The 461,373-nt window shown below is 52.4% G+C and carries 387 protein-coding genes, 4 tRNA genes, 2 rRNA genes, 1 riboswitch and 1 other annotated feature (2 of these 395 only partly in view); of the genes, 140 read left to right on the top strand and 253 right to left on the bottom strand.

All coding sequences use genetic code 11. The annotated features are described in order from the left end of the window. The 6 genes from KTH_RS31765 to KTH_RS31740 form a co-directional block, all read right to left on the bottom strand. A protein-coding gene (locus tag KTH_RS31765) for a Glu/Leu/Phe/Val family dehydrogenase (protein WP_111321307.1) crosses the window boundary here: on the bottom strand, positions 1–839 show its 5' portion. The gene continues 256 nt to the left of window position 1, outside the view; the window shows 839 of its 1,095 coding nt (coding positions 1–839); its start codon is at positions 837–839; its stop codon lies beyond the left edge, outside the window. A 156-nt stretch (positions 840–995) separates the two neighbouring features. Then, positions 996–2,186 (bottom strand): class I SAM-dependent methyltransferase, encoded by a 1,191-nt coding sequence (locus KTH_RS31760; RefSeq protein WP_497622887.1) that lies wholly within the window; start codon positions 2,184–2,186, stop codon positions 996–998. A 205-nt stretch (positions 2,187–2,391) separates the two neighbouring features. Next, the gene (locus tag KTH_RS31755) at positions 2,392–2,808 is read right to left on the bottom strand and encodes an aldo/keto reductase (RefSeq protein WP_497622885.1); all 417 of its coding nucleotides are present in this window, start codon (positions 2,806–2,808) and stop codon (positions 2,392–2,394) included. Continuing rightward, positions 2,730–3,356 carry an aldo/keto reductase gene (locus KTH_RS31750; protein ID WP_497622883.1) on the bottom strand — a complete coding sequence of 209 codons (627 nt, stop codon included), beginning with the start codon at positions 3,354–3,356 and terminating at the stop codon, positions 2,730–2,732. Before KTH_RS31750 ends, KTH_RS31755 begins: the two co-directional genes overlap by 79 nt. Positions 3,357–3,475: 119 nt before the next feature. Next, entirely contained in the window at positions 3,476–6,352 is a 2,877-nt protein-coding gene (locus KTH_RS31745; RefSeq protein ID WP_497622882.1) for a winged helix-turn-helix domain-containing protein, read from the bottom strand. A 156-nt stretch (positions 6,353–6,508) separates the two neighbouring features. Further along, a complete protein-coding gene (locus tag KTH_RS31740; protein WP_111321315.1) occupies positions 6,509–6,904 on the bottom strand; it encodes a DUF2267 domain-containing protein in 396 nt (131 codons plus the stop codon). 360 nt (positions 6,905–7,264) lie between these two features. On the opposite strand from KTH_RS31740, the gene KTH_RS31735 reads away from it, so the two are divergent. The 4 genes from KTH_RS31735 to KTH_RS31720 all read left to right on the top strand — a co-directional run bounded on the left by KTH_RS31735 (position 7,265) and on the right by KTH_RS31720 (position 12,706). Beyond that, positions 7,265–8,176: an aminoglycoside phosphotransferase family protein gene (locus tag KTH_RS31735; RefSeq protein ID WP_497622880.1), complete on the top strand. Its 912-nt coding sequence runs from the start codon at positions 7,265–7,267 to the stop codon at positions 8,174–8,176. A gap of 527 nt (positions 8,177–8,703) precedes the next feature. Next, complete coding sequence (locus tag KTH_RS31730) at positions 8,704–11,319, top strand: NACHT domain-containing protein (RefSeq protein WP_170142508.1); 2,616 nt, start codon at positions 8,704–8,706, stop codon at positions 11,317–11,319. Positions 11,320–11,408: 89 nt separating this feature from the next. Beyond that, positions 11,409–11,639: a mersacidin/lichenicidin family type 2 lantibiotic gene (locus KTH_RS31725; protein WP_111321320.1), complete on the top strand. Its 231-nt coding sequence runs from the start codon at positions 11,409–11,411 to the stop codon at positions 11,637–11,639. Between the two features lie 92 nt (positions 11,640–11,731). Further along, a complete protein-coding gene (locus KTH_RS31720; RefSeq protein WP_111321322.1) occupies positions 11,732–12,706 on the top strand; it encodes a threonine ammonia-lyase in 975 nt (324 codons plus the stop codon). Positions 12,707–12,736: 30 nt separating this feature from the next. Here KTH_RS31720 and KTH_RS31715 read toward each other — a convergent pair whose 3' ends face one another. The 5 genes from KTH_RS31715 to KTH_RS31695 form a co-directional block, all read right to left on the bottom strand. After that, positions 12,737–13,675 carry a 3-keto-alpha-glucoside-1,2-lyase-like domain-containing protein gene (locus KTH_RS31715; RefSeq protein ID WP_170142509.1) on the bottom strand — a complete coding sequence of 313 codons (939 nt, stop codon included), beginning with the start codon at positions 13,673–13,675 and terminating at the stop codon, positions 12,737–12,739. 835 nt (positions 13,676–14,510) lie between these two features. Then, positions 14,511–15,359 (bottom strand): class I SAM-dependent methyltransferase, encoded by an 849-nt coding sequence (locus KTH_RS31710; protein WP_497622876.1) that lies wholly within the window; start codon positions 15,357–15,359, stop codon positions 14,511–14,513. Between the two features lie 275 nt (positions 15,360–15,634). Next, the gene (locus KTH_RS31705; protein ID WP_497622874.1) at positions 15,635–16,735 is read right to left on the bottom strand and encodes a YsnF/AvaK domain-containing protein; all 1,101 of its coding nucleotides are present in this window, start codon (positions 16,733–16,735) and stop codon (positions 15,635–15,637) included. Positions 16,736–17,094: 359 nt separating this feature from the next. Next, positions 17,095–18,318, bottom strand: coding sequence for an ATP-grasp domain-containing protein (locus KTH_RS31700; RefSeq protein WP_497622872.1), 1,224 nt, complete (start codon positions 18,316–18,318; stop codon positions 17,095–17,097). 52 nt (positions 18,319–18,370) lie between these two features. Next, the gene (locus KTH_RS31695) at positions 18,371–18,655 is read right to left on the bottom strand and encodes a hypothetical protein (RefSeq protein ID WP_111321330.1); all 285 of its coding nucleotides are present in this window, start codon (positions 18,653–18,655) and stop codon (positions 18,371–18,373) included. Between the two features lie 217 nt (positions 18,656–18,872). Here KTH_RS31695 and KTH_RS31690 point away from each other — a divergent pair, with 217 nt between their 5' ends. After that, complete coding sequence (locus tag KTH_RS31690; RefSeq protein ID WP_497622870.1) at positions 18,873–19,565, top strand: HAD family hydrolase; 693 nt, start codon at positions 18,873–18,875, stop codon at positions 19,563–19,565. 54 nt (positions 19,566–19,619) lie between these two features. On the opposite strand, the gene KTH_RS31685 is transcribed toward KTH_RS31690, so the two are convergent. Next, complete coding sequence (locus KTH_RS31685) at positions 19,620–22,739, bottom strand: alpha-mannosidase (protein WP_497622868.1); 3,120 nt, start codon at positions 22,737–22,739, stop codon at positions 19,620–19,622. A 161-nt stretch (positions 22,740–22,900) separates the two neighbouring features. Then, entirely contained in the window at positions 22,901–24,433 is a 1,533-nt protein-coding gene (gene murA, locus KTH_RS31680; protein WP_111321336.1) for a UDP-N-acetylglucosamine 1-carboxyvinyltransferase, read from the bottom strand. Positions 24,434–24,676: 243 nt separating this feature from the next. Here murA and KTH_RS31675 point away from each other — a divergent pair, with 243 nt between their 5' ends. The 3 genes from KTH_RS31675 to KTH_RS31665 all read left to right on the top strand — a co-directional run bounded on the left by KTH_RS31675 (position 24,677) and on the right by KTH_RS31665 (position 28,292). After that, complete coding sequence (locus KTH_RS31675) at positions 24,677–25,135, top strand: M67 family metallopeptidase (protein WP_111321338.1); 459 nt, start codon at positions 24,677–24,679, stop codon at positions 25,133–25,135. 99 nt (positions 25,136–25,234) lie between these two features. Then, the gene (locus KTH_RS31670; RefSeq protein ID WP_170142511.1) at positions 25,235–26,752 is read left to right on the top strand and encodes a spermidine synthase; all 1,518 of its coding nucleotides are present in this window, start codon (positions 25,235–25,237) and stop codon (positions 26,750–26,752) included. Between the two features lie 244 nt (positions 26,753–26,996). Next, positions 26,997–28,292: an adenylosuccinate synthase gene (locus tag KTH_RS31665; protein WP_111321342.1), complete on the top strand. Its 1,296-nt coding sequence runs from the start codon at positions 26,997–26,999 to the stop codon at positions 28,290–28,292. A 6-nt stretch (positions 28,293–28,298) separates the two neighbouring features. On the opposite strand, the gene rsmG is transcribed toward KTH_RS31665, so the two are convergent. The 10 genes from rsmG to KTH_RS31615 all read right to left on the bottom strand — a co-directional run bounded on the left by rsmG (position 28,299) and on the right by KTH_RS31615 (position 40,433). Further along, a complete protein-coding gene (gene rsmG / locus KTH_RS31660; protein WP_111321344.1) occupies positions 28,299–29,018 on the bottom strand; it encodes a 16S rRNA (guanine(527)-N(7))-methyltransferase RsmG in 720 nt (239 codons plus the stop codon). Positions 29,019–29,055: 37 nt separating this feature from the next. Beyond that, positions 29,056–29,931 (bottom strand): DinB family protein, encoded by an 876-nt coding sequence (locus KTH_RS31655; protein WP_111321346.1) that lies wholly within the window; start codon positions 29,929–29,931, stop codon positions 29,056–29,058. 127 nt (positions 29,932–30,058) lie between these two features. Further along, entirely contained in the window at positions 30,059–32,215 is a 2,157-nt protein-coding gene (locus tag KTH_RS31650) for a VWA domain-containing protein (protein WP_111321348.1), read from the bottom strand. Between the two features lie 12 nt (positions 32,216–32,227). Then, on the bottom strand, positions 32,228–33,631 hold the full coding sequence (locus KTH_RS31645) for a MoxR family ATPase (RefSeq protein ID WP_111321350.1): 1,404 nt from the start codon (positions 33,629–33,631) through the stop codon (positions 32,228–32,230). 313 nt (positions 33,632–33,944) lie between these two features. Continuing rightward, positions 33,945–35,213: a sensor protein KdpD gene (locus tag KTH_RS31640; protein ID WP_111321352.1), complete on the bottom strand. Its 1,269-nt coding sequence runs from the start codon at positions 35,211–35,213 to the stop codon at positions 33,945–33,947. Positions 35,214–35,230: 17 nt separating this feature from the next. Beyond that, entirely contained in the window at positions 35,231–35,848 is a 618-nt protein-coding gene (gene kdpC / locus KTH_RS31635) for a potassium-transporting ATPase subunit KdpC (protein ID WP_111321354.1), read from the bottom strand. A gap of 64 nt (positions 35,849–35,912) precedes the next feature. After that, on the bottom strand, positions 35,913–38,036 hold the full coding sequence (kdpB, locus tag KTH_RS31630) for a potassium-transporting ATPase subunit KdpB (protein ID WP_111321356.1): 2,124 nt from the start codon (positions 38,034–38,036) through the stop codon (positions 35,913–35,915). A gap of 3 nt (positions 38,037–38,039) precedes the next feature. Continuing rightward, positions 38,040–39,773 (bottom strand): potassium-transporting ATPase subunit KdpA, encoded by a 1,734-nt coding sequence (gene kdpA / locus KTH_RS31625; protein WP_111321358.1) that lies wholly within the window; start codon positions 39,771–39,773, stop codon positions 38,040–38,042. Positions 39,774–39,795: 22 nt separating this feature from the next. Beyond that, complete coding sequence (gene kdpF, locus KTH_RS31620; protein WP_111321360.1) at positions 39,796–39,891, bottom strand: K(+)-transporting ATPase subunit F; 96 nt, start codon at positions 39,889–39,891, stop codon at positions 39,796–39,798. Positions 39,892–39,992: 101 nt separating this feature from the next. Next, positions 39,993–40,433: a response regulator gene (locus tag KTH_RS31615; RefSeq protein WP_111321362.1), complete on the bottom strand. Its 441-nt coding sequence runs from the start codon at positions 40,431–40,433 to the stop codon at positions 39,993–39,995. A 383-nt stretch (positions 40,434–40,816) separates the two neighbouring features. Between KTH_RS31615 and KTH_RS31610 the strand changes: the two genes are divergently transcribed. Then, a complete protein-coding gene (locus tag KTH_RS31610) occupies positions 40,817–42,853 on the top strand; it encodes an APC family permease (RefSeq protein ID WP_111321364.1) in 2,037 nt (678 codons plus the stop codon). A 9-nt stretch (positions 42,854–42,862) separates the two neighbouring features. Here the strand turns inward: KTH_RS31610 and KTH_RS31605 are convergent, their stop codons facing one another. Together KTH_RS31605 and KTH_RS31600 are read right to left on the bottom strand one after the other, a co-directional pair. Beyond that, positions 42,863–43,567: a response regulator transcription factor gene (locus KTH_RS31605; RefSeq protein ID WP_111321366.1), complete on the bottom strand. Its 705-nt coding sequence runs from the start codon at positions 43,565–43,567 to the stop codon at positions 42,863–42,865. Continuing rightward, the gene (locus KTH_RS31600; RefSeq protein ID WP_111321368.1) at positions 43,567–45,246 is read right to left on the bottom strand and encodes a sensor histidine kinase; all 1,680 of its coding nucleotides are present in this window, start codon (positions 45,244–45,246) and stop codon (positions 43,567–43,569) included. Before KTH_RS31600 ends, KTH_RS31605 begins: the two co-directional genes overlap by 1 nt. A 149-nt stretch (positions 45,247–45,395) precedes the next feature. Here KTH_RS31600 and KTH_RS31595 point away from each other — a divergent pair, with 149 nt between their 5' ends. Together KTH_RS31595 and KTH_RS31590 are read left to right on the top strand one after the other, a co-directional pair. Next, a complete protein-coding gene (locus KTH_RS31595; protein WP_111321370.1) occupies positions 45,396–46,724 on the top strand; it encodes a hypothetical protein in 1,329 nt (442 codons plus the stop codon). Between the two features lie 21 nt (positions 46,725–46,745). Continuing rightward, the gene (locus tag KTH_RS31590) at positions 46,746–46,943 is read left to right on the top strand and encodes a hypothetical protein (protein ID WP_111321372.1); all 198 of its coding nucleotides are present in this window, start codon (positions 46,746–46,748) and stop codon (positions 46,941–46,943) included. A gap of 73 nt (positions 46,944–47,016) precedes the next feature. Here KTH_RS31590 and KTH_RS31585 read toward each other — a convergent pair whose 3' ends face one another. The 6 genes from KTH_RS31585 to coaE form a co-directional block, all read right to left on the bottom strand. Next, entirely contained in the window at positions 47,017–47,724 is a 708-nt protein-coding gene (locus KTH_RS31585) for an ABC transporter ATP-binding protein (protein ID WP_111321374.1), read from the bottom strand. A gap of 43 nt (positions 47,725–47,767) precedes the next feature. Beyond that, the gene (locus tag KTH_RS31580) at positions 47,768–48,811 is read right to left on the bottom strand and encodes an ABC transporter ATP-binding protein (protein WP_246046375.1); all 1,044 of its coding nucleotides are present in this window, start codon (positions 48,809–48,811) and stop codon (positions 47,768–47,770) included. A gap of 24 nt (positions 48,812–48,835) precedes the next feature. Beyond that, on the bottom strand, positions 48,836–50,839 hold the full coding sequence (locus KTH_RS31575; protein ID WP_137686242.1) for a branched-chain amino acid ABC transporter permease: 2,004 nt from the start codon (positions 50,837–50,839) through the stop codon (positions 48,836–48,838). 57 nt (positions 50,840–50,896) lie between these two features. Beyond that, a complete protein-coding gene (locus KTH_RS31570; protein ID WP_111321378.1) occupies positions 50,897–51,913 on the bottom strand; it encodes a branched-chain amino acid ABC transporter permease in 1,017 nt (338 codons plus the stop codon). Positions 51,914–52,072: 159 nt separating this feature from the next. Beyond that, positions 52,073–53,404: a branched-chain amino acid ABC transporter substrate-binding protein gene (locus tag KTH_RS31565; protein ID WP_111321380.1), complete on the bottom strand. Its 1,332-nt coding sequence runs from the start codon at positions 53,402–53,404 to the stop codon at positions 52,073–52,075. 573 nt (positions 53,405–53,977) lie between these two features. Then, positions 53,978–54,583: a dephospho-CoA kinase gene (gene coaE, locus KTH_RS31560; RefSeq protein WP_111321382.1), complete on the bottom strand. Its 606-nt coding sequence runs from the start codon at positions 54,581–54,583 to the stop codon at positions 53,978–53,980. 241 nt (positions 54,584–54,824) lie between these two features. Between coaE and KTH_RS31555 the strand changes: the two genes are divergently transcribed. Further along, the gene (locus tag KTH_RS31555; protein WP_497622859.1) at positions 54,825–56,621 is read left to right on the top strand and encodes a tetratricopeptide repeat protein; all 1,797 of its coding nucleotides are present in this window, start codon (positions 54,825–54,827) and stop codon (positions 56,619–56,621) included. Positions 56,622–56,626: 5 nt separating this feature from the next. Here the strand turns inward: KTH_RS31555 and KTH_RS31550 are convergent, their stop codons facing one another. Beyond that, positions 56,627–58,543 (bottom strand): ABC-F family ATP-binding cassette domain-containing protein, encoded by a 1,917-nt coding sequence (locus KTH_RS31550; RefSeq protein ID WP_497622857.1) that lies wholly within the window; start codon positions 58,541–58,543, stop codon positions 56,627–56,629. Between the two features lie 555 nt (positions 58,544–59,098). Here KTH_RS31550 and KTH_RS31545 point away from each other — a divergent pair. Beyond that, complete coding sequence (locus KTH_RS31545) at positions 59,099–59,545, top strand: DUF6220 domain-containing protein (RefSeq protein ID WP_497622855.1); 447 nt, start codon at positions 59,099–59,101, stop codon at positions 59,543–59,545. Between the two features lie 15 nt (positions 59,546–59,560). Next, a complete protein-coding gene (locus KTH_RS31540) occupies positions 59,561–59,968 on the top strand; it encodes a cupredoxin domain-containing protein (protein WP_111321390.1) in 408 nt (135 codons plus the stop codon). 39 nt (positions 59,969–60,007) lie between these two features. Here KTH_RS31540 and KTH_RS31535 read toward each other — a convergent pair whose 3' ends face one another. The 13 genes from KTH_RS31535 to KTH_RS31475 all read right to left on the bottom strand — a co-directional run bounded on the left by KTH_RS31535 (position 60,008) and on the right by KTH_RS31475 (position 77,134). After that, positions 60,008–60,985: a COX15/CtaA family protein gene (locus KTH_RS31535; RefSeq protein ID WP_497622853.1), complete on the bottom strand. Its 978-nt coding sequence runs from the start codon at positions 60,983–60,985 to the stop codon at positions 60,008–60,010. 364 nt (positions 60,986–61,349) lie between these two features. Then, positions 61,350–62,606: an MFS transporter gene (locus KTH_RS31530; RefSeq protein WP_497622851.1), complete on the bottom strand. Its 1,257-nt coding sequence runs from the start codon at positions 62,604–62,606 to the stop codon at positions 61,350–61,352. Between the two features lie 471 nt (positions 62,607–63,077). Then, positions 63,078–63,151: transfer RNA gene (locus KTH_RS31525), tRNA-Gln, on the bottom strand. A 165-nt stretch (positions 63,152–63,316) separates the two neighbouring features. After that, the gene (locus KTH_RS31520; RefSeq protein ID WP_497622849.1) at positions 63,317–64,969 is read right to left on the bottom strand and encodes an SDR family NAD(P)-dependent oxidoreductase; all 1,653 of its coding nucleotides are present in this window, start codon (positions 64,967–64,969) and stop codon (positions 63,317–63,319) included. Between the two features lie 213 nt (positions 64,970–65,182). Then, positions 65,183–66,970: a thiamine pyrophosphate-requiring protein gene (locus tag KTH_RS31515; protein WP_497622847.1), complete on the bottom strand. Its 1,788-nt coding sequence runs from the start codon at positions 66,968–66,970 to the stop codon at positions 65,183–65,185. 375 nt (positions 66,971–67,345) lie between these two features. Further along, on the bottom strand, positions 67,346–68,824 hold the full coding sequence (locus KTH_RS31510) for a restriction endonuclease (RefSeq protein ID WP_497622845.1): 1,479 nt from the start codon (positions 68,822–68,824) through the stop codon (positions 67,346–67,348). Between the two features lie 228 nt (positions 68,825–69,052). Continuing rightward, on the bottom strand, positions 69,053–71,332 hold the full coding sequence (locus tag KTH_RS31505; protein WP_497622843.1) for an LUD domain-containing protein: 2,280 nt from the start codon (positions 71,330–71,332) through the stop codon (positions 69,053–69,055). After that, positions 71,329–71,904 (bottom strand): LutC/YkgG family protein, encoded by a 576-nt coding sequence (locus tag KTH_RS31500; RefSeq protein ID WP_497622841.1) that lies wholly within the window; start codon positions 71,902–71,904, stop codon positions 71,329–71,331. Before KTH_RS31500 ends, KTH_RS31505 begins: the two co-directional genes overlap by 4 nt. An 18-nt stretch (positions 71,905–71,922) precedes the next feature. Beyond that, positions 71,923–72,699: an SDR family NAD(P)-dependent oxidoreductase gene (locus KTH_RS31495; RefSeq protein WP_497622839.1), complete on the bottom strand. Its 777-nt coding sequence runs from the start codon at positions 72,697–72,699 to the stop codon at positions 71,923–71,925. 82 nt (positions 72,700–72,781) lie between these two features. Beyond that, positions 72,782–73,537: a hypothetical protein gene (locus KTH_RS31490; RefSeq protein WP_497622837.1), complete on the bottom strand. Its 756-nt coding sequence runs from the start codon at positions 73,535–73,537 to the stop codon at positions 72,782–72,784. A gap of 168 nt (positions 73,538–73,705) precedes the next feature. After that, entirely contained in the window at positions 73,706–75,004 is a 1,299-nt protein-coding gene (locus KTH_RS31485; RefSeq protein WP_211326105.1) for an alpha-L-fucosidase, read from the bottom strand. Between the two features lie 41 nt (positions 75,005–75,045). Further along, on the bottom strand, positions 75,046–76,347 hold the full coding sequence (locus tag KTH_RS31480) for an L-fuconate dehydratase (RefSeq protein ID WP_111321412.1): 1,302 nt from the start codon (positions 76,345–76,347) through the stop codon (positions 75,046–75,048). 31 nt (positions 76,348–76,378) lie between these two features. After that, on the bottom strand, positions 76,379–77,134 hold the full coding sequence (locus KTH_RS31475; RefSeq protein ID WP_111321414.1) for a FadR/GntR family transcriptional regulator: 756 nt from the start codon (positions 77,132–77,134) through the stop codon (positions 76,379–76,381). Positions 77,135–77,426: 292 nt separating this feature from the next. On the opposite strand from KTH_RS31475, the gene KTH_RS31470 reads away from it, so the two are divergent. Both KTH_RS31470 and KTH_RS31465 read left to right on the top strand, forming a co-directional pair. Next, the gene (locus tag KTH_RS31470) at positions 77,427–78,284 is read left to right on the top strand and encodes a PP2C family protein-serine/threonine phosphatase (protein WP_170142514.1); all 858 of its coding nucleotides are present in this window, start codon (positions 77,427–77,429) and stop codon (positions 78,282–78,284) included. 88 nt (positions 78,285–78,372) lie between these two features. Continuing rightward, positions 78,373–78,999, top strand: coding sequence for a TetR/AcrR family transcriptional regulator (locus KTH_RS31465; protein WP_170142515.1), 627 nt, complete (start codon positions 78,373–78,375; stop codon positions 78,997–78,999). Here the strand turns inward: KTH_RS31465 and KTH_RS31460 are convergent. Then, positions 78,905–79,984 (bottom strand): zinc-dependent alcohol dehydrogenase, encoded by a 1,080-nt coding sequence (locus KTH_RS31460; protein WP_497622833.1) that lies wholly within the window; start codon positions 79,982–79,984, stop codon positions 78,905–78,907. The two genes, KTH_RS31465 and KTH_RS31460, sit on opposite strands and share 95 nt — an antisense overlap. A gap of 331 nt (positions 79,985–80,315) precedes the next feature. Here KTH_RS31460 and KTH_RS31455 point away from each other — a divergent pair, with 331 nt between their 5' ends. The 3 genes from KTH_RS31455 (at position 80,316) to KTH_RS31445 (ending at position 82,512) form a co-directional block, all read left to right on the top strand. After that, positions 80,316–81,146 (top strand): 3-keto-alpha-glucoside-1,2-lyase-like domain-containing protein, encoded by an 831-nt coding sequence (locus KTH_RS31455; protein ID WP_111321422.1) that lies wholly within the window; start codon positions 80,316–80,318, stop codon positions 81,144–81,146. 227 nt (positions 81,147–81,373) lie between these two features. Then, positions 81,374–81,847, top strand: coding sequence for a CBS domain-containing protein (locus KTH_RS31450; RefSeq protein ID WP_111321424.1), 474 nt, complete (start codon positions 81,374–81,376; stop codon positions 81,845–81,847). 242 nt (positions 81,848–82,089) lie between these two features. Continuing rightward, positions 82,090–82,512: a response regulator gene (locus tag KTH_RS31445; RefSeq protein ID WP_111321426.1), complete on the top strand. Its 423-nt coding sequence runs from the start codon at positions 82,090–82,092 to the stop codon at positions 82,510–82,512. 22 nt (positions 82,513–82,534) lie between these two features. On the opposite strand, the gene KTH_RS31440 is transcribed toward KTH_RS31445, so the two are convergent. The 4 genes from KTH_RS31440 to KTH_RS31425 all read right to left on the bottom strand — a co-directional run bounded on the left by KTH_RS31440 (position 82,535) and on the right by KTH_RS31425 (position 87,259). Continuing rightward, the gene (locus KTH_RS31440) at positions 82,535–84,244 is read right to left on the bottom strand and encodes an HAD family hydrolase (RefSeq protein WP_111321428.1); all 1,710 of its coding nucleotides are present in this window, start codon (positions 84,242–84,244) and stop codon (positions 82,535–82,537) included. A 150-nt stretch (positions 84,245–84,394) separates the two neighbouring features. Further along, the gene (locus KTH_RS31435) at positions 84,395–85,717 is read right to left on the bottom strand and encodes an alkaline phosphatase (RefSeq protein ID WP_211326107.1); all 1,323 of its coding nucleotides are present in this window, start codon (positions 85,715–85,717) and stop codon (positions 84,395–84,397) included. Between the two features lie 150 nt (positions 85,718–85,867). Continuing rightward, positions 85,868–86,494 (bottom strand): P-loop nucleotide/nucleoside kinase family protein, encoded by a 627-nt coding sequence (locus KTH_RS31430; protein WP_170142517.1) that lies wholly within the window; start codon positions 86,492–86,494, stop codon positions 85,868–85,870. A gap of 138 nt (positions 86,495–86,632) precedes the next feature. After that, positions 86,633–87,259 carry a DoxX family membrane protein gene (locus KTH_RS31425; protein ID WP_497622830.1) on the bottom strand — a complete coding sequence of 209 codons (627 nt, stop codon included), beginning with the start codon at positions 87,257–87,259 and terminating at the stop codon, positions 86,633–86,635. A 508-nt stretch (positions 87,260–87,767) separates the two neighbouring features. On the opposite strand from KTH_RS31425, the gene KTH_RS31420 reads away from it, so the two are divergent. The 6 genes from KTH_RS31420 (at position 87,768) to KTH_RS31395 (ending at position 96,094) form a co-directional block, all read left to right on the top strand. Further along, a complete protein-coding gene (locus KTH_RS31420; protein ID WP_111321434.1) occupies positions 87,768–88,490 on the top strand; it encodes a response regulator transcription factor in 723 nt (240 codons plus the stop codon). Positions 88,491–88,657: 167 nt separating this feature from the next. Next, entirely contained in the window at positions 88,658–90,682 is a 2,025-nt protein-coding gene (locus tag KTH_RS31415; RefSeq protein ID WP_497622827.1) for a PAS domain-containing sensor histidine kinase, read from the top strand. Positions 90,683–90,933: 251 nt separating this feature from the next. Next, positions 90,934–92,337, top strand: coding sequence for a cytochrome ubiquinol oxidase subunit I (locus KTH_RS31410; RefSeq protein WP_111321438.1), 1,404 nt, complete (start codon positions 90,934–90,936; stop codon positions 92,335–92,337). A 16-nt stretch (positions 92,338–92,353) separates the two neighbouring features. Then, complete coding sequence (gene cydB / locus KTH_RS31405; protein ID WP_497622825.1) at positions 92,354–93,367, top strand: cytochrome d ubiquinol oxidase subunit II; 1,014 nt, start codon at positions 92,354–92,356, stop codon at positions 93,365–93,367. A gap of 208 nt (positions 93,368–93,575) precedes the next feature. Further along, positions 93,576–94,892: a sensor histidine kinase gene (locus KTH_RS31400; RefSeq protein ID WP_497622822.1), complete on the top strand. Its 1,317-nt coding sequence runs from the start codon at positions 93,576–93,578 to the stop codon at positions 94,890–94,892. Beyond that, entirely contained in the window at positions 94,889–96,094 is a 1,206-nt protein-coding gene (locus tag KTH_RS31395) for a sigma-54-dependent transcriptional regulator (RefSeq protein WP_111321444.1), read from the top strand. Before KTH_RS31400 ends, KTH_RS31395 begins: the two co-directional genes overlap by 4 nt. Before the next feature lie 34 nt (positions 96,095–96,128). On the opposite strand, the gene KTH_RS31390 is transcribed toward KTH_RS31395, so the two are convergent. Further along, positions 96,129–96,692, bottom strand: coding sequence for a DUF305 domain-containing protein (locus tag KTH_RS31390; protein WP_497622820.1), 564 nt, complete (start codon positions 96,690–96,692; stop codon positions 96,129–96,131). A gap of 323 nt (positions 96,693–97,015) precedes the next feature. On the opposite strand from KTH_RS31390, the gene KTH_RS31385 reads away from it, so the two are divergent. After that, positions 97,016–97,666, top strand: coding sequence for a zinc ribbon domain-containing protein (locus KTH_RS31385; protein WP_497622818.1), 651 nt, complete (start codon positions 97,016–97,018; stop codon positions 97,664–97,666). Between the two features lie 51 nt (positions 97,667–97,717). Here KTH_RS31385 and KTH_RS31380 read toward each other — a convergent pair whose 3' ends face one another. Both KTH_RS31380 and KTH_RS31375 read right to left on the bottom strand, forming a co-directional pair. Further along, the gene (locus KTH_RS31380) at positions 97,718–100,951 is read right to left on the bottom strand and encodes a bifunctional cytochrome P450/NADPH--P450 reductase (RefSeq protein ID WP_497622816.1); all 3,234 of its coding nucleotides are present in this window, start codon (positions 100,949–100,951) and stop codon (positions 97,718–97,720) included. A gap of 138 nt (positions 100,952–101,089) precedes the next feature. Continuing rightward, entirely contained in the window at positions 101,090–101,719 is a 630-nt protein-coding gene (locus tag KTH_RS31375; protein WP_497622814.1) for a TetR/AcrR family transcriptional regulator, read from the bottom strand. Positions 101,720–102,006: 287 nt separating this feature from the next. On the opposite strand from KTH_RS31375, the gene KTH_RS31370 reads away from it, so the two are divergent. Then, positions 102,007–102,483 (top strand): ArsR/SmtB family transcription factor, encoded by a 477-nt coding sequence (locus KTH_RS31370; RefSeq protein ID WP_111321456.1) that lies wholly within the window; start codon positions 102,007–102,009, stop codon positions 102,481–102,483. Positions 102,484–102,531: 48 nt separating this feature from the next. After that, positions 102,532–104,916 (top strand): heavy metal translocating P-type ATPase, encoded by a 2,385-nt coding sequence (locus tag KTH_RS31365; RefSeq protein ID WP_497622812.1) that lies wholly within the window; start codon positions 102,532–102,534, stop codon positions 104,914–104,916. 50 nt (positions 104,917–104,966) lie between these two features. Here the strand turns inward: KTH_RS31365 and KTH_RS31360 are convergent, their stop codons facing one another. Continuing rightward, complete coding sequence (locus KTH_RS31360) at positions 104,967–105,878, bottom strand: phosphotransferase family protein (protein WP_497622810.1); 912 nt, start codon at positions 105,876–105,878, stop codon at positions 104,967–104,969. A gap of 251 nt (positions 105,879–106,129) precedes the next feature. On the opposite strand from KTH_RS31360, the gene KTH_RS31355 reads away from it, so the two are divergent. The 5 genes from KTH_RS31355 to KTH_RS31335 are packed head-to-tail and all read left to right on the top strand — an operon-like array spanning position 106,130 to position 111,011. Next, positions 106,130–107,080, top strand: coding sequence for a ferredoxin family protein (locus KTH_RS31355; RefSeq protein WP_497622808.1), 951 nt, complete (start codon positions 106,130–106,132; stop codon positions 107,078–107,080). Between the two features lie 15 nt (positions 107,081–107,095). Beyond that, on the top strand, positions 107,096–108,076 hold the full coding sequence (locus tag KTH_RS31350) for an ABC transporter substrate-binding protein (RefSeq protein ID WP_497622806.1): 981 nt from the start codon (positions 107,096–107,098) through the stop codon (positions 108,074–108,076). 5 nt (positions 108,077–108,081) lie between these two features. After that, positions 108,082–109,131, top strand: a complete 1,050-nt coding sequence (locus KTH_RS31345; RefSeq protein ID WP_111321465.1) for a FecCD family ABC transporter permease — start codon at positions 108,082–108,084, stop codon at positions 109,129–109,131. Continuing rightward, entirely contained in the window at positions 109,124–110,161 is a 1,038-nt protein-coding gene (locus KTH_RS31340) for a FecCD family ABC transporter permease (protein ID WP_497622804.1), read from the top strand. Before KTH_RS31345 ends, KTH_RS31340 begins: the two co-directional genes overlap by 8 nt. Positions 110,162–110,174: 13 nt before the next feature. Next, positions 110,175–111,011: an ABC transporter ATP-binding protein gene (locus KTH_RS31335; protein WP_111321468.1), complete on the top strand. Its 837-nt coding sequence runs from the start codon at positions 110,175–110,177 to the stop codon at positions 111,009–111,011. 134 nt (positions 111,012–111,145) lie between these two features. Here the strand turns inward: KTH_RS31335 and KTH_RS31330 are convergent, their stop codons facing one another. From KTH_RS31330 to KTH_RS31295, 8 genes are all read right to left on the bottom strand, one after another. Next, positions 111,146–112,102, bottom strand: coding sequence for an ABC transporter permease (locus KTH_RS31330; RefSeq protein ID WP_111321469.1), 957 nt, complete (start codon positions 112,100–112,102; stop codon positions 111,146–111,148). Positions 112,103–112,643: 541 nt separating this feature from the next. Then, on the bottom strand, positions 112,644–114,053 hold the full coding sequence (gene ulaA, locus KTH_RS31325) for a PTS ascorbate transporter subunit IIC (protein WP_111321471.1): 1,410 nt from the start codon (positions 114,051–114,053) through the stop codon (positions 112,644–112,646). A 50-nt stretch (positions 114,054–114,103) separates the two neighbouring features. Beyond that, complete coding sequence (locus KTH_RS31320) at positions 114,104–114,388, bottom strand: PTS sugar transporter subunit IIB (RefSeq protein ID WP_111321473.1); 285 nt, start codon at positions 114,386–114,388, stop codon at positions 114,104–114,106. Positions 114,389–114,431: 43 nt separating this feature from the next. Next, complete coding sequence (locus KTH_RS31315; RefSeq protein WP_497622801.1) at positions 114,432–114,890, bottom strand: PTS sugar transporter subunit IIA; 459 nt, start codon at positions 114,888–114,890, stop codon at positions 114,432–114,434. A gap of 387 nt (positions 114,891–115,277) precedes the next feature. After that, positions 115,278–116,135 carry a carbohydrate ABC transporter permease gene (locus tag KTH_RS31310; protein ID WP_111321477.1) on the bottom strand — a complete coding sequence of 286 codons (858 nt, stop codon included), beginning with the start codon at positions 116,133–116,135 and terminating at the stop codon, positions 115,278–115,280. A gap of 2 nt (positions 116,136–116,137) precedes the next feature. Next, complete coding sequence (locus tag KTH_RS31305; RefSeq protein WP_111321479.1) at positions 116,138–117,079, bottom strand: carbohydrate ABC transporter permease; 942 nt, start codon at positions 117,077–117,079, stop codon at positions 116,138–116,140. A 112-nt stretch (positions 117,080–117,191) separates the two neighbouring features. Continuing rightward, positions 117,192–118,493 carry an extracellular solute-binding protein gene (locus tag KTH_RS31300; protein ID WP_497622798.1) on the bottom strand — a complete coding sequence of 434 codons (1,302 nt, stop codon included), beginning with the start codon at positions 118,491–118,493 and terminating at the stop codon, positions 117,192–117,194. Between the two features lie 709 nt (positions 118,494–119,202). Beyond that, positions 119,203–119,832, bottom strand: a complete 630-nt coding sequence (locus KTH_RS31295; protein ID WP_281278983.1) for a LysM peptidoglycan-binding domain-containing protein — start codon at positions 119,830–119,832, stop codon at positions 119,203–119,205. Positions 119,833–120,856: 1,024 nt separating this feature from the next. On the opposite strand from KTH_RS31295, the gene KTH_RS31290 reads away from it, so the two are divergent. Beyond that, positions 120,857–121,201, top strand: coding sequence for an HU family DNA-binding protein (locus KTH_RS31290; protein ID WP_111321485.1), 345 nt, complete (start codon positions 120,857–120,859; stop codon positions 121,199–121,201). Between the two features lie 82 nt (positions 121,202–121,283). Here the strand turns inward: KTH_RS31290 and KTH_RS31285 are convergent, their stop codons facing one another. The 4 genes from KTH_RS31285 to KTH_RS31270 form a co-directional block, all read right to left on the bottom strand. Continuing rightward, positions 121,284–122,009: a hypothetical protein gene (locus KTH_RS31285; protein WP_111321487.1), complete on the bottom strand. Its 726-nt coding sequence runs from the start codon at positions 122,007–122,009 to the stop codon at positions 121,284–121,286. A 259-nt stretch (positions 122,010–122,268) separates the two neighbouring features. Beyond that, on the bottom strand, positions 122,269–123,216 hold the full coding sequence (locus KTH_RS31280; RefSeq protein ID WP_111321688.1) for an RluA family pseudouridine synthase: 948 nt from the start codon (positions 123,214–123,216) through the stop codon (positions 122,269–122,271). 34 nt (positions 123,217–123,250) lie between these two features. Next, a complete protein-coding gene (lspA, locus tag KTH_RS31275) occupies positions 123,251–123,820 on the bottom strand; it encodes a signal peptidase II (RefSeq protein WP_170142520.1) in 570 nt (189 codons plus the stop codon). A 176-nt stretch (positions 123,821–123,996) separates the two neighbouring features. Then, positions 123,997–124,401 (bottom strand): TraR/DksA family transcriptional regulator, encoded by a 405-nt coding sequence (locus tag KTH_RS31270; RefSeq protein WP_111321491.1) that lies wholly within the window; start codon positions 124,399–124,401, stop codon positions 123,997–123,999. A 277-nt stretch (positions 124,402–124,678) separates the two neighbouring features. Here KTH_RS31270 and glgB point away from each other — a divergent pair, with 277 nt between their 5' ends. Further along, on the top strand, positions 124,679–126,703 hold the full coding sequence (gene glgB / locus KTH_RS31265) for a 1,4-alpha-glucan branching protein GlgB (protein WP_111321493.1): 2,025 nt from the start codon (positions 124,679–124,681) through the stop codon (positions 126,701–126,703). A gap of 63 nt (positions 126,704–126,766) precedes the next feature. Here the strand turns inward: glgB and KTH_RS31260 are convergent, their stop codons facing one another. From KTH_RS31260 to KTH_RS31235, 6 genes are all read right to left on the bottom strand, one after another. Continuing rightward, on the bottom strand, positions 126,767–127,705 hold the full coding sequence (locus KTH_RS31260; protein WP_211326110.1) for an LOG family protein: 939 nt from the start codon (positions 127,703–127,705) through the stop codon (positions 126,767–126,769). 263 nt (positions 127,706–127,968) lie between these two features. Then, on the bottom strand, positions 127,969–128,901 hold the full coding sequence (locus KTH_RS31255; protein WP_111321495.1) for an EamA family transporter: 933 nt from the start codon (positions 128,899–128,901) through the stop codon (positions 127,969–127,971). Next, positions 128,898–129,920: a M48 family metallopeptidase gene (locus KTH_RS31250; RefSeq protein WP_111321497.1), complete on the bottom strand. Its 1,023-nt coding sequence runs from the start codon at positions 129,918–129,920 to the stop codon at positions 128,898–128,900. Before KTH_RS31250 ends, KTH_RS31255 begins: the two co-directional genes overlap by 4 nt. Before the next feature lie 78 nt (positions 129,921–129,998). Then, the gene (locus KTH_RS31245) at positions 129,999–130,337 is read right to left on the bottom strand and encodes a hypothetical protein (protein WP_111321499.1); all 339 of its coding nucleotides are present in this window, start codon (positions 130,335–130,337) and stop codon (positions 129,999–130,001) included. A gap of 122 nt (positions 130,338–130,459) precedes the next feature. Beyond that, the gene (locus KTH_RS31240) at positions 130,460–131,599 is read right to left on the bottom strand and encodes a class II histone deacetylase (protein WP_111321501.1); all 1,140 of its coding nucleotides are present in this window, start codon (positions 131,597–131,599) and stop codon (positions 130,460–130,462) included. 129 nt (positions 131,600–131,728) lie between these two features. Next, the gene (locus tag KTH_RS31235) at positions 131,729–131,953 is read right to left on the bottom strand and encodes a hypothetical protein (protein WP_111321503.1); all 225 of its coding nucleotides are present in this window, start codon (positions 131,951–131,953) and stop codon (positions 131,729–131,731) included. 715 nt (positions 131,954–132,668) lie between these two features. Here KTH_RS31235 and KTH_RS31230 point away from each other — a divergent pair. After that, positions 132,669–134,234, top strand: coding sequence for a protein kinase domain-containing protein (locus tag KTH_RS31230; protein ID WP_111321509.1), 1,566 nt, complete (start codon positions 132,669–132,671; stop codon positions 134,232–134,234). 84 nt (positions 134,235–134,318) lie between these two features. Here the strand turns inward: KTH_RS31230 and KTH_RS31225 are convergent, their stop codons facing one another. The 6 genes from KTH_RS31225 to KTH_RS31200 form a co-directional block, all read right to left on the bottom strand. Continuing rightward, positions 134,319–135,407 carry a phosphotransferase enzyme family protein gene (locus KTH_RS31225; RefSeq protein ID WP_111321511.1) on the bottom strand — a complete coding sequence of 363 codons (1,089 nt, stop codon included), beginning with the start codon at positions 135,405–135,407 and terminating at the stop codon, positions 134,319–134,321. A gap of 16 nt (positions 135,408–135,423) precedes the next feature. Beyond that, the gene (locus tag KTH_RS31220; protein WP_111321513.1) at positions 135,424–136,320 is read right to left on the bottom strand and encodes a sulfurtransferase; all 897 of its coding nucleotides are present in this window, start codon (positions 136,318–136,320) and stop codon (positions 135,424–135,426) included. 11 nt (positions 136,321–136,331) lie between these two features. Further along, on the bottom strand, positions 136,332–136,862 hold the full coding sequence (locus tag KTH_RS31215) for a DUF6391 domain-containing protein (protein ID WP_497622791.1): 531 nt from the start codon (positions 136,860–136,862) through the stop codon (positions 136,332–136,334). Positions 136,863–136,918: 56 nt separating this feature from the next. Next, the gene (locus KTH_RS31210; RefSeq protein ID WP_170142521.1) at positions 136,919–138,340 is read right to left on the bottom strand and encodes a protein kinase domain-containing protein; all 1,422 of its coding nucleotides are present in this window, start codon (positions 138,338–138,340) and stop codon (positions 136,919–136,921) included. 223 nt (positions 138,341–138,563) lie between these two features. Beyond that, positions 138,564–139,802: a 2-oxoglutarate dehydrogenase complex dihydrolipoyllysine-residue succinyltransferase gene (odhB, locus tag KTH_RS31205; protein ID WP_497622789.1), complete on the bottom strand. Its 1,239-nt coding sequence runs from the start codon at positions 139,800–139,802 to the stop codon at positions 138,564–138,566. Next, positions 139,792–142,632 (bottom strand): 2-oxoglutarate dehydrogenase E1 component, encoded by a 2,841-nt coding sequence (locus KTH_RS31200; RefSeq protein ID WP_497622787.1) that lies wholly within the window; start codon positions 142,630–142,632, stop codon positions 139,792–139,794. Before KTH_RS31200 ends, odhB begins: the two co-directional genes overlap by 11 nt. Positions 142,633–142,875: 243 nt before the next feature. Further along, positions 142,876–143,134, top strand: a binding site (T-box leader). 52 nt (positions 143,135–143,186) lie between these two features. On the opposite strand from KTH_RS31200, the gene KTH_RS31195 reads away from it, so the two are divergent. Further along, positions 143,187–143,912, top strand: coding sequence for an alanyl-tRNA editing protein (locus KTH_RS31195; RefSeq protein WP_111321523.1), 726 nt, complete (start codon positions 143,187–143,189; stop codon positions 143,910–143,912). Between the two features lie 84 nt (positions 143,913–143,996). Next, complete coding sequence (ileS, locus tag KTH_RS31190) at positions 143,997–147,293, top strand: isoleucine--tRNA ligase (RefSeq protein WP_111321525.1); 3,297 nt, start codon at positions 143,997–143,999, stop codon at positions 147,291–147,293. Between the two features lie 55 nt (positions 147,294–147,348). On the opposite strand, the gene KTH_RS31185 is transcribed toward ileS, so the two are convergent. From KTH_RS31185 to KTH_RS31170, 4 genes are all read right to left on the bottom strand, one after another. Further along, on the bottom strand, positions 147,349–148,098 hold the full coding sequence (locus tag KTH_RS31185) for an HAD family hydrolase (protein WP_211326111.1): 750 nt from the start codon (positions 148,096–148,098) through the stop codon (positions 147,349–147,351). 161 nt (positions 148,099–148,259) lie between these two features. Further along, complete coding sequence (hisI, locus tag KTH_RS31180; RefSeq protein ID WP_111321529.1) at positions 148,260–149,186, bottom strand: phosphoribosyl-AMP cyclohydrolase; 927 nt, start codon at positions 149,184–149,186, stop codon at positions 148,260–148,262. 200 nt (positions 149,187–149,386) lie between these two features. Then, positions 149,387–150,151 (bottom strand): superoxide dismutase, encoded by a 765-nt coding sequence (locus KTH_RS31175; RefSeq protein ID WP_111321531.1) that lies wholly within the window; start codon positions 150,149–150,151, stop codon positions 149,387–149,389. A 191-nt stretch (positions 150,152–150,342) separates the two neighbouring features. Beyond that, on the bottom strand, positions 150,343–152,049 hold the full coding sequence (locus KTH_RS31170; protein WP_111321533.1) for a recombinase family protein: 1,707 nt from the start codon (positions 152,047–152,049) through the stop codon (positions 150,343–150,345). 248 nt (positions 152,050–152,297) lie between these two features. Between KTH_RS31170 and KTH_RS31165 the strand changes: the two genes are divergently transcribed. Then, positions 152,298–152,519, top strand: coding sequence for a helix-turn-helix domain-containing protein (locus KTH_RS31165; protein WP_111321535.1), 222 nt, complete (start codon positions 152,298–152,300; stop codon positions 152,517–152,519). A gap of 205 nt (positions 152,520–152,724) precedes the next feature. Here KTH_RS31165 and hisF read toward each other — a convergent pair whose 3' ends face one another. From hisF to KTH_RS31120, 9 genes are all read right to left on the bottom strand, one after another. After that, positions 152,725–153,489, bottom strand: coding sequence for an imidazole glycerol phosphate synthase subunit HisF (gene hisF / locus KTH_RS31160; RefSeq protein WP_111321537.1), 765 nt, complete (start codon positions 153,487–153,489; stop codon positions 152,725–152,727). Next, complete coding sequence (hisA, locus tag KTH_RS31155; RefSeq protein ID WP_111321691.1) at positions 153,479–154,216, bottom strand: 1-(5-phosphoribosyl)-5-[(5-phosphoribosylamino)methylideneamino]imidazole-4-carboxamide isomerase; 738 nt, start codon at positions 154,214–154,216, stop codon at positions 153,479–153,481. Before hisA ends, hisF begins: the two co-directional genes overlap by 11 nt. Then, a complete protein-coding gene (gene hisH / locus KTH_RS31150) occupies positions 154,213–154,821 on the bottom strand; it encodes an imidazole glycerol phosphate synthase subunit HisH (RefSeq protein ID WP_111321539.1) in 609 nt (202 codons plus the stop codon). Before hisH ends, hisA begins: the two co-directional genes overlap by 4 nt. Positions 154,822–154,824: 3 nt before the next feature. Next, positions 154,825–157,155 carry an HAD family hydrolase gene (locus KTH_RS31145; RefSeq protein ID WP_111321541.1) on the bottom strand — a complete coding sequence of 777 codons (2,331 nt, stop codon included), beginning with the start codon at positions 157,153–157,155 and terminating at the stop codon, positions 154,825–154,827. 2 nt (positions 157,156–157,157) lie between these two features. Then, a complete protein-coding gene (gene hisG / locus KTH_RS31140) occupies positions 157,158–158,225 on the bottom strand; it encodes an ATP phosphoribosyltransferase (RefSeq protein WP_111321543.1) in 1,068 nt (355 codons plus the stop codon). Further along, positions 158,222–159,715 carry a histidine--tRNA ligase gene (locus KTH_RS31135; protein ID WP_111321545.1) on the bottom strand — a complete coding sequence of 498 codons (1,494 nt, stop codon included), beginning with the start codon at positions 159,713–159,715 and terminating at the stop codon, positions 158,222–158,224. Before KTH_RS31135 ends, hisG begins: the two co-directional genes overlap by 4 nt. A 73-nt stretch (positions 159,716–159,788) precedes the next feature. Next, on the bottom strand, positions 159,789–160,658 hold the full coding sequence (gene argB, locus KTH_RS31130) for an acetylglutamate kinase (RefSeq protein ID WP_111321547.1): 870 nt from the start codon (positions 160,656–160,658) through the stop codon (positions 159,789–159,791). A gap of 69 nt (positions 160,659–160,727) precedes the next feature. Further along, positions 160,728–161,801, bottom strand: a complete 1,074-nt coding sequence (gene argC, locus KTH_RS31125) for an N-acetyl-gamma-glutamyl-phosphate reductase (RefSeq protein ID WP_111321549.1) — start codon at positions 161,799–161,801, stop codon at positions 160,728–160,730. Positions 161,802–162,244: 443 nt separating this feature from the next. Next, positions 162,245–162,400 carry a hypothetical protein gene (locus KTH_RS31120; protein WP_497622781.1) on the bottom strand — a complete coding sequence of 52 codons (156 nt, stop codon included), beginning with the start codon at positions 162,398–162,400 and terminating at the stop codon, positions 162,245–162,247. 331 nt (positions 162,401–162,731) lie between these two features. Here KTH_RS31120 and KTH_RS31115 point away from each other — a divergent pair, with 331 nt between their 5' ends. From KTH_RS31115 to KTH_RS31105, 3 genes are all read left to right on the top strand, one after another. Further along, complete coding sequence (locus KTH_RS31115) at positions 162,732–164,174, top strand: cation diffusion facilitator family transporter (protein WP_497622779.1); 1,443 nt, start codon at positions 162,732–162,734, stop codon at positions 164,172–164,174. A gap of 117 nt (positions 164,175–164,291) precedes the next feature. Further along, entirely contained in the window at positions 164,292–166,190 is a 1,899-nt protein-coding gene (locus KTH_RS31110; protein ID WP_111321553.1) for a serine/threonine protein kinase, read from the top strand. Positions 166,191–166,544: 354 nt separating this feature from the next. Further along, a complete protein-coding gene (locus KTH_RS31105; protein WP_137686240.1) occupies positions 166,545–168,668 on the top strand; it encodes a serine/threonine-protein kinase in 2,124 nt (707 codons plus the stop codon). A 132-nt stretch (positions 168,669–168,800) separates the two neighbouring features. Here the strand turns inward: KTH_RS31105 and KTH_RS31100 are convergent, their stop codons facing one another. From KTH_RS31100 to KTH_RS31075, 6 genes are all read right to left on the bottom strand, one after another. After that, a complete protein-coding gene (locus KTH_RS31100) occupies positions 168,801–169,169 on the bottom strand; it encodes a hypothetical protein (RefSeq protein ID WP_111321557.1) in 369 nt (122 codons plus the stop codon). Between the two features lie 263 nt (positions 169,170–169,432). Continuing rightward, complete coding sequence (locus KTH_RS31095) at positions 169,433–170,452, bottom strand: ABC transporter substrate-binding protein (protein WP_111321558.1); 1,020 nt, start codon at positions 170,450–170,452, stop codon at positions 169,433–169,435. A 55-nt stretch (positions 170,453–170,507) separates the two neighbouring features. Continuing rightward, positions 170,508–171,371 (bottom strand): ABC transporter permease, encoded by an 864-nt coding sequence (locus KTH_RS31090; RefSeq protein ID WP_111321560.1) that lies wholly within the window; start codon positions 171,369–171,371, stop codon positions 170,508–170,510. A 236-nt stretch (positions 171,372–171,607) separates the two neighbouring features. Next, positions 171,608–171,742, bottom strand: a riboswitch (FMN riboswitch). A gap of 73 nt (positions 171,743–171,815) precedes the next feature. After that, a complete protein-coding gene (locus tag KTH_RS31085; RefSeq protein WP_371860004.1) occupies positions 171,816–172,520 on the bottom strand; it encodes a PIG-L deacetylase family protein in 705 nt (234 codons plus the stop codon). 344 nt (positions 172,521–172,864) lie between these two features. Next, on the bottom strand, positions 172,865–174,133 hold the full coding sequence (locus KTH_RS31080) for an adenylosuccinate synthase (protein ID WP_111321564.1): 1,269 nt from the start codon (positions 174,131–174,133) through the stop codon (positions 172,865–172,867). A 56-nt stretch (positions 174,134–174,189) separates the two neighbouring features. Further along, complete coding sequence (locus KTH_RS31075) at positions 174,190–175,056, bottom strand: TrmB family transcriptional regulator (protein WP_170142523.1); 867 nt, start codon at positions 175,054–175,056, stop codon at positions 174,190–174,192. A gap of 252 nt (positions 175,057–175,308) precedes the next feature. Between KTH_RS31075 and KTH_RS31070 the strand changes: the two genes are divergently transcribed. Further along, a complete protein-coding gene (locus KTH_RS31070) occupies positions 175,309–176,124 on the top strand; it encodes a PIG-L family deacetylase (RefSeq protein WP_170142524.1) in 816 nt (271 codons plus the stop codon). An 80-nt stretch (positions 176,125–176,204) separates the two neighbouring features. On the opposite strand, the gene KTH_RS31065 is transcribed toward KTH_RS31070, so the two are convergent. Together KTH_RS31065 and KTH_RS31060 are read right to left on the bottom strand one after the other, a co-directional pair. Then, positions 176,205–176,582, bottom strand: coding sequence for a DoxX family protein (locus tag KTH_RS31065; protein ID WP_111321570.1), 378 nt, complete (start codon positions 176,580–176,582; stop codon positions 176,205–176,207). A gap of 83 nt (positions 176,583–176,665) precedes the next feature. Then, positions 176,666–178,300, bottom strand: coding sequence for a peptide ABC transporter substrate-binding protein (locus tag KTH_RS31060; protein WP_111321693.1), 1,635 nt, complete (start codon positions 178,298–178,300; stop codon positions 176,666–176,668). A 266-nt stretch (positions 178,301–178,566) separates the two neighbouring features. Between KTH_RS31060 and cofE the strand changes: the two genes are divergently transcribed. From cofE to KTH_RS31030, 6 genes are read left to right on the top strand one after another with little or no spacing between them, the layout of a single operon-like run. Next, positions 178,567–179,334, top strand: coding sequence for a coenzyme F420-0:L-glutamate ligase (cofE, locus tag KTH_RS31055; RefSeq protein WP_111321572.1), 768 nt, complete (start codon positions 178,567–178,569; stop codon positions 179,332–179,334). Between the two features lie 27 nt (positions 179,335–179,361). After that, positions 179,362–180,009, top strand: a complete 648-nt coding sequence (locus KTH_RS31050) for a nitroreductase family protein (RefSeq protein WP_211326112.1) — start codon at positions 179,362–179,364, stop codon at positions 180,007–180,009. Between the two features lie 13 nt (positions 180,010–180,022). After that, positions 180,023–180,952, top strand: a complete 930-nt coding sequence (cofD, locus tag KTH_RS31045; protein WP_111321574.1) for a 2-phospho-L-lactate transferase — start codon at positions 180,023–180,025, stop codon at positions 180,950–180,952. 38 nt (positions 180,953–180,990) lie between these two features. Continuing rightward, complete coding sequence (cofC, locus tag KTH_RS31040) at positions 180,991–181,617, top strand: 2-phospho-L-lactate guanylyltransferase (protein ID WP_111321576.1); 627 nt, start codon at positions 180,991–180,993, stop codon at positions 181,615–181,617. 22 nt (positions 181,618–181,639) lie between these two features. After that, positions 181,640–182,041, top strand: a complete 402-nt coding sequence (locus KTH_RS31035; protein ID WP_111321578.1) for a PPOX class F420-dependent oxidoreductase — start codon at positions 181,640–181,642, stop codon at positions 182,039–182,041. Positions 182,042–182,061: 20 nt separating this feature from the next. Further along, positions 182,062–182,454 (top strand): PPOX class F420-dependent oxidoreductase, encoded by a 393-nt coding sequence (locus KTH_RS31030; RefSeq protein ID WP_111321580.1) that lies wholly within the window; start codon positions 182,062–182,064, stop codon positions 182,452–182,454. Between the two features lie 53 nt (positions 182,455–182,507). On the opposite strand, the gene KTH_RS31025 is transcribed toward KTH_RS31030, so the two are convergent. Beyond that, positions 182,508–183,167: a hypothetical protein gene (locus KTH_RS31025; RefSeq protein WP_111321582.1), complete on the bottom strand. Its 660-nt coding sequence runs from the start codon at positions 183,165–183,167 to the stop codon at positions 182,508–182,510. Positions 183,168–183,678: 511 nt separating this feature from the next. Between KTH_RS31025 and glnA the strand changes: the two genes are divergently transcribed. The 3 genes from glnA to KTH_RS31010 all read left to right on the top strand — a co-directional run bounded on the left by glnA (position 183,679) and on the right by KTH_RS31010 (position 186,814). After that, complete coding sequence (gene glnA / locus KTH_RS31020) at positions 183,679–185,112, top strand: type I glutamate--ammonia ligase (RefSeq protein WP_111321584.1); 1,434 nt, start codon at positions 183,679–183,681, stop codon at positions 185,110–185,112. 270 nt (positions 185,113–185,382) lie between these two features. Further along, positions 185,383–186,375, top strand: a complete 993-nt coding sequence (moaA, locus tag KTH_RS31015; protein ID WP_111321586.1) for a GTP 3',8-cyclase MoaA — start codon at positions 185,383–185,385, stop codon at positions 186,373–186,375. Positions 186,376–186,607: 232 nt separating this feature from the next. Beyond that, a complete protein-coding gene (locus KTH_RS31010) occupies positions 186,608–186,814 on the top strand; it encodes a helix-turn-helix domain-containing protein (RefSeq protein ID WP_111321588.1) in 207 nt (68 codons plus the stop codon). Positions 186,815–186,960: 146 nt separating this feature from the next. Here KTH_RS31010 and KTH_RS31005 read toward each other — a convergent pair whose 3' ends face one another. Further along, the gene (locus KTH_RS31005; RefSeq protein ID WP_497622770.1) at positions 186,961–187,491 is read right to left on the bottom strand and encodes a GNAT family N-acetyltransferase; all 531 of its coding nucleotides are present in this window, start codon (positions 187,489–187,491) and stop codon (positions 186,961–186,963) included. Between the two features lie 220 nt (positions 187,492–187,711). On the opposite strand from KTH_RS31005, the gene KTH_RS31000 reads away from it, so the two are divergent. From KTH_RS31000 to KTH_RS30975, 6 genes are all read left to right on the top strand, one after another. Next, positions 187,712–188,866, top strand: a complete 1,155-nt coding sequence (locus KTH_RS31000) for an aminotransferase class V-fold PLP-dependent enzyme (RefSeq protein WP_497622769.1) — start codon at positions 187,712–187,714, stop codon at positions 188,864–188,866. 426 nt (positions 188,867–189,292) lie between these two features. Continuing rightward, the gene (locus KTH_RS30995; protein WP_111321594.1) at positions 189,293–190,306 is read left to right on the top strand and encodes an ABC transporter permease; all 1,014 of its coding nucleotides are present in this window, start codon (positions 189,293–189,295) and stop codon (positions 190,304–190,306) included. Next, positions 190,306–191,178 carry a carbohydrate ABC transporter permease gene (locus KTH_RS30990; RefSeq protein WP_111321596.1) on the top strand — a complete coding sequence of 291 codons (873 nt, stop codon included), beginning with the start codon at positions 190,306–190,308 and terminating at the stop codon, positions 191,176–191,178. The genes KTH_RS30995 and KTH_RS30990 overlap by 1 nt, the downstream gene beginning before the upstream one ends. A gap of 12 nt (positions 191,179–191,190) precedes the next feature. Next, entirely contained in the window at positions 191,191–192,192 is a 1,002-nt protein-coding gene (locus KTH_RS30985) for a hydroxyacid dehydrogenase (protein ID WP_111321598.1), read from the top strand. 415 nt (positions 192,193–192,607) lie between these two features. Next, a complete protein-coding gene (locus tag KTH_RS30980) occupies positions 192,608–193,498 on the top strand; it encodes an extracellular solute-binding protein (RefSeq protein ID WP_497622766.1) in 891 nt (296 codons plus the stop codon). Beyond that, the gene (locus tag KTH_RS30975; protein WP_497622764.1) at positions 193,495–194,295 is read left to right on the top strand and encodes a type 2 periplasmic-binding domain-containing protein; all 801 of its coding nucleotides are present in this window, start codon (positions 193,495–193,497) and stop codon (positions 194,293–194,295) included. Before KTH_RS30980 ends, KTH_RS30975 begins: the two co-directional genes overlap by 4 nt. A gap of 80 nt (positions 194,296–194,375) precedes the next feature. Here KTH_RS30975 and smc read toward each other — a convergent pair whose 3' ends face one another. Together smc and KTH_RS30965 are read right to left on the bottom strand one after the other, a co-directional pair. Further along, positions 194,376–198,077 carry a chromosome segregation protein SMC gene (gene smc, locus KTH_RS30970; protein ID WP_497622762.1) on the bottom strand — a complete coding sequence of 1,234 codons (3,702 nt, stop codon included), beginning with the start codon at positions 198,075–198,077 and terminating at the stop codon, positions 194,376–194,378. 279 nt (positions 198,078–198,356) lie between these two features. Further along, positions 198,357–199,355 carry a methionyl-tRNA formyltransferase gene (locus tag KTH_RS30965; RefSeq protein ID WP_111321604.1) on the bottom strand — a complete coding sequence of 333 codons (999 nt, stop codon included), beginning with the start codon at positions 199,353–199,355 and terminating at the stop codon, positions 198,357–198,359. 67 nt (positions 199,356–199,422) lie between these two features. On the opposite strand from KTH_RS30965, the gene KTH_RS30960 reads away from it, so the two are divergent. From KTH_RS30960 to KTH_RS30925, 8 genes are all read left to right on the top strand, one after another. After that, the gene (locus tag KTH_RS30960; protein WP_497622760.1) at positions 199,423–200,004 is read left to right on the top strand and encodes an oxidative damage protection protein; all 582 of its coding nucleotides are present in this window, start codon (positions 199,423–199,425) and stop codon (positions 200,002–200,004) included. Then, positions 200,001–201,392 carry a CUAEP/CCAEP-tail radical SAM (seleno)protein gene (locus tag KTH_RS30955; protein WP_111321606.1) on the top strand — a complete coding sequence of 464 codons (1,392 nt, stop codon included), beginning with the start codon at positions 200,001–200,003 and terminating at the stop codon, positions 201,390–201,392. The genes KTH_RS30960 and KTH_RS30955 overlap by 4 nt, the downstream gene beginning before the upstream one ends. 198 nt (positions 201,393–201,590) lie before the next feature. Continuing rightward, on the top strand, positions 201,591–202,064 hold the full coding sequence (locus KTH_RS30950; protein ID WP_111321608.1) for a YbaK/EbsC family protein: 474 nt from the start codon (positions 201,591–201,593) through the stop codon (positions 202,062–202,064). Between the two features lie 365 nt (positions 202,065–202,429). Then, positions 202,430–204,277: a chloride channel protein gene (locus KTH_RS30945; RefSeq protein WP_111321610.1), complete on the top strand. Its 1,848-nt coding sequence runs from the start codon at positions 202,430–202,432 to the stop codon at positions 204,275–204,277. 154 nt (positions 204,278–204,431) lie between these two features. Continuing rightward, a complete protein-coding gene (locus tag KTH_RS30940) occupies positions 204,432–204,845 on the top strand; it encodes a response regulator (RefSeq protein WP_170142526.1) in 414 nt (137 codons plus the stop codon). A gap of 218 nt (positions 204,846–205,063) precedes the next feature. After that, the gene (locus KTH_RS30935; RefSeq protein ID WP_111321614.1) at positions 205,064–205,540 is read left to right on the top strand and encodes a flavin reductase family protein; all 477 of its coding nucleotides are present in this window, start codon (positions 205,064–205,066) and stop codon (positions 205,538–205,540) included. 10 nt (positions 205,541–205,550) lie between these two features. Then, a complete protein-coding gene (locus KTH_RS30930; RefSeq protein WP_111321616.1) occupies positions 205,551–206,204 on the top strand; it encodes an HIT family protein in 654 nt (217 codons plus the stop codon). 106 nt (positions 206,205–206,310) lie between these two features. Beyond that, a complete protein-coding gene (locus tag KTH_RS30925) occupies positions 206,311–207,183 on the top strand; it encodes a 3-hydroxyacyl-CoA dehydrogenase family protein (RefSeq protein WP_497622757.1) in 873 nt (290 codons plus the stop codon). A gap of 69 nt (positions 207,184–207,252) precedes the next feature. On the opposite strand, the gene KTH_RS30920 is transcribed toward KTH_RS30925, so the two are convergent. Next, positions 207,253–208,035: a hypothetical protein gene (locus KTH_RS30920; RefSeq protein ID WP_497622755.1), complete on the bottom strand. Its 783-nt coding sequence runs from the start codon at positions 208,033–208,035 to the stop codon at positions 207,253–207,255. 380 nt (positions 208,036–208,415) lie between these two features. Here KTH_RS30920 and KTH_RS30915 point away from each other — a divergent pair, with 380 nt between their 5' ends. Beyond that, the gene (locus KTH_RS30915) at positions 208,416–209,480 is read left to right on the top strand and encodes an ABC transporter permease (protein ID WP_497622753.1); all 1,065 of its coding nucleotides are present in this window, start codon (positions 208,416–208,418) and stop codon (positions 209,478–209,480) included. A 45-nt stretch (positions 209,481–209,525) separates the two neighbouring features. On the opposite strand, the gene KTH_RS30910 is transcribed toward KTH_RS30915, so the two are convergent. The 4 genes from KTH_RS30910 to KTH_RS30895 all read right to left on the bottom strand — a co-directional run bounded on the left by KTH_RS30910 (position 209,526) and on the right by KTH_RS30895 (position 213,323). Then, entirely contained in the window at positions 209,526–210,569 is a 1,044-nt protein-coding gene (locus tag KTH_RS30910; RefSeq protein WP_497622751.1) for an ABC transporter ATP-binding protein, read from the bottom strand. Between the two features lie 25 nt (positions 210,570–210,594). Continuing rightward, on the bottom strand, positions 210,595–211,413 hold the full coding sequence (locus KTH_RS30905) for an ABC transporter permease (protein WP_497622749.1): 819 nt from the start codon (positions 211,411–211,413) through the stop codon (positions 210,595–210,597). A gap of 9 nt (positions 211,414–211,422) precedes the next feature. Next, positions 211,423–212,217 (bottom strand): ABC transporter permease, encoded by a 795-nt coding sequence (locus KTH_RS30900; RefSeq protein ID WP_497622747.1) that lies wholly within the window; start codon positions 212,215–212,217, stop codon positions 211,423–211,425. Between the two features lie 221 nt (positions 212,218–212,438). After that, positions 212,439–213,323, bottom strand: coding sequence for a hypothetical protein (locus tag KTH_RS30895; RefSeq protein ID WP_497622745.1), 885 nt, complete (start codon positions 213,321–213,323; stop codon positions 212,439–212,441). Between the two features lie 129 nt (positions 213,324–213,452). On the opposite strand from KTH_RS30895, the gene KTH_RS30890 reads away from it, so the two are divergent. From KTH_RS30890 to KTH_RS30870, 5 genes are all read left to right on the top strand, one after another. Beyond that, entirely contained in the window at positions 213,453–214,346 is an 894-nt protein-coding gene (locus KTH_RS30890; RefSeq protein ID WP_497622743.1) for an amidohydrolase family protein, read from the top strand. A gap of 272 nt (positions 214,347–214,618) precedes the next feature. Next, positions 214,619–215,521: a polysaccharide deacetylase family protein gene (locus KTH_RS30885; RefSeq protein WP_497622741.1), complete on the top strand. Its 903-nt coding sequence runs from the start codon at positions 214,619–214,621 to the stop codon at positions 215,519–215,521. A 128-nt stretch (positions 215,522–215,649) separates the two neighbouring features. Next, entirely contained in the window at positions 215,650–216,522 is an 873-nt protein-coding gene (locus KTH_RS30880; RefSeq protein WP_497622739.1) for an SMP-30/gluconolactonase/LRE family protein, read from the top strand. 155 nt (positions 216,523–216,677) lie between these two features. After that, a complete protein-coding gene (locus KTH_RS30875) occupies positions 216,678–217,733 on the top strand; it encodes a DUF4349 domain-containing protein (protein WP_497622737.1) in 1,056 nt (351 codons plus the stop codon). Positions 217,734–217,829: 96 nt separating this feature from the next. Next, entirely contained in the window at positions 217,830–218,378 is a 549-nt protein-coding gene (locus KTH_RS30870; RefSeq protein WP_497622735.1) for an NUDIX hydrolase, read from the top strand. Between the two features lie 3 nt (positions 218,379–218,381). Here KTH_RS30870 and KTH_RS30865 read toward each other — a convergent pair whose 3' ends face one another. Together KTH_RS30865 and KTH_RS30860 are read right to left on the bottom strand one after the other, a co-directional pair. After that, entirely contained in the window at positions 218,382–218,918 is a 537-nt protein-coding gene (locus KTH_RS30865; RefSeq protein ID WP_497622734.1) for a hypothetical protein, read from the bottom strand. A gap of 21 nt (positions 218,919–218,939) precedes the next feature. Further along, positions 218,940–219,854 carry an RluA family pseudouridine synthase gene (locus KTH_RS30860; protein ID WP_497622732.1) on the bottom strand — a complete coding sequence of 305 codons (915 nt, stop codon included), beginning with the start codon at positions 219,852–219,854 and terminating at the stop codon, positions 218,940–218,942. A gap of 222 nt (positions 219,855–220,076) precedes the next feature. Here KTH_RS30860 and KTH_RS30855 point away from each other — a divergent pair, with 222 nt between their 5' ends. Together KTH_RS30855 and KTH_RS30850 are read left to right on the top strand one after the other, a co-directional pair. After that, entirely contained in the window at positions 220,077–221,030 is a 954-nt protein-coding gene (locus tag KTH_RS30855; RefSeq protein ID WP_497622730.1) for a PAC2 family protein, read from the top strand. Next, the gene (locus KTH_RS30850; protein WP_497622728.1) at positions 221,027–222,463 is read left to right on the top strand and encodes an acetate--CoA ligase family protein; all 1,437 of its coding nucleotides are present in this window, start codon (positions 221,027–221,029) and stop codon (positions 222,461–222,463) included. The genes KTH_RS30855 and KTH_RS30850 overlap by 4 nt, the downstream gene beginning before the upstream one ends. 61 nt (positions 222,464–222,524) lie before the next feature. On the opposite strand, the gene KTH_RS30845 is transcribed toward KTH_RS30850, so the two are convergent. The 3 genes from KTH_RS30845 to KTH_RS30835 all read right to left on the bottom strand — a co-directional run bounded on the left by KTH_RS30845 (position 222,525) and on the right by KTH_RS30835 (position 225,060). Then, positions 222,525–223,532, bottom strand: a complete 1,008-nt coding sequence (locus KTH_RS30845) for an NAD(P)H-dependent flavin oxidoreductase (protein WP_497622726.1) — start codon at positions 223,530–223,532, stop codon at positions 222,525–222,527. A gap of 99 nt (positions 223,533–223,631) precedes the next feature. Then, a complete protein-coding gene (locus tag KTH_RS30840; protein WP_497622724.1) occupies positions 223,632–224,033 on the bottom strand; it encodes a hypothetical protein in 402 nt (133 codons plus the stop codon). Positions 224,034–224,097: 64 nt separating this feature from the next. Beyond that, entirely contained in the window at positions 224,098–225,060 is a 963-nt protein-coding gene (locus KTH_RS30835) for a S1C family serine protease (protein WP_497622722.1), read from the bottom strand. Between the two features lie 241 nt (positions 225,061–225,301). Here KTH_RS30835 and KTH_RS30830 point away from each other — a divergent pair, with 241 nt between their 5' ends. Then, positions 225,302–226,363, top strand: a complete 1,062-nt coding sequence (locus KTH_RS30830) for a helix-turn-helix domain-containing protein (protein ID WP_497622721.1) — start codon at positions 225,302–225,304, stop codon at positions 226,361–226,363. An 8-nt stretch (positions 226,364–226,371) separates the two neighbouring features. On the opposite strand, the gene KTH_RS30825 is transcribed toward KTH_RS30830, so the two are convergent. Continuing rightward, the gene (locus tag KTH_RS30825) at positions 226,372–226,794 is read right to left on the bottom strand and encodes a response regulator (protein ID WP_497622718.1); all 423 of its coding nucleotides are present in this window, start codon (positions 226,792–226,794) and stop codon (positions 226,372–226,374) included. Between the two features lie 178 nt (positions 226,795–226,972). Here KTH_RS30825 and KTH_RS30820 point away from each other — a divergent pair, with 178 nt between their 5' ends. Next, a complete protein-coding gene (locus KTH_RS30820; RefSeq protein ID WP_111321660.1) occupies positions 226,973–227,425 on the top strand; it encodes a hypothetical protein in 453 nt (150 codons plus the stop codon). A gap of 50 nt (positions 227,426–227,475) precedes the next feature. Here KTH_RS30820 and KTH_RS30815 read toward each other — a convergent pair whose 3' ends face one another. The 10 genes from KTH_RS30815 to KTH_RS30770 form a co-directional block, all read right to left on the bottom strand. After that, complete coding sequence (locus KTH_RS30815; RefSeq protein ID WP_497622716.1) at positions 227,476–228,693, bottom strand: WD40/YVTN/BNR-like repeat-containing protein; 1,218 nt, start codon at positions 228,691–228,693, stop codon at positions 227,476–227,478. 15 nt (positions 228,694–228,708) lie between these two features. Beyond that, positions 228,709–229,671: an ornithine cyclodeaminase family protein gene (locus KTH_RS30810; protein ID WP_497622714.1), complete on the bottom strand. Its 963-nt coding sequence runs from the start codon at positions 229,669–229,671 to the stop codon at positions 228,709–228,711. A gap of 21 nt (positions 229,672–229,692) precedes the next feature. Next, positions 229,693–230,082, bottom strand: coding sequence for a hypothetical protein (locus tag KTH_RS30805; protein WP_111321666.1), 390 nt, complete (start codon positions 230,080–230,082; stop codon positions 229,693–229,695). Between the two features lie 11 nt (positions 230,083–230,093). After that, the gene (locus tag KTH_RS30800; protein WP_497622711.1) at positions 230,094–231,299 is read right to left on the bottom strand and encodes an aminotransferase class V-fold PLP-dependent enzyme; all 1,206 of its coding nucleotides are present in this window, start codon (positions 231,297–231,299) and stop codon (positions 230,094–230,096) included. A 211-nt stretch (positions 231,300–231,510) separates the two neighbouring features. After that, positions 231,511–231,777, bottom strand: a complete 267-nt coding sequence (locus tag KTH_RS30795; protein ID WP_246046372.1) for a mycoredoxin — start codon at positions 231,775–231,777, stop codon at positions 231,511–231,513. Positions 231,778–231,889: 112 nt separating this feature from the next. Then, positions 231,890–233,497: a hydantoinase B/oxoprolinase family protein gene (locus tag KTH_RS30790; protein WP_111321670.1), complete on the bottom strand. Its 1,608-nt coding sequence runs from the start codon at positions 233,495–233,497 to the stop codon at positions 231,890–231,892. A 2-nt stretch (positions 233,498–233,499) separates the two neighbouring features. Next, positions 233,500–235,506 carry a hydantoinase/oxoprolinase family protein gene (locus tag KTH_RS30785; RefSeq protein WP_497622709.1) on the bottom strand — a complete coding sequence of 669 codons (2,007 nt, stop codon included), beginning with the start codon at positions 235,504–235,506 and terminating at the stop codon, positions 233,500–233,502. Positions 235,507–235,993: 487 nt separating this feature from the next. Then, a 23S ribosomal RNA gene (locus KTH_RS30780) occupies positions 235,994–238,971 on the bottom strand. Positions 238,972–239,290: 319 nt separating this feature from the next. Continuing rightward, a 16S ribosomal RNA gene (locus tag KTH_RS30775) occupies positions 239,291–240,774 on the bottom strand. The 16S and 23S rRNA genes sit together here, the layout of an rRNA operon. A gap of 715 nt (positions 240,775–241,489) precedes the next feature. After that, on the bottom strand, positions 241,490–242,728 hold the full coding sequence (locus tag KTH_RS30770) for an NAD(P)/FAD-dependent oxidoreductase (protein WP_497622707.1): 1,239 nt from the start codon (positions 242,726–242,728) through the stop codon (positions 241,490–241,492). A gap of 394 nt (positions 242,729–243,122) precedes the next feature. Here KTH_RS30770 and KTH_RS30765 point away from each other — a divergent pair, with 394 nt between their 5' ends. Both KTH_RS30765 and KTH_RS30760 read left to right on the top strand, forming a co-directional pair. Then, positions 243,123–244,004 carry a hypothetical protein gene (locus KTH_RS30765; protein ID WP_497622705.1) on the top strand — a complete coding sequence of 294 codons (882 nt, stop codon included), beginning with the start codon at positions 243,123–243,125 and terminating at the stop codon, positions 244,002–244,004. Positions 244,005–244,432: 428 nt separating this feature from the next. Next, on the top strand, positions 244,433–245,050 hold the full coding sequence (locus KTH_RS30760) for a helix-hairpin-helix domain-containing protein (protein WP_111322636.1): 618 nt from the start codon (positions 244,433–244,435) through the stop codon (positions 245,048–245,050). A gap of 84 nt (positions 245,051–245,134) precedes the next feature. Here the strand turns inward: KTH_RS30760 and KTH_RS30755 are convergent, their stop codons facing one another. From KTH_RS30755 to KTH_RS30745, 3 genes are read right to left on the bottom strand one after another with little or no spacing between them, the layout of a single operon-like run. Continuing rightward, positions 245,135–245,650: a PaaI family thioesterase gene (locus KTH_RS30755; RefSeq protein WP_497622704.1), complete on the bottom strand. Its 516-nt coding sequence runs from the start codon at positions 245,648–245,650 to the stop codon at positions 245,135–245,137. A gap of 17 nt (positions 245,651–245,667) precedes the next feature. After that, positions 245,668–246,513: an aminotransferase class IV gene (locus tag KTH_RS30750; protein ID WP_497622702.1), complete on the bottom strand. Its 846-nt coding sequence runs from the start codon at positions 246,511–246,513 to the stop codon at positions 245,668–245,670. 27 nt (positions 246,514–246,540) lie between these two features. Then, positions 246,541–246,942, bottom strand: a complete 402-nt coding sequence (locus KTH_RS30745) for an EVE domain-containing protein (RefSeq protein ID WP_497622701.1) — start codon at positions 246,940–246,942, stop codon at positions 246,541–246,543. Positions 246,943–247,221: 279 nt separating this feature from the next. Here KTH_RS30745 and KTH_RS30740 point away from each other — a divergent pair, with 279 nt between their 5' ends. After that, positions 247,222–247,566, top strand: coding sequence for a DUF4342 domain-containing protein (locus KTH_RS30740; protein WP_174843923.1), 345 nt, complete (start codon positions 247,222–247,224; stop codon positions 247,564–247,566). 64 nt (positions 247,567–247,630) lie between these two features. On the opposite strand, the gene KTH_RS30735 is transcribed toward KTH_RS30740, so the two are convergent. Further along, positions 247,631–250,117: a DNA gyrase/topoisomerase IV subunit A gene (locus tag KTH_RS30735; protein WP_497622699.1), complete on the bottom strand. Its 2,487-nt coding sequence runs from the start codon at positions 250,115–250,117 to the stop codon at positions 247,631–247,633. A 3-nt stretch (positions 250,118–250,120) separates the two neighbouring features. After that, a complete protein-coding gene (locus KTH_RS30730; protein ID WP_111322583.1) occupies positions 250,121–252,208 on the bottom strand; it encodes a DNA gyrase/topoisomerase IV subunit B in 2,088 nt (695 codons plus the stop codon). Between the two features lie 418 nt (positions 252,209–252,626). On the opposite strand from KTH_RS30730, the gene KTH_RS30725 reads away from it, so the two are divergent. Further along, entirely contained in the window at positions 252,627–253,991 is a 1,365-nt protein-coding gene (locus KTH_RS30725; protein ID WP_497622697.1) for a helix-turn-helix domain-containing protein, read from the top strand. A gap of 84 nt (positions 253,992–254,075) precedes the next feature. Further along, positions 254,076–254,729: a zinc ribbon domain-containing protein gene (locus KTH_RS30720; RefSeq protein WP_497622695.1), complete on the top strand. Its 654-nt coding sequence runs from the start codon at positions 254,076–254,078 to the stop codon at positions 254,727–254,729. Here the strand turns inward: KTH_RS30720 and KTH_RS30715 are convergent. Then, a complete protein-coding gene (locus KTH_RS30715) occupies positions 254,716–255,015 on the bottom strand; it encodes a J domain-containing protein (RefSeq protein ID WP_170142591.1) in 300 nt (99 codons plus the stop codon). The two genes, KTH_RS30720 and KTH_RS30715, sit on opposite strands and share 14 nt — an antisense overlap. Positions 255,016–255,302: 287 nt before the next feature. Between KTH_RS30715 and KTH_RS30710 the strand changes: the two genes are divergently transcribed. The 3 genes from KTH_RS30710 (at position 255,303) to KTH_RS30700 (ending at position 260,356) form a co-directional block, all read left to right on the top strand. After that, entirely contained in the window at positions 255,303–256,520 is a 1,218-nt protein-coding gene (locus tag KTH_RS30710; RefSeq protein WP_497622692.1) for a YihY/virulence factor BrkB family protein, read from the top strand. 273 nt (positions 256,521–256,793) lie between these two features. Then, the gene (locus KTH_RS30705; RefSeq protein ID WP_497622691.1) at positions 256,794–259,682 is read left to right on the top strand and encodes a sensor histidine kinase; all 2,889 of its coding nucleotides are present in this window, start codon (positions 256,794–256,796) and stop codon (positions 259,680–259,682) included. A 2-nt stretch (positions 259,683–259,684) separates the two neighbouring features. Beyond that, positions 259,685–260,356: an HD domain-containing protein gene (locus KTH_RS30700; RefSeq protein WP_111322571.1), complete on the top strand. Its 672-nt coding sequence runs from the start codon at positions 259,685–259,687 to the stop codon at positions 260,354–260,356. Positions 260,357–260,365: 9 nt separating this feature from the next. Here the strand turns inward: KTH_RS30700 and KTH_RS30695 are convergent, their stop codons facing one another. Beyond that, complete coding sequence (locus KTH_RS30695) at positions 260,366–261,493, bottom strand: hypothetical protein (RefSeq protein WP_497622689.1); 1,128 nt, start codon at positions 261,491–261,493, stop codon at positions 260,366–260,368. Positions 261,494–262,076: 583 nt separating this feature from the next. Between KTH_RS30695 and KTH_RS30690 the strand changes: the two genes are divergently transcribed. Further along, the gene (locus tag KTH_RS30690; protein WP_170142590.1) at positions 262,077–262,511 is read left to right on the top strand and encodes an SRPBCC family protein; all 435 of its coding nucleotides are present in this window, start codon (positions 262,077–262,079) and stop codon (positions 262,509–262,511) included. 80 nt (positions 262,512–262,591) lie between these two features. Here the strand turns inward: KTH_RS30690 and KTH_RS30685 are convergent, their stop codons facing one another. Next, entirely contained in the window at positions 262,592–263,041 is a 450-nt protein-coding gene (locus KTH_RS30685; RefSeq protein ID WP_497622687.1) for an SRPBCC family protein, read from the bottom strand. A gap of 238 nt (positions 263,042–263,279) precedes the next feature. Here KTH_RS30685 and KTH_RS30680 point away from each other — a divergent pair, with 238 nt between their 5' ends. After that, a complete protein-coding gene (locus KTH_RS30680; RefSeq protein WP_497622685.1) occupies positions 263,280–263,963 on the top strand; it encodes a histidine phosphatase family protein in 684 nt (227 codons plus the stop codon). Between the two features lie 59 nt (positions 263,964–264,022). Here KTH_RS30680 and KTH_RS30675 read toward each other — a convergent pair whose 3' ends face one another. The 3 genes from KTH_RS30675 to KTH_RS30665 all read right to left on the bottom strand — a co-directional run bounded on the left by KTH_RS30675 (position 264,023) and on the right by KTH_RS30665 (position 268,009). Next, positions 264,023–265,225, bottom strand: coding sequence for a class I SAM-dependent rRNA methyltransferase (locus KTH_RS30675; protein ID WP_497622683.1), 1,203 nt, complete (start codon positions 265,223–265,225; stop codon positions 264,023–264,025). Positions 265,226–265,303: 78 nt separating this feature from the next. Then, positions 265,304–265,774, bottom strand: coding sequence for a methylglyoxal synthase (locus tag KTH_RS30670; protein ID WP_111322671.1), 471 nt, complete (start codon positions 265,772–265,774; stop codon positions 265,304–265,306). A 252-nt stretch (positions 265,775–266,026) separates the two neighbouring features. After that, positions 266,027–268,009, bottom strand: a complete 1,983-nt coding sequence (locus KTH_RS30665; RefSeq protein ID WP_497622681.1) for a glycoside hydrolase family 15 protein — start codon at positions 268,007–268,009, stop codon at positions 266,027–266,029. Between the two features lie 451 nt (positions 268,010–268,460). Between KTH_RS30665 and KTH_RS30660 the strand changes: the two genes are divergently transcribed. Beyond that, positions 268,461–268,622 (top strand): hypothetical protein, encoded by a 162-nt coding sequence (locus KTH_RS30660; protein WP_170142589.1) that lies wholly within the window; start codon positions 268,461–268,463, stop codon positions 268,620–268,622. A 68-nt stretch (positions 268,623–268,690) separates the two neighbouring features. On the opposite strand, the gene KTH_RS30655 is transcribed toward KTH_RS30660, so the two are convergent. After that, positions 268,691–269,833, bottom strand: coding sequence for a M20/M25/M40 family metallo-hydrolase (locus KTH_RS30655; RefSeq protein WP_497622679.1), 1,143 nt, complete (start codon positions 269,831–269,833; stop codon positions 268,691–268,693). A 388-nt stretch (positions 269,834–270,221) separates the two neighbouring features. On the opposite strand from KTH_RS30655, the gene KTH_RS30650 reads away from it, so the two are divergent. Both KTH_RS30650 and KTH_RS30645 read left to right on the top strand, forming a co-directional pair. Then, positions 270,222–272,150 (top strand): serine/threonine protein kinase, encoded by a 1,929-nt coding sequence (locus KTH_RS30650; RefSeq protein WP_170142588.1) that lies wholly within the window; start codon positions 270,222–270,224, stop codon positions 272,148–272,150. A gap of 14 nt (positions 272,151–272,164) precedes the next feature. Then, positions 272,165–273,961, top strand: a complete 1,797-nt coding sequence (locus KTH_RS30645; protein ID WP_111322554.1) for a serine/threonine protein kinase — start codon at positions 272,165–272,167, stop codon at positions 273,959–273,961. Positions 273,962–274,012: 51 nt separating this feature from the next. Here the strand turns inward: KTH_RS30645 and hemB are convergent, their stop codons facing one another. From hemB to KTH_RS30580, 13 genes are all read right to left on the bottom strand, one after another. Further along, positions 274,013–274,990 carry a porphobilinogen synthase gene (hemB, locus tag KTH_RS30640; RefSeq protein ID WP_111322552.1) on the bottom strand — a complete coding sequence of 326 codons (978 nt, stop codon included), beginning with the start codon at positions 274,988–274,990 and terminating at the stop codon, positions 274,013–274,015. Positions 274,991–275,001: 11 nt separating this feature from the next. Further along, positions 275,002–276,300 carry a glutamate-1-semialdehyde 2,1-aminomutase gene (gene hemL / locus KTH_RS30635; RefSeq protein WP_174843921.1) on the bottom strand — a complete coding sequence of 433 codons (1,299 nt, stop codon included), beginning with the start codon at positions 276,298–276,300 and terminating at the stop codon, positions 275,002–275,004. Between the two features lie 20 nt (positions 276,301–276,320). Continuing rightward, positions 276,321–277,085 (bottom strand): chlorite dismutase family protein, encoded by a 765-nt coding sequence (locus tag KTH_RS30630; RefSeq protein WP_111322550.1) that lies wholly within the window; start codon positions 277,083–277,085, stop codon positions 276,321–276,323. Continuing rightward, complete coding sequence (locus KTH_RS30625; RefSeq protein ID WP_497622675.1) at positions 277,057–277,905, bottom strand: uroporphyrinogen-III synthase; 849 nt, start codon at positions 277,903–277,905, stop codon at positions 277,057–277,059. The genes KTH_RS30630 and KTH_RS30625 overlap by 29 nt, the downstream gene beginning before the upstream one ends. A gap of 1 nt (position 277,906) precedes the next feature. Next, positions 277,907–278,836, bottom strand: coding sequence for a hydroxymethylbilane synthase (gene hemC / locus KTH_RS30620; protein ID WP_497622673.1), 930 nt, complete (start codon positions 278,834–278,836; stop codon positions 277,907–277,909). Next, a complete protein-coding gene (gene hemA, locus KTH_RS30615) occupies positions 278,781–280,139 on the bottom strand; it encodes a glutamyl-tRNA reductase (protein ID WP_111322544.1) in 1,359 nt (452 codons plus the stop codon). Before hemA ends, hemC begins: the two co-directional genes overlap by 56 nt. Before the next feature lie 281 nt (positions 280,140–280,420). Then, positions 280,421–280,918 (bottom strand): NUDIX domain-containing protein, encoded by a 498-nt coding sequence (locus KTH_RS30610; RefSeq protein ID WP_111322667.1) that lies wholly within the window; start codon positions 280,916–280,918, stop codon positions 280,421–280,423. A gap of 449 nt (positions 280,919–281,367) precedes the next feature. Then, positions 281,368–282,261, bottom strand: coding sequence for a bifunctional 5,10-methylenetetrahydrofolate dehydrogenase/5,10-methenyltetrahydrofolate cyclohydrolase (locus KTH_RS30605; protein WP_111322540.1), 894 nt, complete (start codon positions 282,259–282,261; stop codon positions 281,368–281,370). A gap of 4 nt (positions 282,262–282,265) precedes the next feature. Beyond that, on the bottom strand, positions 282,266–282,889 hold the full coding sequence (locus KTH_RS30600) for a cyclodeaminase/cyclohydrolase family protein (RefSeq protein WP_111322538.1): 624 nt from the start codon (positions 282,887–282,889) through the stop codon (positions 282,266–282,268). A 128-nt stretch (positions 282,890–283,017) separates the two neighbouring features. After that, positions 283,018–283,743 carry an endonuclease III domain-containing protein gene (locus KTH_RS30595; protein WP_111322536.1) on the bottom strand — a complete coding sequence of 242 codons (726 nt, stop codon included), beginning with the start codon at positions 283,741–283,743 and terminating at the stop codon, positions 283,018–283,020. A 2-nt stretch (positions 283,744–283,745) separates the two neighbouring features. Further along, on the bottom strand, positions 283,746–284,411 hold the full coding sequence (locus tag KTH_RS30590) for an iron-containing redox enzyme family protein (protein ID WP_497622670.1): 666 nt from the start codon (positions 284,409–284,411) through the stop codon (positions 283,746–283,748). 321 nt (positions 284,412–284,732) lie between these two features. Beyond that, positions 284,733–284,888: a hypothetical protein gene (locus tag KTH_RS30585; protein ID WP_170142585.1), complete on the bottom strand. Its 156-nt coding sequence runs from the start codon at positions 284,886–284,888 to the stop codon at positions 284,733–284,735. 152 nt (positions 284,889–285,040) lie between these two features. Next, entirely contained in the window at positions 285,041–285,388 is a 348-nt protein-coding gene (locus KTH_RS30580) for a gamma-butyrobetaine hydroxylase family protein (protein ID WP_111322532.1), read from the bottom strand. Positions 285,389–285,876: 488 nt separating this feature from the next. On the opposite strand from KTH_RS30580, the gene KTH_RS30575 reads away from it, so the two are divergent. From KTH_RS30575 to KTH_RS30555, 5 genes are all read left to right on the top strand, one after another. Further along, positions 285,877–287,241: a pentapeptide repeat-containing protein gene (locus KTH_RS30575; RefSeq protein WP_497622667.1), complete on the top strand. Its 1,365-nt coding sequence runs from the start codon at positions 285,877–285,879 to the stop codon at positions 287,239–287,241. Positions 287,242–287,438: 197 nt separating this feature from the next. Beyond that, positions 287,439–288,206 (top strand): 3-oxoacyl-[acyl-carrier-protein] reductase, encoded by a 768-nt coding sequence (gene fabG, locus KTH_RS30570; protein WP_497622665.1) that lies wholly within the window; start codon positions 287,439–287,441, stop codon positions 288,204–288,206. A 214-nt stretch (positions 288,207–288,420) separates the two neighbouring features. Continuing rightward, complete coding sequence (locus KTH_RS30565; protein ID WP_497622663.1) at positions 288,421–289,293, top strand: class I SAM-dependent methyltransferase; 873 nt, start codon at positions 288,421–288,423, stop codon at positions 289,291–289,293. A 174-nt stretch (positions 289,294–289,467) separates the two neighbouring features. Further along, the gene (locus KTH_RS30560) at positions 289,468–290,454 is read left to right on the top strand and encodes a GAF domain-containing protein (RefSeq protein WP_497622661.1); all 987 of its coding nucleotides are present in this window, start codon (positions 289,468–289,470) and stop codon (positions 290,452–290,454) included. Positions 290,455–290,525: 71 nt separating this feature from the next. Then, a complete protein-coding gene (locus tag KTH_RS30555; RefSeq protein ID WP_497622659.1) occupies positions 290,526–291,335 on the top strand; it encodes a hypothetical protein in 810 nt (269 codons plus the stop codon). Positions 291,336–291,385: 50 nt separating this feature from the next. On the opposite strand, the gene KTH_RS30550 is transcribed toward KTH_RS30555, so the two are convergent. The 4 genes from KTH_RS30550 to KTH_RS30535 are packed head-to-tail and all read right to left on the bottom strand — an operon-like array spanning position 291,386 to position 293,040. After that, complete coding sequence (locus KTH_RS30550; protein WP_111322522.1) at positions 291,386–292,003, bottom strand: ATP-dependent Clp protease proteolytic subunit; 618 nt, start codon at positions 292,001–292,003, stop codon at positions 291,386–291,388. A 22-nt stretch (positions 292,004–292,025) separates the two neighbouring features. Next, positions 292,026–292,460, bottom strand: a complete 435-nt coding sequence (locus KTH_RS30545; protein ID WP_497623305.1) for a metallophosphoesterase family protein — start codon at positions 292,458–292,460, stop codon at positions 292,026–292,028. Continuing rightward, on the bottom strand, positions 292,366–292,764 hold the full coding sequence (locus tag KTH_RS30540) for a metallophosphoesterase family protein (RefSeq protein ID WP_497622657.1): 399 nt from the start codon (positions 292,762–292,764) through the stop codon (positions 292,366–292,368). Before KTH_RS30540 ends, KTH_RS30545 begins: the two co-directional genes overlap by 95 nt. A 3-nt stretch (positions 292,765–292,767) precedes the next feature. Then, positions 292,768–293,040, bottom strand: coding sequence for a hypothetical protein (locus tag KTH_RS30535; RefSeq protein ID WP_111322518.1), 273 nt, complete (start codon positions 293,038–293,040; stop codon positions 292,768–292,770). 160 nt (positions 293,041–293,200) lie between these two features. On the opposite strand from KTH_RS30535, the gene KTH_RS30530 reads away from it, so the two are divergent. Beyond that, positions 293,201–293,596: a helix-turn-helix domain-containing protein gene (locus tag KTH_RS30530; RefSeq protein WP_111322516.1), complete on the top strand. Its 396-nt coding sequence runs from the start codon at positions 293,201–293,203 to the stop codon at positions 293,594–293,596. A gap of 70 nt (positions 293,597–293,666) precedes the next feature. On the opposite strand, the gene KTH_RS30525 is transcribed toward KTH_RS30530, so the two are convergent. Both KTH_RS30525 and KTH_RS30520 read right to left on the bottom strand, forming a co-directional pair. Next, positions 293,667–294,692 carry a zinc-dependent dehydrogenase gene (locus KTH_RS30525; RefSeq protein WP_497622654.1) on the bottom strand — a complete coding sequence of 342 codons (1,026 nt, stop codon included), beginning with the start codon at positions 294,690–294,692 and terminating at the stop codon, positions 293,667–293,669. Between the two features lie 24 nt (positions 294,693–294,716). Further along, positions 294,717–295,097: a cupin domain-containing protein gene (locus KTH_RS30520; RefSeq protein WP_497622652.1), complete on the bottom strand. Its 381-nt coding sequence runs from the start codon at positions 295,095–295,097 to the stop codon at positions 294,717–294,719. A 345-nt stretch (positions 295,098–295,442) separates the two neighbouring features. Here KTH_RS30520 and KTH_RS30515 point away from each other — a divergent pair, with 345 nt between their 5' ends. Next, positions 295,443–296,057 carry a LysE family translocator gene (locus tag KTH_RS30515; RefSeq protein WP_497622650.1) on the top strand — a complete coding sequence of 205 codons (615 nt, stop codon included), beginning with the start codon at positions 295,443–295,445 and terminating at the stop codon, positions 296,055–296,057. Between the two features lie 67 nt (positions 296,058–296,124). On the opposite strand, the gene KTH_RS30510 is transcribed toward KTH_RS30515, so the two are convergent. The 5 genes from KTH_RS30510 to dhaK form a co-directional block, all read right to left on the bottom strand. Further along, the gene (locus KTH_RS30510) at positions 296,125–297,873 is read right to left on the bottom strand and encodes a peptide ABC transporter substrate-binding protein (protein WP_497622648.1); all 1,749 of its coding nucleotides are present in this window, start codon (positions 297,871–297,873) and stop codon (positions 296,125–296,127) included. A gap of 639 nt (positions 297,874–298,512) precedes the next feature. Then, positions 298,513–300,297: a phosphoenolpyruvate--protein phosphotransferase gene (gene ptsP / locus KTH_RS30505; protein ID WP_497622646.1), complete on the bottom strand. Its 1,785-nt coding sequence runs from the start codon at positions 300,295–300,297 to the stop codon at positions 298,513–298,515. 138 nt (positions 300,298–300,435) lie between these two features. Beyond that, positions 300,436–300,837 (bottom strand): dihydroxyacetone kinase phosphoryl donor subunit DhaM, encoded by a 402-nt coding sequence (dhaM, locus tag KTH_RS30500; protein ID WP_111322504.1) that lies wholly within the window; start codon positions 300,835–300,837, stop codon positions 300,436–300,438. 25 nt (positions 300,838–300,862) lie between these two features. Next, on the bottom strand, positions 300,863–301,495 hold the full coding sequence (dhaL, locus tag KTH_RS30495) for a dihydroxyacetone kinase subunit DhaL (RefSeq protein ID WP_111322502.1): 633 nt from the start codon (positions 301,493–301,495) through the stop codon (positions 300,863–300,865). A 202-nt stretch (positions 301,496–301,697) separates the two neighbouring features. After that, positions 301,698–302,699 carry a dihydroxyacetone kinase subunit DhaK gene (gene dhaK, locus KTH_RS30490; protein WP_497622643.1) on the bottom strand — a complete coding sequence of 334 codons (1,002 nt, stop codon included), beginning with the start codon at positions 302,697–302,699 and terminating at the stop codon, positions 301,698–301,700. On the opposite strand from dhaK, the gene KTH_RS30485 reads away from it, so the two are divergent. Next, positions 302,686–303,192 (top strand): hypothetical protein, encoded by a 507-nt coding sequence (locus tag KTH_RS30485; RefSeq protein ID WP_497622641.1) that lies wholly within the window; start codon positions 302,686–302,688, stop codon positions 303,190–303,192. The genes dhaK and KTH_RS30485 overlap by 14 nt on opposite strands. Here KTH_RS30485 and KTH_RS30480 read toward each other — a convergent pair. Further along, complete coding sequence (locus KTH_RS30480; RefSeq protein WP_497622640.1) at positions 303,175–305,262, bottom strand: sigma-54-dependent Fis family transcriptional regulator; 2,088 nt, start codon at positions 305,260–305,262, stop codon at positions 303,175–303,177. The genes KTH_RS30485 and KTH_RS30480 overlap by 18 nt on opposite strands. A 537-nt stretch (positions 305,263–305,799) precedes the next feature. On the opposite strand from KTH_RS30480, the gene KTH_RS30475 reads away from it, so the two are divergent. The 3 genes from KTH_RS30475 (at position 305,800) to KTH_RS30465 (ending at position 311,349) form a co-directional block, all read left to right on the top strand. Next, entirely contained in the window at positions 305,800–307,974 is a 2,175-nt protein-coding gene (locus KTH_RS30475; protein ID WP_497622638.1) for a protein kinase domain-containing protein, read from the top strand. Between the two features lie 3 nt (positions 307,975–307,977). Further along, positions 307,978–310,329: a protein kinase domain-containing protein gene (locus tag KTH_RS30470; RefSeq protein WP_497622636.1), complete on the top strand. Its 2,352-nt coding sequence runs from the start codon at positions 307,978–307,980 to the stop codon at positions 310,327–310,329. 81 nt (positions 310,330–310,410) lie between these two features. Then, a complete protein-coding gene (locus tag KTH_RS30465; RefSeq protein WP_497622634.1) occupies positions 310,411–311,349 on the top strand; it encodes a cobalamin-binding protein in 939 nt (312 codons plus the stop codon). A gap of 67 nt (positions 311,350–311,416) precedes the next feature. Here the strand turns inward: KTH_RS30465 and KTH_RS30460 are convergent, their stop codons facing one another. From KTH_RS30460 to rpsP, 5 genes are all read right to left on the bottom strand, one after another. Next, positions 311,417–311,662, bottom strand: a complete 246-nt coding sequence (locus KTH_RS30460; RefSeq protein ID WP_497622632.1) for a hypothetical protein — start codon at positions 311,660–311,662, stop codon at positions 311,417–311,419. A 203-nt stretch (positions 311,663–311,865) separates the two neighbouring features. Beyond that, positions 311,866–312,081, bottom strand: coding sequence for a hypothetical protein (locus tag KTH_RS30455; RefSeq protein ID WP_137686236.1), 216 nt, complete (start codon positions 312,079–312,081; stop codon positions 311,866–311,868). A gap of 140 nt (positions 312,082–312,221) precedes the next feature. Continuing rightward, positions 312,222–312,785: a ribosome maturation factor RimM gene (gene rimM, locus KTH_RS30450; RefSeq protein WP_170142583.1), complete on the bottom strand. Its 564-nt coding sequence runs from the start codon at positions 312,783–312,785 to the stop codon at positions 312,222–312,224. 126 nt (positions 312,786–312,911) lie between these two features. After that, positions 312,912–313,142 (bottom strand): KH domain-containing protein, encoded by a 231-nt coding sequence (locus KTH_RS30445; RefSeq protein ID WP_111322484.1) that lies wholly within the window; start codon positions 313,140–313,142, stop codon positions 312,912–312,914. A gap of 22 nt (positions 313,143–313,164) precedes the next feature. Next, on the bottom strand, positions 313,165–313,455 hold the full coding sequence (gene rpsP, locus KTH_RS30440; RefSeq protein ID WP_111322482.1) for a 30S ribosomal protein S16: 291 nt from the start codon (positions 313,453–313,455) through the stop codon (positions 313,165–313,167). Positions 313,456–313,871: 416 nt separating this feature from the next. On the opposite strand from rpsP, the gene pyk reads away from it, so the two are divergent. Continuing rightward, positions 313,872–315,317 (top strand): pyruvate kinase, encoded by a 1,446-nt coding sequence (pyk, locus tag KTH_RS30435; RefSeq protein ID WP_111322480.1) that lies wholly within the window; start codon positions 313,872–313,874, stop codon positions 315,315–315,317. A 61-nt stretch (positions 315,318–315,378) separates the two neighbouring features. On the opposite strand, the gene KTH_RS30430 is transcribed toward pyk, so the two are convergent. The 3 genes from KTH_RS30430 to KTH_RS30420 all read right to left on the bottom strand — a co-directional run bounded on the left by KTH_RS30430 (position 315,379) and on the right by KTH_RS30420 (position 317,868). Then, a complete protein-coding gene (locus KTH_RS30430; protein WP_497622629.1) occupies positions 315,379–316,158 on the bottom strand; it encodes an amino acid ABC transporter ATP-binding protein in 780 nt (259 codons plus the stop codon). A 15-nt stretch (positions 316,159–316,173) separates the two neighbouring features. Then, on the bottom strand, positions 316,174–316,902 hold the full coding sequence (locus tag KTH_RS30425; RefSeq protein WP_170142582.1) for an amino acid ABC transporter permease: 729 nt from the start codon (positions 316,900–316,902) through the stop codon (positions 316,174–316,176). A 63-nt stretch (positions 316,903–316,965) separates the two neighbouring features. Beyond that, positions 316,966–317,868 carry an ABC transporter substrate-binding protein gene (locus KTH_RS30420; RefSeq protein ID WP_497622626.1) on the bottom strand — a complete coding sequence of 301 codons (903 nt, stop codon included), beginning with the start codon at positions 317,866–317,868 and terminating at the stop codon, positions 316,966–316,968. A 502-nt stretch (positions 317,869–318,370) separates the two neighbouring features. Between KTH_RS30420 and KTH_RS30415 the strand changes: the two genes are divergently transcribed. Both KTH_RS30415 and serA read left to right on the top strand, forming a co-directional pair. After that, complete coding sequence (locus KTH_RS30415) at positions 318,371–319,531, top strand: pyridoxal-phosphate-dependent aminotransferase family protein (protein ID WP_497622624.1); 1,161 nt, start codon at positions 318,371–318,373, stop codon at positions 319,529–319,531. Between the two features lie 11 nt (positions 319,532–319,542). After that, entirely contained in the window at positions 319,543–321,231 is a 1,689-nt protein-coding gene (gene serA, locus KTH_RS30410; protein ID WP_497622622.1) for a phosphoglycerate dehydrogenase, read from the top strand. Between the two features lie 36 nt (positions 321,232–321,267). Here serA and KTH_RS30405 read toward each other — a convergent pair whose 3' ends face one another. After that, positions 321,268–321,912 carry a DedA family protein gene (locus tag KTH_RS30405; protein WP_497622620.1) on the bottom strand — a complete coding sequence of 215 codons (645 nt, stop codon included), beginning with the start codon at positions 321,910–321,912 and terminating at the stop codon, positions 321,268–321,270. A 267-nt stretch (positions 321,913–322,179) separates the two neighbouring features. Here KTH_RS30405 and KTH_RS30400 point away from each other — a divergent pair, with 267 nt between their 5' ends. Further along, entirely contained in the window at positions 322,180–323,511 is a 1,332-nt protein-coding gene (locus KTH_RS30400; protein WP_497622618.1) for a spinster family MFS transporter, read from the top strand. Between the two features lie 52 nt (positions 323,512–323,563). Here the strand turns inward: KTH_RS30400 and KTH_RS30395 are convergent. Next, positions 323,564–323,635 (bottom strand) — tRNA-Gly (locus KTH_RS30395). A gap of 198 nt (positions 323,636–323,833) precedes the next feature. Here KTH_RS30395 and KTH_RS30390 point away from each other — a divergent pair. Then, entirely contained in the window at positions 323,834–324,550 is a 717-nt protein-coding gene (locus KTH_RS30390) for a PspA/IM30 family protein (protein ID WP_170142581.1), read from the top strand. A gap of 12 nt (positions 324,551–324,562) precedes the next feature. On the opposite strand, the gene KTH_RS30385 is transcribed toward KTH_RS30390, so the two are convergent. The 5 genes from KTH_RS30385 to KTH_RS30365 all read right to left on the bottom strand — a co-directional run bounded on the left by KTH_RS30385 (position 324,563) and on the right by KTH_RS30365 (position 333,082). Continuing rightward, positions 324,563–324,907, bottom strand: coding sequence for a hypothetical protein (locus tag KTH_RS30385; protein ID WP_111322464.1), 345 nt, complete (start codon positions 324,905–324,907; stop codon positions 324,563–324,565). A gap of 232 nt (positions 324,908–325,139) precedes the next feature. Beyond that, on the bottom strand, positions 325,140–327,140 hold the full coding sequence (locus KTH_RS30380) for a sensor histidine kinase (RefSeq protein WP_497622615.1): 2,001 nt from the start codon (positions 327,138–327,140) through the stop codon (positions 325,140–325,142). Between the two features lie 65 nt (positions 327,141–327,205). Continuing rightward, a complete protein-coding gene (locus tag KTH_RS30375) occupies positions 327,206–329,317 on the bottom strand; it encodes a molybdopterin-containing oxidoreductase family protein (RefSeq protein ID WP_497622613.1) in 2,112 nt (703 codons plus the stop codon). Between the two features lie 33 nt (positions 329,318–329,350). Next, a complete protein-coding gene (locus KTH_RS30370; RefSeq protein ID WP_497622611.1) occupies positions 329,351–332,407 on the bottom strand; it encodes an exonuclease domain-containing protein in 3,057 nt (1,018 codons plus the stop codon). 51 nt (positions 332,408–332,458) lie between these two features. After that, positions 332,459–333,082, bottom strand: a complete 624-nt coding sequence (locus KTH_RS30365; RefSeq protein WP_497623303.1) for an XTP/dITP diphosphatase — start codon at positions 333,080–333,082, stop codon at positions 332,459–332,461. A gap of 215 nt (positions 333,083–333,297) precedes the next feature. Here KTH_RS30365 and KTH_RS30360 point away from each other — a divergent pair. Beyond that, positions 333,298–333,369 (top strand) — tRNA-Thr (locus tag KTH_RS30360). 305 nt (positions 333,370–333,674) lie between these two features. Next, a complete protein-coding gene (locus tag KTH_RS30355; protein ID WP_497622609.1) occupies positions 333,675–333,962 on the top strand; it encodes a PLDc N-terminal domain-containing protein in 288 nt (95 codons plus the stop codon). A gap of 103 nt (positions 333,963–334,065) precedes the next feature. On the opposite strand, the gene KTH_RS30350 is transcribed toward KTH_RS30355, so the two are convergent. From KTH_RS30350 to extP, 12 genes are all read right to left on the bottom strand, one after another. Beyond that, a complete protein-coding gene (locus KTH_RS30350) occupies positions 334,066–335,604 on the bottom strand; it encodes a sensor histidine kinase (protein ID WP_211326148.1) in 1,539 nt (512 codons plus the stop codon). 58 nt (positions 335,605–335,662) lie between these two features. After that, entirely contained in the window at positions 335,663–336,346 is a 684-nt protein-coding gene (locus tag KTH_RS30345; RefSeq protein WP_111322450.1) for a response regulator transcription factor, read from the bottom strand. 169 nt (positions 336,347–336,515) lie between these two features. Then, positions 336,516–337,076, bottom strand: coding sequence for a DnaJ family domain-containing protein (locus tag KTH_RS30340; RefSeq protein ID WP_111322448.1), 561 nt, complete (start codon positions 337,074–337,076; stop codon positions 336,516–336,518). 44 nt (positions 337,077–337,120) lie between these two features. Next, a complete protein-coding gene (gene larC / locus KTH_RS30335) occupies positions 337,121–338,311 on the bottom strand; it encodes a nickel pincer cofactor biosynthesis protein LarC (RefSeq protein ID WP_497622606.1) in 1,191 nt (396 codons plus the stop codon). Between the two features lie 45 nt (positions 338,312–338,356). Continuing rightward, on the bottom strand, positions 338,357–338,926 hold the full coding sequence (locus KTH_RS30330) for a hypothetical protein (RefSeq protein ID WP_497622604.1): 570 nt from the start codon (positions 338,924–338,926) through the stop codon (positions 338,357–338,359). Positions 338,927–338,941: 15 nt separating this feature from the next. Continuing rightward, a complete protein-coding gene (locus KTH_RS30325; RefSeq protein ID WP_497623301.1) occupies positions 338,942–339,649 on the bottom strand; it encodes a sigma-70 family RNA polymerase sigma factor in 708 nt (235 codons plus the stop codon). 164 nt (positions 339,650–339,813) lie between these two features. Next, positions 339,814–341,295, bottom strand: coding sequence for a glycogen synthase GlgA (glgA, locus tag KTH_RS30320; RefSeq protein WP_111322440.1), 1,482 nt, complete (start codon positions 341,293–341,295; stop codon positions 339,814–339,816). A 318-nt stretch (positions 341,296–341,613) separates the two neighbouring features. Further along, positions 341,614–343,092 (bottom strand): hypothetical protein, encoded by a 1,479-nt coding sequence (locus KTH_RS30315; protein WP_497622602.1) that lies wholly within the window; start codon positions 343,090–343,092, stop codon positions 341,614–341,616. Positions 343,093–343,188: 96 nt separating this feature from the next. Then, entirely contained in the window at positions 343,189–344,193 is a 1,005-nt protein-coding gene (locus KTH_RS30310) for a hypothetical protein (RefSeq protein WP_497622600.1), read from the bottom strand. A 186-nt stretch (positions 344,194–344,379) separates the two neighbouring features. Then, positions 344,380–345,072 (bottom strand): QcrA and Rieske domain-containing protein, encoded by a 693-nt coding sequence (locus KTH_RS30305; protein ID WP_497622598.1) that lies wholly within the window; start codon positions 345,070–345,072, stop codon positions 344,380–344,382. A gap of 48 nt (positions 345,073–345,120) precedes the next feature. After that, complete coding sequence (locus KTH_RS30300; protein ID WP_111322433.1) at positions 345,121–345,663, bottom strand: cytochrome b family protein; 543 nt, start codon at positions 345,661–345,663, stop codon at positions 345,121–345,123. 52 nt (positions 345,664–345,715) lie between these two features. After that, positions 345,716–346,492, bottom strand: a complete 777-nt coding sequence (gene extP, locus KTH_RS30295) for a selenite/tellurite reduction operon b-type cytochrome ExtP (protein WP_497622596.1) — start codon at positions 346,490–346,492, stop codon at positions 345,716–345,718. A gap of 515 nt (positions 346,493–347,007) precedes the next feature. Between extP and KTH_RS30290 the strand changes: the two genes are divergently transcribed. Beyond that, positions 347,008–348,063, top strand: coding sequence for a sensor histidine kinase (locus tag KTH_RS30290; protein ID WP_497622594.1), 1,056 nt, complete (start codon positions 347,008–347,010; stop codon positions 348,061–348,063). Between the two features lie 63 nt (positions 348,064–348,126). Next, positions 348,127–348,777: a response regulator gene (locus KTH_RS30285; protein ID WP_111322429.1), complete on the top strand. Its 651-nt coding sequence runs from the start codon at positions 348,127–348,129 to the stop codon at positions 348,775–348,777. 24 nt (positions 348,778–348,801) lie between these two features. Here KTH_RS30285 and KTH_RS30280 read toward each other — a convergent pair whose 3' ends face one another. The 9 genes from KTH_RS30280 to moeB all read right to left on the bottom strand — a co-directional run bounded on the left by KTH_RS30280 (position 348,802) and on the right by moeB (position 359,040). Then, the gene (locus tag KTH_RS30280) at positions 348,802–349,140 is read right to left on the bottom strand and encodes a hypothetical protein (protein ID WP_497622592.1); all 339 of its coding nucleotides are present in this window, start codon (positions 349,138–349,140) and stop codon (positions 348,802–348,804) included. A 341-nt stretch (positions 349,141–349,481) separates the two neighbouring features. After that, a complete protein-coding gene (locus KTH_RS30275; RefSeq protein WP_497622590.1) occupies positions 349,482–350,840 on the bottom strand; it encodes a hypothetical protein in 1,359 nt (452 codons plus the stop codon). 326 nt (positions 350,841–351,166) lie between these two features. Next, entirely contained in the window at positions 351,167–352,402 is a 1,236-nt protein-coding gene (locus KTH_RS30270; protein WP_497622588.1) for an NAD(P)/FAD-dependent oxidoreductase, read from the bottom strand. Between the two features lie 211 nt (positions 352,403–352,613). Further along, positions 352,614–353,354, bottom strand: a complete 741-nt coding sequence (locus KTH_RS30265) for a metal-dependent transcriptional regulator (RefSeq protein WP_246046369.1) — start codon at positions 353,352–353,354, stop codon at positions 352,614–352,616. A 631-nt stretch (positions 353,355–353,985) separates the two neighbouring features. Then, complete coding sequence (locus tag KTH_RS30260; protein ID WP_497622586.1) at positions 353,986–355,791, bottom strand: hypothetical protein; 1,806 nt, start codon at positions 355,789–355,791, stop codon at positions 353,986–353,988. A gap of 357 nt (positions 355,792–356,148) precedes the next feature. After that, positions 356,149–356,583 (bottom strand): M67 family metallopeptidase, encoded by a 435-nt coding sequence (locus KTH_RS30255; RefSeq protein ID WP_111322419.1) that lies wholly within the window; start codon positions 356,581–356,583, stop codon positions 356,149–356,151. Further along, a complete protein-coding gene (locus KTH_RS30250) occupies positions 356,577–357,512 on the bottom strand; it encodes a PLP-dependent cysteine synthase family protein (RefSeq protein ID WP_497622583.1) in 936 nt (311 codons plus the stop codon). The genes KTH_RS30255 and KTH_RS30250 overlap by 7 nt, the downstream gene beginning before the upstream one ends. Positions 357,513–357,545: 33 nt before the next feature. After that, on the bottom strand, positions 357,546–357,818 hold the full coding sequence (locus KTH_RS30245) for a MoaD/ThiS family protein (RefSeq protein ID WP_111322415.1): 273 nt from the start codon (positions 357,816–357,818) through the stop codon (positions 357,546–357,548). A 37-nt stretch (positions 357,819–357,855) separates the two neighbouring features. Next, on the bottom strand, positions 357,856–359,040 hold the full coding sequence (moeB, locus tag KTH_RS30240) for a molybdopterin-synthase adenylyltransferase MoeB (RefSeq protein ID WP_111322413.1): 1,185 nt from the start codon (positions 359,038–359,040) through the stop codon (positions 357,856–357,858). A gap of 267 nt (positions 359,041–359,307) precedes the next feature. Between moeB and KTH_RS30235 the strand changes: the two genes are divergently transcribed. Then, positions 359,308–360,489 carry an NAD(P)/FAD-dependent oxidoreductase gene (locus KTH_RS30235; RefSeq protein WP_497622581.1) on the top strand — a complete coding sequence of 394 codons (1,182 nt, stop codon included), beginning with the start codon at positions 359,308–359,310 and terminating at the stop codon, positions 360,487–360,489. Between the two features lie 46 nt (positions 360,490–360,535). On the opposite strand, the gene KTH_RS30230 is transcribed toward KTH_RS30235, so the two are convergent. Next, positions 360,536–361,582: a HEAT repeat domain-containing protein gene (locus tag KTH_RS30230; RefSeq protein WP_170142578.1), complete on the bottom strand. Its 1,047-nt coding sequence runs from the start codon at positions 361,580–361,582 to the stop codon at positions 360,536–360,538. 189 nt (positions 361,583–361,771) lie between these two features. Further along, positions 361,772–364,099, bottom strand: coding sequence for a xanthine dehydrogenase family protein molybdopterin-binding subunit (locus tag KTH_RS30225; protein ID WP_111322407.1), 2,328 nt, complete (start codon positions 364,097–364,099; stop codon positions 361,772–361,774). A gap of 250 nt (positions 364,100–364,349) precedes the next feature. Between KTH_RS30225 and KTH_RS30220 the strand changes: the two genes are divergently transcribed. From KTH_RS30220 to KTH_RS30210, 3 genes are all read left to right on the top strand, one after another. Then, a complete protein-coding gene (locus KTH_RS30220) occupies positions 364,350–365,699 on the top strand; it encodes an O-acetylhomoserine aminocarboxypropyltransferase (protein ID WP_111322405.1) in 1,350 nt (449 codons plus the stop codon). Between the two features lie 41 nt (positions 365,700–365,740). After that, the gene (locus KTH_RS30215; protein WP_111322659.1) at positions 365,741–366,205 is read left to right on the top strand and encodes a CoA-binding protein; all 465 of its coding nucleotides are present in this window, start codon (positions 365,741–365,743) and stop codon (positions 366,203–366,205) included. Positions 366,206–366,441: 236 nt separating this feature from the next. Next, a complete protein-coding gene (locus tag KTH_RS30210; RefSeq protein WP_111322403.1) occupies positions 366,442–367,287 on the top strand; it encodes a hypothetical protein in 846 nt (281 codons plus the stop codon). A 46-nt stretch (positions 367,288–367,333) separates the two neighbouring features. Here KTH_RS30210 and KTH_RS30205 read toward each other — a convergent pair whose 3' ends face one another. The 3 genes from KTH_RS30205 to KTH_RS30195 form a co-directional block, all read right to left on the bottom strand. Next, a complete protein-coding gene (locus tag KTH_RS30205; protein ID WP_111322401.1) occupies positions 367,334–367,555 on the bottom strand; it encodes a hypothetical protein in 222 nt (73 codons plus the stop codon). Between the two features lie 217 nt (positions 367,556–367,772). Beyond that, the gene (locus tag KTH_RS30200; RefSeq protein ID WP_170142577.1) at positions 367,773–368,774 is read right to left on the bottom strand and encodes a Gfo/Idh/MocA family protein; all 1,002 of its coding nucleotides are present in this window, start codon (positions 368,772–368,774) and stop codon (positions 367,773–367,775) included. Between the two features lie 118 nt (positions 368,775–368,892). Continuing rightward, positions 368,893–369,666: a metal ABC transporter ATP-binding protein gene (locus KTH_RS30195; protein WP_111322657.1), complete on the bottom strand. Its 774-nt coding sequence runs from the start codon at positions 369,664–369,666 to the stop codon at positions 368,893–368,895. A 188-nt stretch (positions 369,667–369,854) separates the two neighbouring features. Between KTH_RS30195 and KTH_RS30190 the strand changes: the two genes are divergently transcribed. Both KTH_RS30190 and KTH_RS30185 read left to right on the top strand, forming a co-directional pair. Continuing rightward, positions 369,855–370,658 (top strand): LLM class F420-dependent oxidoreductase, encoded by an 804-nt coding sequence (locus KTH_RS30190; RefSeq protein ID WP_246046367.1) that lies wholly within the window; start codon positions 369,855–369,857, stop codon positions 370,656–370,658. Positions 370,659–370,803: 145 nt separating this feature from the next. After that, the gene (locus KTH_RS30185; RefSeq protein WP_111322395.1) at positions 370,804–371,916 is read left to right on the top strand and encodes a tyrosine-protein phosphatase; all 1,113 of its coding nucleotides are present in this window, start codon (positions 370,804–370,806) and stop codon (positions 371,914–371,916) included. 173 nt (positions 371,917–372,089) lie between these two features. On the opposite strand, the gene KTH_RS30180 is transcribed toward KTH_RS30185, so the two are convergent. The 5 genes from KTH_RS30180 to KTH_RS30160 form a co-directional block, all read right to left on the bottom strand. After that, positions 372,090–372,626, bottom strand: coding sequence for a DUF4870 domain-containing protein (locus KTH_RS30180; protein WP_137686233.1), 537 nt, complete (start codon positions 372,624–372,626; stop codon positions 372,090–372,092). A gap of 201 nt (positions 372,627–372,827) precedes the next feature. Then, a tRNA-His gene (locus KTH_RS30175) sits at positions 372,828–372,900 on the bottom strand. 76 nt (positions 372,901–372,976) lie between these two features. Beyond that, a complete protein-coding gene (locus KTH_RS30170) occupies positions 372,977–373,876 on the bottom strand; it encodes a prephenate dehydrogenase (RefSeq protein ID WP_497622576.1) in 900 nt (299 codons plus the stop codon). Positions 373,877–373,911: 35 nt separating this feature from the next. Beyond that, positions 373,912–374,694 (bottom strand): hypothetical protein, encoded by a 783-nt coding sequence (locus KTH_RS30165; RefSeq protein ID WP_497622574.1) that lies wholly within the window; start codon positions 374,692–374,694, stop codon positions 373,912–373,914. A gap of 26 nt (positions 374,695–374,720) precedes the next feature. Beyond that, complete coding sequence (locus KTH_RS30160) at positions 374,721–375,971, bottom strand: GTPase (protein ID WP_497622572.1); 1,251 nt, start codon at positions 375,969–375,971, stop codon at positions 374,721–374,723. A 480-nt stretch (positions 375,972–376,451) separates the two neighbouring features. Between KTH_RS30160 and KTH_RS30155 the strand changes: the two genes are divergently transcribed. Continuing rightward, positions 376,452–376,727 (top strand): hypothetical protein, encoded by a 276-nt coding sequence (locus tag KTH_RS30155; RefSeq protein WP_211326146.1) that lies wholly within the window; start codon positions 376,452–376,454, stop codon positions 376,725–376,727. Positions 376,728–376,762: 35 nt separating this feature from the next. Further along, positions 376,763–377,434: an endonuclease III gene (gene nth / locus KTH_RS30150; RefSeq protein ID WP_497622570.1), complete on the top strand. Its 672-nt coding sequence runs from the start codon at positions 376,763–376,765 to the stop codon at positions 377,432–377,434. Here nth and KTH_RS30145 read toward each other — a convergent pair. Continuing rightward, the gene (locus KTH_RS30145; protein ID WP_497622568.1) at positions 377,431–378,345 is read right to left on the bottom strand and encodes a diacylglycerol/lipid kinase family protein; all 915 of its coding nucleotides are present in this window, start codon (positions 378,343–378,345) and stop codon (positions 377,431–377,433) included. The two genes, nth and KTH_RS30145, sit on opposite strands and share 4 nt — an antisense overlap. A 142-nt stretch (positions 378,346–378,487) precedes the next feature. Between KTH_RS30145 and KTH_RS30140 the strand changes: the two genes are divergently transcribed. Further along, positions 378,488–378,781 carry a putative quinol monooxygenase gene (locus tag KTH_RS30140; RefSeq protein WP_170142576.1) on the top strand — a complete coding sequence of 98 codons (294 nt, stop codon included), beginning with the start codon at positions 378,488–378,490 and terminating at the stop codon, positions 378,779–378,781. A 41-nt stretch (positions 378,782–378,822) separates the two neighbouring features. On the opposite strand, the gene KTH_RS30135 is transcribed toward KTH_RS30140, so the two are convergent. The 7 genes from KTH_RS30135 to KTH_RS30105 form a co-directional block, all read right to left on the bottom strand. Further along, entirely contained in the window at positions 378,823–379,788 is a 966-nt protein-coding gene (locus KTH_RS30135) for an RIO1 family regulatory kinase/ATPase domain-containing protein (protein WP_497622565.1), read from the bottom strand. 605 nt (positions 379,789–380,393) lie between these two features. Next, on the bottom strand, positions 380,394–382,559 hold the full coding sequence (gene recQ / locus KTH_RS30130; RefSeq protein WP_497622563.1) for a DNA helicase RecQ: 2,166 nt from the start codon (positions 382,557–382,559) through the stop codon (positions 380,394–380,396). Between the two features lie 28 nt (positions 382,560–382,587). Then, the gene (locus KTH_RS30125; protein WP_497622561.1) at positions 382,588–384,117 is read right to left on the bottom strand and encodes a YifB family Mg chelatase-like AAA ATPase; all 1,530 of its coding nucleotides are present in this window, start codon (positions 384,115–384,117) and stop codon (positions 382,588–382,590) included. A gap of 145 nt (positions 384,118–384,262) precedes the next feature. Further along, the gene (locus KTH_RS30120; RefSeq protein ID WP_497622559.1) at positions 384,263–385,564 is read right to left on the bottom strand and encodes an MFS transporter; all 1,302 of its coding nucleotides are present in this window, start codon (positions 385,562–385,564) and stop codon (positions 384,263–384,265) included. A gap of 94 nt (positions 385,565–385,658) precedes the next feature. Next, positions 385,659–385,946: a MoaD/ThiS family protein gene (locus KTH_RS30115; RefSeq protein WP_170142575.1), complete on the bottom strand. Its 288-nt coding sequence runs from the start codon at positions 385,944–385,946 to the stop codon at positions 385,659–385,661. A 363-nt stretch (positions 385,947–386,309) separates the two neighbouring features. Continuing rightward, positions 386,310–387,671: an ABC transporter ATP-binding protein gene (locus KTH_RS30110; RefSeq protein WP_111322365.1), complete on the bottom strand. Its 1,362-nt coding sequence runs from the start codon at positions 387,669–387,671 to the stop codon at positions 386,310–386,312. Beyond that, a complete protein-coding gene (locus KTH_RS30105) occupies positions 387,665–388,660 on the bottom strand; it encodes a FecCD family ABC transporter permease (RefSeq protein ID WP_218029611.1) in 996 nt (331 codons plus the stop codon). The genes KTH_RS30110 and KTH_RS30105 overlap by 7 nt, the downstream gene beginning before the upstream one ends. Positions 388,661–389,088: 428 nt before the next feature. Here KTH_RS30105 and KTH_RS30100 point away from each other — a divergent pair, with 428 nt between their 5' ends. Beyond that, the gene (locus KTH_RS30100; RefSeq protein WP_111322361.1) at positions 389,089–389,712 is read left to right on the top strand and encodes a flavin reductase family protein; all 624 of its coding nucleotides are present in this window, start codon (positions 389,089–389,091) and stop codon (positions 389,710–389,712) included. Further along, entirely contained in the window at positions 389,696–390,328 is a 633-nt protein-coding gene (locus KTH_RS30095) for a uracil-DNA glycosylase family protein (protein ID WP_111322359.1), read from the top strand. The genes KTH_RS30100 and KTH_RS30095 overlap by 17 nt, the downstream gene beginning before the upstream one ends. A gap of 45 nt (positions 390,329–390,373) precedes the next feature. On the opposite strand, the gene KTH_RS30090 is transcribed toward KTH_RS30095, so the two are convergent. From KTH_RS30090 to recD2, 3 genes are all read right to left on the bottom strand, one after another. Continuing rightward, complete coding sequence (locus KTH_RS30090; protein WP_111322357.1) at positions 390,374–390,781, bottom strand: iron-sulfur cluster assembly scaffold protein; 408 nt, start codon at positions 390,779–390,781, stop codon at positions 390,374–390,376. Between the two features lie 81 nt (positions 390,782–390,862). Next, positions 390,863–391,723, bottom strand: coding sequence for a sulfurtransferase (locus KTH_RS30085; protein ID WP_111322355.1), 861 nt, complete (start codon positions 391,721–391,723; stop codon positions 390,863–390,865). 170 nt (positions 391,724–391,893) lie between these two features. Then, positions 391,894–394,122 (bottom strand): SF1B family DNA helicase RecD2, encoded by a 2,229-nt coding sequence (gene recD2 / locus KTH_RS30080; protein ID WP_497622555.1) that lies wholly within the window; start codon positions 394,120–394,122, stop codon positions 391,894–391,896. A 247-nt stretch (positions 394,123–394,369) separates the two neighbouring features. On the opposite strand from recD2, the gene KTH_RS30075 reads away from it, so the two are divergent. Both KTH_RS30075 and KTH_RS30070 read left to right on the top strand, forming a co-directional pair. Further along, positions 394,370–398,641: a DUF6788 family protein gene (locus KTH_RS30075; RefSeq protein WP_497622553.1), complete on the top strand. Its 4,272-nt coding sequence runs from the start codon at positions 394,370–394,372 to the stop codon at positions 398,639–398,641. A 76-nt stretch (positions 398,642–398,717) separates the two neighbouring features. Next, entirely contained in the window at positions 398,718–399,386 is a 669-nt protein-coding gene (locus KTH_RS30070; RefSeq protein ID WP_497622551.1) for an O-methyltransferase, read from the top strand. A gap of 53 nt (positions 399,387–399,439) precedes the next feature. On the opposite strand, the gene KTH_RS30065 is transcribed toward KTH_RS30070, so the two are convergent. The 7 genes from KTH_RS30065 to KTH_RS30035 form a co-directional block, all read right to left on the bottom strand. Then, on the bottom strand, positions 399,440–401,035 hold the full coding sequence (locus KTH_RS30065; protein ID WP_497622549.1) for an anti-sigma factor family protein: 1,596 nt from the start codon (positions 401,033–401,035) through the stop codon (positions 399,440–399,442). After that, positions 401,032–401,625, bottom strand: coding sequence for an RNA polymerase sigma factor (locus KTH_RS30060; protein ID WP_170142574.1), 594 nt, complete (start codon positions 401,623–401,625; stop codon positions 401,032–401,034). The genes KTH_RS30065 and KTH_RS30060 overlap by 4 nt, the downstream gene beginning before the upstream one ends. A 177-nt stretch (positions 401,626–401,802) precedes the next feature. Next, complete coding sequence (locus tag KTH_RS30055; RefSeq protein WP_111322343.1) at positions 401,803–402,348, bottom strand: cob(I)yrinic acid a,c-diamide adenosyltransferase; 546 nt, start codon at positions 402,346–402,348, stop codon at positions 401,803–401,805. A gap of 35 nt (positions 402,349–402,383) precedes the next feature. Beyond that, positions 402,384–403,271, bottom strand: coding sequence for a hypothetical protein (locus KTH_RS30050; RefSeq protein WP_111322341.1), 888 nt, complete (start codon positions 403,269–403,271; stop codon positions 402,384–402,386). A gap of 232 nt (positions 403,272–403,503) precedes the next feature. Next, on the bottom strand, positions 403,504–403,665 hold the full coding sequence (locus KTH_RS30045; RefSeq protein WP_170142573.1) for a hypothetical protein: 162 nt from the start codon (positions 403,663–403,665) through the stop codon (positions 403,504–403,506). A 167-nt stretch (positions 403,666–403,832) separates the two neighbouring features. Next, complete coding sequence (locus KTH_RS30040; RefSeq protein ID WP_111322339.1) at positions 403,833–404,522, bottom strand: Chromate resistance protein ChrB; 690 nt, start codon at positions 404,520–404,522, stop codon at positions 403,833–403,835. A 224-nt stretch (positions 404,523–404,746) separates the two neighbouring features. Further along, on the bottom strand, positions 404,747–405,934 hold the full coding sequence (locus KTH_RS30035) for an acetyl-CoA C-acetyltransferase (protein WP_111322337.1): 1,188 nt from the start codon (positions 405,932–405,934) through the stop codon (positions 404,747–404,749). A gap of 354 nt (positions 405,935–406,288) precedes the next feature. On the opposite strand from KTH_RS30035, the gene acs reads away from it, so the two are divergent. The 4 genes from acs to KTH_RS30015 all read left to right on the top strand — a co-directional run bounded on the left by acs (position 406,289) and on the right by KTH_RS30015 (position 411,902). Then, positions 406,289–408,232, top strand: coding sequence for an acetate--CoA ligase (gene acs / locus KTH_RS30030; protein WP_111322335.1), 1,944 nt, complete (start codon positions 406,289–406,291; stop codon positions 408,230–408,232). Between the two features lie 165 nt (positions 408,233–408,397). Continuing rightward, a complete protein-coding gene (locus KTH_RS30025; protein WP_111322333.1) occupies positions 408,398–410,479 on the top strand; it encodes an arginine--tRNA ligase in 2,082 nt (693 codons plus the stop codon). Between the two features lie 136 nt (positions 410,480–410,615). Continuing rightward, positions 410,616–411,491, top strand: coding sequence for an LLM class F420-dependent oxidoreductase (locus KTH_RS30020; RefSeq protein ID WP_111322331.1), 876 nt, complete (start codon positions 410,616–410,618; stop codon positions 411,489–411,491). A gap of 15 nt (positions 411,492–411,506) precedes the next feature. Then, positions 411,507–411,902 (top strand): MazG nucleotide pyrophosphohydrolase domain-containing protein, encoded by a 396-nt coding sequence (locus tag KTH_RS30015; protein WP_111322329.1) that lies wholly within the window; start codon positions 411,507–411,509, stop codon positions 411,900–411,902. Positions 411,903–411,953: 51 nt separating this feature from the next. Here the strand turns inward: KTH_RS30015 and pyrF are convergent, their stop codons facing one another. The 9 genes from pyrF to KTH_RS29970 form a co-directional block, all read right to left on the bottom strand. Further along, positions 411,954–412,790 carry an orotidine-5'-phosphate decarboxylase gene (pyrF, locus tag KTH_RS30010; RefSeq protein WP_111322327.1) on the bottom strand — a complete coding sequence of 279 codons (837 nt, stop codon included), beginning with the start codon at positions 412,788–412,790 and terminating at the stop codon, positions 411,954–411,956. Between the two features lies 1 nt (position 412,791). Continuing rightward, positions 412,792–413,430 carry a phosphoribosyltransferase family protein gene (locus KTH_RS30005; protein WP_111322325.1) on the bottom strand — a complete coding sequence of 213 codons (639 nt, stop codon included), beginning with the start codon at positions 413,428–413,430 and terminating at the stop codon, positions 412,792–412,794. 11 nt (positions 413,431–413,441) lie between these two features. Continuing rightward, positions 413,442–414,809, bottom strand: a complete 1,368-nt coding sequence (locus KTH_RS30000; RefSeq protein WP_497622543.1) for a dihydroorotase — start codon at positions 414,807–414,809, stop codon at positions 413,442–413,444. A 72-nt stretch (positions 414,810–414,881) separates the two neighbouring features. Then, the gene (locus tag KTH_RS29995; RefSeq protein ID WP_497622541.1) at positions 414,882–416,543 is read right to left on the bottom strand and encodes an L-aspartate oxidase; all 1,662 of its coding nucleotides are present in this window, start codon (positions 416,541–416,543) and stop codon (positions 414,882–414,884) included. Between the two features lie 68 nt (positions 416,544–416,611). Then, entirely contained in the window at positions 416,612–419,815 is a 3,204-nt protein-coding gene (gene carB, locus KTH_RS29990) for a carbamoyl-phosphate synthase (glutamine-hydrolyzing) large subunit (protein WP_497622539.1), read from the bottom strand. Positions 419,816–419,822: 7 nt separating this feature from the next. Further along, positions 419,823–420,965: a glutamine-hydrolyzing carbamoyl-phosphate synthase small subunit gene (carA, locus tag KTH_RS29985; RefSeq protein ID WP_111322316.1), complete on the bottom strand. Its 1,143-nt coding sequence runs from the start codon at positions 420,963–420,965 to the stop codon at positions 419,823–419,825. A 22-nt stretch (positions 420,966–420,987) separates the two neighbouring features. Beyond that, complete coding sequence (gene pyrB, locus KTH_RS29980) at positions 420,988–421,977, bottom strand: aspartate carbamoyltransferase (protein ID WP_111322314.1); 990 nt, start codon at positions 421,975–421,977, stop codon at positions 420,988–420,990. Positions 421,978–422,483: 506 nt separating this feature from the next. After that, the gene (locus KTH_RS29975) at positions 422,484–423,869 is read right to left on the bottom strand and encodes a solute carrier family 23 protein (RefSeq protein ID WP_111322655.1); all 1,386 of its coding nucleotides are present in this window, start codon (positions 423,867–423,869) and stop codon (positions 422,484–422,486) included. A 387-nt stretch (positions 423,870–424,256) separates the two neighbouring features. After that, positions 424,257–424,997, bottom strand: a complete 741-nt coding sequence (locus tag KTH_RS29970) for an FKBP-type peptidyl-prolyl cis-trans isomerase (RefSeq protein ID WP_211326143.1) — start codon at positions 424,995–424,997, stop codon at positions 424,257–424,259. A 791-nt stretch (positions 424,998–425,788) separates the two neighbouring features. On the opposite strand from KTH_RS29970, the gene KTH_RS29965 reads away from it, so the two are divergent. Next, on the top strand, positions 425,789–426,298 hold the full coding sequence (locus tag KTH_RS29965; protein ID WP_111322312.1) for an NUDIX hydrolase: 510 nt from the start codon (positions 425,789–425,791) through the stop codon (positions 426,296–426,298). A gap of 198 nt (positions 426,299–426,496) precedes the next feature. On the opposite strand, the gene KTH_RS29960 is transcribed toward KTH_RS29965, so the two are convergent. Genes KTH_RS29960 through KTH_RS29950 form a run of 3 tightly spaced genes read right to left on the bottom strand, consistent with a single transcriptional unit; the run spans position 426,497 to position 429,636 of the window. Next, positions 426,497–427,672 carry an erythromycin esterase family protein gene (locus KTH_RS29960; protein WP_211326141.1) on the bottom strand — a complete coding sequence of 392 codons (1,176 nt, stop codon included), beginning with the start codon at positions 427,670–427,672 and terminating at the stop codon, positions 426,497–426,499. Positions 427,673–427,703: 31 nt separating this feature from the next. After that, positions 427,704–428,633: a PfkB family carbohydrate kinase gene (locus tag KTH_RS29955; protein WP_170142572.1), complete on the bottom strand. Its 930-nt coding sequence runs from the start codon at positions 428,631–428,633 to the stop codon at positions 427,704–427,706. A 16-nt stretch (positions 428,634–428,649) separates the two neighbouring features. Next, a complete protein-coding gene (locus KTH_RS29950; RefSeq protein WP_111322308.1) occupies positions 428,650–429,636 on the bottom strand; it encodes a TIGR03557 family F420-dependent LLM class oxidoreductase in 987 nt (328 codons plus the stop codon). Between the two features lie 225 nt (positions 429,637–429,861). Here KTH_RS29950 and KTH_RS29945 point away from each other — a divergent pair, with 225 nt between their 5' ends. Together KTH_RS29945 and cobA are read left to right on the top strand one after the other, a co-directional pair. Continuing rightward, entirely contained in the window at positions 429,862–430,857 is a 996-nt protein-coding gene (locus KTH_RS29945) for an SDR family oxidoreductase (RefSeq protein WP_111322306.1), read from the top strand. A 178-nt stretch (positions 430,858–431,035) separates the two neighbouring features. Continuing rightward, on the top strand, positions 431,036–431,908 hold the full coding sequence (gene cobA, locus KTH_RS29940; RefSeq protein ID WP_211326140.1) for a uroporphyrinogen-III C-methyltransferase: 873 nt from the start codon (positions 431,036–431,038) through the stop codon (positions 431,906–431,908). A 73-nt stretch (positions 431,909–431,981) separates the two neighbouring features. Here cobA and KTH_RS29935 read toward each other — a convergent pair whose 3' ends face one another. Beyond that, positions 431,982–432,587, bottom strand: coding sequence for a hypothetical protein (locus tag KTH_RS29935; RefSeq protein WP_137686232.1), 606 nt, complete (start codon positions 432,585–432,587; stop codon positions 431,982–431,984). Between the two features lie 701 nt (positions 432,588–433,288). On the opposite strand from KTH_RS29935, the gene KTH_RS29930 reads away from it, so the two are divergent. The 5 genes from KTH_RS29930 (at position 433,289) to KTH_RS29910 (ending at position 437,926) form a co-directional block, all read left to right on the top strand. Then, positions 433,289–433,843: an HdeD family acid-resistance protein gene (locus KTH_RS29930; protein ID WP_497622533.1), complete on the top strand. Its 555-nt coding sequence runs from the start codon at positions 433,289–433,291 to the stop codon at positions 433,841–433,843. 31 nt (positions 433,844–433,874) lie between these two features. Further along, entirely contained in the window at positions 433,875–434,456 is a 582-nt protein-coding gene (locus tag KTH_RS29925; RefSeq protein ID WP_497622532.1) for a nucleotide exchange factor GrpE, read from the top strand. Between the two features lie 68 nt (positions 434,457–434,524). Then, positions 434,525–436,438 carry a molecular chaperone DnaK gene (gene dnaK, locus KTH_RS29920; protein WP_497622529.1) on the top strand — a complete coding sequence of 638 codons (1,914 nt, stop codon included), beginning with the start codon at positions 434,525–434,527 and terminating at the stop codon, positions 436,436–436,438. A gap of 155 nt (positions 436,439–436,593) precedes the next feature. Then, positions 436,594–437,550, top strand: a complete 957-nt coding sequence (locus KTH_RS29915) for a DnaJ C-terminal domain-containing protein (protein ID WP_111322298.1) — start codon at positions 436,594–436,596, stop codon at positions 437,548–437,550. Between the two features lie 52 nt (positions 437,551–437,602). Continuing rightward, positions 437,603–437,926 (top strand): chaperone modulator CbpM, encoded by a 324-nt coding sequence (locus tag KTH_RS29910; RefSeq protein WP_211326138.1) that lies wholly within the window; start codon positions 437,603–437,605, stop codon positions 437,924–437,926. A 29-nt stretch (positions 437,927–437,955) separates the two neighbouring features. Here KTH_RS29910 and KTH_RS29905 read toward each other — a convergent pair whose 3' ends face one another. The 11 genes from KTH_RS29905 to KTH_RS29855 all read right to left on the bottom strand — a co-directional run bounded on the left by KTH_RS29905 (position 437,956) and on the right by KTH_RS29855 (position 450,771). Further along, positions 437,956–439,533, bottom strand: a complete 1,578-nt coding sequence (locus KTH_RS29905) for a hypothetical protein (RefSeq protein WP_111322296.1) — start codon at positions 439,531–439,533, stop codon at positions 437,956–437,958. Positions 439,534–439,799: 266 nt separating this feature from the next. After that, entirely contained in the window at positions 439,800–441,986 is a 2,187-nt protein-coding gene (locus KTH_RS29900; protein WP_497622527.1) for a xanthine dehydrogenase family protein molybdopterin-binding subunit, read from the bottom strand. Continuing rightward, positions 441,983–443,368, bottom strand: coding sequence for an FAD binding domain-containing protein (locus tag KTH_RS29895; protein WP_497622525.1), 1,386 nt, complete (start codon positions 443,366–443,368; stop codon positions 441,983–441,985). The genes KTH_RS29900 and KTH_RS29895 overlap by 4 nt, the downstream gene beginning before the upstream one ends. 210 nt (positions 443,369–443,578) lie before the next feature. Further along, the gene (locus tag KTH_RS29890; RefSeq protein ID WP_111322290.1) at positions 443,579–444,826 is read right to left on the bottom strand and encodes an allantoate amidohydrolase; all 1,248 of its coding nucleotides are present in this window, start codon (positions 444,824–444,826) and stop codon (positions 443,579–443,581) included. A 210-nt stretch (positions 444,827–445,036) separates the two neighbouring features. Beyond that, the gene (locus tag KTH_RS29885) at positions 445,037–445,546 is read right to left on the bottom strand and encodes a fasciclin domain-containing protein (protein ID WP_111322288.1); all 510 of its coding nucleotides are present in this window, start codon (positions 445,544–445,546) and stop codon (positions 445,037–445,039) included. A gap of 180 nt (positions 445,547–445,726) precedes the next feature. Next, positions 445,727–446,401, bottom strand: coding sequence for a phosphoribosyltransferase (locus KTH_RS29880; protein ID WP_111322286.1), 675 nt, complete (start codon positions 446,399–446,401; stop codon positions 445,727–445,729). Between the two features lie 17 nt (positions 446,402–446,418). Then, positions 446,419–447,078, bottom strand: a complete 660-nt coding sequence (locus KTH_RS29875) for a dienelactone hydrolase family protein (RefSeq protein ID WP_111322284.1) — start codon at positions 447,076–447,078, stop codon at positions 446,419–446,421. A gap of 30 nt (positions 447,079–447,108) precedes the next feature. Further along, a complete protein-coding gene (locus KTH_RS29870; protein ID WP_170142571.1) occupies positions 447,109–447,516 on the bottom strand; it encodes a DUF2267 domain-containing protein in 408 nt (135 codons plus the stop codon). Between the two features lie 225 nt (positions 447,517–447,741). Next, a complete protein-coding gene (locus KTH_RS29865) occupies positions 447,742–448,194 on the bottom strand; it encodes a hypothetical protein (protein WP_111322280.1) in 453 nt (150 codons plus the stop codon). A gap of 355 nt (positions 448,195–448,549) precedes the next feature. Continuing rightward, entirely contained in the window at positions 448,550–449,500 is a 951-nt protein-coding gene (gene trxB / locus KTH_RS29860) for a thioredoxin-disulfide reductase (RefSeq protein ID WP_111322278.1), read from the bottom strand. A gap of 167 nt (positions 449,501–449,667) precedes the next feature. Then, entirely contained in the window at positions 449,668–450,771 is a 1,104-nt protein-coding gene (locus KTH_RS29855; protein WP_111322276.1) for a M20/M25/M40 family metallo-hydrolase, read from the bottom strand. Positions 450,772–450,978: 207 nt separating this feature from the next. On the opposite strand from KTH_RS29855, the gene KTH_RS29850 reads away from it, so the two are divergent. The 3 genes from KTH_RS29850 to KTH_RS29840 all read left to right on the top strand — a co-directional run bounded on the left by KTH_RS29850 (position 450,979) and on the right by KTH_RS29840 (position 453,491). After that, positions 450,979–452,613: a S8 family serine peptidase gene (locus tag KTH_RS29850; RefSeq protein WP_111322274.1), complete on the top strand. Its 1,635-nt coding sequence runs from the start codon at positions 450,979–450,981 to the stop codon at positions 452,611–452,613. Positions 452,614–452,738: 125 nt separating this feature from the next. After that, positions 452,739–453,140, top strand: coding sequence for an iron-sulfur cluster insertion protein ErpA (erpA, locus tag KTH_RS29845; protein ID WP_111322272.1), 402 nt, complete (start codon positions 452,739–452,741; stop codon positions 453,138–453,140). Positions 453,141–453,284: 144 nt separating this feature from the next. Next, positions 453,285–453,491, top strand: coding sequence for a hypothetical protein (locus KTH_RS29840; RefSeq protein ID WP_111322270.1), 207 nt, complete (start codon positions 453,285–453,287; stop codon positions 453,489–453,491). Positions 453,492–453,564: 73 nt separating this feature from the next. Here the strand turns inward: KTH_RS29840 and KTH_RS29835 are convergent, their stop codons facing one another. From KTH_RS29835 to KTH_RS29825, 3 genes are all read right to left on the bottom strand, one after another. Next, a complete protein-coding gene (locus KTH_RS29835; RefSeq protein WP_170142569.1) occupies positions 453,565–453,960 on the bottom strand; it encodes a PleD family two-component system response regulator in 396 nt (131 codons plus the stop codon). 13 nt (positions 453,961–453,973) lie between these two features. Further along, positions 453,974–454,495 (bottom strand): hypothetical protein, encoded by a 522-nt coding sequence (locus KTH_RS29830; RefSeq protein WP_111322266.1) that lies wholly within the window; start codon positions 454,493–454,495, stop codon positions 453,974–453,976. An 83-nt stretch (positions 454,496–454,578) separates the two neighbouring features. Beyond that, positions 454,579–455,127, bottom strand: a complete 549-nt coding sequence (locus KTH_RS29825; protein ID WP_497622520.1) for a histidine phosphatase family protein — start codon at positions 455,125–455,127, stop codon at positions 454,579–454,581. A gap of 259 nt (positions 455,128–455,386) precedes the next feature. Between KTH_RS29825 and KTH_RS29820 the strand changes: the two genes are divergently transcribed. After that, on the top strand, positions 455,387–456,031 hold the full coding sequence (locus KTH_RS29820; protein WP_111322262.1) for a TetR/AcrR family transcriptional regulator: 645 nt from the start codon (positions 455,387–455,389) through the stop codon (positions 456,029–456,031). 54 nt (positions 456,032–456,085) lie between these two features. Here the strand turns inward: KTH_RS29820 and KTH_RS29815 are convergent, their stop codons facing one another. Beyond that, positions 456,086–458,119: a GAF domain-containing protein gene (locus KTH_RS29815; RefSeq protein WP_497622518.1), complete on the bottom strand. Its 2,034-nt coding sequence runs from the start codon at positions 458,117–458,119 to the stop codon at positions 456,086–456,088. Between the two features lie 549 nt (positions 458,120–458,668). Between KTH_RS29815 and KTH_RS29810 the strand changes: the two genes are divergently transcribed. Together KTH_RS29810 and KTH_RS29805 are read left to right on the top strand one after the other, a co-directional pair. Continuing rightward, entirely contained in the window at positions 458,669–461,005 is a 2,337-nt protein-coding gene (locus KTH_RS29810; protein WP_497622517.1) for an ATP-binding protein, read from the top strand. Next, a protein-coding gene (locus KTH_RS29805; RefSeq protein ID WP_497622515.1) for a sigma-54-dependent transcriptional regulator crosses the window boundary here: on the top strand, positions 461,002–461,373 show its beginning. 1,026 nt of this gene lie beyond the right edge of the window; only the first 372 of its 1,398 coding nucleotides appear in the window; it begins with the start codon at positions 461,002–461,004; the stop codon falls past the right edge of the window. The genes KTH_RS29810 and KTH_RS29805 overlap by 4 nt, the downstream gene beginning before the upstream one ends.

Below are 461,373 nucleotides of genomic sequence, written 5' to 3'. Positions count from 1 at the left end.
AGGATGCCACGCTGCTCCAGAAGCTCCCCGTCTTGCTCTTCCTGCAATTGATTATTCGCTGAACCACAGACAATCTCACAACGCAACGTAGGAATCGAGGTCTGATTGAGGACACCACCCAACGCACAGGGACTGTAAATATCAACTGGCAGCGTCGCGATCTCACCTGGCGCAACCACTGTCACCTGCTCATGTGTTGCGACACTCCTGACGCGCTCTTCGTCAACGTCGGCAATCGTAACCAGCGCACCGGCCTGTACCAGCAGTTCCACAACATGCGAGCCAACCGCGCCAACGCCCTGCACAGCAACGTGCCGCCCCTGGAAACGCTCATCACCGTAGACGGCCTTCAAACAGGCTCTCATCCCGGAGACAACCCCGAGTGCGGTCGCAGCCGCCGTATCGCCCGGCCCACCAAGCGCCTCGGAGTAGATCGTGACATAGGGGCATTCCTGCCGCAGAATGTCCATATCCTCAAGGGTTGTGCCAACATCCATCCCGGTAATAAACAGGCCATTAAGCCGCCGGATAAATCGCCCCAGGACGCGCAGCAAGGCCTCCGACTTGTCCCGCTGTGGATCACCGATCACAACACACTTACCACCACCCAGATTCGCCCCCGCCGCCGCACACTTATAGGTCATCGCTTGTGCCAGCCGCAACGCATCCCTGATCGCCTCCTCTTCCGTGGCATATGGCTTCATCCGAATGCCGCCAGCCGCAGGGCCAAGCGTCGTATCATGAATAGCAATAATCGCTTTGAGGCCGGTACTCTGCTCCTGACAGAAGAAGAGATGTTCATAGTCGCCCTGTTCCATCGCTTGAAAGATAGACGTCATTGTCTTCCCCTTCTTTTTGAGAACATGCCATCAATAAATCTCTCTCCAGATTGTACCCCCAGAAGCAGGTATTTCTCAAATCTGCCAGAAGAAAAGGAGAGCAACACAGGAACCGGTTACTCTCTTTTCTACTCAAGATATGCTGCTTATCACGGCTTAAAGATAGCGGGTAAACTGCTCACCCAGGAGCTTTTCGAGAAATGGCGTCACCTGCCAGAATGCTTTCAACGCCTTATATTCCCCGACAAACTGCGCCTCTCCCCGCTCAGCACGCCTGATTGCACGGATCATCAGGTTTTTAGCTGTATGCTCTGCCGAGATAAACTCGACCACATCCGTTTTATATCCCATGATGCGCAAGATTAACGCTCTGAAGGTATCGGTCAACAGATCAGCCTGCCGCTCCTTGAGAATGCCATAGCGCAGGACAGGCTTGAATAGTTCCGGAGGATTCGCTGTGATCTGCTTATTGAGATCATGATGGCAGCAGGGCACAGCCAGAATCATCTTTGCACCCAGTTGAATGCCCTTTGCCAGCGCATCATCTGTCGCGGTATCACAGGCGTGCAGCGACAGCACGATATCCGGTCGCTGTTCGGGCTGATACTCGGCAATGGGCGAAGGAATAAATGACACATTGAGCCAACCAAGCTCTCGGGCAAGGGCGGCATTCTTTTCCATCAACTCACGATTAATATCGACCCCGACCAGTTGCGCAGGCACCCTTCGCACGGCGTTGAGATAATGATATACCGAAAACGTGAGATACGATGAGCCACAGCCACAATCCAGAATGTGAACAGGACCATGCTTGCCCAGATGCTCCACCTCACCGGTATGTTCCAGCATCTTCAGGAACTCATTGACCTGATAGTATTTATCCCGCATATCAGGCTTGATATTGCCCTGCGCGTTCATGATCCCGATGCCCTGAAGAAAGGCCCGGGCACTCTCTTCAGCCAGCGGTTGCGGTTTCGGACGATCATGCTGTAGAGACACTTCCTGCTTCTGCTCAACAGCCTGCCGATGAATGATCGCTTTCCCTTTCTTTGTAATTTGAATAGAGATCTGCGCATCGGTCAGTTGCAGCGTAATATGCCGCAGAGGAAGGGCCAGCGCCTCATCTAGTTTCTGCTTGAACTCTTCATCCCGATAATTTTTGGTAATATCTTTCCTGGCATCGAAGTAAGAAAACTGCATATGCCTGGCATTCTTAATAAGCACAGGACGCATCACAATTTTCTGCCATCCGGCTGCATTCTCGGCACACTTTGCAGTCAGCCGGACAAACTTCTCAGTGTCCTGTATCGCTTCACGTACTGTTGCTTGATAGGTCGTCTCACTCACCTTGCTGGCTCCTTCTGCACAAAGGGGATTTTGCGTTGAAAGACCCGTAACCTTTGTATATTCTCCTTGTCTGCAAGTAGGTCACGGCATATCTGCCCGCCCGATATTATAACACCCTTGTATAGAGCTCGCATGCAACGGTGCTACCAGCTCCCACACGATGAATAGCCGCAAGAGGCGGACTATGACAGCCCGCCTCGATAGCTCAGGCACTGGCAGCATTCAAGCGCTCAAGCTGTTCCGCACTCAAGCGAAGCTCAAGCGCCCCGAGGTTCTCCCGCAATTGCTCGCTTTTGCTGGCCGCACTGATCGGGATCACTCGTGGCGATCCCTGTAGCATCCACGCAAGCACCACCTGATTGCGTGTTGCCTCGACCTCTTCGGCGACCTCTGTCAGTACCTGTAGCCGTCGCTGGGTGTCGGGGCCCACATATTGCGCTGGCAACTCAACATCGTTGCGTGTGTATGAGCCGGACAGCAAGGGAGAATATGCCAGCAGCGAGAAGTCTGCATGCACACGACAATAGTCGAGCAACTCGTCATTCACACATAGCTGAACGCCGAAGTCAGCTCCCGGTTTGGGGCGCAGATAGCTATACCGCTGTTGAACACACTGAAACACTCTGCCCACTGGTGAGCCCGGCTGACCTGCCGCGCCTCCTCTATCCGCCACGTCATGCGATTGCTACAACCAAGCATAGAGACTTTTCCTTCTCTTACCAGACGATCGAGCGCCTCGAGCGTCTCTTCCAGCGGGGTCGCGCGATCCTCCATATGGGTATAATAGAGGTCAATGTGGTCTGTTTGCAGACGCTTCAGGCTTCCTTCGATTGCCTTTATAATTGTCCGAGCTGAAAGCCCCTCGGCCTGATCTAAGCCGCCGCCCGGGACAGTCGGTCTGGCTCCCATCTTCGTCGCGACAAAGATCTGATCCCGATTGCGCCGCTCCTTCATCCAGTTCCCCAGGAGCGTCTCGCTTTCGTCGCCAGTTGCTCCCTCAACCCAGAAGGCATAATTATTCGCCGTATCAACAAAGCAACCGCCCGCCTCAACATAGTCATCCAGAAGCTGATAGGCGATTTCCTTCGGAATCCTTGTGCCAAAGAACATACACCCCAGACAAATCGCGCTTACCTGTACGCCTGTTTTTCCCAACGGAACCTGCTGCATTTTTCTGATCCTCCTGATATTTGGTAGGCGTATCATATCCCGCTTCTCCCTTCGCCACATCCGCCCGCAGCAGCAATTTCGGGATCATCCTATTCGTTCTGTTGGGTAAGTTTTGGATCTTACAGCAGATTCAGTTCTCGGGCCCGTGCCACCGCTTGCAGCCTGCTCTGAGCCCCAAGCTTCTGACAGAGATGGCGTACATGCGACTTGGTTGTGCTGAGCGCCAGACAGAGCTCGTCCGCTATCTCCTGATTCGACAGACCCGCCGCCACAAGTCGCAACACCTCCACCTCCCGCTTGCTCAAGCGCTCCGTTTCTGCTCGCGGTACCACCTGAAATCGGGCGGCATAACGTCTGAGCACTGGATGCTCCAGAAGCACAAGTAGAGAATCATGCACATCGAGGAAAAGCCGCCGATACCCCGCTGTTTCCGCAGCAGCCAGCGCCTGACGGAGGAACGAAAGCGCCTGCTTCTGTCTGCTCAACTCGTTCAAGGCCAGCGCTTGCATCGTTCGGGCAAGCAGGGCATTTCTGAGATGCTTTTCCTCCTGGGCAGTCTCATACACGCCCTCAAGCAGCTGCACCACATCCTCATAGCGTCCCTCAGCCAGCCAGACCCGTGCCAGCAGGAGACGGAAGTCATCACGTTCTGGAAATGGAGAGTCATCAATCCCAAGCCTGTACAGAGCGCGCTTTGCACTCCCCACATCCTTCTGAGCGAGCGCTACCTGTACCGTCGTGGCCACAAGTTGATCATGCAACCACGGTACCTGTCCAACAATAGCCACCTGTTCGGCCTTCCACAGTAATTCCCAGGCATGCTCAGGCTTTTTGAGCGCAGCATAGATCAGCGCCTGGATGCAACAACCAGTCAGCACCGCTTTGATTTCACCGCTCTGCTCACCCAGTTCAACGCCCATTATTGCCTGTTGCAAGGCCGCTTCAAGCTCATTGCGCTCATAGAGCAGTTCGGCAAGCCCCACATGCACAACCGCCGTCACCGGGACCCGATCCTGCTCCCGCACACCAGCGATATGAAAGGCCTGAGCAAGAAGCGTCTGCGCCTCGACGAGCCTCCCCTGATTGACACAGTTCGCTGCCAGATAGCGACTTGCGAACAGAGCCGAGCGCAGGCTTCCCGCCGCTCGACTGCTGCGCAACGCCTCGGTTAGCAAGCGATAGGCCTCATCAAGATGTGCATATGCGCCTGCAAGCCCAAAAGCAATATCAGCTCGCAGAAGCGCACGCTCCATTGGCAGCAGCTGTAAGGCCTGTTGGGAGAAGTGTACTACAAGCTCATGCTTCTGCTGAAAGGCCGCAAGGCGTGCTCGTAGCGCGGCAATGTCTCCCTGCAACGATGCAGAGCCAGCAAGGCACGTCAGCAGCGCTTCCAGTTTCGATACCTCACCTTTACCACTCAATAGCAAGGTCCAGGCATACCAGAGATCCAGCAAGGGACGCCGTCCAGAGCCAATATCCGGTACACGCAATAGCCACCCCGATAACCGCCCGACCTCGCCGCGCTTCCAGATGAGTTCTTCACCATAACGCTCTATCAGCGCACAGGCATCCTCGATCTCGCCGGCAGACAGAAAGCCTTCTATCGCTTCATCCCATGCTCCCTGCTGAGCATGCCAGCGTGCGGCTCGCTCCTGAAGCAGCGTTACCTGCTCTGGAGCGCTTCGCCTGAGCTTCTCTTGCAGGAATTCAGCGAACAACGCATGATAGCGATAGTGCTGCCGCTCCTCATCCAGCGGGACCAGAAACAGATTCGCCCGTTCAAGTTCCAGCAACATTTCAGACCACATCTGGTCATTCCCGGTCGCAAGCACCGCGGTACAAAGGGCGGGTGTTAGCCTCGTCAAACAGGCAGTTGAGAGCAGAAAATGCTGTATATCGGGCTTCTGTTGCGCAAAGACCTCCTCAGCGAAGTAGGCAAAGAGCGAACGCTGACTGCCCGTGAAGCGATCCAGCACCTCCCCCGGTCGCTCCTGCCCCTGTAATGCCAGAGCCATCATATGCAGCCCGGCAATCCAACCATCCACCCGCGCATCTATCAAGGCATATTCCTCAGCCGTGAGCCGCTCACCCAGTGTCAACTGGAGAAACTGTTCCACCTCGTCAGCCTGTAACCGGAGATCTTCGGCCCGAAGTTCAACTAACTCCCCATACATTCTGGCTCGTCCCAGAGACAATGGGGGCACAGTACGACTGGAGAGAATCAGGTGAAGATCAGGAGGCATATGAGCAAGCAGAAACTCAAGCCCGGCATGAATACGCGGCTCTGTGATGACATGGTAGTCATCGAGCACCAGTACACCGCGTGGTTGATTGTTCAGCAAGGAAGCCAGCACCGTTTCAGGGCTCATCTGTGGGGTTGAATACAACTGCGTCGAAAGCGCCACCCCTCGACAGCGCAATAGCGCGTTCCAGATCGCATCCCAGAAACGAGATAACTCATTATGCCGCGCATCCAGCGTCACCCAGAACAGCGGAAGCCGCTCACGTTGTGCGGCATACCACATCGCGAGCAGCGTTGTTTTGCCAGAACCAGCCGGAGCCGTGAGCAGCGTGAGTTTGGCCTGTATACTGTGCTCAAGCCGCTGAAGCAGGGCGCGACGCTCAAGTAATGATTGATGATGCCTGGGAAGAGGGGGCGGCCCAAAACCAGAGAAAAGAACATCCTGTTCATTGTATTCGGGTTGCGACGATCCGATAAGCCGCTGCATTGCCTCATACAGACGCTCTAACGTCAGGTCTTCGCTGCGCCCGAGATACTTTTTCGAGAGCTTGCCCCGGCGGCTCTGATAGGCAATCCAGTACCAACCGCCACGCTTTCTCCGCTCTTTTCGGGCTGTAAATGATCCCGCCTCGTGGTGAAAGAGAAAGGCGTTGTTTGCTTCAAGCCATTTGAACCACAATGGAGAGCCAACCGGAATAGCACTGGTATTATCATGTAAAGTGTTGCGCTCAATACGCGGAGTTCTGTGAGCCATACACGCCCTATTCTACCAGAAAGATGATCCTGTACGAAAAAGCATAGCAGTTTGCTTTCACGTCTGTCAATCCATGCGGATGGCTCGGCCACAAAACAAAAAGAGAGAGGGAGAAAACAGATAGACGCTTCCTCCCTCTCTCATTGATCCAGGCGCTTATGGTTGCTTTGCACTACCAACAGCAAAGAGGCTACTATATTCTGGCGGCAACTGTGAACGAATATCGCGCAACTCTCCCTTTGTGATTGCCTCTTGCAGCACGCTCATGACAGCCTTTGCATGGAAGGTCGCTTTCGGCAGGTCAACCCCTTCCCGATCGGCAACACGCAGGAAGAACTCATCAAGATTGAACCGTTCACCCATACCAGCCAGACCGGAGAGTACATATTCAGCCATTTGCGAGGGGAGCTGAGAAGCCAGGTCTTTTGCTTCTCCTCCCGCCAGGCGTTCACCGAGCGTTTGCAAGGTCGCGCGTACCGCTGCCTCCGCATCGCCCCGTGAACTCATCCGTCCTCTATGCTGCACCTGGCCGATAAATTCATCATGTTGCATACTATACCCTCCTGCATCGGAACTCTCAACAATGGGATCCACTCTCTCTGAGGCACACGCATCACCGCTGCTCAATGTGACTCAACATTTATCGTCTGCTTGACAAAGCCACACCGAACCACGTATGCTTGAAGTACATCAGAATGTAGCCCACGAGAGGAAGCATAGCATGCATCAATATTGACGCTGATACCTGATAACCTATAAGCTCTGTCTTCCCTTCATCTACCCTCGTGTACATGAAGCGTTTTATTGTGTCCTCCGCCCCAACCGGGCCCGTGCCCCACCTACTGGCATTCCTCTCTGACTCACCTCACAAAATCAGCTTCATAGACACACGAAAAAGGAGAAACCAAACATATGATCATGCTTCCAGAAGAGTTTCACCATCACATCCTTAAGTATCATGAAGAAGAGGGGGCAGCGTGGCTGGAGCGCCTACCAACTATTCTTGAGACCTGCATTCAGCGCTGGAATCTCTCGCTTGAGCCACCTTTTGGTAATCTTTCCTTTCATTATGTTGTTCCTGCGACACAATCCGACGGCACGCCAGTTGTCTTGAAGGCCTGCGCCCCGACAGGAGAGTTTCAAGAGGAAGTTGCGGCTCTGCAACACTTTGCCGGTAAGGGCATGGCCAGATTGCTCGCCTTCGATTCCGATACAGAAACAATGCTGCTGGAGCGCCTGCTTCCCGGTACCATACTCAGCACCATCCAGGACGATCAAGCTGCAACTTCCGCTGCTGCTGCCGTCATGCGGAAGCTCTGGAAGCCAGTCTCATCCGATTATCCTTTTCCGACCATCCTGGAGTGGGGGCAAGGGCTCACCCGCCTGCGAGCCCACTACAACGGTGGTCATGGACCCTTCCCCGCTGCCCTGCTCGAAGAGGCGGAGGCCAATCTGACCGAGCTGGGTGCCTCCATGCCCGAACAGGTCTTGCTGCATGGCGACCTGCATCACGATAACATTCTGTCAGCCCACCGCGACACATGGCTGGCCATTGACCCCAAAGGCGTTGTAGGTGAACCGGCCTTTGAAATCGGGGCCTTTCTGCACAACCCGGGAACCCTGTTTAAGCGCCCTCATCCAGAGCGGATTATTGCACGCCGTGTCGATCAATTTGTAGATGAGCTCGGCCTGGATCGTAAACGGGTTCTGGGCTGGAGCATTGTACAGTCGGTGTTAGCCGCGTGGTGGGGCGTTGAAGACGCAGACCAGCTCTGGGAAGAAGCCCTGCGCTGTGCAGAGATCCTCTCGACCCTCAAACGCTGAATGTCCGATTTTACGCAGGAAGTGGCTCTCTTCGAGCTACTTCCTCTTCCACAGATCACACCTTTCTTTCTCCACATATATAGTGCAAGCAAGCGTTCAAGTATAACAGTGCATAAATGCACTATTGCCTGAAGATCTTAAATATGCTATACCTTTATATATACATATCTGTTTGCAAGAGTGTCTGGAAACAATCGAGCAGTGTGCAGCCAACAAACAATATCGACACGCTTCATCTTACAATAGATATTTTAACTGTAACTGCACTCTCGCAGAAAATAAAGTATAATAATAACAGAAATACTAACAGCAAGCATAGGGGTCAAGAATTGCTGTTAGCGAACGGTTACTCGTAGAGATAAGTGTTTGCACAAAAGATGCTTGCTTTCCTGCATCTTCATATCCGATGGAACTTCCAACCCGGCGCGCACCGGTTCTTCCTTTCCAGGTGCTCGCAAGCCTCGTATTCCCTGCACAGGAAGAGGCTTCAGGTTTTCAAGGATAGGGAATCTTTAGAGGGAGAACAGATGGAAGAAAAAGCATGGTCCAAGAAGAAACGTCACCCAAACCTGCAATTAAAAATGGAACGTGAACGCCGTTTCTGGACACTCGAAGATGTTGCCACGCGTATCAGCAACTTGCCAGATTTCGGACCAGGCGAGCCCGACCCGCGTACAGTCGGACGCTGGGAACGTGGCGTGTCTTTTCCGAGTCCACGCTATTGTCGAGCTTTGTGCACCATTTTTGAAAAGGAAGCCGATGAGCTAGGATTGATTCCTCCCTCTGTCGAGGCCAAAGGCACAAAGCCACTCGGACAAGCCGCAACGCCAAACCAGACCGATGCACCCGAGTCGGCCACTACTCAGAGTGCTCTTTCGCCGGATACGGCCATACCGGAGACACCCGATCTGGTAGAAGACCAACAGACAGAGAGCACCATTGCGCCTCAGGTCCTCCACGAGGAGCCGGACCCCAAAAACCGACTTCACCTGCTCAAACGCGTGCGTTCTTTCTGGATCGTTGGTGTCCTCGAGCACTCGCTGCACAATACGCCTCATCTGGCATTACGCCTGAAAACCCGGCCCGATGCGATCGACAACCCCTGGCAACATGTTATACAGGAATGTGCACAACCGTCCAGGCTTCTGCCCGCCGGGACAAGCATCTTGCATCTGTATGACGATGCCGATGGCTCCTTGCTTCTCCTGGGAGAACCAGGGGCAGGCAAAACGACGCTGTTACTGGAACTGGCAAGCCATCTCCTTGATCGTGCAGAAAGAGATGCCTCGTTCCCGGCACCCGTCGTCTTCCACCTCTCATCCTGGAATAACAGGCACACAACGCTGACTGCTTGGCTTATTACTGAGCTACACGAAAAGTATCAGGTACCGCGCCATCTGGGCCAGCAGTGGATTGAACACGGGCACATTCTGCTTCTGCTTGATGGGCTTGATGAGGTGGCCGGACCTCATCGCGCAGGCTGTATCGAGGCGATCAATGCCTATCAGCGCGAGCATGGCATGGTTCCAATAGTTGTCTGTAGCCGCCTGCATGAATACTTCGCGCTCCCTGTCCGGTTACAACTGCGCAGCGCCATTCATGTTCAACCACTGTCACTTGAGCAAATCGACGAGTATCTTGCAAAAGCCGGGCCCAACCTTGAAGCCGCCCGCACCGCCCTCAGCAATGATCCGATGCTCCGCGAGATTATGGCGTCACCTCTGATGCTAAGCATCCTCACGCTTGCGTATCAGGAGACACCGCTTCCCGAGCTGGATCAGAAAAACTCACTGGAAGCTCATCGTACCCATATCTTCTCTGCGTATGTTCAGCGAATGCTTGAGCGTCGTAGCCTTGACACGCGCTACCCGACCTCCCGAACCATCTACTGGCTTGCGCAGCTCGCTCGCCATATGAAAGAGCACAACCAAACCATCTTCTATATCGAGACGTTACAGCCTGACTGGCTCCAGAACAGCAAATGGCAGCACATCTACACCTTTCTTGCCACCAGACTGATCGGAGCACTCATCGGCATTTTCGTCAGTATCATCATTAATCTTCTTCTCTTTACAGATACCCCCATCGATATCTTGATCGATGCCTGTGCCGGGGGCCTGCTTGGCTCTCTTATCAGCGGGAGTACTTACCAGACGCTCAGGAAGAGGCTTCCCTATTTTCTGCACAGGTTCATTCCAGCAAGCGACCCCGGGAAGCGCCGAGGACTGGTCAAAGGGAGTGTCTGGCTGCTTCTCCTGTATGCATGTAGCTGTTTTGTGTTTTATCTGGTCACGACGTTTCTGGGGCTGGGCTTCTTTTTGCACTATCCGCTGAGCTCTATGCCACCACATATTCTCAACTTTACGCTTACCACCCTGTTATTAAGTATTCAGCTTCCCGGCCTCGGAGAAACCATTCGTCCCACAGAGATCATACGCTGGTCACGGCAGGCGTTTACCACGCGCCTTCTGAATCGAACTCACGGGAAAAACGCTCTCTTAATCAGCGCACTGACAACCCTCATCATCGCACTAACCTTTGGCTTTATGCCCAGGCCCCTGCTGGACTGCCTGGCTCAGGGAACTGCTGTCGGGCTCAGTCTCGGGCTGAATTACTGGCTGCTGTTGGCAGTCTTTCAGGGGCTTTCCAGTAACACCCTTTCTGAAGAGCACCGGGCCACACCCAATCAAGGTATTCATTGCTCGATACGCAATAGTCTGATCGTTTGCCTTGTCAGCGTAATCACAGTTGCGCCGGTCTACATGTTCAGTAGTGTGCTAGCGCACCTGCTCTATACCAGGACCCTGACGAGTCACGAGCTATTCCTGCTTCTGCCATATAGTATCGCTCAGGGTCTGGCTATCGGCATACTGGCCGGGCTTCTCAACGGTGGTCTTGCCTGTATACAACATGGCATCCTGCGCGCCATTCTAACGCGACGCGGCATCATTCCCGCGCACTTTCCACACTTTCTTGAGTATGCAGCCGAGCGTGTTCTGCTCCGCAAAGTTGGCGGGGGCTACATCTTTATCCACCGCCTGCTTCTTGAGTACTTTGCCGGATTGCCCAAAAACACGCAATCCAGCATCTGCCTTGCAGAGCAGCACCTGGTAGAAAAGCAAGCGATGATACCGTTACGCTAAATCGCCCCTTGCTTTTCGTATAGATTGTTTAGCTACTCCTGATCCCATTTCCGGACAGGAAGCACATCATCAACAAAGGAGAAACGAATATGACCACTGAGATGATTGTTCAGGCATGGAAAGATGATACCTTTTTGACGGAGCTTTCCGGCGAAGAACAGGCCAAGCTTCCCGCAAATCCAGCGGGAGACATCCAGCTTGAGGAGCTACATCGGCTCTTGCAGGGGAACGGCTCTCAACTCCATCACCTCGATTACACCGTGACAACCTGCCTGTCGCTCTGTCATCGGGGGCTCCCCAACATGCTGAACACCTTCTAAAAGAGTTGCATGCGCTAGTCTCCTTTCGCGCACAACGACTTGTCTCCCGCGAGGTATGATACAATGCATATCAAAACTCCTGGAGGCAAGTCATGCCACACCGCTACCCATTCGCCCCGGAACTCACTGATACCTATCTCGATACAGTTTGGAGCAGGCTTAGGCCGCATCTGCGTACCACATTTCTCCTTCCGAGCCCGGCCCTGTCTGACCTGTGTGGCTGTGAAGTTACTCTGGCCTGTGAGACCTTTCAACACACGGGCAGCTTTAAATTTCGCGCCGCCTACAATCTGGTCTCCGAAACAGAGAAACAACAGATCATCACTGCATCCTCCGGCAACTTCGGGCAGGCCATTGCGTATGCGTGCAAGCTGCTCAAAAAGAAATGCATCGTCGTCATGCCTGCTACCTCCGCTCAAGTCAAGATCGAAGCAGTCAGATCTTATGGTGGGCAGGTCGATCTGATCGACACGAACCGCATCAGCCGGGCAGAGCGCGTCGCGCAGCTCATGGAACAGTACCCGCACGCATTACAGGCCTCTGCCTATGACGACTTCAGAGTCGTTGCCGGAAACTCCACACTTGGACGGGAAATCTTGCAAGCGGCTCCCTTCGATGCAATACTTGTTCCGGTAGGTGGCGGCGGCTTAAGTTCAGGGCTCGTCGTTGCACGCGACCGACTTCAGGCCACGACAGAGATCATCGGCGCAGAGCCACAACCGGGAGATGATGCCGCCCGCTCTCTGCGCTCAGGCCAGCTTGTAAAAAACGAGCGTGAGCCCGCCACTATTGCTGATGGAGCACGTACCATCAGCCTCGGTGAACTCAATTGGAATATCTTGCGGCACGGTATAGCGGATATTATCCCGGTTCCTGATGCCTCAACACTTCAGGCGCTCCGTACCTGCTTCCGTACAGTGAACCTGAAGGTCGAACCGACCGGCGCACTGGCCATTGGCGCATTGCTCCAGGCAAAGACTCGCTTTGCCGGAAAGCGCGTCTGTTGTGTCGTCAGTGGGGGAAATGTTGATCCAGCGGTCTACGCGAAGCTGCTAGTAGAGGGATAGGGCGCGTTCCTTGCGCCTTATCCCATCAGGTCAGAGAGGAAAAAGAGAAAAATTCGAGAATTGGGCTTGCGCTCCTGAAGACGTATCGGGAAGATCAGAAACAAAGAGCGCAATTGATCCGCTTTTATATGACGAATCATCGATGGTTGCCAATGTATAGCCATTGACAATCAAGCTCATCGATGACCCCTTTGCCGCAATCACGATGTGGTTCATCTTGCCCATCGGACGAATGGCCCCGTGCGACCCTCCTTTCAGCATTGTCATCGTCTGACCGGTTTTATCAGCAGTATGATGCTTAAAGATCTGATAGGTTCCATCGCCGTAGAGCTCAAACCGATAGGATTGGGCGAGATCACTGTTCGGAGAAGCAGTACTCCGAATAAAGACGCCATAGCCGCCCCCACCCTTTTCTGATGCCCCTTTTGTTAGCGTCGCATCCACAAACAGCTTGAAGTCTCCATACTGCTTGGAGCCGGGAACCATGACCCACATCACTTTTCCATCGTCATGTTCAAGCGTCAGATAGCCATTGCCAGCAGATGCTGAAAACTTGTGTACAGGATCAGATGTTACATCCCATCCCTTATCGTTATTCTGGAACGCATCAGCAAAAAGTGGCTCTCCTGCGGGCGTGGGCACCGGCTTTACCGGGAACGGAGAATTCGCCTCTTCTAACTGCGGTTTCAGCACATATGTATATCCGGCAAAAGAACCACCTCCTAGCAGCACCAGCAGAGCCAGAACCACCCCGAGCACAACCATTGGTCGCTTCTTTGTTCTGGAAGAGGCGGAAGCCGACTTGCTGCTATGCTTATCGGTCGAAGGCTCAGTTAGTTTTGGGAATGTATCTGTACTGGGCAGCGAGGGCTGAGGTGATTTAGCCGGTATTGATGTCACAAGAAAAGAGGCGGCTTGCTGCTGAAGCATACCTGAGGAAGGCTGTGGAGCGACAGAAGATGTCGACAATGGCTGAGAGACATTCCACTGTACCTGCTTTGTTTGACCCCACTGTCCTGTGACTGAAGCGTGCTGTTGCCCCGCTTGTGTTCCAGAAGGAGGCGTAGCTGTGGTTTCCTGTGGAAGTGACTGTGACGAGAGATACTTGTTCCATTGAGATCCTGGTTTCGATTTGAACAGGCCCGATGTGTTAGGGCCTGACGATTGCTGCGGTGGCTGTTTCAATTGTCCCCAGGAAGCGCCTGCAAAGTGACTAAGTTTTAAACCAGAAGATGGCCTTTGTCCGGAGGAAGACCCAACCCCATACGGTGTGGACGCAGCGACAAACCCACAACTCTGACAGGCTCCCCCTCCGGCAGGGAGTATCGTACCGCATCGCTGACACTTCTGAATCGAATCACCTCCGAAGGGAGAAACAGGTGAGGACATATCAAAAACCTCCAGAACAACCTACAAATTCTCTTTTTTTCAAATGTTTTCATTTCTACAAGAAACATCGTCCTCCTCCCCTTGCCGTCACGCTCTTGAGAAAAATACCCTATTCTCTCTCCTTCTATCTTCCCATCCGCTGCGGTCTGCGTTTTCTTACTGGTAGCGGTTCATTTCAACCATTCTACAAGAGGCAAGATAGACCGTCAACACATACAAGACACCACATAGGAATATATTCACACATTATGAATAACGGCACCTGCCTATAGATGAGTTTTTAGCGCTGCCCTCGCGCTTTGAATCCTATAGATGCTAAACGTTTCTCTTGTTTGGCCTCAAGAGAGATGACCATAAAAAAGGCCTGCATCTCCCTGTCTCGACAGATGCAGGCCACCAGGAAGCAAAGCATGCTTCAAGGTTTCACGCCCCAGACTGTCTGGCAATACCAGAGACAACAGAATGTATCCTCTTCAGCCTCATCAAGCATGCGTGCATAGAGAACATCCAGTTCCTCCTGAGTACTCAAGCCACAACGTATGATAAGCGGCTGCAAGAGCTTGAAACCGGTACGCCAATCATCCATGATCGCGTCATGGGCTGGCATTCCCTTCGAGCCGTTGAGAGCGTGCGCCTGCGCTTGAATCCGGGTAAAACCCGCTTCTGCAAGCAGGCGATGCTGAACAGCGGTAATCCCGATAGAGATCCCTTCCGGAGAGAAACATTTCCCCGTACGGCGCAGCGCTTCCGCAAAGAGCCCGGTATACCGCGTCATGGCCGGGGCTGTTGTCACGCCTAGCTCGCTTTCATTGCTGCATAAAATGCCCCCGGGGCGCAAAATACGATAGCATTCCCGCAAGACAGGCACCCAATCATCAGTTCTTAAAAATGACGACATCAGACGTGTGTACACAATATCAAAGGATTCTGAAGGAAAATCCAGCTTCTGGCGGGCATCCATAATCTGAAAGCGTGCATTGCTCACGTCCTGGTCTGCCGCAATCATATTCGCATAGGCAGTCATCGTCTGACTGATATCGATCCCCGTTACACTGAGATGTGGATAGTGACGAGCCACCTCCAGTACCCATTCACCCGGGCCACTCCCGATATCAAGCACACTCTGCGCTTTCTCCAATGCGGCCATATCTGGAAAGAGTCCAATAGCTTCGGTGAGCATCCGGGCCTGCTTGATGAGACGCGCCATTTCAGCTACATTCTCTGCATCCATCATGTAGCTTGTAGGACGAGTTCCCTCACTCATTGTAGACAATTCCTTTCTTTACGGCATCCATTTCTTTTCTCAGTATACTATATTAAAAACCCATTTTGCCCTATAGCTACATGATTACCTGTACTTTTATCTGCACGGGCACACTTCTCGAAACACTGTATCCAATACAAAAAGCGAGAGAAGCTTGTCCTTAGCCGGCATGTCTACAGGAAAAAATAGCCAGAAAGCGGATATACAGTCCACTTTCTGGCTCTCAAATGCGAGAAAAAGGAGAGCGGCCATATTTTACCGCTCTCGTCATCTCTTCATCGCTCTTCCGGGCGCTTCTTTTCCACGCCCTCACTCTCAATGTGCGGATGACCTTCCCGCTGGATTCTCGGCTCCTCGTGCCTGACAGTTTCCGTGATGTCCTCTTCACCCTGCACTTCTCGCTTTTCCGCCGTCACTTCACCGCCAACAACCGTTTCTTTCGAGATATTCACGCGCTCTTCGCTGAGTGGAATGTGAATGGTCTCGCCCTCACCAATCTTCTCAGAGGTGGGATGCTCGCCAGAGACCGGATGCCGTTCAATAACGACCTCCTCGTGTGAGACCGGGACTTTGAAGTGCTTCTCTTCACTGACAACTTCCTTCCCGATGGTCACTTCACCGCTTTCTACACGCTCCTTTCCCAGATGGACCTGCTCCTCACGCAGAGGAATTGATTGTCCGGTTTCTGCTTGCGGACCTCTTTGCTGCGTCGTCTCCACGCCGCGCTGCTGGCTGATATTCCCGGGCCGTTGCGTCGTTTCTGCTCGGCCCTGTACGTTCCTCTGCTGCGCGATTCTGGCCTGCTCACGGGCGGCAGCTTCAGAAGTCCTCGTAGAGGGCCTCGTCTCCTCAGCCTCAGTCCTGTACCCTAACTTATGCTCGGATGTCTCTTCAGTGGCACCTCTTTGCGCCGACAACGGCTCTCCGGTGCGATTGACAGCACCCCTGATACCAGCTCCAGCAGCCGTGCCTGCGGCTCCTGCTGCGCCCCTCTCACCCATTGTCGAACGCGTTTCCTGCTGTGCGGTCTCTGTCTGCTTGGTGGGATGTGCGTATCCGGTCGGAGCGCCGCCAACAATATTATCCGCTCCACATGTAGTAAGAATACTGGCAGCCTGTTGTTCTCGTCCCTCGGCTCTGACCGAGAGGACCGGACGACCAGCACGGAACTCCTGATCATAGAAATCAGCCTGTGCTTCAGGAACGCCCAGATTCATCAGATCTCGCTTCAGGTCCACGGCCATCGCGCCGCCTTCATTCCACGCCAGACCAAGCTGATTCTGCTCAAAGCCGGCATCCCTCAAGCTTTCAAGCGCTTTCTTGGCTCCCGCCTCGTCTTGAAAGACTCCTATAACCAGAGGATGTCTGGCAGCCATAGCCTATACTCCTTTCTCTCAGCACAATGTAGCAAGAATGAAAGATTGTCATCTCCTTGTCCTGTAGACAGCATGAGCTAAATACATTCAGGAAAATCTCCCTTCAGCGCGCTCAGTCTGAACAATGACAAGCACCCATGCCATCTCTCCCCTTTACACGCGCACAGTTTATAGATTGATACACATGCATTTGAGTATAAATACTCTTACCATGAGCAATAGTGTTCCCCAAATTACAGGATATATCAAGAGGCAACAAAAAGCAGGGGCACGGCTCGGAAATGGCAGGCGCGCATCAGGAAGACAAGGGAGTGAGCATACCTGACACAGTCAGAGCTCACCCCTCTTCACACCCTGTCCTAGCGCCTGGTTACCATCGGGATCTCACGGCGAATATCAAATCGTAAACAGGCATGTGCACGCCGGATCGCCGCTTCCACAGCCTCAGGCGTCTCTCCGCGCGAGAAGATAAAGCCCAGATAACTCGCGCCTTCAGGCAGCGGCACCAGCGGGTGATGCAGCTTGGCCGTAATCTCGACCCCAGTAATCAGCGGGACCGCCCGCGCCTCTTCCACACCATGAACGCCTTTAAGCATACCTGCGGCTGGAATCGGGATCATCATTACCCCGGCAGCATTTCCTGCCCGCTCAATCATGCGCACCTCTTCGCCAATGGCATGGCGCAAGATCAATTCTTCCAAACACATGCCCGTCCCAAATTCCAGCACAGAGGAGCACAACCCACCGATCGAGCGACCGGCAATTTCAAGCATCCAGGGTCCCTGCTCATTGATACGCAGTTCTGCATGAACCGGACCATGACGTAACCCGAGCGATGCAGCCGCCCGGGTCACACAATCTGCGATCGCCTCTTGTGTCGCCCGAGGAAGCCGTGAAGGGGTGACGTAAATAGTCTCTTCAAAGAACGGGCCATCCAGAGGATCTGGCTTATCGAAGAGCGCCAGCACTTTGAGCTGACCCTGCGTGAGCAGCCCTTCGAGGGCTACTTCACCTCCGGGAATAAAGTCTTCTACCAGAAAAGTGGTATGCTCCTCATCATAGCCCTCTTGCAAAAGAAGACGCTTGAGACGATAGAAGGCCGTCGTAAACTCCTCTGGATTGTTCGCGCGAATCACGCCTCGACTCCCCGAGAGACGGCGTGGCTTTAAGACGCAGGGATAGGTTACCTGTGTGGCAAGCTCGGAGGGATCGGCGCTCAACGGGAAATTACGAAAGACAGGGCAGGGCACGCCAGCCGCCGACATCAGCCTGCGCATAATCCACTTATCGCGGGCAGCTTCGGCAGAATCAGGCGTGTTATGTGCCAGATGGAGTGCAGAGGCCGCATGAGCCGCCAGTTCCGTCGCGCTATCATCGACGGAAAGCACAGCCGTCAGGGGGTGCACACGCGCATAGTCCACAATCATTTGCACAGATTTGTCGATATCAGTAAAATCAAGCCCGAGCGGCACATGCCAGTATTCCGCCAGTTGTTCGGGCATATCCACGCCGAATACCGGTTGAAGATCCAACCGCTCGGCAGCACTCAGAAACGCCCCGGCCCGATAGGTTGCCGGCGACATCAAAAGCAATACTCTTTTTTTCTCGCGCTTTTCTGTATTCATACGTCTTATCTCAATCCTGCGCAACATCCACGGGCAGCCCCTTCGCTTTCAGGGCCGCAGCCAATCCAAAAAGGCGGGCATCACCCTCCACTACCCAGATAATCTCACGGGGTGATGTCGCATATTTTGGGCGCTCCTCGGGGCGCTCCCAATGGCATTCATACGTTCCCTGCCAATCGCGATGCTTCACGCGTCCCTGATAGCTCCAGGGATCATGCATCGGACGCCGATTGACAAAGCCAAAACCGGCCCCCTCGATACTGGCAAAGTCTTTGCTACGGAAGATTACTTTCATTGACTCTTTATCTCCAACGGTCTTGACCGGTATAGAACAGGCTCACTTACTTCACTAAAGATAGCAAATGGGAGCAAACAAGGCAAGAGAAAACGGTTCAGGTGCCCTCTGCTGACCTTCGTTATATAATAGGGGCAGTCGATCACGCCACCTTCCGCTTCGCCTTTGCCACTCGAAGCTGAAAGAGCGTATCAGTTTTCTGGAAAGAAGGCCCATCATGGACAAACGAGCACTCGTTTTTTGGATAGATGTTGATAATACACTACTTGACAACGATAAAGTCAAAAAGAGCTTTGACGAAGTGTTACGCGTTAACGTCGGGGAAAAGCTTACCCGGCGCTTCTGGGAGCTCTATGAGGAGATCCGGGCAGAGAAAAGCGTTATTGATATTCCGCTAACCCTCGAACGTCTGCGCGCAGAAACACCGCAATCCGAAATGGACGACTATACCTATCAGCATATTCACTCCATCTTCGAGCACTATCCCTACCGCGAAACGCTGTATCCGCACGCACTTGATACCTTGCATCACCTCTCAACACTTGGCACTACTGTCATTGTATCAGATGGCGACCCGGTCTTTCAGGCGGAGAAAATCGTCAATAGCACCATTGCGGACGCCGTCGAGGGGCGCGTTCTGCTGTATGTACATAAACAGGAAAACTTGCAGGATATGATCCAACAATACCCGGCAGATCACTATGTAATGATCGACGATAAGCCCACCATCCTCGACGACATGCATCACTTGCTTGGCTCACAGGTCACCACCGTTTTTGTCAAACAGGGGAAATATGCCAGCCAACCACTTCCCGAGGGCTTCACACCCGATATTAGCGTTGAGCACATCGGCGACCTGCTCACCTTCAGCAAAGAACAATTTCTGCCGCACCCAACACCCCATAAGTAAAAAAAGGATGTGAGGGAGAAACACAGCTTCTCCCCACATCCTGAAATGCTCCGACTAGGCTTCCAGTTTGACACGGAACGTCTTAATCTCGAACGGGCGCACCTGGAACTGCAAAGCATTCCCCTGGTACGAGGCGTCCGCAATAGTTTCTTCCAGCAGGTTACATTCCTGAGCCGAGGCAATCGGTGCAGAGAAGGTAATAGAACCTTTACCACGCTGGTTGTGAGCCTCATAGAGACGCACAATAAAGCCATCGCCATCCTCAGCGGGCTTGACGGTATCGATGACCACATGCTGACAATCAGTCTGCATAAACGAATACGCCGCAACACGTTCCTCCGCCGAAGAGGTCGAGGTGCTGCCAGTCACCGCCAGTACAGGAACGTTCAGCTCGTAAGCGCGGCGCACAACCTCTGCATCACGCCAGTCACCCTTGTGCGGAAGCAGGCTGTAGGTGAAGCGATGAATGCCCTGATCAGCAGTTGGGTCAGGCACGATACCAGACTTCAGCAGGGTCAGGCGCATGACATTATCATGAATGTCATGACCATACTTGGCATCGTTGAGCAAGCTGACGCCATAGCCCCCCTCACTCAGATCTGCCCAACGATGAGCACAGACTTCGAAGCGAGCCAGATCCCAGGAGGTATTGCGATGGGTCGGGCGTTGAACATTACCAAACTGAATCTCGTAGGTCGCCTGTAACGCATTGATGTCGACCGGGAACGCAGCTTTCAGCAGAGTCTGATGCTCGTGCCAATCAATCTCGGTTGAGAAATCAATGCGCGGCGAATTGCGCCAGAGCGAGATGCGCTGTTTCACAGTGGAGGCCATGAATGGGCGAATCACTTCCACGGTCACGCGAACCGGGCCCTCTTCGATCACCCGGATCTCCGACGCCTCGTGCAGCGGATATGGCTTCTCTTCATAGTAGAGATCGATATCCCAGGCATCATAGTTCATCGGGCGATCTTCGTACGCGATCAACTGGTTACCGTTCTGTCCTGGAACCAGGACATCACGCTCGGCAACCTTATCATAGATGCGGCTGATTTCGCCATTGGCAGCAAAGGTCAGATCATAGTACTGGTTGTGCAGCGCAATCAGGCCATCGGTAGTACGCGAAATGCTGCAAGGCACTTCGCTGGAAGCGCTTGCTGCCTGATCGGCCAACACAGCGCCAACCGCCGGGATCTGCAAGCCATCAACCAGATAATACTTGTGGCCATCCCAGTCCTCGACCTGCTGTGCGGGCAGATTGTTCACCTGCAACTCCGCTGGAATCTGAACCGGGTCAGTACGCTGCCATGCCAGCGTGTTCATAAGCACAAGATCACCTTTACGCCAACCGAAGCGCTCACCCAGCACAGAGCAAGCCTCGTCGCGAACCTTCTCGCCAAGAGCGCGCGCCTCGGCGTGAATCCTGGTTGCGTCCTCGTACACTTCGGTAATCGAGGAACCAGGCAGAACATCATGAAACTGGTTCAGCAGAATACCGCGCCAGCCCTTGTTCAGCTCTTCCTGGCTGCCAGTCAGGCCAGCCCAGGTGCTCAACAGCTCTGCGTCACGATAAAGCAGCTCATTGCGGCGGTTTGCCAGCTTGGTTCGTCCCTGAGAGGTGTAGGTACCACGATGATACTCAAGATAGAGTTCACCGGCCCAGGTCGGCAACCTGGGATCATCCCAGACACGCTCATACAGATCGCGGAAGAACTTCTCGGAGCGATCCCACCGCACTTCAGGATAGCCGGGCAGACTCTTCATGGCCTCAGCACGCTCCATCTGGTGCTCATCCGGGCCGCCACCGCCATCACCCCAACCACACAGGTACAGGATCTCATCGTTGATTTTCTGCTGACGATAGTTCTTCCAGATCCCGACCATATCGCGAGCGCGGAACGGGCCGTTATAGGTGTAAAACCAACCACCATCATCAGAGACAGGAGCCGTGACAAAGTGCGTCAGAACCTCGGTACCATCGATACCACGCCAGCGGAAGGTATCATTTGGCATGCGGTTGAACTGGTTCCAGCTAATCTTGGTGGTCATAAAGACGGGGATATCAAAGCCCCGCATAATCTGCGGCAGCGCGGCGCTATAGCCAAAGACATCGGGCAGCCAGATGTTATTGGGCTTATAGTCAAACTCTTCTTTCAGGAAGCGTAGGCCCTGCATAATCTGCCGGACCAGCGATTCGCCAGAGGGCAGGTTACAATCAGGCTCAACCCACATGCCACCAACAAGCTCAAAGCGACCTTCCTTCACCCTCTGCTTCACGCGCTCAAACACTTCCGGCGCATCCTCTTTCACCCACTGCAATGACTGTGGCTGGCTATGGCTGTAGTGGTAATCGGGGTAGCGCTCCATAAGCGCGAGAACTGTGGAAATAGTATGCACAGCCTTCTGTCTGGTTCGCCAGTACGGCCACTGCCAGGCCAGGTCAAGGTGCGCGTGACCGGTTACAACAACGCGGGGACGGTTGCCATCTTCCAGCCCATCCCGCAAATGCTCTTGCAGATAGGCGATTGCCTCTTTTGCAGAAGCAACGAAGCGAGCGCTTGAATACCCTTCGCGCAGATCAAGCATATTGTACGCCGCATTGAGGCGCTCGATCAATGTATGACGAACAATGTCGTTCTCATCCAGAGCAAGAGCAGCATCTAGAACGGTCTCGATCACATGATAGAGCTTCCAGGCTGTCTCATTGCGGTTATGAATGGTGAGGCCGCGGAAGGGAATCGGCTCTGAGGTATAGACCTGAATTGTCACCTCATGTGGCTGACCATCAGCGGCATGAGGAGGCAATTGAAGTTCTTTATGATAATAGTCAAAAGCGCCAACTGCGATCCCATCCAGGAATGCGGTCGCTTCCAGACGCAAGATAAGACCATCCGATGATGGAGAATCCCAATGGAGCTGAAGGATCACAGGATCATTCCGCATCGGCTCGGGAACCTGAAGCTCTGTCTTCAGCCAGACAGTAGCATGCTTCCTGCCCCAGAGCTGACCGACCTCAACCGGCTGCCACTCCTCGGACGCCGGAGATGGTGGGGGAGTCATAGGACCAGTGGCGGGCGCAACCAACACAGGAGAGAGCGGGTGCCGTTCTCCTGAGTATGCCTTGCGCAGGTAATTTGCAAGATGTGCTTGCAGCTTCTTCTCAGTAAAAGGCATATAAACCAAATCCTTCTCTAGTAGAAAAATGGCTCCTTCATTGTATCTTCCAGGCAAGCAGGCAGTAATGAATGTAGCCATTTTCTCTTATAGAGCCCTGGTACTATCCAGCCAGCAAGGCGGTCAGCACAGCGTTTCTACACAAGAAAATTTCTATCTATCTATTTACTCCTGCTCAAAGCAGAGAAGAGCTTTGTGTACTCACGCTCTTCCTGAATAGATAGGCCAAGCTGACTGAGACGACGAACGACCGCGCTGCATCCACGCTCAATCATCCATGCATTGTCAATGACCGTCTCTCCCTCTGCCGTCGCAGCCGCGATAATGAGCGCAGTTCCAGCACGAATATCATGAGCCGTGACCTGCGTTCCCCGCAATTGAGCCACCCCGGAAACGACTGCGACTCCCTCTTGAATCTCTATTGTAGCACCCATTTTCTGCAATTCCTGTACCGCAGAGAAGCGTTCCTCAAACAGCGTCTCACGCAGATACGACCTTCCTTCGGCCAGACAGGAAAGCGCCATAATCTGCGGCTGCAAATCGGTCGGATATCCTGGATACGGCCAGGTGATGACATTGACCGGCCGCAAGGGAGCAGTGCGCCGCACGCGAATTACCGAGCCATCCTGCCAGAACTCCACTCCCATTTGTTCCAATTTTGCCCGAATAACTCCCAGATGCCGCAAGTTTGCCCCAACCAGCGCCACATCACCTTGCGTCGCTGCTGCCACCATTGCCATCGATCCCGCATCCAATCGATCAGGCATAATCGTATATTCGACCGCAGAGAGCTCCTTCACACCCTCGATATGCAGCACGCCGGTTCCGATGCCCGAGATCCTGGCTCCCATGAGGTTCAAAAAGTGCGCCACATCGGCAATTTCGGGTTCCAGCGCCGCATTCTCAATTGTGGTCTCTCCCTCAGCCAGACAGGCCGCCATCATCAGGTTTTCGGTGCCGGTATGGCTTGGCGTATCCAGATAGAGATAGGCCCCCTTGTAGTCCTGCATCTTCATCGAGATGCGTTCGTTGTCTTCCGTTACCTCGGCTCCCAGACGAGCAAATCCCCGGTAGTGGAAGTCCAGTCGACGTTTGCCCAGCCTACACCCGCCAACCGTGGCAATAGAGGCCTTACCGGTTCGAGCCAGCACCGGTGCAAGGAAGAGAATCGAGCCACGAAACAGTTCGGTGAATTGAGCTGGAAGATCGCTCGTCTTAACGTCTGATGCATCGATAATAAGGACCTGGTCCTCTTCATGCAGCGTCACCTTCGCACCAAGCTCGCGAGCCAGAGAAATAGCGGCGAAGATATCTCGAATCAAGGGAACATTACGTAGAATCGTCTGCCCCTTTCGGGCCAGCAGCGAGGCAGCGATGATCGGCAGAGCTGCATTTTTCGCTCCTTGAATCACAACTGAGCCTTCCAGCCGCTGTCCGCCCTGCACCGTATAGCGCACCGCCTGACTGCTCAATACTCCATAAGGCGCTTCTTTAATAAATTGCTGTGGAGCAACCCTGAGCCAATCACAGAGCTGTAAAAACGTTTCAACATCTACCATCTTGCCATGCTCAACCCGAGAAAGGGTCGCCGGGCTGACATTGCCAATCTCTTCCGCCACCTCACGCAATCCGCGCTCGCCACGTTTTGCTTTTAATAACTCAGCCAGATAAAGGGTGTCCAGAAAACTTTTCATCGAAGAATCTCCATACGTTTAATCTATTAAACATTGTCTGATGTGTTAAACAGTATACAGTAGACGAAACAGAAAAGCAAGGGAACAAAAAAAAGGAGTGCGATGAAATTCCTGTTCAGATGGAGAAGCCCTTTACACCGGCAACCAATCAAGCTATGCTCTCTCATAGAGATACAATCAAAATAGGTGGAACTCGTACATTCATGACCCACAACACGTCCACAAGAAGAAAGAGCTTGACTGATGGCACGACAACGCGTCACCTTGAGTCTTCAGGCCTATCAGGAGATCCTGACCGATATCTACACACGGCCTCAGATTGAAGCCTGCGGGCTCCTTCTTGGCAGAATTGAGCAGGAAAAACACTGGCATGTATGCGGGGCAAAAGCACTCCGCAATATCTTTCAGTCACCAGTGTACTTTGAGTTTGCTCCGGAAGAACTCCTTGAGGCAGAACTAACCTATCCTGAACAGATCATCGGTGTCTATCATAGCCACCCAACCGGCTATCGCAAAGCCAGCCAGACAGATCGCACGAACATGCAGCGGGTCAACGTGGAACAGCAGATTCCCTGGATCTGGCTCATCGTCTGTGGCCCCTTTGAGCAGTCTCCGACAACACAGCATCCAATCCTTGCCTACTATCATGACGCCCACGCTGGCCTGCAACACCTCTCTCTCACGCTTGAACACCATCTCTGATCCCGGTTTGACAGCGGTCAGACGTATGTCTACAATAGCATACAGTGCTATTTTTTTATACGTGTGCGCCACACTAGCGGCATGGATGGGAGTTCATATTTGAAACGGAAACATATCTATCTTCTCATTCTGGTCTTCATCGGAGGCCTGAACAGTCTCGCGATCGAAATGTGTGCTCAACGCCTCTTAGGAGCGTATTTCGGCAGCTCTCTGTATATCTGGGCGGTACTGATCGGGCTCATTCTGATTTATTTAACTGTCGGCTACTATATTGGCGGCAAACTAGCCGATCGCTACCCCTCTGAAAAAGCGCTTTGCCTCAGTACTGCTATCTCCGCTCTCTTTATCACCCTGATTCCCTTTGTCAGTCAAAGCGTGCTTTCCTGGTCGATTGACGCGATCGCGCATATCTCAGTCGGCGCTTTTCTGGGTTCACTGCTTGGAACAGTGCTCCTCTTCGCGGTTCCGGTTATTTTGCTTGGTCTGGTCTCACCCTTCGCAATCCGACTTGTGACACAAGAGCTTGACCGCAGCGGGCGCATCAGCGGCTCACTCTACGCCATCTCAACAGCGGGTAGTATCCTCGGGGCCTTTCTTCCTGTACTCTGGATGATCCCCACTTTCGGTGTGCGCCGGAGCCTCCTTATTCTGGGTGCACTGCTCTTTCTTGCCTCGCTCTGGGGATTACGCCCCTACTGGCGGTTTGCCGTGGTGATCCCGCTGATCGCAGTCGTTCTTCCTCTGGGACCCTTGAAAGAGATTCCCAACCTGATATACTACCAGGAATCGTACTATAATTACATTCAGGTCACAAAGGAAGCAGATGGAAGCCATCGTCTGATTCTCAATGAGGGGCAGGCCATCCACTCCATCTATTACCCGGACCTGAAACAGCAACCCCTGACAGGCTGGTACTGGGACTACTTTCTAGCCGCGCCCTACTTCAATAAAGGCTTCAAGCCCGAACAGCTCAAACGGGTCGCTATCGTTGGTCTGGCAGGCGGCACGATCGCCAAACAGATCACCCAGGTGTACGGCCCTGTCGCAATCGATGGAATTGAGATCGACCCTGCGATTGTTGAGGTCGGACGAAAATACTTCGATATGAACGAGAAAAACCTGACGGTCTATGAGCAGGATGGACGCGCGTTCTTCTCAACCACGCAAGCCAAGTACGACCTTGTGGTGATAGACGCATTCCAGCAACCCTATATCCCGTTCCAGCTCACCACAAAGGAGTTCTTCGAGGAGATTAAAGCGCATCTCACACCAACCGGCGTCGTTGCAATCAATACAGGTCATACCGAGACAGACTACCGTCTGGTGCAGGCATTCGTCAACACCATGTCCACGGTCTACCCGAGCGTGCACACCTTTGACGTGCCCAATACGATTAATACCGAGGTCATGGCGACCATGCAGCCCACCAGCAGCGACACCTTCCGCGTCAATATGGCCCAATTCGACCGCTCTACAACAATGGGCATTGTCGCCAGCGAAATGCTCCCGGCGATGAAAGAGCGAGCACCAGATGGCGGCCTCGTCTTCACCGATGATCGTGCTCCAATTGAACAGATTACAGATCAGCTTCTACTGAATTACATTCAGGGACCATAACGTGTTTCTGTGCCATACACGACGCAGAATATTGTATGTACAATGAAAAGATTAAGTAAGAGAAGTGCAATCACTTCTTCGGTGTATTATAGTATTGACAGAACACCACCTCAAACAATAGAATAAAAGAAGCAATCAGAGTCAGAATAATGTACTGTTTTGCTTCTCCAGGTGGTATGCTAATACAGATTGCACCCACGTATAGCAGAGAAACACAACTAGAAAGCAAAGAGGATAGACGATAATGGTGGCAGTCGCAGTCATCGGCGCACAATGGGGAGACGAAGGGAAAGGCAAAATTGTTGACGAGCTTTCAATGAAAGCCGATTTTGTGGTGCGATATCAGGGCGGCACCAACGCCGGGCACCGTGTCGTACACGAAAAGGGGGATTTCTCTTTTCGGATTGTTCCCTCCGGAATACTCTATCCTAATACAATCTGTGTCATTGGCAATGGTGTTGTGGTTGATCCCAAAAGCCTCATCATGGAAATGGAAGAGTTGCAGCAGCGGGGAATCGATATTTCACGCCTCTACATCAGTGAGCGCGCTCATGTCATCATGCCGTATCACTTCGTCCTAGATAAACTGGAAGAGGAAGCACGGGGGACTGAAAAAATTGATAGCTCGTTGCGCGGTCTGGGGCCAGCATACGTCGATAAGCATGCCCGCAGTGGTATTCGCATGGCAGATCTGCTCGATGTCGATACCTTCCGCGCCAAGCTTTCAACCATTTTGCAGCAGAAGAATCGCATGATTACCCAGATCTATGGGCAGCCGCCACTCTCACTGGAAGAGATCCACGGCGAGTACTTCGGCTACGGGCTCAAGTTGCGACCCTATATTGCAGATACCCAGAAAATGCTGCGCGATGCCCTCAGCGAGCACAAGATTATCCTGCTTGAAGGCACACAAGGCGCGCTGCTCGATGTCGATTTCGGAACCTATCCCTATGTGACCTACTCTTCCACTCTGGTAGCGAATGCCGCTGCCGGTGCAGGTTTGCCCCCTCGCTCCATTGATCGCATTATCGGCGTCTACAAAGCCTATACCACGCGTATCGGCAGCGGTCCTCTGCCAACAGAAATCTTTGATCCGGTCGGACTGGAAATGCGTAAGCGGGGGAAAGAGCATGGCCCCAATGACAGTCTCGAACGACGCTGTGGCTGGTTCGATGCTGTCGCAGGGCGCTTTATCTCAGAACTGAACGGTCTGGATGCAGCCGTCATTACCAAACTGGACGTTCTAGATACCTTGCCAACCATTAAAATCTGTACTGCGTATAATCTCCGAGGGCAGATTGTTCACAGCCTGCCCGCAACTCTGAGCGACCTTGCAGCCTGTGAACCCATCTACGAAGAGTTGCCGGGGTGGCAGTGCGATACCAGCAATATCAGCAACTATGAGCAACTCCCCCGGGAAGCTAAGGCCTATTTGAGACGACTGGAAGAGCTCCTTGAGACCCCTATCTATATGATTTCGGTCAGCCCTCAGCGTGGTCTGACCATTCAACTTCAAGATGTTCTGGCCCCCGAGAAATAGCACAGATCAGCGGCCTAGCGGTTTCTTCGCTATGGCCGCACCAGTCCGAGGATACTGAGCCGGGCAGCGTTTGCGCTGCTCCCAGACAAGCAACCTTCGTCCATCATCTAGCCCCGGAAGCTGAACCGGAACGTCCTCCTTGAACGCAGCTCCCACCATTGCGGCAGCACGCTTTCCGCTGGCAAGCTCTTCGCTCAGGTCGCCCTTTTTCGGCAACACAATCATACCCCCCACCTGACAGTACGGGGCGCAATATTCCAGCAAGACCGGCAGCGCTGAGACCGCCCGCGCCGTCACTATATCAAAGGAGGCACGATACTCGGGCTTCTGTCCCAGTTCTTCAGCCCGCCCGTGAATCACTTCGACGCCTTCAAGATGCAACATCTCTACCATATGCCGCAAGAACGTCACCTTTTTGTTAGTCGCCTCCAGCAGGGTGACCCGCCACTGTGGACGCACAAGCTTGAGCGCCAGCCCGGGGAACCCTGCCCCCGTCCCGATATCAAGCAAACGCGCCTCCTGCTGCTTACACACCAGCAACAGGGACAGGGAGTCCAGAAAATGCTTGATCAGGACCTCTTCCGGGTCTTTAATCGCTGTCAGGTTAAAGCGTGTATTCCAATCAAGCAGCTCGTCCCGGTAGCGCAGGAACAGTTCGACGGATCGTTCATCGATTCCAAGCTGTTGCAGGCCGGCAAGAAAATCATTGTATAAGCCTTCAGCCATCTCTCTCCTCAATCATCTTCATTCTCTCTTCTTCTGGCTACAGATCATGTGCGCGGCGAATAACGCGGATCTCATCACAGTGCTCCATCCAATGCCGTACCAGGATCCCGATCATCGCTCTGACGGATAGACGCCGCATATGCTCACCCTTTCCCAGAAAGACAAAGCGCTCCCAACTATCGGGCACCAGACGTACGATCTGTGCTATTCGCTGCCGATGAGCACGGATAAATGCCAGAGAAGGCTCAAGCGCACGTCGACCATACGCAAGCATTTCAGGCCAGAGCTTCTGATCATAGGGCCCCTCTTCAAGCGTCGCCCCGGATTGAGCCAGCGCGACCAGGATAGGCATCATATACAACCCCTCCACTTCTGCCAGATGGTGCACATTATAGCGTATTGACCACTCTTCTGGCGCCTTTTGGAGATCCAGTTCCGCCTCGGCCAGCCCCTCTAGTACCTGTGTCAGTTCTCGCATGCAACCCGTTTCATACCAGTCAAGCAGATGCTCAAGTGAACCCAATGCAATAAACTTGAGCGTGTAGCGATCCGGCATTTCAATACAGACATGCCGCTCCCCCCAGGGCCTCGTTTCAATCGAAAAGCCCGATGATATCCGCTGCCGGATGCTCTCTGCATCTCTGAGCCACGGTATCCCTTCCCCACGAAACCCGACCGTATCTCCCGGCTGAAAAACAAACTGCGTTCCGACCAAATACGCCTTCACATCCTCAACAGCAGCATCAGCCAGTAGCAGCGGGTCGCCGTCAGAGTCCAGCAGCAGCACCACCCCCTCGTCAAAACGCGCCTCCACTGTCTGAAAACCGACGCGTTCCACAAGAAACGAATGAAGCGCCTTCAGACTATGCACCTGCATAGCAATTGAAGGCGCTGGCGAGAAACCATTTACCACGCACACAGCTCCTTATAAGCAAGCAAAATAACGATGTTATCAAAGTATAGAGGAAAAATGAGCTTCCGGTAAGCCCCCAAAAAAAGAGAGCGGCGGATAGCAATAGTATCCGCCGCCCGCTGAAAGTCTAGTGCACAAATTTACGCTTACTGTTGAGGTAGTCAACCAGCAGGTATTCACCGAGGTTATCACGATCAGCATAGAACGTCCGTCCCCGGTTGATCTGGGATAGCTGGTTGACAAAAGCGATCATATAATCATCGTCGTACAGCATAAAGGTATTGATGGTAATGCCTTCACGCGTACAGCGCTGTGCTTCCAGCAAGGTCTGCTGTTCCGCGTAGGGACTCGGGAACGCAAACTGCCAGCCACCATAGCGCTCTTCATACCAGACGGTCGGGCCTCCATCGGTAATCATGATGATCTGCTTGTTGACGCCACGATGGCGCGCCAACAGTTGCCGCGCAAGCATCAGACCATGCGCCATATTAGTGCCACGGTCATTATCATAGCGACTGAGCTCAATCAACTCATGCGGCTTGTACTCACGCGCCACAAATGAGAAGCCCACCACATAGAGATTATCTCGCGGGAACTGTGAGCGAATCAGGCTTTCAAGCGCAATAGCGACCTTTTTGGCCGCCTGCTGACAACCGTTATACACCATACTCAGGCTCATATCGATCATCAGCACCGTGGATGACTGGGTTGAATACTCGGTTCGGTAGACCTCAAAATCATCCTGCGTGAGCCGGACAGGCGTTCCTGCCCCCTGACGAGTCACTGCATTCATCATCGTCTTTTCCAGATCGAGCAAGAACGGATCACCGAACTGATAGGGCTTACTCTCATCGGTTCGATCACCACCAGTGCCACGATAGGGAACCACATGTCGCCCGAAACCATCTCGTTTGAGCTTATTGAAGATATCCTGAAGCGCCTTCTGACCGATCTTCCGGATTGCCCGGGCCGTCAGTTCCCAACGGTTTCCGCGCTTCTCGATATAACCGGCCTCTTCCAGCATCTTCATCAACTCTTTCAACTGCTCAACGGACTGGTATTCTTCATCTCCTAGCAGTTCCTTGACTTTCTGGCTGTCAATCGCCTCCAGATCATCCAGACGACGGGCCTCCTGAAGCTCATCTTCCAGCCCCTCCATCTGCTGCATGCGCCCCATCATGCGCAGGGCCTCGTTCAGTGGCAGGGTTTCATTGCCTCTGAACGGGAACCGGGTGCGGATATCATCCATTGGAGCCAGGGCTTCCAGATGCGCAAACATCTCCATCATATCAACGCGAATCCGGTCATCTCCCAGCAGTTGATCTGACAACTGTTGTAGTTCCTCGCGTTGTTCAGGAGAGAGATTATCGAGAATGCCCTGCATCGCTGCCGACTGCATCTGCATCTGCTCGATCAGATCATCCAGAGAATTAACCCCCGGGAAGTACTGACCATGCTTTTGCATAAACGAATCGAAATCCGGCTCGTGTCCCTCGCGGCGCTCACGCAACATCTTATTCAGGTCGCGAATCATCTCGCGCAACCGGGTCACATCTTCCTGACTCATTGAGCGCAAGGATTGCTGCATTCCCTGAAAGAACTGCTGCATCATCTGCTGTTGCAAGCTATCCATCAATTCCTGAAACTTCTGGCGGGCCTGTGCATCCATAAAGTCATACTCGGAGAGCTTCTTCATCTGCCCCGGGATATCTTTTGGCAGGCTGTCCAGATAGTCCAGTTTGCGTTTTGCGATTGCTTCCAGCATGCGGCGCTTCTGCTCAGGAGACAGGCCATCACCCGACTGCTCCCCTTCAGAGGATTGCTGCCCTTCCTCACCCTGCTGCCCTGCACCTGACTGCTCCCCTTCAGAGGACTGCTGCATTCCCTCACCCTGCTGCCCGTTGCTCTGTTGTTCCTCCGCCGGCGACTCGGCGCCCTGGCGTTCAAGTCGTTGCTGAATCCCAGAGCGCTCCATCTGTTTAATCTCATCCAGCTTTTGCCGGAGATCATCCATCACGCCTGACGCCATGTTGTAGCGATTGAGCATCTCATTGCGCTGGCGGCGCAGGCGATCCATAAGCTCGCGCAAGCCCATTGCGCGGCGTCCATCTTCCCCGCGTACCCCTTCCTGCATCAGGCGTTTCATGGCCTGTTGCAGATTTCCATTTTCCAGGTAGTCATCTGAGAGGGCTTTCAGGATATCATCAGCATCGAGTCCCTCTAGCTGCTGCGTCCCATCCCAGCGTGAATACCCGTAACGTCTGCGAAAGAAGCGTTCTAGCATAAACCATGTCCTTTAGCGGCGATAGCGCACTTTTCCACGGACATCATCCTTATTGAGACGGCGATTCAGGTGCAATCCCTCAAGAATAAACTCGACGGATGATGCAATAGTCGCGGGGCTTCCCCGGCCTTTCAGACGGTCAATCGCTTTGCTAAGACCGCCAACCTTTGAAAGCTGATTCACATATTCCATCGCGGGCATGTCATCACCGACCTGAACGTGCAGCCCCCGCTCAAATCCAGCCAGCAATTGATCAAACTCACGCGCCTCAAAGTACTGGCCGAAAACGTTCAAAATTGCCATATTAATCAGCTTGCGCACAACGCGCTCTTCCTGCACATCGCCAATTGCATCCAGCTCAATCTTGCCACAGGTTGAGGCAAGGATAGCTGAAAGATCGCTCACCCGAGGCGCCACCTGACGCTCACCGAGGCGTAACGCGCGGCGACTGGCGTTACTGAGCACATTTTCAAAGTTCGCCACCGAAACACGCACGCTTACCCCCGAGCGCTGGCTGATATCGGTACTTCGCCGCGCCAGATGGGTAATCTCCGCAATCACTTCTTTCATAAAGTCCGGAACGAGGACTTCCAGCCCCTCCGTCTCGAAGTGATTGCTCTCCGACTCCATAATCCGAATCTCGTGTTCAACATCTGTCGGGTAGTGGGTGCGAATCTGCGAGCCGATACGGTCCTTCAACGGGGTGATAATGCGACCACGATTGGTATAATCTTCCGGGTTCGCACTGGCAACAACAAAGGTGTCCAGCGGCAACCGGATTTTATAACCGCGGATCTGAACGTCACGTTCCTCCATGATGTTCAGCAGACCAACCTGAATCCGCTCGGCAAGGTCTGGTAGCTCGTTAATACAGAAGATTCCACGGTTTGTGCGAGGAATTAAACCGTAGTGAATCGTCAGCTCATCAGAGAGATACCGCCCTTCAGCGACACGAATCGGGTCAACTTCACCGATCAGATCAGAAATGGTGATATCGGGCGTTGCCAGCTTCTCGCCATAGCGCCGCTCTCGGGGAATCCACTCGATTTCTGTTCTATCACCCAGTTCCGCGACTTTATCGCGCGCGTACTTGCTGATCGGCTCGAACGGATTGTCATTTATCTCGCTCCCGGCAATAATCGGGACATATTCATCCAGCAAATTGACCAGGCTTCGCGCCATACGCGTCTTTGCCTGACCACGTTCACCGAGAAAGATAATATCCTGACCGGAGAGTATCGCGTTCTCGATCTGGGGTATTACCGTCTCTTCATAGCCGATAATCCCTGGAAACAACTCTTCGCCTTTCCGAATTTTCTCTATCAGATTCTTGCGCATCTCTTCCTTTATGGAGAGCACTTTATAGCCGCTATCGCGCAATTCACCAATTGTCCGAGGTCGAGTAGTAATTGTCATTCAGTGCATAACCTTTCTTGGGGGACCGGCTTTGAGACGCATGCCTGACTCTGAGGAATGTTGCCCTATCAGACATGGGTCCCACAATACAAGAAACTAGTGGAACCAGTACTAGATTCTACACAGTCCGAGAAGATAAATGCAAGTCAGGCCGGTTCAAGCTGGCAGACAAAGGGCTATCTACTAGCTCGTCAACGGGCAACTGAGGCCGAACGAGCGCCTTACCTGCGAAAAAAGAAGGATTTGACGACAGAGAGCAACGTCAAACCCTTCCCAGAGGTCGAAACAGCGGTTCAGAAGAGGGATACCAGCGCTACAGATCTGGACCCTCTTCTCGTTTCAGGGGTACGATGTGGATATCCACATCCGGATTCAGGCGGAGAAGACGATTGATCACCGATCCATAGAGCATTTCTTCAAACCGGGTATGCGCGGGCTGGCCGACAACAATCTGTGTCGCTCGCTTTTGTCGCGCGATCTCAGCCAACAAAGCTGCGACATCATCCCCCTTAATGCGCAACACCTCCGCCCCCAGATCTTCAGCCAGCGTCATATGCTCCTCCAGGCGTTTCCGCGCCTCCGCACGATGCGCCTTGATCGCGCCGCGATACTTCACCAGCGCAAACAGACGGCGCAAGAAGGCCCGATATCCGCCAACCTCAATGGAAACTGCAACAAAGTCGGCATGCAGGCCATGTGCCAGCCGCCAGGCATCCCGAATAATCGAGCGGCTCTGCGGTCGATGGTCAAAGCCAACCAGCACCCGTTCATTGGTCTCCCAGGTTGTAGCCTGCATTGCATGTTCATCGAGATATTGCTGTAACTGGGACTCGGTTTTATTGGCGGTCAATCGGAGCGCGATTTCGCGGAGCGCCGTCAGGTTCCCCTCACGGAAGAAATTATTCAGCGCGGTCTCAATGCGTTCTGGAGGGTAAATATTGCCGTGTCGCATCCGCTGGCGCAGCGCCCGAGGAGCGATATCGATCAGCTCAACCTCATCGGCCTGATCGAGCACCCAATCAGGCAACGTCTCGCGAACTGTGATCCCGGTAATGTTGGAGACAAGGTCATTCAGGCTCTCCAGATGCTGGACGTTCAAAGTGGCAATCACATCAATCCCTGCCTCCAGAATTTCCAGCACATCCTGATACCGCTTCTTATGCTTTGAACCAGCCGCATTGGTATGTGCCAGCTCGTCAACCAGCGCCACTTCAGGGTAACGTTTCAGAATGGCATCTGTATCCATCTCCTCAAGCAGTACCCCCTTATAGAGAATCTGCTTGCGTGGTATGATCTCAAGGTCTCCTATCTGGGCCTCGGTTTGGGAGCGCTTATGCGTTTCCACATAGCCAATCACAACATCGGTACCGCGTTCCTTGCGCCGCCGCCCCTCATTGAGCATGGCATAGGTCTTGCCGACACCAGCCGCCGCGCCCAGATAGACACGCAGACGCCCTCGCCTGCGTGTCTGTCCTATCTCGGTACTGACCTGCTCCTCCTCATCAAGATGATACCGCTTGAGCAACGCTTCAGGATCAGGACGACCATCCTCACGCTGGAACTCTGGTGGCAGATCTGTCATACGCCAATGTTCTCCCGCTATTGCTTGAGCGCGTCCAGGGCAAGATTCAGCTCAAGCACATTGACATGCGGCTCACCGAGGAAGCCCAGGAAGCGGCCCTGTGTATGCTCCTTAATCACCTGCTCAACCTGTGCTTCGCTGATTCCCCGGGCCTTCGCGATACGTGGTACCTGATACTCCGCACCCGCAAGGGTAATGTCGGGATCAAGTCCAGAGCCAGAAGCAGTCACCAGATCAACCGGAATCGGCGTTCCCGGCTTCACATCAGGATTCTCCTTTTTCAGCTCTGCAATACGCTCCTCAACCGCTTTGGTCAGATTCTGGTTGGTTGGTCCCTGGTTGGAAGCGGTCGAGTTCTGTGCATTGTATGGCTCACTCCTGGAGCTATCCGAGACGCTCACTGTCACAGAAGGGCGTCCGTGAAAGTACTTCGGCTCGGTCCAGTACTGCCCGATCAGGTCTGAACCAATAGGTTTCCCATTTACCATATGAATGCTGCCATTCGCCTGATACGGGAAGAGAAGCTGCGCCAGTCCGGTGACTATTCCCGGATAAATCAGGCCGGTGATTATTACCAGAAGAATTGTAATCAGGACAGCGGGACGAATATAGTTTTTAACGGCACTCACAACCATGATAGCGTTTCCTCTTATCCTCAGCGGTAGAGCAACCCCGCGGGCCGCTCTACCAGTTCTCTGTTCAGGCCAGATGTAACAGCACCAGGACCAGATCGATAAGCTTGATCCCGATAAACGGAACAATCAAACCACCAAGTCCATAGAGCAGGAGATTCCGCCGTAGCAGGGTTCCAGCTCCGAGCGCTCGATACTTCACGCCCCGTAAGGCCAGCGGGATCAGGATGATAATAATGATAGCATTGAAGATCACCGCTGAAAGCACTGCACTATGCGGCGTCGCCAGATGCATAATGTTGAGCGCATTCAACTGCGGATAGGTGGCACTAAACATTGCCGGGATAATCGCGAAGTATTTCGCAACGTCGTTCGCGATACTGAAGGTAGTTAACGCGCCACGCGTCATCAGCAACTGCTTCCCTACTTCAACGACCTCAATCAGCTTGGTTGGGTTCGAGTCCAGATCAACCATGTTGGCGGCCTCTTTTGCGGCCTGTGTCCCGGTATTCATTGCCAGACCGACATCAGCCTGAGCCAGCGCGGGTGCATCGTTGGTTCCATCTCCGGTCATCGCAACCAGACGGCCACCGGCCTGCTGCTCCTTGATCAGCTTCATCTTGGTTTCAGGAGTTGCCTGCGCCAGGAAGTCATCAACGCCTGCCTCTTTCGCAATCGCCGCAGCGGTCAGTGGGTTATCGCCTGTGATCATGATCGTGCGAATACCCATGCGGCGAAGCTGCTCAAAGCGCTCACGCATACCGCCCTTCACAATGTCCTTCAGCTCAATCACCCCAAGCAGACGCGCCTGTCCTTTCCCTGCACCTTGCGTCACCATCTCAGCAACCACCAGCGGCGTACTGCCGGAACTGGCGATCTCTTTGACCAGCGCATCCAGCTCTTTGCTGCGCTGCCCACCATTCTCAATCACATATGTATTGACGGCATCGGAGGCACCCTTGCGGATCATGCGGACACCACCACCCTCGTTCAGATCAACGCCACTCATCCGTGTCTGGGCGGTGAAGGGAATAAAGGTAGCTCCAGTCTCCTCGGTTGCGTGCAGCCCATAGCGATCTTCAGCCAGCTTGACAATCGAGCGACCTTCTGGCGTTTCATCGGCAAGGCTGGAAAGCAGTGCCGCCTGCGCAAGCTCTCGTTCATGAACGCCCTGTGCAGGAACAAAGCGGCTGGCCATACGATTTCCCAGCGTAATCGTCCCGGTTTTATCGAGCAGCAGCACGTCGACATCTCCAGCCGCCTCGACAGCACGTCCACTCATTGCCAGCACATTGCGCTGAACCATGCGGTCCATACCAGCAATACCGATCGCTGAGAGCAGACCCCCAATTGTTGTCGGGATCAGACAGACCAACAACGCAATCAGTGTCGTGATCGATACCGCGTTTCCTGAATAGATCGCAAACGGCTCCAGCGTCACGACTGCCAGCAAGAAGATGATCGTCAGACTTGCCAGCAGGATATTCAGTGCGATCTCATTCGGAGTCTTCTGGCGGGCCGCACCCTCAACCAGTGAGATCATACGGTCAAGAAAGGTTTCACCAGGGTTCGCGCTGATCTTGACCACGATCCAGTCAGAAAGAACTCGTGTGCCCCCTGTGACTGCACTGCGATCACCGCCGCTCTCACGAATGACAGGAGCCGACTCACCAGTAATCGCCGACTCATCAACAGATGCAACCCCTTCGATCACCTCGCCATCACCCGGGATCACATCTCCCGCCTCAACCAGGACAACATCACCCTTGCGCAACTGTGGTGCCGAAATCTCTTCATAGGAGCTGTCACGCGAGGCAGAAGCCAGGCGCTTCGCCATCGTTGTCGTGCGTGTCTTGCGTAGCGCGTCGGCCTGTGCTTTGCCCCGGCCCTCGGCCATTGCTTCGGCAAAGTTTGCAAAGAGCACTGTAAACCAAAGCCAGAGCGTCACCCCTAGCACAAACCACATCTCGGCAGCAGGACCGGTAATGATCAGGCGAACCGCCTCAATAGTCGTGATGACGCTCCCGATCTCCACCACAAACATCACCGGGTTCTTCATCTGCCAGCGCGGATCCAATTTCTTCAATGCATCCAGCATCGCCCGACGCAGAATCGCCCCATTGAAAATGGAACTCGCATTGTTCTTCTTCTGAGATTTCCACTCTTTAGATTCTAAAGTACCGATACTCATTGCTTAAAACACCTTGCCCGAAAGCATCAGTAAATGCTCGACAATTGGCCCCAACGAATAGGCGGGGAAGTAGGTCAAAGCCCCAACGATCACAACTGTACCTGCCAGCAGGAAGACAAAGAGCGGGCCCGTAGTTGGGAATGTTCCCGGTCCAGCGGGAACCACCTTCTTCTTGACCATCGAACCGGCAATCGCCATTGTGGGTACAATAATCAGGAAACGTCCTAACAGCATCGCGAAGCCAATCGTCCAGTTGTAGAACGGCGTGTTTACGGCAAGCCCTCCAAACGCAGAGCCGTTATTTCCAGCACCAGACGTGTAGGCATACAGGATCTCTGAAAGTCCGTGCGGTCCCGGGTTCGCAATCGAACTGGTGCCAATTGGCAGTACAGCCGCCACAGCGCTCATAATCAGGATAGTTGCAGGCATTACCAGGATTGCCAGGGCAGCCATCTTCATTTCTTTCTTCTCGATCTTCTTGCCGAGATACTCAGGCGTACGGCCAACCATCAGACCAGCAATAAACACTGCGATAATGGCGAACAGGAGCATCCCATAGAGACCGGAGCCGACGCCACCGAAGATAACCTCACCAAGCGCGATATTCGCCATCGGGATCATACCACCAAGCGGGGTATAGCTATCATGGAAGCCGTTCACCGCGCCACAGGAAGCAACCGTTGTCACGACAGCAAAGAGTGCGGATTGCGTAATTCCAAAGCGAACCTCTTTGCCTTCCATGTTGCCGCCCGCCTGCAAATCAGTTACAGACAGATTCGCTCCTGCCTTTGTCAGCAACGGGTTCCCGGCTTGCTCGGCTGACATGGCAACCGCAATACCGATCACAAAGAGCAGCGCCATTGCAGCCCAGATGGCCCATCCCTGCTTTGTATTGCCGACTGAGCGTCCAAAGGTGTATACTAGTGCGGCAGGAATGACCAGAATGGCCAGCATCTCAATCATATTCGTCAGCACATTGGGATTCTCAAATGGGTGTGCCGAGTTCGCATTGAAGAAACCACCGCCGTTTGTGCCAAGCTCTTTAATAATCTCTTGCGAGGCAACCGGCCCCTGTGCAATAACCTGTTTCACGCCCTCAAGCGATGTCACCTCAACATAAGGCTGAAAGTTCTGCACCACCCCCTGCGAGACCAGCACCAGCGCCCCTACTATACAGATAGGAATCAATATATAAAGCGTGATACGTGTCAGATCTACCCAGAAGTTCCCGAGTGCCTGAGCGCTCTTGCGCGAAAGCCCACGGATCAGAGCAACCGCTATTGCGATGCCAGCAGCCGCAGAAACAAAGTTCTGGAACGCCAGCCCTGCCATCTGGGTCAGATAGCTCATCGTTTGCTCACCACCATACGCCTGCCAGTTGGTATTTGTTGTAAAACTGGCCGCCGTATTAAAGGCCAGATTTGGCTCGACAGCGCCAAATCCCTGGGGGTTCAAGGGAAGCCAGCCCTGAATGCGTTGAAGCAGATACAGAAACAGCATACTGGCCAGGCTGAACGCAAGCATGGAGACGGTATATCCGGTCCATTTCTGCTCCTCATCAGCCTTCACACCACAGATCCGGTAGATCAGATTCTCTACGGGCCGCAGGACAGGCGTAAGCCAGGTCTTCTGACCATTAAACACGTAGTACATATACAGGCCAAGCGGCTTCGTGAGGAGCAGCAGAATGACCAGAAAAACAAGGACCTGCAAGATCGAGTTCACCATTACAGGCATAACCAAAACACCTCAACAACAGCTAAAATTTCTCCGGTGCAAGCAAAGCGACAAAAAGATACACCCCGAGCACCAGGGCAACAATACCAACCAGAACGTATTCAACGGGAGTATTCATTCTCTGGTAGTCCTCCTACAAGCGGTCACATGCATAGGTAAATGCAACACAGAGTAGAAAAAACACAACAGTCGCAAGAACAACGAGCAGATCCAGCATTCTCACGCCTCCTCATCTGCACGGCAAGGGATTGAATTTGAAGTATAATGACGATCAGATGCGGCCTCAGCAGCCAGCCGGAGTAACGCATCCATCACGAACGGCTTGGGCAAGTAGGCAAGGGGGCGAAATTCCGCCAGGCGTCGTGGACTGACGCGAACCGCTGAGAGCACGACCACTGGAAGCTTACCCGCATGGTTTCCCTCTGGCAGCGGTTGAAGCACTCGCTCCTGTAAGGCACATCGCAGCACATCCCAGCCCGTTTGATCTGGCAGGTTGATATCCAGAATAATCAGATCAAACGTCTGTGTCCGCAGGCAATGCAACGCCTGTTCCACGTCAGTGGCGCTCGTAGTCAGATGCCCACGAGCCCGCAGGTTCCGCATAATGAGCTGACAGAGCATTGCATCATCTTCAACCAGTAGCAGACGTGCCCCTTGCATACTCACCCCTTTCTAGCGCTTCATACTCCGAAAGAACTTCCGAAAGCCACATCAGAAACTATACCCCCTGTTCGCTCAAGGTGGTATAAAAAGAGTAAAGAGGATTCTCAAAATTTGCTCAAGATTTCTATGGAGAGGACCGAAAGCATTTGATCTTTCTCAATTGGACTCGTTCTTATCATGGAAGAGGATTCTCAAGTTGTACTCAAGAAAAACAGTAGAATCCTTAAAATTTTCTCAGAAATTGGCACGAAAAAACCTTACTTGTTCCGTTGGGCTATGCTAAACTATGTAGATACGTGACCAGAAGCGAACTCATGGTCAGAAGCGAGAAACGTCATAGGCAAAACACAACCATTCTTTTTAAAGGATGACACAACAACATGGCACAGGAATCTGTGGCACCAACAACAGCAGACGTAACACATGGAGACGAGCAACACGGCAAACAAAATGCTCTCGGCCCTATTCTTTGTTGGGCCGTCGTCTTTGCCGATATAGGAACCTCTATTTACTACACCCCGGGTATTCTGTATCACAACGTACAAGGATTGGCAGGCTTCTTTGTCTTTCTGACAATGGCCGTCTTTGTGCTATTGACGCTGAAATACACTGAGGTTTCTCACCGCTTTCCGCAGGGCGGTGGTGTCGTAACGGTTGCCGCTCATGCCCTGAACCCCTGGTTTGGCGCATTGGGCGGTATGTTTATTCTTGTAGACTACTTTTTGACGGCAACAATCAGCTGTCTCTCGGGTGTTATCTACCTGAGCGTCGTTTTTCCGGCCCTACATCCCTGGGCGGAATGGGTCACTATAGGTGTGCTCATCCTGCTTGGCCTGCTTAACTGGGTCGGTATCAGTGAGAGTGCCAAAGTCAGTTTGATTGGCGCGGCAATTGCATTTGTTAGCGATATCGCCATTCTCATCACGGTATTCACACACATCTCATTTGGTGAATTCCTGGCGCTCTTTCCCCGGATGTTCCAGGAATCTCATCTGACGTTTCCTGCTTTACTTGTGGGCTTCGGGAATGCCTTCCTTGCGTTCTCGGGATTGGAAAGTATCTCGCAGCTTTCCCCGGTAATGAAATTACCTCGGAAGAAAACCGCAGGGCTTGCAATGTTCCTGGTGGTGCTAACGATAGGTATAACCAGCCCACTGCTCACGACCCTCTCAACGATGCTGCTCAAAGATGCAGCTCAGGATCCCGTTCGCAATGAGCAGATCATCTCGCTCCTGGCCGGTCACTGGGGCAATACGATCCTTCAGGCAGAAGTCGCGATCAGTGCAGGTGCCTTGCTGATCTTCGCCAGTAATACCGCGATTATTGGCGCATACCACGTGTTTATGGCGCTGGCACGGATGGAATTTCTTCCATCTTTCCTGCTCAAGCGCAATAAGCTACGCAATACACCGCATTTCGCGATCCTGCTGGCGGTCGGTGTCCCTATTGCGGTCCTGATTCTGGTCCAGGGGAATCTGACAATTCTTGGCGATATGTACGCCTTCGGTCTCTTAGGCGCCTTTGCCCTGACCTGCCTGGGTCTGGATATCATTCGTGCCAGAGACTGGAAGAAGGCACGGGAAGCGGAGGAAGCAGAAGAATGGGGAAGATTACTCGGTCCTTCAGAACCATTGACTGGTACAGATGGGCAACGAGAAGTAACAACCACGCACGATTTACAGCTTTCGGGCACTCCACAGCCACAGCGCACCGGTGCACTAGCAGCCAATACCCAGGAAGCAGAGGTTATGGCTTCGGAGGCCGAAACCAAAAGCCTGTGGTTTAAGATTGATTACTTCCTGGGTATACTCACCACTCTTCTGGTAACGATAGCCTGGACTACCAACCTGGTAACCAAGCATCTGGCAACAATTTTCGGCGGCGTTATCACCATCATCGGTATGGGAGTAGCGTATCTGGTCTATATTCGCGCCAAGAAGGTAACAGGACGCGTCCCTGTGCCTATCGTCGTCACGCGGATCGAAGGACGCATCCCGAATTCAGTGCTCGCTATTCTTTTGCCGGATAACGAACACAACAAGGCGGTTATTCGCGCGGCTATCACCAACGCGGATCAGGAGAAGCCAATTATGTTTGTCTATCTGAGTAACCGCCAGCCACGCCAGCAAACGCCTCGGATGATGGAAATTGTTGATCCGTATCTGGAAGACACGCAGGCGAAACAGTACTTCGGTCGCGCCGAAAGCCTCGCACAGCAGGCAAAAGTACCACTGCGCCGCTATGTGTATCTCCAGGGTGGCCCTGAAAGCGTCACACACATCTGGCAAATCGTGAATCCGCATGATACGGTCATTGCTGCCTCGGATAACGACTATATCAAAGACATCAATCCTGACCGTATTCGTTACGAGCTTACGCCTTACGGGAAAGTGGCTCACCTGCTGAAGACGTGGTAAACGCTTGCTTTATTCTCGCTCTTCGCTACTAAAGCGATAGCCCACGCCTGAAATGGTAAGAATAAAGCGAGGATGAGCGGGGTCTGGCTCTATTTTGCGACGCAACTGCCCGATATATACGTGCAGATAATGCGCCTCAGAGCCATACCCTGCGCCCCACACCTGCGAAAGCAACATCTGCCGCGTCATAATCTTCCCTCGATTGTTCACCAACGCCTTTAACAGATCATATTCGGTTGGTGTCAACTTCACATCTTTCCCGTTCACCTGTACAGCCCGCAGGGCAAAGTCAATCCGGAGCGGCCCGGACTCAAAAACAGGCTCGGTCCCTGCCTGCACCTGTGCCGAATGCCGTAAGGCCACTCGCACCCGCGCCAGCACTTCATTGATCCCGAACGGTTTGGAAACATAGTCATCCGCTCCAAGATCAAGCGCCAGCACTTTATCACGCTCGGTATCTTTGACAGATAAGATAATAATGGGCAGATTGGATTGTTCGCGCACCCGCTTACATACTTCCAGGCCACTGATCCCCGGCAACCCGAGATCCAGCAGAACCAGATCAGGCCGGTGACGCATGATCTCATCCAGTGCCTCTTCACCACTTCCCGTTGTAAAGACCTCGTAGCCATGCGCCGTTAAACTGCGCTGCAATGCCCGCACAATCTCGATCTCATCATCAACGACCAGAATACGTGCACCGCTTTTACTCATTATCCCTCCTGTACTCCCTTTTCTAAGGGTAACGTAAACCGGAAAAGCGCGCCTCCGCCTTCCCGATTCTCGGCCCAGATTCGCCCTCCATGTGCCTCAACCAGCCCGCGACAAACCGCCAGACCCAGTCCAGAACCCATAATGCTGGTATTCTTGCGCTTTGTTTCCAGTACCCGGTAAAACTTATCAAAGATGCGCTCTATATCTGCCGGAGGAATGCCCGGTCCGTAATCGCCAACACTGATCAGGAGGTCTTGACTGCGAGCCTCAACAGAGACCTCAATTGGTGAGGCGGGTGGCGTATAGCGCACCGCGTTCTCGATCAGGTTGGTAAGCACCTGATCCATCTGCAAGTAGTCAATCTCAACCGGGGGCAACTCATCCGGGATCGTCGTTCGAACCTCGCGTCCTCGCAGCATGGGGCTTAAACGCTCCAGCACGTCATAGATCAGCTCATTAACGAGATACCATTCTTTCTCTGGCTTTAACGCGCCTCCCTCAATGCGCGACATATCAAGCAGATTCCCGACCAATCGATTCAAGCGATCTGCTTCCGTCTCAATCGCTTGCGCAAAACTACGCCGCTCTTCCGGGTTCCATTCCACGTCCTCCTGAAGCAAACTACTGGCAGCCGCTTTAATCGAGGCCAGTGGCGTGCGCAAGTCGTGCGACACCGAGGAGAGGAGCGCGGTTCGTAAGGCATCCGTTCGGCGCAATAATTCTACCTGCAAGTTCTCCTGTTGTAAACGCGCCCGATCGATGACCGCTGTCGCCTGATCCAAAAAGGTCCAGAAAAAGGTTTGCTGTGGATCTTTCCGCACATCGCTGATCCGCAAACTGCGTGCCAGCGAAAACCGCCGCGAATCATCCTCAACCAGCAGTCGCGCCACGCCTATCACGCGTACCCCCACACGAAGGGGCAACATGCGCACATATAGATTTCGTTGTCGCCCTTCGCGTAGATCACGCCGAAACCAGTAGGAAGAGCTTGAATGAGGCCCGTTATCTTCTAAATAGAGATCGACAATCTTTCCTTCGCGCATGGCCGACTCCGCCGTTATCGCCTCATCAGCGGAGAGCCGCATATGCTCGGCAACATGGCAGGCGTCGGCCCGCAAGGTCAACACCCCACGCTCATCGGGCAACAGAATAGCGCAATCACGCACTCCAGCAGACAAGAACACCTGTAGAATAGAGTCTGCCACCACCTGAAGCTGTCGTTCAAGATTCTCTTCATCCAACGTTGCTCGCACCAGATTATAAAGGGCTCGCGTTTCCCCCTCACGCTTTTTAGCCTCCTCCGCCTGTTGCCGTAGACGAGCAGCCAACTGACCGGTAATCACCGAGATCAACAAGCAGATAAAAAGCGCTAACCATTCTTCAAACCGATGAATAGTAAAGGTATAGATCGGATCAACGAGCAGATAATCAAACGAGAGAAAGGCAACAATGGTCGCGACCAGCGCTGCATAGAGCCCGCGGGTTGTTGCCAGAAGGAGTACCGCCAGCAGGTACAGAAAGGTGATATTCGGAATCTTCGGATACAACCCGAACAGGAGGATAATACCCGAGAGACACAGCGCACTCACCAGACCAAGCAGCGTATCGATCAAACAGCGCTCTTTTCTTTCACCCCTTCTCGCCCCTAAAAATAATATCTGCTCAATAGACTTCTTCATCACGTCACCAGCGCAATCACAGTTCTCTCTGCCTGTCAATCAGGCAGTTTCACTGCCAAGCATATCACACAACAATGGACAACGAAAAATCCTTCCTCGCCCCGAGAAAAACACTGACAAGAAGCACGCTCTATGTTATACTCAGACTCATGGGAAAGCCACGCGTTCTTCTTATCTTGCTGCTTCTGCTGGTCGGATTGTCAGCCTGCGCACCCGGGCACACAGGAACGAACGTCCTTGCGTATCTCCGTGATGGGAAAGTATGGACAGCAGATCCTGACGGGAATAACGCCTTTGCGGTGATTTCTCCAAATACGGAGGTCATCGGGTATAGCTGGTCGCCCGATCATCATATATTCGCGTTTCGCAGTCTGGACCCGGAGTTTGCCAAAACGCCGGCGGCCCGACAGATCGCACGTCATCCGCTTACGGGCCTGGTCGCTGACATGCCTGCACTGGTTCAAACCGTTGGCGTTGACGGAGGCTACCCTATAGCCGTAGCGTTCTCCAATCCGCATACGCAATATAGCAATCCAGAATGGAATAAGGCGGGCACACGCCTTGTCTTCCGACGCTCGCAGGTCTCGGAGTCGGTACCGCTGGAAAGCCGTACCTGGCTGGTCACCCAGAACGATCAGCCCGGCGAAATTGCCGCTCGCTATCTCCCCGGGACATACTCCATACCTTCACTCTCATACCAGAACAATCTTGTGGCGGCAAACTCCGAACAAGGCTTGTACACAAGTACGCAGGAAGCGACTGATCAGCACTTCTTGACTCGCGAAGTGCTGCCCGGACACCCACTCCCGGCCTCGCTGGAACGCGTTCTCTGGCAACCCAACAGCAATGATAGCAGCGTCCTGTATGCCATCAAAGCGGGACCACAAAAAGAGGGCGAACGTTTACAGGTTCAGCTTATCCTGCACACCCTCTCCTCTGGAAAGACCACGACCTTGACAACCTGTACCTGCACACAGTTCGCCTGGGCACCAGACGGAAAATCCATTCTGTATAGTGATAGCAATGACCTTTTCCTGCTTGATCTTCAGACAAAAGCAACCCTGACCTTGCCCAAAGCAGGCAATAGCGTGCCCTACTGGTCACCAGATAGCCGCTTCCTCCTGCTCGATGGCGACAACTCCCTGCAAATGGTCGAGCCTGCACAGAAACGGATCACCACCCTCTTGAGCGCCGAGCATTCCAAGAAGCAGGCATCATCAGTGATATTGTCTTCGCCTGAAGCACTCCTTCAGCCAGTGACAAACAATATCTGGTTCTCCAATAGCCGTCAGTTTCTCTTTCTTACCCGAGATCGCTTGCTCTGGCAGGGACACCCCTTGCAACAGGGAAACGGATTGTATACTATCACTATTGATACGACAGGCAACCCACAGGGTCAACCGGTACAGGCCGCAAGTGGCAACATCCAACAAGCCGGGTGGGCCTATCAGGATGCAAATACATCTTTCCTGTTTTAAGGAAAAGAAAGCAGGTGCATAGTGGATAAGGACAAAGAACGCTTCAGGATTATTCATTCAGCAGACTTTGAAGACGATGAAGAAGAATACAATGACATGGAGCTTCTTGAGCGCCTCGAATCGCTCCGAGAAGATATGGAAGAGCTTGGTGTATCCTCATTAGCGGATGTTGAGCGCCGCATTGAAGAGCTTCATCACAAATTGGAGCATCACTTCTAGTTTGAAACCAACTAACACAAAATGCCTGCCGAACATTTCCATTCGGCAGGCACAACGTTTCAGCCAGGGTATATCAAGCACCACCAAGATACGCCTGACGGACAAGGTCATTGGTCAGTAGATTCTTTGCAGTATCACTCAGAACAATCTTGCCTGTCTGTAACACATATCCTCTGTCGGCCAGCTTCAATGCCATCGAGGCGTTCTGTTCTACCAGAAAGATCGTCTTTCCCTCTTCCCGAATCCGTAAGATGGTCTCGAATACGGTCTCAACCATCAGTGGAGACAATCCCATAGACGGCTCATCCATGCATACCATACTGGGACGGGAAAGCAAGGCACGTGCCATTGCCAGCATCTGCTGTTCACCACCCGACATAGTCCCCGCCACCTGCTTCAGGCGCTCCTTGATACGCGGAAAGATTTCGCAGACATGTTCCAGATCACTTTTGAACTCCGCTTTACTTTTCCGCGTATACGCTCCCATTTCCAGATTTTCCAGCACCGTCATGCGAGAAAACACACGTCGTCCTTCTGGAACCAGCGCCAGACCAGAGCTTACGATTGCATCGGTCGCTTTTCTGGTAATATCTCTATCATTAAATATGATAGACCCGCTACGAGCTCGAACCAGCCCAAAAATGGTCTTCATGGTCGTGGTCTTGCCCGCAGCATTTGCCCCTAGCAAACAAACGATCTCCCCCTTGTTGACTTCAAGCGAGACGTCCTGTAAGACCTGACTGGGGCCATAGAATGTATTAATATTGCTTAAACGTAACATGCTCAAACCTCTTGATCTCTTCGTCGTTCAAGCCCAGGAACACCTATTCGGCCCCTGTTGCCGGTTCCTGTCGTTCATTGCCTTGAATCACTGATTGTTGTTTGCTAACTCTCGGTTCCTGAGACTCACTTGCCTCAAGCTCCGCATCCTGCTGCCCGGTCACTTCTCCCCCTGGTTCCTGGAGTTCACTCGCTTCCGAAGCTATCTCCTGTGACTCAGCGATCTCTATCCCTGATTGTTGTTGCTCGCTCGCTTCAGAAACTGCATCCTGCTGCTCACTCTCTTCAGCCGACTGTCCGAGATAGGCAGCGATGACGCGTTTGTCGCGGCGTACCTCTTCAGGCAGACCTTCGGCAATCTTTCGCCCATAATCCAGCACAGCGATCTTATCGGAGATGCCCATTGTCACCGTCAGCTTATGCTCGATCAGCAGGATGGTCAGGCCAAGTTCATCACGCAAGCGGCGCACATACTGGACCGCTTCTCGTGTCTCCGCCTCGTTCATTCCCGCTGTTGGCTCATCTAACAATAACAACTTCGGGCTCGCAGCAAGTGCGCGCGCGATCTCAACGCGCCTTCGATCAGCATAGGACAGGTTCACAACGTACTCATCTTGCCGATCGACCAGAGACGAACCAAAGAAGCTCAGGAGCGTAAGAGCCCGTTCACGAGCCCTCTGTTCCTCTCGCTGGACGCTCGGCCAGCGGAAAAGCGCCCCCAGTACGCCCGCTTTGAGCTGACTATGCTGGCCAACAAGGATGTTTTCCAGTACAGTCATATTATTAAACAGACGAATATTCTGGAATGTTCGAGCGATCCCACGTTCTAGCACCTGGTCAGGATTGAGACCGACAATGGACTTGCCAGCGAGCGTGATTTGACCCGAGGTAGGGCGATAGATGCCGGTAATCAGGTTAAAAACCGTCGTTTTTCCCGCTCCATTTGGTCCAATAATACTGACGATCTCCCGCGGATATACCTTCAGATCAACATCGCTGACGGCAACCAGGCCCTCAAACTTCTTGGTCACCCCGCTCAGCTCAAGCAAGGGCTCGCCATCTGGTCTCCTCATCTGTTCTTCAGACATGCGCCATCTCTCCTACAATACTGCTTATTCAACCCGCACCTCTTGCTCAAAATCGGGGCTCCCTGGAGCAGTCTCTAAAGCGCCTACATCTTCTTCGGGTTTATTTTCCGTATGGTGTAGCTCTCGCTTCCGGCGCGAGCTTGGCCAGAGGCCCTCAGGACGATAGAGCATGATCGCCACAAGCAGGACACCAAAGATCAGCCCTCTGATGTTATTCAGCGATGACAGGCCAGGAATCGCATGCAGAACATGGAGTGGGTTGGTGGGATTACTGGCAAGCGTATCGAGCTGAGCAAGCACCAGCACATTGATCGCATAGACAGCTATCGCGCCCAGAATCACGCCGGGGATACTCCCCAGGCCACCGATAACGACCATAGCCAGATAGATGATTGAGTCACCAAAACTGAAGTTGTCAGGCGTCACACTTCCCAGTTTTGCCGCCTTATACATACCCGCAATCCCGGCAAAGAAGGCACCGGCGGCAAAGGCGAGCAGCTTGGTCTTGGTCAGGTTGATGCCGGAAGAGGACGCTGCAATCTCATCCTCACGAATAGCAATCCAGGCACGCCCAAGCCGCGAATCACGCAGCCGTACATTCGCAAAGATGGTAAAGACAATCAAGGCCATGATCAGGTAATAGTAAGGTACAGGCGTGATCGAGCTCCAATCCACCCCAGGTGCGTTCGGAGAGAAGATACCAATCAAGCCATTTGCGCCATTGGTATACATATCCAGTTCCAGGAAGACAACCGGGATGATCTCACCGAAGCCGAGCGTCACAATCGCCAGATAATCACCTCGTAAGCGAAGCGTTGGTGCACCAAGTGCGACCCCCCAGAGCGCCACAATAATCGCGCCAATAATCAGCATCGGCCAGAACAGCCAACCGGCTGTAGCCTGGGCAATAGGTATCGACAACAATACTTGCAATTGAGGCGAGCCGACCAACCCCCAGATATAGGCACCGATCGCAAAGAAGGCAACATAACCGAGATCCAGCAATCCGGCAAACCCGACCACAATATTCAGGCCCAGTGCCAGAATCACATAATAGCCAGCATCGTTATAGCCAGTCAGCCGACCATCCATACCAAAGCCAAAAAGCAGAGGATCAAGGGCAGGATAAAACAGCACAAACGCAATAATCAGTACAGAATAGATCCATTTCGCACCCTTGCTCATAAAGGGAAGGTCATGCGGCACAAAGTCGCGCGCCTCTTCCTGTTTGCGTTCCGTCGAAAGCGTTTCGAGCTGCTGCTGCTTTCTCCAGATCGCGCGGCGAGTCGCGCCTTTCCCCTCCTCATTGCTCACCTGTGAGGAAAAGGTGTGATGTACCGCCAGACGCCCACCCCAATAACCGAGGAAATACCCGGCAATTGGAAACACAATCGTCCTGATCGCAATCCAGAGCCACAGTGTCGAGGAATTGAGTGCTCCACTGAGGTAGTAGATGATATCAGCGACCAGCATCACTACCGAGAACACCAGGCCAATCCAGAAGCCGCCAGCAGTTCCCCGTGCCAACATCGTCTGCTTACGCCCCTCATCCAGGACCTCAATCTCTGCCAGTGGCGGGGGCGGCGTATAGTGCAGCCACTGATGCACCCGAGGACGCAAAAACAGGTAGATCGCCCAGACCGGGACGCTGATCGCCAATCCCATAATCAGCCCGGTACTTCCAGAAAGGGCACAGATCAATAACGGGATGGTCACCACAAAAATGACGTCTGCCCAGAGTTCATACATGCTTCTGCGACCACTATCAGCGGCGACCAGATAGCCTCCGAGCATCAAGAAGGCAGGATACAATACCAGAAGAAAGATCGTGGTCTGAATCAGGGTAGACCACGTAAACGCTGTATAGCTGCTCTCTTGCGGTGAAACGTAGGTCAGGAAGACGCTGTTCAGCATCCCCTCACCGCTCCAAACAAGCGTGAAGATACTGAGAGGGACAAGCACCGCCACGACCCATTTTAAAAGCAGCTTGCGTGTTTCAAGATCAGGACGAAGCATTCTTAACGCCAAGATGCATCACCTCACTCTTTTCAAAAAATGATGACAGGAAAACGCTTCCTGCTGCTGTTATACTTTCTCGGGCGTGTGTTGTCCCAACAGACCAGAAGGCCGGAACACCAGAATCAGAATCAGCACAACAAAGATCAAAGCTCGATCCCAGGCTGCGCCACCATGCGGGAGCCCCCACCCGGTTTTAAGGGAATCGGGGATCAGAGAAACCAGATTGTAAATCAAGCCGAGCACGATGCCACCGAGCATAGCCCCCCGAATGTTCCCAATACCACCGAGGACGGCAGCAATAAAGGCAACCAAACCATATTGATACCCGATTGAGTAAATGGTTGCCCCATTTTTCAGGCCATAGATAAACCCGGCTGCCCCTGCAAGCGCCGCGCCTATCAGAAAGGTGACGGAGATGATAAGATCAACATTTACCCCCATAAGAGCCGCGGCCTCGCGATCCTGAGCGACAGCCCGCATGGCTTTGCCTACTTTGGTGCTGGACACCAGCCACTGCAAGAAGACCATCAAGACAATTGAGATCGCCAGGACAAGCAAGGTAATATTGTCGATTGTGACCGATTCGCCCGGTGTTGCCAGACAGGTCACATGGAAGGGGGAAACAGAGTCGATACGAATGGGGTAAATGCAGTAGTCAACACGGTCGAGGATCTGGGGGAAGCGAATGTAGTTAATGCCGTTCCAGAGCTTACCCACATCCTGCAAGATGAGCGAAACACCAATCGCGGAAATAAGCGGTGCCAGACGAGGAGCATTACGTAAGGGCCGGTAGGCAATACGCTCAATGATGACACCGAGCACCGCGCAGACTATCATCGCGCAGATACAGGCAACCAGAAACAGGCCAACTAGCCCGAGAAGATTGGGCTGCGTTTGATCGGTCACACCTAAGAGGGTCAGAACGGCGATCGAAACCATTGAGCCAATCATAAAGATGTCGCCGTGAGCAAAGTTGATCAGCTCAATGATGCCATACACCATCGTGTAACCGAGCGCGATGAGCGCATAAATTGAGCCTTGAGCAATACCTTCCTTGATGAGCTGGAAAATGTGTACAAGCATAGGCGGTATCCTACTATTCCTCAACAAAAGCGACGTTAAGAAGATGGAGGCAGGAGGGAAAAGCGCTGTATGGCTTCACATCCCCCCTGCATCACTAGAGAGTGTTGGTAAGTACGTGCGGATCAGCAAACTCTAAGGGGATTTTCAGAGCCTTCAGCCTTATGACGCCTTGCTAGCATCAAGCTGATCAACAAACTCGTATTTACCCTTTCCGCCGGATTCCTTGATCTGCCAGATGGAAATAACCTTGTTTGAGGTATCGCCATTCTGGTCAAAGGAGTGATGACCGGTTACGCCATCGTAGTTGGTCTTTGTCATGGCATCGATCACCGCCTGACGGAACTTCTTTGCACCATCGGTATCGTTCGAGTCTTTCGGGGTCACAGCTCCGCCATCCAGGGCTCGCTTGATCGCCTGAATGACAATCATCGCGCAATCATAAGCAGCAGCGCTGTAGGAACCGTACTCGGCCTCGCCAAATTCCTTGTTATAGTCCTCGATAAACTGCTTGGCGGACGGAAGAACAGTCTCGTTCACTTTCGCCTGACTGGCGAATGTCGGGCCGCCTTTCGCGCCAATCGTTGAGGCAAATGCATAGTTCTGAAGACCATCACCGCCGGCAAAAGGAATATTGCGGGTTGCGGGATCGTTCAGCACCTGACGCCGGAGCTGCGTGCCACCTTTACTGTCAGTACCACCGAAGAATATAACATCAGGGTTTGCCTGCTTGATATTGGCGACCGTGCTGCCATAGTCATTACTCGGCTGCTTGCTCTCACGGTTCCCGACAAGCTGCCCACCGGCTTTTGTCCATTCGCGCGCGAACACATCGGCAAGGCCTTTACCATAGGTAGAGGTATCATCAATGACATACGCCTTTTTGTAGCCCTTACCCATCAAGAACTTTGCCATTGCGAGACCCTGCAAATCATCGGTCGCGGCCACGCGGAAAAACGTGACTTTCCCGGTCGGACGCAGGCGAGAGACCTTATCATCAGCTCCGGTACACCCGATTTCAGGACCACTGCGCGTCAGACACTGGTTCGTGGTTGATGGAGCAATCAGGGTAATGGGGGCCTGGTTCGTCACCGGCATTTCTGCCTCAGCCACGGAACTGTTAAACGGGCCGACAATACCTGCGATAAGCGCATCACCAATAAGATCAGTTACATTCTTCTTACCTACGTCCGGGCTGTACGAACCGTTTGGTCCCACATCGTCCTTTGGCACAAACTGAAGGGTATAATCACCAAGCATCTTCTTGTCGTTCGCCTGCTTGATCGCCAACTGGACGCCATTCTGTGCCGGTTTACCGTTCGCGGTATCCAGACCGGACACAGGGAAGTCGCTGCCAATCTTAATGATTTTGGAACCACTTCCGCTTGGCGAGCCGGTATTCCCACCGGCTTGCGGGCCACAGGCCGCAAAAAGGAGCAGCATAAGCGAGCATACACTGCCCAGGGCAAAAATACGTGACCAGCCTCTCTGCATGTGTTGTTAGCCTCCTTAGCAGCTTTACAATTTTTACAAGCAATGCAGGGAACCCGGGGAAGCTAGAACAGAAATCCTGGCAAACGTGAGCGAAGCAGAAATGCGTTAGCCAGCATAAAACTCTACAGTTTCATGCTCTAGACTCCTCCTCTGGTAATTACGTTAAGAACCGATGAAATCTCACCTGATTTGTACAGGAATTCAGTACTGATTTTAGAAAGTAGGGACATATTTTATTGAACTTCTACAAGAAGTAATTGGATAACCTTAATCTACTACCTTTGGTCACGTATGCCTCTTATCTAATGATTGAACGAATTATAAGCACTATAGTTCAGCATGTCAATATACTTTTTTTCTTCCATAGACATAGCATCCAGTCAGGACAGAAGTGTGAAAGTCCTTCACAGCGTCCCGCACGCCTGGAGAGAAAGTAGCGATACTGATGACTCTCATGAAATTTTACCGGTCTTCTCGGGTATAGCTTCGACAGAAGAGGGAATATAGAATCAATATAGTATTTCTTTATTTTTCAGAGTGGGAAAGAGAAGAGGCAGGAAGTTCCCGCACACACTATGCCGGGAACTTCTCACAGAAGCGACGGAAAGCAGTAATCACCTGCTGACGTGTGTTGTCAAGCGATCCGCTGTTATCGATTACCTCATCTACCAGAGGGATTTTCAAGGTAGCAGGGGTTTGGGCATTGATTCGCACCAATGCATCAGCGGCGCTCAGGTTACTGCGCAGTTGCAGACGCTGCAACTGTTGTTCCTGCGAGCAAAGCACCAGCCATTTGCTCTGGCAGAAGCGTCCGGATTCGCCTTCCAGTAACTTTACAGCATCGATAATCGCGATACCAGAAGGGCTGACTTGTGCCAGTTCCAGGCGGAGCGCCTCGGTGACGGCGGGATGGACAATCCGTTCAAGCTGTTGTAGTGCTTGTGCATCCTGAAAGACCAGGTTTCCCAGTTTCTTTCGGTCAACGCTCCCATCTGTTGCGAGAAAATCATGTCCGAAAGCGCTGGCAATGGCGTGAGTTACGGGCTGTCCAGCAGTATAGAGCTGATGTACCAGTGCATCGGCATCAATGTAGCGCTCAGCGCCCAGTTCCAGTAACATCTTTCCAACCGCTGTCTTACCACAGGCAATATTTCCAGTTAGGCCAAGAGTGCGAGGCATTTGGCAGAGGCTCCTCTACATGATATGATGTCGGGGACACATTGAGTATACCATAAAAAAAATAGGTACCGCTCACCAGGGTGGTCAGGCCTGCAAAGCATACCGGGTCAAAAGCCCGCTACATTGTGAACGGGCCGCCAAAAGTACCTCTTACCGCGCTATATGTGGCATCCCCCTTTTTTGTAGCGTACAATGCCTAATAGGCTGCGAAAAAGAATCATACAAGCATTGAGGAGCTTCGATGGGCAGACGACTGGGACTCATTATAGGGATCAACACCTATCAGGACCCCACCTTTCAACCATTACAATTCGCAGAAAATGATGCACGAGCACTGGCCCAATGGCTCGTCAATAATCAGGGCGGCAAATGGTCTCCAGGAGACGTACAGGTCGTTCAGGGGCAACATGCAACCCATGAACTCCTGAAATCCCTGTTCACCCAAACCTGTCTGCAGGTTGCCCTCCCTGATGATCTGGTGTTTCTCTACTTCGCCGGTCACACCTATATTGATGAGAGAAGTGGTCAGGGCATTTTAGCTGCAAGTAATACATCATATCAGGACCCAACTACCGGCATTCCATTAATCACAATTGCACAGCAACTCTTTGCACAGAGTCAGGCAGGGCAAATACTCTTCATAATTGATAGTTTCCAAAGTGGCCGCCTTTGGAGCGCTCGCCGTGCCAGTCCATATGACTTCAGCCCTCTGTGCAGCCCTGCTGTTACCAGCGCTCTTCAGCAGCAGCCAAATCGCATGCTTTTCTTTTCCTGCCGCGGCAATGAGTTCGCGCCGGAAACAGGGATGCAAAAACTTGGCAGCTTTACTCATCGCCTGATAGCTGGATTGTGTGGGCCAGCCAATGACCCCACACTCGGGCGCCCAACAATTGAAAGCATCTATTCGTTCTTACAGGGCTCGCTGAGCGATCAGCAGAAACCGCAGATCATCGGCCAGATCAACTCGCCCGTTATTCTGGCAGGTGATCCGCTACCCGATCCCTCTCAAGAGCCGGTAGCAAGTAAGCCGCAACCGCAGGTTTATCACGATACTCCAGGTTCGCAATATCCACAGGGGGCATCGCTGGCAACTGCAACAACTGTACGGACGCAACAGAATGAGCCTTCAAGTGGGCCATTGGTCAACCATAGCGCCCTCTCGGCTTTTCAGAACACGCCGACCACGGATAACACCCAGGCAGTTACCCCTATGCTGGCTCAGGCCAAACAGCTTGTCCAAGCCAATCGCCTTGCAGAAGCGATCATGTACGTCGAGCAAGCTCTGCAAGCCTCCCCACAAGATACTGAGGCGCTGACACTCAAGGCGCAGGTCCTTGGAACGATGGGAAGGCTTCAGGAAGCATTCGCTGTGATCGACCAGATGCTTCAACAAGACCCTGAGAACGCGCTCGCCTGGAGTATGCGGGCGGTCGTTCTGAACAATGCAGGTCAATATCAGGCCGCGCTTGAGGCAGTTGAACGCTCTCTGGAACTCAACCCGAACAATCTGGAAGCGTATAACATCAAAACCGGGATTATGGAACACCTGGCCACGACGCAATCACAGCATGGGAAGACAGGAGAGCTAGCGGCCAAGCTCATTGAGGAAAGCAACAAAGAAGAGGGCAGGACAAGACCTTTCTGGAAAGATGCAGCCCTCCAGATCGTCGGCCTGCTTATCGGGGTTGTGGGAATCGCGCTTCCGCTGGCACTGCCAGGCACACTGGCACTGGCGGGCCTGGTAGTGAGTAGTATTGGTTTTGCCCTCTACTGCATTGCCGCAATCCGTGGAGCCTATAGCAAAGGCATCGGTTCGGCCCTGCTGACTATTGTACTAAGCGTCCTTCTTGCCGCGCTTGTCGGGGGAGCAGCACGCTTTGGTCTTTCTCCGCTGATTGATCTGGTGCATAAGAAACAGGAGCTGTTGGGCGCAATCTTTTACGCGGCCGTTGCATTGGTCGCCATCGCAATTCTTGCGCCCGTGCTCGCGATTGGAAGCTTTTTTGTTGGCATTCCACGTCGTCGTAAAGGGAAATAAGGAGGCTAGCTGGCAACGTCTGCCAGCTCCTCCCATTCACTCAGGAGTGCATCCACACGCGCTTTTGCCTGCTCATAGTCCTCATTCAAACGCATCAACTCATCCGCATCGGCTTGTAAAGCAGCTTCAGATAGAGCGGTTTCCAGTTCTTTCACCCGGGACTCTGCCTTCTCTATCTCACGCTCCACATCCTCAATGGTACGCGTTTTTGTACGAGTGCGCTTCTTATTCCGCGTGGGCGCCGCCTCTGGCTTCTTCTCAACGGTCTGCTTCTTCTCAACAGTGGGCTTATCGAGCACCAGAGGTCGCTTGAAGCGCCGATACTCGGTATAATTTCCCTGGTACGGGATCAGCACCCCCTCCTCAATCGCCCAGATTTTAGTTGCCAGGCGATCTACAAAGTAGCGGTCATGCGAGACAAAAAGCAATGAGCCCTCAAACTCGCTCATCACTTCTTCCAGAAACTGGCGCGATTGCAGATCCAGGTGGTTGGTTGGCTCGTCCAGGATCAGGAAATTTGCACCTTGCAAGGTTAACTTGGCTAACGCGACGCGGCTCCGTTCGCCACCACTCAACGCATGGATTGGCTTAAAGACATCATCCCCTGAAAACAGAAAACGCCCGAGAAAGCTGCGTGCGCCCTCCTCGCTCAACGCGCTGACCTGTCGAATCTCATCGATAATTGTGCGGTCCATATCAAGACCAGAGTGCGTCTGCGAGTAATAGCCAATTCGCACATTATGCCCAAGCTGAATATGCCCGCCAAGCGCTGGAATCTCCCCGATAATCGTACGCAGCAACGTCGTCTTACCCGATCCATTCGGCCCAAGCAGCCCGATACGATCACCGCGCTCCAGTTCCAGATCAGCACACTGGAAAAGCGCCTCGCTGGGCTCGTGCCGCTTCTTGAAGCCGACTATCAGCTTACGCGCAGAGAGAACCATACGCCCGCTATCCATCACCGGACTGAGTTCAAAATGCATCTCAGCAAAGTCCTGTGGGCGCTCAATGCGTTCCATCCGGTCCAGCAATTTCTGGCGTCCACGGGCCTCTTTACTGCGTTGTCCGGCTTTATACCGCCGAATAAATTCTTCGGTTCGTGCGATATATGCTTGCTGCGCCTCATATTCTTTCAAACGCCGCTCCATCCGCTCTTCGCGCAGGCTCAGATACTTTGTATAGTTTCCCGGGTACTCCTCAATATGACCAAAGGCAAGCTCAATCGTACGCGTCACTACTTTATCCAGAAAATAGCGGTCGTGCGCAACAATCAGCATTGCTCCGCTCCAGGAAGAGAGATATTCTTCCAGCCATTCCAGAGACTCCAGATCCAGATGGTTTGTCGGCTCGTCCAGCAACAATACATCCGGTTCCTGCAACAGCAGCTTACCCAGTGAGGCCCGCGTCTTCTGTCCGCCACTCAACTGCGCAAAGGGAGCATCCTGTTGCTCACGAGTAAAGCCCAGACCATCAAGCACCTGCGAAACGCGATGTTCATAGGTATAGCCACCAGCATGCTCAAAGCGTGTCTGGAGCTCCGCATATTGCTGTAGCAACTGCTCATAGACGGCTGGTTGGGCCTGGGCTTCAGGAGCAGACATACGCTGAGCCAGCGCACTTAATTCCTGTTCCCACTGCCGCACCTGCGCAAAAACGGTCAGCATCTCCTCTCGTAACGTATTACCAGGCTGAAAATCCGCCATCTGCGACAGATAACCAATGCGGACATTGCGCGCGACCGCTATTTCTCCCGCATCAGGCTCCTCGCGTCCCGCCAGAATATTCAAGAGGGTAGACTTCCCTGCACCATTTGGCCCTACTAAACCGATCCGATCCCCTGGGTCTACTTGAAAACTAACATCAGAAAAAATGAGTTCAGCACCAAAGGATTTCGCCAGATTCGTCACTGTTACAATTGGCATTTTTACATCACCTAGCTAGACAAACATACCTGTAGACATTCTTTCCAGGGCAATAACGTTGAGTAGCGTATCATAATCGCTATCCCCCGCGCAAGAGAAGCCAGCCAGCACACAAAAAAGCAGCACTCACTATCCCTTGCTTATGCGATAAAAGGATAAGGAAGAAATACCGGAGGACAAAAAGCGTGCAACCAGGCATTTGGACTCAAAAGCAGTTCCTGGCATCCTCGCCACAGCAGAACCGCGCTCCCAAACCATCCGCGCTCTTCTGGAAGAACATGCTGCTTCTGGCATTATAGCATACCGTTGATCGTATTTATACACCTTCTATAGAATATCTATCGGCCCTTCCCCTTGAAAAATTCAATCCTCACGCCGAAAACATCCATTCTGCCAGCCATCCAGAAAGAAGAATGGAAATACGCCTCTAGTAGGAACGATCCCCACCTGTAGACTGATCCCTATTCCCGTTCAGTGCACTATACTCAATACAAATCGATTTCAAATCCCTCTACCTCACTATAAAGCAATGCAAGAACAGGAGTTTTTTTCTACATGAATACGACAGCAACGACCCCATCTAATGGGGGACGCCCGATCAGTTCCTTTCAACAGGTAATGCGCTACTGCTTCCTGGTGGCAGCCATTCTGACAGAGCTTGGCATTGTCATACAGGTGTTTTTTGCCGGCGCGGGCATCTTCGCACAGGGCTCATGGTTTATGTATCATGGCATGCTGGGCAGTACAATCTTTCTTCTACCACTCTTACAGCTTGTCTTTGGCCTGCTTGGTAGGCTTCCCTGGAAGATCAACCTGCTGAGCGTACTGGTTGCCATCCTGATTATTGTCCAGCCCTTTCTCATCTACCCGTTTCGAGCCGCTGGCATTCCTATTGTTGCGGCCCTCCACCCGGTCAATGCCATGCTCATTTTTCTGTTAGCGCTCACCCAGGTCTTGCAAGGGCGGAAGTATACGCGCACGACCAACATCCAGCCAGAATAGAAGGAAAGAAGAACCATGCGTATTCGCTTCATACTTGCCCCAGCGCTGCTCGGCTTTCTGATTCTGACACTACTGGTCGCCTGTGGCAGCACATCAACTACGACCAGTACAGAGAAACAGCAATCAGCATCTGATAATGAAGTACATATGACAACAAACGACTTCGTGCAAAAATCGATCACTATTCACAAGGGAGAAAGCATCACGCTGATCGCAGATAACGCTGTTCCGCATTACATCTCAAACGGCACCTGGAACAACGGTTCGGCAAAGCCTAAAGCGGAGGCAGGAGCTCCCACCGCGAACAATATCACGATCAATGGGAACAGCACAGGCAAGCTTGGCCCATTCAATACCAGCGGTACATTTCAGTTCTACTGCACGATTCATCCGGGCATGAATCTCACGGTGATCGTCCAATAAAGAAAAAGGAGGCTACTGGGGTAGCCTCCGCCTCGTTGTTTATTGCGCTCCTCGCGCCGCAAGCTGCACATTTTCCACCGGACGTTTCTTCCAGGGCCACTCGACCAGAATACAGTTGTAACACAACACTGTAAAACAGGCGGAGATAATCGTTGAGTGCAACAGCGCCGCCATCAACTGCCCTCCCGACGCGATCGTCAGCCAGCCGCTAAGAGCCTGCGCGGTAAAGAGCGCAAAGGCAATCAGGCTTGTCCAGAAGATATCACGTCGTCCCTTCTGCAAACGAGCAACCAGAACAAAGAAGATCAGAGACAACAGCCACAGCGAAAGGGCACAAAAACGATGCAGCATCTGGATACCGGCCAGGGTCGAGAAATTGGGGAAAATTGTTGGGCCACAGCCCGGGAACTGGAAGCCACAGGCCATTGTCGCCTCAGTATGCCGCACCAGCGCTCCTGTATAAATAACAATATAGGTAATAACTGCTAGCAGCCATGCACCATACTGTACCACTTTTGCCGCGGGCTGCTTCCGCTCCCGCACTGGTGTATCAGCCGGCTGGCCGGGCTTGATCTGGAACAGTCGAATCGTCAAAAGAATGACGCTGGCAAACGAGATCAGCGAGAAGCCGAAATGAAAGGCAAGAAAGATATACTTTCCCATTGTGCCTTCAAACATCACCGTCAATGCACCTAGAGCGCCCTGTAAGATCACAAAAAACAGGCTCAGGCCGCCAAAAAACTTGACGCGAAAATCATGACGGAACGTCAGCCAGGACCAGACCATCAAGATCAAAATCAAAGCTCCATCAAGCCCTGAAACAATACGGTGACTATATTCAAGGACCGTCTCAACCGGCATTGATTCTGGAATTAACTGGCCGTGGCAAAAAGGCCATGATCCTCCGCATCCTCGACCAGAGCCGGTTTTCGACACAATCGCACCCATCAGCACCATAATATAGGCACCGATCGCGGTTAAAATAGCAAATGCTCTCATCAAACGATGAAACTTCACGTACTCTTCCTCCTTAGAAACTGAGCAGGATACCAGAGGCACCAGAATCGCTCTTTCCTTTTCTCACGCGTGGTATCCTCTCATCCCCCCTCACAGGATAGCCTTTCTAGAGTCTTTATGCAAGCAGATACTGCAATGAATCTCATGACATCATAAAGGGTTTGAGGGCTCGATACACAATAGTCCATGTTCGGTACAGCAAGCAACACTCGAGCTCCCCGCCGTCCTTTTCTGGAGGTTAGAAACAGCATAAACACGTTTCACCTGCTGACAGGGAGAGATTCCTGCATCGAATTTTACCTCTCAAAGCAAGATGAAGACAAGACCAGGACCGAAGTTTCGATCCTCAGCCCTGATCCTGGAATCACCTCCGACGCAAGCGATACACCCCCACCAGCGCGGTCAGAAAGACCATGAACAGACCAATACCCATACATAACAACACCGGACGGGCTCCAAGCGGCTCTAACAGCAGACCACCCCAGATCAACGCCCCAACCGGCTCAATCCCGAATGTCAGGAAACGGAACGCACTGTTCACGCGCCCCTGTAGCCCATCCGGGATGACCGTCAGGCGATAGGCTACCATCGGCACGGCATAGAGTGTCCACATCGCTCCACAGAGCATCCGAGCCAGGAAAAGAATAACTGGATGCACAGGCAACGCAGCCAGAAGCAGGCTACACGCCATTCCAGCAATGGCACCAACCAGTAGCCATCCGGTCCTGTAACGACGCTGAAACCAGGGAGCCGCCCAACCACCCAGTACCACCCCGATACCATTGGCACTGACAATCAAGCCAAGCCAGAGCACATCCAGATGCAAATCACGCTCTGAAAGCACAATCACCGCTAGATCCGACGATACCAGCAGAAAATTGATGAGCATCGTTAATAACGCAAGCGCCAGCAAAATACGCTCTGTAAAGAGGAAACGCAGCCCTTCTAGCATGTCCCGCCAAACTGAACGCAGAGGCCGCACCTCCACCTTGCTCTGAAACGGACGCCTGATACAGCCTAATGAGAGCGCAGACAGCAGATACGAGATGCTATCAAAGAGAAATGCCAGCATCGCACCCACAACCGGCGTTCCAGCAAGCCGGATCAGCAAAGATCCCAGGTTCTTTCCAAGCAGCGGAACACCATTTTCGGTCATCTCACTGAGCGAATAGGCCCGCGCCAGATGCGCCGAGTCTACCAGACGCGGTAAAGCCGAGATCTGAGCCAGACTGAAGAAGACACCCGCCGCAGCCGCCACAAAAACCACAATATAGAGATGTACCACTTCCAGCGTACCGGTCACATAGAGCAGCGGCACAAGCCCCAGAACAAACCAGCGCACCAGATCAGCCACGATCATCACGAGCTTACGGTTCCAGCGGTCAACGAACGCCCCAACAGGCAAACTGAATAACAGATAGGGTAACAACGTGAGCGTCTCAACGATACCCGCTGCCGAAGCTGAATTCGTTAATGCCAGCATCAGTAGAATAGTCGCAAACTGTGAAAGAGTGGTCCCCATTGTCGAGACGACCTGCCCACCAAAAAGGAGCAGGAAATCTTTGTTCCGCCATAAAGAGCGTGACCGCTCCTGCCCTGTTTTAAGAAGAGATGATGACATATATAGTACTCCTTCGTGTTGAGATAAAATGAAATGTATTCAAACACGAAGAAGCAGGGAGGAGCTCTAGCAAGAGCCAACAATAAGCTACGCCAGATAGGGGCTACCGGCGTACAGAGAGAGGTATATTGATCTCTATAGTGTTGATAGAGATATCGCGAAGGACGGCCAGTCTCGCTGGCTCAATTGGCTCAATAGAAAGGTATCAACGCAATTTTTCTCAGATCTAGATCAGATGTGGAAGTGATCCCGGCTTTCACCCCGTTTGCAAAGGGTAGCACCGAGTGCAAAGCTCACATGAGACAATAGAAGACGGCAGAGTCGAACCTGTTCCTCCTCCCCGGCAGGCGCATCTACCGAGGGACTCTCATCCTCTATTGATCTACGAATTCCGCTAATAGCAGCATAACAGAGCGGCTTTCGCTTCGTCAAGGGTAAGAAAGAAAACAACGACGAGAGGAAAAAGAGAAGTGGAGGCGACCGGGAGTCGAACCCGGCATCCTGCTCCAGAGCCAAGAGCTGCGCTACCGTTACGCCTCACCCCCAACGGCAGTATAAGGCGAAAGGGGTTCGAACCCTCTATCTCCATCTTGCAAGGACGGTATTCTCACCGTTAAACTACACCCCACACTGATCGGATCAACCGATGAGGCCATTATAACCTGTTTCGTATTGTGCAGTCAAGATTGCATTTCTATATATCAATTTCACTACCAGGGAACCGAGACATAGTCTTTGTAGAAATGCCCGTATGTCAGCTTACCATCCACTATCCCCTGAAAGATTGGATCACAGACGCGTGCCGCCGCATCTACAAGATCAAGCGGCAAGATCAAGTGCTCGTCCTGGATATCCACAGGCGTCTGCAACGAGATCCAACCAGGATCCACACTGTTCATATAAAGAGAATCCGCCGCCAGCTCCTCCGCCGAAGAATGGGTCAGCATATTCAGAGCCGCCTTCGCCATATTCGTGTGGGGGTGCGTTCCACGCTTCTTTTGCGCAAATTGCCCCTCGGTCGCAGTGACGTTCACGATAAAGCGATGCGGGAACTGGCTTCGTTTCATCAGTGGACGCAGGCGACTGATAAGCAGAAATGGCGCGGTAACATTGACAACCTGTACCTCCAGCATCTCTGTCAGTGAGATATCAGCCAGGCGTGCAGTCCAGCTATTCTGCTCTGCAACGGCAAGCGGACCAACCTCTTCCTGCGCGACCGGAGGTGCCTCTTTGGCCGACGATCCAGCGGGGGCCAGTAAAGCCCGAAAAGGCTCCTCTCCATCTTGCATCATAAACGCGACCGGAGGTAACACAGCCTGAGAACGCTCAACCAGCAACCGCTGTTCCGCTGAAAGCTCGGCTCGCTCACCTGCCAGAAGAGCAGCATAGGCTGAGGGCGGCTGTTTGACCGTTTGTGCCGCATTGTTAATCAGAATATCCAATCCCGGATAGGCCGAGGAAAGGTAGTTGATAAATTGTTCCAGCACTGGCAGGGAGCGGAAATCAAGGCCATAAATATGCAGCCGATCGCGCCATTTCTGAAAATCAGGCTCACGGCTGTAACGTCGGGCTGCGTCATAGGGAAAACGTGTTGTGGCAATTACCCGGGCTCCTGCCCGCAAGAGGCGTAGAGCGGTCGCATACCCGATTTTTATTCGTGCTCCTGTCACCAGCGCAATGCGCCCTGTCAGATCTCCGGGGATCGCCCGTTTCACATAGTTGAGATCACCACACTGCAAGCAGAGCCGCTCATAGAAGAAGTGATGGTGGGTATAATTCCGCTTGCAGACATAACAGGTATATGCCTTGTCAGACTCCAGGGTACGAGAAATATGAATAGTGCTCTGCACAAAAGGAATACCATCCAGCACGGGATTACGATAAAAGAGACCGTGCCCCTGCGCAAGCAAAAAATCGGGACGCGACAGCATCTTCTGCCGCTTCAGACTGGCATCCAGTAACAACGCAAGCACTTCCTGGCTCTGTGTCTGCGTATCTTTTAATGCCCGAAAGGCAATAATCCCTAATGGGAAGAACTTTCCAAGCCGACGCGCAGGCCTCTGTGTTGCCAGAATCTCTTCTAACTTCCGTTCGGGCAGCAGAGTTTTAGTGGAGGCGGTCACCCGCAAGAGCGCTTCCAGCCCTGCCGTATCGAGCGTGTCAGCAAGCTGGACAGTGACAAGCGCCTGACGAATATCAAATATCCCTTCTTCCTCTCGCATCAACATGCTCTCAATCGTCCGATCATAGAGCACCAGATCAACACGAGATGAGAGCTGTTGCCGCTCGTTACACAAACGGCCAGACCCAAGCCCGTAGCTCTGTGGGAGTAGCTGGCGTAATTCAGCCCGCAGAAGCGCCAATGCATCAGGTTGTGTCAGATTCCTTTTTATACAAGAAAGAATAGAAGATAGGTGTAGGCGAATATCAGTCATCGGTCCTCAAAAATGCGTTTCTACCCGGAACAACATAGCTTCGCATAGACTACCATCCTGTATAGATGCATGTCAACGCCGATGATCATGCCAGAATCAAAAAGCCGGGCGCATTTCTGCAACCCGGCACAACCTAAAAGCCTACTTCTTCGTTGGCAGGACGCTTTTGACCAGCTCTTTTGCTGACTGCTTGATAATACCACCCTCTTCGGGATCACCCTTCACAAGCGCTTCCAGGTAGTTCTTCGCTTGCTCAAACGTGATATGCGGCGGTAATGTCGGCACCTCACCAGTCACACAGGCCTCATAGACTACCGGACGATCAGCCTTTAACGCCTCATCCCATGCGGAAGCAACATCTTCCGGCCTCTCAACTCGGATACCTTTAAAGCCAAGCGACTCAGCAAACTGTGCATAGGGGAAATCAGGCAAATTCTGGGTTGCTTCCAGCTTAGGATTACCGGACAGAATACGCATCTCCCATGTGACCTGATTCAGATCACGATTGTTGAGCACCATAAAGATGATACGGGGATCGCTCCAATTCTTCCAGTACCTGGCAACCGTTATCAGCTCGTTCAGCCCATTCATCTGCATCGCGCCGTCACCGGTCGTACAGATAGGGATGCGATCAGGATACGCGAACTTTGCGGCAATCGCATACGGAACCGCAGCCCCCATAGTTGCCAGGCTCCCTGAGAGCGAGCCCATGTTCCCCTCTTTCATGCGAATAACGCGCCCATACCAGTTCGCGGTTGTCCCGGCATCAGCAGTCAAGATTGCATTTTCAGGCAGCCGCTTTGAGAGTTCCAGGAAGACAAGTTCCGGGTTCACCGGATCGGCCTTCTCCTGTGCCCGGGCCTCGACCAGCTTCCACCAATCGGTGACATTCTTCTCGATTTTCTCGCGCCACGAGCGATCCTTTTTCTGCTGTAACAGCGGTAGCAGCGCCCGCAAGGTCTCGGCGCTATCACCTCTGAGGTTGACTTCCATTGGATAGCGCAGGCTCAAACGAGCAGGATCTATATCGATCTGCACTCCCCGAGCCTGTCCCTCTTTTGGCAGAAACTCGGCATAGGGAAAGCTCGACCCGATCATCAGGAGTGTATCGCACTCCATCATCATATCCCAGCTTGGCTTTGTACCAAGCAAGCCAATACAGCCGGTAACATAGGGCAGATAATCGGGGAGAACGGCTTTTCCGAGCAATGCCTTCGCAACACCGGCTCCCAGCACTCCAGCCACGTCCGCAACTTCTTTACTGGCACCCAGGGCACCGGCACCAACCAAAATCGCAACCTTTTTGCCCTCATTCAACACGGTAGCGGCTCGCTGCAAGTCTTCCTGTTTGGGAACAATACGAGGCTCCGAGTAGCCTATACCGGTATGGATAGTATTATGCGCGTGAGGCGGGTTCTCAACTGCCCCCATCTCTTGAATATCCTTTGGCAGAATCACGCAGGTTACGGTACGCTCTGCCTGAGCAATGCGAAATGCACGATCTACCAGATGACGTACCTGCATCGGGCTGGAAGCCATATGAACATACTCACCGGCCACATCTTTAAAGAGGGAGAGCAGGTCAACCTCCTGCTGATAGTTGCCACCAATTGCCGGACGCGCCGCCTGACCGACGATAGCGACAACCGGTTGATGGTCCATCTTGGCATCATAGAGTCCATTAAGCAGATGAATCGCGCCGGGGCCGGAAGTAGCAAGACAGACCCCCACTTCTCCGGTGAACTTCGCATGCGCTGTCGCCATAAAGGCAGCCATCTCCTCATGACGCACCTGCACGAAATCAAACAGATCTTTATGCCGCTCTAACGCACCCAGTATGCCGTTAATACCATCACCGGGATAGCCGTAAATACGCTTCACATTCCACTGTGAAAGACGCTCTAACAGAAAATCGCTGACTTGAGCCATAACGTAACTTACTCCTCCTAGCTAAAAGACCTTCTAGAGGTTCTCTCTTGTCAGACATGCAGTCACACTGCATGCTCAAGCCCACTGACCAACGGTCCCTGATACCAGAGGATCCATCTATCAGGATGATGCGGCGGGCACAAATACTTCACCCACTTTCATCATAAACACTGTTCCCTACCACTTGATGTAAACCAGCACGAGGCTTTCTTTACCATGCAGTCATAGAAACGCGCCATGCTTGATTGCTTGAGAGAATACGGCCAGCTACATGAGGTACACGATTTCAGCATGAGACATGTTACGTAACGCCGGATTGAGACCGGAACCAGCCATAAAAAAAGCTCTTCCGCAGAAGAGCCTAGTTTGTAAGTCTCAGAGCCGATCAAGCACAACGTTTTCGTAGCCATATTGTTTGAAATAGGCCAGCAAGGCAGGCCCATCAATCAGCGTGATTGGCAAATCTCGGACAAAGTCCCTCGAATTATCACTGAAGCGACTTGTTGCAACAAGAAAGCCTTTCGTTGCCTTCTCTTTCAACATAGTTCCATAAAGAGCCCGAACGGTTTCTATTGGAACCATATTTGTATAGCGTTTCACCTGCACAACAAATTTGCCCCCACGCAGCGGATCAGGATCCTTAACCACAATATCAACCCCACCATCACGGCTCGCCTGAGTCACTGATATTGTTACCCCATGTCCACGGAATATTTTCCGAAAAAGTTCCCCCACCAGATGCTCAAACTCCCGCCAATCGATGGTAGCAAGATTGATAAGCGGCTTCTCAGGAGAACGTCCAGACATACCTGTCGGAGTCAAGGCAATGGACGCTCTGTTCAGTACCATCGCTTTTGACATCACTTGCCCCGTATTCTCGCCAAATCCCCCATCCAGTCTACGTACACATGCTCTCGGCTGAACCAATTCCAGATTGATTGTTGCCAATACATCCCTTGTGATATCTAGCATAATAACATAGGTATCGACAGGGCGGCCGGTAGCAGGGTCAATACTTCTCACATAACCTCTCACCTGCAATACATTCACATGGGGAGACATCACATATAAAAATATGCGATGAGCGACAAGCAAAACTACCTGACAAAGAAGTTCTTCATAAAGCTCTTTATGCGCCTCGGGGCGGAATGGAACCGGCACAATCCTCTTTTGATCTGCAACATAGACATATCCCTGATACCATTTCAATTCCTGCATATCAGGAACACGTAACAGAATCTTTGCGGTCTGGTTCTGTATATCAAGCGTTGTATCATATTCCTGTATGAAATTTTCCGGAGCCTCCAGAGCAGAGAGTACCTCGTTGACTACATTGACAATGGCCTCACCTTCACCACGCTCAAAAGCTTCTTTCTGCTTGACATACGCTTCCCATGCCTGCTCCTTCTCCACCACAAATGCCTCAAAGTCCCGGCCATAATGTTCCATTGCCAGTTCATGTCTTTCTCTTCGTCGCTCTGTCAAACCAGGAAACAATCGTTCCGGCAAGGACCAATATCTAGGTACCTTATACATCTTTAAATATGTTTCAGGAACAGGTTCTTCTTTCCCAAAGGCAAAAGGAGGATATAGTTTCTTTCCTTCTTTCACTTCCTGTATTGCAGGCTTATCCTTCTCATAGCTCCGAAGAAGAAACCGTCTCAAATCTTCAATTCGCTTCTCTTCACAAGCAGTCAGATTATCGGCTTTCCTTCTCTGCTTTTCCGCTTCCCAGTGCTCACGCTGTTGCTTCACCTGCGCCTCAAGCTCTTCTTCTGAGTATGCTGTAACAACGTGCGATTCCATCAATTCAAAATCCCAAATACGCTTCTGGTACTTTTTTGTTGCACCCATCAGAATAACTCTTCCTCTCTCGCATACATAGAGCATCAGCACTCATAAAAGCTGGATAAGTCACCCAAATATCTTCTCCTCTCCTTTTCCAGCCCATCGTACTTGAAGAGTGATGAGTGCTGATCTGTTGGGAATCAGTATAGCATAAGGATGAGTTAAAAACATGTTTGTTCAGACATAAAAAAGTTCCCCTGCGAAGCCATCCAGGGGAACTTTAAGAACAACAGCTTATGTCAGATGCTCGGCAATCAATTGAGCCAGATGCAACACGCGAATCGGTCGTCCTTCCGCGTCCACACCACCGCGCAAATGCATTAAACAACCGGGATTATCCGAGACAAGCAGTGCCGCTCCTGTCTGCTCCGCATTTGCCAGTTTCTGCTGTAACATCCGTTCAGCCAGGCGCGGTTGCTCAAGTGAGACGGAGCCACCAAACCCGCAACAAACATCCGATCGGGGCATTTCTTGGACCTCGATATCCAGAATCTCACGGAGAATCGTTCGCGCCTCGGAACGAAGGCCCAGGCAGTTACAGGACTGGCACGAATCGTGATAGGTTACGGTATCATTCGGCCCCGGCCGCCTGACCGAGAAACGAACGCCTTGCGCCAGCACCACACGCGCCATAAAGCCAGTAAAATCAATGACGCGCTCGGCAACGGCCTGAGCTCTACGCAGCCAACCAAGTTCATCCAGATCCTCAAAGAGCCGAATATAATCCTGGAGTACGGTCACCACACAACTTGTAGAGGCACTCAGAATATAGTCGACACCTTCGCGGTCTATCATCTGCTCAAGCGTCCTGATTGTCTGCTTTGCCATCTTTGCCCCGTTGACCGTATCGCCGGAGTTCAGCGCGGGAAGTCCACAACAGTTCTGGCCATGAGGAAAGATCACGCGCACACCCGCCGCTTCAAGCACCCGGATTACAGCCTCTCCCATCTCAGGATAAAGCCTATCCGTCATACAGCCAGCAAAGTAGGCCACAGTCAAGTGAGCCGATGTTCCAGACGGCTGCGCCTCCGAATGCGCCTTCACCCGATCGCGAAGAGGCTTCACAGCCAGTGCAGGCAGACTCCGCCAGCGCGTCAATGCAGCCATACCGCCGATAAAAGGCAGGCGCGAAAACAGCCGGAGATTCCGCGAACGCACAAAACGACTTCCGCGCGTTGCCGGAAACTGAAAGAAACTCCCAAACCGCAGCAAGATATCAAACAGACGGGGACGAGCCATTATCCCGAAAACAGCTTTCTTGATTGGAGACAGACCTTTTTCCCGTACCACTTTCCGGCGCACATCCAGAATCAGCGAGGGCAAAGGAATCTCAACCGGGCACACGGTTTCACAGGCATTACAGCTCACACACAGGCTTTGCGGACCGGCTCCTGCCTCAATGCCATGATGGAAGGGCGTCACTACCAGCCCGATAGCACCACTATAGATATGACCGAACGCATGGCCGCCCACCTGCTGATAGGCCGGGCAGATATTCGCACAGGCCGCACAGCGAATACACCGCAGCGCTTCCTTGAAACGAGGATCAGCCCGCATCTCGCTCCGCCCGTTATCCAGTAAAATAATATGCATCTCCCGCTCAGGAGAAGAAGGCCCGGTAATAAACGTGGTGTAGCTGGTAATCGGCTGCGCGGTCGCACTACGAGCCAGCAAACGTATCTGCGTCATCGCGTCAGCAAAGGTCGGCAGCAGCTTATCATAGCCCGCCATCACCACATGGACTGGAGGCAGTGACGTCACCAGACGCCCATTTCCCTCGTTGGTCTGCATCATGACGGTGCCGCCTTCTGCAATTAACGCGTTCGCACCACTGACTCCCATGCCCGCCGTTAAAAACGCCTTACGATGCTCTTTGCGGATGACCGCGACCTGTTCGGCCACATCTTCACGCGAGATCTCACGTCCGGTGGCTCGTGACAGCGTCTCGCCAACCTGCTGCCGCGTTTTGTGAATAATCGGCATGACCATATGCGAAGGGCGCTCATGCTCAAGCTGTGCCACCCACTCACCCAGATCGGTTTCAATCGCGGTGACGCCACGGGCCTCTAAGTAGGCATTCAGTTCCGTCTCCTCACTGACCATTGTCTTTGACTTCACCACAAGCTGAATGCCCTTGCGCTGACAGAGTTCATAGATATAGCGGTTAGCATCCTCAGCGGTTCTGGCCTCATAGAGAACGGCGCCAGCGGCTTCAGCCTGCTGCTTAAATTGTGCAACCAATTCTTCTTGGCGCTCAATCGCTTCATCTTTCGCCGCCTTCAGACGTTCCCGCAGCCGCTCAAAACGGAACTCTTCCCCATATTCCTGTTCTGCTGTAGCAAAAATCTTCTCGCGAGACTCACGCCAGGAAGGCGCAAAGCGTTCCAGCGCACGCTGCAAATTTTGATCATTCAGGGCACGATCCAGCCGCTGAGGGAAGGGCTGATGCTCATGTCCATTCTGAGCCGCTCTCTGCTGGATAACAGGCAATTCCTTTTGATAGCGAATCGTCATGGCTGGACCTCCTGGTGAGCTACAAGCAGAACACACAATGCCTTAGGCCCCTGAACGCCGATTGTCAGGGTACGCTCGATATCCGCGGTACGACTGGGCCCGGTAATCAGCGTCATATGGTGTCGTTGTGTGGGTCCAGGGCGCGTTAGTTGATACAGGCGCTCTCCGACCTGATCCAGGCCCGGAACAAGATCCTCGACTCGCACCAGCACAAAATGGGTCAACGTCAGCATACTGACCGCCCGGGCAGCAAGCACATTATCCGCGACCAGCACAGAACCCGTCTCAGCCACAGCCAACTCAGCCGCCGAAAGGCCTACCGGAGCATCGGCAATCCCGGCAGGGGTCTCGGCCTCACTGATCTGAATTTCTTTCGCGGCAAGCAGAGGAAGAAGCGCTCCCCAGAGAGCGCAATCAGCAAATCCAGGTGGAACAACCAGGGTACGCCCGGTTAAAGCGCTATGAGAGGCAATTGTGTCAGCGGCGGCAGCAAGGTCTTCAACAAGCCAGCATTCGCCTCCACTGGAAGTCAGACGATGCTGGAAACGAAGATATAGTTCTTGCGCATCCATGCGGCTCCCTCTTTTCTCTTACTTCGCGGTCCAACCGCCATCAATCACCAGGGTAGAGCCGGTGACAAAAGCAGCTTCATCCGATGCAAGATAGAGGGCAGCATGCGCAATCTCATCGGGTCTTCCCATACGTCCAAGTGGCTGACGCGCCCCGAGCTGCTGAATCATCTCTTCCTTGTTATCAGGGTAATGGCGATTTAAATAACCCTCAACGAACGGCGTATAGACGGTCCCGGGACAGATCGCGTTTGCTCGTATGCCCTGTGAGACAAAGTCGATCGCCACGGAACGAGTCATACTGATAACCGCGCCCTTACTGGTACTATAGGGGAAACGGCTCTCGACGCCGATCATACCAGCCGCCGACGCAATGTTCACCAGCACACCCCCTTGAGGCTGCTGCTGAATCATCTGGGAGATGGCATATTTAGAACAGAGAAAGACACCCATTGCATTGACGCTCATCACCCGATTCCAGTCCTCCGCGGTCGTCTCTAAGATCGAACCAACATGGCTGATCCCCGCGTTATTCACCAGAATATCGATCCGCCCCTGCTCCTGTACCACACGCTCAAACGCAACCTTCACCTGTTCCTCATTGGTAACATCCAGGCGCAGGGCGAATGCCTGCCCCTCTTGCTCCAGGATCTCCTGCACCACTGTTTGAGCAGCCTCTTCATTGATATCTGCAATATAGACACTGGCCCCCTGTCTGGCATAAAGCAAAGCAATTTCTCTGCCGATGCCGGAACCAGAGCCAGTGACGAGCGCGACTTTATGATCCAATCTGAACATTGATTTTCTCTGCCTTTCCAGCTTATGGGAAGCCTTCAAAACGCAATAACAAACGTACCCTCTCCCTTGATCTGAGGCCACGTTATTCCGCGCGCAACTCTCCCTGTGAAAAGAACTCTCCGCGATGAGCACGCTCATACTCTGAGAGATCATCCAGTGTCACAACAGCAAGCGCCCGGTCTTCGTAGGTAGCGTCCATCTCAAAGCCAAAACTCTGCTTGTGCACCTCAATTCGCGTCGCGTGACGTAACTGAAGCAGGAACCAGCGCGCCGAAGCAAGAGCCCCCTGCAAGCCACATCCACGCGTGCCAATTAAGCGATCAACGATAGCGCCTGTCCCATCTCTGGCAATTAAAATATAGCCATTTCGAGTCTCTTTCTCTTCGCGCTGCCAGTACCAGGGAAGCCAACTTGTTCCTGGATCTGAGGCAGAGAGCCAGAAAAAATAAATTCCACGGGTCGTAATAACACGATAGACTCGATAGGTGCAGTTTTTATCCAGGCGCCTGTGTGGCTGTACATCACCGTCAAACGGTCGCCAATCGGATGCCTCCAATTCCTCAGCAGAGAGTCCTATCTGCACTGCGAACGCGTGAACAGCCTCGCGCCCCCGATCTGCGAGCAGACGGTCTTTATGCCAGGGGAGCGCTTCAATGATGCTATCATCAATCTCGTTGATATTGGCATAGCGCAAATCGCGTTCATATTGCACATGCCCGGCATAGCACCGCCACTGTGGAATACGCATCCAGACCTTGCCCGCCATCAGTACCTCTCTATAGCGAATGTAGACGCCTCTTTTACAGTCCTTTCGCTGGCATTTCAGCACCTGTTCCATAGATGAACACCTTACTCTCCCATCTGCGTACCATAACTCTTTCTCACAGATTACACCACATGTGCGGTAAAAACAACAGCGCTGTGTGACACGGGAAGAGTAAGCCCGGTGGCCTCTGCGGGGGCCACCGGCACTTACAAGAGGCGGGAAGGCAATGGTAACGTGTACTTATTCCTTCAAAAAAAGCTCCACGACAGGAATCAGCACATTCGGGCGCAACGCCGGCACATGGAGCACCAGCGTCTCTTCATCGCCTCCAATGTAGGCACCGCCCCATTGTCCAGCAACGCCGGTGAAGCGCACCTCGGAGGCATCGTGAAGAAACTGAGCATACTCGACCTTGCTGAGCAGACCATCAAGCACAAGCGGTCCCATCGGCCAGCTATAGATATGCAGGTAAAGCCGATTGCCCCGCTGCGTCAGACGGCAATTATCCGGCGCCTTGAACTCGCTTGCCGTCGCCCCATAGATCGAGCGACTGTGCAAGCGCATCCATTCTCCAATGGCCTGAAGAGAGGCGACTGCACGCGGCTCAAATTCGCCGCGCCCATTCGGACCAACATTCAACAGCAGGTTACCACCATTGGAGACGGTATCGATCAGCATGCGCACCAGGACATCCGGGGTCTTCCAGTTCTGGTTATCGCGATGATACCCCCAGCTCCCGTTCAGCGTCTGACAGGCCTCCCAGACGACACGGCGCCCGTTGATCGTCACCCATTCGCGCGGCTGGATCTGTTCTGGCGTATCAAAGTCCGCCTCTTCGGGCATCTCCAGACGATTGTTAATCAAAATATCAGGTTGCAGTTCACGCACCAGCTGGATCAACTTTTCGGACTGCCAATCCTCGCGTCCTTTGCCTTTTGACCAGCCCCAATCCTCATGCGAGTAGGAAAAGTCAAACCAAATAATGTCGATCTTGCCATAGTTCGTCAGAAGCTCACGCACCTGCCCATACATATACTCGCGATATTTCGCCATATCACGATGCTTGTTCTGCTCCCGAAACGCAAGATCATCACGCTGTGGATGAATTCCATCAATGGGAAATTCTGGATGATACCAATCGAGTAGCGAATAGTAGAAGCCAACCTTCAGCCCTTCAGCGCGAAAAGCCTCAACCCAGGGACGCAAGAGGTCTCGTCCATAGGGCGTCTTTGTTGCTTTATAATCGGTCAGGGCAGTATCCCAGAGACAGAACCCATCGTGATGCTTAGCCGTAATAACGGCATATTTCATGCCTGCCTGTTTTGCCATGCGCGCCCACTCACGCGGGTCATAGAGGTCCGGGTCAAAATGATCGAAATAGCGCTGATACGCCTCATTGGTGATTCGTTCATGGTTTCTCACCCACTCGTGCCGCGCCGCCGCAGCGTAAATTCCCCAGTGAATGAACATCCCCAGACGATCATGGGTAAACCAGCGCACACGCTGCTCTGCGTTTGTGGCGTCTGTCTGTAACATCATACACTCCCTGATAAACTGTGAGCCTTTTTTCAATGGAACACTCAGGCTTTCTGCCAGACCGCTCCATCTGGATATGCATATGCATCCAGCGTCTCTGGAAGCATCGTCGCGCTATAGCCAGGGGCCAGGGGCGCCTTATAATGTCCGTTCTCAATCACAACCGGATGCACAAAATGCTCATGCAGGTGATTGGCGAATTCAAGCATACGATCCTCAAGCGAGGCACTGACACAAATATAGTCAAAGATCGAAAGGTGCTGCACATATTCACAGAGTCCTACACCGCCCGCATGAGGACAAATCGGGATGCCAAACTTTGCCGCCATCAAAATAATTGCCAGCACTTCATTGACCCCGCCAACCCGGCAAGCATCAATCTGACAGAAGTGGAAGGCCTGAGCCTGAAAGAGTTGCTTGAAGATCACGCGATTCTGGACGTGCTCGCCAGTAGCCACCTTGATCGGCGCGATGGCTTTCGCGATGGTTGCATGCCCAAGCACGTCATCGGGACTGGTTGGTTCCTCAATCCACCAGGGATTATAGGGTGCCAGCGCCTTCATGTGGGCGATCGCCTGGTCAACATCCCAGACCTGATTGGCATCAACCATCAAGCGACGCTCGGGGCCAATTTCCTCTCGCATGATACGAATACGTCGCAGATCATCTTCCAGATTGGCACCGACCTTGAGCTTAAAGTGCGTCCAGCCTTTTGCCAGCGCCTCTCGTAAAAGCTGGCGCATCTGCTCATCGCTGTAGCCAAGCCAGCCAGCCGAGGTGGTATAGGCCGGATAACCACGCCGCCGGATCTCTGCTTCACGCTGCGCCCGGGTTGGCTCGTTGCGCCGCAAGAGCGTCAGCGCTTCCTCTGGTGTCAGCGCATCCGTAATATAGCGGAAATCGATACAGGACACCAATTGTTCTGGCGAGAGATCAACAAGGAGCTTCCAGAGGGGTTTCTGTTCCGATTTGGCCCAGAGATCCCAGACCGCATTCACCAGCGCAGCCGTTGCCAGATGAATCACGCCTTTTTCCGGGCCCACCCAGCGTAACTGGCTTTCAGCGGTTAGCGAACGCCAGAAGGCCGCCATATGAGAAGTTATCCCTTCCAACGTCCGACCAATCACCAGCGGGGCAAGTGCCTTAATCGCCGCAACACAGATCTCATTGCCGCGCCCGATAGTAAACGTCAGGCCGTCTCCCTGCAATGCTGGATCGTTCGTTACGAGCGTCACATACGCCGCCGAATAATCAGGATCGGGATGCATCGCATCTGACCCCGCCAGTGATCGCGACGTCGGGAAGCGAATATCACGAGCCACCACATCCGTTATGGTCAGGGGCATAGGTATTATCGCTCCTTACTACACAAAAAAATCAGGGCTGCTCACCACCACCATAACTTGTAAGCAACCGCCGCACCTCGTTTTGATAATCAGCCTGTACAGTGAGAATATGCGTTTCCATTGCCTTCACAGCGGCCTCTGCATCTCCCTGTTTTATTGCTGTCAGCACCGCTGCATGCTGCTCGGCAGAGAGCAACAATGAGCCAGGCGTTCCCCCGATGACGAGTTTCAGCGCCCATCGTTGCAAACGAAACGTCTCATTCACGGTATCGACCAGGAATTGATTGTGAGAGGCACGAGCAATACCAAGATGAAACTCAATATCACTCGCAATAAACTGGTCCCATTGACCGGCCTCTGCACTGCGCTTATTCTGTTCAACCGCGTTTTCCAACGCACGCAGTTCAGAAAGCGTGACTCTTTCCGCAGCCAGCCGGGCAGTCAGCATCTCCTGCAATCGCCGGAATTCCAGCAGGGAAAGCATATGGTCATGATCAACTGGCATGGAGAGAACAATAGCTGCGGTTGCCAGTGGTTGCTCTGTAGAGGTTACGTAAATACCACTCCCGCGCCGAGTCCGAACATAGCCCCGGGCGGTCAGTAATTTGATAGCCTCGCGCACCATTGCACGACTTACACCTAATTGTTCCCCAAGGCTCGACTCCGTGGGGAGACGATCGCCAGGTTTCAAGCCAGTAGTCTGAATCAGCTCAATGATCCGATCAGCTACCGTTTCATATCCTGGTCGGTAAGAAGTTTCTACTATCGCTATATCTTTATCGGTCATATTAATAGCTACAACTTCGTAAATAAATATGACTCATCGCTTTTTCGATTGTACCATAAGCAGTTGCAGAAATGCAAGAGAAACTGGCATCTCATGCGAAATTCGAAGACCTCTTCCTTAAATTAGTCTGACTCATTTTCTCATCCTGAACAGGTACATTTCTGCCTGAACGCGAAGGCCATTGGCCCTCTTCTCTTTTGCCTGCCCCAGTTGAAGCAAACACACAAAAAGCGGAGTAATATTAACAATAGGTCCAGGAACAACATCCATTTACATGAAGGAGCAAACGAGCATGATGAATGGTCAAACGATCGCGTCTTTTATCTGGACGGGATACAGTCGCGGCAAACGCCCAGAACGCAACGAAGACCGCATTCTTCTGAAGAAACGGCGTGGACTTGCCGCCATTTTCGACGGTGTTGGTACCGCAATGGGCGACGTCGGCTCCACGCTAGCGGCTGAGACGATCCAGCAACACTGGCGGCAACAGCCCACCCTCTCTGCCCTGCCCTCACTACCTGAGAACATTGAGCAACTGATCCAGCACGCTCACCAACGCATTCATGAGGAACGCGACCGCCGTCAACAACAGAACGCTGATGGTAATCCTGTTCGCATCGGCACAACGCTCGTGCTTACCCTGCTCTGCCCCCAACGCACCGAACAGGGCTATCCGCTTATTTACGCTCATATTGGCGATAGCCGCCTGTATCGCTATCGCGAAGGCATACCGCTGGAACGATTGACACTGGATGACAGCTATATCAATCACATGGTGACACAGGGAGCACTTTCAGCAGAGGCAGCCCACCGCATCGATCAAGCCACCAGCCGCGAGCAACTTTCCACGGAAGAGATGACCTATTTTGAACAGCGCAATCGTATCACGCAAGCTCTTGGAACCGACAAACCGCTGACCATCCACCTTGAGCAGACCTTTCTGAGCCCCGGTGATCGCTTGCTCCTCTGCACCGATGGCGTGCACGACAATCTCACCGATCAGGAAATCACACAGGTCTTGAGCCAGACAGCCTATACGAAACTCGCCCGCAAGCTGGTACAGGCGGCGTACCAACGCTCTTTGGAGAAGGAACCACTCCGCGCCAAAGCCGATGATATCAGCGCGATTGTGATTACCTGTCGGTGCTAGCAATACCCGTTAAAACTGGAAGCCTGTTCTCTCTCTCATATTTCTGCTACAATGTGGACAATCAGAGTTGGAAATGAGGAAGGTAGCTATGCAGCCCGAAGGCCGCTCAATGCGTGAAAACATTCTGGCAGCAGCCGTACAATTGTTCTCTGAATACGGCTACCATGCAGCGCCACTCCGCGATATTGCCCGCCTGGCCGGAATACAGGCAGCCAGTATCTATCACCATTACCCCAGCAAGCAAGCGCTGCTCGTTGAGATAATGGAAAAACATATGCAGCAATTAAATAGCAAGCTGGAGCGCATCCTGCATGAGTATCATGATCCACTCGATCGTCTGCGCGAGGCAATAGCGAACCATATTCGCCTGCATACCAGTAACAAAGCTGAATTCTTTATTATTGATACCGAGTTACGGGCGTTGGAAGGGGAGCATCGTACACGGATTATCGCTATGCGTGACACCTACGACGCTATGATTCAGGAGATCTTGCGAGATGGCATGGAACGCGGCGTCTTTCACCCAAGCGATGTAAAGGTAACGTCCTATGCCATCATTGCCCTCTGCACCCAGGTCTCTTCCTGGTTCCGTCCCGGCGGTCGTTTAAGTGTCCAGCAAGTTATTGATATTTATTACCAGATGGTAAGTCAGGGGCTTGTGCGAGTTCCCGAGCATAAAGATGAGCAAAAGCGGGAGGAATCAGTGCGTACTTGACGCCCTGTTTTTGCAGCAGCAATTGAAGCGCGTCAACAGCAGCTTCCAGCGGAAGATACGCGGAAATTAAACGGGTCACATCGACCTGCTTGCTCAGAATCAGCTCAAGCGCCTGAGCAAAATAGGTAGGCGTATGGTGAAAGACCCCCTTCAGTGTTAACTCGCTGTAGTGAAGTGGCCGGGTGGCAAACTGCACGTGAGAATCAGATGGGCAGCCTCCGAACAGATTCACCAGTCCACCGGGGCGTACAACCCGCGTTGCCAGCGTCCAGGTCTCAGGGGTGCCAACCGCTTCAATCGCGACGTCCGCACCGCGCTGGTTCTCGGTCTGCTGACGAATCGCTTCACACTGCTCATCCATTGACATGCCGGTCACATCCAGCACAATATCTGCGCCAAAAGTACGACCCAGAGCAAGCCGCTGCTCACCTCTTCCGGTCAGAATAACACGCGCACCGCGCAGCCGGGCAACGGCAACCAACAAGAGCCCAAGCGGCCCGGCCCCGAGGATTACAACGGTATCGCCAGACATAATCTCGCTAGCCTCAACGCCATGCACTGCACAGGCCAGTGGCTCGGTCAATGCAGCAGCAACAAATGAGGTGCCTGTGGGCAACACATACAGATTATGTTCGACAATGCGGGCAGGCACAAGCAGGTATTCGGCATATGCCCCGTTCAACAGTAACAGATCTTCACAGAGGCTATAGCGCTTACGTCGACAGTAGAAGCACTGAAAACAGGGGGCTGAGTTCGCAACGGAGACCGCATCTCCTTCATGGCAGCGCGTCACTCCCGGGCCAACAGCCGCCACGATACCCGAAACTTCGTGCCCAAAACCGCCAGGACCATTTTGAAACAGAAGCGGATGGCCGCGTCGATACGTCTTGAGATCAGTGCCACAGGTCGTAGCCGCGGCAACCTGGATGACAATCTCCCCAGGCCCCGGCTGCGGTACCGGGCGCTCCTCTAAACGAACATCCATAGGAGCATAGAACATTGCAGCGAGCATGAAAACACCTAGCCCTTCACTTTCCGATACAGATTTTGGAATTGTTATATCATATCTTGCTGCATATTGAAACCGCCGATACATACAAACAGCTACAACTAGCAAGCATGAAGCAAGGCCATAAAAAAAGAAACGGAACAGCTCCAAATTCGTTTTAGAGTATAGATGATATTTGTCTGTTCCCAACAATGCCTCATTTTTTGGCATTCCGTCCAACGAAGATGCATTGTGATACGTAAGACAAAGTGTATTTCCCTTTGATTATCAGGAATACAAACAAACAAACAACAGGTGATACATTACAATGGTGGAAGAACATCTGCAACCCAAGCAGGACACGAAATATCGCCGTAAATGGAGACTTATTCTGCTCTTTGTCTGTCTCCTGGTGCTGATCGCGGGAAGCAGTATCTATATGGTCGTTCGCGCGACAGGGAAACAGGAACAGCAGGAAAAGGCCAAACACATTACACCGACCGTTGCTCACCCCACAGAAACACCCACTGCAACTGTCACCCCATCAGCGCTCTTTTCAGATGACTTCAGCGAGGCAAATAAAGGCTGGCTTATCAGCAACAATGATGGCTATATCCGCTCCGTTTCCGAAGAGGGTCTGCTGATCGGTAATACCAATCACCGCATCACAACAGAAAGTATTCCGGTCTATTCACCATTCACTGATTTCGAGCTCACCACAACCTTTGTATTTCAAGCTGGCGACGATAATGATAGTATTGGCCTGTATTTGCGTGGCGACAACAATCTTGACCATAATTATCGCATCGAAATATATGGGAATAATACATATACCATCGCCAGAGAATCCTGGAATGTCAAAAACCATAGCCCGGAAGAAACAATGCTTGTGGATTACACGACCAGCAAGGCGCTCAAACCACGCGGTCAGGCCAACACGCTGCGCGTGACAATGCAGGGTTCAACCCTTCAGCTTTTCATTAACGGGCAACACGTGCAAACCGTTGAAGACTCCGAATATCAACAGGGACAGATTGCGCTCTTCGTCCGCAATGGCTTTAGCTCTGGAGGCGCACAGGCACTCTTCCAGCAGGTTGAAGTCTATCCGCTCCCCACTCCGGATACAACCGCAACGCCAACCCTCGATAGTACGCCATGATGGGCAAACAAGGGCATGCAGAAGGAGAGCATGCAATCTCTCCTTCCCTGCCAACACCTCTCTCCTGCTCACACGGTAACATCTATCAAACACAATAGATTACAATGAAACATGATGTCATATTTGAACGTGTACATATACAATATTCATAAGCACAGGAACTATATGTTACAATAGAAAGAGAAGCTACCTGTTCTCAAGTGAGCAAGAGGAGAAATGCAGAGTCAATGAGAGTAAAACATGTAATGACCCCGAAGGAGAAGGTTATTACGGTCAATGAAGACCAGACTCGACAGCAAGCAGCCCGGTTGTTATCAGAACATAATATCAGTGGCTTACCTGTCGTCAATCATGAACAGATCGTTGTTGGCATTGTCACAGAGTTTGATGTCATCGCCAAAAAAGGACGCCTTGTCCGCGATATTATGACACGCGGCATCATCAGCGTCACCAGTGAAACAGATCTGGAAGAGGTCCGAAGAATACTTATCAGTGAACGGATACGCCGTCTACTGGTCATCGATCAAGGCCGCTTAGTTGGTATTATCAGCCGCTCAGACCTTATCAAAGAAGTGGCAAAACATTATGTTTGCCCTATTTGTGGTGAGCTGATGCATATGCCAGACCCCCCGCGCGAATGTCTGCGCTGTGGGACTCAAGAGAACGCAACAGAACCTGAGCTTGTTGCACCAGGCTTCTAAAGCCAGTTCGTTGCGTCATTCCGCACGAGGTATATGAGGACAGATCATGCTTTTTTTACAGGCTAGCCAACAGTCCTCATGCTCGTATCCAGGATCCGCAGAGAGAAAACGAATAACAGTCGAACAGGTAGCATTGCCGCAACCACTGTCGGTTGCGGCTTGCCATTTATCCCCGGTCTCAACGCAGATACTACCCCGATCTGTATACTACCTATAGAGAAGAGAGATCGGGAGAGCAGGAAATGACACAGCCGCTTCGTATTTTAGTTGTCAATGATACCCAGGATATTCTGGATATGTTCCGCATTCTGCTGGAAGAAGAGGGCTATGAGGTTATCCTTTCCTCTTATCCGCTTCAGAAGGTTGGCGAGATAGAAAAACTTCATCCGGACCTGATCATCCTCGACTTTATGTTCGGTAGCGAGAAATCAGGCTGGCAGATGCTTCAGCTTCTCAAAATGCAGCGCAGTACAGCCTCCATTCCAATTGTACTCTGCACCGCTGCTCAGAATGCAGTACGCGATCAAGAAGGATATCTGACCGCCAAAGGGATTCGGATCGTCTATAAACCCTTCGATATTGATGAGCTACTCATAGTGATCAAGGAAACCCTGGATGCACAGAAGAACGCCCATACAGTCAGGAAGCACGAGGAAGCACCATAGCAGCCCGGCAATATAACCGTATTCAGTCAGGCAGCGTATACCGCTTATCAATCGCGGCACGGATCCGCTCTCTGCTCTCCTGTGCGGAAAGCTGCATATCGCGTTCGACTTCCTCAGCTTCTCGGGCCAGATCAGGATCTTTAATATCCTCCCGGAACCAGTGCGAATAATCTCCTTTGCGCAGATGAAACAGCCAGGTCTCATCATCAATACCCTGAGCAATCTGCATAAAGATGATGAGATTCTGCGCCCGCAGGTTCAGCCTTCCCTCGGGACCGCGGAAGTAGAAGCTCTTTTCGCCAACATTCCCTTCTGCGTATTTTCGCCGATGCCGCAGGTGCTCTTCTTCAGGGTGAGCAGGCACAATCTGCACCGCGGGCGTCGTCGCATCACGGAACCAGACCAGTGCCGCACCCGAATCTATGGTTGCGGGCAGCGGTCCAATCTCTGACAGGCCAAGCGCGCTGCAAAACTCACGCAAGACGGAGGGAGCCTGTGCCCCCACGAATATGGCAACATCTATCAATTCCAGGACGCGGCGAGCTATGCTTCCTGGATGCGCCGTAATAAATAGGAGATTGAACAGGTCACGCATTTCGATGAATGTAGCTGCATCAAACTCGGGCGAGAATATATGATGAGCCTCATCAAAGATCAGCCAGTGAGGATGACCCAGACGTATCTGAAGCTCTCGTAGCGAGGGCAGCAGGTTCCGGGCGATCATCGGCCTATCACTCAACGGACAACCGAGCAGGTTCATAATGGCCTCTTGCTCTGGCTTCTCCAACAGTTGCAACATTTCCTGGGCAGTGGGCTCTTTCTGACTACTGCCAAGAGATGTGGCCGCCTGAAAGGTTTCATAATCACCCTCAGGATCGATCAAGCAAAACTGATAACACTGATCAATAAGCTGCTCTAGCAAACTCATTGCCAGTGTAGACTTTCCGCTTCCAGATGCTCCCGCAATCAGCATATTTGTGCGATTGACATTCAGGATTAGCGGCTCATTGTTCTTCTTTGTCCCGAGTACAAGCTTGCATCTGGCAACCCGTCCATCAATCTCGCGAAGGTCATCAGCAACTAGCTGATCAACCAGCTCCACCACCCCATTACCGTGATCCGCCTTCGTCACATAGTCGGCTCGATCCTTCAAAGCAGGCAGAGCGTTTGAGACCGCGACCGAGCATTCACACAGTGAAAGGAAGGAGTGATCGTTTTCAGCGTCCCCCACACCTACCACATTATGCGATGAGATCATGAGCGTATCGAGCACTCGCTTGAGCCCGGTGCCCTTGTTAATACCTGCCGGGAGCACCATTACTGCCCCCTTATTAAAGATCACCTGATGCTCCAGACCCAGTTCATGAATAGCTTCTATCACCGTTGTCTCATACGGGCTATGCGTCGAAACAATGACTTCTCCGACTTCTAGAGGCGTGACCCCCTTTGACCGCAACAGTTCAACAAATTGTGGTGGCGGTGCCTCTGCCAGAAGCTTCTTTGTCCCGCTGGCAGGCGAATAGAAGAGGGCACCATTTTCCGCAACAACCCAGGTGAATAGATCCAGACGAGGAAAGATCCTCTGTATATCTTCCAGCAGACGTCCGGTAATCAAAAGGAGCTTTCGACCCGATGCAACAACGCGTTCCAATGCATGTATTGTCCTCTGGCTGACTATCCCATCTTTTGCCAACGTACCATCATAATCGCAGGCAAGGATCATATAATGCATAGCTGTTCTCGTCCTCTCCGTTTAGACTGCACCACAAGAGAAATCACAACACATTCTCCTGGATACAACACGGTTCCTGCTCTATCATGGTGTCAACGATAAAAAGGGCCGAAAAGTCCTTGTCAGGTCCCTTCGGCCCAAGCAGTACGATTAGCGAAGCTTCAGTGTCTCTACAATCAGATCGAAAATGTCTGTTTGATTCAGCACTCCACTCACCTTTTGCGCGTTAGGCCCTATAGCAGCAATCCGCACCTGTGTTCCTGTATGGGACTGCGCTTTCCCCTGTGGTGCCGTTGCATAGCTGACATACAACAGAGAGCCATCCTTTGTGATCAGCTTGCTAAAGGCTCCGGGCTGCTTCGAGTCCTCTGGCTTTTGAATAATCTGAGCTGTTTGCCCGTGATCAGCCATAACCAGAATCAAGGTCTCCGGGTGGGTCTGGGCAAAATCCAGTCCCACTTTCACGGCGGAATCAAAGGCTATGGTCTCGCCTATTTGTTGACAGGGACTCATAATGTGGCTCTGTTTGTCGATTGAGGCACCCTCAACTTGAAGCAAAAAGCCCTTCTCGCTGCTTTTTTGCAGGAGTTCAAGGGCCTTTAAGGTCATTGCCGCCAGTGAGGGTTCATTGGCAGGCCGTTGATTCTGCTGGCAGGTCTGGGGGCCGCTTCCAGGATAGGGGCGCGCCGCTTCTCCTTTCCATTCCAGACTCATATCAGCATCGTGGAACAGGCCAAGCACATGCTTTCCCTGCGCTTTCTGCATGCCCGCCGTATCGGTCACTACCGTATAGCCCCGTGTCTGCGCGACCTCCATCAGCGTCTTATTACCGTTCTCAATCACCTGGGAAAAGCGCTTTTTTCCCCCCCCAAGTAGCACGTTGACCTTATGATCGATCTCCTGTTCGGCAATCGAACCAGGACCACCCGCACTTTTCTTATCCTTCGGGCAAGCCTTCATCTCGGCTGGGCTACGACAATCCCGATCGCTGACGTGCGCCACTGCCGCCGCAGGTGTTGCGTCTGTCAGGTCCGCCGTGGTGATATCACCGGTTGCGTAACCTGCCTTCTGCGCCAATTCAAGCAGGGTGGGCAGATCCTCATCTGTACCTGGCGTTGTCGAGATCCGTCGATTGCTTGTCTTCTCTCCGGTTGACCAGCCAGACGCACTGGCGGCTGAACTGGTTACATACTCGGGACGGTGAGGCTTTTCTTCCTGCACCGCATAGGTGGTTACAGAGCCGACAAACGGCAGACGATCCAGAGAGAGCCTGCCCGCCGCCCCTACAGCATAGTTCCGGGCAAGCGTGATCTCGGAATCGCCCATACCATCTCCAAGAAACAGAATGACTTTTTTTGCCTGCTTATAGGTCTTGCTCTCTGCCGTTAACAAACTCTTTGCAAACAAAACCGCTGGCACTGCGATGGTTACCAGAATCGTCACCAGCAAACCGATGGTTCGTGCTCTCCTCAACCACACGTTCTCCTCCTCGCGATTTCACAGCACTCGATCATTGCCCTACAAAGCGGATTCCCACCCCTACAAAAACATCATATTACCAGTATACCCGCTTTTCTTGATTTAGAGCAAAGTACAGTAAAAGCACAAATACATCTCTATTCTTCAATATGCATGTTCTGGCAAGCGCTCACGTATCCATGTCGCAACCGCCTGCACCGTCTCTTCAAGAGAGTGCTGGCCGGTGTCATACAACGTCACGCGCTCAGGTGAGGTCGCAGCCTGTTCTCGAAAATACTGTTGGAAGGAGATCATGCGCTCGATCACTTCCGGCGCATGCGTTTGGCGCCAGGCGGGACGATCATGCAGCCGTTGCGCCAGCAATTCATCATTACAGACCATTGCCAGTGCATGTATCTCTGAAAAGAAACGCCCTTCAGGAGAGGATGCGCACCGTTCGGGCAAGAGCGAGCCACACAGGACCACAGCCAGTCCCGATTGCTGAATGTTCTTTGCCATCCGCAACCAGACAGAGACATAATCTTCGTCGCTCACATTGGTTGCTCCCCAGAGGATATCTGTTTCCAGCACAACACATTCACCACGCAGCTCTGACGCAAGCGCGAGACAGATCGTCGTCTTTCCAACTCCGCTGGCTCCCGTAATGAGAAACAGTGGTAGTTGCACAAAGGGATAGTGATACTGACAAACCGGGCAGATCGCAAAGGGCCCGGTCCGGTCTATCACTTTTTCAACGCGATACTCTCCACAGCGTGGGCACACATTAAACATCGAATAGCTCTCCTTCTCCATGCGACTCCAACAGGAACAATGTAGCATACAAAGAGTGTTGCAAGCAAAAAAAGATCTCCCGAGCGAATCAGAAGATCCTCTCGAGAGATCCACACCCCGTTCACACACACGAACCTATCAGGCTTTGCTCTTCTCGACAGCTCTCGCTTCTTTCCGTTGAGCCAGCGATCCCGTCCAGGGCGTCCCGAGCAGTGGCAGGAGATAACGGTCAACACCGTAGTATCCTGCGATGCGCCATGCCAGAATGAGGAACACAGAGAGCACGGCCAGAACCGGGTTCACGCTGACTGCCCCTGCCAGCAGGAAGTTCAGGTTCATGAAGAATCCGAAGAAGGCAGCAATACCGGTCAACGCCCCGACGATCAAGCCCAGTCCTACCAGGAATTCACCAAACGGGATGACATACGAGAAGACATGCGCGTTGGGCAGTACTGCGTTTTCAAGGAACCATGCATACCAGCTCTGCACCGCAGGATGTGCCCCTGCCGCGTTCTTGAGCGCACCCTGGATAAACCCATGCATTGCCGCATCGCCACTGGTCAGCCAGGATGTGCCTTCGGGCTGTCCAAACAGCGTATACCCGGTTAACTTCTCCCATCCGGCGGAGATCCACTGATAGCCAACATAGAGGCGCACTAGCAGCCAGAGCCAGGCAACACGCGTATCTGAAAACAGGAACCGCACCACAGGGGATGCTGGAATATTCATCGCTGATTTTGGCTGTACTTTTTGAAAAGTATACATGATATCTATTCGACTCCCTTCTGCACGAAGATTGCTTGCAGTCTCATCTGCGGTTCCGTTCCGCAGTTTGTATTTCTTCCTTGTCTCTGGCCTTAGTATGCACTCTGTAGCTCACAGCACCGTCTCATGCCTGTTGCTTTTCCTCTCAAGCGCGTCACAAAGGGGAAGGCATCACTTTTTCCTTGAAAAGCACCATCGTTCCGGGAAGAGCAGTACCATAAAAACACGTTCCCTATCCTGAAGCACTTCTTCTTCTATCCTGAAGGAATTTGTGAGCGTTTTGTGATACCAGAATGCACCACAACAGTACATCAAAAAACAAGAATCCGTATAATGGGAATGTCCATCTCGCAGGGAGTCAAACAGACAATCATCATAGGAAAAGGGAGGCTATAGCATACCTGGCGACTCCCATTTTTCAGAGAAGATGCCCTATCCTCAGACGCTTGTAGCAGGAACTATAAGACGACTGAATAGATAGATCGAAACAATTGAAGGAGAGCGACCCATGTCTGTCAAAAAAACAACCATACTGGTAGCGGATGATGACCCCCAGTTGCTTCGTCTGGTATCGCGCAACCTGGAATTTGAGGGCTATGATGTACTCGCCGCAAGCGACGGACAGCAAGCCCTGGAACAGATTGAAAAACACGCTCCGGCTCTGGTCTTACTGGATGTGATGATGCCCAGGCTCGACGGCTTCACTGTGTGCCAGCGCGTTCGCGAGTTCTCCTCTGTCCCTATTATCATTGTCACTGCTCGCGGTCAGGATCAGGAGAAGGTGAAAGGGCTGGATCTTGGCGCTGATGACTATCTCACTAAACCCTTCAGCGTCGATGAGTTGCTTGCTCGCGTTCGGGCTGTTCTGCGCCGCACGCAGCTTTCTACCCAGAACGATGGAACAGGTCTGCGTACTATTACAACCGTCGGGGATATCACCATTGATTTCGCACAGCACCTCGTTACCATCTCAGGGAAAGAAATTTCTCTCTCCCCAACCGAATATCGCCTGCTTGAGTATTTAGCACAAAACACCAATCGCATTTTGACACAGGATCTCTTACTTGAGCATGTCTGGGGGCCCGAATATATCGGTGAAAGCCATATGCTTCAGGTCAATATCAATCGGTTACGACGCAAAATCGAAAAAGACCCGGCTCACCCCTCCTATATCAAGACCAAGATCGGGGTAGGTTACGTACTAACAGAGCCAGGAAAGAAAGCAAAGTAAAGAGCGTCCGGCAGGGTTACCGTGATGTAGCCCTGCTCCTATCAGAACAGATCGCAAGCCGGGCAAAAAGCTCCGCAGTCTCATACTTGATTTTTACCTTGTCCGGCTATTACTCTTTAAAGAGGTTAGATACTCATACTCATAGCCTGCTTGAAGGAGAAATGTTCATGTCTGAAGAGAACCAGGGCTCCTCTGCCCTTTCCGAGCAAGGAACAATCAGCATCTCATCCAGAGAGCTCGGCCCCCTGCTCGATGTGCTCCCAGATGCACTGGTCATCGTCAACCAACAGGGAACCATTGTTCTGGTAAACAAGCAGGCTGAAAAAATATTTGGCTATACCCAGGCCGAGTTACAGGGACAAACTATTGAGAAGCTGATCCCACAACGCTTCCGACAACTTCATGTTGCGCACCGACAGCACTATTCAAAGGCTCCCAGAACGCGCCCGATGGGACTGGGATTGCAGCTCTATGGCACTCGCAAAGATGGCTCCGAATTTCCTGTTGATATCAGCCTGCGTCCACTTCAGCTTGACGACCAACCGCACGTGATTGCTGCCATTCGCGATGTCACTGCACAGCGCCGGGCGCAGCGTGAGCGTATGCAGCAGCTTCAGCAGATTCAACGACAGAGCGAGATCATCAATCTAGCCTACGACGCTATTCTGATTCGTGACCCCATCGGGCGTGTACTTTTTTGGAATCATGGAGCAGAACGACTCTATGGCTGGTCCACACAAGAGGCTCTGGGGCGTATCGCGAACACACTGCTGAAAACGCGCTTCCCGGATGGGAAAGCAACAGTCAATGATGATCTCGAACAGAAGGGCAAGTGGGAAGGCGAGCTGATTCATAGTGACCGAAACGGCAATATGCTTATTGTTGAAAGCCGTCAGGTACTTGTCCGCGATCAGGCAACCAATGAGCCAAGCGCCGTCCTGGAAATTAACCGCGATGTGACGGAACGCCATCGCCAGGAACAGAAGCAACAGGCAGTGCATGCCGAGACGCTGGCCCGGCTCTCGTTCCTGCGCGAAGTGCTCGACGCCCTGCCAAACGGTATCCAGATCGTATATGGGCCGAAAGCGCGTCTGCTTCTCGCGAACCGGGCCACCCATCGAATGTGGGGCGCGTACTGGAAGCAAGATCAGCCGATGGAGGACTTTCTGAAGCAGCATAATATCCATGTGCTCGATGCAAATCAGCAAGAGATGGCTCTTTCGTCCTTCGCCACGCTTCGCGCTGTCCGGAAAGGCGAAACCATCCTGTATCATCAGGAAACCATCCGCCAGCCTGACGGGACCAGCCTCCCCGTTCTGGTAAATGCGATCCCTGTGCGGAAAAAGCAGGCAGATATTTCATTTCTGCTCCAGTCCGACACTGAGTCCGTGGAGCAGCAGCAACTTGCGATTGTTGTCTATCAGGACGTCACCCCCTTAAAAGAAGCCGAATATTTGAAAGATGAGTTTATCGGGATTGTGGCACATGAGCTACGCACGCCGCTGGCGGTCCTGATGGGCTATGCAGATACGCTGCTGGTCCAGTCCGCACGCGGCCATGGCGCACCTCTGGCCGACTGGCAACAGGACGCCCTGCAAGACATTAAGCAGGCAACCGAGCGCCTTGTAACCCTGACTGATGGCTTGCTTGATGTGACACGCCTGCAAGCCGGGCGTCTCCTTCTGCACTGCACCGCCACAGATCTGGATGCGCTGGTACAGCGTGTCGCTTCGCACCTGCAACAGACAACATCACAGCACCAACTCGAAGTACATCTGCATACGCCCGCGGCCATTGTCTATATGGACCCACAGCGCATCGATCAGGTCTTAACCAATCTGATCGAGAATGCCATCAAATACAGCCCACAGGGTGGCCCTATTTGGATCGAAGTGCGCACCAATCCAGAGCAGCAAACCGCGATTGTCAGCGTGCAGGATCGTGGCATAGGTATCCCGAAACGACAGCAGGGGCAAATCTTTGGCCGTTTTATGCGCGCCGATAACGCTCAAGCCTGGGGCATCACTGGAACCGGTCTGGGGCTCTATCTCTGTCGCCAGCTTGTCGAACGACATAAAGGGCAGCTCTGGTTTGAGTCAGAAGAGGGGGTTGGCTCAACCTTCTTTATGTCGCTCCCGCTACTCAGCCTCCGGGATGAAGAAACGTCTCCACCCACTACCTCAGCAAACTAGTAGACAGGTCGGGAGTCAGATGCAATACTCCCGGCCCTTTTCCTGCCCGGATGTGACCGAACTGTGAGACCCTCATCTCCATTTGAGAGCGCTCCGTGAGTATTCACACCTATAGTATCTGGCAGGAGATGAATTTCTCAGCCAGCAGTCGCATTTTAAGAGAAATGATCCGCTCTTCACAGGAGAGGGGAGGTTTCTCCCTGCGTATAGAACCGGTCAGGTTTTTCGACGTTTAAAGAGGTATTGAGGTTATGGATGCACTCACTCTTGCCAGATGGCAATTCGCAATAACAACGGTCTATCACTTCTTTTTCGTCCCCTTGACAATCGGCCTCTCGCTTATTGTTGCCATTATTGAAACAATGTATGCTCGCACAGGCAACCTGCTTTATAAGCGTATGGCGACATTCTGGGGGCGGCTTTTCCTCATTAACTTCGCGATGGGCGTGGTCACCGGGATCGTTCAAGAATTTCAGTTCGGCATGAACTGGTCCGATTATTCGCGCTTTGTCGGTGATATTTTCGGCGCGCCCCTCGCAATCGAAGCGCTGCTCACCTTCTTTCTGGAATCAACCTTTATCGGCCTCTGGATCTTTGGGCGGGATAAGCTCCCCAAAATGGTGCTTGCTGCCTCGATCTGGCTGGTGTTTATTGGAACCGTGCTTTCCTCTTTCTGGATTCTGACTGCGAACTCGTTCATGCAGAACCCGGTCGGCTTTGTAATGCATAATGGCCGCGCTGAGATGCATGATTTTGTCGCTCTGGTCAGCAATCCGAATCTCTGGAGCCAGTTTCCGCACGTTGTGCTTGGCGCACTGACCACAGGCGCATTCTTTGTCCTGGGAATTAGCGCCTATCAACTGTTGCGCCGAACAAAGCAACAACAGTTTTTCCGCACCTCGATCAAAGTAGCTCTGCCAGTTGCCATTATCGCAACCATACTTGTCGCAGGCACAGGACACATGCAGGCACAGTACAAAGTGCAGTCGCAGCCCATGAAAATGGCTGCTGCCGAAGCGCTCTGGCATGCGGAAGACCCTGCTCCGTTCTTGCTGTTCTCTTTTATCGATGAAAACAACAAAAAGAATACGTTCTCGCTTGAGGTGCCCGCTGGCCTCTCACTGCTTTCCTATAACTCGCCTTCCGGTCAGGTCATGGGCATTCATGAATTGCAGGCCCAATATGAGCAAACCTATGGTCCGGGCAATTATATCCCGCCCGTTGCGCTGACCTTCTGGACCTTCCGTGCGATGGTTGCTGCTGGCATCCTCATGATCGTCCTTTCGCTGTTGACCCTCTTCTTTATGAAGCGAAAGAGTCTGGAAAAACATCGCTGGTTCCTGTGGGTTCTGTTGTTTGCGCTGGCCCTGCCGTATATCGCTAACTCGACCGGTTGGATCATGGCAGAGGTGGGCCGTCAGCCCTGGGTCGTCCAGAATCTGTTGCAGACCGCCTCAGCAGTTTCGCCAACGGTGAGCGCGGCTTCAGTGCTTACCTCGCTGATTGCCTTCACCTTGCTCTACGGTGTGCTGGCAGGGGTCGATGTCTTCCTGTTGAGCCGTTATGCCAATAAGCTCGAAGATGAAACGCCGATCACCCCGAAAGAGCAGTCCAGGCCCAATGAACACATCCTGTTGGCCCCAAAGCTCAGTTAGAAGGAGGTAATATCTGATGACGCTCAACGTATTATGGTTCATTCTGATCGGCGTTCTCTTTACAGGCTTCTTCTTTCTTGAAGGGTTCGACTACGGCGTCGGGATGTTGCTACCCTTCATGGGTAAAGATGATGCCGAACGCCGCTGCATTCTTCAGACTATCGGACCTTTCTGGGATGCAAACGAAGTCTGGCTCCTGACCGCCGGTGGCGCGATGTTTGCCGCCTTCCCGAACTGGTATGCGACCCTCTTCAGCGGGTTTTATCTGGCACTGTTACTGATGCTGCTTGGTTTGATCCTGCGCGGCATCGGGATTGAGTACCGGAACAAGATGCCCGGGCTGCGCTGGCGGCGCTTCTGGGATACGATGATCTTTGTGGGAAGCCTGCTTCCGGCCCTGCTATGGGGTGTCGCGATTACAAATATTATTCGGGGTGTTCCCATCGATGCCCGGATGAACTATGTGGGAAGCTTCTGGGATCTGCTGTCGCCCTATGCCTTGCTCGGTGGCGTGCTCTTTGTGATCCTGTTCCTGCTTCATGGTGCGGTCTTTGTCAGCCTGAAAACAAACGGCTACCTGCATCACCGTGCCCTCACTGTTGCGCGTTTGCTCTGGGTGCCCACCGTTGTGGTCACGCTGGCCTTTGCGATCACCGGACTGCTGACAATCCCGGCATTCCAGCATAGCCCGGTCACGCTTCTCGGGATGGGGCTTCTGGCGCTGGCACTTGTACTCAGCGGTCTGTTTCTCTGGAAAGAGCGCAGTGGCATGGCATTTATCATGATGGCCGTCACCATTGTAATGATGACGGTGACCGTCTTTCAAGGGCTCTTCCCGAACGTGATGATTTCCAGTCTGAACCCGGCATGGAACCTGACCATCTACAATGCGTCGTCGAGCCCCTACACCTTAACCGTCATGAGCTGGATTGCCCTGACATTGGTTCCGTTTACGTTGATCTATCAGGCCTGGAACTACTGGGTTTTTCGTAAACGCATTGCGCCGGTCCATCAGCAAGCAGGCTACTAACACATTTCCACCTTCTGACTAAAGCCCGGGGGGCAGGTCCGCTTCTACACCTGCCCTCTTTTCTTCTTGTGGCATATGCCTCACTTCTGCGGCATTTCCTGCACACCAAAAGCGCCGCTTTTAACCTGCCTCAACAACGGTTGCACCTTCTCCCATTGCTTGCTATGCTGCAAAGAGAGAGCATATCTCAGAGAGAGGATGAGCAGCGATGAGACATCTGAGCCCAAACGAACAACGAAACTGCTGGCTTCTGGCCGGTGTGCTACTCCTGCTGGCAGCCATCACGGCCCTCCATTATTTGACCAGCGTCCACCTGGTTCCCTATCATGTTGTCTATCGGAGCCTCTACTTTCTCCCGATCGCGATGGCCGCGGTGCTCTGGGGAGTCAGGGGCGGGCTGATTACGGCCTTGCTTGTCACTGCTCTCCATTTACCCTATATGCTTTTTATCTCTCATGAAACTTCCGACTCTTTGCTTGACAACATCCTTGAACTGATTCTCTTCTATGGAGTCGCGCTTCTGGCAGGAATTCTCTCTGCAAGGCAGCAGCAGCAACGCCGCGAAGCGCTCCGCATGCGGACATACATTGACGGAATTCTCGCCAGTTTGCCCATCGGAGTAGCAACCATCGAGCCCACCGGAAAGATAGCACTTCAGAACCCGGCAGCCGTTCACCTGATTGGTAAAGAAGTGCATGATTTCCCCTATCCCATACAGCAGGGCTACAGTGAGTGTCAGTGGCAGGGCCGCGCCCTCGGCATCCATCGTTCAACCCTGTCTAGCGCCCTGGGTGATGTGATTACGATCGAGGATCTCAGCGAGCAGAGACGGCTTGCGGAGAAGATTCGTCAGGCAGAACGTCAGGCATCACTGGGAAGACTCGCAGGAGGGCTGGCCCACGAGATCCGTAACCCACTTGGCATCCTGCGAGCAACGGCGCAACTGCTCGCCACACGCTTGCAGAATATACCTGAGGTTACACGCTATACTCAGGTCGTCACCACCGAGTCAGACCGCATAGATCGTCTGATCAGTGAGATACTCTCATATGCGCACCCGCGCTCACTCTCTCTGGAAGCAGTTGCGCCTGGGCCATTCCTGGAACAGCTTCTTCAGGATTGTCAGCCCTACGCGGAACAACACTCTATCTTGCTAGAGATCGAGCGGCGTGACAACCTGCCTATCATTTCTGCTGACACCGAGCTTTTGCGTCAGGCCCTGCTGAATCTCCTGCTCAACGCGATTCAGGCAAGTTCACCGGGACAGACCGTCACCCTCTCTGCGCAACAGGCAGATACAGCGCTCTGCTTTGCGATCTGTGATCGTGGTCCTGGCATCTCTGACACGATTAAGGGGCGCATCTTTGACCCGTTTTTTACTACTCGCGATGAGGGAACAGGGATGGGATTGGCAGTGGTCGCACGTATTGTCTCTGATCATCAGGGAAGCATTGAGCTGGAAGAGAGACCAGAAGGTGGCACCCGGGCCCGGCTCTGCCTTCCTCTACAGAAGGAGCAACCATGAGCGAATATGTGTTAATCGTGGATGATGAGGCAAATATGCGCTGGATCCTCTCCGAGGCACTTCGTACCACCGGATTTGAGCCCGAAAGCGTCGCCAGCGGACAGGAAGCCCTCGCGAAGATGGCCGAACGTACGTACCAGCTTGTGTTGCTGGATCTGAAACTGAAAGGGATGGATGGTCTGGCAACGCTGCGCAAACTACGTGAACGCTGGCCTGAAGTAGTGGTCCTTATGCTGACGGCCTATGGCACTGTTGCCAGCGCCGTCGAGGCCATGCAGTTAGGCGCCGCCGATTACCTGCGAAAACCGTTCGATATCGAAGAATTACACTTCAAGATTCAGCGCGCGCTTGAGCGGAAGGCTCTGCAAACCGAGGTACACCACCTGCGTAATCTGAGGAAAACCACTCAGGAGCCTGTCGGAAGTCATCCGCGCTGGCTTCAGGCTGTAGAACAGATTCGCTCGCTCACACGATTGACCCCCGATCTCCTTTTCCTCGGTGAGCAGGGGAGCGGCAAAGCCCATCTTGCACGCTGGTCTCATCAACTCAGCACACGCTTTGAAGCGCCTATCGTCGAGCTGGATCTTCAGCATCTTGCAGAGGCACAACTTCAGCAGCTCCTGCAAGGAGGGCGCATGCTGGTGGGAGCAGGGACGCTCCTTCTTCGTCACGCCCATACACTCGCTGAGCCCGCCTTAGAAGCGCTTATTCGCCTTTTTCCAGCGACAGAACCAGCCACACGCCCGCGCCTGTTGCTGACCAGTGAACGCCCTCTGGCGCTATTTCAACACCTGCCAACCATTCCAGTACCGCCACTGCGCGACCACCGGGAAGATATCCCGCTGCTTGTTCAGCACTTCACCCGGCAACCATTCACACAGACAGCATTTCAGGTACTGGAACATTACGCCTGGCCCGGTAATATTGCTGAACTCCGGCTTGTGGTTGAGCGAGCTGCGGTGCTGGCGCAGGGTGCACTCATTACTGAAGGGCATCTACCGGAGCGGGTGCGCCAGGCTCCGCCGGCTGATCAGCCGATCCGCCTGCCACTGGAGGGACTCAATCTGGAAGCAGTGGAAATCTCGCTCATTCGTCAGGCGTTGGAGCGCACCGGCGGCAACAAAACTCGAGCGGCAGAGCTGCTCGGGCTCACACGCCATACACTGCTCTACCGCATTGAAAAATACCACCTGGAAGATTGAAAAAGCATGGGGGAAAGTGCTTCCCCCACCTTTCCTAGTGATGTTGTTCTCCCTCCGACGATTGCCCATACCAGCTCTTTTCCCACTGCTTCATCTGATCTATTTCCTTCTGCTGGGCCGTGATAATGGAGTTCGCCAGGTTTTTGATCTCCTGATGTTCTGCCTTCTGTTGCGCCTCCTTCGCCATATCGATCGCCCCCTGATGATGAGAGATCATCGCGGCCAAAAAGCGCTGATCAAAGGGCTTGCTGGTATCATCAGAGATCTTCATCTCTCCCATATGCATATCAAGCCCGTTGGTCTGGGCAAGCCCCGGATACCACTGCTTGCGCCAGTTCTGCATCTCGGTAATCTCTTTTTGTTGATCGGTCACAATGGAGTTCGCCAGATTTTTGATCTCCTGATGCTCTGCTTTCTGCTGCGCCTCCTTCGCCATATCGATCGCTCCTTGATGATGCTTCACCATACCATCGATGAATTTCGCATCAAAGGGCGCGTTACTGCTTCCCGGAGGAGCACCCTCCTGTGATGTGCCACCACAAGCCGCCAGCAGGACTGCCAGTACAACACCAAGAAGAACAAGAGAAAAACGCTTCATCTTTTTGTCACCTCTATCTGTTTATTCATTGCCGCATACTCGGCGCACACAGGGGAGCGTATCACGCATCCAAAAAAGAGCAAAAACAACCCTGATTTGAGCATAAAAACCATCCCAAACCGTAGCAAAAGCAACACCAATGCTGTATTTGCCTCACTCTCTACCAGCCCCTTCCTCCTCAAAAGATGAGCGCCCATCTCGGGCTCGTTGCAAAGAGAAGAGAGGCTCCTGCTATTCTCGAACAAAATGTCTCCTGCATCGTAATTATTCTGTCAACAATTCTCATCTAAAAAGTGATATAGAACAACGAGAGGTTGTATAGAATGGAAACTCGCTTCTATCAAGCACGTGATCTCGATATTGAACGCATCGCAAGGGACGTAGAGGCTATTTTTCATGCCCAGGGATATCAGGCACAGCGGATCGGCAATCGCGAACAGATGATTGTACAAATCCGCAAGGGAGGCGATCTTGAAGCGTTGATAGGTATGCAGGCAGCCCAAACCATTACGCTCAGGAGCGCACCCGGGGGCATTGTAGCAGCCATCGGAGCGGGACAATGGATCGATAAAGCAGCCATCGGTGTCATGGGACTCTTCCTCTGGCCGCTCTTCCTGACAGCCGGGGCCGGCGTGCTGCGTCAGGCTTCGCTGGAAAGCCAGATTGTCTCAACGCTAGACTCCATTATCCTGCAACATCGGTCAGACGTACATATCGGTCCGGTACCTCCGCACATGCAGGGCTATACACAGCCTCATCCACAATCGCAGCCTGCCCCTCAGCAGGCCCCACATGGAAAGCTAGAATGTAGCAACTGTCATGCCGAGAATGACTACGATGATTTCTACTGTTCCCAGTGTGGAAAGCCATTGGCTGTGCGGCAGCAACATTGTCCACAGTGCCACGCAGCGGTCAAGGCGGATGCGGCATTCTGCACGAAATGCGGCACAACACTTCCAGCCTCCAAGAAATAAAAAAAGGGGCTGCCTGCATGGCAGCCCCTCCGGCTCAAGAGCGAAAAGAATTTAACTTCCCCAGACATCAACTAGATAGCGCTTCTGCTCGGTCAATTGCTGCATCCACAGTTCCGCAGCCTGAGCACTCACCCCCATCTTCTCCTGATAGAGCGCAATGAACGTCCTTCTGACATCTGGAGCCATCTTATTTGCATCCCCACAAACATAGACAACAGCGCCCTGTTGCAACAGGTCCCATACTTCCTGCTTCCGCTCTTTCAGCTTGTCCTGCACATAGACCTTTTTATCTGGATATTCACGCGAGAAAGCGACCGAGAGCGAGGTCAGGCCTCGTCGCTCAAACTCCCTCAATTCATCCTCATAAATGAAGTCCTGTTGCGCATGACGGCAGCCGAAAAAGAGCAGCGATGGTCCCACGTTCTTTCCTTCATCCTGAAGCGCAGCTCGCTCCTGCAAGAAGCCGCGGAATGGCGCGAGACCGGTTCCTGGTCCTACCATAATCAGAGGCGTTTCAGGGCTTTCAGGCAGCCGGAACGCCGACTTGCTATCCCGCACAAACGCGTAAACGGTATCGCCTTCCTGCATCCGCTTGAGATAATTGGAGCAGACTCCCAGGTACTCACCGCTGCCGCTCTTTGCCTCACCCTGCACAACTCCAACCGTGATGGTACAACGACTCGGATCTTGTAACGGAGATGAGGAGATCGAGTAGTACCGTGGCCGAATCGGGGCCAGCATTTCCAGATAGATCGAGAAAGGTAACGTACAGGCCGGATATGTTTCAAGCACGTCAATGAGCGACTTTCGCTTGAGCAACACTTCCGAACGATAGAGCGCAGCGCTGGTCTCATCGTCTCCCGAAAGAGCAACCAATTGCATCTTCTCGGGCGGGCATTCTGTATATTCGACCAGCCGCTTGAGCTGCGAGCGCGTGGCGACGTCTTGCAGCTCGACATAATCGGCCAGCAAGTCATAGACACGGATCGGCTCATTGACCGGAATATGCGTTTTACGCGTATCGGTCTTACGCAACCGGATTTTTGCCTCCGGATCAAGCTGGAAGTGCGCGGCCACGCGCCTGATCTGGGCATCGTGATTTCTAGCGATAATGCCCAGGTGATCCCCCGCACGATAGGATACCTGCTCGGAAAGTGCCAGTTCTATATGGCGGGTTGAGCGCTCCGAGGGCGTCGGACCATCTTTTGTATGAAGCTCCCGATTTGCCAGTACCCGCATCGGCAGCGCTCCAAATGAGGCTACAAACGGGTTAGGAGCCTGCACGTCTGAGAGGACCTCAACCTCAAAAAGAGGTTCCTGAGCGCTCCGGCTCTGTTCGTCCATTTCGAGCGAGAACGTCTCACCAAGCGCTTTCCAGAGCCCCTGATACCACTGGTGGAACTGACCATCAAAGTCATCGCTGGCATCGCCCTCACCACGCTGATACAGCCGCTTCGCCCCATAACGCTCCAGGGCATCATCAAGCTTTCGCGGGATCGCCTGAAAGGTCGCGGCCCACTCGCGGTTTCCACACCCAAAGACGGTATAGCGAACGCCATCAAGCTCGCCGTCGTGAGCATACTCATCCAGCCAGCGGCAGAATTCGACGGCGTTATCAGGAGGCGTACCGTTATAGGAGGCCGTCACCACCACAACAGCGCCTTCTCGGGGCAATTTCCCGGCATACTCGTCCAGCCCGGCAACAGAAGTACGGAAGCCGTACGCGGTGCCGTCCTCGGCAATATGCTGTGCGATATCCTCGGCAGTGCCCAGATTCGAGCCATAGAGCACCAACAATGGCGTATTATGCTGCTTGATTGTCTTCGGCCTTGCTTCAATCCGAGGCTGTTCAATCTGCACGACCGGACTCTGCACCGCATGCGTTGTTCGTTTGCGCACCTTCATGCGGAACCCCTCTGGTTTCAGGGTCAGGGTCTGTTTAATCCGCAACTGGTAATTCAGATGATCGATCAGTTCAAAGCGCTGAAGGAGCATCCCCATCACCAGTGTCGCTTCTTGCATCGCGAATTGACGACCAATACAGGCCCGCTGACCATTGCCAAAGGGCTTATAGGCATTGGCCGGGCGTTTCTGTTCCGCTTCACGGCTAAAGTGCTCGGGGTTAAAGCTCTCCGCATCCTCACCCCAGATACTCTTATCCCGATGCAGCATCGGAATCAGGATCGTGATTTCCTTCTCTTTTGGCAGGAAGTACTTGCCACCGATTATCGTATCTTCATACGGATAGACAAAGAACGCGGGAGCAGTCGGCCAGAGCCGGAGTGCCTCTTTGAGGATCTGCGAGACATAGTGCAACTGGTTAATCTGCGCAAATGTCGGCAAGACTGTCGGATCGGGGCCAAGCACACGATCCACTTCCTCATAGGCCTTTGCCAGTACATCGGGATGCTTCAATAAGAAGTAGAGCGCAAAGGAGAGCAGGCCGCTTGTCGTCTCATGTCCGGCGATCAGGAACGTGATGATCTGATAGCGAATATTGATATCATCAAGCCGTTCCCCTGTCTGCTTATCGACTCCCTCCAGCATATAGCTGAGCAGATCCTTTTTCCCGTTCTCCAGTGGGCCTCTCTCCTTGCGCTCCCTGATGAGCTTATCTACCATCGCGTTCATAAAGTCAATGTCGCGCTGGAACTGTTGATGTTCCCGCACCATCAATTTATCTTGCAAGGGAAGCCGCCGTAAGCGGACCATTGCTTCGGTCAGCGAGCGGACCATGGCATCAACAAACGGATGCATATCTTCTCGATAGAAGGAGTTAAAGCGATAGTCAAAGCCACACAGGCCGATGGTGTCGAGCGTCAGGCGCGTCATATCACCGGGGACATCAATATCATCATCGGCGTTCAAGCGCTCCCACTTCTCCATCAACTGTTCAGCAATATCAAGCATCATCGGGAAGTAGCCCTGCATCGCTCGCTGACTGAAATTCGGCAACAGAATATTATGCGCCTTTCGCCAGTTTGGTTCCTGGGTCATTGCGGTAAACAGACCATCACCGCCGAACTCCCTGACATTGCGCAAAGGCGCGGACAGTTTCTTGTCGAAGCGCTTTTCGTCCGAGAGCTCATCCACCAGTTCAAAGCCAGAAACGATTACGGGGCTTCTCCCAGGCACCTCTAACTGAAAAATTGGACCATATTTGCGCGCCAGCTCCATCATACCAAGAATGGGCTTCTCGCCATCAACATCAAACAGATTCCCTACAAACGGTTTCGCGGGCGGTCGAGGAATAGGTACCGTTCCCTGCTTTTCAACAATATGCATATTTTCTCTGCTCCTTGCCTGATTGGAGAACATCGAAAGTAAAACAGAACACGTATTTCTTTTTATTAAGAGAATTGGAGAGGCTTGAGCGTGCAAGGGCCATGCTTTCGGTCAAGCCTTCTGGACAGGTAAAAACATTTATGGCTTTTCGGTGCGAAGTTGTGCAGAAAAGACGTGTGGCGGCAGGCCGAAACGTAGCAGCCGCACCACTTGATCGGTCATCTCATCTGGCTCAGGAACCTCATTTTCAAACCACCACATCACGCTTTGAATCACAAGCCCTGTAATCAGATGTGCCAGCAATGACAGGTCAAATCCCTGCACCGCTTGTCGCCGATGAATGTCTTCAAGCGTTGTCAGAATGAGTTGCGATAACAGATTCTTCGCAGTATAGATGCTGGATATGGCTTCTTCACCTGTCAGCACAATCCGGAACAGGGCACGTCGTTCATACGCGAGCTGTAATATGACTCGAATAAGAGCATCCAGTGTAGGTCCTTTCGGGTCCTGACGAAGAGCGTCCGTGGCGTGCTGCATCACTTCGCTGAATCCTTCTCGGAGCACGGTGGTGAAGGCCTCATCTTTATCGCGAAAATAGAGATAAAAGGTACCTACCGCGACACCCGCTTTTTCAGCGATTTCAGCAATGCTCGCATCATGATAGCCGCATAACGCGAAGACTTCTTGCGCCGCTGCCAGTATTTCAGCACGTGTCCGTGCTCTGCGCCGACTGTACCGGCGTTTTCCAGAAACTGAATCTTCATTCATAAACTGAATTATAATTCATTTTTGCAAAAAGTCAAGAGTATCTTTTCAAGAGGCGCGAGGGACAGGCAGAAATTCAGAGAAGCAGTTTTATTTTCCCTCTTGTATCAGCACATCTCAATGAGAAGTCAGCAAGCATACAAATGTCTGAAAACGCACGACATGCCCTCCTATACCACACCTTCCGACACTCTCTGCCTGATCGCCCCCTTGTCAACAACCTATTTTTGTGGTATAAACGATTTAGCAACTGTTAAATCGTTTAAGCGTTTCATCGAGGGAGCAAGGTCATGAATAGTCCATTGGAAGACCAGCCCAATCAGCCAAAACGCAAGGCTCGCGCCTCCCGGCAAGCAGAACAATGCCAGGTCCACGGTGCAAATCAAGAGCGCGTGGAGCGAGGGCGGCAACTGCTGATTGAAGAACAAACCGCCTTCGAGGTTGCGGAAATTTTTCGGGCTCTGGGCGATTCAAGCCGCGTCAAAATTGTATACAGCTTGCTTAAACAGGAGCTCTGCACCTGCGACCTTGCAGCGATCACCGGAAGTTCCGAATCCTCTGTTTCACAGCATTTGCGTATTTTACGTCAACTCCGGCTGGTAAAGAGCCGCAGACAGGGAAAACAGGTCTTTTATAGCCTGGACGACGCCCATATTCGGACCTTGCTGTTGGTCTGTCTCAATCACGTACGCGATGATAACGGCCAGCAGCACGAAGGACTGGGGAAAGTACTGGCATTATTTGAGCAGGAGACGCCTGCTCGTTAAAAGTTCAGCAGCCGTAAGGATACTCCTTTCGTAGAATGGGGAAATAGTATGGCAATTCAAACAACTGAGCTTGACCTTGCCTCTCTAGGAGCCGATTCCTGCAAAGACTGTGTGCAATCTCTCCTTCTGGAGATGACAGGAGTCAAGAAAGTCACATTGAAAGATTGTGGCTGCCATCTGAACATAGCGTATGATGCGCAGCGCTCCACGCCAACCCAACTGCAAACGCTGCTTCTCGCCGCACAGCAAAAACTTATCCCGGCCATTCGGCATGAGAAGCTTCAGTTGACTGGCGTTGATTGTGCCGAGTGCAGCCGTACGCTTGAACGAGGAATTCAGAATTTGCCCGGCGTCCTCCATGCTCAAGTCAACTTTGCGAACGCGCAGGCGCTTATTGCCTATAATCGAGAACGCTGTACACCCGCCCAGATTACGCGCTGCGTGCGTGAGCTAGGCTTCGGCATTCAGGGAGAGCAAGCAAGTCATCAGCATATCGGCTGCGCCTGTGGCGAAGAACACACCCATGAAGAGCATGCCATCCAGTCCACTCCCTCACGCCTGCTGGCTCTCTGGCAGCGTGTACAGCTCTGGTTCCCAACAGCCGCCGCCGCCAGTTTCTGGGTCATCGGTTTTCTGCTCCCCTACCTCAATGCGCCCACGCTGGCAAGCACGATTTGTTTCATTCTAGCAATCATTATTGGTGGATATCGTGTTGCCCGTAGCGGCTATTTTGCCCTGGTTCGCAGCAGGACACTGGATATCAACATTCTGATGACGATCGCTGTTATCGGAGCCGGCATCATCGGGCAGTGGGAAGAAGGGGCTGCGGTTGTGATTCTCTTCTCTCTGGGCGAGATGCTGGAAGAAAGCTCAATGAACCGCGTGCGCAAGTCGCTACATGCATTGATGGACCTTGCTCCACGAGAAGCAACCCTGAGAACGTCAGCGGGAGAACGTCGTGTCCCGGTAGAACAGCTACAGCCCGGAGATACGATTCTTATTCGCCCGGGAGAACGCATTCCAGCCGACGGCCTGGTGAGTGCGGGCATGACCCTGGTCAATCAGGCTCCCATTACCGGCGAAAGCATCCCGGTTGAGAAGCTGACCGGTGATGAAGTCTATGCGGGCACGATTAACCAGCATGGCTCGCTCGAAGTACAGGTGACGAAATACGCGCAAGATTCGACACTGGCGAAGATCATCACGCTGGTGCAAGAGGCGCAGGGCTCGCGAGCACCCATTCAGCGCTTTATTGATCGCTTTGCCCACTACTATACGCCCGCTATCGCTATCTTTGCTGTGCTCCTGGCCGTCATTCCGCCAGTGGTGCTACAGGAACCCTTTGTTACCTGGCTCTATCGTGCGCTGGTGCTGCTGGTAATCGCCTGTCCTTGCGCACTGGTCATCTCAACGCCAGTCGCAATCGTGTCGGCTGTCAGCCGCGCCTCTCGCGCTGGAATCCTGATCAAAGGTGGTGCTTTCCTTGAGATCTTGAGTAGCCTGAAAGCTATTGCCTTTGATAAAACGGGTACCATCACACAAGGCCGTCCGGCAGTCACCGATGTCGAACCGCTTAGCAACCTTTCAGAGGAGCAACTGTTACAACTGGCCGCCGCTGTTGAGATACATTCAGAGCATCCGCTTGCCAGCGCCATACTGGAAGAGGCAAAGGCTCGTGAGCTCAACTGGAACGAGCCAGAAGCGTTTCAGGCGCTCCCTGGTCAGGGTGCACAGGCACTGGTTGAACAGCAAACCATTCTGGTTGGCAAACCTGCGCTCTTTGCGCCCCTCGAACCAACCATTGAGCAACGTGTGATCGCGCTGGAGGAAGCCGGTAAAACGGTGCTGATTGTTGGTGTAGAAAAGCAGCCGGCTGGCCTGATCGCCGTTGCTGACCAGCTTCGCCCGGAGGCCGCCGAAGCACTGCAAGATCTGTATCAATCCGGAATTGCGGCGACCACAATGTTAACGGGAGATAACGAGCGCACTGCCCGGGCCGTCGCGCGTGCTGTTGGTGTGACCGATGTCGCGGCAAATCTCTTACCAGAGCAGAAGCTGAAGGCTATCGTGCAACTGAACGAGCGCTATCAGCGGGTCGCAATGGTTGGGGATGGTATCAACGATGCCCCGGCGCTGGCGAAAGCATCGGTCGGGATAGCAATGGGGGCAACAGGAAGTGATACGGCTTTAGAGGCCGCAGATGTGGCTCTGATGACCGATGACCTGCGCAAGCTGCCATTTCTGCTGCGACTCAGTCGGGCGACGATGCGAACCATTCGCGTCAACATTACCTTCTCGCTGGTCATTAAAGCCGTCTTCTTGCTGCTGACCATTGCCGGTATTGCCAATCTCTGGCTTGCCATTCTGGCAGATACAGGGGCCGCACTTCTGGTAATCGCGCATAGTCTACTTCTGCTTCGGTCCCGCTCTTGAAGGAAGAAAACAAAGGGCCCTGGCACAAAAGACAGGGCCCTCTTTGTAGTCTACAAGGAGAGCTCGGTAAGAATAGCCTGCTTCAACATCTGATAAACGTCGGTCTGTCCTCGTTCCGCGAAAAAGAGCAACGCCACCAGCGAGATATAGCAATGATAACACTGTATCCGCTCCTCAAGAGTTGGAATGGGAGTCTTGCAGAATTGCGAGTAATCCTTGAAGGCCTGAAAGAAACTCCCGCCAAAATCCCAGAATGAGCCCCATGAGACATCAAACAGGTAGTCACCATAGGAGGCACTCCCCCAATCAAGCACAGCGCTGATTTCGCCGCCCTCGGTCAGCACATTATCAAAGCTATAGTCTCCATGAATCAGATAGCGTTCCTGAGGACAGAAGGTGCTGAGCGCTCTCATATTCTCATAGAGCCGGGTACATAGCCCACGATCCAGGCAAGTGGTACGATATGCCCGCTCCATTCGTTCGGCCTGCTCCCCTTGATTCACCGAGAGCAAATAGTCCGTCCAGCTCGCAAACATCCCGTTCCCCTCACGATCCAGGGGACCATAGCCACGACTCTCACTGACATCACAATGATGAATACGGTCCAACATCTCGATCATGCGCGGAAGCAGTTGTGTCACTTCAGCCTCAGGCAACTCCATTAGCATCTGGCCGGGCATCCTTCGCGAAATGGCATAGGCAAAGTCCCCCCGCTCCTCAAGCGCGATCACCTCCGGTACAGGAATCCCCGTGTGTGCATAACGCCGATAGATCCAGGCATCGCGCTGAAAAAAGATCGCCTGCTCGTTCACACGCAGGATATAGTCCGGACCGCCCTTCGTTGACACGATAAACGCCTTCGAGACCTGCCCCGATCGCACTGGTTGAATGGCCTCTATTTCCTCCGAAAGCCACTTTCCTGCAAGGGCTGCCAGTTCTTCAGGTGCAAACTCGCTCTTCATCAAACAACGCGCTCCTCTCGCTTATATTGTCCTATCTCTTGCACCCCACTCTACCACAGGCAAGCAACACCTTCAAAACCCTGCTATAATTATATTGAAAAATGTGTATATTCAGACAGGCAAAAACCACGGCCTCTTGACGAATGCAATTAGGGTGTGCTAATATCCGACTAAAATAGTAAGGTTTTAGCGCCCCGAAGTGAGCACGCAAAAGCCTTACTCGAAGAAAGCAAAAGCCCAGGAGCTTGACAGTGATAGAGAGAAGATTTTGCGCTCAGATTTCACGAGAAGCGGCTGAACCCTTTATCGGCACCGCCGTTCATATCGATGCGTGGTTGTTGCTTGAATACACAGGGCCCTGGAATTATTATGCGGTTGAAGACAGCGCCCTCCCGGAATCGGTCAAGGGGTGGATTGCCTCGCTTAAAGAGGCCTACCCGCGCTTTCGCACCCAATTTATCAGGCAGAACACCCGAATTCAGAAAACCATTACCTGCTTCTTTGTCATCGCACAAGAAGGCAGGCAAGCAGTCTACAAGTTCCAGCTCGGAAGCTATGAAGATCTGCTCTCCATTAATTTCTCGGCAATTCTTTCCGGTCACGCATCATATGACTCCTATCTCTCACAAGATCCTATTTTTCTTGTCTGCACCCACGGTAAGCATGACCACTGCTGCGCCAAGTTCGGAATGCCAATCTATAACGAACTGACACGACTGGTTGGCGCTCAGGCGTGGCAAACCTCACATGTGGGCGGAGACAAATTCGCAGCCAATCTCGTCTGTTTCCCACACGGGCTCTACTATGCACGTGTCACCATCAGTGAGCTTCCGCACATTGTCGCGGCCTATCGCAATGGTGAGGTCTATATCCCAAAGCTGCGGGGGCGCTCCTGCTACAGTCCTATCGCACAGGCGGCGGATTGCTTCTTGCGAGCCCAAACGAGGTCCACGGCGCTGAATGCTTTCAAGCTGGTAGATATTCAGGAGGTAGAAACGGATACCTATACCGTGACCTTCTCCTCTCATACAGACCACAGCATTCATATGCTCACCCTGTCCGTTGAGCTCAAGAATGTTGCCTGCTTCTCTACCTGCAAAGGAATGCACCAGAACCGCATCACCTATACACGGCTTCAGAAGCATGATGTGCTTCTGCCAACCATGCATTCACCATCACGGCTCGCATTACACTTTGCTTAGGAGTTTCTATATATTATGTTGAGGCATCTATCCGCCACAGCAGGACATCGTTTTCCGAACTGGCGGTTTCATAGTCTGGCGCTCTTATTTTGTCTCTTCTCTCTTCTTATTTCAGCCTGTGGAGGGCAATCCGCCAATACCAACGCCTCCAACACCGATACCGGTGACCGGGTCATCAAACATGCAATGGGTGAAACCAAAGTGCCAGCCCATCCCAAACGGGTCGTAGTGCTGGACACAGGTGAGCTTGACAACGCCATTGCACTGGGTATTACGCCTGTTGGTGCGGTCTCCGCATTCCCGGATGGAAAACTATTGACCTACTGGGGTGACAAGACCAAAGCTATCACGCTTGTTGGGACGATCGCACAGCCAAATCTGGAAAAGATCATGTCTCTCTCTCCTGATCTGATCCTGAGCAGCAAAGTTCGCCACGAGAAGATCTATAAAGAGCTCTCCGAGATTGCGCCTACCGTCTTCACTGAAACCGTCGGCGCACCCTGGAAAGAGAACTTCAAGCTCCAGGCTGAGGCACTGAACAAGATAGACGAATACAATCGCCTGATGAATGCATACAATCAGCGCCTGACCGAGTTCAAGCAGAAGATGGGAGCCAAACTATCCAGCACCCATGTTTCAATGGTGCGCGTTCTCTCTGATCGGGTCCGTATTTATCAAAATAAATCCTTTGTCGGTACCCTGCTCAAAGATGCTGGTCTGCCACGCCCTGCGGCTCAGGATAAAGACGACTTCTTTATTGAGGACAGCAGCTATGAGCGCATCAAAGACATGGATGGTGATGTGATCTTCCTGATGAACTATGGAAACAGCGAGGATCGGCTTGAGGAGTTGACACATCAGGCACAATGGAAACAGCTCCAGGCAGTCAAAAGCGGGCGCGTCTATCGTGTCTCCGACGACATCTGGGCTCTCGGGCTTGGCATTGGTGCGGCAGACAAGGTCATAGACGACCTGTTCACCTATCTAGCAAAGTAGTTTCTATGGCTTATAGTAAAGGCTTAACAACAATCCAGAATGGACCATTTCGTAAGCAGCCGCTCCCGGGTTTACTCCTGGGAGTATTGCTGCTTGCACTCGCTGCCTTCACCAGCCTCGCTATCGGTTCCGCGAACATCGATCTTTCGACCGTTCTGCACGCGCTCTTCGCCTTTAGCGGAACCCCGGATCAGTACACTATTCGAGATATCCGTGTTCCCAGAACGTTAATTGCGATCTGTGTCGGGGCAAGCCTGGCAGTAGCTGGTGCATTAATGCAGGCAGTCACACGCAACCCACTGGCCTCACCAGGCACAATGGGAGTCAATGCCGGGGCCTCGTTCCTGGTTGTAGCCGTTGCCTTCTTTATGGGTGGAACCTCGCTTCAGATTTATTCGGGGTTCTCACTGCTCGGCGCGGCGGGAGCCGGACTGCTGGTCTATTTCCTGAGCTCACTTGGACGCAAGGGAATGACACCCATCAAGCTTGTCGTTGCCGGCGCTACCATTTCGACGCTCTTTTCATCGCTTTCACAGGGTTTCCTGACTATTCGTGAAAGCGCATTAGACGAGGTCCGTTTCTGGCTGGCGGGCGCGGTTGCCGGACGCAACATGTCCCTCTTCCTGCAAGCGCTTCCCTATATGGCAGTGGGTCTACTTATCTCTCTCATCATCAGCAAGCAAGTAACCATTCTCAGTCTGGGTGACGACGTTGCCCGTGGCCTGGGGATACGGGTTGGCGCGATCAAACTGGTCGCCGCTGCAACAATCGTCCTGCTTGCAGGTGGTGCGGTCTCCATTGCCGGGCCAATCGGCTTTGTCGGCCTGGTGATTCCGCATATTGTCCGGGCACTGGTAGGCACTGAGTATCGCTGGATCATTCCCTATAGCATGATATATGGCGCGTTATTGCTGCTGCTCTCGGATATCGTCGCTCGCATTATTTTCCATCCTGGAGAAGCCCCGGTTGGCGCAATTACAGCACTGGTCGGTGCCCCCGTCCTGATCTGGCTGGTCAGACAGCAAAACGCCAGAAAGGGGAAAGAGAATGCGTGATTGGTTCGTCTTCCGCTCAAAAGCGCTTCCCCTGTCGTTTCGCGTCAAAAGAAACGTGCCACTGGTGTTGCTGATCCTGCTGGTACTGATCCTGGCCGTCTCGGTTATCTCTATCAGTGTCGGTGAATTTCAGATCTCGATACCGGATGTGCTTGCGACCCTTTTTGGCGCAGGAGATAAACGGTTCACCTTTATCATCATGCGGCTCCGGCTTCCACGAGCCCTGATTGCGATTTTTGTGGGCATGGCAATCGCCGCCTCGGGCGCTATTTTACAGGGCTTAACCCGCAACCCGCTGGCCTCTCCTGATATCATTGGTATCAGTCACGGAGCCAGTTTAGCCGCCGTCGGCCTCATTATTTTTGCAAGCTGGATCTCGATTACCTTCGTTCCCGTGGCTGCCTTTCTCGGGGCGGGTGTGGCAGCACTGCTTGTTTACCTGTTGGCCTGGCGCAAAGGCAGCTCGCCTATTCGTCTTATTCTCGTGGGTATCGGCCTTTCCGCAATCGCCTCAGCGCTGGTCCAGATCATGATTTCCACCTCGGAGATCTTTCGGGTCAATCAGGCACTGGTCTGGCTGGTAGGAAGCATCTACGGGCGCAGTTGGGGTGAGTTCTGGGCATTGGTACCCTGGCTGGTAATCTTTCTACCGCTGGCCTTTTTCCTGGCGCGTCATCTTGATGCTCTGCATCTGGGTGATGATCTGGCCCGCGGACTTGGAAGCAATATCGAACGCTTACGCCTGATTCTGTTAATCACCGCAGTAGCGCTGGCTGGAAGCTCGGTCGCAACTGCCGGGACCATCGCCTTCGTTGGCTTAATGGCCCCCCATATCGCGCGGTTGCTGGTTGGTCCCTCACATAACGGCCTGCTTCCGACAGCCTCTCTGCTCGGAGCTTTGATTGTCGCACTCGCCGACCTCCTGGGACGCGTGTTATTCGCTCCTATCGAGGTTCCTTGCGGTGTTATTACAGCCGCGATCGGCGCACCTTACTTTATCTGGTTATTACTCAGGAGCCGCAATCTATAGGAGGTTTTTCTTGATGAGCGCACTGCAAGCAAAGGATATCACCGTTGCCTTTGACAAAGTTCGAGTACTTGAAGATTTAAATGTAGAGATCCCAACAGGAAAAATTACCGCGCTGGTCGGAGGAAATGGCAGCGGCAAAACAACACTTTTACGAGTACTCTCACGCCTGTTGAAGCCAACCGGGGGCACAGCCTATCTTGATGGAAACGCAATCGCTCATCTCCCTCCCCGAGAGATTGCACGGCGTCTGGGCATTCTGCCACAATCGCCTGTTGCTCCCGAGGGCATGACGGTTCGCGAGCTTGTAGCCCAGGGGCGTTACCCCTATCAGACGTGGTATCGGCAGTGGTCAGAGGAAGATGAGGAGATGGTACAGAAGGCTCTGGAAACCACCCATCTGACCGAACTGGCTGAACGCCAGGTAGAGCATCTCTCGGGCGGCCAGCGCCAACGGGTCTGGATCGCGATGGCGCTGGCACAAAACACGCCGATTCTGCTGCTTGATGAACCGACAACCTATCTGGATCTCGCGCACCAGGTCGAAATTCTGGATCTGCTGGACGAGCTGAACGCCAGAGAGGGACGCACCATCGTCATGGTTCTTCACGACTTGAACCAGGCTTGCCGCTATGCTCATCACATCGTGGTGCTTCAGAAAGGAACAATTGTCGCTTCAGGCGATCCCTGTGAAGTGATAACAGAAGAACTGGTACGCGGAGCCTTTGGCATTGAGTGTCGTCTGATTGCCGATCCTCTGACCGGCACCCCGCTCTGTGTCCCATCCATGCGACGCACGAACTGCGATAACTGTGTCATGCGGACGATCCCCCCAAAGGTCAGCGTCTCCTGAAGATCGAAAGATCCATAAATCAGGATATCTAAAATAGAGAAAAGAATAAATGCCTCTTTGTCAGGCGCTCCCACAACGGGAGCCAGTACAAAGAGGCATCTTTTTCTTCTGGATGGTCGTTCTCCGCCGATATATTATTCGACCTTGATCCGAGGATCAACAACCGAGTACAGCAGGTCCGAGATCAGGTTACCGACCACAGCACAGGAAGCAAAGAGCAGGGTTGCTGCAACAATCACCGGATAGTCGCGGTTATTGATCGCGTTCAGACCAATGCTACCAATGCCAGGGATGTTGAAGATCTGCTCGATGAAGAAGGAACCTGTAATCAGGAAGCCAACAGAAACGCCGATCAGCGTTACCAGAGGAATCAAAGCGTTGCGGAACGCGTGACGATAAATAACAACTCGCTCCGACATTCCTTTCGCACGTGCCGTACGGACATAGTCCTGTCTGAGCACTTCCAGCATAGTGCTACGGGCATAGCGTACAAAGCCAGCAAAGCTCAAAGCCGCGTATACGACAATCGGCACAATTTTATACTGCAAGTCTTCCCATCCATACTGCCAGGGTTGACCCCAGTTCGCGACAGGCCAGGGGAAACCGGCTTTATTCAGCCAGACAATGAAGACCTGAGCAAATACTGCGAGGATGAAAGATGGCAGCGCCCACGTTAACAGTGAAAGACCAACCACCAGCGTATCTATCCAGGTGTTTGCTTTCAGCGCTGCAAGAATTCCCAGAGGAAGCCCGACACAAATCGTAAGCAGGAAGCCCCAGAAGCCCAGTTCGGCAGAAGCAGGGATACCCTGAACAATCATTTCAGATACCGGGCGCCCGATCTCCTGATATGAGAGACCGAAATCCAGCTTCAACACACCGCCCATATATTCAACATACTGCTGGAGGATTGGCTTATCCAGCCCATACTGGTGTCTGAGCTGCTGATAGACCTGTGGATCCTGGTGCTGACCCATCATGTTCCTGATAGGATCACCCGGGGCAAGTCTCCCCATCATAAATGTGATGAAAGAGATACAGAGAACGACAAATAGGAAACCTATCAGGCGTTTAATAAGAAATTGGACCATCCCTATCTCCTTGTGATAGTTATCAGCTTTTTGTTAACTCGGCTGACAGTGCTCTATTGTATATACGCATGCAAGCTCAAGATTCTCTCAAGAGAGACGCCCGAGGGTGCGCGCCTTTCGCCAAGAAAAACATGCTGCCACACGTCAGCCCTGATTGTGACTCTTCGCTGATGTTTGATTATCTTTTACCTACCATTCATGGAATACAGGCTTTTCGCTCTTTCCATGATGATAGTGCGATAATCTTTCTATTAGGATAGGCACCTCTTCAAATGAGGTTGATATAGAAGAGCAAGAGGGAGGCTTGCTCACGACCACTTCCTATCTCCATCATAACAGAGGGATCTTTCGATAAGAAATGGTCAAGAATATAACACAGAGTATATCACGGATGCGCTAAAAATGAAACGCCGCCTCTTTGCTCAGACACCGGTTACCCGCTCCCGCAGCGCTGGATTAGCGAAAAAGAAAAAGGGTATCTCCCGTGAGAGCATACCCTTTTCTTCTTACCATCTGCGTTCCTCTGGCGAGTTGCGCCTAACTATGCGTTCTCAACCACGGCCTCTTCAGCCTCTTCCGCTTTGCGCTTTCCGCGGATGGTGATAAGGCTTGCCAGGCCAACCAGAACAACCAGCGCCACAATCACGATCACGTACAGACCGATCACTCCTGTGCGTGAACCAAGACCGGACAGAATACCAACCAGCGCGAAATCAGCGTCACCGAACGTGGTATTGCTCAGACCTAATGAGCCCATAAAGGCCAGCAGAAGGGCAGGCAAAAATGTAATCAGCAAACCATTGATGAAGGCGCCCAGAATCGCACCAAAGCGGCCACCTGTCGCGTTACCGTAGACACCAGCGGTACCACCATCGAAGAAATGGGGTACCATACCGGGGATAATCAACGCCAGCCCGAGTGGGCCCATCAGGAACAGACCAACAATACCACCGACCAGGCTTGAAATAAAGCCAAAAACGACGGCATTGGGAGCAAACGTAAAGGTGGTCGGGCAGTCTAGCGCGGGCAAGGCATTCGGTACAATGCGCTCCGCGATACCCTGGAAGGCAGGCACAATCTCCGCCAGGATCATACGCACGCCCATCAGGATGATTGCCACACTTGCACCAAAGGTCAGCGCTTGTGTAAAGGCATACATCAGGTAATTGCTACCACCGGCCTGAGAGGCGATCGCAGCCGGTCCAGCGATAATGGCCAGGATCAGGTAGATCACGATGACAGTCATCGTGGTCATAACCAGTGAGTCGCGCAGGAAGCTGAGCTGCTCAGGCACCTCAATTTCCTCGGTAGAGCGGCTCTTGTCCTTCATTACCTTGCCAACCCCTTTACCGATCAGACTGGAAATGATGTATCCGACCGTGTTAAAGTGCCCCAGAGCAAAGCCTGCTCCCTCGGTCACCTTCTGAGTAAAAGGGTGGACAAGTGCAGGCAGCACGGTTGCAGCAGTACCGAGCAGAAGCGCACCCAGAATGATCTGGTTCACGCCAGTAATACCAGCACTTCCCAGCACCACTGCCAGCAGGGTCGCCATAAACAAAAGATGATGCCCTGTCAAAAACACGAATTTTGCAGGAGTAAAACGCGCCAGCAGGATATTGACCACAAAACCGAGAGCCATAATCGCGGCTGTCTGGGTGCCAAACGCCTTCTGCGCCAGACCAACAATGGCCTCATTCGTCGGCACCACCCCATGCAGGTGGAAGCCAGCCTGTACCATCGCTCCCAGTGGGGTCAACGTTCCTGAAAGCAGGTCCGCACCCGCAGACATAATCAAAAAGCCAAGAATGGTCTTGAGGGTTCCTGATACCACATCGCCGGCGGAGCGCCGCATAAACAGCAGGCCGACCAGCGCAATGATACCCACCAGCAGCGCCGGTTTACTCAAGATCTCATTGACGATAAACTGAAGAACTGCTACAAGAATATCCATCTCGAATACCTCTTCCGCATGAAAGATTTGGGCTTGTGGCTACTCCGGATTCAGGAGCCCTTTTTCTCACCCTGTACGATTGGAAGAAGCTTCTCGCCGATCTCTTTCTTATCAACATAGTTCTTCACAACGACGACAGGAATGTTCTTGTTTTGCAGGAGCTTGGAGAACTCCGACGACGTAACAATTACATCAGCGGTTTCAGATTTAGCAATACCAATATCTGCCGTACGAACATCCGCTTTAATCCCGGCGCTCTTCAGCACAGACTCGATACTCATTTTCAGTACCATACTGCTGCCAAATCCCATACCGCATACTGCGAGAATCTTCATGATTTCCTCCTTCATAAAAGAAACAACAATACAAAAAGGGCTTCTACTCACCAGCCTGAGCAGCCGCAATGATCTGTAATACTTCGTCAACCGAAGTACTGTGACGAATTGTCTCCATAGCCTGCTCATCTTCGAGCAATCCGGCGAGAACAGCAATCGCCTCTACATGCTTGCTGTTGTCCTCGGCTCCCAGAGCGAAAGCGACACTGACTGGATCATTATCCGGATTGCCAAACTCAATCGGAGGATCAAGGGTAACCAGGCTCATACAGAGCTGCTTTACCCCATCCTCAGGCCGAGCATGTAAAAGCGCGACTCCCGGAACAATCACCATATAGGGGCCATGCGTCTTTAATGAGTGTTTCATGGCTTCTATATAGCGCGCATCTGCATTTCCACTTGCAACCAACAACTCGCCCGCTTTCTGCACAACATCCATTCGTCCTGTTGCACGTACCTGCAAGCGAATTGTCTCTTTCGTTAACAAATGATCCAATTGCATAGCCACAATCCATCCTTTGCGCAGTGAAAAATGGTGTATTTTGTATTACCTTATCGACAATTCCACGCGATTCTATATACCAGTTATCGGAGAACATACCCGCTTGCCCCCTGCTCTCCCATCATCATCGCCTGGTTGCATATAAACAGTGTAGCACACAAAGCTCCTCTTTTTAAAGATCAGTTTATATGTCAGAGCATGCTCAACCGGATACCTTCAGCGATAAAAAGAAGAAAACGAATGGACAAAAAAGAGGCGAGCCCCGTGCTTGATTGATCTCCAGAACCGGCCTCTTTTTTCCTATGAACTCTACCTATTACAAAGAACACGCGAACAGGGGAAAAGCTTCCCCGGGAAGGGATGGAGCTATGCCAGCAGCGCACATCCCTAGCCCTTGAGTGCTCCCATGCGCACACCTTCCAGGAAGTAGCGCTGAAAGATCAGGAAGAAGACAATCATTGGGAGTGCAGCCAGCGCCGCACCGGCAAAGATGATACCATAATCGGTTGAAAACTCGCTCTGCAAGCTATTCACGCCAACCGGCAGGGTAAAGCTTGCCGTATCGCTCAACACAATCAACGGCCATAGGAAGTCATTCCAGTGTCGCACAAAGGTAAAGATTGCCAATGCACCAATCGCGGGCTTACAGAGAGGAAGAATCACATGCCAGAACACCTGAAGCTCGTTACAGCCATCAATGCGTGCGGCATCCAGCAACTCGGACGGAAGCGTCTGAATATACTGCCGCATCAGGAAGATGCCAAAAACATTAGCAAAACCTGGCAAAATGACGGCCCAGAGCGAGTTCAAGAGATCCAGTTCACGAGTCACAATGTACATCGGAACCAGGGTGACATAGGCAGGCACCATCAGCGTTGCAACAATAATCCAGAACAGGATATTGCGGCCCGGGAATTGCCGTTTCGCAAAGGCATATCCAGCCATCGTATCAAAAAGCAGGTGAAAGAGCGTAATGGCAATCGAGATCAGAAAGCTATTGAAGCCCCATGACCAGTAATCTGGTGCGCGGGTCAGCAGGCGTTCAAAATTGGAAAGGCTGGCATGCAACGGCACCACATCGGGCGGCGTCTTCAACGTATAGGTTGTTGGCGTCAGCGCGGTCACAAACAGCCAGTACATCGGCCAGAGCGAGATACAGCTTGTTACGATCAAGACAAGCCAGGCCAGTGCGGTACTGGGTTTGAACGGCGCTTTGCGGACGGTTGGCGTTGCCCGAAGTTCCATCGTTAATACTCCACATCCGTTTTAAACACACGAAACTGTACAACAGCCACAGCGGCAATCATCAGAAACAGGACAAAAGCCTGTGCGGAAGCCAGCCCATAGCGGAACTGCTGGAAACCATTCTCATAAATCTGTGTCACGATTACCTGAGCGCTATCGCCCACGCCCGCCGGGATCATCACAAAGACCTTCTCAAACACCTCAAAGCTGGCAATAGTATAGAGCACGACCAGATAGAGCGTCGTTGGCTTAATCAAAGGAAGCGTGATATGCCACCAGCGCCGAAATGGGCCCGCGCCATCGATACGCGCCGCCTCATAGAACTCGGTGGGGATACTGCCCATCGCAGCATTAAAAAGCACAACCCCGGTTGCTGGAACCGTTAAAACGGTCGACAGAGTAATGCTTCCCAGAACAAGATTCGGGTCGGAAAGCCAGCGCACCGCAGGAAGATGGACCAGACCAAGCAGATAATTCAACAGGCCATATTCACTGTTATAAATCCAGCGCCAGGTAATCGCGATAATCACCACACTGGTTACAGCCGGAAGATAATATGCTGCCAGAAAGAACGTTTTCCAGTGTTTGCTTCGTCCCTGAATCAAACTGGCAAGCGCCAGTGCAATCAGCACATTTGCGGTGACCGTGATGATGGTATAGAACAGCGTATGCTCGATTGCCCGTAAGAACACGCCATTCTCAGTTGTAAAGGCCCGTACATAATTGGAAAAGCCAGCCCATGTCCCATCCCAGGCGAAATCATAGTTCTGGAACGAAATCACCAGCGCCCAGAGCACCGGGATCAGAATGAAGACGGTGAACACCGTAAAGCTTGGGAGAACAAAGAAATAGCTCCATCCATAGGCTTTGAAGAAGCGAGCGATTTTTCCACGAACACCGGAAGGTCGCTTCAGATTTTCTTTTTCTAAAGCAATGTTCGACATTACCTACTCCTCACACGGAAAGCAAGTGGCTTTAACGCTTTGCTGTCCATCTCTCCCAAAGAGCCTGTGAGCCAAAAACGTTAAAGCCACCAGGAACAGCCATTGCCTTTGATTAGCTACCGGACAAAATAGAATTGATCTCGCTGGCAGGCCCGTCTAGAGCCTCCTTGACCGATATCTTGCCCAGGACAGCTTTCTGAATGGAGTCATGCAGAATTTTCCGAATCTGAGGCCACTGCTTAATCATCGGGGTAATATAGGTGTACTCAACAAACGGCGTAAACATGTTGATAGGATCTTGCACAACAACGGATTTGCGTGAGCCGGGTGCCAGATAGTAGCCGTCGACATCTTTCGCGACCTGAGAGCCGGTCAGATAGCGTGCCATTTCCATCGCCAGCTTGAGCTTGTTTTCGTCGCGCAGATTTGCGACTGAGATCAAACCAATACCGCCAGCGGTAATGTGTTTCCCGCTTGCACCGATAGGCATCGGCTTAACCACAAAGTTCATATTCTTGTTCCGGTAGGTCTTTGAAGAACCACTTGGCTCACTGTACATGGCATAATTGCGCTTTTCGCTAAAGCCGGTAATCAGATCAGCGGGTGCCTGGGTGCCAAAATCGGGAGGAGTAACCTTGTATTTCAAGGCCAGATCAACCAGCTTTTGCAGACCGGAGTAGCCTTCAGGGGTATTAAAGGTGTATTTCTTGTTATCCTTGCTCAGCGGATAAGCGCCGTCGCCCATAATAATAGGCCAGGTGTTTACCACACCTGCGTCAATCACGCCTGAATACCCGTAGACTTTCTGCCCGTTGCTGCGGGTAAAGGTCAGACGTTTTGCTATGTCAACAAACTGCTCGTATGTCCAATCGTCAGGAGGAACTTCTACACCGCGTTCTTTAAAAATATCAAGGTTGAGGAACATACCAACCGGCGGAACCCATAACGGCCAGGAATAGTGCTTCCCATCATCTCCCCGTACGGAGTCCAGGAGTTGCGGATAAATATCTTTCTTGTCATCCTCGGTCAGAAAATCGTCGATAGGCGCGACCGATTTTTGTGCTACCAACTGCTGTAACACATCAGAGGGAAGACGAAATACATCGACGGTACTGCCACTCTGGACAGCCTGCACCAGCTTGGTAAAACCGGCCTGATCACCGGTATATCCGGTCACATCGACAGTCAGACCAGCATGGCTTTTCTTAAAGGCAGCAACCGCTGCATCGGTCAGTTTCCCGGTATCATTTCCTCCTTTTGGTGAATATCCTAAGACCCAATACCGTAACTTGTTGTCCTGGGCAGATCCTCCAGAGCCACCACAAGCAGCAAGCGCAGCCCCGAGCATCGTTGAACCAACAATGATCTTACTCCCGTTGACAAAGAAGTGGCGACGCGTCATTGAACTAACCATACCATTTACTCCTTACCAAATTGGCAACATTGCCAGGTTGAGCCAGACCCCCTTGAGGTCATTGTTCGAGAACCAATTGAACGACCCGGCTTCAATGCCGAATCAAAAAAAAGAAAGCCAGCGGGAACTGTCATACTGACAGAACAAATGATGCCTTAATCACTCACCAGTATCTTCAATAGGTAGATGGCGCCAAAATGAAGAAGCTTTTTACCCATACCCCTTTCTTTCCATATGGGCCTTGTAACACCGTTGAAGATAATCCATTCTAGCGGTTCATTATCGGGCGTCAATAGCAATAGAAACCTCTACTGAATGCATAAATTATACATAACCTATCTCACATTTTGCAAGACATTTAAAATCTCTCATATAGAACTATCCATTGACTCACATTGACCGGTAGAAACATATATCACATGTGAACTTTTCCTCCATTACTTCCATTTCTAAAGATACTATAAAAAAGAGAATAAAAGAAATGATCACATCCCCTTCGTGGCATACCTTTCTCCTCCCACTCCTTCACGGCATTCGTGCCATTCTCGCTCTTCACCAGTCATGCCAAAAAAATCAGTAGCGGTACCTTCGCGCAAGGTACCGCTACTGATTTTCAAGAAGGATGTGAGGTTGTCAGTGACTGCTTCTTCTACTATCTATTAAATTATGGTGTGTTTTCTCGTCGCTTGCTCAAAACAATCCGGGTGTATTACGGCTGGCAGACCCATTCAACCCAGCTATTGCCGTCACGCTGGAAGATCTCATGAGCAGCATTGATGTTTGCCCAGGGATCGGTGAGCGAATTACCAGCCTGCGATGTACCAGCCCATGTGGCAGGCATGATCTGGAACAGTCCAGTTGCACCAGAAGGATTGTATGCGTTCGGATTCAGGCTCGACTCACAGGTTGCAACACGGACAGCCTGATCGCCATACGGCCCAAAGACCTGATGAATCATGTCAACGATCGAACCGCCAGCAGCGCTGGTTGTAGGCTGCGAAGGGAGTGCTTTCGACTCGGACGGAACATTCGTCGTCTGGGTAGCGCCACCGGTCGGAATTGTCAATGACTGACCAGCATAGATCACGTTGACGTCAGCGATTCCGTTGGCAGCCGCAATCGAGGAGACGTCAGTACCAAAGCGGGCAGCAATACTGCTAAGAGTATCTCCGCTAACAACCGTGTAGGCCTGCCCACCGGCTGCATGTGCGCCTGTTACGCCAGCCAGTGCCATGACACCGGCTAATGCGGCGACCATAAATCCAGGTGCAAACTTGCGGAAAATGCTGAGCTTCTTGCCATTCTGTCCTTTTGTCCACTTGTCACGTCGTACTTGCAAAGTACCCCTCTTTCTTCTCTGTAAAGACTAACTTTGACAACCTCTAACTCTAGCTTCGGCTTACCTGATCATTTTCTTTAATCTTTTTTTAAGATTCTATTTTTTATCGATCAGGCTAACCACTATACTTTGTGTTCGGCTTCCTGGTTCAGATCTTTAATCTTTTTTTAAGATTCTATTTTTTATCTAACCAGTCAACCACTACACTTTGTCTTCGGCTCTCCGGTTCAGATCTTTAATCTTTTTAAGTTTTGATCTTTCAGTGAGCCGTCGACTGTTCCATTTTGTCTTTGGCTCTCCGGCTCAGATCTTCAACCTTTTTCTCAGATTTGATCTTTTACCGAACCGTCAACCGTTACATTTTGTCTTCGGCCCTCTGGTTCAGATCTTTAATCTTTTTCTTAGATTCAATCTTTCAACGAACCAGCTAACCGACCACCCAAGCCCTGGCAACCCGCTTCTTCATCTTTCAGCTTTTTCTTAATCTGGAACCGGGCAACCTGTTCAACTCAGGATGTCAACATAATACATTGAAACGTTTTGATACGCAAAGACACAGGTCAACCATAGCCCATTGGTCCTAATAGAGACATGCCTGTCCTGCCTGAATGATATATACAGGTATTTCGGGCGCTCTTTTATGTCAATCCTTCCCCTCTCTTCTAGCTTTTTTCTCAGTAGAACTGTATCGCACAGGAAAACAAAGCCCATTTTTTCACAATGAGCGGAATAGCGACGAATAGATACATGCATAAATACAAAACCCTCACCATACACATCATCCCCTCTCTTTTTTTTTGCAAATGACCCCTCTCAAGACAGAGCCATAGGTATTCTGCAAAATCATTCTAGTATTTGGTGGGTATCTGTATAGTGGAAGTGGAAGGTAACACCATTCCAATACGCAAAGTTGATACACCGTTCGTCCTACGTAGAACAACGAAACCATACAAGCGGACTTTACTTGTTGTCCGTAAAGCAGAGCCATCTCGCTCTGCATTCACATGAAAAGGAGTAGCATCCCATGAAACAAAAGCAAGTTGTTGGTAAAGACGAGTTGATTCACCAGATCGCAGCCAGAGCCGGTCTCAACCTGAAAGAGACCAACAAGGCAATCGACGCATTTACCGAGGTCGTACGCGAGAATATCGAGCGCGGCAATGAGGTGCGCCTGATGGGCTTTGGTACCTGGGAATTACGCGATGTAGCTCCCCGTAAGGTGAAGTCGATTCGGGGTGGGCAGCAGATTACCATTCCTGCACGCAAACGCGTTGGCTTCTCAGTGGGAGCCGTGCTTGCACAGGCCGCGCAAGGCTCTGCAAAAAAAGCAACCGCCGAAAGCAAAACAGCCAAAGGTACCAAGAAATAAACAACACAAAACTCATCCCTCCATTGTGCAGCAACGAAGCTTGATTGGCTATTTGCACAATGGAGGGATCTTTTTTGTATGTTCAGATCTGTTCTAGCTCACGCTCATACTTCTGCTGTTCCGAAGGCTGTAGCAGACGGAATCCTCCGTTCTCATTGAGGTATACAAAGCGCGATTCACGAAAGAGGACAATCATATCCGGCTTCCGATCGTGGTTAACATCGACAAAACGCAGCGTCACCGGTATCAGTTCATCGTTCTCTCCATATAATTGTGGGCCCATATAGACCTTCGGTTTTGAGGAATCGCCACCGGGGAATTCAATAATCTGGATACGCCTGTTGTGGTTGATAGCAATAAAATGACTGGGGATACCATTCTGCTCGCTATGCCCGACCAGGGCATCAATCTGAAAGGTGCGCGGCCGCCCGTATTGGATATCATCAAGGGTCACGTTGATCCAGCTCACGATAGGGGCAAGCAACAGCGAGAGCGCCAGCATGACCAACATTCCCAATCCAAGATAGAGTAGCGAATGGCCCGATCCCTTTTCGCTTTTGCGGGCTATAGCACGGCGCCTCAAGTCGAATCGACGGAGAAACCGGCCTGCGATGCCTGGCGCTTCAGTGCTCTGTGCCTGTGTCCACTCTGTAACATCATCTGTAGTATCGACAGCAGGAGGACGAGACGCGCGCTGCACAGAAGGGGTCGTATCAGTCGTTGTCGGTCCACGCTTCCCAAAAATCGGGCGATGACGCACCAGGCTCCTCGGTGCAATCTCTCCGCCATCTTTCGCTAAGATCGGCATAAGCAGGCAACTCCTCTCCTCGCAAACTAAAAGGATGCCAGTCTGAAGAAGAAATAATACTTACGCCCGGAGGCTGGCTGCGTCATTCGCTTGTGTCGCATCGCAAAAGGAGATCTCGGTTGTGCGGTTTTGCATGCCGTTCCTTCAGCGGCAACATACCAACATTGTACTGCAATATGCCAGTATTCCAGACAGAATACCTTTTCTCGTGCATTGTCAGCAGATATTATAGCATAGGAACAGCAGCATTTACCAGTGCCTATAATGCCTTTTCGTTTTCCAGGATGTTCTGTAAATCGGCAGGGAGAGGTGCTTCCAGGAGCAGTTGTTCTCCAGTGCGAGGATGCTCAAATTGAAGCTGAGAGGCATGTAGGAACTGACGCCCAAGTTGTATATGATGCGAGATACGGCGCCCCGAACCATACGTAGGATCGCCCGCAATCGGGTGTCCGATCGCCTTAAAATGGACACGAATCTGATGGGTGCGTCCCGTTTCCAGTTGAGCCAGTACCAGCGTATGGCGGGCAAAGCGTTTTAAGACCCGAAAGTGGGTCACCGCGTCTCGGCTCCCCGTGGCCGTGATTGCCATCAATTGTCGATTGCGAGGGTCGCGTCCGATGGGAGCATCGATACTCCCCTTATCAAGCGCAATATTCCCTTCAACCAGAGCCAGATAGCGCTTGATGATTGCGCGCTGCTTCATCATCTCCACAAGCAATGCTTGCGTCGGTCTATTTTTCGCCACGATCAAGAGGCCAGAAGTGTCTTTATCCAGCCTGTGAACAATTCCCGGGCGCATATCCCCCTCTGCGTCTTGCAGTTGCGGATAGCGCGCAACCAATGCATTGACAAGCGTATCCTCATAATGGCCGGGAGCTGGATGCACCACCATGCCCGCAGGCTTATTAAGCACCAGCAAGTCATCATCCTCATAGAGGATATCGAGTGCCACCGGCAGCGGCAAGACCTCCTGCGGAGGTGTGGGAACTGTCGCTTGCAAGACTTCGACAGTATCATTTGCGCGTAAGGCATAGCCCGGCTTTCTGGCTCGTCCATTGACCAGAATCGCGCCCTCGTCAATCAACTGTTGTACGCCGCTGCGTGAGATCTCCGTTAATCTGGCAACAAGATAGCGATCCAACCGCTGACCGACAGCTTCCGGTTCCACCGCAAAGATCTGCTGCGCATTCGCCTTATTTCCATCCATATTGTGCATAACCTGTCCTATTCCACCTCAATTGCTACTCGTTTGAAGAAGAAGAAGGGGTCGAGCTCTGAAGCTTCTTCTCTGCGCCCTCCTCCTGTTCTGAGTGGTGAAACCCGTTCCAGAGAACCAGAATAAAGAGCAAAACGACCCCCACCGAGATACAGGCATCAGCAATATTAAAAATGGCGAAGGAAAAATTCAGCTCTGGAATACGAAACGAGAGAAAATCAACCACATATCCACCGTAGCGGGCCCTGTCAATCAGGTTCCCGACCGCACCACCGATAATCATCCCGAAGATAATTTTAGAGAAGAGTGAGCCGGTGTTCAGATTCCGAAAATAGAGGTAGCTGATGACGACTATCGCCACCATAATCAATACCGTAAGCAGCAGTGGATTTGAATCCAGCATACTAAAGGCAGCACCATTATTTTGAATATAGTAGATACTCAAATATTTCCCGATAATCGAGATCGGGGGCTTACTCTCCGGGGGACTTAAATGCGTTACGACCAGGAACTTAGTCCACTGGTCAAGCGCCAGAATCAGAAGCACTGTGAACAGCGCAATTGCGTCATAGATACGAGCACGTTTAACCGCCACGCTGGATATTTCTTCCTTTCCTCAAAAATACAGAGGGTACAACAGAGATTATGCCTGTGCTTGAATTATAGACAGGGAACTGAAGAGCGTCAAGGAAGCCCCTTTCAAAAAGCGCCCGTATCTTTCTTGCTGGAAGAGCCAGAGGAGTGCGGCATGCACTCCCCGCACCCATAGCACTAGTAGAAACGCTTTTCCGTATTATCAGGTCTGGCACGACTTAAATTTTGCTGTTCCAGCCGTTCGGCATCCTTGACACAGCGAGATGCCCAGGGCATCGCTTCAAGGCGTTTTTCCGGGATCGGCTGGCCGCAGTCCACACAGCGCCCATATGTTCCCTCATCGATGCGCTTTAACGCATCCTGGACCTCGGCCAGCAAAGCCTGTTGATTGACCAGCGTTGATTGCTCTTGCTGTGTTTCCAGAAAGTCAACGGCTGTCTCTTCAGAATCCTGGGGACCCTCGCTAATCTGGATCGGATCGACCGGCGTTGGATACGCTTCTGTTAAACCGTCGATGCTGCTTTTCAGATTTTTCTCTTTCTCCTGTAAACGTTGCTTCAGCTTTTGTATATCAAGCGTCATGGCGACTGACCTTCCTTTCTCCCAAAGCGTCTCTTATCCAAAACACGTAATAGAAATGAAAGCAGTCTCATAGCCCTGTCTTTCCAGACAGAGATACGCACGCCTTCTATCAAGACCCGCGTCATACTTTCGAGGGAGGACAAAAAGGACCACATATACAGTGTGGGTTATAATCAATGTAGAAGATTGCCTTCAAGCAAGAGCATACCGTGTTTTTGCGTGATAGAAAGCGATATCTTCGGCTGTTGGCGGTTAAGAGCTACTAAGGATGTGAGCAATGACATTATCGCAACCACAATCAGGAAATACTCTCTCTTCTGAAGCAGAGCAGCGAGCAATACCATCTCTTTTCAGCGAGTTTGACTTTTATCTTTTTGGACAGGGAAAACACTATCATATCTATGAAAAAATGGGGGCACATCAGCGCACCGTGAACGGAGTCTCCGGTATCAATTTCGCGGTCTGGGCCCCAAATGCCCGCATGGTTTCCGTCATTGGCGACTTCAATCACTGGGATCGAAGCGCGAATCCTATGATTTTACGTCACGCTGAACTGGGCATCTGGGAATGTTTTGTGCCGAACCTGAAACCCGGCACGCTCTATAAATATGCCATTTACTCACGCTTCAATAACTATCATGCGGACAAAATAGACCCCTATGGCTTCGCCTTTGAACTGCGCCCCAGCACCGCCACGATTGTCGCGGATATCAGTCAGTATCAGTGGCATGACGAGCAGTGGATGCGACAGCGCGGGCTGCAACAGGACTTTCACGCACCAATCTCGATCTATGAAGTCCATCTGGGCTCCTGGCGACACGTACCAGAACGGCATCAGGAAGGTGCCGTTGAAGAGGATCGCTTTATGACTTATCGGGAGCTGGCTCATGCGCTGGCCGCCTACGTCAAGAAAATGGGCTTCACCCATATCGAACTACTTCCGGTCACGGAATATCCCTACGACGGTTCATGGGGCTATCAAACCACCGGCTACTACGCACCAACCAGCCGCTTTGGCTCCCCCGCTGACTTTCAATACTTTGTCGACTATATGCATCAGCAGGGCATCGGCGTGATTCTGGACTGGGTGCCGTCTCACTTCCCCAAAGATGGGCACGCCCTGAGCTACTATGATGGCACGCACCTCTATGAATATGCAGACCCCCGCAAAGGTGAACATAAGGGATGGGGAACCTATGTGTTCGACTACGGACGCAGCGAGGTCTGTAACTTCCTGATTGGTAGCGCCCTCTTCTGGTTGCGGGAATATCATATTGATGGGCTCAGGGTCGACGCAGTGGCTTCCATGCTCTATCTCGACTATATGCGTCCCGCGGGTGAATGGGTCGCGAACCAGTACGGCGGTCGTGAGCACCTTGAAGCAGTGAATTTCTTGCGCCAGTTCAATGAAGCCGTGTATGCAGAAATCCCGGGCGCGATCACAATCGCGGAAGAATCCACAGCGTGGCCGCTGGTCACTCGGCCTACCTACGTCGGCGGTCTGGGCTTTACCTATAAATGGAATATGGGCTGGATGCACGACATGCTTGAGTATATGCACCTTGACCCGATTCATCGCCGTTATCATCACAACAATATCACCTTCTCGCTGATGTATGCCTACTCCGAAAACTTCGTGCTCCCCTTCTCACACGATGAAGTCGTTCATCTGAAGGGCTCGCTGCTGACCAAAATGCCGGGTGATCTCTGGCAGCGATTCGCCAATCTGCGAGCGCTCTATGGGTACATGTGGGGGCATCCCGGGAAAAAGCTGCTGTTTATGGGGGGGGAGTTCGGGCAATGGCATGAGTGGAATTATAAAGAGAGCCTGGATTGGCATTTGCTCGAACCGCCCAGTGATCCTCACCATGCCCAGTTGCAAACCTATGTGCAGGAGCTCAACCGCTTCTATCAGACAGAGCCTGCTTTCAGCGAACTGGACACAAACCCGGAGGGCTTTAGCTGGATTGATTGCTACGACACCGAGAACAGCGTGATCTCCTTTATGCGCAAAGGCAAACACCCTGAAGATACCGTAGTCGTAATCTGTAACTTTACGCCAGTTCCGCGTTCGGGTTATCGAGTCGGGGTGCCGTATGCTGGCGAGTATTATGAGGTATTGAATAGCGATGATACCCGGTTTGGCGGTAGCGGCATACGCAACGAACAACATATGCCAAGCGGGCCGCTCTACTGGCAGTCCTGCCCACATTCTATTCTGCTCACGCTGCCTCCACTCAGCACCATCTTTCTCAAGTGGCACCCCCCTGGCAAGCAGGAAGAAGACAAAGCGGAGGCGTGAACCGGGCCAACAAAAAAGGAGGCGGAGTTCTTTGATAGCTCCTCCTCCTGCTTTTCTTTTCGGCTACCGGATTGACTTCTCACGGTTTCTGTCCTCTTTTTCGAGTTCATGGTTGCGCTGATACGCGTCACACACAAGCTGACAGATCTCCTCGGGATCATCCGATACCTGAATCAAGTCCAGATCCTCAGGTGACACCTTGCCTGAATCCAGCATGGTGGTCCGAATCCAGTTGACCAATCCCCCCCAGTATTTCGAGTCATAGAGGATTACCGGGAAATTGCTGACCTTCTTTGTCTGGATCAGTGTCAAAGCCTCAAACAACTCATCCATCGTGCCGAAACCGCCAGGGAAGATAATAAACGCGTTTGAGTACTTGACAAACATTGTTTTACGCACAAAGAAGTAGCGGAACTCAAGGTCAATATCCAGATATTGATTCGAGGACTGTTCAAACGGCAGCTCAATATTGCAACCAATCGAGAGATTCTCGCCTTCCTGCGCCCCTCGGTTGGCCGCCTCCATAATCCCCGGCCCTCCACCGGTAATCACGCCGAACCCGGCCTTTGCAAGCAGCCGTGCAGTCTCTATAGCGGCCTTGTAGGCTGGATCACTCGGTTTTGTTCGCGCCGAACCAAAGATCGCCACCGACGGGGGAATATGAGCCAGTTCATCAAACCCATTGATAAACTCGCTCATAATACGGAAGACTCGCCAGGGGTCCGTAATAGTAAAATCGAAGTTCAGCGCACGCTCAAAGGCATGCTCATCAGCATGTATTTTCTCCAGCGGTGTAGGTTCACTGGGGCTGACCAGAGGCTGAGTCGGGCGACGAAGCAATCTCTCGTCCTCAGTAACCGCTCGTCCTTCCCCTCGCCAATTGCGTATGTTCTCCCCACGCCGACGGCGCTTATACGGCTTATAGTGACCATGTGCGTTCGCATCTTCATTCACATGTGAATGGCCGTTCTGTGTACTGCGATGAGAATCGTCATTTTTCATAGCTTTTCGCCCCACAACACACTTTCTTTTGTGATATTCTATTTCTCTCCTGCATGGTAGAAATAGCCTGTGCGACCCAATTGAAGAGTCAATGACACCCCGCGCTCTCTCTTTCTGAATACTGGGGAGTTCCCGCAGAGCCGCGAATAGAGGAGGTTTCAGCCTTCTCACATAGAGACGAGGTATCCATTAGACATTACGTATAAAGCCGTTCTCCAGTTGCAAGTTGTACAGCTTTTCTGCTGCGATAGAGTTTCCCGTCCTCATCGGGTGAGCCCTTCCAGGGGGCTTTCTCGCTCATACTGTAAAATGATTAAACCGGCCAGCACAAGCACACAACCCACGCTCTGCCAGAGATCCAGCGTCTCTCCCAACCAGAGAAACGCGATCAGACCGCCCGCCACCATTTCCAGATTCGCCACAATACCAACGCGTGTCGGATTGACCCGTTGCAAGGCTCCGAGATGCAGAGCGAACGGAAGCGCCATCCCGAGAATGCCAACAGCCAGAATCAACAGCCCATTCATCCCGCTCCAGGTTGTCGCGGGAATTGTCCAGGGCGGCTGTACGCAGAACCAGATCAGCGCGGCAATCAACGAACCATAGGCTGTAGCCGCCAACGGAGACATATCGCGACTCACGCGCTCGCCAAGCAACAGATACGCGATAAAAAAGAGCAGCGATAGCAACGCAAAAAACAGGCCCCAGGGATCTAACGAGCGAAAATCGGCGCGCCAGATGCCCGTGAGAAGCAGCAACCCCCCAAAGGCACAGACCAGCGCCAGCAAAACATGAACGGTGGGGAGCTTGCGTCGCCAGATCGCTTCACCAACCGTCATCCAGGCGGCAGCACTGAACTGAATGGTCAGGGCAATCGCGATCGGCAAGCGACTGATCGCCATAAAATAGGTAAATGTGACCAGCGCCAGCGTCACACCAAAGGCAAGGAGCCATCCCAGGGATCGAACAGGCACCCGCAAGGAGCTCCGAAGCCCGGGAAGCAGAACGATCAGCAGGCACAGGCCCCCGATCAGCGTCCGAAACGCTGTCAGCGTAATCGCCGAGACGCCTCCCGCGAAAAGAGGCTTTGAAATATTGCCATTCAAGCCAAAAAGAAGAGAGGCGGTCACCACCATCAGGTAACCAACCAGACGGGCAGACGGTTTCCGTCTCTCTCTTCCTCTGCGCAGCATCATGAGATCTGCCCACCACACAGACTACAGTAGCGTCTATTCGTTTGCTCCCGGCCACAATGCGGGCAGCGCACCAATTCAGTTTCTTCACCAAGCGGGGAGGTTGTGCGTCGGCTCCCGCTGGTATCAGGGGGAGGCGTGACAGGACCGGTTGTATAGCCAGGGCGCCACATGCGTGGATAGCGTCCTTCAAGGATATCCCCGTATTCACGGCTGCCTGCCCAGTCAACAATCTCACGCGCCCGCACAATAATCAGCGGATGGCTCACCGGTGCGATCAGTAACAGCTTGTAGAAGCGGTCCAGCATATTTGCATCGACATCGTTATAGAGGTCGGCCTGTTTCAAGAACTCGCGAGCATTCATCTGATCACGCTGGAATAATGTGCCTCCGGCAAGCTTCATCATCAAGGACAGCATTACATCTGGATCCTGCACTACCAGCATGGCCGCACGATCGGCCGTAAACTCTGATTTGCGGTCCCATTCCAGAAAGGCCCCTTCCAGCGTGCGCCCGATAATGCGTCCGATACCGAGCGTCATATCACCGACAATGGAGAGTATCGCGCCGATGCTCCTCGCCATCGTCTTATACAGAACATGCCCCGACTTGATATGACCCAACTCATGGGCGAGAACTGCCATAATCTCATCATCGTTCATCATATCAAGCAGCCCGGTCGTTACCACGATAAAGGGGTTATCATGGCCGCTGGTATAGGCATTGGGCACCGGGTACTGTGAAACATAGAGCTCAGGTTCCTGAACATCAAGGATCTCACAGGCATCCTGCAACAGACTATGGAGCTGCGGGCACTGTCTGGGCGTTACCTGCACCATCTGGGCAACATGCTGAATATGGGAAATACGTTCCGGAACCAATTCGATAAATTTGCGTACAACAACATCCAGCCCCGGCACTTTTTGTAGAGCATTCAGGGCCGCGCGATCATATGGATGTTGAAGCGCAACCGGGTCAAGATCAGGGAAGCGACGCCGCTCCGCTGGCTGAGCAGTGGTCATAGCATCTCCTTTTCTATTGCACTATCCTGAGAGCGGATCGGGGATCTTTCCGAAGGCCCCGAAAGAGCTTTCAAGCATTTATGCAGGCTGTTTTACATCAAACTCCACCATAACAAAGGGAAGCTTGAAATGTGCAACTGTATGAGCCCACAAACGGATAGCCTGCGCTACTATTTCGTTATCTCTCGGTTGAGATAATCTATCCCGTGGTCCCAGTTGTGGAATAAGCACACGAATACACCACGTGCCATTTTTACGCTTCAGTTCCAGAGGAGTTGCAACCCGCAAGAGCGAGGCTACCCGAGGGGACTGACGGTGGACAAATGGTACTATATCCGCCCAGAATTCCAGCAGTAGCGCAACAAATTGAGAGGAAAACTCATCATAGTGATAACGGGGCTGTTTCTGATGTTCCACTGGTGGGGCCTCCTCATCGAGTATCTTTCTGAACTCCGCTCAAGTATATCACATCATCCCTCCCTTTGCGGCTTTTACCATCTTTCAACGTATTACCTCTACAAGGAGCGAGGAAAAAGCCGTTACAACTTCCACCATTGACTATGCCACTCTCGTGCCCGAGTCAAGGCCTCCTGTGTCTCCTTGAGCAGGATCGTTGCGCTCGTCTCCAGCTCATCAGCCCCATCATAGAGATCAACAATCCCAAGATCCACACCAATGAGCGGCTCGACGGCTGCCGCGGTACAGAATGGAACATAGGGAGCGCTATAGCCACCTGCCTGTAACATTACCAGACGCCCATCACATACCTCTTCCGCCAGTTGCACCATCTGCCGGGATATCTGCCGAAAGCCATTCATCGTCATCATCAACTGAGTGAGGGGGTCCAACCAGCTTGGGTCCTGACCTGCCGTAATCAGAATGAGCTGCGGACGAAACTGTCTCCCGATTGGGACGACAAGCTGTTCAAAGGCCATCTGATAGCCCTTATCTCCGGTTCCGGGAGGTAAGGGAATATTTACGGTCAAGCCCGCGCCCGCGCCCTGCCCAATCTCTTCCAGATTGCCGGAATCCTTCGGGTACCAGTTTTGCTGATGAAGCGAGACGAACAACACATTGGGGTCATCATAGAAAGCATCTTGTGTGCCATTGCCATGATGTGCATCCCAGTCGACAATCATCACACGCTCAAGCCCGTAGCGCCTCCGTGCATAGAGAGCTGCCAGCGCCGTATTGTTAAAGATGCAGTAGCCCAGTCCCTGATTACGTGTCGCATGGTGGCAAGGAGGACGCAACAGTGCGTAGCAGTTGCGAACCGTTCCCGCCATGACTGCATCAACCGCATTCAATGCGCCGCCAACTGCATAAAACGCCGCTTCCAGCGAGGTGGGTTTGATTACCGTATCCTCATCGACATATCCCCATGCGCCCTGAGAAGGGCCACCGGCTGCATATGCCTTGATCCCTTCTATATAGTCGCGTGTATGGAATAAGGCCACCTCGTCTTCGGACGCTGCACGCGCTTGTAGCGGCAGCATCATGGATGCCAGACCGGATTTTACCAGAAACTCATGTGTACGACGGGTAATAGTTACATCCGAGGGGTGAGGCTCAGGCGCAAGCTCAAAGGTGCGGTCACGCAGCCTGACCGTTGTCTCCACCCCACTATCATGAGCAAGAAAGTGCGTGTCAAAAAGAAAACCGGTACGAAACTTTTGCACAGTCAAAGCAATCCTTTCAGCGAGGGTTAGTAAAACACGCACCTAGCATATCATATTTTTTCGATAAACTCCTTCTCGCCGCACCAATCAAAAAAGACCGCTCGTTCTATGAGCTGTCTTGTCAGCGAGCTACTCCTGAACCACATAGCTTGGATCAGGGCGAGCCCCCAACCAGAGATAGGTTTGTCCATCCGACTCTTTGCGCTTCTCATGGATCTCCTGATCCAGCTCCTCGGCTGGAAGCGCCGTCAGAGCATCGCTTAAAGAGCAGCGCACACTGTTCTGAAACCCCTCGACGGTTGCCCGGCTCTCACCTTCGTCAAGGCGAGCATTGAGATAGTCGCGTAACCGCATCTGATAAAACCTCCTTTTTCTTTCTCATTCTGGCAATTCTATTCAGATTCACGCTTTCCCTGTGCCATATGTGTCTTGATTTCGATTACCATTACGAGCCCCTTATGAAAGAATAGGAAAGCGGTGTAGTGTTTGGAGGCAGACTGAGCGAGCAGGTTCTCGTCATGCTGCTGGATAGCAATAACAAAGCAGCTTCTTTTTTCTCCTGCCGCTTCTGTTATAATTGAGAGGCACACAGCTATTACCAAACCTATATGACTGTTCAAGCGTCCCAATCTCTGACGCGGGCAAAAGGCGATTTTTTATTCCAGTCTTTGAAATTCGACCAGAAGGGAGGCTTCAGTGTACTGAAAAGGAGGGGATCAAACGTTTAACTATCAGGATCGTATTTCGTACCTTTTCCCAGTAGGGGATTTCGTAGCGCACTAATCTAAGATCATCAAAGAATTTGTTCACAGTATTTGCCCTGCCAGCTTTTTTCTAGTGGGTCTGATCACCTTCCGACACGATGGAGCAACATGCTAAAAGACCAGAAAAGGAAAATCATCCCACATCGGTTTGTGAACATGTACATGTTCCGGCAAGTGGTGTATAATGCGAATGCAGGCATGCAAAGCGACCGAGACAGGGATGGTGCAGACAAAAATGTGTATCAGAGACAGCAACTGCTCCAGACCCTTACTCCGTTCGGCAGGCAAAGAGGGAGACTTCTTCAATGATAGAGACCGTTCCATCTGGTACCGTTCTTCATGGACGATATCGCATCGAACGTGTGCTGGGCAGCGGTGGGTTCGGACACGTTTATTTGGGATTAGATCTGACAACATCACTGCATTACGCAGTGAAGGAATATTTAGTTACAGGGGCAAGTGGGCAGGAACAGCTTAAACACGAAGCCAACGTGTTGAATCAGTTGCATCACCCCAACCTCCCCGCTCTCCAAGACGCATTTATGGAGCGGGGTCGTTATTATATGGTTTTGAACTATATTGAGGGGAATGACCTGACCGACCTGATTCGTATTGCACGCCAGCGTAACGATATCGTTCCTATCTCACGTATCATGGGCTGGCTACTGGCTATCTGTGACGCCGTCCATTTCCTACATAATCAACGGCCCCCTGTGATTCACCGCGACATTAAACCCGACAATATCCGTATCACCTCGGATGGGACAGCGGTACTGGTTGACCTGGGAAATGCGAAAGCAGCCGCCGATGGCGCGCGCACGCTTTTCTTTATTCGCCACCAGGGCACTCCTGGCTACGCGCCACCGGAACAATACCCCGGTGGGGCCGGTACTGATATCCGTTCAGATGTATACGCTCTCGGTGGGACTCTCTTTTTTGCTCTCACAGCTCACGAACCCCCAAGCGTCTCTATACGGAATCAGGCCATGCAGCAGGGCCGACCTGACCTGCCAACTCTGCAAGAGGTCCTCGCGAATAACCCGCCCGAGGAGACCCCGGAGCAGCAGGCAGCGCGTCAATTCAGGCTTGGTGGGCCAAAACCCGGAAAACCGGCGCCTCGTCATATTCGTCATGTTGCGCAGCTCGGGACCCTCCCTCCTCAACTGCTGCAACAACTCAACAAGGTGATTCAGCGGGCAATGGCTCTGCGACCCAAAGACCGTTATCAGTCGGTCGCTGATTTTGCCCATGATCTCAAAAAAATTCTGTCGGCCCTCCCGCATCCGCCACAGCCGCCACAGCCTACCAAGCAGGATCACAGCACACAGCCTGCACTGGATATGGTCTATGAGCAGATGATGGCCGATGGAAAGATCAAACAGGGCTCGCCCGATACGGCAACTTCGCCGATGCCCGATCATTCGACGCAGGCGGCGCATTGTCCACGATGCAATGCGCCGCTTCAGCCGCATACCCAGCGCTGCCCAAACTGTGGAACAACTCTTTCATCGCAACCAACACCAATGAACACAGCTCAGCAGGGTGCAGGCGACCAAACCTTGTTCATTAAACAAAATAACGGGATCTTCCAGCAAGCTCAGGCAGCTTATCAGGCTCAGTCAGCCGCCCCTGCCGCCACCATGCCAAAACAGGCACAGACACCGGGGTTCTCTGGCCCAATTCCGGCTCAGTCGGCCTCCGGCCCCCATTCCAACCAGATGATGTACGCCTCTGGCGGGCAAACCGGTGCACAACCGAGAAGTCACGCGCCAGCCTCTCATTCTCAACCCAGATCGAGACTTATCATCCTAGCTCTGGTTGCAGTGGTGGTTCTCATCCTGCTCATTGGTCTCTTCCTTGTGCTCAAATAGCGCAGCGTCACAACGAAATCATCCCAAAAAAGAGACAGCAGCATCCATCGCGAGAGGAAGTGATGCTGCTGTTCTTTTGGCTTGTTATGCCCACATTTCTTGAAGAGATAACCGAATGCGCTCGAACCAGGCCGGAAGCGCTGCCGCCCACTCAAGGCGTTCCAGTACATCTTCAATGATCGGCTCCTCTTGTTCAGGGCGCTCGTAAAAGAGATCTTCCAGCGGGCCATTCATGGTTGCGATTGGTGTGATAATCTGAAGGGCATCGGCCAGCAACGCCGCTTCGCCCTCTGCGGGCGGATAAATCTGCCCATAGGCATCGAGGAACACACGCAAGCGCTCCGGTTCAAAACCTCGCTTCACCAGAGGACGCGTCAGAGAGCTGCCCGGCAGCCAGGAGAGACCACTAAAGTAGAACAGAGCAAACGCCAGCTCAAAGATCCGCTTCTCCCAGCGAGACGCATCAAAGCCCGTGACAGCGGTCACATCATCCGACGAGAAGCGCAGATTCAACGGATGATAGTCCCCGTGAATATGAAACTCGGGCAGGTTGCGCGCCCCACCAATGGAGACCATCGCTGAGGGAAGCATCTTTTCCCATTGCTCTACCAGATGTTGCATCGCGGAAGAGAGCGCGTAGACCTCGGTCTGTTCGGCTCTGGTCCGGGCCATTGCCAGCCAGTTCTGTACCATCGCCCCGATATGCGCTTCGGCAGGCCAGCGGTACTGTGGTCCCTGATAGCGCCGCGAGGCCTGATGTAGATGAGCAAGCATCGCCGCGGCCTGCGCCGTCCACTGTATACCACGCAGGCTCATCGAGCTAAAGAGTTCGCCTTGTGGCACTCCCTGAAGCTCAAACGTTTCGCCATCTACCATAACATACGGCTGCTGATCGGGCGCCAGCCGAAACGGGGGAATGGGAATACCGGCATCACGCAAATAGTGCTGAAACGCATAGCGATGCCCATAGTCTTCACCCAGGGGATTCTCAGGGCGCTCACGCAGCAAATACCGCTCCCCCTTGATCTCAACCAGCAAGCCCAGGCTGGCCGCGGTCGAGCTATCAGCGGGTCCCAGGTTCTCCCAATCCCGCACGCCGAAGGCCTGCATTACCCGATTCGGGTCAAGCACTTCTTCCTGTATCTCGTTCCTATCCGTCCTCTGTTCTTCCATCTTACCTTCAAATCATCTAGACTTCGGTCGGCAAATCCTGACGTACTCCCCACTCGTTCCAGGAGCCATCATAATTGGTCAATCTGGGATAGCCAAGCATTGCAAGGCTAAAGAGGACCGTTGTTGCCGCCACACCGCCATTACAATACGCAACAACACGATTATCGGGCGCGACCCCCGCAGATTGAAATATCTGCTTGAGTTCATCATTGCTGCGAAACGTCCCGGTTACGGGATCAATCAACTCCTCGCGAGGAATATTCAACGCCCCGGGGATATGGCCCGCCCGCCCGGCTCCACGAGTGACAGAGCCGTCATATTGTCCCTGATCGCGTGCATCAATAAGCTGAATACCCTTCTGCCCGATCATCTTCAAAACGTCTTCGGCGGTAGCACGCAGTTCAGCCTGCACGCGTGGCGTAAAGGTCGCACGCGAATACGAGGGAATGACGGTATCCAGAGGCCGCCCTTCGCGCTTCCACTTGGGCAACCCTCCATTGAGCACCACTACCCGCGTATGTCCATAGTAGCGTAACGCCCACCAGAGGCGCGTAGAGAACTGGGAAGCGGGATGAGCATCATAGGCAACTACAAGCGTCTGATCGCCAATGCCCAGGCGCTCCATTACCTCTGTGAAGCGTTCTGGCGGAGCAATCTGCGCCTCTACCGGATCGTCATGGTTCACGATGTCGCTGCTCCAATCGATATAGACCGCGCCAGGGATATGCTCCTGCTCATACTCATCGCGGGCACCGACATAGAGCGCGTCCTGTACTTTCTGACCTTGCTCGTTCTCCCGCTCAACGGTACGAACATAGCCACGCATATCAACGATGCGAATCTGTGGGTCATGGAGATGCTCTTCAAGCCACGACGTTTCTACCAGAAATTGATTGCGTCCAGTCTCCAACATGAGCCCCCTTTCTATGCAAAGAGTCCAGATGCGTCTGGATTCTCAGTCCGAACGAAATGCGCATTGGCTCCGAATACCTTCATGGGTTTCACCTCAAGAATACGCATGGAGGAATTGGGCGTCTGCGTTGTCACAAAGCGCTGAATGGTCAGTCCTAACGGACGAGCAAGCACCAATGCCGCCGTTGAGGCCAGGATCACATTATTGGCGGTGCTATATGGGCGTTTCAAGCGGGCAATTGCCATCGCCGCCAGACCAGACAGAATACCCGCAACCGCCAGATTCGTGCCACAACGCTCATGAACAGCCATATCTGGATGAGTGGTACGCAACAGGTGCAGGGCCTCCTCTGCCGCAGGCAGAATCGCCTCCGTCGGCACATTGCCAAAGGCGAAAAAACCGGCAGCAAACGAAATACCGGAGAGGCGCACTTCTGGATATTGACGCGATAAGAGAACAATCGTCGCATGCTCTAGCGCATGGTTCTGCTTGACCGCTCCACCCAGAAATATCTGCTGTGTCGCTTGTGCAATCGGATTCATAAGCATCACCAGATCCTTATAGAGTATTCGGACCAGGCTCTAACAGCCTGTCCTCATCAAAGATAGGTTATAGAAAACACGACCACCTCATCACCAAAGTTGATTCGGTCTCCATCGTTCAAGACGACTGGATGCGTCAGCCGCATATTGTTCACGAAGGTGCCATTTGAGCTGCCCAGATCGGCCAGAATCCAGCGCCCATCTGCAAACCAGAGGCGAGCGTGGCGCCGCGAAACTGAAGGGCCAGCGATAATCAGATCGCATCCGTTTGTGCGCCCGATAGTTGTGATGACATCCTGATGGAACCGAAACGAGCGCCCGGCCATCGCGCCACTCTGAATCGTCAGCCGAGCCAGAGGAGCGCGTCCGGTATGGTCAGTATAACGATCATGAATCACATCGTTATCTGCCAGCTTATAGCCGCAATAGGTGCAAAAGTGTCGTGTTCGAGGGTTCAACGCCTCACAGCGGAAGCAGGTGATTGGCGCATCGGGAGGCAGTTGCGGACTACTCGTCGGCGGCAAAGAGCCAGAAACCCGAGGAATGTTTCCCGCAAGATCATATTGAATCGGGGTCCCAATCCGCCAATGACGCGAAACAGAGAGATTGCTTGCAGCCAGAGCGTTTACCAGCGCTTCGATCAACGCTTCTGCCGTCTGGAAGCGATCAGCAGGCTGCTTCGCGGCCATCTTCGCGACGACATGGACAATCTGTGGCGGCACACCGGTCGCCAGCAACTGCTCAACGGGTAGAGGTTCATTGACGTGCTTCAGCGTGATCGACAGGGGATTTTCAGCAACAAAAGGAACACGTCCTGTCAGGCAATGAAAGAAGACGATCCCCAGAGAGTAAATATCACTCCGACGATCCACGGCCTGCCCTGTTCCCTGCTCAGGAGACATATACTGAGGGGTACCGATCCCGGTTCCAACGCGGGTAAGATTGGTTGTGCCCTCAAGAATCTTGGCAATGCCAAAATCCGAGAGCAACAAATGTCCATCTCTACGCAAAAGCATATTTGCAGGCTTCACATCACGATGCACGATGCCATTGCGATGGGCACAATCCAGCCCCTCGGCAGCCTGAATAATAAAGTCTGCCGCTTCCTGCACGGACATAGGTTTCTTGAGACGGTCCTTGAGCGTTCCCCCATCAACATACTCCATCACGATATAGGTAATACCGTCTGTTTCGCCAAAATCATGTATCTGAACAATATTGGGATGAGCAAGCTTGGCAACAGAACGCGCCTCCTGTTCAAATCGCTTGATAAAAACAGGCTCACGCGCATGATATGCCGGTAACACCTTTACGGCAACATAACGGTCGAGGGTGGGCTGATACGCTTTAAACACGGAGGCCATACCACCGGCACCGATTCGTTCTACAATCCGAAAGGAACCGAGAGTCTTTCCAATAAGTGCACTGGCATCGTCTCCCTCAGCCGCTCGACGAGGATAAACGTTCTCTGGTTGCATACCCCTGACAACTCCCTCTGTTTCTGCCCTTTTTCTCTCACTCTCGCGACACGCTGTGTGCCCGCTCCCCGCCATAGCTGGCAGAGAGGGGCACTCGTCTCCAGTAGAAAAGACAGAATCTGCGGCAATAGGCAGAAGCAGAACTGTGATGAAAGGACAGTGTTGCTTTTTCTACTTGATTATACAGATTAGAACGTTCCCTGTCGAGGGAGATCAAACCCTTTTAGCCTTCAAGCAACAGCGTTTCAGGGTCTTCAAGCAGCTCCTTGACCTTCACCAGGAACCGCACAGCTTCACTACCGTCAACAATGCGATGATCGTATGAGAGTGCCAGATACATCATCGGGCGAATCACAATCTGGCCATCAACAACAACAGGTCGCTCTTCAATTTTGTGCATCCCTAGAATGCCAACCTGTGGACCGTTTAAAATAGGCGTTGAAAGCAGAGAGCCAAAAACGCCACCGTTTGTAATAGTAAACGTGCCACCTTGCAGTTCTTCCAGGGTCAGCTTACCAGCACGAGCCCGTTTCGCCAGATCAGCAACATCACGCTCTATCTCCGCAAAGCTCTTCCGATCTGCATCGCGCACTACCGGGACAATCAGCCCTTCCTCAGCGCCAACCGCGATCCCGATATCATAGTAGTGCTTGATAACCATTTCGTTGCCCTGGATCTCTGCGTTCAGACGAGGGAAGGCCTTCAATGCCCCAACGACGGCCTTTGTGAAGAACGACATGAAGCCCAACGAGACATTATACTTCTCCTTAAATGCCTCTTTGCGCCGCTTACGAACATCCATAATCGCGCTCATATCGACCTCATTAAAGGTCGTCAACATGGCTGCCGTATGCTGCGCTTCTACCAGCCGTTGCGCGATCGTCTGTCTCCGCCGCGACATGCGCACACGCTCCTCACGCCGATATGGCGACTCGGGCGCCATCAGTGGCGGAGCAGCAGGGCGTGGCGGTGTTGGCCTCTCCGGCGGGGGCGGAGGTGCCGTCACAGGAGCGGTGGGCTGTTGCGCGTTCTGTTCAAGGTACTGAATGACATCCTCTTTGGTCACTCGACCATGCGGGCTGCTCCCCTTGATCTGGGAGATATCCACATTGTGTTCAGCCGCGATACGTCGTGCCAGGGGCGAGGGCGGACGCTGATTCTCGCTGACAGTAGCAGCGGGCTGAGGTTTCTCGACTTCTCCAGGAGGAGCCGCAGCCGGTTGCGCAGCCTCACCGATCAGGCCAATCACCTCACCGATTCCGACGGTGTCGCCTTCATGCTTCAGAATCTTTTGCAGCACACCATCCTGATCGGCGGAGACCTCCACGTTGACCTTATCCGTTTCCAGTTCGGCCAGGGTTTCGCCGCTCCGAACTGGATCACCTTCCTTTTTTAGCCAGGATGCAATAGTTGCATCGACAATTGATTCACCCAGTGATGGTACACGAATTTCAGTGGACATGCTTTCCTCCGGTCTGTTTTACTGGTAAGCCGGAGGCTTCCGCTACAATGCGTTCCTGTTCGGCAACATGCATATCGAGATAGCCAACAGCGGGGCTGGCATGCTCGGGACGAGAAACAACTTTTATCTCCAAAGACTGGCCTACAAGGTTTGCAAGATGCGGATACATATAACTCCAGGCTCCCATATTACGAGGTTCTTCCTGCACCCAGATAATTTCTCGCGCATTCGGGTACTGCTCCAAAACCTGCTTCAATCTGCGGGCAGGGAAGGGATAGAGCAACTCAACTCGCACAATCGCCGTATCGTCGCTATGCGCACGGCTCTCATGCGTAAGCAGATCAATCGCGATCTTGCCGCTACAGAGCAAGATGCGGCTGATCCGTTCTCGGTGTTCCTGCGCTTTTTGGTCATCGATCACCGGCTGGAAGGAACCATGTACCAGATCCTGCAAGCGGGATGTTGAGAGCGGATGACGCAACAGACTTTTCGGCGTCATCACCACCAGCGGGCGCGGATACCGTTCTAGAAGATGCGCCTGCAAACGCAGTAAATGGAAGTACTGCGCCGCAGTCGTACAATTCGCTACACGCCAGTTGTCGTCCGCAGCCAATTGCAGAAAGCGTTCCAGACGGGCGCTGGAATGCTCAGCTCCACCTCCTTCATAACCGTGAGGAAGCAATAAAACAAGAGATGAGTCCTGCCGCCACTTGGCACGTCCGGCGGCGATAAATTGATCGATAATCACCTGAGCCACGTTAGCAAAGTCACCGTACTGGGCCTCCCAGAGCACCAGGGCGTCCTGCGCACGCACGCTATAGCCATACTCGAAGCCCAACACTCCGGCCTCGCTCAATGGGCTGTTAAAAATGGAGAACGACGCCCGGGCATCCGAGAGGTGCTGCAACGGGATATAGACGCTGTTATCATCCTGACTGTGCAGCACAGCGTGGCGATGCCCAAACGTGCCCCGTTCGGAGTCCTGACCGGTCAGGCGAATCGGTGTGCCATCAGCCAGAATAGACGCAAAGGCCAGCGCTTCGGCCTGCCCCCAGTCAATCCCGCCCTCCGGGCCAAGCGTATTCGCACGACGCTGCAAAATGCGGGCCAGCTTGGGATGAGGCTGAAAATCTTTCGGCCAAGTCAGCAGTTCCTCATTATATGTAATGATCTGTTTCTCGCTGAGGGGCGGCGGAACGAGGTCCTCATCATCAAGCGTCACCTCTTGCTTCGGCAGGTTGTTGGCCTCGGCCTTGATGCCATAGACACCGTGCTCGGCTTCTTTCTTCGCTCGCTCCAGCACCTCATATGCCTCATTCACCTGCGCCTGGGCCTCTTCCTCGGTCAGCATACCCTCCTTAATCAGGCGACGCGCCAGCAGCTCACGAACCGTCGGGTGCTCGCGGATCAGCTCATACATATGGGGCTGCGTAAAGGCGGGCTCATCTCCCTCGTTATGGCCCCACCGCCGATAGCCAACCAGATCAATCAACACATCCTTATGGAACTGGTCTCGATAGGCATGGGCGATACGAACAGCGGTCAAACAGGCATAGGGATCATCGGCATTGACATGAATGATAGGAATATTGAAGCCTTTCGCCAGATCGCTGGCAAACAGTGTAGAGCGTGAGTCGCTTGGTTCCGTTGTAAAGCCAAGCTGATTATTAACGATAATATGAATCGTGCCGCCAACCCAGTAACCGCGCAAATGCCAGAGGTTCAGGGTTTCTGCAACAATTCCTTCGCCCGGGAAAGCAGCATCACCGTGTATCAGGATGGGAAGCGTGTCATCAACGTCCAATAGAGGAGAACCAACCACGGAACGGATCTCCTGCGATGCGCGCGCCATGCCCTCAATCACGGGATCCACAAATTCAAGGTGACTTGGGTTCGGAGCAAGGGTGACTTTCAGCCCGACAGAGGCACTTTCACCCAGGATCTGTTCAGCGCCCAAATGATACTTCACATCCCCCGACCAGCCATGCCCGAAACTATCGGTCAGCATGGAATTCTCATCCAGTTTGGTATGCGCGAATTTCGCCAGGATCTCGGCATAGGGTCGCCCCAGGATATGGGCCAGTACACTCAGACGGCCCCGGTGTGCCATCCCGATCATTACGTTTTTGGTCTCTGAGTCGATGGCAGCCGAGATAATCTCATCCAGCATAGGGACAAGAACATCCGTGCCCTCAATCGAGAAGCGCTTCTGCCCGGGGAACGTTTTATGCAGATAGCGTTCAAATGCTTCAACCTGAGTCAGGCGTTTCAGCAGGCGCTTCGCATCCTGTGGACCGGGGTCTCTATGGAAGAGCCGCAAGCCAACAGCGTCGCGGAGCCAGCTACGCTCATCAGGGCTTTTCACTTGATCAAATTCATAACTAATAGTGCCAGAATACATCGCACGAAGCGCATTGATCGCTTCCAGCGCGTTACTGGCCCCCTCAGCAGCATGACCACCGATCACCGTAGGCGGCATCTTCGCCAGAATATCGTTCGTCAGGCCATAAGTTTCCGGCAATAGAGCGGGATCGCCTAACGGTTCACTCCCAAGAGGATCAAGGTGTGCGCCAAGATGTCCACGTTCACGAATGGCATGAGCAAGGGCCGAAGCCTGCACGATATTCTTGACATCCTCTACAGGTACATAGCCAAGCGCCGCCCGGGCTTCAGCAGCCTGCGACGTGGCCTGCGCCTCCTGTTCAGGTCGCCAGGAATCAAAAACGGCCCTGGTGGCCTCGTCAACAGATAGGGGGTCATGCTTATACCGTTCGTATAACTCCAGAACATATCCGGCATTGGGTCCATAAAAAGCTTTTAAGTTGTACATAACGTTCCTTTTTACGTTGACACAAGTACCGCTTTTAGCTCTTATCTCAAAGCAAAGCTCACCATCGAGTAGGTTGCTTGTGTCTGATTTACAGCTTGTTTTCTACCCACCCCTATGGTATCATAGCTGTGCGAGACATTGAATATTTACAAACAAATAATCCTACCAACTGTTATAACGAACACCATAGTATACCCGTTACAGAATTACTGAGGCAAGCAAAAAACAGTCTGCCCGGTAATTGAAAAGGCTAAGATGGAGCCAGTAGACTCGCTCTTTCTCTGGTGCAGAGAGTCCGGGGTTGGTGCGACCGGAACCAGAAAGCAAGTCGAATATCACTCCAGAGCCGCTCTGCTGAAAACAGAAGAGTAAGCAGCGCCGGAGCCTCCCCGTTATCAGAGAGGATGTAATCCAGATCCTGGAATACGCGAAACGAAGTGAGCCAGTGCCTCATTGCCTGGCTAAACAGGGTGGTACCGCGGGAGCTCCTCTCGTCCCTTGATAGGGAGAGGGGCTTTTTTTATTGGTTCTGTAGTCTCAGAGAGGTACACAGCATGGAGAAAACAAAGCTGATCTACCACACAAACAGCTACACCTATGAATGTACGGCCCGTGTTGTTGCGGTTGAAGGCGATGCCATCGCACTCGATGCCACTGTGTTCTATCCCGGGGGCGGCGGGCAAATGGCTGACCGTGGTTCCATTTCATGGGGTAATGGCGACTACGAGGGCAATGTCATCGCCCTGAGCAAGCGCAATGACGTGATATGGCACGTGCTTGATTGCAGCCCTCCAGCGGTTGGCACCGAAGTAGTGGGCACCATCGACTGGATGTTCCGCTACAAAATGATGCGCACACATACCGCTCTCCATATTCTCTGTGGCACAATCTGGAAAGAATTTGGCGTCCAGGTAACCGGCGGGCAAATGTATCCCGACCGCGCTCGCATGGACTTCGCAATAGATAATCTGGATAAAGAACGCATTGCCTATATCGAAACGAAAATCAATGAAGCGGTAGAAGCCGATTATCCGATACGGGTCTATACCCTGCCCCGGGAAAAGGCGTTTGCAATTCCTGATCTGGTACGCACTAAAATTAATTTGCTTCCGCCTATGATTGAGGAAGTTCGCATAGTGGAGATCGTCGGGCTCGACCTGCAAGCGGACGGCGGAACACATGTCAACCATACAAAAGAAGTCGGCCATATCTATATCACAAAGGCTGAGAACAAAGGCCGCATCAATAAACGTCTGGAAATCGTGCTCGGCGAAGGCTAATCGTTCTCACGATCACTCGCACTTATCCTTTTTCTTTATACAGTTGCACCTTTTCGCTTCCCACAAGGTGCAAAGGAGGTCACTTTGTCAGTTACATCATCCGTTTTCAAGCCTGTGCTCGGGGCTGATAAGGTAGAGTATCCCAAACTGGAACAATCAATCCAGCAATGGTGGGATCAGCACAATATCCGTCAGCAATACATCAAACGCAATGAGAACAGCGAGAAGCGCTATTCGTTCCTCGATGGTCCCATTACAGCAAATAACCCAATGGGCGTCCACCACGCCTGGGGTCGCACCTATAAGGACATCTATCAGCGCTTCAAGACCATGCAGGGCTACAAGCAGCGCTATCAGAACGGCTTCGACTGCCAGGGACTCTGGGTTGAAGTTGAGGTGGAAAAAGAGCTCGGCCTGAAGACCAAGCGGGATATCGAGGAGTTCGGAATTGCCCGCTTTGTCGAACGCTGTAAGGAGCGCGTGTTCCGTTTCGCGAAAGTGCAGATGGAGCAATCCATCCGCCTGGGCTACTGGATGGACTGGGGCAACGACTATTACACGCTCAGCGATGAAAACAACTATACTATCTGGTACTTTCTGAAGAAGTGCAAAGAGCGTGGCCTGATCTACAAAGGACGCGATGTGATGCCCTGGTGTCCTCGCTGTGCCACCGGCATCTCGAATATGGAGATGGAATCTGAGGGCTATAAGGAGACCACGCACCTGAGCCTGTATGTCCGTTTCCCGCTGGTTGACCGCCCGGGTGAATACCTGCTGGCCTGGACCACCACACCCTGGACGCTGACCTCAAACGTGGCCGCTGCCGTGCATCCTGATCTGCCCTACGTTCGCGTTGAGCAGGATGGCGAGTTCTATTACCTCGCTGAAGAGCTGCTGCCGGTTCTGAAGATGCTCAAGGGACGCGACAAGGGCGAGTATCGCGTGACCGAAACCCTCAAAGGCAGCGATATGGTTGGCTGGAAATATCGTGGCCCCTTTGATGAGCTGCCCGCCGCGCAGGGCGTCGAGCACCGGGTGATCCCCTGGAAAGATGTCAGCGCAACCGAGGGTACTGGCATTGTCCATATCGCTCCGGGCTGTGGTCGCGAGGACTTCGGCCTCGGTAAAGAGTTCAATCTGGCCGTGATCGCTCCCGTCGATGAGTCAGGCGTCTATGTGGACGGCTTTGACTGGCTGACCGGGCAGAAAGCCTCGGAGGTTGCACAGCAGATCGCCGAGAACCTGACGCAGAAAGGGATGCTCTATCGCCCGCAAAACTACCGCCACCGCTACCCGACCTGCTGGCGCTGTAAGACAGAACTCATCTTCCGGCTGGTTGATGAGTGGTTCATCTCGATGGATCAGTTGCGCTATGAGATCATGGAAGTGGTCAAAAAGATCACCTGGCTGCCCTCATGGGGCTTTGACCGAGAGATGGACTGGCTACAAAACATGGACGACTGGATGATCTCCAAGAAGCGCTACTGGGGTCTGGCACTGCCTATCTTTGACTGTCCGAAGTGCGGTACCTTCGAGGTGATCGGCAGCAAAGAGGAGCTTAAAGAGCGCGCCGTCTCCGGGTGGGAGGAATTCGACGGCCATAGCCCACATCGCCCCTGGATCGATGCCGTGAAGATCAAGTGTCAGAACTGTGGCACGGAAGTCTCACGCATTAAAGACGTCGGCAACCCGTGGCTCGATGCCGGTATCGTTCCCTTCTCGACACTTGGCTACCGCACCAATCCCGAATACTGGAAGCAGTGGTTCCCGGCAAACTTTGTCACCGAGTCCTTCCCTGGCCAGTTCAGGAACTGGTTCTACTCGATGCTGGTCATGAGCACCGTGCTTGAGCAGACCAATCCCTTTGAAACGCTCTTTGGCTATGCGCTGGTCTATGGTGAGGATGGCACCCCGATGCACAAATCGAAGGGCAATCTGGTGATCTTCGATGATGCTGCGGAACGTGTCGGTTCCGATGCCATGCGCTGGCTCTATACAAACCATGTGCCCGAGCAGAATCTGAACTTCCCCAACATCCCCACCAGGGAGGATATGGAGAAGGCCGAGCAGATGGGCGTTCCCGTGCGTCTGAGCGAGAAATGGATGCAGGTGCGCAAGACCATTGATAAGATCTGGAACGTGTACTGGTTCTTTGTGACCTATGCCAACATCGACCAGTTCGATCCGACAGCCTATCAGCTTGCACCTGAGAAGCGCAGCGAGCTGGATCGCTGGATTCTCTCTGAGCTACAGGAAGTGATCCGCACCGTCACACATGGGCTGGAACACTATGACACAATCAAGCCAGGCGCAGCCATTCAAGAGTTTGTGGACGATCTGTCAAACTGGTACCTGCGCCGAAGCCGAGAGCGCATCTGGAAATCGACGCTCGATGACGATAAGCTCTCAGCCTATCTGACACTCTATGAGTGCCTGACAACCCTTGTCACACTGCTTGCGCCATTTATGCCGTTCGTCACCGAGGAACTGTACCAGAATCTCGTGCGCAGCGTCAACAAAGCGGCTCCGCTCAGCGTTCATCTTTGTGATTGGCCCGTTGCCCGCGAAGAACTGGTCGATGAGCAGCTTGAAAAAGAAACCCATCTTGTAATGCGAGTGGTCGGACTGGGTCGCGCGGCCCGTGAAAAGGCACAGATCCGCGTACGTCAGCCGCTGCATGCACTACACGTTCGTGTGACCAGCCCCGAGGAAGAGGAAGCCATTCTCCGCCTGAAAGAGCAGGTGCTTGAAGAGCTGAACATCAAGGAACTGAAGCTGATGAGCGGCGATAGCGATATGCTGGCATATACACTGAAGCCGCAGGCAAAGGTACTCGGTCCCAGATATGGCGCTCTGGTGCAGAAGATCATTGTTCATTTTAAGAACCTTGATACGCTCGATACGCAGAAAGCCGCCCAGCAGCTTAACGCCAGCGGAGAGCTGACCATCACCGTTAGCGATCAGAGCGTAACCCTCACTCCGGAAGAGGTACAGGTCATCTCGACCGCTCGCCCCGGCTATGTCACGGCTGAAGAGCGCGGCTATATTGTGGCGCTGGAAACGACGATCACACCGGAGTTGCGTGAGGAAGGTATTGTGCGCGACCTGACCCACTTTATTCAGGACATGCGCAAGAAAGCCGGGCTCAATATCGAAGACCATATCGGGTTAGCACTGTATACTGATGCAGAGCTGGCGAACATGCTGATCCACTATGGCGAGGAGATCCAGAGCGAGACGCTCGCTCGGAACCTGCTCATCTCCGTCAGCCAGAAGGATAAGCCATCCTTCGAAGAGCTCTACCGCGAGACCATCGCCCCCAATGAGCTCAAGAAGCTGGATCATTATACTGTCGAAGTCGTCATCGGCAAGCTGTCATAGCAGAAACAAGCGAAGGGCTCTGGCACCCACAGGGGTGACCAGAGCTCCCTTCTTTTTAGCCCCACTGCTCAAGAATCGAGGGAAGATCTGACAGAGTCGTAATCACGGCAGACGGTGTGATGTGCTCAGGTTTGGGCCAGGGATAATCATTCTGACGCCAGACACCACGCATCCCGACGGAAAGCGCTCCTCCTACATCGTCTACCATGCGATCACCTACCATCACACATGCTGTTGTTTCGACTTGCAAACGTTTCGCGACTTCGTGAAACACATAGGGATGCGGCTTGGAGTAGGGCAGATCAGAAGTATAGGCAACCACATCCAGCAACTCGGTCACACCGTGCGCCGCCAGATCCGCATCATGCCAGGCCCCGGCCCACCATGTATTTGAGAGCAGCCCCAGGCGATACCCCCGCTTGCGAAGTAGCAACAGCGTCTCAACGGTATCAGGGAAAATCTCCGCCCAGCCAATAACCGCCTGTGAGTAACCATCCAGCACCAGTTGCATCGCCCGCTTGTTCTCAGGGAGCCCCAGATAGTGGAAACCATCACGGATCAGGCGTTCGGGCTGGTCGCTGGTATGCACTGTCACCACTCTGTCCCAGTGTTCTTTTTCCGCACGCCGCATAGCCCGCACATATTCCTCACGCAAGGGCCAATTGTTCTCGGGATACCTCGCCACCAGATAATCATAGGAGAGGGCCCAACGACGCTCTATATCCTCATCCCAGTCCGGCCAATCCAGCAATGTGCCGCCAAGATCAAAAATAACAGCTCGAAGAGAGGTCAAGTAGTACTCCATTTCTAGATCAAGCGCTGCCGGCACCTGATACTTTCATTATTGCAGGAAAGAAAATATGTCCGCTTGCTTCTCTCCAGGGAGCTTTATTATACACTCTCTTCTCACTTTTTCCCAGAAATAAAAAACCCTGCTGTGTCTCCAGCAGGGCTCTCACAGCATCCTCAGGGCACAAGCCCTTTCCGCCGCATCTGTTCCAGATCATATTCAGCGGGAGCAAGCGGCTCCACACCGGCAGCCGCACAGGCCCAACCAATCAGCGAGAAACCAATATGCAAGCCTCGGGCAATTGCGTTCGGCTCTTCTTCAGAAATAGAGCGCAGGCATTCCTCACGCAACTCGATGACCTTGGTCTCGGAGTAGCGCCCATGATAGCCCTCCAGAAGCGCTTCATGTGGTGCGAAGCTCTGGAAAGGAATATCACTTCCCGCCGCCAGCAAGAACAGCCAGTAGCCGACCTGACTTCCCTCAAGAATTGTATCTGGTTGCCGCCCCGAATGGACATGCTCACCGCTCTGCACTTCCGCCAGCTCATCAAGCTCATCTCCTAAGCGAGACAGCAAATAGGAGTGACTGCGCTCCTGAAGCAGGCGCGATGTATTTGACTCTTCGCTCATATCATGATCGCGCAGATAGATATAGACGCCATAGAGTTGGCGCATGGCCGCCTCCAACTTCTGGCGTATTTGCGGAGAAGCCACATCTGGCGCCTGCTGATGATACACCTGTGCGGGATCAAAGACACGTTCGGCCACGATCTTATACGAATTGTCTGGCTGAATCTGGCGATAATAACAACTGCGGTAGCCATCATGACAGGCAGCTCCTCCGTGCTGAACCACGCGAACAAGCAGGCTGTTCTCCTCACAGTTGACATAAAGCCCGCGCACTTCCTGTACGTTTCCCGACTGCTCGCCTTTCTTCCAGATTTTCTGGCGTGAGCGACTGAAGAAATGGGTGTAACCGGTTGTTCGCGTCAATTCAAGCGCCTCTTCATTCATAAAGGCAACCATCAAGACCTCGTTCGTCCTGTCATCTTGCACGACAACGGGTATATATCCCTGACTATCAAACTTGAGGGATAGATCCATCTCAAATACCTCCCGGCAAAAAGCAACGGCGAAGACGCGCCGCTTCTACTTGCATATTGCTTGGTATATAGTACCACATCACTCCGTCTTTCTCGGCTCGCTGCAAAGAGCCCTGCCTACAAGAAAGAAGAAAGTATGCTGAACCAGTAGAACAACATACTTTCTCCTCATTCAACAGAAAGGTCACACGAAGAATGATTCTATGCTTGCTTTTTTGCCTGCTGGTATCGTTTTTCAACCTCATCCCAGTTCACGACGTGCCACCAGGCGTTCAAATAATCGGCACGCTTGTTCTGATACTTCAGATAGTAGGCATGCTCCCATACATCATTGCCCATGATCGGGTACTCATTTTCGAGAATCGGGCTGTCCTGATTGGGTGTCGACTTGAGATGCAACTTGCCGTCTTTCCTCATGACAAGCCAGACCCAACCAGACCCAAAGCGCCCGGCTCCCACCTTATTGAACTTCTGCTTAAACTCGTCTATCGAGCCAAACGTTGACTTGAGCGCCTCGGCAAGCTCTCCCTGAGGCTCCTTCTTTCCGCCCGGACGCATAATCTGCCAGAACATAGTATGGTTGACATGTCCTCCAGCATTATTACGCACCGTCTCGCGCTTCGCTTCCGGTATATCGTTCAGCTTGCGCAACACATCTTCCGCAGAGGAGGCCTGTAAAGCGACCTCTTTCAACGCCGCGTTCAGATTTTTGACATAGGTAGCATGATGCTTGTCGTGATGCAGTTCCATCGTTCGCGCATCAATATATGGCTCCAATGCATTGAAGGCATATCCCAGAGGAGGAAGGGTAAATTCCTGTACGGTTTTGGCTGCATTGGTCTGATCTACCTTTGCTTCAGGAGCAAGATTACTACAGGAGACAAGCACACCGCTTCCAACTGCCAACGATGTAAGCTGTAAAAATGCTCTTCTATTTATGTGGTCCTCTCTATCCACAGACTCCATACCTTTCTATCCACAAAAATTTCTTCGCACTTCATCAGGAAACTCTTTACAAGCTGACAAAAATGCAGAAACAGCTTCTGTAAAGAGGATATACATATAGTATATTCGTCTGACAAAACCAAACCGTGCAGCAAAGGACCACAACAAATAAAGAGCTGCAAATACTATCATGAAGAGGGTAACGCAATCTTCTACAAATTCGACCTTATCTCGAATCGAGGATCATGATTTTTCTCCCATACTACAACCTCTATTTCCAGAAATTCTAACAGGTTCCGCTTCTCTTTGTAGGTGAATTCATAGTCAGGATCGTTAATCTTTTCTTGTATACGTTCACACGTTCTATATACAGTGTTCAACTTTTCCTGCGCCTTCGCCCATTCCCTGCGCATTTTTTCCTCGTCTCTTAGCTCTGCTTCACACTCTTTTTCCTCTTTGGCTAGCTCATGCAATCGATTGGTAAGATATGCTTCTGTCCCGGGATCGAGTATCTTTCCCTCATAAAGCCTTGCAAGGTTAGCTCGTAAGGAGTTCTGCATCTCTCTGATCTCTGCCAACTTCGCTTTAACATGTTTACGTCGGCCCTGAGTCGGGTCTTTTGACCGCCTTTCTTCAATTTGCTTGTCAATGATGGAAGGATTGAGCACGATCTTCTTTGCAAAATTCCATGCTGCTTGATCAAGGATAGGTACAAGGATATAGCAGCCGGGGCATTGATATAGGCCATTGTACTTCCTGCTACAGTTATAGCCTATCTGATCACGCTGTCCTTCAGGTCTGTTCTTGTAATGGTTAACTCGCCTGTTTACTGTTAGATTGGCCCCACAATGACCACATTTCGCAATGCCTGCCCTGAGCAATGCATCTTCTGGTCTGCGATTATTAGGAGCTGCTATTTTTTTGTTGCGCGCAAGATGCTGCTGCACAACCTCAAACATATCTTTGCTAATAATTGCTGGTATGGGGACTTTAATTTGCTCGTTGTCTGGCCTTATCTCAAATTTAGGCCATTTCCTCCCGGGAACCTTTACAGTCCGTTTTTTAAATATGGGATATTCTCCGCAATAACCGGTATGTCTGAGCATTCTACTAATCACAGCAGGTTGCCACAGAATAGGTCCATCTACAGCCTTTGATTTAACTTTTTCTCCCTTGGATACGCTAGGTGCTGGTATCTCAAGCTTGTTAAGCCTCTGCGCGATGCGACGAATAGGAATACCTTTATATGCACAGCGGAAAATAAACTTGACTACTCTTACTTCGGTCCATGTTACTTCCCGATTATCTTTGATGGTTTCGAGATTTGGAGTAAGACCTGATCTTTTGCCCTTCTTATCCAGCGTAAAATGATAGCCATAAGGTCGTGAAGAACTTCCAACGACTTGCGGTGGTATATTGTCCTCTGGGCTTCCTAGCGCTTTCTGTATCTTCCCATTAGTAGTTCTTCTGACTAAATCATTAATTTCTTCCTCCGCTTTATGTCCTTTAAACAGTCGTATTATTTCCCCCACTAGACTATCATCGTCTGCGTGTTCCTCTGGATCTGTTGTCAGAATTCTGACCCCCAATTCTTTGAGCTGCATCCTATAGAATTCGCGTTGTAGCCCTTTGCGTCCTAGCCCTCTATCCAGCACTTCCATACATAGCACATCGAATTCCTTTTGCTCTGCCAGTTCTAGTATGCGATTCAAGGCTTCTCTGTAACGAAAATCTAGACCTGTATATGTATCTCTGATAATATGGTTGGGATCTAAAATTAGCCCTAACGGTTCTATCAACTTTTCGCGAACGAGTCTCTCCTGATACTGATGGCTGAGGGTAGTATCTCTCTGTTTAAGAGTGGACACCCGTGTGAGTATCAATGCCCGCAAACCTCTATACTTCTCTGGATCGTACATCAAAACGACTCCTTTCGTTGTGTTGCGCTTCTTTCAATAGCAAAAACATGTATAAATTAACTGAAAAAGGTATCGCTTTCGCTGTTGCGACAGTAACTACACCTTCCCAATTCTAACACTTTTGCCTATAAAAGTAAATACGCTAACGCTATATCATAAACGCTAATCCCCCAGACATATAAACTTGACAGGACTATGCAAAGGGAGTAGTCTTGATGTGAGAACGGAAACGCTTAAGAAGAGGGGTTATGATGGCAAGATTAATAATTAAAGAGCTGGCAGAACGACAAAATATAAGCCAGTCTCGTCTACAGCGTGAAGCTGGTGTTACTATGTCTCAGCTTAGAAGATATTGGTATAACCAGAGTGAAAGCGTTGTCCTAGATGCATTGGAGCGTATTGCAAAAGTGCTCGGTGTTAAAACTGGTGATCTGATCGCCGATAACGACGAAGCACAACCTGCAAAGTAGCAATTGCAGTGAGCGGGGCTATTCCAGCCTCCGCGTTTTTTCAGCTAAGTGGGTGACGTTGGCATTGGAGCGGGCTGAAATAAAATGCGGAGGATCACGGACGTTGCCGCAGGTAAGGAATGGGCCGTGTGGGAGTGCTGCTACCTGCGGCAATTCTGAACGCTCCTTTGTCACCCTTTCTTCAGGGATGCACAGCAGACATCACTCAAAGCCGCACAGTGACACCTTTATCATGGAGATACTGTTTTACATCCTTTATACGATATTCGCCAAAGTGGAAAATAGACGCCGCAAGCACGGCGTCCGCTCCGCCCAGTGTCACTCCCTCATAGAAGTGCTCAAGCATCCCAACACCACCCGAGGCAATCACCGGGACCGAAACAGCCTGCGCAATTTTTGCGGTCAGTTCAATATCATAGCCCTGTTTTGTGCCGTCCCGGTCCATACTTGTCAGCAGGATTTCACCAGCGCCCAACTCAACACCACGTTGAGCCCACTCAAGCGCATCCATTCCTGTCGGCGTGCGTCCACCATGAATAAAGACCTCATAGCCACTTGGTAATGCAGGATTGGACCGGGCATCAATAGCCAGCACGATACACTGCGCCCCAAATTGCTCAGCACCTGCACGCAGCACCTCCGGATGCTGCACAGCGGCGGTATTGAGAGAGGTTTTATCGGCACCCGCATTCAGAGTTGCGCGAATGTCCTCAATTGTGCGAATACCGCCACCAACTGTGACCGGGATAAACACACGCTCAGCGGTGCGCCTGACTACATCAAGCATCGTCCCGCGCTGCTCATAGGAAGCGGTAATATCCAGAAACACAACCTCATCCGCTCCCTCATCATTGTAGAGCGCAGCCAGTTCAACCGGATCACCGGCATCACGCAGATTCACAAAGTTGATCCCCTTGACCACCCGTCCAGCAGCCACATCAAGACAGGGAATAATCCGTTTAGTCAACATTGGGCCGCTCCTCTTTCTCAATCACGCGTACAGCGGTCGCAAGATCAACCGCGCCTGTATAAAGGGCCTTGCCAATAATCGCGCCTTCCACTCCCAGTGCAGCCAGTGCTTGCAAATCCTCCAGAGAGCTCACGCCACCAGAAGCGATCAACGCGGCAGGAGAGGCCTGTTGCATCTCGCTCAGAGCCGCAAGATTTGGGCCAACAAGTGCCCCATCTCGGGCGATGTCTGTATAGATGAAACGGCGCACCCCGAGCAGCGCAAGCTCCTGAGCCAGATGCGTCGCCTTTACCTGGGAATCCTCCATCCATCCAGCAATAGCAACATAGCCATTGCGAGCATCGATTCCGACAGCGATCCGTTCATCCCAACGCGCGAGCGCCTGCTTCAACAACTCGCGATCGGTAATCGCAACAGTGCCGAGAATCACGCGCTCGATTCCAGTGCTCAAGAGGTGTTCGATATGACCTGGAGAGCGCAAGCCGCCGCCGACCTCAATCTTCAACGAGGTCGCCTGACGAATGCGTGCAATCAGCTCTACATGAACGGGATGCCCCTGAGCAGCCCCATCCAGATCAACCACGTGGAGCCAGCGCGCTCCGGCCTCCTGCCAGCGCATCGCAACCTCAACGGGGTCTTCCGCATACGTCGTCATGCGGTTATAATCCCCCTGAAATAGACGCACACAGCGCCCATCCTTGATATCAATAGCAGGAAAGAGAATCATTGCTGCACCCATCTGGCAAAATTTTTCAGAAGCTGTAAACCAACAGCGCCACTTTTTTCGGGATGAAACTGCGTGCCCCAGACCTGTTCCGTCACAATTACCGAGCAATAGGGCGAACCATAATCCGTGACAGCAGCAACACCACTCTGCTCATGTGGCTCCACATAATAAGAATGGGCATAATAGAAGTAGGAGTCTGGGGCAATCCCGGCAAAAATGGGAAGGTTCTCACGCAAAGGCCGCACCTGATTCCAGCCCATATGTGGGATCTTGGGCCCATGCGGAATACGTCGCACCTCTCCGGGAAACAGCCCCAAGCCAACCGTCTCACCTTCTGCATGGTGATCGGCCAACAACTGCATACCAAGACAGATCCCCAGGAACGGCTTTCCCTGCTGTGTCGCCTCCCGAATGGCATCATCCAACCCATGCTGCTGCATATGCGCCATCGCCGCGCCAGCAGCACCCACACCGGGCAGGACAACCGCGCTTGCCTGTTTCACCACAGCAGGATCATCTGTTACCTGTACCGCCGCACCCACATATTCAAGCGCTTTCGCGATACTGTGAATGTTCCCGGCTCGATAATCAATAATGGCTATCATTGCTTAATCCTTCCAGGAGAACACACCATTATTCCCCATATAGACAGCATACGTCAGGCCAACCCACCCGATCAGCGGAGGCATCCGCTTCGGATCAAACAGGTTAATGGTCAGCAAAGGACAGCAGAGCAATGCAGATTGGATGATCATTTCCCAATCGTCAGGCAGTGAATCAATCGAGCGCAACCAATCAAGCAGTGGATAGATCAAATGCTTGAGCTTGGTCTGAAGAAGCGCCAACCGCACCGGCGCAAGCGTAAAGTCATACTCAACGACAACCTCCCGCTCCTCTTGATCCAGACGCGCCTGAAGCGTGCACGTTGGCTCGACCTCAAAGGGAAAGTACATCCAGGTCGCAAACACGTTGTGAAACAGCGGCTTAATTATATCGAGCAGCGGTGAATGGCGTCCCGCAAACGCTGGATCAAAGTAGAGATAGTCCCGTTGCTGCTCTAAAAAGACATTGCCAAAGTGAGCATCACCATGTCCGACCACCGTTGCCGCCTCACGCGAGGGGAGCAAAGCCACCTCAGCACGCTTGATAAGCTTCCCAAGCGTATATGGCTGAACAACCCCATTGATTCGCCAGCGATAGGTCAGAAGCTCCTCAAAAGGAATCCCGCTCTCAGGATGCCGGGGCAAGGGAATACGCTTTCCCGTGTAAAAGGTCTTAAGCCGCTCACCGGTGAGCCGATGCCAGAACAATTGATGAACAGGTGCTGACGCATGCTCGGCAGGCGAGACGAACTGCAAGCTATCGCGATAAATGGAGAGAAGCCGCTCACATTCACGTTTTTCCGCTTCCACCAGTATCTCTTCAGTTGCCCGATGCGTATCGCCGGTCTCTACCTCGCGCATAAGATCGAACATCACAGGCCAGCGCACCACCGGATAGATGACCATCTGGCGATCTTTCTCGTGCAGCGTTCGTACCGGTCGCACAATGTGATACCCGGCCTTCGTCAACAGCTTCGCATTATAATATTCGGCCAGGATCCCCTGATCCTCGATATGGGTCTTGAAAAAGAACTCCCCGGTATTGCTCCGATAGATACCGTTAAACGAATTGAGCGAGGTCGCTTTCGGCGTCAGAGAAACGCTGGCAGTCGCAAGTTGCATATGCAGATAGAACCAGCGTTGTAAAAGCAGCTCCGCCTTTGCCTTCTCGGTAAATTGAAGCCGCTGAATCGTCCCAAGATCGTCAAATTGCGCCACCAGCTCTGGAACCCGGGTAATATCCTTCAGCAGAAAATCTGGCTGGCTCTGTTCAAGCAGCGCTCGTGCTTCCTCTGTGCGCACGCCGGAATAGACCGCGATCGAGATGGCGTTTGCAGCCTCGGCACCACGGACGTCGCTTGGCGTATCGCCCACCACAATAAAGCTTCCTCGTGGCGGAAGCGGCGCATCAGGTCGATGCTCTGGACGAAACGCCTTCAAGAATGGGAAAGGATGCGGCTTGGAAAGAGAGAGTGTATAGCCCTGCTCGCGATAGCTCTGCTCCGCCTCGACCACCTGTGTATCAGTCACGATATGGAGCTTATCGAAATACTGATACAGATCATACTTTTTCAGCGGCGTTGTGGCCTCCTGCCAGTCACGCCCGGTACACACCGCCAGGGTATATCCCTGAGCCCTCAACGCCTTCAACGCCGTCGTAATCTGGTCAAGCGGGAGCTGTGGCTTCTCATCATGAATACAGCCAGGCTTTCCAGGCTGTAGCGGCTTCCGTCTGTAAGACTGCTGGTAGAGCGTATCGCCAAGGTACCACTCCTGAAAGATGTTCTGAACAAACTTCCAGGAGTCGCTGTACCGGGAAAAGATCTTCACATCTTTGAGGCCAGCTCGCTGCTCGGCGACCGTGTTAAAGCGATCCAGCAGGGCAAAGCCTGTATACCCGCTAAAAATGGGATCACTGAGCGAACAGAGGCGCTGCGGTCCGATCTCGGGCAGTGTCACCTGAGCAAGGGCTGCGCGGAAAGCAGTGTTCCAGTCTTCCTCCCAGGGACGCAGGGGCTGTAACGCCTCTCGGGCTGACGCAGGTAACAGCGAAAGCAGATCTATCAGGTACAGACTGAAGCCAGCATAGCACGTGTCCCAGTTGGAGTTCACAGCACGCGCTTTGAGACCCTGAATCAGTGCTACCGGAAAGACGGACTCTGCCAGCGCCTTCGCCTCCTCGGCATGCTGTGGAGCATGATACTCCTTGCGTCCATCGATATTCCAGTAGCGAGGACTATAGAGCAGCTCATGCAGTACCAGGCCTGCCGCTACCCAGTAGCACTCTTCATTCGTAATGACACCGTCAAGATCAAAAACAATAACTTTCTCTGCCATGCCTACCTCAACCTTTTCAGTCGTTCACGCAGAGCACGCACACTTACCGAGCTCTCGGTAAAACGATAGGTAATCGGCGTTACGTGAACATGGGTCGCCCCGGCAGCACGAAGCACCGCGATAATCTCCAGCAGTTCTGGAGCCGAATCGCCGACCCGCGCCACACCTGAAATGGTATAGGAGCCCGGCGCCGCACCATCATCCGGCGTCATCAGACGAAACTCGGTCGAAATACCCATCGCCTTGAGACGCTGATTGATCCTGGCACAGGTTTGCTGCACAAGCTCCTGATCATTGCAGCTCACATAGGCTGTCAGCAGCGAGCGATTACGCGCCTGAACCCGGGCATCAATCATTTCCAGAATAATCTCGGTCATCTTCAGCGCATGAGCATCCTGGCCAAGCAGGCGAGCATTGCCGATCAGACACGATTGAGAGCGCAGCACAACACCATCTTCAAGCAACTTCAGATGATTCTCGCGCAGCGTTGTACCTGTCTCGGTCAGATCGACGATCAGATCAGCGGTATCAGTTAACGGAGCCGCTTCAAGTGCGCCATGAGGCGAGAAGATCTTACAATGAGTAATATTATGACGCCGTAAGAACTGCCCCGTCAATACCGGGTATTTCGTCGCGATCCGCAGGCCACGCCCTTTATGCTGCCTGTAATAGCCGACCAGATGCCAGAGATCCGCGCAGGTACTCACATCGATCCAGGTTTCAGGCACCGCTACCACCAGACGGCAGCTTCCATAGCCCAGATCTTTGACCAGCACCAGCACCTCTTCATCCTCTTCTACCTCATCCGTCACATCATCGCCATAGCCCCGGTGTTCGGCAAGAATGTCATAGCCCGTGATTCCAAGCGCCGCATCCCCACTCTGCACCAGTGCCGGGATATCAGCCGCCCGCTGAAAGACGACCTCTACATCAGGCAGGCTCTTCATGCTGGCAAGATACTGGCGCGGATTGCTGCGGCGAACCTTGAGCCCACATTCCGCCAGAAAATTCATGGTTGCTGCTTCCAGAGCGCCCTTTCCAGGAAGCGCCAGACGAATGCGCTCACTCATAGATACTGCTCCTTTACCGCCACATAATCGCCGAGAGTCGCGAGAGGAACAACTTGCTCGGTCCCTGTCGCCAGGTGTCGAACTGTCACCGCTTCCTGAGCTCTTTCATCTTCTCCCACTATCAGCGCCAGCGACAATTCTTTGCGTGAAGCCTGCCGCAAACCAGAACCAACGCCATGCCCGCTCACGTCAACTTCCGCCCCCACCTCCATTGAGCGCAGCAGCTGTGCAACATGCAGCGCATAGGGCACGTCCTGCCCGCTGACCGGTATCACCATCGCCTGTACCTGCTTCTGGGTCGGAATGCTCGTTTTGGGCACATAGTTCAGCAGGCGCTCGACGCCAAAGGCAAAGCCGCACGCATTGACATCACGCGATCCCCCAACCGCTCGCACCAGGCGATCATAACGACCGCCACCGCATAACTGCGAGTCGAAGCCTGCCACATCCTGTGCATGTATCTCAAATACCAGTCCGGTATAGTAGTTGACCCCGCGTCCAAGCGAGAGATTGAGAATAATCTGCTCGGCAGGCACGCCGCACTGACTCACGACCTGCACCAGTTGCTGAAGCTCGGCCAGCGGGGCGGGATCAAGGTCATAGCGATCCAGTAATTCACGCAGCCTGCCAAAGACCTCGGGAGGCGGTCCCGAGACGGCATGCAGCGCCTTGAGAAACTCCAGCGCACCCATAATCTGGCGTCGCTGCTGGCTTCGTCCCATCTTCCAGAGGAAACGTTCAATTACCTCGCGTCGCGCATCATCGTCACCAAAAGAGATGCTGATACCACTCAACAACGAGGAAATATAACGCTCTTCAATCTCGCCATTTGTGCTCGAGGGCGTTGCGCCTCCCGAGGAAGCAGGGTAAAGCTCTTCCAGTCGCGCCTGAACATTTCGCTCTCCCTGGGGAGAACGGTTTATCTGTTCCATTAAACTGAGAAGTAAATGGGCCGCATGACTATCCAGATGGAGTCGATGAATGAAGCCGCTGGCAACTGCAATATGTCCCAATTCCAGGCGATACTGTCTGATATCCAGAGCATGGAGAATCTCACAGGCCAACTGAAGGATCTCCGCATCTGCTACTGGAGCGCTTCCGCCAAAGAGCTCAACGCCCAGTTGTGTATGCTGACGATAGCGACTGCGACCGGGTGCCTCATAGCGGAACACAGGCCCGACATACTGAAAGCGTAACGGCAGGGCCTGCTGCTGATAATGGTCTAGATACAGTCGACAGATCGAGGCCGTAAACTCCGGGCGCAGACAAAGATCGCGTTGATGCAAACGAAACGCATAGAGGTTCTGCCACAGTTCCTGTCCAAAGCTGACATGAAAGAGATCGCTTCGTTCGAGGAGAGGAGAGTCAACATGTGCATAACCGGCCTGTGCCAGCAAAGAACCGAGTTTTCCAATCACCCATTGCTGTTGCTGATACACGTCCGGCAAGAGATCATACATACCACGCAATCGCTCAACGCGCTTCCTCATACCAATCCTTTCAAAATAGCATAGCTGCACCGACAAAGCCTCAGAGAGGGGCTTTCCCCGCTCTCTGAAGCGCTTAACGGATAATCATGGTACCGGCACCCTGATTCGTGAACAGTTCGCGGAGCAACACATGCTGCTCACGGCCATCAACAATATGGACTCGCGGCACGGCAGCCAGCGCATCCAGGCAGGCCGATACCTTCGGGATCATGCCACCACTGATAATCCCCTCTTCAATGAGCTTGCGGGCCTCTGCCTCGCTCAATTCTGAAATCAGGGTCCCATCGGCTCCACAGATCCCGACAACATTACTCAAGAAAATGAGCTTTTCCGCATTCAAAGCGCCCGCGATATGGGCAGCAGCCAGATCGGCGTTAATATTCAGACAAGAGGCTCCAGCACCCTGAGCAAGCGGGGCAATGATCGGGATAAAGCCCTGTTCAATCATTGCCTGGATCGGTGCGGGGTCTACCTCATCAATTTCGCCCACATATCCCAGTCGCTCATCAGCGATATGAGCACGCAGCATACCGCCATCGGTTCCGGTCAGCCCGACCGCATTTCCCCCCAGTTGAGCTGTCATCAACACCAGACGCTGGTTAATCTGGCCGGAGAGAACCATTCGCACCACTTCTAATGTCTGCTCATCAGTGACACGTAGCCCGTTGATGAAGCGGGTCGGGATCTGTAAACGGGTCAGCCACTCATTAATATAGGGTCCGCCCCCATGTACAAGGACAGGGTGAGCGCCCAACTGGTGGAGCCATACAACATCCTGCAAGACTTCTTGCTGATGCTCAAGCATGCTCCCACCTAATTTTATCACCAGAATCTTGCCTTTGAGAAAGTTAATATACGAAATGGCCTCACTGAGTACCTGTGCAATAAGATGTTGATCGCTGATGATATTGCCCTCCGCATCCAGCGAATAGGTAATCGCCATGAAAGAAATGTACCTCCTTCACTCTTACCGCGCGCTTCACCGGGAAGCGCCGATTTCAGGAATGAAAACTCAGGGATAAACGCCGATTCCCGCCAGTCCAGTTGTTTCCGACAACCCGAAGAGACGGTTTGCATTCTGCACAGCCTGACTGGATGCCCCTTTCATCAAATTATCCAGGCAGGAGACCACAATCAGGCGCTGCGCTTGTTTGTCAACAACGGGATAGATAAAGCAGTGATTGCTTCCGTAGCTCCATTTGGTATGAGGTGGTGTATCAACGACGTGCACAAAGGGCTCATCAGCATAATATTCAGTATAGAGTTCTCGCAATGCCTCCTTTGAAGCGTAGCGCTCAAAAGCCTCCGGCTTCAATGAGGCGTAACAGGTCGCCAGGATGCCCCGGGTCATCGGTACAAGGTGAGGAATAAATGTAAGGCGAAGCCCATTCGCAAGCGGATGCCCACCTGCTTCAGCACCGGCGATCAACTCTTGAACAATCTCAGGCTGATGACGATGCCCATCCAGGCCATATGCACTGATATCTTCATTGGCCTCCGAATAGTGTGTGTTCTGCTTCGGGCTGCGGCCAGCACCACTGATCCCAGATTTTCCGTCAACCACCACATCAGGCTCAACAATGCCAGCGGCAAAGGCGGGCAACAATGCCAGAATCGCTGTTGTCGCGTAACAACCGGGGTTCGCCACGATTGATGCCTGTGCTATCTGCTCACGATAGCGCTCGCAAAGCCCAAAGACAGCGGTTTCCAGCATCTGTGGAGCAGGGTGAACATGTTTGTACCACTGCTCATAAACGGCGACATCATGCAAACGGAAGTCAGCCGAGAGATCAACAACTTTTGTTCCCTGTTGCACCAGTTCAAGCACCGCTTCCGCCGCTGCGGCATGGGGCAGACAGACAAAAGCGAGGTCCGTTCGTGCAGGCTTCTCGGTAATCACCATTTCAGGATGCACCGATGAGGAAGCAGTGAGGGCACGAAGCTGAGGGAAAACATCGCACAACCGTTGCCCGACGGCGCTCCGCGCGGTCACTGAAACGACTTCAAATTGTGGATGACAGGCCAACAAGCGCAATAGTTCCAGGCCTGTATAGCTTGTCACATTCACAATAGAGACACTGATCATAGCAACCACCTATCATGACAGATTAAAAAATGGCAATAAAAAAAACCCTCATCCCTATCTGTTACACAGGGACGAGAGCCGAAACAATGCTCCCGCGGTACCACCCGGATTGCCTTTCCCTCAGGTAGACTCTCTCATCACAGTCTCCATCATTACCACACCATCGTGAGGGCGGAAAGACCACTCTCTGGCTCAGATCTCTCTGCATGGGAGCCTCTACCATCCGACCTACTTACTCTCAGACAAACGAGAATTTTCTTCGGTCAGCCGCTCACGAACGCGTTCTGAAGCTGGCTCTCCAGCCGGCCTCTCACCATACCCCGGTTCGCTGTTGGTTCCATGCCTCATACTGGTTTCGATCACAGCGGGACAGATTCCTGATATTCGCTTGTGTAGACCGACATACCCCAACCGGTCTCTTCTCTCTCAATGAGAGGGCTCTATCAATTGAGGTTTCTTCCTTCATCCAGCCGACGCTTGCCATCACAGGAAAACGGGCTGTCCAGAAGCGTTTGCGGTTGTTCAGACCCGCTCGTTCCCGACTGCCGATCGGTACGACGTAGCGCTTGCCCGGGCTTCTCAAGACCCTTCGTCAGCAAGCCGCTCTATACCTGCAATGCTCTTCTATAGAGAGACGAGTATTCACAGCCAGAAGTCACATCTTTTTCCTTCTGTCAGAATCGCGTTTCCTCATCCTGTCCGAAAAAACAGGACTTCTCATCCTCTCAAAGTAAAGCATAACAGCAGCAGTACCAGATGTCAACAGAGCGAAAAAATCTAGATACTTTGGATATTGACGATCGCCCGGATGGGGGAGGTCTCGTCCCCAAAAATAGGAGTAGCAAAAAGTATGCTTGCCCAATACAGCAACATCACGTACAATATGGCCTGCACCAAACCATCATTTATACAACACAGAGGCAGAAATTCATGACAGCGCGACGTGAAAAGACGATCGTTGCCCTCTCATCAGTAGGAGCCGCGATCGGACTGACAGCCTTGAAAATCATCGTTGCCCTGCTCACCGGAAGCCTGGGTATTCTCGCCGAAGCGGTTCACTCTGCTCTAGACCTTGTTACAGCGCTGATGACCTTCTTTGCCGTGCGTGTTGCCGACAAGCCAGCCGATGCCGAACACCACTACGGGCACGAGAAAATAGAGAACCTCTCGGCTTTTATTGAAGTCGTCCTGTTGATCCTCACCGCCCTCTGGGTTGTCTATGAGGCTGTCCAGCGGCTCTTTTTCCACGGTGAACAGCTTGACCTGAGCATCTGGGCCTTTCTCGTGATGGGTATCTCAATCATCGTCGATTACAGCCGCTCCCGTGCCCTGCTCAAAGTTGCACGCAAACTGGGCAGTCAGGCCTTAGAAGCGGACGCACTGCACTTCAGCTCGGATATCTGGAGTTCCAGTGTTGTAATTGTGGGTCTGCTAGTCGTCTTCCTGAGTAAACAATTCTCCCTCCCAGAGTGGCTGAGAAATGCCGATGCCCTCGCGGCGCTTGGCGTCTCGATAATCGTCCTGCGGGTCAGTCTGCGCCTCGCACGGGAAACCATCGACGCCCTGATTGATCGCGCACCCGAGGAGCTTCGCGAACAACTGGGCACTGAAATAGGCAGCATCAAGGATGTGATCGAGGTCAGGCGCGTGCGCAGCCGCCGCGCTGGCAATAAAACCTTCACCGATCTGATCATCGCCGCCCCCCATACCTTCAGCTTTGAACAAACCCATGAACTCAGCGAGCGCGTCGAAAAAGTGGCAATGGACGTTGTGCGCCGCATCTCTCCACAGGGAGAAATAGATATCGTTGTACACGTTGAGCCAGTAGCAGCACCAGATGAGACCCTCAGTGAGCAGATCCACTATCTGGCAAAGAAACAAGGCATCCATGTTCATGATATCCACATTCGGGAGATTGAAGGCAAGCTTGAGGCCTCCTTTGATGTCGAGGTACAGTCCGATATGGATCTACGACAGGCACACGAAGAAGCCACACGTCTTGAGCAAGCCCTGCTGCAACAGAATAAGCTCCTTCGCCGCGTGACTACCCATATTGAAGCCCCCAATCACACTATTCTGCCCCGTCAGGATGTCACCAGACACTACACCGAAATGGCTCAACGGATTATGCATATTGCCGATATGATCGCGGGCAAAGGGAGCGCACACGATATTCGCCTGTATCGCCCGGCTCCACAGCTTAAGGAACACCATCCGGTAGAACTGGACCTTGTGCTGCATACTGTGTTTGACGCCCACGCCCCGGTCAGTCAGGTGCATATTGAGGCCGAAGAGATCAAACGAGCGCTCAGGCGCAGCTATCCCAATCTGGGCAGCATTATTATTCATACCGAACCTCCCGAAGCGCAATAGTTGAAGATACTCCCCATCGCGGCAATTATCGCGTATAATTTGAGCATATCTCGTTCAGGCACTTTCACGTCTCCTTACAGCCGCAGTAAGTCATATGAAAGGATAGAAGTAACATACGTGAGCGATAATATTGATGCACTGATCGGAAAAACCCTGGGTACGTGTACCCTTGAAACGCTCCTGGGACGCGGCGGTATGGGCGTTGTGTATCTGGCGCAACAGACGCGACCTCACAGAAAGGTTGCAGTCAAAGTACTCCATTCACCTGTTACCCTGGACCCGCAGGTCTATCAGGAATTCCTGGCTCGCTTCAGGCGCGAAGCAAATGTGATCGCTAGCCTGGAACACCCGCATATTCTTCCCATTTATGAGTACAATGAACAAGACCATCTGGCCTATCTCATCACCCCCTATTTAACAGGAGGCAATCTGCGCCATCTCCTGAAAAAGCGCGGGGCTCTTTCCCTGATAGATGCATCACGGTATATCGATCAGGCAGCCTCAGCCCTTGATTATGCCCATGCACGCAACATCATTCATCGGGATCTCAAGCCCTCCAATTTTCTGCTCCATGAAGATGGGCGCCTTGTTCTCGCTGATTTCGGTCTGGCCCGCATTCTACAGGAGACACCCCGAGGGCAAACGCTGACACAGACCGGGGTCCTGCTTGGCACCCCCGAATATATGGCCCCGGAAATGGTTCAGGGAACAACTATTGATCATCACGCCGACATTTACGAGCTCGGCGTGATGCTCTACGAAATGTTGAGCGGTCAAACACCATTTCAAGCAGAGACTCCTTTTGCTCTGGCAGTCAAACAGCTACACGACTCCTTGCCCCGGCTTCATGAACAGAGAAGCTCCATTCCTGAGGCCGTCGACGCCGTGATGCAAAAGGCAACGGCCAAACAGCCAGCAGAGCGCTATAACTCTGCCGGAGAGATGGCAGCCGCCCTCCGTCAAGCCATCCAAACAGCGGGGCATCCACAGGCAGCCGACGATATACAGGAATATATCCCTACAGTGCTGACGCCGAGCCCCTCGAGACAAATACCAACCCGGGTCCCCGGAGTAACCACGCAGCCACGAGAGCCAAGCACACCACCACCCTGGCAATCAGCTCCGACACTGGTGCCACCATCACACGGCGGCCAGACACAACCACCAGTCAGTTCGCCCTCCAAAGAGCAGCGCTTCTGGCAAATCATTACCGTTGGGTTACTCGTCGTCCTACTACTAACAGTCGGCACTTTTGGCTTTTTTCTGCTGCGTGGCCCCAATGCGAGCCCCCAACCAACCGCCACCGCGCCAGCGACAACCCAACAGCATACAGAAACCGTGGCAACAACGATGACGCCGAGGGAGACGGCAACAGCTACGTCTGCACCATCCCCTCCCCCTTCACCGACACCGTCGCCGACGCCAACCAGCAAGCCGATCAATACGCTCCAAACGGGCCCATTGCTCTATGCAACCGGGATGGTTGGTGAAGAATGCGACCGCCAGGGGGGAATCTGGGACAATTTCAACGGAATACAGATTACCTGCTTGAACAGCGGAGGCACACAGCTTACCCATACTACAGCCACACAACAGCTACAAGGAACCTTCCTTAAAGCGCTGGCAAGCGGTCAGGCCTATGCCTCAGACTATGTTGTACAGGCCACCTTCCGCATGCAGGAAAATAGCGGGACCTTCGGGCTGTATTTCCGCAACCAGCCCGGACAACAACAAGGGACCTACACAGTTCTTGTAGCGCCAAAGCACACCTGGACAGCAACAGTGTATAATAATGAAACAGGAGCGCCGACCCTCCTGACGGAAGGGACATTCAACGCAGGAGGAACCATCACCCTGTCAGTTAAGGTCAGCGGCGCAGAGTTCAGTTTCTATGTCAACAAACAGTTGATAGAATCCTTTTCCGATTCTACATACACTCTTGGAACAGCAGGTATTGCTCTTGATGCAAATGCAAGCGTGGTATGCACCAAATTCGAGCTATATGCTATCGGCTGATTCCGCTTGTGAAGCGCGATTAACACGTACAGTCAGGAGAAAGTACTAGCCACTACCATCCTGAAAGACTGTATATTATAGTAAAGGGGTAGAAGAACGCCACAGGCCCGGGCCTCATAGTTACCCTTCTGGTTTGCCTTCATGACACGTTTGAATATGCAGATGTGCACAGTGATAGGAACAGAAGGGTATACAATGTACAGGGCCTCGCTTTGAGAAGGGAGCACCCGTTCTTGCAAGCAGTTCAGTCTCGTGGCGTCATCCCGGTCAACGAAATCAGGAGAGTCCTGCACAACCTGCGAAGATATAAAGAATAACAATGAAGATATATTTCATGTGAGAGGATTGACGAGCGTGATAATAGATTACAATGAGCTCATAGGTAAAACGCTCGGAACATGCACAATCCGGCGTCTCCTCGGACGAGGTGGAATGGGTGCGGTCTATCTAGCGCAACAGGCGCGGCCACGGCGTACGGTCGCAGTCAAAGTCCTGCTTCCAGCAACAGTCATGGAAAAACGACCGCGAGCAGAGTTCCTGGCGCGCTTCCGACGCGAAGCGGATGCGATCGCCGCCCTTGACCATATCAACATCATGCCAGTCTATGAGTATGGTGAGGACGAGGATATTGCATATCTGGTCATGCCTTATGTGACCGGCGGCACACTCAAGGACCGCCTGGAACAAAAAGGCATACTACCTATTGAAGAAGTAATCCCGATCATAGAACAGGCTGCTGATGGCTTAGACAGCGCTCATGCTCAGGGCATCGTCCACCGGGACCTCAAACCGGCAAATATCCTCTTTCATGCAGATGGCAGAGTCTTGCTGGCTGATTTTGGGCTGGCAAAAGTGCTACGCGATATCAAGGAAAGTGATTTCAGAACACATGGCACACCCGCGGGCCTGACCAGCGCCGGGACTATCGTTGGTACACCTGAATATCTTTCTCCAGAACAGGGCACAGGAAAGCCAGTCGACCACCGCACTGATATCTATTCGCTTGGGATCACCCTTTTTCAGATGCTCGGAGGCACTGTTCCTTTCACCGGAACCTCTCCTGTAGCAATCGCGATCAAACATACGCTTGAGCAGCCGCCCTCACTTCGCAAGCTGAACCCTAAAGTGACCCCTGAAATGGAGGCCGTTGTCTTTAAGGCAATCGCCAAAGAGCCGGAACAGCGCTATAACAGCATCGGTGAGCTTGCACGTGCCCTGAAAATAGCAGCAGAGAACGCAAAGCGACCACCGGAGACAAATCTATCCAAATTTGTCGATATGCAGACCATCACACCGCCACCGGAACCCAAACCCTACACCCCCGACACTGCCGGTATCGATGATGCAGAGACGCGGCTGGAACTGGAAACAACCGGGCCAATGGCAACACCTCCATATCCTGCCGGTGGACAGCCGCTTCGCACCTCGTCACAACCGGCAGAAATCGGGATGGGAGGAAGCCCCTATAGCGCGCGAACTGTTGCCCATACGCCGACCAGAATACCGCCACAGATCGCACCACAAACGCCATCACGCCCATTAGAACAGGGACAGCCGCAACCTGGCCCTCAGCTCTATAGTTCGCAGAAAGTGCCCTCTGCTCCTTCTTATAAGAACGGCCTGGTCTATCCTCCGCCACAAACGCCACCGGTTCCGCCAGCGACACCTGTTCAGCCGAATACCATACAACAACAGACAGGCGCCAGACGTCAGCCACGCTTGATGGTAATGCTTGGTGTCCTTCTGGCGCTCCTGGTAATCGTTGGCGGACTGGCATCCTATTTCTATATCCTCAATGGGAATAACAAGGCCAGTAGCACACCTCCAGGGGGAGCACAGACCTCGCTCAACGCTACCGCCACAGCAACAGCACAGGATAAGAAGCCGCTCAAAGAGCTTCATCTACCCTCACCCATCGTCAATGCAGGCGAACGTCTTTACGGAACAGAACAACCGGGCCCTGATTGCGATCAGCGCGGAGGGAAATGGAAGACAGTTGCAGGCCTCACCGTCACCTGCAATGACACTGATGTTACCTTGCATGCCGGAGGAAACGCCGGAGGACTCTTGCTTCAGAGCTGGCCCAATCAACCACAGGGATTAACAAACTATGTTATCCAGCTTCAGATCAAGGCCACAAGCGGCTCGTTCGGGGTGATCTACACCAATGAGGACACCAATAAGCTCTATGATGCCTTTGTCTTCAATGAGGCTGGGGCATGGGTCGCGGAGGCTCATGACGAGAATATGCAGGTGAAGAATAGCATGACATCTTCCCCGATAGCGTCGGGTATCTCAAATCTGCATGATGAAATCACCATCGCCATTCAGGTGCAGGGCGGCAATGCCACAATGCAGATTAAAGATGCCTATAATGGTAATGCGATGAATCAGGTCTCCTCCTCTTATGCCTGTGGTATTCTTGTTCAGCCAGGCTCAAGCGTGGTCGTCAAAAACGTCGCCATTTATGCATACTAAAAGCTCCAAGAAGGAAGCGTCCGGGAACAAGACCCCGGACGCTTCCTTCTTTCTGTCATTGATCATATTACAAAACGTAGCACCATCAATACTACGGGGAATGGCTTAGTGAAAAAGGATAAGAACAATCATTTATTCGAGCACGTCTACGATACTTTCGAACTCATCATCGCGATCCCGCTGTTCTGAATCGGGAAACCAGTTACGAACGCGCTGAGCTGAGATAACTCCTTTCGCTTGACGTACCAGTGATGATGGATCGTGTTCCGACGAAGCAGCAACTACTTCAGCTTGCACCTGATCGGGAGGACATTTTTGAAGCTCTCTTGTGATCGTATGCAGTGCAGATTGCAAGCTTTTGATCGTATTGAGAGACTCCGCAGAGGTACTGATGCCAGCCTGTTGCGCCTTCTCAAGATTTTCACGCAAGGTCTTGACCTGACTCGTGAGCTGTTCTTGCAAACGGCGTAGCTGCTGGCACCTTTCAGGTTTATGCGTCATTACACCCTCGCTCTAATGCATTTGCTCATTTGAGACATTTCCCCCTCTGCAAAGGGGTTCACAGTACAATGCCTTTATACACTATCAGACACACATTGTGCAATGCAAATTCGTCCACACAGCCCTTTTATCTTATCACAGCCATGAGACCACTTTCAAAAAGAAAGGAAAACCAGGGTTTCAGCCTGTACCATTGGGAGCGAAACTCTGGTTTTCCTTTTCAATCAAGGGCAAAAGTGCGCTACTCTGCCTCCTGCTGCTTGCTAGAGCACAGTACTATTTGTATAGGCCTTCTGCAAATCCTTCACCGGCGAAATCATCTTCTGATCTACCATAAAGCGAGCCGTCGCTTCCCAGACCGCCGGGTCATTATAGCCAAGTTTGCCCTTGCCCTGCCATGTCGGGATAGTCGCCTTCAGCACTTCCAGGGCGCCAGCTGTATCAGTCAGGCCAGGCACATAGCTCTTGCTGATCGTGACCGCCTCTTCGGGATTCTTGATGACATCCTGCAACCCCTTCAGCGTCGCCTGTACAAATGCCCGCACTGTCTTCTCATCTGTACGCAGCATCTCCTCGGTCGCGACAATACCATTCGAGACCAGCGGATAATTCTCCGAGACCGCGAAGGTACGCACCTTGACCCCGCGCTTCTGCAACTGAAGCGGCTCATTGTTGGAGTAGCCCATAATAGCATCAACACGGTGCGCCAACAAGGCCGGAACCTGCGTAAAGCCGATTGACTGAATCTTGACATCGGCCTTTGTCAAATGTGCCTTATACAACAGCGCCAGTAGCCCCACATAAGAGGCCCCGTATTCTCCCGGAACCCCGATAGTGTGTCCCTTGAGATCCTCAAGCGACTTGATCGACGAGTCCTCGGGCACAATCAGGCTCACCGGATACTTTTGAAAGATTGTCCCGACATTCACGGCATTGACCTTTTTCTCCCGGGCAGTCAGGAGTTCATCCCCACTGACAAACACAAAGGTGTTCTTCCCGGCAACCATCGAGCCCACCAGATCAGGCACAATCCCATGATTGAAGGTGACATCCAGACCAACTTCATTATAATACCCCTTACTCTTGGCAACATAGAAAGGGGAAAACTGCACATCAGGAACATACCCCAGACCGATAGAGACCTTCTTCGCGCCGGGGGCAGGAGTTGCAGGGCTTCCTGCTCCGGTAGAGGTGGCTCCTCCACACGCAGCAAGCAGCAAGCCCAGGGCGAGCACCAACATAAGCGCTGATGACAGCGCAGAGATTCGACGACGTACAAACATCTGCTTTATTGACTCCGTTCAATCCAGTAATCATGCAACCGGAAAATACCGGCTATCAGTAGATGATCTTCGCCAGCTTTCCCAGTAGCCACGTACTGCCATAATATGCCACAGCCAGAACCACTAAGACAAGTAAAGTAGCGAACATAAATGCGGTATTATATTGATTCTTGGCAACCAGCAGTAAGGAGCCAAGCCCCTGATCGCCGCCCTGCACAAACTCGCCTACCAGAGCGCCTACAACCGAAAGCGTTAACCCGGTGCGAATCCCTGCCACGATTGAAGGCAATGCCAGCGGGAACTCGATATGCGCGAACATTGTCCAGCCTGATGCCCCCTCAACTCGCGCAGCATCAATTAACGGCTTTTCAATTGTTTGAATACCAAGCACGGTATTCACAACCATTGGGAACAGCACAGTGAGTGCGCAGACATACATGTTGGGAATCCAACCATACCCCAACCAGAGTACCAGCAAGGGGGCTATCACGATCGCCGGGATCGCCTGTCCCGCCGCCAGATAAGGGTGAATAGCCGCAGCCAACAGCCGCGACTTCGCCAGACCATAGCCAAGCGGGATCGCAATAACCAGCGCCAGCACAAAGCCTAACAGGCTCTCTTTCACCGTCACCAGCACGTTATTCAGATAGAGACCAGAAGCGATACCATCATTGAGAGCGGTAAACACATCCTGTGGTGCGGGCAAGAAGAGCGCATTTATCTGTCCCTGATTGGTGCCCAGATACCAGCCAAGAAACAACAGGAGCGCCAGTACCAGAGGAGGCACAACGGAAAGCAAGATGTTCGCGGTACGAGCATGCTGACGGGCTCTTTGATGCCGCATACGTGCGGCAGAAGTCATTCCATGTGGTTGCTGCTCAAGCAACGCCTCATCCTTGATTGGTGAAATCACACTCATTTACATCCCTCTCGGTAGTTTTACAGACGGAAAAACACGACAAGACACAGCTTGTCCGTCGAAAGCCACCGACCCAGGGGGAAATGTTGCGAGGGGAGATACATGGCGATCGCGCATAGCACACACAAGATATGCATGTTTCATGCGATACAGCACGCACACCTTATGCACATATATACATATATAGAAACGCTATGCCTCTCCCTGCTCGAAAGTGCAGGAAGATACGATCTCTTTTCAACCTTCTCCCATCCGGACTGTAACCGTCGGCTCTGGAACTTCCCCAGATCCACTGCATACTGCAGGTCGCGGGCTTTACCGCCGGTCGGGAATTGGAAATTCGCTTTCCTCACCCTGCCCCGAAGGTCTTTTCTTCAGCCATAGTATGCCACAAAAGGTCATAGGCATGCAAGGAGAGATCCATCCCCTTGCATATACCCGAGCTTAGCGATTTTCGACGCGATGGAACGATTCCCCATACAGAGAACCAATTTTCTTCCCTACCGAAGCAGCCCAGTAGCGCAGCATTGGCACAATAGCTTCAAAATCAGCAGAAACCTGGCTGGTATGTGCTCGCAGCGCCTCTAGTTTCGTTTCAAAAGTCTCGGTAATATCGACATAGTGGTTCTCCACGGGAGCGCCCACAATGTAAATCTCCGACACCTTATGCGGCTTCAAGCCTTCTGCCAGCAGTTCAGGGAAATCCCAGGGATTCTGCGAGGCCGGGTAGAGAGCCGCCAGCGTCGCTTCACCGGCAGCCAGATGATCTGGATGATGGCGCGGAATGCTCAATTCTGGAACCCAGGTCCGCTCAGGAGACTGGCAGATCACACGCGCAGGCCGATATTGTCGCAGCAGCCGCACAATATCTTTGCGCAACTCCAGCGTTGGCCGCAACATGCCATCTGGATACCCCATAAAGATGACATCTTTCACACCGAGGATACGGCAGGCGTTCCGCTGTTCTTGCATTCGGGTCTCGGTGATCTGGCGTCGAGCTTCCGGGCTCACATCAGTGGCATCATCAGAACCACCACTTCCACCATCTGTACAAACGACATAGTACACATCCCATCCCTCGCGCACCCAACGCGCAACGGTCCCAGAGCATCCGAACTCGGCATCATCAGGATGGGCCATAATAACCATAGCGACTTTATTCTGTTCTTCCTGTACGCTCACTTGTTTCTTCCTCACACTCTTTTCATACAGAAGGCCTGAAAAAGAAGGGCGCATCAACACCCTTCTTGCTGACATCCAGAACCCTTTATTCTCAAGCATATTATATGCAAGCAGTTCAATTCTGCACACCGTCCAAAAGGACAAAAACGGGCTCTAAGATTTTCCATCAACATTGAAGCAAAATAGTGTCCCTGGACAGGATCTCTTTTGACCTCCTGGTATTTCTGTATAGCTATAGAAACAATCGAGCAACGAAAAATATGCCGCCCTCAGCAACAAAGGCGGCATATTTCTGAGCGATCGCAGAAAGATCAGGCAAGCAATGTCTGTTCGCGATGTGGACCAACGCCCACACTATGCAGCGGGACCTCGGTCAGCTCGGTCAGGCGATCCAGATAGGCCCGAGCATTGCGCGGCAGATCCTGTAGCGATTTCACCTGACTGAGATCCTGCTTCCATCCCGGCAGATACTCATAGACCGGCTCGCACTGCTCATGAATAAACGGGTCAGGCAGATCCTGCAAGATCTCTCCCTGATAGCGATAGGCTACACACACCGGGATCTCATCAAAGGTATCCAGCACATCCAGCTTGGTGATTGCCAGGCCAGTACAGCCATTGAGTCCGGTGACAAAGCGCGTCACGACCGCATCAAACCAACCAACGCGCCGTGGACGGCCCGTTGTCGCCCCATACTCGCCCCCAAGCTGGCGCAGATGTTCGGCCTCTGAACCTTGCAGTTCGGTTGGCATTGGCCCTGTGCCTACCTGCGAGCTATAGGCCTTTGCGACGCCGATCACCCGATCAATCCGATACGGAGGAATACCAGCGCCAACAGCGGCCCCCGCCGACGACGGATTTGAGCTGGTTACAAAAGGATATGAGCCCCAGTCGATGTCCTTCATCGCGCTTAGCTGACCTTCCAGCAAGATATTTTTCCCTTCGCGCAATGCTGTACGCACCAGAGGCACTGTATCAACAATACGCGGACGAAGCTGCTCTCCCCATTCCAGACAGGCAGAAATAAGCTGCTCTGCATCAAATGGCTGCTGCCCATACACATGCGTCAGGATTGTGTTATGACGACGCAAGATAATCGCCAGTTTGTCGCGCAAAACATTTTCATAGAACAGATCACCTATCCGAATGCCGATGCGAGCCACTTTATCCGTATAGGCCGGACCAATCCCACGGCCAGTAGTCCCGACGCGATACGCACCACGTGCCTCGTCTTCCACCTTATCCAGCAACTTATGATAGGGCATCACCACATGAGCGCGATCAGAGATCAGCACATGGTCGATGGGAACACCTTGCGCTGCAATCTCCTGAAGCTCCTCTAGCAGGGCCGGAGGATCAATCACGGTTCCGGTGCCCAGAATGCAGGAACAGGTAGAATTAAAGACACCCGAGGGGACGAGATGAAGCTTGAACTCCCCAAAGCGATTGACCACGGTATGGCCTGCATTGCCCCCGCCCTGAAAGCGCATACAGAGCTGAGCATCCGCACTCAACAGATCGACAAGTTTCCCCTTGCCTTCATCGCCCCATTGTGTGCCAACGACAACTGTAACAGTCATAAGATATGCTCCTCAAAACGTAGTCAGGCCAAACATGCCTGAAAATAATACAGCAACTAGCGCAACGACTCATCCAAAGCAGCCGGAAGGTGAATCGAGCGTGAGCCCAATGTAGTGATCGCCACCAGGCGCTCAGCATCCGCCTCGGGCAACAAGCGCCGCCGCAGCTCGACCAGATGTGCCCCGAATGCTTCTTCCAGGTCATCCGAGAACCGCTCATAAATCGCGGCAACATATGCCTCATCACGTATCAATTTTTCCACGAGCCGTACCAGAGTACGGTTTTGCGTCACCACACCAGTTGCGGGCGCGTCAAGCGATGCCACCAACGCCTCTTCAAAATCAACCGCCAGCGCCACCAGATGGCCACTGACCACCTTCTCCGGTCCCTCGTGCTGATAAATCGTTGCGAAGTCGGCCTTAGCTTCACCAAAGAGATTCAGGATAATAGTGCAGCCACGGTCTCGCGCATCACGTAGTGCGTCGGCCAGCGCTTCCAGATCTTCCGCCCAGAGGCTGGCCGCAATGCGATGTTGTGCCGCGTTCACCAGTTCAAGCAAACGTGCCTCAATACGACCTCGCTCGTTCAGCTCCCAGTAATGCCCAACGGCATCGGGCTGCTCAAGCGCAGAGAGCTGCTGTTCCAGCGCCCGGCACCGTTCCTCCGTTTCGGCCTGAATTCGCTTCAACAAACGCGCAGGAGGAACAGGCGCATACCGTACCGGTTCCGCACTGACCGCAGTTACCCGTTCTTTCGCCGCCAGCGTCTCCAACGCCTGATAGGTATTTGCCCGGGGCAAACCTGTCCCTTTACTGATCTCATAGCCGGTAGAGAGGGGATGCTGAAGAAGATAGACATACACCTGCGCTTCGGCCCCGGTGAAGCCGAGATGCTTCATTTCCTCGATGGGTGTGCCGGTCATGAGATTCTGTCCTTTCTGCATAGGGTATAGTAGTAGCAAACACTACTACTATACCGAACTAACAGGAGCGCTGTCAAGGGAGAAGCCAATATCATTTTTTGCCGGGAAGTCTTTTGCTCATCTTTTTGGGGCGCGAGAGAAGCTGTCTCGTGCTCCAGCTCCCGATCATTGCCGATTGCTCATGCATGATATACTAGTGTTTAAATTAACGTCTCTCTATTTCAGCAGGACAATGCATGGAGGAAAAAGCAGTTGCGCCTGACAACCTACGATAACATCAGCGGTCATCATCAACACATCTTCGTCTCATCTCACTTTGATGACGTTGTGTACTCCTGTGGAGGAACACTGGAGGCTCTGGCGCGCACAGGAGCGCGTCCACTCGTTGTCACCGTTTATGCGTCTGCCCCCGGTCCAGAAATGCCTCTCAGAGAAGAGGCCCTTTCTATTCACAAAATCATGTCGCTCCCTGAGACAACGCCAGCACAGGAGGTTGTTGAAATCCGTCGCCTCGAAGACGCCGCCGCCTGCGAGCATCTGCACAGTGACTATCTCTGGCTCCACTACTATGACAAGATCTACCGCGATACGCCCTTCGCCAGCGATGAGAGGAAAATTCCCCAGATTCACCCGGATGATCGCTGGATCGAAACGCAGCTTGCGCAAGAGCTTCTTACGGTTCAGCAGCGCCATCCAGATGCAATATGGTACTTCCCGCTTGCAACTGGACATCATGTCGATCATCTCAGCGTTTATGAGGCTGGAGCACTGCTTGAGCAAAGCGGAGCCACTGTCTATTACTACGAAGACTTCCCGTATGCACTCCGCGCCGCGCCGCTCTCACTTGAGGACCGTATGAGCGAGCTCAAACGCTCCTTTACGCCGATGCTTGTTGACATTACCGAGACCCTGACCTGCAAGGTCGAAGCCTCGAGCATGTATAGTTCACAGACATTGATGAACTTCGGCAGTCAGGAACAGCTCGTCGAGCAAACGACTACCTATCCGCGCACGATCAAGCCGGAAAGCGGTCGCTGTTACGAGCGCTACTGGCAACCAGCAAAGTGATCTATCTCCACCCATAGCCATTTTCAACACAATAAAAGAGCAGGCTCTATCACAAGCGAACCTGCTCTTTCTTTGCACCTTCAGCCTTGATCTTCGTCCCGCTCAAACAGGACCAGGATCAGGCCACCAATCATCGCCAGATTCTTCATGAAATGAATGCGCTGGCCGGTACGATTGGCGGGATCATCTTCCTTCCAGAAAGGGTGTCCCAGCAACGTTGTCGGGATCATCGTTCCAATCAGCGTCAATGACGCGAGCTTCGGCAGCACATCGACCGCAAGAGCGGTACCGCCAAGCAACATCAACGCTCCATTCAGAATCGTTGCCTGGCGAGCCTGAGGAATACCACTTGCCTCAACAGCTTGCGCGATTCCCTCGGGATGCATCACCGTGTTTGCGCCACTGGTAATAAAGATCGCTGAAAGCAACCCCCGCCCAACCGTTTTCAGTAGAGACATAGCTTCCCCCTTTCGATATATACCTTGTCATGCAGGTAACTGATCGAAAGCAAGGAAGCAGCCTCTGCTGAAAGATGAGCCTGCTACTGCGTCAGATACACCTCCGACCAGTCACCGAAGTAGAGACCATTACTGTTTAAGGTCACGCCATGAAGCTTAGAAGAGAAGACAGCCGTCATTGATTTGTGCGTCAATGGTAGCCAGCCCACATCTTCAATAGCGATACGCTCAGCTTTAGAGTACAGATTCAGGCGATCCTGCCCGGAAGCGTTCTCGGCCTGCGCAACCGTCTTATCAAACTCTGGATTGTTCCACAGGCCGTTATTGTTGGCGGATGTTGAAAGCAGGCTCAGATCCAGCCACTCATACGGGTCCGGGAAGTACACACCCCACTGAGTAAAGCCAAACTGGACAGTTCGTTTTGATGTCTCCTGGTTATAGGTTGTCAGCTCCATCGGGTTCAGCTTCACCTGAACACCGAGAGCATCTTTCCACATCTGCTGCAAAGCGGAAGCCTCATCCTGTGGCACCTGCGACCCCGGATAGGTAAAGGTCACAGGCGGCATCTTACTCACATCAGGATAAACTGATTCCAGTAACTGCCGGGCCTTCTGTTTGTTGAAGGGAATGCCTTTGTAATCAGTCTGCGCGCCAGGTTGACCGGGCGGGATAATTGTATCGGCGACCGTCACCGTATCCTTAAAGATATTTTTTGCCAGCGCCTCTTTATCGATGGCTGCGGCAAAAGCCTGACGGACAGCAGACTTATCAAACGGCGGCATCTTATTGTGAAAGAACAGCAGATCTGTCTGTAAGATAGGCTTGCGCACAAAGCCCGGCAGCTTCTTTGCAGTCTCCTGATCGGCAGGAATCAGGTTCCAGATTAAATCATACTGGTTTGCCTGATAGGAGCGAAAAGCGGTTGCAGGATCTTTGATAAAGAACATATCCACTTCGCTCAATTTCGTCTTTGTTCTATAGTAATGAGGGTTCGGCACCAGAACCATCTTCACGCCCTTCTCCCAGGATTTCACCATAAAGGGTCCGGTTCCCGCGCCGGTGTTGGCGATGTTCTGGGACCAGCGATCCTGTCCATATTTCTCGATGACCTGCTGATTCAAGGGATAGAAGAGGGAGACGGTAAGCAATTGCAAGAAGTAGGCCGTGGGACGGACAAGCGAGACCTGTAATGTATGCTCATCCAGCGCCTTTACACCGCTGAGCGTTTTCGACTTGCCGGAAATGACATCCTGCGCTCCGACAATGGATTCCATCAACACCGAGGCTACAGGTGACTTCACTTCAGGCAGAAGAGCACGCGTCCAGGTCCAGACATATGACTGAGCCGTCACAGGAGTTCCATCCGAGAACTTGACGTCTGGTCGGAGCTTAAAGGTATAGACTTTGTTGTCCTGCGAAATCTTCCACGACTCCGCCTGATCGGCGACGACGTTCAAATCTTTATCCGAGCGCACCAATCCACTAAAAATCATATTAATGGCAAGATTTGAATTCGAGTCGGGACCGCTTGCCGGATCAAGTTTCCCGATATCAGCCGTGCCGACATTCGGGAAACGCAGTACCTGCTTTTGTGCAGGTGTCTCACTGTTACTCGTAGCACCTGTACTACCACCTCCACAGGCTGAGAGTAGAAGAAGCAGCAAGCAGGCGAGCGAAATAAAAGTGAAGCGTGTGTCCTTTTTCCGCACTAAAGGCATAATTATCTGTTCCTCTTTCTTCTCGAAAGTCCACACAAACTTGTAAACAAACAATGCATTATTATACATCCTCAGAAGGGGATCGCGCATCGGCGCAACAGCGACGATACGAAAAAGAAAACAAGACAAAGGGTGTCTTTTCTTCCAGATAGAATGGCATCGGAAAGTATACCCCCCCTTCCTTGCAGGAGAGTATCACCATAAAGCAACACTTTATTATTTGCAGCATTGCATCCAAGCGTATATAATACAACACGAGGAAAAACATGAATACAGAAATTCGCATTATTCCAATAACCGGCATAGGTGAAGTGGCCCCAGGAACTGACCTGGGTCTTCTCATCTTTGAAGCATTACAGCACCAGAACTGCGCCCTTCAGTCTGGAGATATTCTGGTCATCACCCAGAAAATCGTCTCGAAAGCCGAAGGGCGTATTGTCCATCTGGAAGATATCGAGCCATCGCCTTTCGCGGTGCGATTTGCCGCTGAACATAACAAAGACGCGCGACATGTCGAAGTGGTGCTTCGCGAGAGTAAACGCATCGTGCGCATGGATCGAGGGATTATTATCAGTGAAACACACCACGGCTTCATCTGCGCCAACGCTGGCGTTGACGAATCCAATGTGGAGGGCGGAGACATTCTGACCCTGCTTCCCGAGGATTCGGATGCGTCGGCAAGCCATATTCGCCAGCGTCTTCAGGAGCTCCACGGCGAGACCGAGAAACTAGAAATAGCCGTCATTATTTCTGATACCTGGGGTCGCCCCTGGCGCAGCGGTCAGGTCAATATGGCAATCGGAGTCGCAGGAATGAATGCGCTGACCGATTATCGAGGGCAGAACGACCCCTATGGCTTCGAGCTTCGCGCCAGCATTATCGCTGTTGCAGATGAACTTGCCGCCGCTTCAGAACTGGTCATGGGGAAAGTGAACGCAGTTCCCGTTGCCTTGATCCGGGGCTATGAGTATCATCCTGGCACCGGCAATGCAAAGACACTGCTTCGCGAAAGCAGTCAGGACATGTTCCGCTAAGCAACAACCGATATACAGGGAGCAACCGTGGCTATCGATTCCAACACCAAAACAACAACAGGCAGGCAGCTCAACTCACTCGATGAGATCATCAGTGGCCGCCGCAGCGTTCGGCAGTTTCAGCAACGAGCCGTACCGCGCGAGTACCTTGAACGCATGCTGGAAGCCGCTCGCTGGGCACCATCACCACACGGGCGCCAGCCGTGGCGTTTCGCTGTCGTCACGCGCCCCGAGCTCAAGCAGGAGCTTGCCACTCAGATGGGTGACGAATGGAGACGTAATCTGGAAATGGACGGGCAACCCGACGAGATCGTCACGCTGCGGCTGGAAAAATCACGACAGCGCATTCTCAACGCGCCCGCCATCATCATTCCCTGCCTCTACCTGGAAGAGCTGGACACCTACGCCGATGAGCAGCGACAGGCACATGAAACAACCATGGCCATTCAGAGTATCGGCGCTGCCATTCAGAATATGTTGCTCATGGCCTACTCACTTGGGCTGGACACCGGCTGGATGTGCGCCCCACTCTTTTGCCCGGGAATAGCCCGCGAGGCGCTGGAGCTGGATCATGCCTTCATTCCCCAGGCCATGATTATTGTGGGCTATGCGGCAGCCGATCCCAAGCGCAAGCCTCATCGCCCCATTGAAGAACTGATAGTACGTTTCGATTGAGGATAAAGTCACCATGATAGTAGTGCTTGCAGGCGGGGTCGGCGCTGCTCGCTTCCTTCAGGGAGTGGTGCAGGTTGTCCCCCAGGAAAATGTGACCGTTATCGCCAATACCGGAGATGATCGCGAGTTTTATGGGCTCCACGTCTCCCCCGATGTTGATATTGTGCTCTACACCCTGGCGCATCTGGTTGACGAAAAGCAGGGATGGGGCATTCAAGGCGACACGTACCATACTATGAAGCAGCTTACCGCCTACGGTTATGAAGATTGGTTCGCCCTGGGAGATCGAGACCTTGCCACCCATATTCATCGGACCAACCTGCTCCGTCAGGGAAAAACGCTGTCCGAGATCACCGAGCAGATGCGCGAAAAGCTGGGACTTTCACTGCGCGTGATACCGATGACCAACGATCAAGTCGCTACCCACGTGCAAACGCCGGACGGCCTTATTCACTTTGAGGAATATTTTGTCAAGCGGCGTTGTAATGATGAAGTACAGGGTATTACCTTTGTAGGCGCTGAAACTGCCAGCCCTGCCCCGGGCGTACTTGAAGCGATTCGCGAAGCCGAGGCAGTGCTACTCGCACCAAGCAATCCCATTGTCAGTATTGGCAGCATCCTTTCCATTCCGGGTATTCGTGAAGCCGTACGCCAGACAAAGGGAAAGGTTGTCGCGGTCAGCCCGATTGTCGGAGGCGCAACGATTAAAGGGCCAGCAGATAAAATGATGCGCGGTCTGGGTATGGAGGTCTCAGCAGCAGGGGTCGCCCAAAGCTATCAAGATTTTCTCGATACAATGGTCATTGATACACAGGATGAAGGGCTCGCCCCGGCAATCGAGCAAGCGGGTATACAATGCATCGTGACCAATACCATTATGCGTGATCTGGATGCGAAAACCGAGCTTGCCAGAACGGTACTGCGTGCAGCGGGGGTGCTCTAAGTCAGTACACATAAAGAACAGGCAGTGGTAGAAACATAATGACATATAAAGCGCTTATTCCCGTCAAACGTCTTACAGAAGTGAAAAGTAGATTGGCTCCCCACCTCTCGCAAAAACAGCGGGCAGACCTGGTCCTTGAGATGCTCCGGCACGTTATTGATGCCTTACAGACCAGTAATGCGCTGGATGCCATTCTTGTTGTCAGCGCGGATCCCCATGTGCTGGCTCAGGCCAGTGCCTGGGGGGCACAGCCCTCACCCGAAGAGGTACCAGGCCACAACGAGGCACTCCATGCGGCAGCGATCCGAGAGCGCAATGCAGGAACCGGGGCACTTCTGACTATTTCTGCCGATCTGCCGTTGCTCCATCCTGACGACATCCGTCAGATGCGCAATCTCGCCGAAGAGCACGCCGTTGTTCTGGCTCCCTCCCGCGACGGGACCGGTACCAACGCCCTGCTCACTCGCCCCCCTCTCGCGATTCCATACCGTTTCGGACCTGGCAGTTTCCAGCTTCACCGCGAGGCAGCACAGGATCTCGGCTTACAGCATACGCTGTATACCAGCATCGGGAGCGCCCTGGATATTGATGTGATTGACGATCTAACCGCGCTCAAATACCTGAAAGCCGAGGCCGTACGAAATCGCAATTCGCTAGTAAGCTAAACAAAATCGGAGCACTTATCACATGACAAAGAGCCTCTCAGCAAAAGCACGTACTTTCCTTCAGGAGCGCCGCTTTGCGGTCCTGGCCACCATTAATCCGGATGGGAGCCCGCAGCTTTCCGCAATGTGGTATCTGCTTGAAGACGAGCATACCATCCTGATGAACACAGAAGCAAACCGCATCAAAGCACGCAACATACGTCGAGATCCACGTGTCTCTGTTTGCTTCGAGGATGGGGGCTATCTTACCATCTCAGGGACCGTTGAGCTGATCGACGACCCGGATATCGCGCAGCGTGACATCTATCGTCTGGCCGCACGATACGACGGCGAAGAACAAGCCCGGAAGCAGATGGAAGTGTATTCCAAAGAGCAACGGGTTTCTCTCCGTATCAGGATTACCAACATTGTTGAAAACATATGAAAGATAAGGAGCAAGCTACAATGGCAAAACAGATTCCTGAAGCTTATCAGAAGCTTTTTAAGGCGAAAAGCTTTGCGCACCTCGCAACCATAATGGCCGATGGTACCCCACAGATCACCCCGGTCTGGATCGATTTTGACGGCCAGCACATCCTGTTCAATACGGTGAAAGGGCGCACCAAAGACGTCAACATCCGCAAGCGCCCTCATGTTGCGCTCTCCATTATCGACCCGGAGAACCCCTACCGCTATGTCTCCATACGCGGGAAAGTGGTTGAGATTACTGAAGAGGGGGCAGAAGAACACATCGATCACCTGGCCAAGCGCTATCTGAATCAGGATAAACATCCCTTCCGTCGCCCCGGTGAGGTACGCGAGATCTGCAAGATTGAAGTCGAGCACATTGTTGGCTAGCCAGCGAACAAAGGGGCCAGGTTGTAATCTATGCCTGGCCCTGTATCCGCTCCTTACGAGAGCGATTTTGCTGAATAACTGACTTTGATACCGTTCTCATCAGCGCTTGCTCCAGTTGCACAGTAGGTAAAACCGGGAAGCAGCCGGGCCGGATCTACCTGTAAATAGGTATTCACCTTCCCCTCAAAATCGGCAGCGAAATTGGTTGCTGGAATCCCTCCCATATCGGCATGAATCATCCGGACCTGCACCTTACAATCCTGCACATAGGGCTGCATCACAAGCGTGAAATGCTTGGTAGTCTGAAAGCCGAAAATCGTTATCTGATCATCTCCGGTAATCGCGAACTGATTGTTCTGCTGATAGGAGACCTGTGCATTACTGACCTGCCCGGGAAGCTCAGAGGCCGCCGCATCAATGTTCTTTGTCAAAATCTGCGAAAGAAATGGATAATTGAACTGAACAACAATTGCGTCTTTCCGATTGGCAGGCGTCTGTGTGACCGGTGGGCGATCACCGCCAAGAAACCATACGGCAAAGACAGCAAGACCAACTGCACCCACCAGGACGCCAAGTAAGAAGGTCAATAGCAAGCATCCAAGAGGCCGTCGTGCCTTTGGCGATCGCGGAGCTGAGACTTTCGGGCTGGAGGATGCAGGAGATGGGGCAGCGGGCCTCTGTATTGGCTGCGTTGTATCATCATAAGAACTCATCAGTCTCTCCTTTAAACACAGTACTCATCATCATTTCAGGCCAGGGTACAGCGTCATTTTTGCCAGAGTATCACGTTAAATCAGTAATCTCCTATTGTACAATATGCCTATGCTCTCTTTTCATTGTGCCGAGATACTGATACTATATATATCTATTTCTATCAGATCTTCGAGACAAAACACATCATCGTATCTCATCGGGCTCTATCCAGTGTGCATCATACCTTTCTGTGCAGGATGACGCAAGTTTCCAGCACAGTCTTTTCCTCTTTTTTGTGCACATTGCACAAACCCAACTATAAAACTTTCGGACAAAGTAACTGTAGTATCCCTTTCCTCGGAGCGATACTATATCTACAGAGAAAAGCACTCAGCGACTTGCTGAGCCAACAAGCACAGTATCTTATGCAAAATAACTAATAGAAATACGTGAGCAATGTGTGCTGCAAGAACCGGCAAAGGTGCAGGTATTTACGCGAAAGTCTGAGAAAACAAGAGGAGAGGTAAGCAGATGACTCCAGAGGAAGTCTTACGATTTGCCGAAGAGAACGGCGCAAAGATGGTAGACCTGAAATTTTCCGACCTGCCCGGAAGGTGGCAGCATTTCAGCATGCCCATCCGTCAACTCTCTGAAGATATGTTTCTCGAAGGTTTGCCATTCGACGGATCAAGCGTCAAAGGCTTCCAGGCGATTCACGAAAGTGATATGCTGGTCTTGCCAGATCCTGACACAGCATTCATGGACCCATTTACCGCAGCACCAACATTGAGCCTCATCTGTAATATCGCCCATCCTGGCTCTCGAAAGCCATACAGCCGTGATCCCCGTTACGTTGCTCAAAAGGCTGAAAATTACCTGCGTACGAGTGGCATTGCAGATACAGCATACTTTGGCCCGGAAGCGGAGTTCTTCGTCTTCGACAGCGTCCACTACACCTCAACCGATAACAAGCAGTGCGTCGAGGTTGATTCGGATGAGGCAGCATGGAACAGTGGCCGCGATACAATGGCTGATGGCAGTCGCAACAAGGGCAGCTTTATGGCGGTCAAGGGCGGCTACTTCCCTGTTGCCCCCAATGATACCTTGCAGGATCTGCGTACAGCGATGGCACTTCAGCTTGAAGAACTGGGCATTGAAGTCGAAACGCAGCACCACGAGGTCGGCGCGGCAGGACAGTGTGAGATTGATATCAAGTTCGGTACCCTGCTGAGAACAGCCGATAACATCCTGCTTTATAAGTATGTTATCCGCAATATGGCCCGTCGTTTCGGCAAGACAGCAACCTTTATGCCCAAGCCGGTCTTCGGTGATAACGGCTCTGGAATGCATACCCATCAGAGCCTCTGGAAAGATGAAAAGCCCCTCTTCTACGATCCTGATGGCTATGCCGGCCTTTCTGAGACAGCTCGCCACTACATCGGCGGTGTGCTGATGCATGCACCTGCCCTGATGGCGATTGCCGCACCGACCACCAACAGCTATAAGCGTCTGGTGCCCGGCTTCGAGGCTCCGGTCAATCTGGTCTTCTCCCAGGGCAACCGCAGTGCTGCTATTCGTATCCCGAAATGCACCAGCCCGAAGGGAACACGCATCGAGTTCCGCCCGCCAGATCCAACGGCAAACCCCTACCTGCTGTTCTCGGCTCTGTTAATGGCAGGTCTGGACGGTGTTCGCCGCCAGATCGATCCAACCGATTTCGGTTATGGCCCGATCGATAAAGACCTGTACCATCTCCCGAAGGAAGAGCTGCGTGACATCTGCTCGGTTCCCGCCTCGCTGGAAGAGTCGCTGAAGGCTCTGGAAACCGATCATGCCTTCCTGCTCGAAGGTGATGTGTTCACAACTGATCTGATCGAAAAGTATATTGATCTTCTGCGCGAGGAGTCGACAGCAGTACGGTTGCGCCCGGTGCCCATCGAATTCGCACTGTACTATGATGCATAAACAATTTCGCCTCCTTTGAAATGAGAAGAGCCACCCTGACCACAGCATGGTCTTGAAAAATGGGTGGCTCTTCTCATTTACATGTAGTAGCCGCCATACAGGACATAAGCCCATACATACGTCATCTGAACGGGATCTTTCCCCAACGAAAGTGTTAACAATGTCCACAAAATGTGATACTATATGAATCTACAGGGCGTTTTAAAAGCAGAACGCGCTGTAGAAAGCACCCTCTGAAAGGGCACCAGCAGAAAGGGAGCAACTGACGTCATGGAACCACTTGTTGATAGCTATGGCAGACGTATCAAAAGCATGCGTATTTCGATTACTGATAAATGTAATTTCCGCTGCACCTATTGTATGCCTGCGGAAGGGCTCCCCTGGCTGAAAAAAGCCGAGATTCTCAGCTATGAGGAAATTGTGCGCATCAGCCGAGTCGCCGTTAACATGGGCATTGAACAGATTCGTCTGACCGGTGGCGAACCGCTTGTCCGGCGGGATGTTCCTGATCTGATCCGTCAACTCCATACGCTGGAAGGCCTGCGTAGCCTGAGCCTGACCACCAACGGCGTGCTCTTGAAGCAGCAGGCGCAAGCACTGGCAGAAGCAGGACTCACCCGCATTAATGTCAGTCTCGATTCCCTGGTACGCGAGAAATTTGCCCAACTCACCCGGCGTGATCAAATTGAACGTGTCCTGGAGGGTCTGGAAGAAATCAAAAAATATCCCTCAATTCATCCCATCAAAATCAATGCCGTGGCAATGCGCGACTTCACCGAAGAAGAGGTACTCGATTTTGTGCGCTTCGCCCGCGACAACGCCTTTGTTGTCCGCTGGATTGAGTTCATGCCCCTCGACGCCGACCAGATCTGGCGGAAAGAAGACATCCTGACCGGCGCGGAGATCAAGGCCATTATCGAAGCAGCTTATGGACCGCTTGTACAAATTAAAGGCGATCCCTCAGAAACCGCCCGCCGCTACACCTTTAGCGATGGTGTGGGCGAGATCGGCTTTATTAATCCGGTCAGTGAGCCTTTCTGCTCCTCCTGCGACCGCATTCGCCTGACAGCCGATGGACAATTACGCACCTGCCTCTTCGCTACTGAAGAAACAGACCTGCGCTCAGTGGTCCGCTCCGATGCCAGTGATGCACAACTCGCAGATGTGATTCGTCAGGCGGTCTGGCATAAGGAGCTCAAGCATTATATTGGAGATAAGCGCTTCAAGCGTGCAAGTCGTACTATGTCCAGAATAGGGGGATGAAGCCGTAGCGTCAAAACTCGGTTTCTTCACCCCTTACCACAGTACCATACTCCGACGTTAGTTTCTATTCAACAAGCATATAACTTCATGTAGATACACTGTTACCTCAAAGCGTTATATTCGTTTCTATAGTCAAATGGACATCTAATGGAAGTCCTGAAGTATTAAGTTTAGCACGTATTATAGAAGATATTCCATTGGTCGGGAGTTTAGGACCAGAAAGAGGGGCTCTGTGGAATACCATGACAGTGATCTACTGACAGTTCGAGAAGTCGCAAAACGATTGCGTGTTGATGATACTACCGTCAGACGGTGGATCAAAAATGGAGTTCTAGACGCAATCACCTTACCCCATCGTGGCACACGGCAGGCCTATCGCATCCGCCGTTCCACGCTAGAGCGGCTTCTGGCTCCATCACAACAACCGCCTCTTCAGTAATAACTGAGGGCCTGTTTGTGCTGTCCATCGACTTCGGTAGTATTTCCTCTACTACCGAAGTCTAACACCTTGTAGCACTGCAAGATAGGATCTCCGCAAAGAGAATAATCAGGCTCCCCGACAAGGAGAAAGACCAGAAAAGAGGCCTAGAGTTCCCGCCGATACAGGCGCATACCGGAAGGCACCACAGCTTCAGTCGGACGCATTTCACACTTTGCCGCCAGACGCTCGGCACCGGGATGACTGCTCGGAAGGAGCGCCTCAAAATAGACCGGAATTCCCTCTTGTTCCGCCTCAAAAGCGAATTCAAACGCCAGTACCTGTGCATGATTGAGCGCTCCACGCAAGAGAAGATGCCCCCCATGTTGTCCGCGTAGACGGGGCAAGACAGCCCCCTGACAGAGAAAATGGTATCCCTCCTCATCGCGCAAAAGCTGCACGACGGTAAACCCTGCTTTTTCCCCCTCAAAACCTTCCAGTGTCCCGGCCTGACTCCATGTCGCCAGTTCGTCCTCGTCATCGGTCACAACAAAAGCATTTGTAGAAGGCTGAAGTGCATCCAACCACATAATGAATTCACTCTCACTCATCTCCTCCGTTCCATCAATACGCGCAGCCTCTTGATGAATACGAAATAGAGCCACTTCATCCCCTTCTCGAAAATTCCGAATACGCATATTCTAGTAACTTTCTGTCTCGTATACAACAAAAAATTCAGTCTGTCCAGGCTACCAATTATATAACATATCTAACAGCTTCAACAGAGTGGCAGTTCTCCTGGAGGCATTACTGACTACAGCTGTGCTTTTGAGATATACTTTTGATATGAGAAAACTCATACTTTTCTCCCTGCTCTGACATCCATTCGCACTAACATGTTAGAAGGAGTAACACAGCTTGACAGATCAGCATCTTGAACGCATCCGCCAGGACACACCCGCTACATCGACACACATCTATCTAAATACTGGCACATTCGGCCCACTGCCGATTTGTGTGGCCCAGGCCATGCAGCAGCAAACGGAAGACGAGCTTCGGGGTGGACGTATTGGAGGCAAGCCCTTTGAGAAGCTTAGTGCTATCTATGCAGCCGCTCGCAGCAATGTAGCACAGTTATTACATGCCAGCATCGATGAAATTGCGCTTACCGATAATACCGGTGAGGGTCTGAACATTGTCTGCTATGGCTTCAACTGGCAGGCAGGAGATGAAGTTATCACCACCGATCACGAACATGTCAGTGCTCTGGCTCCCCTGTATCAGATCCGCGAGCGATTCGGCATCTCTATCAAGGTGGCTGAACTAGGCCCTCGCGCTGACGCACCACTTGCAGAGACGATAGAACGCCTGATTACAGAGCGAACCCGCCTGATCGTGCTCTCACACGTCACCTGGACGACCGGAACCGTGCTGGACATCGCTTCGGTCAATCGCATGGCCCACGCGCATCATATTCCAGTGCTTATTGATGGCGCTCAATCGGCAGGTGCTATTCCCATCGATGTCAAGGAGCTGGACGTCGATTTCTATGCGCTTCCTATGCAGAAGTGGCTCTGTGGTCCCGATGGAACCGGAGCGCTGTTCGTCAGCCAGGAGGCACGTGAGTATATTCAACCAACCTACGTCGGCTACTGGTCAGCAAAGTCGTTCCACGGAGACGACTGGCAGCTTAACGAGAGCGCACAGCGTTTTGAGTTAGGCGGCCGCCAGACCGCAGCCATTGCCGGGCAGAATGCCGCACTGGAATGGCTTGAAAAGACGGTTGGCTATGACTGGCTCTTCGCCCGTATTTCCCAGCTCCATGCTTATGCTTATGAACGCCTGCAAACGGTGCCGGGTTTAACACTGCTTACACCGGTTCCCGGAGCTAGCGGTCTGCTCGCATTCACCCTTGATGGCAAAGCTTCCGATGAGATATCAAAGCAACTCGCGGAACACCATAATATCCTCATTCGTGATATTCCGGAAACAAAGGCTCTGCGCGTTTCCACCGGTTTCTACAATACAGAGGCCGAGATAGATGCATTGGTTGCCGCGCTCTGCTCCCTCTAAGTTCATAAGAATGCTGAAGTGTCCGCTCCATTGGCGGCCTTCAGCATTCTTATCGAGCTTCCACCCGCCTTTATTCCCCCTATACTGGCTTGTCCTGGCCTCACCATAACCTTGACTTTTACCAGAAGTGCATGCTATGCTATCCTGCAAAGTAAACGTTTTCTTCTTTTATTCAAAAGGAGCAAGGGGATTACATCCTCCTTTTTGAAACGCCAGAGGAGACGACCAGAGAAGATGAGATGATGCCCACATACAGCATAGTACGCCCGGGTGAAGGGAGGGACAGACGGCACCCGCTTTGAGTTGAGACCCTGTTTAGCGATCTCGATCCGGCCGCTTCCACCAAGCAGCTCACATCCGACCCACTCATACAGAACACGAAAATACCTAACAGGCAACAAGGATTGTTGCGCAAGGAGAAAACATATGGCAGAGAATCTGTCGGTTCACTCGCCAACGCAGGCAGGCAATACAATTCAATCTCCTGCACCTGACACACAACTCTCTCCACAGAAAGCGCTCCCAAAGAAGAGAAAACAAAGTCGCTTGCTTCAACAAATGTGGCGAGAACGCTGGATTTACGTGCTGGCCCTGCCCGGCATTGTGTATTTTCTACTCTTTCATTACTGGCCTCTGCTCGGCAATATTATTGCGTTCCAGGACTACTCACCTTTCCTCGGCTATTTTCGCAGTACCTGGGTAGGCTTTGCCAACTTTGCGCGTCTATTTACCGACCCCGATATTCTCATCGTGCTGAAGAACACGCTGGTCATCAGCCTGCTTCAGCTTATCTTTGTCTTTCCATCTGGCATCATACTTGCGCTCCTGCTGAACGCGGTCGTCAGCGAGCGGCTCAAACGCCTGATGCAAAGCGTTGTCTATCTCCCTCACTTCCTGAGCTGGGTTATCATCGTCAGTATCTGGCAGCAAATCTTTGGCGGAGATGGCTTTATCAACCATCTGATCACCGGCACAGGCGGCCAGCCGATTGATTTTCTGGGCAACCCGAACCTGTTCCAGCCAATGATTATCCTGCAAATTATCTGGAAAGAAAGCGGCTGGAGTACCATTATTTTTCTGGCAGCCCTCTCCGGCATCAACCTTCAACTCTACGAGGCAGCCGTTGTTGACGGTGCAAGCAAGTGGCGTCGTCTCTGGCATATCACCCTTCCGGGTATCCGAAACATTATAGCCCTGCTGCTTATCCTGCGGATTGGAAGCGTGTTGAGCACAGGCTTTGAACAGATCTTCCTGCAACAAAAAGGCATGCCAATGGAGGTTGCAGAGGTCATTGATACCTTCGTATACTCGCGTGGTATTTTGAATGGCGAGTGGGGGTACACAGCAGCCGTGGCCTTAACCAAAGCGCTTATCGGCCTCATCCTGATCTACACCTCAAATAAAATCGCCAGGAAATTCGGAGAGGAGGGCTTACTTTAATGGCACCCTGGATGACAAAACGAACGTTTCTAGAACGCTGGTCACTGCGGCTCGTGATGCTTCTGATCGCGATTGTGATGATCCTTCCTTTCCTCTATGTCGTCTCGGTCAGCTTCTCCAGCTACAAAGACGTGGTTAGCGCGAATCTGGTGATCTTTCCGCTGCATCCAACTCTTGAAGCTTATCAATGGGTGCTCTCGGGAGGCAGTATTCTACAGAGCTTCTTTAACAGTGTCATTATCACCGCCGGCGGCACCGCCATTAACATGTTTATGACAACCACAATGGCCTATGCGTTGAGCCGCAAAAATGTTCCAGGCCTGAAACTCATTCTGTGGATGGTGTTGCTCACTTTCCTGATCTCTCCGACCATGATTACCAGTTATCTGGTAGTACGAGATATGCACCTGCTTGGCACATGGTGGGCGCTGCTGCTACCGGGCGCGATCAGCACCTTTAACCTGATCGTGATGCGCCAGTTCTTCATGGGACTGCCTGAGGAGCTGATAGATAGCGCTCGCATTGATGGAGCCAGTCATCTGCGTATCCTGTGGAGCATCGTGCTTCCGCTCTCAAAAGCCTCACTGGCCGCGATCGCACTTTTCTACGCCGTGGCTCACTGGAACAGCTTCTTTAATGCCGTCATGTATATTAATGATCCGCAGCTTTACCCGTTAACGCTGATCTTGCGTCAGATCGTGCTTCAGGGAACCATGCCACCCGATGCAGCCACCCTTTCCTCAACACCGCCGCCCAATCTGACCATCCAGATGGCCGTGGTCGTTATCACAATGGTGCCTATTCTGCTTGTCTATCCGTTCTTGCAGAAACACTTCACAAAGGGTGTGCTTACCGGCTCGATCAAGGGATAGGAGATTGTATCAATGTCAGTTTCAAAGAAAGTAGCCCTGCTGGTTATCCCGTCGCTTCGGCCTCAGATTTTCACCGCTGGGGCCCTGCAACAGCTTTACGCCGTGGCCGATGTCGCCACACTGCAAAGCGAGAATCCGCAGGAACAGGAGCTACTTGAACTTTTAGAGGGGGCAGTGGCCTGTATCACTGGCTGGTCAACCCCGACACTGACCGACACCATGCTTGATCAGTGCCCCCATCTGCGCCTCGTCGCTCATACAGCAGGCACAATTCATCACCTGATTCCAGACTCCTTCTTTGAGCGCGGCTTGCGCATCACGCACTCAAACTCGGCGCTTGCTGAAGGGGTAGCCGAGTTTACCGTGCTTCAGGCGCTGCTCTGCTCGACCAGACTGCATGAGTTTGATCGTGCAATCCATGCAGCGCACCCGCAATGGCATCCCATTCCACCGGGACGCCTGCTCAGCGCGCAGGTCTTTGGTATCGTGAGCGCCAGTACCATTGGACGTGAGGTGATCAAGCGACTGCGCCCGTTTGGCTGTCGCATTCAGGTCTATGATCCGTTTCTAAGTGACACGGCAGCGCAGGAACTGGGAGTCAGCAAGGTCGACCTTGAGACGCTCTTTGCCACCTCGGATATCGTCTCTCTGCACACGCCACTGCTTCCCACGACACGAGGAATGATCAAGGCCACGCACTTCGCCCGCATGCGCGACGGCGCTATTTTCCTGAACACAGCACGCGCTGGCCTGGTTGAAGAAGAGGCATTGATTGCTGAGCTGAAGAAGGGACGTATCTATGCCGCGCTTGATGTCTATCATCAGGAGCCACTGCCATTAGAGAGCCCGCTACGCAACCTGCCAAATGTGGTTCTCTCGCCTCATATTGCAGCTCTTACCAGAGACACGCTCTTTAAACAGGGACAGATGATGGTAGATGAGGTTCAACGCTTCCTTCAGGGCGAAAACCTCTGCTACGAAATCAGTCCCTCACAGCTTGCAACAATGGCATGACGCCTCCAGAACGGTCTTTCCGCTCCCACCAGCTACTCTGCCAGGAGCGGATTTTTTCTTTCTTTGACTGCATAAACCCTTTTTTCCGTTTGTATTATTACAACGCTTCTCCCCCTTTTATATCTATTTCTGACAATATAACTCTGGCGTCGAGAGGAGATCCAACCTTTCATAACAGGCAGACAACGTTTTCTATTTCTCTCTTGACGAATAGGCTTCTCTCATGCTATTCTACGGCTAGAAAAGGGTAAACGTTTTCTATCCCTTGCCCCTGCTGTCGGAGAAAGTTGCCTCTGTGTTGTTGGGGCTATTTAGACATATGGGCCAATGGGCAACGATGCTCCCGATCGCTTCACAAATTATCTGTAAACAGTGACGTTTGCATCGACTTCTATTTGCTTTGAGGAGGACCCTTATGAGCGACGTTTCACAGCCCAATGAGAAAAAACAAGGTATTTATAATCGTCGCCGCTTCTTTCAAGTCGCAGCTCTTTCAACCGGCAGCGCTCTGCTCGTCGCCTGTGGAGGCTCTGACCCTGCGCCGCTCACGAAAGTGACACCGGTCGCAACCATTCCAGCGGCACAAGCGACTGCCACGGCCACGGCCTCTATCGGAAAAACCTTCTTTCCTTCAGGTGATCCCAATATCCCGGACGCCTACACAGTCCCCCCACCTCTGACACAGTCGGTCGAATATGTCCCGGGACGCGGCAACAAAGTGAAATTCTTCTGTCTGAGCTACAAGACGCCGCCTACTCCCCTCAATCAGAACAAGTACTGGCAGGAGCTGAACAAACGCCTCAATATCCAGTGGGAAGCTAACCTTGTCAATTTCGATACCTATAATGAGAAAGCCACAGCCATTCTGGCAAGCGGGGATGTTCCCGATCTCTTCTATCTCAGTGTTACTGACAATCCTGCACTGCTGACCCCGGTCCAACAAGGAGCCTTCACTGATCTGACCCCATTTCTGACCGGCGACGAGTTGAAAAAGTATCCCAATCTGGCGAAATTCGGCGAAATCACCTGGAAGAACTCACGCCTGAATGGGAAGATCTACGGCGTGCCGCGCCCGCGCCCGATTCCCGGGGGCGTCCTGCACATTCGACGAGACTGGATGAAGAAGCTTGGTATCAAGGACCCAACCAATAAAGATGAGTTCCTGGCAATGCTCAAGGAGTTTATGAAGGCGAAGCCGGATGGAGCGCAGTGCTGGGGCATTGGAGGCCTGGCAGGTACAACGAATTTCATTTACAACTCTTTGGCACCCCCAATATCTGGCGGCTGGAGAGCAGCGGCAAGTTGACCTACTACTATGAAACCGATGAGTTCAAAGCGGGCATCGACTATCTCAGAACCCTCTACAAAGAAGGAGTCATCCATCCTGATGAAATCCCTGGTAGAGGCAATAGCGCCACTATTGATAAACTCAACGGAGGTAAAATCGCGGCCTATCAGGATGGTTGGGGCGGCTTCTGGAACAAACGCCTTGCGCTCAAGCGCATCAAGCCAGAATCGGATCTCAGCATGCTCATCCCGTTCAATGCGGATGGCAGCCATAAAGCCAACCATTGGACCGGCCCCGGCTTCTATGGAATGGCCGCCATTCCTGCTCAGGTAGGTGGCGATGCTGAGCGCGTGCATGAACTGCTGCGTATCCTTGACTATTTCTGTGCTCCCACCTTTAGCATTGAGGGTGACTTCATCGCAAAGGGGCTTGACGGTTGGGACAATCAGAAAGACCCCAAAACTGGCGTCAAGAAACTGACGCCAACCGGTGACAAGGAGATCGCAGAACTCAACTACATCGCGAACCCGCCCTATGTCTACTACTTTGCGGAAGATCCGGAGTTTGGTCCTGCCTTCCAGAAATTCGATCGGGAGTTGCAAAAGATCGGCATAGCAGATCCGACTACAGGAAAGGTCTCACAGGCACAGACCAAAAACAACGCGAAGTTGAACCAGATCTATAACGACCGCTTCTATCGTATTGTCAAGGGTGCTCTTCCCCTCAGCGCAGTTGATGATCTGGCCAATGAATGGCGCAAAAATGGCGGTGAAGATATCCGCAAAGAGTTCATGGACCAGCTTCAGAAACAATAGAACAACTCTTCTCCTTTGGGCAGGTACAGGGGTCATCTCTTGAGCAAGGATGGCCCCTGTCTTTCTTTTATAGAGCAGATCTAGCGCTCGCCTGCTGCGACAGCCTCTTCCAGCCTCAGGGAAAGAATACTTGAAGCGCTATTGCGCATAGAGACTCCATAAATAACCTGCGCTGTCGTCATCGTAACGCGGTTATGCGTGATCACGATAAACTGTGTCTTCTGGGACATGCGTCTCAGGATATCACAGAAGCGGGTCACATTCGATTCGTCAAGTGCAGCATCCACCTCATCCAACAGACAGAATGGCGGTGGGTTAATTTCCAGCAACGAGAATAATAGTGCAGCCGCTACTAAAGCGCGTTCCCCACCTGAGAGCAACGAAAGATCCTGCACTTTCTTTCCGGGAGGCTGTACAATCACTTCTACCCCGGTCGGCATCCCCGCGGGCGCATCTTCATTGCGTGAGGTGACCAATTCCAGTCGAGCCATCCCCCCATTAAACAAGGTAGTAAAATGCTCTTTAAAGCGCTCATTGACGGCGCGGAAGGTTGCCTCAAATTGCCGGGCCATCGTTGCATCAAGCTGCTCAATAATGGAGTGCAACCGTTGTGAGGCCTGTTCCAGATCAGCTATCTGGGTAGTCAGGAACTCGTGACGAATTCGTGTTTCCTCATAGAGCTGTGGAGCGTTCTCGTCACAGCCGCCCATTGCCTTCAAGCGAGAACGCAAAGAGTCCACCCGCCTGCGCAGCTTACGCAAACGCGTTTCCTCCTCCTCTGTAAGCTGTCCGTCTCCTGTCTCATCCTCCCGGTTCGCGTAGCGCGAGAGCTCTTGCGGGTCTTCAATCCCCATCTCCTCCTGCAATTGAGTAAGCAATGTCTCTACGGCATCTCGTGCCCGCTGGCATTCGAGCAAGGAGCGCCGATAGATATTCTCCTGCTCATTCTTGCGTTGTTGAAGCTGCATTCGCTCTCGGTCAATCGCTGCAATATGTTGCTCTACATCGGCAAGCTGTGCCTCAACGGTTTGCAGATTCGTAGCAAGCATGTTCGCTTTTTCCCGGGCCTGTCCCCGTTCGTCGCGCAGGCGCTCAAGAGTGGTCAGAAGCTCCTGTTTGCTCTGTTCTACTTCCTTTGCACGTGTCACCTGCTGATCGACCTGGGAGCGCAAATCCCGGGCAAGGGCCTGCTGTTGTACCAGTTGTTGTTGTAACGATTTCGCCTCCTGCCGCTTGACGGCCAGGGCGGTGCGCTCACGGTTCAACTCATCCTGACGGCGCCGATAGACGGTCGCTCGCTCTTCCATCTCATACTGTAACTCTTCGACAATCCCCTGCAATTCACGTTGTGACTTCTCATGTTGCTGCACCCGCTCCTGAACGGCGACAAGCTCCTGCTCAAGACCAGCGACTTCCGCCGCGAGCTGCTGTTCAACCGAAGCAGACAATTGAATCTCGGTCTGGAGACGTTCAAGCTCACGCTGAGAACCCTGCACCCCCCTATTCAAATCATGAATCCGCGCTCCCAATTTCTGGATCAGCTTATCCAGAGCGTTCTGTTCAGCTCGTCGGCCCTCCTGTGCCCGCTGAATCTCGCTCATTAAGGTGTTTAGCTGATCAAGCGCCTCCTTCTGCTCCTCAAGCTGAGCGGGCAGCGCTCGCAGCTCACGTTCATATGCAAGCAAGCCCTGCTGACCACCATCTTTCCCCTCACCACCCGAAAGCCAACCATCCACATGCAGCGCATCTCCTTGAAGAGTAACAACAGAAGTAAAGGGCAGATCGCTATCAGAGGAGATACTGAGTTGTAGCACCCATTCCATGAGTTCTCGGGCTATCGCAAGATCTTGAACGACGACAGCTCCACGCAGCAGGCGCCGAAAAAGCGGGCGAAAACGTGGCTCACATTGCACCAGTTGCCAGGCAAAACCACACACGCCTTCACATACCTGTGGCTTCTCGGCCAGAAAGCGCTGCAAGATGGCCTCTTCTACCTCCCCTTGAATCTGACTCACAACCTCATCCTCCCCTTCACGTTCCAACCAGAGCAGCATTGCCTTGCCAGCACGCGACGTTTTCAGATATTCCCGGCAGTTCAAAGCATCTTCGAGCGTCTGAACGACGACAGCCTGCATATAGGAACCAAGCGCCGCCTCTATCGCCTGCTCCATCCCTTCCGACACAACTCCCAGTTGTGGTACAGGCCCGATCAGCCCTCTCAATTTCTCGGTGGGAGCCCGCAGCAGCGCCCGTACTCCGTCACTATAGCCACTCAGGCTTTGTCGCCACTGCTTCAGCATATTCAAGCGATCCGAAAGGGTACGCCGACGGCGCTCCGCCTCGGCAAGCAGGTTTTTCAGCCGCTCATATTCCTGTTGCGCCTCAGCAATGCTACGCTGAACAGCCTGTCTCCTCTGTGTTGCCTTTTGTTCCTCGCTCCGCTCCTCTTCCAATCTTTGACGTTCGGTCTGAAGACGCGCTTCAATGGTCTGAAGATTGTGCTGCGCTCTGGCAATCGTTTCACGGCGTGCCGCCAGCGTACGGTTTCGCTCACCCAGTTGCTTCTGCAATCGTCCCAATTCCGTCTGGCTGGAACCAAGCCGGGCCTGCAACTGGATCAGATCATTCTGAGCTCCTCGCAAGCGGCGTTCATCCATCTCATATTCTTTTTGCGCTTTCGCCACTTCTGCCTCAAGGGTTGCCAGACGTGCTGAGCCATTATCAACTGCTTCTTCAGCCAGATCACATTGTTCTTCCAGGTCAATCGTCTGTTTCTGCACCGCGATCAGGCGTTCGCGTAAACGACGTTCCTCTTGCTGAAACGCGGCTCGCTGGCGATCGAGACCGCCCAGGCGTTCTTCGTTGACTGCAAGCTCACGCTCGATCTTTTGAACCTGATTATACGCTTCATTCCAGAGGCGACGCACCTCCGCAATACGTCCCTGTGTTTGCTGACGCGCAGAGCGCAGAAGTTCACTTCGTTCATTTGCTTCCTGCAAGGCTCCTTCAAGCTGCTGCATCTTCCGGGCCTGCTCTTGCTCTCTCTGCTCGGTAAGCTCTTTCGTTGTCAGCAGTCTCCGCCACTGCAACGCATACCAGGAAAGCAACACATCCTGTAACTCGGTCGTGAGCTGTTTATATTCGAGCGCCTTGCGGGCTTGCTCTTTGAGAGGGGCGAGCCGTGGCTCGATTTCGCTTACGATATCACGAACCCGTTCTAGATTCTGTTCTGTTTGCCGGAGACGATTTTCAGCATCGGTACGCTGGACCTGATAGGGACGAATACCAGCTGCATCCTCAAAAAGCCCGCGTCGTTCTTCGGCACGCAGGCTGAGTGTCGCGTCAATCATCCCCTGCCCGATCACGGTATAGGAATCGTGACCAATACGCGCCTGTGCCAGAAGCAACAACACATCCTTCAGGCGGACCTTTCGCTTGTTAATCAGATACTCATTCTCCCCTGAGCGGTAGCTTCTCCGGGTGACGGTGATCTCGCTATACTCTGAGGGAATCCAACCAGTACTATTATCAATGGTCAGTGACACCTCGGCCATGCCAAGAGCCGCACGACCGTGCCCACCCGCAAAAATAATATCATCGCTCTTCTTGCCGCGTAGCTGCCGCATACTCTGTTCACCCAGAACCCAGCGCATGGAATCCGCAACATTGGACTTCCCGGCCCCATTCGGGCCAACAACGGCAGTGATTCCCGGGCTAAACTCAAGCACGGTACGTGCGGCAAAGCTCTTAAAGCCAAGCATCTCCAAGCGCTTTAAATACACAGCCTGGTCCAAGCCTCCATCTAGATATTGCCAGATGTAGCGAATAATAGCATAGAGCATGGTTGCTGGTCGAGAGGGAAGGAGCAAGCAGCCATGCTCTCGAAAACAGCCATATATTTCTTGGCTATATGAAACACACGTAAAAAAGATATGTTCGTTGGTTCTCCTTCCTTTCTTAATCAACGAACACGGCCTCCAGAGAAAGGACAGCTATTCGCGTGGTAGAACATCCCAAAGCAACCAGACAAAAATGGTAATAGAAAACCCACACAGATGTTTTTAACCGCCCTGATAACTCCCCTTACCATATACCACCAAATCACGCCTTTCAAGATATCGAACTGTTACCGTTCCACGCAAACAGGGAACCACTGCTTCATGCGCAACCTCATCTACCAGAACGCCATCAGCCTCCCCTTCATGGCTATAGGAAATGCACTCGCGCAGCAAAAACACCTCCTGTCCGCTTATCAACTGCACCGGAAGCTCACCCCATGCACCCACACCACACACAAAACGATAGACATGACGCGCCTCCCATTGCGCAGCCGGAACCACAAAATCTTGCTCAGCCGGGAACGAATAATAGCTGCTTTGAGCCTCATCCTGTTCCTGTACCTGCGCCTCTCCCCGAACAAGCGCCTGAACAGCCCGCACGAGCAAGACACCGCCCAGTTCTGCACAGCGTATTTCCAGTTGCTCATAATCAATTCCCTCTGGCACAGAAAGTGCTCCCTGAGCCAAAATCGCGCCACTGTCCATCTTCTCTTCAAGCAGATGAACACTCACCCCGGTACGCTCGCATCCAAACCGAAACGTCCAGAACAACGGCACGGGACCACGGTTCGCAGGCAGCAGCGATGGATGGACATTCAGACTTCCCAGACGAGGTATCCGCAATACCGACCGCGGAATACGCGTGGAAAAACAGGCAACACAGATCAGATCAGGCCGATAGGCCGCCAGCATCTTCCGAGTCTCAGGGGCAGAAAGCGAAAAAACATCCCAGACCGGGATGGAATGCTTCCAGGCTATTTGTACAATAGAGGTATGGAGCGATGAGCGAACGATGGGGAGAAGCACACGTTTCCCCGCAGGCGGCTCGCGCCGCCGATAACCCTGCAAAGTTCTCCCCGGCAACGCCTGAGCGGGAAGAATCACAGCACAAACCTCAATCCCGCTTTTCAAGAGAGCCGAGAGGACCGGCGCGGAAAAACTCCCTTCCATACCAAAAAACAGAACGCGAGGTCGCTCTGGTTCAGAATGTTGATTTGACATGCTACTTCACATCTTGTAGTATCACTTTAAGGCGGATTCGCTTATCCAACGTATCAGGAGTTCCATCATGCCACGAACGGTCTATTGTGTCAAACTAAAACAAGAGCTCCCTGGCCTGGAAAAGCCACCTTTTCCCGGCGAGCTAGGGCAGCGCATTTATGAACATATCTCTCAACAAGCCTGGCGTATGTGGCCAGCACAGAGCATGCAGATTATTAATGAGCGGGGCCTGAATATGGCTGACCCTGAAGCCCGCAAGATCCTGCGCAAGGAAATGGAAAAATTCTTTTTTGGCGATGAAGCCAGATCAACGCAGCAACAAGAGCCGGGTCAAAGGCTGGTCTACTGTGCGAAATTGCAGCGTGAGCTTCCCGGCTTAGAGAAGCCGCCATTCCCGGGACCGCTTGGACAACGGATCTATGAAAGTATCTCCAAGCAGGCCTGGGAGATGTGGCCAGCCCAAAGCGTCCTTATTATCAACCATTATGGACTGAATATGGCCGACCCCGAAGCCCGCAAGATCCTGCGCGAACAGATGGAAGAGTTCTTCTTTGGTCAGGATGCTCGCATGCCAGAAGGTTGGACACCCGAAGCGGCAGGAGCTGGACCACAGCGCAAGGGCGGGGGTGGCGTCGCAAGGAAGAAATGAAACAACAAGGCAATATCCTACTTCTCTCGTGCTATGAACTGGGCCATCAACCATTTCACCTCGCCTCACTCTCAGCGATCTTACGGCAGGCAGGCTACGCCCCTGTAGCCGTCGATACTGCCGTAGAATCGCTCACAGATGAGGCAATCAAGCGTGCTCGTTTCATCGCCATCTCTGTACCGATGCATACAGCTTTGCGTCTGGGTGAACAACTGGCCCGACGCATCAGAGCGGTGAATCCACAGGCATTTATCTGCCTCTATGGGCTCTACGCGCTTCTCAATGCCGAGCATCTACTGCAAGGAACTATCGATGCGGCAATTGGAGGCGAATATGAAACGCCACTACTCAACCTGATTCAGGCACAGGAACAGGGCTCAACGCTTGAGATTCCTGGAGTCTACAGCAGGGAAGCAAGCAGCGGCCCGTGGATAGCACGAACACCCTTTATTATACCCGAGCGACAACAGCTCCCCCCACTTACGAGCTATGCTCGGCTACAATGGGGCGATGAGATCAGGCTAGCAGGCTACACCGAGACGACACGTGGCTGTAAGCACACCTGCACCCACTGCCCACTAACGCCTGTCTATAACGGTCGCTTCTTTGCCGTTCCGGTCCCAATCGTGTTAAATGACATCCGTGCTCAGGTTGAGCAAGGAGCACAGCACATCACGTTCGGCGATCCCGATTTCTGGAACGGCCCGACTCACGCAATGCGTATCTTACGCTCCATGCACCGGGAATTCCCGGAGCTGACTTTTGATGCTACCATTAAAATTGAGCATCTACTAAAACATCAGCACCTGCTCCCGGAGATGCGTGAGCTAGGCTGCGCCTTCGTCGTTTCAGCGGTCGAGTCGCTCAATGATCTTGTACTCCAACGGCTGAAGAAGGGACACACCGCCGAAGATGTCGCAACCATCTGCGATATTATGGATCAGGTGGGCGTGGCACTCCGACCCTCTCTGCTTCCCTTCTCTCCCTGGGAGACACTGGAGAGCTATCTTGCTCTACTCCAGTTTTTTGAGGATCGAGGCTACATTGAACATCTTGACCCTGTCCATCTCTCCATTCGCCTGCTTATTCCACCGGGTTCCGCCATTTTGGATGCCCCTGACCGCAACGAATGGCTAGGGAAGCTGGATGCAGCCGACTATACCTATCGCTGGCAACATCCAGACCCACGTATGGATCTGCTTCAAAAGCAGGTTGCACACCTGGTAGAAGAGGGTGAACAGTGCAAAGCAGACCCGGTTGAGACGTTCTTCCAGGTCAAAGCACTGGCACTGGCAATGCAGGATCAGCCATTCTCGGTTGCAGACGCGGTACAGCACTATCAGAAACGCGAAGTCTTGCCGCATCTGACCGAATCGTGGTTCTGTTGAGCAGAGCCGACGCGGGACCAGTTGGGTTCCACACGCTAAATCTCATTGTTACCCTTTTCTATCTTTCTCGTTTCCCTGATAGTAGAGATGTTCTCTCTGTTATCAGGGAACCGGGAACATCCCGGGATTCCCGCATACATACCTCCTTTCTTGATACTCGCTCAATGTTTGCACAATGTACCACAAGGAGCCTTATTCATGACAACAAGCCCCACTGCCAGAAGAGTACAGGAAGAGCTTCACAGGCGCGGCTTTGATTGCACTGTCATCGAGCTCTCGACACCTACACGCACCGCGAAAGAGGCTGCTCAGGCTGTTGGCTGTGGCGTAGAGCAGATTGTCAAATCGCTGATCTTTCGGGCAACCGACAGCAATAGCCCCATTCTTGTCGTTGCTAGCGGGTCCAACCGCGTCAACGAGGCCAGAATCAGTCAGCTTGTAGGCGAGCCAATCGCGAAAGCGGACGCAACCTTTGTGCGCGAACGCACCGGGTTTGTGATTGGTGGCGTTGCTCCCATCGGTCATAAAGAGCCTATTCGCACATTTATTGACGAAGATCTCCTTCAATATAGCGAGATCTGGGCCGCCGCTGGAACACCCACCTCTATTTTCAAACTCACCCCACATGATCTACAGACGATGACAGATGGCCAGGTCGTCACAATCAAATAGCACGCCACATCGGCCCTCCGGGGCCGATTTTTGGGTCCGCTACCGCTGAAAAACCTCCAGAAACGCTCTATTTATGATGAGACGAGAAAACATGTTTCTCCCTCTCAGAACACAGAAGGAGATTTTACCTCTGGACTTCACATTGAGCTCATAAAAAAATGAGGATACGATTTTACCTCTTTATGAATAATAAATCATAATTCCCTCTTCAGTTTTGAATTGCCTCTCTAAGTAATATTGTTCCCAACAAAAACCGTTATAAATATGCTATTCTTAATATATAAATATACCGCTACTTACCTCAGGGTATTTTGTTCTCCACATTATGCCAAGTGGAATGTGAAGTTGAAAAGGAGGAAATTAATTTGTTAGCCACTGTTTGGCAAACGTTTCGGAAGGCTCCCAATACCCTCAAGAATGAGGAGAAACTGGGAGATTTTACTGCTACGCCCAGGGTGATCTGGCTTTCAATCCTTGCTATCGTTATTGGCATCTTCAGCACTTTTATTGCCCTTGTTCTATTAACCCTGATTCGCTTCTTTACCAATCTCTTCTTCTTTCAGCGCTTCAGTATTGAGGATGTTTCCCCTGCTACCAATCATCTGGGTATCTTTGTGGTGATTGTTCCTGTAGTAGGTGCATTGCTGATCGGTCTGATGGCCCGGTATGGTTCGGAGCGCATTCGTGGGCATGGCATCCCCGAAGCGATCGAAGCTATTCTCGTAAATGGAAGCAAAGTCGATCCCAAAGTAGCACTGCTGAAACCTGTGTCAGCAGCCATTTCTATCGGCTCCGGTGGCCCCTTTGGCGCGGAAGGGCCAATCATCATGACAGGTGGAGCATTCGGCTCGATGATCGCCCAATTCTTCCATTTTTCGAGTGCCGAAAGAAAAATCATGCTGGTTGCCGGGGCCGCCGCTGGAATGTCGGCAACCTTCGACGCACCCGTTGCCGCAGTACTGCTCGCCGTGGAATTATTGCTGTTTGAATGGAAACCACGCAGCCTGATTCCTGTCGCGCTGGCAAGCGTGACTGCGGGCTTTCTACGCTACTACTTCCTGGGCGCTGGCCCGCTCTTCCCGGTCCCGGCTCATCCTGCGGCCCTCGATTTCTGGGCACTACTGGCCTGCATTGCGACAGGAGTTCTGGCAGGGCTGCTTTCCTGCCTTGCAACCATCCTTGTCTATGCCTTCGAGGACCTGTTCCACCGCTTACCGCTTCATTGGATGTGGTGGCCAGCCATAGGAGCGATCGCGGTCGGCGTCGGCGGCCTGATTTTCCCGCCAGCCCTGGGCGTTGGATATGACAATATCGGAACCATACTTCAGGGAAACACGACTCTGACGCTGCTCTTCGGTATCCTGATTGTGAAACTGTTGATCTGGGCGATCGCGCTTGGCTCGGGAACCTCGGGCGGCGTGCTGGCACCGCTGCTGATGGTCGGGTGTGCCCTGGGAGGTCTCGAAAGCTTCATCTTCCCTCATCAAGGCGGCGGCTTCTGGGCCCTCCTTGCCATGGGGGCGATGCTGAGTGGTACAATGCGCGCCCCCTTGACGGGAGTCATCTTTGCGCTTGAGCTGACCCATGATCTCAACGCGCTGGTTCCGTTGCTGATCACCTGCATGCTCTCGTATGGCTGCACCGTTCTCCTGATGCGCCGCTCGATTCTAACCGAAAAGATCAGCCGCCGGGGCTACCACCTCAGCAACGAATACGCGATCGATCCCCTGGAAATCCTGTTTGTACGAGAGGTCATGCGCACCAACATTATCGCGCTGCCAACACAGGTGACACGAGATAACCTGATACAGCTACTCAACAGCAAGCAACTCAAGCAGGGGAAACAACTGCTCTTCCCGGTCATTGATGAGCAGAAGCATATTCAGGGCGTTCTCACACGCAACGATCTTACCCGGCTGATCGATGAGGTGCCTGCCATAGGCACGCATCCCCTTTCGACCTATCTGAAGACGAACCCCATTGTCGCCTATACTGATGAAAACCTGCGCACAGTAGCCTATCGTATGGCCCAGACCGGACATACCCGCTTCCCTGTGGTGGAACGAGCCCACCCTGATATATTGGTAGGCATCGTTGCGCTGAGCGATCTGTTGAAAGCGCGTTCACGCAACCTGCATGAAGAGCGACAACGTGAGCGTATCTTCCAGATTCATACTCTGTTTTCCTCTCGAACCAGAGTACCGGTTAAATAAGAGGATAAGGGAGGGTCTGAAATGTCCCTCCCTTTCTCCTGATTTTGTGAGATAATGAAACCATGAAACTCATAAACCCATGAATACGTACTAGGTAGGGGAAAACTTCTTCTCAATCAAACTATCTCCGAAAAGTAAGGAGAGAAAGAGTATCGTGATTGAACAGTCAATACACTCCTCGGAAGGGGACAAGGTCGCAACGAAGACGATCTTAGTGGTCGATGATGATCTAGACATTGGCTCCTGGTTAGTTCAAGCCATCGCGGAAGAAACGCCATACGAAGCCTTCTACGCACAAGACGCCTTCGAGGCGTTGCGCATATTACAGGATCAACCCTGCGATCTTTTCCTTTTAGACTATCAGCTCCCGGGCATTAATGGCCTGGAACTTTATGATATGCTCTGTTCGTCTATGGGCATCGACGTGTTGCCCGCTATTTTTATCAGCGCAAGCACCAGACTCCCACAACAGGATATTCAAAGGCGCAATTTACGCAGCCTCAATAAACCTTTTGAACTCGACGAACTTTTGCACACCCTGCATGAACTTCTAGAAGAGCCAGTCTAAATGCAACATCCCGCTCGGGAGTTCTTTATCAGAGAGGGCGTGGAAGTGGAATATCACTATATAGTATAACAGAGACGGTATAATAAAAGAGAAGCGTTTCTAGAGTTGTTTCCAATGCGCTCAAACGTTTTCAAACAGAGTTTTGATGGCATACCCGTGGCTGCAATCGCGGGAATGCTTTCATTGCAGTTGTTCAAAGGAAGAAGGTAGAGAATTTTATGGACACATCCACTAAGAAACAGGTTCTACGCATGTTTACCTACGGCTTGTACGCCGTAGGCTGCGTGGATGGAAACGACGTAAACGCGTTTACCGCGAACTGGCTGACACAGGTCTCTTTTGAACCACCTCTTATCGCGGTCTCCGTCGAGAATGATGCCAAATCACTCCCGATGATCCAGCGAAGCCGCAAATTCACCGTGAATGTGCTTCGTTCGGGACAGCGTGAACTGGCTGGCAACCTCGGGAAATCCGCACTGAAATACCCCGACAAGCTGAAAGATATCCCTTATGAACTGATCGAAGAACAGTATCTGGTGCTCAAGGATGCGCTGGCTTGGGTTGCCTGTGAAGTCCGGCATACCGCACCGGCTGGCGACTCAACCCTGATTATCGCCGAAGTTGTAGGCACCGGTATCCTTGCTGAGGGACAGCCACTGACAATGACAGAAACTGGCTTCCGCCACGCAGGCTAAAGGAGTTTATATGCAACAACAGAGCAGCATTTCTGCTGCATCGGCATATCAATGTCCATTCTGTCAAAAGGAGCACCTGAGCGGATATATTCTCCGGGAAAGTGCCTCGTTCTACATAGTGGTTGACCACGCCCCTCTACTCAAAGGGCATCTCTTGATTATCCCGAAAAAGCACTATAGCTGCTATGGAGCGGTCCCTGCCGAGCTGGATAACGAACTCCAGGAGCTCAAGCAAGAGGTTGCACACTTCTTTTCATGCTTCTATCAACAAATCGCATACTGGGAGCATGGTGTCTTCCACCAATCCGTCTTTCATGCACACCTCCACTGCTTCCCGCTCGGACCAGCCCGCTATGATCTAAGCGAGCAACTTCATGTTCACATAGTGAAATCTCAGGATGATGTCAGACAGTGGTACCAGCAACACGGCCACTATTTCTACTTTCAGAGCCCCTCGCAGCCCGAACAGCAGGGGCTCATCTTTCCGCCAGATCGCGGCATCTATGATCGCATTGCACGGCAGGTCATCTGGCCCTCGGTTGCCGCTCAAACCGGACAGACGCGCTGGCATACGGCAGCGGAACGGCTTGCCGTCGGACAGCCCGCTATAGCCGAAACCCGGCTGTATTGGAAGCAGTTCCAGACAGGTTGTCAGATCAGCTAACAACGTACAAAGATGCATCAGAATGCGATATAATACTTGAGAGCTCTTGCGGATGCAGAGCACAGGATGCAATCGTTCAATAGTGCTTAGAAAGGCAAAAAGATCAATGGCGATCCGTAAAGCAGGTTTTAAAGTAGGTGTCATTGGCTGCGGCCTTATGGGAAGCGGCATCGCACAAACATGTGCGCAATCAGGTTATGAAACAGTGGTGCGTGAGGTCAATCAGGAGCTGCTTGATAAAGGACTCGCGCGCATCCATTCCGCCTGGGAAATGATGGTCAACAAGGGGAAAATCACCCAGGGCCAGGCCGACGAACATAAAGCACGTTTGCATGGTACGGTGCGACTGGAAGACCTCGCGGACTGCGATATTGTGATAGAAGCAATCATCGAGAACATGGAGGAGAAGCTGCGGCTCTTCCCTGCGCTTGATGCGATCTTGAAACCCGAAGCCCTTATCCTGAGCAACACCTCTTCGCTCAATATCACTCAAATGGGCGCTGTGACCAAAAGACCAGAACAGGTATGCGGACTTCACTTCTTCAATCCAGCACCTGTTATGAAACTGGTCGAGATCGTCAAAACACTCTCCACCTCCGAGCAGACCATTGAAACGGTCCGTGAATTCGCTATTTCGCTCGGGAAAACGCCGGTGCTGGCGAAAGATACAGCCGGGTTTATTGTCAATTTCCTGCTCATTCCCTATCTGTTGGCCGCGATTCGGATGCTTGAAAATGGAATGGCAAGCAGGGAAGACATTGACACTGCGATGAAGTATGGATGTGGCTACCCAATGGGCCCCCTGACGCTGCTCGACTATGTAGGGCTGGACACCACCCTGTGGGCAGCAGAAGCTATTTACGAGGAGTATAAAGAGCCACTTTATGCGCCGCCACCCCTGCTGAGGCGTATGGTGAATGCCGGAATGCTCGGTCGGAAAAGCGGTAAAGGCTTCTACGATTACAGCGAGACCAAATAGCACAAAAAAGAGGGATGAGAGCATACGCTTTCATCCCTTTTGTTCTTTCTGCTTTGCTCTATGCCAACCCTAGCGACTCACAGCAGATGCGGCAACCCGACCCGGGTTCTTCGGCATAATCTTACGCCGCTCGCCAACAAACTTCTGAGGCTTCGGCGCTACTTCCTCCGGGTGGAAGGAACCGCTTGCATCAGTATTGATACCAGGATAGTTCGGACCGTAGTTATAATGGCCTGTCTGTGCCGGGGATAGCGGAGAACGACCAAAGAGAGGTACGCCGTTCAACGCCGGTAGCGTTCTATCCTCAACATCATCGTACAGGTCATCCGGTACGGTGTTCAAACCACGCTTGAGCAAATCATCTTCGCTCACAGTAAGGCGCAGAGTGTTACCCTGGCTTGTCTCCTCAATCACATCATGAGGGACATAGAGCACCTTCGCAACAATATCACCGCGTTCAGCTAGAATATAATGACTAAAACGCGCCTCCACCCTACCGAGCCAGTTTCCATCTTTATCGACAACTTCCTGTCCAATCTGGAAACGAGAAGCAGTCTCTACCACTTTATAGCGCTCTTTTGGCTTTTTCATCGGATCTTCCAGTGCCCACCCCATAATACCGACAATGATAAAGGGGGCTCCGACATACGTCAGAATGGCACTATCAGGAAAACCAAGCATGCCAGCGACGGTGATAAAGATGGCCACCGTTAAAATCAGAGGCCACAGGCTCGGATTGGGAAGATGGATATGATGCTCTTCTTCTGCGCTCGTCGCCTCCGCCTGTTCAACTACGGGGGATTGTTTTGCCTCGTCTGCTGCGAGACTAGCACTTCGAAGAGTACTGTCCATAAGCTCCGCTTTCCTCTAAGAAAATGTGTACTATCCGCGAGGACTGCTTCTTCCCTTGCATTGTCCTTGATCTAAGCATAGCACAATCCTCGCGGTTTGACCAGTAGCAGCCCTTGCTTGCTTTCTACTGGCGAGGTCAAGGATAGTGTTTCTCATATTATAAGAGGGTTGATCAACCCCTTTCAGCATCAATACGCATTCATTCCTCTAAAGCCGATTTGAGAGCAGATATTCTTTCATTTCCTTCTAAAAAGGGTGATATTTTCTGTTTTTCTATCGTATTATAAAGTACACAAAATATTTTCTGTGCGCCTGTTTTATGATCCTGTAATCTGTATTTCGTTCTATTATATTGTTGAATGTGATTAGGAGATCACAGGATGGATACAAAAGATACGCTCTCCTCCCCCGATGAAAGCACCAGGCCAGCTCTTCCTGAGGACGTTGAACAGCCAGAACAACACGCCGAAGCAGTTCCAGAGCCGAAGAAGTCCCCGACGCCGATGCAAGAATCACTGCGTCGCTTCAGGCGTGATACTCGTTCCATGATCTGTTTGGCAATCATGATTCTCTTTCTCCTGATCCCTCTGATTGGCCCGCCGATCTACCGCAATATCGGGCCAGTCATGACCACCTCGACCGGCACACAGATACATCCGCAAGAATATCGTGACCCTTATCATCAGGAGCTTGATAATCAGGATCAGGGACCATCGGCCTATTATTGGCTGGGGACTGATAGCATTGGTCGCGACTTACTGGCACGTCTGATGCAGGGCCTGCTTATCTCCTTTGCCGTCGCTATTGTCGTTGAAATTGTCACCGATGTTCTGGGCCTGATAGTAGGCACTTTAGCAGGCTACTTCGGTGGCTGGATGGACCAGATTCTCGCCAGATTTACTGATATCATGTTCGCGTTTCCCGGACTGCTGTTTGCCATTCTTCTGACAGGGATTTTCGGCTCATCGGCGGATACCTTTTTTGACAAGGTTCCGCTTGTTGGCGGCAACGGCTATGCGCGTCTGATTCTGGTCTCCTGTGCGCTCTCACTGGTATCATGGCCATTGGTTGCACGGCTAGTTCGAGGACAAACGCTTCAAATTAAAGAACAGCCCTTTATCGAAGCCGCCCGCGCCTCGGGAGCATCCAGCAGCAAGACCATTATTCACCATATCATCCCGAACCTCTTCTCTCTCATTCTGGTTCAGATATCATTGAGCATTGGAGGGACCATTATTGGTGAGGCCGGACTGAGTTTCCTCGGTCTGGGTGTCCAGCCTCCCGGTTCCAGCATTGGTCTGATGATTAATGATGCCGCCAATCTGGTAGACACGTATCCCTGGGAAGTCCTCTTCCCGTCCATCGTCCTGACCATTATTGTGCTCTGTCTCTCATTTATCGGTGATGGCATGCGTGATGCCTTTGACCCCCGCTCGAAAGATTAAGCCAGCAATGGTCCCCGGCGCGTCTTGTTCCGGGGACCATTGCTGCTAGGCAGTTACCTGGTGCAACAAAAGATCTTCCTCATAGATCCGTCGAATAATCGACTCAATCTCTGGCTCTTGAAAGGTCACATCACGCAACGTCACCCGCTGTCCAAGCCAGGCCACCAGCTCATGAGCAGGCATCGCATCTCGATGGAACTGCAACCAGATCTGCGGTCCATCAGTGCGGACCAGCTGCACCTGCGCTGGCAGATCAGGTAGCAGCACCTCACCGGCCTCATCGCGAGGAAGCTGTTGCAAAGCCGACTGCTCCAATACCGCAATCAACATACGATCCTTACCAAAGGTATCGCGGATCTCTGTAACCGTGCCATCATACAGCTTATGCCCATGATCGATAATCACCATACGCTGACAGAGCGCCTCGATATCGTCCATATCGTGCGTTGTCAATAGAATCGTCGTACGGCGTTCGGTATTGAGCTGCTGCAAGAACTCCCGGATGCGCGCTTTCGCAACCACATCCAGGCCGATCGTTGGTTCATCCAGATAGAGAAGTTCCGGTTCATGTAATAGCGCTGCCGCGATATCGCCACGCATACGCTGCCCTAGAGAAAGCTGACGCACCGGCGTATCAAGAAATGCCTTCAGATCTAGCAACTCACAGAGTTGTGCCAGATTGGTCCTAAATCGTGTCTCGGGCACCCGATAGAGATGCCGCAGCAATTGAAGCGAGTCAATAAGTGGGAGATCCCACCACAACTGTGAGCGCTGCCCGAACACAACCCCGATCTTCGCGGCCAGTTCACGCCTTCGTTCAATCGGCACCAGCCCCGCAACGCGAATCGAGCCACCTGACGGCTGCAAAATACCGGTCATCATCTTGATGGAGGTACTCTTTCCAGCACCGTTCGGCCCAATCAGCCCTATCATTTCGCCACGCTCCACACGCAACGAAAGCCCCTGCACCGCATGCACAAGTTGCAACTCCGGATTCACAATACTTCTCAATCCACCCAGAAAGCCCGGGCGGCGCTTTGCCAACCGAAATACTTTGCTGAGATGCTCTATCTCGATAATTGCGGACATAGCACAGTTCCTTCCTTCTAGCTTCCTAACTTCCTGTCCCCTGATAATGGCGAATCCCGATGCGCCAGAGCAGCGAGGAGAGGAAGGCAAAGACAACAGCACAGATTGGAGAAAGAAATGCAACAAACGCGGGAAAGCCAAACGGCAATGGTCTCCCTAGAATATAGCAAGTCGGAAAGTACGCACCAAAAGCGATAGGCACGATAAACGTAAAGAAACGCTGTAACAGATCATTATATATAGTGAGAGGATATTGCATCATCTCACGTCCACCGTGCGTCACCATATTGATAAGTTCGGTTGTTTCCACCGTCCAGAAGCAAATCACCGCACCAATAAGAAAAAGCGCTAGAAAAATCGTTGCTGTGCTTAGAACGCCCAGAAACAGCACAAGCACTTTATCCAGCGTCCAGAGACTACGCGGAAGCAGCACCAGGGCCAGACAAAACACCAGAATGCCCTGTGTCACACGCCCGAACTTGCGCAGCGTGAACTCGCTTCCAAGCACCTGAAGGAAAACGCTATTCGGACGCAACAGGAAGCGGTCAAAAGACCCCTGCCGAATGATCAGCGAGAAATGATCAATGCCCTCCCCAAACACATCAGCCAGTCCGAAACTGGTATAGGTAAGAGAACAGAGCAAAAGGACCTCACCTACTTTCCAATCCAGCAAGGAAGGGAATGGGATAAAGTAGAGCAACAGAGCCACAAACTCCAGACCTGTCATCAACAGGTAGGCACCAATATCAGCAAGTAGGTTGAGCTTATACTGAAACTGTGACCGCACCTGAAGCTCCAGAAAATGCCCATATAGACGCAGATCATCAAACACATTTTGAAGCATGTTCTTCTCCTATCCTCCCTGCACAATGACACGACGCGTAGCACGCGCTGTCAGAAAGCGCATGACAAGGATCATTCCGACACTCCAGCACAGCAAACTGACAAAAGCCCACCCCATTTGTGCGGGGCTCACCTTGCCCAGTAATACCTGGATTGGAAAGTTCATCAGACCATTAAAGGGGAGGACTTGTGCCAGCCCATAGAGCCACCCCGGCAGGAAATACAACGGGATATAGGAACCGGCAAAGAATAACGCCACCGTGACCGCCAACCAGACCATTGCCCGCGCCTCCACTATCCAGAACGCAATGATGTTGTAGAGGTAGCGATAGGCTATCCCCAGGACAATCGCCAGCAGAAACGCCAGCACGAAGATCAGCAGCTGCAAAGACCCGGCAGGGAAACCGAGATTGAATAACAATGTTCCAGCAATATAAATTGGTACTCCCCGAAAGAGCGTGTAATACAGGCTGCGTCCCAGTTCACGGCTGAACCAGTACCAACAGAAATCACACGGCTTACTCAGATCTGAGACAACTTCACCTGTACGAATGGTGTTCATGAGGTCATACCAGGCGAACGGCATAACGACCATCAGGAGCGCTTGTGCCAGCCAGGTATAGCGCAATGTATCCGTCACTGTATACCCGTCAACAGATTGCCTGGCATGATGCAGTGCGATGATTACAAAGCTAAACAGAGAGCCAAAAAACGTATTTGTTATCAGACCCGCAATATTTGCCCAACGATATGCCAGTTGCCTCCGAAACGAGGCAAGAGCAACATGGAAATAAAAAGGGAACATAATCTCTCACCTTGCCTTTTTTTGTTCGATGCGCAAACAGAAGCCACTGTCGCACTCCTGGAAGAGGGCAACGTGCTCCAGATGCGTATTTCAGGACAACACTTAAGTGGATGGATCTTTTGAGGGCATGCGGAAACACAGGATAGTGAGGAACCATCCTGTTCAATTGCACAACAAAGGTAAGGACCTGGGATTATAGCATACTACTCATGGGCTGTCAATTATTTTGCCTCATGCGTTTGCTGATCAGAGCCTTTTTGCGGTTCTTCCTGCTGCGAGTTTAATAAAGGAACTGATGGCGGCTGCTCACGAGGAGTCTGTTCGTGAAGAGGGGTCGTCATTCTCTTACTCGGGTGCGCCCGCTCTGCCGGGAGCTGCTGATGATAATACAGGCGATTAGAGAGTAACGCATGATTGGCATTCATCGCTACCTGCATCGACTCAACTATCTGTCCAAGTTGCTCTATACTTTGAAACAGCTCATGGATCTGGGCACTGCTGGAAAAAGGAGAAGCCTGTTCGCGCTGTAGATCTTCACGGATACTGTGGAATTGCATGGTCAGATAATTCTCTACATCTCTGAACCATCCCTCAAATGTCTGATGCAGCGTTGAAAGTCGTCGCTCCAGCACTTTATCAACAACCTCGGCAATATCATCCCAGGGTATCTCGGTCTGCACCTCAATCGTGTCATAATCGGTGGCATGGTGTTCATGATGCTCACCTTCGCCATCATAGTGAGAGGAGAGATGCTGATTAAAAAGCTCCTCGATTGCAAGGAGCTGTGCCGCGAGCGCGTTTTCCGTTGTTCCTTGAAACTGCTGTCGTTGTTGTTCTAGTTGTCGCTCCATACTCTGCGTCATATCTCGCCGCCAGGATGTGTGCTGCTGCTTCATTTGCTCGTTCCATTGATGCTGTTGCGTGTTCAAACGCTGCGTCAGAGTGCGATACATGTCTTGTTGAAAAGAGGATAAGCGCTGCTCTAGCTCGCGTCGAAGCCCACTGAGGCGCTGATCAAATGTATGTTCCAGCTCTCGGCGATGAACAGACAATCGTTGCTCAAGTATTGTGTTAAACGCCTGTAACTCATCTTGCGTAAACGCCATGAACAATCCCCCTCCTCTTGCATTCTGGCAGCTTACTAACGTATGATGCCAGTATAAGTTTACCTGAACGTGATGTCAATGAGCGCCTGTTAGAACGCCAGAGATGGCTATTTTCCAGGAGGAATATATATGCCTCGGGCTATAGACTTTCATGTACATCTTCCAACGACGGAATTTATGCAGGTCACGCTTGGCCCCTATGCAAAGGCCGCCGAACGCTATTTTCGCACCGAAGTTCGGCTCAAGGACATCGAACAGATCGCGGCTGATTATGCCGAACAGGATATCATTGGCGTACTCCTTGCCTGGGATGCGGAAACTGCGACCGGGCTTCCGCCACTGGGCAATGACTATATCGCCGCCATCGTTAATCGGTACCCGGATCAGTTCATCGGCTTTGCCAGCGTCGATCCCCACAAAGGCAGGGCAGCCATCAAAGAAATAGAGCGGGCCGTCAAAGAGCTTGGCCTGGCAGGCGCGAAATTTCACCCGGGCGTACAGGCCTTCTATCCCAATGATCCACAGTTCTACCCCCTGATGGAGAAGATTCAAGAGTTGCGCATACCTGCCCTCTTCCATACAGGGACGAACGGTCTGGGCGCAGGAACCCCCGGCGGCATGGGCATTAAGCTTGACTACACCCGCCCGATTTATCTCGATACACTTGCCGCCGATTTCCCTGACCTTATTATTATAGGCGCACACCCATCCTGGCCCTGGCACGAAGAGATGATCGCCATTATGCAACATAAGACCAATGTGTATAATGACCTTTCTGGATGGGTACCCAAACGCATCCCACAAGAGCTGCTTAAAGTAGCCGCCACGCGCCTTCAGGACCGCTTTCTCTTTGGCTCTGACTATCCATTTATTACGCCGCAACGCTGGTTTAAAGACTTCGATACACTGAACTACTTCACGCCTGAAGTACGAGATAAACTACTCTGGAAAAATGCCCAGAAGCTCTTAGCACATACGCGCGTCGCGCAAATGGAATTTAGCAGTGCCGTTCAAGCTTCGTAGACAGTTACCCGAGAGCAGAGAGCACGATTTCACTCTGCTCTCCCTATGGAATCCTCCTCCTACAACTTTTCGCCCTCCAAAAATAGCCTCTTCTCACGTCTAGCCCAAAAAGATCATTCTGTTGCAGGATTGCAGAAGATCAGCTTATCCTACAAAGGGGAGACCACGCGAAATCGTCGCGACAAAACGGCTCAGTTTTTCATCAATATATTCAAACAAGTATACATTTTACCAATAACTCCAAAAGACTATGTCAGAAGGAAGATCAATTTATGTCAGCACATGGACGCGACAACAACCACAAGCCTTCTTTCCGCTTTAACAAAAAGCTCCATCTTCCAATCATTCTCTTGGCTATACTTAGTGCCTCGCTCTGGGCTGTTGGCTCCTTTGCCGCAGGTATTGCCGCTGCTGAAGACGAAAAGAACAGAGCGCTGACCATTACACCAACGCCTGGCCCATCACCAACAATAGTATTTACACCCACTCCAACACCAACCATTGAGCCGACACCCAGCCCGACAATTACCGGCGATTCAACGCCGATTGGCAATCCGGGCAACATTCCCAATGTGATTACCAATGGCAGTCGCAACCGGCTTGAAATCGCTCTGACATTCGATGATGGCCCCCATCCCCAGTACACGCCTCAGGTCCTTCAGATTCTCAAGCGCTATAACATTAAAGCGACTTTTTTCTGTCTGGGCCAAATGATACAGGAGAATCCTGACCTTGTCAGACAGGAACACCAAGCGGGCCATGTGGTCGCCAGCCATAGCTGGAGCCACCCCGATCTCACTACACTTTCAATGGACCAGCTACAAAAAGAACTGAAAAATACATCTGATTTAATCTATAACACTATCGGTGAGCGTCCAACTCTGGTACGACCTCCCTACGGAAGCTACAACAATAACGTCGTACAGGTAGCAAACAGCCTTTCCGAAAAAATCATCATCTGGGATGTTGATACCAACGATTGGCAGCGCAAAGGCGTTGACTCGATCGTAAACACCGCTTTTCAGGAAGCAGGAAAAGGTTCTATCATTCTGATGCATGACGCTGGCGGAGAGCGCTCGCAAACAATAGCCGCCCTGCCACGCATTATTGAGGGCTTAAAGGCGCGTGGCTATAGCTTCGTCACTGTCCCTGAGCTGCTCTCACATATGGGATAAGATCATCCTGAGAGACTATCATTTCACAGATAGTCTCTCTTCTTTCAGCACTTATTCCCCTTCTTGTAAAATGATAAGATACAAGGATAAAAAGGCATCTACTACATGCTTCAAGGAGGGCAAACCACATGAGCGAGCTGGAACACCTTCTCCCCCTTCAGAATACCCTTGGTGAGGGCCCTCGCTGGAATGAGGTCACACAGCGCCTGTACTGGGTCGATATCGTCAACAAATGTTACTACCACTACACACCCGCTACCGGCCACTATGAGCAGATCCATGTCGGCACCCAGATCGGGACACTGGCATTTCGAGAGCAAGGCAATCTGATTCTGGCGACGCAGGAGGGCTTCGCTTTCTGGGATGAACAAACCCGACAGCTTCACCACCTGATAAACCCCGAGGCGGAGAAACCCCATATGCGCTTCAATGATGGAGCTGTTGACTGCCAGGGACGCTTCTGGGCTGGCAGCATGGATGAATATGAACAAGAGGATATTGGCACCCTCTACCGGCTTGATCCTGATGGTTCACTTCATATAATCCTTACTAATCTGGGAATCTCCAACGGGATTGGCTGGAATCCCGACAACACCATCATGTATTTTATCGACTCCCCACGCCGTACTATTTCCGCATTCGATTTCAATGCCACCACCGGCACCATCTCCAACGAGCGTCCCCTTGTAACTATCACTGATGCAGGCACCATCCCCGACGGGTTAACCGTTGACAGCGAAGGGGGCATCTGGTGTGCTCACTGGGGAGGAGCAAAGATCGTGCGCTATACACCAGATGGCGAGGTTGAACGCATCATCCCGATCCCAGCGCCCCATGTTACAAGCTGCACCTTCGGCGGCCCACGTATGGATGAGCTCTATATTACAACCGCCCGCAAAGCTCTCTCCACCGAACAACTGGCTCGTTCCCCCTTCTCCGGTGACCTGTTCCGTCTGAAGGTTGGCATTCGGGGACTTCCCGTCTACCGTTTTAAAGGATAATGCACACACAACAGGGCCTTTCTCTCAAGGTCCTGTTCTCTGGATATATCGGCACAGACGGGAACTATTGACCAGCTTTCATCGTCTCCTCAAATAGGTATATCTCTATCTGCTTTATCAACATTCAAGACTGAACATTTGGGAGTTTCTATACGATGAAAAAAATCAGGTTGCCGAAAACGAGAAAAGCTCGTGTTCTCTACGGGATAGGAGGAAGTCTTCTCATCCTGATTCTTCTAGTTATTGCTATCAACACGATCAATCATCTCTCAAGAGGACGGACGATCCAGTCTACTATTCTTCCGTCCAGCATCCAGACCGATTCAAGTACTGGCAAACCCACACTGACAAACACCAACGGCAAAAACGCTATGCCGCCCTCAAAAGAGCAGACAGACACCCCATCCACTACCACCCCGCAACAGCTCATCAAAAGCCTGAATGTCTCAATGGAGTTTCAGGACCCAACGAAGACAGCAAAAGAGCTGGAGCACTGGATTATGCAGACCGATCCTAAAGCCAGCAGCGAAGGCATTCAATATCAACGCTCATATACATCTGCATACGTCATCACAATGACCTTTTCGGTGCAGGCAAACATCTACCCACAAGTACGGGCCTATTTAACCGACTATGCCAAACAACATCAGGGACAACTGCTGTCTCTCCAGGAGGCCATTCAAGATGTGACAGATAGCACAATTGATCTAAAATCCCGAATCAAGAATCTGGAAGTTGAGCGGGACCGCCTGAACACACTAATGAAGCAGGCAACCGAGATGGCTGATATTCTTGCCATAGAGGAAAAGCTATCAACGGTTGAAACTGATATCGAGCGCTATCAAACGCAACTCGATTCCCTATCCAAGCAAACGACAATGTATCCAGTGACGATCACCCTGTCACCTCTAAACACAACAGTTCCCACAACGCCCGATACCCCTTCCTGGAATATTGGCGAGGTGTTCGCGGAGGCATGGAGTGCGTCTCTGGAATTTGCTCAGACATTAATCAGTATTGTCATCTGGCTCCTGGCCTTCAGCATCTACCTGATTCCGCTCGCGCTCATTGTCTGGTTGATTCGAATGTTCCAGAAAAAACGTGTTCAGACCATCGCTCCCAAGATAGCGACAACCGCACCGGTGGAACCCCATACCTTCGAGCCAGCAGAGCCCGATAACGAGAAACAGCCTGCTGAACTCACTAAATAATATCGAAAACAAGGGAGTAGAGCGTGCAGCCTCCACTCCCTGCCCTCTTCTCTTGCTATAATACGGCAAAACAAAGAAGAGAAGGAGAACACCGTTTTGCAACAAGAGCAACTCACAACCTACCTTCAGCGACAGCAGCATATCAGCGAAGAAGAGGCATTATGGCACCCGCTACGCATGCAGCTAAACTGCTATCTGATCCAGGAGCTTCCCCCGCTTGAGTTGGTAACCTCGGTCCGGTGCATCGTCTTTCAAGAGGAACAGGTTCTTGTCGTCAAAGATCCTTTCAACGTGCATATTCAGCCAGGCGGAAGGCGCGAGCAAGGAGAAAGTCTGGAAGAGTCATTGCGGCGCGAACTCCTTGAAGAGACCGGTTGGGAGATCCAACAACCCTCGCTTCTGGGAGTCAAGCATTTTCACCATATAACCCCCAGACCGGAAAACTACCAGCACCCTTATCCTGACTTCCTGCAACTCGTCTATTGTGCCCGGGCAACGCTCTATAGACCAGAAGCAAAAGAGGTTGACGGCTTTGAACTCGGGGCGGATTTCCTCCCTGTTGCTGAGGTGAAACAGCTTACCCTGACTGCCAACGAGCGCATTTTCCTGGAAACCGCGCTACAAACACTCGGCATTTGCGACTAGTGTCTAAGCAAGCGCGTCAAGCATCGCCCGAATAAAGCCGACAGCAACCGCAACCCAGTCGAATTCCCGGGTCCAGGCCACCCATTCCTGCTGGGTTGGCCATCCGGGTCGATAGCGGCTCACCATCTCGCGAGGCATCATAATCGCCCACTTACTCCCCTCACCCAGACCACCCGGGGTCAGACGAACACAGATATTAAAGACATTCTCCTGTGGCAAGCGCTTTTTCCAATCAGGCATTGTCTTCAGCAGCGCCTCCTGTCTCCACTGTGTAAACAGGACTGGCTTCTCTTCCCCGGCCTCCTGACGCACCGTCGTCACCTGCCCGAGTACAACCGAGCGCTCCCACTCAGGAAATCGCAGCCAGACCGAATAGCGATACTCATTCAGCCCCATCGCCACCAGAAACGCCTCACGTCCTTCGCGGGTTAAACGTCGTTCAGTATCATTCTGCCAGAACTGCACCATTGCATCGAGTCGTTTTCGTTTCTCTGCTTCACTGGCCTTTGCCAGCGGCCCCGTAGCCGATGGATATTCCATATTCGCTCTTCCTTTCAGCCTCTATTCCAGTGCTCTAGAACCAGCGGGCATCTCCCGTTGTAACCAGTCCTGCAAATCGAGAGATAAAGGTGCAACAAAGGTTCGTTCTTGCTTTTCAGGATAATGTCTCACAGTGATACTTCTTGCATGTAAGAACTGACGTGTCAGGCCAAGCTGTTTAGCCTGCTCCGTCGCATAGAGCTGATCGCCGACAATCGCCCATCCAATTGCCGCGAGATGAGCGCGTATCTGATGCGTTCTCCCTGTGATTGGATGCACGTTCAGCAACGCAAAGCCACGCTCAACAGCCAGTACCGTACAGGCTGTCAGCGCGTCCTGCCCACCCTCAATGACAACGCAGCGCCGATAATCCTCGGGATCACGCCCCAGAGGGCCCTGAATCACAAATTCGCAGCCCTGGCATATCACCTGATCTGGCGATCCTTCTAACGGCACAAGCTCTCTATTCTGGCTGATTGAGACCGTACAGGCCGTTCGAGGGCGCGTCCACTCGGGTGCCCCCCGAGACACAACCGCAAGATAGCTCTTCTGAATCGAGCGCTCCTCAAACTGTTTGACCAGAAAACGGCGCGAACGCTCTGTACGAGCCAGTAATACCACGCCCGAGGTATCCTTATCCAGACGATGTAACAAACAAGGACGAGGCAGCAGCCCTTCTTCTCGTTCGATCCTCTCATACATCTTTTGCCGCAGCATAGCCTGCACCTCAAGCGGCGCTTGTGCCCACTCCGGTTTATCTGGCGGTCGAGGAGGCGTCCAGCTCTCTTGCTCCTGACAGGCCAGCAGTGCTAAGATAGCATCCCACATCGTGCCATCTGCATGCTTATATGTCGGATGAATAACCAGCCCTGCCGGTTTATTCACAGCAAGGAGATAGTGATCTTGATAAATTACCGGGATATGAACCATTTCCATGAGCTGAGTATAGATTTCCAGAAAAAGAGCGTCAATAGGGAGAGTGAACCAATAGTCCTGGTATACCAAACAGGGCAGGGAAGCGGGGTCAGAAATCAGGTGCGTGCCCCTGGTTCTGGCATATCTCTACTACCGTATTTTCCTCCATGTACAAGCATGATAGAATGGTAACAAACATTTGCTAAGAAACACTATTGCAAGCAAATAAAGAGGTCATAATACATGTCATCAATTCGCTATTTTGAAGAGCCGACATTGCGAAATCCCATTGCTATTGTGGCGTTCAGCGGCTGGAATGATGCAGCCGAATCAGCCACAACAGTAATGAATCATCTCATCAACCTCTGGGCACCAACAAAAATAGCCGAGATAGAGAACGAGGACTTTTTTGTCTATACGGAGACCAGACCAACCCTCAAGTACGTCGAGAGAGGACGACGTGAGGTGATCTGGCCTACACATCGTTTTCTCGTTCATCGTGATCCAGAGCGCGACCGGGATATCATCCTCTTTCTTGGCCCCGAACCACAGTTGAAGTGGAAGACGTTCAGTAAAGCATTCCTGGAGGTCTGCCATCACTTCCACGTGTCGGAAATCGTGTTTCTTGGCGCTCTTCTTGCAGACATTCCCCATTCTATCAATGTTCCTGTTACCGGCTCTTCAGAAGATGCAGCCATTCAGCAGCGACTTCGCTCGTTTGATCTGCCAGCTTCCGATTATGAAGGCCCTACAGGTATTGTTGGGGTCCTGCATGAAGCCTGTCAGCAGGAAAATATCGACGCTGTGAGCTTCTGGGCTGCCGCTCCGAACTACCTTGACACCGCGCCCAACATCAAAGTCGCCGCGGCCTTGCTCACCTACCTGAACAGGTATCTGGAACTTGATCTGAACCTGAGTGTTGTCTATGCAGAGGCCGAGCGCTTTGAACAGCAGGTTACCGAAATGGTTGAAAGCGATCCCGAAGCCAGCGAATACGTTCGCCAGCTAGAGGAACAGATGGATGAGGATGAGGAAGAGGATACCATATCCATATCTTTCAAACCAGATTTCCTTGAGGAAAGTAGCCCCCTGCCACAGGCAGACCTGATTATTCGCGAGATCGAAGAACTACTTCGGAAAGAACGCGAAAAGAAACCGCAAAAACACTACGATGATGATGAAAAGGATTGCGAATGAATAAAGAGCTCTACAGTCTGAAAGAGATTCTTCATCCGCGTTCTGTCGCCATTCTGGGAGCCTCCCGCGCTCCCCAGAAATGGGGGCATGTTGCCGCCAAACAACTGATTCAGGGCGGCTTTCAAGGCGACATTTATCTGATAAACCCGACCAGCAAGGAGATCCTCGGGCGTCCAGTCTATCCTTCACTGCTCGACGTTCCAGGACCTGTTGATCTGGCCGTCATCGCAACCGCATTTCCCCATGTTCCTCAAGCCGTTGACGATTGTATTGCACATGGCGTCAAAGGTATCGTCATTATTACAGCAGGCTTTAGCGAAACCGGCCCCGAAGGGCGTGAGCTTGAACAGAAGCTGGTCGCTCGCTGCCGTGAGCACGGCATTCGGATTATCGGCAGCAATTGCATGGGGTTGTACGTTCATCAGTCAAAGGTCAACGCACTCGGCATGATCTTTCCGCTACCTGAAGGCCCCATTGGCCTCGTCTCACAGAGCGGAAACCTGGGAATGTATTTCTACGCACAGGCCCATCTCGACGGTCTGGGCTTTACCACCTTCCTGAGCCTGGGCAACGCAGTTGATGTCAATTTCCCTGAGTGCATGCAGTATCTGGCCGACGACCCGAACACAACCGTAATCGCGGGCTATGTTGAAGCCATTGAGGAAGAGACGTTGCGCCAGGTTACGAAAGAGATGTACGACCGAGGACACTACAAACCAGTCGTGATCCTGCTCAGCGGCGCAACAGAAGTCGGTGTACGCGCTGCTCTGGCACATACCGGTTCACATGCCACTGTGCGTCCGGATCATGATACCAGTCTGCTTGGCAGCGGCGTTGTGCGCGTGATTCGCTCAGACGAGCTTTTCCCGGTCGCTCAGGCGCTAGCAACACAGCCCCCCACGCCACATGGCGGACGGCGCATCGCGATTATCGGTGATGGGGGTGGTAGCTCGGTCGCGACCGGCGATGCAGTCATCCGCGCCGGACTGGAAGTGCCCATTCTCAGCGAGGAAACGCAGCAAAAACTCCGAGCCCTGATGCCCGCCCGCGCTACCTCTACCAATCCGGTCGATGTCGCAGGTGCCGCTGATGAGGATCCGCTTTCTTTCGCGCATCTGGCCGAGGTCTGTGTCAAAGATCCTGATATCGATGGCGTTATTATTACGGGCCTCTTCGGAGGCTATCGCTGGCTCCTTTCCGAAGAGTTTGGACCACGCGAGGAGGCCGCAGCGCGAGCAATCGGTGAGTTGGTTCGCCAGTATCAGAAACCAATCCTGATCCAGACCATCTACGCACGCCACGATATCCCGGCGCTCCATATTCTGCGCGAAGAACGCGTGCCCTATTACGAGTCCGTTGAGATTACCTGCCGGGCTATGGCCGCGCTCTCCGAAGTCGGACAATTTCTGGAAAAGCAACAACAAGAAGCATAAAAAAGCATACAGCGTTCAGAGGGAGGCGTGAACACGCTCATGCCTTCCTCTGCTTTCTGCTTTATATCTCAAAGGTCGCTTGTATGCGCCGCGTAATAGCATACGCCTCACTGACCATGCGCTCTATCAGCTCTCGCGTTGTTGGTATATCATGGATCAGGCCCGTCACCTGTCCCGCCCAGACAAACCCTTCATCCAACGCTCCCGCAAGCGCCGCCCGAACATTGACCGAGCCACGAATATAGGGCAACAGACGCTGGACACGCTCTTCAGCAGGCAGAGCGTCCTGCTCCATCTCCTTTTCAACCTGAAGAATCTGCTCGACCCGGGTACCCTTGAGTGCTCGTGCAGGCCGTCCGATCGCTCGTTCAATGATCAGTGTATCGGTTTCCTGCGCCTCGATCAGCGCTTGCTGATAGTGTGGATGTGCGTTGCTCTCCTGTACCGCCACAAAGCGTGTTCCAAGCTCGACCCCATCAGCTCCCAGAGCCAGCGCAGCAGCCAACCCACGTCCATCAGCGATACCACCACTTGCCAGCACCGGAATCCTGACAGACTCGATCACGCGTGGCGTCAAAACCATTGTACCGATATCGTCACGTCCGAGATGACCTCCCCCTTCAAAGCCGACTGCAATCACAGCATCCGCTCCAAGCGCTTCGGCCTTCTTCGCAGCACGTACACCCGCAACCAGCACCATTGTCTTCACCATCACCCCACTTTGCTGTATCCGTTTCAGGAGTTTCTCAGGGTTTCCGCCTGTAATGCTGATTACAGCAGGCTTCTCTTCCAGAGCGGCATCAAGAAAGGGTTCCAGAGGAATGTGGCCGATCGGAAAATTAACACCGAAGGGCTTATTGGTCAAACGGCGAGCTTTCTGAATATTCTCCCGCAACTCCTGTGGCGTTTGAAAACAGGCACAGCCAATCTGCCCCAGACCTCCGGCATTGGAAACTGCGGCCGCCAGTTCAGCGAAGGAAAGATGCGCCAGACCACCCTGCACAATGGGATAGCGAACTCCCACCAGTTCCGTAAAGCGCGTCTGCATTCGTTCGGGCAATTGTACCATTCTTCTCTATACCTCTTTCTGAAATAAAAACGTGCCTGAAACGTTCTATCACATTTCAGGCACACCAATCAATTGTGGTTCAAATCGCATTATCTTTTTCTACATCAGAAGAGCGAGCCCGAGTACAAAAAGCAATACAATCACTATCAGCAGAGCGAAAAGCAGTACGGTAATCCTGCGGACATAGACCTTTGCCATGCTCCCCTCTGAACCGAGCATGTCATAGTATTCCTCTTCTGCAACCACCTCCTGGCTTAATGCTATCAACTCGCGAGTATGTTCAACTGGTTTTAAAGCCCCTTTTGCGTGCAAGTACATATTAAATCGCACACCAGCCACGATTAATAACACGGGCATTACCAGTCCTAATAAGCCAAGCCAGTTCATGATTTCACCGTCCCTCTGGCACGCAGCCAGAACTACAGGGGCTCGTATTTCAGCATATCTATTCATTTTGACGCTGAAGCGATGCAAAAATAAAAAAAGAAGGTCGTCTTTCAACGATCTTTTTCGAGATGACGACCTTCTTACTTGCTTTTTTACTGGATAAATCGCTTCTTACTGCTTACAACACAGCGGTTACTTTGCGCGAGGTCCCCTCACGCAAGAAGCCAAGCACGATCCGGTCTCCCGCTCCATGACTGCGAACGACCTGCTGTAGATCTTTTGGCTCAGCCACTACATGTTCATCAGCCGAAACAATCACATCCCGTCGCCTCAATTGTGCCCGCTCAGCAGGACTCTCACGCCGCACCTCTACAATCTCCATACCATAACGAGAGCGCAATCGATACTTTTGTCTCAGTGCCTCATCAATCAGCACTCGCATACCGCCAACTCCAAGCGAGACCCCAGATAGCGACGCTGCCTCCTGCTTCTGCATAATCCGCACAATCGCATCTTTGACCGTCTCTAACGGCACCGAGAAGCCAAGCCCCTGCGCCATCGGCATCATTGCCGTCGTAATGCCAACGACGCGCCCCAGACTATCAACCAGCGGGCCGCCGGAATTGCCGGGATTGATAGAGGTATCCGTTTGAATAAGATGTTCCATCTTATACTTGCCGGGTACATCCAGTGTGCGATCAAGGGCACTGACCACACCAGCCGTAACTGTCCAGTTCAATCCATAGGGATTCCCGACCGCAACCACCAATTGCCCTACCCGCAAAGGAGCTTTCCCAAGTTCAGCAACGGGAAGCCGATCGGCCCCAATACGCAGAATCGCAACATCTACTGAAGGATCACTTCCTACAAGACCTGCATCAAAGGTGCGCCCGTCGGCCAGCGTCACCCGAATTCGGCGAGCATATTCGACCACGTGCGCATTCGTGAGGATCTGTCCATCTGAGGAATAGATGAAGCCGGAACCAATGCCGCCCCCATATTCAGGGCGAGCCGTAAACCGCCCGTACCGCTCATGCTCAACGTCTATCCGTACCACGGCAGGGCCCACACGCTCCGCCGCAGTGATAACCGCGTGAGAATAAGCGTCAAGCGCTTCCGTATCTTTCTCGAAGATTGCCATAGCTGGTACCATACCTTCTTTGTGGAACCATCATCAGTACCGATATGTGCGAGGCTATGACTCTCCTATTTCTCTCAAGTGATCTCTATTGTATCACAAAGCAGCATGCGCAAGCCCGAAAAACAAGCTACTACCACAAATCGGAAATACCTTATAATATGTATTTAAACGGAACACAACCAATTCTATCCACTCTTCTGTTGTAAGAGAAGAGCCAATCAGAGAAGGAGTCTTACACTCAATGTCCCGGCAACAATTTTCTCAACAGCTTCGTCGTGAACGGGAACTCCGTGGCTGGTCACAGGCAAGACTGGCCGCAGAACTGGGAACAACCCCAAATACAGTGAGTGCATGGGAACGAGGTATTTCCCTTCCCTCTCCCTTTTTCCGGGAAAAGCTCTGTGCGCTCCTGGAAAGAAACGCGCAAGAAATGGGACTTATTCAAGCTGAAGCCAAAGAAGAAGCCTTGCAAGACATATCATATACAACTATTGAGATCCCTTCTAATGAGCAAAAACCAATTGAGCAAACAATCTTCTCTCACAAGACAGCACCAACAAATGTAGCACCCCAAATTATCAATCGGCCGCTGGATATACCCGAAGAGACACGTCCTCCAGCCAACAAAAAAGCCCGAAAGCTTCTGCTCCTCACCGCTATTCTGCTTATTCTCTCACTCCTCATCGGGGCAGGGAGTATCTACCTGACAGCGCAACAGCCGAATCCCTATACGCAAAAAGGCACCCTCGTTCTGGAAGATACACTCGCAGCCCAGAACGTGCATCTCAACTGGCAGGAAGGGTGGAATGAAAACCATGCAAGCTGCCAGTTTCGTAGAGAGGCTTATTTCTCTTATCAGCCGCTAGAGGGCTTTTTCCATGCCTGCATAGCCCAGGCAACCAATTATCAGAATTTCGCCTATGAGGTCGAGATGACACTGCTCTCGGGCGATTATGGCGGTCTCATCTTTCGCTCAATGAACAGTATTGACTCAAAGTACTATCTCTTCCGCATCCATACAGATGGCCGTTATGCACTCAAACTCTATATTGATAAAGTAGACGACCATGCGCCGATGCTGGCAGAGGGAACCTCGGCAGCGATTCGTACAGGTATAGCCCAGACGAACCTGCTTGCCGTCGTCGCCGACAAGGAGACGATTTCCCTGTATGCCAATCATCAGAAACTCGCCACCATTCAGAACAACACATATACACATGGACAAATAGGACTTTTTGCGGGCAACGAAATGCAGGCACCTGCTGAAGGCTTTTTCCGCAATCTCAAAGTCTGGACATGGTAGAGGCCACTTTATTTTGTAGAGGAAGGAGTTAGGACACTACTGATTGCAGACGTGAGCGCTTGAATCGTGAACGGCTTTTCAATCACCCCGGCCTGAGGCGCGACCCGCAAGGCAAGCGCCACTTCTGAAGGAGCGGCAGCCGTACAGAAAATCAGGGGAAGAGAGCGCGTCTCAGGATGTGCTTGCAAGGAACGCAAAACGTCCAATCCATCAATATTGGGAAGGTGGAGGTCCAGAATCAGGACATCAATCGGCAATATTGGTCGAGCCACACTCACGCTCTTTTCCCGCCTGCCAATGGGAGAGGTGAGAGCAGCCAGGCACTCCCGTGGATGCTCATAGATTGTGACCTGATGCCCTGCATATTGCAGCATCGTTGCACAGAGACGAGCAATACGCACATTATCTTCGAGTAAACCGACCTGCGCCATGATTCCAGAACTTCTATACTGCTTTTGTCTTCACAGTGAAGATTGTAATGTTTCAATGCATATTCTGTCAAGCGGAGCCCCTTTCGGTGTAAGAAGGCTCGACGCCACCCCATCTATGCAGTACAATCTTACGTAGCGCTTACTATTTCAACAGAGAAACCAGGCGGAATAACGATCTATGAGTGAACAGAATCCAGCATCCCCAATCAGTGTCGTACGCTATGGAATGGGCAAAGAGATTCGGCTGTACAAAGATGAACTGGTAATTACCGGGCAAGAGGTTGAGACGGAGACACGAGTATATCTTCAGGACCTCAAACGGCTGATCCTCATGCCCGGAGACCCCAATCCATCAAAGCTCATCCTCATGGCTGATCTGGTGGATGACACAACAGTGATGCTCGCTGAAGGAATGACCAACGCAAAGGACTTTCGGGCTATGTTACCGCAACTACTGGAACTGCATCCAGACTTGCAGCTTGATCCACCCGATATGATTGAGCAGCTTCGGCAGGCACTTAACACACGCCGTGCATGGACACTGACTTGCTATGGAGCCATTGTTCTTGTATGCATCTTTCTTTACGTGCTTTACCTTGTAGTCGCATATTTAGGCGCTCATCGTCCATAATCCAACCTTGAGAGGTGCAGCCTGTCTACTCCTCTCAAGGTCAGCAACACTTACTCTTCAGCATTCTCTTTCGTCTCGGCAAGACGCACAGCCCTTCGGCGCCGCCGACTCCTTGTCAGCACCCAGTAGAGCGCCACGAAGAGGACAAGTATGAGCACCCAGAACAGAATACGGCTGAATGACCAGCCACCATTCATCCCGGGGAACAGATAAACGTCATTTGCAGTTGCAGCAAAAAGTTGTGAGTAGTTCTCAGCACCCAGAGCAAAGGCATAGACGATCGTTCCCTTAGGCAAACCTCCAGCGATCAAATTCCAGCTCTGACCGCCATCATTGCTCCGAAAGGCGCCCTTGTTCGTGCCGATATAGAGCGGCGTCTTATCGTTTCGGAAATCAACCAGCAGGGCCAACACTTTGGCCCCGGTTAAAGGAATTTTACCAGTCTTCCAGGTTTCTCCCTGATCCTGGGAGATATACAGCCCCTTATCGGTACCTGCATAGACCAACCGCTCCTGTCCTCCTCCTGCCGCAGCGGGAAGCACCACATTGACCGCCGTGTTAGCAGGCAGATTATGCTGAAAAGAGCGCCACAAGCCCCCTTGGTCGTCCGAACGGAATACACCGGCAGTAGTAGTAGCCCATATCTGCCGGGCGGATGGGTCATATGCAAGATACTTGATCGCAGCATTTGTGGGAAGCCCCTGGCTGACGGCCTTCCAGGATGTCCCTTTATCCGCGCTAACAAAAATACCATGCCCCGCAGTTCCAACATAGACACGGTTAGAACGTCGGTCATCAAACAAGATAGAGGTATATCGATCAGCAGGTAAGCCCATCTGTTGCGTCGAAATAAGCGTCCACTTCTGCCCCTCATCCGTGCTCACAAACAAGCCCTTCTCGGTGGCCGCGTACAGCTTCTCTCCAGGGATATCAAAGGCGAGAGCCAGTACCGGATTTGGCTTTGACCAGCCCTGTCCCCGTTCTGTCCATTGTTGCCCACCATCGGCGCTGACAAAAAGCGTACCCTGCTCATCAGCAGCATAGATTGAGGCTGGTTTGGCGGGATTCACAGCGAGGACGCGCACCGCATGTTTCTGCAAATTGCTGAGTTGCCATGCTCCACCACCAAGTGCACCACCATCAGTGCAGGCAGAAAGCAGCAGTATCAATAGCAGGGCCGGCAAAAGGACATAAACGTGCATCACTGGCCGCCTGTGCGCTTTCACGTCCCTGTAGAGCGCCTGTAACATCTGAATTTGAACCTTCACTCCGCTCTCCTTCATTCAGAGAATGAGCTGTATTTCTTCGCCTCTATTGTGTTGACGAGCACAATAGTAGACGTGTGCAGCAGTTATAATGTCTTCCAGAGCAATTCCTACCCCCTTATAAAGGGTAATCGCATCGGGCGTTTCACGCCAGGGTATATCAATGCTTACAATCTCAGAAAGCTCATGCACCTCGCTCAAGTCAAAAAGCCCCTCATTCGCTGGAATAATCAAATCCCCGGCCTCGACACAGGCCTGCTCCAACGAATCAGTGACGACCAACGAGCAATGTTGGATCGTCGCGCTATCCAGTTCGCGCCTCTGGGCCCAATTGGAACCAATGGCGTTTATATGGCATCCGGGCTTGAGCCATGCCCCTTCAAATACCGGATAGCGTGACGTCGTCGCTGTGATAAGAATATCGGCATATTCTACCGCCTCTTTTGCAGTAAGGACAGGCCTGACATCAAGATTGAGCAGGTGAGACATTTCCTGGCAAAAGAGCTCACGAACAGATTGCTGTCTGCAATACACCAGGACAGTGGAGAGTGCTGGAAGCAGAGCGCACACACCCATGAGTTGCGTAACAGCTTGCTTGCCCGCCCCGATCAGTCCGACGATATGCGCATCCGGTCTGGCAAGATATTTCGTCGCCAGCGCGCTCGCCGCTCCAGTCCGCATCGCCCCAAGCCATTCAGCCTCTATGATAGCAAGCAAGCTTCCATCATGGGCACTAAAGAGAAGGACAACAGAGCGCACACCTTCCCTGAAGGCTGTATAGGTTTTATATCCCAGAACACCAAAAGTTGGAGCAGCCGCGGCTTGCGTATTCAACACTCCATTCGGAATCATAATGCGGCTGCGCGGCTGATTCACAACCATTCCCTGTGATTGGGCGTTGAACGCCTCCTCCAGCACCGCCACCGTATCATGCATGCTCAATAGAGAGCGCACATCATCTTCACGCAAAATCAACGCCATACAATAACACTCAGGAATGCTTTATAGCTTACTTTCCTTACGAATAATGCGACGAATATACACAACAGATTCCTGCATCTCATAGCCCTTTGGCAGCTTGATCTGTTTGCTACTCTGAGGGAAGAGTGTATCTTTAACCTCATTCAACACAGGAAGCGCCTGTTGCGTTGTTTTGGCAGCCGGGATCAGACGGCTCAGCAGGTTGCGCCGCAATAGTTCCAACCCGACGCCCAAAGCCAGTGCCCCGACACCAGCAGCAACACTCTTCGGAACTACAGGATTCTGTAAAACGGCCGGTAAGCGAGACGTGACAGGGACAATACCGCGAGATGGTGTCGCTAATTCAGCACCACACTGCTGACAATGCGTTTCCTCTGCTGCATTTTCAAACTGACATTGAGAACACTTCATCTATAGCCTCCTCACGAGGTGCTCTTTCTGTTTTTCAATATCTCAGCAATAGCCTCTATAACAATAGCGTTTTCCTCGATGGTATTATAGAAGTACGGCGAGATTCTCAATAAACCGGAATAACAGTCTACAATAATATTACGAGCAAGCAGTTCTTTCAGCATATCCTGAGGTCGCTCGACTTCCAGAGCAACAATAGGGCTCCGCCGCTCCTGTTCCAGCGGGGCATGCACCTTCCAGCCCAGCTCACGCGCCCGAGCAATCAAATCATTACTCAAATAGCGCGAACGCTCACAAATGCTCTCAACGCTTGCCTCAAGGACCATATCCAGGCCGCCATTCGCGGCATAGATAGCGGCCATCGCAGGCGTTCCCAACTCGATGCGTCGGGCATCACTCCGAAACACCAGTTCCTCTATGCGATACTGAAACTGCTCCTGATGACCAAACCAACTGGCAATTGTCGGCCAGAACGACGAGAGCAGCCCTTCACGAATGTAGACAAACGCCAGTCCCGGGCCACCCATCAACCATGCCTGAGTACTGGTCACCAGAAAATCGACATCCAGTGCGTTCACATTCACAGGAATCAAACCAGTGCCCAGATAGTCATCAACTAATACATACGCACCATGACGATGCGCTGTATCAGCAACAGCACGAATATCCTGTATATAGCCACTGGCACCATACACACGCGAGGTCGCGACCAACACGGTCTGCTCATCTACAACCTCTTCAAACAATTCCGATGGCACATAGACCCGATCCGGGCTTCTCACAAACTGGCACTCAACGCCATAACGCCTCTTTGCCAGCCACTGGTAAGCCAGAGAAGGGAACTCCATATCCGAAAGGACAACCTTCTTCCGCTGGCTGTAATCAAGAGCAGATGCAATAGAACTCAGGGCAACAGAGACACTGGGGGCTATCGCAACCTCATGCTCCTGCGCCCCGATAATGGAAGCAAATCGGTTACGTGCTCTGGCAACTTCTTCAAGCCAGAGATCCTGCCGTGCCTGGCTTCCCCATTCATTCCAGGTGTCCAGAAACCGGGTCACGTTCTGAGATGAACGCCGAGAAAGCGCCCCACAAGAGCAACTGCTGAAATAAGTCTTGCGCTGCAAGATAGGGAACTCATTACGATATAGAAGGAGTTCAGGATGTTCTAGTGCTGGAGGGACGGGATATTGCATCCTGGAATCGCCCAAAGTCATCAACGCTAACTCCTTTTAACGATTAGTGCTTTGCCAGTCTCTACCGAGAAACTCACCCTGCTTGTATAGGGACGCATTCTATTCACTTATTTTAACAGAGGCTACCTAAAATTCACATCCCTTTCCTTCTGGCCCGTATCTCTATTCCTATTCCGAGCATAAAAAAAGGCCTCTGCTCAAGGCAGAGACCATCAATAGCTTATAAGTTTGATTACTTCGCAAATTTGGCAGCAAGCTCACGAGCTCCCGGCTCAACCAGAATAGAGCCATCAGGAAACACAATCGTCGGCACGACGCGCTTTCCACCATTCAGCTTCACAACCAGCTCGGCAGCGCTCTCATCCTGCTCAATGTCAATTTCATCATAAGCGATGCCATGGGAGTCGAACCAGCGCTTGGCGAAACGGCAATCGCCACACCATGTGGTTGAATACATTACAATCTTTGTGTCGTTCTTTTCCTGAATTGTTTCGGCCACGGAAAAAACTCCTTGAAAGCTATAGTTATAAGCGAGGGATGCTTCCTCAAGAGTTACAACGTATAGCAAAGCCGATCTATTCCCCCAAAAGAACGTCAGCGGCCAAACATGGCTACTTGCCTGGCTCTACTGGCGATGGAGAGCCCCAACCACCACCTCCCGGAGTGGCGATAATCAGGCGGTCTCCCGGTTGCACTCGGAGATGGACCTTCCCGGGTAGCACCGTTTCTTTTCCCTCGCTTAGCAGCCGATTTTCGCCCTTTGCGCCGGGCTCCCCTCCCTGTAGTCCATAAGGGGCAAAACGCCTGCGATCGGACAGCAAGGTCACCTCGGTAGGCACCTCAAATTGTATCTCACGCACCAATCCATCGCCTCCACAGGCCGCACCCACGCCACCGGAGCCCTCACGCAGTTGATAACGCATGATCCGCATCGGATAGGCATACTCAAACGCCTCAACAGGTGTGTTCAGCGTGTTACTCATATGGACATGAACTCCCGAAAGTCCGGATTGCCCGAGACTGGCCCCCATCCCGCCTCCCATCGTCTCATAGTAGGCAAATGGCTGTTGCGTACGCGGATCGAAACCACCCGCCGTAATATTATTCATGGTCCCCTGACCGGCTGCGGGAATCGTTGCCGGGAGAACCTGTGCCAGAGCTCCCAGCACAACATCTGTAATCCGCTGCGATGTTTCCACATTTCCCTGGGCGACAGCCGCGGGAGGCCGTGCATGAACAACCGTTCCCTCAGGAGCCAGTACGGTAACAGGCGCAAAAGTACCTGCATTGGTTGGCGCATCTGAAGGCATCAGACAACGCACGACATAATACACTGCCGATCTGGTCACCGCTGCGACCGTATTCACATTGCCCCGCGTCTGAGGGCTACTTCCACTGAAATCGACAGTAATATGTTTTCCCTGTACCGTCACAGCCACGCGAATCATCACAGGCTCATCAGTAACGCCATCATCATCTAAATAGTCGACAAAATAATAGGTCCCATCAGGAATCGCTTCAATGGCGGCTTCGGTAATGCGTTGTGCATAGGCAATAAGCGCATCTATATGGGCCTCCAGCACCTGTATTCCCCATCTCTCAACCAATTCCTGTAAACGCCTGCCAGCCGTCCGATTTGCCGCTATCTGGGCCGCCAGATCACCGCGTCGCTCGTCAGGAGTCCGAATATTGCGCAAAATCAACGAAAGTAAGGGCTGATTCAGCCGCCCTGCATCCCATAACTTGGAAGGAGGAATAATTACCCCCTCTTGATACACCTCGGTTGCAAGTGGCATCGAACCAGGTGAAATCCCTCCAACATCGGAATGATGTGCCCTGTTCGCCGCGAATCCAATCAAACGTTGCTTTCCCTCAACCTCGACATAAATCGGCGCAATCAAAGTGATATCGGGAAGATGCGACCCACCCAGATAGGGATCATTCAAAATAACGACATCACCGGGCGCAAACTCTGTAAACGCAGCCAGCGCAGAGGCCACAGAATCGGGCATTGCTCCCAGATGCACAGGCATATGATCTCCCTGAGCAATCAGTCTACCACGTATATCAAAGAGCGCACAGGAAAAATCACGCCTCTCCTTGATATTTGGCGAATAGCTACTCAGAGTGAGTACTGTTCCCATTTCCTCAGCAATAGCAGTCAGAGCGCTACGAAAGATTTCCAGACTAACAGGCGTTACATTTGGCGTCTTTCCCATGACTATTGCTCCTTCATTTGTTCAAGCAGAAGATTCCCTGTCATATCAACCCGTAAGCGCCACGCAGGCGGTACCACGGTCGTTGTATCATATTGCACAATAATTGCAGGCCCCGAGAGTTCGGTATCAACAGCCAGAACAGACCGCTCATAAATCGGCACAACAAAAGGCATTGCTCCAGTCTCCGAAGGGAATAGAGCCGTCCGATATGCAAATGGCTGTATCTCGTTCGTGTTCTGGGCCTTTCGACTCTCAAGGGCTGGTTTATGGGCTTTTCCTCGTGCCTTCAAACGCACATTCACCACCTGAACGCGCTCATTCGGGTCACAGTAACCAAAGCGCTGCTCATGAGCCATATGAAATCGCTGGACAGCCTCAACAATGGAACCAGTAAAGGGAACAAATAATTCATAGGATTGTCCGATATAGCGCATATCTAAGTAGCGCTCGAGCACAATATCTTGCTCAGCAATTCCTTCACGCAGAAGATCCGCATGCCCTTGTGCTTCCAAAGACGCTAGAGCGTCGATTATGGGCTGTTGAGCCTCTTCGACAGGAACCATGATAGTCTGCACATAATCTTTTAGCGTATCGGCGACAAGCATTCCCAGAGCTGACAGTACTCCTGGTGTCGTTGGAATGAGCACTCGAGGGATCCCTAATGCTGCCGCCAGTTCACAAGCGTGTAACGGACCAGCTCCACCAAATGCAACAAGGACACAATCACGAGGGTCGCTGCCCCGAGCAACCGAGATCACGCGAATAGCTGCTTCCATATTGGCATTCACGACACGAATAATACCCAGAGCGGCCTCTTCGACTGTTGTTTCCAGACGAAGCGCGATCTTCTCTACTGCATTTCTTGCTCGCTGGACATCAAGCGACATCGTGCCACCAAGAAAAGCCTCAGGGATCAACCTGCCAAGAACAACATTCGCGTCTGTCACTGTTGCTTCCGTTCCACCCAGACCATATGCTGCCGGGCCGGGAGATGCGCCAGCAGAAACAGGCCCAACTTTCAGAGCACCACCGACATCGAACCAGGCGATACTACCACCACCCGAACCAACTGTATGAATATCAATCATCGGCAACTTTGAGGGATACCCCCCAACCGAACCCGATGTCGTTTCGTTGATACCACCATCAATCAAGGCGACATCGGTTGAGGTTCCGCCGATATCAAAGGAGATCGCTTTCTGAAAGCCGGAAAGCCGTGCAACATAGGCTGCGCCAACCACACCAGCCGCAGGCCCGGAAAGCAATGTACGAGCCGCTTCCTTCCGCGCGGTTGTACAGGAAATAGAGCCACCATTTGACTGCATAATCCGAAAGGTGATTCCCGAGGGCAGCTTCTCTTCCAGAGAGGCCAGATATCGGCTCATTAGCGGGCCAACATAGGCATTGAGTACGGTTGTACTGGTTCGCTCATACTCACGAAACTCCGGTACAACCTCAGAAGATGCGGAGACAAAATAACCGGCCTTTCGTGCAGCATCAGCCACCGCTTGCTCATGCGTCGGGTTGGCAAAGCTAAAGAGCAATGAGATAGCAACCGACTCAACGCCGGCCGCATGGAGGGTACGCAAAGCCTGTTCCAGCGTCATCTGATCCAGAGGGAGTATCTCTTCTCCTCGCTCATTCAACCGCTCTATAACCTCAACGCGCAACGAACGAGGCACCAGGGGAGGCTGTTTCTGAACCCGCAAATTATAGATCTCAGGTCGAGTCTGGCGCCCAATTTCCAGCACATCTCGAAACCCTGCGGTCGTAATTAACCCTGTAACCGCTCCCTTTCGCTCAAGAACCGCATTCGCAGCTACTGTAGAACCATGAATCAAAACGCGCAACTCATCAAAAATACCGAGGTCATTCAATCCACGGAGAATCGCTTTTGATGGATCATCGGGTGTAGAAAGCACCTTGTGGACTCGCAACGCACCTTTCTGGAGCACCACAATATCGGTAAAAGTTCCGCCAGTATCAACACCAACCAGACGCGTAACCATTGCCTTACTCCTTCCCCTTCAATAACAGGTTCTCGGGCGCCGATCTCTCCCTCTTCTATAGCGACAGGATCAAAAAGAAAAGGGAACATATGATTCCAGCAAAAGAGGAACAATGAATTATAGTACACGTTTCCCCAATCTGGCGCTATACTTTAGCAACAATTTGGCCTGTATCATTAGCCAAAAAGGGATACACGAATAATACTCTATTTCACAGTTCTCGTGAAGAGGATTGTAATTGTGAAGGCACATACAGATAGAGAGCAAGCGCTTCAGTGCTACACTGGAGCGCTTTTCGCCTGATGGCGGACCAAAAATGCAAAAAGGCCCGTCCCCGCTTCCGGGGCGAACCTCTTTCTCCTGTCCACTGAAGACGAGAAAGCACGTTTCTAAAGAGCGATCATTCAATTTTGCCGAACTGTCATCGATGCTGCACCCGCTCGGGCACCTTCCTCTGCACCACTTCCCCTCACCTCCGAGGCAACGATTCAACAAGCCGTTCGACCATTAGTCCCGTTCCGCTTCGCCTGTTACCAGACGTCCACGCACGGTCTATCTACCAGATCTTCTTTCTGGGGTCTTGGCTCCCTCCTCTCGGAGAGAGCGGGAAGACTCTTCTTGGGGTCGGCTTCGCGCTTAGATGCTTTCAGCGCTTATCCTTTCTTGACGTAGCTACTCAGCTCTGGCCCAGGCAGGCCAACTGACGCACCAGCGGTCAAGCCATCTCGGTCCTCTCGTACTGAAGATGACTCCCCTCAATCTTCCTGCGCCCACGACGGATAGAGACCGAACTGTCTCGCGACGTTCTGAACCCAGCTCGCGTGCCGCTTTCATGGGCGAACAGCCCAACCCTTGGGACCTACTCCAGCCCCAGGATGCGACGAGCCGACATCGAGGTGCCAAACCCTGCCGTCGATGTGAACTCTTGGGCAGGATCAGCCTGTTATCCCCGGGGTAGCTTTTATCCGTTAAGCCACACTCCTTCCACTCGGGAATGTGGGATCACTAAGCCCGACTTTCGTCCCTGCTCGGCCTGTCTGCCTCGCAGTCAAGCTCCCTTCTGCCTTTGCACTCTCTTCGGGTGATGTCCATCCACCCTGAGGGAACCTTTGGACGCCTCCGTTACCCTTTGGGAGGCGACCGCCCCAGTCAAACTACCCGCCTGACCCTGTCCGCATGCCAGCTTATGGCTCACGCGTGAGAAACAAAACACAACGAGAGTGGTATTTCACTGTTGCCTCCCCCTCCCCCACAAGGAAGGGTTCTCCGGCTCCCACCTATCCTACGCACGTCCTGCCTCGTTTCCAGGCCAAGGTGTAGTAAAGCTCCACGGGGTCTTTTTGTCCTGTCGTGGGAAACCCGCATCTTCACGGGTACTTCAATTTCGCCGAGTCCTCTGCCGAGACAGTGCCCAACTCGTTGCTCCTTTCGTGCGGGTCGGAACTTACCCGACAAGGAATTTCGCTACCTTAGGACCGTTATAGTTACGGCCGCCGTTCACCGGGGCTTAGATTCATGGCTACGCTCACCACTCCTCGTAACCTTCCGGCACTGGGCAGGAGTCAGCCCCTATACTTCCGCTTTCGCGTTCGCAGAGACCTGTGTTTTTGGTAAACAGTCGGTTGGGCCCATTTCTTGCAGCCTGCTCACCCCCGTGCCTCTCAGCACGAAAGCTACTCAGGCCCCCCTTCTTCCAAAGGTACGGGGTCATTTTGCCGAGTTCCTTAGCAGAGGCTCCCTCGATCACCTGGAGAGACGTCTCCCTGCCTACCTGTGTCGGTTTGCGGTACGGGCAGAGCATGATCTCGCTAGAGGCTTTTCTTGGCGGCATGGGGGCCGATGACTTCCGCACCCTCTTCGGGCGCTCGGCCCTGCTGTCACGCTCACTGTGGCCGGGATTTTCCTCGTCCACGCGCTTCAGACAGGGCACCCGTCCTGTCCATTCGACGGGCTCACCTTCCTGACCGCGTCCCCCCTTCACTCAAACGATCTGCTCTGGTGCAGGACTGTCCTACCTGCTCTCCATCGCCTACGGCTTAACGCCCTCGGCTTAGGTCCCGACTAACCCTGGGACGATTGACGTTGCCCAGGAACCCTCAGGCATTCGGTGTATCTGGTTCTCACAGATATAACGCTACTCATTCCGGCATTCTCACTTCTTTTCCCTCCACCAGTCCTCACGGTCTGGCTTCTCTGGTCAAGAACGCTCCCCTACCATTGATCTCATATGAGACCAATCCACAGCTTCGGTAAGATGCTTGAGCCTCGGTACGTTGTCGGTGCCAGTTCACTCGACCAGTGAGCTATTACGCACTCTTTCAATGATGGCTGCTTCTAAGCCAACATCCTGGCTGTTATTGCGCACTGACTCCCTTTCACACTGAGCATCTTTTAGAGACCTTAGCTGGTGGTCCGGGCTGTTTCCCTTTTGACGACGAAGCTTAGCCCCCGCCGTCTCACTCACAGGGACGCACTCGTGGCATTCGGAGTTTGATTGGGTTTGGTAACCAGCACTTGGCCCCTAGCCCATTCAGTGCTCTACCTCCACGAGGGTTCTTGCCTGTGGCTGCACCTCAATGCATTTCGGGGAGAACCAGCTATCTCCGTGTTCGATTGGCATTTCACCCCTACCCACAAGTCCTCCCCCAGTTTTGCAACACTGGTGGGTGCGAGCCTCGACGAACTTTCACATTCGCTTCACTCTGCTCATGGGTAGCTCACACGGTTTCGGGTCGGTTCCTTGCCACACGCTGCGCCCTCTTCAGACTCGGTTTCCCTCTGGCTCCCCTTCTTTACCGAAGGTTAACCTGCGACAACGAACCACTCGCCGGATCATTCTACAAAAGGCACGCCATCAGTCCTTGGTCCTCCTTGAGGACAGTGACCTCTGACAGCTTGTGAGTACGTGGTTTCAGGGTCTCTTTCATCCCCCTCTCGGGGTGCTTTTCACCTTTCCCTCACGGTACTGGTTCACTATCGGTTGCCAAACGTGTTTAGCCTTGGAGGGTGGTCCCCCCAGCTTCCCACAAGGTTTCACGTGCCTCGTGGTACTCAGGATCCCTGCGCTTGTACAGCCGCCGTTCTCTACGGGACTCTCACCCGCTCTGGTCAGGCGTTCCAGCCTGTTCGAGTAGCGATTGTGCAAGGGAGTGCAGGTCCTACAACCCCATCCGTTCCGAAGAACGAATGGTTTGGGCTCTTCCCGGTTCGCTCGCCACTACTACGGGAATCTCGGTTGATTTCTTTTCGTCGGGTTACTGAGATGTTTCAGTTCACCCACTGCCCTCCACCTTGCCTATGGGTTCAGCAAGGGGTATCCAGACATCACTCTGGATGGGTTGCCCCATTCGGATTCTCAGGGCTCATCGCTTGGATGCAGCTCCCCCTGAACGTTTCGCCGGTCTCCGCGTCCTTCATCGGCGTTTGGCACCTGGGCATCCACCTCGTACTCTTGTGCGCTTGTGTGCAATCTGTGCTCTCTTGATGATGAGGTGTTCATGGTCCTTCGGACTGCGTCCTCCTGGATGCAGACCGATGACCTTTTCAGCAAAATTGAAGGATTCTCTTCTTTTGCTTGCTTTCTTCTTCAGTTGTTCAGGTACGACGGGATATGATCCTCTGTGAGGAGGGGTATGCCTCCCTCACGTGCTTGGTGCGAGGACCTTCACCGCTGAAGAGTGGAAACCAGCCACTGGCCGGTGCTGTCTGTTTGGTTCCTGCTCGACCTGGGATCGGATGAGTCTGCGGGGACAGTTTCCTGTCTCCCTCATCCTGTACTCCCTAGAAAGGAGGTGATCCAGCCGCACCTTCCGGTACGGCTACCTTGTTACGACTTCACCCCAATCACCGACCCCACCCTCGACGCCTGCCCCCTCAATGAGGTTAGCCCAGCGGCTTCAGGTGTTGCCGACTTTCGTGGTGTGACGGGCGGTGTGTACAAGACCCGGGAACGTATTCACCGTAGTGTGCTGACCTACGGTTACTAGCAACTCCGACTTCATGCAGGCGGGTTGCAGCCTGCAATCTGAACTGAGACCGGGTTTGATGGGATTGGCTCCCCCTCGCGGGTTGGCTGCCCTTTGTCCCGGCCATTGTAGCGTGTGTGTCGCCCAGGTCGTAAGGGCCGTGCTGACTTGACGTCATCCCCACCTTCCTCCGCTTTGTAACGGCGGTCTCGCTAGAACATTCAACTAGCGACGAGGGTTGCGCTCGTTGCGGGACTTAACCCAACATCTCACGACACGAGCTGACGACAGCCATGCAGCACCTGTCACACTGTCCCGAAGGAAGACCCCATCTCTAGGGTTGTCAGTGTGATGTCAAGACCTGGTAAGGTTCTTCGCGTTGCATCGAATTAAACCACACGCTCCGCTGCTTGTGCGGGTCCCCGTCAATTCCTTTGAGTTTTAATCTTGCGACCGTACTCCCCAGGCGGACCACTTAACGCGTTAGCTCCGATACCCGAAGGGTCGATACTCCGGACATCTAGTGGTCATCGTTTACGGCTAGGACTACCGGGGTATCTAATCCCGTTCGCTCCCCTAGCTTTCGCATCTGAGCGTCAGGTACTCTCCAGGGCGCTGCCTTCGCCTTCGGTGTTCCTCCGAATCTCTACGCATTTCACCGCTCCACTCGGAATTCCGCACCCCTCTAGAGCCCTCAAGTCGGACAGTTTTCGCACGCCTTCATCAGTTAAGCCGATGACTGTCAGTGCAAACTTACCCGACCGCCTGCATGCGCTTTACGCCCAGTAACTCCGGACAACGCTCGCCCCCTACGTATTACCGCGGCTGCTGGCACGTAGTTAGCCGGGGCTTCTTCCTGTGGTACCGTCCTTGCTCGTCCCACAGAAAAGCAGTTTACAACCCGAAGGCCGTCTTCCTGCACGCGGCGTTGCTCGGTCAGGGTTGCCCCCATTGCCGAAAATTCCTCACTGCTGCCCCCCGTAGGAGTCTGGGCCGTTCTCAATCCCAGTGTGGCTGATCGTCCTCTCAGACCAGCTACCGATCGTCGCCCTGGTAAGCTCTTACCTCACCAGCTAGCTAATCGGCCGCAGGCCCATCCCAAAGCGCCCTTGCGAGCTTTGCTCCCGAAGGAGCGTATGCGGTATTGTCGGCGATTTCTCGCCGGTATTCCTCACTTCAGGGTAGGTACCCACGTGTTACTCACCCGTCCGCCACTCCCTTCCACGAGGGAAGGGCGTTCGACTTGCATGTGTTAGGCACGCCGCCAGCGTTCGTCCTGAGCCAGGATCAAACTCGCCATTCAAGCGTTGTTTCTATCTCGACATATCCTCACAGGATATGCGATCATGCTTGGTTGTTGTTGTTTGATCTGCTCAATGGAACAGATCACAGAATCAACAGGAACTGACATTGCACTCCTTCTTGGAAGAAGGAGCCTCCGTCCATGCGGTTCTGTTTTCCACTCTTCAATTGTCAAGGTACTCGCATAACGCGCATAAGCATCATTTCTTTTGCTTTCGCGCTCTTCTCGATTGCTCCGGTATTGTAGCAGTTCGACCTCGCTTTGTCAAGCCTTTTTTTGAACGGGATTTTCGTCCCGTCATCATTGCGGCTTGCCATCCCTCACACCGGTCACGTTCCTGTTTGAGAGCGTTGTAATCTTCCGCCCGATCACCTCTGTCACATGACAGCAGCGACCGTTCGTCGAAAACAACACGCGGGAATCATGAACCCGTGGAGAGCCACCTTACCGTGGCGCGAGAACTGCATGCGCTTCTTGTTTGGCCGCCACTGGGACCTTCAAGAGCGAACCTGCGTTCGAGGCTTCGTTAGTATGCCACATCGACACGTCCTTGTCAAGTCCCTTTTCTGCCCCGTCATCTCGGGCTGCGGGCCTTGCCAGCCGTATTCCCTGCGGCGAAGCGTATTCTCGCACATCCCCTCGCTCTTGTCAAGAGGGAATTTCAAACAAACAAAAAGCAGAGGGGAAGCCAGGCACAGCAGTTCCCCTCTGTCACTCAGGCATTTGCCGTTGCGGGTCGCTGAATACGCTCTAGCAGCAGTTCTAAAAAGCGCTTCCCACCGCTTCTGAGGAGTCGTGGATTACGGGCAATCATTCCCATAAATAACCCGGCACTATAATCACAGTGCAGTGCCTGAGCTACCTGCGCGGGAGTCAGGCGTTTCAACATATCAAGCGCTCCATTCCACTGCTCATCGCTAAATGCCGCAATATGCTTATTCACCAGATATGAGATCTCCATATCACGACCAAAGCGGGCTCGCCACTGTCTATCAAAGCGGCTAAGGAACTCAGCTGAGTTATCACCGGCCTTGATAGCATCTCCAGCGACAGCGCCAGCCATCTGCCCAGAGTACATCGCGAAACGAATTCCTTCTCCAACCAGAGTTGACCCATGAGAGCCAGCATCACCAGCAAGCAAGAGCCCCGAACGCGAGAAACGCTCTACAGGCCGTTCAGCAGGGAACAGTCCCGTATGATACTCAATCGGACTGGCTCCCTTCAACTTCTCCTTCAGTTGTGGCATATTCCAGACATTGTTCAGATAAGGGCGAGCATCCTCATCACTATCAGGATGAATCACACCAACGCCAAGCCGAACTCTTCCATTTCCTCTGGGGAAAGCCCATGCATAGCCCTGAGGGGCATAGATACTTCCCATAATTAAGTACACAGTGTCCTGAGGATAAGCCGGAGCGTACAAATCATACTCCGCACCAAAGCCATAGCGATGGAAGGCCGAGCCCATCTCGGTACGTACGCCAACATGACGCGAAAATCCACTTGCATCAATAACGACATCAGCATACAAGCTGCTTCGCGCGCTGACATGATTTTTATACGTAACGCCAACGATGCGCTCGCCCTCGCTCAATACCTGATCCACTGTATGACGTACCCGAATTTCGGCACCCGCTGCTATCGCTCTTGTCGCCAGATACTGGTATAATCCGCGGATATCAACCACACAGGCAAGCGCAGTATCATAATGGAAACTGACTTCACGGTCAGGAGAAACAAACACAACGTTGTGAATAGGGTGATAAAGATGCTCGGGAACAGAAAGCGCTTTCATGTCGCTTATCCAGCTACCTCCGCTGGTATGAATGGGGTACCCTATTTCATTCTGACGCTCAAGGACAACAACTCGCGCCCCTTTAGATGCAGCGGCTTCTGCCGCAGTAAGGCCCGCTGGCCCTCCTCCAACAATCAACACGTTATACGCTTCAGACATGGAATTCCTTCTACTTTGAGAGTATGGAGAATGCAAATTTGCAAAACAAATAAAGAAACCGACCGGCCGGTGTCGGGAAAGAACAGGATCACAGATTTGGTTATTGAGCAACAATCATTACTCTATAACACCAACCATTCTGTTTGACATAGTATACACGGTGCAGTATTCCAGCGACAATATCAGAAAGCAAGGCCAAAATACCTTATCAACCGCCTGGCATCAGGAGATCATCCAGGGTACGCAACTTTTTTCCTCCCTGACTCGTGTATTTCCAGAGGGATACAACATTTGAACCGAAGATGGACATTAGAATAGTTTCAAAAGAGAACATTCTTATTCGCTCTAGCCTGTGGGCAGCGCGATTTTATACCAGGCTGAAAGGAGGGCTAGTATGTATACTCGCACTACAGTCGTCGGCGTGTTTACCGACCGTACTCAGGCCGATTATGCTATTGAACAGCTTCAGAATGCAGGTTTCACAAACGAGCAGATAGGTTTCATCGCACGTAATCCAGAGACAGGAGATACAGTCACAGAGTCAGGAGCTGAGGCAAAGGCAACAGCAACAGCCGCAGGTGCAGTCGGCGGCGGCGTGGTCGGTGGCGTTGTTGGAGCAGGCATTGCCTTGCTTATCCCGGGAATTGGTCCGGCTATTGCAGGTGGTGTGCTGGCTGCAACACTTGGCGGTGTCGCAATTGGAGCCGTCGCCGGTGGGCTAATCGGAGCTCTTACTAACATGGGTATCCCGGCGGATGAAGCCAGATACTACCAAGAAGAGATTGAAGCCGGTCGAACCCTTGTGACTGTAAAAGCCGGTGACCGCTATCAGGATGCGCTTACTATTCTGCGCCAGAACGGGGCCTATGTACGCACAGATAATGAGGTACAGCAAACCGATCAGAACGATGTCCAGTATACACCTGAAAATCAGGTACCGCCTTATCAGCGCCCAATGGATACCGCTTCTACAGAACCAGGCCCGGTTGCTTATCCTGGCGGAACACCACTCGGCAGCCCCGACTACACGCAGTATAATGAGCCAGCCCCAGAGAAGATGCAACCTGCTCATTACGAAGGTTATACACCCGAGAAGCAGACACAAACAACCAACTATGAAGGCTACACTCCTTCAGAAAAACAGGTACCAGCCGAAACCTATTCACACGATATTCCCCCGGTAACCGAGCGAAAAGAACACGAAATCAGTAAGCGTGATCTCACCGAGGAAGAACAACGGAGACGCTCTACAGAATCACCTTATGATCGACGCTAACAGCAAACAGGTGAGGAGTTACAAAAACTCCTCACCTCTCTTTTTTCTCTAACCCTCTATACATACTCAATCAATACCTTTCTATCATTCATCAAAGAATCACTCACTTTGAGCTTACGCAATAATCGCAGAAACGGTTCTCCAAACACTCATAACGCACCCTATCCGTTCGGCTTCTAGCACCTCCATTTCCGAATTTCGATACAAGAAAAAGAAGAGTAGAGTAGAGGATGCAAGAGAAAAGAGGCGCAATGCACTATGGCAGCCTCTGAGAATAGAAATTTTGACGATAGAAGAGATTTATGCTATAATTAGAACACGATTTCAATGTATCTCTCCGTACACTAACGTATTTTGATCTTCTTATTTCACCGTAATTCGTACGCTTTTTAGTGAGTGCCACTACACAAGAGGTTAGTGTACAACATATGAGCATATTCCAGCTTACCCAAACAATTCAAATCGTCCCATCCCTGCCCGCACGCTCTGGGAAACGTCCATCACAGCCGGTCTTGCCAGGCATGGAGCCGGAGGCTGAGGTCTCACCTAAGGTGAGCAACCGTCAGATAGCTGAAGTGCTCTCAGGGATCGCAGACCTGCTTGAGAGTCAGGCAGGCAATCCTTATCGTATTCAGGCATATCGTAATGCAGCGCGAGGCATCCTGGACCTGGCAGAACCCGCAGCAGATATTCTGGCTCGCGGAGAGGCGCTTCCTATACCCGGACTCGGCGACCGCCTGCGTACCCGCATTCGGGAACTGGTGGAGAAAGGTGTGATGACCTTTCATAATGGCCTCTGTCTTCCTGCTTTGCCAACCGGTGTACGGGCCTTACTCAATGTCGAACACGTCGGCCCTTATACTGCCATCAGGTTGTATGAAGAACTGGGAATTGACTCTGTAGAGAAACTATGGTGGGCAGCGCAACAGCAGCGCATCCGCCAGCTCTCGGGCTTTGGCGCACGTAGCGAAGCTCGCCTGAAGGAAGCCGCACAGAAAGCATTAGGCGGTCCAAAAAAACAACAGTCCCTGAATGAGATCGCCTGAACATCACACCTCTTACTCCCTCAGCCTGCTACAGTCAATTGTAGCAGGCTTCCTACTTGCTCTCTAAGAACCGCGAGCGTCTGCTTATGAGCGCATCACCAGACACGTTGTCGTTGCATGCGCATACAGTTTACCTGCAGCGTCTATCAGTTTTCCTTCAGCAGTCGCGATACGACCGCCAACATGAATCACCTTTCCCTCGGCATAGACTGTTCCGGTCTCGGCAGTCAAAGGGCGTAGATAGTTTATCTTCAATTCAATCGTCGTATACCAGACACCCAGGGGTAACTTCGAGTGAACGGCACACCCAACTGCCGAATCAAGCAGCGTCGCCGCCACTCCCCCATGAACTGTCCCAAGCGGGTTATAATGATATTCAGCAGGACGACCGGTGAAAACAACGCGCCCCTCCTCCACTTCCACCAGTTCCATTCCAATCAAGCACGCAATGGGGGGTGGCGGCAAAGTCCCATGCTGAATCGCTTTCAAATACTCGAAGCCGCTCATGGCTTTTCCCTGCTCCATCAGCCGCTTTGGATCTTCCCAGGCAAATGTACGTGTTCTTTCTATCCGCGTCTCTTTCTCCATTACGACAGACATTCCTTCTGCTGTTTCTCTTAAAAATCGCCTCGCTGAACCATATCAATAAATCGTTGTTCCAGCTCATATGTACGCTTTCCGGCTTTGCCAGAACCGATAACGAGATCATCAATCTGTACAACAGGCGTGATCTCTTTTGATGAGGATGATAGAAATGCCTCATCAATTTCGGGTAGTTCCGAAACGAGAATCGGTCGTTCTTCAATTGCGAAGCGTCCCTGAGCTAACTTCAATACAGTATCTCGTGTGATCCCAGATAACACCCCCTCACGAGGCGTAATCAGGGTATCTCCGCGAAAGATAAAAAAATTGCTGCGTGTTCCCTCCAGCACCTCGCCTGCTGCATTGACATATAGAGCGTCGGCCGCATTCTGGCGTGCAGCCGCTTTCAAAGCTCGTATTGCCTGCACATAATTTGACGTTTTCGCCTCCGGTAGCTCACGCCCTACCCGTGCTGTAATGACTTTGATTCCACGCTCAAAGCGCTCCATATCTCGCTCAGGCAATGGAGTTATTAACACAGCTAGAACTGGTTTCCCTGTCGGCAACACACCATCCTCGCTCTCACCGCCGGTTACAAGTACACGAATCGAGGCATGAGTATACGTGTTGCGCTCGATCACCTCATGAATGATAGCCGCAATCTCAGTCAGGGTATACGGTACTTCCAGATCAATCAAGGACGCCGAGTGAAACAGGCGCACCAGATGATCGTGTAGATGAAATGGGCGGCGGTTATAGGTTCTTAACCCCTCAAAAACGCAGTAGCTCCGCAATACAGCAACATCATTAATTGAAAGAGTTGCCTCATTGGGATGCACCCATTTTCCGCCAACATACCAAATAGCAGATGTATCCAGCATCTCGCAAGCACTCCTTCCAGGGGGTGATCAGAGCGGCTGGCCCTGTTGCAACCATGCGATAAACTCTTCCGGTACAGGCATCGTTGATAGACGACTCTGCCGCACCAGACTCCAATCATCAAAAAGATGCGACTCCTTGATTTCCCGCAAGGGAATCGGGCGCGTCAAATGACGAACAAAGCCAAGCTCAACCACCCAGCTTTTCGCATCGTTCGGGTCAGGGCGAGGCTCTGAAAGCACTTTTGCCACACCGACAATAGCCGCCTCCTTACCGCTATGATAGATCAGTACCTCATCACCTAGCTGCATAGCGCGAATCGCCTTTACTGCCTGCGGATTGCGCACGCCATCCCACGTCGTTCGCTTTTCTCGTTCCAGATCTAAAATAGAATACTCACCTGGTTCCGTTTTTGCAAGGTAAAAAGCCATCCCACACCTCCTTCTACACGCAAAGTTACCAATCAGAGGATAAAAAATAGCAAATCCTCGTTAAATTTTTCAACTTTTTCCCCTCTGTTACCGTATATAAGATGTAGCCGTGAAGAAAATAGCATGGCTACACATTCAGCATACAACACTGGCGAGCGATCCGTAAACAAATCAGCTCACACCAGTAATCAGCCGAACGCTTTCTGCGCAGAGTAAGCAAACGGTCGTTTCCTATTGAGCATTCCGTATACGTCGAAATAGAAGTAAGGAGAGCTAACCATGACTCAGACAAACCCGAATTCCGACCCCAATATTGAGCAGAAGACCTATGGTGTTGAGGAATTACAGGTCGTTGGTGAGCAGCTTGTCACAAAAATCAAGGAACTTCTTCACGAAGGAAATGTCCGTCGCGTCATTATCAAGCAGGACGGTCACACACTGCTTGAGATCCCGCTGACTATCGGCGTTGCAGGCGTTCTGCTGGCACCGCAGCTTGCAGCTATCGGCGTTCTGGGCGCACTGCTGACTCGCTGTTCCATCGAGGTTATTCGCTCAGGCGAGAAAACCCCGGAGGAGCGTCGGATTGAAGAAATTCGTCAGGATGAGGTTCCTCCTACCCCTTAAAAAGCATACATGCGAAAAGAAAAGCGCTCTCGATATTCTCAGAGAGCGCTTTTCCTCGGTTCTGTTACAATTTGACGACGCTCAGGACGCGTCCATTTGCTACCTGCATCCCCCCCTGCATACGGGGCGCCGGCCCCAGATCCGCAATGCGTAAAGCGGTTACCTGATTACTACGGGCATTCTCCTCCCATGCCAGAAGCACATGATCCTGCTCATGTACCAGCATTGTTGAGAAAACGCGATCAGTCTCAAGCAACTCAGTGGTAACGACGCCAGCCGTCGCGCGTCCCCGTTGCGGGTACTCGCTGAGCGGCACCTTTTTGACAGTTCCCTGTACGGTGACAACCAGTATACTGAACTGATCTGGCTGTGCTTCTGCCTGGTCGGCATCCAGATGCGATGCACTGATCACAGTGCCGCCTTTCGCCAGCGAGATCGCAGCCACTCCCTGACCTACACGCCCTTGTGAGCGGAAGGTGTCATCGCTGAAGCGCAACGTCTGCCCATAATCAGTTGAGACAAAATACTCACCACGTCCGCTTGAGAGCAACGCAGCCACGACTTTATCTCCCTCCGCGAGCTTCATATCCTGTACACCGTCCACATCTGCCGTCTTATACTCGCTCAGAGGTGACTTCTTAACCTTGCCATATTCGCTGAAGGTAACAAGATAGCGCTCCTCCTCATACGAACTGATCGGCAGAATGCTGACAATCTCCTCCCCCTCTTCCAACTCAAGCAGATTGGCGATTGGCTCACCTTTGCCCGAACGAGTCGAGGAAGGGATCAGATGGGACGCAAGCTGAAACACGCGTCCACTTGATGCGATGCAGAGCAGGTATTCACCGGTTGCCGTCGCGATTACCTGCTGTAGCTGCTCATCACTCCGAACTGGAGTATATACAGCAGGCTCACCTGGCTGCTTACTCTTTGGAGTATAGGTATCCGCCGGAAGCGCCTTCAGCATGCCGCCACGAGTGTACACAACGGTCAGCGGCTCACGCTCATGCAGGCTTGGTACCCGGGTAATCGGCGTGTGAATTGTGGCTTCAGCATCAATGACCGTGCGACGCTCATCCCCAAAACGCTTGATCAACTGCTGCATCTCACGTTTTAACAACGAGAGCAAAGTCCGACGATCTGAAAGCAGGCGTTCACGCTCACGAATACGCTGCTGAAGCTCTTCCTGCTCTTTGAGATACTTACCGATGTCGAGACGCGTAACCTGTGAAAGCGTCATCGAGGCGATCACATCCGACTGTCTGGGAGTCAACTGATACAGCTCCTCGATTGTCCGCCGCGCCGCAGCTCGATCCTCCGATTGCTGAAAGATGCGCACGATTTCTTCCGCATGGGTAGCACCAATCATCAGACCTTCAACCACATGCAAGCGCTCCTGAGCTTTGCGCAGCTCGAACTGTGTGCGCCGCGTCAGAACATCAATCTGATGCTCGTTCCAGTAGTTCAGCAGTTCCAGCATACCAACTTGTTTTGGTTGACGGGCCTGCTGCATTGGAGTACCGAAGAGAAAGACCATCTGAAATGAAAGCGCTACCTGCAAATCGGTTTCACGATAAAGCTGAGTAAGCACCTGCGCCGGGTCTGCATCTTTGCGCAGTTCCAGCACAATGCGCGTGCCTTTCTCGGTATCGCTTTCGTCGCGCAAATCAGCCATCAGCCCTTCAAGCTTATGCGCATTGAACGCCTTGATAATCGAGGCTTTCACCTTATCGCGTCCGATCGGCGGGATCTGTGTCACTACCAGTGAGCGGCTGCGCGGTGTCTCCTCAAGCCGCACATCGGCACGTACAATAATACGCCCCTTGCCGGTAGTAAAGTAATCCTTAATCCCCTGGATACCAATAATCTGGCCTCCCTGCGGGAAATCCGGGCCCTGAATATATGTCATCAGCTCTTCAACCGTCATCTCAGGTTTATCGAGCAGAGCAATACAGGCCCGCAACACCTCGGTCAGGTTATGGGGGGGAATATTGGTCGAGAGGCCAACCGCGATCCCACTCGACGGATTCACAATAGGTGGAATGCGCCCGGGCAAATAGTCCGGCTCCAGTACCTTCGGGTCCTGCTTATAGGTCGGATGCAGCGGGACCGTTTCGCATTCCATATCGGCCATCAGCGCTTCAGCCAGAGGAGAAAGGCGCATCTCGGTATAGCGGTAGGCAGCAGCTGCGTCGCCGTCCTCACTCCCCATATTGCCCTGTCCCTCAATCAAGGGATAGCGCATCGAGAATGGCTGCGACATACGCACAGCAGCATCGTACACAGAAGTATCACCATGAGGATGATAGTTACCAAGAATCAACCCAACTACCTCGGCACTCTTCACCGTTGAGCGATTTGAGAGATAGCCAGCCTCCCGCATCCCGCTGAGAATACGGCGATGAACTGGCTTAAGGCCGTCACGAGCGTCGGGTAGCGCTCGATCGGTGACTACAGAGAGGCCATATGTCGCAAAGGCATGCGACATAATGACCGAAAAATCTTCTTGAACAATCCCCGGTTCAATTGTGTTATCCGAGACACTAGCCATACACTACACATCCAGTTCTTTCACTTTACGAGAATGTTCGGCCAGGAAGACGCGTCTCCGCTCAGCATTTCGATCTTCCATCAACTCTGCGACCAGCTTGGAAGCCAGCACGCCATCTTCCATCGTCACGCGTTTCAACACCCGGCGAGCAGGATCAAACATTGTCTCACGTAGCTCTTTGGCGTTCATCTCGCCAAGCCCTTTAAAGCGCTTGAACTCCATATTCCGTGCGTCGGGATGCGTGCGCAAAAACTCCTCACGACTCTCATCGTTCAGCAGCCAGATGACTTTGCCTCTGTACTTGACCGAGTAGAGCGGAGGGCAAGCAATATAGACATGGCCGCGTTCGATCAGATCACTAAACTCCTGGTGAAACAGAGTTAACAACAGACATTGAATATGCAGGCCATCAACATCCGCATCGGTTGCAATAATCACGCGGTTAAACTTCAAGCGTGTGATATCAAATGTGTCACGCGTCCCAGTTCCCAGGACATTGATAATCGTGCGAATCTCATCATTTTCTACGATACTCTTCAGGTCGGCTTTCGCGACGTTCAGCGGCTTCCCCTTCAGCTTCAACACAGCCTGGAAGTCAGAAAAACGACCCTGACCGGCACTACCACCCGCCGAGTCACCTTCAACGATAAAGAGTTCGGCTCGTGATGGATCATTGGTATTACAGCGTAAAAACTTCTTGGACAGCGAGGTATCCATCATCTCGCCATTTTTCTTATTGCCAGCCCGCGCCAATTCTTCTACCAACAGCGCTTCATTGCGAGCCTTCTGCATCTGCTGTATCTTTTTGAGCCACTCTTTGCCCGGTCCCTGATGATGTTCAAACCACTCTTTCAACCCCTCGTCAACGACTGAACGAACGATACCTTCAACCGGCGCATTATTCAGACGATCTTTTGTCTGCCCCTGGAACTGAGGGTTGACCAGCTTCACCGAAATGACCGCGTTCAATCCTTGCTGGATCACTTCTGGCCTGAAACCGTCTTTTTCACGATTTTTGATGACACCAAACTTCAAGGCGTAATCATTGACCACTTTGGTTAAGGCCGCCTTAAAGCCCGTCTCATGTACACCGCCATCGCGGGTACGCACCGCATTCGCATAGCTGTAGAGCGCGATCTTATATCCAGATGTGGGCTGAAGCGCTACTTCGACCGAAACATCATCCTTCTCTTTTGCAATGCCGATAACATATTTAAACAGTGGATCGCTGGTTCCCTCCGACAGATCACGCACATAATCAGGCAGGCCCTCGCGTGAGTAGAAGACCTGTTGGACCTGCTCACCCGAAGCCTCATCCCAGGCATCCAGATGGAACGACACACCACGGTTCAAATATGCTGACGCCTTCAGACGACTGATAATCGCTTCCAGTGAATAGTAGGCATCTGGGTCAAAGACGGAACGATCGTACAGCCAGCGGAACTGTGTTCCGTGCAGCGATGGATCACAGGGCCCGATATGATGCGGCAACGCGGTACCTCGGCTAAAAGTCTGGGTAAACTGCTGCCCTTCTTGCCAGATTGTCAACTCCAGACGCTCCGAAAGGGCATTAATTACCGTTGTGCCAACACCATGCAGACCACCTGCTGTCTTGTACACGCCTTCAGAGAATTTCCCTCCAGAATGCGGTACAGTCAGGATCACCGTCGCTGCAGGAAGATATTCACCTTGATAAAGCATAGGATCGAACGGCAAGCCACGTCCCTCGTCTCGCACTGTCACCCAGCCATCACGATCGAGAGAAAGCCAGATATGTTTTCCATACCCGGCCACAGCCTCATCTACAGCGTTATCAAGGGCCTCCCAGATCAGGTGCAACAGCCCCGAAGTAGAGGTCGAGCCAATATACATACCCGGGCGATGGCGAATAGCCGCGATGCCCTCAAGTACCTGAATATCGGCAGACGTATAATTCGATCCTTTCTTCTCAGATCGGGAAGCTTTTGCCGTTTCAGATGAGGCTTCCCCATTCTGTTCGGTAGGACTTTGTGCCACTAAAAATGAAAACTGCTCCTGAGTCGCGCCTACCTCGTCTTGAGCAGGAGGGAGTGCTTTTGGGGAACGAGACATCAAACCCTATACCTCTCTTTATCATGCTTTTTGCCTAATCAGGATAACGTCTAATATCTGGAAAGTCAAGATAACCCGGCTTCTTTTTGGGTCATAAGTTCTATGCATTCCTTCTTCCCTGCCCGCGCAAAAATGGAATCTCAGTACTTTTCCTCGGCAAGTACAGACATGGTAGAAGGCCAAACGATAAAAAATGATGCTCCAGCAACACCATTGCTCTAACCGACAAAGATACCACTTATGATAAAGGATTGATACATAGAAACTCAATAGGCCTGCTAGACTGATGATCTATGTAAACCTCGTTTTCGCTCGGTATTGTATTTTTCTTTTTTCTCGATTATAATTATCCTGAATTGTTCTATACTTACTCATTTACCTATTCTTAACCTTACATCAGGGAGGATGGCAAAGGCTTATGCCTCGTCCGTCTAAGCACGTATCACCAGATACGCTAGGGGGTCGCATAAGAGCTGCGAGGGAACAATTGCAGCTATCTTTAGCAGAGGTCGCTGGCAATCAGTACAGTCCCAGTCTGATCTCACAAATCGAGCGAAACAGAATCGAGCCTTCAGTGGACAGCCTGCGGTATCTGGCCGAACGGTTACATCTCCCCCTTGAAGATCTACAATATCTTGCACAACAGAATAAAGAAACCGAGGATCAAGGCTCTCAACCTGACCAGCTCTTTGAAGAGACCCGAGCAAGGGCCACGCTCCATCTGCAAAAGAAAGAAATCGCAGCCGCGATTCAATTATTAGAGCATCTCTACTTACCAGAGATCCCACCCCGGCAACGTTGGCGGCTCGCCGCGTTACGGGGGCAATGTTTCTTTGAACAGCGCAAATTTTTGCGGGCACAACAGGATTTTATCTACGCGCTCAGCATTTGTCCACCTGAACCAAAATTCCTACCTCAGGAGCAACGGCAGGATCTCATGCTACTCCACTTGCATCTCGCTGGCACCTGTCGCGAGCTTCAGCAACCTGAGGATGCCCTTGAACACTATCGGACCGCACTGCATATCATGGATCGTTCAACACCTTCTGGCTATGTGGCTGAGGCCCATTGGGGAATGGCGCTCCTCGCTTCCTCGCAGGCTTTCCGTCTCCCTCGCAAAGCAAGCGAACGACACCAGAGCAAAGAGGCCTCCCTTCAGACCGCACTCAAACACGCAGAACAGGCCCGCTCTCTCTATTGCGCTATCAACGATCAACTCTCCGCGGCGGCTGTCACTCATCAGATCGCCCAGCTCGAATATGCACTTGGGCAGCATGAACATGCTCAAGCTCACCTTCAGGAGATCCTGCATACCTGGCTCTATACGCTAAAACAGCCTCCTGCCAGCACACGAGAGGGACAGCGACGCCAGAAAGAAGAGGCAAGCGTTGTCTCTGGCGCGGCCTGCTTGCTCGCAGATATCGCGCTGGAAGAAAAGCGCTTTGATGAGGCCCGCAAGTATGCAAATCTCGCGCTAGAAGCCGGACAACGCAGCTATAAACGGCGGCGCGCTGATGCCTACACGATACGGGGCCGCATTCTGGAGGCCATTGATCCCCATATGCCTGAAGTAGAAGAGGCATTTCGCAATGCTACCCGCGAGCTGGCGGACACTCAGCGTATTTCCGCTCGCATTAGCGCCCATGTTCGCCTGGCCAGGCACTATCTGAAAATTGGCAAGATTCAGGAGAGTGAACACGAGCTAGAGCAGGCTCGCCTGCTTTCTGACCTTGTGAGCCACAGCGGAGATGATATCACAACCGATGAACTCTCTTCTGCGTAGTTTGTAGTGAAGTTGGAGTGAGATGGAGTACTCATTTTTGCTCTACCACCACAGGCGAGGAAACGTCATAAGGGGTAACACCAGATGAAACCAATCACAGGACAATACGAGTGCGAGCATCGTTCGGGTGTGGGACTGGACTACTTCACGTCACGCATCGATCGGTTAACCCTCTACCCGAACGGGCGCTTTCTGCTCACTGTTCAGGATCGCAGCCGCATCGCAAATGCCGCGCAATCATTCCTTCAGGGACAGCAGATCTCACATAGCGTACCAGAAACCAGATACGAAGGAAGCTATACACAGCAGGAAAAGCTTGTCTCGATGCAATTCGACAATGGACGCCAGGAACAGGCTCAACTTTCATGGAACGGGGAAGGGCTTCAGATCGGCAAAAACTACTTTCAGAAGGTCTCCGACTCAACCATGCTGCCGCCCACCCATCGCGTGCAGAAAGATATGAACGACATTGCCAAAGGCCTGAAAATCGCTGGCACGGTCGGCAGCTTCGCGCTGAAAGCGGCCAAAACGATTCAGAAGACGGTGCAAACCGTGCAGGAGAATCCTGCGCCACAGCAGCCCAATCAGCCGCCATCTCCGGCGCCAAACACATCACCCCAGACGCCACCGCCGACGCCACAAGCCAGGCCACAGGGTGCCATCTTTTGCGAGATGTGTGGGGCGCGTTGCCGCCCGGGCAAACGCTTCTGTAACCAATGCGGGGCTATGCTCTATTAGAGTGAGGGGATAACTCCTTCATCAAGATATTGTACGCCTCTATCACCCTTTGCATCTGACGAGGATCACCGCCTCGATCGGGATGATAGCGCATTGCCAGTTGTCGATATCGACGCTTAATCTGTTGCGGGGTCGCGTTCAGGGGCAGCCCGAGGACGCTAAGCGCCTGCTGTTTCAGGAGAAACGAGCGGGCGGGGTTGGCCTTACTCTGCCAGAACGAACGCACCCCGACTCGCACCACATCCCAGAGCAGGGATGCAAGCGAGGGCGAAGAACGTGCTCTCATACTATTATGCCTCGTCAGTGCGTTTTTTCTCCGATAGACAGAGACGATTGTATCCCTCAATTCCTCTGTTCTCTCCAATAATAATATATGTCTCTTTTTTATGCAATGAAACTGCATGAGAACCAGAGGCCGTGAAAGAAATAACCAATATATCTCTGCTCAGTACAATTGTATAGATACTCTCAAACAGGAAGAGCGACTGAGACAGAAACAATTCTCATCCATAGAGGGATGCGATTGTGACTCTTGCACCACCATACACGGCGGATCGAAAGGAGAAAGATGGGATGCAGAAAGATGGGATCCAGAAACTAGAGCACAAACTGGCCGACGCAAAAATCGTCAAACAAACTGAGAAAAAAACTCATGTCATCCAGGAATTTATTACCAAGTTTAACAATGACTGGTCGATGAATCTGGCAGGCCTACTGGCCTATAACCTGCTTATGTCAATGGTGCCCATCGCGATCGCGCTGCTGGCAATTCTGGGCTTTACGCTTGGCTCATTTACCAACCCCGCTGATATGCTCAAGCCAATTGAGACCATTTTTCCGGGCCTGGCAGGCAACCAGAACGCAATGACAATCGCGTTTCAGCAGGTCGAGCACCTGAGAACTAGTGCATGGGCGATGGCCATAATCGCTGTCATTCTGGCCATATGGAGCGGCTCACGCCTCTTTGTGACTATTGAGGGCTGCTTGAATATCATCTATCGTTTGCGCCCGCGCCCTTTTCTACAACAGAATCTGGTTTCTATCTCTATGCTTCTGCTTTTTATCGTGCTGGTTCCCATCATGATTATCGCTGCCAGCGCCCCAACGCTGATTCTCGGCCTGGTTGGCTCCAATCCAGCCCTAAAGATGGTTCCCTTCCTGGGAGCGGTAGTCCATAACCCGCTCATTTCCTATCTGAGTAGCGTTCTGGGCGGTATTCTGGTTGGCTGTATCCTTTTCGGCGCCATCTACACGATTATGCCCAATCAGAAAATCAGCTTTCGGACCAGTTGGTGTGGTACGCTTGTTGCAGCCGTTGCACTCGAACTCTTCCTGCTGCTCTTCCCGCTCTACATTCAGCATTCAATGGGCAGCTACACAGGACAGGTAGGCTTTGCCGTGATTCTTCTGCTCTTCTTCTACTATTTCGCCGTCATCTTAATAGTCGGCGCAGAGGTAAACGCTTTCTTCTTCGAGAAGGTCCGTCCGCTTCCAAACGATGTGGTTACGTTTATCAGTACAATGGGCGGCATGCTCCACCTGAATACAACGCAACGCGAGCCCCATTATGTCGATAGTACTCCAACAGAACAGGCAGAAAAGGCGCGTACAGCCTCTATTGCGCAACAGCCAAACAAAGCAGAGCACCAGCCAGAGCAGCGCAAACAGAAACCCACCAGAAAAACCGCTATCAATCCAACCCTGTTAGAAGTCATCATGGGAACCGCGCTGGCCTTTTTGCTCCAATGGCTCAACCTGCGACGCGAACAGAAAAAGAAACCCGCCAGATAGTATAGCCTACAGCGCCTCTAGAGCTTTCTGGAGGCGCTTTTTGCAAGACTGGAAGGCCGCATCAGCGCCTGCGCAGGAAGATTGTATCAGGAAAAAGCGCTCATTACCTGTACCGGCATATTCCTTGACGTGCGTCATGAGGATCTGTTACACTTTCACTCAAACCAGTGAGATTCTCAAAAACCCCGAAACACAGCCATACAAGGGCAAAAGCTTTGCAATACCATTTCAACAGCGCTCTGTACCGGTTGTATCTCCAGACGAGGTCAGAATATGCCTGATAAGCGTCCTTTATCGACGAGTGGAGAGGAACATCATCAACTCCTCAATGCCCTGCGTGAAAGCGAACTGTTGAGAGAATTATCTGAACTGCTTGCCTCATCGCTGGACCCAACCCGAATCCTTCAGGTTCTGGTGAAACGGACGACGGAAGTATGTGAGGTGGAACGGTGCGCCGTCTGGCTCCTTGACGAAGCGCAGGGAGTCTTTCTTCCTTCAGCCTACCATTTCGCTACGCCTCAATTAAGAGGCAAAAAGCTACAAATAGCTGATTATATCTGGCACCGGAGCCGCCTTCCCTACAATGACCCCGTCGTACATCAGCTCTTCCACCAGGAACACAAACACCTCTCGATTATTGACCTACGCAAAGCCTCAAGCCAATTTATGCGCACCATCGCGGAGAAATTCTTTGTACACTCTGTATTGTTGGTCGCACTGATCCGTGAGGGCCGCCCCGTTGGCGTCATGTCACTGGATAATCCCGGCAAAACGGTCACATTTTCTCCCGAACAGCAACAACTGGCTCAGGCCATCGGTCATCAGGCAGCCATTGCGATTCACAATGCCCGCCTCTATCAGGAAGCCCAGACCGAACGTATGCGAGCCGAACGACTGATCCAACGCGCTCAATCTATTTATAAAGTCGCCGCAGCCGTCAATTCAGGAGAAGCACTTGCGACGATTCTGGATATCGCGTCAGAGCAACTGGTGCAGGGTATGGGAGCAGAAAGTACTGTGATTGCGCTGCTGCATGCAGATCACCTTATCGTTACAGGAACCGGCGGCTCGATCGCACCAGCCTCGGATTTTCCCCTTTCCCCCGCACTTTCCCTGCTCCCGACCTGTGAACAGGCGGCAATAGAAGGTTCTCCGCGCTTCATCAGGACACACCAGGCCGAAGCAGAAGAGCGTGCTTGGTTTCAACTGCTTGGTTCGAGTGCTTGCATGATTGTGCCTCTGGTGGGTGAGAAACAGCAATCGGGACAACAAAAAGACACCACCACTCACTGTCTGGGTATAGCCTTTATCAATTATCCCCGCGAAGCCCGTACTCCGACTTCTGGCTACTATGCCTTCGCGCTGGATATTGCAGCCCAGTGTGCCCTTGCAATCGAGAAAGCGCGGATTCTGGCGGAGGCCCATCAGGCCGCCACCCTGGCAACCGAACGCGCCAACACCTTGAAAGCAACATTTGATGCGATGAGCGAAGGCATCCTTGTGCTTGACATGGATGGATTTGGCATTATGCACAATAGTATGGCCCGTCGCCTGCTCACGCTTCCACACAAGAAACCGATTCAAGCCGCTGAGATCACCCGGCTACAACGCGCCTATACTCTGCAAGGACAACCCATTCCGGCTGAAGATTTTCCGCTCTTGCGAGCCTTGCGAGGCGAACATATCCGGGGAGAGCGCTATATCAGCCGCCAGATGGACGACATAGACCGTATTATTGAAGTCAATGTTGCCCCGGTCTATGCAGATACGGCGACGCAAATGGGGATCGTCTGCGCCTTTCGTGATGTCACCGAGCAGGTTTATGCTGAACGGCGCGTGCGGCGCGCCCTGGATACGATCCTCCATGCAGCTGAGGCTATTTCCAGTCAGACCGACATTGAAGAGCTCCTTCATAGCTTGCTTGCCCGCACATTGATAGCGTTAAATTGCAATCGGGGCATGGTGCTGCGTTACAATGAGGACCAACAGGACTTTGTGCCCTTTATCGCCATTGGCTTTGAGGATGAACGAGGACTTTCCTGGCTGGAAGAACAAGCAAGTTGGCTCTATCCAGAGGGCGACCAGTACGCCGGCTTCCGCCAGCGCATTCTGGCCGGGAACGTGACCCTGATCAGCGGCGATCAATGCCCGGAACATCCCAACCCCTACTACGAAACCATGATCCTCGCCGCGCCCATCAAGCATAATAGCACGCTTCAAGGGCTTATTTTGCTTGATCGCTCCCTGCTCCTGCAAAAAGAGCAAGAGGGACAGTCAGGCTCAACACGTCCACTCTCCAACCCGCTCTTCTCTTCCTGGGACCTCACGGTTGTGGAAGGGATTGCCCAGTTTGCGGGCCTTATTGTGGAACAGGCCCGCCTGCAACAGGAGGCCGAAACGGCGCGTCTGAACGAGGCCATTATGCGACAGGCAAACGAGCTCAAAGACGAGTTTCTCAGCATCACAGCCCATGAATTCCGCACGCCGCTGACCATTATTGTCGCCCATGTGCAGATGATGGCCCGCAACCTGAACAAACATCCTGATCTTAACAACACACTCAGTGCCAAGCTCCATGATAGTATTTCCATCGTTGATGATCAGGCCCATCAATTAACCAACATTGTGAATACCTTCCTCGAAGTCACTCGCCTGAATAAGGGTCAGATTATCATCAAAGAAGAAGAGATCAACCTGCCAGATATCATTCATCGAGCCGTCGAAGATCATGCGACAACCTCTCCCATCCATCAACTTCACTTTAACATGAAGGAAGGGGAATACCGCGTGAAAGGTGATAGCGCACGCCTCTCGCAGATTTTTGCCAACCTGCTCCAAAATGCGATAAAATATAGCCCGCAAGGGGGGCCGATTACAGTTACCCTCCAAAAGAGGCAGCATAATGGCAAACTAGTCGCAGAGGTACATGTGGAGGATAAGGGCGTTGGCATCCCTGTTGAGGCTCAATCTCGCCTTTTTGAGCGTTTTTACCGCGCCCCCAACATCTCACACAGTCAATCACGGGGCGTCGGCCTGGGCCTCTATCTGGTCGCGCAATTCCTCCATCTGCATGGGGGCACGATCCGCGTAGAAAGTAGTGGCATACCAGGTGAGGGAAGCTGCTTTATCATCACATTACCCCTGTTAGAAGGAACCTCATAAATATGTCTTCTTTACGTAGCTGGATTCTGGAGCGAGCGCGAAAAGCGCTTGAACAGGAGGAATGCCAGGATGCGTCACATGACTTTGACCATATAACGCGTGTACTGGCGCTGGCAGAAACAATTCAACAGCAAGAGGGGGGCAATCTGCCCATTATCTGGGCAGCCGTCGCTTTTCACGATATTGGGCAGGAGCGCGAACGCCGTCACGGAGGTGATCACGCCCTGATTGGTGCCGAGATGGCAGGCGATCTGCTCACACAGACACCGTTCCCACAGGATTCAATCCCGGCAGTACAACAGGCTATTCGCGAACATCGCATGACAGGCGGCAAGGTTCCCACACAGCTAGAGGGGCGTATTCTCTACGACGCGGATAAAATAGACTGTCTTGGCGCGATCGGTATCGGGCGGCTGTTCTGTATTACCGGGCGCTACAATCAGAAGGTCTACTCCGAGCTCCCCGCCGAGATCGAGACGCCAGTGGCACCACAAACGATCCGGCAACTGCGTCGCCGTCCTGACTACTCGCCAAGCATCGAATTTGAGCTCCTCTTCGGGAATCTGCCGGAACGAATGACGACCAGCACGGGGAAATACCTGGCAAAGGAGCGCTATACCTACATGAAAGCCTTCTTCAAGAGATTGCGTGCAGAGGTGGTAGGTGAACTCTGATGAGTTCGCCTACCAGACGACGAAATTGAACGCTGTCCGCTTCGTTGTTGGAGCAGTAAGGTGAACCGTGAAGCCAACTTCTGGCTGAAGAGAGACATACTGCACAACAACCGGGCCGGGATCAGAGAGCAACGTTACCCACACGACGCTACTGCTTGTGACGGCTTGCAGATGAATCGAAACATCACGTTGCCCTTGTTCAAAGACACCCGAGCCATGTACGGGCTGCCGCTTCAGCTCCTCTTGCTTTTCCCGCAGCCTGATTGCTGGCAGGATTCGACTTTTATAGCGCTCAATCACCGGAATATGGGCGCTTGTGGCTTTCTTAGGCCCGGTCGAGAACGCCGCCGGAATATGAGCGCTTGTCATCGCTTCAGCGGGCTGCTCGGGCTTTGGTGGCACGACACAGCGGATCCGCTTTAACGTCGGCATCTCCTGGGTCTTCTGTTGTGGAATAGTTTCCAGGCGAATCTTTGTATTTCGTCCAGCCAGGCGCTGTGGTCCTGTCCCAAACTGTGATGGCCCGATGTAGCCCATGGAACTGGGAATAGGCGTTGGCCAAACCGGTACAAACGGGCTCACAGCGGGCGTCTCCACCGTCTTGAACTTGCTCCATTGATCGTCTGGCGTCGCCACAAAATCCTGTTGAGGTAGTGAGCCAAGCGACGGCATTTCCGGTGCTGGCGAAATGATCCGAATCGGGCGTGTATCCTCCTGTTCCGTCTCTTCAAGGCCACTTGCGGTCACTCGCTCGCGTGGCTGTGCCGCAAAAGAAGACGAGATCTTCTTCATAAAGCGTGTAATGATATTCAGGTTACGCGGAGGCGAGGTAACAGGCTCCTTTGACTGCTTTTCCACAACGGGAAGCTGTGGCCGCGTAGGCACCTTCGTCCTGGCCGAAGCTCTGGTAGTAGTTGCACCTTTCGATGACGGAGCCGCACGAATAGCCCGATGTCGCAAACTGAAGCGGGGAGGAATGAGAGCGCGTGCGGAAGTACTTTCACCACCCCCCTCCGCATCCTGTACCTTCTCCCGTAGAGCCGCTTCAATCGAAGCCGAGAGATCATGCCTCTCTCTGGCCGTTCGAGCATACCACGTCTTTTGAAGCTGCTCTTCTGGCTCTCTATACACCGACATTTCAGCCCCCAAATTCTCACCTTTCCATCTACAAAAGATATATTTTGGAACGTTTACAGGCAGTATAACACACGTCTTCTCAAGTTCAGGCATTGATAGCCATAATAGCACATGCCTCATCTCTCGCATGCAGCGCCGCTTGTATAGTTCAACGATTCTCTATACAAAAGCAGAGCAAGATACCTCTCTTCCTTTGAGAAACCGGGAGCTCTTGAGAGGCCGCTTCCCATTGTTCAGTTTGCTTTGGATAGAGCTATTTCAACGTCCCTGACACGATAAATAATTGTGTTCCCGGTCCTCTAAAAAGACAGTCATTCCTCTATTTCAGCGATTACCTTTTCCCCCCGGGTGTAAAACTGCGTACAACTAAAACAAAACAAACAGGTAGCTTGACAAGCGGAGCCTTCATTCAAAGACTGGATAGGAATTTCAGGAAAAAAGTATTTAACTTCTTGAAAGTCGGCGACGAAACCGCTACAATAAAGCCTGATCCTAGTAGATCAGAAAGTCAATCCCGTCGGAAACGATGGGATACATAGGGCTTATAAAGCTAGACTTCGTAGATAGGAAGGATATTTCCGGGATGAAACTCAACGGTACACACAAGTTCCATGCACCTGTAGACAAGGTTTTTGACGCAATTCTCAATCCTCAGGTCCTTCAAGCAAGCATTCCAGGTTGCGAATCTATCGAATATTTAGATGGGAACCGCATCAAGGCGAACATCTCTACTCCGCTGCCTGGTCTGAAGGGACCCTATGGCATTGTGATTAACCTTGCCCGCGTTCAGAAACCCAACTACATTGAGCTTCAGGTCCAGCGCTCCGGGACTGGCGGTTCCGTCAATGCCGTAGCACAGATCCAGCTCACGCAGGAACCCGACGGAACTCTGCTGTCCTATGACGCAAATGCGGAACTGGCAGGTGCAGTCGCCGTTGCAAACAATCCTATCGGCCAGGGTATCGCGAAGAACACGCTTGGTACTATCTTCAAGAACCTGGAGAAGAACATTGGCTAGTTGCTCTATATGAGCAAAAAGGCCCGGTCCTGCATAGGTCTCTATGCGGGCCGGACCTTTTTTCTTGTCCTGGATATTGCTCAGGCTTCTCCGCTCTCAAGCTTCTGGCGCAAGCACTGAAAAAACTGTGAGGTTACTTTATCAGCAGTCCCCTTGATAAGCCTTGCCCCTACACTGGCAATCGTCCCGCTGATATTCACCTGAGCACTCCAGTCCATCTTTGTGTGAGTATCATCCAGCACACTCAGATTCATCTTGCCTGAAAGGTCAACCGCGCTGCCAGGAGCCTTACCACGCGCCTTGACAAGCATCACTTCGGGTTCCTGCATCTCGGGACGGGTTACGTCCATCGTGAATTTAGCTTTGACCGGGCCAACACCTACTGAGATCAGCGCTTTCCAGTGTTCCTCACCCAACACTTCCATACTCTGAAAGCCGGGAGCACAGGAGAACACATTATTGACATCGAGCAAAAAAGACCACACCTTCTTGATAGGCGCTGCTATTGTTTGTGAGCCAGAAAATTCCATACGTCCCCTTTACAACCTTTCTCTCTATTCTGTAGAAAAAAGACTCAGCTTGACTGAGTGCTACCGCTGCTCAGTACAAAGAAATAACGACATATGTATCATATCACAAGGCGAATGCGTCCCCTCTCCATCGCACTCCTCAAGCTCACCCATTTCAACTCAACCAATTTTCCTGTATAGTAAAAGGGCAGCCGTTCACTGCAAAACGGAGTATCAATAAAAAGGAACATCTAAAACTATGAGTCATATCTACAGAAATACTGTTTTTCTTGTCCGACACGGCGAGAATCCCGCCAACATTACCAAAGAGTTTTCATCAATTCTGGTTGATTATTCATTGACCGACAAGGGCGTGCTCCAGGCCCATCAGACCGGCCTCTTCTTTCGGGATAAGCATATAGATGAAATTTATGCGTCGCCACTCAAGCGAGCCCGGGAGACCGCATCGATTATCGGCTATGAGCTCGGGCTTCCAATCACCGTTATGGAAGAGTTCCGCGAAATCGGTGTTGGTGATCTGGAACGCAGGCCTCCCACTGTCGAGAACTGGCGCATTCACGACCAGGTCTTGCAGGACTGGTACACCGGCAAGTTTGAGAGCCGCTTTCCCGAGGGCGAAAATCTCTTCATGGTCGCCGATCGCCTGCGGCGTGGCCTCAAGCAAATGACGCTTGGCAAGCAGAACAAACGCATCATTCTGGTGGGGCATGGCGGTCTCTTTATGGTCGCAGCGCTGGCAATCTGCCATCAGTCCCTGGGACAGGAACACCTTGCGGGCAACCATAACTGCTCGGTAACTGAGCTCGACCTTGAGACCACCGAGGAAGAGGTCTCAGGCACGCTGAGATGTTGGGCCGATTATGGGCATCTCTCAGGGCTGGCCGCCCAGGTCATTTCAGGGTCATTCCAGTACGACGAATAGAGCAGCATCAAAAAGGAGAGCTACACCTTCTCCTTGGTGGCTCTCCTCTACTTCATCTGCTAAAGCACGCGGCAGAATACAGATTTCAGATACCCCGTCTCAGGCATTGCCAGGCTGGTTGGATGATCAACGCCATGTGTATACACTTCCAGCATCTGCACACTACGCTGCAAACGCTGTGCTGAGAGCGAAACGGCACCAAGCAAATCATCCAGTCCGATCACGCCCGAACAGGAGCACGTCAACAGAACGCCACCGGGGCGTAAGACCTGCATACCCAGAGTATTCAGCCGCCGATATGCTTTGAGAGCCTGCGCACGAGCCCCCTGATTCTTGGCAAAAGCGGGCGGGTCAAGCACAACTACATCAAAAAGCTGACCCTCCGTCCGGGCCCGCTCCAAATAGTCGAACACATCCTCTGTATAGAAGTCATGCATGGCAGCATCAAGACCATTCAATGCAAAATTCTCGCGGGCCAGTTCAATAGCGGCAGCCGAGATATCTACGCTCACCGTTCTCGTTTCCTCTCCGGCCAGCGCCGCATAGACCGAAAAGCCCCCCGAGTAGCTAAAGCAGTTCAACACCCGTTTCCCTCGTGCATACTTCTGCAAGGCCTTGCGCTTATCACGTTGATCAAGGAAGAAACCGGTTTTCTGTCCCTGCCAGGGATCAATCAGAAACTGCACTCCGTTTTCTCGTATCTGCACCCGCTGCGGCACCTCACCGGCAGAGACAATAGGTGCCTCTACAGAGAGGCCTTCACGCCTGCGTGCCTGGCCCTCATTGCGCAACAGAATGCCCTTCACCTCTACCTCGGCCTGCAATGCCGCAATCACATCCGGTAAGAGCCGTTCCATGCCCAGGGTATGGGTCTGCGCAACCAGCACATCCGCATACCTGTCAACCACGAGGCCAGGCAAACCATCACCCTCCGAGTGAATCAGACGATAGGCATTGGTCTCCTGCGGCTCAAATACCTCACGCAATTGCAAGGCCTGCCGAATTCGTTGTCGCAAAAACGCTTGATCAATCGCCTCTTCAGGATTACGCGTCAAAATACGGATAGCAATATCAGTACGCGGATTATAGTATCCACGGGCGACAAACTGCCCCCGCGCTGATTTGACATCGACAAGAGCGCCCGGCTCCACCCAGTGAGGTGGCTGCTGCAAAGCGCCCGAAAAGATCCAGAGATGCCCACCAAGCAAGCTCTCATCACGATGCGGTTTTAAGCTCGCTGTGGGGTAATGCGTGGCAGTCACAATCCTTAACTCTCTCTCATAGTATGATGCTCCCTATTATGCCATAACTTGCCAGGAGGAGAAAGAGCGCCACATCTTTTAACTCTCCATACGCCGAATATACGCCTCATATTCAAGGGGAAGCAGCCGGTTATACTCAGAGGAAAGAAGCGGAGAAGTAATGATAAAATCGGCGCTGGATCGATTACAGGCAACTGGAATGTTCCACACAACCGCGATCCGCAACAGCGCCTTTACATCGGGATCATGCGGTTGCGCTTCCAGCGGATCCCAGAAAAAGATCAGACAATCAATTGCTCGCTCCACAATACCAGCCCCTATCTGGAGGTCACCGCCGAGTGGGCCACTCTGGAAACTATGTACGGGTAAGTCGAGTTCTTTGGTCAGCAGCATGCCCGTCGTTCCGGTCGCGTACAGCGTATGCTGAGCCAGCGCGTCCCGATTGAATCGCGCCCACGAGATCAGATCGTCCTTCTTGTTATCATGTGCCACCAGGGCAATTTTCTTTTTCGGCCCGATTGGAAGCTGACTGTAACTATTCTCGTTCATCGCAATCACCTGCCTCTTCTTCAAATGGAAATAAAGTCTCGCGCCATCCTCACAGTAAGCAATGGGACAGCACAGCCGTTGCAATTATATCACTTCCCTGGTTGGTTGGTCGTTTCGCCTGAAGCAAGCGCTAAAGAAGAAAAGAGCAGGAGAGGACACCCCCAAAAAAAAGAGAAAAGATGAAACCTGTAGAGCTTCACAGAGGTACAGGTCTCATCTTTCTTTTTTGTACATCATAATGAGTTGTCTATTTTACCGTTGCTGGTTGTTCAGATGAATCGCGGCAACGACCGGGCCAGCATGATGTTCAGCCTGGCGCAGTTCAGCCTTACGAAGGTTAAGAGCACTATTGATAAGAGCGATATGCGTAAATGCCTGCGGATAATTGCCAAGAGCCGCCTTATTCGAGGCATCGATTTCCTCGGAGAAGAGACCAAGCGGTCCGGCATATGACAGCAAGCGTTCAAACAGCGAACGCGCCTCATCAACCCGGCCTTGCATAGCCAGATTATCGACTAACCAGAACGTACAAATTGCGAAGGTGCCTTCGTGCCCTTCCAGACCATCATCTGAAAGGTAGCGATACACAAACCCATGCTCATCGGTCAGCTTTTCCATGATCCGGTCAACGGTCGAGCGCATGCGCGGATCATCTGGCGGAATAAAGCCTACGAGAGGCAGCAGCAGATTAGAAGCATCCAGAGCGGTATCACCATAGGACTGCGTGAAGGCTCCCAGTTCCGTATTATACCCGTTTGTCAGGATATCGGCCCGGATCTGATCTCGCACCATCATCCAACGGGGCAGATCCGCTTCAAGATTCAATTGCTGTGCTGCACGAATACCCCGGTCCAGCGCGACCCAGCACATCACCTTCGAGTAGACGTAGTGACGATAGCCGCCGCGAACCTCCCAGATACCATTGTCCGGCTCATGCCAGTGCTCGCACACATGCTCTACCAGAGCCCGCATCAGATCCCATAGGGGACCCTGCAACGTCTCGCCATAGCGCTCAAAACCGCCCTGACGACGATAGAGGTGGATACAGTCCAGCACCTCGCCGAAAACATCCATCTGTTTCTGCTTGGCAGCTCCATTACCAATGCGCACAGGTCGGGAACCACAGTACCCGCTCAAGTGAGAGAGCTCCACTTCAGGGAGATCGCGTTCACCGCGAATGCCATACATGATCTGCAAGGCCTCGCCCTCCACAAAAGTCAGGTTGCGCAACCAGTGAGTAAAGGCACGCGCTTCATCAGTGAAGCCCAACACATTAAGAGCATAGAGAGTAAATGTCGCATCACGCAACCAGGTAAAACGATAGTCCCAGTTACGCAGGCCGCCGAGCTCTTCGGGTAAGGAAGTGGTAGGAGCAGCAACAATAGCACCTGTAGGGGCGTAGGTCATCAGCTTCAGCGCCAGTGCGCTGCGCTGCACCCACTCTTCATAGGGACCGCGATAATTACTGGACGCGACCCATTGCCGCCAGCAGTGCAGAGTACGAGCCAACTCGACATTAAAATTACGACGATGCAGTTCATCCTCAACCAGACGACGCGCCGCCTGAGCGCTGCGACCAACACCAAGCGCAAAAGCCAGGCGCTCACCCTCGCTGAGGGTAACGTTGATCACCACTGAAGGATTGCGGTCTCCTTCTTCCTGTACCACCTTGATGGAATACGAAGGAAGCAACTGAGCGCCAACAACAGCAAGACCCAGATGCTGACCACCGCCAGAGATCACAACTCCCTTATTCTCTGAAGCGAGAGAAATGTCACTCGGCGAAGCAGCATAATTCGGGGTCGCCTTCAGTGTAACCTGAATGGGCATTTCCCCATGAGTACATTCAACAATCCGAACCAGACAATGGCAGGAACCATCCTCACGGGTCCAGGTATTGTTGTCCATGCCGCGATAGGGCCAGGCTTCCAACGTTTCGACCGGCATAAAATCGGTCAGAAGCATCTCACCGCTAATGCTTGTAAAACGAGTCTGTAAAACGTTGCTTCCACGCAAGTAGCGCTGGATGCCAGGAATAGTTGCATCCTCTGGCGCAACCTGGAAGAACCCACCCTGATCAGCGTCTAACAAACGACAGAAAATGGCCGGGCTATCAAAGTCCGGTAGACACCCCCAATCTACAGAACCGTCGGGAGCGATTAATAAGGCCGAATGACAATCGCCAATGACCCCGTATGCGTTAATTGGTAGATAAGTGCGATTGAATTCGTTCATCCCAACCATGTGCAGCAACACTTCCTATTTTGAACTGTTCGACGTTGAACTGTTCGCCAACATCCTTAGAGACGCCTTAACGAGTATTAAAGAACCCTTAGAAATTTTCAACAGGTGCCTTATATCAGGAAAGAACGCAGGACCAACGGGAATAGTAACAGGTTTTCCCATTTAATTTTTTGATAGTACTTTGATAATACCTTGAGGGCACCGCAGTGCCTGTAGCTCCGCATCCCGCGCTCTTTTTTTCTTCTTTAGCTCACAATCATGCCATCCCTTGAAGCGAAATAGCAATCCCTTCACCTCTCCCCTCTTCTCAAGTGTCGACTGGCAATCAGATTCCTTTAGGGAAAAGGGCAAAAAAATCTTTGTTTTTTCTTTATGGTTCGTTACATACTTATAAGTAAAGAGTCCGTAGGTCATCCCGCATTCTGAAAAAGGGAGAAAACCAATGAGAACGATACAGCATATGCTGCGTCATCCAGCAGGCCGAATCGGCGTGACGCTTGGTCTTGCAATCGGCTTTATCGTGACTGTAACCGGGGGCACCAGCAAGGCGCTCCTCTTTGCCGGGCTTTGTCGCTATCTGGCCGGGCGTTTACCAAAGATGTAAGAGCACTTGAAAAGCAGAGGTAAGCTATCCTATCTCTATTCCTTACCTCTGCTTCTCTGTTTCCGAGTCTATTTCTTTACCAGTGAGCTCGCCTCTATCGCAAGACGAACCACCTGCGCCAGCCCTGTTCCAAGAGGAGAAATCGTGACCCACTCCTCTACTGTATGCGCCTTATGCCCCTGTGTGACCCCTACGCAAACAGCAGGTATGCCATAGCTGATCGGAATATTAGCATCTGTACTTGAAGAAGTAAATCGGGGCTCCATGCCGAGCCACCGTAAAGTACTAGCAGCCAGTTGCACTAAGGGATCCGTTCTTTCCCTGCGGCCCGCCGGACGCTCGCCAAGTACGGTAATTTCTGTTTGCAGGCCATCCTTTGCAGTCCGCTTTACAATTGCCTGGACCTGATCAGCCAGCGCCTGCAAAGCCGCGGGATCAGTGGAGCGCATATCCAGCAAGGCCGAGGCCTCTGCCGCGATCGTATTGACAGACGTCCCCCCTTCTATAACTCCCACGTTATAGGTCGTTTTCGGTTCCTCGGGAATCTCAAGAGAGGTAATCCCCACGATCAGGTGAGCCAGACCATGAATGGCACTGGCCGTACCAAAAGCGCCATATGAATGGCCTCCCGGCCCTTTCACGGTAATGCGCCAGCGCTTTGAACCAACAGCCTCATGCACGACATAGCCCAGGCTCCCATCAATGACCAGCACTGCGCCCAACGTCTCCCGGAACCGATCGACGGCAGTTCGTGCACCACAGAGGTTGCCAAGCCCCTCTTCTCCCACGTCGGCCACAAATAACAGATCCCCCTCGGTTTCCAGCTTCAGCTCATCCAGCATATCCAGCGTTGCTAGCAGGGACGCTACGCTCAAGCTGTTATCGCCAATTCCGGGCCCTCGTAAGATATCACCTTCGCGTACCACATTCAGCGATGTCTCAGCCGGGAAGACGGTATCAAGATGTGCCAGCAGCATTACGATTGGGCCCGGGTGGCGCCCTTTGCGCCGCACATACACATTTTGAAGCGCATCTATCTCCGGTTCATATCCGCGCTCACGAAAAAGGGAGGCCACAAACTCTGCACGTTTCCCTTCTGCTCCCGTTGGAGCGGGAATAGTACAGATCTGGATTCCGGTTTCAACAACCTGTTCCAGATAGGCCTGAGCCCGCGAACGGATATGTTCAAGTTGACTCTCAGTCAGGGACATGTTCCACTCCTTTCACATCGCCTGAACGGGCACTATGAAGCGGCTCTATTGATCTCTATCTCCCGAGCACTCTCCTCTTATTAACAATTACCCTACAGGCGATATTCCGTCTTCTCCCTTCTGATTATAAGCACTGACCGCACGCAAAGAAAGCCGTAGCGTACCTCTTCAGATGCAAACAAGCGGGAAGCAATAGAAACTTCTGAGTCGATACAACACCTGCCCCTTGTATTCGTATATAAGCACAGAAGCCCTTCTCCCATTGCAAGAATCATTTCATCGCCAGGGAACATGGCACTCAAAACATGATATAATAGGTACTCCTTGATTCTCCTTATTCTGCTTAATGGTCGCCACCATTGGCAAAAACGTTCTGCCGGGGGTTAGGATGTCTCTTGAAGGACAACTACTCGATCAGTACCGCATCGAATATCTTCTAGGTAGCGGGGGCATGGGAGATGTGTATCTTGCCCGAGATACGCTACTACAAAGAAATGTCGCCATCAAAGTGATCCAGATGGCAAAAACACTCGACCAGGATGAGCTACAGGAAGCAATTCGCCTGTTTAAGCGCGAGGCAACAGCGATCGCCGCTCTGGATCATCCGCACATCTTGCCACTCTACGCGTATGGAGAAAAACAGATCGGGAACCAGCGCGTTGTGTATCAGGTGATGCCCTATCGCAAAGAAGGCTCGCTCAGTAAATGGATAAAAGAGCGATATCGCGACGAAGTGCCTCCTCCCGAAGAGGTCGCCCGGCTGATTCAACAGGCCGCCGACGCGCTCTATCATGCCCATGAGCACCAGATTATTCATCAAGATGTCAAGCCTTCTAATTTCCTGCTCCGCATTCGGAACGAGGCCCCATCACAACCCGACCTGTTGCTGACCGATTTTGGGATTGCACGCCTGAACACAACCACCGTCAATGTCAGTCAGGTTGTTCGAGGAACACCCCATTTTATGGCTCCCGAACAATGGAAAAACCAGCCCGTTCCAGCGACCGATCAATATGCACTGGCAATTATTGCCTATGAAATGCTCACTGGACAGCCTATCTATCAGGGCTCGACCGAACAGTTGATGTATCAACATCTGACAACATCACCCATCCCACCCAGTCAGCTCAACCCCCGACTCTCCACAGATGTTGATACCGTCCTCTTGCACGCGCTCGCGAAAGCGCCAGAAGAGCGTTTTCGCACAATTACGGCGTTTGCCCGGGCATTGCAGCAAGCACTTGGTACGTCCTCACCCGAGCGTATTGTACCGCCTCCTCCTCCCGGACAATCCGACATCAGACATATGGCGAACTCCAATCCAACCCCCGAGCACCCGGTGACACCGGCAAAGCCATATCCAGTGACGCCAATCCACACAGCACCTACACCTTCAATTATGCCCACAACTAAAGCCGAACAGCCGTACTCGCCATTTCCTGCCCCATCATATCATTCACTGCCTCAAGGAAAACCGCGCCGCAATAACCTGCTAACCCTGCTGGTAGCGCTTAGCGTGGTCATCTTTCTTGGCAGCACTATCACAGCAGGGGCAATTCTCTGGCCGTCTTTTTTTCCTGCTTCGCCACCACATATAGACTCGCATGCAACGGCGACTGCACAGGCCAATGCTACAGCATCAGCCGTACCACCAGTAGTAGCGACTGCACAGGCTAATGCGACTGCGACCGCTATTACAGCAACCCAGGTTGCAGAGACGCAGAACGCGCAGCACCCCTATCCGAGCTACCTTCCCGGAAGTGGTACCTTGCGCTACTATGACCCACTCGTTAAACGCCTGTACTGGTACGATGGCGAAGAGAACAAGGAGTTCGGTGGAAAATGCTCCTATACCCGGAACTCACTCGATATCACACTGACAAAGCCAGATAAATCATACTACTGTGGAAGTACCTTTACCGAGAAAAACTTCGCGGTCGAGGTTAAGATGACCTTTGTCAAACCGGGCTGCGGAGGTATTGTCTTCCGCTACAATGAAGACCGGGAAGAAGGCTATTACTTCGCTCTCTGTACTGATCAATACTACGGGATCTACAAATATACTTCTCAATCTCAGGAAGGCACCAACCTGATCGGAAAGAACAAATTCAGTACCTTTATCAATGGCAGCTCTGGAGAGCAAAATGTGGTCTCAGTTGTCGCTCAAGGCGGAACGATTGTGCTGTTTGTGAACGGCAAACAGCTTGAAGCACTCAACGATACCAGCTTCTCAGAGGGCATTATTGGTATGACAGCCAGCACACAGACAAAACCTACAGAGATCGCCTTCCAGGATGCAAAAGTCTGGCAGGTATAAACAACGAGGTCAGTATGACGTTAGAGGGACAACAACTCGATCAATACAGGATACTCCGTTTCATCGGGCGAGGTGGCATGGGCACCGTCTACCTCGCCCGCGATACGGTCCTTGAACGCGATGTTGCTATCAAGGTCATTCATATGAATGAGGAGTTCTCTGAGGCAGAGCTTCAGGAAAACATTGAGCTCTTTAAAAGGGAAGCACGTACCATCGCAATGCTGGACCACCCGTTTATTCTGCCACTCTATGCCTTTGGCGAGAGTCAGCTAAAAGAACAGCAGAACATCATCTACCAGGTGATGCCCTATCGACAGGAGGGTGCGCTGAATATCTGGACGCGAGATCCCGAACGGCTGGCTCAACTGACACCACACGATATCAGCATGATGATCACACAGGCCGCCGAAGCGCTACAATATGCTCACGATCGCCAGATCATCCATCGAGATGTCAAACCCTCTAATTTTCTGCTCCGGGACAGGCCAGATCGTCCACATCTCCCTGATTTGCTGCTTGCCGATTTCGGGATTGCCCATCTGAATATGGTCACACGAAGCGAGAGCCGCGAAATCCGCGGAACACCGCTCTTTATGGCTCCCGAACAATGGCGCGGTCAGCCTGTCCCGGCCAGTGATCAGTATGCGCTTGCGATTATGGCCTATGAAATCCTGACGGGTCAGTATCCGTTCCGTGGCCCTGTCCCCGATATTATGTATCAGCATCTTGAGGAAACCCCACGTGTTCCGAGCGAGATTAAAAAGCAGCTTCCTTCTGAGGTTGATCAGGTCTTGCTTCGTGCCCTCGCCAAAGAGCCTGAGGACCGATACCCCTCCATACGCACTTTCAGCCAGGCACTCCAGCAAGCACTGGGAACCACGGAGCCGCCCGCCCATTCCATTTCCCTCAGTGGACCAGTACAAACCCGACCATCCACATCGCTCAAAGAACAAAGCGCTCCCACCCGGACCCCCCGAGGGATAGAGACACCTTCGCTCGTTCGCAAGCAAACCGATGCACTCTCAATCGAAGCGTTACCCACCCAAAGGCAGACGCCACCCGCCCAGAAACGAAAACTGCCACTACTCGTAGCCTGTGTAATCGTGCTTCTTCTTATCAGTCTTGGCAGTATTGGCCTGTACCAGACACTGGCACATCCCACAGCGTCAGAAACGGCCACCACGGCCCCGAAAACACAGAAACAGACTTCGGCCCCTACCACAACTCTGCCAGCTCTTCCCTATCCTTCCTATCTTCCCGGCATGGGGAAACTGCTGTTTATCGACCCACTCGACAAGCCGAATAAGTGGGAGAACGTCACCGCACCCAATCACAAGGGGGACTGCCAGTTTCGGAACGACGCCTATCATATCCGCAAGCTTGCGCCACACAGCAGACAATATTGCTCAGCCGATCTATCAACAACGAATTTCGCGCTTGAAGTCCAGATGACCATTGAAACGGGGGACTGTGGAGCCGTGATCTTTCGCCAGCAGAAGGCAACCTTGAATTATTATTATGTTCAGCTCTGTCAGAACAGCTTCGTGATCCTGCGTAAAAGCACAAATGACCAACCAACCATCAATCTCAGCGAAAAGGAGCTCCCTCCCACGACCAAAAACGAGCCCCATCACCCATACCTGATCGCGCTGGTGGTACGCGGTTCTACCTTCCAGCTTTTTGTGGATAAAAAGCGGATTACAGAGGGCAAAGATACCGCATTCCCTGAAGGCTCATTTGCACTGGCGGCAATCAGTCAGGATCATCTGACAGAGGTTTCTTTTCAGCAGTTCAGAGTCTGGAGTATTTAGGCCATAAAAAGAGGGTCTCAGTTCCTCACTGAAACCCTCTTGCTAAGCCTCTCAGGGCCGTAACCAGCGCGCGATATCCAGTGCATGATAGGTAATAATCATATCAGCGCCCGCGCGCCGCAAACCGGTCATGATCTCCATTACAATCTGCTTCTCGTCGATCCAGCCATTCTGTGCCGCTGCCTTGACCATTGAATATTCTCCACTCACGTTATAGGCGACCAGCGGCAGATCATAATTTTCTCGCACTCTCCGTATCACATCCATATAGGCGAGAGCGGGCTTCACCATGATCATATCAGCCCCCTCCGCAACGTCAAGCTCGACCTCACGAAGCGCCTCTCGCACATTGGCCGGGTCCATCTGGTACGACCGCCGATCCCCAAATTGGGGCGCGGACTCAGCCGCCTCACGAAATGGCCCGTAGAAACCTGAAGCATACTTCACGGAATAGGCCATGATTGGCAAACCGCTAAAGCCGTGCTCATCGAGTGCATGGCGAAGTGCCTCAACACGCCCATCCATCATATCTGACGGTGCAACGATATCCGCCCCGGCCTCCGCGTGCGACACAGCCATACGCGCCAACAGCACGAGTGACTCATCATTCTGAACCGTGCCATTCTTTACCACGCCGCAATGACCATGACTGGTATATTCACAGAGACAGACATCTGTAATCACCAGTAGCTCGGGCTGAATGGCCTTCAAACGCCGAATCGCCTGTTGAATAATGCCCTGTTCTGCGTAGGCCTCTGAGCCCACTTCATCCTTGTGCGCGGGAATCCCGAACAGCAAGACTGCCGGAATCCCGGCCTGTACAACCTGCTCCGCGACCGTATCCAGCGCCTCAACAGGCCACTGATTGACGCCGGGCATCGATTCGATAGGCAGTGGCTCTTTGATGCCTTCAGCCACAAACAGCGGATAGATCAACTGCTCGACGCTCAGGCGCGTCTCTCGCACCAGCGCGCGAAGCTTCTCATTCTGACGAGTTCGCCGCAAACGAACAGAAGGGAAAAGAGACATAACAGCGCCTCCTACGCCAGCTTACGCAGTACATGTTCGGCAGTTCGAGCTGCCTCTTCAAGCATCACATCTTCTTGCGCAAGCGAGATAAAACAAGCCTCAAATTGAGATGGTGGCAGATAGTAGCCAGCCGCCAACATCTCCCAGAAGTAGCGGCTAAAGCGGTCTGTATTCGCACGTTTGGCCGATGCATAATCGGTCACCGGTTCAGAGGTGAAATACAGGCAGAACATCGCGCCGATACGCACAACTTGCGCCTCCACACGCGTGTTACGCAAAGCACGTTCCAACCCCTCACCAAGCAACAGGCTTTTCCGTTCCAGCGCCTCATACTGTCCCGGCTTGCGCAGCTCTTTCAGGGTCGCAATACCAGCCGCCATAGCCAGCGGATTCCCGGAAAGGGTTCCAGCCTGATACATTGGCCCGATTGGCGCAACTACCTGCATAATATCCTTACGCCCGCCATATGCACCAACGGGCATCCCGCCGCCAATAATCTTACCAAAACAGGTCAGATCTGGACGAATACCGACCCGCTGCTGCATGCCACCGAGAGCAACCCGAAAACCAGTCATTACCTCGTCAAAAATGAGGAGCGCCCCATGCTGACTGGTCAGTTCACGCAACGTCTCAAGGAAGCCGGGTTGCGGCAAAACAAGACCCATATTGGCCGCGACCGGCTCAACAATCACCGCCGCAATTTCGGCAGGATAGAGCTTAAAGAGCTCCTTTACGGCCTCACTATCATTGTAAGGAACGGTCAGGGTATTGGCAGTGGTTTCAGCCGGAACTCCGGGGCTATCCGGCAACCCGAGCGTGGCTACGCCAGAACCGGCCTGTACCAGCAGCATATCAGCATGTCCATGATAGCAGCCGGTAAATTTCACAATCTTACTACGACCGGTAAAAGCGCGAGCGACCCGTAAAGCACTCATCGTTGCCTCGGTCCCGGAGTTGACAAAGCGAATCATCTCAACCGAGGGCACAAATTCCATTACCAGCTTCGCAAGCTCACTCTCCGCCTCGGTTGGAGCGCCAAAGCTAAACCCACGCTTGCTGGCCTCGATCACGGCTTGCAGCACCGAGGGATAGCCAAACCCGAGAATCATTGGCCCCCAGGATTGCACAAAATCGAGGTACCGGTTTCCATCCACATCATAGAGGTAGGGGCCCTCGGCATGGTCAATAAAAACGGGCTCACCCCCGACACCCCGGAACGCACGCACAGGACTGTTCACGCCTCCCGGCATGAGCTGCTGCGCCTCCTGAAAGAGCGCATGCGAGCGCGTGTGCTTCAACTCTTTTTCCATACGTACAGCCTCTTCTTCTCTCAGGCCCCGATTGCATCGAGAATCTCGGGGAGAGACTCATTGATGCACAGGAACATCGGCGTATCACGCAAGGTATACTGACTGGCCTCCGATTCGCGCATCTCCTGCACGAGATCCAGAAAGTCCGCGATACTATCCGACTCAAAGGCAACCACAAACTCCTGATCGTCAATGCCAAAGGAGTAGGTTGTGTTAATGGTAATATTCGGATACTTGACTCCCATCCGAATATGCTCATTCATCATGCGTTTGCGCTCCTCAAGCGAGAGCTTATACCAGGGGCGCGTTTTGATAAAGGGGTACACAAACAGGTATTTATCATCACGAGGCGTCACAACTAGCCGTGGATCATGCGAGCCCCGAACATGTTTCCCGACATAGACAGAACGCTTGGTCATTGCCAGAAACGCTTGCGCCTCATGCAGGTAGGGTCCCATCGGGCTGCGTCGAATCTGGCTACTCAACCAGCGCAGATCCTCTACATCATAGGTCGCAGTCCAGAGCATAAAATCACAGTCTGAACGAACGCCATACAGGCCATAGCTGCGAATCAGCGCTTTCTGACTATATTCTTCGTAAATGCGCAGCAACTCCTGTCGTCCTTGCTCGCGCACATCAGCGGGCAAGCGCAACCACTGCGGATCCAGTTTGTAGAAAGTAAAGCGGACAAGCTGCCGAGGCTGCTTCGCTTTGGGTTTCGCTGCCTCGGGAGCTGTCTCTGTATTGGTCATATCGTTATTTGATAGGGTTGTCTGCTCTGTCATTTTTTGCATCCTCATAATAGTGAAGTATTGCCTCGACCAGACCGGGTATCGTGAACTCCTGCGCCTCAATCGTCACATGCAGGCCAAGTTCACGCGCTGTCTGAGCCGTAATCGGTCCAATACATGCAATCGCGACTTGCGAGAGATCTGGCTGCTGTAATCCCTGGGCGGTACAGGTATTGAGCCAGTGTACAAAATTTCGGACGGTTGACGAACTGGTAAAGGTTAAAAGGTCAAGCTGCCGTGTTTGCAGCATCTGAAATACAGCCTGACTTTCCGCAGCATTTCCGGTTACAGGGACCGTAAAATAGGCCGCAACCACATCGACAATGGCGCCGGCCTCACGAAGCTCGGTGATCAATACCTCACGAGCCTCGGCAGCACGGGCCAGCAAAATGCGCTGCCCAGCGAGAGAGTGTCCCTTCCGTTGCGCATCCTCTCGGAGAGCCGCCGCTACCCCCTCGGCAATAAAGGTTGACGGAACAAGGTTCGCAGTCACGCCATAGGTCTGGAGCGCTGCCGCTGTTGCCGGACCGATAGTCGCGACCCGAGCTTTGATCTGAGTCGGATCGTATCCGAGGGAACGCAAGCGCTCCATACAGATCTTCACGCCATTCGCACTGGTGAAGATCACCCAATCATAGCGCTCATACAGCCCGAGGAGCGCCGTATCAAGCTCACTCCAATCATCAGGTGGTACAATCGTGATCGTTGGAAGCTCAATGGGAAAAGCGCCCAACGAGCGAAGTTGCTCGCACAATACCGACGCCTGTTCCCGCGTCCGCGTGACCAGAATACGCTTTCCTTCAATCTCAGCCATGCTACCTCTCCCTTTCCATTTGCACCTCGGCGATGATCTCGCCTGCACCCTGTTTCAGCGCCAGCTCAGCAACCTGAATGCCAAGTTGCTCAGCCCGCTCTATCGTAGATTGCGTTGTCCAGGGAAGCGCCGCCTGCACCGTGATCCGCTTGCGCCCATCCAGGCTGGTCACCAGACCAGAGAGTGTCATTTGCTCATTCTGGAGCAGCGCGTGCGCCGCCACGGGAAGATAACAACCTGCGCCCAAATGACGCATAAACATGCGCTCAGCGGTCGTCGTCGCCTGAACAGTCATATCCTGTAGCGGGCGAAGTATGTCACACCAGGCGGGCTCATCGCGAATTTCCAGGCCAAGTGCTCCCTGTCCCGGAGCCGGAACCAGCGTCTCGACCGGCAGATAGAGAAGCTTTTCAGCCAGGGCTTGATGGGCCTGCAAACGATGCAGCCCGGCAGAAGCCAGTAGAATCGCGTCATACGCGCCCGCCTCAAGCTTCCGCAGGCGCGTATCAACATTGCCCCGGAGCGGTACTATCTCAGCCTCAGGGCATAGATGCAGAATCTGAGCAGTACGCCGCAGACTACAGGTACCAATGCGCGGACGCTCTTTCCCTCCCTGCAATCGACCATCTTTCAAGGCAAAGGGTTCCCGTGAGATCAGAACATCGCGCACATCTTCACGCGGGCCCGTTACAACCACCCGCAAACCCTCCGGCTGCGCAGTCGGAAGATCCTTCAGGCTATGAACAGCGAGATCAATTTCACCCGCTCGCAGAGCACGTTCAATCTCGGTCACAAAAACACCATCGCCACCAATACGAGTCAGCGGTAAGTGCGTGACTTTATCACCCGTGGTATGAATCTGCTGTACCCTGATCTCAAGAGTGGGCCAATGGTGACGAAGCCGCTCGATGATCCAGTTGGTCTGTATCATTGCGAGCTTGCTTGCTCGCGTTCCTATTGTTATGCTTTTCATCTTCCTGTTCCAGAGCAAATAAATAGCGCATCGCTTCAGCGTAGACATGCCCCTGTCCATCAGCCGCAGCGTCCTTTAAACGACGAGTGGGCATATGCAAGAATTTATTCACCAGCCTATGCGTGAGTTCCTGGACAGCAGCAATCTCGCGCTCTGAAAGAGAGGGAAGCTGCCGTAAGGTGCGTTCCAGTTCCAGCCGCCGCACCTGATCGACCAGACCGCGCAGATCGCTGATAGTATCCACAACGCTGAGAGAGGCCAACCAGCGCTCAAATTGTTGCGTCTCTTCCGCCACAATCGCCTTGACATGCTCAACCTCTTGCAGGCGCAAGCGGATTCCTCGCTCGACCTCCATATGCAGGTCATCCAGATTATAGAGATACACATCAGGGAGCGAGGCAACATCAGGCTCTATATCTCTTGGGAGCGCGATATCAATCAACAAAAGAGAACGCCCGTTTCGCCGCTGCATTACCCGTTGCATGAGGTCCCGAGTAATCAAAGCGTGGGGAGCCCGAGTAGAGCTGATCACAACATCCGCTTCAACCAGCGCCTCTTCAAGCTCATCAAAAGAACGGTGCGAGGCATTCAGGGATTGGACAAGGTCAATAGCGCGCTCAAATGTGCGATTGACAATCACCAGGCGACGAGCGCCATTATCATACAGGTTACGAGCAGCTAATTCACTCATCTGACCCGAACCGACCAGCAGGACTGAAGCATCCGTCAAAGCGGGGAATAAATGACGCGCAAGTTGCACGGCCACATGACTGATCGAGGCAGCATTTCGGCTGATCCCCGTTTCACTACGAGCCCGCTTGCCCGTTGTAATGGCCGCACGAAAAAGAGCGGAGAGCACTGGCCCCGAAAATCCTCCCCCCTGAGCAACCTCAAGTGCATCCACTACTTGACCCTGAATCTGCGGCTCTCCCGGGACCAATGAATGCAGCCCACAGGTTACCGCAAAGAGATGAGAAGCCGCTTCTCTGCCTGTAAACACAAAGGCATGCGCTTCCAGTTCTTCCAGAGGCACCTGACGTTGTTCAGCAAGAATGCGCAACAGGGCAGGACGATCGCGCTCAGCATCGTCACTTACAGCATAAAGCTCAACCCGATTGCAGGTTGAGAGTAGCACACATTCTCGAAACACCTGACGCGCACTATGCAGTACCTGGGCAATCTGCCGAGACGAACAAGAGAGACGTTCCCGTAAAGAGATCGAGGCGGTAGTATGATCGACGCCGACTACAAGAATCTGCATTGAAACCTCGTAAATCTTATAAAAATTTCAATCGTCTATAGAGATTTTAGCGATTTTTTGCCATTCGTCAAGGTCCGAAGGCTGGAATACTATCAGGTAAAAACCGTATATTTTCTCCGGTGCCCTTCATTTCGGCATAAAACCCCTGACAAATCGCGAATTACAGAATCAAACGGCATAAACGTGAGCAGTATTCCCGCCAGAATATTCTCTCTTCAGGAAATACGTTTCCCCTTCTCTTTGTAGCAAAAAAGAAGTGAACAATTCAACATCTCTCATATTTATTGTACTGATCTCGAACGTGCCAAAAATGGCCCGGCTTGCGGGTCCTGTACTACCTGCTCGATTAAATGCCGATGCGAACGCAACAGTCCAGCCGGCAGCTCATCAGGAGCGAAAAAACGAGCTTCTAACACTTCGCGTGAATCAAGATGCAACTCACCGCCGACCAGCCGAGCGAGAAACGTCACCTCAACACGGAGCTTGTAGCCGCTCACCATCCTCAACAGGCGCTCCACGGCAATAGTGTAACCGGTCTCTTCCTTCAGTTCACGAATCAATGCCTCATCCAGTGCCTCACCTGCTTCCATATAGCCTCCGGGCAGTCCCCAGGAACCAGGCTTCCAGAAACGATGACGCAGCAGCAACACCTGCTCCTGCTCATTGAGAATCACGCCAGAAACACCTATCAGAAAAGTGGAATGCGTCAACCAGAGAAGATACCATTGAAGTGGACCAATTTTAAGCCGGCGCCAGAGTCGAACCAGTAGAGAGGTCATGGTTTCCTCCTTCACAAGAAGCAGCCCAGGAAGCCCACGACTTTCAAGCCGGGGCGGCATGGGCCTGCTGCAATGGCAGCTCAAGCAAGCCAAAGAGAGAACAGCAGATGCATCTTCTCAAACAATACAAATCTCTTCAAAATACTTGACACGCTCTTCTCAGCAGTACAATCAACCTATGCAGCAGAAGCCGATCGCGCATAAGCTGGCACACGCGTCAAAGGAGAATGCTTCTCGCCCGGTCCTGCCGAGCGAGAATGGAGCAGTTGTCACTTGTCCCTGATGTGCCGGACAAGGAAGCCAAAGCAGAGCACCTGCGACGGTTCTCTGAGCTGCAATGGAGTCCAGACACAAGCCCCTCCTCCAGGTGAGGTCATTGATCGATAAAAGCCCTGGCAATAAAAAAGGGAGCAGCCAGAAGCCATATTCTGCCTGATCCCTTGCTCATCCTACGATGATTGCGAAACCTGTTCAGCGGGTCTGGGTCGTCCGCCGATCTGTCTCCATGCGGCCTCAATACACTGTTTTAAGAGCAGCACATTAGTCAGTGGGCCAACACCTCCGGGAGTCGGCGTCACCGCACCAGCAACCTCGGCCACCGAAGCGAAATCTACGTCACCGACAATGCCTCCTTCGGGCAGCGCATTAATACCCACGTCGATGACGGTTGCTCCGGGTTTCACCATCTCTGCTGTTACCATATTTGGCCGACCCACAGCCGCAATCAGCACATCAGCCTCACGCGTGAGCTCAACCAGATTGGTCGTTCGCGAATGACAGACGGTAACAGTGGCGTTCTTCTGTAAGAGGAGCAACGAAAGCGGCTTACCCACAACATTACTGCGCCCAATGACCACAACACGCTTTCCCTGCAAGGGCGTTTTGGTGCGCTCAAGAATCTCCATCACCGCAGCAGCAGTAGAAGGCACAAAACTCGGGAAGCCCAGGAAGAGGTTTCCGGTATTCAAAGGGCTGATCCCATCGATGTCCTTTTCTGCTGCGAGCGTCTCCGCAACCATCTTCTGTGAGAGATGAGCGGGCAAGGGCATCTGTACAATCACACCATGCACCGTGACATCCTGATTCAAGCGCACCAGTGCCGCGTGTAATTCATCCGCTGAAATATCGGCGGGCAACAATTCCAGGCGGGCCTCAACCCCGAGATCCTTTGCAATGCGCAAAATAGCCTTACTGTAGACACCGGAAGCGGGGTCACCTTCTACACGCACAATCACCAGTCCCGGAGCCCGTCCCTTGACCTCTACAAAACGCTGCACATCCTCTCGTAACTCGGCCCGGATTTCCTTCCCCAAAGCGCGTCCATCAATTGTTGTTGCAGTCATCTAACTATGCTCTCTCCCCTATTACTTTCAATACCTGTTGATTGCCTGTTGCAATCCGTTCCAGTGCATGTTGAAGCCGGTCCGACAATTGATGCACCAGAGTCGCATCTTTCAATGAGTCCAGATTGATTTTCACCATGTAGGAACCCCCGGTTCCTGCACAGCTTGCCAGAGCGGCAGCGGTCGCGACATCGCTTAAGACATTCTTATTGCCAATCTCGGCAATGCGCAAACAATACAACATCAGGGTTGCGGCGCTTTCAACCACATCAAGGGGAACCTGTGCAGCCTCAGCGAGCCGCTCCTGAATAGCCCGAGAGCGAGCGGCCTTTTCCTCGGCAGTCTCTTTCGGGAGTTTAAAGCTGGCAGAAAGATGACCATACGCCTCAATATCTGCCTGTATCAGATTTTGAAAGCGAGAGCGCAGCGCCTCTGCCTGCTGAATAAGCGCTTCTATCTCTTGCTGAACATCCAGATATGCTTTTTTTCCAAGCGTCAAACGGGCGACCATACAGACCAATCCGGCTCCCATTGCTCCATTTAACGCCGCCGTAGAACCGCCGCCCGGCGTCGGCTGACCGGACGCCAGATCGTCAAGGTACGTATGTAAAGGTTTATCCAGGTACATTCACTCTACTTCCTGAAATCAGAATCAAAAAGAACACAAGCCCGGGAAACCAGCTCCCAGAGGAATATTCTAGCACTGCATCAAAGTGCACGTCGAGCTCCGCCGGATGACTGAAACAGGTGCTTCCCTTATGCCTGCAAGATCGTATCCTGAGGCTCGACACTTCCGACGTGAGCGCATTCGGCATAGAGCGGGCACGAAGAGCACTTTGGCCGCTGGGCATGACAAATCGTGCGACCATGCTGGATCAGATCAACATGAAAGGTATGCGCCCATTCAGGCGGCAACACTTTTAAGAAAATAAGGTGTGCCTGATTGGCGCTTACCTTTGGCCCAATAAAGCCGAGCCGTCGTGTCAGGCGATGTAGATGCGTGTCCACCGGCATCAGAGGCAATCCCAGATTAAACAGCATAACACAGGCTGCTGTTTTAGGGCCAACCCCGGGAATTTTCTGCAAATACCGCCAGGCATCCTCATACGGTTGCTGTAACAGCTCATCCCGCAGAAACACAGACAGCGGCTTCGTTCCCCCTTTTGCCTCCTGCCATTCCCCGATTGTATGCAGGGCATTTTGAATGCGAGGCGCTTTCACATTCGCCAGGCCACCACATCGTATTGCGTCAGCAACCTCATAGGTTGGAGCGTCACGCACCTGTTCCCAGGTCGGAAACTTCTCGACCAGTTGGCGATAGGCACGCCCTGAATTGATATCCGAGGTATGCTGTGAAAGAATCGTGCCGATTAGCCCTCCTAACGGATCCATATCGGGTCGCCAGGGCGGTTCACCGTAGGTGGCAAGTAGAATGTCATACACACGCTCTAAATGCAGCCAGGCCGTCTCTTTTACGTCCATTGCTACCCTTTCTGCGTGACCGGCGTTGCAAGCACGGTATCGTAGAACATCAATTCATATTCATGACTGAGGCGTACAGCTCGTACCACTTCACGCCGCTCCTCTGGCGTCTTGAAACGACCGAGCAGGACATCATCAATCGGCGTGACCTGCTTCCCGATCTCATCATGCACCGTAAAGAATGCGACATCATCCGCCGTCAAACCATAGTGGCGCATCAAAGCAGGACCAATTCGAGCACAAATCTGGACAAAGATATCCTCACTCGCGCTCACCGCCGCTAGCTTCTCAGCGGCTGAGCCATAGGCAAGCATCCAGTAGAAGAAATTGGTCAATGCCATACAGCCAGCCAGAGGCTCAACCTGCTCAAAATCCTTGCGCGTGAGCCCGATTGCTTCGCCAAACCGCAGCAACAGGGTATAACCACCAACTTTAGGCAGAAGCTTCTGAATCAACATCTCCTGAAGCTCTAAATCGGGGGTAGAGGCAATCGCCAGCGCATCGAGACGATAGGCCTCCCGCACAAGCCACCAATCTTGAAGCGCGAAAAGCCGCAGCCGCTCTACGTCAAGCGTGCCATCCTCTATCTGTTGCCAGAGGGGATGGAAAAGCAAACGACGCCGTAACTGCTGAATATCCTCCGTGACAAACGTATCCGCAAAACCCACGTTCTCTATTTCACTCCTTTCACACCACTGGAAACGCCACAAGTAGCGTGGATTGTCTGGTCTCTTTTTCTCAAAACAGGGCTTCACAATCCCTGAGTATCATTGTATGCCACAGAAGCGGTTTCCTGTCATCCCTTTAGCCTGATAGGACTGCATATGGAGAGAAAAAAGGAAGAGGTACACCTTACACCGCCCTTCCACCTGGCAAGCGCATCGACAGGAATAGATGCCTCCTGTCGATACACTTATTGACGTATACAATGGCTCCAACAGCGGAACCAAAACTCCTGTCTATCCGACATTCGTTCATTGCTCCCTCTACTAATGAGAGACCGCCGCCGAACCAAAGAGCACAAGAGCAAAAATACCACCGATCACCAGCGCTATAAGAAGACGGATCAGTAAGCCGGTAGCAGAAAAAGATCGCCTGCGCGAAGCCAGATTGTTTGGTGGAGTTGGCTTTCCTTGCGTTGCCACAGTTTCCCTCCAATAGATGCGAATGATTCTCTATTTCAGTACAACAATGCTTCCTCTTTACAAAGGGAGAAACGCCGGGCATTCTCCCTCAAGAGATATATACCGGGTCTGTGATTGTAAAACGCATTGGCACAGGCACTCATAACGAAGCGCTACTTTTTGGCCGTCTTCTTCTGACATTCGTCACATTCGCACATCGACCGCAACTTCTCGTAGGTAAAGATCCCTGTGCGGTGCCCATCAGCCCAAACCGGAGTCAGCCCATAGCGTCCCACTGGCTCCAGATTAACCAGCGTAGTCTCTTCCTCACTCAAACTCTGGCGACTCTGAAGCATTCCCGGCTGTCCACCCTCACCGGCACACCAGGCGCATGGACAGGCCCAGCGCAACTTCTCCCAGCTATGGATACTTTCATGCTCATCACTCCATGTCAGGATCAACGAGCGGTGTTCCTCGTCAAGCAGAAAAGAGGTCGGGACAGGATGATCGTACTGCATCATATATTCTTTATCCCTTCGCGGATTTTTCAACGTATACCAATAGTACCGAAAAGGGATTCCCCATTCGGTATTTCAGACAGGTTTATTATAATATGGTTTTAGTTTTTTCGCATCGTATGCCCGCTTTATCCAATCAATTCGGTACGCTGGTTTGCCTGCACATTGTTGACCGCCGACCAGAAAGAGAGAAGGTCTGAAAGCATGTTGAGCGCCAGTGCTCTGTTGCTCATGAAGAGGAGGGAAAACACACAGGAGAGCGCCAGATGGAGGCCATCGTGAGACAGGAATCCTGAAAAACTGGCAGCGAGATGATATACAGAATAATGACACAGAATGATATACTATTTTCCAACGTCGCCCCGTAACCCATCTCTCTTTCACGAGGGCGGTAGCCAGAACAGCTCAATAACCAATATGAAGAACTAGCACAAAATGACAGAAATCCTGAAGAAAGTACATCCTTTAGTAAGCAAAAATGGAGCGATAGCATGGAAATGGTGATAGTTGGGGGAATCGTTCTCGTAGTGAACCTTGTGGTTCTTGCCGCTGCATACAAGCTCTTCCAACGGACAGCGGATAATATTCAGGCACAACAGCAAAGTTGGAAAGATGCACAAGAGGCTCGTATCCAGCAATGGCAGGAAAAGCATCAGCAGCTTTTTGCAGAGCTTGAGCGAACCGTCCTGACGCGTACACAGCGTATACAGGAAGAGTGGCACCTGCAACAAAAAGAGAACGAGGTAACGAAAAAACAGCTACAGGCCAGATTTGAAAAGGCAATCACCCAGGCCCGAGCAGAATATGAAATGGGACGCATTCCTCGTATCGAGGATGTGCCACTTCCTGTGAAGGATACAGCCCGCACAGAAAAGCCTGAACCACGCATACCGCCTATCGCCCTGCGCGGTGCGAACCTCTCTCAAAGAGACCTCAGTTCGCGCTATCTTGGGCATTGCGATCTACGAGATACGAAGCTTACCGAAACAAAATTCTTTATGGCCGACCTCTCATGTGCACGGCTTGAAAACGCGGACCTTTCTGGCGCAGACCTTTCCGGGGCCAACCTGACCTATGCGGATCTCCGTGGTGCAAAGCTGGTGAAAGCGAACTTCTTGACCACCGATCTGTATAAGGCCGACCTGCGCGGGGCAAACCTGCTCCAGGCACGTAATCTGTCGCGGGAACAGCTTCAGAGCGCTATTTATGACGAGCATACGCTTTCAGAACTGCTGGATGAGGATGAGGAGAACGGCACCACCCTCACCGGGATCAAAGCTGTTCGTCCTTCCCAGAAGCTGACCAGTGTCACGCCTTCACAGAAAACGCCCGCGCTCAATACACCAATCCCGCAATCAGCACTTCCCTCTTCTGACCTCGGACAGTCCGTTACGAAAGAAGAGCAGAAAAAGTCTGCCCCGGAGCCAACCCCAGCACCCTCATCCTCAGAAGATCGCAACGAAGCACAATCCGCAGAGGATGCCGAAAACTTTGATATTGTCAAAGAGCTTGAAGCGCTTCTGAACGCCGCTACTCCACTTGATCCTATTACAGGCCTGCCCGCAGCCGTTGAGCCAGAAGAGCAGCAGCAAGCAACAGAGCCCGAGCCGAAAAGCACCGAACAGGCTCCCATCGTGAAACAGCTTTCACCCTTGCAGAACGACCTGCTTCCCGATCTCACCGAATATGACGAGACCCCGGGGGATACAGAGTCGGCGCTGTCGCCACTCCTTTCTGATAGCAGCCTGCTCGATCTTGAAAAGGCCAACCTCTCTGAGGAGCAGCGTCAGGCTGTCTTTGTCAACACGCCCGGGGAAACCAAAGAGCGCAACACCGCTAAAAAGAGCAAGGCATAACGCTCCCGACACACTTCAAGGACTGCAAATCTCCTCTGACCACAATACAAGAGAGCGCAAAGGACAAAGAAAAGTCCTGCGCCCTCTTTCTCTTTTCAAGGAAAAGGGATGGAAGTCAGTGCGGTTTAATGTTACACTTGTTTAAGTTACCCCTGCAATACCAGGACAACATAAAAAAAACCAGAGGATAAACTAGCATGGGAAATGAACAAGAACTACCACTTGCAGGAAAAATCGCCCTGGTAACAGGAAGCGGTCAGGGCATTGGACGTGCAACAGCGCTTCACCTAGCAAAAGCCGGTGCAGATATCGTCGTGAACTATCGCAGCAAGGCACAGGCCGCAGAGGAAACAAAGGCCAGCATTGAAGCCCTCGGACGCCGTTGTATTACCGTACAGGCAGATGTCAGCCAGGAAGAGGATGTTCTTCGTCTCTTTAATACGGCACAGAAAGAACTCGGTCCCATTGCCATCCTTGTAAACAATGCAGGTACCACCAATGATAAGCTCGTCTTACAGATGTCTCTGGCCGATTTCGAGCAAGTCATTGACACAAACCTGCGCTCTGCGTTCCTCTGCACCCGGGCAGCACTGCGGGGCATGATGAAGGCACGTTGGGGCCGTATCGTGAATATCAGCTCTGTTTCTGGTCTCCTCGGCCAGGCCGGGCAAGCGAACTATGCCGCCTCTAAAGCTGGAATGATAGCCCTGACCCTGAGCACAGCCCGCGAAATGGCAAGCCGGAATATTACGGTAAATGCAGTCGCTCCCGGGTATGTACCCACAGAACTTTCATCCAAGCTGAACGAGCAACAACAGCAGGCGATGCTTGACGCGATCCCCTTAAAACGTTTCGGCACGGCTGACGAAATAGCAGTAGCAGTCTGCTTCCTTTGCCTGCCACAGGCCAGCTATATTACCGGGCAGATCTTGAGTGTTGACGGCGGAATGTCAATGCACATCTAAGCGCTATCTTAAAAGGTATAACTTCTATAACAGAGAGCCGCAGGCAACAGGTCTGGAGCATTTTCGTAAGAACGCTCCAGACCTGAAAATTTATTTTCTCCGATCAACCCAAAAAGAGGTGCACCTTTGCCTTTTTCTCTGAAACAATTTCGGCGGAATCGCTCTCTAATCTTTCAACGATGAACAACTTACAAAGGTAAAGGAGGCTACGCGCATGAGTCTCATTGAGACAGAAGAGACAAATAAATTTACGTTTGAGCCGTTCGCGGCCCATCCATTCTATACCGAAGTAAACCGAGCATTGGTCAAACAGGCACTGGCAAAGCTGGCCTCATATCCTCAGGATAAAAATATTACGATTGTTGATATCGCCTGTGGCACCGGTGCTATCTCACGTCTCATCATTGAGGAAATGCAGCGACTTGGCCGCCTCTCGCAACTTCAACTGATCGGGGTTGACCCATCAGCCGAAGCTCTACGCAGAGCACAGAAAAGCCAGGATGAAATGAACCTGGACGTCAAGACCCAATTTATTCAGGGCGATGCAGAGGATCTACCCGACATTATCCAGCATGCGGATATGGCCTTTTTCTGCAATGCCATTCATCTTATTCCCGACAAGCGAACGACTATTCAGAAAGTCGCCTCTATCCTCGGCCCTCAGGGCATTTTTGCCTGCAACAGCGCCTTCTATGAGGGAACCTATGTTCCAGGCTCCGAGCGCTTCTATCGCACCTGGACCCGCCGCGCAGTAGGCTGGCTGCGCAAGCAACACCCCGAATCGCGTCTCTCCAAAAACGGGAAGGCAACCGCCATGCAATGGCTGACACGTGAAGATTATATCTCCCATTTCCAGGATAGCGGCTTCGCTGAGGTTGAAACAGAGCAGAAGACAGTCGATATCTCGCTTGATGCCTGGAAAGATCTCGGCCAATACTGGCTCTTCATTGAGGGCGCGCTTCCCGGCATTCCGCTCGCCCAGGGTGCAAAAGCGCTGGAATATGCTGTCTACGAGGCCGGCAATGAACTGGGACTGACCGAGGTTCCTCGCACATGGCTGCAAATCGTTGGTGTAAAAGGTTCCTGACCATACATCCCCGGAGTAAAAAAGCATATCTTCTTCAGAGAGAGGCATGAGAGGACAACGCTGTCCTCATCCCCTCTCCTTTTTTTGCGAGGCAGTATCTGTTGACTTATGTATATATGCATGCTAATATGGCATAATAGAAGCTGTACTATATCACATAGGGAAACATGATCTATGGAAGAAGTACAAAACTGGCGGGACATATTACGAAAAATAGTCGAAGACAGTAAAGAAAAACAGCGCCTTATTCAGGCCCTTTCTATTTCCAACATCACTATGAGCCGCTGGATCAACGGCGAATCAACACCACGCCCTCCCAAGTTGCGCTCACTCGTCGGTCTACTTTCCCAGGACTATCGTGAGATGATGATTGCGGCATTGCGAGAAGAAAAAGGGCTTGGAGAATTTGTTAATCCGCTGGATGATGAAACTCCTCAAGATATCCCACCGGAGTTCTATGCGCAGGTTTTGTTGACGCGGGCCACCACGCCCCGACCTTTGCGCTACTGGTCCACCTGCGATCTAATCTTGCGTCAGGCGCTTTCACAACTTGACCCACACCGTCAGGGCCTGGCGCTCTGGCTGATCCGTTGTATGCCACCCTCTGGGCCTCATAAAAAGGTACGCAGCCTGCGCGAATGTCTCGGAATGGGAACTCATCCCTGGAAGGAGAATCTAGAGCCCGATGGCATGTTTCTCGGCGCGGAGTCGCTGGCCGGACACGTCGTCACTATGTTCCACCCGCAGATTGTTGCCGATCTTCAGGAAGAGAACACCATTACGCCACAGGTGGTCACCGAGAATGAACGCAGTTGCGCCATCTACCCGATTCTCTATGCAGGGAAAATTGCAGGCGTCCTCTCTGCTCTCAGTCAGCAAGTCGATTACTTCTCGGCCTACAATCGCAGCTCCCTGCTCCAGAAATACGCCGACCTGATGGCCCTTGCCCTCGAACCATCAGATTTCTATTCGGACGAGGAAATCATGCTCCATACCATGCCCCCACAGGAGAAACAAAAAAAATCCTTTTCTCGTTTCAGCCAGATCTTCCGCGACGTTCAACAGACCGTTCATGACAACGTACAAAGCGATCTGTTTGTCTGGCAACACCTGGAGGAAGAGCTACTAACACCCAAACAGGACGCACCAGAAGCGCATTGACAGAGCACATATCCAGGGTCTACACTGAGGGCAAACACGAAACCTACAACAGCACAAGGGGAAGGTCTGCTGTGGCGGTATTTGATGATTTTCACGAAACGCTCGACCCTCGCTGGACTCAAACCTGTCTGGGGCCGGGAACACTCTCCGTATCTCAGTCTATCCTGCGTATGATAATCCCGAAAATCGCCCGGGGAGAATACGCGGATGCCCAGATTGATGATTACGGTACCCTGACACGCGCGCAGTTTCCCTGGCGTCCGCCTCTGCGGATGGAGGTAACAGCTCGCGCCTCGCATCCAGCTGCAACGCGCACCAGTACCGAGGATAGCCCGCATATTCTGCGTGGAACAGCAGGTTTCGGCTTCTGGAACTACCCCTTCTCAGTTCGTGGGGATATTCTGATGCTTCCAGAGTCGGTATGGTTCTTCTACGCCTCTCCCCCCTCAAACATGGCGCTCGTGCCCGGCATCCCTGGCTGGGGCTGGAAGGCTCAGGTTATACACAGTATGCGCCCGGGAACGCTGCTGGCAACCCTCCCCACCGCACTGGCCACCGGTTGGGGTCTCCTGACAGGAAACGAGCGCCCGGCCTCACGCTGGCTTCAACGGCTAAGCGGCGCACAGGAAGCACTCCTTGATGTCGATATGACAGCCTGGCACACCTATACCCTCGAGTGGCACGCACAGGAAGCGCTCTTCCTCGTCGACGGGAAACAGGTCTTGCGAGCCTCCAATCCGCCAAAGCGGCCCCTCGGTTTCGTTGCCTGGCATGACAATCAATATGCGGTAGCAACACCTCGTGGCGTCCTGCGCTTCGGGAGTGTCGCCTGCGAACAGCAATGGCTTGAGCTAGATGTTATCCGTATCGATCCCCTCTAGCACAAAAAAGAGGCGGCAAGTGGTTTCTGCCTGCCGCCTCTCCCGATGCGTTACTTTTCCAGAGCCTCTACCTTGTTCGCGTAGGGAAGGATCTCATCAATGATGCCATATTCCTTCGCCTCTTCCGCGTTCATGTAAAAGTCACGGTCAGTATCGCGGCGAATGCGCTCCAATGACTGGCCTGTATGGAAGTTAATAATATCGTTGATCTCATCACGCCGACGCAAAATGGCACGTGCATGAATATCGATATCGGTGGCCTGTCCGCTCAAGCCCCCCGAAATCAACGGCTGGTGAATATGGATACGCGCATGCGGCATTGCGTAGCGTTTGCCCTTTTCACCTGCCATCAACAGAATGGTACCGAAGCTGGCGGCAAAGCCAACACAATAGGTCTCAATCGGGCAGGGAAGCACACGCATCGTGTCATAGATGCCCATACCGGCGTCAACTACGCCGCCCGGCGAACTGATGTACATGCTGATCGGTTTCTTACTATCCTCAGAGGAGAGATAGAGCAACTGCGCCACAATCAGACTTGCCATGTTCTCTTCAATCGGACCATTCACCAATACAATACGGTCCTTAAGCAAACGTGATAATAGGTCATAAGCACGTTCGCCTCTCGCAGTGTTTTCCAGAACTGTTGGAACATAGACGCTAGCCATAGCTGTAAGCTCCTTTTTTCATCTATTTCTCGGGTCGCCAATCATTCAGCCACCAATCAGTGTGAGGCATACCACTTGCCTTCACCGCTTTCTGTAAATCCTGAAGGTCGTAGGATACACGACGTAGATCAACCTGCAACGTTCCCTTTTCGCGGGTAAGTAAGGCATATTCAGCAAGAGCGGGATTGTATATCTGCCGTGTCTGCCAGTCATACGTATAGGGTAAACCGACACTACCAGGGTTCACGATTACCGAGCCCCGATACCAACGGTACAAGGAGCGATGCGTATGACCACCGGCCATAATGTCAGCTTGCTCACCCGCAAAGATACCGTCAAGCTCCTCATCCGACATCGGCGCCTCAACTCGCTCCATATTTGAGCGCGGAGAGCCATGAAAACAGAGTAAAGAAACGCCATCCAGTTCCAAACGGTAGACTGGCTGAAAACTGCGTATATACTCCTTCTCTGCGGTAGAGAGCTGCTGTGCACTCCCACAGATCAAGCTCTTCGATTCGGCGCGCTTCCTCATCTTCGGGCTGCTCCAGCGCAGAACGAAGAGCCCATTCGTCGGTATTGCCCATCACGACGGGACACACCAGCGCTTGAAGCCGTTCAAGGACTGCCTGTGGCTGTGGTCCGGTTCCTACCACATCTCCCAGACAGACAATCATATCAGCGCCACTCCGCTTGATATCGGCTAGAGCCGCATCTAGAGCTACCCTGTTTCCATGAATGTCAGCAATGAGAGCTACTTTCATGCACTATTCTCCCTCACGGACGAAGTAGTAGTATACTTTTCCGGCGCGCCCCTCGGTTGCGTTCAGAATATTGACGAGCAGCCAACCAGAGCCACCTAACTCGTTCAATGCCTCTTGATCCGGTAGCGCTTCTTCGCGCGGATCAAAGGAGAGCACACGATATTCCCAGTGACGCGGCTCACGCTCGATCTTTTCATACACTTTTGGAATATGGAATGTAGGGCGGTCAGGTTGCCCATTTGACATTAAAGAGCGTATACTGTTAGGAACAAACATAGACAGTTACTCCTTTTTCACTCACTAAGCTTCGCTCGTTCTCTGACTTGAATATAGCACGCGCATAGCCTATACTGATAGAGAAATTCTATGCTCACAGCATGCCTTTTTCTGTAGCAATGCTCAGAGCATAGCTTGTTATATAGAAGGAGGCGACAGCATGGCGGATTTACAGGAGATCTTAGGACGTGTCATCAGACAAGAACGACAAAATCGCCACCTGACTATCAAAGAGCTAGGAGACAAAGCCGGCCTATCTGAGATCTATGTTGGTGAGATCGAACGAGGCCAGAAATACCCTTCAGCCAGAGTGCTTGAAAGTCTGGCAAAAGCACTAGATCTCGATCTGGCAGATCTTCTGGAATACATGGCCGAGGAGATTCGTGCCGAACGCGAGCCTCAGGTTACCAGTGTCATCGGCTTCACGATCCCGAGTCGGAGCGAGCCACGTCGCGTGACAGTCAAGCGCCTGGTGAATATGCTAGATGATGGAGATATCGAAAGTGTGGCGAACTTCAGCGCCTTCCTTCTCTCCAAACATCTCACCCCGGTCTAATACTTTCTTCGCAAAGAGAGGTAGGAAAGATACTTCAATCCCTACCTCTTTTTTTCTGCTACCACATCAGTCAATCAACATGCAGGACGACCTTTAACGCTTCACCTGGATTTGCGACCAGATGAAACGCCTGCGGGGCCTCCTGAAGCGGGAAACGATGGGTAATAATAGACTCGGAACGAATCCGACCTGTACGCAACAGATCCAGCGCCTGGCGTGTCTCATAAGGGCCTGCTGAATAGCTAGTGCGCAGCGTGATCTCCCGGAAAAACAGATGATTTGGCTTGACCGAAAGCTCGTCAGCCGGAGGCGGAGGCGCAAACAAAAGCACAGTCCCCCCCGGGGCGACAAGATCAATACCCTGCTGCATAACACTGATCTTCGAGGGTGTCACGATCACAACATCAGGCTTGAGACCATCATTGACCGCTGCAACCTGCTCTTCTATTGACCCGTCCTGCGGATCAAACGCAACATCAATTCCGGCCTTCAATGCAGCCTCACGCCGATAGGCAATAAAATCAGATATCATTACACGCAATGCGCCGCGCATCTTCGCAAGCTGTCCGAGCATCAAGCCATTGCTTCCGGCCCCCAGAATCAACACACTATCGCCGGGGCGAATATTCGCCCGATCGATCCCGCGCACGCAGCAGGCCAGCGGCTCAACCAGCGTTGCCGCCTCATCAGAGAGTGAGTCGGGAAGGGGTAAAACGTCAAGCTGCACATTAGGAGCAGGCACCCGAATATATTCCGCCAGCCCACCAGGATAGAGGCGCGTGGCACGGAAGGTCGCACACTGTGAGAAAGCCCCGCGTTGACAATAATGGCAGGTCATACAGGGAACGTGGTGATGAATAAAGACACGCTGCCCGGGCTTGAACTGATCAACGCCCTCCCCAACCTGCACGATCACGCCGACCGGCTCATGACCGGGATAGAGCGGCGCACGGGGCTTCATATACCATTCCATCACATCACTGGCACAAATACCGCAGGCCTTTAACTGGACCAGCACTTCGCCCGGTCCGATTTCCGGCACCGGCTTTTCTACAAGGCGAACATCATCATTCGCATGATATTCAACTGTATACATATACGCTCAATGTCCTTTTTCCACTTAACGCTTCGCAGGAACCACGCAGAGGAAGCCAAATGGTTCATCCCCTACCGTAAAGAATTGATGAATCTCATTACCCGAGATATAGATTGCATCTCCCTCTCTCACCTCATGCTCCTCATCACCCAGACGCAAACGAGCGCGACCATGCAACACATAGACTCCGTGATCATGCGCATGCTCATCCAGTGAGGTATGGCCTCCGGGCTGAACCGCAAAATAACGCATATGAAAATGAGGTGAGTTCTCCTCAAAGCCGACTAGAATCTGTCGTGAAGCCCGGTCCGCCCGGCTATTATCGGGACCATATTCGCGAACTTCCACATCTTGCCAGCGGAATTCACCGTTCTCCAATCCCTTAAAGCGATGAATTGCACTCATGTCTACCCTCCAAACAGAAAATAACATCGTTCTTTCCTGTCATTGTACGTTATGATATGGCAACCTACAAGCCACAACAAAGAGATTCGCAACCTTGCTTGACAAGAGAGCATACATCCACTACACTTAGCTGAGATAAATAAGGGAAGAACGCGTATGCCTTGTCTTGAGAGAGCATATAAGAAAATAACACTGCATCAGCAGCAAAACCAGGCTTTGTTACGGTCTGGTTTCTTTGACATGCCCTTGCTCTAAAAGACACGCATTCAGCTATCGCCAGACCGGAACCACGGTCCTGGCGATTTTTTTATGTCCAAAAAAGCACAACAGAAAGGAGAAAAACAGGTGCTATCTTTCTTTATACAGGGGCTCTTCCTGGGCCTGACAATAGCAGCCGTCGTCGGCCCGATGAGCATTCTCTGTATGCAGCGAACTCTTGCCCGGGGCTGGCTCTATGGCTTTATCTCCGGTATCGGTATCGCCACAGCCGACGCGGTCTACGGCAGTATCGCGGGACTGGGACTGACGGCAATCAGTGACTTTCTGCTTCACTACACTTTCTGGTTCCGCCTGATCGGAGGCCTTTTCTTGCTCTATCTCGGCGTTAAAACGATATTCAAACAGATCACAGATGCCATCGAGAAAGAGCTAGCTGGCGGACATATTCGCGCCATGCTCACTACATTCCTGTTGACGTTGACCAACCCGACAACTATTCTCTCGTTTGCCGCCATCTTCGCGGGTCTGGGAGCAGGCTTTGACCAGGGGAACAGGTGGGGTGCGCTTATCATTATTCCCGGGGTCTTCCTCGGCTCACTCCTCTGGTGGGCGCTCCTGACCAGCGGTATCAGCTTTTTCCGCCAGAGGCTCAAGCAGCGCTGGCTTTTCTGGATCAATCGTGTTGCCGGAATTGTGCTGAGTGGCTTTGGTATCGCCGTGCTTGTCTCGCTCTTCCTGTAAAAAAGCGTCTCGTATCTGCAAGAGATACGAGACGCCTACCGTTTCCATGCAAGCAGAACGTTACGGTCTACTTGTACTTATCAGCATTCGCGCAGGGCTGCTCGCTGGTAATGTAGATCTTGGCCCAATCATCTGGTGGGGTGAGCGCCTGAGCATTGTCTTCAAGACCCTTGATACACGGCTTGCGCACCGTCACCGTCTGCCCCTGATAGATGGGCAACCAGGCAACGTCGTCCACCAATTTCTGCTCAATCTCGTTATACAGCTTCATACGCTGATTCTCATCAGCAGTAACATCAGCCTGAGCCATCTTCTTCTGTAGTTCTTTCTGCTCCGCTGCGAACTTCAACGAGCTATGGGCATAGTTGACGTTGTTGTTCTCGGAGCCTTCACCAAACTGCAAAGAAATCCAGTTCTGCGGATCAGGATAGTCAGCGATCCAGGAGACGCGCCAGATCTGCAATCCATTGGGGTTGTTAGTCGCGGCATCGATGTCGGTCAGCAGCTTGTTGAATTCTGTCTCGTTAATCTTGACAGTGATACCAAGCGCTTCCTTCCACATATTCTGCACTGCCGAATATTCTTGCCGTGCAGACGCAGAGGTTGAAGCGACAGTCAGGGTGACAGGCGGGAAGTTTGCACGGGTATATCCCTCTTCCTTCATCCCTTCTTCAAATAACTGCTTCGCTTTCTCTTTATCACCAGCAGGAGTAGAGACACCAGCAGGACCCTTCAGATCTGGATAGTATCCCGGCTGCCCGTCAGGAACAATGTGATTGGTTGGCACAACAGTATCTTTGTAGATGTTGTGCGCAATCTGCTCCTTGTTGATCGCAAGAGCAAATGCCTGACGGATTTTGATGTTATTGAAAGGTTTCGCGAGGTAGTTGATTTTATAGAACAGGATCGACAGGTACGGCTCGGTATGGAACTGTCCCTTCAGATTCTTCGCGCGATCGGTCTGAGGGGCAGGGACACCAGCAGTATGGAGCTGACCCGACTCGTATGCTTTATAGGCAGTATCGGCATTCTGATAGAAGTGGTAAACCACCTTCTTCAGTTGAGGCTTATCGCCATAGTAGTTCGTGTTGCGCTCAAAGATAATCTCAGCGCCCTTATTATATTTGGAGACAACAAAGGGGCCAGCGCCAACGCCTTCCGAAATATGGTCCGTCCAGCGATCTCCATACTTCTCAACAATCTTCTTGTTGACCACATAGGAGCTGACATAGGTCAATGTCTGTAAGAAGTAAGCCGCTTTACTTCCCGCCTGAATCACAACCGTGCGAGCGTCAGGCGCCTTCAGACTTGAACCGATGAGTGTCTTCACTTTGCCATCTTGCAGCTTTTCCGCATCCTTGATCAGACCGAGGTAAACGCCAGCGGTCGTCGACTTGGTGGCAGGCTGCAAAGCGCGGTCAATACTATAGATGACATCATCTGCGGTCAACGGATCTCCATTACTGAATTTCAGATCAGGTTTCAGTTTAAAGGTCCAGGTGACGCCATCAGGCCCTAACTGATAGCTTTCGGCAAGCTGTCCCTGCACTTCGAGCTTGTCATTAAGCTGTACGAGACCGGTAAATACCATGTTAATCGAGTCAATAGAAGGGGAATCCGTTGCGAGGGCAGGATCAAATGTTTTAATCTCGCTGATATTTACCTCTGGCATGACAGCGATTTGTTTATCTTCAGGGGCTTTATCAGAACCCTGACCGGGGGTCGCAGTGGACCCACCACAGGCGACAACGAGCACTGCCAGGAAACAAAGAAGCAAGGGGAAGCTTCGGCGTGCCCATGTTTTATACCGCAGCATAGACGAAATACTCCTTGCACAACGCGCGTAGCAAAAGCGATACAAAGACAACGGCGTTGCAGTATGGCTAGAAGAACTTCCTGTCATTGTACAAAATTGTGGTAAAAGCCTGATCGTATTCGCTTGGGACTTCTTCTGTATACCTGAAATATTCCCTATCTCAGGAACTCACGCTGTACCTCCAATCCCAACAAGATAGCTCATGAGTAACATCAGCGCGTTCTTTGAGGCCATAAAGCACATTCTTGAACAGATAGCTCTGATATTATGAATATACGTACTCAACAAAGCGAAACTCACATCATATCAGTCTTCAATTCTTCACCGTTTCGAGACACCATAGCAGGATTTAGAAAGTCAAAACTAGAAAAGCTCGTTTCTGAAAACAGTGCACTCCTGAAGCTTCCGCTATCAGGTATTCTTTCAAGAACAGCAGGAATAGAAGCGCAATCGCTTCCAGGGATTTGCAGAAATATGGTAGAGTTTGGAAGGGGAAAGGCTTAGACAGACGCAATTGCCTCTCCACCGATGAAAGCGGAGAGGCAAAAAACACAACTATATTTTCGATGTGGATACTTCTTCTTTTTACCAGAACGTGATACTCATATGCTCATCATACCCTGGCAACAGTACCCCATGCTATTCATTTTCAGCCAGTATCTGCTGAATATCGGCAGCGGTCTCGGCAGCCAGCAGTTTCGTCGCCAGATCCTGCCAATAAGTGAGGGGCTGTCGATGCAGCACCGCCTTGATGCGAGCGATAGACGGAGGCGACATGCTAAGCTCACGCACGCCCATACCAACGAGAGCAGGGGCAACCTGAGGATTGGCCCCAAGCTCACCACAGACAGCAACCAGCTTGCCATATTTCTGACCGGCCTCTGCAATACGCGCGATCATGCGCAACACCGCAGGCTCAACCGTGCTGAACATGCCAGTAACCCGGCTATTGGTACGGTCCACCGCCATCGTATACTGATAAAGGTCGTTTGCGCCAATGCTGAAGAAATCAACCTCACGAGCCAGTTCTTCAGCCATTATAGCCGCAGCCGGCGTCTCTACCATAATACCGAGGTGTACCTGAGTGGGAACGGCCTTCCCTGCCGCAACTATTTCTGTATGTACGGCGCTATAGATCTGCTTGACACGTCGCACTTCCTCGACAGTTGCGATCATCGGGAACATAATATGCAGATCGACTCCCGTTTCGCCAGCCGCCAGCAAGAGTGCTCGAAGCTGCTGCCGCAGGAGTTCTTCATGCTTGAGGTGAATACGAATACCACGCAGGCCGAGTGCCGGGTTAGCTTCCTGCAACTCCCCAATAATCGGCTCAAGAGCGGGAAATGGCTTGTCAGCACCAGCATCAAGCGTGCGCACAATAATCGATTTGCCCAGTTCGGTATTTTCGAGAAAGGCCTTGAACAGCGCCACATAGCTCTCAAACTGCTCTTCCTCTGAAGGGAAGACTGGACGTCCGCCGAAGAGGAATTCGGTGCGAAGCAGACCTATTCCTTCGGCACCGGCAAGCGCGGCGGTACGGGCAGTTTCCTCATCGCCGACATTCGCAAAAACCGCGACACGTGTGTCATCTGCCGTAGTAGCAAGTCGTGACTTCCAGACTTGCTCTTCCTGCGCCCGGCGCTCAGTACGCTGACGGCGCTGCTCCTGCATGGTCGCCTCAAATTGCTGCTGCTGTTCGGCGCTCAACTGTTGATAGAACAGCCCTTTTGCACCATCTAAGGCCACAATGTCGCCCTCATGTAAGCGATCAAGCAACGCGACATCAATCCCTGCCACAGCAGGGATTTCCAGCGTACGCGCAAGAATAGCCGCGTGGGTTGTTGGACCGCCAACCACAGTACAGATACCCAGGATCAGCGATGGATCAAGGCTTGCTGTATCGGAAGGGGTCAGATCCTCAGCCACAATAATCACAGGTGAGGTCGGAGCCAGCTTCTGCGAGGCTGTCCCGGTCAACTGCTGAACGACATGGTTCACCGCATCCTTCACATCTTTGCTTCGAGCCGAGAGCAGCTCATCATCCAGTGCGGCAAGCTGCGCCGCATACTGTTCAGCAACCTGTTGCAGCGCATATTCAGCTGAATAGTGCTGCTGTGAGATCAGCTCTTCCACAGAAGCAAGCAGATCAGGATCCTCCAGCATCATCTGATGGGCCTCAAAAATACCAGCCTCCTCCTGACCCACATTCTGCGCGACATGCCTGGACAGCTTTTGTATCTCTTTTAAAGCAAGATCCAGCGCCGAATGCAGCCGCTGCAACTCATTTTCAACCTGATCCTCTGCAATCGTTGTTTCAGTAATAACCCGTGCCGTTACCTTATGCACCAGTGCAGGACCAACGGCTATACCCGGTGAAATTGCCACTACTGACAGTGGATTCGTCACATCATTTTCCTGTATCATGCTTCATTGCCTCCTCATCACGCCATGCTTTTGCCAGAACGCCAGCATAGCGAACACGGAGACCGATCTATCTCCTGTATCGCGGTTTTCAGCTTTCTTCAAACGTTCCGAGATAGGCGCGACAAAGATTTGTACTTTCTAGTCAGAATGTTTTGGGAGCAAATGAGCGCTCTCCGCCGCTGTATTCACTTCGTCCAGGCTGCTCCCTGTAGCGGATTCAACAGCAGCAATGACGGCTCCCTCAACCAGCGGTGCGGAGCTAATCACGACACGATGAGAGCTCTCGGCTGCAAACATCTCAACAGCCATTTCAGCCGTCATCACGGCGCTCCCCAGATCGAGCAGAATCACCACTCCATCAGGACTATCAGCCTCACGTAATGCCGCGACTACTCGATCAACAGACGTGCCAAGCGAGCCGTCGGGCATACCACCCGCAGCGACGATTGCTACTTTTCCCTGGGCCATCTGTCCAGCCAGTTCAACCACGCCCTCAGCCAGGCGGGCACTATGAGATACAATCACAATTCCTACGGCCATGCCTTTACTCCTTCAGGGGTAGACGTTATTGCCCCATCGTGTCAGAGAGAGTCTTGAGAATAAGCCAGCACGAGGTAGCTCCGGGGTCTTGATGACCAACACTCCGTTCACCAAGATAGCTTGCTCGTCCTTTGGTCGCCTGTAACGGGATGGTTTTCTTCATCCCTTCCTCGGCGGCAGCACAGCAACGCTGCAACAACTGTATCAGATCACATTTCGCCTGCACTGCTTCATGGGCGGCTTCCACAGCCGGAGCAAGAGCATCAACCATCGTTTTCTCGCCCGGTTGGGCTTTTCCCCGAGCCTTGATTCCCTCAAGTGCAGCATCAAGCATGGCAACAACATCGGCCTCATCCAGCTCATGCTTTCCGGCGGTAGCCATACCGGCGCGCAGAAAAGCTGTACCATATAATGGACCGCTTGCTCCCCCTACTGTCGAAACCAGTGTGGTGCCAACCGTCTTGAGGATTGAGCCAATGTCCATACTTGCGACGGCGGGTAGTTTCTCGGTGACCGCTTTAAAACCACGGTCCATATTGATACCGTGGTCGGCGTCTCCAATAGCGGCATCAAGCTGAGTCAGATAGTCGCGATTTTCATGCAAGGCATCGGCAAGACGCTGCAACCAGCGCAACGTGTCATCTATTGTAATCGGCATGTTCCTCCCCCAAATAAACAGTAATAAGATGTTCGTCTCTGACTTCTCAGGCATGGCCTCCGAATTCTGTAGGGTATCTCAGCGTACTTTGTCGCACCCTATCCATGATACGGAATGCTTCTATTGTACACCGCTTCACGCAAAAAGAGAAAGAGCCCCTGCTAGCCCGAATATCAAGACGAACATCCGCTCATTTCACCCGCTACATACCCCAACGCAACGCCGCTGTATGGACAGGTGCATCCCAGTAACGGATCATATCATCATCCAAACGCAGTAGCGTGATCGAGCAGCCCGCCATTTCCAGCGAGGTAATGTAGTTGCCGACCAGCGAGCGAGCAATTGAAATATTCTTCCCTTTCAGGATCTTTGCAAGCTCGTTCGCCACAACGTACAGCTCGATCAGCGGTGTGCCACCCATGCCGTTCACAAACGCCAGCACGCGCTCACCTGCTTTCAAGCCAAGATCGCTGATAATTGGAGTAGCGAGCATCTCTGTAATTTCAGCCGCTGAGGCCAGTTTGACGCGACGGCGCCCCGGCTCGCCATGAATGCCTATGCCGATTTCCATTTCATCTGCACCAAGCTCAAAGGTCGGCGACCCCTTTGCGGGAACCGTGCAGGAAGTCAGTGCCATGCCCATGCTGCGTCCCTGATTGTTCACCCGTTGAGCCATCTCAGCAACAGCCGCCAGAGGAGCACCCGCTTCGGCCATACCCCCTACAATCTTTTCCAGCAGGACGGTTACCCCCACACCACGACGTCCGGCAGTATAGGTGCTATCCTGTACGGCCACATCGTCGTTTGTTACCACGCTGGCAACCTCGATCCCCTCCGCCTGTGCCAGCTCTGCCGCCATCTCAAAGTTCAGAACGTCCCCGGTATAGTTTTTCACGATATGAAGGACACCCGCCCCACCATTGACCGCCTTTGTTGCCGCTAACATCTGATCGGGAACCGGAGAAGTAAAAATCGCTCCGGGACATGCTGCATCGAGCATCCCATGTCCGACGAAGCCACCATGCATTGGCTCATGCCCACTACCACCACCAGAAATAACACCTACTTTGCCCTGAAGCGGGGCATCTGCTCGTACAATGATCTGGTTTTCCAGATCAACCCGCACGAGATCTGAGTGCAGGGCTGCCATCCCTTCGAGCGCTTCTTTGACTACATCTTCTGGCTTATTAATGAGCTTCTTCATCGAGCAATCTCCTTTGTTTACTCTGGCTGCTTTTTGTCTTCCCTCACGCCGCTGCGCATATGCTTTTACAACAAACGGACAAGCGCAGCAAGAACAGGGAAGAAGATCTATTTTAACAAGTACAGTTTACGCCATAATACCGTCTTTGGCTATATCTGAGCGGACCCAGGGCGTTATTTTTCAGCTCAAAGCGCCTCTTCTGCAAAAGGCAATTTTTCCTGCGCTCTACACAAGGAACAGAGCCACGCAAGCAGATGGAATACTGTATCTGCTCTCTCTTTTTCTTCCCTGCAATTTTCATGCCAAACTCAACAGCAAGCGAGGGAAAGATTTCTTCCCGGTACTTCAACAGCCAGTTGAGCTTCTCTTTTGCAGCAGGCTTTTCTCCTGGAAGAGCTGTTCCAAAAATGAAACAGGAAGATGCAATCCTGCAACACTTCCAGCATACGATGTTTCTAAAGTGAAACAGGCTGCCTCACATGCTGGCCCGTAGCTTTTCAGGAGTCAGGCCATACTTCACCATCTTCCGCCACAACGTGGTACGGCTGATACCCAGGGCAACCGCGGCTCGGGTTGCGTTCCCCTCACACCGCCGCCATGCCTGAACGATCGCCTCTATCTCCGCCTCATGACTGCGCTCTTTCAACGAATGTCCGACAATATCAGGATGTGCCTCCTCTGCTGGTGTAGTTTCTTCCTGCCCGTTATCAGTCTGTTGTGTGGTGTCAAGGTGACGGAAAAAGGGAGGCAAATCCGCTACAGTGATGACGGAATGTTGGGCCAGATAGGTCGTACGCTCCAGGGTGTTCTCTAGCTCACGCACATTGCCCGGCCAGGAATACGCGCAAAGCCGTTCAAGCGCCTCCTGTTCTATCATAAGCGAACGCCCAAGCACACGGCTCTGACGTGAGAGGAAGTATTGCACCAACAGAGGAATATCGCGCTCTCGCTGGCGCAGCGGGGGAATCTCAATTGAAAGGACATTCAGCCTGTAATAGAGATCAGAGCGGAAATTTCCCTTCTCGACCTCGGCACGCAGATCCTTATGAGTGGCCGCGATGATACGTACATCAACATTGATAATACGCTGACCGCCGATACGCATAATCGTACGCGTCTCCAGAGTTCGTAGCAGGCTGGTTTGCAGCTCAAGCGGCATATCGCCTATCTCGTCCAGAAAGAGTGTCCCTCGATGAGCCAGCTCGAATTTTCCCGGTCGTCCCTGCCGATCCGCGCCGGTAAATGCGCCCCCCTCATATCCAAATAGCTCAGTTGTAATCAGCTCCCGTGGTATAGCGGCGCAATTGATCGCGACAAACGGCCCATCAGCCCGAGCGCTTGCATTATGAATGCTCTGGGCAAAGATCTCCTTCCCGGTTCCAGTTTCACCATGCAGCAACACGGTTGCATTACTATGGGAAGCTATCTGCGCATGGCGCACCGCTTCCCGCAAGGCCGAACTCTCCCCGATCAGATTCGCGAAGGTCATATGCGCCCGCGCTCCCGTCATGCGATGAACCAGTTTTTGCACGCCCTCAATACTGCGGAGGATCAGCATAAAGCCATCGGCCTGTACAGGCTCCTCAAGCACCAGCCAGCCGACATCGCTTCTGGAAGACATCACCGGGTTTCCGGTATTGCCGGTAATGCGCTTCAATGTACAAAGAAATGGGGTGCGTCCACGCACCGTCTCAAACACAATCTCCTCATCCAGCAGCGAGCCTCCAGGGTGCAGGGCTCGTGCCAGTACAGGAGGCACATGCAGCACATCCTGCAACTTTCGACCCATCACCCGCTCAGGAATCAGGCCAAGCATCATCCCGGCAGGCGCATTCATCTGGGAGATGATACCATCATCGCGAATCAGCAAAATACCATCGGCCAGTGTACGTAAAATAGTACGCAGCTCGGAAAGCAGGGTATTGGTGTTGGTTAACCAGGATTGCATCTGGAGTTGATTACTGATCGCCTGGGCCGCAGCCGTCACCATGCCCAGTGTATGGATATGGCTGCACTGGCGGGGTCCAATCACAGCCAGCACACCGACGGCCTGTCCGAGCACCGTATGGACCGGAGCAGCCGAAGAGTAAAAAGGATGCAGCAGGGAGCAAAAGTGCTGCGCGCCACTCACCTGAATGGGGAATGATTCAAGCAGGGCAAGAGCAAGAGCATTTGTTCCCAATATCTCCTCTTTCCAGCTTTGTTCATTAAAGAGTCCCCGCTGACGAAGCTCCTGTAGCAGTTCCTCATCACCAACGACATCAACAATTCGTGCCTCCGTATCAGCAAACGCAACCACACATCCAGACCCCTCAATAAACTGGTATAGATCTTCCAATGCCGGTCGCACCAGAGAGAGCAAAGCCTGACCTTCTCCCTGCTCCTGATGCGATGCAGGGTACATGGACGCATTCACCCCCATCGATAAATAGGGGTCCACACCCATAGCCGCACAGCGACGCCATGAAAGCTGCACCACATGAGGAAGTACATCTTCTGCCATTTCACCACACGCAATAAATTGCTGCCAGATAAGTTGATAGTCCTGTACATTCCCTTGCATGCGCTTTTTTCCTTATCACAATGATCAGACGAACCATAATTGAAGGCAGTATAGCACATCTGGTCTATACCAGCTTTCATTGCTCCTTGCGCAACACCTGACCACTCTATACGCAATATGAGAGTTCTGGCCTATCCTCCTCCCACCCTGATTCCCATCGAGTTTCAAGTGAGGAGAAACGTATTATCTCCATTCACAACAGATAGCAACTGTTTTCAATTTGCTGCTTGACAATTTCCCTGACGCAAGCCTACCATAATTCAAGACACCGAGCATACCCGAGAGCAGGGAAGGATATCTTTATTCATACCTGTCAATCCAGAGACATTCTATAGAACCAGATAGAACTTGCCTGTTCTCCTGACAAAGCAACCGCAGAAATATCAGGGCGCTTGCGAAAACGGATGAGGCTTACTACAATAAAGGCTATGTACAAACAGGCCGCGCGTTTCAGAGAAGCCTCACATAGCCCGACGCCGTACCCGAAAGCAAGCATCATACTATCCGCTGACACAAAGAGAGAGCAAGGAAACATATATGATCCATGATAGTGACGAAATACAGCAGACAAACCGAGTATTTGGACGCTATCAAGTTATCAGACGTATCGGGCGCGGTGGCATGGCTGATGTCTGGCTCTGCAAAGATCCATTCTTACAGCGCCAGGTCGCGATTAAGACGCTTCCGCCACATCAGCCCGGGAATACAACCTTTAGCCATATTTTCAAAAAAGAGGCCCAGGCCGCAGCAGCGCTTAACCATCCACATATTGTTTCAGTTCATGACTTCGGCGAGCAGACGCTTGCAGATGGCCGAATCGTGACCTATATCGTTATGCCATATATCGCCGGTGGTGCGCTCTCCGATCTTCTTGAAGCGTTGAAACAAGAGGAGAAATTATTACCTACCGCCACTGTCCTTACCTACTTATCACAGGCAGCTCAAGCCATTGATTATGCCCATCAACAGGGGCTGGTCCACCGCGATATCAAGCCAGGCAATATGCTTTTGCGCGATAAAAACTGGTTGCTCCTGACCGATTTTGGTATTGCCTATCTTCTTGAAGCCTCGCTCGAAGAATCCGCAACCAAACAACAAACAGGGATCGGCTTTGGAACCCCTGATTACATCGCTCCCGAACAGGCGCGCGGTCAGGCTGTTCCTGCTAGCGATATCTACAGTCTGGCGGTAGTCGCCTATCAGCTTTTCACCGGGCGCCTGCCATTTGTGGCTGAAACTACCTATGCAACGATCATGCAGCATATCACACAGCAGCCACCCCTTCCAAGCCAGTTCAACGCGCTCATCTCTCCGGGCCTGGAAAAAGTGCTCTTGCAGGGCATGGCAAAACAGCCAGGGGAGCGCCCCGCTACAGCCGAAGAGTTCGTTCAGAACATCAAGCAAGCCGTTGCCTTGATTCCCGACGAGGTCACAATAAACCATCCGTTGACAGCCGAGACCACTGCGAAGCCATCAAAGCTGGCATTGTCACGCCGTCAGCTCCTGATTGGTGGAGGCATTGCAGGAGCAGCAGTGCTTGCAGGTGGCGTTACTGGCTGGCAACTCCTCACTCAAACAATGCACCTACCGCCATCTCCCGGGCCAACCCCACAGCCGACGGTTGATCCTGCCGCGCCGACCATTCAGCAAAAGTTTCTGCATGTATCAGATATCTTTTCTCTGGACTGGTCCGCTGACGGTCGGTACATTGCAACTGCTGGAACAGAAGGTGTCCTAAAAGTCTGGGAAGCGCAAACATTGTTACAGGCAGACAGACACGATCCGGCCCCCATTGCGACAAAAAATGTATTTACAATGGATTTTCAGATCGCATGGTCGCCCGATGGAAAATGGCTCGCGCTCTCCCAAAGAGGGAGCCCTTCCAACAAGGAAGACATATCACTCATGACCTACGGAATTTATACACCCGCATTGCGTGAAGCTCCTGACTTCGGGTCCCCGGTTGAGTTCCATGCTCCCACAAAAGCGATGACCCTGAAAACGGATGCTTTTGTCTGGCAGGGCAAGTACCTTGTTGGTATCAGTACGCTCGACAACGATATCACCAATTCTCGCGAGACGCTCTTTGTGGCAGAAACAAACCGGTCCCGCCATACCTGGGGCAATATCCCTGTGACCGGTGGCTATATCTCGGCACTCTCATCATCCTTCCCGACGGTCGCTTGCAGTAGTGTCAGCAAAGACCCACTTCTTGCTATCGCTCGTAACCAGGATATCGGGATAGGACAATTTCGCCTTGATTCAGCCAAAAAGCCCCAATGGCAGCAGCGCTTTAGTCTGAAAGATCCCGAACAAGGCTACAACGGCGATTGGGATAGCGTTTCTTTTACGCCCGATGGCAAATGGCTGGCAGGAAACTATATACTGGTCGAGCCCACAATACTGATCTGGGGCCTTCCCGATACAAAGGTGAAGTATCGCCTCTACAGCAAAAAAGATGATAAGCTGATTTCTATCGCGCTCTGTCCGGATTCGCGTAAGACATTGATCGCAGCATGTACCCAACGGGGGAAAGTGCTGGTCTGGGACTTTACGAAAAGCAAGCAGCAACCGCTTACGCTCCATCCCGAGTTTGAAAAGAGCCCCAGAACGCTGACGTGGTCCCCGGACGGAAAGTGGCTTGCCGTAACGTATAAGAACGATAAGAATTCCAGTATCTTCTTCTGGAAGATAGAGGGACGAGGGATCTGATCTATGGCGATGTATTATCTGATAGATTGGCAGGATAAAACCATTGGGCGCTATCGGCCTATCCGCTTGATTGGGCGGGGAGGCATGGGAGAAGTCTGGCTAGCAGAAGACGCAGCGCTTCAACGTCAGGTCGCGATTAAAATTTTCCCACCGGTTCTGGCGGAGGACAAGAGCTATCTGGATGCCTTCGCCTATGAAGCCCGAGCCATCGCCTCGCTGGAGCATCCGCACATACTTCAGGTCCATGACTTTGGGCAACAACCACTTGAAGACGATGAAGAGCAAATCGTCACCTATCTGGTCACGCCCTACCTGACGGGTGGAACCCTACGAGACCTCATCTACAGTGAGCCACCCCTGACGCCTGAGGCAGGGCTGCGCTTTCTTCACCAGGCCGCCGAAGCGATTGACTACGCCCACAGCAAGCATATTATTCACCGCGATATCAAACCAGCTAACATGCTGCTTCAGGAGAATCTGCTCTTTCTAGCCGATTTCGGTATAGCCAAGCTCCTCAATAGTGCAACCCATCGCAGTCAGACCCACGCAGGAGGAGGCACCCCTGAATACATGGCCCCGGAACAAGCTCTAGGGCACGCGGAGTTCGCCAGCGACCGCTACAGTCTGGCTATCATTGCATATCATCTTTTCACGGGAAAACTACCATTTCGAGGAGATAACCCGTTTGATGTGCTCCTCAAGCAGTTACATGAGGCACCACCCCGGCCCCGGCAGATCAATCCAACGATTCCCTTGCATGTTGAGGCTGTTCTGATGAAAGGGCTGGCAAAAGATCCCGCACAGCGCCCTCCTTCCTGTGTGGCTTTTGTTGAGGCTCTAACGAAAGCATGGCATAATCCCAGGATGGAACGCACCGATCCCGATGCAACCCTACTTGCCCCGTGGAGCAAACGGCTTTCTTCGGCGAACACGGCAGCGTCCCGTCTTTTTGATATCCATGCTCGAACACAGCCCACAACTGATGTACCTGACTCGACAACCCGAGATTTGCTCCAGGAAACCGACACCGTAACCCGGCATACACGGACGCTGACTCAAAACCTTCTAGATGGACCGCATCAAAAGCTCAAACGGCGAACACTGCTCGTTGGCGGCGCGGCGGCGGCTGTCGTCACAGGTGCGGGAGGCTTCGCGCTGTTCCGCTGGTACTCACAACGGCAGTCGGAGGTTCAGCCAACACCGACACCCCAACCAGGTCCCCACCATTTCATAGAAGGGAAACAACTTCTTTCGCTGGAAAAACATCTCGACGAGGTTCGAGAGGTAAAATGGTCTCCTGATGGAAACTATCTGGCTTCTGCAGGCCTGGATAAAACGGTGTATGCCTGGAATATTCGGAAGGCTATCAACACATCCTCCGCAAAAGACATCACCTACCAGCGCTGGCGAGCAACCAGAGCCTTCTACGGGAACTCGCTCGATTGGACAGCGGATAGCAGCAGACTGCTTTTCACCTGTGGCGAGAATAACGAAATTGACGTCGTTGATCCCGCAAGCGATGATGACGCCACCCAGTACGGAAACGCGGAGCCACCAGCACAGGATAATATATTCGCTACCATCTCCTATACCAAAATCACTGCAAACGTGCAGGGAGATACCTTCGCCACTGACCTCGGAGAGACAAACAAGCTCTTACTCTGGCATGTAGCAGCTCCCCCCAAACAGAAGCCCAAAGTCCTGACTGATGACAAGGTTCCTGCTGTCTTGAAACATAAGTATGCCATCACCACCACCCTGCTGAGTTGGTCCCGAGACGGTCTCTGGCTCGCGCAACAGCTCAGCAATTTTCAGGTGGCGATCTGGGATGTCAAAGCGGGTAAGGTAAAGCATCTGCTGGAGCCCGCAGAACGGGCGAAAGTCTATACAAAAGATGAGACTATCTTCATTTTTCGGCAGATAATGGCATGGTCTCCCACGCAGAAAACACAGCTCGCGCTCTGCAACCTGGATACCATCGAGATCTGGGATGCCCTGACGCGCAAGGTGGAACAACGGCTCCTGACTGATGACTACTTTGCGCTCCATCCACCCGATAAAGAGAACAACCTGAACTTCAAGCTGCTCCCTCAGGTTGCCAGCTTGTGTTGGTCTCCCAATGGACGCTATATCGCGGCATGCTATATGTGGAGTAATCGCGTGCATATCTGGGATCTTGCAGACCCCAAACCGCGCATGAAGGACGGCTATCGCTTGCCTACCATGTTATTTGGCAAAGAGCACGGGCATAATAGCACCATTCTCGATCTCAATTGGTCACCTGATGGGAAATATCTGGCAACGGCAGGAGCAGACAAAACAATAAAAATCTGGCAGGTCGACGCCACGCCTTGAGATTCTGCACGCACAATATGATACAATGCCGTAGGACGAGAAAATATAGCTCAACAGCAGGAGCAAGGGGGGAAAAGCGTTATGCGGATTGTCTCATTGCTGGCAAGCGCCACCGAAATGGTCGCAGAACTCGGGTACCTGTCAGCGCTTGTGGGTCGCTCCCATGAGTGCGACTATCCACCTGAAGTGCTGCATCTGCCAGCAGTTAGCCGCCCGTTCATCAATGTGGATACCAGCAGCGAGCAGATAGACGCCCAGATCAAACAGCTTGCCCGTGCAAGGGACGAGACGCAGGGTAATGCGCTCAAAGCACTCAGCATCTACACTATTGATACCGATCTGCTTCAGCGTCTCAAACCAGACCTTCTGCTGACACAAACACAGTGCGAGGTCTGTGCCGTGAGCGAGAACGATGTCATCGCTGCCTTACAGCACGTTATCGGCATACAGCCCCACATCGTGGCCCTTGCCCCCTATCGCCTGCAAGATGTCTGGAACGATATGCTCCGCATCGGCACGGCCCTGCACGCGACCGAGGTTGCCCGCCAGCGGATAGCTATCTATACTCACCGGCTTGAACAGCTTCAAGCACAGACCGCAAGCGCGCAGAAGCCACGTGTTGCCGTACTTGAGTGGCTTGATCCGTTGATGGGTGCGGGGAACTGGATACCGGAATTGGTTGCATATGCAGGTGGAGAAGCAGTATGTGGAGGTACGGGTACCCATGCACCCTGGTTAAGCTGGCAGGAGCTACAAGCCGTGGACCCAGACGTGTTGATCCTCTCTCCCTGTGGCTTCTCCCTTGAACGTACTGTACAGGAGTACCCACAGCTTCAGCAACATCCACAGTGGAAGACGTTGCGAGCCGTCAAAACCAATCGCGTCTACGCCATTGATGGAAACCAGTATATGAACCGTTCGAGTCCGCGATTGGTCCAATCAGCCGAGTTGATCGCGTACGCTCTCTGGGGACACCCGGCTCCCGTTGATCCAACCGCCTGTCTACAACTGGCCCCATAAAGACGGAACAAGAGGAACATAGTGAGCGGAGAACCAGCCCTATGCTCCTCTCCCTCTTCCTTATTTGCTATCTGTTCGATTTGGGATAGAAAGCCCAGTACATTACCCCGACGAACAGGAAGAAAATGACGATCATAAAGGTCATTACCGGGTCGACAACGCCACCGATAGGGAGCTGAAAGACGACCGCAACGGTGAGAAAGAGGACCCAGATAATACCCAGAATCGGCAGAAAATAGAGCCAGTCAAACCGCTTCCGCTCAGAGGAACGGGAGGGTGTTGCTGTCACTTGATCAGTATTGAGTTGCTCCATGAAAGACCTTCCTCAGCGATGTATAAAGCGCTCGTTGAAAAGCCAGATATACGGCAGGCAACCAGCACAACGAGCCCCCTGCCGAGAGAACGAGCACACAGAGAGCAACCAGTAATGGTTACACTCTCAAATCTTATTATAGTGCTAACCTTCTACTCGTGCAACTACTGATATACTCCTTCTCTATAGAAAGAAAAACGCCCTCAAGCAACCGAGGGACGAGAAGAGGAAGACCATGTACCAAGCTGGGAAAGAGAAGAGAGAAGAGAAGATTGAGTCTCCGATGAATGGAGTGCCTGGAAGTAGCGTCGAAGCTCCAGGACATTGACCTGATATACCGAGCCATCAACAGAAGCAGGAACATGACCGTCAGCGATAGCAGTACAGAGATCGGCTAATGTTGGGATACGGTCAGACACAAGACACCTCCCATCGAAATAACTTGTCGCCACCTTCGCACTCGGGCGAAACGGCTTCAGTTCTACTACGGCCAGAGCGACAAAAACGTTTCAAGCGCGCTTGAAGGGTTTATCAGCGCGCTTCCGCGACAGGGTTAGCCTTACTCGTCTTCACCATAGGGCTTATTGGGATCATCAACAAGCGCATCATCATCCAATAACCCCGGTATAGGATCAATATACATTACGTGACGGACAAGGTCAATCTGTTTTATGATAGCCTTCACCGCCGGAATCATTACCTGTTTGCCTTCAACAGACGTAATCACATAGATATCATTGCCGCCAGTCGCGATAATATCAGAGATGTGCCCAATTTCCGTGTTTCCAAGCGTCAGCACACGCAGGCCGAGGATATCATGCTGATAGTAGGAATCAGGGGGGAGTTCCGCCAGTTGCTCAACGGGGATACAAAGCTCCTGACCACGCAGGGCTTCGACTGCATTGGCATCATTAAAGCCACGCAGCTTGAGCAGAATCATAGTACCTTTATAGGGGCGGACACTTTCAATTGTATGTCGGGTATAGCCCGGCGTGAGGTACACCGCCTTCAGCGTCGTAAAGCGGTCGGGAATATCGGTCAGTGGTTGAACCTTCAGTTCGCCACGTACACCAAAAAGGGCCACTATTTTACCGATAGTAGCCCATTCTGTCTTGTTTTGCATAGACATGAGCAAAGCCCTCTACGGACGGTAAATACAGAGCTTTTTGCACACCTGATGGCACAGAGGCATACCAGCAGATGCAAAGAATAAAGGGAAGAGCTGGAGACCGTTCCTGCTCTTCTGTTGCTAGACGATCTCCAGTGCAGTATGACGGCCCTCACGGGTTCCAACGGCACGCATCAATGTTCGCATAGCCTTTGCGACACGACCCTGACGCCCGATCACTTTTCCAAAGTCTTCCTGCGCCACGTGCAGCTCAAGGACTACAGCATTACGGTCGTTGCGAATCTCACGTACCTGAACCGCCGAGGGATCATCCACCAACGACTGAGCCACATACTCAATCAGCTTACGCATAGTCTCTATCCTATATCAGACACTAGGCTTCAGCAGCAGTCTTCTTTGCAGCCTTTTCCTGAAGGAAACGGTCCAGAATACCGGCACGCTTCAGCAAGGACTCGACGGAGTCTGTTGGCTGAGCGCCGTTGTTCAACCAGCGCAGGGCCTTCTCCTCGTCAATGACGATCTTGGAGGGCTCAACGCGGGGATTGTACCAGCCAATATTCTCAATAATACGGCCATCGCGCGGAGAACGTGCGTCGGCAACCACAACACGATAGCTAGGGGCTTTCTTCATGCCCGTGCGTTTCAATCGAATTTTAACAGCCATGCTAGTGTACTTCTCACCTCTTCCCCATTTCAGGGATTTACTCTCTAGACTTTCTCGTCTGCCGTGTTCGGTGCAGCACCGGTAACAAAGCGGCGCTCAATCTCCCTGAACTTCGGCTAGACTAGAATAGCATGCGACAATCAAAATGTCAACGCTCGTTCAAAGGGGCCTGCTCGATTCTCGCAAGCCCATCCGTGCCATCATCACGTGACCCGATCCTCTCGGTAGGCGGCATAGCAAAGCCGATGTATCCTTTTTGCAGTACTTGCGGCTTGCTTCTATACGATGTACACTCCAATCGTTATTATAAATATATCGGAGAAGACATAAACTGGACGACGTCTGTCCATCGGCGCTGCTGCCAACAAAACACCAGAAGGTATCATCACAAAAAATCATCAAGAGGTTTCACCATTATGCGCCGTACAAAAATTGTCTGTACAATCGGTCCGGCGACCAGCAGTGGAGAGCGCCTGGAGCAGCTAATACGAGCAGGAATGAATGTTGCCCGCTTGAACTTTTCTCATGGCACCCAGGAGGAACATGCCCAGGTCATAGAACACATCCGCTCCATTTCCGCACGGCTTGGCCGCTCTATCGCTCTATTACAGGATCTGCAAGGCCCCAAAATTCGGACCGGGAGGCTGCAAGGGAAGCAGCCAGTTCAGCTTGTGGAAGGTGAATTTATCACCATTACCACCCGCGATATCATTGGCAACGCAGAGAGGGTTTCTACCACGTATAAACAGCTTCCTCAGGATGTCAAGCCCGGTGATCGCATCCTGCTTGATGATGGACTGATGGAGCTATGTGTGATCGAAAAGAGCGACGAAGATATTCGTTGTCAGATCATTCACGGAGGTTTTTTAAAGGAACACAAAGGCATTAATCTGCCCGGTGTTGCGGTAAGTGCCCCGGCTCTGACCGAGAAAGACCGCGCTGACCTGCGGTTTGGCATCTCGCAGGGCGTCGACTATGTGGCCCTCAGTTTTGTCCGTAGACCAGAAGACGTTCTGGAGGCCCGCCAGCTCATTAAGCAGTATCAGGAAGAGCTCAACCGCACCGATCAGGCCGAGCCGCCCTTAATTGTCAAGCTGGAAAAGCCGGAGGCCGTAGCCCGGCTGGATGAGATTCTTGAGGTAGCAGACGGCGTTATGGTTGCTCGTGGAGACCTCGGCGTTGAGATGTCTCCTGAGAAGGTGCCCCTGCTTCAGAAGCACATCATCGAGAAATGTAATGACCTCGGCTTGCCAGTCATCACCGCAACCCAGATGCTTGAATCGATGGTCACCAACCCACGACCGACTCGTGCAGAAGTCAACGACGTTGCAAACGCGATTATTGATGGCACCGATGCCGTCATGTTGAGCGCCGAAACAGCCAGCGGTGCATATCCCATTGAAGCTGTCAAAATGATGGTGCGGATCGCCCTTGAGACCGAAGCAGGCGACAGAACAGCGCGCCTCCCCCAATGTCAGCGTCTCACTCAGGAGCATGCAGTCAGCCATGCCGCACGGGCACTCTCCGAAGAAGTCAGCGTTAAGGCAATCGTCGTCTTTACGCGCTCTGGCGCGACCGCACAGTTGATCTCAAAAGATCGTCCCCGCCGTCCGATCATTGCCTATACCCCGAATGAACATGTCTACCGCCAGCTTGCCCTCTGGTGGGGAGTCTGGCCGTATCACATTGGCATGCACGGCTCAACCGAAGCTCTGGTCGACGAAGTCAGTCAGCGCCTGCTTGACGATCGCCTTGTAGAGGATGGCGACAACGTTGTGATTATGGGGGGTTTCCCGATTGCCAGCCGCGCCCGTACCAACTTCGTCAAACTTCATCAAGTGGAAAAAGTGCCCCAGGAATAAAACTCTATAGCAAAAGAAGAGCATGGGTTACAGGAATCCATGCCCTTCTTCTTCTCAGCGACTAATCGATCCGTCTCAAAAAGTCGCGAGTTCGCTCGTTTTGCGGGTTTCCGAAGATCTGCTCAGGGGGTCCTTCTTCCACAATCTGCGCTTTATCCATGAAGATAACATGGTCCGCAACCTCACGAGCAAAGTGCATCTCATGGGTAACTACCACCATCGTCATACCCTCTTCAGCGAGCTGACGCATCACCTTCAAGACTTCGCCAACCAGCTCAGGATCAAGCGCGGAAGTCGCCTCATCAAACAACATCAATTTGGGCTTCATTGCAAGAGCTCGGGCAATCGCAACGCGCTGCTGCTGTCCGCCAGAAAGCTGGCGCGGATAGGCATTTGCTTTGTCCACCAGACCGACCTTCTCCAGATTGGCAAGAGCTCGTTCCCGCACCACATTTCGCGGCTCATGCAGCACATAGATCGGCGCTTCCATCACATTTTCAAGTGCCGTCTTGTGGCTGAACAGGTTAAAGCGCTGGAAGACAAAACCGATTTGAGAGCGCATCCGGGCAATATTTGCCTCGGAATCCTCAAGCAGTTTGCCATTGACCTCGCGATACCCGACCAGTTGCCCATCAACATAAATACGGCCACTATCGATCTTTTCCAGATGGTTGATGCAGCGTAACAGCGTCGTTTTACCCGAGCCACTGGGACCGATAATCACAACGACCTGTCCCCGCTTTACCTGAAAATGAATACCATTCAGTACGGTGAGATGACCGAAGCGCTTGACTATGCCTTCGCCTCGCACCATTTCGTTTGCTTCCTGTTGTCCTACCATACGTGCCTCTTCCTCCTAGTGTCCAGCAGACGGCTCAAAACCAAGCACACGTGATGTCCAGTTTTTCTGGGCTGCTTTCGCCTTGCGCTCAGGATCAAGACGACGCTCAATCCAGCTCTGCACAAAGGTCCACACCGTCGTCATAAGCAGGTAGTATACCGAGGACACGATTAAGAGTTCAAAAACCGAAAAGCTATGGGCTCCATATTCGCGTGCGGCCTGCGTAAGCTCAATGACTCCGATGACAGAAGCAATCGAGGTCGTCTTCAACATGTTATTGAATTCATTGCCCAGTGGGGGAATAATAAAGCGAATCGCCTGCGGAATCACAATCCGACGCATTGCCAGTCCATAGCGCATACCAAGCGCCTTCGCAGCCTCCATCTGTCCCTCATCAACCGAAGAGATACCGGCCCGGATGATTTCGGCCATATAGGCGGCCTCGTTCAGCGAGAAGGAAAGCAGGATACACATCTCAGGTGAGAGCGTCAACCCGAACTTGGTGGGTCCGAGCCACAGAAGATAGACCTGAATCAGCAAGGGAGTCCCGCGAAAGAGCCAGATATACACGCTGGCGATCCAGTTCAGAAACCTCAGCCGCCTCGCCATCTGCATTAAGGCCAGAAAGAGCCCGAGCACAACCCCCAATACCTGAGCAACAACAGCAATCCAGAGCGTCATCCAGGCAGCTTTGATAAAAAGAAAGGAGAAGAGGTACTGCCCTACTAAATCCCAACGAAACACGCGTTCATCCTCCTGAAAAAAGATCCTGACTTCTTCAGAAAAGAAGCCAGGATATCCCATATACTACGCAAGCTGTCGGCGCTGTTCAACGTCCGATACTTTCTGTACCGGATTCAAGCCCCATTGCTCAAAGAGCTTGTCATAAGTGCCATTCTTTTTAAGCATATCCAGACCCGACTTGATCGCATCGTACATTTCCTTGTCGCCTTTGCGCACCGCGATGCCCTCAACGGCCTGCTCAATAATCTGTCCGGCGACCTCAAACTGTCCCGGGTTCTGTTTCAGATAGTAGTCCGTAACCGGTGAATCCTGGAAGGTCGCGTCAACGCGCTTGTCGACCAACAACTGAATCACATCGGTTTGATCTTTCAATGAAGTGACCTGAACCTGCTTGCTGGCGCATTCCTTCTTATTCAACTCGCTCAATGTATCGGCTTCAACGGTTCCGTTCTGGACTCCAACTTTTTTCCCGCACAGATCATTGACACCGCCAATTTTCAATGGATTCCCTTTCTGTACCAGCAGTGACTGACCGGCATTAAAATAGGGGATGAGGTCAGCTTTCATCTTGCGATCGTCATTGATGGTCAGAGCGGAAATGACAACATCATAACGTTTGGCACTCAGATCGTCGAGAATGATATCAAAGTTTGCTTTTTTCACCTCGACCTTGAGGCCCATCAACTTGGCAATCTCGGTAATCAGGTCAATATCAAAGCCTGTTGCCTTGTTTTGAGCAGGGTCGAAAAATTCCTGTGGCGGGTAGGTTGTATCGCTGCCCACAGTCAACGTTCCTGCCTGGATCAGCCCTTTCGGGGCAGGAATAACGGCTTTGTCCGGTGTAGCATCATTGCTGGTATCGCCACCACAGGCGGTTAAAAGAAGGGTAAGAACGACAAATACTCCCAAAAAAGAGGAGTAGAAAGAGACATGCCAGGGGCGACGTCTACGTAAAAGAGAATCCATGAACAACCCTCCTATGGTGTTATAGATCATCAATAAAATAGATAACCGTAGTTTAACACAGGTTGGCCTGTATGCACAGATGAGAGATGTGAGGTGGTATATAATATATGAATATAAAAGCCAGTATCTCTCAAAGCAAAAAAAGATTCACCCGCCCTTCAGTCCCCCATTCCGTCCATTCCAGCATAGCAACACTGAAGCCTTGATGATAATTTTGTATCTCTTTTATACATGCCTGTCTTCTATAAATACCTTCAGTAATACATGGTCATCTATTGTCTTTTCCCTCCCAGAACAGAACAGATGAACGCAGGGTATACTTCCTGTAGGAAGTGTTTGACATTACATCGTCAATGCTTTATCCTGATGAGGTAGCAAGGCACTCCGTTGACTATCTGAAGTAGATACAAACAGTGCCAATAGAGCATTCTTCCAACGGCGGGGAAGCAGAAAAGTTCAAGGTTGAGCGAGTTGTGTCTGTAGCAGAGGAGAAGATTAGCGAATGACCACTCAACAAAAAAAAGAGATACCTGTTCCACAAGTAGAAAAGCGTCAACCCATCCCGAAGCAAAACCTACGTGTTCCCGGCCCGACCCCTATTCCACCAGAAGCAAGTGAGGCGCAGACTGCCCCTATGATTAACCATCGTGGCCCCGAGTTTTCCGCCATGATGAAGCGCATCACCTTGCGGCTGCAATACTTCTTCCAGACCGAAGCGCTGGTCATGACCTATCCAGCATCGGGCACAGGCGGCCAGGAATGTGCAATTGTCAATGTGTTCTCTCCAGGGGATCATGTGGTCTCGATCACCATTGGTAACTTCGGAAATCGCATGGCAAAAATTGCCGAGGCCTATGGGCTACAGGTGACACGGCTTGAATATCCGTGGGGCGAAGCGGCGGAACCGGCAAGTGTTGAGAAGCGCTTGCAAGAGGTCGCACCGTATAAGGGTGTCTTGCTTACCCATAATGAGACATCCACCGGTGTCACCAATGATATTGAGACGCTGGCACGCATAATTCGCAAACATAATCCCGATGCGCTCATTATCGTTGATGCAGTCAGTTCGCTGGCCTGTGTGCCCCTCGAAATGGACGCCTGGGACCTTGATGTTGTCTTTACCGGCTCTCAGAAAGGCTGGATGGTTCCTCCTGGCCTGATGATGATCGCAGCCAGTCCTCGCGCCTGGGAAGCTTATAAAACCGCAAAGCTCCCACGCTTCTATTTTGACTGGGAAATGACCCGCAAATCGCTGCAAAGCAAATGGCAACATCCGACGACACCTCCTCTCTCTGTTCTATACGCACTGGATGTCACGCTCGAAATGATGCTTGAAGAAGGCCGTCAGGCTATCTTTGACCGCCATCAGCGAGCAGGCGAATATGTGCGTAATCGAGCCAAAGCGCTCGGGCTCGAACTGCTGGCAGATCATCAATATGCTTCCAACACGGTGACCGCAATCAAAGTGCCAGAGGGCATTGATCTGAAGGTAATGCTCAAGAAGCTCCGTGAAGAGGAGAAGACCGTCTTTGCCGGTGGTCAGGGACAACTGGACGGAAAAATCTTCCGCATCGGACACCTCGGCTATTTTACAGAGGCCGATCTGCAAAGCGCCGTCGATAACCTTGAACACGTTCTTCATGATCTCGGATATAAGGGCTAAGGAGAGGAACCATGCAACAAGCAGAGCAACCAGTCAAGGTCCTTATTACCGATAAAGTCGCTCGCGAAGGTATCGCCCTGTTACAGGAACAGCTTCCCACAGCGCAGATTGATGAGCGGCGTGGTCTCTCAAAGGAACAACTTCAGGCCATCATCGGAGACTATCATGCGTTAATTGTCCGCAGCGAAACCCAGGTTACAGCCGACATTCTGACAGAAGGCAAAAATCTCAGGATCGTCGGGCGTGCAGGTGTGGGCGTTGATAACATCGATACAGAAGCCGCGACCCGTCTGGGCATTATTGTGGTCAATTCTCCAACAGGAAACATCATCGCAGCAGCAGAGCATTCCATTGCTATGCTGATGTCTCTTGCCCGGCATATTCCCGCCGCGAACGCCAGTACCAAAGCAGGCAAGTGGGAAAAGAGTCGCTTCCTCGGCGTGGAGGTCAGAAACAAGGTACTTGGCGTGATCGGCCTGGGCAAGGTTGGCATGGCCGTTGCTCGCCGCGCACAAGGTTTGGAGATGCAAATTGTTGCCTATGATCCCTTTGTCTCACCAGAACATGCGCAAAAGAGCGGCATTGAGATGCTTGACCTCGACGAACTGTTGCGCCGCTCCGACTTTGTGACCATCCACACCTCGCTGACCAGTGGTCCAAGCGGCACCCGCGGCCTGATCGCTGAGCGCGAACTGAGTCTGATGAAGCCCACTGCTCGTCTGATTAACTGTGCGCGTGGAGGTATCGTCAACGAAGAAGATTTGCTCAAGGCCCTGAACGAGAATCGCCTGGCCGGCGCTGCCCTGGATGTATTCAGTCAGGAGCCTATTCGCGACAATGAAGTGCTCAAACAGCTCGTGGCCCATGAGCGCGTCATTGCCACTCCTCACCTGGGAGCCTCCACAGAAGAGGCGCAGGTCAGCGTCGCGGTCGATGTTGCCGAACAGGTTGTCTCGGTGCTGAAGGGCGGCTTCCCTCGCGCTGCCGTCAATGCGCCTATGATTCTGCCTGAAACGATGAAGGTGCTGCAACCCTATATGACGCTGCTGGAGAAAATGGGCAGTCTCTATACGCAGCTTCAGCCCGGACCACTCACCAAGATCGAATTGATCTACAACGGTGAGATTGCTAGCTATGACCTGCGACCACTCCAGGCCGCCTTGATCAAGGGACTGCTCGAACCCATTTCCGAGGTCCACGTGAACCAGATCAATGCGCAGGTGATCGCGAAAGAATGGGGTCTGGAAATTATCGAGCAGAAATCAACGACTCCTGCTGAGTTCGCCAATCAGGTGACGCTACGCGTGCTGAACGCCAACGGCTACACCTCCTCGTTCGCGGGTAAGCCGGGCTCCGGAGATGAGCACGTGGAGACGCTGAGCGGAACCGTGATGCATGATGAGCCGCGTATTGTTCGCGTCGGACGCTACTGGACAGATTTCGCTCCAGAAGGACGCATTCTCTTCTGTCGAAACCTGGACCAGCCGGGCATGATCGGACGCGTTGGGATGGTGCTCGGAAAAGCTGCCGTCAATATCAGACACATGGACGTCGGCCCAAGTCAGCGCAAGCAACAAGCAAAGGGCACGCACGATACCGCGTTGATGGTCATATCGGTTGATAATGATATTCCCGAATGGGCGCTGCACGAAATCGGCGAAACAGGTGATATCTTCGGCGTGACCGTTGTGCATCTTTAGAGGCAAAGAGGCGCAGAACAAGAACTGGCTGCGCCTCTACCCCTTCTTCTCCGGCTGTACCCGCGATTTCAACCGTTTCTTGAGCAGCGACGAGAGCACGAAATAGCCCACCAGAAGCACAAGGAGCAAAAGCACGACAGGAATGGTATACTTCTGCATCAACGTAACAGCCAGTTCCCAACGATTCCCCAGATACCAGCCAATCCCCAGAAGCGCCACACACCAGAGCAGCGAGCCAGCCGAGGCGCTTATCAGGAAAAGCAGGAATGGTGTACGTGTGATCCCCGCCGGGAAGCAAGCAAATGGCCGCAAATAAGGCGTCATGCGTGAGAGAAAGATCATCCAGATACCCGAACGCTGAAACCAACCTTCGGCAAGGGCAATCTTTTTTTCATCGATATGCAGTAGCCCCGCCAGCCGCAAAAGCACCTTTCGCCCGCCATAAAAGCCAATAATATAGGCACTACAGGCCCCGGCAACGCTCCCACCAAACGCAGCCCCTCCCAGAATCCAGATGTTCAGGTATCCCAACGAGGCAAGCGCCCCCGTAAATAGCAGCAACGTGTTATTCATTACCGGAATGCCCGAGCTCTCCATGAGCAGCATAATAGCGACTATAAGATAGATCCAGAAGGGGTGAATCTGCACAAATAAATCTGTCATCTCTTTGAGAACATTCACAAACAGTTTGCCTCCCCTCAGCCTTCAAAAAAAATGACCCTCTTGACCTAAGACGAATCGAGCAATCACAGGGTAGCATCTCTCCCCCTACAGTCCCGAGCAGACGTCCTCAACTGATGTCAGCGCAAGCAGAGTGTAGTACAATACGCAAGAACAGGTATATTCCATTCATAATAATAGCTTCGCCAGGCGACCTCTAATGGCCTACACCCGCCATTGTTGTGCAGCAGCAAAACACTCGATATAGAAAGGGACAATGCAGTATCTATGGGAAATACAACCTCTCTTGAGCGTGACCTGAGGCCCGTAAAGCCCCTGACGCGGCGGCAGGCCATGTACTCTTTTATCCTCCTGCTCATCATCAACATATTAAACTATACTGACAGAGCAATCCTACCGGTTGTACAAACGCAGATTAAAACCGAATTCCATCTGAGCGATACAGAACTTGGCTGGTTGATCTCCTCATTTCTACTGGTCTATGGAATCGCAACACTGCCCCTGGGAATCTGGGCAGACTATGGCAAACGAAAAAATATTATAGCGCTCTGCGTTGCGATCTGGAGCGTTGCCACAACGGTAGCAGGATTTACCTTCAACTTCATTCAATTGTTCCTTGCCCGGTCGGTTTTGGGGATCGGAGAAGCGGGCTATGCACCAGCCTCACTCTCCATGATCGGTGACTCCTTCCCTAAGGATGTGCGTGGCAGAATGCTTTCTATCTGGTCCATCGGGAACGTTGTTGGAACTGCGATCGGTATGCTCTTAGGCGGAGTTGTCGCCCTTCAGCTTGGCTGGCGCTGGGCCTTCTACCTTGTCGGGCTCCCCGGTTTGATCGTCACTTTTCTCATCTGGCGGGCTGCCGAGCCACAGCGCGGCGCGTTTGATAACGCCGAAGAAGGGGAAATAGAGAGTAGCGCTGCTGCCGGCCACGGAGGACTAAACAAGAACTTCCTGCAAGATGCTGCACGCATTTTCCGTATTCCCACCTACTGGATCTTGCTCGGGGCATTTATTGCCAGCTTCTTTATTGTTGGCGCGGCCCAGGGATGGATCACAACCTACATCATACGAGACTTCAAGCTGACGGAGGCGCAGGCAGGAGCGGTTTCCGGCGGAACGCTGGCGGTCGGCAGTATTGTCGGGACACTGCTTGGCGGTTGGATTGGTGACTACCTGCATCGGCGCTTTCCCCAGGGACGCCTGTTGATCTCGACCATCGCATTTCTACTCGGTGCGCCGCTCACCTTCTTTGCTCTAGGCACTCACGCTCTGGTCCCATTTATCTGCATTTTCGCCCTGGCTATTGTGGCACTGAGTATGTGCCTGGGGCCGCTGAATGCCGTGATTCAGGATATTATCGAGCCAGAGATTCGCTCTACTGCTATCGGGCTGGCTCTCCTGATCGCGCACCTGCTTGGTGACGCTCTATCTCCCATCATTATTGGTGCGATTGCCGATAGGAGTTCGCTCGGACTCGCTCTACAGACTACCGGTCCCATCTGCTTGCTTGTTGCCGGACTTATCTGCTTGATTGGTCTGAAGACGGTAGCGGGAGATATGAAGGCGATGCAGGCTCGTCTGCAACGTAAGGGATAAAAACAAGCAAAGAGAAACGCCTGTCGAAACTGACAGGCGTTTTTTCTAGAAGAGCGGGTTACGGGACTCGAACCCGCGGTCTCAACTTTGGGAAAGTTGCGTGTTACCACTACACCAAACCCGCTTACACCCTATAGTATAGCGGGGTCTTATAGATCTGTCAAGAGCATTATCACCAAAATACAAATTCTCCTCTGCAAAATCAGCACATTTCTCTGCCTCAATGGTGAGATGCATTCCCACATGTCCCGGATCCGAACGAAGCGGCTGGCACGACGTATATATTTCAGGATATGATACAGAGAGAGATGGAGGTTTTTTTATGGGTATTTTTTCATTCCTCGCCCGGCTATTGGGCTTCCAGCGTGCAGAAAAAGGCCCGGTAGCACTGATCGATGAAGCCTATGCCACGCACACCACTCGACTGGATACCCTGCGTCGTGCGGTCACCGATATCACCATGCAACGCAAACGGCTGGAAATAATGCAGAAACAAATAAAAGACGAGAGTGACACCATCCAGCAACAGGCCCGATATGCCCTTCAGGCAGGCAAAGAAGAGCTGGCTCGACAGGCGCTCTTGAGCAACGAGACCAGAATTGCTCAGCTCCATGCCCTTGAAACCCAGATCGCTCAGCTTCGGGGACAGGAAGCAGACCTGCTACAGCTTGAACGGCAGCTCTCCCTGCGCCTCGATGGCCTGCGCACACAAAAAGAGATGCTCAAGGTGCAGTACAGAGTCGCGACAACACGCCTGCAAGTTCGTGAGGAAATTCAGGGAATCGCTCAGGATATGAACTCGGCGCGTCTGATGCTCGAACAGGCACAGGAGCAGGTCCGCATGCTCCGGGAGGAAGCAGATGCCCTGGCACACCCGCTTCTAGAACAGGGAGGGCAAAGAAAGTATTTGCCCGAACCAGGGACATCGCATATCGAGGCGTTGCAGCAGATCACCATCGAACAAAACGTTGAGACGCAACTTCAAGCGATGAAAGAAGAACTGCAACATAAACAAAATGAAGGGCCAACCGCTCACTAAACAGCAAGCATGTTAGCCCTTCTTCTTGGCTTTCTGCGCCTTATAATACGAACGTGGCTTAGGACGACGATCGTTGTATTCGTAGGCTGCGGGGGCCGCATCCTCCCGAGCAATGATATCCGTTTCATCACGTTCGCTCATGAGCTCCTGCAAGTCATTGTAGACATTATAGTTGTCAATGACTTCAGGCAACCGCAACATATGCCGAAGAACCTGTATCTGCGAAACACTGGTTCTATCGTGCATTGCTGGCTCAGCCTTTTTCAACAACTTCTCTACCAATGACATACTATCATCATGAGCCCCTATCCCCTCAAGGCGCTCTCGGACTACCAGCAATTGTTCATATAAGTTCATAAAAAACCTCCGCTTCTGAAGACCCCCTGCCCTCCCCGACCCGATCTCACACAACTGAGGTCAGATCAGGCTTGCGAGAACAAAGTTCTATCCGCAATAAGGCCTGGAGATCCCTGACGGCCAATGCTCCTCTAGCAATGAACAGAGACTGCTAAAGTATGGTAGCATAGAGAACTCTGCACGTCAAATCTCCATGACCGCTTTGCTTGCCTTCTCAGGGGGAATAAAGCAATCAGGGCACAACCTGCGGAAGTGCTACAAAGAACGTTGCTCCTTCACCTACGACACCGGTACTTTCTACCCAGATGCGCCCATGCATTGCCTCCACCAATTCACGGCAAAGATAAAGACCCCATCCCGCACCCCGTTGGTTCCTGGTGTGCGATCCGGGCAGACGCATAAACTTGGTGAAGAGCATTGACTGAGCCTCGGGCGCGATACCAGGCCCCCAATCACGAACCTCAATCAGAATGAAGCGTTCGGTATCAGTCGTCAGCGGTTTCTGCTTGATCTGTGTCAATCGGTGTTGCAACACCGATACCTCGATACTTTGCGCTCGCAACATGATCTTCGCCGGGGCAGGAGCATACTTGAGCGCATTCCCAACGAGGTTGAGCAATACCTGTCGAAGTCGCAGGTCATCAACCCAGACCATCAAATCAGGGGGAACCTGAACCTCTACGCATCGCTGTTCACGAGCAATCGATGGTTCCAGAATTTCTAGAATGACGCGCACCGCATCCAGCACTGGCACCGCATCGTATTTCAACATCACACGATCACGGTCCTGATCAATCCTGCTGGTATCCATCACATTGCTTAACAGCAGAATCAGCTCTTCGCTCGCCCGACGCGCATTGACAATAAAACGCTCTTTTCGCGCCTCGTCCAGCGAGGCACCATGTACCGATAGGAGTTCAAGATAGCCCTGAATTGCGGTGATAGGTGTGCGAAGCTCATGCGAAGCTGTCATCAAGAACTGGTTCTTCATCTGTTCCGACTCCTGGGCTTGCTGGACAGCCTCTCGCAACTCGGTATAGAGCCGGGCATTCATGATCGCGATACCAGCCTGCACGCCAATCTCACGCAAGATCGCAAGGTGGCGTTCCGTATACGCATGGGGAATATAACACTGTACCGAAAGCAGGCCAATCACCTCTTCACCATAATGAATTGGCACAAACAGCATCGACTCGGAGGGACGCTGATTGCCAATCAAAACAGTACTGGTTGCGTAGGCTTCATGCAAAAAGTGATTCAACTCGTGAAAGGTCGAAAAGAGATAACCTTCGTTTTTCTGAAGCAACCCTTCTACCCAATGTGGTCGCGATGCCAGCGTCACAGGAGCATAGGAAATACCCTCATCAACCAGGTAATCAACTATCACCTCTCTGCTTGCCTGATGATAGCGAGCGATAAAGAAGGCATCAACTGGCATCATACGGCATACCTGCGCATAAATCGTGCGGTACACCGAATGGGTATCATGCAGAGCATCAGGGGCAAAGAGCGAGCGGCTGATCTCAATCAAGGCGGCCCGTTCCTCGCTGCTCTGGCGTGCCTCGTCATACAAACGCGCCCCCTCTATCACCACCGCAACCTGATTGGCAAACAGCTCCAGAAGCTCTACCAGTTCAAGCGTCGGACGACGTCCATCAAGTGGGGAATCTGGAGTCAAAAAACCAAGCAGTGAATCATCGGCACGTCGCAGAGGCACAATCATCAAATCAAGCGGCTTCCACTCTTCGGGGATACTTTCTGTCTCCACGACGCCGATCAATGGCAGGACATCTTCTTCCTGCCCATAGACCTCGCCTATCACAAAATGACGAGCAACCTCATCATCTAACCAGAGAGGCGATTCTTCTGGCACAAAATACGAACGGCTGACCAGATACTCTGGCTGCATTAAGCGTGAGAGAATCGCCTCAGGGACAGGATGTTGCTGTAGATAGATGATGTCTTCCTGATCAATACCCTCAGAAACAGCACGAACGCGATAGAAACCGCTTCCATCAAAGAGATAGAGCGCACAATAGCGGAAGCGAAGCGCCTCACAGGTTGCCGTAGCAACACGCGTAATTAGCGTGTCCACATCCATATGCAGACGCAGCGAGCCACCGATCTCAGTTATATATTTAAGTATTTCCCTGTATGACGTGGCAGGAGTACTGCCCGGCAGCTCCTGTACCTTTTCCGGGGACTGTTCCGCAGAAAGCTCATGCTGGCTCACTCGCCCCACCTCGTTCATTTCCGTTATAAGACGATTATACCATACTTCATCCTAAAAGCGCAGAACTACTCATTTACAGGCTCAACGAAAACCAGATTGGTATGAAAGGTACTACCACCGTTGAAGTCAGCCAGGCGATCAGGCGTCGTCCAGTTCACATTCTGCCCATCAGGGCTGAAACGCGGCCACCAGACTGTTGTAGTTGCCAGCACACCTTCTCGCACATCTTCAGTTACCTCGGCAACCAACCGACACCAGCCGCGTTCATTCGAGAGGCGCACATATTGACCACTGCGAATATTGCGCACTTCAGCATCAACTGGATGAATACGCAGCGTTGGCGTTCCCTCTTTCTGTCTCAGGATCTCCTGATTGGCAAACGTTGAACTGATAAAATGGTGCGCGGCAGGGCTGAGCAGCGGCAAGGGGCCATTGACAGTCACTGCCTGCTTTCCAACATTCGACTCGGCATCTGGTACCCAACCGGGCACCGGATCATAGCCCTTGCGCATTGCCTGCTCAGAGTAGAACTCAACTTTGCCCGAAGGAGTACGAAAATGGCCATCAGCAAACGGAACACGCTCAGCAGCAGGAACAGCCAGCGGAAGCGAGCCCTGTTCTTTCAGCCGTTCAAGTGTAATACCCTGGAGATAGGGATTGTGAGCGGCTGTCGCTTCCAGTACCTCTTGAATAATTGTATCGGCATCAGCCTGTAACCACTCCTCTTCAAATCCCATTCCGGCAGCCAGAGCACGCATTACATCCCAGTTGCTACGCGCCTCACCAAGCGGCGCAATGGCAGGAGTGTTGTAGTTCAAGCTCAAATGTCCGTACGGCTTATGAAGATCGGTCTGTTCCAGCTGGCTGGTTGCAGGCAACACGATATCCGCATAGCGAGCGGTATCGGTCTCAAAAAGATCGTGCACTACAACAAAAAGATCCTCACGCTGTAAGCCCTCAACGATCTTGCCAGCATTGGGAGATGAGGCAACAGGGTTCGCATTATAGACATAGAGCGAATATATGGGGGGATCGGCTTCACCAGTCAGCAGTGCACCCAGGCGGTTCATATTCAACACGCGAGGCACGGGCGGGCAAGCGGGGTCATCAGCGTGGCTAAGTGCCGCTTTATTCCACTGTACCCAATCGCTGGTACTATACATCAAACCACCACCAGCAACGCCATAGTGACCAGCAACAGCGGGCAAACAGGCAAGGGTTCTTACCGTTTGGCCGCCGTTGGTATGTCGATTAATACCATCGGTCAGGCGCAACATAGCCGGGCTGGTCGTCGCATAGCGTCGGGCAAGCTCCACAATCGTCTCAACCGACAGCCCAGTGATCTGGGCCGCACGCTCTGGCGGGAATTGCAGAATACGCTCAAGCAGATGCTCCCATCCGATAGTATATTGATCGATCCACTCCTGATGATGCAGGCCCTCCGTCACCATCACATGCATCATTGAAAGAGCCAGTGCGGCATCAGTTCCAGGAATCGGCTGAATATGCCAGTCAGCAGAACGAGCGGTAAGCGTCCGAATCGGGTCAATCACAACGATCTGAGCGCCGTTGCGTTGCGCCTGACGGAGGAAAGGCATAATATGCGGTGCGGCGCTGGCCGGGTTACTCCCCCATATCACAATAAACTTGCTGTGTACCAGATCCTCGGGAGAAGGGGCAAGACGACCGCCGACCACGAGCTGTACCGCCTCTTCAGCCGCATGTCCGCAAATCGCACGCTCAAGGCCACAGGCGCCAAGCCGATTCCAGAATCGCGTATCAGTCACCGCGCCCTGAACCAGTCCAAGCGTGCCAGCATAACTATATGGAAGGATACACTGCGCGCCCGCCCGAGCAATGATATCACGCCAGCGCTCAACGATGACCGCAATGGCCTCATCCCAGGAAATTCGCTCGAACTTTCCCTTCCCTTTTGCGCCAACCCGACGCAAGGGATAGAGCAAACGATCAGGATGATAAACTCGCTCAAGATAGCGATTGACCTTCGCGCATAACCAGCCACGGGTAACAGGATGATCGGCTCGTCCACGTACACTAACGGCTCGTCCCTGCTCATCTACCTGTGTTTCCAGTGCACAGCAATCCGGGCAATCATGCGGGCATGCCCCATACACAATGCGGAGGTTCCGTTTCTCCTCTCCAGTCGCTTTGATCATCGCTTGGTCACACTATCCTTTCTGCCAGCAGTCCTACTTCTGAGCGGTAAGCGGCTCATCTTCCCAGGCATCCATGACTGTCAACCAGTCCAGCAAGGTTTCAGACAGTTCTTGCGCTATCACCTGCCGCTGGGAGCTCCGGGGCAGGCTATGGAGAATCATTGAGCCATATTCCTTTGATATAATACGCCGATCAAAAATCACAATAGCATTTCGTCTGGTATCATTCCAGGCAAGGCGGTTCAGAGCCCGGCGCATACGCAAGGAGGCCAGAGGCACCGTTAATTGATGCAACTGATCGGAAATCAACTCGGCCCGGGCCGCCATCGGAGGATCATTCAAGACCGGCATCGGCAGTCGGGCAACGAACAGACATGCCGGGGAATGTGGCACCTCATCTGTTCCTTCCCAGAAACCACCTGCGCCGAGCAGCACCACGCGCTCCTGCTCTTTATACACCTGCCAGAGATGCCGCGGCGACCCATCAATACCCTGCCCGAGCACCAGAATACCACGGGCTTCCAGTACTGGCTTGATGGCCGCGTAGGAGCTTCGTAATGCCGCATGCGAGGTAAACAGAGCGACAACCTGCCCTTCCAGCGAGGTTGCAATTTGAATCAGTGCTTCCTCAAGCCGACGCTGATACTGCGGAGCATTCGGTTCAGGAACATCACTCGGCACCAGTAAGAGCGTTTGCTTGTGCCGCTTGCTGACAACCGAGTATGCCGGGCAACCATCCTCTAAACCCAGACGCTGCCGTGTAAAGGCAAAAGATTGCTCAACCGAAAGGGCCGCGCCAGCAAATACAGTCGCTTTCCCCTCTGTCAGTAACAGACGACGGAGAAGCTGTGACGTCTGTATTGTTTGCGCATACAAAACCGGCATCTGCTCGGCAGGGGAAGTACGATGTTGCATCTGAGAAGCGGTCGTTATATTCTGGGTCTGCCGGAGCCAGTACACATTTTCGGAGTCGGATAGCGAGAAGGCCTGCTGGCCCAGATGCTTTAATTCACGAAGCTGTGAGGCAACGCCCGCCAGCTCAGAGGCCAGCGAACTCTCTTCACCACTTCCTTTGTCACGAGCATTCCCCTGTCTCTGTCCGCCAAGCAGTCCCTTTTCTGCTTTCTGTGCCAGATCAATGACCTGCTGCAAGCGCTGCTCCGTTTGATGCCAGAGCTGAATCACATTGCTCCATGAAGGCAGATTGCTAACCTGGGAAGTCAGGCGCAAGGGTTGATCCAGACGTTCATGCAAGCGGTGCGAATGGCGGGGGCCGTCACGTCGATCCCGTCCACCTTGATGCAGGAATTCATCTGTAAGCTGCTGCAACGCGCCAAACAGGGCGTCAACAGAGCTACGCGCCTGTTTTATGGTCTGGAACCAGGACACAAGGCGGGAGTCAAGATCGGCCTTCGCGATGGTCTGCGTTCGCGAGATACCACCCGGGCCATTCTCACGCAAAGCAGGAGCCGCAAGCGCCAGCAGTCCCTGATACCGTCCGTCCGCGAGTTCAGCCCCAATCGTATTGAGTAGGCGATACAGGCGCGGATAGTCTAGCTCGACGCTACTCCAACGCGCGCATTCTTCGTCCAACAAATCGGCGTCCAGAATCATGCGTGTCGGGATCTCAGCAAGCAGCGAATGCGCCTGTGAGAGATCATCCAGCAAGCCCGCATGCGTTGTCACCACGATCTGGGCATTGCGCACGCGCTCAGCCGCGTTGCTCACAAAACAATAGCCCTTCCGGCGATACATACAACGCTGGTACATTGAGCCCGCACGCGGGTCTGCCGAAGGGATTTGTTCAATGCCTGAGGAAATGCGTTCCCAGGCTGTGACTTCCTGAGGCAACAGCGTCAATTCGCTGCGCTCACCGGTCAATGTTTGTTGCGCCCAGAGGCCCAGTTTTGCCAATCCACGCGCCTGTTCAGCAGTGAGCTCCCCACTGGTTCGTCTGAGTGCAGCGCCAAACCAGCGATGTGTGCAAAGATAGCCGCCCTTCTCGGCCCAATATGCCACCGAAAGCTTGCTTTTCAGCGCAGCCTGTATGCCAGGCAAGGTTGTCTCGATCAGGCGCCGGGCACTTTGTTGATTGGCACAGGCAACCACCAGACGACGCGGAGCTGCATCGTCCGTTTCCGACAACCACTCAAGGGCTGAAAGCAGGGCAGGAGCATAGTCATTGTTACCGACGGTTACTTCCAATAGAAAAGGCGTCTTTTGCTCAAAAGAGGTCCGCATTGCGGCATACAGCGCCTCATGGTCCATCGGGCCCTCAGCCTGACTCTCTTCCGGGATAACCTCTATATCCTTCTGAAGCTCAGTCAGTGAGGTCGTTTCGACAGGCAATAGCTCTGACGACGACGATTCATGCTCTTGCTGACGGGCAATCGCAAATGAGAGGATACGGGGATCCATACCAAGCTGCGAAGCGAAACGATCTCCGAGGCTACCACGCATCAGACCTCCGGCGATACCTTCGCTCTCCTGACGAAGCCGTACCTCCTGGCGGAAAAAGTGCAAAAGCGACCAGGAGCGAGGCGCATCCAGATGGGCCAGATCTTGCAATAGAGCCAGATCGACTGCCTGCAAGCGCTCATAGAGGGCCAGAAAGACCTTCATGGCAAGGACAGTATCTACCATTGCGCGATGGCGATCTACGGGGACTTGAATTCCTAGAGCGTGCGCGACCTGCCCCAGGTTATAGCTTGAAAGGGAAGGTAGCAGCACAGTTGCCAGCTCAAAGGTATCAACCAGCGGGTTTGCACGAGCTACCCCCCAACGACGCAAAAAACCCACATCGAACGGAATACTATGACCGACAATGGGATAATCGCCGATAAAGTGTTGCAGTTTCTTTGAAATGGCATCAAACGGGGGAGCGCCAACAAGCAGTTCAGGCTTAATACCGGTTAAACGCTGTACACGATAGGGGATCGAACGACCGGGAGAAACAAACGACTCGAACGTATCAAGAATATCTGAGCCCTGGAATTTGATCGCTGCAACTTCAAGGATTGCGTCTTGCTCGGTATGTAAACCTGTTGTTTCCAGGTCAAGTGCTATACGGATGGCCGACTTCTTCGCCATAATCTATATGTCCCTTATGTTCCTCTCAGTTAGTTGTATCCACTTCGCTCCTCATACATCTCGACTGTGTGAAGACGGTAACGCAGGCCAGTGTTCAAGCACAGCTTGCGCACGCCTTGCGGCCTGGCCGCGATGGCTGATTCTGTTTTTCTCTTCCGGTGTCAGTTCCGCAGCAGTCTTTCCATATGCAGGAACGAAAAATATAGGGTCATATCCAAACCCGTGAGCGCCATGTGGCTCCTCAGTAATTCTCCCTTCAAGCGCACCCTCAACACATTGAAGATAGCCGGATGGCTCCGCAATAGCGATCACACAACGGAAACGAGCAGTACGCTGCTCTGTGGGAACTCCTTGTAGCTTGTCAAAAATGATGCGGAAACGCTCTTCGTATGAGGTATTGGCTCCAGCAAAGCGAGCAGAATAGACACCAGGCGCACCGCCCATTGCATCGATTTCAAGACCGGAATCATCAGCCAGTGAGAGCAACCCCGAGGCGCGAGCATAGGTCAGCGCTTTTAACTCTGCATTTTCCCGAAAGGTAGTGCCGGTCTCCTCGACCTCCAGATCGAGCCGTACATCATGCAACGAAAGCAACTGGTACGGCAGATTGGCAAAGAGCGACCGAAACTCTTCCAATTTATGCAGATTAGTGGTTGCAATCAACAAGGGCCGCATCATCATGTCTCCCAACCAGGAAAAAAATGAAACATCGTCACCCATCTTACCATAATAGGGGTAAGTTGTCGAGATTGGGCAATATGGAACAGCAGCCAATGAGACGGACGGAGAGAAACCCAAGATCTTCTTAACAAATTCGCTAGAAAAACGCTTGACAGAGCCAGGCTGACCCGCTATAATCATAAGCGCAAGAGTGATGAGAGCTCAAGCAAGCCGGTGTAGCTCAGCGGTAGAGCAACCGCTTCGTAAGCGGTCGGCCGTCGGTTCGATTCCGACCACCGGCTTTTTTTTATGCCTATTTTCCCTCACCCACCTATTTCCCTCTCAACGCGTCATCTACGGGGGCTCTTTGTGCCACATTCGACTACTTCCCCCATTATTACCGAAATCTTACCCAAACCTTACCCCTTTTTAACCGGAGCCCTTTAAGCTAAGGACATACCAATTCAGGGAACACACACCTGACAGGGAAGAGTACCATTTATGGCAAGTCTCGTCGCTTTCTCAGTTCACTTGCTCACTCCTCCCATCTCAAACGGTTCCTAAAGAAGCTGCGCCCGGCTTCATCAGTTCAATTGGAGGATAGTCTATGGAAATTGCCCTTTTTCTTCTCGTCGCGTTAGTTGTCTGCGCGGGAGTTTTCTGGATGTGGATGCTTGTCGACTGCCTTATCAATGAAACTTTGAACGGGCGACAGAGACTCGGATGGCTGGCCCTTGTCGTATTCGCCAGCATTATCGGCTCGATCATTTACTTTATCAAAGCGCGCAACATCGAAAAAGTGAAAACGTCTGACTTTGAGACAAAACCGAAAGAGCCAGCCTCAAAAGACCGCAGGGAAACAACACAGCCGGTCATGCAACCGGCCTCGGCGTAAAGCAAATCCTATTCTCTAATACGCCCCTTCCCTTTTTTCCATTCCTTCCCTTCTTACCGGACCAGAATGCGGGGTTGAGTTCCACAACTCCGCATTCATCCTTTTATTTCTGTACCCGCGCCGCCATCAGTGTCTCACAGGCAGGAAGCCAGACATGAAACTGTGATCCCTTTCCAAGCTCACTATCCACCGTAATCGTTCCACCATGACTTTCGGCAATTAAGAGAGCAATGGAGAGACCGAGCCCTGACCCGAGCTTGCTCCGAAGCGTGGTATGTGGCGTATGAACTCCCCGAAAGTGACGCTCAAAGATATGCGGAAGATCATCGGGCGCGATTCCCGGCCCTGTATCACTGATAGTGACCTCAGCCCACTGCGTTACTGTTTCCGCCCGCTTGCGCCGCACCTCAACAGGCGCATCCTCGGTACAGCGCAACTGAAGCCGTACGCTGCCACCACAGCGCGTATAGGTCATGGCATTATCGAGAATATTGAGGAAAAGCTGACGTAATAAATCCGCGTCCCCATAGACACAGCACTGCTCTAACTCTTCAAGCTCTACATTCACCTGCTGGTTCAAGAAACGCGCCTGATGCGTCAGCTCAATCAGGAGAATATCAAGCTCCGCCTCCTGTACCTGTTGTGGAGGTTGTGGCAACACACCTACCTCTGCGCGCGCCGTTAACAGGAGGTTTCGGACCAGACGCGAAAGGCGTTCCAGCTCGGTGCGAACGGCTAGAATATCCTCTCGCACCCCTTTCCCCAGTTCTGGATTGAGCAGCAGCACATCGATCTCTCCACGAATCGAGGTGAGCGGTGTGCGGAGCTCATGCGAGACATCCGCCACGAAATTCCGCTGTAAGGAAAAACTTGCCTCAAGCCGTTCCATCATCTGATTAAACGCTTTTGTCAGCAAGCGCACTTCTGTTGTCTGCCCTTTAGAAGCGAGGCGCGTTCCCAGACCCTGGGCGCTGAGGTTGCTCATTGTTGTACTTAACACTCGTAATGGCTTGAGCTCACGCGTTGTCAGCAGGAAACTGATTGTATAAGCGATCAGAGCAGTACAAATACTGCCGACGATCAAAAAGGTAGCCAGCCAGGTTCGTACCTGCTCTACCTCCTTCAGAGATTGCCCTACCTGCGCAACCAGCACCACATGACCGTTATCATCGCGCAAAGGGATAGTGAGCATGCGCACCTGCTCGCCACCAGAGTTCCGATACGTCTTAAAAATCTCCTCCCCACGCAAAGCAGCATCAAGTTCTTGTGAGCTAGATGCCAGCCGTTCCTGTCCCAGATTGGGAGAGCGGCGCAGCGTCCTCCCGGACTCAATGTCAAATAGCTTGATATAGGTCGGATCGGACGTAAACTCGTCCCCCTGATCTGTTCGAGCCAGACGATCAAACAGATTAGAATCGAAAGGATTCCCTACTGCCAGCCAGATACTGGTTGTACTCTGAAGCCGATCTCCCTCCACAGTCAGACGTTTATCAAGATCCGACTGCAAATAATAGGTCATCAAAAGATACACACTGACCCCAAGCACAAGAAAGGCCAGCACCAGCACAACAACATTCCAGAGGATCAGCCTGCTACGCAAGGTCATCGGCTTGCGCATGCGACTGAAAAACCACATGTACATAACGTGTAGCAGGGAACGACTCCTTTCCATTCTCTTCTCTTTCTTTTTATCTCTGCACTCATACAGTACGCAGCATATACCCTATTCCCCGGACAGCATGAATCACATCGGGTTTCCCACCAGCATTCAGCTTCGACCGAAGATAATTTACATACACTTTAATCACTTCCCACCCCGCCTCACTATCATATCCCCAGACATATTCAAAGATCTGCTCTTTTGTCAGCACCTGCCCGGCATGACGAGCCAGCAGTTCCAGCAAATCATATTCGCGCTTAGTCAGAATAAGCTCTTCTCCGGCTCTCCAAGCCTGTCGGGAAGAAGGATCCAATTCCAGATCTCCAACAACAATCCGCTGTGATTGCTGATCGCGGCTCTCAGTCCTCCTCAATGCAGCACCGATCCGGGCCACCAGTTCCTCAAAAGCAAAAGGCTTGGTCATATAATCATCCGCGCCACTATTCAAGCCCGCCACTTTGTCAACCAGCTCATCTCTGGCAGTTAGCATAATGATTGGCAAATTGGTATACCCGTTGCTGCGCAAATGGCGGCAGAGCTCAAACCCACTCATATCTGGTAGCATGACATCAAGGATAATCAAGTCAGGCTTACGCTCGGAAATATGTGTCAGAGCATCCTCACCACTTCCCACGACAGAGACACCAAACCCTTTATAGGTCAGGCCTCGTCTCAAAAAATGGCCTATTTGCTGCTCATCTTCAACTATTAATATCTGTTTCATCAAAATGGCTCCAAAAAAAAATGCAGGCATAGAAGATTGTAAAAAATATTCATATACAACATATACGTCCCCATTGCTGCGTTAGGGACAGGTTCCCTCACACATAAGAAGGTGGGGAGAAAGGCTATCTCCCCGGATGATAATTGGTTGTTCTGAATATGCGGCAGCCTTACAACTGGGGACAGGCAGCCCGGAACTCTGCGAGCAAGCGATCTACATCAAGAAATGACTGTTGCATCGCAGGGGGCACACTTATATTAAGCGTCAGAATGCGCTTATTAATCTCGCGAAGATCCTTTTCATACTCGACAGTCGCCCTCTCCACCCACTCGTTATACGCGGCACGCTCGCTGGCAAACGGAGCAATACGGCGATTACGCAGCGTCTTTCCCCGATGAATGACCGGAGTAATCTTTGCTTCCGCTTTCTTGCGCAGCGCACGAATTTCCTTGATCAACTCAATTTCTGCTGGAGCTGCGTTGTTCTCTTTGAGCAAATGATAGGCCATCGCCTTTTCACCAGCAAGCTCATATTCCTCATCGAGATTGAGCGGCTTGCCCGCGCCCGGTAAATTATCGAACTCGCCCTTTGACTGAGCCTCTTGAATGATCTCCTCTATGTAGTCACGCCTCATTCTTCCCCGTAGTCGTCCGGCCGATTTGCGCACGATCTCTTCATTCTGGTTCGTGGACTTTTTCTCTGCCCCTTTACGGTAGTCGATAAAATCCATAGCGGCACTCCTTGAGAAAATCTCTCTACCTTACTTTTCTTTCCTCATATTATAAGTTTTCGAGCTATCGTGCGTGCAACCATATAGATTTCTTCAAGGGGAACATCCCGCTCTCGGGCAAGTCGTGCACACTCCTCATATTCAGGGACAGCACTGATGACGCGTGTACCAAGCCGCTTCACCTTGACCAGCATCGAGCCAAAAGGAGTATCAATTCGTTCCTGTGCGCGCCAGGCCTTCAAGCGCTGCATACGCTGCATCCGTACGCCTAGCGTGGCGGACTCGCTCAGTAACAGCAACGCCAGCTTCTCACTTTGTTCCGGCGCACAGAGCACTGTCAACAGCGTTGCCGGACGATTCTTCTTCATCTGTAAAGGGATATAGGCGACATCCAGCGCACCAGCCGCAAACAGGCGCTCCATCAGCCCGCCGAGCAACTCACCACTCATATTATCAATATTTGTCTCTATTACATCGACCTCATCACTATCAAGTACAGGGTTCGCCGTCTCTGGACTGCTTCCAAGACACAGACGCAGGCAATTCGGCCAGGGAAGCTGCTTCTGCCCAAAACCATACCCTATCCGCTCAAAAGAGAGGACAGGATGGTCAAACCGTGCCAATGTCGCCAGAAGAGCCGCACCAGTTGGTGTGACCAGCTCTTCATCAAGCGAACAGGAACGCCAGGGAGCAGATACACGGCGAAGTAATTCCATTGTCACAGGAGCTGGTATCGGCTGCATGCCATCACGTGTCTGATGCAGTCCGCTGGTCAGGGGTAATGGAGACGCGTAGAGCCGCATAATATCCAGTGTTACAACCCCGATCGCGGCCCCGATCACATCCACCATTATGTCAATGGCCCCTGTATCAGAAAAGCGAACCTGCTCAAGCGGAACGGCCTCTACCGAGGCCTCAGCCTCCGCAAAGGTACGGAAAAGAGCCAGCGCCATTGTCTTGATCCTCTCGGGCAACGCAGACGCCAGTAACAGCGCTTCTATATCGGAAAAAGAGCGCTCAGGAGGATCGGTATCTGTAATCTGAACATGCAACCGTGAACCATGAACACCACGATCGGAACAGGGCTCATGGCGCAATATATACCCCCCAAAAGGGACAGACGCCAGCCCGGCCTGAAGCGTCGCAAAAGGCAAGCCGACATCCAGTAAAGCGCCCAGAAACATATCTCCGCTGATCCCGGAATGGCAATCCAGATAGGCCACACGTTGTGTCATTGCTCAGCCCCCCTGTATCCCTTTTTCCAGATAGTATATCCCCTCTCAGGTATCTGACTCCACCTCTTCAAGTCGGGCCAGCCACCAGGCCTTCTGTGCTGAAGTCATCGTCTGACTGGCCTGGAGCAATGCCCGAAACGTTTTTTTGATGCCATATGACTCAGCCCGTTCAGCCACCTGCTGCCTTATAGACTGACGTTCTGGGGTAGTGAAGAAGACCCGAATACGCTCTGGTGGCTGCTGTAAAGCCTGTGCAAGCCGCTGATAGAGTAGCGCAGGTAAATCCTCAACCTGACGCCGCTCAAGCCAGATAACGACGTCAACGCCCAGGTCCAGCCGCTTCGCAAGCTGCTCAACAGTGATGCCATCAATCAGCAACGAGGTCAGGGGCCCACTTACCCGTGACAGCGCCCGACGAAATGCCCGTTGTGAAAGGGAGGAAAGAGGTTCAGGAGCCGTTTCAGTTGGAAGCGACTGCTCAAAGGTCTGATAGTAGGCAATGGTATCCGCCAGCGACTCGCTATGTTCAGGATACCGTGCAAGAGAATCGGCCAGAGAAGGAGCCACCCCCTCACCGATCACGTGCGCGATGATGCGATGTTCCTCCTGTTTCATACGCTTTTCCCTTCTTCAATCAAGAATTGAACGCAATGAGAGAAACGCCTTCCGCAAACGATTCCGAATCGTTCGATCCGTCACACCAAGCACTCTGGCGGTATCCTTCTCCGTCCACCCATACCAGAAAACAAATAGCACAGCCGTCCTCAACTTCTCAGGCAAGAGCTGTACCAGAGAATAGAGTTCAGTTCGATCCAGGGTCTCAAAGGGGCTTATCACGCCCTCATGATATTCCAGCCGCGAAAAGAGGCTGCGCGGTATACGCTTTCCCTGCCTGTTCTGATCGAATCCTTCTCGAAGCAGAAAGCGTTTGTAGATCTTTCGGCGTTGAAAGAGCAAAGAATGCTGAAAGTTCTCTTCCCAAAAATGAGCATGTGGATCAAGCCAGAGTCGAATCAGGCTCTCATAGAGATCAGCACAAAGATCTTCCACCAGCGCTATATGTTCGCCAGAAGAGAGAGACCTGACCACACATCGCGCCCAGTACTCACAGGACCTTTGAATCCGCTGAATGAGGATCTCAAGAATCGTATTCCGTCCTGCCTCATCCAACCCCGCAGAACGAACAGCAAGCACAAGCACTTCAAGCGGCAACGAGGGCGAACGCAGCGCTCGCCAGTACGCGGCAGAACCAGAAGGCGGGAACGCTGTATACAGACGCACAAAGTGAGAACGACGCTTTCTACCTTCTTCCTCAAGCGCTTCATCTTCTAGAAACACATCCAACAAAACCACCGTATCCTGTTTTCACACGGAAGCACTAGCTTTTCTACTATGAGCTTATTGTATGCATTTCCGGCATCTCTGTCAATGCTCACAGGAAAAAGAAAAAGAGGCGAAAAAGCCTGTTCTCTTCTCCACCCCTTTTTTTACTGGAAAGCTCTTTACAGAGGGTTCATATCGCGCTGATGAAACTCAAGGGCCTTGCGATAGACCTCAACATAGCGAATAGCCGAGCGATGCCAGGAGTGATCAGCGTCCATTCCTCTAAGCTGCAACTTGCGCCATTCATCTTTCAAGCGATAGACCGTCGTTGCCCGAATGATCGAAGCGAAGAGCGCCCAGGGATCATAGTCATGGAAAACAAAGCCTGTCCCCTCCTCGGTCTCCGGGTTGTATTCCGGCACTGTATCGGCAAGCCCACCCACATAGCGTACAATTGGCACACTTCCATAGCGCATTGCGATCATCTGACTCAGGCCACAGGGCTCAAAGCGCGAGGGCATCAAGAACATATCACTTCCGGCATAGATGCGCTGTGCCAGTTCTGAATTAAAGGTCAGGAAGATAGCAACCTGATCGGGATAGCGAGCAGCAAGATTCTGGAACAGCTCATGATACTTTTGGTCGCCGATGCCAAGCACCACAAACTGTACCCCTTGAGCCAGAAGCGGCTGCATAATTTGTGCGAGAATGTCAAAGCCCTTCTGATCGGCCAGGCGCGAGATCATCCCGAGCAAGGGAATATCAGGCCTGACAGGTAGATGTGCATGCTCCTGTAAATCGGCCTTGTTCTCGACCCGCTTATCAAGCGAGTGCGCATCAAAATTGGTGTGAATATACCGGTCAATCGCCGGATCAAACTCCTGATAATCAATCCCGTTCAGGATGCCAAAGACGCGTTCTTTGCGCGAGCGCAACAGATGATCGAGCTTCTCCCCGAAAGCCGGGGTCAGAATCTCCTGTGCATAGCGTTCGCTCACGGTCGTAATAACATCGGCAAAGAGAATTCCGCGCCCCATTACATCCACCACATTGGCGAGTTCAGTAATGTGCGGATAGAGGAAACCGTTCTCAGCCACACCTGCTACTTCCAGCAGGCGATAGCCAAAGATCCCCTGATATGCGAGATTGTGAATCGTATAGACAGTCGCAGTATTTTGAAAGAAGGGATCATCTTGATAAACAGTTTGCATCCAATTTGGAATAATCCCGGTATGCCAATCATTACAGTGAATAATATCGGGCGGCCATGCGAGAGCGCGTACCACCTCTAATGCAGCCCGGCAGAAGAGGATAAAACGTTCTCCATCATCGGTGTAACCATAAATATTCTCGCGCTCAAAATAGCGCGGGGCATCGATCATATACACGGGAACATTTTCGCCTATCGTTCCCTGAAGAACGTCCACCTGTACCTGATAATCTCCCATGCTCACCGGGACAGCAGAGAGAACCTTTGTGAGATGGAAGCGCTCAGGGTCAACCTGACGATACCGGGGCATCACCAGCCGCACATCATGCCCCAGGGCCTTTAGCGCCTTTGGCAGGGCACCCACTACATCGGCAAGGCCACCAACTTTCACAAATGGTACAATCTCTGCTGCCACCATCAAAATATTGAGAGGCTGTGTATTCTGCTGCATCTATATCGTCTGGCGGGGAATCCTTGTTTTCATCAGGATAAAAGAGGAAGTGCCGCCTCTCCTTTCGCTATCTGTAGTCATCAGCAAATGCCACATACAGAGCTTTGCCTATTTCACCAAAACACTATGTTAACACTATTGAGTAGGATTTTACCACACAACGAGGCTATTCCTACTGCGTATTTTAGACGTTTTTTTGGACAAAGCAAGGCCCCCAAAGGAACGCCCCACGCATCCCACAGGCATTTCTCTAGAGTTTGTGGACAAAAAAGAAGAGGCAGCAAAGCGCTTGCTTCACTGCCTCTTCAGAGTGACTACTTAGATCTTATAGCGATTGCGATTCAGGAAGTAGAACTGAATCAAGGCCAGAACGCCCATCAGGATCAGCATAACCACCGCGTCCCCTTTTGCCAGCTCAGGGGTTGTCGCCCCGGCTGCCAGTGGCGCCTGAATGATTGCACCGGCTACAAATGGGATGTTCGGCGCGGTCTCTGGCTCCCAGCTATGAGGCGCGATCGAGAAGAACGCAAACGCGCCCAGATAGATAAACAGACAGGTGCCAAAGATCAACCACTGACCCAGACAGCCCAGATTCTTTTCGCCAACCACAGCGAACTCGCGGCGGCTCACAGCCGTCCAGATAGCGGCCAGGATCAGCATACCAGCGCAGAAGATCATACTGACCATAACTTTGTCAGGACCAGTGTGGACCATCAGCGTTGTAGCCGCGATAGCTGCAACCGCCACCACACTACCAATAAGCACCAGATAGCGATGCGACTTCCAGGCCCAGATAGCACCCATCAGCAGGAAGAAAAAGCCAGAAGTGACAATGGCGTCAACAAGATAGCCTGCCTGCTGTGAGAAGGTGCAGCTCGACGGAACCTGCGCCTCGTTACCACAGAAGGTGAAGTACGGTCCCAGAATGGGAATATAGTGCAGCAGAGCCAGCAAAGGATACAGCGCAATCGCCAGTACCAGGAAGATCAGGCCCAGATGAGCCAGACCAAACGCGCCCACCGCATACAGCGGAGCCATCGTCTTTTTACGAATCGGGCGCATGAGATAATGCAGGCGCAACAGGAAAGCGAACATACCAAGCAGAATCGCAATTCCCAGAGGGATCGCAGCACCCAGGTTGACAACCTTCAGGCCGAAATCCGGATCTTTTGGGAAGAGCCTATGCGCAAGGCCAGCATCGCTGATCTCCATATACGCCACCATGAACAGCACAACCAGCAGCGAAGCAATGATAATCATCCAGCGAACTGCCGGGGTTGTGCCCGGATCGCTCCGATCTGGATTCACCCGTTCACGGGCCGCCAGGCGGCTATAGAAAACCATCACCAGGCCAACCGTCATAGCAACCAGACCAACCATCACAAAGTCAATGGAGTTGGCCTGGAACCAGAGGAACTTTCCGCCCAGAATCGGCGCGATAGACATATCAGCCGTCGGGAAGAACTGCAGGTTTAAATCGGCCCAGATGGCAAACGCAAAACCACCTACCGTCAGCAGTGACCCGAGCGCTGTGAAAAAGGCAGGTGGGATAATCGGTTTCGGGTCAAAAAGCGAAACGTTGGTCTGAATGATAGCAAAGATCCCCAGACAGGTCAGCGCCAGAGCAAAACAGCCCTGAGAGAACCCTTCCAGCGTCGATGCTGTCATTTTCAGATACACGTATCCAGGAAGCTGACCGATCAGGATAGCCGCGACAAAGAAAAACCCGGCGGCGAAAATCACAGCTCGCGCCCAGGACATCCTTTCCGGCAGCTCCCGCCGTTGTACATCTTGCATAGATCGCAAACCCTTTCAACATGCCGTCGTTATAATGCTATAGAAACGACATGACCAGCGATCAGAACTTTCTCGTAGCTTGAGCCACGGTCCGACTTACTTCACAATAACCAGCTGAGCCTGCATATCCGGGTGGACCGAGCAGTAATAGACCACTCGATGGTTTTCCTTATCCAGATTATAGGCCTCCTCGGTTACTGTCCAGCTAAATGATTGGCCTGTCGTAAGATTTCCAGAATCGAACCCGTTCGCCAACTTGGTTGGCTGAGCCAGGTTGCTCGGGTCAATCGCGGTCGCGGTGTGGATAACCTTGTCTTCATTCACCCAGGTAATCTTGGTACCAACTTTGACCTTGACATTGGCATACTCAAAGCAGCCAGAGGCGCTGGTACACACCTGAACCGAGCCAGGACCCTTAATATGGATCGTCAGTTCTTTTTCATTGGTCTTGTCAACGGCCTCACCGAACTGGCCATTCTTACCAAGCGTGACCGCCTGATTATAGAGGCTCGGCGAGTTTGCTTGCAGGTAGTCCACAAGCTGGTCAAAACCGCTATGAGCGGCCTCACCGGTCCAGCCCTCTTTCTTGACATAGGCTGGATCATCAGAGCGAATCAGCGCAAAGAGATAGTCAACATCGATCGCCCGAAGCTGGCCACCGAAAGTATCACGGCGAGGCACGGCGTTAAAGTTTGCAGGCTGATGCGGAGCCTTCGGGTTATACGAACCAGCGGAAATAATGCTTTTCAGCTTATCGTCAGCCATCTGATTCAGTTCTTTAATGTCATACCCCAGGTACCGCGTAAAGATCAGCTTGTTATCCTTATCAATGGCATAACACTGATCGGTGCAGACCTTCACATAGGTATTCAGTCCCTGCTCAATCGCATAAGCCTGTAATTTGTGCTGAGCCTCGGCTTGCTTCTGGTTCTGCATAATCCAGAAGACCGGAATCATCATCGAGACGACCGCCAGCATAATCAGCGATCCATAGCCGGTTTTCTGAACCGCATTCGTTCGGGAATATAATATGTACAGCAAGCCACCCGTGACGACCAGTAAGACAATAAAGCCAACAGCAGCTTGTCCTAAAATTGCCATATACACAACCCTTATGATTGATAACCGTCTTGCCTCCTGCGCAGAGAAGGCAGCGGACAAATCAACCTGATAAAACGTATTGAGTTCTACAGCAGGAACGTGCTGTCTCCCTCGCTGCTAGATACAGAGTGCAGAGACAGCACATCGAGCGCTGTAGAGCGCTCATGCTCCAAGCAAACACCCGACTTATGCGCTACAATCCTTGTTTGGCTTGGCAATGAGACGCGTTCCCTCATCTGGATGCTGTACATTCGCATTAATGACCCCGGTATTTACCACGATCTCTTCACCCTTTAACGAGAGCGCGAAGCGGTCCAGACTACGAGGAGCCGGGCCATCAAGGAACTCGCCATCCACGTTATAGTGAGAGCCGTGACAGGGACACTTAAAGCTCACACAGTCATTACGGAACGGTACGGTACAGCCCAGATGGACACAACGCTGATACAGAGCAATCCAGTGAGAGCCATCAGAAGCAGGTACAATATTCTGCAAATTGAACAGATTCTTGAGCTTCTCACCTTTCTGTAGGTACTCAGTATCCTTATCGAGATGTACCAGATAGGTTCGTGCAGCAGGAATATAGAAAATGCCTTTAACGTTTAGTTCCATCTGCTCCGGCTTCGCCGCAGGGAAGTCGGCCAGTTTTCCAACAGTCTGCTCTGATCCAAACTGCCCGCCAAGCGTTGGATACAGCATATAGAGCGCACCAGCCACAGCCGATGCAGCAGAAATGCCCCAGACAGCCAGCATAGACCTGCGCAGGAAACGGCGGCGTGATAGACGTTGTCTGGCTATTTCCGCCGCCTCAGCGCCACCTCCATGCAGAATCTCATACTGCTGCGGCGTTATAGGTGGTCTATCAATATCACTACTCATGCTCGTCCTCTTGGTTCGTTCTTCTCTGTTACTGTATTTCCCCGACCACTACAGGTCAAAGTACACGCCTTCAACCCAGGGCCAGGTCCAGACCCAACCGGGACCGCGGAAGAAGCTACCGGCCAGAGTAATCACAGCCCAGAAGACCAGGAACATCGTAAAGGTTACAAGCGCCACCTTACGATCTGCGTATGCACGGCTCGGATTGCGGTCAACATACGGCAAGACAGCCAGGGCTGTCAGGGTCAAACCCGGGATCAACACACCCGCAGTCGTTGGCGGGAAGTAGTGCAGCAGTTCCTGCAACCCCAGGAAGTACCAGGGGGCCTTTGCCGGGTTCGGCGTTGTATTCGGATCGGCAGGCTCCAGAAGCGGCGCATCAATCACCAGGGCCAACATCGTAATCATCACTGTCAGCATGGTCGCGGCGAAGAACTCGCGTACCAGGAGGTGAGGCCAGACAAAGACCGAGTCTTCGAGTGGCTTCTCCACACGCGTGATTGCTTCTTGCTTCACCACTGCGAGAGTACGATACCGCCGCTGCGTTGCTGCCGCCTGAGTCTGTACTTTATCTTGTGGTTCAATAGCCATAGAGATAACCCCTCATCAGTACCGTTAAGATACGGATCGGCATGCAATGCCGCTAGCGCGCACCAGTCGGTATACGCTCTTTCTCTGCTCCTGCCTTGATCGAGCGGCTTGGAGCTGGCGGAGGACCGGCTGCGCCACCATCTTTACGGATACGCCAGAAGTGAACAGCCATCAGCAGGGCACCTGCCAACGGGAGCAAGATCACGTGACCGACATAGAAGCGAATCAGCGTCTCCTGACCAACGGCACTACCACCCAGCAGCACCTTGTAAACCGTGTCACCCAGCAACGGGGTGTAGGGTGCCAGCGTTGTACCCACGGTAATAGCCCAGATCGCGATCTGGTCCCACGGGAGCAAGTAGCCAGTAAAGCTCAGGAAGAGCGTGACAAAGAACAGCAGGACTCCAACCACCCAGTTGAACTCTCGGGGTGGCTTGTAGGCACCATGATAGAAGACGCGAATCATATGCAGCGTCACCGAGACCACCATCAAGTGGGCAGACCAGCGGTGCATGTTACGCACGAGATTACCGAACGCAACAACGCTATTCAATTGATTGATATTCTGATACGCAACATCAGGGTGAGGAACATAATAGAACATCAAAAAGACGCCGGTAATTGTCAGCAGCAGGAAGAGGAAGAAAGAAATACCTCCCATGCACCAGGTATATGTGATTTTCATTGCCTGGCGGCTGACCTTTACGGGATGGAGATGCAGAAATACGTTACCCATCATCACCAATGACTGGTTCAGCGGGGTGTCGGGATAGCCATGACGGAAAATAGAACGCCATAGCTGGCTCTCGACGATTTTCTGCGTCGCCATATCGAGCAAGCTTTGTTTCTTAGGAGTAGAGCTCACTGTGCCTCCTCAAAAAGATCAAATCTCAGTACTTTAGTGGTAAGATCGCTTCACAAAAGTTCTGAAAGGCTGTGTCGCTGATTATACCATAACCTTTGCTTTTGCGGGTACCCCTTGAGACGAATCGCTAAGCCAAACCCCTTCTATTGAAAAGGGTTCCTCATATTTCTTTCCTTAAAAATTATAATGAAATATTTTCACTCAAGGCAAAGAGGGCCCAGGAAAAGTGTGTAACCCCTTTAAAATTCACTCTTCATCCTGTATAAAATTAAGCTTACTCCCCATAAATTCAGACAAACATCAGGTGCTTACCTGATTTTTCCCGGCCAAACACCTGATTCTCCCTTAGGACAAAACGGCTCACCGAGTTGTTTGACAGTGAATGAGCGAAACCGATACAATTACAGCAGAAAATAAATGAAAATTTCACCACTTACGAGAGTTTCATGATGTCAGAAGTCAGTACAAAAGCCAGAAATATGGCACCCATTCAGACATTACTCAAGCGGCTCCTTCGAGTCCCTGTTCTATACAAGGTACTTATCGCGAATAGCCTGATTATCTTCGTCGGAGCAACCGTGGGCACATGGCTCGCCACACAGCTTCACACCAGCTATGGCCCGACAATCCTGGTGATCTTTGTGGCCGCTGGCTGGTCCGTCAGCGTGTTGCTGAACTTTGTGCTCCTGCAAATCGCATTCCGTCCCTTGATCCATCTCAATCGAGTCATGGGACGCGTTCAGAGCGGTGAACGAACCCTGCGAGCGCCAATTACCGGCTCCGATCCACTTGCCGATCAGCTGGCTTCAACCTTCAATACCATGCTGAAAGCAATCGACGATGCGGATCGTCAGCGTGCTACTCAGATCATCAATGCAATGGAGGAGGAACGCAAGCGCATCGCACGTGAGCTCCATGACGAGACCTCTCAGGTGCTTACCTCGCTTCTTATCAGTCTCGCTGTGCTGGAAGAATCCATCACCACTGATGAGGCACGCGAGCGCATCGCTGAAACGCGCATGCTGGCCCATCGCACGCTGCGCGCTATTCGGAACCTCAGCATCGACCTGCGACCAAGCGCACTGGATGATCTGGGACTCCTGCCCGCTTTACGCTGGTATATCAAAGAGTATCAGAAGAAATTTCCAATCACGGTCGACTTTCAGGCTGTCGGCTTTAAACAACGCCTGACAGCCAATATGGAAACGGTGCTCTATCGCATTGTGCAGGAATCGCTGACCAACGTTGCCCGACATGCGAACGCAAAACATGTCTCTATTGAGCTGAAAGAAGAGGAGAACACAATCTACGCATGTATCAGCGATGATGGGCGTGGCTTTTCTCCCGAACAGTTACAAAAAGTACCGGGCCCCGGACAGGAAAGAGGATGGGGGCTGGTCGGTATGCATGAACGCGCCAATCTACTGGGTGGCACGCTCACAATCGACTCAAAGCCCGGAGCCGGGACCACAATTCATGTGCGCATTCCACTGGAAACGGAAGGAGCACAGGACGCAGTCTTGACCTCCAGGTAAGCCTGAGATAGGCTAATATCTCACCGATAATTTTGATGCAGCAGGAAGGGCTGACGGGGAACTATGAAAATTCGTATCTTACTGGCAGACGACCATACAATCCTACGAGCGGGACTGAAAATGATGCTGAATGCCCAACCCAATATGGAGGTTGTGGGAGAGGCTCAGGACGGGCGGCAGGCACTCAAAGAGGCACAACGCCTCAAACCCGATATTATACTGATGGATATTACCATGCCCGATATGAATGGCATTGAGGCCACCAAGCAGATCAAAAAGCTGCTACCCGACGTCAAAGTGTTGATCCTGACGATGCATGAACACGATGAATATGTGTTTCAGGCGCTCCGGGCAGGTGCTTCAGGCTATATTCTCAAGGAAGCTGCCGATACGGAGCTGATTACCGCGCTCCATGTGATCCAGAGCGGACAGTTTTACCTCTCACCAGCGGCTCAATCGGTCATGGTTGGAGACTATTTACAGCGTGTACGAGCAGGCGAAGAGAAAGACAGTTATAGCTCTCTGACAGAGCGTGAACGCGAGATCTTGAAGTTGGTCGCCGAGGGCTACACCAATAATCAGATTGCAGAACGGCTGGTTATCAGCCCGAAAACGGTCGATACTCACCGCACCCATATTATGGATAAATTGAACCTGCATAGCCGCGCCGAGCTGGTAAAATACGCGATGCGACGCGGCCTGCTGGAAGACTAACAGCCAGGAAGGAACACGGAAGCGCTATTCCGTGTATCCTTCCCCTTCGTTATTCTCATCAGCGAAATACTCATCGCTATAAAAGCCAATATCTTTCCCGACATAGACGCTTACCAGAAAATCATCTCGGGGCATATCTGCCGATAGAACAATATCCTCATCTATTTGTTCTATCAATTTGGTCAGCTCAGCCTCCTCCAATTCTCTTTCAAGAATCAGCGTTCCGTGAACAACGGTTGTGGTAAAGTGAATATCGATGGTGCCCAACCGCCCATTGTTTTGCAGACCACCATCCTCCATGATGTAATATCCCTCAGAATATGGTGTGCGAAAGTGGCGCTCAAAACGAATATCCTCTAGCATGCTTGTTGATACAGCCGTTCTACGCTGCGGCTTCTCCTTTCCCCGGAACTTGCGCTTCCCTTCCACCACAGACAGTAGAAGGGAGACCGCCTGCGTCATACACCTCGCTGGAATGTATCAATCGCTTTTCCTGGCCTCCCGGCACGTGATACATCCCTTTGCCACAATTGTAATGCACATTATATCATACGGTCCAGGCTGGAAAAGCCGCACTTCACTGGCTACAGCCAAATAGCTGACAAGCCACCCTGGATATTATGAGAAGAACATACGAGAGGCTTCATCTCCTTTCATGGACTATCATTCATGGAACGAGATGAAGCCTCTCAGCGTTCGTTTATTTAGTGCTCCTGAAACTTCAGTGACTCACGTATATGAGAGAATTGCAACTTTTCCAGCTCGTCAAAGGTTTTGTCAGGGCCATAAAAGACCAGCGTGTAGACACGCCCATTATGTGCCGTGACATAAATGGAAGCCGTGAAAGCAGCTCCTTCCAGGGTAACAGCCCCTTTCATCTGCTTCCAGGTAGCACCACCAAAGGTAACCGGAGCCCCAATCTTTCCAGCGGACATCCCTATTTTCGTCGAATAAACCTTCATATACTGTTCCAGGTCATCAGGGGCCTTCTCCTCATAGAGGATATCAACCTGGCCAGTTTTACTGCCATCCAAAAGCTGTAACGTCTTCCCATCAAGCTTCTTCTCCCATCCCGCTGGATACTCAAGGGTCAGGCCGAATGATTGATCTTGCAATGTCTGCCACGGCTGCGCCTCGGGAGAGCTGTCAAAGGGCTTCATTGAGAAAAACCAGACGATACAGCCAATTGCTAGAAGAGCAAGCAGAAAGATAGCAATCCAGGCAATCTTCTTTCCGCGATTTGATGTGGGTTGTGGCCGCTGCGGACGTGGAGTCTCGGGAATCGGCTCACTGCGCTGAGGCTTCGGTGTCTCCGGGATCTGCGGTTTTGGGCCCAACGACGCGTTCTCCGAGTTTCCCGTCAAAGCGGGGCCCATTCCCGGATTTGAGACAAAGCGTGGCTCACGCTCAGGATGCGGATTGGCGGTCTGTTCTCGCTCGGCAGCCGGTTGCGATCCAGGATTCGGCCAGGAAGGGCCTGAGATCTTCATTGGAGTCGTTTCAAGTAACTCAACCTGTCTTCGCTGCTCGGATTCCGTGGAGGATTCCTGCTCCCGGTGGGACTGTACGGCTGCTTCTGAGCGCTGCATAATCTCTTCGCGGCTCATTGGTCTGGTCGGGAAATACTCAATCTCATCCTTCTCAGGAGCCTTTGTTTCTTTTGGAGTCTCTTCAGGTGTGGGCTCCCATACTTTCACCCGGAAATCGACGCCGGAGGACGGGCGCGACTCTTTTTTCTCAGATGCAGCTGGCTTCCTGGTATTCTCTCCAGTAGAAACATGGGTTATCGGCGAAGGCCAGGCAATATCCTGTTTCTGCACTTTTTCGCTGCTCGGCCTCTGGCGCTTCAGTTCAGCGGGCCTCCGTTCACCTGGACGGCTCGTTTTCTCCAGCGAGCCAACAACAGGCGTTTCCTTTTGCTGCGGTCGAATCGTCTTTTCTGCTGGCCCATTGCCTTCGCTCTGCTCATCACGCGAGCGGGGCGACTGTGTACTCTGAGATTGAACCGGGCGTATGGTGCGCTGAGGGGACTGTTGCTCCGCAGGAGACCGTTTCTCAGGCATAACCTCTTTTTTGCCTACCGGGGAAAGTGACACAGTGTTACCACATTTGCTGCAAAAGCGGGCATCGTCTCTCGGTAGCTCATGCCCGCAATGGTTACATTTTATAGCCACGGATAGTCTCCTACATCCGGCCCATCAGGAGCCTGTGTTTGTTTTGATACTGCTTTTGTAGTATACATCATTTGCAAGAACGCCGTTCAAGTATACACTAATTTTCATAGATACACTTTATTCCATATATGGATAGAAACGGAGAAAGTGTTACCGGCATCGCAACGGATGTCCGGTAACAACCCATGAGATAGAGACACGAACTGATCTATTCTTTATTTTAGCGTAAGCACAGCCTCGCGTTCAGCAGAAGTAGCCAGTAATTGCTGATTCTTGATAAGGTCGACGAGCTTCTTTCGTCCCTTCGGACTACCGATCATTAACGCACCGACCAGGCGATTATCACGAAGATAGAGGCGGCGATAGTTATCGTTCCCCTTCTCACCCGGCTCGCGACGAGCAACCATTTCAAGCTCAGGATTATTGGCCTCAGCAGTACCAATGACCGCGATGTTCACATCAAATAAGGGGCTGGTATACGTCGGCACATCGATATAGGGTTTACGATCTCCGGCCATATTCGCGCCAGCAATACGCCCATGAGCCATAGCGTTATCCCAGGTGCCCATTGTGTGGTGATGCCCGATGGTTGGATCATAGAACTCTGCAACGTCCCCGGCGGCAAAGACACCCGGGATATTGGTCTCAAGATACTCGTTGACCACAATTCCCTGGCGAATTTCAACGGACGTATCCTTGAGGAACTGTGTATTCAGCGTGATACCCAGACCAACACCGATCATATCAGCCTGAATCTCACGACCCTTCTTGGTTTTGACGTAGTGGGGGACACCATCTTTCGGTATAACACTCTCGATCTCATCATTGTGGATCACTTCCACGCCAAACTTCTTGGCAATATTGTCGACAACCTCTCCACCCTCCTCATCAAGCGCGTTGCGCAGCCAGTATGGACCACGCATCAGCCAGGTCGTATGTAGCTTACGCACAGCAAAGCCATCGCACAACTCGTACGCGATAAAGCTACCACCATAGGCAAGAGCTGTTCGGGATTCCAGCATTCGCTCAATGATCGTTTTGGTGTCATCCAGCGTCACAAAGTTGTAGATATGCTTGGTTCCTTCAGCCCCCGGGACCCGGAGCGGGTTCGCCCATCCACCGCTTGCGATCAACAGAGCATCATAGGGCAGGTGCTCACCGGTATCGGTGATGACCACTCGCTCTTCTGTATTCACACCGGTCACCAGAGTCTCGGTCACCAGTTTGATATTACGCTGCTCATGCCAGGCAAAATCACGAATCATCACCTTTTGCTCGGTGATAACCCCTTGCAAGAAACGAGGGAGCGAAACGCGGTTATACAGGGGGTATGGTTCATTCGTTAACAGATGAATAGAGCAATTCGGATCATTCTTGCGCAAGGTATCCGCAGCGGTTGTTCCCGCGATACCGTTCCCGATGATGACATAACGCTTCTCTCTGGTAGCCAAGCTTGCGCTCTCCTTTTCTTAGCAAGTGTAGGCACAAAACATTCGACAAGTTGAGAGCATATTAGCATAGATTCTATGATAACGCTACTTCCCTTGCACCATCACCATGCGAGGATTTCCGAGGGAGAAGAGAGCCAGGATCGAAAGAGAAGAGGCTTCCTCTTCTGCCTTTTCATGGGAAGAAGGGACACCGGAGCATTATCGGTGAGCGCTATTTCTGCTCGCCTTTATCTTCTGCTTGCGCTGCCACTTTCTTTTCATCATGAACCGGGGCAGTGACCAATATATGGTCTGCCAGTTCTACGCCTAACATATGCTCGGCTTGCTGCTGGCCCGTTCCTACTCGAATATGCAGAGGCCCGCCAAAGGGGGCGCGGCTTAACACCTCTACACGCGCATCTGGATAGAGCCCGAGCGAGCCAAGATAACACAACTTCTCAGAATTCTGATCGCTTACACGCAGCACCTGTGCAGCCTGTCCCTCCTTCAACTGGGAGAGCTTTTGCCCTTGACGTAGAGCTATTACCCCATCCTTACTCGGAATGGGATCACCATGCGGGTCCACCGTTGGGTATCCAAGCAACTCATCAAGTTTATCCTCAAACTCTTCTGAGATCACGTGCTCCAGACGGTCAGCTTCTTCGTGAACCTTATCCCATGTATATCCCAACTGGCGTGCAAGATATAATTCCAGCAGGCGATGATGACGGATTACTTCCATCGCCTTACGCTCACCGACCGGAGTCAGGCGCACACCATGATAGGGGACATGTTCAACCCATCCGGCTGCCGCGAAGTCTTTGAACATCATCGTCACTGTCGCGTCGCTAACACCCAGTCTCTCGCTAATAGCCGATGTAGAAACTTTTTGCCCATGCTCCTGCATTGAGTAGATAAGCTTCAGGCAATCGCTAATACGCGGTGCCAATTCCTGGATGGGTTTATGCACCATATTCCTCCGGTCAGTTTCAAAAAATTTTATCTTCCTAAAAAATAGGATAGCAAAAAGACGATTTAATTACAAGAAGAGATCTTGAGCGAGTTTATCTCCCTGACAGGAAAATGCCTCACGCTCTCCCCCTTCAGCATAGCACTCTGTTGTGTTCGTTCTTGCCAGAGAAAGAAACGTTCTTTTCTTCCCTTTTAGCACTTTTCTGCGGAAAGCGATAAATACCTGCACTATATCATAGCATGCAGGTGGCAAGAGAGTTGTAGAAGCAGGACCAACGGCTTACCAGAATGCGCCAGAAGGCCCCGGGCTTGATGTATGGCACATCTGCATCCGCGGAACGAGAGAACGCGAACAGCGCCTGACAGGAGATCTTGCCTGTGCTCTATCCGTTTTCACGAACAGGTACCGTTTGACAGACGGGAATTGACAAGCGTATCTCGTCAAACGCTTCTGGACAGCGTGCCGCTATGGGTCGTCGCACCGCGGCGACTCGCAGACATACTGACTGAAAGAAGCATCCCCAGGGCTTCTGCCCTGGGAGTGTCAATACAACCTTTCTGACAAAAAAGAACGTAGCCGCTCCATCAGTCGATAGAAGTGGCTACGTTTTCTGAAAGGGATTCACCATGCACTACTTTGGCAAATAAATGATATAGCCAGTGATCGTTTTGCGCACATAGTTCTTGTATTGCTTGTAACGCGGGTCATTCGATTTCATGTATTGCTGAAAAGTCTTATCCTGCGCAGAGCCCGGACGAAACACATACGCGACCCGATCACTCATCTTGACCTTTTGATAGTAGAGGTAATAGCGATTGTGCCCCTCATTCAGCTTCTCATTCAAAACGCTGCATATAACGCGCTCTTTACTCCGGAAGATTACCCGATTGCAGGTCCAGTAATCGGAATAAATACGATCAATATGCCAGCGCCCGAGTTGCCGAATCAGGAAGCCCTCATCCCAGTTGAGCTTCTGTACAAAAGGCACGTCATAATGCTGTGTCCCATTCTGGGTGAAATAAGGCTCCTCCCGCGGATTGTACGCCTGGGGCGGGATCCCGGTAAAGGTACTGAAAGTTCCCAGTATATAGATACCAAGCGCAAAGATCAGACAGCAGCGCCGAAAGATCGTGCTTGTTAGCGACATGTTCCACTTCAGCGGGAACGAGCCACGCACAACCAGCCATTGCAGCTTCTCGGCAGGCTTGATCAGCACCCAGAGCAAGGCCGGAGTCGTTACAATCAGACCGGTCAAATAGCGTGAGGTCGCTACCGGATAAATCGCAGGGTTTGCGCTGACCGCATACAGTGCCACAGGGATCAAGCTGTTTACCAGTAAGGCCAACCGTGCCCACTGAATAATGCGCTCTTTCCGCAACTCAGGCGTTATCGGCTGCCGATACAGACGACGCAAAGAGACAAGACAGAACATCACCGCAATTGCCCAGAGCAGAATCACCGCAAGCGACCAGCCAGTGTGCATAAAGGTACAGCTCACCTGCGAAAAATCCCCGAAGCGGAAGACAGGAGTTTTCGCGGTTGAGCCATAACAAAGCGGATTGGCCCCTGAGACTGTTGGTAATGCGATCAGAAAAGTGCCCTTTAACTGTCTGACAATCCGCTCTCCTGGCGGTGGCTGTGGCACACCAGTCGCGGACATGACGTTCAGGAAATAATCAATCGTGCTCTTACCGGGGGGCGCCGTGAAGTTGTACGCAATCAGTGGCCAGGCCCCCAGAATCAGACCGAGCAGAGCGATCAACCCTCCCCAGCGCCTGACTTCAGGCCAGCAGAAGATCACCAACAGCAATCCACTGGTCAAAATAAAAGGCGCGATTAAGAGATGACTCCAGACACCAAAGCCAGCGATTAACCCCCAGAGAGCAAAAAGAAGAAGCCGCTTCCAGCGAAACTTTTGCACAGTCCCGGGTGGGGACGACGTCAACGCCAACCAGGCGGCAAGCAACATCAGAAAGGCTCCACCAAACATGGTCTCAGGCACGCCCCCAACAGCGATCAACTCACGCATCAGCATCGGGTTCGAGCCAAAGCACAGGAATAGAAGGGTAATCAGAGCTACTTTCCGGGAATAGAGCAGACTCGTCAATAAATACATTCCGATCATAAAAATGGTGTAGATCAGAATGAGTCCTAGCCGCAGGTTAACATCAGAAATACCAAAGAGCTGAAAAAAGGCAGCCGCGAGAAACGCTTCGGCTGACCCCATATACCCTTGAGCGTAAAAGAAGACAGGAAGCTCTCCTTTGAAAGCAATGTGAATCCCCATTAGCCCCATCACACCTTCGTCGCTGTCAAGAAGCGGCCATCCCTGATTAATCAGTGCAACACGAATTCCGACAGCCACCGCGATAATGACTGCACTCCATATTGCATAGGGGCTTAGCTTTAGAAAACGTCCTTCTTTCAATTGCGGCATACGAAAAATATGCTTTCCTCTTTAATAGTATTCAAGCTTCCGGTTAAGGCGCATTCTATAAACGAGGCCCGGGGAAGAGGTTATGCTAGCAAATCAGCATGGAACACAGACATGCTAAACAACCTGTACTAAGGAGGAAGTATAACATTCTCCAGTGGGTGTGACAAGGAAGAGCTTTATGAGTGGGTACATTTGGTCCAATACTAGAAGGATGCCCAACAAGCGGTACATCCTTCTACAGGCTTAAATAGGCTGTTACCAACATTGCAGGAGTTCCGGTTCGTTGTTCCCTCACCGCATCTCGTTCCGTCATTCTCGCTTTTTCCGCTTGATTCGGACCTACTGTTCCAGGAATCTTCATTCAGGCGAAAAGAGCGCTATCTCCCCCTCTGTCACATCGCCTTCCGGGCTGATCCGAAAGACACGTGCATAGGGTGGCTCGGGGTGATATTGAAGCGAAAAGATGATATAGAGATATCCGCTTCGCCTGGACCACTCAATATCCCGCGCTGAAGGGTATGCCTCAGTGATCGGGTGCGAATGATAATAAATCATATCCCCGTCATAGCTATCAATATCATTGAAGATACGAACAATATCTTGCTCGCTGATAATAGAAAAGTCCTCGGGATGTTCCGCTACATTGGCAGTGGGGTAGTTCTTCACAACCGTGCCATGAACACTCCCGAGTGCACCACAGGCCTCCTGTGGATATCCAGCCAGCACATGGGCAACCATTTCCGCATAGATCGCCTCTGGAATACGCACAACAAAGCCGGGATCAGCTACCATAAGACTTTTGCCTCTAAATTCTCTTCAAGTTGTTCAAGGTTCTGCGTCCACAGGTCCTCACTCAGATATTTCCAGCCGCCATCAGCTAGCAGCGTGACAATCTTCCCGCGCTCCATCTTCTCTGCAATACGGAGAGCCGCATGCAAAGAAGCACCACAGGAAGGACCTGCAAAAATGCCTTCCTGATCTTTCAACTGGCGTGTCCGACGTATGGCATCAATCGAAGAGACCAGTATCTTTCCATCCAGCACCGATTGATCAAGTACCGGCGGGACAAAGCCATCAGCCAGACTACGCAACCCCTGCACCCCCTCGCCCTGCATCGGTTCAGCAGCGATCACACGAATAGCAGGGTTATGCTCCTTGAGCCGACGGGCGTTTCCAGTAAGCGTGCCACCTGTTCCCAGGCCTGCAACGAACACATCAATATCCGGTAGATCGTGAATAATCTCAACTGCTGTCCCATAATAGTGGGCCCGGGGATTCGCTTCATTCCCATACTGATAGAGCATCACATAACGATCATCCTGCGCTGCCAGTTCGCACGCCAGTCGGACCGCGCCATTGCTTCCCAGTTTTCCATCTGAGAAGATTATCTTCGCCCCGTAGAGCTCAAGCAACTGACGCCGCTCCCGCGTGACGTTATCCGGCATCACTGCGACAAACTGATAGCCCTTGACGCGGGCGATCATTGCCAGCGAAATGCCGGTATTGCCGCTGGTAGGCTCCAATAAAATAGAGCCGGGAGTCAATTTGCCCTGCTCCTCCGCTTCTTCGATCATCCTTTTGGCGACACGATCTTTTACGCTGCCAGAGGGGTTGAACCCCTCCAGCTTCGCATAAATCTCGACACCAGGACGCGGGCTAAAGCTCTGTAACTCAACCAGAGGAGTATTTCCAATGGTTTCCAGTATGCTCGTATAGCGCATCAGCTTCTCCGCTTCAGTCAGCCACGTGATGAATTACCGTCCCCCGGCCATCGCGGGCAAGAGAATCACGGTATCATTGGCACCAACCACTGTCTCCAGTCCCTGAAGATAACGCACATCCTGATCATTCACATAGATGTTGATAAAGCGGCTCAGCTCGTTATCCGGCTGAATCTGTTGCTTTAACGTCGGGTAGCGCTCGAAAAGATCCGCCAGCACTTCCCCGAGCGTATTTCCCTGTGCAGCAACCTGCTTTGATCCGCCAACTGAGGCGCGCAAAATCGGTGCAAAGCGTACGTTTGCCATCCTTCATTTACTCCTTATAGCATTTCTTCTCTATTTTTTAGCCGGTCAAAGCACACACATCTGCATAGGTGGGCAGATCTTCGGGGTGTGCATTCTCTCCACATGCCGGGCACTGAGGATCACGATACAGCTTCAGTTCGTTCACTTCAGCAGACAGCGCATCATAGGTCATCAAACGACCCACCAGCGGCTCACCCAGGCCGAGCAATAACTTGATCGTCTCGGTTGCCTGTAAGAGCCCGATTGTGCCGGGTAGCACGCCCAGAACGCCAGCTTCCGCACAGCTTGGAGCCAGTTCCGGTGGGGGTGGAGAAGGATAGAGACAGCGATAGCACGGCCCCTCATGCGGCTTAAAGACCGTTAGCTGACCCTCAAAGCGGAAGACACTGCCATGTACGACTGGCTTATTCTCGATAATGGCTGCATCATTGAGCATATAACGTGTGGGGAAGTTGTCGGTCCCATCCAGAATAACATCATACTCGGCAACCAGCCGCCGCACATTCGTCTCATCAAGGCGCTCAATATAGGTGACAACATTGATATCCGGGTTGAGCGCTTTGAGTGTCTTCTGAGCCGACTCGGCCTTATACTGACCGATGCGTTCTGTGTTATGCAAAATCTGACGCTGGAGATTCGTTTCGTCGACGACATCGGCATCAATAATACCGATTGTGCCAACGCCTGCCGCCGCCAGATAATAGGCAGCAGGGGAACCAAGACCGCCCGCGCCAATCAACAGCACTTTGGAGTCCAGCAGCTTCAACTGGCCTGCCTCTCCCACCTCCGGGATCAGCAGGTGACGGCTATAGCGCTTTGTCTGCTCCTCGTTCAGCGTGCGGGGAAGGACGTAGTTCAGACCACTTCCTTTCCACTGTCCAAAACCTCCCGCCATTGAAATGACGTTTTCGTATCCCATTTGTTGTAAGGTCGCGCCCGCCATCAAAGAACGAACACCACCCGCACAATACAGGACGACTGTTTTCGATTTATCTGGAACCTTTTCTTCTATCTGCAATTCCAGGAAGCCACGGGGAACATGGAGGGCACCGGGTATATGTCCTTCGTTCCACTCATGCTTCTCCCGGACGTCTACCAGAACAATCGATTGATCGTCCTGTCCCTTCTCCCGCTGTGCCAGTGCCTCATGCACCTGAGCAGGAGACCACTCGGGCACATGTTGCCGGGCACGCTGCAAGATTTCGCGAGAAGCGTCACCCATGTTGTACACCTCATTGTTGACAAAGTAAATCAATTTTGTTTTCTTCAGATACTAACAAAAGCTTACAACCACATGTCGCTCTTGTCAAGGAAAGTCTCGGGCAAAGTCCCGGAAGAGAGGCTTTTTCCTGTTCGGAGATCGGTGTTATCAGTTCAAACATCTTCTTTCGCCGAATTATTCCACAGGCCAGCGCTTGCAATTTGCTCGTTTTGCTGCTACCTTGAGAGTGAAGCACGATGATAGATCAAGGCACGAAAGGAGAGTTGTATGACGCAAACAGCGGACTGCATTATCATTGGCGGGGGAGTCATCGGGACCAGTATTGCCTATCATCTCGCGAAGCAAGGAAGCGGTCGTGTGCTTCTTGTAGAAAGACGCGCAATCTGTAACGGCACCACAGCTCACTCAGGCGCTATTGTGCGGCAGCACTACTCCCATGATTTCACGGTGCGCATGGCAAAAGAAAGCCTGCATCTCTTTCAGCATTTTAACGACCTCGTTGGCGGCGATTGTGGCTTCATTCAGACCGGCGTGTTGATCTTCGCCGATCAGGAGGGAGAGAAGGCCCTGCAAGCTAACGTCGCGCTTCAGCAGGCCCAGGGAGTCAATGTTGAGGTGTTGACACCCGCCGATGTCCATGCGCGGTGCCCGGAATACAGCGGAAACGATATCTCGCTTGCTTGCTACGAACCAGATGCGGGAGTGGCCGATCCAATGGCAACCACCCACTGTTTTGCCCGCAGAGCCCGCGACTATGGCGCGACCATTCTGGAAGGCGCTGCTGTACAACGTATTTTGATCGAGAAGGGACGCGTTATTGGCGTCGAGACCACACAGGGGCGCTTCCTTGCTCCCTCTATCGTTCTTGCCGCCAATGTTTGGAGCGTTGCCCTGGCACATCAGATCAGTATCTCACTACCCATTACCGCCACACGACATCCCATGCTTGCTCTCCGTCAGCCCGATGATATGGGAGGTCGCTATAAAGCACATGCAGTCTGCCTGGATATGTCACGTTCTTTGTATCTTCGACCCGATCCGGGAGGTGTGACATTGGTCGGTTCTTGCAGCGACGTCCATACCCCAAGCGACCCTGACCACTATCAACAAACGCTTACCCGGGAAGAGATATCATTCTTTGCTCACAAAGCCCCGGAGATTATGCCTGCACTGGCACGGGCGGCAATGCGTGGCGGATGGGCCGGGCTCTATGATGACACGCCGGACTATCACCCGATTCTGAGCGCTCTACCCGATTATGAGGGACTCTATTGCGCCGCCGGTTTTAGCGGGCATGGTTTCAAGCTCTCTCCTATTGTCGGGCAATGGATGGCCGCCCTCGTTCGTGGGGATACCCTCCCCGCCGATCTGCTTCATTTTGATATACAGCGCTTTCAACAGGGACGTACGATCCGTCCACAGTATGCCTCATCAGGTGTTCTAGGCTAGCAGTCAGGAGAGGTGAGCATACCCTGTTCGCCTCTCCATTCAGCGCTTAGCCCGCAATGACATGATCCGCGATTAAACAAGAAAGCGCCTTTCTGGCTGCGTACGGCGTTGCGATCCTGCTCGCGACTCCATGAATAGCCTGCTCAACCGGCTCCAGATACGGCTTCAATCTGGTATATCGCATAGAGATCTCATATAAGACATAGGCAGCCGTCTCTGCCAGCCAGGGCGAGGTTTCGACCCGTGTTAGCAGGTTCAAGAGAGGGCCGATGGCATCTTTACCGAAATTCACCAGACCTTTTGCAGCAATCCAGGCAACAGCATGATCGTTGTCGAGCAATGCCTGTACCAGGGTGGGAATAGCCCGCTCATCCTGAATCTCTCCAAGCGCCCGCATACAGTGCCAGCGCATCCAGGAGGATGGGCTTTTGCTTGCCTCTATCAAGGCAGGCGTTGCGCGCGGCCCGATCTGTACCAGCGCGATAAACACCTGACTGTTAAGCGGCTCATCTGCCTCCTTGAGCTCTTTCAACAGAGCCGGTACAGCTTCCGCGCTGCGAATACGCCCGAGCGCTTTTGCCGCCTGCAAACGAATCGTTAATTGAGGATCATGCAACTCCTCTACAAGCGCGGGAACAGCTCGGGTACAACCAAGCAGACCCAGAATATTGATTGCGTTCTCGCGCACGGAAGTATGACGGTCCTTGAGTGCGTCAAGCAATACTCTCTCCGCACGAGCAGAATCGATGCCTGCACCGGGCTGAAACAGCGTTCGCAACTGCATTCGTGCATAGGGAGTGCGCAGCGATTTTGGGACAACGAAGGGTTTCCCTGCCCACGTTCCAAGCGCGATAAACTCAAGAAAGTATTTCGCAAGCCTGTCATCATCCAGCGACGATACTGCCTCCACAGCGCGAGGGTCATTTTCCATAATCCAGTGCATTAATCGCCACGCCGCGCCACGATGCCCATCAGCGGCCTCCTGCGCAAGCACCTGAGGCGGCGTTACGCCAATAGGGGGAACTTCTGTCTGCATTTCCGGGGAGGTGGTTTGTACTTGTCCTTTTTTGGCAGGAGGTTCATTCTGCGCCATAGCTGAAAACTCCTCAATAAAAACACGCTCCATTGCTCTACATACTGTTCTGGTAACAGCACTACAGATACTTCAGCTTCGCAGAAGGACTAATTACAGTATAGCACAAGAAAGATGAGATATTTCAAGGAAGAAAGTAGAAGAAAAAGGGGAGCGTCTATAAAGACACTCCCCGGGTCTGTCTGGCTCTTATTCTGCCTGCATCGCGGTAAACACGCGCTCAGGTGTCATCGGGATTTGCTCCAACCGGGCGCCGACCGCATCGTAAATGGCGTTTGCGACAGCCGCCGCAACCGGAACTACGGGCGGCTCACCAACACCTTTCGCGCCAAACGGTCCCCGACCGGAGGGCACTTCTACCAGCAGCGGCGTAATATTCGGCACGTCCTGGCTATGCGGCAAGGCATAATCCATCAGGGTTGGTGTGAGCAACTGGCCGTTCTCGTCATACTCCATGCCCTCGAACAGAGCCCATCCGAGTCCCTGGGTAATCCCACCACACATCTGACCCTCGACCTCAGCAGGGTTAATGGCATAGCCAACATCCTGAGCAGCAACATAATCCAGCACACGCACTTTGCCCGTCTCTGGATCAACCGCCACCTTCACCAGATGGGCCGTGTACATCGGCGACGCATTAGCGATTGCTGAGCGCCCATTGCCATACACCGGGGCATACGGAGCCCCAAAATTCATCGAAGAATTGGCGATCTGTTCCAGCGAGACGTTCTTGCTCGGGACGCCACGCACCACAACCTTGCCATCTTCGATCTCCAGATCGTCAACCGCAGCCTCCAACATGTCAGCCGCGATCTCCAATACCTGTCTGCGTGCATCCTGAGCTGCCTTAAGTACGGCAGGACCCATCGAATAGATTGTTTTACTGCCACCAGTGCCGCCACTGTACGGCATCGTATCGGTGCCATCATGCGCGACATTCACCGATGCAACTGAGAGCCCAAGCCCCTCAGCCGCAATCAGCGCCATCGAGGTATCAGAGCCCGTCAGATCAACGGTGCCAAGCACTACCGTAAAGGTACCATCCTTCTCAAGACGACAGGCCGCAGCCGCCGACTCGGTGCCACCCGGCCAGCCACCAACGGCAACCCCTATGCCGACTTTCCATCCCTTCAGCTCATCCGGCACGACTGTCTTCTGCTGCTCGCGTTGCTGCCAGAGTGGATGTTGCTGAATACGCTCAATACATTCTACAAGGCCAATACGCGGCAAGCGCTGACGAAAGCCTGACATATCTCCCTCGCGCAACGCGTTCTTGCGCCGGAACTCCAATTTGTCCACGCCAAGCTCATTACAGAGTGCGTCAACGGTTGATTCCAGCGCGAAGGTGCTCTGTGGCGCATTCGGAGCGCGATACGCACCAGTACTCACCTTATTGGTCAACACCTCATAGGCACGAATGTCCACGTTCGGGCAATTATACGTGTTCGCAAGAATCATGCCACCAAACGAGGCAGCGGCACCAGGGAAGACCCCGGCATCAAAGATCACCTTCGCCTGAAGGGCTACCAGGGTTCCATCTCGCTTCGCGCCAAGTTTCAACTTGAAAACAGCCTGCGGAGCGGGATTTCCCGCAAGCAGATCTTCCTGACGCGTGTAGACCAACCGAACCGGTCTGCGCAGCTTATACGCCACCGCACCAGCCAACGGTTCAAGCAGGCCGAATTTACCACCAAAAGCGCCGCCAATGGGGACCGACTCAACATGAATCTGTCGCTCTGGCAGATTGATCGCCTTCGCAATCGAGGAACGTGTTTCGTATAATCCCTGCGCGCTGGCCCAGACTTGCAGTCCCGAGGGGCCGGGGACCACCGTTATCGATTGCGGTTCCAAATACGATTGGTGAACCGGGTGCGTCCGATAGGTGCGTTCAACGACAACGTCGGCCTCACGCAGCCCGACCTCAATATCACCTTTCTTTATATGCGCTTTGTCACTCACATTTTGAGAAAGGGGCTCTTCCTCTTCTTCTTCCTCCGCACCTTCGTCGGAAACCGCAGCATGGGCTCCCCCACCGGCAATCTCTGACACCTCGTCCTCACTCCGCGAACGAGCCAGGGGCGCATCTGGGAGAAGTGCCGCTTCAGGGTCAACGACAACAGGAAGGGGATCGTAGTCTACTTCAACGGCTGCCGCACCATCCTCAGCCGCCGCCTCGGATTCGGCAACCACAACCGCAACGGGATGCCCGCACCAGCATGCTTCATCTAGAGCAAGCGGTGATTGCGAGCGCGAAGAAGTTCCGGCACCCGCCATTTCCAGGGTCTTCGCGGTAAATACAGCAACAACACCTGGAATCGCTTCAGCGGCGGCGGTATCGATACTCACAATACGCGCATGGGCATAAGGGCTCAGGACTAACCGTACATGCAGCATTCCATATGCCGTTATATCACCAGCATAGCGTGTACGCCCGGTCACTTTCTCAAGCCCATCCAGTCGATTCGTAGATCTGCCGACCGCCCTATAGTCGGTATTTGGATCAACTGTTTGCGTCATCTACAGCCTTTCTCCATTCAACAAAAAAACAAAGATAGTATAGGATCGAGAGGTCTGCAAAAATTCAGGACGAGGTATTCTTTCCCGCACTGCCTCCATACCCACAATAACCTGCTTCTTTACTATAACACATTCCCAGGTAATCCATACAGCCTGGCGCAGGCCTTCAAAAAAGAATAGCGTTTTGATCTCGAATAAAATATGATACGATTACTGACAAGGTATCATCACAAAAGGAGCACCAGAAACCATGCCCGAAATTGATGGAGATCATATCTTTGGTTTTGATACACTGGCCGTTCATGCAGGCCAGCGCCCGGATCCGGCAACAGGAGCGCGTGCAGTTCCAATCTATCAGACAACATCATATGTCTTTGATGACACCGATCATGCCGCGCATCTCTTTGCTCTGCAACGCTTCGGCAATATTTACACACGCATCATGAACCCGACAACGGCGGTCTTTGAAGAGCGTATCGCGGCGCTGGAAGGTGGCACCGGAGCAGTCGCAACCGCCTCGGGAATGGCCGCGCAGATGGTCACCATGATGACGCTGCTCCGTCCCGGAGATGAGCTCATCGCTTCCAGCAGCCTCTATGGCGGAACGCACACACAGTTTGATATTATGCTGCGCACCTGGGGCATCAACACTGTCTTCGTCGACAGCACCGATCCGGAAAACTACCGCCGCGCGATCACGCCACGCACTCGCGCCCTCTATGGCGAAACCATCGGCAATCCTCGGGGCGATGTCCTCGATATCGAGGCTGTGGCCACAATCGCCCATGAAGCTGGCGTGCCGCTCATCGTCGACAACACCTTTGCGACCCCCTATCTCTGCCGCCCATTCACCTATGGCGCGGATATCATTGTCCATTCAGCCACCAAGTTTATTGGCGGACATGGCACCTCTATCGCGGGTGTTATCGTCGAAAACGGGCGTTTCCCCTGGGACAATGGGAAATTCCCGCATATCGTTGATCCCTCGCCCGGCTACCACGGCGTGCGCTTCTATGAAACCTTTGGCGATTTCTGCTTTGTGATGAAGGCCCGCTGCGAAACCGTCCGCGATGCAGGCCCAAGCCTGAGCCCATTTAACTCATTTATGCTCCTGCAAGGACTGGAAACCCTTTCCTTGCGCATGGATCGCCACTGCCAGAATGCCTTACAGGTTGCTCAATTCCTGCATGAGCATCCTGCCGTGAGTTGGGTGCGTTACCCGGGCCTACCTGATGATCCATCGTATGAGCTGGCACAACGCTACCTGCCAAAAGGCGCAGGCGCAATCTTCACCTTTGGTGTCAAAGGCGGCTACGAGGCAGGCAAAGAGGTCATCAACAATGTAAAGCTCTTCTCTCACCTGGCAAACGTTGGTGATGCACGCAGCCTGATCATTCACCCGGCCAGCACCACCCATCAGCAGCTCTCCGAGGAGGATCAGCTTGCAGGGGGTGTCACGCCAGACCTGATTCGTCTCTCGATTGGAATCGAAGACATCAGCGACATTCTCTGGGATCTGGACCAGGCGCTTCACAAAGCGACCGGCAAGACACAGCATCCCGTCACCCGAACTATCTCAGACGAAGGAGTACGCGAGTGAGCCAGAATACACAGGCTATATCGGAATCCTCGACGCTCGACATGTATGCACGTCTGAAGCTACTTCAGCAGTACCGCAATATCGCGATTGTTGGCGTCTCGGCTGACCAGTATCGGCCAAGCCACTTTGTAGCCATCTACATGAAGGCCGAGGGCTACAATATTGTGTTGATTAATCCCCGCTATGCCGGGCAAACTATTTTAGGGAAAAAGGTCTATGCGTCGTTAAGCGAAGCCAAAGCGGCAGGCGAAACGATTGAAATCGTCGATGTCTTCAGAAAAGCCGCCGACACACCGCCTATCGCAGAAGAGGCGATCAAGATTGGCGCAAAAGTGCTCTGGCTACAGCTCGGCATCCGCAACGATGAGGTTGGAGCCCGAGCCCGAGAAGCCGGATTGCTCTTTGTACAGGACCGGTGTATCAAAATGGAGCATGCTCGCTTCTTCGGCGGGCTCCATACCGTCGGTCTCAATACAGGTGTCATTCTTTCACGAATGAGGTTGTAAACAACGCTGGTTTTATCTCGAATCACACGGTTTTTGGAAGAGAATGGAGGTTGTGGCGACGACATCACTCAGAGTGAGGAGGGCGCAGCTAAAAAGTGCTGAGAACGCTTCCATACAAGAGGGATGAGGCCCACACTTCCTTTCTGATCCGTCCTGCAACCGTTCAGCAGATCGCAACGAGATAAGCCAGAATGCTCGGACAGTAGCTGGTTTCGTTGGCAAACAGGAAGCAAAAGGTGAACTTCTCAACACACAATCTACCATATGAACAAGAGCTCAACCACGATCAGTTTGAACTCATGTTACGCCGTCAGGGATGGCATCTGATCCGCTATAAGTCGATGTACACTGATTCCAGGGTCATTCGGCTGCGCGGCACCTCCTATGAGAACGGCCATCCATCAGGACGCCAGGCCGCCTTCTATCAGGCATTTGGTGACAATACATTCCGCAAAATTCTGCGCCATGTTTTCTTTCATCGTTCCTGTACGTTGGTAGACCTTAAACGCATCTGTAGCAGCGAGCCCAAGCTGAAGAAATACCTGGATTTTATGACCGAGCATCAACTTCTGCTTTATGACGGGACATGCTGGCATAAAAACCCCTATTATCAGCATATCGATAATCTGGGCCCTACCCTCGAATGGTATGTCGCGGAATGGTTCCGCACATGGTTACAGGTTCCCGCCCGGCACGGCGTTGCTCTGAAAGACGTTGCCGATGGTGGTGATCTGGACGTCGTTGCCTTTGTTGATGGCATTCGCGTAATGGTGGAGTGTAAATCGGGGAGCCCATCCAAAATTACGAGCGCTGACCTGCAATTGTTCCTCCATAGGGCTGCTGATTTCAATCCGGAAATCGCGGTCCTGCTGATCGATACCGAAAGCAAAATCGAGCAGCAGATAGCCATGTTGAACAGGCTCCGAACAGAAGGAGGCGCCCTGACCGCGCAGGACTCTCACCGCAGTCTGTACTGGGGGGCACGCCACATCTATGCGATCAATTCCCGGGTCAGTATTGCTGATTCGCTCTCATCCGTGCTTCGTCTCTACTACTCGAAGATCCGGCATCTCTCATTCTAAAGCCCAAAACATATGGACTGTTAAACAGTCCATATGCCTCCGGGGTTTATTCCTTCTGTGGTTCAAGCCGAATGCGCTTCAGGCGTGGCTCGGTCTCTTTTTTCTGTTTCTCCTGAAGTTCGTAGAGCGTCTGTCGATAGGCACTGAGGAAATCAAGCAGCGCCAGACTCTCTTCAGCAGTCAGATCAAAACTCAGCCCTGACGCATGACGAAGGACCATCCCTCGCTCTTCCACACGCGCTTGATATCGCCCGAGTATAGCATCCATAAGCAGTCTCCCTTGCTTGACATTCAGCAGAATACCTGTTTAAGCAGACACGGCCTTCAGTAACATTCACTATACTACAAAAAGCGACAAATATCTATGTCCCTCAACTGTCATGCAGACAGCTCCAGAGCACATACAAGCAACAGAAATCACAACGGATGAATAAAAAAAGAGGAAAGGAAACAGCAATTGTTCCTATCCTTTGCACACAAAACGCCTAGAGTATCGGCCAATCGTGACCTGCGGCCTCATAGATAGCCTCAATTGTCGCGAGGTTCTCAAGCGATTCACTCAGGCTACGCTCTGGCTCCTTCCCGGTCAACACACATTCAGCAAAGTGCTCAACCTGTAGCTGATACTGATCAACCATCGGGAAATTACGCTCCGCCATTTGCCCGTTTTTCATGGCAAAAACAATGCCTTCCATATTGCGGATCGCGAACGGCACCGGAATAGTCAGTGTCCCGAGATCGCCTACAATTTCGACACTCTGACGTCTTGGCCCTTCAAAACCCGAATCGATCAAGCCGTAGCGCCCTTCACCATAGTCCAGAATGGCCGCCATCGCCAGATCAACACCGCCCGGTTTCACAACGTGCACCCGAGCGCTGACTGAGCGCGGAGCCTGCCCATAGACGGCATGACAGAGGTTCACCGCATAGCACCCGAGATCAACCAGCGAACCACCTGCTAGCTCTGGCTTCAGGCGAATATTCTCTGGCTCATCGCGAATATCAATAGTAAATGAGGCTCGTACCAGCTTGATCTGGCCGATTTCTCCAGCATGGATCTGCTTCAGCGCCCACTGGATCTGTGGATGAAAACGATACATAAACGCTTCCATCAGCAAGACATTGTGCTCCTCGGCCGCCTCTATCATTTCTTTTGCTTCCTCAACCGTGACCGCGAGCGGCTTTTCACAGAGCACATGCTTGCCCGCTTCAGCGGCTTTGATCGCCCACTCGGCGTGCAGGCTGTTCGGCAATGGGATATAGACCGCATCAATGGCGGGATCATCTAACAGTTCCTGATAATCGGCATAGATACGAAGGCCGGGAACAAACGAGTAGAGATCTGCTGCCTTCTGCGGATCTCGGCTTGCAACAGCTACCAGCCGTCCATTCGTCGAGGCCTGGATAGCTGGAGCAACAGCGCGAATGCTGATCTGAGCGGTCCCAAGAATGCCCCAACGAATAAACTCACGCTTCATGCCCTGCATGGGTAGATCCTTTCCCCCGAAAAATAGCCTCACCATGACAAGCGAAATAGCGACTTGTCAGCGAGGCTGAGAGTTTTGTTTTCTTCATTATAGCGCACAGCAGCAGCTTTATTCTTGCTTAAATCTCAGCGCCAACAACAAAGATTCGATCCAGCGCATGCACAACCTCAACAGGCACTCCATACAGCCTGCTCAACTGCTCAGAGGTAATCACTTCGTCTGGCTTCCCAATCATGCTCTGACCATTTGCGATGTAAATAACGCGATCCACCACCGGGAGCAGCGGGTTAATATCATGAGCCACCAGCAGGACGGTGACGTTACGCGCCCGACTGACCTCGGCCACAACCGACACAATTTCCTGTTGATGAGCAATGTCCAGATTGGACAGCGGCTCGTCAAGCAACAATAGCTGTGGATCACTCAAGAGAGCCTGAGCAATGAGCAAACGCTGTTGCTCGCCACCTGAGAGCTGACCGACGGGCGCTTCAGCAAAGCGCAACGCATCAACCTCTTTGAGCGCCTGGTTGACTTTTGCGTCCCGCTGCTTGCTCGGCCAGCCGATTCCCCATCGATGCCCGTCGAGCCCCAACCCAACCAGATCACGCGCCCGCAACGCCAGCTCGACTTCAAGCGTGCGATGCTGGGGAGCATAGCCAATGGCTCGGTTGCCCGTTCGTGGTTGCTGTCCTAGCACACGAACAGTACCACCGGCAGGCTTGATAAGCCCGAGCAACAGCTTCAAGAGCGTACTCTTCCCCGCTCCATTTGGTCCCAGAACAACGACAAACTCCCCGGCATTGATAGTCATACTCATATCACGCAGGATGGAGCGTCCCCCCAGTTCAATGCTCACATTGTCCAGTACAATCGCCGGCTCTTGTGTTGTCACCGTTTTCTTACTCCCTCTCAATTCCATGCCTTCGCTCTTTCCAAATGAGACAATATATCTATAACAGTGTAGCATACCCGCTGCGGGCGGTCAACAAAATGCTACACCTTGCAAGCATACACAGAATGTGCCTACAATCAAGAAGGTGTTTCACACCTGAATTTACAACAGAGAAAGGATGTCGTGGCGTGGCAACACTACAGACCAAGTATCCTTATCCTATTCGTGTAGGGGTTCAGATGCAGCCCCAACATACGACATACCAGGACTATGCTGATGCGGTACGTCGTATCGAAGATCTTGGTGTTGATACTATCTGGAACTGGGATCACTTCTTCCCTCTCTATGGTGATCCCCAGGGCAACCACTTTGAGGGTTGGACACTTCTCACGGCAATGGCAACCCTCACTTCCCGCGCCAAAATTGGTTGTCTTGTCACCTGCAATACCTATCGCAATCCTTCTCTACTGGCAGATATGGCAAAGACAGTCGACCATATCTCAAATGGGCGCCTGATTCTCGGGCTGGGCGCGGGCTGGTTCGAACGAGACTATACAGAATATGGCTATGAGTTCGGAACAGCGGGCAGCCGCCTGCAAGCGCTCGAAGAGGCCATCCCCACCATTCTGCATCGCTGGGAAGTTGACGTGCCCAAACCGATTCAGCAACCACTTCCTATCCTGATTGGCGGCAGTGGTGAGAAAAAGACACTCCGCATAACAGCCAAATATGCCCAGATGTGGCACGGATTTGGCGATGCCGCTACGCTAAAGCATAAAATGGAAGTGCTTGACAACTGGTGCAAAGAGGTTGGGCGAGACCCTGCTGAAATTGAGCGCAGTGCTGGAACCGGAGCAAACGACAGCGACGAAGCCAGAGACGCTCTGGTTGAGGCTGGCGTCACCCATCTCATCCTGGGCATGCAGGCCCCCTGGGACTTCGATGCGATCAAACGACTGGTCCGCTGGCGTGACAGCCGCTCCGGACGCTAACGAAGAAGCATTTTTGTTGGGAGTAGTATAGAAATGCTGCTCCCACTCGCTTATTTTCCTCTCCCTTCAAGAGACATTCCCTCTTTGCAGGGCTTCACCTCTTTCCGCCCGGTTGAGCACGTACATCATCAGTCAAGGAAAAAAGATGAAGAAAAGCACGCTTGCGAAAGGTTCATTCCTGTTCCTTTTTCTCCTGTTAGGAGTTTGTTCCACCAATTCACCTCTTCCGCGCCGCACCTCACGAGAGATGGAAGCAGAGGTAGAGCGCACCGAAGACGGGAAATTACGCATTTCCTGGTGCTCGGCCCCCGAGATGCTCTCCCTCTATTGGAGCACATCCCCTGACAATATCGAGCAACAGGGAACCTTGCTGACACACATTACCGGCAACACATCCATTGTCATTGATGACCCGGACCCGACCACCCGTATCTATTTCCGTCTCGTTCCAGAAAATGGGCAGGGAATCACCATTGCAGAGCGCCGCCTGATGCTTGAAGGCTGCTCGAATTTTCGCGATCTTGGTGGCTATAAGACCCGTGATGGTCGCCGCGTTAAGTGGGGACACATCTTTCGGTCGGAAGAGCTTGCTGAGCTTACGGAAAAGGACAAACAGTTCCTGTTGCGCTCGGGCCTTCAGTTGATTTATGACCACCGTTCCGATATCGAGGTCAGTCGCAAACCAGATCCAGCGCTGAATGGAACCCGCTATGTGCATGTTCCAGTCCTGCAAGACTCACCCGGCATCACATTCGATATGGTGAAATTCATTCAGGCGGCTGAGTCAGGTCAATTCGGTTCCGCAACCGACTTTATGTCGAACCTGACGGTGGAAATGGCAATTACAGAGTCCTGTATTCCGGCCTTTGCCACCTTCTTCAAAACTATACTCGATCAGGCAAACCATCCGCTGGTTCACCACTGTACCGCCGGAAAGGATCGTACCGGCTTTGCCTCGGCCTTGCTGCTTCTGGCACTTGGAGTACCGGAGAGCATTGTTCTGGATGACTATGAGCTCAGTACGGTCTATCGACGCGATGCCAATCAGAAAATGCTGACCATGCTCGGCGCTCTCCTTAACAACCCGCAGACCATTGAATTTATCGGCACGATGCTGGAAGTACGGCGTGAGTATCTTATCATGACGCTCAATGCAATCAAACAGCGCTATGGTACACTGGATACCTACTTTGAGCAATGTATGCAGCTTACCCACAATGACCGTCTCCGGCTTCAGGAGATACTACTAGAAGACTGAGTACTACGCATAACAACTCTCCCATAATATCTAATATCGGGAGAGTTTCTTTTATCCGGAGGGAGAAAAAGAAGAATGCTGTTTCCTGTTGATGGAGGCGCAAAGGGAACAGCATTCTTCACACGTGAACACACCACAAGCGAAAAAGGGTTCTATCTTACTGCTTTATCTGGCTACTTGACGTCTGCTATTGCGCCGTCGGAAGAGGCTTTTGCTGCGATATTTCCGACGACCGGGAACTTATAATACTCGCCTCGGGCAGCCTGAACAATGCCAACAATCCAGCCAATGAAGACAAGCATATTGACGATCAGGAACGTAAAGAATAGAGCTAACGCATAGAATCCACCCAGGAAACCACGCGGGAATAGATCCCAACGATCGAACAAGCCAAACATCGTCACGAAGGCCACATCAAAGAGTGTCGCCAGCCCAAAGAACAACGTGGACTGCAACGCATGGAAACGCACGAATGGGTTTCGGTGACCAAAGAAGAGGCAAACGATCCCGGAGAACCAACCCAGCATATAGCTTCCCACGGCCAGCAGGCGGGTTTCGCTCTCGCCACGAGGGGTAGAGACCGTATAGATAGGTACATAGGTCTGTACTGGCGGCACCACCTGTTGTTGCTGCTGCGCGACATACTGGCGTTCGTACTGTTGTTCCGGTGCCTCGAACCGGTCTCTCCATTCCTGATGATATTGCGTCATCTCTTTCACCTATATCGTTCTTTATAAAAACAGTGCTCGCTTAATTTCTCTCTTTGTTTATCCTGACAGTGATAACTATACTCGTGAGATGTCACAACGATATCGCGAAATTGTCGCAAAACTGTCATCAATGCTCATAGAAATGGAGGAATATCAGAGGATAAAAAAAATCTGACCTCGCAGGTGAGGTCAGATTGTCGGGGTGACCGATGGGGCTCGAACCCACAACCGCTGGAGCCACAATCCAGAGCTCTGCCTATTGAGCTACGGCCACCACACGTCGCATTCGCTTAACGCACCGTCAGTATAGCGGAAGTGTCGCGGCTTGTCAATAGGTTTCGGAAAAAATTTTAGCTTTTCTTTCCATTTCCGCCACAATTGGGCTCAGCCTGATCATGCGATGCTTGCCAGCGCAGGCGTTCCTGTTGAGCTTCAACAAAAACATTCTCAATAGTACGATCGCCCGCAGCAACCATAGAACGTAACGTCTGCAATGTCTCAATATAATCATCCAGGCATTGCACTATAGCTTCACCATTGGTCAGGCAAATATCTCGATACATCTGGGAATTCCCGGCAGCCAGTCGCGTGACATCTCGGAAGCCGCTAGACGCCAGAAGCGCCATCTCTCCCCATGCAGGCGAATTCGCCACGGTCTGGACCAGCGCCGTCGATGCCAGAAACGGCAGATGGCTGATACAGGCAACCTGCTTGTCGTGCTCAGCGGGATCCAGAAAGCGAACGCGGGCACCCAGGGCGCGAATCATGGTAGTGACCATCTCTAACGCGGCGGGATTCGTCTGTGCGGTTGGCGTCAGACAGTACACCCGTCCACAGAAGAGATCGGGATCTGCCGCCTCAACGCCGCTCAGTTCCTTCCCTGCCATCGGATGCCCACCCACAAACGCCACAGAAGAAGGAAGAAACTTTTCAGCCCAGGCGAGAACCTGCCTCTTTGTACTGGCGACATCGGTCACAACCGTCCCGGGAGTCAGAGCCGGGGCAAGGTCCTGTAACAGCGCATGCATCGCTCCAACAGGCGTCGCCAGAACGACCAGATCCGCGCCTCGAACCGCGTCGGGGAGGGCCGTATATGCCTGTTCAATTGCCCCGATTCTGCGAGCATTATCACTGACCCCTTTTCCCAGATCATAGCCCACAACCTCAGATGCCGCTCCTGACCTGCGTAAAGCCAGCCCGATAGATCCCCCGATCAATCCCAGGCCAATAATAGCAACACGAGTAAACATGACTGTTCCCCTTCACTCGTCGATGGTTCGTACAATTAAAAATATGGGAGTTTCTCTACCCATTCTTCACTGTTCGGCCCGAGCGCTGAAACCAGCATAGATGTCACGTCATCGCTCAGCAGGCGTTCACGTTCAACACGATAGAGTGTGAGGAAACGCGGGAGAATCTCCGGGCCATAGGCGCTCAACAGGTCGGCGGCAAACTGTTCTAGCATCAACTGAAAGCCAAGATAATCTTCAGGGTCCGTATCCTCATACCAATCGAAGCTACGCAGCGTAGTAGGTGTCTTTCCATCCGGCTCTATCTCGAAAACGTCCTCATACTCTTCAAACAGATCTTTCTGCACCGTTCCCTGAACATGATCGAGTTGTTGTGAAAGCCATAAAGCGGCAAATGTAACCTGCCACTCATCAGCCCAGAGAGGAGTATCCTCCGGCCACGGGCGCGTATCTTCCATCAAAAAGGCCAACGCGACCGCGTGATAGAGCATAAAAGAAAACTTTTCCGCCGTCAGTTCACCGAAAATACGGTCGATTTCCAGCGGAATAACGATCGTAGGTGGTGTCGTGCTCTCTGTCCAATATGGATGAGGTAACGACGTTTCATCTATATCGTCGCGTGGAGCGGCCTCAAGGTCTTCTGACGCAACCAGCAGGACCTCGAATTCCGGTACCGGTTGCTGTAACAACCGGCCCAGAAGCGAGGCCGCCTTTTCAAGCTTCAGCACAATCTGCCTGGCTTGCGCCTCCTCCCCGGGCGGATAATAGGCCATAATTGGCTCATTGATGGTATGATACTTCTCGTAGGGGAAGAGCATTCTTTCCTCTCTGCCATCCTTTCATACTAGGCTTCTTCAGCGTGTTTTTCCTGACTGAGGGCTTCATCCATTGCCGCAATCGGGTCTTTCTGGCCATCAAGCCGCTCCCGTTCAGCCTCTTTACGCAACTCTTCCGCCTTCTTCTCTTTGCGAAAACGCTGGAAAAAGCTGGTATAGAGCTCACGTAAACGCGTGGGCTTAACCTTCTTGCCACTCTCGTAGTATTCAAGCGCGACCTGACCGATAGACCACGTGGCCGCACCTGCAATTGCCCCGGCCACAAAATCGCCGCCAAACGGTACCAGTTTAGCCGCCTGCTGAGCCAGATAGCGGAATCCCAGACCGCCAGCAATCGTGATAATCAGCTCGCGCGCATGCTTCATCGCATCCTCGGTCTCCATCGGCTCGCCATAGAGTGCCGCCAGACGAAGCACCAGCCGAATCTGTGTTCCGAGCAAGATAGGAATATCCACAAATGGGATCGGCTCAACGCCAGCCGCCAGAGAGATGAGCGCCGAGTTTCTGATAATCCGTTGCGCTGCCGAGCGCCGATACGCCGGTAGCTCGCGCCCAATAGCCAGCGCTGCCTCAGGACTTGCATCAATCACGGCGGGAATCAGTTCCTCGGCCACATTATTGCCGTTTTTCGCCGAAATGGGGATGACGCCGGGAACCCCGAGCAGGACCGCAACTTCGGTTGCAAACTGATCACCCGCCTCGGCATTCTTCAAGGCATCAACCTTGTTCACTGCGACAATCGTTGGCTTATTCAGCTTCTTGATAGCATAATAGAGTTCCCGATCATCTTCCTGAAAACCGCGGGAAGCATCAATCAAAAACACGATCACACTGGCCTGCTGCATACCACTCTCCATTACATCGGGGAGATGACCCGGCGTATCGACCAGCGTAAAGGGGCCAAAGTCCGTCCGCACCAGTGATTTCGTCGTTCCAACCTGCGAAGAGACCGGAGAGAGATTCTGGCCCTTCAGCTTGTTGAACAACGTGCTCTTACCGGTATTCGGCTTTCCAACAATGACAACAGTGTTGTTCAGACCCTGAAGCACCTCTTCCTGTGCGCTCTTCCAGTTTATGGTGCGCATCAGGTTCTGTACCATCGAGATATTCGACGGCAGATTCTTTAATGCGCTTTCTCCAAGCTCTCGGAAGTTCGTCGGACGATTGCTTTTACGAAAAAGACCTTCAGTCAGTTTCTTCTTTGCCTGTTCTTGCTGCTCATCAGGCGTATCAATGTATTTTCTTTTTTTATTAGCCACGTGCTGTATCCTTCCCTCGCACAGCGTTTCGTCTATGAGAGAGCGAGCTACCGGGACAACTTACCAGAGATTATAACTGCCCTGCCACACTCGCGTAAACATTACTAAGACGATATATTGATTACACGGATTCTCAGCCGTCTGGGAGACGCGCCTGTCTCCTTTCTCTCAGTATATCCGTATGGCTCGTCCAGTACAACAAAAGCGTAACGCCTTTCCTAAAACATGTACGAATCAACGTTTTTTCAGTTGAAACAAGCTGCCGGCCTCCCTTTATCTCCGCTCTTTGCGGTATATGGACCCTGACATGAACAGTTCCACAGGCAGCATACTACTTTAGCTCTAAAATACTTCTCAATCTGAACTTTATGCTTGACTCCTGAACCATTTTTCTGACATAATCGAGTGGTAACTTTTCTTTATTTCACCTGCCAACATTCTTTAGGGACGAGAGGCACAACCACCATGCGAGACACCCCGATGCGTAATAAAACATCCGATGAGAAAGACTACCGCGCTGGTTTTTCCCGTGTCATGTGGTTCGCAGAGCAGGCCAAACGGCAAGGATGGAAGCTAAGCGATCGCCAGCTAGTCCACGAGATCATGCAGAGGGAACGAGCCGCACGTATCCGTGACAAAAGTACTCTTCCTATTGTCGGACGCGATGTGCGCTCTGCTGCATGGAATCGCGGGCAGGCAGATGCACTCAGGGCGCTTCTTCGAGCGCAACGAGAACATTATGGCAAGGGACTGTAGCATGTGCTACAGCACCTTCCCGGTGGGGATGCTCTATGGAAGTTGTTGAAACAAGACTGGAACCCGGTACACCGGCACAGGTCCGCCAGATTATAGCAGAACTGCGCCGGCTCTACCCCGATGCCCGCTGTTCCCTGAATTACTCGAATCCTCTTGAATTACTGGTTGCGACACAGCTTTCCGCACAATGTACCGATGAACGAGTAAATAAGGTCACAGCTACGCTCTTTCAAAAATACCGTACTGTTGAAGATTACGCGACAGCCAGTCAGGAAGAGCTGGAGCAGGACATCCGCCCGACTGGCTTCTATCGCAATAAAGCGAAAAATATTCGTGCCGCCTGTCAACGCATCATCACCGAGTTTGGCGGTGAGGTCCCCCGAACAATGAGTGGGCTCCTCAGCCTGGCTGGCGTTGCTCGTAAAACAGCAAATGTCGTCCTGGGAAATGCCTTCGGGATCGTTGAAGGCTTTGTCGTCGATACCCATGTAGGGCGGATCTCGCGTCGACTTGGCTGGACGACCAACACTGATCCGGTCAAAGTGGAGCGCGAGCTAATGCAGATTATTCCACAGCAGGATTGGCTGGACCTGTCCCATTTACTGATATTTCATGGTCGCGCCATCTGTGAAGCCCGCAAGCCACATTGTGAACAGTGCACGCTAGCACCGCTCTGCCCGAGCAGCCCATACCATCAGGGCACTTAAACGCGTACCTGCAAGGCAGCAGGCAGAATAGACGCCTCTATATGGGCTGCTGAGGCGATCTCGCCATCTATCTGCAAGTGAACAGGGCCCCGCGCCTCAATCTGTACAGTCCGTGCCCGATAGAACAGGGCCTCTCTCAAGCCCTCATGCCTGCCCTGTTTCACACGCGGTAACAGTCGCAGCGCTCGAAGCAGCGGTGTGTAGAGAATGGCACATACATCAAAATAGCCGTCAGTATGATCTGCCCGCGGATTGATCCGAAAACCAGCCCCATATGTCGGCCCATTTGAGATGGCCAGCAACACATACTGTTGCTCCACGTGTGCAGTCTCAGCATCCAGCGAGAACGTCAACCGAGGGCACCGATGATACGCAAAGAGGAGCTGCTTCAGGGTGGCTGTATAATAGAGCCGTGCCCCGCTCATTAAAGGATACCTCTTCAAAATCTCCGCCGCTCTCGCAATATCAGCATCCAGACCAACACTGAAAGCATTGATAAAATAGCGCCCGTTTACAATCCCGGCATCCACAGCAAGAGGACTTCCGTTCAAAGCTCGCTCTAAAGCGGCCTCAGGATCACGCGGAAGACCAAGCGTATTGCAAGCATAATCATTGCCCGAACCAGCAGGCACAATCCCTAATGGAACCACACGCCCGCTTGTCAGAATACCGTTCACCACTTCATTCAGAGAGCCATCACCGCCGACAATCACAATTGGACGTCCTTCTCGTGCTGCCTGCCTGGCAAATTCCCGAGCCTCTCCAACCTTCGCGGTTTCAATATATGCAATATCAGCCTGATCGGCCTCGATACGACGACGCACCAGTGACCGATGATACTCCATCCGCCCTCGATTCGCAGCCGGGTTGAGGATGATAAGAGGTCTGGACGACGAAGCGGCTTCCACCATGCGTATGCTCCTCCTTGAGACACATTTCCGCCTGATTGTACCATGTTCGCTCTATCTCTACAATTCATTTTTCCCACAATCCGATAATGAATATGAAAGCTGCTTCGTTCTAGCCCTACCAGAGAAGGAGGATCAAAGCGCGATGTCCTATATCATCACCGCCTACTGGAAAGCGAAAACCGGTCAGGAAGAGGCTATCCTGAATATACTCCGGCAATTCGTGCCACTCTCGCGCAAAGAAGAAGGGTGTCTGGAATATCGAGTTCATCGCTCCGTCCGCGATCCCTGCCTGTTCTTTCTGTATGAGAAATATGTGAGCGCGGATGAGTACGAAGCCCATGTCAACTCATCTCATTTTGAACGCTTTGTCACACAGGAGGCAATGCCGTTACTGGAACATCGAGAACGGGCCTTCTATGAAACACTGGACATCTAAAAATGAGCAGGGAGGCACGAACAACCTCCCTGCCTCAGATGCTAGCCTATCGGACCGACATACTCTGCCCACATCTGCGTAGCGTGAGCGTAGGCGTCAGCTTCAACACCATAGCGTGCAAAGAACTGACACACACGCTCAACATCTCGTAAGAGCAGAGAGAACACTTCTTCCCCATGCCGTGGGTCAACAGCTTGAGCGAAATCAATTACCGAGATCCGGCCATTCCAGTACAAAACATTGTATTCTGAAAGATCACCATGCACCCGGTTGCAGGACAGAAACAGCTCAATGTTCCGCAAGAGCCTCTGAAAGAGGGGCCGCACCTCCTCCCGCTCCAGACGTACCTCGCGCAGAAGCGGGGCCTGACGCTCCAGATTGCCAACATACTCCATCAAGACGGCATTACCGATCTGCGAGTAGGGTTTTGGCACATCTGCTCCGGCTTCATAGAGAAGACGCTGTGTTTCATACTCATAGGCGATCCAGCTTGCAACCTGCAATGCTCGCGCCTGTGTGTTCTTTCTGGACATCACTCGCTTGGCCCGAGAGTCATGCATTGCCTGTTTGAACTCATCGACAACCACACGGTTCATACGATAGATAGCGTCATTGCGTAGACTACGGAACATGCGCGGACGATAGACCTTTGCGGCCAGTAATTCGGCCTGTGTCGAGGGATGTGCGGTGCAGCAAAAAACGGTTGCTTCCTTCCCGCTTTTCGCCACATAAAGCACATCTGTAATCAGATCTTCCTCATAGAACTGGGAGAGCGAAGACTGCAACCAGGCACCATCACGCCGCTTATCGAGCCGCGTCGGGTGGAACTCCTTTGCGCGGCTTGCCTCTTTCTCCTGTAACTTCAACCAGTGCTGTACGTCCTGGCTGGTTTCATAGCTTTCTTTCTTCTCTGGTTTGGGCTTCGATTTGGTTGCCCGCCGCTTCATGGGTTGAAAGCGAGGTTGCGACTCCTCGAAAAAATCGTCTTCGTAATCGTTATAGAACACGCCATTCTCCTTAAAAACACCATATGTTTTTGTTTCCCGCAAGAAAAAGTCAAAAAGGGCATACCTATCCTCCTTTCTTGAGCAGCATAGAGAACTTGCACTCTTTGCTCAGTGGAACAGAACGACGTGCAGTGGGCAGGAAAAGAGTTAATGGATGTGGGAAGATCCTGACCACGGCAACACGAAGCAGCCGAAGAGAGACACGTGGTCAAGAGAAGTGTGCAGTGATAAATACAATTGGGGGAAAAGAATCAACGCCTTTTGAAAAGCTCAAAAAAGCGCGTACTTGTTTTATTCACTTTCGACTCAAGGAGCCATGTGTACTCAGGCTGGCATCTCCACGCCGCTCACACCTACAAGCGCCAATTTGACAGTTACCATTCATACACCTCCTGTAAAATGAAGTCTATGAAAGAGCATACCATATGCTTCCCGTACTTTCAAGAGTACAACCAGCTTGAATAGAAAAGAAGGGAGCTCGCAAGCCCCCTTCCAAAACGTCGCCAAAGCCACACAACAAAAGAAGTAGTCTTCACTGTTTCATGAGTTGATGGCAAGCAGCCTCTACTCTGGCCCTGCTCAAGTCAAGGACCAGTTCCCGAGCATTAGTCGGGAGACTTCACACAGCGGCTTCGTTCAACCGCCCGCACAAGGCAAATCTCATAATACGAATACTTCTGGCCAAGCACTCTCGAAACCACTTCCAGACGCTCTTCACCAACAAACGCCAGCACTTCCGCAATACGTTCATAGCGTTCTGGTATCACCAGTTTAGAAATGTCAACCGGCTCTCCGGCTTCGATTAATGCTACCAGCCAGAAGATCACACGCGAAACATTAGTGCGTTTATAGGCCGCAATACACTCGGGGCTATACCCCTTTTGATGAAGTAGTAGGACCTGTTGATATATGGGCTGCTTGACCAACTCAACAAGCGCTGTACTAGGATGCCAATCGGTTTCCAGAAAGACATTATGCTTGCGGCAATACATGCGGATCGCTGCAATAAAGCTGCATGCATATCGCTCTATGCTATAGTCGCTTGCCCCGGGAATGCGCGCAAATGCTTCGGCATGCTGTGGGCGCTGCTGTGCCATCGCCTTCAGACTCACATCCGAGAAAATCTTGTATGGAGCTACCTCATAGGCACTCGCAACCTGTTTACGAAAATGGCGCAGAAACTCGAACAGGCGTGTCTCCTCCTCTTGCAGAGGATCGAGCCGGGCATCCGGGAGCTTTTGCTGCTTTGCGATCAACACAGAAGCATTCCCCCGGAGCACTTCACGTGAGCGCTCATTCAACAGGATGACAGGAAAGCCGTCTTCTTTTTCTTCAAGCACGCCCTCAAACAGCAACTCTCGTCCAAGATAGAACCACTCATCAGGAGAAAGCTGCTTGCCAGCGCCATACGAACGAAGCTGATGGTGATTGTAGGCCCGCACTCTCTGATCCTCTACGCCACAGAGAATATGGATCAAATGGGAGAGGCCAAAATGCTCACCGGTTTCCTGTACGCAGGTTAACAGAGTTTGAGCATCGAGCGTGCGGTCTTCCATCTCCATAGGGTGCAGACAGTTATCACAGGCAGCACAGGGCCCCTGAAGCCCGGTCTCACCGAAATAGTGCAGAATAATCTGACGACGGCAAGTGTGACTTTCACAATAGGTAAGCATTTTGCGCAACTGGTAGCGAGCAAACCGACGAGCCTGCATGTCATGAAGCTGTGAAATCCGATACTCAATCTTGTAGCGGTCGCTCTTCGAGAAAAAGATGAGGCAATGGGCTGGGAGGCCATCGCGTCCGGCACGTCCTGACTCCTGATAGTAGCTCTCCAGATTAGCAGGAAGGTCGTAGTGAATCACCATCCGCACATCAGGCTTGGCAATGCCCATGCCAAAAGCAATCGTTGCCACCAGCACCCGCACCTGATCGCTGATAAAGAGTTCCTGATGCTTCTGCCGCACTTCCGCTTCCATACCGGCGTGGTAGGGCAAGGCATTGATCTGATCCTGACGTAAGCGCTGGCTTAGCTCATCCACCGCTTTGCGAGTGGCACAATAGATGATAATGGATTCAGCGGTGTGTTGCCGGAGCAGTTCCAGCATCTCTGGATACACATTCAGCGTCTTCGGGCGAACCTCGTACTGCAAATTTGGGCGATTAAAACTTGCGATATGAATATATGGATGTATCAATCTCAGTTGCTCGACGATATCCTGCCGCACCTGCTTCGTAGCTGAAGCGGTCAGTGCCAGTACAGGGAGACGCGGGTATCGTTCGCGTAAGCGCCAGAGCTGGCGATATTCTGGCCGAAAATCATGTCCCCACTGGCTGATACAGTGCGCTTCGTCCACAGCCAGCAACGAGAGCCCCACACGCTGCTCAATCCGGTCCAGCAATTGAAGAAATTTCTGCATTACCACCCGCTCAGGCGCAAGGTACAGCAGCTTGATCTCACCCCGCAACACGAGTTGTAGCCTCGTCTCACGTTCCTGTTCGTTGAGCAGTCCATTCACACAGGTTGCTGCGATGTGCTGTTCGTTCAGCCGCATCACCTGGTCCTGCATCAAGGCAACCAGAGGAGAAATAACGATGGTAACGCCTGGCAACAACAGAGCCGGTAGCTGATAGGTCAATGACTTCCCGCCCCCGGTTGGCATCACGGCTAATGCGTCACGACCGCACAAAACGTGCTCAATGATATCACGCTGTCCCGGCAGAAAATCCGCATAGGCGAACACAGAGCGCAACGTTTCAAGGACAGTATCCACGGTTCCCCTCCCTCATCAACCAATACTTCTACAGACCAACTTTCGGCCTGTACTGAATTGCCTCCGCCAGATGCTGCGCCGCAATCACATCACTGCCTGCCAGATCAGCAATTGTTAACGCGAGCTTCAAAATGCGGTGAAAGGCCCGCGCTGAAAGGTGAAGCTGCTGCATCGCTCCTTTCAGCAGGCTTTCGCCTGCGGAGTCTACCTGACAAAATCGGCTTACCTCTGAAGGCCCCATCTCTGCGTTGCAGGTAAGTGCAGTGCCCCGAAAACGCTGTTCCTGCCTCTCACGGGCCTCCTGAACACGAGCTCGAATTGCAGCAGAATCCTCAATCTTCCGCTTATCAGCCAGCTTCTCATAATCAACACGTGGCACCTCGATATGAATATCAAAACGATCGAGCAGCGGACCACTGAGGCGTTTCTGATACCGGCCTATTGACGTTTGCGAACAAGTACATTCATGTGCAGGATCGGTTAGAAAGCCACAGGGACAGGGATTCATGGCCGCTACCAGCATAAAGTTTGCTGGATAGGAGAAGGTCCCGTTTGCCCGTGAAATCGTCACAATCTTGTCTTCCAGCGGCTGTCGCAGGGATTCAAGCGCAACTTGTGCAAACTCTGGCAGTTCATCAAGAAAGAGAATCCCACGATGAGCAAGGCTGATCTCACCAGGGCGCGGTATCCGTCCCCCGCCAACAAGTCCCGCATGGCTTACTGTGTGGTGTGGAGCCCGAAACGGACGCTGCATGATTAAAGGTATCCCGGGGGGCAATAACCCACTCACGCTATAAACCCGGGTCACGTCTAACGCCTCCTCGATCCGCATACGAGGGAGAATAGAGGGAAGCGAGCGTGCGAGCAGCGTTTTCCCGGCTCCCGGGGGACCACTCATCAGAATATTATGACCACCACTGGCCGCCACCTCAAGTGCCCGCTTGACATGTTCCTGCCCACGGATCGCGGCCATATCGATCGAGAAGTCCTGTTTTTCCAGTACAGAGAAGAGATCTGGATCACGTTTATATTGCTCAATATACTGTTCGCCGTTTAAGTGGGCGACAAGTTCAGCCAGTGTGCGGACAGGAAAGACAGCAACTCCATCGACAAGCGAGGCCTCCATTGCATCTGTTGCAGGGACAAACACTGCCTTAATATTCATCTCGCGGGCCAGCGCCACCATCGGGAGAACCCCGGTTGTATGCTTCACAGACCCATCCAACGAGAGCTCGCCCAGGAATAGACTTTCCTCGATTATCTGGCGCTGCGTGATCTGTCCCGCAGCCAGCAGGATCGCGATCGCGATAGGTAAATCAAAGGATGGCCCTTCTTTGCGCAAATCGGCAGGGGCCAGATTCACGGTGATACGTCTGACAGGAAAGAGACAGCCGCTGTTCTTAATGGCAGCACGAACACGTTCCTTCGCCTCATTGACCGCGGCGTCTGGAAGCCCAACAATGGAGAAGCCTGCAAGCCCTTGCGCAACGTCAACCTCTACCTCGATAAGGGCGCCATCCAGACCAACAATCGCACAACTACAAACCTTTGCCAGCATAGAACATCTTCTTCCTCCTCATCATCACAAACATTTATCCTATTTTCCATGATTATGCCACAAATATTAGCACTTTTGCAACTATTGGCCCATAAGTACTTTCTGTCTCTTTTACACAAGAATACAAAGTTACGTGAGTAGCCCGTTATTTTGCCTTTATCTTCAAAAGTGAGGGCACAAAAACAGCAACAAGCACCGTTGCAAGCATACACCCGATGCCGCCACTGACCACTGAAATTTGAGGAGTAGCCAGCCCGGCCACCATACCGGACTCGAATTGTCCTAACATCGGCCCACCAATCACAAACATTGCATTCACCGCATTGATACGCCCGCGATACTCGTCAGGAGTGGTTAACTGCACAATCAACCCGCGTAGAATCATACTAACCATATCCGCAGCCCCTGCACCCGCTAGAAACAGCACAGAGAGCCAGAGCGGTCCAGGTAATATCCCGAACAGGATAATGCACAGGCCCCAGACAAGCACCGCCAGAAAAACGCCCAGTCCCTGCCGCCGAATGCGTTGAATCAGCCCGGTAAAGGGTGTCAGAACAATCGCGCCAATCGAGGTAGCGGCAACCAGAACCCCCAATCCTTGAGCGCCCACATGCAGAATATCGTTCGCATACACCGGGTACAGAGCCTTTGGAGAGCCCAGAAAGGTAGCGAAGAAGTCAATAGTCAGCACGCCCAGAATGATCGGCTGCTGCCACAGATAGCGCAGACCATCTCGCAACGCAGCAATACTCGATTGCTCCTGGAGCTTGCGCTCGACAGCCGGTACAACCAACAAGAGCAGCGAACCAATTACCACTGCATAGGAGAACACATCAATCCAGTAGGTCGCCACAACGCCAAGCTGTCCAAGCACATAGCCGCCCGCAGCAGAACCAATAACGACCGTCAGTTGCATCACAACCATGCTTAACGAGACAGCGCTAGCTATCTGAGAACGGGGCACCAAAGTGGGAATCATTGCCTGTCTGGCGGGGAACTCAAAGGCCGAGACAAAGGCAGAAATCAGAACCACCGCATACACAATCGAGATATTGATCACTTTGAATGCAGTAGTAACAGCCAGAACAGCGGATAGAAGCGCCATCATCACTTCAATCAGCAACAGCAGTTTTCGGCGGTCAAATCGATCTGCGAAAACGCCTCCAAGCAACGAAAAGAGCAACCTGGGAATAGCCTGTAATAACCCGATCGCTCCAAGCACCACAGCGGAATGAGTCAACTCATAGACCTGCCAGGAGACAGCAATAATCTGCATCTGCGTTCCTGCCGTCGAAATAAGCTGTCCCCAGAAAAGCAGCGCAAAATTACGGTTGCGCAAGACACTCCAATAGCCGGGAGCAGGTTGCACAGCGGACGTCTCAGGTTGACGCTGAAGAGAGACGTTTCCCTTCTCGGCATCCGGCTCCTCGGAGAATCCTGTTTTCATGTATTATTCCTGATAGAGAATTTTTGCCTGTATTCACGCCAGTACGAGGCTGGCGAACACACAACAGGATAAGCCCCGGATCATCTCTTTTTGCTTATGCATTAAACGCCGGGAGCACAATCACCTCTTGCCCGGGTGTGAGTGGGATATGAAGACCCCTGGCCCCACTGATCAATTCATTATTCACGAAGATCTGCACATGCTCGCGCACATGTCCCTGTTCGGTGCAGAGGCACTCCCAGATTGCCGGATGATGCAATCGAAGTTGTTCTAGCAACTGCTGCACCGTCTCGGCTTTGAGAAAAATCTGACTTTTCCCTCCACTATATGCGCTTAGCGTTGAGGGTAAACGGAGCGTTACAAACAATGCATCATTACTCATAATCGGGCCCGATCCTTGCTGTCTCTTTTGCATCTATACATAAGAACGCACGAAAATCGCAAGGTCCATTCTCGCTGCCTCGGTTTTCGATGCTCTCTCATATATGGCAAAGTATAGGGTCTGTCAGCGGCGATTGCAAGCATTTTTCACCAAAATATTGCACCTTGACTGTATTTTTTGCTGGAAAGATTGTACATCATCCTTTGCTGTATCCTATTCTGGCACACACCGTCATCCGGTCGGCACTGCATTGAAGGTCGCACAGACATACTGAAAAGAGAGTACAATAACTTCCTCTATTTTTAATTGAGCCGATACATGCAATCCCTTACAGGGCCTTTTCTATTAAAGTTGCCAGGATTTCTATTGTAGGGAAAGAAAGGTCTCATCAGCAAGCTGTTTCTTCGCACATTCCAGCGCCTCGCTCACTGAAGTAACGACGGTCGCACCGGCCTGGCGCAACAACATCAGTAAACGCGTCCCCTTGCCTTCAGTATAATCGCGAGGAAGAATGGCTTCTAAGCTTTCTTCCTGTCCCTCGGATACCTGCTCTTCCAGCATGATAACAGACAACCCGCGCTGAGCCGCAAACAGCGCTTCACGCAACAACGCGAGATTCCCCGCACCGATGGGAACAGGGCAGAGAATCAACAAGGCAACGCTGCGTAAGCTCGCTCGTACCTGATCCAGCACCGCGGAGGAAATAGGCGCATAAGGTTGTTCGGTGATGACCTCGGTCGCCAGATGCAGCGCCAGCGTGTGATCACTATCGCCGATATTAAGCGCTCCCGCGACAAAGGGAATATGCGCATCAGCCAGAGCTCGCATCATCACCTCGCCGGAACCACCACCTGCGATGACATGCACAACCGGTCGCTCAGGTAGCCCTCTCTTCTCTTCCAGCACGGGCGGCAATACGCTTAAATGAGCGCTTCCCCGCATAATTCCGACCTGCACATCAACACCATACACCCGACGCAATAATGCAGGGTCCAGCACCTCCGCCGGATTGGAATCAGCAACGATTCCACGTTGAAACAGAATCAGGCGCGGGAAGTAGCGGGCCGCGAGGTTCAAATCATGGAGCGCTGCGAGCACTGTCACCTTATGCTCCCTGTTCAGCCTGCGCACCAGTTCAAGGGTCTCTATCTGATACTTGATATCCAGGTGCGCTGTTGGCTCATCAAGAAGCAACACCGACGGCTCCTGCGCAAGCGCCATCGCCACCAGAACCCGCTGACGCTCACCACCGCTCAACTCATTGAAAATCCGCTCAGCCAGATCAGCCACGCCCGCGATCGCCATCGCCTCCTGTACCGCCTCGCGATCCCGGCTCCCCTGAGAGCCAAAAAACGACCGAATAAACGGGGTACGGCCCATTTCAACCATATGTTTGACCGTAAAGGCAAAAGGCATATGCAGTTCCTGCGGCACAACGGCGATACGTTGGGCAACATCGCGCCGTCCCCACTGGCGCAGTTCACGGCCTTCTAGCAGAATCTGCCCTTTCCAGGGTTGAAAAATGCCGCTTAAGAGCCGTAGCAGGGTCGTCTTTCCAGAACCATTCGGGCCAAGCAACCCGACCATTTCGCCCGTCTGAATGGCAAGAGAGACCTCATGCAGTAACTCCTGGCGATTGTAGCCAAAGGTCACATCTCTGGCCTGCAACAACGGAACAGAAGAGGCGACATCCAGACCCTGTCGTGTCTCAGTCTCTGCTACCATCTATACTCTCTCTTACTACGTCGCAATAAAAACAAGAAGAAGGGCGCCCCTACCAGCGCCGTAAAAATGCCGACAGGCAGGACAGCCGGGGCAATAACCGTACGCGACAACAAATCGGCCAGAATCAGGAAAATAGCCCCTCCCAGAGCCGAGGCAGGAAGCAATGAACGATGCTCTGGCCCAAGCAAGAGCCGCATTACATGGGGTGTTACCAGCCCAACGAAACCGATCAGGCCACTAATCGACACAGCTGCCGCGGTCATCAGTGAGGCCACTACCACAATTCCGAACTTCCATGCCTCCACATTGAGTCCTAGAGCAGTTGCGCTCTCTTCCCCTAGCGCCAGCGCATCCAGCACCCGCGTCAGACTCAAAGCAAGCACCAGCCCGAGCAGCACCAACACAGCAGCAATCAGAACCGGATACCAGCTTGTCACAGCAATTTCACCGGATAACCAGTTGAACAGCGCCTGAAAAGGGAAATCCGCCCGAGGGAAAAGCGACAGCAACAGCGTCTGAAGCGCTACCAGCACAGAATTAACTACCACGCCGGCTAACAATAAGGTCACAACTGGTGTCTGCCCCTGGACTCGTGCCAGCGCATATACAAAAAGTACTGTCAGGATTGCCCCCACAAAGGCTAAAACAGCCGTTGCCGGGAACAGCGTTCCCAATGCAGCAACTGGCAAAATAAAGGAAAGCGTCGCACCCAGTGCGGCCCCCGAAGATGTGCCGATCAGAAAGGGATCAGCCAACGGATTACGCAAAATGCCCTGAAAGAGCGCCCCTGCAACCGCTAATGCAGCCCCCACCAGTGCCGATCCAACAACAACAGGCATGCGCACATTCCAGATTATCACTTCAATTGAAGAATCCCATGATGGGACAAAATGAAATAGCCTGGTCCCATTCAACACCACCTTGACAATGGTTGCCAGAGGGATCGCCGTTGAACCAACACTCACTGAGAGTAAAAGGGCTAGCAGCAAGCTTATGCTCAATACACATAAAATGATAGGCAAAGGTATATAGCGCCTCCGCTGCGATTGTTCCAATAATGATCGGGAAAAAGGTGTTTCTGTTTTCATCAGCGTTCTACTTTAATACCTCAAAAACTACAGCTAGTATAGACAGACGACTAAAGATGTGTCAATCAAATACCGATTACAAAGACAGATATGCTGTACGCTCTTCCCCTCATCCTTCGTCTAAAGTCCTACAAGTGGACTGACCTTCTGTACAGTTGACAAGAAGGACGCCAGAGGATGATACTACATACAAAGAATAGCCACCCTGGCAATAAATAGCACAAAGAGCGTGCTTTTGCCCATAAACACAGTGATTTACGCCAACACGAGTTCAAAGGAGAAACAAAGCAGGCGTTCCTACTGTGGAAACAGTTAGAGGTTTTTGATAGATGGCAATAGAAAAAGATTTCTTCCGGCAGGTGATGGGACGCTTTGCAACAGGTGTTACCATCGTTACAACCCAATGTCAGGGAAAGATAAGCGGCCTGACCGTCAATGCGTTTTGCTCTGTTTCGCTCCATCCCCCGCTTGTCCTTGTATGTATTGAGCAGAACAGCCATTCCCTTCCGATTATGCGTGAAGGCAAAAATTTCGCGGTCAATATTCTGACACAGGAACAAAAAAGCCTGTCCACTGGCTTTGCAACACCATCAGTAGAGCGGTTTGAGCATTTCTGCTATGCAGAATACCGGACCGTCGCCACCGGAGCGCCCATTTTAAAAGATACGCTGGCTTTTGTCGATACCCGCATTGTCGCAGAATATCCCGGCGGAGACCATATCATTTTTTTGGGACAGGTAGAAGCTATGGGTATTCAAGACCATATTGTTTTTGCTGATGATAGCCTGCAAGAGAAGGTCTCAACATTGAGTTTTAATCACCATTATACACAAGAAGAAAGCTTACCACTGCTTTTCTATAAAGGCCAGTACCGCCAGATGGCAGAAGCCCTGCAAAAACCAGGCGTGCCGTCAGCGGCCCTCCCAACAACCGCACATGAACAAACAGACTGATCCGGATATCGCAAGAGAAACCGAACTACAGATACTACAAGCCAATATTCTTGCCTGTCGCAAATGTCAACTTCAGGGCTTTATTCCTTGTGCCCAACCCATCGTCAAAGGACGAACAAGCGACCGTATCTTCGTTATTGGGCAGGCTCCGGGGCATCGCTCAGTAGCGAACAAGCTTCCCTGGAGCGGACCAGCAGGGCGTCTCCTTCAAAAATGGCTGGAAAAGGCAGGCTTCCCACCCAATTATCTCTATGAGCACTGTTATTTGAGCTCATTGACACATTGCGATCCAGGCAAAAACCCGCGCGGAAACGGAGATCGCAAACCTTCGCCGCAGGAACTTGCTCTCTGCCGCCCATTTCTGGAAGCCGAGCTTCGTCTGGTACAGCCCCGAATCGTGCTTCTGGTTGGCACGATGGCAATTGAAGCGTTTCTGGGCCAGAAAATCCGGCTTCAAGACGTCGTCGGCACCTACCAAGAGCAACAGGAGATGCTCTTCCTTCCGCTTCCGCACCCATCTGGCGTGAGTCGCTGGTTGAACGCCCCAGAAAATCAGCGGCTGGTTCATCGGGCGCTAGACCTCCTTGCCAGATGGCGGCAGGAATATCAGCTTTAAAAGAAAAAAGCAGCAGCCTTGTTTGATCGCTGCTGCTGCTTTCTTTTATGCGATATCGCTTTGCTTTGCTTTTTGCTTCATCACGAACTCATGCACGCCGCGCTTGAGTGTTCCTAGCGCCAGTGTCGCACAGGTCGGGCGGGTCATGACCAATTCACGCCCGAGTTGATCCATCAGATCTTCAAAGCTCATCGCCTCGATCTCTTCGGGCGTCATTCCCTGCACCAGTTCGGACACATAGGAAGCGGCAGCCTGACTGATTGTGCAGCCTTCACCATGCCAGGCCACCTCTTCCAACTTGCCCTCTGGATTAAAGCGCGCCTGCATAGTAATCACATCAGCACAACCGGGATTCCCACCGCTTAGATTGACATCGGGATGCTCGATCTCACCTTTATTGCGTGGGTTCTCATAGTGATCTACCAGAAATTCGATAGCCTCTTGACGGTCCAAGATATATCCTCCTCACGGGTGAGGGAGAGCGCACAATTAGCGCCCTCCCCCCGGGTCTTTTTCGGGAGCGCACAGACTCCATTACTTCTCTATCGGCGAGCGAACCAGATTTCCCCACTCAGTCCAGGAACCATCATAGTTGCGAACTCGCGGATAACCCAGAAGCTTCGTCAAAACAAACCAGGTATGCGCTGAACGTTCACCAATACGGCAATAGGTCACTACCTCTTTATCTGGCGTGACATCGTTACTACCATAAATCTGACGCAATTCCTCTGCGGATTTAAAGGTGCCATCGGGATTGGCGGCAGTGGCCCAGGGAATATTCTTCGCCCCGGGAATATGGCCACCGCGCTGGGCTCCCTCCTGCGGATAATTGACCATATGTATCAATTCGCCGCTGTATTCCTGGGGAGAACGCACATCGATCAAGCGTCGTCCGGGATTCTTCAGGCCAAGCAAGACTTCATCCCGAAATGCCCGCGCAGATTCATCCATAGGCTGCGCTTTATACCGGGTGGGCTCATAGTGCGGCACTTCCCGCGTCATCGGGCGATGCTCCGCTTCCCACTTTGCCCGTCCGCCATTCATTATCTTCATCCGTGCATGGCCATACATTGAAAAGAGCCAGAAGGCATAGCAGGCATACCAGTTATTTTTGTCCCCATAAAGAACAATGGTGGTGTCATTGGTTATTCCCCAGCGACTCATCAATTGTTCAAAGCCCTGCTGATCAATGAAATCGCGAGAATATTTATCCTGTACGTCAACGTGCCAATCCAGCTTCACTGCACCCGGAATATGACCCAGCTCATAGAGCAACACATCTTCATCGGCCTCAATCAAACGAATATCAGCATCATGAAGATGGTCCGCAACCCAATCGGTTTCAACCAGCACTTCAGGATGAGCATAACCGGTTGATGTCTCTGATCCAGCCATAATACAAAACCCCTTCTTCAATCAAAATACTACGGGATCTACGAAACAATATACTGACAGATCTGCTTATTCGCTTTTCGCATAAGGGAAAGGCAGAACGTGCTAGTGTTTCCTCAATTATATTCTACCTTCCGACTCTATTCTACTGCTACCGCATAGAGCCTCAGCATTTACTGGACATGTTCGACACCCTGACGGAGCCTCCGGAGCCGTTCCATCAGTGCCGTATTTCGCTGAATAACACGATCATTTTGAACAGCCAGTTCCAGAGCCGTTGGTTGACCGACCAGCACACAGAAACGCTTTGCTCTGGTAATAGCCGTATAGAGTAGATTGCGTTGCAGCAACATCCGATGCTCTCGGAAAAGTGGCACGATAATCGCTGGATATTCGCTTCCCTGGCTCTTATGAACGGTAACAGCATAGGCCAGCACCAGTTCTTCCAGTTCATGAAACGCATAACTGACAAAGAGCGGGCCCGCCTCTTCCACAAATTCAACTTTCACAGTTGAGGTATCTCTATTAATACTACGAATCCAGCCAACATCTCCGTTGAAGACGCCCTTATCATAGTTGTTTCGCGTCTGCATCACTTTGTCACCAACGCGAAAAAGTTTTTCCCCCCACCCCACCTCGGCCAAAGCGGAGGTATTTAAGCGCTCTTGCAGCTTCTCGTTCAGTAGATGCACCCCAACCGCACCCCGATACATCGGGGAAAGCACCTGAATGTCCGTCAGTGGATGAAAGCCATAACGCGCGGGCAGACGACGCTGTACAAGATCAAGAATCAATTTTTGCGCCCGCACCGGATCCTCTTCTGCCATAAAGAAGAAATCGCTCCGGGCCTCGATGCGCGTTGAAGGCAGCAGCCCCCCATTGATCCGGTGCGCATTCACGATAATCTTGCTTTGTTGCGCCTGTCGAAACAGCTCGGTCAGGCGGATAGAGGGCACATCCTCGCTCCTCAGCAGATCGCGCAACACATTGCCCGGACCCACCGAAGGTAACTGATCGGCGTCACCCACGAGCAACAAATGCGCGGTACGGGGCAAGGCCTTGAGCAGGTGATAAAAAAGGAGAATATCCACCATCGAGAACTCATCGACGATCACAAACTGATAGGGCAGAGGATGTTCTTCATTGCGCTGATAGCTATTATCATGGGGTGTATACTCCAGCAACCTGTGCAGCGTCTTCGCGGCATATGGTGTTCCCTGCATGCCGGTCGCCTCTGAAAGCCGCTTAGCCGCACGTCCGGTTGGAGCCGCAAGCGCGAAATCAACCCGTCGACTGCGCAGGAACATCAACAACGCACGAATAGAGGTTGTCTTACCTGTTCCGGGGCCGCCTGTGAGGATCGAGACCTTTTGCGTATAGGCCGTTTGAACCGCAAGCCGCTGCTTTTCCGTCAGGAGAATCCGCCGCTCTTTCAGGCGCTCAAAGACCCGCTCCCAGAGCGTTTCAGGAGCGGGAGGCAGAGTATCAGGAGATTGTTGCAGGATTCGTAGCAAACGGGCAGCACCACTTTCCGCATACCAGAAAGGAGCATAATAAATACAGGGCTCGCCCTCGCTATCAACCTCAGTGAAAATATCCGGGTCATGCCGCATCTGCTCAAGCACAGCCATAATGGCCTCGGCTGAAACATGGAGCATCTCAGCCCCCCGCGTGACCAGCTCGCGTTCATGCAAGAAACAGTGTCCATCCTCGTTCGCGGCCTGCGTTAACACATATTTTAACCCGGCGGCAAGGCGTGGCTCACTATCAACAGGCATACCAAGTTTTAACGCAATCTCATCGGCCATACGAAAGCCGATGCCCTCCACCTCCTGTACCAACTGGTAGGGGTTCTCGCGAATAACTCTGATCGAATCCTGCCCATAATGCTTGTAGATACGTGTTGCGACATTGATCGAAACATCATGCGATTGCAAAAAAAGATGCAGTTCCTTGATCTCGCCCTGCTCTATCCATGTTTTGACGATCTGCTGTCGGTCTTTTACACCCAATCCCTTGACTTCGCTCAGGCGCTCGGGCATTTGCTCCAGAATCGCCAGCGTCTGCTCGCCAAAATGCTCTACAATCAGTTTCGCCTTCTTGGGCCCAATACCCTTAATCAGCCCTGAGCTTAAATAGCGAATCATCCCTTCAGTGGTTGAGGGCAAACGCTGCACAAAACTGACCACACGCAACTGCTTGCCATAGCGCGGGTCATGCTCCCACTCCCCCTCAACCGTTAACAGTTCACCGGGATGGACGCCCGGGAGCGTCCCGACAATCGTGGTAAGATCGTCACGAAAGAGCCGCCCACTGCTATTCAAGCGAAAACGCGCGACAGTATAGTGATTATCCTCATTGCGAAAAACGATATTTTCAACAGATCCATCAAGCTTTGGCATGGTAATGTATTCTCGACTGACATGCTGAGATCGGAAAAATCAGTACCTTGTGGTATCTTAGCACACCTCCAGTTGCTACGCATCAGAACGCGTTTCTCTGCCAGCTTTCAGGGTCGCAACATCGGCTATCACATTGTTATGGCAATCTATTCTAGGTTATAATGCTATCGTATTCTTCTACCTCTTGTCATGATGTATACGAACAACCTTTATTTCCCTGTTCCTGCACAGCAGATAGGCACACAAAATGAACGGAAAAGTTACCTATCGTCAACAATTTACCCGCTGTGGCAAGCCCCGCTGTCGCAAATGCCGGGATGGCGGCTCAGGTCATGGGCCTTATTGGTATGCTTATTGGAGCGAGAACGGCAAGACAATCAGTAAGTACATTGGCACCCGCTTACCTGAACATATAGAAGCGACCCAACTGCTGCGAAAGGCCGAAGGGAAAGAGCTGTCCCACCATACCAGCAGACCTGCTCTCCGCATTTACCTTCTTGGCCAATTCCGGATTGAACGTAAAATAGGCGATGAATGGGTTGCGATTGATAGTCGTACCTGGCACCGTCGACGTGCCCGAGCACTGCTCGGTTGTCTGCTCAGCAATCCGGGACGCCGCCTGGGTCGAGAACAGGTGATGGAATATCTCTGGCCCGAACTCGATATCACTGTTGCCGCGAACCGTCTGAACGGAGCCGTGCATGAGCTTCGCCTGATCCTCGAACCTGATATCGCACGTCCCGCCGCCTCACGGATGTTGCGTCTTGAACGTGATATCCTCGAACTGGCAGATAGCACCTACATCTGGGTTGATGCCGAGGCGTTTGAGAGCCTGATTAAAGAGGCCAGCGCGAGCAGCGACCCTCAACAGGCAAGACATCTTCTGGAACAAGCAGCCGAACTTTACCAGGGCCACTATCTTCTGGAAGAGCTCTATTCTGAATGGGCTGCGCACCGGCGCGATGCCCTGCAACGCGCCTGGATCGGGCTGTTGCTCAAGCTTACCGACCTCTACATTGAACAAGAAGCATACGTCAATGCAATGGAGACGCTCGACCGCCTGCGAACTGCCGAGCCAACCAATGAAACGGCACTGCAACGACTGATGCTCCTGCTAACGCACCTGGATCGGCGCGGTGAAGCACTTCAGGTGTATCGTCGTCATGTTCTCATGCTCCAACGCGAGTACGAAAGCGACCCCTTGCCGGAAACAGTCGCGCTCTATGAGGCGCTACGCAAGGGACATATTCCGCCTATGCCTGGTGGCAAAACAGCGCAGCAACCGACCTCCACTGCAAAAACGCCGCCTGCCGGGCACCCAGAGGGCACCCGAAAGCCTTTTCACTTTCTCCGTCCAGCCTTCCAGCTTGGACGCCATAACCAGAGTCCCTTAATCGGGCGCGAGCAGGAGTTTCACCGCTTGCGCCAACTACTCCGCACGCTTGAAGCAACTGAGGCACAGCGTCCCCATCCTGACGGCAGCGAACAGCTTCTCACACCACAAACAGGCCCGTTGGTGCCGCGCCGCAAGACAATCCATTTCGCGCTGCTTCAAGGAGAAACAGGTATCGGAAAAACCCGCCTCGCCGAAGAGCTCAGCATGGAAGCATACGCGCGTGGATGGGCCATTGCATGGAGCCGCTCTTTTGAGCAGGAAACCTCGATTCCCTACCGTCCGTGGACCGAGCTACTTCGTGCATTGCTCAGCGCAAGCCCCTCTTTCTATGAGTTGCTTTCACAGGATCAGCAGGGGCTCACGACCCTGCCCTTTCATATCGAACGACTCAGCGGCTTATTGCCTGAGCTGGCCCGCTATAACACACAATTTCAGCGGTCTGTGCCAGCCGTTTTTCATGAACAGGAACGGCTCTTACTCTGGGAAGCAACTCTCGGCTTGCTTGGAATGATCGGACAGACTCAACCACTGCTGCTGGTTCTTGATGACCTGCACTGGACCGATGCAAGCAGCATTGACCTGCTCACCTATCTGGTACATCATCTCCAGGATCAGCGCGTCCTGATCCTCGCAACCTGTCGGGATGGAGAGCTTCCAGCGCAGCATAAGCTTCGCACGCTGATTGCAGATCTTTGCCGAGAACAGGCAATCGTCGCGATCACGGTCCAACCGCTCACACATGCCCAGATTGGCTCACTGGTCTCTCATCTGCCTCAGGAGGTGGTTGAAAACATCCAGCAGCAGGCCGCCGGGAACCCCTTCTTTGCCGAAGAGCTGGCGCGGGCGATTGTCCTGCCTACCAGTACCGAGGAAAGACAGGGCCAGAGGGAGACAACCACTGGCATGCTACCTCAGGCGATCTCATCCGTGCTGGAACGTCGCCTCGGGCGTTTAAGCGCTGAATGTCAGAACTTGCTCAGCAAGGCGGCTGTCCTGGGAGGCTCCTTTGAGCTACGCCACCTGCTTCCCATGACACGTGAGCAGAGCGAGGATGCAGTGCTCGACTTGCTGGAAGAGGCGCTCTATGCGGGTTTGTTGACCGAGGAGGGAACAGGAGCGCACATCACCTATCACTTCTGGCACCCATTGATTATCAGTCATCTATATGAGCGGCTTTCGGCGGCCCGCCGGGCGCAATTGCATCGCAAAGCAGCAGAAGCGATTCAGGTTGCCCATAGCGATACCATGCAAGAGAAAATCGCGTCCGAGATCGTCTATCACCTCTGTAAAGGGGGAGGTGATACAGCTCAGCTTATTCACTATGCAGAGCTGGCCGGACATCGCGCCTATAACCTGGGCTCCTATTCCGAGGCCCTGCGCTATTATGTGTTGGCGCTTCAGGCGCTATCAGGACAACAGCCGTCCCCGCTTTCAATCCAGGAAAATACCGAGCTACAAAGTCAGCTTCAACAACAACTGGCACTCCTTGCCCAACAGGACAGAGTTGAGCACCTGCACCATACCAGTCTGCTTGTCGAATACATCGCGGAATGCTGCTCGATCCTGGGTCTCTTTACGGTGGCGCAAGCTGCCTACCATTGCACGCTTGCGCTTCGTACCCGCCCCGATTTTCTGCATCAGGCCTACCCTGCCGAGATGGACGAGGCAGAAAAGGAACGGTTGGATACACAGATACAGGGCCTTCTGCTCCGAGAGTTAGGACATCTCTATCATATGCGTGGCGATGGCATTCAGGCTCACCATTACTACGAAGAGGCTCGGCGCACTCTGATGCTTCCCAACAGCACCAAAGGTATCGGCTGGGTCTGCGTCCAGATCAGCATTGCTTCCCTGTTTCGTATTGAAGGTCATTTCAAGCGGGCGCAGCAGTATCTTCAGGAGGCTCTGGCAACATTCAGCGATTGTACCGAGAATCAGATCAGCCCCTTTTACGAGATGCTTCCAACCGCCTCACAACGCCCTCAGACCCGTATTGAACGCATCTTAACGGGAAACTCTCTTGAGGTTGCACGTGGACACGAGGTGCTCGGACTGGTTGAAAGCAGCCTGGGAAATCAGGATGCCGCCCTGAAACACCTGCATCTAGCAGCCCAGTTCTTTGAACAGGTCAATCATATCCTGGATACTGCCAGAATCTACAATAACCTGAGCACCGTCTATATCACGCTTGGCGAGCTGCAAAAGGCATATACTTATCTACAACAGGCGCTCTCACTGGCAGAACGCAGCGGTGACTTGCCCTTAAAATCGACCATTATCGGGAATTTCGCCAACATCTACTTCTTTCATGGGAATCTGCAAGAAGCTGAAAACTACGCGCTGCAATGCCTTGCCCTGAAGGAAGAATACAACGGGCGAGAAGGCGTACAGTGGTTCTGTGTGCGTATGGCATACATTCAACTGGAAAAAGGCGATCTGCAACAGGCTGGCACCTACATCCTGCGAGCCCTCAAACTTGGACGGCTGATGAAGAACAGACACTCCATTAGCTTTGCACGGCTCAGCCTGAATACCCTTCGTATCTATCGTGCAATTATGCAGGAAGAACTGTATCTTCCTGAAAAGCGAGCATCTCGGCAGCTCTCCGTACATAGCCTCCAGTTACTCCGACGCGCACAATATAGCCTGCACCATATTCTAACAACAGATGATGTCGAGATTGAGCCTATCTGCATCTATGAGGCGCAGCATCTGCTTGCGTATATCGCCTATCTGTTACACGATCTGGAGCAGGCCAGACAACTGGCCGAGCACGTTGTGAACGAGATCAATCGCACCAAAGCCTGGACAAGCGCCAGCTTCCCGCTCTGCTTGATGGGTTTGATCGCAAACGAGCAAAAGGACTATCAGCAGGCAGACAGCTTCTTTATGCGGGCCCTGAATCTCGGGCATAAATTCTACTTTCGGCTTGACTATGCGAATACCCTGTATTATTATGCATCCGCATTGCTGGCCCGTCAGACGGAGGAAGGACAGCGACAGGCGCTCTCTTATCTCTATAAAGCCCGTCAGATCTTTGTCAAAGCACACGCACATCAGCCGTTGAGCTACGTTCAAAAACTCATCAAGAACTACGAAAAGCGAAGCGAGGATGTGTCGTAAGAAGCATACGCTAACTTGCTTCACGCTGAATGCGCCGAAGCCGGTTAGAAGAAAACAAGAAAGGTATGAAATCATTATGAGTGATACCGAAAAGATTACAGACGCTTTGGAGCAGCTCTTTGCTCCCGAAGATGCCGCGCTACAACAAGCGCTTGTGGCAGCAAAGGAGGCGGGTCTACCCGAGATCCAGATATCACCGCTTCAGGGAAAGTTGCTTCAGGTGCTGGCCGCAGCCTGTAACGCACAAAAGATCCTGGAAATTGGTGCACTCGCGGGCTATAGTGGCATCTGGCTGGCGCGATCCCTGCCAGCACACGGCACCTTTATTACGCTAGAAGTCAGCGCCAAACATGCAGAGGTCGTTCGCCAATCGCTGGACAGAGCGCAGATCACTGCCAGAACGGAAGTCCGGGTCGGGGCAGCTCTCGATCTCTTGCCGACGCTTCAGGATGAAGCGCCTTTCGACCTCATCTTTATCGACGCGGACAAGCCATCCTACCCGCAGTATCTGGATTGGGCACTGAAGCTGAGTCGCCCGGGAAGCATTATCGTCGCTGACAACTGTATCAGAAATGGGCAAGCCCTGGTTGAGCCAGCAGCCGGTGACACGGGAAGCACAGCTGCGCTCTATACCTACAACAAGCAAACGGCCACACACCCTCGTTTACGCTCCATCGCGCTTCCAATGCGTGATGGTAACCACACTGATGGCTACAATATCTCGGTTGTTCTGCCTGAAGCCTGACCACACGCCCGCATGGTGGGGATGATATCTATCCATGCGGGCTTTTTCTCCGATTACTCATCCAGGCTTGCCAGCAACATGCTCCATCCAATCCATTGCAAGGAGTGTACAGGATCAGTTTTCGCGTTCGTTGACTGAAAGATCATTTTGGGCTCCTGCGTCCCTGTCAAGCTGCGATACCAGTATCGCACTGTGCCATCAGGATATCTGCCCGCTGTGATCAGCATTGTATTCTCTTCAGGCGACAGCAGCGCAACATCAGTTAAAACCTCACTCGATCCCGGAGCGACATCTTTTGCCAGCGTCTTGATCACTGAACCATCAGTAGCATCAATCTCGATCAGATCAGCCAGCCCGTTTGTCTGCAATACGATAGGGTTAAAAGTGTAGCTGTCGAAACCAGCCAGCGTCTGCGCCTTGCCGATAAGTCTGGGCGTCTCTCCCATCAGTTGCAACCGGAAGAAACCTTGCATATTCTTAAAGGAGCCGGAAAAGTAGAGCGCATCACCCAGAGGGCTCATAACCAGCTCACCCTGTATATTTACCCCCGTCAGGAGCACATCCATCTCTTTGGTTTCGAGATTAAACCGCCTGAGCTCTAATCCCGGCTCGCCCTCTACCCGCACGGTATAATATAGCGTGTTTTTATAGGCGAAGTGTAGATGCTGCGCATTCAGCGTATAAGGGATATCCCGTCTTGTACCATCACCAGGATGAAAGACGATAATGGCAGTATCTGTATAGGTAAAGATAGATTTATCATCAGTATTCCAGACGGCATTATAGTCTCTATCACTGTGTGTGTGGGCCCCACTGACGCTAAAGCTCTTCTGCCCTCTTAACAAATAATAGGTCATGCGATCAGCTTCTGTGCATTGATACAGCACCTCATCAGCAGGTTTGTGCGAGATCTTGGATGTGTTCGGCTTCTGCGGACAGATTGATGATACAATTACCGCTTTCTGTCCATTTGCCGGGTTGTACAGAACCAGGTTTTCCTGCTGTTGCACCTTCTCCACAGCAAGCAGGGAAGACCATGTGCTTGCAGGGACAACCTTTTGTTGTTGCACAGCAGTTGTTTTCAGTTCCGTACTCCCCTGTGTGGGCTGCTGCTGCGTTCCATGCTGCAAGAATTGCAGTGAAAAGATGCCAAGCAGCCCGACAGCAGCAATCAGAAGCGCCGCAAGCGCCGAAAAAGTCACAAAAGCCTTCTTCAGGACCGACTGACGTGGCGCGATCACTTTCCTGTTCGCGGGCTGCCATTCGGGTGAGAGCAACCGACCGTTACGCGCCGGTTTCTCCTGTAATGCAATCGGTTGTCTGGACGCCTCCTCGCGAAGCGCGGCCAGAATACGATCAGTCGTTGCAGGAACACGTCGTTCTGCTTGAGCGAGCCACGCCTGCAACTGGGTCCGCTGCTGCTCGCGTACATGCCGTGCCTGTTCTAGAGCGTCCTGGCAAGCAGGGCAGGTCGGAATATGATCGCGCAGACGACGCAACAACAGTTCATCATCTAGATCTAATTCAGAAGCAAGGAGATCTAACTGCTCATCGCTACGGACCAATTCATCAACCAAACGTAAACAGTGTCTACTGAGCGGGCAGGTGGGGAGGTCCCGCTTAGACGACTCTGGTGTAGTATCCTTCATCTTCTTCCTTCCTGATCAAGGCCGGAGTAGATGCGTTGAAAAGCCTGGCGAGCGCGAGATAAACGGCTTCTTACTGCTGAGAGCGTATCTTGCATTATTTCTGCAATCTCATTATAGGAAAAACCCTCTGCATCCAGCAGCAAGCACATCACCGAGTTCTGTGGCAAGCGTGACAGGACACGCTTTACCAGATCACGCTCTGCAACGCCTTCTTCAAATGGGTTGTCCAGCAGCGCACCATCTTCTACCTGTTCTTCAAACGAGGTATCATTGTCACCAACCGCTGAAGAGCCAAACGGAACAATCGTTACATGTTTTCGTTTACGCCACTCACTGCGCAACTGGTTCAACGCAATGCGATAGAGCCAGGGAGCGAAGCGCAAATCATGCCCGTTCATACGGGGCAGCGCTCGATATGCTGACAGAAAAGTTTCCTGACAGATATCCTGAGTGAGTTGCTCATCACGTGTCATTCCATAGATCATCCGTCTGATACGAGGCTCATACAGCACCACCAGCGCTTCAAAAGCAGTGACTGATCCCTCGCACGCCTCTATAACAAGCCGCGACTCATTTTCTACAGCATTCATCAGAACCATTTTATTGAGCGGCTGATTTCAGTTCCCTCTACGCTAGACAATGCCCATTACTCCTATTTTGTCTCGATCAGATTTTAGCCAGTCCCGTGTTTCTCTTTGAGGGCATAAACTTCCACTCTCTAATTATCAGCAATACAACGCGTAATTTCTGTGAAGTAGTTCACATTTTTAGCGTTCTGGACGCTGAGCGAGGGAGGAAGTCACCTCAATATACCGGGCAAGAATAAAAATCAGATCGGAGAGGCGATTGAGATAACGTACCACTTCGCCGTTCTGGATGACTCCATCATGCAGTAACTTGACCGCCATCCGTTCAGCCCGCCGAATAATAGTGCGTGCGAGATCGAGGGCAGCGCCATCGACAGTGTCGCCAGGAATAATGAACTTATTGGGAATCTCAACCTTGCTCTTTAACTCCTCCTCTATCTGCTCCAGTTGGGCCACATGCTCTTTTGTCATGCGCAGACCCAGGGTCTCATAGTGTTCAGGAGGTGTAGCCAGTTCCCCCATCAAGACATACAGCTCTTGCTGAACACGAAACAGAATATCCTTGACCGTCTGATCCTGTGCCACAGCTCGTGCCAGACCAAGCGCCGATGTTGCCTCATCAACCGTCCCAAAAGTATCGGGACGAGGATCATATTTCGGGACGCGTTGGCTGCCCAATAAACCGGTATAGCCGGTATCGCCCGAACCTGTTGTCACCTTTGCCATAACACCTCTCCTTTCCAGGAAACAGTTTCCTGTTCTCAGACTTTATCAGGAATACCAGTATCCCCTGTATAACGGTAGGCCCGGCTGACACGCCGCCACTCCATCTCTCGGCCTCGCACATGACGTTCCTCATCAACGGGTTCCAGACGATTCGTTGCCAGAAAGCGCCGGCGGAGGTTTGAAAGGTCTACCTGTTCATCTGGCGGGAAGAAGGCCCGATAGAGCAAATTTGCCTCGGCGAGCGTCAAAATGCCGTCGCCTGTTTCTGGCTCCTTGATTACATTTAACGGCAGCGTTTCACGATTCGTCCCGTTGACTTGCTTGCCAGTGCGCCAGCTTCCCTCTTCCTTTGCCATTGTACCCATCTTCCCCATGTCGGCAAGGTAACGCAGAATCAGTTCGGGCTCACGAACGATATATGAGCGCAACGTATGCAGTGCAGCCGAGAGCACCGGCTTCATATCGGGATCAAGTTCTCTTCGTCCCGCCTCTACATCCTCGACGGGCACCCAACCTACATGCAAACTTGGGATTGGCTGCTTATGCAGATTCGGGCGAAGTTGATCGCGATTGGCTCGCAACAGGATACTATGAATCAGCGAGACAGCAGCCCCTTGCTCATTGCTGCCCCATACATGCACCTTCTGTTCTTGCCAACCCGCTTTTAACTGCACCAGCGGAGCGCTTCGCGGCCAGAGCAATAGCGCTTCAAGCGTACGCTCGACCGAATCAAGCACAGCCTCATTCCCCAGAACCAACCGCATAGGCGGGCCCCAGGGCCCCTCACGCAACAGCACCCAGAGCGACCAATCACTGATAGCGAAGGCAACAACGCTTACTGTCACAATCAGCCGTCTTGGCACTGCATCACGTGATGGTTGGGAAGAGAGTGGTTGCTTCGGTCCGGTTCCTGAGATGTTCATACCCGGCCCTCCCTGCGTATCACTCGATGCAACAACACGATCCAGCTTTCTTTCTCCATCGCAACCTTGCTCTTGCGTACATTCATTTTTGAAATAGCTCACTACATGTCTTACGGCTATTCTACTTTATTAGCATCTCTTACGTCCAGTAACAAAACACCAAGAAATACAAATGGGCGTCCTTCTGACGGACGCCCGGGTTATTGTGCCTTTTCTGAGAAGAAGTATTTTCTTAAAAGCCTAAAAGAAGCCGTAGAAAGAAAAGACTAAGGGAAGTCCCGGCACTCGCCAGAACACTCCAAAGCAACATGAGCCGATAGCGCCTGGTTATTTCACGTTGATCGATTGCAATTGCTTTTGCGCCACTGGATGGCTTTCTATAGTGCTGTCTCATATTTCTTTCCCCTTAGCACCGAGAAGTGTTTTCACTCTCTCGTTTTTTCGCTCTTACTGCTTTATACGAATCAGCCAGCGCTTAGTTGTACTCAGGATTGTACCTGACATAGCCGTGAAAAGCAATGAGAAGCCCCTTTCGTCCCCCACAAATACTGGTTTGAGCACCTATTCCACATGATCATCATGCAGTTCATGGGAGCCACCCTGCTTGCTTGTTTCCACCGGTCCAAGCAAGGTAGCAGTTACTCCGGGAACATCGCCTTCCAGTAACGGGTGAATCAGTTCCGCATGTAACTCCAGTAAACGGCGCACCTTACCGTGGTCCTTATCGTGAAATACACGCAATATCTGTTCACATGCAGCCAGTGCTTCAGCCGCCGCAGCCCGTCGGGCCGCGGTCAGCAATCCAAGCAAATCATGTCGTTTTGCCGTTCGAAACAAGACATGTGCCTTCTCCAACACCTCCGCCAGCTCAGCTTTCAACGCCTCGCTACAATGCTGTTCTTCTGTCAATTTCGCGACTCGGGCCAGCCATTGCCCACAGATGTTGACTATAGTGTTGTACTCACTGTTACGTGTTTCCAGTAGCGTTTGGAGAATACGCTGTTCATCATGAGGATCTAGCGCGATCACTGAAAAAATACTTGCCTCTCCACCCATTTCGTGAATATCATGAGCAAGCTGACGAAAGTGCCTCTCAACCTCATCCGAAAAAGGCAACAGATAGACTGAGTTTTGCAGGGCATACGCACCCAAACTTTGAAGTCGTCTCCATACCCACACCCGCTTCTGAGAAGGCTCGCTCGGGACCTTATACGTTAACTGCAACCAGCGCAGGGCCTCGCTCTCTCGCATGAATCTTACCCCTATCGATACGTTCGTAGTAACATGTGTTACTTTGTTTTTTATGGTACCTTGAGTAATCTGTAAAGTCAAGCATAACTTGCTATATCTATGCAAGACGCTGAAAAGGGCAGAAAAGCACCAGAAAATCCGCTCGCAAGCCACCTCTCTTCCCTCCCCAAAAAAGAAATGAGAGAGGCATATTCTGCCCCCCTCACGCTTCAATCGCTCATGCTTTAACGGGTCACATTCTCAAAAACGGCTGCAATCCCCTGACCACCTCCAATGCATAACGAGGCCACACCATACTTGAGCTTCTGCCGACGTAACTCATGCATCAGTGTGAGGGCCAGACGTGCGCCACTCGCAGCCAGCGGATGTCCGATCGAAATGGCTCCGCCATTGACATTTGTTTTGTTGCGATCCAGGCCAAGCCCTTTCTCCACCGCAAGATACTGTGCGGCAAAGGCCTCATTGACCTCAACGCGGTCCATATCTTCAAGATGTAAATCAGCACGTTTCAACGCCTGGCGAATGGCAGGAGCCGGACCAATGCCCATGATTTCAGGCGGCACACCAACTATGCCCCAGGAGACCAGGCGCGCCAGCGGTTTGAGTTGATATTCCTGCACCGCGCTCTCGGTCGCCAGCACCACGCAGGCCGCCGCGTCGTTAATGCCGCTGGCATTTCCAGCGGTGACCACCCCACCCTCACGGAAACGTGCCGGAAGCTTTGCTAACGCCTCCATCGAGGTATCTCGAATACCCTCATCCTGCGTGATCTCCTGCGGCTTCCCTTTGCGGTCCTTCACCGTTACGGGGACGATCTCTTCTGCCAGCCAGCCTGCTTCCTGCGCTTTACGCGCCTGTACCTGACTGCGAAGCGCGTATTCGTCGACTTGCTCACGCGTCAGGCCATACTTCTCGGCCAGATTTTCCGCTGTAATCGCCATGCCACAGCCAATATAGCTGTCAACCAGCGCCTCCCACAGGCTATCTTCCAGTTGAGGCGACATGCCAAGTTTCAGCCCTGCCCGCGCTCCACGGATGACATGCGGGGCCTGTGTCATGTTCTCCCCACCGCCAGCAAGCGCCAGCTTTCCTTCACCCAGACGTAGGAGCTGCGCAGCGCTGACAATCGCCTGCAACCCCGAGCCACAGAGACGATTGACAGTTAACGCCGGAACCTCTATAGGTAAACCAGCTTTTAAAGCAACATGACGAGCAAAATAAATCGCATCTTTGCTCGTCTGTATTACGTTCCCCAGAACAACCTGATCGATCTGTCCGGGCTCGACGCCGCTCCGTTTGATCGCCTCCTTTGCGGCTATAACGCTTAAATCTATTGCACTGATCTGAGACAGTGATCCCAGTAATACGCCTGAAGGGGTTCGCGCTCCTGCAAGCAGATAAATATCCTGCATGTTATCACCTCACTGTGAAAACAAAACACGTAGTATCTGTTTTCAGTCTAACACCTGAAACCTGCTCTCTGCAAGCACTGATTGCACTTTCGAGTCAAGCTCATCCTTGAAAGGGATGTTTCTTCCACATACCCTTTTTCATGCACTGCCAGCCTCACCTGATTCCTTGCCTTATTGGTCTATACGTCCAGACATCTCCCTTTTCCCTATATACTCCCTACGATCCTATATGCTATAATGTGGAAACTACAGAGGATAGACGATAGCGAGCAAGAGTCTGTCCGTATTGCCAGTGGCTCAATAGCATACCCTTCCACACAAAAGCCTATCTTGTAACCAGGAGGAATACTTCGTATGAGTAGCAACCTCAACTTTGAAAACACCGACACCATTTTAAATGAGGATCGTCTATTTCCCCCCAAAAGTGAGCTCGTCGAAAACGCTAACATCATGGCCTATATGAAATCCAAAGGGTTTACAGACTATGATGCCTTCCATAAGTGGTCGATTGAGAACCGCTTTGAGTTCTGGGAGGACATGGCAAAAGAGCTGCACTGGTTTAAGCCCTGGGAAAAGACCTTTGAATGGACCAACAAACCCTTCTTCCGCTGGTTCGTCGGTGGACAGTTCAACATCGTCTACAACTGCCTTGATCGGCATATGGAAACTCCTGTGCGTCAGAAGGTTGCCTTTTACTGGGAAGGAGACAATGGCGAAACCCGCACCCTGACTTATGAAGACCTGTATAAGCTGACGAACCGTCTGGCAAAGGGTCTGCAAAACCTGGGGGTGAAAAAAGGTGATCGTGTCGCGATTTATATGCCCGCGATCCCCGAACAGGTTGCTGCACTCCTGGCCGTTGCCCGCCTGGGGGCGGTCCATACCGTCATCTTCGGGGGCTTTGCTGCAAGTGCACTAAGAGAGCGCATCAATGATGCCGGGGCAAAGGTGGTCATCACTGCCGATGGGAACTATCGCGGTGGTAAGCACATCAAACTCAAGGAGATCACCGACGAAGCGCTTGAAGATACTCCCACCATCGAAAAGGTGGTTGTCGTCAAACGCCTGAGTAATGATGTGCCAATGCAAGCGGGACGCGATATCTATCTTGATGAGTTACTGGCAGACATTCCCGAAGATACTGTTGTCCCCTGTGAGCCAATGGACAGCGAAGATCTGCTTTATATCCTCTATACCAGCGGCAGCACAGGCAAACCAAAGGGGGTTGTTCACGTGCATGGCGGGCATGCCGTTGGTCTCTATATGACCACCCGCTTTGTGTTCGATATCAAGCCGGAGGATGTCTACTGGTGCACGGCAGATATCGGCTGGGTGACAGGCCACAGCTACATTGTCTATGGCCCGCTGATGAACGGCGCGACCAGCGTTCTGTTCGAGAGCACCCCCTATTATCCCAATCCCGACCGCTTCTGGAGCGTCGTCGAGAAGTTCAAAGTATCTATCTTCTACTCATCTCCGACCGCTATCCGTGGTCTGATGCGCTTCGGTGAGGAGTGGCCCGCGAAACACGATCTTTCCAGCCTGCGCCTGCTTGGCTCGGTCGGTGAGCCGATTAACCCTGAGGCCTGGATCTGGTACCGGAAGAATATCGGACACAACGAACTGCCCATCGTTGATACCTGGTGGCAGACCGAGACTGGCATGATCCTGATCAGCCCGACGGTCATTCTGCCGTTGAAGCCCGGCAGCGCGACAAAGCCCATGCCAACCATTGAGGCAGATATTGTTGATAAGAACGGCAATCCGGTTGATGCCACAAAGGGTGGCTTCCTGATCATTCGGCATCCGTGGCCCGCGCAGATGCGCACCATCTATCGAGATCCAGCCCGCTATGAGACCTACTGGGATACAATCCCCGGCGTCTACTTCGCTGGTGACGCTGCCACACGCGACAAAGACGGCTACTTCCGCGTACAGGGCCGCGTTGACGATGTTATCAAAGTCAGCGGCCATCGCCTCGGTTCAATGGAAATCGAGTCCTGCCTTGTCAGCCATCCAGCAGTAGCAGAGGCCGCAGCTATCGGCAAGCCCGATCCACTCAAGGGCGAACACGTCAAAGTCTTCGTTACGGTGAAAGAGGGCTTTGAGGCCAATGACGCGCTCGCCAATGAACTCAAGCAGCACGTGCGCTCAACTGTCGGCCCGCTGGCGACACCGGACGAGCTGGAGTTCCGCCCGACACTGCCAAAGACCCGCTCAGGAAAGATTATGCGTCGTGTTCTGCGTGCTCAAGAACTGGGTGAGCCTGTGGGAGATACCAGCACACTGGACGCGTAATTCTTTCGGGAACAAAGACAATCGCACATCAACACTTATACGCAAGGGCGACCCCCGGGACCTCTTTTCTCCTGGCGGTCGCCCATTTCATGACCTCACTTGACCATTTTTACAAAGCTAGCTATAGTAATTGGAACTACTGGTTTGTGAAGAGAGGGATGCATAATGACAGTCTCCAATGAGGCAGACCACCTGCCAGAATCCCAGCACCAAGATTTACTTGCACATCTTACTCAGCTTGTCAAACAAGCTGCGGCCAAATACATTGAGCAAGAGCAGCTCCAATGTGATGCTGCACAGTTGCCAATCGATCTCCGTTTTTCGGCACAGTCCAGCTTCGGTGATTATTCGATGCCAGTGATGCCCTGGATGCGCTTCAAACTCGGACGAAATCCGCTTCAGATTGCTGAAGGGTTAGTTGAGGCCCTCAAAGGGCTGAACGACCCCATTGTTCAGGAGATCACGGCAACCAAACCCGGCTATGTGAACTTCCGTCTTAACCGCCCTGCTGTCGGTCAGGTAATCATCGAAACTGTTCTTGAGGATGGTCCGGACTTCGGTCAGTCTGAAGTTGGCATTGGTACAAAGGTTGTGGTAGAACATACCGCGATCAATACCAATAAAGCAGCCCACGTCGGCCACCTGCGCAATTCCTGTATCGGCGATACTGTGGTACGTATGCTCCGCTCTCAGGGGTATCATGTCGAGGCAGAGAATTACATTGACGACTCAGGTGTCCAGGTCGCCGATGTCGTTGTTGGTCTGCTCCTTCTCCAACAGGGCAAGCTGCAACTTGCTGAGGGTAATGACCCGCTTCCCGGCGAGACTTATGACTACTATTGCTCACGCGTCTATGTAGCGGTCAATAAGCTTTACAGTGAAAAGGAATCGGAAGAGGGCAAGAACGCGCTTGAACTACGCTCAAAGGTACTGCACGCAATTGAGCATGGAGAGGAGCTTGAGGGAGAACCCGATTATGTCGCAATCGCCTCTGACCTCTCCCATCGAATCGTTCAGGCCCATCTGAAGACAATGGCGCGCCTGAATATCTCCTATGACCTCCTGACCTGGGAGTCCGCTATCCTTCAGGCCCATCTCTGGAAACACACGTTTGATGTCCTCCGCACACGCAACTTACTTGAACACCCCGAGACCGGACCGGCTGCCGGCTGCTGGATTCTCCCGTTTGGCGACGAGGAGAAAAAAGAGCAAGACAATGAGCGCATGAGCGATAAAATCCTTGTCAAGAGTGACGGCACCGCAACCTATACCGCGAAGGATATCGCAAACCAGCTCTGGAAGTTCGGTATCACCGACTCCGATGAGTTTAATGTCCATTTCCACTTTATCAAATGGGGCACGCAACATGACGGGCGCATCCTCTGGACAATGCGCACACCAAAGGATGTCGTCTCCACAGACGAAGAGGCAGACCCACAGCGCTTCGGACATGCAAAACGCGTCATCAACGTTATTGACGTGCGCCAGTCCTACCCGCAACAGGTGGTCTATGAGAGCCTGCGCCGCCTCGGCTATACCGAGCAGGCCGAGAACTCACGCCACCTTGCTTACGAGGTCGTCACCCTCTCCGCCTCAACCGCCGAGAGTCTGGGCATTGATACTTCTGATGGTCGCGAGTTCTACGCGATGTCAGGACGCAAAGGCATTGAGATCAAGGCAGACGATCTCATGAACGAGGCTGTCAAGCGCATGCACGAGGCACGCAAGCGGGATAACAAGCCAGATATCGATGACCATACGGCTGCTGCTCTGGCAGCTTCAGCTATTCGCTACTTTATGATCCGCTTCAACCTTCAGCAGATCATCGCGCTTGATATGGACGAGGTTTTGCGCCCGAACGGCGATACAGGCGTCTATCTGCAATATGCCTATGCTCGCGCAAACAGCATTTTGCGTCGCCTGCAAGAATCGGGATATGAGCTTCCTACACGACTTGAGGCACTCCCGGAGACGCTTGAGCAGAGCGAATGGGAACTGTTACGCCATATTGACGCCTATCCGCGCAAACTGGCAGAGGCAACAGAGCAGCTCTCGCCACCTGCACTGGCCTCCTATGCGTTCGATCTGGCCTCCCACTTCAGCGATTTCTATGAGCATACTCCACCAATCGTCAAAGAGACGGATGAGCGAGTAAAGGCCTTCCGTACGCTGTTGGTCAAGACAACTGTCCAAACTATGAACAACGTGCTTCGCACCCTCGGCTTTGAGCCACTGGAGCGCATCTAATCTCGAAGAAGTATTCCATCCCTTGCGGGGCGGTGAGCGCTCACCGCCCTTCCTGCCTGCGTTCTCTTCCCACTGGCCTTCCCTTCCGAAAAGATGATATAGTTATGCTATAAGAAAATTTGTGAAAGGGCAGCCCATGCAAACCGAGAAACCACTCCGTTTTGGTATCAAAACCTCTCCCCAGGATACCGGTTTTGAGGCGATCCTTGATACCTGGCTTGAAGCTGAAGAGTATCCTGCAATCGAACATGCCTGGATCAACGATCACTTCATCTCAATGGATGAACACCATCTGGATGCCCCGAGCCTGGAAAGCTGGACCGTGTTAACAGCCCTGGGAGCTCGCACATCGCGTCTACGTCTGGGGATTATGGTCATGAGCAATACCTATCGCAACCCGGCAGTCCTTGCCAAGATGGCGGCGACATTGGATGTCATTACTCACGGTCGGTTTGATTTTGGTCTGGGTGCTGGCTGGTATGAACGTGAGCATATCGCCTATGACCTGCCCTTCTACACTACCGCTGAGCGCATCCGCCGCCTTGATGAGGCCTGTGAGCTCATCAAACGGATGTGGACCGAGAAAGCACCCAATTTTCAGGGAACCTATTATCAGTTAAAAGAGGCCTACTGCGAGCCCAAACCGCTGCAAAAGCCGCATCCCCCGATTATGATCGGCGGCAGCGGTGAGAAACTCACCTTGCGTGTGGTCGCACGGCATGCGGATATGTGGAACTATATCAGCGGCACTCCGGAGGATTTTCGGCACAAGAGTAGCGTGCTGGATCGTCACTGTACCGCCATCGGACGCGATACAGCAACAATTGAGCGCTCCGTTCAGGACATTATTAATCTGGATAATCTAAAAGCAGAACGCGAATTACTCGCCCGTTATATCGATTCTGGCGCGACACATCTGATCCTCAGTCTGCGTCCTCCTTTCGTTACAGGGACTGTGAAGCGCCTTGTTACAGAGCTTGTAGAGCCTCTACAGGAGCAATTCTTGCACTAGAAGGACAATCTTGCTATGGCTGACGAAGAGAAAACCGTTTTCCCCAACAAGATGCGAACAATCAACGATTTCCAGGAATTTCATCGCTGGCTTGATAAAAAGAACAACTTTAATACAGACATCTTTCTGAACCTCACACTTCTCAGTGGCGAGGTTGGTGAGGTCGCACAGGTATTGAAAAACGTCTACTCAATGACCGATCCTGCCCGCAATGAAGATGAGATTGTCTCGCTGGATGAAGCCTTGAAGATCCACCGCGAGGACCTGGGACAGGAGCTGGCGGACTGTCTGGCGTACATTTTCAAGCTGGCAAACTATACCGGAGTTGATCTTCAGCAAGCCTACATCGACAAGATGGAAAAGAACGTCCATCGTACCTGGAAATATCACGGGAAAGACAAGCTCTCTTAGAGAAAAATGCAGGTGCTATCATTGTGCATGATAACACCTGCCTATCTTTGTTTACTGATGGCGCCGGGCCTTGTTAATTGCATCACGCAAGCGTTGTGCCTCGCGAGTTGCGGCATGGGCAAAATCAGGACCGCTCCCGGCAAACAGCACCGAGCGTGAGGCCGAAATAATCGCCTTCTCTCCCCGGGCATCAACTCCGGCCCTGACTGCCGCCTCAAGATCGCCGCCCTGTGCGCCGATACCGGGGATCAGGATTGGCAGATCCGGGCAAAGGGTACGCAAACGACACAACTCTTCTGGATAGGTTGCACCGACAACCATGCCGCAGTTTCCCGCCTCATTCCATGCCTGGATACGCTGTGCCACCACTTCGTACAGCGGACGCACCTGCCCATCAGGCCCCTGAACCGGCAAATCCTGAAAGTCGCGCGCGCCCGGATTGGAGGTTCGGCAAAGCAGGATCACACCTTTCTCGCGATAGGCCAGAAACGGAGCGACGCTGTCATAGCCCAGATAGGGGTTAACCGTCACCGCATCACACCCAAACTCATCAAAGATACTGACTGCGTATGCTTTTGCTGTATTTCCGATATCACCCCGCTTGGCATCTGCAATGACTGGTATCTCGGATGGAACCGCCTTAACAACCTGCTGAAACACGCGCATCCCATCAACGCCAAGCTGCTCAAAAAAGGCCAGATTCGGCTTGAAAGCGCAGACATAGGGGGCCGTTGCCTCGATGATCTCACGACAAAACTGAGTAACTGCCCGGTCAAGTGGAAGCGCTTGCAGGTGCGCAGGAAGCCGGGAAAGCTCGGGGTCCAGACCAACGCAGAGCAGGCTGTCATTGTGTCGCGCTGCCGTCAGAAGCTTTTCGACGAACCCCACGTCAGGCCCCCTTTCGTTTCGCCAGGAACGCTCGACCCTTTCCCAGTTCCGTATTCACAGGCACGCCATCCCGACAGAACGGGCAGGCCTCCTCCGTGTAGGTCTCAAGTGGCAGTTCGATCAACGCATGTATCGGAACACCGCCAACCGCTTCGGGAGTCACGCCGCCCCGGTTGCAGAGCGCGCTCAACCCGATGATATGTCCGTTGTGCCTGCGCACCAGCTCAATGGTCTGCTTCGCGGAGTTGCCTGTTGTGAGAATATCTTCGACCACCACAACATTTTTTCCTGCGATATATTTGTCATAGCCCCGACTGAAGAAGAACTGCTTATCGACACCATCAGCCCCCTTTTCGGCGAAGACAGCAAGCGTCTCACCCTGCTTGCGAAGCTGTGTCAAATAATAGGCAGTCCATTGCGAAAGAACAATCCCACCAAGCACAGGAGCCACCACAACATCAACGGTCTCCGGCTCGTACTGTTCCGCCATCAGACGACACAACGAAGAGATGATCGTGGGATGGACATAGAGAGCATCTTTATTGACATATACCGAGCTATGCCGCCCGGAGCTATAGACAAAATGACTACCCATCACAATCGCGCCAACCTGCTCAAACAGGTGCATTATCTCTGTCATATCATCCCTTCCTATTGCTGATTCTCGCGGCGGATACGCTGACCGCGTGCCTCGCCAATCACCTCACCTTGTTGATAGACAATATTGCCGCGTAAGAGGGTCATGATGGGACGTCCAACAAGCTGCATTCCCTCATAGGCAGACCAGCGATTCTTGGTAAAGAGATCCTCTTTTTTGACTTCCCAAACCTGCTCGGTATCGATCACTGTGACATCGGCATCTTTCCCGACCTCAAGCCCGCCTTTCTGGCCAAACCCGAAGATACGAGCGATATTGCGTGACGTCACCTGCGCGATGCGTACAAGCCCTTCTTCCAATGTCTCATGGCCGAACTGTTTGATCCAGTTTGTCACCAGTACAGGCAACGTCTCCTGAATGCCCGGCATGCCCGAAGCTGTCTCCCAGACGTTTGCCTTCTGCTTCTCTTCAAGAGAGTGCGGTGTGTGTTCGGAGATCACGGCGTCAATCTGCCCGTTACGCAAAAGTTGCCAGAGCTTCCGCTGCTCCTCAGGTGAGCGCAATGCCGGCGCCACATTGATAAAGTTGCCATACTTCTCGTAGTCGCTGGTATTAAAGGCAAGCTGGTAGGAAGCGATTTCACCATAGACATCAACGCCGATACGTCGTCCGAACGCAACCGCCTCAAACTCCTCTGTCGTGGAAAGGTGCAACAGATAGAGTTTGACATGGTTGAGCTTCGCCAGCGAGATCATTTCCAGCGCCGAAGTGAGCACAACCGCGAGATTTCGGGCCTCGCTCCATACGGCAGGATCGGTTCGTCCATATTCATCGCGATACTTATGCGTAAAATAGTTGACCAGCTCCTGATTTTCTGCGTGTAGCAGCGCCATAATCTGACGCTCGCCCAGGATCTCAAAGATCCGCGTGATATCGCTCAGATGCGGAATAGTTGTCGGCGTGGTGGCGTGCCCCGCGGTGAAGATCTTCACCCCGGTAATCAGGTCTTTATCGATCTTCCGCAGCTCATCGATATCCTCGACTGCGGTGCCCATATTAATGGTAAAATCGGTGTAGGAGCGCCCGGTGTAGCGCTTAATCTGATCTTTGACGCGTTCTACCGTCGTGGTTGGTGGGCGCACATTCGGCATATCAAACACCGTAGTATAGCCACCAGCAACCGCCGCCCGCGTCCCATGCGGAATATCTTCCTTATACTCAAGACCGGGCTCACGAAAATGCCCGTGCACCTCAATCAGCCCGGGTAAGATATATTTCCCTTTTCCCCGAACATCGATCACCTCGGTACCGTCTTTGGGGAAACCCTCTTCAATAGCAACAATTTTTCCCTCTGCAAGCCGCAGCGTCCCCTCAATGACGCGATCCGTCAGGACAATTGAACCGATAAGCGCTGACGCCATTTCGCTCCTTTCGATACTCCGCCCTGTGGATAGAGACTCTCCATCCAGCAGGGCGATTGATACACAACACACTTACTTCGTCACAGGCACAACCCTGGTAACCAGCTTGCCATCTTCACCGCGGAAGACACGAATGTTCTTCTCCCATTCCTCGCTCATCTGAGGATAGTCGGCGCGGAAGTGGGCTCCACGGCTCTCTTTTCTGACCAGAGCCGAGGTGACAATTGCATCTGCCGTCTCCAACATATCGCGAATTTCCAGACTGGCCTGAAGCTCCTGCGTGTTGGTCGCCTTGATCTGCTGCGCCTCTTGTTGCAGCTTCTTGATCTCTTCCTGTCCCTTCAGCAGGCCCTCCTCCGTGCGGATAATCCCGACATAGTTCCACATGGTATCTTTGATCTTCGACAGTACCTCAGCAGGCTTCGGCCCTTGCTCGCGCTGCAAGTAGGAGTGAATGCGTTGCAGTTCTGCATTGATGAGTTGCTCGCTGATCTCCGGCATCGAGACGCCCTTCACATACTCGGAAGTGCGAATACCAGCACGCCGCCCGAAGACTTGTCCTTCCGCGATAGAGTTGCCGCCAAGACGATTCGCGCCGTGCACGCTACAGGAAACCTCACCGACCGCATAGAGTCCCTCAACATTGGTCTCACCCCATTCGGTAATGACGAAGCCACCCATCATATGGTGCATCGAGGGCGAGATTTCCATCATCTGCTTGCGAATATCAATCCCGACTTCCATATGTGCCGCAAACACATCAGGAATCAGTTTCTCAACCTTGCCCTCTTCCCAGTGAGTAACGTCCAGATAGACCGCGTTATGCTCGGTACCGCGCCCTTCCTGGATCTCCTGATAGATTGCGCGTGAAACCTCGTCACGGCCAGCCAGTTCCATACGCTGTGGCTGATAGCGGGCCATGAAGCGCTCACCATGCTTGTTCTTCAGAATGCCGCCATTGCCGCGCACCTTTTCCGTCACCAGCGTGCCGCGTTTCTCAGGAGGCCAGGCCATGCCGGTCGGGTGGAACTGCACCAGCTCCATATCAACCATCTCCGCACCCATGTCCAGGCCCCAGGCGTAACCCTCGCCGGTGTTGCTCGGAGCATTGGTGTTCACGCGATACATAGCGCCGCCTCCACCAGTCGCAACAATGACCGCCTTTGCCCGCACAACAGTTTGCTCTCCGGTCAGGCTATTCATCAGGAACGCACCGACCACGCGATCACCCTGCTTGAAGAGACGCGTTGCATAGGTATGCTCCAGATAAGGGACCCCCAGGCGCTTGACTTCCAGCAAGAGACCGCGCATCATCTCACGTCCGGTATAGTCTCCAGCACACAGGTTCAAAGGTGCCGACTGCTTCCCACTGGCCCAGGTAAAATAAGTGCCATCGGGCAGACGGTCAAAAAGGACGCCGTAGCGTTCCAGATCGTGGATACGGTCGGGCATCTCTTCAGCAAAGATCTTTGCCAGCTTGAAATTATTGATACGCCAGCCGCCGTTAATCGTGTCTTCAAAGTGCTGCTGTGGGGTTGCTGGTTCCTTGATCGCAACATTAATACCGCCCATTGCCCAGCCGGTATGGGCCTCTCTCAGCTCCTCTTTCGCGATAATCAGCACATTCGCGCCGCGCGTCGTCGCTTCAATCGCCGCACGCAGACCGGCTCCACCAGAGCCAATGATCAGAACGTCGGTCTCTCTCTTTTGTACAGTTGTGGGCTGCGTTGACATGCTACTGCTCCTTGCTTTTACTCATGACAGAGGAGGAGGGGTAGCCCTCCTCCCCGAATGAAATGGCACTACTTCGCGTTTGTGTACTCGTTCCAGGATTTGATAGGAATGGTCTGCAAATCCTTCTCGGTGATCGCCTTTACGAACAGACGCGCCTGCTTCACTTTCGTGAACAGCGGAATGTTATGGTCAATCGCGTGACGGCGCATCGCGTAATCGTCGTCCACTTCCTTGAGTATATTGCGATCAACAATATTGATAGCCAGATCAACCTTGCCTTCCCTGAAGTACGTCAGGAAGTTTGGCTCCTTCTGTTCATGCAGCTTGTAGAGCATGGTCGTCTCAACACCGTGCTCGCGCAGGAAGTTGGCAGTGTTCTCTGTCGCATAGAGCGGGAGGCCAAGCTGCGCCAGCAAACGGGCGCTCTCAAGGAAGCGAAGCTTTTTATCTTCTCCGCCGAGACTGATAAACACACCTTTCTGCGGAATATGGTTACCCGTCGCGATAATAGCCTTGAGATAGGCTTCCTCGATATCTTCACCGAAGCAGGCCACCTCGCCCGTGGATGACATCTCAACACGCAGAATTGGATCGGCGCCCTTCAAGCGCGCGAAGGAGAACTGAGGCGCCTTCACAGCGGTAAAGGTCGGGTCTGGCATGCGCACCGCAGGGATTTCTTCATTGAAAAGCGCATCCACGAACAGCTCGATCATGTTCACGCCCATCACCTTCGAGATAAAGGGGAAGGTTCGCGAGGCACGCAGGTTTGTCTCGATCACATAGACCTGATTATCTTTTGCCAGAAACTGGATATTGAACGGTCCGGTGATCTCCAGCGCTTCCGCGATGGCGCGCCCGACCTCTTCAATACGCACACGTGTCTCTTCATTAATCGTCTGTGGCGGCAGGACAATGGTTGCGTCACCGGAGTGCACGCCCGCGTTTTCGATATGTTCAGAGATAACGAAGGCTTTGACTCGTCCTCGCTGGGCCACGGCATCCAACTCGATCTCTTTGACCTTCTGGAAGAACTTCGAGACCGTCACCGGATACTCGGGCGAGACAGCTACCGCTTCATTAATATAGCGTTTGAGCTGTTCTTCATTGTAACAGACGTTCATTGCGCTTCCCGATAGCACATACGACGGGCGCACCAGCACCGGATAGCCGACACGCTCTGCGAACCAGCGCACATCCTCGAAGCTGGTCACGCTTGCCCATTCGGGCTGGCGAATATGCAGGACATCCAGCAGGTTCGAGAACTTGTAGCGATCTTCGGCGCGGTCGATATTCTCGGCGGAGGTGCCAAGAATGGGGACACCATAGGCACTCAGCGATTTCACGCGATTATTTGGCGTCTGACCACCCACCGAAACGATGGCACCGTATGGGTTCTCAAAATCGCAGATATCAGCAAGACGCTCAAAGGTCAGCTCTTCAAAGTAGAGGCGATCGGACGTATCGTAGTCGGTCGAGACCGTCTCAGGGTTACAGTTAATCACCACCGAACGCTTGCCATACTTTTTCAACGCCAGCACGGTGCTGACCGTTGTCCAGTCAAATTCAACCGATGACCCGATACGGTAGGGACCGGAACCAACAATCACCACGCCCTCCTTGTTGAGCGGCTGAATATCGGTATGGTCGGCGTTATAGGTGGTATAGAGATAGTTCGTCTCGGATGGGAACTCGCCGGCCAGCGTATCGATCTGTAGAATCGCCGGGACAATATTGTATTGTTTTCGGAGTGCCCGCACTTCCAGCCCGGTTTTGCCGGTCAGCTCGCCAATCCGCTTATCGGAGATACCCAGTTGTTTGAGCTTCCGCAGCCGCTCCGCCGAGAGATCCTTAGTCTCCTGTAGCTCTATCTCAGCCTGCAAGATGGTCCGGATACGCTGCAAGAACCAGGGATCGATACCCGTGATGTCATAGATCTGCTCAATCGAATATTGGTTGCGCATCGCCAGAGGCAGCGCGAACATCCGCTTGGGTGTTGGCGTGTACAAAAACTTCGCGAGCACATCGGCGTCTCGCTCGTGTCCTCTGAAGACCTTCTCCGAGGTCGCCCCCTCAAAATCGAGATCCAGCATGCGGATCGCCTTTTGATAGGCCTCTTCAAAGGTACGACCGATGCCCATTACCTCACCGACTGACTTCATGCCGGTGCCAATGGTTTGATCCGCGTCCTTGAATTTATCCAGGTCCCAACGCGGGATCTTCACAACAATGTAATCCAGGCTTGGTTCAAAGCAGGCCTGTGTGACACCCGTTACGCGATTGGTGAGGTCGGTCAGGCTATAGCCAAGCGCAAGCTTTGCCGCCACATAGGCCAGCGGATAACCGGTCGCTTTACTGGCAAGCGCCGAACTGCGCGAGAGACGGGCATTCACCTCAATCACATAGTAGCGGGAGGTCTTTGGATCAAGCGCGTACTGCACATTACATTCACCGACAATACCCAGACTCCGCACAATGGTGATCGCAGCGGTACGCAACATATGGTATTCATAGTTCGTCAGTGTCTGACTGGGTGCGACAACAATCGACTCACCGGTATGGATGCCCAGAGGGTCCATGTTCTCCATGTTACAGACGGTGATACAGTTGTCGTAGGCATCACGCACCACCTCATACTCTACCTCTTTATAATGGTGCAGATATTGTTCGATCAGCACCTGTGGAGCAAAGGCCAGGGCGCCATTGACAATCTTCGTCAGCTCTTCTTCGTTTGCAGCGATACCCGATCCCTGGCCGCCAAGCGCATAGCCAGCGCGAACCATCAGCGGGTAGCCCAGTTCACTCGCGATCGTCCGGGCTTCCTCAAGGGTTTCAGCCGTACGGCTCTGTGGGGTCGGAATATGGATATTACGCAGGTGCGTTGCAAACTCTTCTCGATCCTCAGTCAGGATAATCGCCGAGATCGGAGTACCCAGAATACGGACGCCGTACTTTTCCAGGACGCCCGACTTATGCAGGGCGATGCCACAGTTGAGAGCCGTCTGTCCACCGAAGGAGAGCAGAATACCGTCTGGACGCTCCTTCTCAATCACCTTCTCAACAAAGAACGGCGTCACTGGCAGGAAGTACACTTCGTCGGCCAGCTCTTTTGATGTCTGAATCGTGGCGATATTAGGATTGATAAGAACAGTGGAAATGCCTTCTTCTTGTAATGCTTTTAGCGCCTGAGAGCCAGAGTAGTCGAACTCGCCCGCCTGACCAATTTTCAGGGCTCCTGCCCCCAGTACCAACACCTTGCGTAGATTCGTTTTCACCTTCGGCCTATGCCCCCTTCTTGCTCTTTTCTTCTCTTACCACCTTCAGGAAGTGGTCGAACAGCCATTCTGCATCCTCGGGACCCGGAGTTGCTTCGGGATGGAACTGCACGGACAGGAACGGCAGTTCCTCATGTTTCAGCCCCTCATTGCTACCATCATTTGCATTGGTAAACCAGGCAGTGAAGCCCTCGGGAATGGTGCCAACGGCAAACCCGTGATTCTGTGTCGTGATATAGCAGCGCTTTGTATTGCTTTCAATGCAGGGCTGATTCTGACTGCGATGCCCGAACTTGAGCTTATAGGTATCCCCGCCAGCCGCCAGCGCAAGCAACTGATGTCCCAGGCAGATACCCATTGTCGGGATCTTGCTTGCCAGCGCCTTCTGAAGAATCCTGATCGTCTTATCAGCGTATTTCGGATCTCCAGGACCATTCGAGACCAGGATGCCATCAAAGTCAAAGCGATTGGCAGGGTCGAGGAAATCGAAGTCCCAGGGCACTGTAACCACCTGGACATTGCGCTTGAGCAGGCTTCGCTCAATGTTGCGTTTCGCGCCGCAATCAATCAGCACAATTGTTGTATCACCGGAACCGGCTTTCATTACTTCTTTTGTAGAAACGCGCGCCACTAAATTTTCACTGTTGGGGTCATAGAATGGAACATCTTCATCATTGATGAGAATTTTACCGAGCATTGTTCCATGTTCACGAATATGCTGTGTGAGGCGGCGCGTATCTTTGATTTCCAGGCCCGGGATGCCTTCGCGCTGTAACCATGTACCCAGGCTCATCGTGCTCTGTGCGTGAGAGGGCGTATCAATATAGTTCGAGACAATCAGACCGGAGACCCGGATCCGCTCATCCTCCCAGAGAGAAGGTTCTGGCACGCCATAGTTTCCCATAATGGGATACGTCATTGTCAGGATCTGCCCGGTATAAGAGGCATCCGTCATGGCCTCGGGATACCCGACCATACCAGTGCAAAACACCACTTCACCTGCAATCGATTCAGGGTGTCCGAATGAGATCCCCTCAAACCGTGTTCCATCTTCCAGCACCAGCGCGCCCTTTCTGGGCAACTGCTTCTTCTGCTCAGCTAGACTCTTAGAAACATCCTGTAGCAAAGTGTCCTCCATAGTATTGTGCATCGCCGTACACTGATCCTTTCCTTTATGCTTGTCCCAGAATGAGAGCTAGTAGCGCCATGCGGGCGTATAAGCCGTTACGAATTTGTGAGCGCAAATACACGGCTCGCTCATCACTATCCACGGCAGGATCAATTGTTCCGACCCGTGGAAGGGGGTCCATCAGAATCATGTCTTTATTTGCGTAACGTTCCATCATCGCAGGCGTTACAATAAATGACTTTGTTACCACCTGGTCATATTCTTCCAACGATGCGAAACGCTCCCTCTGAATGCGTGTCCAGTACCAGAAGTGACAGTCTCCGGGAATATCCTTCTCGCTGAAAATCTCTATCATTCTGATATTGCGTGATTGCAAGACAGCATAGTCCTCTCGGGAAAGACGCAGCTTCTCAGGCGATAGTAGATACACCGTGTTGTTCGGGAACAGGGACAACCCGCGAATAAGGGAATGCAAAGTACGACTGTTGAGGAGATCGCCAGCCAGCAACCCATTGAGGTTATCCAAACGCCCAAACTTCTCATAGAGGGTATAGAGATCAAGGATGGTCTGAGTCGGATGCTCGTTATTACCATCACCGGCGTTGATTACCGGCACAAATTGGGCGACCCGGGCCGCCTGACGTGCAGCTCCCGGCTGAGGATGACGCAGCACTATCGCATTTGAGTAGGCCTCGAAGACGCGAATCGTGTCCTCAAACGTTTCTCCTTTATTCACGGAGGAGACTGCTTCCGGGTTCTGAACTTCCAGCGTTTGTCCACCCAGGCGCTTCACTGCTGTAGCGAATGATCCGAAGGTGCGGCTGGAAGGTTCGAAGAAGAGCAGGGAGACAATCCGGCCCGCCAGAATATCCGAGGGCCTACTTTGCTCAACAATTCGCCTCATTTCGGGAACCAGGGCAAAAATTTTTTGCAGATCCCGAGCCTCAAACTGATCGAGTGAGACGACATCCTTCCCCGCGAAACTTCCGTGAATTGGCAGAATATCCTGCCGTGCTTGCTTGACGCTCAGCATTCTTAGAACCTCCTGTAACAACCGTCCCTATCGCACCATTGCTATAAAACAGGGAACAACAGGTTGATAGGTCATCATTTTCGTGTCTTACAGCTTTTTAAGGATTAACACAAAGATAATTTCGTTTTCCCTTTTGTCTCTTTATCGACACCTCACGGGAAACCCTCAAGGCAAAAAAAATTCCTCACCCCCAATAATGGAGCGAGGAAAAAAGACTTTTCCCTTGAACGATCGGTCCATCCTGATGATTTTCCGGAAAATGGAAAGGACAATACCAGTCCTGATTATTCATTTGGATTACCTGTGTTACACCGTTCAAGAGCATGATGATATAAGCCTTTGTATCTACTGGTTGGGAAATTACTGTCACAAATTGATCTCAAATTGTTAAGAGTATAACTCATAGTTTTGAGAAAAGTCAAGAGCCACAGGACTTTTTCTCGGCAAGGGGAACAGGAGCGTATTCTTTTCAGGGCACAGCCCCTACCTGTTCCCCACCGTTCTTGTTATCGTCCGCGCGAAGACGTAGGCTCTTTCTTCTCGGGCAGCGGCTCGTTCCCAACGGCGGAGTCGGCCACAACAGCTTCATCCGGCTGCGAGTCGCGCTCACGCAACACCTGATAGAGAATAATCGCTACAATCGTCGCGACACCGATACCACCCATTGAGATACTCCCGATGGTGATACCCGCGTTCCCCACCATACCGGAGCCAATAATCAGCGTTACACCGGCAGTCATCAGGTTACGGCTCTTTGAGAAGTCCACGTTGTTTTCGATCCAGATACGACCACCAGAGACGGCGATTAGACCAAAGAGCACGATAGAGAGACCACCTAACACGCCCTGCGGCATTGTCTGGATTAACGCGCCGAACTTCGGGCAGAAGCTCAACAGCAGCGCCATCACCGCAGCAACCACAAAGAGCAGGGTTGAATAGATGCGGCTCAAGGCCATCGCACCAATGTTCTCGGAATAGGTCGTGACACCCGTACCACCACCGGCACCTGCGATCATTGTCGCAAGGCCATCGCCCAGGAATGCGCGGCCCATATATTTATCAATGTTCTGTCCGGTCATGGCCGCAACAGCCTTAATATGCCCCGCATTTTCAACAACCAGGATCAACACGACCGGAGCAATCAGGCTAATCGCGTTCGGCGAGAAGGATGGGGCCGTAAAGTGAGGTAAGCCAATCCAGGCCGCCTGTTCCACCTTCGAGAAGTCAATCTGGGGTCCCAGGCCCATCAGACTGCCGATTACGTAGGCAATATAGCCAATGATACCACCGATCAAGATTGGAAGACGCCGTAGCCAGCCTGGCAGGAAAACCGCCACAACAGCGACGGCCAGCACAGTGATCGCCGCAATCCAGCCATCAAATGCCGAGCTGCTGGCCTGAGAGATCGCCGAAGATGCCAGGTTCAGACCAATAGCAGTCACAACCGCTCCAGTCACGACAGGAGGCATCAAGAAATCAATCCATTTATAGCCAAGCAACATGACGACCAGACCAACCAGCGCATAGATCGCTCCGGTCACGATAATACCACCCAGAGCTACGCCAATATTCGGGTTGGGGCCTGAGCCCATATAGTGTGTTGCAACGTTGACTACCGCGATAAAGGCAAAGCTCGACCCCAGGTAGCTTGGCACACGCCCACCAACCAGAAGGAAGAAAATCAGGGTTCCGATACCGGAGAAGAAGATAGCGGTATTGGGATCAAAGCCCATTAAGATAGGAGCGACAACCGTCGATCCAAACATTGCCAGGACATGCTGGATTCCTAACATGATGTTCTGTCCCCACGGTAGTCTCTCGTCCGGGGCCACAACACCCTCTTTTTTCAAGCGCCAGCGCGGAAAATATGAACGCCGCTCTGACTCTGTCATCTGTTTCGCCATTGGATTATTTCACCTCACACTTGCTTGTTGTACGGGCATCTGCAACAAATCCAGAAATACAAACACACAAAAAAAATTCCCACATCCACTAAAAGAGGGATGGGGAAAACCGCAAGAAAAAAATATCATACCAGGAAAAAAGTCTCCACCTCCAACGCCGCCAATGAGCGCTACAGAACTGATAGATTCGTACTGTCATCAGGAGAGACCCTTTCCGCTACACAATTGCTAGGCATACACAAATTGACGAAAGTATACACATTTCCTTCCGACTCGTCAAGCCCCCTCACTCTTTTTTTCTAAATCGACTCGCCACACCAAAAGAAAAGGCTCCGAGCTCAAATTGTGACTCGAAGCCGTTGTTCCTCTGCCAGTTTATTTGACAGCAACCAGCGTGACATCAAAGATCAGTGTCGCGTTGGGTGGAATGGTTCCGGTACTATCACCGTTCGGGCCATACCCCAGATCCGCCGGGATAATCAGGCGGCGCGTGCCACCGACCTTCATTCCCTGAAGCCCTTCATTCCAGCCCTTGATCACCTGTGCATTGCCCAGATTTTCTAGCTTAAACGCCTGCCCGCCGCGATCATAGCTACTGTCGAACTTCTTGCCGTCGCTCTGTAACCAGCCAGTATACTGTACATAGACGGTACTGCCTGCTTTTGCTTCGGGCCCGGAGCCAACTTTGAGATCAATATACTGCAAACCGCTCTGCGTCTTTACCGGTGTCAAATTCGTGGGCGGCGGGGTTGCAGGTCCAGCCGAAGGAGTGGGGGAACCAGAAGTCACTGTCTGCATACCCTGCGCGATCATCGTCGCTTCAGCGTTTGCCGCTGCGGTTGCCGCTACATTGGTTGCGGTCGCCTCAACGTTCGCGGTCGCGGTCGCGTGCTGATCTTTGATCCGATTCGCTGCCGCCTCCTGCTCGGCCACCTGACGCTGATACAAAAGAATCGCGGTGACACCAGCCAGAACCAGCACAACAGCCAGAATGGAGATCGTCCAGTTTCGGATACGACGGCGACGGCGCTCACGGCGCATCATTCGCTCTTGTTGGCGCTGTCCAGGACGGCCCCGTTTATCAGAAGCATTATTGTTCTTCATTGTCTGAGACATACAAATATAATCTCCTCCAGTCCTTCGATTCAGAATGAGTGCAAGATGAGGTTCCTCCATCAGAAAAACCGCTGTTCACTCTGGCCTCTGCTTTGTATACAGATACGGGAACTGCCTGAAAGATCCTCTCTTCTCCTGAAAGATAAGTCCGTCTAGAGCCTGAATAAAGAGAAAATACAGCTCACCCTTCACACCAAACACACGAGACTCACATCTCAAACCGGTAGTGTACCTGAAACCTTTCAGGAAACACGCATAATTCCCTCAGCACTCGCAAAATAGGCATTCGCACCTGTTGAACTCAGTATGTCAGAGTAGATCCCCGCCCTGCCTCCCGGATATTATAAAGCCTTTTCTATGCTTTGTCATGAGAGACAACCTGCAGCAAGGGATTCGGGAAAACAGGTTCTAGCCATATGCCGAGGAAACCGGATGATGCAACTGGACCATACAACATCTACAGAAAAATACGTACCCTGCCCTGTTTTTCTTACATAGGAGCCAATTATCCTACTCTTTCTCCTCTGTTGCATGTTCTTGCTTGTCGGCTCAGATGCATTGAGATCCATGTTGTCAGGTGCCTGCTATTGTATCATGAATGGTGTCCTGAGAGCGACCCCTTTCAAGCACAGGCATAGTTGAAGATCGCGCCTGCATTGCGACAAAACTGCGACAAAACATACAACTATTAGAGACAGAAAACTGGTAGTATTACAGCAAGAACATCGCCATCTATACGCTGATTCAGAGAAAAGCGGATCAAGCACACAAAAGAAAGTCAGGATCAAATCATGTCGGTCATGTACGATTACCTTAAAAGAGTTGCCGCTATCTGTTTCAACCTCCTCAATAAGCTGATGGGAGGAAATCTCCCGCCCTTCGGGAGCGCCTGCGTTATCGTGGAAGAAAAAAACCGCTATCTGGTCGTCAAACTTCCCGGCAATCGCGTGGTATTTCCTGGCGGCTTTATGAAGTGGAAGGAAACGCCGCCCCAGGCAGCCGAGCGCGAGGGGCGCGAAGAGACTGGGCTTGAGATCCAGACCACCGGGCTGGTCAACTTTTATACCAAAACGGCAACAAGCTGGACAACGATAAGCAATATCAGCTTTGTATTCGCAGGCAGAATCGTAAACGGGACATTACGCAACAATGTTGAGGGACAGCCCTGCTGGATGGATGAGCATGAATTGCGCCCGTTGCTCGATCCCCATGCGCAGGTGCTGCTTACTGACTACATTCGCTATCGGACAGCGCGAAAAGAGGCAGGCGGAGAGTCTTCTACCCTTCCCCTGGTGTCGTAAGTCGCCATCACGACACCGGGGAAAGATCGAAAGCTCAGACGCTGGAAGGATAGGTCTCCGGAACCTCGCCGTTCACCCATACTTCCGTCTTGTCCAATGGCTCCACCGCATGTGTTTCATCAATATGAATGGCATCAAACTGTAACGGCAAACTGGCGTAAAAGTAGTGGCCGATTCGTTCAGTCCGAGGCAGGTAGATTACCTCCGTTGTAGACAGGGTCCAGTCAATACCTGTTCCACTGTCCCATTATCACGGAGAATCAGATAGTAGTTCGGCTCTCCTGTCACCTTCCCGGCATAGTGCAGCAGCTCTTCGTAGCTGTTAGCAAGACCGGGACGCACGTTCTTTTGCTCGTGCTGACCCCCCCAATCAGTGGCAGCGGTTACCGTTCCGGTAAAAGTGCTGAACCCTATCAACACGGCATCACGCTCGTACTTCTGCCGGACAAGCTGTCCCACATTGAGTTCACCAGCCTCCGCAACGGAGGTTGCTCGTGCATCGCCAATATGCGAGTTATGTTCCCAGACAACCAGCTTTGGCATTTCACCGTTATACTTCAGATGCGAGGCAAGCGCGTCAAGTGTCTCGGCCATATGATGATCACGCAAGTTCCAGAAAGAGACCTTCCCATGAAACATAGCGCGATAGTATTCTTCAGCATTTTTGACCAGACGCGCGTTCTGCTGAGCATAAAAGAGCTCATCTCCCGCCAGCTTGCCATCTTTCTGAAGCAGGTGTGCCTTTTGTTGCTGTAACTCAGTCAACTGCTTCACTACTTCGGACTCGCACGAAGCCGAGAGCTGAGAACTGGCAGCATGACCATACGCCTGTGCATCTTCGCCAAAATGCTCGAAACAGCTATAGCGCTGGCGGGCTCGCTGCGCCGCCTGAGGGTCAACCTTTTCGAGATATTCAATAACCGCTTCGATTGAGGAATACAGGCTATACAGGTCCAGACCATAAAAGCCGACCGGTCGCTGCTTGTCCCTGTTATACTGATGCAGCCATTCAACAAAGTCGAGCACCTCAGTATTGCGCCACATCCAGGTAGGAAAGCGCTGGAAGCCACCCAATGCCACCTGTCCCGATGGATCCCGCTTCTCTCCTCGGATATAGCGATTCACGCGATAGGCGTCGGGCCAGTCTGCCTCAACCGCAACGCCACAAAAGCCCTTCTCAGTAATCAGCCGTTTTGTGATATTGGCTCGCGCCCGATAAAACTCCTGAGTTCCATGCGTTGCCTCACCCAGCAGCACAAAGTGGGCATCACCAATCATATCGAGCAGCGCATCATAGTTTTCTGTTTTACCTGTGAGCAGATGAGCCTCTTCCCTGAGCACTTTTGCCAGTTTCTCCCGTTCCACCTCAGTCATAAGACGCACCCTCTTTACAGCGCAGTACCGATCAACGAAACGCCTGCACCATCATTTCCTCAACGTCGCGACGAGTAGGCAGGGCCGTTCGTGCACCTATCCTGGTTGTTGTCAGCGCTGCCGCAGTACTGGCAAAGTTTCCGGCTTCAATCATGCCCTGCCCTTCGGCAAAGGCGACCGCAAGCGCACCAGCAAATGCATCCCCGGCCCCGATTCTATCGCATATCTGAACCGGGAGACGAGGTAGCCAATGCTCTCCATGCTTCCATACAAGTAGGTTGCCTTTATTTCCGGCTTCGATTGCGACTAGCTTCACGCCTTTTGTCAGCAGTTTCTGAGCTGCCTCCCGGGCTGTCTGCTGATCTGTTACCTTGCAGCCCGTAATGGCGCGTGCTTCCAGAGCATCCGGCTTCATCACCTCGACCAGCCGCAACAACCCATCAGGAAAGATCAGCGGAGGAGATGGATCAAAAAAGATCTTTGCGCCTGCTGACCAGCCAAGTTGCATCACCTCAGCAACGACTTCAACCGATACTTCAAGCTGAACCATAACAATCTTTGCCGAGCGGATCAAAGACGCAGCATTCCTCACATCAGCGATCGTCAATGCATGAGCGGCAGCCAGACCAAGCATCATAAGCCGCTTATCTCGCTCATCTTCCATCACCAGACACATACCGGTCGGTTCTTGCGAACTCCGCCAGAGATACCGAATATCGACACCCTCACGGAGAAATGCTTCTGCAATCGCATCCCCACGTGGATCGTTCCCGATCTTGCCAATAAATGCGACATTGCCGCCCAGACGGGCAGCGGCAACAGCCTGATTTGCGCCCTTGCCCCCGGGCAGTTCCAGCATTGTTCTCCCTACCACCGTCTCCCCTTGCGCCGGGAGCCGGGAGCCCCGCACCATACAATCGGTATAGGCTCCCCCGACAACCACAATTTCCGGATCTGCCATAACGAACACTCCTTGCTTAGTGCAGCCTCGGGATAACATCCCTGCCGTATTCGTTCACAAAGGCCTTTTGATCAGGACCGGCAGAATGCACAATCACATGATCGAATCCAATGTCCGTGTACTGTTTGACAAATTTCGCATGTTCCTCCGGGTCCGCTGAAATGCAATTTGTCTGCTTGATTGTGTCCGCACCTACGACCTGCCCATTTTCTTCTGACATCGCCGGGGTATAGATCTTTTGATTAAAAAGAGCCGGGATATAAGAGCCAGCCCAGTATTGAAGCTGTCCCTGAATAGCGGCATCTGTATCCTGCGTATATTGCACATTTAGCTCAATAATTTTAGGAAGTTCCGCCGGATCTTTCCCAACCTCTCGCGCTCCCTCTTCAAAGTTCTTGATGATCTCTTTATAGAGCTCTATTGGCTTGCCTCCTACGGTAAACAGACCATCCCCATACTTTCCGGCAAACTCAGCGCTCCCGGGAACCATAGCCGAAACATAAATCGGGATCTGCTGTGTTGGAGGCGTATACAATTTAGCCTTTCGCGTCTGATAGTATTCTCCATCGAAAGAAACTGTTTCGCCGGTCCATAACTCACGCATGAGTTCAATCGCTTCTTGTAACCGCTCGCGGCGCTCAGTATAGCCCGGCCAGTACGCCATCACAGGATACTCGTTCAATGCCTCACCGGTCCCTACTCCCAGAAAGACGCGCCCGGGAGCCAGGTTATCCAACGTTGCCGTTGCTTGCGCGATAATAGCAGGATGATAACGCAGGGTGGGACAGGTGACACCCGTTCCGAGCAAGATTCGTTTTGTCCTGGCCGCCACGGCTCCAAGCAGGGTCCAGCAAAATGACGCCTGTCCCTTCTCACTCCAGGGATGAAAGTGGTCACTTGCTTCCACAATATCAAAGCCTGCTTCCTCGGCTGTCACTGCGTAATCAAGCAATTCAGCAGGGGGATACTGTTCTATTCCGCATTTCCAGCCAATCGAGACCATGTATCTTGCTCCTCTCTAACGCTGCAAACTCTCTATGATCCGTCTCTACATCACCCCTTCCCCGCATCCCACACAAGGTACACGTCCCCTATACAAAAAAGGTTTATTGCGCTCGCGCCATGCTCGCTGTCACATTCGTCTCCTGATTGTTCGTGTCTCTTTTACATCACCATTACAGCGAAGGGAACTCCTTTACTATCTCAGCAGAAAAGAGAAGGAGAGATCATGGCACGTGAAGTTGTTGTTATTACAGGTGCTTCAGCAGGGGTAGGACGGGCCACCGCTCGCACATTTGCACGTCATGGTGCAGCAATTGCGTTGTTGGCCCGCGGAGAAGATGGATTGGAAGATGCCCGCCGCGAAGTAGAGGAACTGGGGGGTCAGGCCCTTGCCATCCCGACTGATGTATCCAAGCCCGAAGAGGTCGAAGAGGCGGCGAAAAAAACAGAGCAGACTTTTGGCCCTATCGATATCTGGATCAACGATGCAATGACCTCGGTTTTTTCTCCGTTTAAAGAGATGCAGCCCGATGAGTACCGCCGCGTCACTGAGGTCACCTATCTTGGCTACGTCTATGGGACAATGGCAGCCCTCAAACGGATGCTTCCCCGAGATCATGGAATGATTGTCCAGGTAGGCTCAGCGCTGGCCTATCGCGCAATCCCCCTACAATCAGCGTATTGCGGTGCCAAGCACGCGATCCAGGGTTTTACCGAATCCGTACGGAGCGAGCTGTTTCACGATAAGAGTAAGGTACGCATTACGATGGTACAGATGCCAGCGCTCAATACTCCACAGTTCTCCTGGGTGAAAAGCCGCCTCCCGCGTCAGGCACAGCCCGTTCCCCCCATCTATCAGCCGGAAGTCGCCGCCGAAGCGATTTATCATGCCGCCCATCACTATCGACGCGAGTGGTATGTTGGACTCTCAACGACCATCGCCATTCAGGGAAACAAATTCTTTCCTGGCCTGGGTGATCGCTATCTGGCAAAGACCGGCTATGCATCGCAGCAAACGTCAGAACCGGCAGATCCAAACCGGCCTGACAATCTCTGGCACCCGGTTCCCCCCGATCATGGGGCACATGGGCAGTTCGACGACCGATCACGCTCCTCAAGCATCCAGTTCTGGCTCACCAGCCATCGCACATCGCTTCTGCTTGCAATGGGGGCCTTCATGGGTCTGCTCGGCCTGGGAAAAATCTTTCTCAAAAGTGCCTGAAATGGATCGCAGGACAAAAGAGCAGTCCTTTCCGCTCTTTTCCTCCTGCACCTTAAAGGATCCGCTCTGTTTTCTTACGTATATCCTCATCCATAGATATCTCTCTAAATAGATGTACTCCATATAAAATAGATTGTGTAGGCACCCTGTCAAGCATGAATAAAGCGGGAGCACTTCATTGCCTCTTGCGCCTCTGCTCGAATATAATCTATTGACACCTGAAATCTATGGAAACGAGGCCAGCAAGATGCACAATAATGCTGTATTTCCATTTGCCAGTGAGGCAACGCCTGGAACCGTCTATCTGATTGGAGCCGGGCCCGGTGATCCAGACCTGATTACAGTCAAGGGGCTCAATATCTTGCGCCAGGCAGATGTGGTGCTCTACGACTATCTGGCCAACCCGGTTCTACTCTCGGTTGTTCCCCCTGATGCAGAAAAGCTCTATGTGGGCAAATCAGCCGGAAGCCATGCACTGCCGCAACAGGAAATCAACCGCCTACTTGTTCAGTATGCCCGCTCACAAAAGATCGTCGTACGGCTGAAAGGGGGAGATCCTTTTGTCTTTGGGCGCGGGGGAGAAGAGGCCCTCTATCTCGCACAACATGGTATTCCCTGGCAAGTGGTACCTGGTGTGACCTCTGCGGTTGCCGTTCCGGCCTACGCGGGCATTCCAGTCACGCATAGAGGTTATGCGGCATCCTTTACTGTCGTTACCGGTCACACAGGCACACACCCTGATAACTCATATCTGGACTGGTCCACGCTTGCCCGTTTAAATACCACACTCATTATTCTGATGGGTCTGGGAAATCTTGCTTTTATTGTGGATGAACTGACACAACATGGTCGTCCAGGAGATACACCGATCGCTGTCATTCAGTGGGGCACGCTACCAGAACAACACGCAGTGACCGGCACACTGAATACCATTGTGGAACGGGTCAAAGCCGCGCAGGTACGGCCCCCTGCCCTGATTGTTGTTGGCCATGTAGTTGATTTGGCACAGCATCTTCGCTGGTTCAGTGCAGACGCCGATACCCCGTCCTGAGTCTCTATCGATATTTATCAATAAGAAAACCCCGTAGAGCGAATCTACGAGGTCTTCTTCTTTTGAAAACTACCTAGTGTTTATTACAGTTTTTCTTTCCCGGGGTACAGGTTGGCGTCTTTGACGGCTGTTGCGTCGGGGTGGGGTTTGTCAGTGTAAAGAAAGCCGGTCGATCATCTCCGACTTTGCACTGACCCAATCCATCCTTATTAAAGTTCATGGTGATCAGGCTGTTTTTGCCAATGGCGTTAAAATGATTGGCCGTTGAGAGCTCAAAGACAACAAAGCCATCAGCATTGGTCGTCTTCGTCTGTGTCTCCTGCATATAATCGCCCCAGGTAATCGTAGCGGTAACCGTTGCGCCAGCGACACCTTGAGGGTTGCCGTTCACCAACTGAACAAAGCGTCCATTCGCGCCAAACCTGGCCTGTCCGTTAAGATAAGGAGGTGTTGCATCAGTCACCCAGGCACCACACTGTAAGTTATTCATAGGACTGTTAGGAATATCCTTCTGACTTTTCGAGACATCGATTGTAATTGTTGGTACCGGATTGCTATTCGCAGGTAAACTATTCGCATCAGGACCACAGGCAACCAGCCCGATGCTTAACAGAAATAAAAGAAGGACGAAGCTGCTCGTAATATATCGTGTCTTTTCAGACCTTTTTATTGTGTTCATATCTTCTTTTTTCATCAGACAAATCGCCTCTGAAAGCCCCTGACTTTGAGTTGTGGGGAGGATCCTCAGACCTCCACTCACACGGATACCAGGTACCTCACAGATACGGAGTGGCTTTGTTTGCCGTACAGGCTTTTACTCCGTAGTGTTGCTTTATAGTGTACCGCAGTGGTCAGAGCTGGCAAATGTCCCGACGTTCCTCTTGTATTCACCCGGCTGGAGCTGGGATCACTCCTACAGAGTGTTAGCTGAGACAGGTCAGGTCCAGGCCTGCTCTTCACCCGTCCCCACATTCAGACAGAGGTTCCTGACAAACCCGCAATTGTTCTTCCTACAGATATATACACTTCTATCTGCATTAGCATAGCATAACTATGCCTTATCTGCCCCATTCTGTAAAGCCTCTACCATGAAGTACTATAGCAGAGAGGCAGACAAGCGCGAAAGGGCTTCCACGCACCATAGCGCTGTCACAAAGCGGCCCTCTCCCGCGTGTTCCAAAAGGGTTATGCAGCCAGAGTGCTGCTAAGTCATCTTGATAGTATTTACCTGGTTCCTCCCCATCCATTCGCAGGCAATAGCATATTTGTATGAATACAAACACGAGGGAGAGACTTTCATCCCGTGCAAGCCATGCAAGCAATGAAGAAAAGCGCTTCTATCCTCTCTAAGATCAGTATAATGAAAAGGAGGAGAAAAAATTGAATCCAGGTAGCATCTATAGGACGAATCGCCATGAGCGGTGGTGGGTTGCCTTACGAGGGATCATAGCCATACTTTTCGGCATTCTTGCCATTGTCTGGCCCGGGATGGCCCTGTTTGTTCTCGTCTACCTTTTTGCAGCCTACGCACTGGTCGACGGCATTTTCGCAGTTGCCTCATCCTTTCAGGCCCGACCCTACTTCCGCCACTGGTGGATTGTCCTGATAGAAGGGATCGCGGGCATCATTTTTGGCATTCTCACATTTATCTGGCCGGGAATCTCGCTTATTGTCCTGCTCGCCCTCGTTGGTGGTTGGGCAATTGTTACCGGAATCCTTGAGATCATCGCCGCGATTGAGCTCAGTCGGGCTATTACAGGAGAATGGCTTCTGCTTCTGACAGGGGTGCTCTCTATTCTTCTAGGTGTCCTGCTTTTTGCGCGGCCTGTGGCATCCCTGCTTGCAATAGCCTGGATGATCGGCATATATGCGATTCTGTTCGGCATCCTTTTACTTGTGCGCGCCTTCCAGCGCCGTAGCGTCCTTTCCTACTGATCCATTGCGTTGAAAGAGGTAGAGAACTATTATGCCACATAATCAGCACCATTCAGCACAGGAGAACGAAGAAAAGCAAAAAGAAGAAAAATCATCAAATGCTGATATAGAACAGAACCAGATTGAAGCAGTAGAACAAGAACTCGCTGAAGCCCAACAAAAAGCCTCCGAGTACCTGTCTCTGCTTCAGCGAACCCAGGCAGACTTTATTAACTACAAGCGGAGGGTCAATCAGGAACAAAGCGAGCTGATGTTGACAGCGCAGGCTAACCTGATTTCACAGCTTTTGCCTGCACTGGATGATCTGGGCAGGGCGCTCTCCTCGCCCCCCGCTGAGATCTCAAAGAATGCCTGGGTCCAGGGAATCGGCCTTGTCGCGCGCCAGTTCACTATCAGCTTACAGCAAATCGGGCTGAAGCAGATAGGTACGCTGGGCGAACCATTCAACCCGCTCTGGCATGAGGCAATCTCGACCGAGGCTCGATCCGATATCGAGGAAGGAACCATTGTCCATGTTGTTCGCCCCGGTTACATGCTCAAAGATCGGGTAATCAGACCGGCACAGGTTGTCGTCGCAGGCACAGCATCAACCGCAGAGCAACGGAGCGAATAATTTTGGCGTTAACTGTGTTTAATAAGAATGGAAGCAGAGCAACGTGTTAAAGGAGGTATCAGACGAGTATGGCTAAGGTGCTTGGTATAGATCTTGGTACAACGAACTCCGCAGTTGCGGTCATTGAGGCAGGTGAACCAACAGTCCTCGAAAATAGCGAAGGCTCTCGTCTCACACCCTCTGTTGTCGCTGTAACCAAAAGTGGTGAGCGCCTCGTTGGTCAGGTTGCCAAACGACAGGCCGTCACCAATCCAGAGAACACCATTTTTTCGGTGAAACGGCTGATGGGCCGTCGCTTCGATGATCCTGAGGTTCAACGCTCCCTGAAGAGCTCTCCGTATAAAATCACACAGGCCGCAAACGGTGACGCTCGTGTCGTTATGGGAGGGCGCGAATACAGTCCCCCTGAAATTTCGGCGATGATCCTGCAAAAGCTAAAAACTGACGCGGAAAACAAGCTCGGCGAACGCATCACCCAGGCAGTAATAACCGTCCCAGCCTACTTTAACGATGCACAGCGTCAGGCAACAAAAGATGCAGGCACTATCGCTGGTCTGGAAGTGCTACGTATCATCAACGAGCCAACCGCTGCATCTCTGGCGTATGGCCTGGAAAAGAAGAAAGATGAGATTATCGCCGTCTATGATCTGGGCGGTGGCACTTTTGACATCTCAATCCTTCAGCTTGGTGAAGGCGTCTTTGAGGTGAAAAGCACGAACGGTGATACCCACCTCGGCGGTGATGACTTTGACCAACGCATCATTGACTGGCTGGCCGATGAGTTCCGCAAAGAGCAGGGCATTGATCTGCGTCAGGACCGCATGGCCCTACAGCGACTCAAAGAGGCTGCCGAACGCGCGAAAATCGAGCTTTCATCTGTGACACAGACCGAGATCAACTTACCGTTCATTTCGGCTGACGCTAGCGGTCCCAAACATCTGGTGACGACGCTAACCCGAGCCAAGCTGGAACAGCTCACTAATGATCTGATCGAGCGAACACGTGAACCAGTGATGAAAGCGCTGCGCGATGCCGATATCAGTGCCAATCAGGTCAATGAGGTAGTGCTTGTCGGTGGACAGACCCGCATGCCCGCCGTCATCAATATGGTACGCAACATCTTTGGCAAAGAGCCGCATAAAGGCGTGAACCCGGATGAAGTAGTCGCGATTGGCGCAGCCATTCAGGCCGGTGTGCTGCAAGGCGAAGTACGCGACGTGCTGTTGCTCGATGTCACTCCGCTCTCGCTTGGAGTCGAGACGCTCGGTGGTGTGATGACGAAACTGATTGAGCGCAATACCACCATTCCGACCCGCAAGAGCGAAACCTTTACGACCGCAGCAGACAATCAGCCAGCCGTCGAAATTCACGTGCTACAAGGTGAACGCGAACTGGCACGTGATAATACCAGTCTTGGGCGCTTCCATCTGGAGGGTATTGCCCCGGCTCCGCGTGGCATCCCGCAGATTGAGGTCACATTCGATATCGATGCGAACGGTATTCTGAACGTCTCTGCTCGCGACAAAGCAACCGGGCGCGAACAGAAGATCACCATTACAGCCAACAGCGGCCTCTCGAAAGAAGAGGTCAACCGCCTCGTACGCGAAGCCGAACAGCATGCGCAGGAAGATAAGCAGCGCAGAGAAGAGATTGAGGTACGCAACCAGGCCGATAGCCTTGCCTATCAAGCAGAACGAACCCTGAAAGATCTGGGCGATAAAGTCTCCGCCGATCTGCGCAGTCAGGTTGAGGAGAAAATAAAGGATGTCCGCGAAGCGCTGAAAGGCAGCGATATGGCTCGCATTCGCGCAACGATGAGCGAGCTTGAAAGCACCGTTCAGCGCATCGGTCAGGAAGTCTATGGTCAAGCCGGAGCAGGCGCAACCGCTGGCGCTGGTGCTGGCCCACAGAACCCCGGTCAGCAGGGCCCCTCTTCGGGACGAGGTGATGACACAATTGAAGGGGAATACCGCGAGGTCTAAAGGTTTAAAAGAACAAGCGTCTCTATCAGAAGTTACTTTGCCGGTAGCGCTTTCTGCTATCGGCAAAGTGGACTTCTTCACAGCCACCTTTTGTGCTCTGTTTTCCTATTTCCTGTTACCCATTTGAGCTTTCTTTTTTCTCAGGAGAACACTATATGGCTGTAGATTATAAGGACTATTACAAAATACTGGGTGTAAGTAAAGGAGCGGATCAGCAAGAGATTCGCAAGGCATTTCGTAAGCTGGCTCGCCAATACCACCCGGATATTAATCCGGGGAACAAAGAGGCAGAAGAGAAGTTTAAAGAAGTTAATGAGGCATATGAAGTTCTTTCTGATCCGGAAAAGCGCAAAAAATATGATGAGATGAGCAGCTACTATCAGCGCTACGGCTCATGGCCCGGCGCAGGAACCGGCGGCTTCCAGAGTGGCGGCCCATACCAGTATCACACGATGACGGAAGAAGATCTCTCCGATCTCTTTGGCGGTCAATCACCCTTCTCTGATTTCTTTAATACGTTCTTCTTCTCTGGCTCACCTACAGGAAGCGGCTTCGCAACCGGTAGCCGACGTCAGCAGACACGTGGGCGTGACGTTGAGTCAGATATAGAAGTGACGCTGGCAGAAGCCTATCAGGGTGTCACGCGCACGCTGGAACTGACCGAGGCCGATGGCACAACCAGGCGTCTACAGGTGAAGATTCCTGCGGGCGTTCAGGAGGGATCACGTATCCGCGTTGCCGGGCAGGGAATCGCTGGAACTCAGGGACGAGGAGACCTCTATCTGCGCGTGCATATTGAGCCCGATCCGCGCTTCACTCGCGAAGGGACCACCTTACGTACCACAATTGATGTGCCGCTAACGGTTGCTATGCTAGGTGGCGAAATACAGGTGCCGACACCCGATGGACGCCGCTTGTTGCTGCGCATTCCTGAGGGGACAAATAATGGACGCTCCTTCCGGCTGCGTGGTCAGGGTATGCCACAACCCGGTAAGACAGATCAACGTGGTGACCTCTATGCAGAGGTTCGCGTAACGCTACCAACACAGCTTACACCTGAGCAGCGCAAGCTCTTTGAGGCATTTGCCCGGTCCCTTGACCAGCAATCCTAGCAACGTTGTTCTAGCCTGAGCCCAAAGCCGGGTACAGTGAAAGGAGGTCGTTATGAGTGACACGCGCACTCATCGTATTATGCTCTACAATAGCTCACAGACCAGATTTTATAGCGAAGAGGAAACGATCCAGATATCACGTCTTGACCCACAACTGATTCGTTCACTGTGCGAGGATGGGTTCATCGGGTGTCACGATATCGTTGAGGAACAGGCTCGCTTCAACACCGAGGACCTGACACTTCTGCGTCGAGTGCGCCGCCTCTATAACGACCTTGGCGTCAATTTAGAGGGAATTGAGATTATCTTGCACCTCCGGAACCAGTTAGAGGCCTTGCAAAATGAGCTGGAACACTATCAGAGGCGTGAGAGATGAACTTCCGTCCCCTCTCACGCTTCCTCTTGTTATGGGGTCGTCACTTTGATCGTGATATGCTTCGGATCGGCTGGAAGTGCCAATCCACCGAGACTATCAGGCTTGAAGTCGACTCCCGTCACACCTGCCTCTTTTAACAGTAGCGGCTTCGCCTCATCCTGTCGTTTTCCAGCAAGCAGCCTGGTGAGCTGCTCTTTCTTACTCTCTGAAGGCTGGAAGATCCATTTTCCCTCTGCCGCGATCTCGACCATTGCAACGTCTTTCAATGCAGAGACCAGTTTCACGTCACCGAACTTCACATTGAGCGGTCCGAGCTCTGTCCCTGGCTTGCTATGCCCTTTCTCTTTCAGCTTTTCCAGTGCGGCCTTCTGTAAATCCTCCTGTTTATATGCCAGAACCGAGCACTCTTCTTTGACGCGAACTGTGACTTCGGTGGCCTCATCATCGATCTTATGATTGGCAGTCGCTTTATCGATACAGATAATGCCCTCATCTCCGTTCAGTGCCACCTTTTCCTCTGGACCAACCAGCTTCTTGACACCCTCCTGACCTTCCGCAACCAACTTGTCCCTGTACGCTTTAACGACTCCGTCAATATCGCTCTGCTGGACCGCCTGATAGTCGCGCTCATCAGCGCCACCGGTAAAGGGATCAGGATTGGACATATCGAACATGATCCCTCCTGTGGTTTTAGAGCTTGTAAAAATAAATGGACCATCCAGAGCATGCGCCGGAATATTGCCTGCCGATCCCGGCTGCATCACGACCGCCTCTACAGTCACTGTTTCCCCCTGCACAAACCTGAACGCCTGAGTCAGAATGTCCAGGCCATTATGCTGTACCCGTTTAAAGGTCGCTTCTGGTTCTGTGCCACTGATATTAGTAAACACCAACTTCCCGGTCGCGCTCTGCGCAATCTGGTGTTTCATGCCCTTGACGGGAACCGTCTTCACCATCTCCCGGGTGGTAAAAACGAGCTTGTGTCCCTTCGCATCAGATACACCGGCAGGGCTGGCAGACTGCTCCGCAACCACGTTAACTATAACCGACTCTTTCAACGGCTGTCCCGCCGAGTGAACCTCAACCGTCATGCTACCGGCAGGCACAAAAAGCAGAACGGCCCAGACGGCAGCACATAGCACAAGCACCACCAGACAACTGCTGATAATGACAAACTTGCGGCCCAGTTTCCTACGCGGCTTCTTTGGCTGCCAGTTATCGGGCGCGATAACTCGCTGTGCAGCACTCGGACCAAAAGGCGGGGGCGTAGAGGCCCCGGGGTATGGTGTCACAGGTGGAGGCGTCAAAGCATCTGACGGGATAACTCCTGGTGTCACAGGCGGCGTAGCATATGGAGACACAACCGGGGGAGTTGTAAAAGCTCTCTCCTCTGGTGAGGGTCCAGAGAATGACTCTACCCATGTTGGCTCAAATGACATAGCAGACTGCGGGTTTTCTGTCTGTTCAACAGGTGAGGGAGTTGTCTGCACTTTTGCTACCGTGAAGTCATCCGCAAGAGTATCAGGCCGGGCTGGTGTGGTAGCTTGTGTCTCGGGCTTCTCTGGCTCACCTTTTGCCAGCACTACATCTTCATCCCCATTTTGCATGGTTCCCTCCTGAGTTTTGACAATGTCACAGGGGTTCACCCGGCCCCACTTTCCACAATGCCAATATATCCCCCTCTGGCATCAATCCTCATTATTCGTTTTCTATTATAAGGTCTACCTCTTCTATTATAAGTTCCCCCTTGATGTAAGCACAACCATTCTCACGAAATTCCCATAAAAATACAATAATCGTCTGCCTTTCCCGCAGATCAGCAGAGAAAGGCAACGCACTGAAATTCAATATACACAGGAATATAATTCGATCTTCAATCGTTTTGCATTGCAGAGGAAGTGCTGGCATTTTCTTGAATTGCGGCCAGAACACGCTCAGGTAGCATTGGAAGCTGTGTAATCCAGACGCCCGTTGCCTGCTGGATCGCGATGGCAACCGCAGAAGCGAACGGGACAAGCGGCATCTCTGCCATGCCACGTGCACCATACGGTCCATTCGGATCAGCCTGTTCCAGTAGAACCGAAACGATTTCATCGGGCATATCGGCGGCTGTAGGTAGCGCGTACTCACCAAATTGGCGAACCAGTGCCCGGCCCTCCTTGAACGGAAAGTCTTCAAGCAAAGCATACCCGATAGCTTGCGCAACTCCACCCTCAACCTGCCCCGTGATCTGTTGCGTATTAATCGCCTTGCCAACATCGTGAACACTGATGACACGCCGAACATGCACAACGCCGGTCTCTCTATGAACCTCAACCTCTACCGCTTGCGCAGCATAGGCATAGCAAAAACCAAGCTGTCCCCGCTGTGGCACAGGTTCCAGCGGGATGGTAGTCGGTGGCTGATACTGTACGGTAGCCTCAGCACTCTCCTGATCGGTATCGCTCCACTTCTCCCGGGCCACCCGGGCCGCCTCTTTGACAGCGCGTCCGGCAACCAGGGTTATGCGAGAAGCCGCTGTACATCCGGCATCTGGAACCGTACCGCTTTCATGACACACCAGCGACACCCGCTCCAGTGGCAACTGAAGCGTCTCAGCCGCGATCTGCTGTAACGTCAGATGCGCCCCCTGTCCGACATCAGCCGCGCCAATCCGAACTTCAGCTCGCTCCAGCTCGGCGGTTCCAAAGACCGCCACCGTCGCTGTGGCCTGCTCAGGGAAGCCAAAGGAATACCCCATACATTTGACGCCGCATGCGAGGCCGATTCCTCTCCTGACCTCCTCGTTCGGCTGTTGGTCCTCTCTGTGCCAACGCTTCTGAACCTCTTCAGCACATTTTTCCAGCACAGCCGACGCGCTCACCCCAGGAGGCAAAGGAGCGTGCGCAAGTTCTGTACTGCCCTCCCGTACCATATTGCGTCTGCGAAACTCCACCGGGTCCAGCCCGAGCTTTTGCGCCAGACGGGTCACCATGCACTCGGTCGCAAAGTGGATCTGCGGCGCGCCAAACCCGCGAAAAGCTCCCGAGACTCCGTTATTTGTATACGCCACATAGCCATCAATTTTGATATGTGGCACCTCATAACAGCCGCTGGTCAGCAGAGCCATTACCTTGAGGATCTCAGTACTGGTAGAGGCATACGCACCACCATCCGCCAGAATCTCGGCCTCTACTGCTGTGATGAGTCCGTTACGGCGAGCCCCCCAACGACAGTGTATCGTTGTCGGGTGCCGCTTATGATGTCCGATAAAAGATTCTTCCCGGCTCCATACCAGCGCAACCGGGCGGCGCGTCTTCCAGGCAGCGAGCGCCAGGAGTGGCTGGACATACACATCATCTCTACCACCAAACGCACCACCAACCGCAGCATAGCGCACAATAACCTGTTCCTCAGGAAGCTGTAACATACGAGCAATCTGTCTGCGGTCCTCGTATAGCCATTGGCCCGCCGTCTCCACAACCACACGGCCCCGCTCATCGATATAGCTGATCCCGGCCTCGGTCTGGAGAAAGGCATGCTCCTGCCATCCTGTCCGAAATTCTCCCTCTACAATAACATCTGCCTCCTGAAGGGCACGAACAGGATCGCCCTTGCACAAAGGCAAATGCAGCAGACAATTTGAGCCGTGCTGTTCGTGTACCAATGGCGCCCCTTCACAAAGCGCCTCGCGTGGATCAGTGACCGCGGGCAGATCTTCATAGAGAACGTGTACCTGATGGGCCCCCTCTTTTGCCGCACGCTTGTTTTCCGCCAGCACCAGCGCCACACGATCCCCTTCAAAGCGCACCTTCTCCCCGCACAGAACAGGCTGATCCGGTAAGATCGGCCCCAGGCAGTTGAAGGGAACATCTTGCGCTGTCAGGACGGCCACAACGCCGGGAACCTGTAATGCCTTCTCAGTCTCAATTGCAAGAATCCGCGCATGCGGTCGTCGCGCAAACACAACCTGAATCTGAAGCATATGTGGCTGTACCAGGTCGGCAGGATATCTGGCCTGACCGGTGACTTTCTCCAACGCATCAGGCCGTGGTAGTGCCTTCCCGATTATCTCTGTCATATCTGCCTCGCAGTGTGAAGAATTGCTTCAATGATTTTCAGGTATCCTGTACACCGGCACACATTGCCGCTCAAGGCTTCACGGATCTGTTCCACATCCGGATTGCGTTTCTCTTCCAGCAATTTTCCCCCGGCCATCAGCATTCCCGGAGTGCAGAAGCCACACTGAACAGCACCACACTCAATAAAAGCCTGCTGTAGCGGATGCATTGTTTTCCCTTGTGCCAGTCCCTCAACCGTCGTTACAGTGGCGCGATGTGCTTGCCAGGCCGGCACCAGACAGGATACAACCGCCTTACCATTCAGCCAGACTGTACAGGCACCACATCTTCCCTCAGAGCACCCCTCCTTTGTGCCAGTCAACCCGAGATCTTCCCGAAGGAGTTGTAACAGTGTCTTCTCCTGCCCCTCGGTGAGCCAGTAGCGCTGACCATTGACCGTCAACTCAAGCTCGCGGGTTACAGGCTCCAGCTCCTCGCTTGTCGGCACTATCGTTTCCAGCAACACCGGGTCACCCTTCCACTCCGGGACTTCCTCCGCGATCTGGTGCAATCCTTGCGCAACCAGAACAGAGAGCATATGCCGACGGTACTGCGCCGAACAATGGGACATCTCTTCAAAAGAAATATCAGTGCTTGCCAGCCTTCCCGCCTCCTTCCATACGGATGCCTCAAGCTTCTGTCCGAGCAAAAATTGTTCGGCCGAAACAGCGCGTTGCAGTGCCGCGCTGGAAGCGCCTGGAACTATCCGAGCCTCATGAATCATACCGTGCTCAAGCGTAAGCAGGATCGCCAGGTTGACCACCGTCACAATCTGCGCACGTCGAACACCAAGCTTCAGAAAGCAGCCACGCTGGCTTTTCTGCATCGCAGGCACCCGGATCTCCCGTACCAGTTCACCGGTACGCAGGGCGGTTCTGTAGGCGCCGTAGTAGAAGTCTTCAAGGGGAATGGCCCGTTCACCCTGCTTGTCGAGAAGAACCAGTTCAGCCCCAAGCGCTGCAAGAGCAGGGAGCATGTCACTTGTGGGAGCTGCGGTAACAAGGTTCCCGGCAATGGTGCCACGGGTGCGAATCTGTGGAGAGCCAACTTCCCGACATGCCTGTACGAGAGGAAAGGCATACTGTTGACAAACGGCCGATCGAAGAACATCATTGTAGGTAGTCAGAGCTCCTATGGCGATGGTGGGAGTCGCAGTGCTCCTATGATTGTAGCGTATATATCGCAGTTGAGCACTTACACCCGTCAGATCGATCAGGGTAGGAATAGAGCTCTCATCACGTTGCAATTCAGCCAGCACATCATTGCCACCTGCAATCATCCTTGCCTTACCTGCATGTTGCTGTATCAATTCCAGCAATTCATTCAGGGATCGAGGCCTCAAATAGGTCTGCCACATGCCTCACCTCTTTTTCTGTTTCACTCCGGCTGCCACGATACGCCAGACCCACGTGCACTTTTCGGGATATCCACTACTATGAACGTCTACCCTGTCAACTTTTTTCTCACCAACCTGAGTATTGCCCACACGTCCTGACTATACGCAACCCCAGAAGAAATGGAAGCATTCACGTGCCGTCATAAAAGAGACGAACTACAAAACGTGCTGCTTCAGCAGCAGGAAAAAACGCTCCATCACCCTGATTGCCTGTGCCACATCCTCAATACATACCGATTCGGCGGGATGATGACTGATACCACCCAGACAGCGCACAAACAGCATCGCGATATCCGTGCATCGACTCATAATCATCGCATCGTGGCCCGCACCGCTCGGTAGAGCACAGGGCATACCTCCCACCTGATCTATAGCCTGCTCAAGCAGTTGCATCAGCCAGGGCGTACAGGGAATAGTCGGCGTCTCCTGCATCTCCTCACGCGCTACCTGAATTCCGCGCCGGGTGCAGATCTGTATTGCCTCCTCAAAGAGCTTCTGATCAGCCTCGCGCCGAATCGCATCTACCTGATGCCGCACATCCAGACTGAGCGACACCCGCCCGGGAATTACATTGATGGCCCCGGGACTCACCTGGAGCTGACCCACCGTCGCCACCAATCCCTCAACCGTACCTGCGTAGCGCTCAACGGCCAGCACAAACTCAGCAGCCGCACACAGTGCATCCCGACGCAAAGCCATTGGTTGTGTCCCGGCATGATTGGCCTCGCCTTCAAACACCAACTTACAGCGACTCAACCCGGTAATAGCAGTCACAACCCCGACTGGAAGTCCCTTCGCCTCAAGTACAGGTCCTTGCTCAATATGCACCTCACAGTACCCCAGCCAATCATCATACCGTTTCTGCTCACTACAATGAAAAATAAGTGCCTCAGGCTTGCCCCCGAAATGTCGAATAGCCTCAATCAGTGGAATACCTTGCTCATCCGTCAAATAGAGAATCGACTTCTCAAGCGATCCTGTCAACGCCTTACTTCCCAGAAAAGGATAGTGATAGCGTAACCCTTCTTCATCAGCAAACCCGATGATCTCAAGAGCAAACGGAAGCCGCTCGCGTCGATCATGTAATAGCTCAATGCCAGCCAGCGCCACCAGCACCCCGAGTACTCCGTCATACTTTCCCGCATCACGAACAGTGTCAAGATGCGAGCCAAGCAGAAACACCTTCTCGCTGCTCCCCTGTCCCTCATATCTGCCGATGATATTTCCCGCGTGATCCTGCCGGGTCGCCATCCCTGCCTGACGCATCCAGGTCTCAACCAGCCGATTGACCTCCTTCATGGGATGTGAAGCAAAACGTCGGGTCAGGCGGCCATGCTCTTCACTATAGCCTGCAAGCACATCACAACGTTCCATTACGGTGCGAGCAACGTCTGCGATTTCCATATCATTTTCTCCCGGATCCTGAAGGGCCACAAACGTTCATCAACTGAAAACGCCGATCCTGTTCACCGTTAATACGAGATCCTGCCCAAATAGATGCTCTCTGTCTCAGTATAGCATAGCTGATGACAGCACCTCTTGTTTCCTCTGAGCCACAAAAAAAAACGAGCAGCAAGCCATCTTCTGGCAGTGCCGCTCATCCCCTTTCTTCCGCTAAGGTGTCGATTCGCCGGGGGCACGCGCGAGAAAATCATCAACGGAGAGATCAGGGGGCCATAACACCTTATCAATCACATGGATGACCCCATTATCTGCCTGAACATCAAGCTCGATCACGTCCACGCCTTCCACTCGCAGTTCATCCTCAACCCCAAAATCGACGCGTAACAAATGGTCGGAGAGCGTTTGTAGCTGCATCTCTTCCACCCGGTTCTCTCCACTGGCCTGCATACTGCTCTCCCAGGCCTCACGCATCTCGCCTACCGACAATCTCAATGGTACAATATGGAACTTCAACAGCTCGGTAAGCTTGCTATTTTCGCGCAAGAGATCAAACACGTTCAATGGTAAATCCTCAAACGCTTTATCATAGGGGGCAAAAAGGGTAACAGGCTGATCTCCCTGTAAGATATATTCCAGCCCTGTCGCTCGAATCAGCGTGTCCAGTGCAGTAAAGGTCACAGGATAGCTCTTCTCCTGCAAGACGTTCTCTATATTGCTCATAGCTTTTCCCTTCTGTCAGCAGTGAGAGTTTGACAAGAGACTCTGCTACACCTAGCACGCTTCCTTTCAATGAAAAGTGACTCTGGCAACGCAAGAGAGACTTGCAGGCTTCCCCGAAGGGCAGCTTTTTCAGGGGAGCGGGAGAAAGCAGCTTGAAGGACATGGGAAGCGCCACCAGCATCACTGGTTCCACGATGGCACTGGTATCTCCTTTGTCGCCCGCGTGAGCAGCGCTCGAACCTCATCATCAGAGGTCTGAGCAAAGTTCTCATACCAGAGCCCGACGCCAAAAAAAGGCTCCGGCCGACGCACACAGACCATCTCATCCACTTCCTCAGCAAGTTCAGCGCACGTCGAAGGTGCGGCCACGGGCACCGCTACAACCACCCGTTGTGGTTGCTTCTGCCTCACAGCCCTGACCGCCGCCCGCATAGTTGCGCCGGTCGCCAGACCATCATCAATCAGAATCACCGTTTTACCACGGAGCACCGGCATTGGACGATTATCACGATACTCCTGTGTTCTGCGTTCCAGTTCTCGCTGTTCCCTCTCGGTGGCCTGTTCAATCGTGTTCTCAGGAATACCAAGCGTTCCGATCACCCCGGCATTTAACACGCGGATGCCTCCGCTGGCGATTGCGCCCATAGCCAGCTCTTCATGGCCAGGAGCCCCGAGCTTGCGTACAAGAAACACATCCAGGGGAGCATGCAACGCCCGAGCAACCTCATACGCAACAGGCACACCACCACGAGGAAGCGCCAGCACCAGCACATCCCGGCGGTTTGCATACTGCATCAGATGAGTTGCAAGCGTTTGTCCTGCTTCCTGACGATCTTTATAGCGTCCTTCCACCATTGCCGCACCTCCTTTCCTTAGCCTGCAAGATAACGCTGAAACCACGTACGCGCCAGAGCCGCGACCTGTTCCAGTGCTCCGGGCTCTTCAAACAGATGGGTGGCGCCCTCAACCACGTCCAGTTGCTTCTCAACCTGTAGCACATCATATGCCTGACGATTGAGTTCCAGAACCTGCGGATCTCGTAAGCCAACGATCAACAACGTAGGAGCTTTTACCTTTTTCAATGCAGCACCCGCCAGATCGGGCCTACCTCCACGAGATACCACCGCCTTCACCAGTAGTGGATGTTGACTGGCCGCGACCAGTGCGGCGGCAGCGCCTGTACTGGCCCCAAAGTAGCCAAGCGAGAACTGCGCCGTTTTCTCGTTGACACTCAGCCACTCGCTTGCCCTTCCGACACGTTCACTCAACAAATGAATGTCGAAGCGGAGCGCCGCTGTCACTTGATCCTGCACCTCTTCATCCCGTGTCAAAAGATCCATCAGCAGTGTGGCAATTCCCGCCTCCTGAAGCACCTGCGCGACATACAGGTTACGCCGGCTAAAGCGACTGCTGCCACTGCCATGCGCAAACAGAACAATCCCCTGAGCGCCCTCCGGTATAGCGAGCGTTCCATCAAGGGTAATCACATCATTGATCGGGATTTGACATTCCTGCTTCTGTACATCAGTCATAATTCTGGCCTTCCTTTCTCGGGAAGGACGTTAAAGCTCAGGTATTTCGCCCTCGTTCTGGACATCAAACAGCCGAGCAATATCGTTCGGTAACTGTGCCTTGAGATGGTCCAGTTGCCCGATCGTAATGGCTTCCGCGAGGACAGCACAGACCACACGAGTATGTCTGGTTGCCTCCTGCAAACCGACGTCCTCGCGCTGGCTCACACGTTGAAAGAACTCATCAAGTGAGAAACGCTCGGCCTCACCACCTGGCCGTGAGCTCCGCATAGAGTCCGCGATCTCTGGTGGCAATTGAGCGGACAAGTTCTGACATTCCTCTGCGGTCAGATGCTCCGAAAGCGTCTCCACAGTGGCCTGAATCGCGTTTTTCGCTTCGACACGAGAGCCAATCTCTGCCCTCTTCATTACTTTGCTGATTATTTCATCAGCTTTCACGGTATCCCTCCTGTTCCTTTGAAAACCTTGCATCTCAGTCCTCTATACCTCACGTTTCGTCAGCAGGGAAAGTGACGAGCAGGAAAAGCGGGAGCCATCCAGAGAGGTCACAGCGTTCGCCCAAAAGAAAAAAACGGCTTCTCAATTCTGGCCTGAGAAGCCGATGCTACATCATCGTGTAGAAAAAAATCAGGGAAGGCGGTTCTCTTCCCTGCTGCGTTGTTCCTATTCCAGAATAAAGCTTCCTGAAAGCTCGCGCCGTAAGGCCGCCTTCTCTTCCTCGTTAATCGGCTGTTTCTGTGCCGACCCCTTCCATACAGACATAGGGCTGGTTGTCTGTGCGGCAAACTCATCTATCATAATTTCCTCCAGGAAAGAGGATTCCTTTTTCTGCTCGTTGCCTTCATCTTTCCCGGTTTCTTGCGCTTGTGGTTGCTGTGTCTCTTCGGACACGACAGGTGTTACATTGTATTCAGTCAATGGAGCCGTAGCTTGCGGTGTCAGCGTATCCACGCGCAAAGCGAAACGTGTTCCACAGATGTCAATGTAGACGCCACGTCCCTCTTTTAATTCCTGAATCTGAAGGCGTAATTCGCGGTTCTCTGCCTCTAATGCCTCCATCACCTTTTGTTGCTGGATAATGGATTGCATAAGAAGCTCAAAGCTGTTACCTCCCATAAAAAGTCCCTCCAAGAATTCTTTCGATCATAAATACCCCACTTACCGAGTTGTCCATTCCATAGAACTGAGAACAACGCTTCCCTGATAGAGACGTATCAATACATGCTACAGTAACATAGAGCAAACCTTTAGTACTGAAAAGAGTGTAAAAAGTCTTCAACCCGTGATCTTTAGTCTTCTCTATTGCTGCATTTCTTCTGATTGGCCTATTCTCTCTTTGTATGGTAGCAGCGCCGCTATCAACACACAGTGAACCGGCTCACATTCATCTGCCTGACCTTCCTCAAAGTGCGAAAAAAAGTGAGCCATCGTCTTGATGGCCCACTCTCAGGATACACATGTAACGCTTTTATTAGTCCCAGCTCTCAACACCCACATCGAGCCCCTGAGCCTCCAGCCAGCGCTCGACATCAATCGCGGCCTTACATCCTTCTCCTGCGGCAGTGATTGCCTGACGATAACGATGATCAGTAACATCACCCGCCACAAACACACCAGGAATGTTGGTCATTGTATGCTCAACCGGGATAATATACCCGTGCTCATCCATCGTAATGATGTCTTTGAACAGCGAGGTATTCGGCTGATGGCCGATAGCGACAAAAACGCCCTGTGTTGCCAGTTCCTGTTCTTTGCCGGTCTTCACGTTGCGCAATTTCACCGCTTCCACAGACTGCTCACCCAGAATATCAACGACCTCTGAATCCATCACGCATGTAATCTTCGGATTCTTCAGGACACGTTCCTGCATGATCTTACTGGCCCGGAAGGTATCACGCCGATGGATCAGCGTCACAGTATTGGCATAGCGCGTCAGGAAGCTTGCCTCCTCCATCGCGGTATCACCACCACCGACAACAACCACATCCTTGCCCTTGAAGAAGAAGCCATCACAGGTTGCACAGGCAGAGATGCCACGACCCTGCAAACGCTTCTCAGCGGGCAATTCCAGCCATTTTGCACTCGCGCCCGTCGCAATAATGACGGTCTGGCCGAAGTACTCGCCGAAATCGGTGGTCACTTTAAAGGGACGCTCGCTGAAATCGACAGCAGTGACATCCTCAGGGAGCAACTCCGCCCCGAAGCGTTGCGCCTGCTTCTCGAATTTCTCCATCATCTCCGGCCCAAGAATACCATTCTCAAAGCCGGGGTAATTCTCTACTTCACTGGTCAACATCAACTGTCCGCCAGCCTGGTAGCCCTGCAACACCAGCACCGACAGATTGGAACGAGCAGCATAAATTGCAGCCGTGTAGCCTGCCGGTCCAGAACCAATTATGATCGTGCCGTAAATCTTTGACATGTATCGTTATCCTCGTTCACTTGTTAGCTTGCTCTGCTATTATTAACATCCACCACCCGGGTTTTATGCCCTGTGCACATACTGCCAGCCACTATTCGACCTGGAGAGCAAGACATCAGGAAGTATCTCCCGGATATTGTATGCATATCGCATGTCTATTGCAGGGATTATACACCCTTTTCAGACTGAGAACCAGAACGCCACCGCTCCAACACCGCGAGAGTATCGATAACCAATTGTTCCAGCGGAGCCAGCGGCACATACTCATCAAAGGTGTGCTCATTGACAACGCCGGTAGAGACCGTAAACGCACGAATCTCCGGACGGAACCCGCTCGTATCGCTGCCGATAAAAGTTGGCCGCAGGCGCAACGTCTCACCACGTGCGGCGAGTACAGAACGGTACACCTGTAACAACGGCTCATTCTCATCTACATGATATCCCTGTGAGTGCGGGCTGAAGGCCACGGTTGCCTGACCACCCATCTCGCGGGCCGCCTGTTCAAAAGCGGCTTCAAGTTCACGCATATACTGTTGCCTGACCGCAAGCGGCTCAAAGCTGCGTAGCTCCCCTTCAATCCGCACCTCGGCGGGAATCGCGTTGCGAGACACACCACCTGTAATCTTCCCGATGGAGATCCGTGTGCGGTCATCAGCCAATGAGCCATGTGGATAGCGTGCCCGATGAAAGATCTCGATCGCGTTCACGGTCCGTGAAAGATCCTTCCCGGGATGCCCGGTCCGCCCGGTTAACACGATATCGAAGGCCTCGTAAGCTGCGCCCTCAGAAACCACAACCCCCGCCTCATAGGCATTATCAAATACCAGACCATCCCGCACATTCCAGGGACGCGATTTCAAGCGCGCTGCCCCACATAGCCCAGCCTCTTCCTGTACGGTAAAGGCCAGCACCAGCGGGGGATGAGGGATCCGCTGCTCCGCCAGACGGCGCACCACTTCAAGGATAATGGTAATCCCGGCAGCATCATCGGCTCCCAGATTGGTTTTTCCGTCGCTGTAGAGCACTCCGTCACGTAGCACTGGTTCATGACCGAGTCCAGGCGGCACCCGATCCATATGTGCATTCAGCATCAAAGCCGGGCCTTCTCCCGGTATGGTCGCAATCAGATTACCAACCTCGTCAACCTCAAACGCTATACCCAGGTGTTCCAGACGCTTCTGAAGATAGGCGCGAACATGATCTTCGTGCCCGGAGGTACTTGGTAAGCGCACAATTTCAACCAGAGTTGTGAAGAGTTCCCTGGAATACATCTTTTCTCTCCTTTACAGTAAAACTGTTTCTACCATAAAAGTTGTGCCAGCACACCCGGCTTGATTATAACAAATAGGCCAGAAAAGTTACCTGATTGTTTCTCGTTCACTGTTCAGCTATAATACAGCGCAAGGGAATACACGTGATGCGGCATTCTCGTCAGCTTTCAGCTAGCACCACTACATGTGGAGGGGGATTTATCGTGCATGTCTCGTAGTTCTACGGAGATCATGGGTACACCAAGTGAGCTTTTCTACTGGATTCCTGGTGAAATGATATTGGTGGCCCGTTTACCGGGTTTACCTATTGATGACTCCACAGACGCCCTTGTTGAACAGATCCGTTTACAACTCAATACCTTTCTCTCACAATATCAGCTTACATTGGAGCTCTATGGCACAGCAGGACGCTGGCGGACAACCCCTACGCTTCCACCGATTCGCCGCCGCTCCTTTATCTTTGGCCTTCACCGCAAGCAACCGCTGTTGGCGATCTTCTTTCATGTAAGCCACACTGATGCCAGCATCAGCGACCCCGTTCCTATGACCATCTCTTACATTCAATCACGGCTGGACTATTTTTCACAACAGGGCTTACACATCGTCTCCGCAATGCCTCACTGGTTGGTGACAACTGCCACCCATTTCTATGGCGAGGGGGGGCCGGCATTTCCTCCCCAACCAACACCAACCCTGGCCGCGCCGTCTCCGAACAATGCACTGGCTGGCTGGCGTGTTAAATTGTTACATCAGCATTTTCCGGTAGATACCCGAGGCGCCGAAGATGTACAGGTTGCGATTCTTGATACCGCGCTGCATCCTGATCGTATCCTGACCGCCGCCAGTCGTCCAGAATTGCGCCGGAACTGGCTGCTTCAGCGTCTTGCCTCCGATCTGCGGCAGAATGATGGCTCTTTTGTGGTTGAATATGACCGTTATGCTCCGACAAACGATGTTCGGACCGGACGCGATATCTACAACGATACTCGCTATTACCCAATGCCCGATCATGGCATCTCGCTGGCTGGCCTGGTTCGCGATGTCGCGCCTCGAGCCCGCATCCGGCTGATTCGCGTGCTGAATGATTACGGGGGTGGAGATCTCTATAGCCTGATCGCGGCTCTCAGCGACCTTGAACGTGAGCTTGTCACAGGCACCACACGCCGCCTGGTTATCAACCTCAGCCTGACAATCATGCCTGATATCCGTCGCCTTCCCTATATCTGGCTCGATCATCGCGACTGGCCTACCACTCAGCTTTCAGGCATCACACGCATTCTAGACCATATTGAAGCTGGCCTACGCCTTCTCTGTGAAAGCCTCTATTCTCATGGAGCACTGCTTGTGGCAGCAGCGGGTAATGATTCGGTCGAGGCGGTCAAACAGGGATTGCCACCTCGTCCGCCGCGTGCTCCTGCTCGCTTCGACTCGACACTGAGTGTAACGTCTGTCAACAGTAATTTTACTCCGGCACTCTACGCAAACGCCGCCAACATTGCCCCTTCGGATACCGGGGTTGCAACCTTTGGGGGGGATCTCTATGGCTCTACCGATAAGCAGGGACTCCCCGACGCAGTTCGTGGTGTATATATTTCGCCCACTTATCCAAATGGAGAAATGAATACATCCGGGTGGGCGGATTGGAGCGGTACATCCTTTGCCGCGGCGATCATTACCGGCCTGGGCGCTCATTTGCTGTCTCAGGGATGGTCGGCCTCAAACTCCATGCTTCGTTTAACCGGTGGGCAAGAGTTTACCAGTGAGCGTCTTTTTGGCATGCCACCAGAAGCCCCGAGCTTGCTCGGGAATATTATTCGAGTGCAACAGCGTTTTGGTTTATGAGGAGCGTCTGCTTGACGCTTCATTTTGTGCAGTATATAATACGGCTAAATAACGCTGTAGATACTGTCCAGTATATCTAGAATCAAGTTCAGGGTTATCACAACCCTCAGTGAAGAGGTGAATACATGATTGAGCAGAACCAGCAAACGGCGACAGAGGAACAGGTTATCACAATGACCCCTGCCGCAGTCGAGAAAGTCTCGGAACTCCTCCAGCAGGAAAATGATCCCAGCCTTGGCCTGCGCATTTTTGTCGCTGGTGGTGGTTGCTCTGGCCTCCAATATGGTATGACTCTTGATGAAGAGCAAGAAGGCGATACCGTTATCCCGGTCAATGATTTCAAAGTCTTCATTGATGAGATGAGCATTACCTATATCAGCGGTAGCGAAGTAGACTATGTTGACAGCCTGATGGGCGCAGGCTTCACCGTGAATAACCCGAATGCGGTTTCTACCTGTGGTTGCGGCCACTCGTTCCGCACCGCAAACGGTGGTGGTGAGGCTCGCAGCTGCGCTTGCGGTCACTAATCCCGTAACCAAACAGGCATTAGCAGCCCCTCGGGGCTGAGTCTGGATCATACCTGAAAGGTTCCTCCCTGTTGCATTATCGACATGGGAAGGGACCTTTTTTGTTTTTTTCCAGTATTCTCATTTCACAAGGAGTGTGTGCTGATGAGTAGTCGCATTGCCCATCGTCCCCGTTTTCGGGCTCTTCCACCGCAAGCCTTTACGCGTTTCCCCGCTCAGGCATACAAAAAATACTATCTGGCACGCTGGACGTATCGCCCACAGCACTCAACCTATGAAAAGCATCCTCTAGGTTATGGATTGACCCGTATCCCCTACGGGATCAAGCACCTTTTCTTGTTCTCCCGATAAGCTAAAAGGGAAAAAGAGAGATGCCGGAACTATTTGTCCGGCATCTCAACAGTGTTTGCAAGGCCTTCTATGCTTAGTGGCCCTCTTCTTCCCCTTCAGACACAACCGTTTCCGGGGCCTTCATCATCCGTTGCACCAGATCGGGCATATCTTTTGCGAACTTGGAATTCGCAATGACTTTCAACGCTCCCGCCTGTAATGCCTTTGCCCGGGCCTCCAGATCCATATGTGAGCCGAAAGCCAGAACAGGAACATTCTGCGCCCGGGCGGCTCGGATGGCAGCTTCCCAGTCAACCCGTTGAATCGCGATATCCACAATTGCCAGTGCAGGCTTGTCCTGCTCAAGCCGCTGCTCAAATGCGGTCAGCGTGCGCGCAATCTGAGCATCAATCTCGTGATGGCGCAAGGTATCACGAATTTTCACGGAGAAGAACAGATCATTCTCCAGCGCCACTACTTTTACTGTCACAGACGGTCCTCTTCTAGTCTTCGGTACGCTCGTAGACCGGGCGTCGGAACCGATCCCCCAGTTCCTGATTCAAGATATCCAGATTCATATACAGTTCGGGAGTCAGCACATGATGCGTGCCGGTGCAGTACTCCTTCGCACACTTCTTAAAATGGCTGGTCTCCATGATGAGGTTATTATCCTCAACCGTAATCCAGATGCGTTTACGCGAGTAGCCATCACCCCATTTGAGGATCAGACCATCTTTATATTCATCAAAGCGACCCTGTCCATAGAGAAAGTCGCGGTTGAACATCTCAAGAATTTGACGTACACGGCTCACATGCACCACGCGCTCCACTTCCGGGCGCATTTTGGTTGTCGCCTCTTCCGCAAGGTCTTCCTCGGGAATAGTAAGCTGCCGTGAAGTCTGCTGTTCTTCGCGGATCATCTGTTGAATCATTCGGGCCTCTTCATCCGAGAGACTATGACTTTGTCCCAGGATAGACGCTCTTCTTCTCCGCTGTTGTTCCTCAGGATAATCGGCAGGTGCCACGATTCATCTCCTTTTTTCACCTGACAATATTTATGCTCGTTCTCTTACTGTACCACGCGCCCTCCCACTTTTTCCATAGCGCATCAACGTTTCTGCCAGATCCGTTCCACGATGGGAAGAGCTTTCATTGTCACACAGAAGACATCTGGATTGGTCATCATCTTCCACGTTTCAAAACCATAGCTGGTATCAAACGAGTGCAATAAAAGTGCAGTCAGGTTGCCATGCGAGACAAGCAGCGTGCTCTGTGCAGGAGTCGCCAGCGCCTCCTGAACAACGGCCCGCGCACGCTTCTGCGCTGCTCGCCCACTTTCGCCACCCTCAAAACAGAGATCCACATCCACAAAGCTCTGGCGTAAACATTCAAGCCAGTTCTCCAGCGGGCCAGCGCTTAGCACCCGCTCTTTCAGCCGCTCATCCAGCTCAATCTCAAGCCCAAGCTCCCGGGCCAGGGGAGCAATTGAGTCAACCGCCCGCTTATACGGACTGGAGATAATACGCTCAATAGATGTCTGTTGCAGCAAAAAAGCGGCCAGTTCCTCTGCTTGCTCTTTGCCACGTACCGATAAAGGAGCCTCAGGTGCCTGTCCAAGCGCCTCACAATGGCGCACAATATAGATTACTTTTTCCATTGGTTATTTTCCTGTATATCAGAAAAAACGAATTCTTGATACCTTACAGCCAGATACGGCCTTGCTGGCAGCCTACCATGCCTCTACGCCCCATTACAAGCCGGGACAAACTGAGTCCATGAGAGAATAGACAAGCTTGACAATATCCTGACTGACATCTAAAATTATGACTACATAGTCATCATGAACGAACTCATTGTATGAGAAAACACAGCACGGGCAGGAGCCTCAAAAACCGGACCCCCAGGAAGGACAGAGCATGCAGCATACATCCACCTCTCACCGTTCTCTGAAAGAGAAACAGCGTCAGGAACGGGAGCGACTCATCCTTGCGGCAGCCGAAGAGGTTTTCACACAGAAAGGCTACCATGAAGCCTCTGTTGATGAGATCGCTGCTCGCGTTGGCATCGCAAAAGGAACCATCTACCTCCACTTCTCAAGTAAAGAGGAAATCCTTGCTGCCATTTTCGCACGAAGCATGCAGAAGATCCTCTCAGATATTGATTTGACTCTCGATGCCGATACCACACCTCAGGCCAAGCTAGAGGCAATTCTCCTTCAATTTTATACTGGCTTCTATAGCCGACAAATGCAGCTTCTTTATGCAATCTTCCATAGCCCGGACTCGAAACGTATTCTAATGGAGAAAAACGAGGGCAACAAGACATTACAAGAGACATGGAGAGCGCTGGCCGATCGGATCGCGAAGGTGCTGGAGGAGGGAAAAGCAAACGGCAGCGTTGATAAAGATACCCCGACAAACATTATGGTCAGTGTTTTCTTCAGCCTGACTTCGCCCCGCAGCTATGAGCGCCTGATTGTCGAAGATCATATGACCCCGGAAGAGGTCGCAAGATACCTCGCTCGCGTCTACTTCAAGGGAGTTGCCGCCCAGGGCTCATAGTATCAACCCCCCCGCAAAAATGGGGACCCGTTTTGAACGAGTCCCACATGGCGCTTATTCGCCTCGCGAGCGCAATTTGTATACCTTAATGGCAACCTGTAAGGTCAGCCAGTTTTTCCGCTCCTGTAAATCAATGCTGCAAAGGGATTGAAGCCGCTCCAGACGCTGAATTAACGTATTACGATGCACATATAAACGTTCCGCGGTTCTGGTCAAGTTCCCCGCACATTCGAGATAGGTTTCGAGCGTATCCAGTAGATCGGTGTTCTTGCGCTTATCGTACATATCAATTTGCGCAATCTGTTCCTGAAACACATCACGCAAATTATCCATATAGGCAATCTTATATAGATAACGATACACACCGAGGTCATTAAAATGGGTGACACAGAAATGCTCGCGCTGCATACTATCCTGCTCATGATGCAGGCTTGTCCCGATTTGTAGCGCTTCCTGCGCCTCCATAAACCCCTGACGATAATCGGGGATGGTACGACAGGCATTCCCAATACCGATACTCAACACTATCCGATACTCACTATAGAGCTGATACGCCAGATCTTGCAGCCAGCGTTTTAAGCGACCGCCGCTCACATCCTTATGCAATGCAATCAGGAACGTCAGCACATTCTCCTGCTCATAAAATACCGAGCCCGGGAAACTATCCTGCACACGCCGCCACACCATACTGTTAATGCTCTTATACGTTGTCTGGGGCGTGCCCCCCGAGGCGAAGCGCTTTTCCTCTCCTGAACGGCCACTATCAGCAGGCCGCTCCTCCTGGCGCGTGATTTCGACCATCAGCACAGCATGTGGCTTGCTGAGATCGCAACCGAGAAAACGCGCCCGTTGCCGCAGCGAATCTTCCAATTCTAGCCGCCCCTGCATCAGATCCTCAAAGAACCCCTTAACCATGTTCTTCTGCGCAAGCTGATTCATCAAATAACTATTCTTAATCGCCATCGCGACCTGATTGGCAATCGTGGTCAGCAGGGTTTGATCTTCTGACGTAAAGCGACGCGATTTGCTGCTGTAGCAGTTAATCAGGCCCAGTTGTTCCGCTCCAGCAATCAGAGGTGCGGAGATCAACGCTTTATATTTCGAGCCACGTAACGGGTTTAGCTGCCCAAAAGAGCCACCCTCAACCTCCTCCTCTTCTTCCAACGGGGGAACCAGTAGCTCAGGGTTCTGTAATTCGCGTAGCTGCTCCAGTGTATGCCGATCTACGTTGATTGTCTGCATGCGTGCGTGTTCGTTCAGGTTCGGAGCCGTGGCATGCACGGTTAACCGTCGAGCATTGCGCACTCCTTCCCCATCCCGGGTTTGATCCATCAGCATAATCACGCAGAGATCAACTTCCATAATCTGGACAGTCAGAGTGGCAAGCGAGCGAAGCATATCATCTAAATAGAGACCAGAACTGATTGTCTGGCTTAAGACCGAGAGAGAGGTTAAAATACTGAGCTTTCGCTGTGTACTCTCATAGAGTTGCGCGTTCTCTATCGCACTGGCAACCAGGGCAGCGATATTACTGATAAAGCTGCGATGCTGCTTGGTAAATTCATGAGGAGCTACCGCCTGGAGCGTGATGACACCTGTCAACCGATTATCTTTGCCAATAATCGGCACACTAAGAATAGACTGAAACTGCTCTTCATGTAATTCAGGAATATAATGAAAACGTGGATCAGAAAGCGCCTCTTCGCGTAGATAGATCGGCTTACGATGAAGCGCCGCCCACCCCGTGATTCCTTCACCAAGCGCGATCGTAATCCGGCCTACCAGAGATTGATAGTGCTCCGTTGCACTGGCTAACACCAGTCGCTCTTTATCACTGTCATACAGATAAATAGATGCGACATCACAGGAGGTTGCACGCATTACCGCATCCAATAAACGGCGCAGCACCTCATCCATTTTGAGCGTGGACCCAACCGTAGAGATCACTTCATTGAGAAGCGCGTTCTCCTGGGACCGTAGCTCAAGCATTTTCTGTAACCTGCTATTCTCCTGACGCAGACGCTCAAGAGTTTTCTCCACAGGTTCAGCAGAAGAAGGCAGTTGATTTGAACCGGCCCTGGATGACATGAAACCTCCCTTACCTTAAAACAAAGCTATATGGACAAGCAAAAACAGTGCACCTGCAAAAAGAAGGAGGGAAAGTATACGATCAATTCTCTTTTTTGCGCAATCGATTACAAAGGTACCCCTTTCCCTTCCATCAATTGCTGCTACAAATGAACGCAATTATGGACATTCCATACATAATTGCGCATGAGCTATTGTACTCTTTTTCCGCCTACCCGTCCAGTGGAAAGCGCCCTCATGCCATAGCAAAACTCGACAAAAAACCTCCACATAAGATATACTGTAGTATCGTTTCTTCTCCTCAATGCATAACTTCTCTTTCTACAATGCGAGTAGGCTGCTCGCCAAATAATGACAGTCTATTCATGAATCCCCGTATCTTCGTGCAATGTATGCTCACATCTGGTATAGTAGTGATACCTGATCGATAAAAGATGTTTGACCCGCTTCTCCGGTTCACAAAAATTCGATCTTTGCTGCGACTGGATGCGGGTTCTGCCCGAGGGTAGACGTGCCAAAAGCTTGCGGACTGTGTACGAAGGGGTTGTGATGGCAGAAGTACAGCAGCATCAGACAGATATGTTACATACGCCTGCAATAGTCAACGCACTGCTCCACGATTGCAGCGCGATTGTAGACTACCGCACACTACTGGATAGCTTGCCGCGCCGCCTGACCTCACTACTTCATTGTCGCTGCGTTCTCCTGTATCAGCGTATCGAGGACACGCTGCAATTTGTCGCAGGCTCATTTGATGACAAGCCCGGCTGGTCGGCCGCCCTTCTCACTGTCGCACATATCAATCCGTTGAGCCTCACCAGCAACACACCAGAGGCCTGCGCATGGCGCGAAGGACATATTATCTTTGTGCCAGCCACACAGCCGACGCTGCTGGCAGTGCCGCTCGTCTATCGGCACCATCGGATCGGCGTTCTGGTCGCCATTCGCAGTGCAACCTTTGAAGAAAGTGAGCAGGAACAGAGAACACTCCCATCGATATGGAGTGCAGAGGAAGTGCAGATTGTCGGCGCACTCAGTGGCGTCATTGCACTTTTACTCGAAAATAGTCGACTGCTGGAACGCGATCAGGAACGGATGCGCGAACTTACCCTGCTCAATACCATCAATACGAGGCTCCATAGCACCCTGAACGCGCCGGAACGCCTGCATAACCTGGTACTACAGCAGGCAAAAAACATCTCTACCGCAGATGTCTGTGTGCTACTAACAGCTCCCGACCAGCAGGATGACGCTTCCTGGCTTTCGCCCCTGATGCGAGAAGCCCTGTTTCGCCTGTTCCAGAAAAACCACTCCGCTGAGCCGCTCCTGCTGGAACAGCCCGGAACCCCGCAGACTGCCACACTACTCTCCTATCTGCCAGGCACAATCAAGACCTTTTTTGCCGTCCCGCTGCTCAGTCAACATGGTGAAGCTCCACACCCAGACAAAAGCCGCGTTCAGGAGCCGCTGCGCTATCCTCGTCTCCAGGGTATTCTTGCGGGTGGCTTCTATCGTCCCTGGAAAATACGCAAGGGAGAGCTGGCCCTACTGTGCGTGCTGGCAAATCAGGCCGGAGCCATTCTAGAAAACAGCCATCTGCTGCTTGAAGTGATTGAGGCCCGCAATGAAGCGCGAAAGCTGTTACGACAGGTTCTCGACGACCGACGTTTCAAAGAGCTTATTCTGGAGAGTATTCCAAGCGGGCTGATAACAACCGATGCCAACGGCGTCATTACCTCTTTTAATCGTGCCGCAAAGACGATTCTCGGCTATCACTCGCGCGAGGTTATTGGTCAGCCACTAGACCATATTCTTGATCTACGGCACTTTATCCCCAATCCGGAGCTTGAGCTATCTCGCACCGGGGAACACCCGGCCCTGGGCAGCGAGCAATCAACAGGGCCGATCAAGACAGGCAGCAGGGGCACGCTCCAAACCAGAGACCGCCATGAGCGCAGTATTCTGCTGGATGTCAATATTCAACGGCTGCATAACACGCAGGGCGGCACTCTGATTACGTTTACAGATATCACCCTTCTGCAACGGCTTGAAGAAGAGAAACGACGGCTTGACCGGCTGGCAACGCTGGGCGAAATGGCCGCAAATGTTGCTCATGAAGTCAGAAATCCGCTGGCTTCAATCAAAACATCAATGCAATTGATGCTGGAAGATCTAAATGAAAGCCCTACAATCGATGATATGCAAGATCTACAGGGATCAGCGTCTGTGGTTCTCAAAGAGATCGAGCGTCTCGACGCCATTGTGCGTGATCTGCTTCTGTTCGCCAAACCCCGACAGCTACAGCGTACACCATGCTATCTACCAGAAATCAGCGATCGAGTACTGCATGCACTACAAAGCCAGTGCGAAGCGGCGCAGATTACCGTTCAACGCGCTTACGAGCAGGTTCCGCTGCTTCGGGTCGATAGTGGGCAGATAGAACAGGTTCTGTTTAATCTCTACCTTAACGCGTTGCAGGCGATGCAGGATGGCGGCACACTCACTGTTCGCTGTCAGCAGCGTTCGGCAGAGGAAGTCTGGCGCGAGAGCCAGGAACAGGCATCAAACCTGACCATGTCCGGCCTGTTGCGCCCGGGAAGTTCCATACCACCGCACGCCGCCTTCTGGGTCGATCTCTCGGTACACGATACCGGACGAGGTATCACGCCTGAGCAGCTTGAACGTATCTTTCAGCCGTTCTTTACGACAAAAGCGCATGGTATCGGACTGGGTCTGGCAATCACCCGCCGTCTGGTCGAAGATCATGGAGGATATATCAAAGTTGAGAGTCACCCGGGCAAAGGCACTACTATGACGGTGCGCCTGCCCGGCATACCCGAAGCTGAAACCCGCCCGGAGCAGGGCAGTATACGAGGTAAGCTATGAGTCTGAGTATCCTTATTATCGACGATGAGCCCCATTTACCGCACCAACTGGCACGATTTCTCAAAAAGCGAGGATACGAAGTCTATACCGCAGCGGATAGCCTATCTGGCTTGCGTGAGCTACAACATAACCCTATTGATCTTGTGCTCCTGGATCTTCGTCTGCCCGGTCTGAGTGGCCTGGAAGTTTTGCAGCAGATTCGCACAATGGATGCGGAGCTTCCGGTTGTGATTCTTACCGCCCACGGTGATGTGCAGACAGCAGTCAAGGCGATGAAGCTTGGCGCATCAGATTATCTTCTGAAAGGCTTTGATCTGGAAGAATTGCTATTGGTAGTGCAACGAGCCCTTGAAACAAGTGCTATGTCG

Source organism: Thermosporothrix sp. COM3 (assembly GCF_059696735.1).
This window is presented reverse-complemented; position numbering and strand designations above follow the sequence as displayed.

Coding starts and splice junctions, on each gene's coding strand:
- KTH_RS31750 (WP_497622883.1), bottom strand. CDS start 3,356: ATGCAGCAGGTTCCGTTGGGAAAAACAGGCGTACAGGTAAGCGCGATT.
- KTH_RS31745 (WP_497622882.1), bottom strand. CDS start 6,352: ATGGCTCACAGAACTCCGCGTATTGAGCGCAACACTTTACATGATAAT.
- KTH_RS31740 (WP_111321315.1), bottom strand. CDS start 6,904: ATGCAACATGATGAATTTATCGGCCAGGTGCAGCATAGAGGACGGATG.
- KTH_RS31735 (WP_497622880.1), top strand. CDS start 7,265: ATGATCATGCTTCCAGAAGAGTTTCACCATCACATCCTTAAGTATCAT.
- KTH_RS31730 (WP_170142508.1), top strand. CDS start 8,704: ATGGAAGAAAAAGCATGGTCCAAGAAGAAACGTCACCCAAACCTGCAA.
- KTH_RS31725 (WP_111321320.1), top strand. CDS start 11,409: ATGACCACTGAGATGATTGTTCAGGCATGGAAAGATGATACCTTTTTG.
- KTH_RS31720 (WP_111321322.1), top strand. CDS start 11,732: ATGCCACACCGCTACCCATTCGCCCCGGAACTCACTGATACCTATCTC.
- KTH_RS31710 (WP_497622876.1), bottom strand. CDS start 15,359: ATGAGTGAGGGAACTCGTCCTACAAGCTACATGATGGATGCAGAGAAT.
- KTH_RS31705 (WP_497622874.1), bottom strand. CDS start 16,735: ATGGCTGCCAGACATCCTCTGGTTATAGGAGTCTTTCAAGACGAGGCG.
- KTH_RS31700 (WP_497622872.1), bottom strand. CDS start 18,318: ATGTCGCCGGCAACCTATCGGGCCGGGGCGTTTCTGAGTGCTGCCGAG.
- KTH_RS31695 (WP_111321330.1), bottom strand. CDS start 18,655: ATGAAAGTAATCTTCCGTAGCAAAGACTTTGCCAGTATCGAGGGGGCC.
- KTH_RS31690 (WP_497622870.1), top strand. CDS start 18,873: ATGGACAAACGAGCACTCGTTTTTTGGATAGATGTTGATAATACACTA.
- KTH_RS31685 (WP_497622868.1), bottom strand. CDS start 22,739: ATGCCTTTTACTGAGAAGAAGCTGCAAGCACATCTTGCAAATTACCTG.
- murA (WP_111321336.1), bottom strand. CDS start 24,433: ATGAAAAGTTTTCTGGACACCCTTTATCTGGCTGAGTTATTAAAAGCA.
- KTH_RS31675 (WP_111321338.1), top strand. CDS start 24,677: ATGGCACGACAACGCGTCACCTTGAGTCTTCAGGCCTATCAGGAGATC.
- KTH_RS31665 (WP_111321342.1), top strand. CDS start 26,997: ATGGTGGCAGTCGCAGTCATCGGCGCACAATGGGGAGACGAAGGGAAA.
- rsmG (WP_111321344.1), bottom strand. CDS start 29,018: ATGGCTGAAGGCTTATACAATGATTTTCTTGCCGGCCTGCAACAGCTT.
- KTH_RS31650 (WP_111321348.1), bottom strand. CDS start 32,215: ATGCTAGAACGCTTCTTTCGCAGACGTTACGGGTATTCACGCTGGGAT.
- KTH_RS31645 (WP_111321350.1), bottom strand. CDS start 33,631: ATGACAATTACTACTCGACCTCGGACAATTGGTGAATTGCGCGATAGC.
- KTH_RS31640 (WP_111321352.1), bottom strand. CDS start 35,213: ATGACAGATCTGCCACCAGAGTTCCAGCGTGAGGATGGTCGTCCTGAT.
- kdpC (WP_111321354.1), bottom strand. CDS start 35,848: ATGGTTGTGAGTGCCGTTAAAAACTATATTCGTCCCGCTGTCCTGATT.
- kdpB (WP_111321356.1), bottom strand. CDS start 38,036: ATGAGTATCGGTACTTTAGAATCTAAAGAGTGGAAATCTCAGAAGAAG.
- kdpA (WP_111321358.1), bottom strand. CDS start 39,773: ATGCCTGTAATGGTGAACTCGATCTTGCAGGTCCTTGTTTTTCTGGTC.
- kdpF (WP_111321360.1), bottom strand. CDS start 39,891: ATGAATACTCCCGTTGAATACGTTCTGGTTGGTATTGTTGCCCTGGTG.
- KTH_RS31615 (WP_111321362.1), bottom strand. CDS start 40,433: ATGCAAGGGGCACGTCTGCTACTGGTTGAAGATGATGCAATGCTCTGT.
- KTH_RS31610 (WP_111321364.1), top strand. CDS start 40,817: ATGGCACAGGAATCTGTGGCACCAACAACAGCAGACGTAACACATGGA.
- KTH_RS31605 (WP_111321366.1), bottom strand. CDS start 43,567: ATGAGTAAAAGCGGTGCACGTATTCTGGTCGTTGATGATGAGATCGAG.
- KTH_RS31600 (WP_111321368.1), bottom strand. CDS start 45,246: ATGAAGAAGTCTATTGAGCAGATATTATTTTTAGGGGCGAGAAGGGGT.
- KTH_RS31595 (WP_111321370.1), top strand. CDS start 45,396: ATGGGAAAGCCACGCGTTCTTCTTATCTTGCTGCTTCTGCTGGTCGGA.
- KTH_RS31585 (WP_111321374.1), bottom strand. CDS start 47,724: ATGTTACGTTTAAGCAATATTAATACATTCTATGGCCCCAGTCAGGTC.
- KTH_RS31580 (WP_246046375.1), bottom strand. CDS start 48,811: ATGTCTGAAGAACAGATGAGGAGACCAGATGGCGAGCCCTTGCTTGAG.
- KTH_RS31570 (WP_111321378.1), bottom strand. CDS start 51,913: ATGCTTGTACACATTTTCCAGCTCATCAAGGAAGGTATTGCTCAAGGC.
- KTH_RS31565 (WP_111321380.1), bottom strand. CDS start 53,404: ATGCAGAGAGGCTGGTCACGTATTTTTGCCCTGGGCAGTGTATGCTCG.
- coaE (WP_111321382.1), bottom strand. CDS start 54,583: ATGCCTCGCACTCTTGGCCTAACTGGAAATATTGCCTGTGGTAAGACA.
- KTH_RS31555 (WP_497622859.1), top strand. CDS start 54,825: ATGGGCAGACGACTGGGACTCATTATAGGGATCAACACCTATCAGGAC.
- KTH_RS31550 (WP_497622857.1), bottom strand. CDS start 58,543: ATGCCAATTGTAACAGTGACGAATCTGGCGAAATCCTTTGGTGCTGAA.
- KTH_RS31545 (WP_497622855.1), top strand. CDS start 59,099: ATGAATACGACAGCAACGACCCCATCTAATGGGGGACGCCCGATCAGT.
- KTH_RS31540 (WP_111321390.1), top strand. CDS start 59,561: ATGCGTATTCGCTTCATACTTGCCCCAGCGCTGCTCGGCTTTCTGATT.
- KTH_RS31530 (WP_497622851.1), bottom strand. CDS start 62,606: ATGTCATCATCTCTTCTTAAAACAGGGCAGGAGCGGTCACGCTCTTTA.
- KTH_RS31515 (WP_497622847.1), bottom strand. CDS start 66,970: ATGGCTCAAGTCAGCGATTTTCTGTTAGAGCGTCTTTCACAGTGGAAT.
- KTH_RS31510 (WP_497622845.1), bottom strand. CDS start 68,824: ATGGGTGCAACAAAAAAGTACCAGAAGCGTATTTGGGATTTTGAATTG.
- KTH_RS31505 (WP_497622843.1), bottom strand. CDS start 71,332: ATGACGATTCGCTATCAAAAGGAATTGCCTGTTATCCAGCAGAGAGCG.
- KTH_RS31500 (WP_497622841.1), bottom strand. CDS start 71,904: ATGGATGCGCAAGAACTATATCTTCGTTTCCAGCATCGTCTGACTTCC.
- KTH_RS31495 (WP_497622839.1), bottom strand. CDS start 72,699: ATGTTCAGATTGGATCATAAAGTCGCGCTCGTCACTGGCTCTGGTTCC.
- KTH_RS31490 (WP_497622837.1), bottom strand. CDS start 73,537: ATGGAACAGGTGCTGAAATGCCAGCGAAAGGACTGTAAAAGAGGCGTC.
- KTH_RS31485 (WP_211326105.1), bottom strand. CDS start 75,004: ATGATGTTACAGACAGACGCCACAAACGCAGAGCAGCGTGTGCGCTGG.
- KTH_RS31480 (WP_111321412.1), bottom strand. CDS start 76,347: ATGCCCCTGACCATAACGGATGTGGTGGCTCGTGATATTCGCTTCCCG.
- KTH_RS31475 (WP_111321414.1), bottom strand. CDS start 77,134: ATGACCGATAAAGATATAGCGATAGTAGAAACTTCTTACCGACCAGGA.
- KTH_RS31470 (WP_170142514.1), top strand. CDS start 77,427: ATGATGAATGGTCAAACGATCGCGTCTTTTATCTGGACGGGATACAGT.
- KTH_RS31465 (WP_170142515.1), top strand. CDS start 78,373: ATGCAGCCCGAAGGCCGCTCAATGCGTGAAAACATTCTGGCAGCAGCC.
- KTH_RS31460 (WP_497622833.1), bottom strand. CDS start 79,984: ATGGATGTTCGTTTAGAGGAGCGCCCGGTACCGCAGCCGGGGCCTGGG.
- KTH_RS31455 (WP_111321422.1), top strand. CDS start 80,316: ATGGTGGAAGAACATCTGCAACCCAAGCAGGACACGAAATATCGCCGT.
- KTH_RS31450 (WP_111321424.1), top strand. CDS start 81,374: ATGAGAGTAAAACATGTAATGACCCCGAAGGAGAAGGTTATTACGGTC.
- KTH_RS31445 (WP_111321426.1), top strand. CDS start 82,090: ATGACACAGCCGCTTCGTATTTTAGTTGTCAATGATACCCAGGATATT.
- KTH_RS31440 (WP_111321428.1), bottom strand. CDS start 84,244: ATGCATTATATGATCCTTGCCTGCGATTATGATGGTACGTTGGCAAAA.
- KTH_RS31430 (WP_170142517.1), bottom strand. CDS start 86,494: ATGTTTAATGTGTGCCCACGCTGTGGAGAGTATCGCGTTGAAAAAGTG.
- KTH_RS31425 (WP_497622830.1), bottom strand. CDS start 87,259: ATGTATACTTTTCAAAAAGTACAGCCAAAATCAGCGATGAATATTCCA.
- KTH_RS31420 (WP_111321434.1), top strand. CDS start 87,768: ATGTCTGTCAAAAAAACAACCATACTGGTAGCGGATGATGACCCCCAG.
- KTH_RS31415 (WP_497622827.1), top strand. CDS start 88,658: ATGTCTGAAGAGAACCAGGGCTCCTCTGCCCTTTCCGAGCAAGGAACA.
- KTH_RS31410 (WP_111321438.1), top strand. CDS start 90,934: ATGGATGCACTCACTCTTGCCAGATGGCAATTCGCAATAACAACGGTC.
- cydB (WP_497622825.1), top strand. CDS start 92,354: ATGACGCTCAACGTATTATGGTTCATTCTGATCGGCGTTCTCTTTACA.
- KTH_RS31400 (WP_497622822.1), top strand. CDS start 93,576: ATGAGACATCTGAGCCCAAACGAACAACGAAACTGCTGGCTTCTGGCC.
- KTH_RS31395 (WP_111321444.1), top strand. CDS start 94,889: ATGAGCGAATATGTGTTAATCGTGGATGATGAGGCAAATATGCGCTGG.
- KTH_RS31390 (WP_497622820.1), bottom strand. CDS start 96,692: ATGAAGCGTTTTTCTCTTGTTCTTCTTGGTGTTGTACTGGCAGTCCTG.
- KTH_RS31385 (WP_497622818.1), top strand. CDS start 97,016: ATGGAAACTCGCTTCTATCAAGCACGTGATCTCGATATTGAACGCATC.
- KTH_RS31380 (WP_497622816.1), bottom strand. CDS start 100,951: ATGCATATTGTTGAAAAGCAGGGAACGGTACCTATTCCTCGACCGCCC.
- KTH_RS31375 (WP_497622814.1), bottom strand. CDS start 101,719: ATGAATGAAGATTCAGTTTCTGGAAAACGCCGGTACAGTCGGCGCAGA.
- KTH_RS31370 (WP_111321456.1), top strand. CDS start 102,007: ATGAATAGTCCATTGGAAGACCAGCCCAATCAGCCAAAACGCAAGGCT.
- KTH_RS31365 (WP_497622812.1), top strand. CDS start 102,532: ATGGCAATTCAAACAACTGAGCTTGACCTTGCCTCTCTAGGAGCCGAT.
- KTH_RS31360 (WP_497622810.1), bottom strand. CDS start 105,878: ATGAAGAGCGAGTTTGCACCTGAAGAACTGGCAGCCCTTGCAGGAAAG.
- KTH_RS31350 (WP_497622806.1), top strand. CDS start 107,096: ATGTTGAGGCATCTATCCGCCACAGCAGGACATCGTTTTCCGAACTGG.
- KTH_RS31345 (WP_111321465.1), top strand. CDS start 108,082: ATGGCTTATAGTAAAGGCTTAACAACAATCCAGAATGGACCATTTCGT.
- KTH_RS31340 (WP_497622804.1), top strand. CDS start 109,124: ATGCGTGATTGGTTCGTCTTCCGCTCAAAAGCGCTTCCCCTGTCGTTT.
- KTH_RS31335 (WP_111321468.1), top strand. CDS start 110,175: ATGAGCGCACTGCAAGCAAAGGATATCACCGTTGCCTTTGACAAAGTT.
- KTH_RS31330 (WP_111321469.1), bottom strand. CDS start 112,102: ATGGTCCAATTTCTTATTAAACGCCTGATAGGTTTCCTATTTGTCGTT.
- ulaA (WP_111321471.1), bottom strand. CDS start 114,053: ATGGATATTCTTGTAGCAGTTCTTCAGTTTATCGTCAATGAGATCTTG.
- KTH_RS31320 (WP_111321473.1), bottom strand. CDS start 114,388: ATGAAGATTCTCGCAGTATGCGGTATGGGATTTGGCAGCAGTATGGTA.
- KTH_RS31315 (WP_497622801.1), bottom strand. CDS start 114,890: ATGCAATTGGATCATTTGTTAACGAAAGAGACAATTCGCTTGCAGGTA.
- KTH_RS31310 (WP_111321477.1), bottom strand. CDS start 116,135: ATGGAACTTCGGGCAACGCCAACCGTCCGCAAAGCGCCGTTCAAACCC.
- KTH_RS31305 (WP_111321479.1), bottom strand. CDS start 117,079: ATGTCGAACATTGCTTTAGAAAAAGAAAATCTGAAGCGACCTTCCGGT.
- KTH_RS31300 (WP_497622798.1), bottom strand. CDS start 118,493: ATGGTTAGTTCAATGACGCGTCGCCACTTCTTTGTCAACGGGAGTAAG.
- KTH_RS31290 (WP_111321485.1), top strand. CDS start 120,857: ATGAAACAAAAGCAAGTTGTTGGTAAAGACGAGTTGATTCACCAGATC.
- KTH_RS31285 (WP_111321487.1), bottom strand. CDS start 122,009: ATGCCGATCTTAGCGAAAGATGGCGGAGAGATTGCACCGAGGAGCCTG.
- KTH_RS31280 (WP_111321688.1), bottom strand. CDS start 123,216: ATGGATGGAAATAAGGCGAATGCGCAGCAGATCTTTGCGGTGGAACCG.
- KTH_RS31270 (WP_111321491.1), bottom strand. CDS start 124,401: ATGACGCTTGATATACAAAAGCTGAAGCAACGTTTACAGGAGAAAGAG.
- glgB (WP_111321493.1), top strand. CDS start 124,679: ATGACATTATCGCAACCACAATCAGGAAATACTCTCTCTTCTGAAGCA.
- KTH_RS31260 (WP_211326110.1), bottom strand. CDS start 127,705: ATGAAAAATGACGATTCTCATCGCAGTACACAGAACGGCCATTCACAT.
- KTH_RS31255 (WP_111321495.1), bottom strand. CDS start 128,901: ATGATGCTGCGCAGAGGAAGAGAGAGACGGAAACCGTCTGCCCGTCTG.
- KTH_RS31250 (WP_111321497.1), bottom strand. CDS start 129,920: ATGACCACTGCTCAGCCAGCGGAGCGGCGTCGCTTCCCTGATCTTGAC.
- KTH_RS31235 (WP_111321503.1), bottom strand. CDS start 131,953: ATGCGGTTACGCGACTATCTCAATGCTCGCCTTGACGAAGGTGAGAGC.
- KTH_RS31230 (WP_111321509.1), top strand. CDS start 132,669: ATGATAGAGACCGTTCCATCTGGTACCGTTCTTCATGGACGATATCGC.
- KTH_RS31225 (WP_111321511.1), bottom strand. CDS start 135,407: ATGGAAGAACAGAGGACGGATAGGAACGAGATACAGGAAGAAGTGCTT.
- KTH_RS31220 (WP_111321513.1), bottom strand. CDS start 136,320: ATGTTGGAGACTGGACGCAATCAATTTCTGGTAGAAACGTCGTGGCTT.
- KTH_RS31215 (WP_497622791.1), bottom strand. CDS start 136,862: ATGAATCCGATTGCACAAGCGACACAGCAGATATTTCTGGGTGGAGCG.
- KTH_RS31210 (WP_170142521.1), bottom strand. CDS start 138,340: ATGCAACCAGAGAACGTTTATCCTCGTCGAGCGGCTGAGGGAGACGAT.
- odhB (WP_497622789.1), bottom strand. CDS start 139,802: ATGTCCACTGAAATTCGTGTACCATCACTGGGTGAATCAATTGTCGAT.
- KTH_RS31200 (WP_497622787.1), bottom strand. CDS start 142,632: ATGTACAACTTAAAAGCTTTTTATGGACCCAATGCCGGATATGTTCTG.
- KTH_RS31195 (WP_111321523.1), top strand. CDS start 143,187: ATGGAGAAAACAAAGCTGATCTACCACACAAACAGCTACACCTATGAA.
- KTH_RS31185 (WP_211326111.1), bottom strand. CDS start 148,098: ATGGAGTACTACTTGACCTCTCTTCGAGCTGTTATTTTTGATCTTGGC.
- hisI (WP_111321529.1), bottom strand. CDS start 149,186: ATGGATCTATCCCTCAAGTTTGATAGTCAGGGATATATACCCGTTGTC.
- KTH_RS31175 (WP_111321531.1), bottom strand. CDS start 150,151: ATGGAGTCTGTGGATAGAGAGGACCACATAAATAGAAGAGCATTTTTA.
- KTH_RS31170 (WP_111321533.1), bottom strand. CDS start 152,049: ATGTACGATCCAGAGAAGTATAGAGGTTTGCGGGCATTGATACTCACA.
- KTH_RS31165 (WP_111321535.1), top strand. CDS start 152,298: ATGATGGCAAGATTAATAATTAAAGAGCTGGCAGAACGACAAAATATA.
- hisF (WP_111321537.1), bottom strand. CDS start 153,489: ATGTTGACTAAACGGATTATTCCCTGTCTTGATGTGGCTGCTGGACGG.
- hisA (WP_111321691.1), bottom strand. CDS start 154,216: ATGATTCTCTTTCCTGCTATTGATATCAAGGATGGGCGCTGTGTGCGT.
- hisH (WP_111321539.1), bottom strand. CDS start 154,821: ATGATAGCCATTATTGATTATCGAGCCGGGAACATTCACAGTATCGCG.
- KTH_RS31145 (WP_111321541.1), bottom strand. CDS start 157,155: ATGGCAGAGAAAGTTATTGTTTTTGATCTTGACGGTGTCATTACGAAT.
- hisG (WP_111321543.1), bottom strand. CDS start 158,225: ATGAGTGAGCGCATTCGTCTGGCGCTTCCTGGAAAGGGCGCTCTGGAA.
- KTH_RS31135 (WP_111321545.1), bottom strand. CDS start 159,715: ATGAGGAAGCGCGTTGAGCGATTGCGTGGTATGTATGATCTCTTGCCG.
- argB (WP_111321547.1), bottom strand. CDS start 160,658: ATGGCGATTACCTATTCGCTGGATGCGGAGGGCAATATCATCAGCGAT.
- argC (WP_111321549.1), bottom strand. CDS start 161,801: ATGATCAGTGTCTCTATTGTGAATGTGACAAGCTATACAGGCCTGGAA.
- KTH_RS31115 (WP_497622779.1), top strand. CDS start 162,732: ATGACAGCGCGACGTGAAAAGACGATCGTTGCCCTCTCATCAGTAGGA.
- KTH_RS31100 (WP_111321557.1), bottom strand. CDS start 169,169: ATGACGCATAAACCTGAAAGGTGCCAGCAGCTACGCCGTTTGCAAGAA.
- KTH_RS31095 (WP_111321558.1), bottom strand. CDS start 170,452: ATGTTTGTACGTCGTCGAATCTCTGCGCTGTCATCAGCGCTTATGTTG.
- KTH_RS31090 (WP_111321560.1), bottom strand. CDS start 171,371: ATGAGTGTGATTTCACCAATCAAGGATGAGGCGTTGCTTGAGCAGCAA.
- KTH_RS31085 (WP_371860004.1), bottom strand. CDS start 172,520: ATGGTTATTATGGCCCATCCTGATGATGCCGAGTTCGGATGCTCTGGG.
- KTH_RS31080 (WP_111321564.1), bottom strand. CDS start 174,133: ATGACTGTTACAGTTGTCGTTGGCACACAATGGGGCGATGAAGGCAAG.
- KTH_RS31075 (WP_170142523.1), bottom strand. CDS start 175,056: ATGACCGGCACACCCATCGAGGAAATGAAGCATCTCGGCTTCACCGGG.
- KTH_RS31065 (WP_111321570.1), bottom strand. CDS start 176,582: ATGTCTCTACTGAAAACGGTTGGGCGGGGGTTGCTTTCAGCGATCTTT.
- KTH_RS31060 (WP_111321693.1), bottom strand. CDS start 178,300: ATGCCTTTAGTGCGGAAAAAGGACACACGCTTCACTTTTATTTCGCTC.
- cofE (WP_111321572.1), top strand. CDS start 178,567: ATGAATACAGAAATTCGCATTATTCCAATAACCGGCATAGGTGAAGTG.
- cofD (WP_111321574.1), top strand. CDS start 180,023: ATGATAGTAGTGCTTGCAGGCGGGGTCGGCGCTGCTCGCTTCCTTCAG.
- cofC (WP_111321576.1), top strand. CDS start 180,991: ATGACATATAAAGCGCTTATTCCCGTCAAACGTCTTACAGAAGTGAAA.
- KTH_RS31035 (WP_111321578.1), top strand. CDS start 181,640: ATGACAAAGAGCCTCTCAGCAAAAGCACGTACTTTCCTTCAGGAGCGC.
- KTH_RS31030 (WP_111321580.1), top strand. CDS start 182,062: ATGGCAAAACAGATTCCTGAAGCTTATCAGAAGCTTTTTAAGGCGAAA.
- KTH_RS31025 (WP_111321582.1), bottom strand. CDS start 183,167: ATGAGTTCTTATGATGATACAACGCAGCCAATACAGAGGCCCGCTGCC.
- glnA (WP_111321584.1), top strand. CDS start 183,679: ATGACTCCAGAGGAAGTCTTACGATTTGCCGAAGAGAACGGCGCAAAG.
- moaA (WP_111321586.1), top strand. CDS start 185,383: ATGGAACCACTTGTTGATAGCTATGGCAGACGTATCAAAAGCATGCGT.
- KTH_RS31005 (WP_497622770.1), bottom strand. CDS start 187,491: ATGCGTATTCGGAATTTTCGAGAAGGGGATGAAGTGGCTCTATTTCGT.
- KTH_RS30995 (WP_111321594.1), top strand. CDS start 189,293: ATGGCAGAGAATCTGTCGGTTCACTCGCCAACGCAGGCAGGCAATACA.
- KTH_RS30990 (WP_111321596.1), top strand. CDS start 190,306: ATGGCACCCTGGATGACAAAACGAACGTTTCTAGAACGCTGGTCACTG.
- KTH_RS30985 (WP_111321598.1), top strand. CDS start 191,191: ATGTCAGTTTCAAAGAAAGTAGCCCTGCTGGTTATCCCGTCGCTTCGG.
- KTH_RS30980 (WP_497622766.1), top strand. CDS start 192,608: ATGAGCGACGTTTCACAGCCCAATGAGAAAAAACAAGGTATTTATAAT.
- KTH_RS30965 (WP_111321604.1), bottom strand. CDS start 199,355: ATGTCAAATCAACATTCTGAACCAGAGCGACCTCGCGTTCTGTTTTTT.
- KTH_RS30960 (WP_497622760.1), top strand. CDS start 199,423: ATGCCACGAACGGTCTATTGTGTCAAACTAAAACAAGAGCTCCCTGGC.
- KTH_RS30955 (WP_111321606.1), top strand. CDS start 200,001: ATGAAACAACAAGGCAATATCCTACTTCTCTCGTGCTATGAACTGGGC.
- KTH_RS30950 (WP_111321608.1), top strand. CDS start 201,591: ATGACAACAAGCCCCACTGCCAGAAGAGTACAGGAAGAGCTTCACAGG.
- KTH_RS30935 (WP_111321614.1), top strand. CDS start 205,064: ATGGACACATCCACTAAGAAACAGGTTCTACGCATGTTTACCTACGGC.
- KTH_RS30930 (WP_111321616.1), top strand. CDS start 205,551: ATGCAACAACAGAGCAGCATTTCTGCTGCATCGGCATATCAATGTCCA.
- KTH_RS30925 (WP_497622757.1), top strand. CDS start 206,311: ATGGCGATCCGTAAAGCAGGTTTTAAAGTAGGTGTCATTGGCTGCGGC.
- KTH_RS30920 (WP_497622755.1), bottom strand. CDS start 208,035: ATGGACAGTACTCTTCGAAGTGCTAGTCTCGCAGCAGACGAGGCAAAA.
- KTH_RS30915 (WP_497622753.1), top strand. CDS start 208,416: ATGGATACAAAAGATACGCTCTCCTCCCCCGATGAAAGCACCAGGCCA.
- KTH_RS30910 (WP_497622751.1), bottom strand. CDS start 210,569: ATGTCCGCAATTATCGAGATAGAGCATCTCAGCAAAGTATTTCGGTTG.
- KTH_RS30905 (WP_497622749.1), bottom strand. CDS start 211,413: ATGCTTCAAAATGTGTTTGATGATCTGCGTCTATATGGGCATTTTCTG.
- KTH_RS30900 (WP_497622747.1), bottom strand. CDS start 212,217: ATGTTCCCTTTTTATTTCCATGTTGCTCTTGCCTCGTTTCGGAGGCAA.
- KTH_RS30895 (WP_497622745.1), bottom strand. CDS start 213,323: ATGGCGTTTACGCAAGATGAGTTACAGGCGTTTAACACAATACTTGAG.
- KTH_RS30890 (WP_497622743.1), top strand. CDS start 213,453: ATGCCTCGGGCTATAGACTTTCATGTACATCTTCCAACGACGGAATTT.
- KTH_RS30885 (WP_497622741.1), top strand. CDS start 214,619: ATGTCAGCACATGGACGCGACAACAACCACAAGCCTTCTTTCCGCTTT.
- KTH_RS30880 (WP_497622739.1), top strand. CDS start 215,650: ATGAGCGAGCTGGAACACCTTCTCCCCCTTCAGAATACCCTTGGTGAG.
- KTH_RS30875 (WP_497622737.1), top strand. CDS start 216,678: ATGAAAAAAATCAGGTTGCCGAAAACGAGAAAAGCTCGTGTTCTCTAC.
- KTH_RS30865 (WP_497622734.1), bottom strand. CDS start 218,918: ATGGAATATCCATCGGCTACGGGGCCGCTGGCAAAGGCCAGTGAAGCA.
- KTH_RS30860 (WP_497622732.1), bottom strand. CDS start 219,854: ATGGAAATGGTTCATATCCCGGTAATTTATCAAGATCACTATCTCCTT.
- KTH_RS30855 (WP_497622730.1), top strand. CDS start 220,077: ATGTCATCAATTCGCTATTTTGAAGAGCCGACATTGCGAAATCCCATT.
- KTH_RS30850 (WP_497622728.1), top strand. CDS start 221,027: ATGAATAAAGAGCTCTACAGTCTGAAAGAGATTCTTCATCCGCGTTCT.
- KTH_RS30845 (WP_497622726.1), bottom strand. CDS start 223,532: ATGGTACAATTGCCCGAACGAATGCAGACGCGCTTTACGGAACTGGTG.
- KTH_RS30835 (WP_497622722.1), bottom strand. CDS start 225,060: ATGGCAATCTTCGAGAAAGATACGGAAGCGCTTGACGCTTATTCTCAC.
- KTH_RS30830 (WP_497622721.1), top strand. CDS start 225,302: ATGTCCCGGCAACAATTTTCTCAACAGCTTCGTCGTGAACGGGAACTC.
- KTH_RS30825 (WP_497622718.1), bottom strand. CDS start 226,794: ATGGCGCAGGTCGGTTTACTCGAAGATAATGTGCGTATTGCTCGTCTC.
- KTH_RS30820 (WP_111321660.1), top strand. CDS start 226,973: ATGAGTGAACAGAATCCAGCATCCCCAATCAGTGTCGTACGCTATGGA.
- KTH_RS30810 (WP_497622714.1), bottom strand. CDS start 229,671: ATGGCGTTGATTTTGCGTGAAGATGATGTGCGCTCTCTATTGAGCATG.
- KTH_RS30805 (WP_111321666.1), bottom strand. CDS start 230,082: ATGAAGTGTTCTCAATGTCAGTTTGAAAATGCAGCAGAGGAAACGCAT.
- KTH_RS30800 (WP_497622711.1), bottom strand. CDS start 231,299: ATGACTTTGGGCGATTCCAGGATGCAATATCCCGTCCCTCCAGCACTA.
- KTH_RS30790 (WP_111321670.1), bottom strand. CDS start 233,497: ATGGGAAAGACGCCAAATGTAACGCCTGTTAGTCTGGAAATCTTTCGT.
- KTH_RS30785 (WP_497622709.1), bottom strand. CDS start 235,506: ATGGTTACGCGTCTGGTTGGTGTTGATACTGGCGGAACTTTTACCGAT.
- KTH_RS30770 (WP_497622707.1), bottom strand. CDS start 242,728: ATGTCTGAAGCGTATAACGTGTTGATTGTTGGAGGAGGGCCAGCGGGC.
- KTH_RS30765 (WP_497622705.1), top strand. CDS start 243,123: ATGTATACTCGCACTACAGTCGTCGGCGTGTTTACCGACCGTACTCAG.
- KTH_RS30760 (WP_111322636.1), top strand. CDS start 244,433: ATGAGCATATTCCAGCTTACCCAAACAATTCAAATCGTCCCATCCCTG.
- KTH_RS30755 (WP_497622704.1), bottom strand. CDS start 245,650: ATGTCTGTCGTAATGGAGAAAGAGACGCGGATAGAAAGAACACGTACA.
- KTH_RS30750 (WP_497622702.1), bottom strand. CDS start 246,513: ATGCTGGATACATCTGCTATTTGGTATGTTGGCGGAAAATGGGTGCAT.
- KTH_RS30745 (WP_497622701.1), bottom strand. CDS start 246,942: ATGGCTTTTTACCTTGCAAAAACGGAACCAGGTGAGTATTCTATTTTA.
- KTH_RS30740 (WP_174843923.1), top strand. CDS start 247,222: ATGACTCAGACAAACCCGAATTCCGACCCCAATATTGAGCAGAAGACC.
- KTH_RS30735 (WP_497622699.1), bottom strand. CDS start 250,117: ATGGCTAGTGTCTCGGATAACACAATTGAACCGGGGATTGTTCAAGAA.
- KTH_RS30730 (WP_111322583.1), bottom strand. CDS start 252,208: ATGTCTCGTTCCCCAAAAGCACTCCCTCCTGCTCAAGACGAGGTAGGC.
- KTH_RS30725 (WP_497622697.1), top strand. CDS start 252,627: ATGCCTCGTCCGTCTAAGCACGTATCACCAGATACGCTAGGGGGTCGC.
- KTH_RS30720 (WP_497622695.1), top strand. CDS start 254,076: ATGAAACCAATCACAGGACAATACGAGTGCGAGCATCGTTCGGGTGTG.
- KTH_RS30715 (WP_170142591.1), bottom strand. CDS start 255,015: ATGAGAGCACGTTCTTCGCCCTCGCTTGCATCCCTGCTCTGGGATGTG.
- KTH_RS30710 (WP_497622692.1), top strand. CDS start 255,303: ATGCAGAAAGATGGGATCCAGAAACTAGAGCACAAACTGGCCGACGCA.
- KTH_RS30705 (WP_497622691.1), top strand. CDS start 256,794: ATGCCTGATAAGCGTCCTTTATCGACGAGTGGAGAGGAACATCATCAA.
- KTH_RS30700 (WP_111322571.1), top strand. CDS start 259,685: ATGTCTTCTTTACGTAGCTGGATTCTGGAGCGAGCGCGAAAAGCGCTT.
- KTH_RS30695 (WP_497622689.1), bottom strand. CDS start 261,493: ATGTCGGTGTATAGAGAGCCAGAAGAGCAGCTTCAAAAGACGTGGTAT.
- KTH_RS30690 (WP_170142590.1), top strand. CDS start 262,077: ATGAAACTCAACGGTACACACAAGTTCCATGCACCTGTAGACAAGGTT.
- KTH_RS30685 (WP_497622687.1), bottom strand. CDS start 263,041: ATGGAATTTTCTGGCTCACAAACAATAGCAGCGCCTATCAAGAAGGTG.
- KTH_RS30680 (WP_497622685.1), top strand. CDS start 263,280: ATGAGTCATATCTACAGAAATACTGTTTTTCTTGTCCGACACGGCGAG.
- KTH_RS30670 (WP_111322671.1), bottom strand. CDS start 265,774: ATGAACGAGAATAGTTACAGTCAGCTTCCAATCGGGCCGAAAAAGAAA.
- KTH_RS30665 (WP_497622681.1), bottom strand. CDS start 268,009: ATGAACGAATTCAATCGCACTTATCTACCAATTAACGCATACGGGGTC.
- KTH_RS30660 (WP_170142589.1), top strand. CDS start 268,461: ATGAGAACGATACAGCATATGCTGCGTCATCCAGCAGGCCGAATCGGC.
- KTH_RS30655 (WP_497622679.1), bottom strand. CDS start 269,833: ATGTCCCTGACTGAGAGTCAACTTGAACATATCCGTTCGCGGGCTCAG.
- KTH_RS30650 (WP_170142588.1), top strand. CDS start 270,222: ATGTCTCTTGAAGGACAACTACTCGATCAGTACCGCATCGAATATCTT.
- KTH_RS30645 (WP_111322554.1), top strand. CDS start 272,165: ATGACGTTAGAGGGACAACAACTCGATCAATACAGGATACTCCGTTTC.
- hemB (WP_111322552.1), bottom strand. CDS start 274,990: ATGTCTCTTTTCCCTTCTGTTCGTTTGCGGCGAACTCGTCAGAATGAG.
- hemL (WP_174843921.1), bottom strand. CDS start 276,300: ATGGAAAAAGAGTTGAAGCACACGCGCTCGCATGCGCTCTTTCAGGAG.
- KTH_RS30630 (WP_111322550.1), bottom strand. CDS start 277,085: ATGACAGAGCAGACAACCCTATCAAATAACGATATGACCAATACAGAG.
- KTH_RS30625 (WP_497622675.1), bottom strand. CDS start 277,905: ATGGCTGAGATTGAAGGAAAGCGTATTCTGGTCACGCGGACGCGGGAA.
- hemC (WP_497622673.1), bottom strand. CDS start 278,836: ATGATACAGACCAACTGGATCATCGAGCGGCTTCGTCACCATTGGCCC.
- hemA (WP_111322544.1), bottom strand. CDS start 280,139: ATGCAGATTCTTGTAGTCGGCGTCGATCATACTACCGCCTCGATCTCT.
- KTH_RS30610 (WP_111322667.1), bottom strand. CDS start 280,918: ATGACCTCTCTACTGGTTCGACTCTGGCGCCGGCTTAAAATTGGTCCA.
- KTH_RS30605 (WP_111322540.1), bottom strand. CDS start 282,261: ATGACTGCAACAACAATTGATGGACGCGCTTTGGGGAAGGAAATCCGG.
- KTH_RS30600 (WP_111322538.1), bottom strand. CDS start 282,889: ATGTACCTGGATAAACCTTTACATACGTACCTTGACGATCTGGCGTCC.
- KTH_RS30595 (WP_111322536.1), bottom strand. CDS start 283,743: ATGGACGTAAAAGAGACGGCCTGGCTGCATTTAGAGCGTGTGTATGAC.
- KTH_RS30580 (WP_111322532.1), bottom strand. CDS start 285,388: ATGATGCAGTACGATCATCCTGTCCCGACCTCTTTTCTGCTTGACGAG.
- KTH_RS30575 (WP_497622667.1), top strand. CDS start 285,877: ATGGAAATGGTGATAGTTGGGGGAATCGTTCTCGTAGTGAACCTTGTG.
- fabG (WP_497622665.1), top strand. CDS start 287,439: ATGGGAAATGAACAAGAACTACCACTTGCAGGAAAAATCGCCCTGGTA.
- KTH_RS30565 (WP_497622663.1), top strand. CDS start 288,421: ATGAGTCTCATTGAGACAGAAGAGACAAATAAATTTACGTTTGAGCCG.
- KTH_RS30560 (WP_497622661.1), top strand. CDS start 289,468: ATGGAAGAAGTACAAAACTGGCGGGACATATTACGAAAAATAGTCGAA.
- KTH_RS30550 (WP_111322522.1), bottom strand. CDS start 292,003: ATGGCTAGCGTCTATGTTCCAACAGTTCTGGAAAACACTGCGAGAGGC.
- KTH_RS30540 (WP_497622657.1), bottom strand. CDS start 292,764: ATGAAAGTAGCTCTCATTGCTGACATTCATGGAAACAGGGTAGCTCTA.
- KTH_RS30535 (WP_111322518.1), bottom strand. CDS start 293,040: ATGTTTGTTCCTAACAGTATACGCTCTTTAATGTCAAATGGGCAACCT.
- KTH_RS30530 (WP_111322516.1), top strand. CDS start 293,201: ATGGCGGATTTACAGGAGATCTTAGGACGTGTCATCAGACAAGAACGA.
- KTH_RS30525 (WP_497622654.1), bottom strand. CDS start 294,692: ATGTATACAGTTGAATATCATGCGAATGATGATGTTCGCCTTGTAGAA.
- KTH_RS30520 (WP_497622652.1), bottom strand. CDS start 295,097: ATGAGTGCAATTCATCGCTTTAAGGGATTGGAGAACGGTGAATTCCGC.
- KTH_RS30510 (WP_497622648.1), bottom strand. CDS start 297,873: ATGCTGCGGTATAAAACATGGGCACGCCGAAGCTTCCCCTTGCTTCTT.
- ptsP (WP_497622646.1), bottom strand. CDS start 300,297: ATGATACAGGAAAATGATGTGACGAATCCACTGTCAGTAGTGGCAATT.
- dhaM (WP_111322504.1), bottom strand. CDS start 300,837: ATGGCCGTAGGAATTGTGATTGTATCTCATAGTGCCCGCCTGGCTGAG.
- dhaL (WP_111322502.1), bottom strand. CDS start 301,495: ATGCCGATTACAATAGATGACACGTTGCGCTGGTTGCAGCGTCTTGCC.
- KTH_RS30485 (WP_497622641.1), top strand. CDS start 302,686: ATGAGCTTCTTCATCGAGCAATCTCCTTTGTTTACTCTGGCTGCTTTT.
- dhaK (WP_497622643.1), bottom strand. CDS start 302,699: ATGAAGAAGCTCATTAATAAGCCAGAAGATGTAGTCAAAGAAGCGCTC.
- KTH_RS30480 (WP_497622640.1), bottom strand. CDS start 305,262: ATGCAAGGGAATGTACAGGACTATCAACTTATCTGGCAGCAATTTATT.
- KTH_RS30475 (WP_497622638.1), top strand. CDS start 305,800: ATGATCCATGATAGTGACGAAATACAGCAGACAAACCGAGTATTTGGA.
- KTH_RS30470 (WP_497622636.1), top strand. CDS start 307,978: ATGGCGATGTATTATCTGATAGATTGGCAGGATAAAACCATTGGGCGC.
- KTH_RS30465 (WP_497622634.1), top strand. CDS start 310,411: ATGCGGATTGTCTCATTGCTGGCAAGCGCCACCGAAATGGTCGCAGAA.
- KTH_RS30460 (WP_497622632.1), bottom strand. CDS start 311,662: ATGGAGCAACTCAATACTGATCAAGTGACAGCAACACCCTCCCGTTCC.
- rimM (WP_170142583.1), bottom strand. CDS start 312,785: ATGCAAAACAAGACAGAATGGGCTACTATCGGTAAAATAGTGGCCCTT.
- KTH_RS30445 (WP_111322484.1), bottom strand. CDS start 313,142: ATGCGTAAGCTGATTGAGTATGTGGCTCAGTCGTTGGTGGATGATCCC.
- rpsP (WP_111322482.1), bottom strand. CDS start 313,455: ATGGCTGTTAAAATTCGATTGAAACGCACGGGCATGAAGAAAGCCCCT.
- pyk (WP_111322480.1), top strand. CDS start 313,872: ATGCGCCGTACAAAAATTGTCTGTACAATCGGTCCGGCGACCAGCAGT.
- KTH_RS30430 (WP_497622629.1), bottom strand. CDS start 316,158: ATGGTAGGACAACAGGAAGCAAACGAAATGGTGCGAGGCGAAGGCATA.
- KTH_RS30420 (WP_497622626.1), bottom strand. CDS start 317,868: ATGGATTCTCTTTTACGTAGACGTCGCCCCTGGCATGTCTCTTTCTAC.
- KTH_RS30415 (WP_497622624.1), top strand. CDS start 318,371: ATGACCACTCAACAAAAAAAAGAGATACCTGTTCCACAAGTAGAAAAG.
- serA (WP_497622622.1), top strand. CDS start 319,543: ATGCAACAAGCAGAGCAACCAGTCAAGGTCCTTATTACCGATAAAGTC.
- KTH_RS30400 (WP_497622618.1), top strand. CDS start 322,180: ATGGGAAATACAACCTCTCTTGAGCGTGACCTGAGGCCCGTAAAGCCC.
- KTH_RS30390 (WP_170142581.1), top strand. CDS start 323,834: ATGGGTATTTTTTCATTCCTCGCCCGGCTATTGGGCTTCCAGCGTGCA.
- KTH_RS30385 (WP_111322464.1), bottom strand. CDS start 324,907: ATGAACTTATATGAACAATTGCTGGTAGTCCGAGAGCGCCTTGAGGGG.
- KTH_RS30375 (WP_497622613.1), bottom strand. CDS start 329,317: ATGATCAAAGCGACTGGAGAGGAGAAACGGAACCTCCGCATTGTGTAT.
- KTH_RS30370 (WP_497622611.1), bottom strand. CDS start 332,407: ATGGCGAAGAAGTCGGCCATCCGTATAGCACTTGACCTGGAAACAACA.
- KTH_RS30365 (WP_497623303.1), bottom strand. CDS start 333,082: ATGCGGCCCTTGTTGATTGCAACCACTAATCTGCATAAATTGGAAGAG.
- KTH_RS30355 (WP_497622609.1), top strand. CDS start 333,675: ATGGAAATTGCCCTTTTTCTTCTCGTCGCGTTAGTTGTCTGCGCGGGA.
- KTH_RS30350 (WP_211326148.1), bottom strand. CDS start 335,604: ATGTACATGTGGTTTTTCAGTCGCATGCGCAAGCCGATGACCTTGCGT.
- KTH_RS30345 (WP_111322450.1), bottom strand. CDS start 336,346: ATGAAACAGATATTAATAGTTGAAGATGAGCAGCAAATAGGCCATTTT.
- KTH_RS30340 (WP_111322448.1), bottom strand. CDS start 337,076: ATGGATTTTATCGACTACCGTAAAGGGGCAGAGAAAAAGTCCACGAAC.
- larC (WP_497622606.1), bottom strand. CDS start 338,311: ATGACACAACGTGTGGCCTATCTGGATTGCCATTCCGGGATCAGCGGA.
- KTH_RS30330 (WP_497622604.1), bottom strand. CDS start 338,926: ATGAAACAGGAGGAACATCGCATCATCGCGCACGTGATCGGTGAGGGG.
- glgA (WP_111322440.1), bottom strand. CDS start 341,295: ATGCAGCAGAATACACAGCCTCTCAATATTTTGATGGTGGCAGCAGAG.
- KTH_RS30315 (WP_497622602.1), bottom strand. CDS start 343,092: ATGCAAGATGTACAACGGCGGGAGCTGCCGGAAAGGATGTCCTGGGCG.
- KTH_RS30310 (WP_497622600.1), bottom strand. CDS start 344,193: ATGGCAATTTTAGGACAAGCTGCTGTTGGCTTTATTGTCTTACTGGTC.
- KTH_RS30305 (WP_497622598.1), bottom strand. CDS start 345,072: ATGAGTAGTGATATTGATAGACCACCTATAACGCCGCAGCAGTATGAG.
- KTH_RS30300 (WP_111322433.1), bottom strand. CDS start 345,663: ATGGCTATTGAACCACAAGATAAAGTACAGACTCAGGCGGCAGCAACG.
- extP (WP_497622596.1), bottom strand. CDS start 346,492: ATGGCGACGCAGAAAATCGTCGAGAGCCAGCTATGGCGTTCTATTTTC.
- KTH_RS30290 (WP_497622594.1), top strand. CDS start 347,008: ATGGCACCCATTCAGACATTACTCAAGCGGCTCCTTCGAGTCCCTGTT.
- KTH_RS30285 (WP_111322429.1), top strand. CDS start 348,127: ATGAAAATTCGTATCTTACTGGCAGACGACCATACAATCCTACGAGCG.
- KTH_RS30280 (WP_497622592.1), bottom strand. CDS start 349,140: ATGCTAGAGGATATTCGTTTTGAGCGCCACTTTCGCACACCATATTCT.
- KTH_RS30275 (WP_497622590.1), bottom strand. CDS start 350,840: ATGCCTGAGAAACGGTCTCCTGCGGAGCAACAGTCCCCTCAGCGCACC.
- KTH_RS30265 (WP_246046369.1), bottom strand. CDS start 353,354: ATGGTGCATAAACCCATCCAGGAATTGGCACCGCGTATTAGCGATTGC.
- KTH_RS30260 (WP_497622586.1), bottom strand. CDS start 355,791: ATGCCGCAATTGAAAGAAGGACGTTTTCTAAAGCTAAGCCCCTATGCA.
- KTH_RS30255 (WP_111322419.1), bottom strand. CDS start 356,583: ATGGTAGCTGATCCCGGCTTTGTTGTGCGTATTCCAGAGGCGATCTAT.
- KTH_RS30250 (WP_497622583.1), bottom strand. CDS start 357,512: ATGCGCTATACGAGCATACTGGAAACCATTGGAAATACTCCTCTGGTT.
- KTH_RS30245 (WP_111322415.1), bottom strand. CDS start 357,818: ATGGCAAACGTACGCTTTGCACCGATTTTGCGCGCCTCAGTTGGCGGA.
- moeB (WP_111322413.1), bottom strand. CDS start 359,040: ATGGGTGACGCTTCTCGCGAAATCTTGCAGCGTGCCCGGCAACATGTG.
- KTH_RS30235 (WP_497622581.1), top strand. CDS start 359,308: ATGACGCAAACAGCGGACTGCATTATCATTGGCGGGGGAGTCATCGGG.
- KTH_RS30230 (WP_170142578.1), bottom strand. CDS start 361,582: ATGGCGCAGAATGAACCTCCTGCCAAAAAAGGACAAGTACAAACCACC.
- KTH_RS30225 (WP_111322407.1), bottom strand. CDS start 364,099: ATGACGCAAACAGTTGATCCAAATACCGACTATAGGGCGGTCGGCAGA.
- KTH_RS30220 (WP_111322405.1), top strand. CDS start 364,350: ATGCCCGAAATTGATGGAGATCATATCTTTGGTTTTGATACACTGGCC.
- KTH_RS30215 (WP_111322659.1), top strand. CDS start 365,741: ATGTATGCACGTCTGAAGCTACTTCAGCAGTACCGCAATATCGCGATT.
- KTH_RS30205 (WP_111322401.1), bottom strand. CDS start 367,555: ATGGATGCTATACTCGGGCGATATCAAGCGCGTGTGGAAGAGCGAGGG.
- KTH_RS30200 (WP_170142577.1), bottom strand. CDS start 368,774: ATGCAGGGCATGAAGCGTGAGTTTATTCGTTGGGGCATTCTTGGGACC.
- KTH_RS30185 (WP_111322395.1), top strand. CDS start 370,804: ATGAAGAAAAGCACGCTTGCGAAAGGTTCATTCCTGTTCCTTTTTCTC.
- KTH_RS30180 (WP_137686233.1), bottom strand. CDS start 372,626: ATGACGCAATATCATCAGGAATGGAGAGACCGGTTCGAGGCACCGGAA.
- KTH_RS30170 (WP_497622576.1), bottom strand. CDS start 373,876: ATGTTTACTCGTGTTGCTATTATTGGCCTGGGATTGATCGGGGGATCT.
- KTH_RS30165 (WP_497622574.1), bottom strand. CDS start 374,694: ATGCTCTTCCCCTACGAGAAGTATCATACCATCAATGAGCCAATTATG.
- KTH_RS30155 (WP_211326146.1), top strand. CDS start 376,452: ATGCGTAATAAAACATCCGATGAGAAAGACTACCGCGCTGGTTTTTCC.
- nth (WP_497622570.1), top strand. CDS start 376,763: ATGGAAGTTGTTGAAACAAGACTGGAACCCGGTACACCGGCACAGGTC.
- KTH_RS30145 (WP_497622568.1), bottom strand. CDS start 378,345: ATGGTGGAAGCCGCTTCGTCGTCCAGACCTCTTATCATCCTCAACCCG.
- KTH_RS30140 (WP_170142576.1), top strand. CDS start 378,488: ATGTCCTATATCATCACCGCCTACTGGAAAGCGAAAACCGGTCAGGAA.
- KTH_RS30125 (WP_497622561.1), bottom strand. CDS start 384,117: ATGCTGGCAAAGGTTTGTAGTTGTGCGATTGTTGGTCTGGATGGCGCC.
- KTH_RS30120 (WP_497622559.1), bottom strand. CDS start 385,564: ATGAAAACAGGATTCTCCGAGGAGCCGGATGCCGAGAAGGGAAACGTC.
- KTH_RS30115 (WP_170142575.1), bottom strand. CDS start 385,946: ATGAGTAATGATGCATTGTTTGTAACGCTCCGTTTACCCTCAACGCTA.
- KTH_RS30110 (WP_111322365.1), bottom strand. CDS start 387,671: ATGGTAGCAGAGACTGAGACACGACAGGGTCTGGATGTCGCCTCTTCT.
- KTH_RS30100 (WP_111322361.1), top strand. CDS start 389,089: ATGGCAATAGAAAAAGATTTCTTCCGGCAGGTGATGGGACGCTTTGCA.
- KTH_RS30095 (WP_111322359.1), top strand. CDS start 389,696: ATGAACAAACAGACTGATCCGGATATCGCAAGAGAAACCGAACTACAG.
- KTH_RS30085 (WP_111322355.1), bottom strand. CDS start 391,723: ATGGCTGGATCAGAGACATCAACCGGTTATGCTCATCCTGAAGTGCTG.
- recD2 (WP_497622555.1), bottom strand. CDS start 394,122: ATGCCAAAGCTTGATGGATCTGTTGAAAATATCGTTTTTCGCAATGAG.
- KTH_RS30075 (WP_497622553.1), top strand. CDS start 394,370: ATGAACGGAAAAGTTACCTATCGTCAACAATTTACCCGCTGTGGCAAG.
- KTH_RS30070 (WP_497622551.1), top strand. CDS start 398,718: ATGAGTGATACCGAAAAGATTACAGACGCTTTGGAGCAGCTCTTTGCT.
- KTH_RS30065 (WP_497622549.1), bottom strand. CDS start 401,035: ATGAAGGATACTACACCAGAGTCGTCTAAGCGGGACCTCCCCACCTGC.
- KTH_RS30060 (WP_170142574.1), bottom strand. CDS start 401,625: ATGAATGCTGTAGAAAATGAGTCGCGGCTTGTTATAGAGGCGTGCGAG.
- KTH_RS30055 (WP_111322343.1), bottom strand. CDS start 402,348: ATGGCAAAGGTGACAACAGGTTCGGGCGATACCGGCTATACCGGTTTA.
- KTH_RS30050 (WP_111322341.1), bottom strand. CDS start 403,271: ATGAACATCTCAGGAACCGGACCGAAGCAACCACTCTCTTCCCAACCA.
- KTH_RS30045 (WP_170142573.1), bottom strand. CDS start 403,665: ATGAGACAGCACTATAGAAAGCCATCCAGTGGCGCAAAAGCAATTGCA.
- KTH_RS30040 (WP_111322339.1), bottom strand. CDS start 404,522: ATGCGAGAGAGCGAGGCCCTGCGCTGGTTGCAGTTAACGTATAAGGTC.
- KTH_RS30035 (WP_111322337.1), bottom strand. CDS start 405,934: ATGCAGGATATTTATCTGCTTGCAGGAGCGCGAACCCCTTCAGGCGTA.
- acs (WP_111322335.1), top strand. CDS start 406,289: ATGAGTAGCAACCTCAACTTTGAAAACACCGACACCATTTTAAATGAG.
- KTH_RS30025 (WP_111322333.1), top strand. CDS start 408,398: ATGACAGTCTCCAATGAGGCAGACCACCTGCCAGAATCCCAGCACCAA.
- KTH_RS30020 (WP_111322331.1), top strand. CDS start 410,616: ATGCAAACCGAGAAACCACTCCGTTTTGGTATCAAAACCTCTCCCCAG.
- KTH_RS30015 (WP_111322329.1), top strand. CDS start 411,507: ATGGCTGACGAAGAGAAAACCGTTTTCCCCAACAAGATGCGAACAATC.
- KTH_RS30005 (WP_111322325.1), bottom strand. CDS start 413,430: ATGACAGAGATAATGCACCTGTTTGAGCAGGTTGGCGCGATTGTGATG.
- KTH_RS30000 (WP_497622543.1), bottom strand. CDS start 414,809: ATGGCGTCAGCGCTTATCGGTTCAATTGTCCTGACGGATCGCGTCATT.
- KTH_RS29995 (WP_497622541.1), bottom strand. CDS start 416,543: ATGTCAACGCAGCCCACAACTGTACAAAAGAGAGAGACCGACGTTCTG.
- carA (WP_111322316.1), bottom strand. CDS start 420,965: ATGCACAATACTATGGAGGACACTTTGCTACAGGATGTTTCTAAGAGT.
- pyrB (WP_111322314.1), bottom strand. CDS start 421,977: ATGCTGAGCGTCAAGCAAGCACGGCAGGATATTCTGCCAATTCACGGA.
- KTH_RS29975 (WP_111322655.1), bottom strand. CDS start 423,869: ATGACAGAGTCAGAGCGGCGTTCATATTTTCCGCGCTGGCGCTTGAAA.
- KTH_RS29970 (WP_211326143.1), bottom strand. CDS start 424,997: ATGTCTCAGACAATGAAGAACAATAATGCTTCTGATAAACGGGGCCGT.
- KTH_RS29965 (WP_111322312.1), top strand. CDS start 425,789: ATGTCGGTCATGTACGATTACCTTAAAAGAGTTGCCGCTATCTGTTTC.
- KTH_RS29960 (WP_211326141.1), bottom strand. CDS start 427,672: ATGACTGAGGTGGAACGGGAGAAACTGGCAAAAGTGCTCAGGGAAGAG.
- KTH_RS29955 (WP_170142572.1), bottom strand. CDS start 428,633: ATGGCAGATCCGGAAATTGTGGTTGTCGGGGGAGCCTATACCGATTGT.
- KTH_RS29950 (WP_111322308.1), bottom strand. CDS start 429,636: ATGGTCTCGATTGGCTGGAAATGCGGAATAGAACAGTATCCCCCTGCT.
- KTH_RS29945 (WP_111322306.1), top strand. CDS start 429,862: ATGGCACGTGAAGTTGTTGTTATTACAGGTGCTTCAGCAGGGGTAGGA.
- KTH_RS29935 (WP_137686232.1), bottom strand. CDS start 432,587: ATGAACACAATAAAAAGGTCTGAAAAGACACGATATATTACGAGCAGC.
- KTH_RS29925 (WP_497622532.1), top strand. CDS start 433,875: ATGCCACATAATCAGCACCATTCAGCACAGGAGAACGAAGAAAAGCAA.
- dnaK (WP_497622529.1), top strand. CDS start 434,525: ATGGCTAAGGTGCTTGGTATAGATCTTGGTACAACGAACTCCGCAGTT.
- KTH_RS29915 (WP_111322298.1), top strand. CDS start 436,594: ATGGCTGTAGATTATAAGGACTATTACAAAATACTGGGTGTAAGTAAA.
- KTH_RS29910 (WP_211326138.1), top strand. CDS start 437,603: ATGAGTGACACGCGCACTCATCGTATTATGCTCTACAATAGCTCACAG.
- KTH_RS29905 (WP_111322296.1), bottom strand. CDS start 439,533: ATGCAAAATGGGGATGAAGATGTAGTGCTGGCAAAAGGTGAGCCAGAG.
- KTH_RS29900 (WP_497622527.1), bottom strand. CDS start 441,986: ATGACAGAGATAATCGGGAAGGCACTACCACGGCCTGATGCGTTGGAG.
- KTH_RS29890 (WP_111322290.1), bottom strand. CDS start 444,826: ATGGAAATCGCAGACGTTGCTCGCACCGTAATGGAACGTTGTGATGTG.
- KTH_RS29885 (WP_111322288.1), bottom strand. CDS start 445,546: ATGAGCAATATAGAGAACGTCTTGCAGGAGAAGAGCTATCCTGTGACC.
- KTH_RS29880 (WP_111322286.1), bottom strand. CDS start 446,401: ATGGTGGAAGGACGCTATAAAGATCGTCAGGAAGCAGGACAAACGCTT.
- KTH_RS29875 (WP_111322284.1), bottom strand. CDS start 447,078: ATGACTGATGTACAGAAGCAGGAATGTCAAATCCCGATCAATGATGTG.
- KTH_RS29865 (WP_111322280.1), bottom strand. CDS start 448,194: ATGGGAGGTAACAGCTTTGAGCTTCTTATGCAATCCATTATCCAGCAA.
- trxB (WP_111322278.1), bottom strand. CDS start 449,500: ATGTCAAAGATTTACGGCACGATCATAATTGGTTCTGGACCGGCAGGC.
- KTH_RS29855 (WP_111322276.1), bottom strand. CDS start 450,771: ATGTATTCCAGGGAACTCTTCACAACTCTGGTTGAAATTGTGCGCTTA.
- KTH_RS29850 (WP_111322274.1), top strand. CDS start 450,979: ATGTCTCGTAGTTCTACGGAGATCATGGGTACACCAAGTGAGCTTTTC.
- erpA (WP_111322272.1), top strand. CDS start 452,739: ATGATTGAGCAGAACCAGCAAACGGCGACAGAGGAACAGGTTATCACA.
- KTH_RS29840 (WP_111322270.1), top strand. CDS start 453,285: ATGAGTAGTCGCATTGCCCATCGTCCCCGTTTTCGGGCTCTTCCACCG.
- KTH_RS29825 (WP_497622520.1), bottom strand. CDS start 455,127: ATGGAAAAAGTAATCTATATTGTGCGCCATTGTGAGGCGCTTGGACAG.
- KTH_RS29820 (WP_111322262.1), top strand. CDS start 455,387: ATGCAGCATACATCCACCTCTCACCGTTCTCTGAAAGAGAAACAGCGT.
- KTH_RS29815 (WP_497622518.1), bottom strand. CDS start 458,119: ATGTCATCCAGGGCCGGTTCAAATCAACTGCCTTCTTCTGCTGAACCT.
- KTH_RS29810 (WP_497622517.1), top strand. CDS start 458,669: ATGGCAGAAGTACAGCAGCATCAGACAGATATGTTACATACGCCTGCA.